Source organism: Marinomonas sp. KMM3893 (genome assembly GCF_004352855.1).
In the GTDB taxonomy this organism is placed as follows: domain Bacteria; phylum Pseudomonadota; class Gammaproteobacteria; order Pseudomonadales; family Marinomonadaceae; genus Marinomonas; species Marinomonas arenicola.
Genome location: NZ_SJSC01000001.1, coordinates 576,717 through 987,107, shown reverse-complemented (window position 1 = coordinate 987,107; position 410,391 = coordinate 576,717). Strand labels below are relative to the sequence as shown.

The 410,391-nt window shown below is 45.4% G+C and carries 364 protein-coding genes, 4 tRNA genes, 2 rRNA genes, 1 other RNA gene, 2 pseudogenes and 1 riboswitch (1 of these 374 cut by a window edge); of the genes and pseudogenes, 194 read left to right on the top strand and 179 right to left on the bottom strand.

Going from position 1 to position 410,391, the window contains the following annotated elements; all coding sequences use genetic code 11:
* The 3 genes from E0D71_RS04500 to E0D71_RS04490 all read left to right on the top strand — a co-directional run.
* Positions 1-103: ribosomal RNA gene (locus tag E0D71_RS04500) — 23S ribosomal RNA — on the top strand; the annotation flags it as partial.
* Positions 104-287: 184 nt separating this feature from the next.
* Positions 288-402 (top strand): 5S ribosomal RNA (gene rrf, locus E0D71_RS04495).
* A gap of 759 nt (positions 403-1,161) precedes the next feature.
* Positions 1,162-2,058: a diguanylate cyclase gene (locus E0D71_RS04490; RefSeq protein WP_133002073.1), complete on the top strand. Its 897-nt coding sequence runs from the start codon at positions 1,162-1,164 to the stop codon at positions 2,056-2,058.
* 338 nt (positions 2,059-2,396) lie between these two features.
* Here E0D71_RS04490 and E0D71_RS04485 read toward each other — a convergent pair whose 3' ends face one another.
* The 4 genes from E0D71_RS04485 to E0D71_RS04470 all read right to left on the bottom strand — a co-directional run bounded on the left by E0D71_RS04485 (position 2,397) and on the right by E0D71_RS04470 (position 9,396).
* Positions 2,397-3,635 carry a uracil-xanthine permease family protein gene (locus E0D71_RS04485; protein WP_133002072.1) on the bottom strand — a complete coding sequence of 413 codons (1,239 nt, stop codon included), beginning with the start codon at positions 3,633-3,635 and terminating at the stop codon, positions 2,397-2,399.
* 332 nt (positions 3,636-3,967) lie between these two features.
* Positions 3,968-6,190 carry a polyphosphate kinase 1 gene (gene ppk1 / locus E0D71_RS04480; protein ID WP_133002071.1) on the bottom strand — a complete coding sequence of 741 codons (2,223 nt, stop codon included), beginning with the start codon at positions 6,188-6,190 and terminating at the stop codon, positions 3,968-3,970.
* A 180-nt stretch (positions 6,191-6,370) separates the two neighbouring features.
* Positions 6,371-7,366 carry a porphobilinogen synthase gene (gene hemB / locus E0D71_RS04475; RefSeq protein WP_133002070.1) on the bottom strand — a complete coding sequence of 332 codons (996 nt, stop codon included), beginning with the start codon at positions 7,364-7,366 and terminating at the stop codon, positions 6,371-6,373.
* A gap of 104 nt (positions 7,367-7,470) precedes the next feature.
* Complete coding sequence (locus E0D71_RS04470; RefSeq protein WP_133002069.1) at positions 7,471-9,396, bottom strand: ATP-binding cassette domain-containing protein; 1,926 nt, start codon at positions 9,394-9,396, stop codon at positions 7,471-7,473.
* Between the two features lie 216 nt (positions 9,397-9,612).
* Between E0D71_RS04470 and hslO the strand changes: the two genes are divergently transcribed.
* Entirely contained in the window at positions 9,613-10,488 is an 876-nt protein-coding gene (hslO, locus tag E0D71_RS04465; RefSeq protein WP_243711924.1) for an Hsp33 family molecular chaperone HslO, read from the top strand.
* A gap of 14 nt (positions 10,489-10,502) precedes the next feature.
* Here the strand turns inward: hslO and E0D71_RS04460 are convergent, their stop codons facing one another.
* Positions 10,503-10,904 carry a CBS domain-containing protein gene (locus E0D71_RS04460; protein WP_133002068.1) on the bottom strand — a complete coding sequence of 134 codons (402 nt, stop codon included), beginning with the start codon at positions 10,902-10,904 and terminating at the stop codon, positions 10,503-10,505.
* A gap of 398 nt (positions 10,905-11,302) precedes the next feature.
* On the opposite strand from E0D71_RS04460, the gene mqo reads away from it, so the two are divergent.
* A complete protein-coding gene (gene mqo / locus E0D71_RS04455; RefSeq protein WP_133002130.1) occupies positions 11,303-12,799 on the top strand; it encodes a malate dehydrogenase (quinone) in 1,497 nt (498 codons plus the stop codon).
* A gap of 85 nt (positions 12,800-12,884) precedes the next feature.
* Complete coding sequence (locus E0D71_RS04450; protein WP_133002067.1) at positions 12,885-13,157, top strand: YfcL family protein; 273 nt, start codon at positions 12,885-12,887, stop codon at positions 13,155-13,157.
* 81 nt (positions 13,158-13,238) lie between these two features.
* Here E0D71_RS04450 and E0D71_RS04445 read toward each other — a convergent pair whose 3' ends face one another.
* Both E0D71_RS04445 and rho read right to left on the bottom strand, forming a co-directional pair.
* A complete protein-coding gene (locus E0D71_RS04445; RefSeq protein WP_133002066.1) occupies positions 13,239-13,967 on the bottom strand; it encodes an NAD(P)H-flavin reductase in 729 nt (242 codons plus the stop codon).
* A gap of 137 nt (positions 13,968-14,104) precedes the next feature.
* On the bottom strand, positions 14,105-15,370 hold the full coding sequence (gene rho, locus E0D71_RS04440) for a transcription termination factor Rho (protein WP_133002129.1): 1,266 nt from the start codon (positions 15,368-15,370) through the stop codon (positions 14,105-14,107).
* Positions 15,371-15,881: 511 nt separating this feature from the next.
* Between rho and ppx the strand changes: the two genes are divergently transcribed.
* A complete protein-coding gene (gene ppx, locus E0D71_RS04435) occupies positions 15,882-17,399 on the top strand; it encodes an exopolyphosphatase (RefSeq protein WP_133002065.1) in 1,518 nt (505 codons plus the stop codon).
* On the opposite strand, the gene E0D71_RS04430 is transcribed toward ppx, so the two are convergent.
* Complete coding sequence (locus E0D71_RS04430; RefSeq protein WP_133002064.1) at positions 17,396-17,704, bottom strand: hypothetical protein; 309 nt, start codon at positions 17,702-17,704, stop codon at positions 17,396-17,398. The genes ppx and E0D71_RS04430 overlap by 4 nt on opposite strands.
* Positions 17,705-18,085: 381 nt before the next feature.
* Here E0D71_RS04430 and amt point away from each other — a divergent pair, with 381 nt between their 5' ends.
* A complete protein-coding gene (amt, locus tag E0D71_RS04425; RefSeq protein WP_133002063.1) occupies positions 18,086-21,139 on the top strand; it encodes an ammonium transporter in 3,054 nt (1,017 codons plus the stop codon).
* Positions 21,140-21,396: 257 nt separating this feature from the next.
* Positions 21,397-23,421: a hypothetical protein gene (locus E0D71_RS04420; RefSeq protein WP_133002062.1), complete on the top strand. Its 2,025-nt coding sequence runs from the start codon at positions 21,397-21,399 to the stop codon at positions 23,419-23,421.
* A 118-nt stretch (positions 23,422-23,539) separates the two neighbouring features.
* Here the strand turns inward: E0D71_RS04420 and E0D71_RS04415 are convergent, their stop codons facing one another.
* From E0D71_RS04415 to E0D71_RS04360, 12 genes are all read right to left on the bottom strand, one after another.
* Entirely contained in the window at positions 23,540-23,902 is a 363-nt protein-coding gene (locus E0D71_RS04415; RefSeq protein WP_133002061.1) for a Na+/H+ antiporter subunit G, read from the bottom strand.
* Positions 23,903-23,910: 8 nt separating this feature from the next.
* Complete coding sequence (locus E0D71_RS04410) at positions 23,911-24,180, bottom strand: K+/H+ antiporter subunit F (protein ID WP_133002060.1); 270 nt, start codon at positions 24,178-24,180, stop codon at positions 23,911-23,913.
* The gene (locus tag E0D71_RS04405) at positions 24,174-24,659 is read right to left on the bottom strand and encodes a Na+/H+ antiporter subunit E (RefSeq protein WP_133002059.1); all 486 of its coding nucleotides are present in this window, start codon (positions 24,657-24,659) and stop codon (positions 24,174-24,176) included. Before E0D71_RS04405 ends, E0D71_RS04410 begins: the two co-directional genes overlap by 7 nt.
* Entirely contained in the window at positions 24,656-26,167 is a 1,512-nt protein-coding gene (locus E0D71_RS04400; RefSeq protein ID WP_133002058.1) for a monovalent cation/H+ antiporter subunit D, read from the bottom strand. The genes E0D71_RS04405 and E0D71_RS04400 overlap by 4 nt, the downstream gene beginning before the upstream one ends.
* Entirely contained in the window at positions 26,168-26,533 is a 366-nt protein-coding gene (locus tag E0D71_RS04395) for a Na+/H+ antiporter subunit C (protein WP_133002057.1), read from the bottom strand.
* 2 nt (positions 26,534-26,535) lie between these two features.
* Positions 26,536-29,334 (bottom strand): monovalent cation/H+ antiporter subunit A, encoded by a 2,799-nt coding sequence (locus E0D71_RS04390; protein WP_133002056.1) that lies wholly within the window; start codon positions 29,332-29,334, stop codon positions 26,536-26,538.
* A gap of 550 nt (positions 29,335-29,884) precedes the next feature.
* Positions 29,885-30,496, bottom strand: a complete 612-nt coding sequence (locus E0D71_RS04385) for a Yip1 family protein (RefSeq protein WP_133002055.1) — start codon at positions 30,494-30,496, stop codon at positions 29,885-29,887.
* A 185-nt stretch (positions 30,497-30,681) separates the two neighbouring features.
* Positions 30,682-31,326 (bottom strand): hypothetical protein, encoded by a 645-nt coding sequence (locus E0D71_RS04380; RefSeq protein WP_133002054.1) that lies wholly within the window; start codon positions 31,324-31,326, stop codon positions 30,682-30,684.
* A gap of 403 nt (positions 31,327-31,729) precedes the next feature.
* Positions 31,730-31,972 carry a hypothetical protein gene (locus tag E0D71_RS04375; protein ID WP_133002053.1) on the bottom strand — a complete coding sequence of 81 codons (243 nt, stop codon included), beginning with the start codon at positions 31,970-31,972 and terminating at the stop codon, positions 31,730-31,732.
* A gap of 349 nt (positions 31,973-32,321) precedes the next feature.
* Complete coding sequence (locus tag E0D71_RS04370; protein WP_133002052.1) at positions 32,322-32,564, bottom strand: hypothetical protein; 243 nt, start codon at positions 32,562-32,564, stop codon at positions 32,322-32,324.
* Positions 32,565-32,941: 377 nt separating this feature from the next.
* Positions 32,942-33,184 (bottom strand): hypothetical protein, encoded by a 243-nt coding sequence (locus E0D71_RS04365; RefSeq protein WP_133002051.1) that lies wholly within the window; start codon positions 33,182-33,184, stop codon positions 32,942-32,944.
* A 252-nt stretch (positions 33,185-33,436) separates the two neighbouring features.
* Complete coding sequence (locus tag E0D71_RS04360) at positions 33,437-33,679, bottom strand: hypothetical protein (RefSeq protein ID WP_133002050.1); 243 nt, start codon at positions 33,677-33,679, stop codon at positions 33,437-33,439.
* A 1,201-nt stretch (positions 33,680-34,880) separates the two neighbouring features.
* Between E0D71_RS04360 and E0D71_RS04355 the strand changes: the two genes are divergently transcribed.
* Positions 34,881-36,254 carry an alkyl/aryl-sulfatase gene (locus tag E0D71_RS04355; protein WP_133002049.1) on the top strand — a complete coding sequence of 458 codons (1,374 nt, stop codon included), beginning with the start codon at positions 34,881-34,883 and terminating at the stop codon, positions 36,252-36,254.
* 117 nt (positions 36,255-36,371) lie between these two features.
* Here the strand turns inward: E0D71_RS04355 and ssrA are convergent.
* Both ssrA and smpB read right to left on the bottom strand, forming a co-directional pair.
* Positions 36,372-36,733: a transfer-messenger RNA gene (gene ssrA, locus E0D71_RS04350) on the bottom strand.
* Positions 36,734-36,843: 110 nt separating this feature from the next.
* On the bottom strand, positions 36,844-37,323 hold the full coding sequence (gene smpB / locus E0D71_RS04345; protein WP_133002048.1) for an SsrA-binding protein SmpB: 480 nt from the start codon (positions 37,321-37,323) through the stop codon (positions 36,844-36,846).
* A gap of 181 nt (positions 37,324-37,504) precedes the next feature.
* Here smpB and E0D71_RS04340 point away from each other — a divergent pair, with 181 nt between their 5' ends.
* From E0D71_RS04340 to E0D71_RS04330, 3 genes are read left to right on the top strand one after another with little or no spacing between them, the layout of a single operon-like run.
* On the top strand, positions 37,505-38,863 hold the full coding sequence (locus E0D71_RS04340) for a sodium-dependent transporter (RefSeq protein ID WP_133002047.1): 1,359 nt from the start codon (positions 37,505-37,507) through the stop codon (positions 38,861-38,863).
* A gap of 1 nt (position 38,864) precedes the next feature.
* On the top strand, positions 38,865-39,296 hold the full coding sequence (locus tag E0D71_RS04335) for a type II toxin-antitoxin system RatA family toxin (RefSeq protein ID WP_133002046.1): 432 nt from the start codon (positions 38,865-38,867) through the stop codon (positions 39,294-39,296).
* The gene (locus E0D71_RS04330) at positions 39,289-39,576 is read left to right on the top strand and encodes an RnfH family protein (RefSeq protein WP_133002045.1); all 288 of its coding nucleotides are present in this window, start codon (positions 39,289-39,291) and stop codon (positions 39,574-39,576) included. The genes E0D71_RS04335 and E0D71_RS04330 overlap by 8 nt, the downstream gene beginning before the upstream one ends.
* Positions 39,577-39,581: 5 nt before the next feature.
* Here E0D71_RS04330 and bamE read toward each other — a convergent pair whose 3' ends face one another.
* The gene (bamE, locus tag E0D71_RS04325) at positions 39,582-39,899 is read right to left on the bottom strand and encodes an outer membrane protein assembly factor BamE (RefSeq protein ID WP_133002044.1); all 318 of its coding nucleotides are present in this window, start codon (positions 39,897-39,899) and stop codon (positions 39,582-39,584) included.
* Positions 39,900-39,968: 69 nt separating this feature from the next.
* Here bamE and fur point away from each other — a divergent pair, with 69 nt between their 5' ends.
* On the top strand, positions 39,969-40,379 hold the full coding sequence (gene fur / locus E0D71_RS04320; RefSeq protein WP_133002043.1) for a ferric iron uptake transcriptional regulator: 411 nt from the start codon (positions 39,969-39,971) through the stop codon (positions 40,377-40,379).
* Positions 40,380-40,435: 56 nt separating this feature from the next.
* On the opposite strand, the gene recN is transcribed toward fur, so the two are convergent.
* Positions 40,436-42,106 carry a DNA repair protein RecN gene (gene recN / locus E0D71_RS04315; protein ID WP_133002042.1) on the bottom strand — a complete coding sequence of 557 codons (1,671 nt, stop codon included), beginning with the start codon at positions 42,104-42,106 and terminating at the stop codon, positions 40,436-40,438.
* Positions 42,107-42,480: 374 nt separating this feature from the next.
* On the opposite strand from recN, the gene grpE reads away from it, so the two are divergent.
* From grpE to dnaJ, 3 genes are all read left to right on the top strand, one after another.
* Positions 42,481-43,059, top strand: a complete 579-nt coding sequence (gene grpE, locus E0D71_RS04310) for a nucleotide exchange factor GrpE (RefSeq protein ID WP_133002041.1) — start codon at positions 42,481-42,483, stop codon at positions 43,057-43,059.
* 100 nt (positions 43,060-43,159) lie between these two features.
* Complete coding sequence (gene dnaK, locus E0D71_RS04305; RefSeq protein WP_133002040.1) at positions 43,160-45,088, top strand: molecular chaperone DnaK; 1,929 nt, start codon at positions 43,160-43,162, stop codon at positions 45,086-45,088.
* 163 nt (positions 45,089-45,251) lie between these two features.
* The gene (dnaJ, locus tag E0D71_RS04300; RefSeq protein WP_133002039.1) at positions 45,252-46,382 is read left to right on the top strand and encodes a molecular chaperone DnaJ; all 1,131 of its coding nucleotides are present in this window, start codon (positions 45,252-45,254) and stop codon (positions 46,380-46,382) included.
* A 34-nt stretch (positions 46,383-46,416) separates the two neighbouring features.
* On the opposite strand, the gene E0D71_RS04295 is transcribed toward dnaJ, so the two are convergent.
* Entirely contained in the window at positions 46,417-47,028 is a 612-nt protein-coding gene (locus E0D71_RS04295) for an AAA family ATPase (RefSeq protein WP_133002038.1), read from the bottom strand.
* A gap of 345 nt (positions 47,029-47,373) precedes the next feature.
* On the opposite strand from E0D71_RS04295, the gene E0D71_RS04290 reads away from it, so the two are divergent.
* From E0D71_RS04290 to E0D71_RS04280, 3 genes are all read left to right on the top strand, one after another.
* Complete coding sequence (locus E0D71_RS04290) at positions 47,374-47,955, top strand: uridine kinase (RefSeq protein ID WP_133002037.1); 582 nt, start codon at positions 47,374-47,376, stop codon at positions 47,953-47,955.
* Between the two features lie 39 nt (positions 47,956-47,994).
* Positions 47,995-48,324: a DUF3392 domain-containing protein gene (locus E0D71_RS04285; RefSeq protein WP_133002036.1), complete on the top strand. Its 330-nt coding sequence runs from the start codon at positions 47,995-47,997 to the stop codon at positions 48,322-48,324.
* A 262-nt stretch (positions 48,325-48,586) separates the two neighbouring features.
* Positions 48,587-49,960: a glyceraldehyde-3-phosphate dehydrogenase gene (locus tag E0D71_RS04280; protein ID WP_133002035.1), complete on the top strand. Its 1,374-nt coding sequence runs from the start codon at positions 48,587-48,589 to the stop codon at positions 49,958-49,960.
* A 69-nt stretch (positions 49,961-50,029) separates the two neighbouring features.
* Here E0D71_RS04280 and E0D71_RS04275 read toward each other — a convergent pair whose 3' ends face one another.
* A complete protein-coding gene (locus tag E0D71_RS04275) occupies positions 50,030-50,338 on the bottom strand; it encodes a LysR substrate-binding domain-containing protein (protein ID WP_133002034.1) in 309 nt (102 codons plus the stop codon).
* Between E0D71_RS04275 and E0D71_RS04270 the strand changes: the two genes are divergently transcribed.
* On the top strand, positions 50,330-50,554 hold the full coding sequence (locus E0D71_RS04270) for a hypothetical protein (RefSeq protein WP_207923324.1): 225 nt from the start codon (positions 50,330-50,332) through the stop codon (positions 50,552-50,554). The two genes, E0D71_RS04275 and E0D71_RS04270, sit on opposite strands and share 9 nt — an antisense overlap.
* A gap of 442 nt (positions 50,555-50,996) precedes the next feature.
* On the top strand, positions 50,997-51,959 hold the full coding sequence (gene gcvA / locus E0D71_RS04265; RefSeq protein WP_133002033.1) for a transcriptional regulator GcvA: 963 nt from the start codon (positions 50,997-50,999) through the stop codon (positions 51,957-51,959).
* Here the strand turns inward: gcvA and E0D71_RS04260 are convergent.
* The 3 genes from E0D71_RS04260 to E0D71_RS04250 all read right to left on the bottom strand — a co-directional run bounded on the left by E0D71_RS04260 (position 51,939) and on the right by E0D71_RS04250 (position 55,332).
* A complete protein-coding gene (locus E0D71_RS04260) occupies positions 51,939-52,712 on the bottom strand; it encodes a TSUP family transporter (protein ID WP_133002032.1) in 774 nt (257 codons plus the stop codon). The genes gcvA and E0D71_RS04260 overlap by 21 nt on opposite strands.
* A 126-nt stretch (positions 52,713-52,838) precedes the next feature.
* Positions 52,839-54,338 (bottom strand): glycerol-3-phosphate dehydrogenase, encoded by a 1,500-nt coding sequence (gene glpD / locus E0D71_RS04255; RefSeq protein WP_133002031.1) that lies wholly within the window; start codon positions 54,336-54,338, stop codon positions 52,839-52,841.
* Positions 54,339-54,558: 220 nt separating this feature from the next.
* Positions 54,559-55,332 (bottom strand): DeoR/GlpR family transcriptional regulator, encoded by a 774-nt coding sequence (locus tag E0D71_RS04250; protein ID WP_133002030.1) that lies wholly within the window; start codon positions 55,330-55,332, stop codon positions 54,559-54,561.
* A gap of 164 nt (positions 55,333-55,496) precedes the next feature.
* Between E0D71_RS04250 and glpK the strand changes: the two genes are divergently transcribed.
* A complete protein-coding gene (gene glpK / locus E0D71_RS04245; protein ID WP_133002029.1) occupies positions 55,497-56,987 on the top strand; it encodes a glycerol kinase GlpK in 1,491 nt (496 codons plus the stop codon).
* Positions 56,988-57,109: 122 nt separating this feature from the next.
* Here the strand turns inward: glpK and E0D71_RS04240 are convergent, their stop codons facing one another.
* The 3 genes from E0D71_RS04240 to E0D71_RS04230 all read right to left on the bottom strand — a co-directional run bounded on the left by E0D71_RS04240 (position 57,110) and on the right by E0D71_RS04230 (position 59,738).
* The gene (locus tag E0D71_RS04240; protein WP_133002028.1) at positions 57,110-57,625 is read right to left on the bottom strand and encodes a DUF501 domain-containing protein; all 516 of its coding nucleotides are present in this window, start codon (positions 57,623-57,625) and stop codon (positions 57,110-57,112) included.
* Positions 57,626-57,634: 9 nt separating this feature from the next.
* Positions 57,635-58,045 (bottom strand): PilZ domain-containing protein, encoded by a 411-nt coding sequence (locus E0D71_RS04235; RefSeq protein ID WP_133002027.1) that lies wholly within the window; start codon positions 58,043-58,045, stop codon positions 57,635-57,637.
* 241 nt (positions 58,046-58,286) lie between these two features.
* Positions 58,287-59,738 carry a PLP-dependent aminotransferase family protein gene (locus tag E0D71_RS04230; protein WP_133002026.1) on the bottom strand — a complete coding sequence of 484 codons (1,452 nt, stop codon included), beginning with the start codon at positions 59,736-59,738 and terminating at the stop codon, positions 58,287-58,289.
* 221 nt (positions 59,739-59,959) lie between these two features.
* On the opposite strand from E0D71_RS04230, the gene E0D71_RS04225 reads away from it, so the two are divergent.
* The 8 genes from E0D71_RS04225 (at position 59,960) to E0D71_RS04190 (ending at position 67,975) form a co-directional block, all read left to right on the top strand.
* Positions 59,960-61,936, top strand: coding sequence for a methyl-accepting chemotaxis protein (locus E0D71_RS04225; RefSeq protein ID WP_133002025.1), 1,977 nt, complete (start codon positions 59,960-59,962; stop codon positions 61,934-61,936).
* A gap of 83 nt (positions 61,937-62,019) precedes the next feature.
* The gene (locus E0D71_RS04220; RefSeq protein WP_133002024.1) at positions 62,020-62,499 is read left to right on the top strand and encodes a peroxiredoxin; all 480 of its coding nucleotides are present in this window, start codon (positions 62,020-62,022) and stop codon (positions 62,497-62,499) included.
* A gap of 531 nt (positions 62,500-63,030) precedes the next feature.
* The gene (locus E0D71_RS04215) at positions 63,031-64,038 is read left to right on the top strand and encodes an amidohydrolase family protein (RefSeq protein ID WP_133002023.1); all 1,008 of its coding nucleotides are present in this window, start codon (positions 63,031-63,033) and stop codon (positions 64,036-64,038) included.
* A 10-nt stretch (positions 64,039-64,048) separates the two neighbouring features.
* The gene (locus E0D71_RS04210) at positions 64,049-64,726 is read left to right on the top strand and encodes a 4-carboxy-4-hydroxy-2-oxoadipate aldolase/oxaloacetate decarboxylase (RefSeq protein ID WP_133002022.1); all 678 of its coding nucleotides are present in this window, start codon (positions 64,049-64,051) and stop codon (positions 64,724-64,726) included.
* Positions 64,719-65,795, top strand: coding sequence for a 4-oxalomesaconate tautomerase (locus E0D71_RS04205; RefSeq protein WP_133002021.1), 1,077 nt, complete (start codon positions 64,719-64,721; stop codon positions 65,793-65,795). Before E0D71_RS04210 ends, E0D71_RS04205 begins: the two co-directional genes overlap by 8 nt.
* A gap of 42 nt (positions 65,796-65,837) precedes the next feature.
* Entirely contained in the window at positions 65,838-66,710 is an 873-nt protein-coding gene (locus tag E0D71_RS04200; protein WP_207923323.1) for an amidohydrolase family protein, read from the top strand.
* Positions 66,711-66,758: 48 nt separating this feature from the next.
* Positions 66,759-67,121, top strand: coding sequence for a protocatechuate 4,5-dioxygenase subunit alpha (locus E0D71_RS04195; protein ID WP_133002020.1), 363 nt, complete (start codon positions 66,759-66,761; stop codon positions 67,119-67,121).
* The gene (locus E0D71_RS04190) at positions 67,121-67,975 is read left to right on the top strand and encodes a class III extradiol dioxygenase family protein (protein WP_133002019.1); all 855 of its coding nucleotides are present in this window, start codon (positions 67,121-67,123) and stop codon (positions 67,973-67,975) included. The genes E0D71_RS04195 and E0D71_RS04190 overlap by 1 nt, the downstream gene beginning before the upstream one ends.
* Before the next feature lie 77 nt (positions 67,976-68,052).
* Here E0D71_RS04190 and E0D71_RS17550 read toward each other — a convergent pair whose 3' ends face one another.
* On the bottom strand, positions 68,053-69,363 hold the full coding sequence (locus E0D71_RS17550) for a PAS domain-containing methyl-accepting chemotaxis protein (protein WP_133002018.1): 1,311 nt from the start codon (positions 69,361-69,363) through the stop codon (positions 68,053-68,055).
* Positions 69,364-69,655: 292 nt separating this feature from the next.
* Here E0D71_RS17550 and ada point away from each other — a divergent pair, with 292 nt between their 5' ends.
* Complete coding sequence (gene ada, locus E0D71_RS04180; RefSeq protein WP_165942945.1) at positions 69,656-70,771, top strand: bifunctional DNA-binding transcriptional regulator/O6-methylguanine-DNA methyltransferase Ada; 1,116 nt, start codon at positions 69,656-69,658, stop codon at positions 70,769-70,771.
* Positions 70,772-70,779: 8 nt separating this feature from the next.
* On the top strand, positions 70,780-71,685 hold the full coding sequence (locus tag E0D71_RS04175) for a DNA-3-methyladenine glycosylase (RefSeq protein WP_133002016.1): 906 nt from the start codon (positions 70,780-70,782) through the stop codon (positions 71,683-71,685).
* Here the strand turns inward: E0D71_RS04175 and E0D71_RS04170 are convergent.
* Positions 71,679-72,632 (bottom strand): LysR family transcriptional regulator, encoded by a 954-nt coding sequence (locus E0D71_RS04170; protein WP_133002015.1) that lies wholly within the window; start codon positions 72,630-72,632, stop codon positions 71,679-71,681. The genes E0D71_RS04175 and E0D71_RS04170 overlap by 7 nt on opposite strands.
* Before the next feature lie 121 nt (positions 72,633-72,753).
* Here E0D71_RS04170 and E0D71_RS04165 point away from each other — a divergent pair, with 121 nt between their 5' ends.
* Together E0D71_RS04165 and oadA are read left to right on the top strand one after the other, a co-directional pair.
* A complete protein-coding gene (locus tag E0D71_RS04165; protein ID WP_133002014.1) occupies positions 72,754-74,169 on the top strand; it encodes an acetyl-CoA carboxylase biotin carboxylase subunit in 1,416 nt (471 codons plus the stop codon).
* 18 nt (positions 74,170-74,187) lie between these two features.
* Complete coding sequence (gene oadA, locus E0D71_RS04160; protein WP_207923322.1) at positions 74,188-75,999, top strand: sodium-extruding oxaloacetate decarboxylase subunit alpha; 1,812 nt, start codon at positions 74,188-74,190, stop codon at positions 75,997-75,999.
* A gap of 155 nt (positions 76,000-76,154) precedes the next feature.
* On the opposite strand, the gene E0D71_RS04155 is transcribed toward oadA, so the two are convergent.
* From E0D71_RS04155 to E0D71_RS04145, 3 genes are all read right to left on the bottom strand, one after another.
* Positions 76,155-77,138 (bottom strand): aldo/keto reductase, encoded by a 984-nt coding sequence (locus E0D71_RS04155; RefSeq protein ID WP_133002013.1) that lies wholly within the window; start codon positions 77,136-77,138, stop codon positions 76,155-76,157.
* A gap of 197 nt (positions 77,139-77,335) precedes the next feature.
* Positions 77,336-78,283: a Gfo/Idh/MocA family oxidoreductase gene (locus E0D71_RS04150; RefSeq protein ID WP_133002012.1), complete on the bottom strand. Its 948-nt coding sequence runs from the start codon at positions 78,281-78,283 to the stop codon at positions 77,336-77,338.
* A 203-nt stretch (positions 78,284-78,486) separates the two neighbouring features.
* The gene (locus E0D71_RS04145) at positions 78,487-79,695 is read right to left on the bottom strand and encodes a LysR family transcriptional regulator (protein WP_243711932.1); all 1,209 of its coding nucleotides are present in this window, start codon (positions 79,693-79,695) and stop codon (positions 78,487-78,489) included.
* A 482-nt stretch (positions 79,696-80,177) separates the two neighbouring features.
* On the opposite strand from E0D71_RS04145, the gene aroQ reads away from it, so the two are divergent.
* Positions 80,178-80,630: a type II 3-dehydroquinate dehydratase gene (gene aroQ, locus E0D71_RS04140; protein WP_133002010.1), complete on the top strand. Its 453-nt coding sequence runs from the start codon at positions 80,178-80,180 to the stop codon at positions 80,628-80,630.
* An 89-nt stretch (positions 80,631-80,719) separates the two neighbouring features.
* Here aroQ and arsC read toward each other — a convergent pair whose 3' ends face one another.
* The 9 genes from arsC to E0D71_RS04095 form a co-directional block, all read right to left on the bottom strand.
* Positions 80,720-81,151 (bottom strand): arsenate reductase (glutaredoxin), encoded by a 432-nt coding sequence (gene arsC / locus E0D71_RS04135; protein WP_133002009.1) that lies wholly within the window; start codon positions 81,149-81,151, stop codon positions 80,720-80,722.
* 24 nt (positions 81,152-81,175) lie between these two features.
* A complete protein-coding gene (arsB, locus tag E0D71_RS04130) occupies positions 81,176-82,192 on the bottom strand; it encodes an ACR3 family arsenite efflux transporter (protein WP_133002008.1) in 1,017 nt (338 codons plus the stop codon).
* A 9-nt stretch (positions 82,193-82,201) separates the two neighbouring features.
* On the bottom strand, positions 82,202-82,921 hold the full coding sequence (gene arsH / locus E0D71_RS04125) for an arsenical resistance protein ArsH (RefSeq protein WP_133002007.1): 720 nt from the start codon (positions 82,919-82,921) through the stop codon (positions 82,202-82,204).
* 29 nt (positions 82,922-82,950) lie between these two features.
* Complete coding sequence (locus E0D71_RS04120; protein ID WP_133002006.1) at positions 82,951-83,286, bottom strand: metalloregulator ArsR/SmtB family transcription factor; 336 nt, start codon at positions 83,284-83,286, stop codon at positions 82,951-82,953.
* Between the two features lie 238 nt (positions 83,287-83,524).
* Complete coding sequence (locus E0D71_RS04115; RefSeq protein WP_133002005.1) at positions 83,525-85,030, bottom strand: tripartite tricarboxylate transporter permease; 1,506 nt, start codon at positions 85,028-85,030, stop codon at positions 83,525-83,527.
* A 4-nt stretch (positions 85,031-85,034) separates the two neighbouring features.
* Entirely contained in the window at positions 85,035-85,553 is a 519-nt protein-coding gene (locus E0D71_RS04110) for a tripartite tricarboxylate transporter TctB family protein (RefSeq protein ID WP_133002004.1), read from the bottom strand.
* Between the two features lie 65 nt (positions 85,554-85,618).
* The gene (locus tag E0D71_RS04105; RefSeq protein WP_133002003.1) at positions 85,619-86,611 is read right to left on the bottom strand and encodes a tripartite tricarboxylate transporter substrate binding protein; all 993 of its coding nucleotides are present in this window, start codon (positions 86,609-86,611) and stop codon (positions 85,619-85,621) included.
* Between the two features lie 324 nt (positions 86,612-86,935).
* Positions 86,936-88,219 carry a Xaa-Pro dipeptidase gene (gene pepQ, locus E0D71_RS04100; RefSeq protein ID WP_133002002.1) on the bottom strand — a complete coding sequence of 428 codons (1,284 nt, stop codon included), beginning with the start codon at positions 88,217-88,219 and terminating at the stop codon, positions 86,936-86,938.
* Positions 88,220-88,391: 172 nt separating this feature from the next.
* Positions 88,392-89,423, bottom strand: coding sequence for an AraC family transcriptional regulator (locus E0D71_RS04095; protein WP_133002001.1), 1,032 nt, complete (start codon positions 89,421-89,423; stop codon positions 88,392-88,394).
* A gap of 171 nt (positions 89,424-89,594) precedes the next feature.
* On the opposite strand from E0D71_RS04095, the gene E0D71_RS04090 reads away from it, so the two are divergent.
* The 5 genes from E0D71_RS04090 (at position 89,595) to E0D71_RS04070 (ending at position 94,200) form a co-directional block, all read left to right on the top strand.
* Positions 89,595-90,254 (top strand): cytochrome b/b6 domain-containing protein, encoded by a 660-nt coding sequence (locus E0D71_RS04090; protein WP_133002000.1) that lies wholly within the window; start codon positions 89,595-89,597, stop codon positions 90,252-90,254.
* 84 nt (positions 90,255-90,338) lie between these two features.
* The gene (hutC, locus tag E0D71_RS04085; protein ID WP_243711921.1) at positions 90,339-91,094 is read left to right on the top strand and encodes a histidine utilization repressor; all 756 of its coding nucleotides are present in this window, start codon (positions 90,339-90,341) and stop codon (positions 91,092-91,094) included.
* 399 nt (positions 91,095-91,493) lie between these two features.
* Positions 91,494-92,453 carry an ABC transporter substrate-binding protein gene (locus E0D71_RS04080; RefSeq protein WP_165942944.1) on the top strand — a complete coding sequence of 320 codons (960 nt, stop codon included), beginning with the start codon at positions 91,494-91,496 and terminating at the stop codon, positions 92,451-92,453.
* A 65-nt stretch (positions 92,454-92,518) separates the two neighbouring features.
* The gene (locus E0D71_RS04075) at positions 92,519-93,370 is read left to right on the top strand and encodes a proline/glycine betaine ABC transporter permease (RefSeq protein WP_133001999.1); all 852 of its coding nucleotides are present in this window, start codon (positions 92,519-92,521) and stop codon (positions 93,368-93,370) included.
* Positions 93,367-94,200 carry a glycine betaine/L-proline ABC transporter ATP-binding protein gene (locus E0D71_RS04070; RefSeq protein WP_207923321.1) on the top strand — a complete coding sequence of 278 codons (834 nt, stop codon included), beginning with the start codon at positions 93,367-93,369 and terminating at the stop codon, positions 94,198-94,200. The genes E0D71_RS04075 and E0D71_RS04070 overlap by 4 nt, the downstream gene beginning before the upstream one ends.
* A gap of 77 nt (positions 94,201-94,277) precedes the next feature.
* Here the strand turns inward: E0D71_RS04070 and E0D71_RS04065 are convergent, their stop codons facing one another.
* Entirely contained in the window at positions 94,278-94,901 is a 624-nt protein-coding gene (locus tag E0D71_RS04065; protein WP_133001997.1) for a HutD family protein, read from the bottom strand.
* Complete coding sequence (locus E0D71_RS04060) at positions 94,891-96,300, bottom strand: formimidoylglutamate deiminase (protein ID WP_133001996.1); 1,410 nt, start codon at positions 96,298-96,300, stop codon at positions 94,891-94,893. The genes E0D71_RS04065 and E0D71_RS04060 overlap by 11 nt, the downstream gene beginning before the upstream one ends.
* Before the next feature lie 303 nt (positions 96,301-96,603).
* Here E0D71_RS04060 and hutU point away from each other — a divergent pair, with 303 nt between their 5' ends.
* The 4 genes from hutU (at position 96,604) to hutG (ending at position 102,127) form a co-directional block, all read left to right on the top strand.
* The gene (gene hutU, locus E0D71_RS04055; RefSeq protein WP_133001995.1) at positions 96,604-98,301 is read left to right on the top strand and encodes a urocanate hydratase; all 1,698 of its coding nucleotides are present in this window, start codon (positions 96,604-96,606) and stop codon (positions 98,299-98,301) included.
* 60 nt (positions 98,302-98,361) lie between these two features.
* The gene (gene hutH / locus E0D71_RS04050; protein ID WP_133001994.1) at positions 98,362-99,897 is read left to right on the top strand and encodes a histidine ammonia-lyase; all 1,536 of its coding nucleotides are present in this window, start codon (positions 98,362-98,364) and stop codon (positions 99,895-99,897) included.
* Between the two features lie 168 nt (positions 99,898-100,065).
* Positions 100,066-101,304, top strand: coding sequence for an imidazolonepropionase (gene hutI / locus E0D71_RS04045; RefSeq protein ID WP_243711919.1), 1,239 nt, complete (start codon positions 100,066-100,068; stop codon positions 101,302-101,304).
* Positions 101,297-102,127 (top strand): N-formylglutamate deformylase, encoded by an 831-nt coding sequence (hutG, locus tag E0D71_RS04040; RefSeq protein ID WP_133001993.1) that lies wholly within the window; start codon positions 101,297-101,299, stop codon positions 102,125-102,127. The genes hutI and hutG overlap by 8 nt, the downstream gene beginning before the upstream one ends.
* Before the next feature lie 136 nt (positions 102,128-102,263).
* Here hutG and E0D71_RS04035 read toward each other — a convergent pair whose 3' ends face one another.
* Together E0D71_RS04035 and E0D71_RS04030 are read right to left on the bottom strand one after the other, a co-directional pair.
* Entirely contained in the window at positions 102,264-103,559 is a 1,296-nt protein-coding gene (locus E0D71_RS04035) for a dicarboxylate/amino acid:cation symporter (RefSeq protein WP_133001992.1), read from the bottom strand.
* Between the two features lie 235 nt (positions 103,560-103,794).
* Positions 103,795-104,502: an amino acid racemase gene (locus tag E0D71_RS04030; protein ID WP_243711918.1), complete on the bottom strand. Its 708-nt coding sequence runs from the start codon at positions 104,500-104,502 to the stop codon at positions 103,795-103,797.
* Between the two features lie 232 nt (positions 104,503-104,734).
* Here E0D71_RS04030 and E0D71_RS04025 point away from each other — a divergent pair, with 232 nt between their 5' ends.
* From E0D71_RS04025 to E0D71_RS04010, 4 genes are all read left to right on the top strand, one after another.
* Positions 104,735-105,661: a LysR substrate-binding domain-containing protein gene (locus tag E0D71_RS04025; protein ID WP_133001991.1), complete on the top strand. Its 927-nt coding sequence runs from the start codon at positions 104,735-104,737 to the stop codon at positions 105,659-105,661.
* Between the two features lie 3 nt (positions 105,662-105,664).
* Complete coding sequence (locus tag E0D71_RS04020) at positions 105,665-107,356, top strand: transporter substrate-binding domain-containing protein (protein ID WP_133001990.1); 1,692 nt, start codon at positions 105,665-105,667, stop codon at positions 107,354-107,356.
* Complete coding sequence (locus E0D71_RS04015; RefSeq protein WP_133001989.1) at positions 107,353-108,780, top strand: sigma-54 dependent transcriptional regulator; 1,428 nt, start codon at positions 107,353-107,355, stop codon at positions 108,778-108,780. The genes E0D71_RS04020 and E0D71_RS04015 overlap by 4 nt, the downstream gene beginning before the upstream one ends.
* Positions 108,781-109,073: 293 nt before the next feature.
* Positions 109,074-110,024 carry a diguanylate cyclase gene (locus E0D71_RS04010; RefSeq protein WP_133001988.1) on the top strand — a complete coding sequence of 317 codons (951 nt, stop codon included), beginning with the start codon at positions 109,074-109,076 and terminating at the stop codon, positions 110,022-110,024.
* Positions 110,025-110,134: 110 nt separating this feature from the next.
* On the opposite strand, the gene E0D71_RS04005 is transcribed toward E0D71_RS04010, so the two are convergent.
* Positions 110,135-110,788, bottom strand: coding sequence for a nitroreductase family protein (locus tag E0D71_RS04005; protein ID WP_133001987.1), 654 nt, complete (start codon positions 110,786-110,788; stop codon positions 110,135-110,137).
* A 160-nt stretch (positions 110,789-110,948) separates the two neighbouring features.
* On the opposite strand from E0D71_RS04005, the gene E0D71_RS04000 reads away from it, so the two are divergent.
* A complete protein-coding gene (locus E0D71_RS04000; protein ID WP_133001986.1) occupies positions 110,949-111,899 on the top strand; it encodes a LysR family transcriptional regulator in 951 nt (316 codons plus the stop codon).
* 5 nt (positions 111,900-111,904) lie between these two features.
* Here the strand turns inward: E0D71_RS04000 and E0D71_RS03995 are convergent, their stop codons facing one another.
* A complete protein-coding gene (locus E0D71_RS03995) occupies positions 111,905-112,813 on the bottom strand; it encodes a LysR substrate-binding domain-containing protein (RefSeq protein ID WP_133001985.1) in 909 nt (302 codons plus the stop codon).
* Between the two features lie 121 nt (positions 112,814-112,934).
* Between E0D71_RS03995 and E0D71_RS03990 the strand changes: the two genes are divergently transcribed.
* Positions 112,935-114,092: a TauD/TfdA family dioxygenase gene (locus tag E0D71_RS03990; RefSeq protein ID WP_133001984.1), complete on the top strand. Its 1,158-nt coding sequence runs from the start codon at positions 112,935-112,937 to the stop codon at positions 114,090-114,092.
* A 114-nt stretch (positions 114,093-114,206) separates the two neighbouring features.
* Here E0D71_RS03990 and E0D71_RS03985 read toward each other — a convergent pair whose 3' ends face one another.
* Positions 114,207-114,632, bottom strand: a complete 426-nt coding sequence (locus tag E0D71_RS03985; RefSeq protein WP_133001983.1) for a VOC family protein — start codon at positions 114,630-114,632, stop codon at positions 114,207-114,209.
* A gap of 114 nt (positions 114,633-114,746) precedes the next feature.
* On the opposite strand from E0D71_RS03985, the gene E0D71_RS03980 reads away from it, so the two are divergent.
* Positions 114,747-115,619 carry a LysR substrate-binding domain-containing protein gene (locus E0D71_RS03980; RefSeq protein ID WP_133001982.1) on the top strand — a complete coding sequence of 291 codons (873 nt, stop codon included), beginning with the start codon at positions 114,747-114,749 and terminating at the stop codon, positions 115,617-115,619.
* A 128-nt stretch (positions 115,620-115,747) separates the two neighbouring features.
* Here E0D71_RS03980 and E0D71_RS03975 read toward each other — a convergent pair whose 3' ends face one another.
* Positions 115,748-117,058, bottom strand: a complete 1,311-nt coding sequence (locus E0D71_RS03975) for a YjiH family protein (RefSeq protein ID WP_133001981.1) — start codon at positions 117,056-117,058, stop codon at positions 115,748-115,750.
* Positions 117,059-117,321: 263 nt separating this feature from the next.
* Here E0D71_RS03975 and E0D71_RS03970 point away from each other — a divergent pair, with 263 nt between their 5' ends.
* Positions 117,322-118,557, top strand: a complete 1,236-nt coding sequence (locus E0D71_RS03970) for an FAD-binding oxidoreductase (protein ID WP_133001980.1) — start codon at positions 117,322-117,324, stop codon at positions 118,555-118,557.
* Positions 118,558-118,707: 150 nt separating this feature from the next.
* Here the strand turns inward: E0D71_RS03970 and nfsA are convergent, their stop codons facing one another.
* The gene (gene nfsA, locus E0D71_RS03965) at positions 118,708-119,445 is read right to left on the bottom strand and encodes an oxygen-insensitive NADPH nitroreductase (RefSeq protein WP_133001979.1); all 738 of its coding nucleotides are present in this window, start codon (positions 119,443-119,445) and stop codon (positions 118,708-118,710) included.
* 211 nt (positions 119,446-119,656) lie between these two features.
* Between nfsA and E0D71_RS03960 the strand changes: the two genes are divergently transcribed.
* On the top strand, positions 119,657-120,007 hold the full coding sequence (locus tag E0D71_RS03960; RefSeq protein ID WP_133001978.1) for an antibiotic biosynthesis monooxygenase: 351 nt from the start codon (positions 119,657-119,659) through the stop codon (positions 120,005-120,007).
* Between the two features lie 56 nt (positions 120,008-120,063).
* Here E0D71_RS03960 and E0D71_RS03955 read toward each other — a convergent pair whose 3' ends face one another.
* Positions 120,064-120,645: a porin family protein gene (locus tag E0D71_RS03955; protein WP_133001977.1), complete on the bottom strand. Its 582-nt coding sequence runs from the start codon at positions 120,643-120,645 to the stop codon at positions 120,064-120,066.
* Positions 120,646-120,960: 315 nt separating this feature from the next.
* On the bottom strand, positions 120,961-121,893 hold the full coding sequence (locus E0D71_RS03950) for a LysR family transcriptional regulator (protein ID WP_133001976.1): 933 nt from the start codon (positions 121,891-121,893) through the stop codon (positions 120,961-120,963).
* Between the two features lie 163 nt (positions 121,894-122,056).
* Here E0D71_RS03950 and E0D71_RS03945 point away from each other — a divergent pair, with 163 nt between their 5' ends.
* Positions 122,057-122,833, top strand: a complete 777-nt coding sequence (locus E0D71_RS03945; RefSeq protein WP_133001975.1) for a ferredoxin--NADP reductase — start codon at positions 122,057-122,059, stop codon at positions 122,831-122,833.
* A 233-nt stretch (positions 122,834-123,066) separates the two neighbouring features.
* Complete coding sequence (gene yghU / locus E0D71_RS03940; protein ID WP_133001974.1) at positions 123,067-123,918, top strand: glutathione-dependent disulfide-bond oxidoreductase; 852 nt, start codon at positions 123,067-123,069, stop codon at positions 123,916-123,918.
* 75 nt (positions 123,919-123,993) lie between these two features.
* Here the strand turns inward: yghU and E0D71_RS03935 are convergent, their stop codons facing one another.
* Positions 123,994-124,884 carry a LysR family transcriptional regulator gene (locus E0D71_RS03935; protein ID WP_133001973.1) on the bottom strand — a complete coding sequence of 297 codons (891 nt, stop codon included), beginning with the start codon at positions 124,882-124,884 and terminating at the stop codon, positions 123,994-123,996.
* Between the two features lie 133 nt (positions 124,885-125,017).
* Between E0D71_RS03935 and E0D71_RS03930 the strand changes: the two genes are divergently transcribed.
* Positions 125,018-126,199 carry an MFS transporter gene (locus E0D71_RS03930; RefSeq protein WP_133001972.1) on the top strand — a complete coding sequence of 394 codons (1,182 nt, stop codon included), beginning with the start codon at positions 125,018-125,020 and terminating at the stop codon, positions 126,197-126,199.
* Between the two features lie 314 nt (positions 126,200-126,513).
* Positions 126,514-128,112, top strand: a complete 1,599-nt coding sequence (locus tag E0D71_RS03925; protein ID WP_133001971.1) for an L-lactate permease — start codon at positions 126,514-126,516, stop codon at positions 128,110-128,112.
* Positions 128,113-128,182: 70 nt separating this feature from the next.
* Here E0D71_RS03925 and phnE (E0D71_RS03920) read toward each other — a convergent pair whose 3' ends face one another.
* From phnE (E0D71_RS03920) to aphA, 7 genes are all read right to left on the bottom strand, one after another.
* Positions 128,183-128,983: a phosphonate ABC transporter, permease protein PhnE gene (phnE, locus tag E0D71_RS03920; protein ID WP_133001970.1), complete on the bottom strand. Its 801-nt coding sequence runs from the start codon at positions 128,981-128,983 to the stop codon at positions 128,183-128,185.
* A gap of 17 nt (positions 128,984-129,000) precedes the next feature.
* Complete coding sequence (phnE, locus tag E0D71_RS03915; RefSeq protein ID WP_133001969.1) at positions 129,001-129,795, bottom strand: phosphonate ABC transporter, permease protein PhnE; 795 nt, start codon at positions 129,793-129,795, stop codon at positions 129,001-129,003.
* Positions 129,783-130,568, bottom strand: a complete 786-nt coding sequence (phnC, locus tag E0D71_RS03910) for a phosphonate ABC transporter ATP-binding protein (RefSeq protein WP_133001968.1) — start codon at positions 130,566-130,568, stop codon at positions 129,783-129,785. The genes phnE (E0D71_RS03915) and phnC overlap by 13 nt, the downstream gene beginning before the upstream one ends.
* A 123-nt stretch (positions 130,569-130,691) precedes the next feature.
* Complete coding sequence (gene phnD, locus E0D71_RS03905) at positions 130,692-131,732, bottom strand: phosphate/phosphite/phosphonate ABC transporter substrate-binding protein (protein ID WP_133001967.1); 1,041 nt, start codon at positions 131,730-131,732, stop codon at positions 130,692-130,694.
* A gap of 216 nt (positions 131,733-131,948) precedes the next feature.
* Positions 131,949-133,316, bottom strand: coding sequence for a sigma-54 dependent transcriptional regulator (locus tag E0D71_RS03900; protein ID WP_133001966.1), 1,368 nt, complete (start codon positions 133,314-133,316; stop codon positions 131,949-131,951).
* Between the two features lie 59 nt (positions 133,317-133,375).
* Entirely contained in the window at positions 133,376-135,274 is a 1,899-nt protein-coding gene (locus E0D71_RS03895; RefSeq protein ID WP_133001965.1) for an ATP-binding protein, read from the bottom strand.
* A gap of 260 nt (positions 135,275-135,534) precedes the next feature.
* Complete coding sequence (gene aphA, locus E0D71_RS03890; RefSeq protein WP_133001964.1) at positions 135,535-136,245, bottom strand: acid phosphatase AphA; 711 nt, start codon at positions 136,243-136,245, stop codon at positions 135,535-135,537.
* A 297-nt stretch (positions 136,246-136,542) separates the two neighbouring features.
* On the opposite strand from aphA, the gene E0D71_RS03885 reads away from it, so the two are divergent.
* A complete protein-coding gene (locus tag E0D71_RS03885; RefSeq protein ID WP_133001963.1) occupies positions 136,543-137,667 on the top strand; it encodes a helix-turn-helix transcriptional regulator in 1,125 nt (374 codons plus the stop codon).
* 39 nt (positions 137,668-137,706) lie between these two features.
* On the opposite strand, the gene E0D71_RS03880 is transcribed toward E0D71_RS03885, so the two are convergent.
* Both E0D71_RS03880 and E0D71_RS03875 read right to left on the bottom strand, forming a co-directional pair.
* Entirely contained in the window at positions 137,707-138,882 is a 1,176-nt protein-coding gene (locus E0D71_RS03880) for a hypothetical protein (RefSeq protein ID WP_165942943.1), read from the bottom strand.
* A 75-nt stretch (positions 138,883-138,957) separates the two neighbouring features.
* Positions 138,958-139,911 carry a hypothetical protein gene (locus tag E0D71_RS03875; RefSeq protein ID WP_133001961.1) on the bottom strand — a complete coding sequence of 318 codons (954 nt, stop codon included), beginning with the start codon at positions 139,909-139,911 and terminating at the stop codon, positions 138,958-138,960.
* A 214-nt stretch (positions 139,912-140,125) separates the two neighbouring features.
* Between E0D71_RS03875 and E0D71_RS03870 the strand changes: the two are divergent.
* Positions 140,126-140,373 (top strand): annotated as a pseudogene (locus tag E0D71_RS03870) (type II toxin-antitoxin system Phd/YefM family antitoxin).
* Positions 140,374-140,535: 162 nt separating this feature from the next.
* On the opposite strand, the gene modF reads toward E0D71_RS03870, so the two are convergent.
* A complete protein-coding gene (gene modF, locus E0D71_RS03865; RefSeq protein ID WP_133001960.1) occupies positions 140,536-142,002 on the bottom strand; it encodes a molybdate ABC transporter ATP-binding protein ModF in 1,467 nt (488 codons plus the stop codon).
* A 173-nt stretch (positions 142,003-142,175) separates the two neighbouring features.
* Positions 142,176-143,648, bottom strand: coding sequence for a ketol-acid reductoisomerase (gene ilvC / locus E0D71_RS03860; RefSeq protein WP_133001959.1), 1,473 nt, complete (start codon positions 143,646-143,648; stop codon positions 142,176-142,178).
* A gap of 210 nt (positions 143,649-143,858) precedes the next feature.
* Between ilvC and ilvY the strand changes: the two genes are divergently transcribed.
* The 5 genes from ilvY (at position 143,859) to E0D71_RS03835 (ending at position 149,811) form a co-directional block, all read left to right on the top strand.
* The gene (gene ilvY / locus E0D71_RS03855) at positions 143,859-144,737 is read left to right on the top strand and encodes an HTH-type transcriptional activator IlvY (RefSeq protein ID WP_133001958.1); all 879 of its coding nucleotides are present in this window, start codon (positions 143,859-143,861) and stop codon (positions 144,735-144,737) included.
* Positions 144,738-145,014: 277 nt separating this feature from the next.
* On the top strand, positions 145,015-146,160 hold the full coding sequence (locus E0D71_RS03850) for a N(5)-(carboxyethyl)ornithine synthase (protein ID WP_133001957.1): 1,146 nt from the start codon (positions 145,015-145,017) through the stop codon (positions 146,158-146,160).
* Positions 146,161-146,346: 186 nt separating this feature from the next.
* Positions 146,347-147,345, top strand: coding sequence for an asparaginase (locus tag E0D71_RS03845; protein WP_133001956.1), 999 nt, complete (start codon positions 146,347-146,349; stop codon positions 147,343-147,345).
* A gap of 134 nt (positions 147,346-147,479) precedes the next feature.
* The gene (locus E0D71_RS03840) at positions 147,480-148,460 is read left to right on the top strand and encodes a bile acid:sodium symporter family protein (RefSeq protein WP_207923320.1); all 981 of its coding nucleotides are present in this window, start codon (positions 147,480-147,482) and stop codon (positions 148,458-148,460) included.
* 136 nt (positions 148,461-148,596) lie between these two features.
* A complete protein-coding gene (locus E0D71_RS03835; protein WP_133001954.1) occupies positions 148,597-149,811 on the top strand; it encodes a sugar transporter in 1,215 nt (404 codons plus the stop codon).
* Positions 149,812-149,879: 68 nt separating this feature from the next.
* Here the strand turns inward: E0D71_RS03835 and E0D71_RS03830 are convergent, their stop codons facing one another.
* The 5 genes from E0D71_RS03830 to E0D71_RS03810 form a co-directional block, all read right to left on the bottom strand.
* Entirely contained in the window at positions 149,880-150,518 is a 639-nt protein-coding gene (locus E0D71_RS03830; RefSeq protein WP_133001953.1) for a hypothetical protein, read from the bottom strand.
* Entirely contained in the window at positions 150,515-151,318 is an 804-nt protein-coding gene (locus tag E0D71_RS03825; protein ID WP_133001952.1) for an SDR family oxidoreductase, read from the bottom strand. The genes E0D71_RS03830 and E0D71_RS03825 overlap by 4 nt, the downstream gene beginning before the upstream one ends.
* Before the next feature lie 8 nt (positions 151,319-151,326).
* On the bottom strand, positions 151,327-153,495 hold the full coding sequence (locus E0D71_RS17585; protein ID WP_133001951.1) for an AMP-binding protein: 2,169 nt from the start codon (positions 153,493-153,495) through the stop codon (positions 151,327-151,329).
* A 2-nt stretch (positions 153,496-153,497) separates the two neighbouring features.
* Complete coding sequence (locus tag E0D71_RS03815) at positions 153,498-154,181, bottom strand: thermostable hemolysin (RefSeq protein WP_133001950.1); 684 nt, start codon at positions 154,179-154,181, stop codon at positions 153,498-153,500.
* Between the two features lie 239 nt (positions 154,182-154,420).
* Positions 154,421-155,626, bottom strand: a complete 1,206-nt coding sequence (locus tag E0D71_RS03810; RefSeq protein ID WP_133001949.1) for a hypothetical protein — start codon at positions 155,624-155,626, stop codon at positions 154,421-154,423.
* Positions 155,627-155,996: 370 nt separating this feature from the next.
* Here E0D71_RS03810 and E0D71_RS03805 point away from each other — a divergent pair, with 370 nt between their 5' ends.
* Complete coding sequence (locus tag E0D71_RS03805) at positions 155,997-157,709, top strand: thiamine pyrophosphate-dependent enzyme (protein ID WP_133001948.1); 1,713 nt, start codon at positions 155,997-155,999, stop codon at positions 157,707-157,709.
* A gap of 80 nt (positions 157,710-157,789) precedes the next feature.
* Positions 157,790-158,068, top strand: coding sequence for a YrhK family protein (locus tag E0D71_RS03800; RefSeq protein ID WP_207923319.1), 279 nt, complete (start codon positions 157,790-157,792; stop codon positions 158,066-158,068).
* Positions 158,069-158,114: 46 nt separating this feature from the next.
* Here E0D71_RS03800 and E0D71_RS03795 read toward each other — a convergent pair whose 3' ends face one another.
* Positions 158,115-159,980 carry a cation:proton antiporter gene (locus E0D71_RS03795; protein WP_133001946.1) on the bottom strand — a complete coding sequence of 622 codons (1,866 nt, stop codon included), beginning with the start codon at positions 159,978-159,980 and terminating at the stop codon, positions 158,115-158,117.
* 426 nt (positions 159,981-160,406) lie between these two features.
* Here E0D71_RS03795 and E0D71_RS03790 point away from each other — a divergent pair, with 426 nt between their 5' ends.
* Positions 160,407-161,471 carry a putative zinc-binding metallopeptidase gene (locus tag E0D71_RS03790; RefSeq protein ID WP_133001945.1) on the top strand — a complete coding sequence of 355 codons (1,065 nt, stop codon included), beginning with the start codon at positions 160,407-160,409 and terminating at the stop codon, positions 161,469-161,471.
* Positions 161,472-161,575: 104 nt separating this feature from the next.
* Here E0D71_RS03790 and E0D71_RS17580 read toward each other — a convergent pair whose 3' ends face one another.
* The gene (locus E0D71_RS17580; RefSeq protein ID WP_133001944.1) at positions 161,576-161,989 is read right to left on the bottom strand and encodes a YebG family protein; all 414 of its coding nucleotides are present in this window, start codon (positions 161,987-161,989) and stop codon (positions 161,576-161,578) included.
* A 129-nt stretch (positions 161,990-162,118) separates the two neighbouring features.
* On the opposite strand from E0D71_RS17580, the gene E0D71_RS03780 reads away from it, so the two are divergent.
* From E0D71_RS03780 to E0D71_RS03755, 6 genes are all read left to right on the top strand, one after another.
* Complete coding sequence (locus E0D71_RS03780; protein ID WP_133001943.1) at positions 162,119-162,982, top strand: mechanosensitive ion channel family protein; 864 nt, start codon at positions 162,119-162,121, stop codon at positions 162,980-162,982.
* A gap of 29 nt (positions 162,983-163,011) precedes the next feature.
* Positions 163,012-163,602, top strand: coding sequence for a DUF1439 domain-containing protein (locus E0D71_RS03775; RefSeq protein ID WP_133001942.1), 591 nt, complete (start codon positions 163,012-163,014; stop codon positions 163,600-163,602).
* A 117-nt stretch (positions 163,603-163,719) separates the two neighbouring features.
* Positions 163,720-164,199, top strand: a complete 480-nt coding sequence (locus E0D71_RS03770) for a peptidylprolyl isomerase (RefSeq protein WP_133001941.1) — start codon at positions 163,720-163,722, stop codon at positions 164,197-164,199.
* A gap of 178 nt (positions 164,200-164,377) precedes the next feature.
* Positions 164,378-164,746, top strand: coding sequence for a hypothetical protein (locus E0D71_RS03765; protein WP_133001940.1), 369 nt, complete (start codon positions 164,378-164,380; stop codon positions 164,744-164,746).
* 3 nt (positions 164,747-164,749) lie between these two features.
* Positions 164,750-166,126 carry a class II fumarate hydratase gene (locus E0D71_RS03760; RefSeq protein WP_133001939.1) on the top strand — a complete coding sequence of 459 codons (1,377 nt, stop codon included), beginning with the start codon at positions 164,750-164,752 and terminating at the stop codon, positions 166,124-166,126.
* Between the two features lie 329 nt (positions 166,127-166,455).
* Complete coding sequence (locus E0D71_RS03755) at positions 166,456-166,899, top strand: GNAT family N-acetyltransferase (RefSeq protein ID WP_133001938.1); 444 nt, start codon at positions 166,456-166,458, stop codon at positions 166,897-166,899.
* A 15-nt stretch (positions 166,900-166,914) separates the two neighbouring features.
* Here the strand turns inward: E0D71_RS03755 and E0D71_RS03750 are convergent, their stop codons facing one another.
* Both E0D71_RS03750 and E0D71_RS03745 read right to left on the bottom strand, forming a co-directional pair.
* Complete coding sequence (locus tag E0D71_RS03750) at positions 166,915-167,181, bottom strand: DUF3820 family protein (RefSeq protein ID WP_133001937.1); 267 nt, start codon at positions 167,179-167,181, stop codon at positions 166,915-166,917.
* Between the two features lie 65 nt (positions 167,182-167,246).
* Positions 167,247-168,131: a LysR family transcriptional regulator gene (locus E0D71_RS03745; protein ID WP_133001936.1), complete on the bottom strand. Its 885-nt coding sequence runs from the start codon at positions 168,129-168,131 to the stop codon at positions 167,247-167,249.
* A gap of 184 nt (positions 168,132-168,315) precedes the next feature.
* On the opposite strand from E0D71_RS03745, the gene E0D71_RS03740 reads away from it, so the two are divergent.
* From E0D71_RS03740 to E0D71_RS03730, 3 genes are all read left to right on the top strand, one after another.
* Entirely contained in the window at positions 168,316-169,431 is a 1,116-nt protein-coding gene (locus tag E0D71_RS03740; protein ID WP_133001935.1) for an S-(hydroxymethyl)glutathione dehydrogenase/class III alcohol dehydrogenase, read from the top strand.
* A gap of 54 nt (positions 169,432-169,485) precedes the next feature.
* Positions 169,486-170,316, top strand: a complete 831-nt coding sequence (gene fghA, locus E0D71_RS03735) for an S-formylglutathione hydrolase (RefSeq protein ID WP_133001934.1) — start codon at positions 169,486-169,488, stop codon at positions 170,314-170,316.
* 306 nt (positions 170,317-170,622) lie between these two features.
* Positions 170,623-171,603, top strand: a complete 981-nt coding sequence (locus E0D71_RS03730) for a sensor domain-containing diguanylate cyclase (RefSeq protein WP_133001933.1) — start codon at positions 170,623-170,625, stop codon at positions 171,601-171,603.
* 89 nt (positions 171,604-171,692) lie between these two features.
* On the opposite strand, the gene E0D71_RS03725 is transcribed toward E0D71_RS03730, so the two are convergent.
* The gene (locus E0D71_RS03725) at positions 171,693-173,060 is read right to left on the bottom strand and encodes a sodium-dependent transporter (protein ID WP_133001932.1); all 1,368 of its coding nucleotides are present in this window, start codon (positions 173,058-173,060) and stop codon (positions 171,693-171,695) included.
* A 170-nt stretch (positions 173,061-173,230) separates the two neighbouring features.
* Here E0D71_RS03725 and E0D71_RS03720 point away from each other — a divergent pair, with 170 nt between their 5' ends.
* Complete coding sequence (locus E0D71_RS03720) at positions 173,231-174,064, top strand: SDR family NAD(P)-dependent oxidoreductase (RefSeq protein ID WP_133001931.1); 834 nt, start codon at positions 173,231-173,233, stop codon at positions 174,062-174,064.
* Between the two features lie 4 nt (positions 174,065-174,068).
* Here E0D71_RS03720 and E0D71_RS03715 read toward each other — a convergent pair whose 3' ends face one another.
* On the bottom strand, positions 174,069-175,088 hold the full coding sequence (locus E0D71_RS03715; RefSeq protein ID WP_133001930.1) for an alpha/beta hydrolase: 1,020 nt from the start codon (positions 175,086-175,088) through the stop codon (positions 174,069-174,071).
* A gap of 31 nt (positions 175,089-175,119) precedes the next feature.
* Positions 175,120-175,407 (bottom strand): HlyU family transcriptional regulator, encoded by a 288-nt coding sequence (locus E0D71_RS03710; protein ID WP_133001929.1) that lies wholly within the window; start codon positions 175,405-175,407, stop codon positions 175,120-175,122.
* Positions 175,408-175,593: 186 nt separating this feature from the next.
* Between E0D71_RS03710 and E0D71_RS03705 the strand changes: the two genes are divergently transcribed.
* Complete coding sequence (locus E0D71_RS03705) at positions 175,594-175,809, top strand: VF530 family protein (protein ID WP_133001928.1); 216 nt, start codon at positions 175,594-175,596, stop codon at positions 175,807-175,809.
* A 21-nt stretch (positions 175,810-175,830) separates the two neighbouring features.
* Here the strand turns inward: E0D71_RS03705 and E0D71_RS03700 are convergent, their stop codons facing one another.
* The 3 genes from E0D71_RS03700 to E0D71_RS03690 form a co-directional block, all read right to left on the bottom strand.
* A complete protein-coding gene (locus tag E0D71_RS03700; protein ID WP_133001927.1) occupies positions 175,831-176,823 on the bottom strand; it encodes a GGDEF domain-containing protein in 993 nt (330 codons plus the stop codon).
* A gap of 89 nt (positions 176,824-176,912) precedes the next feature.
* A complete protein-coding gene (locus tag E0D71_RS03695) occupies positions 176,913-177,389 on the bottom strand; it encodes an NYN domain-containing protein (protein WP_133001926.1) in 477 nt (158 codons plus the stop codon).
* 110 nt (positions 177,390-177,499) lie between these two features.
* Positions 177,500-178,426: a hypothetical protein gene (locus E0D71_RS03690; protein ID WP_133001925.1), complete on the bottom strand. Its 927-nt coding sequence runs from the start codon at positions 178,424-178,426 to the stop codon at positions 177,500-177,502.
* 308 nt (positions 178,427-178,734) lie between these two features.
* Between E0D71_RS03690 and E0D71_RS03685 the strand changes: the two genes are divergently transcribed.
* Positions 178,735-179,157 (top strand): PACE efflux transporter, encoded by a 423-nt coding sequence (locus E0D71_RS03685; RefSeq protein ID WP_133001924.1) that lies wholly within the window; start codon positions 178,735-178,737, stop codon positions 179,155-179,157.
* A 300-nt stretch (positions 179,158-179,457) separates the two neighbouring features.
* The gene (locus E0D71_RS03680) at positions 179,458-180,741 is read left to right on the top strand and encodes a ribonuclease J (protein ID WP_207923318.1); all 1,284 of its coding nucleotides are present in this window, start codon (positions 179,458-179,460) and stop codon (positions 180,739-180,741) included.
* 30 nt (positions 180,742-180,771) lie between these two features.
* Here E0D71_RS03680 and epmB read toward each other — a convergent pair whose 3' ends face one another.
* Positions 180,772-181,833, bottom strand: coding sequence for an EF-P beta-lysylation protein EpmB (gene epmB, locus E0D71_RS03675; protein WP_243711917.1), 1,062 nt, complete (start codon positions 181,831-181,833; stop codon positions 180,772-180,774).
* Positions 181,834-181,977: 144 nt separating this feature from the next.
* Here epmB and efp point away from each other — a divergent pair, with 144 nt between their 5' ends.
* Both efp and E0D71_RS03665 read left to right on the top strand, forming a co-directional pair.
* Positions 181,978-182,553, top strand: a complete 576-nt coding sequence (gene efp / locus E0D71_RS03670; RefSeq protein ID WP_133001923.1) for an elongation factor P — start codon at positions 181,978-181,980, stop codon at positions 182,551-182,553.
* Positions 182,554-183,040: 487 nt separating this feature from the next.
* Positions 183,041-184,138, top strand: coding sequence for a porin (locus E0D71_RS03665; protein ID WP_133001922.1), 1,098 nt, complete (start codon positions 183,041-183,043; stop codon positions 184,136-184,138).
* A gap of 130 nt (positions 184,139-184,268) precedes the next feature.
* On the opposite strand, the gene E0D71_RS03660 is transcribed toward E0D71_RS03665, so the two are convergent.
* On the bottom strand, positions 184,269-184,706 hold the full coding sequence (locus E0D71_RS03660; protein ID WP_133001921.1) for a DoxX family protein: 438 nt from the start codon (positions 184,704-184,706) through the stop codon (positions 184,269-184,271).
* A 418-nt stretch (positions 184,707-185,124) separates the two neighbouring features.
* Between E0D71_RS03660 and E0D71_RS03655 the strand changes: the two genes are divergently transcribed.
* Complete coding sequence (locus tag E0D71_RS03655) at positions 185,125-185,523, top strand: hypothetical protein (protein WP_133001920.1); 399 nt, start codon at positions 185,125-185,127, stop codon at positions 185,521-185,523.
* A 74-nt stretch (positions 185,524-185,597) separates the two neighbouring features.
* Here E0D71_RS03655 and E0D71_RS03650 read toward each other — a convergent pair whose 3' ends face one another.
* Positions 185,598-188,000 carry a GNAT family N-acetyltransferase gene (locus E0D71_RS03650; protein ID WP_133001919.1) on the bottom strand — a complete coding sequence of 801 codons (2,403 nt, stop codon included), beginning with the start codon at positions 187,998-188,000 and terminating at the stop codon, positions 185,598-185,600.
* A 144-nt stretch (positions 188,001-188,144) separates the two neighbouring features.
* Here E0D71_RS03650 and E0D71_RS03645 point away from each other — a divergent pair, with 144 nt between their 5' ends.
* From E0D71_RS03645 to epmA, 3 genes are all read left to right on the top strand, one after another.
* Positions 188,145-189,068 carry a histone deacetylase family protein gene (locus E0D71_RS03645; RefSeq protein ID WP_133001918.1) on the top strand — a complete coding sequence of 308 codons (924 nt, stop codon included), beginning with the start codon at positions 188,145-188,147 and terminating at the stop codon, positions 189,066-189,068.
* Positions 189,069-189,359: 291 nt separating this feature from the next.
* Positions 189,360-190,496, top strand: a complete 1,137-nt coding sequence (locus E0D71_RS03640; RefSeq protein ID WP_165942941.1) for a cache domain-containing protein — start codon at positions 189,360-189,362, stop codon at positions 190,494-190,496.
* A 79-nt stretch (positions 190,497-190,575) separates the two neighbouring features.
* Complete coding sequence (gene epmA, locus E0D71_RS03635; RefSeq protein WP_133001916.1) at positions 190,576-191,553, top strand: EF-P lysine aminoacylase EpmA; 978 nt, start codon at positions 190,576-190,578, stop codon at positions 191,551-191,553.
* A gap of 19 nt (positions 191,554-191,572) precedes the next feature.
* On the opposite strand, the gene E0D71_RS03630 is transcribed toward epmA, so the two are convergent.
* Positions 191,573-194,086 (bottom strand): EAL domain-containing protein, encoded by a 2,514-nt coding sequence (locus E0D71_RS03630; protein ID WP_133001915.1) that lies wholly within the window; start codon positions 194,084-194,086, stop codon positions 191,573-191,575.
* A 130-nt stretch (positions 194,087-194,216) separates the two neighbouring features.
* Between E0D71_RS03630 and E0D71_RS03625 the strand changes: the two genes are divergently transcribed.
* Together E0D71_RS03625 and E0D71_RS03620 are read left to right on the top strand one after the other, a co-directional pair.
* Entirely contained in the window at positions 194,217-196,505 is a 2,289-nt protein-coding gene (locus E0D71_RS03625; RefSeq protein WP_243711916.1) for an ATP-binding protein, read from the top strand.
* Positions 196,505-197,866, top strand: a complete 1,362-nt coding sequence (locus E0D71_RS03620; protein ID WP_133001913.1) for a sigma-54 dependent transcriptional regulator — start codon at positions 196,505-196,507, stop codon at positions 197,864-197,866. Before E0D71_RS03625 ends, E0D71_RS03620 begins: the two co-directional genes overlap by 1 nt.
* A 131-nt stretch (positions 197,867-197,997) precedes the next feature.
* On the opposite strand, the gene E0D71_RS03615 is transcribed toward E0D71_RS03620, so the two are convergent.
* From E0D71_RS03615 to ggt, 3 genes are all read right to left on the bottom strand, one after another.
* Positions 197,998-199,221: an MFS transporter gene (locus E0D71_RS03615; protein WP_133001912.1), complete on the bottom strand. Its 1,224-nt coding sequence runs from the start codon at positions 199,219-199,221 to the stop codon at positions 197,998-198,000.
* Between the two features lie 706 nt (positions 199,222-199,927).
* Positions 199,928-200,833 (bottom strand): GTP cyclohydrolase FolE2, encoded by a 906-nt coding sequence (gene folE2, locus E0D71_RS03610; protein ID WP_133001911.1) that lies wholly within the window; start codon positions 200,831-200,833, stop codon positions 199,928-199,930.
* 297 nt (positions 200,834-201,130) lie between these two features.
* Positions 201,131-202,891 (bottom strand): gamma-glutamyltransferase, encoded by a 1,761-nt coding sequence (ggt, locus tag E0D71_RS03605; protein WP_133001910.1) that lies wholly within the window; start codon positions 202,889-202,891, stop codon positions 201,131-201,133.
* Positions 202,892-203,142: 251 nt separating this feature from the next.
* On the opposite strand from ggt, the gene E0D71_RS03600 reads away from it, so the two are divergent.
* Entirely contained in the window at positions 203,143-203,445 is a 303-nt protein-coding gene (locus tag E0D71_RS03600; protein WP_133001909.1) for an antibiotic biosynthesis monooxygenase, read from the top strand.
* 18 nt (positions 203,446-203,463) lie between these two features.
* Here E0D71_RS03600 and E0D71_RS03595 read toward each other — a convergent pair whose 3' ends face one another.
* From E0D71_RS03595 to E0D71_RS03580, 4 genes are read right to left on the bottom strand one after another with little or no spacing between them, the layout of a single operon-like run.
* Complete coding sequence (locus E0D71_RS03595) at positions 203,464-204,306, bottom strand: ABC transporter ATP-binding protein (protein WP_279433430.1); 843 nt, start codon at positions 204,304-204,306, stop codon at positions 203,464-203,466.
* Positions 204,307-204,308: 2 nt separating this feature from the next.
* Positions 204,309-205,379 (bottom strand): iron ABC transporter permease, encoded by a 1,071-nt coding sequence (locus E0D71_RS03590; protein WP_133001908.1) that lies wholly within the window; start codon positions 205,377-205,379, stop codon positions 204,309-204,311.
* Positions 205,380-205,384: 5 nt separating this feature from the next.
* A complete protein-coding gene (locus E0D71_RS03585; protein WP_133001907.1) occupies positions 205,385-206,404 on the bottom strand; it encodes an iron ABC transporter permease in 1,020 nt (339 codons plus the stop codon).
* Complete coding sequence (locus E0D71_RS03580; protein ID WP_133001906.1) at positions 206,401-207,351, bottom strand: iron-siderophore ABC transporter substrate-binding protein; 951 nt, start codon at positions 207,349-207,351, stop codon at positions 206,401-206,403. The genes E0D71_RS03585 and E0D71_RS03580 overlap by 4 nt, the downstream gene beginning before the upstream one ends.
* 356 nt (positions 207,352-207,707) lie before the next feature.
* Here E0D71_RS03580 and E0D71_RS03575 point away from each other — a divergent pair, with 356 nt between their 5' ends.
* Both E0D71_RS03575 and E0D71_RS03570 read left to right on the top strand, forming a co-directional pair.
* A complete protein-coding gene (locus E0D71_RS03575) occupies positions 207,708-208,502 on the top strand; it encodes an NAD(P)-dependent oxidoreductase (RefSeq protein ID WP_133001905.1) in 795 nt (264 codons plus the stop codon).
* Positions 208,503-208,527: 25 nt separating this feature from the next.
* Positions 208,528-210,123 (top strand): aldehyde dehydrogenase (NADP(+)), encoded by a 1,596-nt coding sequence (locus E0D71_RS03570; protein ID WP_133001904.1) that lies wholly within the window; start codon positions 208,528-208,530, stop codon positions 210,121-210,123.
* Between the two features lie 118 nt (positions 210,124-210,241).
* Here the strand turns inward: E0D71_RS03570 and E0D71_RS03565 are convergent, their stop codons facing one another.
* The 9 genes from E0D71_RS03565 to E0D71_RS03525 all read right to left on the bottom strand — a co-directional run bounded on the left by E0D71_RS03565 (position 210,242) and on the right by E0D71_RS03525 (position 223,092).
* On the bottom strand, positions 210,242-211,855 hold the full coding sequence (locus tag E0D71_RS03565; RefSeq protein WP_133001903.1) for a TRAP transporter large permease: 1,614 nt from the start codon (positions 211,853-211,855) through the stop codon (positions 210,242-210,244).
* A 17-nt stretch (positions 211,856-211,872) separates the two neighbouring features.
* Positions 211,873-212,550: a TRAP transporter small permease gene (locus E0D71_RS03560; protein WP_133001902.1), complete on the bottom strand. Its 678-nt coding sequence runs from the start codon at positions 212,548-212,550 to the stop codon at positions 211,873-211,875.
* 148 nt (positions 212,551-212,698) lie between these two features.
* Positions 212,699-213,703, bottom strand: a complete 1,005-nt coding sequence (locus E0D71_RS03555) for a TRAP transporter substrate-binding protein (RefSeq protein ID WP_133001901.1) — start codon at positions 213,701-213,703, stop codon at positions 212,699-212,701.
* Positions 213,704-213,994: 291 nt separating this feature from the next.
* Positions 213,995-216,154, bottom strand: coding sequence for a GNAT family N-acetyltransferase (locus tag E0D71_RS03550; protein ID WP_133001900.1), 2,160 nt, complete (start codon positions 216,152-216,154; stop codon positions 213,995-213,997).
* Positions 216,155-216,212: 58 nt separating this feature from the next.
* A complete protein-coding gene (locus E0D71_RS03545; protein ID WP_133001899.1) occupies positions 216,213-218,252 on the bottom strand; it encodes a Cache 3/Cache 2 fusion domain-containing protein in 2,040 nt (679 codons plus the stop codon).
* A gap of 425 nt (positions 218,253-218,677) precedes the next feature.
* On the bottom strand, positions 218,678-220,165 hold the full coding sequence (gene prpD, locus E0D71_RS03540) for a 2-methylcitrate dehydratase (protein ID WP_133001898.1): 1,488 nt from the start codon (positions 220,163-220,165) through the stop codon (positions 218,678-218,680).
* An 85-nt stretch (positions 220,166-220,250) separates the two neighbouring features.
* On the bottom strand, positions 220,251-221,393 hold the full coding sequence (gene prpC, locus E0D71_RS03535; RefSeq protein WP_133001897.1) for a 2-methylcitrate synthase: 1,143 nt from the start codon (positions 221,391-221,393) through the stop codon (positions 220,251-220,253).
* A gap of 80 nt (positions 221,394-221,473) precedes the next feature.
* Positions 221,474-222,364 (bottom strand): methylisocitrate lyase, encoded by an 891-nt coding sequence (gene prpB, locus E0D71_RS03530; RefSeq protein WP_133001896.1) that lies wholly within the window; start codon positions 222,362-222,364, stop codon positions 221,474-221,476.
* A 41-nt stretch (positions 222,365-222,405) separates the two neighbouring features.
* Positions 222,406-223,092, bottom strand: a complete 687-nt coding sequence (locus E0D71_RS03525) for a GntR family transcriptional regulator (protein ID WP_133001895.1) — start codon at positions 223,090-223,092, stop codon at positions 222,406-222,408.
* A gap of 313 nt (positions 223,093-223,405) precedes the next feature.
* Between E0D71_RS03525 and E0D71_RS03520 the strand changes: the two genes are divergently transcribed.
* Positions 223,406-223,666, top strand: a complete 261-nt coding sequence (locus tag E0D71_RS03520; protein WP_133001894.1) for a DUF5062 family protein — start codon at positions 223,406-223,408, stop codon at positions 223,664-223,666.
* 54 nt (positions 223,667-223,720) lie between these two features.
* Here the strand turns inward: E0D71_RS03520 and E0D71_RS03515 are convergent, their stop codons facing one another.
* The 3 genes from E0D71_RS03515 to E0D71_RS03505 form a co-directional block, all read right to left on the bottom strand.
* Positions 223,721-224,248, bottom strand: coding sequence for an Lrp/AsnC family transcriptional regulator (locus E0D71_RS03515; RefSeq protein ID WP_243711914.1), 528 nt, complete (start codon positions 224,246-224,248; stop codon positions 223,721-223,723).
* Positions 224,238-224,978, bottom strand: coding sequence for an SDR family NAD(P)-dependent oxidoreductase (locus E0D71_RS03510; protein ID WP_133001893.1), 741 nt, complete (start codon positions 224,976-224,978; stop codon positions 224,238-224,240). Before E0D71_RS03510 ends, E0D71_RS03515 begins: the two co-directional genes overlap by 11 nt.
* Positions 224,979-225,132: 154 nt before the next feature.
* Complete coding sequence (locus tag E0D71_RS03505; protein WP_133001892.1) at positions 225,133-225,579, bottom strand: DUF3429 domain-containing protein; 447 nt, start codon at positions 225,577-225,579, stop codon at positions 225,133-225,135.
* 323 nt (positions 225,580-225,902) lie between these two features.
* On the opposite strand from E0D71_RS03505, the gene E0D71_RS03500 reads away from it, so the two are divergent.
* Entirely contained in the window at positions 225,903-227,279 is a 1,377-nt protein-coding gene (locus tag E0D71_RS03500) for a glycine--tRNA ligase (RefSeq protein ID WP_133001891.1), read from the top strand.
* A 321-nt stretch (positions 227,280-227,600) separates the two neighbouring features.
* Here E0D71_RS03500 and E0D71_RS03495 read toward each other — a convergent pair whose 3' ends face one another.
* Positions 227,601-229,592: a ligand-gated channel protein gene (locus E0D71_RS03495; RefSeq protein ID WP_133001890.1), complete on the bottom strand. Its 1,992-nt coding sequence runs from the start codon at positions 229,590-229,592 to the stop codon at positions 227,601-227,603.
* Between the two features lie 209 nt (positions 229,593-229,801).
* On the opposite strand from E0D71_RS03495, the gene E0D71_RS03490 reads away from it, so the two are divergent.
* The gene (locus E0D71_RS03490; protein ID WP_133001889.1) at positions 229,802-230,695 is read left to right on the top strand and encodes a LysR family transcriptional regulator; all 894 of its coding nucleotides are present in this window, start codon (positions 229,802-229,804) and stop codon (positions 230,693-230,695) included.
* 13 nt (positions 230,696-230,708) lie between these two features.
* Here E0D71_RS03490 and E0D71_RS03485 read toward each other — a convergent pair whose 3' ends face one another.
* Positions 230,709-231,803 (bottom strand): MBL fold metallo-hydrolase, encoded by a 1,095-nt coding sequence (locus E0D71_RS03485; RefSeq protein WP_133001888.1) that lies wholly within the window; start codon positions 231,801-231,803, stop codon positions 230,709-230,711.
* A 195-nt stretch (positions 231,804-231,998) separates the two neighbouring features.
* Between E0D71_RS03485 and E0D71_RS03480 the strand changes: the two genes are divergently transcribed.
* Together E0D71_RS03480 and E0D71_RS03475 are read left to right on the top strand one after the other, a co-directional pair.
* Positions 231,999-232,412, top strand: a complete 414-nt coding sequence (locus E0D71_RS03480; RefSeq protein WP_133002118.1) for a GNAT family N-acetyltransferase — start codon at positions 231,999-232,001, stop codon at positions 232,410-232,412.
* A gap of 291 nt (positions 232,413-232,703) precedes the next feature.
* Positions 232,704-233,120 (top strand): DoxX family membrane protein, encoded by a 417-nt coding sequence (locus E0D71_RS03475; protein WP_133001887.1) that lies wholly within the window; start codon positions 232,704-232,706, stop codon positions 233,118-233,120.
* Positions 233,121-233,375: 255 nt separating this feature from the next.
* Here the strand turns inward: E0D71_RS03475 and E0D71_RS03470 are convergent, their stop codons facing one another.
* Positions 233,376-233,906 carry a peroxiredoxin-like family protein gene (locus E0D71_RS03470; RefSeq protein WP_133001886.1) on the bottom strand — a complete coding sequence of 177 codons (531 nt, stop codon included), beginning with the start codon at positions 233,904-233,906 and terminating at the stop codon, positions 233,376-233,378.
* Positions 233,907-234,029: 123 nt separating this feature from the next.
* Between E0D71_RS03470 and E0D71_RS03465 the strand changes: the two genes are divergently transcribed.
* Entirely contained in the window at positions 234,030-234,878 is an 849-nt protein-coding gene (locus E0D71_RS03465) for an AraC family transcriptional regulator (protein ID WP_133001885.1), read from the top strand.
* A gap of 109 nt (positions 234,879-234,987) precedes the next feature.
* Positions 234,988-235,064, top strand: a tRNA-Ile gene (locus E0D71_RS03460).
* Between the two features lie 231 nt (positions 235,065-235,295).
* On the opposite strand, the gene E0D71_RS03455 is transcribed toward E0D71_RS03460, so the two are convergent.
* From E0D71_RS03455 to E0D71_RS03445, 3 genes are all read right to left on the bottom strand, one after another.
* The gene (locus tag E0D71_RS03455) at positions 235,296-235,736 is read right to left on the bottom strand and encodes a hypothetical protein (RefSeq protein ID WP_133001884.1); all 441 of its coding nucleotides are present in this window, start codon (positions 235,734-235,736) and stop codon (positions 235,296-235,298) included.
* 277 nt (positions 235,737-236,013) lie between these two features.
* Positions 236,014-236,886, bottom strand: a complete 873-nt coding sequence (locus E0D71_RS03450; RefSeq protein WP_133001883.1) for a hypothetical protein — start codon at positions 236,884-236,886, stop codon at positions 236,014-236,016.
* A gap of 369 nt (positions 236,887-237,255) precedes the next feature.
* Positions 237,256-238,143, bottom strand: coding sequence for a LysR family transcriptional regulator (locus tag E0D71_RS03445; RefSeq protein WP_133001882.1), 888 nt, complete (start codon positions 238,141-238,143; stop codon positions 237,256-237,258).
* A 136-nt stretch (positions 238,144-238,279) separates the two neighbouring features.
* Here E0D71_RS03445 and E0D71_RS03440 point away from each other — a divergent pair, with 136 nt between their 5' ends.
* A complete protein-coding gene (locus tag E0D71_RS03440; protein ID WP_133001881.1) occupies positions 238,280-238,888 on the top strand; it encodes a short chain dehydrogenase in 609 nt (202 codons plus the stop codon).
* Between the two features lie 81 nt (positions 238,889-238,969).
* Here E0D71_RS03440 and E0D71_RS03435 read toward each other — a convergent pair.
* The 3 genes and pseudogenes from E0D71_RS03435 to E0D71_RS03425 all read right to left on the bottom strand — a co-directional run bounded on the left by E0D71_RS03435 (position 238,970) and on the right by E0D71_RS03425 (position 242,168).
* Positions 238,970-240,196 (bottom strand): annotated as a pseudogene (locus tag E0D71_RS03435) (extracellular solute-binding protein).
* 44 nt (positions 240,197-240,240) lie between these two features.
* Positions 240,241-241,050, bottom strand: coding sequence for an alpha/beta hydrolase-fold protein (locus E0D71_RS03430; RefSeq protein ID WP_133001880.1), 810 nt, complete (start codon positions 241,048-241,050; stop codon positions 240,241-240,243).
* 11 nt (positions 241,051-241,061) lie between these two features.
* Positions 241,062-242,168, bottom strand: coding sequence for a Zn-dependent alcohol dehydrogenase (locus E0D71_RS03425; protein WP_133001879.1), 1,107 nt, complete (start codon positions 242,166-242,168; stop codon positions 241,062-241,064).
* 196 nt (positions 242,169-242,364) lie between these two features.
* Here E0D71_RS03425 and E0D71_RS03420 point away from each other — a divergent pair, with 196 nt between their 5' ends.
* A complete protein-coding gene (locus tag E0D71_RS03420; RefSeq protein WP_133001878.1) occupies positions 242,365-243,237 on the top strand; it encodes an AraC family transcriptional regulator in 873 nt (290 codons plus the stop codon).
* A 98-nt stretch (positions 243,238-243,335) separates the two neighbouring features.
* Positions 243,336-244,169 carry a phytanoyl-CoA dioxygenase family protein gene (locus tag E0D71_RS03415; RefSeq protein WP_133001877.1) on the top strand — a complete coding sequence of 278 codons (834 nt, stop codon included), beginning with the start codon at positions 243,336-243,338 and terminating at the stop codon, positions 244,167-244,169.
* Positions 244,170-244,337: 168 nt separating this feature from the next.
* Here the strand turns inward: E0D71_RS03415 and E0D71_RS03410 are convergent, their stop codons facing one another.
* The 8 genes from E0D71_RS03410 to E0D71_RS03375 all read right to left on the bottom strand — a co-directional run bounded on the left by E0D71_RS03410 (position 244,338) and on the right by E0D71_RS03375 (position 259,774).
* Complete coding sequence (locus E0D71_RS03410) at positions 244,338-245,243, bottom strand: response regulator transcription factor (protein WP_207923317.1); 906 nt, start codon at positions 245,241-245,243, stop codon at positions 244,338-244,340.
* Between the two features lies 1 nt (position 245,244).
* Complete coding sequence (locus E0D71_RS03405; RefSeq protein WP_133001876.1) at positions 245,245-248,745, bottom strand: ATP-binding protein; 3,501 nt, start codon at positions 248,743-248,745, stop codon at positions 245,245-245,247.
* A gap of 224 nt (positions 248,746-248,969) precedes the next feature.
* Positions 248,970-250,355 carry a DEAD/DEAH box helicase gene (locus tag E0D71_RS03400; protein ID WP_133001875.1) on the bottom strand — a complete coding sequence of 462 codons (1,386 nt, stop codon included), beginning with the start codon at positions 250,353-250,355 and terminating at the stop codon, positions 248,970-248,972.
* 142 nt (positions 250,356-250,497) lie between these two features.
* Positions 250,498-251,379 carry a transglutaminase family protein gene (locus E0D71_RS03395; RefSeq protein WP_133001874.1) on the bottom strand — a complete coding sequence of 294 codons (882 nt, stop codon included), beginning with the start codon at positions 251,377-251,379 and terminating at the stop codon, positions 250,498-250,500.
* Positions 251,379-253,961 carry a circularly permuted type 2 ATP-grasp protein gene (locus E0D71_RS03390; RefSeq protein ID WP_133001873.1) on the bottom strand — a complete coding sequence of 861 codons (2,583 nt, stop codon included), beginning with the start codon at positions 253,959-253,961 and terminating at the stop codon, positions 251,379-251,381. Before E0D71_RS03390 ends, E0D71_RS03395 begins: the two co-directional genes overlap by 1 nt.
* Positions 253,962-253,989: 28 nt before the next feature.
* Positions 253,990-257,373: a transglutaminase family protein gene (locus E0D71_RS03385; RefSeq protein ID WP_133001872.1), complete on the bottom strand. Its 3,384-nt coding sequence runs from the start codon at positions 257,371-257,373 to the stop codon at positions 253,990-253,992.
* Entirely contained in the window at positions 257,370-258,314 is a 945-nt protein-coding gene (locus tag E0D71_RS03380) for an alpha-E domain-containing protein (protein WP_133001871.1), read from the bottom strand. Before E0D71_RS03380 ends, E0D71_RS03385 begins: the two co-directional genes overlap by 4 nt.
* Positions 258,315-258,316: 2 nt before the next feature.
* A complete protein-coding gene (locus E0D71_RS03375) occupies positions 258,317-259,774 on the bottom strand; it encodes a circularly permuted type 2 ATP-grasp protein (protein ID WP_133001870.1) in 1,458 nt (485 codons plus the stop codon).
* Positions 259,775-260,130: 356 nt separating this feature from the next.
* Between E0D71_RS03375 and E0D71_RS03370 the strand changes: the two genes are divergently transcribed.
* The 3 genes from E0D71_RS03370 (at position 260,131) to E0D71_RS03360 (ending at position 263,964) form a co-directional block, all read left to right on the top strand.
* Positions 260,131-261,345 carry an FAD-dependent oxidoreductase gene (locus E0D71_RS03370; RefSeq protein ID WP_133001869.1) on the top strand — a complete coding sequence of 405 codons (1,215 nt, stop codon included), beginning with the start codon at positions 260,131-260,133 and terminating at the stop codon, positions 261,343-261,345.
* Positions 261,346-261,563: 218 nt separating this feature from the next.
* Complete coding sequence (locus E0D71_RS03365; RefSeq protein WP_133001868.1) at positions 261,564-262,889, top strand: Na+/H+ antiporter NhaC family protein; 1,326 nt, start codon at positions 261,564-261,566, stop codon at positions 262,887-262,889.
* A 193-nt stretch (positions 262,890-263,082) separates the two neighbouring features.
* Positions 263,083-263,964, top strand: a complete 882-nt coding sequence (locus E0D71_RS03360) for a DMT family transporter (RefSeq protein ID WP_133001867.1) — start codon at positions 263,083-263,085, stop codon at positions 263,962-263,964.
* Between the two features lie 20 nt (positions 263,965-263,984).
* Here E0D71_RS03360 and E0D71_RS03355 read toward each other — a convergent pair whose 3' ends face one another.
* A complete protein-coding gene (locus E0D71_RS03355; RefSeq protein ID WP_133001866.1) occupies positions 263,985-264,554 on the bottom strand; it encodes a TetR/AcrR family transcriptional regulator in 570 nt (189 codons plus the stop codon).
* 136 nt (positions 264,555-264,690) lie between these two features.
* Here E0D71_RS03355 and E0D71_RS03350 point away from each other — a divergent pair, with 136 nt between their 5' ends.
* Positions 264,691-265,878, top strand: a complete 1,188-nt coding sequence (locus E0D71_RS03350; RefSeq protein ID WP_133001865.1) for an efflux RND transporter periplasmic adaptor subunit — start codon at positions 264,691-264,693, stop codon at positions 265,876-265,878.
* Positions 265,879-265,890: 12 nt separating this feature from the next.
* Positions 265,891-269,058: an efflux RND transporter permease subunit gene (locus E0D71_RS03345; protein ID WP_133001864.1), complete on the top strand. Its 3,168-nt coding sequence runs from the start codon at positions 265,891-265,893 to the stop codon at positions 269,056-269,058.
* 115 nt (positions 269,059-269,173) lie between these two features.
* Here E0D71_RS03345 and E0D71_RS03340 read toward each other — a convergent pair whose 3' ends face one another.
* Positions 269,174-270,385, bottom strand: a complete 1,212-nt coding sequence (locus E0D71_RS03340) for an aromatic amino acid transaminase (protein ID WP_133001863.1) — start codon at positions 270,383-270,385, stop codon at positions 269,174-269,176.
* Positions 270,385-271,326, bottom strand: a complete 942-nt coding sequence (locus E0D71_RS03335) for a DMT family transporter (RefSeq protein WP_133001862.1) — start codon at positions 271,324-271,326, stop codon at positions 270,385-270,387. The genes E0D71_RS03340 and E0D71_RS03335 overlap by 1 nt, the downstream gene beginning before the upstream one ends.
* A 149-nt stretch (positions 271,327-271,475) precedes the next feature.
* Here E0D71_RS03335 and E0D71_RS03330 point away from each other — a divergent pair, with 149 nt between their 5' ends.
* The 3 genes from E0D71_RS03330 (at position 271,476) to erpA (ending at position 274,111) form a co-directional block, all read left to right on the top strand.
* The gene (locus E0D71_RS03330; RefSeq protein WP_133001861.1) at positions 271,476-271,931 is read left to right on the top strand and encodes an Lrp/AsnC family transcriptional regulator; all 456 of its coding nucleotides are present in this window, start codon (positions 271,476-271,478) and stop codon (positions 271,929-271,931) included.
* 176 nt (positions 271,932-272,107) lie between these two features.
* Complete coding sequence (locus tag E0D71_RS03325; protein ID WP_133001860.1) at positions 272,108-273,691, top strand: peptide chain release factor 3; 1,584 nt, start codon at positions 272,108-272,110, stop codon at positions 273,689-273,691.
* Positions 273,692-273,763: 72 nt separating this feature from the next.
* Positions 273,764-274,111 carry an iron-sulfur cluster insertion protein ErpA gene (gene erpA / locus E0D71_RS03320; RefSeq protein ID WP_115896802.1) on the top strand — a complete coding sequence of 116 codons (348 nt, stop codon included), beginning with the start codon at positions 273,764-273,766 and terminating at the stop codon, positions 274,109-274,111.
* 68 nt (positions 274,112-274,179) lie between these two features.
* Here the strand turns inward: erpA and E0D71_RS03315 are convergent, their stop codons facing one another.
* Together E0D71_RS03315 and E0D71_RS03310 are read right to left on the bottom strand one after the other, a co-directional pair.
* Positions 274,180-275,028, bottom strand: a complete 849-nt coding sequence (locus E0D71_RS03315; protein WP_133001859.1) for a hypothetical protein — start codon at positions 275,026-275,028, stop codon at positions 274,180-274,182.
* A 102-nt stretch (positions 275,029-275,130) separates the two neighbouring features.
* Positions 275,131-275,433, bottom strand: coding sequence for a YhbY family RNA-binding protein (locus tag E0D71_RS03310; RefSeq protein WP_133001858.1), 303 nt, complete (start codon positions 275,431-275,433; stop codon positions 275,131-275,133).
* A 99-nt stretch (positions 275,434-275,532) separates the two neighbouring features.
* On the opposite strand from E0D71_RS03310, the gene rlmE reads away from it, so the two are divergent.
* From rlmE to E0D71_RS03230, 16 genes are all read left to right on the top strand, one after another.
* The gene (rlmE, locus tag E0D71_RS03305) at positions 275,533-276,153 is read left to right on the top strand and encodes a 23S rRNA (uridine(2552)-2'-O)-methyltransferase RlmE (RefSeq protein WP_133001857.1); all 621 of its coding nucleotides are present in this window, start codon (positions 275,533-275,535) and stop codon (positions 276,151-276,153) included.
* Between the two features lie 59 nt (positions 276,154-276,212).
* Positions 276,213-278,213, top strand: coding sequence for an ATP-dependent zinc metalloprotease FtsH (ftsH, locus tag E0D71_RS03300; protein ID WP_243711913.1), 2,001 nt, complete (start codon positions 276,213-276,215; stop codon positions 278,211-278,213).
* A 31-nt stretch (positions 278,214-278,244) separates the two neighbouring features.
* Positions 278,245-279,078: a dihydropteroate synthase gene (gene folP / locus E0D71_RS03295; RefSeq protein WP_133001855.1), complete on the top strand. Its 834-nt coding sequence runs from the start codon at positions 278,245-278,247 to the stop codon at positions 279,076-279,078.
* Positions 279,078-280,412, top strand: coding sequence for a phosphoglucosamine mutase (gene glmM, locus E0D71_RS03290; protein WP_133001854.1), 1,335 nt, complete (start codon positions 279,078-279,080; stop codon positions 280,410-280,412). Before folP ends, glmM begins: the two co-directional genes overlap by 1 nt.
* Positions 280,413-280,516: 104 nt before the next feature.
* Complete coding sequence (gene tpiA, locus E0D71_RS03285) at positions 280,517-281,269, top strand: triose-phosphate isomerase (protein ID WP_133001853.1); 753 nt, start codon at positions 280,517-280,519, stop codon at positions 281,267-281,269.
* Between the two features lie 4 nt (positions 281,270-281,273).
* Positions 281,274-281,636: a preprotein translocase subunit SecG gene (gene secG, locus E0D71_RS03280; RefSeq protein ID WP_133001852.1), complete on the top strand. Its 363-nt coding sequence runs from the start codon at positions 281,274-281,276 to the stop codon at positions 281,634-281,636.
* A gap of 24 nt (positions 281,637-281,660) precedes the next feature.
* Positions 281,661-281,746 (top strand) — tRNA-Leu (locus E0D71_RS03275).
* 45 nt (positions 281,747-281,791) lie between these two features.
* Positions 281,792-281,868 (top strand) — tRNA-Met (locus tag E0D71_RS03270).
* Between the two features lie 199 nt (positions 281,869-282,067).
* Positions 282,068-282,529: a ribosome maturation factor RimP gene (gene rimP, locus E0D71_RS03265; RefSeq protein WP_133002116.1), complete on the top strand. Its 462-nt coding sequence runs from the start codon at positions 282,068-282,070 to the stop codon at positions 282,527-282,529.
* A 28-nt stretch (positions 282,530-282,557) separates the two neighbouring features.
* Positions 282,558-284,048: a transcription termination factor NusA gene (nusA, locus tag E0D71_RS03260; RefSeq protein WP_133001851.1), complete on the top strand. Its 1,491-nt coding sequence runs from the start codon at positions 282,558-282,560 to the stop codon at positions 284,046-284,048.
* Between the two features lie 26 nt (positions 284,049-284,074).
* Positions 284,075-286,636, top strand: coding sequence for a translation initiation factor IF-2 (gene infB, locus E0D71_RS03255; RefSeq protein ID WP_133001850.1), 2,562 nt, complete (start codon positions 284,075-284,077; stop codon positions 286,634-286,636).
* A 12-nt stretch (positions 286,637-286,648) separates the two neighbouring features.
* Entirely contained in the window at positions 286,649-287,038 is a 390-nt protein-coding gene (gene rbfA / locus E0D71_RS03250) for a 30S ribosome-binding factor RbfA (RefSeq protein ID WP_115896791.1), read from the top strand.
* 9 nt (positions 287,039-287,047) lie between these two features.
* Positions 287,048-287,977 (top strand): tRNA pseudouridine(55) synthase TruB, encoded by a 930-nt coding sequence (gene truB / locus E0D71_RS03245; RefSeq protein ID WP_133001849.1) that lies wholly within the window; start codon positions 287,048-287,050, stop codon positions 287,975-287,977.
* A gap of 109 nt (positions 287,978-288,086) precedes the next feature.
* Positions 288,087-288,356 (top strand): 30S ribosomal protein S15, encoded by a 270-nt coding sequence (gene rpsO, locus E0D71_RS03240; protein ID WP_133001848.1) that lies wholly within the window; start codon positions 288,087-288,089, stop codon positions 288,354-288,356.
* A 182-nt stretch (positions 288,357-288,538) separates the two neighbouring features.
* Positions 288,539-290,647 carry a polyribonucleotide nucleotidyltransferase gene (gene pnp / locus E0D71_RS03235; RefSeq protein WP_133001847.1) on the top strand — a complete coding sequence of 703 codons (2,109 nt, stop codon included), beginning with the start codon at positions 288,539-288,541 and terminating at the stop codon, positions 290,645-290,647.
* A gap of 117 nt (positions 290,648-290,764) precedes the next feature.
* Positions 290,765-291,355, top strand: a complete 591-nt coding sequence (locus E0D71_RS03230) for an LPP20 family lipoprotein (RefSeq protein ID WP_133001846.1) — start codon at positions 290,765-290,767, stop codon at positions 291,353-291,355.
* 60 nt (positions 291,356-291,415) lie between these two features.
* On the opposite strand, the gene E0D71_RS03225 is transcribed toward E0D71_RS03230, so the two are convergent.
* Positions 291,416-291,826, bottom strand: coding sequence for an acyl-CoA thioesterase (locus E0D71_RS03225; RefSeq protein ID WP_133001845.1), 411 nt, complete (start codon positions 291,824-291,826; stop codon positions 291,416-291,418).
* Here E0D71_RS03225 and E0D71_RS03220 point away from each other — a divergent pair.
* The gene (locus E0D71_RS03220; RefSeq protein WP_243711912.1) at positions 291,819-292,862 is read left to right on the top strand and encodes a DUF3080 family protein; all 1,044 of its coding nucleotides are present in this window, start codon (positions 291,819-291,821) and stop codon (positions 292,860-292,862) included. The genes E0D71_RS03225 and E0D71_RS03220 overlap by 8 nt on opposite strands.
* Before the next feature lie 3 nt (positions 292,863-292,865).
* On the opposite strand, the gene E0D71_RS03215 is transcribed toward E0D71_RS03220, so the two are convergent.
* On the bottom strand, positions 292,866-293,189 hold the full coding sequence (locus E0D71_RS03215; RefSeq protein ID WP_133001844.1) for a hypothetical protein: 324 nt from the start codon (positions 293,187-293,189) through the stop codon (positions 292,866-292,868).
* Positions 293,190-293,476: 287 nt separating this feature from the next.
* Here E0D71_RS03215 and E0D71_RS03210 point away from each other — a divergent pair, with 287 nt between their 5' ends.
* From E0D71_RS03210 to E0D71_RS03195, 4 genes are all read left to right on the top strand, one after another.
* Positions 293,477-294,541 (top strand): diguanylate cyclase, encoded by a 1,065-nt coding sequence (locus tag E0D71_RS03210; RefSeq protein ID WP_133001843.1) that lies wholly within the window; start codon positions 293,477-293,479, stop codon positions 294,539-294,541.
* A 102-nt stretch (positions 294,542-294,643) separates the two neighbouring features.
* Positions 294,644-295,618: a glucokinase gene (glk, locus tag E0D71_RS03205; protein WP_133001842.1), complete on the top strand. Its 975-nt coding sequence runs from the start codon at positions 294,644-294,646 to the stop codon at positions 295,616-295,618.
* A 21-nt stretch (positions 295,619-295,639) separates the two neighbouring features.
* Positions 295,640-297,115 carry a glucose-6-phosphate dehydrogenase gene (gene zwf, locus E0D71_RS03200; RefSeq protein WP_133001841.1) on the top strand — a complete coding sequence of 492 codons (1,476 nt, stop codon included), beginning with the start codon at positions 295,640-295,642 and terminating at the stop codon, positions 297,113-297,115.
* 18 nt (positions 297,116-297,133) lie between these two features.
* Positions 297,134-297,760, top strand: a complete 627-nt coding sequence (locus E0D71_RS03195) for a bifunctional 4-hydroxy-2-oxoglutarate aldolase/2-dehydro-3-deoxy-phosphogluconate aldolase (RefSeq protein WP_133001840.1) — start codon at positions 297,134-297,136, stop codon at positions 297,758-297,760.
* Between the two features lie 88 nt (positions 297,761-297,848).
* On the opposite strand, the gene E0D71_RS03190 is transcribed toward E0D71_RS03195, so the two are convergent.
* From E0D71_RS03190 to rpsU, 5 genes are all read right to left on the bottom strand, one after another.
* The gene (locus tag E0D71_RS03190; protein WP_133001839.1) at positions 297,849-299,258 is read right to left on the bottom strand and encodes a PhoH family protein; all 1,410 of its coding nucleotides are present in this window, start codon (positions 299,256-299,258) and stop codon (positions 297,849-297,851) included.
* 361 nt (positions 299,259-299,619) lie between these two features.
* Positions 299,620-301,461, bottom strand: a complete 1,842-nt coding sequence (gene rpoD / locus E0D71_RS03185; protein ID WP_133001838.1) for an RNA polymerase sigma factor RpoD — start codon at positions 301,459-301,461, stop codon at positions 299,620-299,622.
* Positions 301,462-301,576: 115 nt separating this feature from the next.
* Positions 301,577-303,544, bottom strand: a complete 1,968-nt coding sequence (gene dnaG, locus E0D71_RS03180; RefSeq protein ID WP_133001837.1) for a DNA primase — start codon at positions 303,542-303,544, stop codon at positions 301,577-301,579.
* A gap of 4 nt (positions 303,545-303,548) precedes the next feature.
* A complete protein-coding gene (locus tag E0D71_RS03175) occupies positions 303,549-303,995 on the bottom strand; it encodes a GatB/YqeY domain-containing protein (protein WP_133001836.1) in 447 nt (148 codons plus the stop codon).
* 145 nt (positions 303,996-304,140) lie between these two features.
* On the bottom strand, positions 304,141-304,356 hold the full coding sequence (gene rpsU, locus E0D71_RS03170) for a 30S ribosomal protein S21 (protein ID WP_009835737.1): 216 nt from the start codon (positions 304,354-304,356) through the stop codon (positions 304,141-304,143).
* 391 nt (positions 304,357-304,747) lie between these two features.
* On the opposite strand from rpsU, the gene tsaD reads away from it, so the two are divergent.
* Positions 304,748-305,791 (top strand): tRNA (adenosine(37)-N6)-threonylcarbamoyltransferase complex transferase subunit TsaD, encoded by a 1,044-nt coding sequence (gene tsaD, locus E0D71_RS03165; RefSeq protein ID WP_133001835.1) that lies wholly within the window; start codon positions 304,748-304,750, stop codon positions 305,789-305,791.
* Positions 305,788-306,153 carry a dihydroneopterin aldolase gene (gene folB / locus E0D71_RS03160; protein WP_133001834.1) on the top strand — a complete coding sequence of 122 codons (366 nt, stop codon included), beginning with the start codon at positions 305,788-305,790 and terminating at the stop codon, positions 306,151-306,153. The genes tsaD and folB overlap by 4 nt, the downstream gene beginning before the upstream one ends.
* Here folB and E0D71_RS03155 read toward each other — a convergent pair.
* The 8 genes from E0D71_RS03155 to lptD are packed head-to-tail and all read right to left on the bottom strand — an operon-like array spanning position 306,150 to position 314,128.
* A complete protein-coding gene (locus E0D71_RS03155; RefSeq protein ID WP_133001833.1) occupies positions 306,150-307,253 on the bottom strand; it encodes a tRNA nucleotidyltransferase in 1,104 nt (367 codons plus the stop codon). The genes folB and E0D71_RS03155 overlap by 4 nt on opposite strands.
* 8 nt (positions 307,254-307,261) lie before the next feature.
* Positions 307,262-307,582: a thiosulfate sulfurtransferase GlpE gene (glpE, locus tag E0D71_RS03150; RefSeq protein WP_133001832.1), complete on the bottom strand. Its 321-nt coding sequence runs from the start codon at positions 307,580-307,582 to the stop codon at positions 307,262-307,264.
* A complete protein-coding gene (locus tag E0D71_RS03145; protein WP_133001831.1) occupies positions 307,579-308,406 on the bottom strand; it encodes a symmetrical bis(5'-nucleosyl)-tetraphosphatase in 828 nt (275 codons plus the stop codon). Before E0D71_RS03145 ends, glpE begins: the two co-directional genes overlap by 4 nt.
* Before the next feature lie 9 nt (positions 308,407-308,415).
* Positions 308,416-308,790 (bottom strand): Co2+/Mg2+ efflux protein ApaG, encoded by a 375-nt coding sequence (gene apaG, locus E0D71_RS03140; protein ID WP_133001830.1) that lies wholly within the window; start codon positions 308,788-308,790, stop codon positions 308,416-308,418.
* Between the two features lie 3 nt (positions 308,791-308,793).
* Positions 308,794-309,591 carry a 16S rRNA (adenine(1518)-N(6)/adenine(1519)-N(6))-dimethyltransferase RsmA gene (rsmA, locus tag E0D71_RS03135; protein ID WP_133001829.1) on the bottom strand — a complete coding sequence of 266 codons (798 nt, stop codon included), beginning with the start codon at positions 309,589-309,591 and terminating at the stop codon, positions 308,794-308,796.
* Positions 309,591-310,610, bottom strand: a complete 1,020-nt coding sequence (gene pdxA, locus E0D71_RS03130) for a 4-hydroxythreonine-4-phosphate dehydrogenase PdxA (protein ID WP_133001828.1) — start codon at positions 310,608-310,610, stop codon at positions 309,591-309,593. The genes rsmA and pdxA overlap by 1 nt, the downstream gene beginning before the upstream one ends.
* 9 nt (positions 310,611-310,619) lie before the next feature.
* Complete coding sequence (locus E0D71_RS03125; protein WP_133001827.1) at positions 310,620-311,876, bottom strand: peptidylprolyl isomerase; 1,257 nt, start codon at positions 311,874-311,876, stop codon at positions 310,620-310,622.
* Positions 311,876-314,128 carry an LPS assembly protein LptD gene (lptD, locus tag E0D71_RS03120; protein WP_133001826.1) on the bottom strand — a complete coding sequence of 751 codons (2,253 nt, stop codon included), beginning with the start codon at positions 314,126-314,128 and terminating at the stop codon, positions 311,876-311,878. The genes E0D71_RS03125 and lptD overlap by 1 nt, the downstream gene beginning before the upstream one ends.
* 128 nt (positions 314,129-314,256) lie before the next feature.
* Here lptD and djlA point away from each other — a divergent pair, with 128 nt between their 5' ends.
* A complete protein-coding gene (djlA, locus tag E0D71_RS03115; RefSeq protein WP_133001825.1) occupies positions 314,257-315,048 on the top strand; it encodes a co-chaperone DjlA in 792 nt (263 codons plus the stop codon).
* Positions 315,049-315,076: 28 nt separating this feature from the next.
* Here the strand turns inward: djlA and E0D71_RS03110 are convergent, their stop codons facing one another.
* On the bottom strand, positions 315,077-316,048 hold the full coding sequence (locus E0D71_RS03110) for a DUF3530 family protein (RefSeq protein ID WP_133001824.1): 972 nt from the start codon (positions 316,046-316,048) through the stop codon (positions 315,077-315,079).
* A gap of 84 nt (positions 316,049-316,132) precedes the next feature.
* On the opposite strand from E0D71_RS03110, the gene rpe reads away from it, so the two are divergent.
* Together rpe and E0D71_RS03100 are read left to right on the top strand one after the other, a co-directional pair.
* On the top strand, positions 316,133-316,804 hold the full coding sequence (rpe, locus tag E0D71_RS03105) for a ribulose-phosphate 3-epimerase (protein ID WP_133001823.1): 672 nt from the start codon (positions 316,133-316,135) through the stop codon (positions 316,802-316,804).
* Complete coding sequence (locus E0D71_RS03100) at positions 316,804-317,484, top strand: phosphoglycolate phosphatase (protein ID WP_133001822.1); 681 nt, start codon at positions 316,804-316,806, stop codon at positions 317,482-317,484. The genes rpe and E0D71_RS03100 overlap by 1 nt, the downstream gene beginning before the upstream one ends.
* 61 nt (positions 317,485-317,545) lie before the next feature.
* Here the strand turns inward: E0D71_RS03100 and E0D71_RS03095 are convergent, their stop codons facing one another.
* Positions 317,546-318,682, bottom strand: coding sequence for a mechanosensitive ion channel family protein (locus E0D71_RS03095; RefSeq protein ID WP_133001821.1), 1,137 nt, complete (start codon positions 318,680-318,682; stop codon positions 317,546-317,548).
* 51 nt (positions 318,683-318,733) lie between these two features.
* A complete protein-coding gene (locus E0D71_RS03090; RefSeq protein ID WP_133001820.1) occupies positions 318,734-320,065 on the bottom strand; it encodes a magnesium transporter in 1,332 nt (443 codons plus the stop codon).
* Between the two features lie 342 nt (positions 320,066-320,407).
* Between E0D71_RS03090 and E0D71_RS03085 the strand changes: the two genes are divergently transcribed.
* The 4 genes from E0D71_RS03085 to E0D71_RS03070 are packed head-to-tail and all read left to right on the top strand — an operon-like array spanning position 320,408 to position 323,292.
* Positions 320,408-320,986: an aminodeoxychorismate/anthranilate synthase component II gene (locus tag E0D71_RS03085; protein WP_133001819.1), complete on the top strand. Its 579-nt coding sequence runs from the start codon at positions 320,408-320,410 to the stop codon at positions 320,984-320,986.
* 9 nt (positions 320,987-320,995) lie between these two features.
* Positions 320,996-322,030, top strand: a complete 1,035-nt coding sequence (gene trpD, locus E0D71_RS03080; RefSeq protein WP_133001818.1) for an anthranilate phosphoribosyltransferase — start codon at positions 320,996-320,998, stop codon at positions 322,028-322,030.
* A gap of 20 nt (positions 322,031-322,050) precedes the next feature.
* A complete protein-coding gene (gene trpC, locus E0D71_RS03075) occupies positions 322,051-322,863 on the top strand; it encodes an indole-3-glycerol phosphate synthase TrpC (RefSeq protein WP_133001817.1) in 813 nt (270 codons plus the stop codon).
* Between the two features lie 21 nt (positions 322,864-322,884).
* The gene (locus E0D71_RS03070) at positions 322,885-323,292 is read left to right on the top strand and encodes an OsmC family protein (protein ID WP_133001816.1); all 408 of its coding nucleotides are present in this window, start codon (positions 322,885-322,887) and stop codon (positions 323,290-323,292) included.
* A gap of 50 nt (positions 323,293-323,342) precedes the next feature.
* Here the strand turns inward: E0D71_RS03070 and E0D71_RS03065 are convergent.
* From E0D71_RS03065 to flgA, 4 genes are all read right to left on the bottom strand, one after another.
* A tRNA-Arg gene (locus tag E0D71_RS03065) sits at positions 323,343-323,418 on the bottom strand.
* Between the two features lie 85 nt (positions 323,419-323,503).
* Complete coding sequence (locus E0D71_RS03060; protein ID WP_133001815.1) at positions 323,504-323,983, bottom strand: flagellar protein FlgN; 480 nt, start codon at positions 323,981-323,983, stop codon at positions 323,504-323,506.
* A 34-nt stretch (positions 323,984-324,017) separates the two neighbouring features.
* Entirely contained in the window at positions 324,018-324,335 is a 318-nt protein-coding gene (flgM, locus tag E0D71_RS03055) for a flagellar biosynthesis anti-sigma factor FlgM (protein WP_133001814.1), read from the bottom strand.
* A 105-nt stretch (positions 324,336-324,440) separates the two neighbouring features.
* A complete protein-coding gene (gene flgA / locus E0D71_RS03050; protein ID WP_133001813.1) occupies positions 324,441-325,133 on the bottom strand; it encodes a flagellar basal body P-ring formation chaperone FlgA in 693 nt (230 codons plus the stop codon).
* A gap of 130 nt (positions 325,134-325,263) precedes the next feature.
* Here flgA and E0D71_RS03045 point away from each other — a divergent pair, with 130 nt between their 5' ends.
* From E0D71_RS03045 to E0D71_RS02935, 23 genes are all read left to right on the top strand, one after another.
* Positions 325,264-326,193, top strand: a complete 930-nt coding sequence (locus E0D71_RS03045) for a chemotaxis protein CheV (RefSeq protein ID WP_133001812.1) — start codon at positions 325,264-325,266, stop codon at positions 326,191-326,193.
* Between the two features lie 63 nt (positions 326,194-326,256).
* Positions 326,257-327,093, top strand: a complete 837-nt coding sequence (locus E0D71_RS03040) for a protein-glutamate O-methyltransferase CheR (protein ID WP_133001811.1) — start codon at positions 326,257-326,259, stop codon at positions 327,091-327,093.
* A 205-nt stretch (positions 327,094-327,298) separates the two neighbouring features.
* Positions 327,299-327,691, top strand: a complete 393-nt coding sequence (gene flgB / locus E0D71_RS03035) for a flagellar basal body rod protein FlgB (RefSeq protein WP_133001810.1) — start codon at positions 327,299-327,301, stop codon at positions 327,689-327,691.
* A 5-nt stretch (positions 327,692-327,696) separates the two neighbouring features.
* Positions 327,697-328,146: a flagellar basal body rod protein FlgC gene (gene flgC, locus E0D71_RS03030; RefSeq protein ID WP_133001809.1), complete on the top strand. Its 450-nt coding sequence runs from the start codon at positions 327,697-327,699 to the stop codon at positions 328,144-328,146.
* Positions 328,147-328,155: 9 nt separating this feature from the next.
* Positions 328,156-328,869 carry a flagellar hook capping FlgD N-terminal domain-containing protein gene (locus E0D71_RS03025; protein ID WP_133001808.1) on the top strand — a complete coding sequence of 238 codons (714 nt, stop codon included), beginning with the start codon at positions 328,156-328,158 and terminating at the stop codon, positions 328,867-328,869.
* A gap of 12 nt (positions 328,870-328,881) precedes the next feature.
* Positions 328,882-330,579, top strand: a complete 1,698-nt coding sequence (locus E0D71_RS03020; protein WP_133001807.1) for a flagellar hook-basal body complex protein — start codon at positions 328,882-328,884, stop codon at positions 330,577-330,579.
* Between the two features lie 150 nt (positions 330,580-330,729).
* Positions 330,730-331,476, top strand: a complete 747-nt coding sequence (gene flgF, locus E0D71_RS03015; RefSeq protein WP_133001806.1) for a flagellar basal-body rod protein FlgF — start codon at positions 330,730-330,732, stop codon at positions 331,474-331,476.
* Between the two features lie 73 nt (positions 331,477-331,549).
* Positions 331,550-332,335, top strand: coding sequence for a flagellar basal-body rod protein FlgG (gene flgG / locus E0D71_RS03010; protein ID WP_133001805.1), 786 nt, complete (start codon positions 331,550-331,552; stop codon positions 332,333-332,335).
* A 15-nt stretch (positions 332,336-332,350) separates the two neighbouring features.
* A complete protein-coding gene (locus E0D71_RS03005; protein WP_133001804.1) occupies positions 332,351-333,208 on the top strand; it encodes a flagellar basal body L-ring protein FlgH in 858 nt (285 codons plus the stop codon).
* A gap of 98 nt (positions 333,209-333,306) precedes the next feature.
* Positions 333,307-334,398, top strand: coding sequence for a flagellar basal body P-ring protein FlgI (locus E0D71_RS03000; RefSeq protein ID WP_133001803.1), 1,092 nt, complete (start codon positions 333,307-333,309; stop codon positions 334,396-334,398).
* Between the two features lie 8 nt (positions 334,399-334,406).
* The gene (gene flgJ / locus E0D71_RS02995) at positions 334,407-335,399 is read left to right on the top strand and encodes a flagellar assembly peptidoglycan hydrolase FlgJ (RefSeq protein WP_133001802.1); all 993 of its coding nucleotides are present in this window, start codon (positions 334,407-334,409) and stop codon (positions 335,397-335,399) included.
* A 99-nt stretch (positions 335,400-335,498) separates the two neighbouring features.
* Entirely contained in the window at positions 335,499-337,475 is a 1,977-nt protein-coding gene (gene flgK, locus E0D71_RS02990; RefSeq protein ID WP_133001801.1) for a flagellar hook-associated protein FlgK, read from the top strand.
* A gap of 4 nt (positions 337,476-337,479) precedes the next feature.
* On the top strand, positions 337,480-338,772 hold the full coding sequence (flgL, locus tag E0D71_RS02985; RefSeq protein WP_133001800.1) for a flagellar hook-associated protein FlgL: 1,293 nt from the start codon (positions 337,480-337,482) through the stop codon (positions 338,770-338,772).
* A gap of 24 nt (positions 338,773-338,796) precedes the next feature.
* Positions 338,797-340,359, top strand: a complete 1,563-nt coding sequence (locus E0D71_RS02980) for an HD domain-containing phosphohydrolase (RefSeq protein ID WP_133001799.1) — start codon at positions 338,797-338,799, stop codon at positions 340,357-340,359.
* A gap of 208 nt (positions 340,360-340,567) precedes the next feature.
* Positions 340,568-341,455 (top strand): flagellin, encoded by an 888-nt coding sequence (locus E0D71_RS02975; protein WP_133001798.1) that lies wholly within the window; start codon positions 340,568-340,570, stop codon positions 341,453-341,455.
* A gap of 351 nt (positions 341,456-341,806) precedes the next feature.
* The gene (locus E0D71_RS02970; RefSeq protein WP_133001797.1) at positions 341,807-342,688 is read left to right on the top strand and encodes a flagellin; all 882 of its coding nucleotides are present in this window, start codon (positions 341,807-341,809) and stop codon (positions 342,686-342,688) included.
* An 80-nt stretch (positions 342,689-342,768) separates the two neighbouring features.
* Entirely contained in the window at positions 342,769-343,188 is a 420-nt protein-coding gene (locus E0D71_RS02965; protein ID WP_133001796.1) for a flagellar protein FlaG, read from the top strand.
* Between the two features lie 41 nt (positions 343,189-343,229).
* Entirely contained in the window at positions 343,230-344,669 is a 1,440-nt protein-coding gene (fliD, locus tag E0D71_RS02960) for a flagellar filament capping protein FliD (protein ID WP_133001795.1), read from the top strand.
* A gap of 33 nt (positions 344,670-344,702) precedes the next feature.
* Positions 344,703-345,137: a flagellar export chaperone FliS gene (gene fliS, locus E0D71_RS02955; protein WP_133001794.1), complete on the top strand. Its 435-nt coding sequence runs from the start codon at positions 344,703-344,705 to the stop codon at positions 345,135-345,137.
* Positions 345,137-345,430, top strand: coding sequence for a hypothetical protein (locus tag E0D71_RS02950; RefSeq protein ID WP_133001793.1), 294 nt, complete (start codon positions 345,137-345,139; stop codon positions 345,428-345,430). The genes fliS and E0D71_RS02950 overlap by 1 nt, the downstream gene beginning before the upstream one ends.
* Positions 345,420-347,528, top strand: coding sequence for a 6-hydroxymethylpterin diphosphokinase MptE-like protein (locus E0D71_RS02945; RefSeq protein WP_133001792.1), 2,109 nt, complete (start codon positions 345,420-345,422; stop codon positions 347,526-347,528). Before E0D71_RS02950 ends, E0D71_RS02945 begins: the two co-directional genes overlap by 11 nt.
* A 9-nt stretch (positions 347,529-347,537) precedes the next feature.
* Complete coding sequence (pseI, locus tag E0D71_RS02940) at positions 347,538-348,557, top strand: pseudaminic acid synthase (RefSeq protein ID WP_133001791.1); 1,020 nt, start codon at positions 347,538-347,540, stop codon at positions 348,555-348,557.
* Complete coding sequence (locus E0D71_RS02935; RefSeq protein ID WP_133001790.1) at positions 348,554-349,534, top strand: UDP-2,4-diacetamido-2,4,6-trideoxy-beta-L-altropyranose hydrolase; 981 nt, start codon at positions 348,554-348,556, stop codon at positions 349,532-349,534. Before pseI ends, E0D71_RS02935 begins: the two co-directional genes overlap by 4 nt.
* Before the next feature lie 11 nt (positions 349,535-349,545).
* Here the strand turns inward: E0D71_RS02935 and pseF are convergent, their stop codons facing one another.
* The 4 genes from pseF to E0D71_RS02915 all read right to left on the bottom strand — a co-directional run bounded on the left by pseF (position 349,546) and on the right by E0D71_RS02915 (position 353,112).
* Positions 349,546-350,247: a pseudaminic acid cytidylyltransferase gene (gene pseF / locus E0D71_RS02930; protein ID WP_133001789.1), complete on the bottom strand. Its 702-nt coding sequence runs from the start codon at positions 350,245-350,247 to the stop codon at positions 349,546-349,548.
* The gene (gene pseC, locus E0D71_RS02925) at positions 350,244-351,431 is read right to left on the bottom strand and encodes a UDP-4-amino-4,6-dideoxy-N-acetyl-beta-L-altrosamine transaminase (protein WP_133001788.1); all 1,188 of its coding nucleotides are present in this window, start codon (positions 351,429-351,431) and stop codon (positions 350,244-350,246) included. The genes pseF and pseC overlap by 4 nt, the downstream gene beginning before the upstream one ends.
* A complete protein-coding gene (gene pseB, locus E0D71_RS02920; RefSeq protein ID WP_133001787.1) occupies positions 351,424-352,413 on the bottom strand; it encodes a UDP-N-acetylglucosamine 4,6-dehydratase (inverting) in 990 nt (329 codons plus the stop codon). The genes pseC and pseB overlap by 8 nt, the downstream gene beginning before the upstream one ends.
* A 141-nt stretch (positions 352,414-352,554) precedes the next feature.
* A complete protein-coding gene (locus E0D71_RS02915) occupies positions 352,555-353,112 on the bottom strand; it encodes a DNA-3-methyladenine glycosylase I (protein ID WP_133001786.1) in 558 nt (185 codons plus the stop codon).
* A 137-nt stretch (positions 353,113-353,249) separates the two neighbouring features.
* On the opposite strand from E0D71_RS02915, the gene E0D71_RS02910 reads away from it, so the two are divergent.
* The 6 genes from E0D71_RS02910 (at position 353,250) to E0D71_RS02885 (ending at position 358,803) form a co-directional block, all read left to right on the top strand.
* A complete protein-coding gene (locus tag E0D71_RS02910) occupies positions 353,250-353,867 on the top strand; it encodes an NUDIX domain-containing protein (protein ID WP_133001785.1) in 618 nt (205 codons plus the stop codon).
* Positions 353,868-353,906: 39 nt separating this feature from the next.
* A complete protein-coding gene (locus E0D71_RS02905) occupies positions 353,907-354,851 on the top strand; it encodes an acetyltransferase (RefSeq protein WP_243711910.1) in 945 nt (314 codons plus the stop codon).
* On the top strand, positions 354,848-355,324 hold the full coding sequence (locus E0D71_RS02900) for a DUF1249 domain-containing protein (RefSeq protein ID WP_133001783.1): 477 nt from the start codon (positions 354,848-354,850) through the stop codon (positions 355,322-355,324). The genes E0D71_RS02905 and E0D71_RS02900 overlap by 4 nt, the downstream gene beginning before the upstream one ends.
* 71 nt (positions 355,325-355,395) lie before the next feature.
* Positions 355,396-355,986, top strand: a complete 591-nt coding sequence (locus E0D71_RS02895; RefSeq protein ID WP_133001782.1) for a YqiA/YcfP family alpha/beta fold hydrolase — start codon at positions 355,396-355,398, stop codon at positions 355,984-355,986.
* Positions 355,987-356,122: 136 nt separating this feature from the next.
* Complete coding sequence (gene parE / locus E0D71_RS02890) at positions 356,123-358,024, top strand: DNA topoisomerase IV subunit B (RefSeq protein WP_133001781.1); 1,902 nt, start codon at positions 356,123-356,125, stop codon at positions 358,022-358,024.
* A gap of 155 nt (positions 358,025-358,179) precedes the next feature.
* Complete coding sequence (locus tag E0D71_RS02885; RefSeq protein ID WP_133001780.1) at positions 358,180-358,803, top strand: UPF0149 family protein; 624 nt, start codon at positions 358,180-358,182, stop codon at positions 358,801-358,803.
* A gap of 102 nt (positions 358,804-358,905) precedes the next feature.
* On the opposite strand, the gene E0D71_RS02880 is transcribed toward E0D71_RS02885, so the two are convergent.
* Together E0D71_RS02880 and E0D71_RS02875 are read right to left on the bottom strand one after the other, a co-directional pair.
* On the bottom strand, positions 358,906-360,102 hold the full coding sequence (locus tag E0D71_RS02880; RefSeq protein ID WP_133001779.1) for an amino acid aminotransferase: 1,197 nt from the start codon (positions 360,100-360,102) through the stop codon (positions 358,906-358,908).
* A 280-nt stretch (positions 360,103-360,382) separates the two neighbouring features.
* Positions 360,383-361,081, bottom strand: coding sequence for a pirin family protein (locus tag E0D71_RS02875; protein WP_133001778.1), 699 nt, complete (start codon positions 361,079-361,081; stop codon positions 360,383-360,385).
* 155 nt (positions 361,082-361,236) lie between these two features.
* Between E0D71_RS02875 and E0D71_RS02870 the strand changes: the two genes are divergently transcribed.
* A complete protein-coding gene (locus tag E0D71_RS02870; RefSeq protein WP_133001777.1) occupies positions 361,237-362,139 on the top strand; it encodes a LysR family transcriptional regulator in 903 nt (300 codons plus the stop codon).
* A gap of 32 nt (positions 362,140-362,171) precedes the next feature.
* Positions 362,172-363,128 (top strand): AEC family transporter, encoded by a 957-nt coding sequence (locus tag E0D71_RS02865; RefSeq protein ID WP_133001776.1) that lies wholly within the window; start codon positions 362,172-362,174, stop codon positions 363,126-363,128.
* 112 nt (positions 363,129-363,240) lie between these two features.
* On the opposite strand, the gene E0D71_RS02860 is transcribed toward E0D71_RS02865, so the two are convergent.
* The 5 genes from E0D71_RS02860 to E0D71_RS02840 form a co-directional block, all read right to left on the bottom strand.
* The gene (locus tag E0D71_RS02860; RefSeq protein WP_133001775.1) at positions 363,241-364,287 is read right to left on the bottom strand and encodes a Gfo/Idh/MocA family oxidoreductase; all 1,047 of its coding nucleotides are present in this window, start codon (positions 364,285-364,287) and stop codon (positions 363,241-363,243) included.
* 98 nt (positions 364,288-364,385) lie between these two features.
* Positions 364,386-365,042 carry a DUF480 domain-containing protein gene (locus tag E0D71_RS02855; RefSeq protein WP_133001774.1) on the bottom strand — a complete coding sequence of 219 codons (657 nt, stop codon included), beginning with the start codon at positions 365,040-365,042 and terminating at the stop codon, positions 364,386-364,388.
* An 8-nt stretch (positions 365,043-365,050) separates the two neighbouring features.
* Positions 365,051-365,722: a sterol desaturase family protein gene (locus E0D71_RS02850; protein ID WP_243711909.1), complete on the bottom strand. Its 672-nt coding sequence runs from the start codon at positions 365,720-365,722 to the stop codon at positions 365,051-365,053.
* 322 nt (positions 365,723-366,044) lie between these two features.
* The gene (locus tag E0D71_RS02845; RefSeq protein WP_133001772.1) at positions 366,045-366,440 is read right to left on the bottom strand and encodes a DUF1801 domain-containing protein; all 396 of its coding nucleotides are present in this window, start codon (positions 366,438-366,440) and stop codon (positions 366,045-366,047) included.
* 55 nt (positions 366,441-366,495) lie between these two features.
* Positions 366,496-367,650 carry a PatB family C-S lyase gene (locus E0D71_RS02840; protein WP_133001771.1) on the bottom strand — a complete coding sequence of 385 codons (1,155 nt, stop codon included), beginning with the start codon at positions 367,648-367,650 and terminating at the stop codon, positions 366,496-366,498.
* Between the two features lie 348 nt (positions 367,651-367,998).
* Between E0D71_RS02840 and betI the strand changes: the two genes are divergently transcribed.
* The 4 genes from betI to choV all read left to right on the top strand — a co-directional run bounded on the left by betI (position 367,999) and on the right by choV (position 371,704).
* A complete protein-coding gene (gene betI / locus E0D71_RS02835; protein ID WP_133001770.1) occupies positions 367,999-368,580 on the top strand; it encodes a transcriptional regulator BetI in 582 nt (193 codons plus the stop codon).
* Between the two features lie 78 nt (positions 368,581-368,658).
* Complete coding sequence (locus E0D71_RS02830) at positions 368,659-369,594, top strand: choline ABC transporter substrate-binding protein (protein ID WP_133001769.1); 936 nt, start codon at positions 368,659-368,661, stop codon at positions 369,592-369,594.
* A 77-nt stretch (positions 369,595-369,671) separates the two neighbouring features.
* A complete protein-coding gene (gene choW / locus E0D71_RS02825; protein ID WP_133001768.1) occupies positions 369,672-370,517 on the top strand; it encodes a choline ABC transporter permease subunit in 846 nt (281 codons plus the stop codon).
* A 2-nt stretch (positions 370,518-370,519) separates the two neighbouring features.
* Positions 370,520-371,704 carry a choline ABC transporter ATP-binding protein gene (choV, locus tag E0D71_RS02820; RefSeq protein WP_133001767.1) on the top strand — a complete coding sequence of 395 codons (1,185 nt, stop codon included), beginning with the start codon at positions 370,520-370,522 and terminating at the stop codon, positions 371,702-371,704.
* Between the two features lie 136 nt (positions 371,705-371,840).
* On the opposite strand, the gene E0D71_RS02815 is transcribed toward choV, so the two are convergent.
* The 3 genes from E0D71_RS02815 to E0D71_RS02805 form a co-directional block, all read right to left on the bottom strand.
* Positions 371,841-372,251: an OsmC family protein gene (locus tag E0D71_RS02815; RefSeq protein ID WP_133001766.1), complete on the bottom strand. Its 411-nt coding sequence runs from the start codon at positions 372,249-372,251 to the stop codon at positions 371,841-371,843.
* 67 nt (positions 372,252-372,318) lie between these two features.
* A complete protein-coding gene (locus tag E0D71_RS02810) occupies positions 372,319-372,552 on the bottom strand; it encodes a thioredoxin family protein (RefSeq protein WP_133001765.1) in 234 nt (77 codons plus the stop codon).
* A gap of 11 nt (positions 372,553-372,563) precedes the next feature.
* Positions 372,564-373,562 carry a permease gene (locus E0D71_RS02805; RefSeq protein WP_133001764.1) on the bottom strand — a complete coding sequence of 333 codons (999 nt, stop codon included), beginning with the start codon at positions 373,560-373,562 and terminating at the stop codon, positions 372,564-372,566.
* A 578-nt stretch (positions 373,563-374,140) separates the two neighbouring features.
* Here E0D71_RS02805 and E0D71_RS02800 point away from each other — a divergent pair.
* The gene (locus E0D71_RS02800) at positions 374,141-375,421 is read left to right on the top strand and encodes an MFS transporter (protein ID WP_133001763.1); all 1,281 of its coding nucleotides are present in this window, start codon (positions 374,141-374,143) and stop codon (positions 375,419-375,421) included.
* A gap of 51 nt (positions 375,422-375,472) precedes the next feature.
* Here the strand turns inward: E0D71_RS02800 and E0D71_RS02795 are convergent, their stop codons facing one another.
* Positions 375,473-376,084: a LysE family transporter gene (locus E0D71_RS02795; RefSeq protein ID WP_133001762.1), complete on the bottom strand. Its 612-nt coding sequence runs from the start codon at positions 376,082-376,084 to the stop codon at positions 375,473-375,475.
* 100 nt (positions 376,085-376,184) lie between these two features.
* On the opposite strand from E0D71_RS02795, the gene E0D71_RS02790 reads away from it, so the two are divergent.
* Positions 376,185-377,066, top strand: coding sequence for an ArgP/LysG family DNA-binding transcriptional regulator (locus E0D71_RS02790; RefSeq protein ID WP_133001761.1), 882 nt, complete (start codon positions 376,185-376,187; stop codon positions 377,064-377,066).
* 63 nt (positions 377,067-377,129) lie between these two features.
* Positions 377,130-377,960 carry a UTP--glucose-1-phosphate uridylyltransferase GalU gene (galU, locus tag E0D71_RS02785; protein ID WP_133001760.1) on the top strand — a complete coding sequence of 277 codons (831 nt, stop codon included), beginning with the start codon at positions 377,130-377,132 and terminating at the stop codon, positions 377,958-377,960.
* A 60-nt stretch (positions 377,961-378,020) separates the two neighbouring features.
* On the opposite strand, the gene E0D71_RS02780 is transcribed toward galU, so the two are convergent.
* Positions 378,021-378,809 carry an inositol monophosphatase family protein gene (locus E0D71_RS02780; protein WP_133001759.1) on the bottom strand — a complete coding sequence of 263 codons (789 nt, stop codon included), beginning with the start codon at positions 378,807-378,809 and terminating at the stop codon, positions 378,021-378,023.
* Positions 378,810-379,098: 289 nt separating this feature from the next.
* Between E0D71_RS02780 and E0D71_RS02775 the strand changes: the two genes are divergently transcribed.
* From E0D71_RS02775 to E0D71_RS02760, 4 genes are all read left to right on the top strand, one after another.
* On the top strand, positions 379,099-379,824 hold the full coding sequence (locus E0D71_RS02775) for an RNA methyltransferase (RefSeq protein ID WP_133001758.1): 726 nt from the start codon (positions 379,099-379,101) through the stop codon (positions 379,822-379,824).
* A 134-nt stretch (positions 379,825-379,958) separates the two neighbouring features.
* A complete protein-coding gene (locus E0D71_RS02770; protein WP_133001757.1) occupies positions 379,959-380,738 on the top strand; it encodes a TatD family hydrolase in 780 nt (259 codons plus the stop codon).
* Positions 380,735-381,610, top strand: coding sequence for a sugar nucleotide-binding protein (locus E0D71_RS02765; RefSeq protein ID WP_133001756.1), 876 nt, complete (start codon positions 380,735-380,737; stop codon positions 381,608-381,610). Before E0D71_RS02770 ends, E0D71_RS02765 begins: the two co-directional genes overlap by 4 nt.
* A gap of 23 nt (positions 381,611-381,633) precedes the next feature.
* Positions 381,634-382,044: a hypothetical protein gene (locus E0D71_RS02760; protein ID WP_133001755.1), complete on the top strand. Its 411-nt coding sequence runs from the start codon at positions 381,634-381,636 to the stop codon at positions 382,042-382,044.
* Positions 382,045-382,153: 109 nt separating this feature from the next.
* On the opposite strand, the gene E0D71_RS02755 is transcribed toward E0D71_RS02760, so the two are convergent.
* The 3 genes from E0D71_RS02755 to E0D71_RS02745 form a co-directional block, all read right to left on the bottom strand.
* Positions 382,154-384,070 carry a beta-ketoacyl synthase gene (locus tag E0D71_RS02755; RefSeq protein ID WP_133001754.1) on the bottom strand — a complete coding sequence of 639 codons (1,917 nt, stop codon included), beginning with the start codon at positions 384,068-384,070 and terminating at the stop codon, positions 382,154-382,156.
* Positions 384,071-384,213: 143 nt separating this feature from the next.
* Complete coding sequence (locus E0D71_RS02750) at positions 384,214-385,095, bottom strand: glucosaminidase domain-containing protein (protein ID WP_133001753.1); 882 nt, start codon at positions 385,093-385,095, stop codon at positions 384,214-384,216.
* Positions 385,096-385,278: 183 nt separating this feature from the next.
* A complete protein-coding gene (locus tag E0D71_RS02745) occupies positions 385,279-386,250 on the bottom strand; it encodes a glutathione S-transferase family protein (protein ID WP_133001752.1) in 972 nt (323 codons plus the stop codon).
* 107 nt (positions 386,251-386,357) lie between these two features.
* Between E0D71_RS02745 and E0D71_RS02740 the strand changes: the two genes are divergently transcribed.
* From E0D71_RS02740 to E0D71_RS02730, 3 genes are all read left to right on the top strand, one after another.
* Positions 386,358-387,509, top strand: a complete 1,152-nt coding sequence (locus E0D71_RS02740) for a GGDEF domain-containing protein (RefSeq protein WP_133001751.1) — start codon at positions 386,358-386,360, stop codon at positions 387,507-387,509.
* A gap of 424 nt (positions 387,510-387,933) precedes the next feature.
* Positions 387,934-388,578 carry a TetR/AcrR family transcriptional regulator gene (locus E0D71_RS02735; RefSeq protein WP_133001750.1) on the top strand — a complete coding sequence of 215 codons (645 nt, stop codon included), beginning with the start codon at positions 387,934-387,936 and terminating at the stop codon, positions 388,576-388,578.
* Positions 388,579-388,580: 2 nt separating this feature from the next.
* Positions 388,581-389,198 carry a LysE family translocator gene (locus tag E0D71_RS02730; protein WP_133001749.1) on the top strand — a complete coding sequence of 206 codons (618 nt, stop codon included), beginning with the start codon at positions 388,581-388,583 and terminating at the stop codon, positions 389,196-389,198.
* 88 nt (positions 389,199-389,286) lie between these two features.
* Here E0D71_RS02730 and upp read toward each other — a convergent pair whose 3' ends face one another.
* Complete coding sequence (gene upp, locus E0D71_RS02725) at positions 389,287-389,943, bottom strand: uracil phosphoribosyltransferase (RefSeq protein ID WP_133001748.1); 657 nt, start codon at positions 389,941-389,943, stop codon at positions 389,287-389,289.
* Between the two features lie 265 nt (positions 389,944-390,208).
* Here upp and lon point away from each other — a divergent pair, with 265 nt between their 5' ends.
* On the top strand, positions 390,209-392,644 hold the full coding sequence (gene lon, locus E0D71_RS02720) for an endopeptidase La (protein ID WP_133001747.1): 2,436 nt from the start codon (positions 390,209-390,211) through the stop codon (positions 392,642-392,644).
* Positions 392,645-392,791: 147 nt separating this feature from the next.
* The gene (locus E0D71_RS02715) at positions 392,792-394,171 is read left to right on the top strand and encodes an MATE family efflux transporter (RefSeq protein ID WP_133001746.1); all 1,380 of its coding nucleotides are present in this window, start codon (positions 392,792-392,794) and stop codon (positions 394,169-394,171) included.
* Between the two features lie 7 nt (positions 394,172-394,178).
* Here the strand turns inward: E0D71_RS02715 and E0D71_RS02710 are convergent, their stop codons facing one another.
* Complete coding sequence (locus E0D71_RS02710; protein WP_133001745.1) at positions 394,179-394,940, bottom strand: TlyA family RNA methyltransferase; 762 nt, start codon at positions 394,938-394,940, stop codon at positions 394,179-394,181.
* A 122-nt stretch (positions 394,941-395,062) separates the two neighbouring features.
* Here E0D71_RS02710 and E0D71_RS02705 point away from each other — a divergent pair, with 122 nt between their 5' ends.
* Complete coding sequence (locus E0D71_RS02705; protein WP_133001744.1) at positions 395,063-395,893, top strand: sulfurtransferase; 831 nt, start codon at positions 395,063-395,065, stop codon at positions 395,891-395,893.
* Between the two features lie 68 nt (positions 395,894-395,961).
* Here E0D71_RS02705 and E0D71_RS02700 read toward each other — a convergent pair whose 3' ends face one another.
* The 7 genes from E0D71_RS02700 to E0D71_RS02670 form a co-directional block, all read right to left on the bottom strand.
* Positions 395,962-396,279 carry a hypothetical protein gene (locus E0D71_RS02700; protein WP_133001743.1) on the bottom strand — a complete coding sequence of 106 codons (318 nt, stop codon included), beginning with the start codon at positions 396,277-396,279 and terminating at the stop codon, positions 395,962-395,964.
* Positions 396,280-396,580: 301 nt separating this feature from the next.
* Entirely contained in the window at positions 396,581-397,618 is a 1,038-nt protein-coding gene (locus tag E0D71_RS02695; RefSeq protein WP_243711907.1) for a glycosyltransferase family 4 protein, read from the bottom strand.
* 18 nt (positions 397,619-397,636) lie between these two features.
* Entirely contained in the window at positions 397,637-398,422 is a 786-nt protein-coding gene (locus tag E0D71_RS02690; protein WP_133001742.1) for a glycosyltransferase family 2 protein, read from the bottom strand.
* 10 nt (positions 398,423-398,432) lie between these two features.
* Positions 398,433-399,374, bottom strand: coding sequence for a glycosyltransferase family 9 protein (locus tag E0D71_RS02685; protein WP_133001741.1), 942 nt, complete (start codon positions 399,372-399,374; stop codon positions 398,433-398,435).
* Entirely contained in the window at positions 399,371-400,372 is a 1,002-nt protein-coding gene (waaF, locus tag E0D71_RS02680) for a lipopolysaccharide heptosyltransferase II (RefSeq protein ID WP_133001740.1), read from the bottom strand. The genes E0D71_RS02685 and waaF overlap by 4 nt, the downstream gene beginning before the upstream one ends.
* On the bottom strand, positions 400,365-401,312 hold the full coding sequence (gene rfaD / locus E0D71_RS02675; protein ID WP_133001739.1) for an ADP-glyceromanno-heptose 6-epimerase: 948 nt from the start codon (positions 401,310-401,312) through the stop codon (positions 400,365-400,367). The genes waaF and rfaD overlap by 8 nt, the downstream gene beginning before the upstream one ends.
* 13 nt (positions 401,313-401,325) lie before the next feature.
* The gene (locus E0D71_RS02670; protein ID WP_133001738.1) at positions 401,326-402,468 is read right to left on the bottom strand and encodes an AGE family epimerase/isomerase; all 1,143 of its coding nucleotides are present in this window, start codon (positions 402,466-402,468) and stop codon (positions 401,326-401,328) included.
* Between the two features lie 97 nt (positions 402,469-402,565).
* Between E0D71_RS02670 and hldE the strand changes: the two genes are divergently transcribed.
* From hldE to E0D71_RS02640, 6 genes are all read left to right on the top strand, one after another.
* Positions 402,566-403,993: a bifunctional D-glycero-beta-D-manno-heptose-7-phosphate kinase/D-glycero-beta-D-manno-heptose 1-phosphate adenylyltransferase HldE gene (gene hldE, locus E0D71_RS02665; protein WP_133001737.1), complete on the top strand. Its 1,428-nt coding sequence runs from the start codon at positions 402,566-402,568 to the stop codon at positions 403,991-403,993.
* Positions 403,994-405,778 carry a lipid A export permease/ATP-binding protein MsbA gene (gene msbA / locus E0D71_RS02660; RefSeq protein WP_133001736.1) on the top strand — a complete coding sequence of 595 codons (1,785 nt, stop codon included), beginning with the start codon at positions 403,994-403,996 and terminating at the stop codon, positions 405,776-405,778. It begins immediately after the preceding gene.
* A 2-nt stretch (positions 405,779-405,780) separates the two neighbouring features.
* Complete coding sequence (locus E0D71_RS02655; protein WP_133001735.1) at positions 405,781-407,007, top strand: 3-deoxy-D-manno-octulosonic acid transferase; 1,227 nt, start codon at positions 405,781-405,783, stop codon at positions 407,005-407,007.
* A gap of 24 nt (positions 407,008-407,031) precedes the next feature.
* Positions 407,032-407,144: riboswitch (TPP riboswitch) on the top strand.
* Positions 407,145-407,188: 44 nt separating this feature from the next.
* Positions 407,189-408,190, top strand: a complete 1,002-nt coding sequence (gene thiB / locus E0D71_RS02650; RefSeq protein WP_133001734.1) for a thiamine ABC transporter substrate binding subunit — start codon at positions 407,189-407,191, stop codon at positions 408,188-408,190.
* Complete coding sequence (gene thiP, locus E0D71_RS02645) at positions 408,190-409,794, top strand: thiamine/thiamine pyrophosphate ABC transporter permease (RefSeq protein WP_207923316.1); 1,605 nt, start codon at positions 408,190-408,192, stop codon at positions 409,792-409,794. Before thiB ends, thiP begins: the two co-directional genes overlap by 1 nt.
* Positions 409,781-410,391, top strand: the 5' portion of a protein-coding gene (locus E0D71_RS02640) for an ATP-binding cassette domain-containing protein (RefSeq protein ID WP_133001733.1). The gene runs 106 nt beyond the window's last position; the window shows 611 of its 717 coding nt (coding positions 1-611); its start codon is at positions 409,781-409,783; its stop codon lies beyond the right edge, outside the window. Before thiP ends, E0D71_RS02640 begins: the two co-directional genes overlap by 14 nt.

Sequence of the window (410,391 nt, the reverse complement as noted above, 5' to 3'; positions counted from 1 at the left end):
TCCCCTGAAGAGCCGTTCGAGACTAGGACGTTGATAGGTTGGGTGTGTAAGTGCTGTGAGGCATTGAGCTAACCAATACTAATTGCTCGTGAGGCTTGACCATATAACACCAAAGTGGTTTAGATGAGGAAACTCATCCAAAAGACACATAATACGATATTGAAAAACATCGGTTTAATACTTGATTTACGTTATTTCAAAATGAATTGTTAAAGATCCAAGCATGTCTTCGCGTGTTTTGGTAACGCTGACGAAAGAAAGCGACCAGAACGAACGCAACCGAATTGCTTGACGATCATAGAGACGTTGAACCACCTGATCCCATCCCGAACTCAGAAGTGAAAAGCGTCATCGCCGATGGTAGTGTGGGGGATCCCATGTGAGAGTAGGTCGTCGTCAAGCTTATAATTAAGAGAAGCCCCATCCTGCTACGCAGGGTGGGGTTTTTTCGTTCCACTGCATAATAACCTCATACCCGTGTGGGGCTCTTATGAAGGAACGCATGTGAGAGCGGATTATCGTCAAGCTTTAAATTAAGAAAGCCCTGATAGCTAACGCTGTCAGGGCTTTTTTTATGCCTGAAATAAGTTATCCCCCTACGAAAAGTCGTTTCTTGTTCTTCCATTTGCTTGCGCTATTACTCTCTAAAGATACGGTAAAACAAGAACCTCTACACTGATTGCGCATACCGTCCGCAGGGTCAGACCCCTTAAAAAGTCGCACAGCGTCCAACCAACCACATCACTTGCTGTTTAAGGGCTCTGATCCTAGTCGTAACAGGCAAACTAGCTGGGCTTTGAAGTAGTCCTCTCCCTGCGAAGGGGGAGTTAGAGGGGGGGCTTGTCGCTCTGAAAGCAGTGCTTGTGTAGAGTATCAGCTGTTTCTTGCTCTTCTGTTTAAAGGGATCTGAGCCCTTTTAGCCGACAGGAAGCAGATATTTAATGGGATGTTTTTCAAAATCCAGTCCCATTAACAAACTTATTGGTGACTGTGTAAGTGCTACATAGGTTGAACAGCCTAACAAACGCTTTCAGCCTGACGCCAAAACCTACGTGTTTTTGCGTTACTCATTGAGTTCAAATATTAACACAAAAACACTCCAGCGTTAGCGGGTCAATCGCTATACTGATTGATATATCTAAATCGAAAGCGTGGTGATAAATGAGCACAAAATTTGATGATTCGGTTTATCGTTCGATAGTTGAAAACTCAATTGATGCTGTAGTGATAATTAATCGATCAGGCGATATTGTTTCGTGGAATTCTGCAGCAGAACAAATTTTCGGTTACACAGCATCGGAAGCTATTGGTAAATATGTACATGACATTCTTCCTGCACATGACCTTCGCGATAAAGCTAATAAGTCATTCCAAAAATTTAAAAAGAAAGGATCTGGACCATTAGTGGGTAAAGTTTTACAGGTTCGCGGTCTTAAAAAAAATGGCGACGAAGTGCATGTTCAATTTAGTTTTAATACTGTAGTAGTTAATGGTGAGCTATTCGCATTTGCTTTTATTAGAGACATATCTGAGTTAATTGATCTTCAAGAAAAACTAATACTCCAAGCTACTGTTGATCCCTTAACTAACTTGCTAAATCGTCGGGCTTTTTTACAGCAAACAGAAGCTGCTTTCAATATGTCGAAAAGGCACAAAGAACCACTTAGTTTATTAATGATCGATTTTGATTTCTTTAAGGAAATTAATGATCAGTATGGACATCATGTTGGCGATATTGTGCTAAAAGAGTTTTCTAGTAAAACTTCAAAGCTACTACGAACTGAAGATATTATAGGGAGAATTGGCGGTGAAGAATTTGTTATTGCTTTAACAAAAACGCCTATCGAATATTCTTTAAAATTAGCGGAGAGGATAAGAGTATCTACTGAGAATATAAACATTAAAACGCCTGGTCTCAGTGTTTCATTTACAGTTAGCATAGGTGTTTCCTGCATCGAAAATAATGATGAATCTTTACAGCAACTTCTAGAGCGTAGCGATAAAGCAATGTACAAAGCCAAAGAAGAAAAGAATTGTGTTGTGTCAATCAGCAGCTAACAAGTCATTAATGCAGGACAAAAAATAGTTTTTTGCTCCTTGGTCGCTTATTTTAACCAATTATTTTTAGCCTCTTAATGCGGGCGTTGAGGCCGTAGATTTTCTCCAAAAAGAACATGTTCATGCTCTTTTTTATGCAAAGAGTCAAACCTGATCCTTCCTGTCAAAGTTAATGAATCCCTGTTGATTTTGCACAACCACTTACCTTTGCTACCGTTGGATACACGCTTTTTCATATTATTCTGCGTTTCTCCTGCTCATTATAAAAAACCTCCAATAAGTTTGAGTCATTATTGGAGGTTTTTTTGTTGTTACTTTTTAAATTACCGTAAAAAATATTATTCTATTTGTGCATTATCAACAATATGGTTATCGCCAATGTCTTTTGGTAATACTAGATTCAGAATAATGGCAACGATGCCGCATAGGCTGATACCTTGTAAGTTAAACTCGCCAATGCCAAAGGCCATTCCGCCAATACCAAAGACTAGTGTAACGCCGACAATAACAAGGTTACGTGATTTATGAAGGTCTACCTGGTTTTTAATTAACGTGTTGAGTCCAACCGCCGCTATGGAGCCAAATAATAAAATCATAATGCCTCCCATAACAGGCAGGGGAATGGTTTGTAATAAGGCACCTAGTTTGCCAACCCAGGCAAGGACAATCGCTGCAATCGCTGCCCATGTCATGATCACGGGGTTAAAAGATTTAGTGAGCATGACAGCCCCAGTGACTTCGCTGTAGGTTGTATTTGGCGGCGCGCCTACCATTGCTGCTGCCATAGTAGCGATCCCATCTCCTGCGATGGTGCGATGCAAGCCTGGTTTTTTCAAGTAATCTTTGCCCGTGACACTGGAGATAGAAAGTATATCGCCTACGTGCTCTATCGCAGGTGCGATGGCCACAGGAATCATAAATAAAATGGCGTTTATATTAAACTCAGGAGCGGTAAAGTTTGGCATAACAAACCAAGCGGCTTGATGAACCGCATCGAAGCTAACAATGCCGAATAGTAAGCTTAATGAGTAACCCACGATAATACCGCCAAAAATAGGCAGTAGTTTAAAAATACCTTTACTAAAGACACTGATAAAAATAGTCGTTAATAAAGAGGCAAGTGCGATCCAAATAGAGAAATCTGCATTGACCAGTTGAGCAGCCCCATCACCACTTTTCCCCATAGCCATATTGACAGCTGTTGGGGCTAAGCCTAAGCCAATAACCATAATAATAGGGCCAATGACGACGGGTGGTAATAGACGGTGTATAAAGCCTGCGCCTCTTAACTTAATAAGAGCCCCTAAAATAACATAAACAAATCCAGCAGCAATTAACCCGCCCATGGTGGAGGCTAAGCCCCAAGTTTGGATGCCGTATAGAACGGGAGCGATAAAGGCAAACGAAGACGCTAGAAAAATAGGCACGGTGCGACGTGTGACAACTTGAAAAAGCAAAGTCCCTATACCGGCACCAAATAAAGCCACATTCGGATCAAGGCCTGTTAGTAAGGGAACTAATACTAAAGCGCCAAATGCAACAAATAGCATTTGGACGCCTAATATGGCGTTTTTCATTGGTTTTTCCTTTGTCATGATTAAGTGCTGAGGATTTTATCTATTTGCAATGGCAGACGTACAGGGTCAGAGCCGCTAAAAAGCAATCCATGATTCAATTATCTGCATGATTAGACATTCAAGGGGGGATTTTAAGTGTAATCAGCAGACACACCAACAATAAATGCAGTGGCTGGATGTACTTCAGTGCGATAAGCCTGCCTCTAGAGTTCGCTTACTCATTACCGTGATAGTTTTAGTTCATTTTACGCTAGGGGATAAAACAGGTGGTTATACATAAAAAGCCCAGCATTCGCTAGGCTTTGTGTATAAATGTTGGCTGAGTGACGAGATCAGCGAGTGCTGTCTGCAAGATCGCTTAGTAGCGTTCGTTGCGCACTGCGGTATTCACCTTTTCTCGGCTTAGACAATTGATAAGAGCCATCGCTTTGCAGTATCCAGCTTTGGGTGTTATCCGACAGGTAGAGTTCCAGTTCTTTCTTCACACGACGAGACAGTTTCAGGTCTTGTAACGGGAAAGCGACTTCAATACGGTTGTTTAGGTTTCGGTCCATGCCATCGGCGCTGGACAGATAAACCTGAGGGTTGCGGTTGTTGTAGAAGTAGTACACCCGAGTGTGCTCTAAGAAACGGCCGATGATGCTGCGCACACGGATATTAGAGGAGATGCCTTTAATACCTGGGCGTAGCGTACAGATACCACGAACAATCAAATCTATCTTCACGCCTGCTTGCGAGGCTTTATACAGAGCTTGTACCAAGCGTTGCTCAGTGAGCGAGTTGACCTTGATAATGATTCGAGACGGGTCGCCTTTTTGCGCGTTTTCTGCCTCGCGATTAATCATGTCCAACAAACGATCGCGTAGTGTGAAAGGGGCGTGTAGCAGCTTTTTCACTTTGAGTTCTTTGCTCATGCCTGTCAATTGCTGGAAGACGCGATGGACATCGTCCCCGGTTTCTTTGTCGCAAGTGAGGAAGCTGTAATCAGTATAAAGACGCGCATTACCAGCGTGATAGTTACCTGTGCCTAGGTGAACATAACGGGTTAATTCTGCGCCTTCTCTGCGTACGATGAGTATCATTTTGGCATGGGTCTTGTGACGAACGACCCCATAAACAACAATCGCTCCAGCGTCTTGTAAACGACTGGCTAAGGCTAAGTTTTCGGCTTCATCGAAGCGTGCACGCAGCTCAATGACCACGGTAACTTCTTTGCCGTTTCGCGCGGCCTCGACCAGTGCATTCGCAATGGGAGAGCGTGCTCCTGTACGGTATAGAGTTTGACGAATTGCCACCACATGAGGGTCTTTCGCTGCATCACTGAGTAAGTCGATAACAGGGGAGAAACTCTCAAATGGGTGCATTAAGAGGTAGTCACGTTGTCGAATTGCTTCGAATATGCCGCCTGAGCTGGCCAATTTTCTTGGCAGTCCCGGAGAAAAAGGAGGGTACATAAGATCTGGACGGTCGACCAGTTCGAGTACTGCCATCAGACGACTTAAGTTAACAGGACCATCTGTTTTGTAGAGGTCTTGAGTTTCTAAATCAAATTGTTTGAGCAGAGAGTCGATGATGTGCGTAGGGCAATTATCAGCGATCTCAAGGCGTACCGAGCTGCCATAATGGCGGCTTTGTAATTCTGTTCTGAGCGCCCCGGCTAGATCGACACCAATGTCATCAGAGTCGACTTCTAAGTCGGCATTTCGTGTCAAACGGAATTGGAAACAACCTTTTACTGTCATCCCAGGGAATAATTGATCGGCATGGGCGTGAATGATGGAAGATAGGAAGACGAGGTTGTCGCCACCTTCAGACACATCATCAGGCATTTTGACAAGGCGAGGCAGAGAGCTTGGTGCCGGCACAATGGCGAGACCATTTTCTCGTCCAAATGCATCACGACCTTCTAGTTCAACAACAAAGTTAAAGGTTTTGTTGGCGAGACGAGGGAAGGGGTGTGCAGGGTCAAGGCCTATCGGGCTAATAATAGGTAAGACATTGTCACGGAAGTAACGTTTGGCCCAAGTAGACTGTTTTTCATTCCATACTGAACGGCGAATAAATTTAACGTCTTCGGCGGCAAGTTTCGGAAAAATAATATCGTTGAGAATACGGTATTGGCGGCGCACTAACTTGTGAGCCTGTTCGCTGATCAAACTCAGCACTTTCTTTGGGTGCATGCCATCAGGGCCGTTTTTCTCACGGCTGTATTCTAATTGACTTTTTAGTCCGGCAACGCGGATTTCAAAGAACTCATCCATGTTTGAACTAAAAATGCACAAGAAGGTGAGACGGTTCAGAATGGGGTGGTTTTCATCCATGGCTTGTTCAAGAACGCGCGCATTGAACTGTAAGTGGCTTAACTCACGGTTAAAATAGAGCTCAGGGTCTGCGAGATCAATTTCTTCAGGCAAACGTTCTTCTAAAGAGACCTTGCTCGGGTCCTGCGGCTGTTCTGGAATGGGCTCCAGCACGAGCTCTTCCCCACCAATTTCCTTCGTTGGAATAGGGGTGATTTCCTTTTTATCCACTTCATTTACTGACTGTTCTGACATGCCTTTTTATCACTCCCAAATACCGTCATCTTATATTATTGGTATTGAACTAATGCCCACTCGTAAATGAGTAGGCATTAACTTACAAATTACACCAACACAGCCAGAAGGTCACCGTCTCTTTGATCTTATTTACATCCTAACAGGAGTATTTTGACATTGTATGAGAAGGACTTAGGGCTATGACTGGGCCTTTAGTATGCGTGCTGCGTCTTTTGCAAAATAGGTTAAGATTCCATCCGCGCCGGCACGTTTAAACGCCAACAGAGATTCCATAATGATGCTGTCTTTGTCGAGCCAGCCATTTTGAAAAGCGGCCATATGCATGGCGTATTCTCCACTGACTTGATACACAAAGGTTGGGACCTCAAGTTCATGTTTGACTCGACGTACCAGATCCAAATAAGGCATTCCTGGTTTAACCATGACCATATCCGCGCCTTCGTCTAGGTCGAGTAGCACCTCACGAATGGCTTCGTCTGAGTTGGCTGGGTCCATCTGGTAAGTCGATTTATTGCTCTTACCAAGGTTGCCGCTTGAGCCAACAGCGTCACGAAAAGGGCCGTAGTATGCGGAAGCGTATTTAGCGGAATACGCCATGATCATGGTGTTGGTGAAGTTTTCAGCTTCAAGCTCTTCTCGGATTTCGCCAATGCGCCCATCCATCATGTCCGATGGAGCGATCACATCTGCCCCGGCTTTTGCATGAGACAAGGCTTGTTTTACGAGCACTTCAATGGTGGTGTCATTAAGCACGTAACCTGAGTCATCTATGATGCCATCTTGGCCGTGTGTGGTGAATGGATCCAGTGCCACATCCGTCATTACCCCCAATTCAGGGAAGGCTTCTTTTAGCGCGCGAACAGCACGTTGCGCTAAGCCATTTGGGTTGTAGGATTCTTCTGCCATCAGGGATTTTTTCTCTGCGGACACCACAGGGAAAAGTGCCACCATAGGAATACCAAGGTCGACCAGTTCTTGCGCTTCTTTTAATAAAAGATCAATTGAAACACGTTCAATACCAGGCATAGAGGCGACGGTCTCACGGACGTTTTCTCCTTCTATGACAAACATAGGGTAGATTAAATCGTCTGCCGTTAAGCGGTTTTCACGCATCAGGCGACGAGAAAAATCATTTTTGCGCATGCGGCGCATGCGAGTGTATGGAAAAGTCATCCATCAGCTCCTATTTTGCTATTCGTTAATGTACTTAATTTGTATGACAGTGATAAGTCAGACAAGCGAGTACCGCGTTGTTTTTTGATCTTAGATTTATCGCATTAGGCTAAGTTAGCCTCGGCCTCTTCCAGCTCTTCTTGTAACTCGAACCAGGCTTCTTCATTTTCTTCTAGCGACTTTTTCCATTTGGCTTCATCACTGAGAAGGGCTTGTAGCTTTTCTCTTTGATCCGCCTCATACAATGATGAATCCGCCATGGATTCAGAAATGGTGTCGAGGTGTTTTTGCGCGGTTTGGACGGCTTTTTCATACTTTTCAACTTGCTTGCGCAAGGGGCGCAGTTTCTCTCGCAGTTCAGCGGCTTTACGGCGTTCTTCTTTGCGATCAACTTTTTCGACTTTCTCTTGCGTGGCGTCGTTCTTCTCCGCTTGCGCAGCGGACGCTTGTCGAGCTTGCAACCAAGCATGGTAGGCGCTTAAGTCGCCATCAAAAGCTTGGATTTGATGATCAGCCACCAGATAGAACTCGTCGACGGTACTGTTGAGTAGGTGACGATCGTGGGACACCACGAGAATGGCGCCTGGAAACTCTTGCAGCGCCTCTGTTAAGGCTTGGCGCATGTCTAGATCCAAGTGGTTGGTTGGCTCATCGAGTACCAGTAAGTTCGGTCTAGTCCAAGCGATTAGCGACAGTGCCAGGCGTGCTTTTTCACCGCCAGAGAAGCCTTTTACTGCTCTTAGGGCGTCGTCGCCAGTAAAGCCAAAGCCTCCCAAATAACGACGAATATCACTTTCTAGTATTTTCGGAGATAGGCGTTGAATGTGCAGAAGAGGCGACGCTTCAAGGTCAAGTGCGCTCAATTGATGCTGAGAAAAGTAGCCAATTTTCAGGTTTTCGCCCGTGATGCGTTCGCCGTTTAATAAAGCGAGCTCTCCAACGATGGATTTGATCAAGGTGGATTTACCCGCGCCATTCGGGCCCAGTAAGCCTATGCGTTGACCATCACGGATGGCAAAGTTGGTGTCGCCAAGTTGAACCACTTTGGCGCCTGACTCTAAGGTGTAACCTAGGTTTGCTTGCGACAAATTGATGAGCAGCTGAGAGGTTTTTTCTGCCACAGGGATAGAGAACTCAAATTGAGAGTCTATGTGGGCAGGGCCAATGATTTCCATCTTTTCTAGCATGCGTAAACGGCTTTGTGCTTGCTTGGCCTTATCGGCTTTGTAGCGGAATCTATTCACGTATTCTTGCATGTGCGCGCGTTTTGCTTGCTGGCGCTCATGGTTGGCTTGTTGTTGGGCAAGGTGCTCAGCGCGCTGGCGCTCGTAATTTGAGTAGTTGCCTTTATAAAGGACCAGTTTTTTCTGGTATAGGTGAACGATATGGCTACAAATGCCGTCTAGAAAATCACGGTCATGGGAAATCAATAATAAGGTGCCTGGGTATTGGCGTAACCAGTTTTCCAGCCACATAACAGCGTCTAAGTCTAAGTGGTTGGTTGGCTCATCGAGTAGCAGCACATCAGATGGGCACATGAGGGCTTTTGCTAGGTTGAGACGAATCCGCCAACCACCCGAAAAGTCTGACACTGGCTTTTGCATATCGGTCATTTTAAACCCTAAACCTTGTAACAAGGTTTCCGCTCTAGACTGTGCTGAGTAGCCGTGTGCGGTTTCGAATTCTCCTAACCAATGAGCGTGATCGTGGTTGTTGCCTTGCGCTTGCGCTTGTTCAATGTGCGCTTCGATTGTTCTAAGTTGGTCGTCTCCATCGAGACAATAATCCAGTGCGCTGCGCTGTGTTTCTTCGACTTCTTGAGCCATAAACGCAATGCGTCTATTCCCCGGCAAAATTACGCTGCCGGTGTCTGCCCCTAAATCGCCTTTTACCATCGCAAACAAGGAGGATTTACCTGCCCCGTTGGCGCCAATCAAACCGACTTTTTGACCTTCAAAAATAGTGAGATCGGCGTCTTCTAAAAGAAATTGTGTACCTCGTTGTAAACTGACTTCGCTAAATTGGATCATAAAAACAGAGAATCTCTTTGGTATCGATGATTAGGAGCTAGGTTAAAAGCAATGCTTAGCATTTTAGAGTGGCGCTGCATTAAACGAAATAGGGAAGGCAAAGATTCCCTGTTAATACACGGTTTAAAGTGGATGATTCAGACGCTCAAGGGTAAAATGCGCGCAATATCCATTTGAACTTTTACTCGTGTCGTGTATCGGCACAAGGTGAACTTTGTGAACGATGTAATAATCAATGAAATTCAACGCTTTTCTTTCGACAATACCAATGTTCGAGGTGAGCATGTTGTTTTGAATAGTGCGTACCAAGAGATAATCAAGCGTAAAAATTACCCAATCGGTATTGAAAAATTATTGGGTGAATTCGTGGCTGCGATTGCGCTATTAAGAGACATCATCAAGATCGATGGTGTGTTGTCGATTCAGGCCAAAGGCAATGGCTTTTTGTCCACGTTAATGACTGAGTGTGATGAGTTGCAAAACTTGCGAGGCATTGCCCAATGGGATGAAACGCAAACCGTCCCTGACACTATTTCGTTAAAAGAAGTGTTAGAAGGGGGTTACTTGGTGATTACCATCAGTCCTCGTAATGGACAGCGTTATCAAGGGATCGTGGAAATTGTTGGTGACACATTAGCGGAATGTTTAGAGCAATACTTTTATCAATCTGAGCAGTTGCCTAGCCGAGTGTGGTTAGCCGCTAATGGTGCGCAAAGCGCGGGCTTGTTCTTACAGCGCCTGCCTGCTGAGCAAGCACAAAGTGGCGATGAAGATGCTTGGGAGCGTTTTACACACCTTGCGGCCACGGTGAAAGACGAAGAACTTCTGGGACTGGACACCGAAACCTTGCTTCACCGTTTATACCATGAAGAAGAAGTGCGCCTTTATGAGCCAAAAGCCTTGCAGTTTGGCTGTTCTTGCTCTCGTCAGCGTACTTTGGATGCGGTTATTTCGATTGGTGCTGATGAAGTTCGTCAGTTATTGATTGAGCAAGGGTCTATTCAAGTGGACTGTCAGTTTTGTGCAGAGCAATATGAGTTCACAGCAGAAGACTTGGTGGATCAGCTAGGTGACCAAGCGCAGACTCATTAAATCTGCGCTGACTGTTAGAACTTGGCGTGGTTGATTAGATCACGCCAAGTAATCATGCCTAGGAGGTGGTTTTCTTCATCAACCACAGGCACGCAAGAAATATCCACGTGTTTCATCCAGGTGACAATTTCACTTATTGGGGAATCGGCTTTCGCCGTAATAGGCTGGCGAGTCATGACCTGATGGGCCGCATGATTCAGTGTTTCAGTGTCGCGAGGCTGCTCTGAGAGACTGTCAATGAAAGGGCTGATGGTTCGTAATAAGTCCCGATCAGAAATAATCCCAACCAGTATTTCGTTCTCTACAACGGGCAAATGGTGAAAGTGGTTTTGCGCCATAATCGCTTTGACTTCGGGCAAGCGAGCGTCAATGTCCACACAAATTACATCACGTACCATGATATCTTGAGCTTTCATACGACACCTCCATTCAAATAGAGAGAATTGATTCTATTTATACTGAATATTGTTTTATAAAGATAGTAGAAAAACAGCGTAAAAGTATTAAACATATGTGTCGAAATACGCTGATATTGTTACTAAAAGTAGATAAAAATCTGCCTTTATAGAGAAGCGGAGTAAAACAAATGGAGATCTTAGACTAAGGTCTCAAGACATTATTAATAAAATCCGTATAATTAAATCACACCTACTCAGACTCCTTGCTAGGTTGTTCGTTTTTGAGTTTTGCATACCATAATTTTGCAAACAAAGGCGTTCTGAGATGAGTGACGAGAAAGCATCGCAGTTCCTCTAATGTAGCACCACTGCTGGCCAAAAGCCTCCTTTACTCATCACTCTCAAATCCATTGGCTATGACACGGCGAAATCATATGACCTCAAACTCTGTAGACGTTTTACTAGTCGGGGGGGGTGCAATGAGCACTACCCTAGGAATGTTACTCAAGCAACTGGATCCAAGTCTTGCCATTACCATGGTCGAGAAATTGGACAGCATTGCCAAAGAAAGTACTGATGGCTGGAACAACGCAGGAACTGGCCACGCTGCCTATTGTGAGCTTAATTACACCTCAGAGAATGCCGACGGCAGTGTTAACATTGATAAAGCGGTTAAGATTAATGCAGCATTTGAGGTCAGTCTTCAGTTCTGGTCCTACCTTGTTGAACAAGGCAAATTACCTGCACCAAAAGAATTTATAAACCGTGTACCACACCAAAGTTTTGTTTGGGGTGAAGACAATGTTAGAAAGCTAAAAGCACGTTACGACGCGATGAGTGCGCATCCAGCATTTAAAGAAATGCAGTTCACGGAAGATCGTGAAAAAATGCAGGAATGGATGCCTTTGATCATGAACAATCGCGCTCAAAATGAGCCTTTAGCGGTGACGCGTATTGAGCATGGATCGGATGTTAATTTTGGTTCCATTGCTCGTAATATGACCAAAAATCTTCAAGCTATGGACAACTTTGAGCTACACATCAACTCTGAAGTGACTAGCATCAAGAAGAACCAAGATGGCACTTGGGATGTACTGGTTCATCATAATGGCACAACACAGCGTTTCCACACTAAATTCCTTTTCTTAGGCGCTGGTGGTGGGGCATTGCCTTTACTGCAAAAAGCCGGTGTCGAAGAAGGCAAAGGATATGGCGGCTTCCCTGTCAGTGGGCAATGGTTGGTTTGTGAAAAACCTGAATTAGTTGAACAGCATTTTGCGAAAGTTTATGGTGCGGCACCGATTGGTGCGCCACCAATGTCTGTTCCTCATTTAGACACACGTATCATTGATGGCAAAAAAGCCATTTTGTTTGGGCCATTTGCAGGCTTCACGACAAAATTCTTGAAGACTGGCTCAATGTTAGACTTCCCTTTGAGCATACGACCAGGCAACTTGAAGCCTATTTTGTGTGTGGGTAAAAACAACATGGACCTGACGAAGTATCTGATCAGTGAAGTGCTTAAATCCCATAAAGATCGTTGTGATTCTTTGCGTAATTTCTTCCCTGATGCAAAAGATGAAGATTGGAAATTAGCTTACGCAGGCCAACGTGTTCAGATTATCAAAAAAGACGATAAATCGGGCGGTAAGCTGGAGTTTGGAACCGAAGCAATCACCACGAAAGATGGCTCATTAGCCGCGCTATTAGGGGCATCACCAGGTGCGTCGACTACGGTTAATACCATGATCAACATCTTGGAAACGTGTTTCCCTAAAAAGATGGCGTCTAAAGAGTGGCAAGCTAAAATGAAAGAAATGGTGCCTTCTTACGGTCAATCTTTGGTCGAAAACACAGATCTTCTGTTGTCTATCCGTGAGCGAACCTTGACGACATTGCAGTTAAAACCATAACCGCTATGAGTACGATAAAAAGCTGGGTTTTCATACCCAGCTTTTCTATATATATCGAATGTAAAAAATGAATAAGAGAATAGAGATGCCAATAACCTTTGCAGAACGCGCGGATCAGTTGAGTGATTCCCTACGAGATATTGAACACCAAGCAGAAGAGGGCGACCAATTATTTTATTGTGCTTACCTTTTAGGATTATTAGGGCTTCATAGCAGCGCTGAAGGTGAAGGTTCTGATCAGTTTGACAGTGCCTTTGAAGGAACGCTAAGAGACACACTAGAAGCAGAAAATGTAACGCCTGAAGATCAAGCCAGTATTCTAGAGCTATGGGAACAGACTTGTAAGCATTCAAAATAATGACTTAGGTTGCGTTCAAGACATAAAAAAACGAGGCCATGGCCTCGTTTTTTTATGTTTTATTTGTCGTTATCCAGTCGTTTACAACTTAGGCTTGTCTGGATGAGGTGCGTAGGCAAAGACATCGGAGAAACAGCGATCTGTAGCGAGTCCCTTCAACTCTAATTGGTCTAACGTGCCATATACCATGCCAACAGAGCCACTGATAAACGCGACGCTATTGCTAAGATCAGGATGGTCTTCTAGCACCGCCTCATAGAGCCAGCCAGTACGACCTTGCCATTGCTCGTCGGCTTCATTGACGACAATATCAAGCGAGAAGGTGTGTTCACTTTGCGCCTGTTTAACCCACTCTTGCATAAAAATGTCGCTCGGTGTTCTGAGTCCCCAGTAAAGAGAAACATGGCCTTTAAAGCCCTGCTCGATCAAGCTGTCGTACAAGCTTTTCATTTGTGAAAAACCCGTGCCGCCAGCAATCAGCAGAATGTGCTCTGCTTCTTCGATAAACGCACCACTTTCTAAGTGACTATCGCCGCCAGGCATTTTGACCATAATACTGTCGTTTGTATTGATATGCTCAATGACTTTTTGGGCAAGCGAGCTTGGGTCAGAAACCAGAATGTATAAGGTAAGCGTAGGTAGAGTGTGGGGTGCACTCCCAATAGAATAGGGAACCTGCTCGCCTGTCGGCAAAACAATCATCAAATATTGACCCGCAATAAATGGTGTTTCGTCTATCTCTAGTTTTACTTCATAGACATTGTGATTAATCAGTTCAACCGAACTGACTTTGGCTGTTACGTCTTTCAATTTATTGCTCCGCTGCAAGTCTCACTCACTTGCTCAGTGAGTATAAAACTGTCCTAATCGAGTACCTTGTTATACTGGTAATTTAGGTGAAAAAAAACCACTTACTAAAAGTGGTTTTTTAATATCAGTGAATGATGTTATTTGTTTTTGCCCTTCATGGACTCAAAGAACTCATCGTTTGTTTTGGTGACTCGTAAGCGGTCAATCAAGAACTCTGTTGCGGCAACGTCTTCCATTGGGTTCAATAGTTTACGTAAAATCCACATGCGTTGTAGTTCATCTTCAGAAGTAAGAAGGTCTTCACGACGCGTACCAGAACGACGAATGTTGATCGCAGGGAAAGTGCGTTTCTCAGCAATTTTGCGATCTAGGTGCAATTCCGAGTTACCCGTACCTTTAAATTCCTCAAAGATAACTTCGTCCATTTTAGAGCCGGTATCCACCAATGCTGTTGCAATAATGGTTAAGCTGCCGCCTTCTTCAATGTTACGTGCAGCACCAAAGAAGCGTTTAGGACGTTCTAGGGCGTTGGCATCCACACCACCGGTTAATACTTTACCGGAAGAAGGGATAACCGTGTTGTAAGCACGAGCAAGACGGGTAATAGAGTCAAGCAAGATCACAACATCACGTTTGTGTTCTACCAAACGTTTCGCTTTTTCAATCACCATTTCGGCAACTTGTACGTGACGGCTTGGCGGCTCATCAAACGTCGATGCAACCACTTCGCCACGAACAGTACGTGACATTTCGGTTACTTCCTCAGGACGCTCATCGATCAGCAAAACAATCATGTGACACTCTGGATTATTGCGAGTGATGGCATTAGCAATGTTTTGCAGCATGAAGGTTTTACCCGCTTTAGGAGGGGAAACCACTAGCGCACGCTGACCTTTACCCATAGGCGCAACAAGATCAATGATGCGAGAAGTAACGTCTTCTGTTGAGCCGTTACCCGCTTCCATTAATAGGCGTTCATCAGGGAAAAGAGGGGTTAAGTTTTCGAAAAGAATTTTGTTACGAACACTTTCAGGTTTGTCGAAGTTGATTTCGCTGACTTTTAATAGTGCAAAATAACGTTCGCCATCTTTTGGTGGTCGAATCTTTCCGGCAATCGTATCGCCAGTACGTAAGTTAAAGCGACGAATTTGGCTAGGTGATACATAAATATCGTCAGGCCCTGCTAGGTAGGAGCTATCTGGAGAACGTAGGAAGCCAAAGCCGTCTTGCAGAATCTCTAGGATACCGTCGCCATAAATATCTTCACCACCTTTAGCATGTCGCTTAAGTATGGAGAAAATGACATCTTGCTTGCGCGAACGGGCCATGTTGTCTAGGCCCATTTCTGCAGCGATATCTAAGAGTTCGTGTACTGATTTCTGTTTTAATTCGGTAAGGTTCATAAACGGGTTTTGCATTAGCTCATCTTAGAAGGACAATTGACGGGATCAGGTTGTAACATTAACGCCGATCAGTGTCTGGAAGTATTTAACAACATATCAGCTACTCGGCACCGAGGAACCTGCAAAGAATGACTCTCTTGCGTTGGTTGCTCTGAAACGGGCCCGGATAGGGCAAAGCCAATACAGCGTGAAACGATTTGATTGGAGTCTTAATCTAGCTCGCGTACACCAGATTTTACTAAGACCATAGCTACTATAGTGCGACTTAAACGCAAGGTCTATAGTGAAAAGCGCGAAAAAGCCAATTTCTGATAATTTTTTGATCAAACACACGGAGTTTTTATTTTTTACTCTGTCCTATCTTATATTCTAGATTACGATGTTTTCTAGGAGGTTTAATGAATGAAAAAAACCAAGACCAATAGCAAGGTCATTGCCTTAGCACTTCTTATTATTATCGGGTACACCTGATATACTTCTTAGCTCAAGACCATGACTTAAGGCGTTCTGGATGCAATCACTCTTCTTGCAACAATCTCATGATTTTCCTTTTGAAAAAATTGCAGCTATTGACCTAGGCTCAAACAGTTTCCACATGGTAATTGCTCAAGTTACCCACGGGCAGTTACGTATAACGAGTGAGTTTGGTGAAAAAGTGCAGCTGGCTGCAGGCTTGCACCACGGTATTTTAGATGAAGAGTCTCAGCAAAGAGGGCTAGATTGCCTCGCACAGTTTGCACAAGTCATTGAAGACATGCCCGCAGGTTCGGTTCGAGTGGTGGGGACAAATGCCTTACGCTCAGCTAAGAACCGGTATGACTTTATTGGCAAAGCCATGGACATAATGAGCCATCCGGTTGAGATTATCGCGGGTCGAGAAGAAGCTCGTCTTATTTATGTCGGTGTGTCGAAAACCATGGACCATGGTGAATTAAAACGCCTTGTCGTCGATATTGGTGGAGGCAGTACCGAGTTTATTATAGGCAAGCAGTTAGAACCTATTTTGACAGAAAGCCTGCACATGGGGTGTGTGAATTTCCGTCAACGTTTCTTTGCTGATGGCAGCATTACCAAATCCAATTTCCAAAAAGCCGTCACGGCGGCTCGTCTAGAGTTGCTAAGCATACAAGACGACTATTTAGATGAGCAGTGGGATATCGCCATTGGCTCTTCAGGTACCATCAAAGCCGCCTTCAACATTATTAAAGAAAATGGCTGGAGTAAAAAAGGCATCACACCGAAGACGCTGAAACAAATTCAGAAAGCCTTATTAGAAGCGGGTCATGCAGATAATATTGACCTTCCGGGATTGAAGCCTGAGCGTAAAAATACGTTTGCTGCTGGTATTGCGATTCTGACCGCCGTTTTTGAGTGTTTTGATATTAAGCAAATGGATTTCTCTGTCGGTGCCTTACGCGAAGGGGTGCTGTACGACATCATGGGCCGTTATGCCGAGTCTGATATCCGTGAGCGAACGGTTAACTACATGCTTAACCAATATCATATTGATACTGAGCAGGCGAAATTAGTGACCCACACCGCGTTATCCGCGCTTGCTCAAGTCAAAGACAATTGGCAGCTGAAAAGTATTTCCAGTGAAGATTTGTTGCGTTGGTCAGGCCTTCTCCATGAGGTTGGTGTCGGCATTTCACACAGCCGTTATCACAAACATGGCGCCTATATTATCAGTGAGTCTGATATGCCAGGCTTCTCCCAGCAAGAACAACAAGCTTTGGCGAATCTTATTTTGCGCCATCGTCGAAAGTTTACCCAGTCTCTGGAATATAAATTCACCAAAAGCGATCAGCAAGATTTAGATCGTTTGTCTATTTTACTCCGCTTATCTATCTTGCTTCATAATGACCGTAAAGAAGGTGATATGCCGATTTTTACGTTAAAAGCAGGGGATAAAAGCTTACATGCGGAGTTTTTGCCTAATTGGTTAGACAGTCGTCCTCTTACTTTGGCGAACTTGCAGCGCGAGGCAGATTATCTGGCGAGTGACGGATATACGCTGACGTTTAGCTAGCGATTACTTTGTTCGCTTTTGTTGGCCATTGCTTCAATAGAACGATAGATAGCAATGGCCTCTTCATGGCTCAGTCCTAACCAGCGGGTTGGCGCCCTTACGCTGGAAGACAGGCTTACAAACTCCTGATTGGGCTTTACGTCTGCACCCTGTTGAAATTGATCACTCATGAACCTTGCTTGGCTAGACAAATGCAGTGTGCTGCGGGCGTGAGAGGAATCTGTCTGATTACTAAAGCCAGAATGCGAAGACTTGCTTGGTAACAGCTTATGCCAGTCCGAGTTTGAAATTGGGGAGATTGCCATTGCACGCTCTCCTATTTTAGGGAGTGTTGCTTAATTATTAATCAACACTGTTCAAAAAACAATCTATTCCAGATTTAGCCTTAATCGTTCCATTCATTCAAAAAACGCGGTTATTCTTCATAAAAGAGCGAAATAGGTGGTTTTTACAGACTTCTTATTTGTCACACAAAACCTATCGTTACCGGCCCATCAAGCAAATATTAACCCTTTTTATATCAAGTATTTAATCCCTCATAAACGAAAACAAAAGTTGGCGTGAGTCTTGAATAAGTTTGTGTGTCTTAACGAATTATTCGTGACTCTGTTCTTGCATTGGAATGCACTTAGAAGCCTGCAATATGGCTTTCTTAGCAAGGAGAGCAATACCGGCTGAGGGAATGTATGTCAGATTTTTATTGGTTATTGGTCGCATCGGCTTTGGTGTTTATGATGCAGGCGGGGTTTTTGTGCTTAGAAAGCGGCCGTATCCGCAGCAAGAATAGTATCAATGTCGCGGCGAAGAACATTTCAGATTTCATTATTTCCAGCGTGATATTTTGGCTCTTTGGCTTTGGCATCATGTTTGGAGAATCCAATTTAGGGCTGTTTGGCAGCAGCGAATTTGTCTTTGGCGAGGACAACTCTCCTTGGCAAATAAGCTTCTTTCTTTTTCAAATGATGTTTTGTGGCACCGCCGCAACACTCACCTCTGGTGCCGTTGCTGAGCGCATGACCTTTATGGGGTACTTGGCGATTACGGTCGTGCTCATTGTGCTTATCTATCCGGTAACGGGGCATTGGGCGTGGTCGGGAGCCTATGATTCACAAGCTCAACAGGGATGGTTAGAGTCACTGGGCTTTATTGATTTTGCAGGATCGACCGTGGTGCACTCTGTTGGCGGCTGGGTGGCGCTAGCGGCCATTATGATCATAGGACCTCGTCTAGGACGCTTTGAACAAGGTATTCGACTGCCTCCAGGCAACAACTTGCCCTTGTCTGCTTTGGGGGTGTTGCTGATTTGGTTTGGTTGGATTGGTTTTAATGGTGGCAGTACATTGGCACTGACCGATGATGTGCCGATTATTATTTTGAATACGTTTTTATCTGCTGTGTGGGGCGGTTTAATTGCGGCATTGATCAACTATGTACGAGATGGCTTTGTTGAGGTCGGGTTTATTTTAAATGGTACTATCGCAGGCTTGGTCGGAATCACGGCGTCTTGTCATGTGGTGTCACCGGCATCATCGGCGATTATTGGTGCCGTATCAGGAGGTATTGTGTATTACGGCAGCCTCTTAATGGAGCGGCTGCACCTTGATGATGCACTTGATGTGGTGCCCGCCCACCTCTTTGCTGGCATATGGGGCACGCTAAGCGTTGCCTTGTTTGGTGACGCAGACAAGATTCAAACAGGGCTAAGTTTTTACCAGCAGCTGGGTGTTCAATCGCTGGGTATTGTTGTGATTGGCGTGTACTGTTTTGTCGTCGCTTATGGTGCCATGTGGTTGCTTAATAAGGTGCTGCCACTGAGGGCGTCGAAGGAGCACGAAGAGCAAGGCATGAACGTGTCTGAACATAGGGCTACGACAGAGCTTTTTGATCTCTTAACCTCGATGCAATACCAGCAAAATAATGCAGATTTCTCTTTCCCCGTTCCTGAGGAACCGTTTACTGAAGTAGGGCAAATTGCTCATAAGTACAACCAAGTGATTGAGCGAGTAAACGGTGAAATAGCCCAGCGCGACGATGCTTTATTGCGCTTTCAAAAGAGCGAAAGGCGCAAAACCGCGATTCTTAATTCGTCGATGGATTGCATTGTGACTATTGATCAGCAAGGCGATGTGATTGAGTTTAACCCCGCTGCGGAGCGGACGTTTGGCTGCCTTAAAAAGCAGGTAGTAGGCAAAAGTTTTATTGATAGTTTTATTCTGGAAGAAGACAGATCTGCTATTTTGGAAAGCTTAGAAATAGGTTTTTCTTCCTCGATGGGGCTAGTACTTAACCGCCGTAACTCATTTCGTTTGCAAAGAGACCCACATAATCATTTCCCCGCTGAAATTGCGATTACAAAAACTGGCGTCGATAACAGTCGCGCCAGCAAAGAAGAATACACCCTTCATATTCGGGACGTTACACGGCAATTTAAACTTCAGGAAAGGCTGCGTTTTCTTGCCTATAGTGACCCATTAACCAGCTTGTACAATCGCACTTATTTGATGGATAAACTGGTCAGCGCACTGCTTTTCGCATCCAAGCAACATAGCCAAGTAGGCTTGTTATTTTTAGACTTGGACAAATTTAAAACCATCAATGACACCCTAGGTCATAAAGCGGGTGATGAGTTGTTATGCGAAGTGGCGGAGCGCCTAACTCAAGTCTCTGATGAATCCGATATGGTGGCTCGTTGGGGAGGCGATGAGTTTATTTTAATCATGACCCAAGATGTCTCTTATCAGTCTGCTAAAAAGCGTGCGGAATGTATTTTACAGGTAATGCGAGCGCCGGTTAACTTAAAGGGTCAGTTGTTAAACATACCAACCAGTATCGGTATTTCATTGTCTGATGGGGGAGCAACCGACGCCGACAAATTGATTCAGCAAGCGGACATTGCCATGTACTGGGCGAAGGAAAAAGGTCGAGACAATGCTCAGGTGTTTGCGCCAGAAATGGCGACCGTCGTCGTGAAAAAGTTTGGTTTTGAACAGGAGATGCATGAAGCGCTTGCGGCAGGACAATTTCGTTTAGATTATCAGCCAAAAGTGTGGATGGATAGTGAGCGTATTGTTGGCTTAGAAGCCCTGATTCGCTGGCATCATCCGACAAAAGGGTTGATTTCTCCTGCGGACTTTATCCCGATTGCAGAAGAGTCGAACCTGATTATCAAAATAGGCGAATGGGTCATTGAGGAGGCGCTAAGACAGCAAGCTGAATGGCGAGAAATGGGGCTGCGCTTAGTGCCCATTGCGGTCAATATTTCAGGACGTCATCTTGTGCTAGACAGTTTTGTTTCTTATCTCTCAAGCAAGCTGGAAGACTACGGGATTACTGGAGCTTTGCTGGAGATTGAAATTACCGAAAGCGTTCTATTGCAAGATATTGACCGCTGTATCGAGGTAATGGAAGCGCTAAAAGCGATGAATATTACTATTTCGGTTGATGATTTTGGTACTGGTTACTCTTCTTTGAGTTATCTAAAGCGGTTGCCTTTGGATGTGTTAAAAATAGACCAGTCGTTCGTAGAGGAATGTGGCAAGCACACTGAAGACACCACCATTTGTGAAACCATCATTCATTTAGCGCGCAATTTGAAGCTGGTGACGGTAGCGGAAGGTGTTGAGACGGCTGAGCAAGCGGCACTATTGAAACAAATGGGCTGTCTGATTTATCAAGGCTATTATTTTTACCGACCAATGCCCAGTTTAGACACGGCAGCGCTGCTGGATAAAGCCGATTAGGCCTATTTTTCTTTATTAATTAAAACAATTAGTTAAAAATAAATTATAACAACAGCTACAAAACTCATACGTTCTTTCTTAATGCTTACTTTGTCTTTAAATAGTGATATTGTTCTAAAATAATGACCAGTGTGACGTCTCGTTAATCTCTAGGTTCGACAGCAAACCTTTAGTACTGCATCCTCATTGCCATGAATGGAACGAGCGGTAACACTTGGCCTACGCCACATATTCGCGCTTTTGACAGGGATATTTTTATGAGCCGAGATACACTTCCAATCGAACACTTTTTTTATACCGAGCCCAGTTTAGAAAAAATCTTAGAAAACCTAGATGTTATTCGTCATCAAATTCACCCTGAGATCACAGATGATACGTCTGATTTTGAACAGAACTTCCCGTCGGTTTGTTTGGTTGGATTAGGCCGCTGTGGCTCTAACATCGCGTTAGAAGTTGCCACGTTAGTTTACAACGCTCGTACCAGCTATTTGAACGAAGTTGAGTATCATGAGAAGCAAGTGCTCGAAAATGAGCATAAGCCGATGCGCTGGATTCGAAAGCATCTACCGATGGATAAGAAGTCCAATACAACGCCTGTGTTTTTGATTGAACCTATTGTTTTATTGGGAGATTTAGACAAAGACATTGAAGGGCGCATTCGTTTCTCCAATCAGGAAGGGCGAGCACGCTTTTTAGAAGCGTATCGTAAACTGCAGATTATGGACCTCTCTGAGGTGCATGCTGGTGGAGCGGGTAATGCGCCAATTTTGGGTCAATATTTGGCCAAAATAATCCTCAACAAAGACACTTCCAGTTTTAAAAATGAGAAGTGGAGCCAATTGCATTCTTACCTAGTCGATTCCTGTGGCATTAAAGCGAATCAATCACGCCTGTACTTTTATATTTTTAGTGCGGGTGGTGGTACGGGGTCTGGCATGGCGTCTGAGTTTGGTTTGGCTCAACAGTTTTCCTATCTAAGTAAAACTTTTGATTATCGAGTGGAAGAGAAAAACGCGGTGGATAAACGCCACAGCTTTGTCTTCGAACCTATTTTTACCTCCGGTATTTGTATCTTGCCGAATATTTCAGGGCGCAATATCGATATCTCTGAGGCCTTGCACATTAATGCGGGTCGCTTGCTCACTAAGTACGTATCCGAAGAATGGGATTTCTCGTACAACGAAGAGCGTGATAATGACCAGGTGCCAGAAAACGTGATGCAACGTATTCGCCCTTGGAATTCCATGATGTTGATTTCTAACGATATCATGCGATATGCAGAAGAAGAGAATGGCAACGAAATCGATGATATCGATGTTAATACCATGGAGAAATATGCCAACCAGTACATTTCCCAACAGATCTTCAATATCTTAACAGCGCAGGCTGTTACCACGGATTACGATGAAGATTACTTCCGTCGTGCAGGAATTGATATCTCAGAAACCATTCGCCTCGATGCTAATGATTTGTTTATGAGTCTTGCCGGTCCGGTTGCTGTGGCGTATGCCGAAAGTGTGGTGCGTAATAATGGATTGAATAACGAAGTCGATATCGATGACCTATTTTGTCGCTCTATTGAGTTACCGCATTTCAATGACGATACTTCTGCGATAGAGGGCATCAGTGTATTGCCTGTGGAATCTGAGCGTTATCGCCAAGCGATCATGGAATATCGTAAAAGCGAGTATGATGCTAGCACGCTTAATCATCTTCACTTCTTTAAGAACTGTTCGTCCGTGGTGTCTATTATTTCTGTGCCGCGAGATTTCAAACTCTCGTTTACAGCGATGAACCGTCTAAAAGTCCATTTGAACCGCTTGTTTCCTAATACAACGTTGAAACGTTATGCCTTGGTTATAGGCGCGTCTGCTAACTTGTCCTTGACCACACTGGTCGCCAAAAGTCCGTGTTTAAGTGATGACTTCTTAACGCTAATGGTTGCGTATATGAAGCGCTGCTTCGCCCGTGATGAATATCGTTACACCGATGAAATTGATAATGCGGTGATTGGCTTTATTCAAAGCGATGAGTTTGATGAAGATATGGTGGATAAGTATTTTACCGAGTATGAAAATCCAGCCAAAATTCTGGATACAAATTGGTACGCGATTAAGCCAATGTATGAGAAAAAATACCGAGAGCTGATAGAAGACAACGATCGTTTTGTTTCTATTAACGATATTCGTCTCGACATTAAAAACGTGAAAAATGCGATTAAGTATTTACGTGAGATTTATCGCCATAGGATCAGTAAGACGAACATATTGTCCTTGAACTAAGCTATTGGTATGGAATGCGCCTTTTGTTAGGCCAAAATTTGTTAGGCCAAAAAAATCCCCTTTTAACGTCATCGTTAGAAGGGGATTTTTTTTGTCTTTGATATCGACAACCCACACTCTACTTAGGCGGGTTATCTCGATTACGCATGCTGTCAACCAAGGCTTTACCACGAGTTTTGTTCAGTGGTTTGATCTCATGGTGAATCGCTGTTTTAGCAATCATATTAGCGGCCACAGGGGCGGTAATAAGAAGGAACAGAGTAATCAGCAGTTCTTTAATGGAAACGAAGTCCTGCAAGTAACTCTGCAGAATCATTGATGCGATTAAGACACCAGTAATACCCAAGGTTGAAGCTTTGGTTGGGCTATGCAAGCGCATATAAATATCTGGTAAACGGGCCAATCCATAAGAGCCAACCAATAAGAAAAGGCCACCGATCAGCAATAAGACACAAACAATAATTTCGAGAAATAAAGGCATAACAAATCCTATTCTATGATGTCGCCGCGAAGTAAATACTTACTTAGTGCCGCGGTACTAACGAAGCCGAGCATGGCGATAAGTAAGGCGGCTTCGAAATACAAAGCACTTCCCATATACATGCCGTAGAGTAGAATCAAGGCGATGGTATTTATGTACATGGTGTCGAGGGCTAAGATTCGGTCCGAGACACTGGGGCCTTGTATTAAGCGCCATAAATTTAAGATCAGTGCGATACAAATGCAGACCGCAACAATGGTGATAGTCCAAATTAACATCCGAATATCTCCTTAATCGGGGCTTCATAACGCGTCTTAATTTCGTTGATTAAGGCCTTTTCATCGTCTAGGTGAAGGGCATGAATATACAGCCATGTTTTGTCTTTTGAGACTTCGGCACTAACGGTACCAGGTGTTAAGGACACCGTACTTGCGAGCACGGTAATGCCTAAGTCCGATGTCATATTAATGGGGATGGCCACGAACCCCGGTTGTAATTTTTTAATCGGGCCCACGATGAGCAAAGCGACCTCAACGTTCGCGACGACTATGTCTTTCATCACCATCAGTATGTAGCGGATGGCTAAAAAAGGTCGGCGAATTTTTGGGTGCTCATCGCGCATGTCTTTCACTAACCAAGGGATGGTGATGGCAAAAAACGTGGCGAGAACCATTTGCCCTGCACTCACCGAATTATTGAGCAGTAACCAAACAACAAACAACATCAGGCTGTGAAATGGCATTGGGAAAAATCTCATGGCGACACTCCTGGCAGTAAGTTATAAGCGGATGCTTGAAAGTCATGCAGATAGTGAGCAGCCTCCTGAGTATAAGCGGTCATGTCTCCCGCAAAAATAACCAGAACAGGGGAAGCAAGCAGTAGCAGAATAACCGCTGCAAGCTCCAATGGCTTAGCGGCTTCGCTTTCTGTTGATAAGTTTCCATTATGTCGCCAGAACAAGGTGGTACCTGCACGAGAGAAGGTAATCAGAGCGGCTAAGCTACCAAGCAATATCAACGGCCATAGCCATAATGACTCAGCCAATGATTGTGTGGCTTGGAGTATCATCACTTTGCCAATGAAGCCTGAAAAAGGTGGCATCCCTATGATGGATAACGCCGCAATAGAAAATAAAATCCCCAATATTCTTGGTTGTACGAATGGCCGTGAGCGCACAAATCTGTCTTCAGCTTGGCCGCGTTGTCTGGCCATGATGTCGGCAAGTAAGAAGAGCCCCGCAGACACCAGTGTACTGTGCACAAGATAGTAAAGAGCAGCAGACGTCGCTGTTTCTGAATTGATCGCCGCACACGCCAATAGGCTACCGCTAGACACGATAACAAGGTTGGCTGTGAGTGTTTTTAAGCCTGGGCTGGCAAGAATGCCAACAGCACCAATCGCAATTGTCAGCAAGGCCAGAGGCCATAACCAAGGTGTTGCTATATTCGCTAACGCGCCAGCGTGCTCGCCAAAGATAACCGTATAGACACGGAAAATACTGTAGATCCCGACCTTGGTCATAATGGCAAAAAGTGCCGCTACTGGCGCACTGGCGCTGGAGTAGGTTTTGGGTAGCCAGAAATGCAATGGCAACATCGCGGCTTTGAGACCGAATACAACCAATAGTAGCAAGGCGCCTGTTTTCGCTAGGGTGGCATTTTCAGCCTGTAAGCTGCCAACTTTGACGGCCAGATCGGCCATATTCAGTGTGCCGAGTGTGCCGTAAATGATGCCTAAACCAAATAAGAATAGACTGGAGCCAACCAAGTTTAGAATGACGTAATGCAGTGTTGCTTGAGTGCGTTGTTTTCCTCCGCCATGAATCAACAGGGCGTACGAAGCAATTAATAACACTTCAAAAAATACGAAGAGGTTAAAGATATCGCCAGTCAGAAAAGCGCCGTTAATGCCCATTACTTGAAACATAAATAATGGGTGGAAGTAGGCGCCGTTTTTGTCCTGTCCATTCATTGCATAGAGCATGACGGAAAAGGCCAAAAAGGAGGTCAGGGCGACCAGCAATACAGAGACTGGATCAGCCACCAGAACGATACCAAAGGGTGGCTGCCACTCGCCTAAAGCGTACAGGTGGACACCCTCTGATTGCACTTGGTAGAGCAGATAAAAGGCTGAGATCAGCAGTAAGAACAAACCAATGATAGCGGCAATACGCTGTCTGTTAATGTGCTTAGACAGCGGCGGTAAAAGCAGTGCGGCACCGAAGATTAGTGGGATTAAAATGGGCAAAATGCTCAAATGCTGCATCTATTTCGCCCCTCCTGTTTTTTGAGATAGTGAGCTTTTGGGTTGGGGTATTTGCCCGTCAACATGGTCATTTCCTAAATCCGCTCTGGCGCGCATGGCCAAAATGACCGCGAACGCCGTCATGGCAAAGCCGATTACAATCGCGGTTAATACGAGTGCTTGAGGCAGGGGGTCGCCATAGTGTTCTGATTCGCCTAATACCGCGGCGGCGTTCAATTTCAAACGGCCGCTGGCAAATAAGAATAAATTCACTGCGTAGGAGAGCAAGGTCAATCCAACAACCACAGAGAAACTACGGCCTCTTAATGTTAAAAACACACCGCAGGCGGTCAGTAGTCCAACGCTAAATGCGTACATACCTTCCATAATTAATCATGCTCCTTTTGCGTAGCGCGTTCGCTGGTGGTGAGCTGACCTAGATTGGCCAGAATCAGCATGGTGGCGCCAACCACGGTTAAAAATACGCCGAGGTCAAAGATCATTGCACTGGCGAGTTCAAATTTGCCAATGACAGGTAAATAAAAGTAATCGAACCAAGAGGTTAGGAATGGGTGCCCAAAGACCCAGCTGCCTAGACCGCTGAGTGTCGCGATGCTAATACCGCTGCCTATCATTATCTGGTAGTCCAATTTCAGTCGCTGTTTGATCCAGTTAACACCGTGAGCAATGTACTGCTGGATAATGGCAACCGAGGTGATGAGACCCGCAATGAAGCCACCGCCAGGCATGTTGTGGCCGCGTAGGAAAATATACGCAGACACCAGCAGGGCTAATGGCAATAGACTTTGTGAGATAACCGCGAGCAGAAGAGGGTATTTGTCTTCAGACCACGCACGTCCTTTTCCATCGCTGGAGGGCATATATAAGCGCATTCTGGCAATTAACTTATAAATCCCCAGAGCAGCAATACCCAGTACGGTTATTTCGCCTAAGGTATCAAAGCCACGGAAGTCGACCAAAATAACGTTAACAACGTTGGTACCACCACCGCCTGTCTTACTGTTCTCCAGAAAGAAGGTCGAGATGGTATCCAAGGGGCGTGTCATCAAGGCATAACAAATAGTACCGACCGTGCCGCCGACAAACGCCGCCAAACCAAGATCACGTACGACCCGTCGAGGAGACGATTCTTTAGGGGTTTTCTGAGGCAAGAAAAACAACGCTAAGATCAACAAAATAACGGTCACAACTTCGACTGATAGTTGAGTCAAAGCCAAGTCTGGTGCTGAGAACTTAGCGAACGCCAAAGAGACAATCAAGCCGACAACAGACAGCATTAAAAGAGATATCAAACGTCGTCTGTGCCAGATAACCGTTGCGACACCAGCAATACAGAGTAGTGCTACGGATGTGACAGAGATAGCGTCTATCGGTATTTCAGGACGCAAGCCCGCGGTCGTGTTCAGTTGCAGTAATGGGACCGCCGTCATCGAAATGGCGAGCAATAAGGCAAAAAAGATATAGCGTTGCAGCGATCCATTTTCCGTTAGGGTGATGAACTTTTGAGCCTTGTGGGCGAGAGATTGAATGATACTCTCAAACACCAGTTTGGGATCGCTAACGGGAAATTGCGCTTGGAATTTAAAGAAATGATGGCGGTTGGTATAGATGATTAAACCGCCTACCATCGCAATCCCACTCATTAGCAGAGGATAGGTGAAACCATGCCAGATCGCTAAACTGTAATGAGGCACCTCTCCATTTAGTACCGCAGTCGCCGCAGAGTAGAGTAAATCGCCAACAACAAGAGTTGGGAAGATACCTACTAGCAGACACAAGGCGACTAAAATCTCTACTGGCACTCGCATATAGCGTGGTGGCTCATGAGGTGTTTTAGGCAAGTTAATTGGCTCACCATTAAAGAAAACATCATGAATAAAGCGCATTGAGTAGGCGACAGAAAAGACTCCGCCCAAGGTCGCTAATACCGGAATCATCCATGATAGAGAGCCAATAGAAGCTTGATGCAATGTTTCAGTAAAGAACATTTCTTTGGATAAGAAGCCATTTAGCAAAGGAACACCCGCCATCGATGACGCAGCGACCATGGCCAGTGTTGCCGTAAATGGCATGTATTTCCACAACCCGTTGAGTTGTCTCATATCGCGTGAGCCGGACTCATGGTCAATGATGCCTGCCGCCATAAAGAGCGACGCTTTAAAAATAGCGTGGTTAATAATATGGAAGATAGCCGCGACAGCCGCCAAGTCGGTTCCCATACCTAACAGTAGGGTTATTAACCCCAAATGACTGATGGTTGAGTTAGCGAGTAACCCTTTTAAGTCATGTTGGAAGAGTGCCACATAAGCACCGGTTAAAAAGGTAGCTAAGCCCGTTAGGCTGACTAATAAGAACCAGAGGTCGGTATCGGCTAGCGCAGGGTAAAAGCGAGCCATCAGGAAGATCCCTGCTTTTACCATGGTGGCTGAGTGTAAGTACGCACTTACCGGTGTCGGTGCAGCCATGGCATTTGGTAGCCAAAAGTGAAAAGGGAATTGGGCTGATTTGGTAAACGCACCAAGTAGAACCAGCACAGTGATCACTGGGTAACTGGCGCTGGCCTTAATTAAATCGCCACTATCAAGGACCGTTTGTAGGCTATAGCTGCCGACTGTATGTCCCAATAATAGTAATCCGGCCAACAAGGCTAGACCGCCAGCGCCGGTGACAGTCAATGCCATTCGCGCCCCTTTACGAGCGTCGGCTTTGTGTCCCCAGAAGCTAATCAGCAAGAAAGAGCTAATACTTGTTAGCTCCCAGAAAAACCAAAGTTGAATTAGGTTATCTGATAACACCACACCTAGCATGGCGAACATAAAAAGGATCAAGTAAGCGTAGAATTTTCCGATCGAATCTTGAGCCGATAAATAGTACCGAGCATACAGAATGACCAGCAGACCAATGCCAAGAATAAGTATCGAGAAAAGAAGAGACAGTCCGTCTAACCGAAAAGCCAGCTCTAAGCCTATGGCAGGAACCCAAGGCAGTGATGAAAAGAAGCGCTCGCCGGAAAAAATATCACCTGCATGGGACAGGATGAGCAATAGCGTAATCGCAGGCAGAGCGGCGGTCATAAAGGCACAAGCCGTACGACTAAGACGCGCTGAAAATAAAGGGACTAATGTGCCGAGTAATGGAAGAAATGGGAGCCAAATCAAAGAGTTCAATTTTTTGCTCCTCTCGTTGAGTGCGGTGGGATTCGGGTCGCATCCGTATGTGACATAGCGATTCAAGGTTCCTTAAAATGACATGTTTGTACTATAGCGAAGCTTTACCTTGACGGATAGTTAAGAGATTGCTTTTCCGTCAGATAAAGAACGAATAAGAAGTTAAAATAGTGATTAAAATCAATTAAGTGAAATGGCTTTATTTCGAAGTCATATCCTTTTCTCTTATATCTCCTGCTGACGGAGGAGGTCACAGTCGTTGACGTAATCTGTGCTGTTTTCGTAGGTGTGTAAGCTGAAAGAGTAAATAAATCACCTTTGATGTTTGCTCAAATTTTTCATCTGCATGGAAAACTTTCATAGTTAAGACTGGCGGTGATATTAAAAGTTCAGCCAAGCAGGCAACTATTAGCGAAGGGCGATACATTTTGTGTGGTCTAACGCGACCTTGGTTTAGATAGGAGGAGATAAGGCAGGCATTCAGTTAAATAGCGAGCAATGCCTATTTACTGGCATTGCTCGCTATTCGTCACTAAGTGCTTTTATTATGTTATTGGAAAAAGTGCCATATAACACTGTTGCTCGATCCCATGCTCCATAAGATCACCACAAGCGCTAATAAAACTTCTAATACTAAAACCCCAATACCCAAGGTGGTACTGGACAAAATAAAGCCTTGTTTATGACTAATGCCTAAAAAGCTAGGCGTGCCTTTATAAAGTAGGTAGCCGGTGTAACAAACCCCTATAACGCAGGCTAGGGCACATAGCCAGATAATAGGATACAGAGCAAACAGCCCGCTTAAAAACATAGGTGTAGCGATATAACCTGCAAACACAATGCATTCATGACGACTAGGTCGGGTAGAGTATCTCGCGGCCATCCAATGAATTAAGCTGCCGACCAGAGCGACGGCCACCAAAATCAGTGCATAAAATAGAATACCAAGCGTGAGACCATTAACTAATGATACTTTGATGGCTTCTTCGCCACCAAACGTCCAACCGAATTGTGTGGTACCAATAAAGGTACTAACGACTGGAATGGCAGCTAGCCAAAGCACATGGTGAGTGTATAAGTGACTAACTGTTTCGTGTTCTTTGTTTATTTCGCGCCATTCGCGGTCTGGATGATGGATTAAACCCCATACATGATTGATCATGGATTCCCCCTCGCTTTTCGAAAAAAGCCTATTGGATTTGGAAAACAACCTATTTATAAGGTAGCGATCACTCGTCACCTTAGTTTTCAGTATAGGTAGTTACGCCCAAAAAGCGCAAAGGGGTCACATTTTTTCTTGTAAAGTATCATTTACGTTGAAATGTACGGTCAGCTCTAGGTATGGCATCACTGCTGACAACGATAACTCTCTGGCATGGTGACTGAGTATTGCTTATCCACCGGAGTCTTAAAATTGGTTCTAGCAATCGCATCTGAGGCTAGGAACTGATAGATCTTCCATTGAGAACAATCCTCATGAACAACTGTGCTTGTGACATTTAGAACAGGGCTTTTGTGCTGGTCTTGCAATATAAAATTGAAGGTGTAGACATTCGTAGGCGTGCTGACAGAGCGATAGCCACTGACCATAGGTGCATTGAAGTAATAATGAGTGGTGCAGACTCTATTGTTGTTTTTATTCTGATGGCAAACAACATAGGGCGTGCCTCTTTCGCGAGTAAAAACCGGCACAGTTTGTATTTGATTTTCCTCTTTGGAGGTGAAGTTGACTATGAGTGTGTAATCTGGCGATGTCATCTGCTCTGATATATTGCTAAATCCTAGTTGATTAAATGCATGGATAATATCGGGCATATAGCGTTTATTAGTAAGTTCATCCCCATCTTCGTTTGATTGAACCAAAATAGCAGAGGATTTAGCTATCTCTATGCTGGTGTCTACATTGCTTAAGTAGCGCCCAGATAGAGTGACATTGGATGTGCAGCCACTCAGCACTGTCATCAATACAACCAATAGTAAAATGTTTTTCATGATTCCCCCTCCTTTGTGCGTCTGCAGCCCTGCCTTGTCTAATGAAAATATAGAATAAACTAAGCGCAGAAGAATTACTTGTGGTGTTACACGGTGCTGCGTAATTCTTACAGTCCCCCTAAAAAGCAGGCATGCCTGTAAGTTATTTTATATGTGCTAAGACACGAGTGCGGGTGAGAGTTTGCATTTCTATTGGTGGCTTGGGTGAGCTATACAACGGCGTTTAAAGCAGCCTGAGCTATTTTGTCTTGTCAGAAAGGCAATGGATCGTGGGAGGTTATCTAGATAGAGGCTTTGGGTTCATTAAGTTTGGATAAGAAATGAAAAAGCCAGGGTGGGTTACCACACTGGCTTATTAAGGCTTTCATTCTTTCTCAGAATGGGGTCTTACTGGCTGAACAACTTAGTTCAGTTTGTTTTGCAAGAACTCTGCGCGTTGGCTGTTTTCAGCAGAAGCTTTTTTCGTTAGATCAAATGCAGCGTTGTTTGCAAGGCTAACATTCACTTCTTGGGCTTGGGACTCTAAAGAGTGAGTCTGACCACGAGTTTCTTTGCCGTAAGTTGCATCGCCTGGTGCCGCTAGTGCTACAGAAGCAATTGAAGATGCTGCTAGGAAAGTAAGAGCGCTTTTAGTAAAAGTATTCATAATTAATCACCTTAATATAATTTGTTTGGGCAGATTGTCTGCTGTGTTTCTATGTTTTAAATAATAACAGTTAAATTTAAAATAAAAAGGGATTGAGGGGCACTGTCACTTTACATTCAATAATTCAAATTATTATGCAATGTTTCTAGAAATAAGAACGGCGTGTATTTTAGAGTTAAGAAGTAACTGGATTGAAGAGAAATATAGGCTGGCTATTATCTTGATAGTCAGAGGCGATGACTTGGTCTAGACAGCTATTGTTTAAAAATGAAAAAGCCAGCGTGGAATACCAAGCTGGCTTATTAAGGCTTCTATTCCATATTAAAATGGAAGTTTAAAAATGAACTTATTAGTTCAATTCGTTTTGTAAGAACTCAGCACGATGGCTGTTTTCAGAAGAGGCTTTTTGAGTTGGTGCAAACGCAGCATTGTTTTCAATGCCAACATTAACGTTTTGTGCTTGAGACTCTAAAGAATGAACTTGGTTGCGAGTAGATTGACCATAAGTTGCATCGCCAGGTGCTGCAAGTGCAACAGAAGCAATGGAAGAAGCCGCTAGGAAAGTAACAACGCTTTTAGTAAAAGTATTCATAATTAATCACCTTAATATAATTTGTTTGGTCAGATTGTCTGCTGTGTTTCTATGTTTTAAATAATAACATTAAAAAATTAAATAAATAGAGGGAAAGGGGCGGTGTCTTTTTATATCCAACTATTCAAAAAACAATGCAATATCTTTAAAAATACGCACGGTTTGTATTTTTATGTTTCTGAAGTTGAGATGGCGAGAGGTGGTAAACAGAAGGTTTTATGATTTCGTCGAGAGGTGTCGCCGATGGAAGTAAGTGCTTACTGCAATGTTAGGTGTTGTTTTTATGGGATAATACGTAAAAGTCCAGCATAGAAGACTATGCTGGATTCTTTTAAGGCTTTCGTTTTATCTAAGAATGATAAATTACTTTTTAAACCTTAGTTTAGTTCGTTTTGTAAAAACTCAGCGCGGTGACTGTTTTCAGAAGACGCTTTTTGCGTTGGTGCAAAGGCGGCATTGTCTTCAAGGCTTACATTAATATCTTTTGCTTGGGATTCTAAAGAATGCAATTGACCGCGAGTAGATTGACCATAAGTGGCGTCACCTGGTGCTGCTAGTGCAACAGAAGCAATGGAAGAAGCTGCTAGAAAAGTAAGAGCGCTTTTAGTAAAAGTATTCATAATTAATCACCTTAATATAATAAGTTTAAGCAGTTTGTCTGCTGTGTTTCTATGTTTTAAATAATAGCATTAAAAACTTAAATAAATAGAGGCTAAGGTGAGATGTCACTTTACATTCAATTAATCAAGATAATGTGAAATATTTCTAGAAATAAGAATGGTACCTTTTAAAATGAAAAAGCCAGCATGGTTCCCCATGCTGGCTTATTAAGGCTTTCATTCTATATTAGAACGATGACTAAGGGGTTACCCTTAGTTTAGTTTGTTTTGTAAAAACTCAGCGCGCTGGCTGTTTTCAGCAGAGGCTTTTTGAGTTGGTGCAAATGCAGCATTGTCTTCAAGGCCAATATTGATGTCTTTTGCTTGAGACTCTAAAGAGTGAACTTGGCCGCGAGTAGATTGACCATAAGTTGCATCACCTGGTGCTGCTAGTGCAACAGAAGCAATGGAAGAAGCTGCTAGGAAAGTAAGAGCGCTTTTAGTAAAAGTATTCATAATTAATCACCTTAATATAATAAGTTTAAGCAGATTTTCTGCTGTGTTTCTATGTTTTAAATAATAACATTAAAAATTTAAATAAATAGAGGTTAAGGTGCAGTGTCACTTTACATTCAACTATTCAAATAACGATGCAATATCTTTAAAAATAAGCACGGATTGTTGCCTTCATGTTAAGGCTGGTTTTATTAGAAAAGTAAGGGTGGTTACAGGTCATTGTTTTTATTGGCTTTTATAAAAATTAGTACCAATCCTCTTTGTTACGCTTGAATAGGGTGATGGGTTCTATGATTAGGAAACATGATTTTTTGTAAGGTTAAGAGGAGGAAGCGGCAATCTAATTGCGCAAGAGCACTTTAATTTCTTATGAAAATCGAGCATAGGTAGCCGACAATCACTTTTTGGAATGGCCGTTCTGGAAGCAAAGGTCAGTGACACTTATATGGCCTTCCAATGTGCATAAATTAAGTAACTTCTCATGTCGTTTGAAAAACCGTCCATCACTATGATTAATGTAGGGCTTGAAGCTATTTGTGTTGTTGGATATGGCCATAAAAGGGGGTCAAAGAGAAGGCTTAATTGATGGGCTTAAAAGGCGGGTAAACGGCCTGTTTATAGGCCTTCTATCCTAAAATCTCTGCTAATTATTGATGATATATGGAACTAAGTTAGGCCTTATCTTCCATTGTGATCATGACACTTTCTCCTTATTAAAAAAGCCTATCTGCACCGTCAAGTAGCCGCTACCTACACTTCACTGATCTCGTTTTTATATGGCCTAAGGGGAAAGTGGGGGCTTTGTATCTTGAGGCGCTGCGGGGAAATATTGATCCCCAGTCAAAGGCTAAATTCTTATCTAAGAATTAGAGAAAAACATTAATTTTCAATTGCTTACTTTGTGACAAAAGCATAAGTGCTTTTTTTATTATATATTAATTTATGTTTTTTGATATTCAATATTGAGAATTCTCTTGTTTTTAAATTCGCATTTTAGTCAATGTTTTCATGTCTTTTGTTATTTGTTAATGAGGTTTGACTTTGAATTTATTATCAGGTAAATCTGATTCGTGCGCACAGCAAGGTAAGAATAAATGAGCGGTAAAACGGATAAATATTAAAGTATTGCCAATCTACTCCATCAAAATAAAACCAATAAGCACTCTCCATTTTAACGTCGTTGGAGAAGGAGACATAAGACATGAGAACAATCATAAGTCTATTACTTGTGGTGATCACAACGATTACTTCGAGCATGGCACTTGCCGTCGATACGCCTGAAACGGCACTGTTAAAAGCGCGGAACGCAGAATTCCAAAAAGACACAGTCCATGTTGCGGATAATGTTTATACCTTTACAGGTTATTCGGTGCAGCCTGTTTCTATGATTGTCGGAAAAGACGGCCTTGTTATCGTCGACACCGGCATAGATACCGCCTCCGCCAAAAAAGTATTAGCCGCAATGCGAAAAATAACAGCGCTGCCGATTAAGGCGATTCTGATAACGCACGGGCACAGTGATCATATTGGTGGGATTCCTGTTTTTGCAGCAGAAGGGCACCCACAGATTTGGGCTCGGAGTAACTTTCGTGATGAGGCTCATGCCTTTAAGCGAGAAGGTTTAACCATCAATAGGATTCGTGGTGCGAGACAAGGTGGCTTTTTATTACCACCAGAGAAAAGGATAAATAATGGTATAGCGCAAGCGTATTACCCGAAACACTCGCTTGAAGTATTTGGTACAAAAGCCACAGCTATCCAACCAAATCATCATTTAGGCAGCACACGAGAATTAATAGAGGTGGCTGGAATTAGTTTGGAATTAGTGCCTATTAATGGAGAAACAAAAGACGCCATGTACATTTGGTACCCGGCTAAGCGCGTCTTGTTCTCTGGTGATTTCTTCTACAGTTCTTGGCCTAACCTTTATGCTATTCGAGGATCAGAATACCGCGATGTGCAGTCTTGGATCAGTGGCCTTAACCAAATGTTGAAAGAAAAACCTGAAAAGCTAGTACCTGGGCACACGCGACCTATTACGGATAAAGCGGAGGTCATGGACAGATTGACGAATTATCGCGACGCCGTGCAGTATGTTTTTAACAAAACAATCGAAGGCATGAACAAAGGGATGACGCCGGATGAATTAGTAGAGTATGTGAAGTTACCACAGAAGTATGCGGATAAAGATTATCTCAGAAACTACTACGGTAATATTCAGTGGGCAGTGCGTTCCATCTTTGCTGGTACTTTGGGGTGGTTCGATGGTAACCCGACGCACCTATTTTCCTTACCGGTTAAAGCAGAAGCTGAGCGAATGGCGACTTTGGCGGGAGGCAAAGCTAAATTAGAGCAAGCCACGCTTGATGCATTAAAAAATAAGGATTATCAGTGGGCGGCACAATTAGCAGACCAACTTATAGTGCTTGAGCCATCAACAGGCAAACCTAAATTAATGAAGGCCGAAGCTCTTGAAGGGCTTGCTAAGCACTTACTCACCGCTACAGGGCGAAATTACTACCTAACCTGTGCCCAAGAGTTGCGTAAAGCAGCCGAAAAGCACAGCGTAAAATAGACAAAAAAAGGGAAGCCATTAGGCTTCCCTTTTTTATTGGCATACAAACTGTGTGTCGTTTGTGTGCCCCGACCTCATTTTAAAAAGTGCAAACCCTTTTAAAATCAAGCCTTTAAGTGGTGGAGATGGGGGGATTCGAACCCCCGTCCGCCAGTCCTCTGCCATCGGCTCTACATGTTTAGTCACTTCTATTATTTGACCACGAACCGCCCGAAGGACAGGGTGTTAATGGCGAGCCTACTTAATCTTAGAACCTTATCCCTAGGCGGGGCATCGGTTAGCATCCTGTAATTTATGATACTGCAGAATCTCTGGCTACAAGCAACCTGAGGGCAGCACACTAGCAGCGGTTTAGGCTGCTAAAGCGTAGTTTTCGTCGTTTGCGACTATAAAATTGATGCGGGGGATTTACGAGATCACGCATCACTCTCGACATGCACCTCAGGGTTTGTAACCGGCGTCGAAACCAAGTCATCCCCAAAGTTGGTATTATTCTAACGGAAACAATGTGCTTTCGCTAGAGATAACGGGTATCTCTGCGCTTTGTTCTTATTTACTCACACTATTCTGTGAACAGCGTCAGCTAAGATTAAGCACTGTGTTTCATTAGGCGTTCTTTGTCTCGCGACCAATCACGATCTCGTTCTGTGCCGCGTTTGTCATGGTCTTTTTTACCGGTAACCAAGGCAACTTCACATTTGATTTTATTGCCTTTCCAGTACAGAGCCATGGCCGCGCAGGTTTTACCCTTTTGCTCAGTAACTTGTATGATTTTCTCGAGCTCTTTGCGGTTGAGCAGCAATTTACGCTGGCGCATTGGCTCACATACAACGTGTGTAGAGGCGCTTAAAAGTGGCGTAATACGCGCACCGACAAGCCACGCTTCGTTTTGGTGAATGATAACGAAGGCGTCAACTAATTGGGCTTTACCTTCGCGCAGGCTTTTGACTTCCCATCCAGATAAAACCAGTCCGGCTTCGAACTTCTGGTCAACGAAGTAGTCAAATTTTGCACGTTTATTAAGCGCGATAGTGCCCGTGCTATTGGATTTTTTCTTTACTTTACTCATAGTTGGAAATTATACGGTCGATAGCGGCAAAAACCTATGCTTTTCTTGAGGTATGCGCCTTAATGTTAGAAAATTCGCCCTCAGTAAATAAAATCATCATGATGAGCTTCGAATGACTGCGGTAAGCTTTCTTTCTCATCTTTAATTATCTAAACGCTACTGAGTAGTGAGAGCTAAATTTATGCCCGAAAGTCGATGTTTACAAGGTATATGGTCTAGTCCGTGGATATTTATTTTTGCCGCGAGCGGATCAGCTGTTGGCTTGGGGAATATTTGGAAATTTCCGTACCTAATAGGAGAGAATGGCGGCGGCGCTTTTCTGCTTATTTATTGTGCTTGCTTACTGTTGGTCGGCCTGCCTATCCTAATGGCTGAAGTAGCACTAGGTCGTACCGTACGCTCAAACCCGATAGACACCATTAATGATCTTAGTGAACGTCGTGTGATTCACCGCTTTTGGGTTGTTGTTCCCTGGATTGCAGGGCTCACTGGCTTTCTCATCCTGACTTTCTATAGCGTCATTGCTGGCTGGTCCATTGGTTACTTTGAACGCGCCATCTCGGGGGATTTTGTGAATATCTCCCAAGCCGATGCCGCGAGCATGTTTGATCATTTATTGGCGTCCCCTGGTGAAATGCTACTATGGCACTCGATATTTGTAGGACTGGTCGTATTAACCGTAGGGCAGTCAGTGACGCGTGGACTGGCGGCCTTGGTGCGAATTTTATTGCCTGTTTTGATCGTCGTTATGCTGATATTGGCGGGGTTCTCTCTGGAAGAGGGAGAAGCGCTTGAAGCCATTCACTTCTTGTTTCGTTGGTCTTGGCAAGACATCACTTTTGGTGTGGTGTTATCCGCCATTGGTCATGCCCTGTTTAGCTTAAGTGTGGGAATGGGTGCTATGTTTGCTTACGGTGCATACATGAGTAAGCGGATGTCCATTGCCCGAGCCTGTTCTGCGGTGGTAGCGATTGACCTGATTGTGTCTGTATTGGCCTGTTTGGTGATTTTCCCTTTGGCTTTTGCGTTCCATATAGATCTGGATTCAGGGCCTAGTTTAGCGTTTGTGTCCTTGCCTATTATTTTTGGTAGTTTGCCAGCAGGGCAGTTGATAGGCGGCTTCTTTTTTCTCTTATTGGTGATTGCTGCACTGACTTCGGCAATCTCTATGTTAGAACTGTTTGTTGCTTGGTTGCATGAGAAGTTTTACATTGCGCGTTTTAAAGCGGCTTTGTTGTTAGGCGGCGCCATTTGGTTTGTTGGTATTGCGGTGCTTTTATCGTTTAACCATTGGGATAGAAAAGTGCTGTTTGGCCTCAATTTCTTTGAGTTGCTTGATCAGCTAACCTCTTTGATTATGCTGCCGTTGGGGGCGATTTTATTGTCTGTGTTGGTGGCGTGGTTTATCCCTCGTACCGTATTACGCAACGAGATGATTACTCGCCAAGTTAGCCACTTCAAAATATGGTATGGCGTTTTAAAATATATCAGTATTCCTGTGCTTATCGTCATTACTGTCGCAGGTTGGATAGGAGTTTGATTTGAGTCATATAGAGCGCTTTGCTCATGTTGAGTACAGTTGCGAGCAAATGTTTGCATTAGTGAATGATATCGACGGGTATCCGGAATTTTTACCAGGTTGTTTGAGCTCTTCTCTGATATCTCGTACGCCAACAGAAATTGTCGCCTCTCTTGAGGTTGGTAAGGGGCCGGTGCGTCAGGCCTTTACCACTAAGAATTTTTTAGAAGAGCCAACGCGAGTTGAAATGACCCTAGTAAAAGGCCCGTTTAAAAAATTACACGGTGTATGGACGTTTAGCGAACTGTCCCCTGGTCGCTGTAAAATAGCGCTAAGTATCGAATTTGAATTGAGTGGTATGCTGAAATTTGCGTTTGGTGGTGTGTTTAGCCAGATCGCCAATGCTATGGTGGACGCATTTAGTAAACGAGCAAAGGTAGTTTACGGTGAATAAAATACGAGTTGAGGTGGCGTATGCGCTGCCTGAAAAGCAAAAAATTATAGCGTTAGATGTAGAAGAAAATTGCACGGTAAGAGACGCAGTGCTTCGCTCTAATATCGATGCTTTTTTTCCAGGTTTAGACTTGGAGAATGTGAAAGTAGGGATTTTTGGCAAAGCGGTAAGAAATGCCGATACACAGACGTTAAAAGAAGGTGAGCGTGTAGAAATCTACCGTGAGCTGAAGGTTGACCCTAAACAAGCTAGAGCCAACCGCGCAGCAAAAAACAGCTAGAATAATTAGTTGTTTTTAATGTCAGTTAAGCTGTCACCCTCGAACGTTAAAGTGAGATCACTCGCGGCGCTTTTAGGTGTCTCAGGTGTCGCGTATTTGGTGGTGTAAAGATAATGCCATTCGTTGGGTTTGAAGGTATCTCTTACCATAGGGGTTCCTAACAGGTAGATAACTTGCGATTGTGTCATGCCCACTTTTAACTGAGAGAGCTGTTCCTTCGTAATGAGGTTGCCTTGCGTTACGGTAGCCTTATATGGAGGCGGAAATAAACTGCATGCGCTTAGAGAAAATAGGGCGCATATTACTAATATTGATTTTTTCATTTGTATCATCCTAACTCAGGTATGCTAATGATAAAGTAATTATCAACAAGATCGAATAGAGAATGACTCATGACTAGCGAAAATCAAGAACTAAAGAAAGCGGGACTCAAAGTTACCTTGCCGCGAGTGAAAATTTTACAAATTCTAGAGAATGCTGGTGATCGTCATTTCAGTGCCGATGATGTTTACCGTACTTTGCTAGATCAAGGTGAAGATGTCGGTTTAGCAACAGTTTATCGTGTTTTGACTCAGTTTGAATCTGCAGGCTTGGTTATGCGCCACCATTTTGAAGCGGGTACTGCGGTATTTGAATTGGCAAAAGGCGAACATCATGACCACATGATTTGCTTGGAGTCAGGTCGAGTGATTGAGTTTGTTGATCCAGTGATTGAAAAACGTCAGCATGAAATCGCAGAAGAGCATGGTTTTGAGATTGAAGATCACAGCTTGATCATTTACGTGCGCCCAAAGAAGAAATAAAGGGCTGCCCAGAAAAATGAGCGGATAATGACACAGTGGCGTTATCCGCTTATTTTTTATTGTAAATGCACGTTACCAAGCATTTCTTTAGCGTGAGCTAACGTTTGTTCGGTTAACTCGAGACCTCCCAGTAAGCGCGCAATTTCCTGCGTGCGCTCAGTATCTTGTAATTGAGACACTTGTGACGACGTCGCCTCATTGGCTACTTGCTTACTCACACGCAAATGCTGATTGCCTTGCGCCGCCACTTGCGCCAAATGTGTTACACAGAAAACTTGTCCTCGTTTCCCTACCGAGCGCAACATGCGCCCGACCACTTCCGCAATCCCTCCACTTATACCGACATCCACCTCGTCAAATACCAAGGTAGGAATCACTGAGGTGTGCGCGGTGACGACTTGAATGCCTAAGCTTATCCGTGACAATTCCCCGCCAGACGCGACTTTCCGTAATGGTTGCGCAGGCTGTCCAGGGTTCGATGCAATCATGTATTCAATGTCTTCAAAACCATTCGCAGACACTTGATTAAGTGGTTGGCAATCAATGAAAAAGCGTGCGTGGGGCATGCCGAGCCCATGTATTTGTTCTTCGACTTGCCTTGCGAGAAGGTCTTTCGCTGCCATGCGTTTTTCTGTCAATGTGGTCGCGAGCGCCGTGAGTGTTTCATAGGCGCGCTCTTCGCTTTCTTTGAGCTGGTCAATGGTTTCTTCGCTGCCTTGCAGCAAGGCCAGCTCAGCGTCCACGGACTCTCGCAATATTAATAAAGCTTCTGGCAGTACCTTGTGTTTGCGTGCTGTGTCGTAGATGTCAGTAAGGCGTTGCTCTATCTCACTGAGTCGCTCTGGGTTTTGCTCTAATGTGTCTTGATAGTGATGCAGGCTGTCGGCCGCCTCTTGGGCTTGAATGAGCGCTGCATTCATCATTTCAAGCGCTTCTTCTAGCTCTTTGGTTGCGGGGGCTATTTGGCTGGCGCTTTGCACTGCTTGGTTGAGCAATGAGCAAACGGTGCCCTCATCGCTATCAATTAATATGCCGCTGACTTGATACGCTTTTTGCTGGGAGTCTGCGATATTGGCCAAGAACGCTTGCTCGTTTTCAAGCTCGATAATCTCGCCTTCTTTTAAATCGAGTTGTTCTAATTCTTGGGACTGATACGCCAATAGCTGAATTTTTGCTTCTTGTTCAGAAGAGCGGTTTTGTTGTGCGGCGAGGGCTTCTCTTAGTTGTCGCCATACGCTGTATTGCTGGCTGACTTGTTTTGCGAGCTCCGTTAATTGGCCGAATTCGTCGACTTGTTGTCGCTGGGCGCTCTTTTTAAGTAAAGATTGATGTTCGTGTTGGCCATGAATATCGACCAAATGACTGCCCGCTTCTTTTAAATCCGAGAGCGTGCAAGGGCGACCATTGATATAAGCTTTAGAACGACCTTCTTTACTAATAACGCGGCGTAATATGCAGTGCTGATCCTGATCTAGGTCGCGCTCTTCTAGCCAATTGAATACATGAGGGTACTGCGTAATATCAAACGTCGCGCTAATATCGGCCTTTTTTTCCCCGTGTCGAACCACCGCAGCATCGGTTCTGCCACCTAAGCAAAGCGACAAGGCGTCTACCATAATGGATTTGCCGGCGCCGGTTTCACCGGAGATCACAGTCATGCCTGTTTTGAATTCCAAATCTAAGGTGTCAACAATGGCAAAATTGGATATAGCGATGCTTGTTAGCATAATACGCTCCACATGAGGAAAAAATTTTATATGGTTATTTATACAGTAGTTTGTCATTTTTTGACAAGTAGGAGAAGAAAATTAATGTGGATTTAATAAAATTAAACCGCGCACCGTCGTGCCTAATGAGTCGAAAAGATCATTATTCAGAGCCTAAGGACGGTGAAATTGAGCCAGTTCTGTTAATTCTGTTCACTGTCATTTTTAGCACAACAACAGGTTATTATTGTGATCTTAGCCATCACTCTGCCTCTGTATTCACATCTTCTTGCCATTCCCATTAAATTTATGAGGTTTTACTGTTGAAAGGTAAAAAGCTGGCCCCATATAGCCAACACAGTTAGAGAATACTTTCTGTTATTTGGAGTGAAGAAATGAGTGATCAGCAAAAAAATTCTAATTTAGAAGCGGAGCAAGATTTGAATAGCGAAGCAGAAAATCAAGCAACAGAAGAGCTTTTAGAGCCTGAAGCAGAGCTTCTAGAAGAAACGCCTGAAAGTGAAGAGCTTGCTAAAGCATTGGAAGAAGCCGCGCAGTACAAAGAAGCGGCACTTCGTGCTCAAGCGGATGCACAAAATGTTCGCAGACGTGCAGAGCTAGATGTTGAGAAAGCGCATAAATTTGGCCTAGAGAAATTCGCCAAATCTATCATCAATGTCGCTGACAATCTTGAGCGAGCGCTAACGTCCGCGCCTGAGACTGGCGAATCTGACCCGGTTCGTGAAGGTGTTGAGTTAACGTTGAAAGACTTGTTGGAAACCTTGGCTCGCTTTGAAGTGAAGCAAGTTGATCCACATGGCGAACCGTTCACTCCAGAGTTGCACCAAGCCATTACTATGGTGCCAAACCCTGAGTTAGAGCCGAACACCGTGATGGATGTTGTGCAGAAGGGTTATACGCTTCATGGCCGCTTATTACGCCCAGCGATGGTCGTTGTTTCGAGCGCAGCATAAAGACCGTCATTTTTTTGACACTGATCGGTTGAAAAGCTCAAAAGCGTACCCAAATACAGAATTATCATTGAAATAAACGAATTTATAGGAGAGACACACCATGGGTAGAATCATTGGTATTGACTTAGGTACAACAAACTCTTGTGTTGCTGTACTAGATGGCGAAAAAGCTCGCGTAATTGAAAACGCTGAAGGCGATCGCACCACACCATCCATCGTTGCATTTGCAGAAGATGGCGAAGTATTAGTGGGTCAATCCGCTAAGCGTCAGGCTGTCACCAACCCAACCAATACCTTGTTTGCGGTTAAGCGTTTGATCGGTCGTCGCTTTGAAGACAAAGTGGTACAAAAAGACATCTCAATGGTGCCTTACAAAATCGTATCTGCGGATAACGGCGACGCTTGGGTAGAAATTAAAGGCGAGAAGAAAGCACCGCCACAAATTTCCGCTGAAGTTCTTAAGAAAATGAAGAAAACAGCTGAAGATTACCTAGGCGAGAAAGTAACAGAAGCGGTTATCACGGTTCCTGCTTACTTCAACGATTCTCAGCGTCAAGCAACAAAAGACGCGGGTAAAATTGCAGGCCTAGAAGTTAAACGTATTATCAACGAGCCAACAGCAGCGGCATTGGCTTACGGCCTAGACAAGAGCAGCGGCGACTCTACTATCGCGGTTTATGACCTTGGTGGTGGTACGTTCGATATCTCTATCATCGAAATTGCTGACGTTGATGGCGAGAAGCAATTCGAAGTATTGTCTACAAACGGTGATACTTTCCTAGGTGGTGAAGATTTCGACATGCGCGTTATCGAATTCCTAGCGGCTGAGTTCAAGAAAGACACTGGTATCGATCTACACAACGATCCACTAGCGCTACAACGTTTGAAAGAAGCGGGTGAGAAAGCGAAAGTTGAATTGTCTTCTTCTTCACAAACTGAAGTGAACTTACCTTACATCACGGCTGACGCATCAGGCCCTAAACACTTGAACGTGAAATTGACTCGTTCTAAGTTGGAGTCTTTGGTTGAAGAGCTAGTTCTTAACTCTCTTGAGCCTTGCCGCCAAGCATTGAAAGACGCAGATCTTTCTGCTTCTGACATCGACGAAGTTATCTTGGTTGGTGGTCAAACTCGTATGCCTCTTGTGCAAGCGAAAGTAACTGAATTCTTCGGTAAAGAGCCACGTAAAGACGTAAACCCTGATGAAGCCGTAGCAATCGGTGCTTCTATTCAAGGTGCGGTACTTTCTGGTGATGTAAAAGACGTTCTTCTTCTAGACGTGACTCCACTGTCTCTAGGTATCGAGACTATGGGTGGTGTAATGACGGCCTTGATCGAGAAAAACACAACGATTCCGACTAAGAAATCGCAAACTTTCTCGACCGCTGAAGACAACCAAAATGCAGTGACTATCCATGCATTGCAAGGTGAGCGTAAACAAGCGTCTCAGAACAAATCTCTAGGTCGTTTCGACTTGGCTGACATTCCACCTGCTCCACGTGGTGTGCCACAAATCGAAGTAAGCTTCGATCTTGATGCCAACGGTATCTTGAGCGTGTCTGCGAAAGACAAAGCGACAGGCAAAGAACAGTCTATCGTGATCAAAGCATCTTCTGGTCTAAGCGATGAAGAAGTGGAAAAAATGGTTCAGGATGCTGAAGCTAACGCGGAAGAAGATCGCAAGTTCGAAGAACTTGTACAGGTTCGCAACACAGCAGATGGCATGATCCACGCGACTCGTAAAACGTTGACTGATGCTGGCGATAAAGCAACAGAAGAAGAGAAAACAGCGATTGAAACAGCGATCACTGAACTTGAAGAAGCGTTAACATCTAACGACAAAGAGAAGATCGAAGAGAAAACCAATGCGTTGACTCAAGCGTCTGGCTCTTTAGCTCAGAAGATGTACGCTGAAGCAGAAGGTGCTCAAGCTGGCGCTCAACCAGGTGCTGAAGAAGCCGCTTCTGGTAAAGCTCAGGATGATGCAGTAGACGCTGAATTCGAAGAAGTAAAAGACGACAAAAAATAAGCCGTAACGCTTTTTTTCGTCACCCTAGTTTTAAGGGTTGCTATAGCGAACACGGTTTTAGGACCGTGTTTTGCTATTTGTAGACCAGTGAATAGGGGCGCAGATACACGGATATCTATTCAAATTTTTCAATTCAGACTTTATCTATTCAGGAATGCCAGCGATGAGCAAAAGAGACTATTACGACGTTCTTGGGGTGGCCAAAGGCGCGGATAAAAAAGACATCAAAAAAGCTTATCGCTCCTTAGCGAATAAGTACCATCCGGATAAGAACCCAGACAATCCAGAAGCTCTGGATAAATTCAAAGAAGTAGCAGAAGCCTACGAGATTTTATCTTCTGAAGAGAAGCGTGAAGCGTATGACCGCTTTGGGCACGAAGGTGTAAATGGTCAAGGCGGCGGCTACGGCGGCGGTGCTGGCGCGGGTGGTTTTAGCGATATCTTTGGCGATGTGTTTGGTGACATTTTCGGTGGCGGAGGTGGCGGCGGTCAAAGTCGTACACGCCGTGGTTCTGATTTACGTTACACCCTAGAATTAGATCTTGAGCAAGCGGTGTGGGGATGCGAAGAAAAAATCCGTATTCCAACATTGGTTAACTGTAATACGTGTGAAGGCTCCGGTGCGAAAAAAGGTTCTACACCGAAAACCTGTGGTACCTGTGGCGGTGCAGGCCAAGTACGCATGTCTCAAGGCTTCTTCTCAGTACAGCAAACGTGTCCAGAGTGTCATGGTCAAGGTCAGGTTATTTCTGACCCATGTACTGACTGTCATGGACAAGGCCGTACTCAAGAATACAAAACGCTTAATGTTAAAATTCCAGCGGGTGTTGATACAGGCGATCGTATCCGTCTTTCTGGAGAAGGCGAAGCCGGTGCACATGGTGGTCCAGCGGGCGACTTATTTGTGCAGGTGTCTGTTAAACCTCACAGCATCTTTGAACGTGATGGTGCCAACCTGTACTGCGAAGTACCGATTAGCTTCACGACCGCGGCGTTAGGCGGTGAGATCGATGTACCGACATTAGATGGTCGTGTGCGCTTGAAAGTGACGGCTGAGTGCCAAACCGGCAAGTTGTTCCGCTTACGTAACAAAGGTGTTAAGCCAGTTCGTGGTGGCCCACAAGGCGATTTGATTTGTAAGGTCGCTGTGGAAACACCAGTGAACTTAACCGCTCGTCAAAAAGAATTGTTGACCGAGTTGTCTGATAGCATGGGAGAAGAAAGTAACCACTCTCCTAAGCAGAAGAGTTGGTTTGATGGTGTGAAACGCTTTTTTGACGATATAAAAAAGTAACCATTCGAGCTTTCGTGACTAAACTAAAAAGGCGCTAGATAGCGCCTTTTTCTTTTAATAAGAAGTCGATGTGGCTGCGCAGCAAGTTAGCGGCATTGGTAAAGCTCTTATTATTCGGGACAATAAAATCTGCTTTACTGCGAATGTCGATGGTTTTCAATGACGCTTGACGTACGTGGCGCATATAGCGGCTCGTGACTTCATTCACATTACGGCCTCGTTCTGCGATGTCGCGCTTTAGACGGCGAACAATGGCTATGTCCATGTCGGTATCAACATAGAACAAGTAATCGACAGCGTCGCGAATTCCTGCGTCTTGGAACATCATGTGTCCTTCGACAAGAACAATGTGCGTTGGCTCTAGATTACGATAGCCAACACGTTTGTGTTGCGAGTGGTCGTATTCAGGAATTTCATTTGGCTGCTGACGATTTTTGCAGTTGTGAATGGCCAATGTTAGGCTTTCTAGGTCTAATGAACTTAAGTCATCAAAATTGTAAACATCGGGATCGATGCTACCACATCCATTGTAGAAACTGTCTTGGCACAGGACGGTGATTTTGTCACCTTGACCTTCGGCTAGAAGAGAGCAAAGTCGGCTTTTTCCGCTGCCAGATACCCCTGTGATACCAATAACAAGCGCCATGTATTACCTCGGTAAATAAATTGATATGCCTCTCAAAAGGAGAGGGCTGAATGGCGGGAATTTTAACAGGTTTTGCTAGCCTCTGCTTGCCTTGAATCTAGATAATTCCGAGTATCTCCTTGACATGCACAGCAAGCTTTGGGGATAAGTAAATGCAGTATATCTTCTCATTTAAGGGTTTGGCAGAGCGTAAAAAATCATATAATGGTGAGGCTATTAAGGTAGTGTGGTTACCCGCTGTCAGCGGGGTAAATTGAGCATTGGGACGGTACAGTCTGTCAATGTTCATTTCTATTGAGTTGCTGATCGAGCGACGAATGGTTGTTTTTCTAAGGGAATATAGAGATGTTTCAGCGCGTTATTGCAGTATTTTTTGCCATCCTAGTGTTGGTTGCGCTTCCGACAGTGAGTATGGCTGCGAACGATTCTAATGATCGACAAACGACGCCAATTGCGAATCAAGGGGCTGAGTTGTTTGGCCTGAAAGTAAATGATTTAAGCAAAGAGGATTTTGAAAAACGCCTGTCAGCTATGGGTTTACAGCCTTATCCGTCTTATAAAAAAGGCGTGGCTACTTACAGTTTGGGGCCGGAAGGCATTTTAGGGGTAAGGGAGCTGGCGATTCAATTCAATGGTGACGACTACCTGAAAAAAGCCACTATGTCTGGTGTCGTAAAAAGCAATAAGAAGCGTCAGTCTCTGGGCAACTTGTTAGTGAAAAAGTACGGCATGCCAAATATAGGTTTTGTCCGTGATGGTTATGGTCGAGCGAAATGGGTGTTCCATGATGGCACTTATATAGAGCTTCATAATACCACGTTCAATGTCTTGGTGATCTACGTGGATCAGCAGCCTAAGGTGTTGTCTGAGTCGGGGCAAATTGATGTTGAAGCCTTGTATAAAAAAAGCCAAAAATCGACACCTTGATAAGGTGTCTTCCTCTCTTTTATCTGAAGCAATAGACACATGATAATTCTAGATTTAAATCTTCGCTTAGCGCATTTTTTACAACCTCATTTAAATGAGATTTCACTGGCGATAGTGGCGACTTGTTTGGTGATTTATGGGGACAAAGTAAATGGCTTTCTTAAGCGAGCGATTTCCTCTTGGGTGTTTGTGGCGCGAGTCGTTGCTTTTATTCTAATGTGTACCTTTGGCTATGGTTTATTGACCTTATGGAGTCAGCCATTAGTGTATTGGTTGATTTCTCAGGTCGATTATCTCTATCGGCCTCTGCTTATTGTCGGGTGCTTCTGTTTATTGGGGATTTTGGCCGAGAGAAAGCGTAATTTATAAATTAATTTATGAAATTTTCTCTCATATTTTGTTGCCAAATTACGGAATTCTCCTGACATTTTTGTCTCTAACCGTTTGTATTTGATGGTTATGTAGTAAACTTTCTAATCTTCTTTGTTTATCTCGTTATTTCCATAAAAAACAAGGCTAAATACCCGTTTTTAAAGGTTTTTTGTAGTCTTGTTTCAATTTGTCTTCCGTTCAAACTGTCTTTAGACTTGCCCCATATTGATGAAACAGCGTCTTTTTTCGGGGGCAAAAAATGACAAGCACTTGGTTACAAACACTTTCGCAAGTAGAGTCCATGATTCCTATGTTAGGGAAATTGGGTCGTGAAAAAGCAGTAAAAGTTCAATTAGCTGGTCAGACCTTAATGGCTGATTCTGTCACCAATCTGATGGCGCTTTTTGACCAACATCCTGAATTGGATCTTGTGCAGGTGTATCAGGTGCTTGAAGAAGTACTAAACAGCAATGTGAGCCAAACAGCGGTTGAGCTAGAAGAGCTGCTTGCTGAGGCGGATGTGGCGTCATTGTTGGCGGCACAACCTCAAACAGGCACAGAAACACCTGTTGTTTTATACGGCTTTGGTCGTATTGGTCGCTTGCTAGCACGTCGTATGTGTACACTTGGTCATACTACTCCAGGAATGGCATTGGCTGCGATTGTAGTACGTAAAGCATGTGATAATGATCTAGCGAAACGTGCCAGCCTACTGAAATACGACACGGTTCACGGAACTTACGAAGGTTTGGTGAAAGTCGATGAAGAAAACCAGTCTTTGATTATCAATGGCTCCCCTGTGAAAGTGATCTACTCCTCAGATCCTGCCACCGTTGATTATCAAGCTCATGGTATAGATAGCGCTTTGCTTGTTGATAACACTGGCCGCTGGCGCGATCACGAAGGTTTGAGTGTGCACTTGAGCCGTCCTGGTATTGAGCGTGTTGTCTTGACCGCACCAGGCAAAGAAATGAAAAACGTCGTATTTGGTGTTAATGACAGCGATGTGACTGCGGATGACCGTATTGTGTCTGCTGCCTCTTGTACTACCAACGCCATTACGCCGATCTTATCTGTTCTAGAAGATAAATTTGGCATCGTTTCTGGTCATGTTGAAACCGTTCACGCTTACACCAATGATCAAAACCTAATCGACAATATTCATAAAGGCGATCGACGTGGTCGTGCTGCCGGTATGAACATGGTGATGACAGAGACCGGCGCTGCAAAAGCCGTGTCGAAAGCGATTCCTTCTCTAGAAGGTAAGTTGAGCGGCAGCGCGATTCGTGTTCCTGTGATCAACGTTTCTATCGCTGTACTGAGTCTGAACCTTAAAACAGCAACGTCTGTTGAAGAAATTAATGCCTTGCTTAAAGCGGCATCAAACAGCGCGGAACTGACGGGCCAAATTGGCTACAGTGAAGAAGCGGATGCGGTAAGCTCCGATTTTATCGGCTCTCAGCAAGCCGGTATTTTGGATTCTCTATCAACGAAAGTTCGAGGCAATCAAGCGACCTTATACGTTTGGTACGATAACGAGTACGGCTACAGCTGTCAGGTTGTTCGCTTGATGGAAAAGTTGGCTCAAGCCAATTTATTGAGTGATCAGTTAGTTGAAGATCAAGCTGCTTAATCGCACTAGTCGTTAACAGAAATACGCCATCAAAGGCTAAGGAGTTATCTCCTTGGCCTTTTGTTTTATCTACTCAATAAAGGTCGCCGCGTTTGGGTTATCAAGCGTGCGTTCCGGATAGGCTAGATAATACGCCAGCCCTAAGGGCAAACTCACCTCAGAAAGTTTGACTAACTGTCCTGTTTTCAACTCGTTTTCTATCAACAGATGTTGGCCGAGTAATAATCCCTTACCTTGTAGTGCGGCATCAATCGCCATGCTGGACAGGTTGAAGTGTGGTCCACCCTTTGGCATCTGTATGTTAAGCCCTGCCGCGAGCAGCCAGTCTTCCCAATTGGGCAAATTCTGATTATGGCTTCCCCAATCGATATGAATCATGACGGTGTGGCTGAGGTGTTGGCAGGCAACCGTGAAAGTAAAACCTTGCAGGCAGGCGCGGGAACATTAGTGATGTTTCGTGGCCGTAATGCGATGCACAGAGTAACCCCTGTGGTCGGTGATATTACTCGTATGCTGGTGGTGCTGGTGTATAACTCAACGCCTGGGGTGGCGCTTTCTGAGTCGGCACGCATGACGTTTTATGGGCGTCTTTAGGGGGATAAATTTTGCGCAAAAAAAAGCCGAACAAAGGTCCGGCTTAAACAAAAGTAACTAGCAGTGGTCTAGCAGGATTCTGTGGGAAATGCTGCTAGAGCCTTCTCAAAACATGACTGTGGGACAGATTTTGAGACAAGCTTTAAGACAGTTAGGGCCATCTTAGAGCCATATTCTAGGTCGCTGTTCAACCTAAGAGATGCGCACATTCTAGTTTTAAGTGGGCGAATTTCAAACGATATAAATTAGTATTATGGATTAGTTTTTCTAATGCAGTGGTGTGTTTTACAGCGCCGCTTGATAGAATTGAATTCTGTAAAAATAAATCAAATAGCCGTTAAATTCTTAGCATTTTCTTTGATAATAGAGAGTTGTCGTTGTTTTTTTAACCGCTTCGGACTTTTTATTGCAATAGCAGAGATACCTTTAATTCGAGACAATTATGAAAGCCATTCCCCTTTATGGGCTAGAGACCTTCGCCATTGCGGCACGCCATTTAAGTTTTACGAAAGCGGCGCAAGAAATGAATCTAACGCAAGGCGCTGTAAGCCAGCAAATTCGTCAACTGGAAGAGCGCCTAGGATTAACGCTTTTTATCCGCCACCATCGACGTTTGGAGCTGAGTGTCGCAGGGGCGCGATTGGCGGTTCAGGTGAATCATAGTTTTTCAGAGATTAGTGGGCTTATTGCAGATCTAAAAGAAGAGGAGTCTTCAACGATTCTAACGGTCTCCGTGATGCCTTCTTTTGCCACAAAATGGCTTATCCCTCGGCTTGGCAGCTTGCAAGAGAAATACCCAGAATTGCAGTTACGGATTCAAGCCAATGAGCGAGAAGTGAATTTCCAGCGTGACCGAATCGACGTGGCGATTGTTCACAGCCATTTGCTGGCTCGTCATAGTGGGCAAGTGATTCCATTGCTAAAGGATAAGGTCTTTCCTGTTTGCAGTCCGGCGTTTGCGAATGATCGTCAGTTGGTATCGCCAGCACAGTTAGCGACGGTTCCCCTGTTGAATGATGATTCTGAGTGGCGTTTTTCGAGCCCCTACGCAGAGTGGGATAAATGGCTGCAGCTTGCTAAAGCGAAAGGTGTGAAACCCTCGCGTGGAATCAGTTTTAACCGTGGGGATCTTGCTGTTCAGGCGGCAGTAGCTGGACAAGGTGTGGCGTTAGGCAGAACGCCTTTAGTGATGGATGACATTCAGCAGGGGCGTTTGGTGCAGCCATTTACTGAGTCGCTGGATGAAGGTCACGCGTATTTGTTTGTATGCCCAGATGCCCAACGCCAGCGAGACGCTGTCCAGCAGCTACTCGCATGGTTGGTAGAAGAGTGTTATGCCTATGCGCCGTTGGATTGCTTAACGACGCCAGACGATCTAGTTCAATTAGGTGTTGCTCCAGAGTAGCTTGATAGACATGGCTAGGCACATAAAGATAACCATTGGGCGAATCAGAGTCGCCCCTTTTGTGATGACGAGGCGCGAACCGACTTGCGCGCCAAACCATTGCCCTAATGCCATCGCAATGCCGAGCGCCCAGATAATATGACCAGTAAACGCGAACATCAAAAGGGATGCACAGTTACTGGTCGCGTTTAGTATCTTAGTGTGAGCGGTGGCCGCGACTATGGTAAAGCCCATTAAGCAAAGGTACGCCGTGGAGAAAAAGGCGCCGGTACCAGGGCCGATCAAACCATCGTAAAAGCCAAAGCTGGTGCCGATAATAATGGCAAACTGGGTGTGACTTAAGGAAAATCGGCTTGCGATATAGGGTTGTATTTTAGGCATAAAGAAAAAGAACAAGGCGACGGCAATCAGAATAATAGGCACGGCTTTGAGCAGTAATTGACTGTCCAAATAAGACACCAGCAATGTCCCTGTTATGCTCCCTATGGCGGTCATGGCGATGGGCAGCCACATGTCAGACAAATTGACTTTTTTCGTCTTAACAAAGTGATAAGACGCAGAAAGAGTGCCTGCGCAACCTTGTAATTTATTGGTGGCAAGTGCTTCAACGGGAGAGAGGCCTGCAGCCAGCAGCACGGGCACTGTAATCAAGCCACCTCCGCCAGCAATGGCATCCACTGCGCCGGCTAGAAATGCCGCGGCGAATAGTGCCAGATAAACCCATAATGAAATATCAAAAAACGTGATGTCCATATTAAATAATCATTCCTAGTGGATATAACCCTATAAGGTGGGTTTACGGTGAGTTTGCCTATGAGTAGAGCAAAAAAAGCCCACTTAGACAATCGCTTAAGTGGGCTTCGAGGTGATTGGTTATTTTTAAGCGGCGCTTGCCAGCGCCTTTTGTATGTAGTTTTCTAAGTTGGCGACCTGCTCTGGGGTAAACTCAAGTCCGAGCTTTGTTCGGCGCCATAAAATGTCTTCAGCAGAGTGCGCCCATTCATGCTGAATAAGATAATCCACTTCCGCTTGGTAAAGCTCAGCACCAAATAGTGTGCCTAGTTCCTGCTGTGAGGAAACCGCATTCAATAGCGTGTGTGTAAGCGTTCCATAGCTCATGGTAAATCGCTTCGCCATGTGCGCAGAAAGAAATGGATAGGTCTTCTGCAATTGCAAAGTGAAAGCATCAAGAGACATGCCTAAATCGCCGCCTGGTAAAGGGCGTGAATGGGTCCAAGGTTGACCAATGGCTGGAAAATAAGGGGTTAGTTGCTTCATTGCAGACAAAGCCAACTGACGGTAAGTCGTTATTTTTCCACCAAAAATACTCAATAAAGGGGCCTGACTATTGGCGTCATCTAGGTGCAAGGTATAGTCGCGCGTCACGGCAGATGGATTGTCGGACTCATCTTCTAGGAGTGGTCGAACCCCTGAGTAACTCCAGACAATATCCGCGCTGGTTAATTGCTTCTTAAAGTGCTGGTTTGCAACGCCAAGAATGTACTGTGTTTCTTCTTCTGAAATAGCCACCTTATCAGGGTCCCCGTGGTATTCCACGTCGGTGGTGCCAATAAGGGTGTAGTGCTCACGGTATGGAATTGCGAATACGATGCGCTTGTCCGTGTTTTGCATAATGAATGCATTGGCGTGCTGATACAGTCTTGGCACAACGATATGGCTGCCCTTGATCATGCGGATGCCATAAGGAGGCTTTTGCTCCATCTGACTCTTAATGAAAGAGGACACCCAAGGGCCGGCGGCATTCACCAAGGCGTTGGCCGTGATTTCTTGGGATTCTTTTGTCAGTTGATCTTCCAGGGTGATGTGCCATTGCCCATTGCTGCGTTTGGCTGATGTGCAGCGGGTGCGAGCAAAGATGTCGGCACCATTTTGTTGTGCGCTCAAAGCATTAATGACCACTAAACGGGCATCGTCTACCCAGCAGTCAGAATATTCAAAACCTTTACTGATGTCGCTTTTCAGTGGGCTGTCTGCACCATACTTAACGCCATGGGAGCCTGCGAGTGTTTCGCGTTTGCCCAAGTTGTCATACAGAAATAAGCCAATACGAATCAACCATGCAGGACGTAGGTGAGGTCGGTGTGGCATCTGAAAGCGCAGCGGTGTCACAAGATGTGGGGCTATTTTTAGCAGCACTTCACGCTCTGTGAGAGCTTCTCGTACCAAACGGAATTCATAATGTTCGAGGTAACGTAAGCCACCATGAATCAGCTTACTACTGGAAGAAGAGGTGGCGTGGGCAAGATCACCCATTTCGCACAGGCCAACACTTAAGCCGCGTCCTGCGGCATCGGCTGCGATACCTGTACCATTGATACCGCCACCGACGATAAATAAATCGAAATGTGTTTGTTTCATGCCCTGCCTCGTTGAGAATCCCGAATAGTAATGTTCATTTTTGTTCGAAAACGAATATTTATGTTCGATAGTAGACCTTGAACTGGTCGCTGGCAAGTTCCGAATGGTATTTTCTATGGAGTATTTAAGGAAAAGACACTGAGCGGTATAGAGCGTAAGCGACCTCTTTTTCTAAGATAGTCGCTTTTCGCCATAATGGTATGTTGCAGAAAGGTCGATATTAGGAGGTGGAGGCGCAAAGTTCCAAACGAACTTGATGCTCTTTCATCAATGTAAGAATCGGTTTTGGTGGTTGTTCTTCAGTGAATAGACGATCGACTTGGGTAATGTTACCGAGTCGGACAACCGCATTGCGACCAAACTTAACGCTGTCAGCGGCTAAGAAAACGTTGCGAGAGTTGGCGATAATGCTTTGTGCGACACGCACTTCTTGGTAATCATAGTCCAGCAGTGAGCCGTCATGAGGGTCAATGCCACTGATACCAATAATGCCGTAATCCACGCGGAACTGATTAATAAAATCAATAGTGGCTTCACCCATTACCCCGCCATCCCGCGAGCGCACTGTGCCGCCAGCGATAATCACGGTAAAATCTTCTTTGCCACTAAGAATGGTCGCGACATTTAAATTGTTCGTAATGACCTGCAGCCCTTGATGGTTGAGTAAAGCGCGGGCTACGGTTTCTGTGGTGGTACCGATATTGATAAATAAAGATGCGTGGTTAGGAATCTCTGCCGCAATTTTCTTAGCAATTTGTTCTTTGGCTGAGAGCTGCATAATTTGCCGAGTGGCATAAGCCACGTTGGTGGTACTGGAATCGTAGCTTGCACCGCCATGGTGGCGACGAATTTGTTCTGCTTCAGCAAGGGCATTGATATCACGGCGAATGGTTTGTGGTGTGACGGAAAATTTGCTGGCCAATTCATCGATCGTCACATACCCTTTTTCTTTAGCAATGGCGACGATTTTCTCTTGGCGAGTTTGTTGGCCCATGTTGATTCATTCTCCTAAAAAAGTTTACTGCTTGCTAAAGAAGCCTAGATTGGTTTTTAATAGCCGATATTCACATTTGAACATTTTTGTTCAAAATAAAAAAAATAAAAAGTCTCAGGCGCGATTCTTATGCCGGATGACAGTGACCTAAAAGAGCCTTTCCTATGAAAAAATATATTCTTGCGATTGATCAAGGCACCACCAGTTCTCGTGCAATTCTATTTGATGAATTAGGGCAGCGAGTAGGTCAATCACAACAAGAGTTTGCGCAGCATTTCCCTCATGATGGTTGGGTGGAGCATGATCCTGAAGATATATGGACATCCACTTTAAGCGTCTGTCGTTCTGTTCTCAAGGATACAGGTATCGATGCAAAATCGGTAGCCAGTATCGGTATTACCAACCAACGAGAAACCACCATTCTCTGGGATATTGAAACCGGAGAAGCTGTTTATAACGCCATTGTATGGCAAGATCGACGAACCAGTGAATTCTGTCAAATGCTGCATCAACAAGGGCTGAGCGAAAGCGTTCAGAATAAAACGGGATTGCTCATAGACCCTTATTTTTCTGCGACCAAAATTCGTTGGATATTAGACAACGTCGAAGGGGCAAAAGACAAAGCGGAACAACACAAGCTTGCCTTCGGAACGGTCGACAGTTTCTTATTATGGCGCCTAACCAAAGGTCAATCCCATAAAACGGATGCAACCAATGCGGCTCGCACCATGGCGTTTAATATTCATACGCAGGAGTGGGATCAGGAATTGATTAAAGCCCTTGGTATTGAGAATGTGCTCTTACCAGAAGTGATGGATTGCAGCGCGGATTTTGGCGAGATCGATGAAGAGTGGCTGGGTGCCAGTATTCCTGTAAATGGCATGGCGGGAGATCAGCAAGCGGCTTTAATAGGCCAAGCATGCTTTAAACCTGGCATGGTGAAAAGCACCTATGGAACCGGCTGTTTTCTTATTTTGAACACCGGCGATAAACCATTACGCTCAGAAAATAAACTGCTCACCACCGTGGGTTATCGCTTAAACGGCAAGGTCACATACGCGCTAGAAGGCAGTATCTTTGTGGCCGGTGCTGCGATTCAATGGTTGCGAGATGGTTTAAATCTATTTAAAGACGCAAAAGAAACACAAAGCTTGGCGCAACAAGCACTTAATGGTGATTCAGTGTATTTAGTGCCAGCGTTTACTGGCTTGGGGGCACCCTATTGGGACCCGGATGCCAGGGGCGCTATGATCGGCTTGACGCGTGATACCAGTGTGGCGGACATCGTCAGTGCTGGATTGCGATCCGTGTGTTACCAAACAAAAGATTTGGTTGGGGCCATGGCGCAAGATGGTGCAACGTTTCGCTCGTTGCGCATCGATGGTGGCATGGTGATTAACGATGTCATGGTGCAGTTTTTAAGTGACCTATTGGAAGTAGAAGTAGAGCGTCCAAAAATCACCGAAACCACGGCATTAGGCGCGGCCTATTTAGCCGGTCTGCAGGTGGGGATTTATTCTTCGTTAGAGGCAATTACGGATTTATGGCAAGCCGAAAAACGCTTTGAACCTAGTATGGAGCAGGGTACGGGCGAAAAACTATACGCAGGCTGGCAAGAAGCCGTCAATCGAGTCCGTACACGCCCTGAAGAATAAAGGGCTTATCATCGCGTGAGTAAAAACGAAAAAAAACCAGACTCAAGTTTTCACACTTAGTCTGGTTTTTTATTGTCTATGCCAAGCGATAGCGTGTTTTATGGCGCTTGTTTTGACGGCGTTTATTCTGCGTCGGCGATGCTTCGTATGTCGTATTCTTCATCCAGAATGCGACCAATGACATTATCGCCTGCTAGGTGATGGGCGTATTGCATGTGTAAGCAACGAACTTGATCCCAGTTTTTGATACCACCAATACCGAGCTCTTCAAATAACGGTTTAAAGCCTTTTTCTTCAATAATGGCTTTGTGCTCGTCACTCATCGCAGCCCAACGTCGAGCAATATAATCACGATGTGAATTGTGATGCGCTTCGCGCAATGCTGCGTCGTCTTTGATGCGCTGTTCTAGCTCTTTTACCACGCCTTGGCTTTCGATTTTAGCAAGCGCTTTATCAATGGCTTTACTAGAGAGCCAGTACAAGGTTGGGAAGGGTTGATTAAACACCCAAGTTTCCATTTCGAGTACTTGTGGAACACGGTTTGGGGAGTAATGAGCAATGGCGCTAATGCCGCTTGGCGTACGGCCAAGCTGGCTAGTGATAATATCGATATCACGTTGAGAAAGAGATTGGGTCATAGAGGTCTTTTAAATGATAAATGCGGGGAATGAAGCGGCAAATTTCTGGATCCATTCAGCCGCAGCTTCGTTGTAGTTAAGGCGACGGCCTTGTGTCTTCGCTTGGCGGCGATAATGCTCAATTTGAGACAGCTGCTCAACCATTCGCACACAATAACACTCGTCTTTGATTGGGAATTCTATTGCTACCTTGTATTCGCCTCTTTCGTTGTCACACCAGACGACACGGCCCGTAACACAAAAGTTAGGGTCGATTTCTTCTAATGTAATTCTTACAGAGCGTCCACTTTCAAAGTGTTGGGCAGCAAAACATGTAATTCCGGCGAACCCGACATCTTCCCTCTTAGAAGTGGGAAAAGGTTGATCCTCTATGAGAGTAATCTCTAAAGGAAGGTCTTTCGGATGTGAAACAAATTCCATCGCAACAAGCCAGCTAATTCAAGTATTAAAGTTATCGGCCACAAAGGCAGAGTGTTTAAAAAAGAATGCGAATTGTACGCTTTCTGTTCGGGCTGTACAGACGAATTTTAAGATAGCAAAATAGACATTCATAACTTCAGCTTATAAGAAAAAAGTCCCTAATCAGACACTATTAAGAAGTAATCCATTTTTTATCAGTTCGCCACTTAAAATGCGTTATAAATCATGTATTTTTGAAAAGTTATGTCGGAGAGTGCTGATAAATGTCGTTATCAGTCAGCACGTCATTTTCTAGACTATGAACCAAGCTTCCCAATTCCAATAAGGCCTGAAGATTTTTTTCATCCCATAAAACGGCATAATTGAGCCTTAAATGGTGGGCAAATTGGTTGGAAAGGCTAAAAGCAAGGCCGGGCAATAGGCCAATTTTCTGCGCCAGCGCCTCTTGATAAAGTTGCATTGCATCGACTGTGTCTGGGAGCGTGACCCAAAGTAAAAATCCCCCAGTAGGCTGGGACACTTTCGTCCCTGTAGGGAAAGCCTCCAGCACAAGGTTTTGACAGCGGATCAAATTGGTTTGATAAATTTGCCTTGTTTTGCGCAAATGGCGGTCATAAGCGCCATGCTCCAGAAAGTGGGCAATCGCAATTTGTGTCACGGTTGGAATCGCCAGCGACTGCACATAAGCATAATGTTCTATTTTATCTTGATAACGCCCACCAACTATCCAGCCGACTCTAAACCCAGGTGCGATGCTTTTCGAAAAAGAACTGCAATAAATAACTCGACCTGCTGTGTCATTGGCTTTTAAAGCACTTTCTCGTTTGTCTTGATACCCCAATTCGCCATAAACATCGTCTTCGATGAGCGCGATATCGTATTGATTCACTATGCGCAATAAGTCGGCTCTGGCTTGCCTAGAGAGTGTCGCTCCGGTTGGGTTTTGATTGTTTGGTGTGACAATGCAGGCTTTTATTTTCCATTGCTGTGCCGCGTGCTCAAGTTGCTGGAGGTTGATACCAAGAGTTTCAGAGCAAGGGATTTCAATGGCCTTTAAGTGCAATACTTCGATGGCTTGTAACACGCCGTGATAAGCGGGGCTTTCTATTGCGATGGTATCGCCAGGTTGGGTGGTGGCTTGAAGCGCCAGCATGATGGCATTTTGACAACCTAGGGTGATGGTGATGTCATCCGTTTGAAGGCGGCACCCAGTATCGAGCATGCGAATGGCTATTTGTCGTCGTAGATCCAGTGACCCCGGCGTAAATTCATAGGTTGAACAAATCTCGGGCTCTGCCCGCATAAGCCGAACCACAGAGCGTTGCAATTGTTTGAGAGGCAAAAAGTCACTGTGTGGAATGGCGGCGCCAAAAGGGGCGATATTTTTATCTTGGGAGGCATGCAATAACTGGTTAAGCAGTAGGTGCATGTGGCCATCGTACTTTTTAGGGGCAATGTGCGCCGTTTCTGCGGTTGGTTGGTTACTCTGAACAAAGTAGCCTTTTTGGGGCCGAGCTTTAATTAAACCGCGATCTTCCAATAAGCTAAAAGCTTGCATCACAGTGGCAATGCTGACGTTGAATTGCTTACTCGACTTTCGAAGAGAAGGGATGCGGGCGTTGGGCAAAAAAGTCCCTTCGATAATTTGTTTTTCGATCTGCGTTGCGACTTGTTCGTAGAGAGGTTGATCCATAGCGGTTGCTGATACTCGTTAGTCGTTATGAATTGAATTTAGCAGATCCTTTTCGGGAAACCTATGGCTTCATTCTTGGTTGAGAGCATGATTTCTTGGTTTATGGGGCTGAAGCAAAAGTTTCATGGGATATCATTTGTCTATCAGGTCAGTTTTCTGCCAATATATGGTGTGATTTATGCACGTAATATGAAGATCAATTCCATTGCTAGAGGTTAGTTATGTCACTGTCTGTAATCCAAAGAATCCTATTGGGTTTTGGTGTCCTGTTATTGTTGTTGCTGGTGATTGCCGCCTCGGGTTTTACTGGAATTAAACAAATTGAGGATAATCTTGATGATATAACAGGAAATGTCGCCAAGATTACCGCACAAAGTAATGAATTAGGGCATGATCTGTCTCTCGCGAATGCGACAGTGTTGCAGTATTTATTAAGCAAATCGCCGGCTTCATTAGTCGGTTTGAAAAAATCGTTTGAACAGCATAAAAAGGCCATTGATGGTCTTTCAACAGAGTTGCAGCAAGAGGTCAATTCGCACCCTGAAATGGCAGATCTGCTAGCAAACATGCAAGTTCAGCTTCAAGCCTTCTATAAAAACACACAAGTCGCGTTTGCTAATCATGAGCACATGCTGAATCTACGAAACCAAATTCCAGATAAAAAATTCGATCTTAAAGATGACCTTTCCTACACCATTGATGACCTCAAGGCCATTGCTGAAGATAGCGATTCGCAAGCCGCTAAGTTTGCCGCGTCTTATGTGCGCATTCGTTTAGAAAGCCTACAAGTATCGATCGGCGACTATTTCGACTCCAGTAACTTAAAAGACATGAAATCGATCATGGATAGCATGGCTAAGGCCTTTACCGGCTTGGATGACAAGTTAAGTTATTTGGATAACCCAGACATTAAAGACTCGATTGAGTTACTGACCACAGAAATAGAGAAGAAAGACAGTGTCATTAATAATTATTATGACTATATCCGTTTGAATCAAGAGGCAGAAGTCATTGCCAAGCAGCTTTCTACTAGCATGGAGAAAGTGGATTCACTCACCAACTCTTTACTCAGCAGCACCGCTTCAATGCGCGATCAGGCGAAAATGGCGGCCAAAGAAAGCGCTTCTGTGTCGACAGTGATGATGGGCGTTGTTTTGCTTATATCCATCCTTATCGCCGTTGCCATTACTGTGTGGGTGAGTCGCAGTATTCGCAACCCATTGAATGAGGTGATGGCGGTTTTGGGCAAAATCTCAGAAGGGGATTTTACTCAGCGCAGTAAAGTAAAAACGAAAGATGAGTTTGGTGATTTGTCTCGCTGGGTGAATGATTTAGTCATTAAACTGCAGCAAGTCATGTTAGAAATCGATAACGCATCGAACGATGTTGCCGAGTCGGCGCAAAATAATGTTCGCTTAGCGGGCGATACCAAGGTGCTGATGCGAGCTCAAAACGAGCAAACCTCGAGTGTGGCCACTGCGATGACGGAAATGGCCGCCACCGTGCAGGAGGTCGCTAAGAACTCTGAAATAACCTTGAGCCAAATTCAGCACGTCGACCAACGAGCGAACGACAGCCGTGAGCAAATGAGCCGTAATATTGAAGAGGTGGAATTGCTCGCCAGTCAGCTTGAGCAGTCTACTGGCGTGGTGAATCAACTTGATGAATACTCACAAAATATTGGTCGTATTCTGGAAGTGATCCAAGAAATCGCTGAACAGACTAATTTATTGGCATTGAATGCAGCGATTGAGGCGGCACGAGCCGGTGAACATGGACGTGGGTTTGCGGTTGTGGCAGATGAAGTACGAACGCTTGCCACTCGTACCCATAGCTCTACGGAAGAAATTCAGAATGTGATTAACCAGTTACAACACAGCGTGAAAAAAACGGTGTCTAGCATGGAAGAAAGCCGCAATGGGGCTTATTCAAGCGTTGAAAACACCCGAGCGGTTGGTGTCTCAATCAATGAACTGCAAGCGGGCATGACGGAGATTCGAGATTTAAGTACGCAAATCGCTACGGCGGCTGAGCAGCAATCGCTGGTGGCACAAGACATCAGTAAAAGCATTCATGAAATTTCTGAAATGTCGGATCAAGCCACTCACGGAGCCGATCAAAGTGAGCAGGACAGTAGCCGACTTTCTGCGTTGGCGACGCACCAGAAGCAGTTGTTAACACAATTCAAAACCGTGTAATAAATTGCATTTTAACGGGGTTTATCCGATTTGATGCGTTTTTCCTGTAATATGCGCTCATTATTATTTTATGGAGAGTATCTATGGCTGTTCAAATTGGGGATATGTTGCCTAATGGTCAGTTTCAAGTTATGGGTATTGAAGGCCCTGAAAGTGTTGATGTGACCGAGTTTTTCTCAGGAAAAAAGGTGCTGATGTTTGCAGTACCTGGTGCTTTTACTCCAACTTGTAGCGCAAGTCATCTTCCTGGATATGTGGTTCATTTTGATGCGTTTAAAGAAAAAGGCATTGATGAGATCGTGTGTTTGTCTGTTAATGATGTTTTTGTGATGAACGCTTGGGGCGAAGCTAACAATGCTGAGAACCTTGTTATGGCAGCCGATGGTTTGGCTGAATTCACCCATTCGCTTGGCTTAGAGTTGGATATCTCAGCGGCTAAGATGGGCATTCGAAGCTTACGTTACGCTATGCTGGTTGATCACGGTATTGTACAAAAGCTTTGGCTTGATGAGCCTGGTGAATATAAGGTTAGTTCTGCCGAATACGTACTAACACAAATCTAAAGCAGAACACCACTACGCTAAAAAGCCGCTTCACTCAAAGCGGCTTTTTTTGTGGCTAAATACAGCATTATCGAGAGCGTTCTACGCCAGCATAGTCGGTATTGAGTTAAGTGTATTAAAATGAGATGAATTGTTCGCTCCATAAAAAGTGAATGCTTCAGATGTGTCAGTCAGATCGTGTTTCTTCTTAGTTATCACCACAAAGAAAACAGCATTGCTTGGCTCTGTGTATATAACTTCTTATAAAACTCAATTAAATCAATTTATTACAGTCTTTTCTTCCTGCCTTGTTATTGCCTTCAAAGGCTTTCTGATAAAACACAAAAGCAGCATTTCTTCAGAAGTGAAAAACCTATCTATATCAAAACTCAATATCTTTTAAGTTAAATTGAACTGGTCAAAGAGCGGGTAGAAATCAATACTCAGGGATCGTTTTTCACTTGCAGCATAGACGTTGTGGTTGTATTCCACTTTTCGGAATGTGCTTTTTGCGGGTGTTATTTACCTTAAAACAAGACAGAGAAAAGTAGCATGATTATAGATTGCCATGGTCATTACACGACGACCCCGCCAGGGGTAGGTGAATACCGAGATAAGCAAAAAGAGCTGGTTGCTAAAGACCCTTCCTTCGTTGGGGAAAAAGGGAAAGTCATTGTTTCTGATGATGAGATCCGAGAAAGTATTGTGAATAACCAGCTTCGCTTACAGCATGAGCGCGGCACGGATTTAACCATTTTCTCTCCTCGTGCAAGCTGGATGGGGCATCACATTGGCAACGAGCACACCAGCCAATATTGGACGGAACATCAAAACGACCTTATCCGCCGGGTGTGCGATCTTTTCCCTGAAAACTTTGCGCCTGTTGCTCAGCTGCCTCAATCACCAGGTGTTTATCCTGCAAAATCTGTGGCTGAAATTGTGCGTACTGTTGAGCAAATGGGGTTCATTGGCATCAACTTAAACCCAGATCCGAGCGGCGGTCATTGGCAGGATGCGTCACTAGGGGATCGTTCTTTTTACCCGATTTACGAAAAAATGTGCGAATACGACATTCCCGCGATGATTCATGTCAGTGCGGCGTGCAATGATTGTTTCCACACCACGGGGTCGCATTATTTAGGGGCCGATACCACGGGGTTCCAGCAACTTATGATGTCAGATGTGTTTAAAGACTTTCCAGAGCTTAAGGTGATCATTCCTCATGGCGGCGGCGCGGTACCTTACCACTGGGGACGTTTTCGCGGCTTGGCACAAGATCAGGGCTTCGACCTTGCCGAGCGCGTGTTGAATAACATCTACTTTGATACCTGCGTTTATCACCAGCGTGGCATTGATCTGTTATTGGATATTATCCCTACGAAGAACATTTTATTCGCCTCTGAGATGATTGGGGCTGTTCGTGGTATTGACCCAGAATCAGGCCATTACTTCGACGACACCAAGCGTTATATCGACAACAACACAGTGTTGAGCGCTGCGCAGAAGCAAGATATTTTTGAGGGCAATGCCCGTCGTGTCTTTAGCCGCTTGAAAGCATAAGGGGATTACCATGAGAGAAAATAAAGTGGTTCAACATATTCAACGCGCAGAACAATCCGTCATCGATGGCTTGGCAGAATGCGGCGTAGCGACCGTCCATGAAGCACAAGGTCGAGTTGGGTTATTAGCGCATTATATGCGTCCTATTCAAATGGATAAAACCATCGCGGGTTCGGCCGTCACCATTTCTGGTGCAGCCGGAGACAATTGGATGATGCATGTTGCGATCGAGCAATGCCAAGCGGGAGATGTGATGGTTTTTGCCCCGACATCCCCTTCAAATCACGGCTTTTTTGGTGACTTATTGGCGACGTCTGCACAGTCTCGTGGCGTAGTGGGTTTGATCATAGAAGGCGGCGTTCGTGATACACGAGATCTGCGTCAGATGAACTTTCCTGTGTGGTCAAAGGCGGTTTTCTCAGAAGGCACGATTAAAGAAACAGTTGGCTCGGTCAATGTGCAAATTGTCTGTGCTGAGCAAATTCTCAACGCTGGCGACGTTGTCGTTGCCGATGATGACGGTGTGGTGGTGGTGCGTCGTGAGAACGCGGCCGAAGTGCTTGAATTAGCCCGCGCTCGCATGGCGAATGAAGAAGCAAAACGCCTGCGAATGGCGAATGGCGAATTAGGATTGGATATCTATGAAATGCGTCCTCGCTTAGAGGCGAAGGGTTTGAAATATGTCTAATCAAGGCGTGTCATGCATGTGGATGCGCGGTGGCACCTCGAAAGGGGCCTACTTTTTGGCGTCCGATTTACCGTCTGATGAGACGGCTCGGGATGCGTTGCTGTTGCGCGTGATGGGGTCACCAGATGATCGTCAGATAGATGGCATTGGTGGCGCCGACCCATTGGCATCGAAAGTCGCCTTGATCAAAAAATCAGAGCGTGATGATGCGGACGTAGACTATTTGTTTTTACAGGTCTTCGTTGATCAGGCTATCGTCAGTGATGCCCAGAACTGTGGCAATATTCTCGCCGGTGTTGGGCCTTTTTCGATCGAGCGTGGTTTGCTTGGTGGTGATCATGATGGCGAAGTTCCTGTGCGTATTTTTATGCAAAATACCGGACAAATTGCAGTGGCTCGTGTCTTGGTTAAAGACGGAGAAGTGCAATACGAAGGCGATGCGAGAATAGACGGCGTTCCAGGTTTTTCCGCCGCATTACCAATTACTTTTAAGGACACGGCAGGCTCCAGTTGTGGTGCCTTATTGCCAACCGGTAACACGGTAGATGTGATTGATGGCATTGAAGTGACCTGCATCGATAATGGCATGCCTGTGGTGGTGATGCGCGCACAAGATATGGGCATTAGTGGCACAGAAAGCCGAGAAACCTTAGAGGCGAATGAGGCATTGCGAGAGAAGTTAGAATCGATCCGCTTGCAAGCTGGACCTATGATGAACCTGGGCGATGTGACGTCAAAATCAGTGCCTAAAATGACCATGGTCAGTGCGCCGACAAAAGGCGGAGCAATCTCGACGCGAACCTTTATTCCCCATCGATGCCATGCTTCTATAGGTGTGCTCGGGGCCGTTAGTGTAGCAACAGCGGCGGTGCTTGAGGGATCGCCGGCTAAAGAAGTGGCGGTGTTCACGCAAGCGGGACATATGTCGTTAGAAGTCGAGCATCCAATTGGTTCTATGACCGTCATTTTAGACAAGTCAGAGGATGGCGAGATAGGCTCAGCCGCGATCCTGAGAACCGCTAGAAAACTTTTTGATGGCCAAGTATTTACGCATAAAAACGGCCTTTAAGGCTGCTTTTTTGTTTCAAGAATAATAAATAGGTAAGCACTTATGATGGATAAAGATTATCTTCCTTTTCACCCTGCGCCAAGCAAGCCCACTTTTGTTGTGCCAGCCGGTGCAGTAGACGCCCATTGTCACGTTTTTGGCCCAGCGGATAAATTTCCTTACCACCCGAAACGCAAATACACACCTTGCGATGCCTCGAAAGAGCAGCTCTTTGCGCTGCGCGATCATCTTGGTTTTTCACGTAATGTGATTGTCCAGGCATCGTGCCACAGTACGGATAACTCAGCCCTAATTGATGCTTTAACGAGTGCTGGTGAGCTGGCGCGTGGCGTGGCGTTTGTCGATGATTCTATTACCGAAAACGAGCTAAAAGAAATGCATGCTGCGGGTGTGCGTGGGGTGCGTTTTAACTTTGTAAAACGCCTAGTCGACAGCACGCCAAAAGAAGTGTTTTTCTCCATTGCTGAAAAAATCAGACCATTTGGCTGGCATATTGTGGTGTATTTTGAAGCCGCAGATTTAGCCGAGTTGATTCCTTTCTTAAAAGCATTGAACACCACCATTGTGGTCGATCACATGGGGACGCCGAACGTAGCAAATGGGGTGGATCATCCTGATTTTAAACGTTTTATTAACTTTATGGCCGAGAATGATAATGTCTGGTGTAAAGTGAGTTGTCCTGAGCGTTTAACGCTTCATGCGCCAGATTATTCAGATGTGGTTCCCTTCGCCCGTACCCTGGTAGACGCTTTTCCGCAGCGTGTTTTGTGGGGCACAGATTGGCCTCATCCTAATATGAAGGTGCATGTGCCAGACGATGGTCACTTGGTCGATGTTATTCCACATATCGCACCGACAGCAGACCTGCAGAAAGCCTTGCTGGTTGACAATCCTATGCGACTTTACTGGTCCTAGCGGCCGGTAAAATGTCACGACACAGTAAGACCTACAAAGGTTTATGTCATGTCCCAAAACGATCCAAGTCAGCCGATACCAGGCACCTATCTGTTTAATGGTCAGATGGCAAAAAAAGGGTATGGCTTAAACAAAATGTGTTTTTCATTTAACGAGCAATCTGCACGGGATGAGTTTATTCGTGATCCTGATGCTTATTGCGCCAAATTTGGTCTGAATGAAAAGCAAATTAAAGCCATTCATGAGCGTAATATTATTGGCTTGTTGCAAGAAGGCGGCAGCATTTATTACGTGGCAAAGTTTGCCGGTCTATTAAAGTTAAACATGCAGGATATTGGTGCGATTCAAAGTGGGCAAAGCCTTGAAGCGTTTAAAGAAATGCTAGAAAAACGTGGATCGGGAGAAATCTAATGGCAACGATTATAGGGGCAGTAACCACCTCTCATATTCCAGCGATTGCGAATGCAATGGCCAATAAGCAAGAGCAAACGCCTTACTGGAAGCCCTTTTTTGATGGCTACCCACCGGTTCGAAAATGGCTCAACGAAAAAAAACCAGATGTCATTGTGTTGTTCTATAACGATCATGGATTGGAGTTTTTTATTGATAAAAAACCCACCTTCGCGATGGGGGTTGCCGATGAATACCATAACTCTGATGAGGGCTGGGGGATTGCCACAATACCTCCTGTTACCGGTGAATCTGATCTGTCTTGGCATATAGCCAACAGCCTAGTAGACGATGGCTTTGACATGACCATTTGCCAAGAAATGAAGGTGGATCATGGTTTGACGGTGCCGCTGAGTTTGATGTGGCCAGGCAACGATTACGGCCATGTTAAAGTGATTCCCGTGTGCATTAATTGTGAGCAATACCCAATGCCGCAACCGAAGCGCTGCTATGCATTAGGCCAAGCCATCGGCAAGGCGATTGAGTCTTATGATGGGGATTTAAAAGTCGCTATTTTCGGTACTGGTGGTATGTCTCACCAACTAGATGGTGAAGCGGCAGGTACGTTAAATCGTCAATTTGATCTGGAGTGCATGGATACCCTAGTCACCAACCCAGAAGCATTGGCCCAGTACACCAACATGGATTTGGTTAAGAAGGGCGGCGCACAAACGGTTGAGCTGAATATGTGGATTGCGATGCGTGGTGTATTGCGTGGCAAGGTGACAGAGCTTCATCGTAACTACCACGCTCCGATTTCAAATACCGGCGCGGGTTTATTGTTACTTGAGCATGAGATGCCAGTACGAGAATAAGCACGGCTTTCATTGTTAAGAAAAAGACGAATAAGCAGGGGAAAGACGCCGACAGCCTCGTTCTCCTGCTTTGGCGATTAGTTAGAGCTTTTCAGTAGCTTATTAACGGTTTCTGAAACATGTTCAGCGCCAGTCAAAATTTCATCAATAATATCTGATGCTTGGCTAATTAGCTCGGCACTCTCGCTAGAATAACTTCGAATGCTCCCCATGCTATTTTTCGCTTTACGGGTAAGCTCGCTGTTTTGTGCGACCATGGCTTCTATTTCAACGGTAGACGTACTGGTTCGCGAAGCAAGTGTCCTGACTTCATCGGCAACCACAGCAAATCCTCGTCCATGCTCACCGGCTCGCGCGGCTTCAATCGCAGCATTCAGTGCCAATAAGTTAGTTTGATCAGCGATTGAGGCAATGGTTGTGACTATCTTGGCTATGTTCTCTGATTGCTTGTTTAGTTGCTCAATTAAGTCCGTAGACTGGTTGATTTCGGTGATGATTTTATCCGACGTGTTAACCGTATTCTGTAAAATATGAACGCCATTTTCAGAGACTTTAGCGGTTTGGGTGGAGGTGCTATAAGCGACTTCAGCTGCGCTCTGTATTGCCATTTGGGTCAACACCCGATCGGTAATATCAGAGGCTAATTTTACCACCTTAATTACCTTATTTTGATCATCAAAGATGGGGTTGTAGCTGGCTTCTAACCACACTTTATTACCCTGTTTATCAATGCGTAAAAATTGACCTGTCTTAAATTCGCCCGCCGCAAGTTGTTGCCAAAAATTTGGATTGGATGCGTAAAACTCGTCAAGGCAGAACATGCTGTGATGCTTGCCTATGACTTCTTGCTTAGCGCTGTATCCCATGGTTTTTAAAAAGTTTTTATTCGCGTACTGAATGATACCGTCAGGAGAAAACTCAATGAGGGCTGAAGATCGATCAATGGCTTTATAAACGGCTTTTTGCTTGTCTGCTTGGCTTTTTTCTTTGGTAATGTCATTGGCTGTTTTGATGATTTTAACGACTTTTCCATCCAATTCGATGGGCACATAAGTCGCCTCTAACCAAAGATCTGAGCCGTCTTTGCGTCTCCGCTGAAAGGTACCTTTTTGGCTTTTTCCCGCGGCCAAATTTTGCCAGAAAAGTGCGTATTCAGGCGCTTTGATTAGGCTTTCAAGACAAAATATTGAGTGGTGTCTGTGCTGGATTTCTTCTAGCGTATAACCCGTCGCACTCAGAAAAAGAGGGTTGGCATCTAGAATCTTACCGTCAGGGGTGAAGCTAATAATAGCGCAGTGTTTCTGTAGTGAGCTGATAAAGGCGTGATTCAACTCCGCAAGGGCCTGCTCTTTAAGGGCGGCGGTGTTGTCTCTTTTTTTAAAAAACATAATAGTCCTTTTCATCTCTATTAACGGTAAGGTTTTATAACTTTTTCTTGTAGGCTAATTCCTACATCGATTTAGCTAGTATAAAAAACATTCAGCGTGATTGATGCTGTTTTTTTGTTTAAAAAGGTGACAAAAAAAAGAAATTCTCATTCAAAAATGACAAAGTCACCGGTTTTGGTCACTTTTTTGTTACTTATAATTACAAAGCAAGATTTAGAGTGCTGAGCCAAAAAGAAGCCTTTATGCTGGTAGACCTATGTGGCGCAGAATGAGAGTGAGGCATAACCACCCCATGCAGAGCTATCCGACTTTTCAAGCAAGGTACCAAGCCATTCGCCGCCGAGATTCACAGGCGGTCGGGCATTTTTTTTATGGTGTGCTATCGACGGGTATTTATTGCCGCCCTGATTGTGCATCTCGTCAGCCGTTAATTGAGAATGTGCGTTTTTTTGATAGCACGGCGAGTGCCATTGAAGCGGGGTTTCGAGCTTGTAAGCGATGTCGGCCAGACTCCAATGAAGAGGGGTCTTTGATCCAGCAGAAGGTCAGCGCCATGTGTCGTATGATTGAGACAGCAGAATCGTCGCCGACTTTAGATCAATTGTCTCGTTCCGTTGGCTGGAGTCCTGCGTATTTGCAGCGCGTATTCAAAGCCGAAATGGGGATGAGTCCCAAAGCCTATTCACGTCAGATTAGAATACAGCGAGTGCAAAAGGCATTGTCAGCGCCGCAATCCATTACGCAAGCAGCCCATCAAGCAGGTTTTGCCTCTACCAGCCATTATTATTCCGAGGTGAAAAAAATGGGCATCTTGACGGCAACTAAAGCCGCACAACCAAGAGCAGACATAAAAACAGGAAAAACAATGACCTCAGAGCAAGAAATACACTATCAGTTGGTTTCCACTTCGTTAGGGTTTTGTTTGATGGCCGCCACCGAAAAAGGGCTGTGTGCCGTGAGTTTAGGGGACGATGAAGAAGCATTGCTGGCAGAATTTACCACTCAGTTTTCTGCGGCGAATTTATTGGATGTCAGCACCCTATCCACACAACAAGACCAGGATACTGGGGGGTGGAAAGGCTGGTTCTCGGCGGTGATTAAGCAGGTGAATTCGGCTTCGTGGGAAGCCAGTAGTTTGCCACTAGATACCCAAGGGACGCTTTTTCAGCAACAGGTTTGGCAAGCATTGCGAACGATTCCACGAGGAGAAACTCGTACCTATAGTGAGGTGGCCGAATTAATAGGCAAGCCAAACTCTGTGCGAGCGGTTGCCACCGCGTGTGCCGCGAATAAGATTGCTTTGTTGATTCCTTGTCACCGAGTACTTCGCAAAGGGGGCTTGTTGGCGGGTTATCGCTGGGGGCTGGCACGTAAAAAAGCCTTGTTAGAACGCGAATCCCGTTATTAAGGAATATTATGACAACCGCGACACTGATTAGACCGCTTCCGAGCCATTTTCATCGTCAAGACTTTTTGGCTTTTCATCGCCGTGATAAAGACTCAGTCGCAGAGCGGTGTATGGAAAATGTCATTGAAAAAGGGATTTTTTGGCATTCTATTCCTGCGCTAATTAGGTTTGATTTCTGTGAAACCGAGAGCGTGGCTGTCACCCTAGACTGCGTGGGTGAGGATGCGAGTATTGACGCCGATGAAGTGTCTATATTGGCGGATCATATGCTGGGACTGGATCAGAATATTGACGAATTTGAAGCCGTCTGTATGGCGAAAAATACGCCATTTTCCGCTTTGGTTAAACAGCAAAAAGGGCTGCGTATTCCGCAAAGCGCGTCACCATTTGAAGCCTTTAGTTGGGCGATTATTGGTCAGCAAATCAGTGTTAATGCGGCCATCTCAATACGTCGCCGTTTCATTCAAGCATTTGGTGTGGCTCATCCAAGTGGGCTCTTGTGTTATCCGACGGCAGAGTCGCTACAAAATATTCCTCCAGAGGCGTTACAAGCGACGGGCTTTTCAAAAACCAAAGCGGCCAGCTTGTTGCTTTTATCTGAACAAATTTGTCAGGGAAAGTTGGTGTGGCCACAGCGAACGGATCGACACTCGATAAACGCATTAACCGAGCAGTTGCTGGCGCTGAAAGGCATTGGTCCTTGGACGGTCAGTTATGGACTATTACGAGGGTTTAGTTGGCTTGATGGCTCTCTGCATGGGGATGTTGCAGTACGCCGAAATTTATCCGCTTTGCTCAAATCGCCAGCGCCGTTAGACGCTAAGGCGACCGAGCAATGGTTGGCCGACTATTCGCCATGGCGAGCCTTGGTTGGCGCGCATTTGTGGGCGATGGATTTGGCGTCTGGTTATTGACTCATCAGGCGTTGGAACATGGCTTCAAATTGACCAATGTTCTGCTGCACATAATCAATAAAAGAGCGCATAGTTGGTGTTGGGTGCTGACCTTGAGGGCTGACCAAACACCAAGACCGGCGTAAGGGGAAATCTTTAATTGGCAGCTCTACTAGGGTGCCTAAGGCTAACTCAGAGAGCACCCCCAAACGTGGTAATACCGCTACGCCTAAGCCGGCAATAACCGAGTGTTTGATGGCATCGTTTGAGCCCATAATCATTTTATTTTGAAAACGCACTCGCTGTTTCTGACAGTGCAATTCCAACGCCAAACGGCTGCCCGACCCAAGCTCCCTCAACAGCAATGTGTGCTCTAAAAAGAGTGCCAAGGTGACGTCATTTTTGTGCTCTAGTAATGGATGGTTTTTAGGCACAACAGCAATCATTTCGTTGCCCAAAAAAGGAATACTCAGCATGGGCTTATCGTTTGGCACCATGCCCATAATCGTCAGTTCAGCGCGGTTCTTTTCGAGTCGCTCAATGGCTTGAGTTCGGTTAACCACATCGAGAGAAATGGTCACATTTGGGTTTAGGCTGCTGTAGGCTTTCAGTAAGTACGGCACTATGTATTGTGCTGTGCTGACGGCGACCAATTTCAATTCCCCTGAGACTAAACCGGTTTCAGCGGCCAGGTCATTTTGAAAGCGTTGTACTTCATTAAAGACCGCAAATGTACACTCGGCTAAGCGTTTGGCGATGGCGGTGCTGTACAGTTGGCGACCAACATATTCGAATAAAGGCTGCTCGATCGTTTGTTCTAATTGGCGAATTTGGTTGCTGACCGCAGGTTGGCTCAAGCCAAGCATGTCACCAGCACGACTGTAGCTGCTGAGCTCATAAACGCTATTGAAAACCTGAAGCTGCCTAAATGTTAATCGATTGGCTATATTTTGAACGGACGATGACATTTTTCTTCCTATTTTTCTTTTTATCCATCACGTATACCTTATAGATAACCTTTGAAATATCAATTTTTACTTTTGTATTTCTTTGAGTAGGCTAAATGTTCACCAAGTTAAGGAGTGACCCATGTTAAAGAAAGTGTTGATCGCTAACCGTGGTGAGATCGCGGTTCGTATTATACGTGCATGTTCAGAGTCTGATATTCGCTCAGTGGCTATTTTCACCGAGCCGGATCGTTATGCATTGCATGTTAAGCGCGCGGATGAATCCTATTCATTAGGCGATGACCCTCTCGCTGGTTATTTGGATCCTCTACGCATCGTCAATTTAGCGGTAGAAACTGGCTGTGATGCGATCCATCCAGGTTATGGTTTCTTATCTGAGAATGCACATTTCGCCGAGTTGTGTGAGCAAAAAGGCATAGTGTTTATCGGGCCTAAATCCAGTGTGATCAACAAAATGGGGGATAAAACCCAAGCACGCGATAGCATGCGTGCAGCGGGCGTTCCGGTTACTCCTGGCTCGGAAGGAAATTTAAAAGACCTTGATGAGGCGTTATCACTTGCGGGTAAATTTGGTTACCCAGTGATGATTAAAGCCACATCAGGTGGTGGTGGTCGCGGTATTCGCCGTTGTGATTCACCAGAAGAACTGATTAGCCAATACCCTCGAGTTATTTCTGAAGCCACCAAAGCGTTTGGTTCTGCTGAAGTTTTTCTTGAGAAATGCATTGTTGACCCTTGCCATATCGAAGTGCAAATTTTGGCCGACTCTCAAGGCAATGTGATTCACCTTTATGAGCGTGACTGTTCTATTCAGCGACGTAATCAGAAACTGATTGAGATTGCGCCTAGCCCACAATTGACCCCAGAGCAGCGACAATACATTGGTAATCTTGCGGTTACCGCTGCCCAAGCGGTGGGGTATGAAAACGCTGGTACCGTTGAATTCTTGCTATCGGGCAATGAAATCTACTTTATGGAAATGAACACTCGTGTTCAGGTAGAGCACACCATTACTGAGCAAATCACCGGTGTGGACATTGTGCGTGAGCAATTGCGTATTGCCTCTGGTTTAACGCTAAGTTTTCGCCAAGAAGACATCAGCTACACAGGGTATGCGATGCAGTTTCGGATCAATGCCGAAGACCCTAAAAATGACTTTTTGCCAAGCTTTGGACGAATTACCCATTATTACGCGCCAGGTGGTCCTGGGGTTCGAGTGGATACCGCGATTTATACCGGTTATGAAATTCCACCGTACTTTGATTCCATGTGTTTGAAGCTGGTGGTTTGGGCTCTCACTTGGGAAGAAATGATTGCTCGTGGTCGTCGTGCCATCGATGACATGCGTTTGCATGGCATTAAGACCACAGCCAACTATTACCAAGAAATTTTAAAACACCCAGATTTCATTAAAGGTGAGTTCAACACGAGCTTTGTGCCCGCGCATCCAGAACTCTTAAATTATTCCGTAAAACGCCATCCAAGTGATATTGCGCTTGTATTAGCCGCGGCCCTTGCCGCACACCTTGGTCGATAATCCGCAGGAGGAAGGAACATGAGTCAAATTAACAAAACAAAAGTAGAAATCACGGACGTTACTCTGCGTGATGCGCATCAATCACTTATTGCTACACGGATGCGTACCGAAGACATGCTGCCCATTTGTGAGAAGCTCGATAAGGTTGGCTTTTGGTCTTTAGAAGTTTGGGGTGGTGCTACTTTTGATGCCTGCGTTCGATTTTTAAAAGAAGATCCATGGGAGCGTTTACGCCAACTAAAAGAAGCGTTGCCGAACACTCGTTTGCAAATGTTGCTGCGCGGTCAAAATTTATTGGGCTATCGCCATTATGCGGATGACGTAGTAGAAGCTTTTGTCCAAAAAGCGGCTGATAATGGGGTCGATGTTTTCCGTGTATTTGATGCATTGAATGATTTGCGTAATATCGAAACCGCAATGAAAGCGGTTAAAAAAGCCGGCAAGCACGCACAAGGTACCATCTGTTATACCACGAGCCCTGTGCATAATGCTGAATTGTTTGTTGAGCAAGCGAAAGCCATGCAAGCCATGGGCGCGGACTCGATTGCGATTAAAGACATGGCGGGGTTATTGACGCCTTATGCGACGTACGATTTGGTCAAAGCGATTAAAGCGGCGGTCGATTTACCGCTAGCGGTACACGGTCATTCCACTTCTGGTTTGGCGCCCTTGTGCCAATTAAAAGCAATTGAAGCGGGTGCGGATCGCATCGACACCGCGATTTCTTCTTTTGCTGGTGGCACCAGTCACCCAGCGACAGAATCTCAAGTTGCGGCATTGAAAGGCACAGAATACGACACCGGTTTGGATCTAACGTTGTTGTCAGAGATTGCAGATTACTTTCGTGAAGTGCGTAAAAAGTACCATCAATTTGAAAGTGAATTTACGCGTGAAGACGTGTCGGTACAGATCAACCAAGTGCCAGGCGGCATGATGTCTAACTTGGCGAATCAGCTGAAAGAGCAAAACGCACTGGATAAAATCCGTGATGTGTTTGCCGAAATCCCTCGAGTCCGCGAAGACCTTGGTTTCCCGCCATTGGTGACACCAACATCACAAATCGTAGGCACTCAAGCGGTATACAACGTATTGGCTGGTCAGCGTTATAAAACCATCACAAATGAAGTGAAACGCTATTTGTTGGGGGGATACGGTCAACCGCCAGCCGCCGTCAATGCTGAAGTACAGAAGAAAGCAGTGGGCAACGAAAGCGTGAATGAAAACCGCCCAGCGGATTCATTAGCTCCAGAGTTGTACAAGTTGCGCCAAGACATTGGTGAACTGGCGAAAACAGAAGAAGACGTACTGACGTACGCTATGTTCCCAGAGCTAGGTCGTGAATTTTTACAGCAGCGAGCCGATGGCACATTAGCGCCAGAAGCCTTATTGCCGCCTGAACAAGCGGGCAGTGCTGCTGCGTCGGGTGGTTTGGCCACCGAGTTTAAGATTGATGTGCATGGCGAAGTTTATGACGTTGAAATTACCGGTGTGGGTGACTTTGGTGCGGGTAAGCGCAAGCTGTATTTGTCTCTTGATGGCATGCCTGAAGAAGTTGTCTTTGAATCTTTGAATGAGTACGTTTCTGAAGGCGGCAGCGGCCGCTCGAAAGCAACGGAGCCTGGTCATGTTAGCGCCGCTATGCCAGGAAACATCATTGATGTGTTGGTCGCCGAAGGCGATACCGTAACAGCAGGCCAAGCGGTATTGGTAACAGAGGCGATGAAAATGGAAACCGAAGTGCACGCCAATGTCGCGGGTACGGTGAAATCCGTTTGCGTGGCTAAGGGGGATCGAGTAACGCCAGGCGAGATGCTGATTGAAATTGTCTAGGAAGCGCTGGATTATGCTTCCTCAAACCGAATAGATTGACCTCGATCTTGTTTGAGGCGCCTATTTTGGTTGACTTAAAAGGCCGTCATTCTAGTGTAGAATGACGGCCTTTTTGTTACTTTTACTGGGTTTTTCGTGTTGTAACTGGGTCTAACTCAGGCAAATTCTTCAGTGCTAACATCGGCTTGTTGGGCCGCGTTATAACGAGCGCCAAATGCCTTGCCTTGATTGATCATCTCATCCAGGGCTGTCATTTGTTTTTGATCCAGTATGAGTGTTCCTGCGCTCAAATTGTCTCGCATGTGACTTATTGAGCGGGTACCAGGGATCGGCACTATGTGTTCCTCTTTCGTGCGCGTCCACGCCAGAGCAAGTTGAGCGGGAGTGCAGCCAATGTCTTTTGCCATGAGCAGAAAATCTTGCAGTAAATCCATGTTTTTTGGGTAGTTCTCTGCACTAAAGCGCGGCATGGTTCTGCGAATATCGTTTTCTTCTAACTTGGCGACATCGGAAAGCTCGCCACACAAATAACCACGAGCGACAGGGCTAAACGCCACAAAAGTGATATCGAGTGCTTTGGTGGTTGCTAAGACGGCGATTTCTGGATTGCGAGTCCACAGGGAGTATTCGGTTTGTAAGGCAGTGAGAGGCGATTCCTTATGGGCGCGTTCAACGATCTCAGCAGACACTTCTGATAACCCAATGCCGCCAATTTTGCCTTCTTTAACAAGATCGCCAAGCGCGCCAACGCTTTCTTCAATTGGCACATCTGGGTCCATACGATGCAAATAGTACAGATCGATATGATCCGTTTGTAAGCGTTTTAAGCTATTTTCACATTGGCGGCGTAAGTTTTCAGGGCGACCGTTAATGACGCGTTTGCCATTCTCCATTTCCATGCCGCATTTACTGGCCAGAAAAAACTCATCGCGGCGGTCGTGTAAGGCGTTGCCAACCAATAACTCATTTTTTCCTGCGCCATAGAGAGTGGCAGTATCAAAATGGCGATAACCCATTTCAAACGCAGCGTGCAGCGCAGCAATGCCTTCGTCTTCTGACAGCGGCGTGCCATAAGCATGGGAAAGATTCATACAGCCTAAGCCGATGCTTGGGTTGCTTAGATGGGGATGTTTAGGCATGGGTACCTCGTTGTTTTACTAGCCGTTGGCCCTCGCGTTTTGCTGCGTAGTGATCAGCAAGGTGCGTGGTTATCTTGTGGGGGTATTTTGCGCTTAGAATGGCGTTTGAGCAAAATTATCATACTGTTCATGATTTCTTGGAGCAACAAAATAAGCATAGGGAGCCGGCGCTCCCTATGCTTATCGCAATGATCCGCTTAGTCTTCTAAGCACTGCTCTAGGCGACTCAAGGTCTCCATGGCTTCAATGGCTTGGGTCACGCAAGAGTTTGGTTCTCGGCCTTCTTGAATCGCAGCGATAAACTCGCGGTCTTGCAGTTCGATACCGTTGTTAGACACAGCGACATCAGATAGGTCAATTTTATGGTCGTTACCATCATAAAGGTCATCGTAACGAGCAAGATAGGTGCCTTGGTCGCAGATATAACGGAAGAAGGTGCCAAATGGACCATCGTTATTAAAAGACAGGGACAAGGTACAAATGGCGCCTGCCGGCACTTTCATGCCAATGCTCATGTCCATGGCAATGCCAAGTTCTGGATGAATAGGGCCTTGTAATGCTTGTACTTTGCTGGCGGTTTCGCCTGTTTGGTATTGGAATAAATCGACCGTGTGGCAAGCGTGATGCCAAAGCAGATGATCTGTCCAAGAGCGGGTTTGGCCTAATGCGTTTTTGTTAGAGCGACGGAAGAAGTAAGTCTGTACGTCCATTTGCTGAACCGTCAGTTCGCCGGCTTTGACCTTGTTGTGAATCCATTGATGAGAGGGATTGAAACGGCGAGTATGACCTGCCATTGCAACCAGTCCGGTTTCTTTTTTTACCGCCACAACGCGACGAGCATCTTCAATGCTGTCTGCCATTGGGATTTCAGACATCACGTGCTTGCCGGCTTCTAAACATTGAATCGTTTGGGCTGCATGCAGTTGTGTTGGCGTGGCTAAGATCACAGCATCCACATCATCACGCGCTAGGCTCTCAGCCAAATCCGTCGTGAAGTGTGGGATCTGACGTTCTGCGGCGAACGCTTTAATTGCATCGATTTTGGTGCCGACAACGGAAACAACCTCTGCGCCTTCAATAGCGGCAATCGCATCCATGTGTTTCATACCAAAAGCACCGGATGCTCCAGCGATACAAATTCTCATTAGTCTACTCCTGAGCGAGCGAGTGTAGGGGAATTAAAGCCAAAGCAGGGGACGAGTCATGACGGTATGTGCTTTATAAACCTGACACTTCACCTTGCTTGTTGGCTTTTGCATTGTTCACCAATCTAGCATTGGTGTGAAAAAGGGGATAATCCATAAACCGCATTAGACATTCAAATTTTGCAAAGCTTACTTTTTTATTCTTATCTAAAATCATCAGATACATTTCTCAGCATGCTGAGAAAATGAGATTGGGTTACCGTTGGAAGCCAGCTTTTACGGACACAAAGGCCGATTGGACGGCGTGTATGCTCTAGTGGAAAAGTAACCTTTTTCAGCAACCCGATATTGATTTCTCGTTCAATCTGGCTGGCTGTTATCAAGGTTAGTCGATCACTTTCAAGCAATAATTCACGAATTAATATTTGCGAGCTGGACTCCACAATGCGTGTTGGTAGGGGCTCTCCAGCATCGTTAAAAATCGCTTCGAAAGCCTGACGTGTTGGGGTGGACTTAGCGGGAACGACCCACGCATATTGGGCTAAATCTTGCGCAGAAACGTTTTTTTGTTTCATTAACGGGTGGTCGCTGCGAGCCACAATCGACAGTGAAGGTGCCCATAACTCTTCTTGAATAACGTCGTCTGCTGGCGCTGGGTAGCGTAATGCGCCGAGCATCATATCGATATCGCCCTGACGTAGGTGATGCAATAAATCGGGGTAAGGCCCATCGGTGACATTGATGTTTACATCGGGGTGGCCATCATTAAAGCGCAGAATAGATTTTGGCAATATCGTGGTTCTGGCGAGTGGCATACAGCCCACTGAAATAGTACTCACATCGCGACGTTGTAAGGCGTTTATTTCATAAATACCTTGGCGCAGCTCGCTAAACGCGAGTTTGGTGGCAGTAGAAAGGGTTCTTGCGGCCTTGGTTGTGAGTATGCCAATGCTGTTTTTTTCGAACAAGGTGACGCCTAGTAAACGCTCTAAATCCCGTGCCGCTCTATGTACCGAAGATTGGGAAACCGCCAAGTTGCGACTGGCAATGCTGAAGTTTTGCACTTCGCAGACAGCGACTAAGGCTTTAAGTTGGGTGGTGCTGATTAGGCCTATGAGATTTTTAGGCGTCGTGTCTTTTAGCGTGTTTTCTTTAACAACTTCGAGGGTCGCGACCTGAAGATGTTCGATCGCGCGCGACACTCGATTGCGCCATACTTCCCCAGAAATAGTTGGATACATGCCATCAGAGTGGCGCTCAAAAAGTGGCGCGCCTAATTGTTGCTCTAATTTTGCAATGGCTTGAGTGATGGCGGGCTGCGACAAGAAAATACTATTAGAAGCACGTGTAATGCTCTTTTTTTCAGTAACCGCTAGAAAGACTCTAAGGTGACGTAAATTGGGGATTGGCATTTCCACGGTGCGATCCTTGTATGTTGTTTATAGAAAATACTATATCAAAAATGAATAACTAAAAATAAAAAAATAATACATGAAAAAGGGTGGATGATAGGCAAACTATCATTTTTAGTCTGTTCTAGCTCTATGTTATAACTTATATTTTTAAACAGCACTCTATTTTTCAAATAATAGAATCGCATTAAATAGCCCATATTCATAGTCTACTCCACCCATCATAAATCGATAAATAGCCTTTGCTGGCCTCACATAGCCCCACAGAATCCGCTACAGCATGGGGTTGAATAGCACCGTAAAGAGTACCTTCGGACTTGGGTTTAACCCTGTCCCTCTGTCGATCATTTACTCTATAATTGATGGCGTATAGGGAAAGTGCATGACGCACCAGACCCTGAATATCTCCGCTGTGCGCTTTTTAGTTTATGTATTTTTAATGCACTGCTTAGGGTGACTCTAAGCTTATTGAGGAAATTTGTATGTCTACCATTATGGTATTGAACGGTCCAAACTTAAATTTGTTGGGGACTCGCGAACCAGAAATGTACGGCCATGAAACCATTTTTGATGTGGAGGTGCTGTGTCGTGATACCGCGGCAGCATTGGGGCATGAAATTGATTTTCGCCAATCTAATCATGAAGGCACACTCATTGATTATATTCATGAAGCGGGTCGTCGAATTAAAGAAGGAGAAGTGCTAGGCGTGGTGTTTAATCCCGCTGCTTATACGCATACCTCTGTGGCATTACACGATGCCATCAAAGGGGCTGATGTGCCTGTCATCGAAGTGCATATTTCCAATGTCCATACTCGCGAAGCGTTTCGCCACCATTCTTATATTTCGTCTGTTGCCTTGGGGGTTGTGGTTGGTATGGGAGTGCAAGGGTACGCATTGGGGATCCAAGGGCTCGTGCATAAGCTCACAGCCTAAGATCATCTTTGTTTTATTAATGGAAAAGAGACCGTATCGACATCAATACGGTCTCTTTCGTTTAAGACAAAGCACTTAAAAAAACGCTATTAATTCTGTTTTTTCAATGCTTTTTTTCCTTGCTCATCTAGGATCATCTCGCCATCTTCTTTGTAATAAGGCCCTTCAGGCCATAGGTCTAAAAGATCAAGTACTTGCTCGCTGGGGCGGCATAATTTAACGCCTTTTGGTGAGCAGACAATAGGGCGGTTAACGAGAATAGGATGAATAAGCATCGCCTCAAGAATCTCATCGTCGGTGATTTTCTCATCAAGTAAACCCAGCGCTTGCGCAGGAGATTTGCTCGTGCGCAGGGCGGTTTTGGGTGTTAAATCTGCTGCTGCAAACAGTGCCAATAACTGCGCTCTGCTCCACCCTTCCGTTAAATAGTCGATAACAACGGGTGTAATGCCAGCATCTTGAATGATCTTTAGCGTATTTCGCGAGGTGCCGCATTCTGGGTTGTGGTGAATCACTATCATAAAGCTGAGTCCTCTTTGCTGCTCTTAAGCAAACCAATGACGAGTTCGATTGGCGAACCAAACGAGAGAAAGCATAACGGGAACTTCCACCAAGACCCCAACGACGGTGGCTAAGGCGGCGCCTGAATGCAGACCGAATAGGGAAATCGCGACGGCGACGGCCAATTCGAAAAAATTAGACGTGCCTATCATGCTGGCCGGTGCAGCTTCTGAATGGGGCAGTTTAAGCTTTCTGGCTAGCCAATAAGACACCGCGAAAATCCCATAGGTTTGAATCAATAATGGAATGGCAATGAGTAGAATGGCTTGAGGTTTGGCCAAGATGGTTTCCGATTGAAAACTGAATAGCAGCACCACGGTTGCCAGTAAGCCGACGATAGACCAAGGTTTCATTGTGCGTAAAAAACCATCGAGCCGTGAGTGGTCATTCTGTTTGTCTAACGCTTTGCGTGTCAGGGCTCCCGCAATCAGGGGCACCAGAACATACAAAACAACCGACAGTAATAATGTGTCCCAAGGCACATGAATGTCCGTGGCACCGAGTAAAAAACCGGCAATAGGGGCAAACGCAAAAATCATAATCACGTCATTGATAGAGACTTGCACTAGGGTGTAATTAGCATCCCCTTTAGTCATTTGGCTCCAGACAAATACCATGGCAGTACAGGGTGCGACGCCAAGCAGTATCATGCCTGCGATGTACTCTTTGGCGGTTTGAGGGTCTACCCATTGAGCAAATAGGATTTTGAAAAACAGCCAGCCTAATAGCGCCATAGAGAAGGGTTTGACCAACCAGTTGATCACTAAGGTGAGCAGCAAGCCTTTGGGTCTTTTACCTACGTCCTTGATGGAGGAAAAATCGATTTGCACCATCATTGGGTAAATCATAAGCCAAATCAGCACCGCGATAACGAAGTTAACGTGGGCGTATTCTAGGCGTGCGATGACCGAAAAAACATCAGGCACCAGGCTACCAGCCATAATGCCCACGATAATGGCCAACCCTACCCAGATCGTAAGATAACGCTCAAACAGTCCCATTTTTAAGTCCTATATTGATTTTTGGTTAACACGCTGGCTTAGTTGCTCAGCACTTTCGACTCGCTCGGAATAACGGTCGACTAGGTAATCTTTCTGATCGCGAAGCAAGAGAGTGAACTTCATCAATTCTTCTAGCACATCGACGATGCGGTTGTAGTAAGAGGAAGGTTTCATGCGACCGTCTTCGTCAAACTCTAGAAACGCCTTAGCAACGGATGACTGATTCGGAATCGTCACCATGCGCATCCAGCGCCCCAAAATACGCATTTGGTTGACAGCATTGAATGACTGAGAACCGCCACTTACTTGCATTATGGCAAGTGTTTTACCTTGTGTCGGGCGTACGCTACCAATGCTCAGAGGCACCCAATCTAGCTGGCTTTTCAGAATGCTTGTCATCGAACCGTGACGCTCAGGTGAGCACCAAACTTGACCTTCGGACCACATCATAAGCTCTCTAAGTTCTTGTACTTTTGGGTGTTGTTCGTCTTCTGAATCCGGTTGCGGTAAGCCGCTTGGGTTGAAGATTTTCACCTCAGCGCCAAAACTGGTTAATAAACGCGCAGATTCTTCAATCACTAATCGACTATAAGAGCGCTCACGCAGTGATCCGTAGAGTAATAAAATACGTGGTTTGTGACGGCTAGGCGTGGTGGTAAATCGCTCATGGTTGGGGATGATGAGTTGCTCATGGTCGATGTTTGGTAAGTGGCTTTCGAGTACTGACATTAGGTTCTCCCAAATTCTTTAATGGCGTTTTAGCAGCAATTCATCGCAGATGATTGACCGGCTAATAGTTTGACCAATGCTGCTTGATAGTAGTCTTTATTATGCTTGGCGGTCTCTGTGATGACGTTTTTTGCCCATTCAGGCAGCTCAGGATGCAAGCGGTAGTAGACCCATTTTCCACGGCGTTCGTCTTGCAATATGCCGCATTTACGTAACTCAGCGAGGTGGCGTGAGGTCTTGGGTTGATCAAGTTCCAACGCCGCCATTAAGTCACAGACGCAAGCTTCATCGGCTTGCTTGATCAGCATAATGGACTTCAAACGAGTGTCGTCAGCGAGACACTTATAAAACTTACAAGGGTTCATAAACATATCCGAAAAATAACATATGTGTAAATTCGTATATATAGATTCGAAAGTCAACAAGCTAATCGAGATTGTTTTTTAGCTACTTTGTTAGGGAAGATGAAGAAGAGGTTAAATGGCCTGACTCCGGTAGAGTACCGAAATCAGGCATTGTTAGCCGGTTAATAAAGTGTCCAACTTTATGGGGTCACTTTATTTTCAGCCCCTTTTTATCGAACTGACGGTCTTGATGCGAGCGCTATTTAGAGCGCAACAGACGTGGCTTTAGGTGTTTTTTCCACAAGCTGGTTTGCGAGACAAAGATTAAGACAATACTCATAAACAAGATGCTCGAAAGCGGGCTGGTGAATATATGAGCAAAGAAGTTGCCCAAGCTACCACTCTCTGTGAGGATCGCACGTCGCCAGTTTTCATCGGTCAGTGAGCTTAGAATCACACCTAGAATGACTGGGCCAACCGGAAAACCATAGAGGCGCATAAAATAGCCAAAAGCACCGAAGGCGAGCATCCACCATATATCGATCACGGCATTATTAATGGCATACGCGCCAACAATAGACAGCAAGAAAATGAGTGGGATCAGGATGCCTTTTGGGCACTCGACGATTTTTGAGAATAAACGGATGCCGGTTAAGCCAAAGATCAGGACGAAAATGTTCGCCAGTGTGAGATTGCCCACGGTAAACCAAAACATCTGCGGCTGTTCGACCAGTAGTAGTGGCCCTGGATTCAAACCATGAATAAACAAGGCGCCAATGAAAACCGCGGTAACCGCATCGCCAGGAATTCCTAGTGTCAGCATTGGAATATAAGCACCTCCGACGGCGGCGTTGTTGGCGGATTCAGGGGCGATTAAGCCTTCTTTTGCGCCTTCACCAAACGGAACTTTAGGGTCTTTCGTGGTGCGTTTGGCGTGGTCGTAGGCCATCAGCGCCGCAATGTCGCCACCGGTACCTGGTAGAGCACCGACAATCACACCGATAAAAGAGCTTTGCAAACTAAGCGGTAGATATTTTTTGATGTCTGATAGCTTTGGAATAATACGAGATATCTTCTGTTTTACGACGGCCTTGTCCATATGGTGGAGCTGATGCAAGGCTTCAGATACGCCAAACATTCCGATCATCACGGCGACAGGATTAATACCATCCCAAAGGTCGACGACACCAAAAGTAAAGCGTTCTTCTGCTGACATGGGGTCAAGCCCAACGGTGCCAATCAGTAAGCCCAGCGCCCCCGCGAAAATGCCTTTTGCCAAGCTGTTTCCAGACAATGAACCTACTAACATAATGCCCAATACACCGAGCATCATATAGTCTCTTGGTTGGAAGGTGATGGCGAATTCGCTGACGGTCGGCGCGGCCAGAGCCAGCACGATAATACCAACGAAACCGCCGATCACAGACATCACGGTAGACAGCCCAATGGCTTCGCCTGCTAGGCCTTTTTTCGCCAATGGGTAGCCGTCCATCGCGGTGGCAATGGCGGAAGGTGCGCCAGGGATGTTTAACAAAATAGCGGTGCGAGAGCCTCCATAAACGCCGCCCATGTAGACGCCAACCATTAAACAAAGGGCGTTATTTACATCCCAAGAGAAGGTGAATGAAATCAGGATAGACACGGCCATGGTGACAGACAAGCCGGGAATAGCGCCTACATAAATACCTAAGAATGTGCCCAAGGCCGTTAAGCCAAGCAGTTCAGGAGACACCCAAGAGGTAGCGAAAAAGTGAAATGCGTCCATTCGATTAGTGACTCCACCAAGTGGTAATTGCGGCTATGATGTCGCGCTCAGGCATAACCCCTTCTGGTAACACAACCTGAAAAACGAGGCGAAAAATAATGTACACCACAATCAGGGCGAGAATCGAAATACTTAGAGTAAACAATGGACTACGACGGTATAGAAGTTGAATACAGACGCATAAAAAAACCAAGCTGCTAAGGATAAAACCAAGACTTTCGATGGCCACTGCGTACAGCAAAATAATCGCCATAATGATGGACACCACAGGCGGAAGGCAGTGACGGAAAAACTGGATGCCTTCTGCGGCAGGTAATTTTAAGGTATTCACAAACACCACGCAGGACGCCAGAACCATGGTGGCAGACGCCGCTAATGGAAAAGCACCAGAGGAGCTTAACGAGCTAAAACCAGCGATTTGGTAGGCTTGCCAGAAAAGAAAAACACTAAAGACGATCAGTAGAAAACAAAAAATGCGTTCGCCGGGCTTACGGACTTTTTGAGTAGAGAGCAGACTGGACATGATGACCCCAGGTGAGCGTAAACGAGGCGTGTGGGAGGTTAACCCCACACGCTAGAGAAACAAAATTATTGCGGTTTAGGGATGCCAAATTTCTCTGGAGAATATTTGCTGAAACCCGCTTCATCGACTAACCACGACGACGTTGAGCGATAAGAATTCAAGAATTGGTCTGCTTTTTCACCTGAGATATTCAAAATGGTAAAACCGCGTTTTTTCATAAGCGCCGTAAAATCAGGGCTGTCTGCTGCGGTATGGAACGCGGCTTGAAGTTTTTCGACGGCGTCTTCAGGAGTGCCTTTTTTCACGAAAACACCAAAGAATGGTCCCCATGGAAGGTAACGAGCCAGACCTGGCAGAGTGTCAGTCGCGGGTGATACACCTGGTAGCAAGGCATTGCTCTCTTTGTCGATCAGGCCGATGACTTTCATACGACCGGCTTTGATGGATTCAATAGAAGCGCCAAGAACAACTGGCATCACGTCGATCGCGCCACCTTGTAAGGCGGTTAATGCTGGGCCGTCGCCGTTGTAGGGAATGCTGATGTAATTTAAGGAAACTTGTGATTTCAGCATCGCCAAGACGATGGACGCTAGGCCACCTTTGCCAGTCGAGCCAAGTTTTACTTTGCCTGGGTTAGCGGACGTGTAATCAATGAATTCTTGCATGTTGTTAAAAGGTGCGTCGTTATTGGCGACTAAGACAGGCGTGCCGCGTGCAAGCACATTAATGGCAATCATATCGCTGTAATCTATCTTTGCCAGCCCTAATACCTTGTACATTTGTGGGTTTTCAGCGCCCATTAATAAGGTATAACCATCGGCTTTTTTTGCATTGACGTATTTAGTGGCAATAGCACCAACGCCACCCGTTCTATTGGTCAAGATCAAATCTGTGCCTAACGCGTCTTCCACATGAGGCGCAATAGAGCGCATTACGGTATCCGTTGAACCACCTGCACCCCATTGGATAATGCCTTGAACATCTTTTGTTGGGTAGTCAGCAAAGACTGCAGTAGAGGAGAGCGACAGGGCTGCAAGTAGTGCTATTGTTTTTTTCATTGGGGCTCCGATGTTGCCTATAATCAGTGAGTTGGTAATGATGTTTTTTAACAGTATTTGCTCTTATCGGTGTGCGCGTCTTGGCAAGAATCACTCGGTCGGCAATGTCTGTGGCGTTAACCTATCAATATTTTCCTCGAAAAGATGCAGTCGATTTTCGAGTTTGTTCATTTTATTGTCTTTTCGTGCGAGATGGCACCCAGAATGGAATAATTCTCCTAGGGAATCACGAAATAACACCGACAGCATAAGATAAAAAGCAGAAAGGCACCTCTGAAGGTGCCTTTTTAGTGGCGAGTCGTTTGGACTGGATTAAGTGGCGCTTTAGCCCTGAAATGCGTTACGAGTTAGGTTCACAGGCACATCATCTTGAACGACAACATTGTCTTCTATGCGAATGCCACCATAAGGCTTGAAGCGTTCGATTAGCGCAAGATCACAGCCGTGTTGTGGAATGTCTGCCTGCATTTTTTCTAATAACATAGGGATAAAATATAAGCCGGGTTCTATGGTGATCACCATATTTTCTTCCAGCGTTCGAGTAAGTCGCAAGAAGGGGGCTTTCTCGTCTTTTCGGGTGGTGCCTAATTCATCGATTTGAAAACCACCCACATCATGAACTTGTAAGCCGAGCAAGTGACCTAAGCCATGAGGGAAAAACACTTGTGGAATGCCTTTTGCCATTTGTTCTTCTGGGCTTAAACGGCAAATTTTATGCTCGTTAAGAAGACCCGCGATCCCTTCTAGGGTGTCTTGGTGAAGCTCTCGGTAATCCACACCAGACATGGCACTGCGGGCTAGTCCTTGCTCCATGCTGTCTAGGCTGTCGACTAGGGCACTAAATTCATCATTATGACGTACAAAAGTACGAGTGATATCGCTGGCATAACCGTGCTCACTAGCGCCGGCATCGAGAAGTAACGTCAATGGACGTGCCGAACGATTAAAATCTTTGTGTTCGTAATGCAATACCGCCGCGTGCTCGTTAATGCCGACAATGCCAGGATAAGGTTCTTGTGCCGCCGTTTGTTGGCTGGCTTTTAAGAACGCCAAGTGAACTTCTAACTCACTCATACCCGCTAGAAAGGCGTCTTTGGCGGCTAGGTGGCCTTTTACAGCTCTCTCGGTAGATAGGCGCATGGCATTGATTTCAAACGGTGTTTTAACCGCTTTGGCAAAATCCACGTAAGCGTTTAGGCCATCGACAGTGCGAGAAAAAGGCTGGGGGGTTGGCCCTAGCCAAGCGCATTTTTCTGGCAAAGAGGAGAACCAGGCATCGTCTTTTCGTGCGGGTGAAATCTGCCATTCATTTTGCCATTCACCTTCTGGAACTGGGTTAGGCGCGTGCCAGAAGTCGTCTCGAATTGGCCACACAAGACGCGGTTTTGTTCCTGCTTGGATAACAAGGTAGGTTTCTGCGCTTAGGGTAAAGGGAAGCCATTGTTGGGCCCCAGAGTAGGCGTGGAAAGGCGCGGTATGATCGTCTTGAAAATAATAAGATTTATCGCCAGAAGCCAGCACAATGGCGTCAATTTGAAAGTGCTGCATGGCTTTTTCATAGCGAGTTTGTAGTGTCGCGAGGTGTTCTTGGTAAAGTGATATTGTCATAGCTCGGAACTCGTATTGGTAAAAGAAAACGTCAGCCAATCTTGTGTGGATTGATTAGTCGACAAATTAGCAACATAAGGGGGGAGTCCAATCTTTAGGATACAGCAAATCGACGCGTGTGTTTGTGTCTGGCGATTTTTTCTTTGTGTTTTAGCGAAGCGAATGTTCATGATTATTTGATCGGTAAACCTATTTTAGTTATGTAGTCTTTTGACAAGGGCGTATCACAGGGGCCGGTTTCAAAAATCTCGACCCCAGGGCGCTTTCGATCTACTCGTTTATGGTGCAGGCGCATCGCGCTGTGGGCAACATGCCAAGCCAAAGACAGGTTCTGGTAGCTACCCGAATAGCGTAAGGTCAAATACTTGCCTTCTAATACAATGCGCTCTGGTCGGGAGGAGCAGGGTTCGAGGTTTTGGACCGGAATCCCCAGCTTTCCTGCAAAGTAATGCTGTGCAGGGTCGGCTTTTGTGTATATGGCAAAGCTGGGATCTGAAGGCATATTATCAGGTCCTAGGGACAACATGAGATCGTGAAAGCCTTGTTCCATTTTTTGCGACATCGGTTGGTCGCTGACAACAAAAGGGCGTGTCACAGCATCGAAATGTTCCATTCTTGTTTCGCTTAATAACTCGAAATGAGGGTCGTCGTATTCATGCAAGGACGCGGTGTTGAGTTTTGCTAAATGCGCGTTTAGTCGAATCAAGGCGAGTTCGAGATCTCGTGCTGCACGGGTCAAATACAGGGCACTTTTCCAGCGTTGAAAAAAGGGAACCTTGCTGGTGATTTGCATGGACACTAGCGTGTGGGAACCTTGTTGGCCTAGGTCGATGTTGAAATGCAGCTCGCCTGGGTAAAAAGCGTCGGCTTCGACTATGGTGTGACAATAATGGGCGCTGGAGCGAGCAGGGATGATGGAAATGTAGCCTTCTTTAATCAGTTCGCCTTGCCATTCTAAGCAGGAGGGTAAAACCGCGTTATTACCAACGCTTGAGTAGCCAAAGTGTATTTTTGCGTTTGTGTCGTAAATAAGCCAAGGAACCCAGTGTGGCCAGTTACTTAGGTCGTTTAAATCTTGTGCGATAACAGAAGCGGGCAAATCAATAATGGTGTTTCGGCGAACGACAAATCGGCCCTTGTAGAAAAAAATATAAAACAGCAGAACAACAATGGATACCGTAATCACTAGGAAGCTTATGACCATTCTAGGACTCCAACTACGTTAAATGACTTTTCATATGGGTAACTATAGTGCTGAATAGATAAAGCTGCCGTGAAACAGTCGGTTTTATTTAGCGAGCCGGCGGAGTGTGTTATAGAAGAACAAGGTGATTCTTACGTGATTGTATTCGCAACCGTTTAACGAGGTAGATGCATGAAATCTGTGTTGGTATGGGACTGGTCTATTAGGGTGAGCCACTGGCTAATGGTGCTGTTATTTACCGGCTTAATTATTACTGGGCGCTATGACCGCGACTATTTCGATTACCATTTTTATTTGGGTTATGGCTTGTCCGCGTTAGTGGTGTTTCGTTTGATTTATGGTTTTTACGGTTCTCGTTACGCTAAATTTAGCCAGTTTCTTAAAGGGCCTCAGGCGATGCTTGCCTACGCAAGCGACATGCTAAAAGGGAAGTCCAAAGCCCATTTAGGGCACAATCCTGTTGGTGCTTTGATGGTAATTGCTCTGTTATTAGGATTAACACTGCAATGGGGGTCTGGGCTTTTTACCAGTGACGACCTTTTCTGGACTGGGCCATTAAACGCGTATTTATCGGATGATTGGTTAAGTCGCATGGGATGGCTCCATCATGTTTTACCGAATATCTTATTAACCCTGGTTGGGTTGCATATTTGCGCTGTGTTGTACCATGAATTATGTTTGAAAGAACGCCTTGTTATGGCGATGATTCATGGTAAGAAGAAAGCGAAACAAGCACCAGCCGAGGCCATAAAAGCGCCGCGTTGGGGACTCATATTTTCTATGTTAATTGGTCTTTCGTGGTTGGCATGGTTATGGCTCTTGCCTGTTTGACTTAATTGTCTATACAAGCTGTTAGATTATTAGTAGTCGCGATATAATGAAAAAATTGACCCCCATAAACCGATAGGATGCCCCTTGTCAGATCAAACCGTTACTATGCTTGAGCATTTATTTGATGGCTTGCCAGATGTACCACAGCCTATTTATGCGAAGCTGAAACAAGCTATTTCGCAAAAAATTTCAGCGGGCGAGTGGTTGGCAAATCAGCGTGTTCCATCCGAAGCAGAAATAGTGAAGTCACTAGGTGTTAGCCGAATGACGGTAAATCGTGCGTTACGCGAATTAACCGTAGAAGGTTTTCTGGTTCGTCATCAAGGGCTTGGTACCTTTGTGGCCGAGAAAAAAGCGCATTCAGCTCTGTTTGAAGTGCATAATATTGCAGAAGAAATCGCAGCTCGCGGCCACAAGCATTTATCAAAGCTGCTAACCCTTGAATCTGCTAGAGCCAGCGTAGAAGAGGCTATGATGTTAGGTGTTCGCACTAATCATGGCATTTTTCGTTCTGTTGTTCTGCATTATGAAAACGATATCCCTATTCAAATTGAAGAACGTATTGTTAATGCCAGTTTGGCGCCTGAGTACGATAAACAGGATTTCACGCTTCATACCTCTTATGAATATTTGATGGGGGTGGCTCCGATGACGGAAGGAGAGCATTTGGTTGAGGCTGTATTGCCGAATGCCATCGAGTGCGAGCGTTTGCAAATTGGTGCTCATGAGCCGTGTCTACAAATCAAACGCCGTACTTGGGCGGGAGATGACATTATTACCGCCGCTCGTTTGCTTCACCCAGGCTCGCGTTTTCAGTTGTTTGGCCATTTTGGTCGCTGATATTAAGTCGTCATAAGAAGGGCTGAGTCACCGTCCTTCTTGTTTTTTCTGCTCCACGCTTTTATTACTTTTGTGTCGGAATGCCTTTCTCAGAATAATTCAAATCGCTTGAATCCCCTCTTTTCTGATCGTTTTCCTGAATAAACGCGTAATTTCCCCGATTGTTCCATACAAATCCTGCCGAATTATTATTTGGGTCATGTAAAGTCTGGCCCTTAGTTCAAGAAGATTTTGATAAGTCCGCTTATTTCTCTCCTTTCTTGGCCTCACTTTCGTTGCTTAAAAGACGATTGAAACAATAAATGAATACTCTGGTTGTCTGTGATTTAGCAGTGAATCGTTTAACCGCTGATTTTCAAACATCGATAAACTAAAGAAGGGAAAGCTCAAGTGAAAACAATGAAAAAGATGAAGTGGGCGTTCGTAGGGTTAGCGCTGTCGGTGGGAGCCAATGCCAGTTTTGCCAGCGAATGGTGTGATTCTGGCAAAACGATTAAGTTTGCAGGGTTAAACTGGGAAAGTGGCATGCTGCTTTCCGCCGTAATGCAGGACATTCTAAAAGAAGGCTACGGCTGCAAAGTGGATAGCTTGCCTGGTAATTCTATTGCCATGGAAAATGCCCTTAGCACGAATGATATTCAGGTGTTTTCGGAAGAATGGGTAGGCCGAAGCAGGGTGTGGAACAGAGCCGCCGCGGCAGGCAAAGTCATTGGTGTTGGCTCACCTGTAAAAGGCGCTGTAGAAGGTTGGTACGTCCCGCGCTATGTAGTCGAAGGTGATGCTTCAAGAGGCATTAAAGCCTCCGCGCCTGATTTGAAAAACATTGCGGATCTGGCCAAGTACGCTTCTGTCTTCCGCGATCAAGAAGAACCATCTAAAGGGCGTTTTTACAATTGCCCAGCAGGTTGGACCTGTGAAACGGAAAACACCAAGATGCTTAAGGATTATGGTCTAAGCGCAAGCTACACGAACTTCCGTTCAGGTACTGGCCCAGCGCTTGATGCGGCGGTATTGTCTAGTTACAAACGCAAACAGCCTATTCTATTTTACTATTGGTCTCCGACTGCGTTATTAGGCCGTATTGATGTGATTAAACTGGCTGAGAAGCCTGGAGTGGATAAGAGTATCTCGATAAAAGTTGGCTTATCGAAAACCTTCCATGATGAAGCCCCTGAGCTGGTGGATGTCTTATCCAAGGTCAATATTCCAATCGAATTATTGAACAGTTACTTGGCTCAAATGACAACCACTCATATTAAGGCGCCTGCACTGGCTAAGGTGTTCCTCAAAGAAAAGCCGGAGCTTTGGACTAAGTGGGTCAGTGCCAGCGCGGCAGAAAAGATTCAAAACTCACTCTAACATCATGCCCTTATGCTAATTCATTGGCTGAGGGCATTTTTTATTCGACGCTATTAGGGATGGGCATGTTTCCAAGCTTTATTACGTTTTCAATGACCGACTGGATAAACTCCGGTGTTGACAGTTTAGTGGTCAACTACGGTGACTTCTTCCGACAAATTTCTGACTTTTTAATAGTATTTATTATTAACTTGGAAAAATTCCTGCGCTTTGTGCCTTGGTGGCTAATGCTGTGTATTGTCGCCCTCATTGCATTTCATGCGACGCGAAAAGTAATCCCGACCTTGGTCATTACTGGTCTGCTGTTTTTAGTAGGGGCTGTGGGCTTGTGGGATAAGCTGATGCAAACGCTGGCTCTGATGTTGATCGCGACGTTTCTTTCGGTGCTAATCGGCATTCCCATGGGCATCTTATCTGCTCGCAGCGATCGCTTACGAAAAATCCTGATACCACTGCTAGACATAATGCAGACCATGCCGAGCTTCGTGTACTTGATCCCTGTATTGATGTTATTTGGCTTGGGTAAAGTGCCGGCGATTTTTGCTACGGTGATTTATGCTGTGCCTCCCCTGATCCGTTTGACCGACTTGGGTATTCGCCAAGTGGATAAAGAAATTATTGAAGCGGTAAATGCGTTTGGTGTAACTCGAACGCAACGCTTGTTTGGCGTGCAGCTGCCGTTGGCGTTGCCGAGTATTATGGCGGGCATCAACCAGACCACTATGATGTCACTGTCTATGGTGGTGATTGCCTCTATGATTGGTGCACGAGGTTTAGGAGAGGAAGTGTTGATCGGCATTCAAACCTTAGACGTCGGGCGCGGGCTTGAGGCTGGGTTAGCGATTGTGATCTTGGCGGTGGTGTTTGATCGTATTATTCAAGCCTATGGCAAACCTAGATACGGAGAGTCATTGTGACGGTTGCTAAAATAGTCATTGAGAATGTATTGAAAGTATTTGGCCATCGAGTTTCTGACGCCTTGGTGCAGATAGAAAATGGCGTATCAAAAAGCGATGTGCTCGCTGAAACCGGTTGTGTGGTGGGGGTAAACGACATTTCTCTTCGCATCGAAGCGGGTGAAACCTTCGTCATCATGGGGTTATCAGGGTCTGGAAAATCCACATTAGTGCGTCACTTTAATCGTTTGATTGACCCAACCCGTGGCCAGATTTATGTGGATGGGGAAGACATTCTTAAATACAACGACGCTCAGTTACGCGACTTTCGTCGTAAGAAAATCAGCATGGTTTTCCAGAGTTTTGGTTTGCTGCCCCATAAAACCGTATTAGAGAACGTGGCCTTTGGTTTAAAAGTTCGTGGTGAAAGCAAAGCATTACAGCACGAAAAAGCGCATTACTGGGTGGATGCTGTGGGCCTTAAAGGCTATGAATCTCACTATCCGAGTCAGTTATCTGGTGGTATGCGTCAGCGTGTTGGTCTGGCGCGAGCATTGGCGGCTGACACGGACATTATTTTGATGGATGAAGCCTTCAGCGCCTTAGACCCATTGATCCGTGCCGAAATGCAAGATCAGCTGATAACGTTGCAAAGTACCCTAAATAAAACCATTGTGTTTATTACTCACGACTTGGATGAAGCGCTGCGCATAGGTAACCGCATTGCCATTATGAAAGATGGGCAATTGATTCAGGTTGGCACACCGCATGACATTTTGAGCAATCCAGCGGATGAATACGTAGATCGTTTTGTGCAACGCAGAACCACCACCTTGCAAGAGGGTATTTGAGCGCTTATTAAAGGGTTAGGCCCGTTTAACAACCAAGTCGAGTGGTTTTATTGATAGGGTGGCCGGCTTGGTTGTTTTTACCTCGGCAGAATATCGATCCATACACCGCTACCACTCATCACTTGGAGGCTCTCAAGCTCGTTATTGTTGGCAGAGAAGGTCATAAAGCTTTGGGCCGGAAGGCGTCGCGTTTCAGTGTCGCCAGTGCGATCTATTTGAAACGCTAATAGACTTTCTTCATTGGCATAAAAGCCTGTTAGTAGGCTGTTTTCGTTGGGTAGCGATAAGGCCGTTGGTGCGAAGCAGGCGTGTACTGTTGCAAGGGTATCGCTGTCTCGCCCCATGATATTTAAGTCTTCAATTCGCCCCTTTGTTAGGCTGGCATGGGTGTGATCGCCGCCAGCAAAGCATGCCATGTCTAAAGGGGCTGTCAGCGCGTGTTCTACGCTTTCGTTATTGGCATTGCGATGGCTAAGCGTCATACCTTGGCCACTCAGTAAAACCAAAGTGCGATGTAAGCCACTGAAGTCGGAAAAAACACCATGATCGTTGACAGAGGCTTGGCTGATGCGAAAGCGCAGGCCTTGCTCATCGTCATGACGTTGGATTTCGAGTGTTTCACCTAGCCCATTTTTCCATGGCATGCGCAAATAATCGCTTTGCTCAATCAGGTGGCAGTGAAGTGGGGTGTTAAGCGTCATACATCACCTTTTTAATGATTCGAATAAACGCGCTACGGCTACTTTCTTCGTGTTCGTGGTGGAAGTTTTTAATGCGTTGTTGCCCTGCGACAAAAACGTCTTTTACCAAATTTTCATTGGTCGCAAACAACCAGCGGTTGAGCAAATCTTTGTTGTCACTGGCGGTCATAAAAGGCTGGCTTTCATCGAGTACCATGAAGTCGGCTCGGTTACCTACCGCCAGGCCAAGAGAGACGCCACAGGCCTGATTCCCGCCTAATAATGCTTGCTGATAGAGGTTATCACCGACGCTGGTTTGTTCTGGCCGGTACAGGCGGTTACGTTGTTGGTCGCGCAGGCGCTGGCCGTATTCTAATGTTCGTAACTCTTCGACAATCGATAAGCTGACATGGCTATCAGAGCCAATCCCCCAGCGGCCACCTTCCTTTTCAAACGCCACCGCAGGAAAAATGCCGTCGCCTAAGTTGGCTTCTGTGGTCGGACAAAGCCCCGCAATGGCTTGGCTGGTGGCAATGGCTTGGCGTTCTGTTTCTGTTAGATGAGTGGCGTGCACCAGACACCAGCGATCGCTCAAGCCAATTTCGTTATGCAACCATTCTACTGGCCGTTGCCCACTCCAATTGATGCTGTCTTGCACTTCTTTTTGCTGTTCTGCGATATGAATATGGATCGGACTTGTTGTGTTGAAAGAGGCGTTTAATGTCTGCAATACGGTGTCGATTTGCGGTTTAGTGACCGCGCGCAGCGAGTGAAAACAAACGCCCAATTGATGAATCGGATGATTGGCCAATGTTTTAGCACAGGCTTGATGCAGCGTTAAGTAAGAGTCGGTGGAATGAATAAATCGCGCTTGCCCGGCATTGGGGGCTTGTCCGCCGAAACCTGAATGAGAGTAGAGCACTGGCAGTAGGGTTAAGCCTAAGCCTGCATCATCGGCAGCTGCGATGAGCTGATTCGACATTTCGGCCAACTGTCCATAGTGCTTGCCACCTATGTCGTGGTGTAAGTAATGAAACTCCCCAACTTGGCTGTAGCCCGCTTTTAACATGTCGATGTAAAGCTGCTTTGCAATGATGTGGGCATCGTCTGGGGTGAGCTTTTGGACGATTTTATACATCAGATCGCGCCAACTCCAAAAACTATCGTTTGGGTTCAAGCTGACTTCAGCGGCGCCCGCCATAATACGTTGAAAAGCATGAGAGTGGACGTTGGCGATGGTTGGCAACACAGGGCCTGACAAAATATTGGCTTTGTCTGTGGCGGTGCTGTTGGTTTCTAGTGAATAAAATTGGCCGTTTTTAACCGAAAAAAGCACATTATTCGCCCAGCCTGATGGCAATAAGGCGCGTTCCGAAAAAAAACATTGAAGGTCAGAATTCGCTTGATGAAGGCTGCTCACAATCCATTCCTAGGTTGATTAGAATGATTTGAGTGTAATAGAAAATATAATGTATATACAAGTTTGTTTTTATCTATTTCATTTTTGCTGGGTCGTCACTTAAATAGAGTCTTTGTTATACAAGGGTTTTACGCTTTTTCACTCCCTTTAAAAGTTGTTTTCCACAGAAATGCTCTGTGTTTTTTCAGAAAAAAGACTTGCATATAGAAAACGAAGATTTTATCTTTAGATTAATTGTATATACATGTTCATTCTAATTCGTTTCAAGATGCCTGATTGGCTTTCTTTTTAAAGGTGCAGAAAATGACTAAGCAAACTATTACTCAAAAGCGTTATCGTGCCGGTGTGGTAAAAGCGGCAACAGGAACAAAGTTAACCGCTAAATCTTGGTTTACCGAAGCGCCAATGCGCATGCTGATGAACAACCTAGATCCTGATGTGGCAGAAAACCCTGAAGAGTTAGTGGTTTACGGTGGTATTGGTCGCGCTGCCCGTGATTGGGAAAGTTACGACAAAATTGTTGAGTCCCTCACTGAGTTAGAAGATGACGAAACATTATTGGTTCAATCGGGTAAGCCAGTAGGTGTATTCAAAACACACAGCAACGCACCTCGCGTGTTAATCGCTAACTCTAACCTAGTGCCACACTGGGCAAACTGGGAACACTTTAATGAGCTGGACGCCAAAGGTTTGGCTATGTACGGCCAGATGACCGCGGGTTCTTGGATCTACATCGGTAGTCAGGGCATAGTGCAAGGCACTTATGAAACCTTCGTTGAAGCGGGTCGTCAACATTACGATGGCAACCTAACGGGTCGTTGGGTGCTAACTGCGGGTCTTGGTGGTATGGGTGGCGCGCAACCATTGGCCGCGACCTTGGCCGGTGCTTGTTCTTTGAATATTGAGTGCCAACAAAGCCGTATCGATTTCCGTCTACGTACCCGTTATGTGGATGAGCAAGCAGCCGACCTAGACGACGCACTAGCGCGCATTAAAAAATACACAGCAGAAGGTAAAGCGGTTTCTATTGCTCTATGTGGCAACGCCGCCGACATCTTGCCAGAAATGGTAAAACGCGGTGTTCGTCCAGATATGGTGACTGACCAAACATCGGCGCACGACCCACTAAATGGTTATTTACCCACTGGCATGAGCTGGGAAGAGTACCGTGAAAAAGCACTGACTCAGCCTGCTGAAATCGTCACGGCGGCGAAGAAAACCATGGCGGTTCATGTCCAAGCCATGTTGGACTTCCAGAAAATGGGTGTGCCAACCTTTGACTACGGCAACAACATTCGTCAAATGGCGATGGAAGAAGGCGTAGAAAACGCCTTTGATTTCCCAGGTTTTGTGCCAGCCTACATTCGCCCATTGTTCTGTCGCGGTATTGGCCCATTCCGTTGGGCGGCGTTATCGGGTGACCCAGAAGACATTTATAAAACCGACGCCAAAGTAAAAGAAGTGATCGCCGACGATGCGCACTTACATCATTGGTTAGACATGGCCCGTGAACGTATTCAGTTCCAAGGTTTGCCAGCGCGCATTTGTTGGGTTGGTCTTGGTCAACGTGCCAAGCTTGGCCTAGCCTTTAATGAAATGGTTCGCAGCGGCGAATTGTCGGCGCCAATCGTCATTGGTCGTGACCACCTAGATTCAGGTTCTGTAGCAAGCCCGAACCGTGAAACGGAAGGCATGCAGGATGGTTCTGATGCGGTGTCGGATTGGCCATTATTGAACGCATTATTGAACACGGCGTCTGGTGCCACTTGGGTGTCTTTGCACCACGGCGGCGGTGTTGGCATGGGCTTCTCGCAGCATTCGGGAATGGTGATTGTGTGTGATGGTAGTGATGATGCCGCTGAGCGTATTGCTCGTGTCCTTCATAATGATCCAGCAACCGGTGTTATGCGTCACGCAGATGCAGGTTATGATATCGCCATTGAATGCGCGAAAGAACAAGGCTTGAATTTACCGATGATTACGGGCAACCAAACAAAATAAAAATCCTACGCGTTAGTGCGAACAACATTGCAACGCAGAGAATTAAAATTAAGGATCATCATGTTTGAATTAACGATAAAACCAGGTCAATTGACGCTAAATGAATTACGACAAATCAGTCGTCGTTCGGTGAAATTGAGCTTAGATGAAAGTGCGTTTGCGGCAATCAATGCCAGTACACAGGTGGTGAATGATGTGATCGCAGAAAATCGCACCGTTTACGGAATTAACACAGGGTTTGGTTTGCTGGCGAATACTCGTATTGCGCCAGAAGATTTAGATGAGTTACAGCGCAGTATTGTGCTGTCTCACGCGGCGGGCATTGGTCAGTTGATGGACGATAAAACCGTCAAGTTGATTATGGCCTTGAAAGTAAACAGTCTCGCTCGTGGCTTTTCTGGTATTCGTCTAAAAGTGATTCAAGCACTACTCACGCTGATCAATAAAGAAGTGTACCCATGCATTCCGAAAAAAGGCTCAGTGGGCGCTTCTGGTGATTTAGCACCCTTAGCTCACATGAGTACGATTTTGTTGGGCGAAGGTAAAGCCCGTTATCGTGGCGAAGTCATTTCTGGGCAAGCCGCTTTATCCATCGCAGGACTTGAGCCGATTACCTTAGCGCCTAAAGAAGGTTTGGCATTGTTGAACGGCACGCAAGCGTCGACGGCATTTGCGCTTGAAGGTTTGTTTGAAGCGGAAGATTTGTTTGCTTCTGCCATCGTCTGTGGTTCCTTGTCAGTAGAAGCGGCATTGGGCAGTCGTAGTCCATTTGATGCGCGTATTCATGAAGTTCGTGGTCATCAGACCCAAATGGACGCCGCGGCTGCGTATCGTCACTTATTGGGTGAAACCAGTGAGTTAGGCGACTCTCATCAAGGCTGTGAAAAGGTTCAAGACCCTTACTCTTTGCGTTGTCAGCCACAGGTGATGGGCGCGTGTTTGGAGCAGATTCGCAGCACGGCGAAGGTTTTGTGTGTCGAAGCCAACTCTGTTTCTGATAACCCATTAGTGTTTGCTGCAGAAGGTGACATTATTTCTGGTGGTAACTTCCACGCGGAGCCTGTTGCTATGGCTGCGGACAACTTAGCCTTGGCGATTGCTGAAATCGGCAGTTTGTCAGAGCGTCGCATGGCACTTTTGATCGACAGCAACCTCAGTAAATTGCCGCCTTTCCTTGTGGATAACGGTGGTGTGAACTCTGGATTTATGATCGCTCAAGTCACCGCAGCGGCCTTGGCGAGTGAAAACAAAAGCTACGCACACCCTGCGTCAGTGGACAGTTTGCCAACGTCTGCCAACCAAGAAGACCATGTTTCTATGGCCACTTTCGCGGCGCGTCGTTTGAAAGACATGGCGGAAAATACTCGTGGAATTTTGGCGGTTGAAATTTTATCTGCTGTGCAAGGTTTGGATTTTCGTGCGCCATTGAAATCGACCCCACGCCTAGAAGAAGCGCGTGCGACATTGCGCTCTCGTGTGCCTTTTTATGACAAAGATCGTTACTTTGCGACCGACATCGAAAAGGCCAATGAGCTCTTGTTAGAAGCGGTGCATAACAACACCATGCCTACTGGTTTGTTGCCTAGCGTGTTGTAAGTGCTGATTGAGCGCTGTGAATAAACCAGACGTTATAAATGCCTCGAAAGAGGCATTCTTGGTTATAAAAACTTGCAGTCGTTAACAGCCGTTTTCTTGTGTCACTTTGTGTGTGATAGCAAGGGGGATTTAATAGTAATGAAAAGCGGACAGCAGTAGGGGTAAAGAATGACAGCATCAATGGTTGACGACCAAACAGCGCTTAAATTGGATAGCGTATGGCGTGGTGCGCATGTAGCGACCATGAAAGAAGGGCGCTACAGCATCATTAAAGACGCCGCCATTGGTGTTGTTGACGGTCGTATTGCGTGGCTTGGTGAAGCGGATTTGCTACCCAAATATCAAGCGAAGCAAGAGCATGATCTCGACGGCGGCTGGGTGACGCCTGGGCTAATCGATTGCCACACGCATTTGGTGTTTGGCGGTAATCGTGCGGGAGAATTTGAGCAGCGCTTGAACGGTGTGAGCTACCAAGAGATTGCCAAACAAGGCGGTGGTATTGCCTCGTCTGTGAACGCCACGCGCGCCGCCAGTGAAGCCGAGTTGGTTGTCAGTGCAACACGACGTTTGAAAAGCCTGATGGCGGATGGTGTGACCACCATTGAAATCAAATCAGGCTATGGTTTGTCATTGGACAGTGAGCTAAAAATGCTCCGAGTAGCGGCCGTATTGGAACAGCAATTTCCAGTCACCATTAAGCGTACTTGTTTGGCTGCGCATGCGATGCCACCAGAGTTCGATAGTAAAGACGCCTACATTGATTACTTGTGCGAGACGGTGTTGCCCAAAGTGGCTGAACTTGGTTTGGCCGATGCCGTGGACGCGTTTTGCGAAGGGATTGCGTTTAGCACTGAGCAGGTGTCACGCTATTTCAAAAGAGCTCAAGAATTGAAACTGCCAGTGAAGATTCACGCGGAGCAGCTTTCTGCGTTAGGCGGTACGCGTATGGCTGCCTCTTATCAGGCGTTGTCAGCGGATCATCTGGAGTTTATGGAAGAATCTGATGTGCAGGCCATGGCCGAATCTGGCACTGTGGCAGTGTTGCTGCCGGGGGCATTTTACACCCTGAAAGAAACCCAGTTGCCGCCGCTGGATTTGCTGCGTCAATATGGTGTAGACATCGCCATTGCAACGGACGCCAACCCAGGTACATCGCCTGCTTTATCGTTGCGTTTGATGATGAACATGGCGTGCACCTTATTTGGTATGACACCTGAAGCGGCACTGGCAGGGGCAACGATTCATGCGGCAAAAGCCTTAGGGATCAGTGAGTCTCATGGCTCTTTAGAAGTCGGCAAGGTGGCGGATTTTGTCTGCTGGGATGTGGAAAGTCCTGGTGAACTTTGTTATTGGTTAGGTGGGCAATTAGTAAAACAACGCATCCAACACGGAGTATCCCATGAGTAATGTAGAGCTTCAGCCTGTTCATAATCGGATTGAATCGCCTTTTGAGTTCCATCAGGGGGATTCGCCATTATTGGTGAGTATGCCGCATTCTGGTTTGCAATTAACCGTAACAGAAGAAGAGTCGTTGACGGAGAAAGCCAAGCGCTTGCCCGATACGGATTGGTATATTCCAGAGCTTTATGGCGATCTAGCGGCTCGTGGCGTCAGTGTTATTTCAGCCAATTACTCGCGTTATGTGATTGATTTAAATCGACCTTATGATGATGCAGCCTTGTACACCACTAAGACAACAGGGTTGTTCCCAGATATTTTGTTTGATGAAAGCCCGACGTTTTTAGCAGGAAAAGAACCTACAGATGTGCATCACGCATTATGCAAAGAGCAGATCTGGCGCCCATATCATCAGCAAATTGAAGACGAGCTGGCGCGCATTAAAGCCAAATTTGGTTACGCTATTTTGTTGGATGCACACAGCATAGCAGCAGAAGTGCCTATGTTGTTTGAGGGCAAACTGCCAGACTTTAACTGGGGCACCAACGCCGGTGAATCTTGTGCCCCTGCGGTTTTAAAAAGCGCGCAAGCGTGTTTGTCGAACAACTACAGCCAAGTGGCTAATGGTCGCTTTAAAGGCGGCTACATCACCCGTGGTTTTGGTCAGCCAGCAGAAGGCATTCATGCCATCCAACTGGAACTCTCTCAAGCCACCTATCTAAACGACGAGCTAGTAAAACAAGGTCAATACTTACTGGACGAAGATAAATTTCCCGTGATTCAGAAACAACTGAGAAAACTGGTGGACGCTTTGTTGAGTGTGAAGCTCTAACGTTCAAAGGAGCATTTCTTTGAGAACTTTTTAGCCAAGTTTAGAGATATTTAATCTCCACCAAAAAACGCCCGTCTTGCAAAAGACGGGCGTTTTTATTGGTCATGGTTTCTTAGCCAATCATGGCTATTACAGGTTAGGCCACTGTGCTTTCTTTGCTGTAGCCTTCTTTGCTGTAGCCTTCTTTGTTGTAGATTGACTCGTCTAGCTCATTTTCGCTTTTTCCGACCAGTGCAGACACCATCAAGTCACCACATACGTTTACGCTGGTTCTCGCCATGTCTAGGATACGGTCGATACCGGCAACAATCGCTAAGCCTTCAATAGGTAGGCCAACGGTGGTAAGTACCAATGACAGCATGATCAAGCCCGCGCCAGGAACACCAGCAGTACCAATAGAAGCCAGAGTAGAAGTCATGATGATAAGTAGGTAATCGGCCATGTCTAGGTCAATGCCAAAAGCTTGTGCGATGAAAAGAGCACACACACCTTGGTATAACGCGGTGCCATCCATGTTGATGGTGGCGCCCAATGGCAAGACGAAGCTGGCAACGCCTTTAGAAACACCAAGCTCTTCACGTGATGCTTTGATGGTCGCAGGCAAGGTGCCGGAGCTACTGGTAGTGGTAAAAGCAACGGCAGCAGGGTTTAACAAGGCTTTTAAGTAACGCACAGGATTCAAGCGACCGATAGTACCGATTAAGCCTGCGTAAACGACAAGAACGTGAACGATACAGCCAAGGTAAACGACAGCGATTACTTTGATTAATGGTAGCAAAACTTCGATACCGTATTTGCCAGAAACCCAAGCCATCAAACCAAAGACACCGTATGGCGCTAGTTTCATAACCAATTCAGTTAGTTTGTACATGGCTTCCGCTAGACTTTCAAACACAGCAACCGCCGGTTTTGCTTTTTCGCCACATAGATTAAACGCGATGCCTAGACCCAATGCAAAGACGATGATTTGCAAAATATTGCCTGCCGCTAAGGCATTCACCGGGTTTTTAGGAATAAGGTTTAAAAAGGTTTGCACTAAAGTAGGGGCTTCTTTCACCACGGTTGAGGTTTCATTTGCCACCATATTTAAGCCAGCGCCAGGGGCGAAAACAGACCCAAATACTAGCCCTATGGTAATGGCTACGGCTGTTGTTCCTAAATAAAGAAGAACGGATTTTGCGCCAATGCGACCCATTTTGCGACTGTCTTCCATAGAGGTAACACCTACTACGAGAGAGCAGAAAATAAGTGGCACTATCAGCATCTTGATGGCATTAACAAACAAGGTGCCTATGGGTTTTAGAAACTCAGAGTCTGGTCCAAGGAGTACCCCAGCCACGACCCCTAGTCCCATACCGATGAATATCTTCTGCCAAAGTGGCATTTTTCCCCAGAAGCCAGGTTGCTTTTGGCCTGTTGTGTTATTTGTCATAGAGGTTTCCTTTTGTATTTCGTTATTTTTTAGAATTTATAATTATGTGAATTTGCAATTGGTGTGCCAGCTAGGTTTATCTATTTAACACTTTGTTTTTATTGGATTAATTTTTAAATCTATTTAAAAAAAACGGTATAACTTATATTATTGAAAATCTAAGACCATTAATAAAAACTCTATACTTTTCAATTGGTTAGAATGGATATAACCAAACGCCTGCGTATAACTTAAGTTATAAGGTTTCTTGTTTCGCAATGGCGTACCAATCAACGCAGGCTTTAGCGAGAGTGTCTGTCGCATCGAGTGTGAATGGCTTGGTTTCTGAATGTATATGGTCTAAAGCGAAAGGAATTTCGGTGCAGCCGAGAATGATGGATTCCACGCCTGTGCTTAGTAAGTCTTTCACGCAGTCTTCCAGTATTTTGGCGCCTTCTTCGACTGAGCCCGCTTTCACTAAGTAAATGCCACTCATGACTTTTTCTTGAATTTTTGTCGATGGCAGTGTTAATTCGATACCGTACTGCGCCAATTCTTTGCTATAAAAACCGGCTTTTAAGGTGCCATCTGTCGCCATGAGGGCAACCGATTTAATGTGTTGGTGGGTTAATTGTTGGGCACAGGTTTGCGCAATATGCAGGATCGGAACCGAGCAGATGCTTTGTAAATCTGGATGCCAATAGTGGGCGGTATTACAGGGAATGGTAATACAGCTTACTTTGGTGGCGATTAAAGTATTGAGGCCTGCGGTGAGTGCGGGCAGTGGGGATTCTCCGCTGCCCATGAGAAAAGCGGTGCGATCAGGAATTTGCGGGACGCAATGAATCTGCAGAGGAATATTTTCCTGATCACTGCCTGCATGGGTATGATGAATAATTTTTTGTACGAAATCCAATGTCGCCAAAGGACCCATACCACCTAAAATACCAATTGTAGCACTCACAGCGATTTCCTCTTTAAGTTAACAAGGCAACAGTAACGCTGAAAGTTAGGTCGTTCTAATGCCGCTTTTGCAAGGGCTATGCGTATTAAACATATACTGTATTTTAAATTAATAAAATCATATGGTTAGTTGGTTGTTTTGGTTTGTATAAAGAACGCATAAGAGAGCTATTGGGTGTATATCGTCGCTAAAAAGGTATACTCAGGGTTATTATTTAGAAGGTCTGAATTCCATGAATATTGAAACAAAGTGGCTTGAAGATTTTTTATCACTCGCCCATACCCAAAGCTTTTCAAAATCTGCGGAGGAAAGGTTTTTAACTCAACCAGCCTTTAGTCGCCGTATTAAAGCGTTAGAAGCCGCGGTAGGCCGTGAGTTAATTGATAGAACTCGGTTCCCAGTACAATTAACCGATGAAGGTACCTTGTTTCGGATTACGGCTAAAAATCTAGTCTCACAATTGAATGAAAGTATTGCCCACCTTTGTGCCTTAAAAAAATCCGCTACGCCGGTTTTGAATGTGGCCGTTTCGCACACGCTTTCGTTGTCCCTTTTTCCCTCCTTCGCGCAGTCAATTAAAGCCGATTTAGAGCATGTGCAGATCCGTCAATTGGTTGCCAATGTCGATGACAGCGTGCATGCGCTGAAAAATGGTTTGTGTGATTTTCTTGTCGCGTTTGACGACTTTAGCCTGTCAAATGGGCTCTTTTCGCGACTAGAGTTGCAGACAGAATCGTTAGTGCCTGTGTGTTATCAAGACGAAGAAGGGGAGCCGATATACAGCTTAGATGCAAAGACACAAGAAGACATCCCTTACCTCGCTTACCCTGAGGGCATTTATCTTGGTCGACGGGTAAAAAGCTTGTTGGATGATCCGCCACGTAAACTTAATCTTCGTCAGTTGTTTGAATCTCCAATGGCCGACAGTCTTAAAGTGATGGCGCTACAGCGCATGGGAGTGGCGTGGGTGCCTACTTTCTCTGTGACAGAAGAGCTTAAACAAGGGTTCTTGTCTATTTGTGGCGACGCCTCTTGGCAGTTGCCTCTTACCGTGTGTGTTTATCGTTGTAATCGACTGTTAAGTCCTGAAGCGGAAAGGCTCTGGGGTATTTTGCAGCGCCGTTATGACGTTGTAGATTCTTCACTGGAAAAGACCTAAATCATGTTTCGATATTATGTGTGTGTTTGCTGCTTGTTCTTTTTGCCTTCGTTGGAGGCCGACGCTAGAACGCTTGCTGGATCGACCAACAAAGTAGTGATTGTCGGTGGGGATTTTAATTACCCTCCTTACGAATTCCTAGATCAAGAGGGCAACCCCACAGGCTATGGCACTGAACTCACCAAAGAAATTGCCGCCGTGATGGGCATTAATATTGAAATACGTTTAGGCAAATGGTCCGACATGCGAGACGCGATAGAAAAGGGGGAGATCGATGTATTGCAAGGAATTACCTATTCCGATGAGCGCGCCAAAGTTTATGATTTTTCCCCTCACTACGCGATTATTAATCAGTCGGTGTTTGCCAGAGACGACCAGTCAACCAGTATCAATAGCATAGAAGATCTTAAAGGTAAGGAAGTCATAGTGCAGAAGGACGGCATTATGCACGACTTGATTTTAGAGCAGCACATTAAAATGAACTTGTTTACCGTGGATACCCACGCGGATGCTTTGCGATTACTGGCGTCTGGTAAACACGATTATGCGGTGGTGGCGAACCTTCCTGGTTTGTATTTGGGACGAGAGTTTGCTTTGTCGAACATCAAGCCGGTGGGACAGACATTTGCTGCTCAGCGTTATGGTTTTGGGGTCAAAAAAGGCAATGAAGACTTGTTGGCTAAGTTTAGCGAAGGCCTGGCTATTTTAAAAAACACCGGCAGGCAGGAAGCGATCTACGAAAAGTGGTTTGGCGCATTAGAGAAAAGCCAATACCCTTGGAAAAAAGTAGGGCAGACCGCGGCGATCCTCTCTTTGTTGTTATTGATTACATTGGGCGGAATTGTGGTTTGGAACCGCATGCTTAAAAAAGAAGTTAACCGTCGCACTAAAGAATTAAAGCAACAACAGCAGCAATTATTACAAGCGGACAAGATGGCTTCGTTAGGGGTATTGGTGTCAGGTGTTGCCCATGAAATCAATAACCCTTGCAGTCTGGTGTCGATGAATATTTCCATACTTAAGGGCGTATTGCGAGACAGTGAAGAGGCCTATGACGCTTATTATCGTGACCACGGAGACTTCGATCTCGGCGGTTTGCCATACAGCAGAATGCGCGAAAAAATTCCCTATATGCTAGAAGACATTGCCACGGGAGCCCAGCGCATTCGCCGTATTGTGGATGATCTTCGAGACTTTGCTCGTCAAGGTCCACTGGATTTAAGCGAGCAAGTAGACCTTAATCTGGTCGCCGAAGTGTCAATCAGGCTGGTGGATAATACGATTAAGCAATCGACCTTTACTTTTAGTACGGAGCTGAGCAACTCTTTGCCAAAGATTTTAGGCAATAAACAAAAAATAGAGCAGGTTGTTATCAACTTGATTGTGAATGCATGCCAAGCCCTGAGTAGCCAAAAAGAAGGCATCAAGGTGATCTCTTATTACAATGAAGAAAGAGCTATGGTGTGTTTAGAGGTGCAAGACCAAGGAAGAGGCATAGAGCCAGATAACCTTTCTAAGCTAAATGATCCGTTTTTCACCACGAAGCGGGATCAAGGCGGAATGGGATTAGGGCTTTCTGTGTCGTCGGGGATTGTTCAAGAACATGGCGGGACGCTGGAGTATGAATCGGTGTTAGGGTTAGGGACACGCGCAATCTTGTCCTTGCCCATTAGTGTGAAAGGCGAAGAAATATGAGTGTGAATTTGTACCCCGCATTCGGTGTGTTGTTGATCGATGATGAAGCCTCGTTTTTGCGAAGTTTTAGTTTACTGTTAGAAACCGCCGCCGGCATTAATCATATTTATACGTGTGAAGACAGTCGGCAAGCCATGGATATGATTGAAAAACACAGCATTGGTTTGGTGCTGTTAGACATTAATATGCCGCACTTATCGGGCGAGGCCTTGCTGTCTGAGATTGTAGAAAGGCACCCTGAGGTTCATGTCATTATTGTCAGCGGTTTAAACCAGTTGGAAACCGCCATCAGTTGTATTCGTTCTGGTGCGTTTGATTACTTTATTAAAAGCTCAGAAGAAAAGCGTTTGATCGATGGCATAAAACGCGCCATTGAAATGCAGGAAATGCGCTTAGAAAACCAAGAAATGCGACGTTTGTTTTTCTCCGACACACTAAAGCATCCAGAGGCATTTGCGGACATTTTGACGCAAGACAAAGGCATGAAGCTGGTGTTTCAGTATTTAGAGTCTGTTTCAGAAAGCAGTCGGCACGTGCTGATTACAGGAGAAAGTGGCACGGGCAAAGAAGCCATTGCCCAAGCCATTCATGATTTGAGCGGCCGCACAGGGCCATTGGTCAGTGTGAACGTGGCTGGCGTGGACGATAGCTTTTTCTCCGATACCTTATTTGGGCACGCCCGTGGCGCTTTTAGTGGTGCCGACCAAGCTCGCTCAGGCATGGTGGAGCAGGCCAGTGGTGGGACGCTATTTTTAGATGAGATTGGGGACCTTAGTTTGGCATCGCAAGTGAAATTATTGCGCTTGCTACAAGAAGGCGAATATTACCCACTAGGGTCGGACAAACCAAAGCGGCTTAACGCGCGCTTGGTTGTTGCGACGCATCAAAATCTAGACACCAAACAAGCCGATGGCAGCTTTCGAAAAGATTTATATTATCGCCTGTGTACCCATCAAGTCGACTTGCCAGCATTACGAAAAAGGCCCACAGATATTCCATTATTATTAGAATATTTTCTTGAAAAAGCGGCACAAGAACTGGGGCGCAGTAAGCCAACAGTGCCAAAAGAATTGCCTGTTTTGCTACAGAACTACGCTTTTCCAGGCAATGTTCGAGAGTTGCAGGCCTTGTGTTTTGATGCCGTGAGTCGTCATCGAGGCGGTATCTTATCGATGGCGGTGTTTAAGCGTGCTTGTGACAATGCCGATGTATCCATAAGCCCTGAAGCGGCAGACGCTTTTTTCCAATACCCAGTTGATCACCCGTTGCCAACCTTGCAAAAATCAGCGGATTTATTGGTCGACGAAGCGATGAAACGGGCCAATGGCAACCAATCTATCGCGGCTCGATTGTTGGGGATTTCTCAGCCCGCATTAAGCAAAAGGCTAAAAAGCCGTAAAGGTCTAGAGACTCCTTCTGAATAGAGTCGCGATGCGTATTTTCTAAGAAGAGCCAAGTGATGTTTTATCCCCTGGTTCTTTTTTTTGCTTTTGTACTTGGCTATAAACAGAATTCTTGCCTTTTCAAAAGCTTACAATTCTAAATTGAGATGTTTTTCGGCCTGTACTAGGCTTAGTTTTAGTATTGGTATGGGACGCTGATATCTGGTTTTGAGTGTTCTAAAAGAGCAAAGGATTGCTGGTGTTACTGTGTGCTAGGGTCGTATTTGAACTCAGCGATGATTAATAACGCAATTTGTAGGACGAGGAAGCGGTGAGTGGAAGATTCAGACGATTTTTTGAGGTTAATCTTAGACTCAATTGCAGAGAATATTGCGGTGATTAATGAGCGCGGAGACATTTGCTTTGTTAACCATAGCTGGTCTCAGTTTGGCAGTGATAATGACTGTTTGGTTGTGCAGGATTGGAGCAAGGTGAATTATCTATCCGTCTGCGATAGTGCCGCTTTAGCAGGGGATGAGTTTGGGGCTCTGGCAGGGCGCGGCATTAAAAGTGTTATTGATCAAAAAGAGGCGTATTTCAATTTAGAATATCCCTGTCACAGTAATAATGAGCAGCGCTGGTTTATTATGCGTGTGTCTCCTTTTAAGCTGAACGAAGCGCATTTTTTTGTTATTTCTCATCAGGATGTCACTGAGAGAAAACTGGCAGAAAAAGCGGTGGAAAAACTGGCACGCCGAGATGGTTTGACCAATATTTATAATCGCCGAGCGTTTGATGAAATCTTGAGTGAACAATGGCAGCAATGTTTGACATTAAAACAGCCAATTAGTCTGGCGGTGATCGACCTAGATCACTTTAAGTTGCTCAATGATACCTATGGTCATCAGACTGGGGATGATTGTTTGATCGCGGTGAGTACGCTATTAAAAAACTTTGCCCGCCGCACAGGTGATGTTTGTGCTCGCTATGGTGGGGAAGAGTTTGCCGTTATTTGGAGCTATACCACTTTACTGGAAGCGCTAGTATTGTCTAAAGCCTTGTTAGAAGAGATACGTCAGTTAAAAATTCCCAATGAGCGTTCGCCTATAGCGCCTTATATGACCGCCAGTATTGGCTTAGTGGAAATGACCCCCAACCGTATCTTGGAGACAAGAGATTTAATCGCGCAAGCGGATGATCTACTTTATCAAGCGAAAGAAAGTGGCCGTAATAAAGTCTCAAGCTTAATTGTTGTGCCTTCCTCTGCTGTAGAAAATCAGAACTAGATCATCTCATCCGTGCTTTGACAGACCAATATCGCCATAAAAAAAGAGCAGACCACTTGCGTGATCTGCTCTTTTCGAGGGATATCTCGTTTAGAATACTGTTACCAGTATTACAGTACCGTTAGGATGTTTTCTAGTGCTAGACGAGATTTTGGCAATGCGGCATTGTAGTCTTCAGTCGCATCGTTGTAGCCCATTGCTAGTGCTACGTCACATTGGTAGCCTTCAAGCTCTGGGAACAATTCACTGATCAGCTCATGATCAACACCTTCCATTGGCGTAGAGTCGATGCCCATGCGAGCAAGCGTTGTCATTGTGTTGCCAAGCGCGATGTAAGTTTGCGCTTTTGTCCAAGGTGCATTGATGCCGTTATCGTCTGTGTTCATATCAACGAAAGCGAAAGCGCCAAATGCTTGTTCTTTGTTTTCTGCTTTAGTACGGCCAGCTTCGATGTCAGCGTCGATGACTTTTGAGTAATCTTCACGTTTGTATTCTACTTTGTGGGCGAACAAAATAGTGTGTGACGCTGCTTTTGCGTGTTTTTGGTTGAACTGAAATTTGTTTGCAAAAGTATCATGGAAACGTTGTTTCGCTTCTTCACTTTCAATCACAATGAATTTCCAAGGCTGTGAATTGATAGAAGACGGAGACAGGCGAATGGCTTCGTAGATCACAGCCAAATCTTCTTGAGAAATACGTTTAGACGCATCGTAATGTTTTACTGTGTGGCGTTTTTCTAGTTCAGAAATAATAGGGTTTGACATGTTTGTCTCCATAAAAAAGTAAGCAACTTGGCAGCTTTGCCAATTGAGATGGCGCCATATTAACGCTTCTTCATCAAATGGAAAACAGGGTTTTTGTTGAATTATTATCAATTCTTATTTGATAATACTTTCATGACATTTCTATGAAAAAGGGTGAATTATGCAGCTTGAAGACCTCAGAGTCGTGCTGAACGTTGCGGAGTTTCGTAGCATCACTGCGGCGGCTAGACATCTTGATATGCAAATGGCGACGGCCAGTGCGGCGGTGAAGCGAATTGAAGCGGCGTTAGGGGTGGAATTGTTTGTTCGTACGACACGGCATTTGCGATTATCGAGTGCTGGAGAGCGTTATTTGCCGCAATGTGCTGAAGCGTTATCGTTACTTGAGCAAGCCAAACAAACCATCCACAATGATCTGGATGTGATTAACGGTGAAATTCGAATTGCCGTATCGTCGGACTTAGGTCGAAATCTTGCGATTCCTTGGATTGACGATTTTATGATGCAGCATCCGCAAGTGACACTGAGGGCCCACATCAGCGACAGTAATATCGATTTCTATCGGGATGCCTTGGACATGGCGCTGCGTTATGGGCCGCCCTCAGACTCAAATTTGTATGGCTTCAAAATTTGCAATGTGCCGAGGTTATTGGTCGCCAGCCCCGAATACATTCATCAGCATACGTTGCCATCACAGCCAAAGGATCTATTAAGCCACCAGGGATTGTTCTACCAGCTGCAAGACATTCTAAATGACACATGGCGCTTTTCTGATGATGAGCGTAGTTACAAGGTAAAGCCTAAAGCCATCTGTGCCGCCAACGATGGCGACTTAGTGAGGCGCTGGTGTGTTGCTGGCAAAGGGGTTGCGATCAAGTCGTCACTCGACATCGCTCACGACTTACTCTCGGGTCGCCTTGTTCCCCTGATGCAGGGTTATAAAGTCCCCGAAGGTGAACTTTGGCTGGTCTGTTCTAGTCGCCAATCCATCACGCCAACCGTGCGTTTATTGCGGGATCTCTTTAGAGAACGCACGAAAGCGTTGCTGACGGAATTAGTGCAAAAAGGCTTTATTGACAGCAGCGTATTGGAGGAAGCGAAAGGCAAATAGGTCTTTTAAAGCGACGTTTTAGCGTGATTGACGAGCAGCCCTAACTCTTCCAGCAGCCAATCACGAAAAACCGTGGCGGACTTAGAGAGCGGCTTGCCTTCAGGAAAAGCCAGAAAGTAGTTGTCTTCTGTGGGTAAGCGAACCTTGAGAGGAGAACGTAATGTTTCTTTAAGGTCTTGTTCGGTAAAGAAATCCGGGTAAGCGAGCATTACGCCAAGCCCTGATTTTACCATCTGTGTGGCGGCCACTAGAGTGTCGACTTTATGGCATACCACCTTACTGACATCCATGTCGATGCCAGCTGTTTCAAACCATTGTGACCAAGTGTGGCTGCTTCCCATGACTTCAATAAGAGGCAATGAGAGAAGGTCATTGGATGAGTGGATTAATTTAGCCAGCTGAGGCGAACAAAACGCCTGTACTTCCGCCTTCAGCAGAGGTTCTAGGCTCAGTCCTGGCCAGCGCCCATTGCCATTCATGATGGATAAATCATAGTTACTTTCAGAAAAGTCACGTTCCCAGTTCGAGTGAATCAGTTGTAAGCGAATGCCCGGATAGCGTGTGCAAAATTTATAAATATGATGGGTTAACCAGAGCGACGAAAACGCGTAATTCACATTGAGTACTAAGCGGCCTTTGCCAATAGGAGAAAAAATATCCGCGGTCTTACGCTGCAAATTATTAAGCACCCCTTGCACGACAGGGAGATAGGCCAATCCACTGTTAGTAAGAGTGACCTTTCTGTGTTTACGAATGAATAAAGGATCACCTAAATGATGCTCTAATAGCTTAATTTGCTGACTAACGGCAGATTGAGTCATGTTGAGTTCACGAGCCGCCGCACTAAAATTAAGCAGACGAGCAGCCACTTCAAAGGTTTTGACCCAGTTCATAGGGGGAAGGTCTGTTTTCATATTAATCCATCATAATTACTTATCAACTTTGTCAAAATATGTTGTTTGTATGAAATATACAATAGATCCATCATGGCCTGATGATTCTAGTCGATGTATTTCGTGTACTCAGGAGCGTGCCATGACCGCCAGTGTTAGTCAGCCAACCCCCTCTCTTTTGCAGCAGAAAATTGTCTCAGTTCAACAAGCTGAACACAGTTTAACGCTTGAGTGGGAAACCGGAGAAAGTGCTCAATATCACTATTTGTGGCTCAGGGATAACTGCGCTTCTGCGTTTCATCCGGAGACACAAGAACGGGATTTTGATCTGCTCAGCGTGACGGAGGACATTCACCCGTTGCGTATTCAGGTGAATGACACGAGTCTTGATATAGTGTGGTCAGAAGGAGGGCACAAGAGTACTTTTTTGCTGTCTTGGCTCTATGAACACAATTATTCTCGTCCCACTCGTGCGCGTCACACGAGTAGCTATCAAAGCTGGGATTCGTCATTTGCTCAGCGTATCCCGCGAGCGAATTATGCCTCGGTAATAAGTGATGATGCTGCCTTGTACCAATGGATGGTCGAGCTGGATAAGTTGGGTTTGACCATAGTGGAAGGCATGCCGGACACGGCAGAATCGATGGTAGCATTGGCGACTCGAGTGGACTATTTACGCCAGACAAATTTTGGTACGACCTTTGATGTGGTGTCTGTTGCGTCGCCAATTAATTTGGCTTACACCTCCATTTCACTGCCGCTGCACACGGATTTGCCCAATCAAGAAACGCCTCCGGGATATCAGTTTCTGCATTGCCTTGCGAATGAATGCGAAGGGGGAGAGTCAAGGTTTGTGGATGGGCTACGAGTAGCAGAGGCGTTGCGCGAACAATGCCCAGATCACTTCAAACTATTATCAGAACAAGTGATTCCTTTTCGATACCACGATCAAGAACACGATATTCGTCAGCACCATAGCGTTATCAATGTTGACGACTTCGGTAATATTATCGAAGTGAAATACAATGCGCACATCGCCACTGTGTTTGATTTGCCGGCCGAGGTAATGCATGACTATTACCTTGCTTACCGCAGTTTTATGGCGCGGTTACGGGATGCGCGTTTTGAAATAGAATTGAAGCTGCAAGCCGGTCAAATGGTGGTGTTTGATAACCGCCGAGTGTTACATGGGCGCAACAAGTTTGCCGACACCAGTGGCCGTCGTCATTTACATGGTTGCTATGTTGATCGTTCTGAGTTCAAAAGCCGCTTACGAGTACTTGCCCAAAAACACGGCTAGTTTTCTGATGATAGCAGCAGATCTAGCGCTTATCGCGGAAAATGACAACAGATAAAAGGCAAGGCCAACATACTTTATGTTGGCCTTTTTTTAGGCAATAAAAGGGCTGTTCCTTTATTTGGCGAATAGCTGCCCCATGTCTTTAAACGCTTTAAATTCTAGGGCGTTACCGCATGGGTCTAGGAAAAACATGGTGGCTTGCTCTCCGACTTGCCCTTTAAAACGAATGTAGGGTTCGATAATAAAATGTGTGCCCTGAGCTTGTAATCGTTTAGCCAGGTCTTCCCATTGCTCCCATGTTAATACCACACCAAAGTGAGGAACCGGCACATCGTGACCGTCGACAGAGTTCGTGCTAGCGCTTTCTTGTGTCGGTGTTTTAGGGTGATGATGGATCACTAATTGATGACCAAAGAAATTAAAATCGACCCATTCTTTGGCGGAGCGACCTTCTTCTAATCCGAATACATCGCGGTAAAAAGCACGCGCTAGAGGAACGTCATAAACAGGAATCGCGAGGTGGAAAGGCTGTAGACTCATGGTTTTCTCTCACAATTATTGACTGGTATTAATGATTGTAAGTTCAGCAATAGAACAATAATATCAATGAATATTTGACTGAAATACAAATTTAAATGATGAGTTGAGCCGCGAATGATCAAAGAATTGAAAACCTTAATCGCCGTCGCAAGTGAAGGCACCTTTGCAGCGGCAGGCGCTAAAATTGGCCTAACTCAAGCGGCTGTAAGCGCGCAAATGCAGCGTCTTGAGCACATGTTAGGTATGCAGATTTTTGATCGAGTGGGGCGTACCGCGTACCTCAACCAAGCTGGGTTGCATGTATTAGAGCAAGCCAAAGATATTGTTGACCGTTGTCACAGCCTTGGCACCACGCCGATATTCAAAGAAGGCATGAAGCTGATTAACATCGGGGCCATTACCTCAATACAGCGAAGTGTTTTGCCAACGGCATTGGCGGACTTTCACCAAGAATATTCCAGTTGTCGAACAAGAATATTTCCAGGGGTGTCCATGGCGTTATTGGACAGAGTCGATTCCGGCGAATTGGATCTTGCTGTGATGATACGCCCCACCTTTGATATTCACCCAGATGTCATTTGGGAGCCGCTGATTGAAGAGCCTTTTGTGCTGATTGCTCCTAAGCATTTTGCGGTTGTGGATTGGCAAAGCGGATTATCAGAGCACCCATTTATACGTTACGACCGCTCTTCTTTTGGTGGCCGTCAAGTTGACAAACTATTGCAGCAATTGCCATTTTCCGTGAATGAAAAGTGCGAAGTGGACGAGATTGATGCGATTGTTAAGCTGGTGGAACTGGGCGTTGGGGTCGCGATTGTGCCACAAACGGATGCTCATCCTAATTGGCCTGCTTCTATTGATGCCCTCACGCTAGGTTCGCATTATTTAAAGCGTGAAATTGGTTTAGTCTATAAACAAATGGCCAGTGTGGATCCAGCAATAAAAAGCCTAATTCAGGCGATTACCACAGCAATGACATGGCGATAACCGCCGTCTAGATGGTTAATTTATAACGCTCAATAAATGGCTTTTAATAAAGAGCCAACAAAAAAACGGCGACATTAGGTCGCCGTTTTTCTTTTTTAGTGGGAGCCCATTAAGGCTCTTAACTGGGTTTAGGCGCTTGCCACCCAGAAGGCAACAGGGGTCGCGATGGCCATGGTCAGCAGGGTACGTATGTACCAAATAACCAGTATTTGTCGGATTGAAATAGGGATTTGAGTCGACAAAATACAAGGGATAGACGCCGAGAAAAAGAGAATCGATGAGATGGAAATTACGCCGATAACGAACTTGGTCACGAACACACTTTTGGCCGCGATCAATGCCGGCAGGAACATTTCAGCTAGACCTGTTGCCGAGGCTTTGGCAACCAGCATTGGGTCTGGTAAATGCAACACCCATGCAAATGGGTAGAAAAGATAACCAACCCAATCGAAAATCGGTGTGTATTTGGCTAACAACAAGCCAAGTAACCCCACCGACATAATGGAAGGCAAAATACTCATTGCCATTAACATGCCGTCTTTGGTGTTTTGGATGATGCTTTTACTGAGTGGTTCCGCTTGAGAGGCAACGGATAAGCCCTCTTTTAGTGCATGTTGAATGCGAGAGCCTTCTATTTCATCTACGTCTGCAACGGTTTTTTCATTGTCCATACTGCGTAATGGTGGCAAGCGAACGGTAATTGCAGTCACGATAAAGGTGATGAGTAGGGTGCTCCAGAAAAATAGATTCCATACTTCCATCAAGCCTAACGTTTTCGCAACGATAACCATAAAGGTAGCAGACACGGTAGAGAACCCTGTCGCAATAATCGCAGCTTCTTTGGCGGAATATTGCCCTGATTTATACACCTTGTTGGTAATCAATAAACCAACGGAATAGCTACCGACAAAGGAGGCAACCGCGTCAATGGCGGATTTACCAGGGGTTTTAAAAATGGGCTTCATAATCGGCTGTAGAAGGATGCCTGCTAATTCTAAAAGTCCGTAACTGATTAAAAACGCTAAGAAAATAGCACCAAGCGGCACAATTAACCCAACTGGTACAACCAGTTTTGAGAATAAGAAGGGCAGCATGTCTTTTTCAAATAAGAAAGCGGGGCCGACAGAAAAGAAAGCCATTAACGCAGTTATTACGCCAAGGACTTTGAATACGGACAGCACTTTATTAGTGGTGCTGGTGTGCCATGTCCCTTTCCAAAAAGGGTAGATGCCCCCTGCGATAATCACGATCAATGCGTAGATTTGGATTCCATAAGAGAAATCGGAACGCAGCCAAGAGACGATGTGATCCAGTGGTATAGTACTTTTACCGTTTAGAGTAATCGGTATAAAAAAGAACAGGAAACCAATGGCGCTAAATAAGATGAGCTTTGCAGCAGCAAGCCCTTTGTTTGTCGTTTGAGTGTTGCTTGAGTTCATGGGGGTCGTCCCTTTTGGTTTTAGTTGCTATCGTAAAGGCAAGAATTACCCCAATATGTATATACAACCTATATTTCTGTTTGTTTTTATTGTTAAACCAACAAGTGATAACAAGAGAGTTAGTGTTTTTAGAGGCAATAGTCTCTATTAACCGCTATTTTTCACTTGCGGGAATAATTTACCATCAAAAATATATCATTAATACATGTATAGACAATTAGTGTTTTTTAATGGCGTTTCAAATGGATCGTTAAGGAGAAGGTATGGCTGAGTTTTTGGTGTTAGGCGCAGGGATGGTGGGTGTTAGTAGTGCGCTCGTGCTACAGGCGGCGGGCCATACCGTGACACTTGTGGATCGTATGGAGGCTGGCTGTGAAACCAGTTATGGCAATGCTGGCATCATTCAAGCTGAAGCGGCAGAGCCTTATGCATTGCCTAGAAACCCGATGGCGTTGTTTCAATACGTGTTTGAAGTGAACAATGATGTGACTTGGCGATTAGATGGGTTAATGCAAATGGCGCCAGCGCTTTTGTCTTATTTCCGACATTCTTCTATGGCGAAGCATCGTGAAATTTCCCATTTTTATTCCCAGCTTACTTCGCGATCGACAAAAGATCATGCTGGTTGGATTCGTGATTCTGGTGCTGAAGCGCTTATTCAGCGTAATGGTTTCGCTATGCTATACCGAACGGCAGAGGCGTTTGAGCAAGCCGCTCAAAAGGCGACCTTTTTGGAACGTGAATACGGCGTAACATCGCGGATTATCGACGGAAAACGCTATCGTGCAGAAGAGCCTGAGTTACGCGGTGACCCAGTGGGCGTGGTGGATTTTGAACAAAACTGGAGTTGCCGATCGCCGGGTGATTTGACGAAAGCGTACGCGGCCTTATTTGTGTCTCGCGGTGGGCGCTTTGTTTTTGGTGAAGCGGACAGTTTGCTGCAAACCGCAACCGGCTGGCAAGTCATGACCCAAGAAGGGGCCTTGCATGCTGAACATGCGGTGGTTGCGTTAGGTCCTTGGTCGCCAGAGTTGCTCAAGCGTTTTGGTTATCGAATTCCGATGATTTACAAACGTGGTTACCATGGGCATTTTTCCTCACCAATGACACTAACGCGACCGTTAATGGATGTGGAAAATGGCGTGGTCGCTTCTGCCATGACATCTGGTTTGAGGGTGACAACAGGGGCTGCATTAGTGCCAATGAATGCGCCACTTGATTCGCGTCAGCTAGCTCGTGGTGCTAAGGCGTTGAGTGACATTCTTCCCCTAGGAGATAGGGTAATTGAGCCACAATGGGTAGGAACTCGCCCTTGTATGCCAGGAATGTTACCTCTGGTAGGAGCAGCGCCTAAGCATAAGGGGTTATGGTTTAATTTTGGCCATGGGCATCAAGGCTTCACATTAGGACCAACAACGGCTGAGCTCTTAGCGAAATCGATTGCGGGTGAGGAAAGCGCTTTACTTAGCGCCTTGGCACCCAAAAATCAGTTGGCTTAGTTAGCTGATAAATTGCCAGAAGCTGATTGTCGAAGGTTGATTGTTAAAAGCGAATCGACCGTTGAGCATTATCAGGCTTAAGACGAAAGCGTGACTCTTGATCACGCTTTCACAGCCGAATAAAAAACTCATTAGGCCTTTTAAACGAGTTTATTTGTTTAGAAAACCGCGTTCTTGTAAAAAACCAAGCATGTGTTCGCGTTTCTTTCTTTGTACTGCTGCTGCGGTTTGTTCTGACCAGTTGCTGATTTTTTGGTTGTCACCACGGCTTTGGTAATAGGCTTCCATTTGTGCATCGTATGCTTTGACATCGGTTGCACAGCGCGACGCGTCATAACGGTCAGTATGTAATACGACATCAACAGGCAGGCGCGGCTTAACGTCTGGTTCTGCATCAGGATAACCAAGACAAATACCAAACACAGGGTAAACCTGTTCAGGCAAGGCGAGCAGCTCAGACACTTGGGCAGGGTCATTACGGATGCCGCCAATAAAGACAGCGCCAAGGCCAACAGATTCGGCTGCTAACATTAGGTTTTGCGCCATAAGTGCGGCGTCGACAGTTGCGGTTAAGAAGTGTTCGGCTTGGCCTTCTAATTTGCCAAGTCCTTGCTCTACACAGGCGTATTCTACTCGGCTTAGATCAGCACAGATGACCAGAAACTCTGGCGCCGCTTCGACCCATGTTTGGCCGCCAGCTAAGGTGGCAATTTGTTTTCTATTGTTGCGATCAGATACTTGTACCAATGAATACGCTTGGATAAAACTTGATGAAGCGGCACCTTGAGCGCTGTGGATAAGCTGGTGTAAAAGCGCGGGCTCGATGTCTTTATCTAGATATTTACGAATCGATTTGTGGGCGAGTTGGGCTTCAATAATAGGGTTCATAACTAGGCTACCTTGTAATAATAACCATCGATATTAATCAGACGATTAACAGAAAGAAAGAAGCTTATGAGCTTTCGCATTTTGCTGCACAAAGAAGGCAATATAGGAAAGTGGCTCAGAGGAACTTGTCAGTCTCTAGTAGATTGGCTATGGTCATTCGGCTTTTCAACAGCAGTTGAAGAGTTTTTTTATTTTCTGAAAGGACGTCATTATGTCGAGCAAAGTGTATTGCATTGCGCAGTTTTTACCAAAAGCGGGCCAGGAAAAGGCGGTCTTCAAGTTATTACAAGGACTTGAAGCCAACACGGTACGAGAAGACGGTTGTATTCAATATCGCGTCACGCGCCAAATCGCTAGCCCAGCGGCCACTGGCACCAGCTTCCCCATTGTTTTGAATGAAATTTGGCAAGATATGAAGTCATTTGAAGCTCATAACCAGCGCAACGAATTGGCGGCATTTTTTGAGAGCCAGTGCCTGTCTAGTGATGGCTTAATTGAAGATTGGAATGTGTGCGTGTACTCGGATGAACCTGAAGATTTTGATGCGCCAAAATTAGCTTAATTCTTACGGCGGTTTAAAGAGGCTCGACAAGCATTGTCTTCTCGAGCCAACACTAGTTAGAAGCGGTATTCAGCACCCACGCTGGCTTGGTTAAAGTCCGTATTGGTGTGAGTGCTAGAGCTGTCGGTGGCACTTTTCGCATCTAGATCAACGTCATACCAAGTGTATTGTGCGTTGAGCAAAAAGTTATCCGTCACCTTGAAGCCAACCCCGGCGCCTGCAAAGACTCCAGTGTCGTCAGAACTGTCGCTATAAGAAGCAACGGAATAATCGGTTGAGTACCAAAGTTGTCCGGCTTTTGCGAACAGCTCGACGCGATTACCGACAGGAATGGTGCCTTTAATCGCCGCAGTATAGCCGTCTGTTTTGGCGCTGGTCACATCATTACCATAGTGTCCAAAGTCGATGTAACTCCCTTCTAAAGCAATGTATTGGTTGATTCGATAGCCAATCACACCTTGCTTGATATCATGATCACTGTCTTGGTCAAAATCATCATCACCATCGAGTTTTAAATAACCATAGTTACCACCAACATAAAATCCGTGCGTGTTGGTTGGCCCTTCATTTGCTGCTGCAATTGTGCTGAAAGAAACTAATGCGACCGTTGTCGCGAGTGCGGGAATTAAGTTCTTCATGTGCTTACTCCTCAGTTACTTTTTAAAAAATGATACAAGCAAATTAGCGCTGTACTCAGGTAAGTAACAAGGTGCGTGCCAGTCTGACAGGAGCCCGCCTTTCTTCACTTTTACTGCTCTTTTTATGAGAAAAAACTGACAAACTTGTCACATCCTTCGCAGAAAAAGGGCTTTTTTCGATAAAGCCAAGCGGTAAGGCTCAAGGTAAAAAGCGTTTGTTAGTCAGGCTGATTTTTTATATTTCTGTAGTTTTTTTATACAGTCTGAAAAAATTACCGCTGCTGACTCTGTGAGTTTATGTTGAACTCATCAGGGTCAGTGTTGGTTTATTTTAGACAGGTTAACTTGATCGCTGCGTTCTATGCCTTCGGTGATGGTGCGGCACAATAGGAGAAATTCTCGAATGCTTGGGGTCTGGAATTTTTTCTTATGCCAAAGAAAGTAGAAATAACGCTTTAGATCCAATTCAGGGGTTTCAATGGGGACTAAGCTGCCACGGCGAAAGGCATCTTTTAACGCAAGGCGGGAAATGCAACCAATGCCCAAGCCGGATTCCACCGCGCGCTTAATGGCTTCGGTGTGTTCAAGCTCTAAGCGAATGTTAAGTTGAGCATGATAGTGATGAAAGGCATGGTCAAAGGTTTCGCGTGTTCCTGAGCCACTTTCTCGGAGAATCCAAGGGGTTTTAATGAGCGTTTCCATACTGATGTTGTCGGCGTTGGCTAACGGATTATCAGGTGCGCAGAAAACAACCAGCTCATCGGCCATCCATTTTTCGACTTCTATGTCTGGGTGGTGGCATGCGCCTTCGATCAAGCCGATGTCTAATTCATAGTTGCTGATTTGTTGGATGATCGCGCTGGTGTTGTGTACTTCGAGCTTTATTTGGCTGTCTGGGTGTAGGTGTAGAAACTCAGCGACCAAGAGCGTGGCCAGATAATTGCCTATGGTTAACGTGGCGCCAATTTTCATTAGGCCGTAGCCTTGGTGGCCTTTGAGCGTGTTGTTAATGTCTTCTGCTCGATCCAGTAGCTCGACGGCTAAAGGCAGTATTTGTCGTCCCATTTCGTTGATTTTGAGCGATTTCCCCGCACGATCAAATAACCGTGCGTTGTACTGGCGCTCCAGTTCACCCAATGCTGTGCTGGTTGCGGATTGCGATAAAAATAGGGTGTTGGCAGCACGGGAAACACTGCCGGTACGTGACACGGCAACAAAAATCTCAAGTTGTCTCAGGGTAAACTTCATAGGCTCTATATCTATTTTATAGATGGATAATATCTAAACAATCAACTTAACAAATACTATAGTCGTTTATAAAATAGACAGCAACGAAAACGCTGAAGTCTCGACTGTTTAGTCTTCTTAGTCCTTCAGACGACCATTTTTATAGATTTATAGCAGGATAATCATGAGTGGATTTGCAACCGAACAAGTATTGAGTGTTCATCATTGGGATGACAATCTTTTTAGTTTTAAAGTGACGCGAGACCCAAGTTTGCGCTTTGATAATGGCCAATTTGTGATGATTTGCCTAGAAACAGACTCTCGTCCTTTGATACGCGCTTACAGCATTGCTAGCCCTAATTACAGTGAGCATTTGGAATTCTTTAGTATCAAGGTCGCCGATGGCCCTTTAACGTCACGCTTGCAGCATTTAAAAGCAGGCGATGATATTTTAGTCAGCCGCAAACCAACAGGCACTCTAGTGACCCGTGATCTGCACCCAGGTAAGCACTTGTATTTGTTATCCACAGGCACTGGTTTGGCGCCATTTTTGAGCTTGATACAAGACTTTGAAGCCTACGATGAATACGAAAAAATCATCTTGGTTCATGGTGTGCGTCACGTTAGCGAATTAGCTTATGCGGACTTTATTGAAAACGAGTTGCCAAATAACGAGTACTTTGGTGATTTGGTGAGAGAGAAGCTGATCTATTACCCAACGGTGACGCGAGAGCCATTTCGCAACCAAGGTCGCTTGACCGATTTGATCGCCAGCGGCAAGCTTTTTGAAGACATAGGTCTACCTCCAATGAGTCCTGAGCATGATCGCGTGATGATTTGTGGCAGCCCGCATATGCTAAAAGACACGGCAGCCTTGTTGGATCAACGAGGCTTTAATGAATCACCTAAGATCGGTGTTCCAGGCGATTATGTGATTGAAAGAGCCTTTGTCGAGAAATAAGGTTTTTACTTCCCCATTTTTTCATCCTTTGTGCTCTAGTGCACAAAGGATTTTTTGTGTCATTATTTTCGTGTGCATTGTCGATATAGCCTGGTTCTGGTAGCAAGGCTATTGTGAGCCTCAAAAAAGGCCCCATCTAGACAGATACGACTGACGAATCAGCTAAATTTTGTAGGCCATTGGGCTGCAAAGACTTTTTTACCTGGTTTGCAAAAAGACACTTAGGAGATTCTATGAGTACTGAGACAAGTTACACCCCGCCAAAAGTTTGGCAATGGGAGTCTGAAAATGGTGGTAAATTTGCTAGCACTAACCGACCGACTGCAGGGGCGACACATGAAAAAGTATTGCCGGTAGGTGAGCACTCACTTCAACTGCATTCTTTAGCAACACCGAATGGCCAAAAAGTGACTATCATGCTCGAAGAGCTATTGGCTATGGGAATCGACGCCGCCGAATACGACGCCTATTTGATTAACATTGGTGAAGGCGATCAGTTTGGCTCCGGTTTTGTAGAGATCAATCCGAATTCAAAAATCCCTGCTCTGATGGATCACAGTACAACACCGCCAACTCGCGTGTTTGAATCTGGCTCTATTTTGCAATATTTGGCTGAAAAGTTTGATGCGCTTGTGCCGAGTGACTTTAAAGCTAAGACAGAATGTCGCAATTGGTTGTTTTGGCAAATGGGTTCTGCTCCATATTTAGGTGGCGGTTTTGGTCATTTCTATGCCTACGCACCGTCTAAAATGCAGTATCCAATTGATCGTTTTTCAATGGAAGTAAAGCGTGAACTAGACGTACTTGATCAGCACTTAGCAAACAATGAATTCTTTGCAGGTGAAGAGTACTCGATTGCAGACATCGCGATTTGGCCTTGGTATGGTAATTTGGTACTGGGTAACTTGTACGATGCCGCTGAGTTTTTGGACGTAGCAAGCTACAAAAACGTGATGCGTTGGGCAAAACAGATTGAAGCACGCCCAGCGGTTCAGCGTGGTCGCATCGTAAACAAAGGGTTTGGTGACGGAGCCAAACTGCTGGAGCGTCATGGCGCTTCCGATTTTGATGGTTTACTCGACTAATTAGACTGGGTTGAATCGTTATTGGTTAAGTAAAGGGCTAACTTGGTTAGCCCTTTTTTATGGCTTTGAAAAACGTTAAAAGCTGAGTTTTCCAACAATAAACTGCAAAAACGCGTCGATTCTAGAGGCAAGTGCTGTGTGCTTGTAATACACAGCTTGAATCAATTCTCGTGGATTTGGTGTATGGATGGCGTCTGGCAGTAAGGTAACTAGGCGGCCAGACTGAAGATCATTGGCAATCATAAAATGAGACAGCAGGGCAATGCCGTTGCCCTCTAAGCACAGCTGGCGAATGGTCTCTCCGCTGTTGGCTTTGATGCTAACCGCCAGATTGACGGGAGGGGTATTGGGTAGCTTGTTTAAGTTCGCACTATCAGAGAAGCCAATAATATCGTGCTGGCTTAGCTCATCCAGTGTGCTGGGGGTGCCTGAGCGCAAGAGATAATCAGGCGCAGCCACTAAATGCAAAGGGCTGCGTCCAAGCAGTGACGCGTGCAGTCCTGAATCACTTAAGCCGCCGATCCGAATGGCTAGGTCGGTGCGCTTTTCGATCAAATCAATAATGCTGTCATTTGATACCAGCTCTAATTCGATGTCTGGATAGGCGATTCGAAACGGCTTGATCAAAGGAACAAGCTGATGAAGAACAAAGGGGCTGGCAGCGTCGATTCGTAAACGGCCACTAGGGCGTATTTTTTGTTCGGTGAGGGCGAATTCCGCGCCCATTATTTGCTTCATTGCCTCACGAATCGAGCGAATAAATTGCTCGCCTTCTTGCGTCACTGTGACCTTTCGAGTGGTGCGAGTAAATAAACTGCAGGCGTGCTCTTGTTCAAGGCGTGAGATGGCACGGGAAACCTTGGCGACTTGTATGTCGAGCGCGTTGGCCGCGGCAGAAAAGCCCCCATGATCCGCGACGGCAAGGAGTATTTCTAAGTCTTCTGTCTTTGAGCGTATACCATTCATCTTGCATCACTCGTATATTGTTGCCGATTATGAAAAGGTGATTTGTTATTAATGCTGTTTTTGTAAATATTAACAAGCTTCATACTCCACTCCAACAAAACTTAAATCTCATTTTTAATAGGAGTGCATTATTATGCCGCTTGCTCTTTGGGCACTGGCGCTCAGCGCCTTTGCAATTGGTACGACTGAATTTGTTATTGTTGGCTTGATCCCAACCATTGCAAACGATCTTTCTGTGAGCTTGCCAAGCGCGGGTTTGCTGGTCAGTTTATACGCGCTAGGTGTGGCCGTTGGTGCCCCTGTATTAACGGCGTTAACTGGTAAGTTAAACCGAAAATGGCTGCTGATTGGTTTAATGAGCTTGTTTATTCTCGGTAATATGCTGGCGTGGATTGCACCTAGCTATGAGGCCTTGATTACCGCCAGAATATTAACCGGCTTAGCCCATGGTGTGTTCTTTTCTATTGGTTCGACGATAGCGACTCGCTTGGTGTCGAAAGAAAAAGAAGCCAGTGCGATTGCTTTGATGTTTACCGGCTTAACGGTTGCCTTGGTGACAGGGGTGCCTTTAGGAACTTGGATCGGTCAACACTTTGGGTGGCGTGCGACCTTTTTAGTGGTGTCTGCACTTGGTTTGGTTGCCATGATTGGCAGCGCGATCTTAGTACCTAATAACTTGCCTCAATCTGCCAGTGCGAGTTTGGTGAAACAGTTGTCTGTATTGGCGAAACCGCGTTTGTTATTGGTCTATGCAATGACTGCGATAGGCTACGGCGGCACCTTTGTTGCCTTTACTTTTTTAGCGTCCATTCTTGAATCTGTGAGCGGCTTTCCCTCTTCTGCAATTAGTTTAATCATGCTGGTGTATGGCGTGTCGGTGGCGGTTGGTAATATTTACGGCGGCAGAATGGCGGATCGCATGGGACCTGTGTCGGCTTTGTCTTACCTTTTTGTAGCATTAGCGGCGGTACTTTTCTTATTTTACTTTACGGCGCCTTACCCATGGTTGGCGTTAGCAACTGTATTGATTTGGGGCGCCTTTGCCTTTGGCAATGTGCCAGGGCTACAAGTCTATGTGGTGCAGATTGCTGAGCGAGAAGCGCCACATGCGGTAGACGTAGCCTCTGGACTGAATATTGCGGCGTTTAATGTTGGGATTGCGCTTGGTGCGCTTATTGGTGGCCACATAGTGGATAAATTCCAACTAATAGACACCGCATGGGTTGGCGGCGTTATTGTGCTGGTGGCGTTTGTTTTAACGCGTTTTAGTGGTTACTTGGATAACCGCTCCGTGGCGGAACGAGCCACTGCTTAACGCCTATTAGGTGTACTAAAAGAAAAGGGAGCGATGATGATCGCTCCCTTTTTTGTTGATAAGCGTTTCGTCTTATTTCTTCGGCCTATTTTAACGCTCCGTGTTGTTTGGCTTTTGGTCGATCATTTGCGCTGATGATCGACCGTGATAACTGCTATAAAGATGACAAAAGTCACAGGCGACTCTTCTTTGATGTAGTAGGCTGTCATTTCCTATAAAAATAGCAATTGATTCATCGAGTTATCCCTTTCTGGTATAGAGTTAATGAATGCTCCTCTGAATACGATTGAATAAAACACAACGAGAACGTCAGCATGGAACTCGAGCGTACCCTAATATCGGCTTTTCCCATTGTCCTTCTAATCTGGATGATGACCAAGAAGCGTGCCCTGCCATCCCATATCGCTCTGCCTATAACCGCCTTATTGGTGGGTTTGATCCAACTTTTCTATTTTCAATCCGCAGGGCGTGTAATGGGCGCCAATGTGATTTCTGGTGTGCTGTCTGTGCTCACGCCGATTTCTATTATTGCAGGGGCCATCTTGTTAAACCGAGTGTTGGCCATATCGGGTGCCGAAAAGGTGATTGGGCGTTGGCTGGATTCGATCAGCACGAACGCGGTTGCGCAGTTGATGATTATTGGTTGGGCTTTTGCGTTTATGCTGGAAGGGGCGTCGGGCTTTGGCACGCCAGCGGCGATTGCCGCTCCCATGTTGGTTGGTTTGGGGTTTGCGCCGTTAAATGTGGCCATTTTTGCTTTGATTATGAACTCGGTGCCTGTGTCTTTTGGAGCAGTGGGGACGCCTATTTGGTTTGGTCTTGAGGCCTTAAATCTGAGTCCTGAGCAATTATTAAGCGTGTCTAGCCAGACCGCTTTAATCAATTTGTTTGCCGCTTTAGTGGTGCCTATTCTGGCCCTGAAGTTTGTAGTTAATTGGCATCTTATTCGTCGCAATATCGTCTTTATTTTATTGAGTATCTTGTCTTGTACCTTGCCCTATTATGTCTTGGCTAATTGGAACTATGAGTTTCCTTCGTTGATTGGGGGTGCTATTGGTTTGATGCTGAGCATTGTGTTTGCCAAAGCAGATATAGGGTTAAACGCTGCGGAGCACGATTTGCCAAAAGGTGTGCGGGTGCCTTTTCGTGAGGTATTCACGGCGGTGTTGCCACTGGTGTTGTTGATTGTGATCTTGATCGTTACACGCATCAGTCAGCTGGGCATCAAAGGGTTGCTAACGAATCCCCAAGCTTGGCTAGGCATGGATGTTGGCGCCAGCCATCTAGGGGTCAGTCAATCCTTGGTCATTTCATTTGAAAACATCTTATCGACTTCGGTAAGCTGGTCGTATAAGACGCTTTATGTGCCCGCATTGATTCCGTTTATGCTGGTGGTTTTGGTGTCGATTCCCTTGCTAAAGATGACCGGTCGACAAGTCAAAGAGGCCTTTTCTGAGACCGGTCGCAGGGTGCGACTTCCATTTGTCTCTTTGGCGGGCGCTCTAGTGATGGTGAATCTTATGATGTTGGGCGGTGAAAATTCACCTATCTTCTTGATTGCTAATGCTTTTGCAAACGCAACAGGGAGCAGCTGGTCGTTGTTCGCGGCTTTGCTGGGGGCGTTAGGCAGCTTCTTCTCAGGCTCTGCTACCGTGTCTAATCTGACCTTTGGCGGCATTCAACAAAGCATCGCCGAGCAAGTGGGCTTATCGACAACCTTAATATTGGCACTGCAATCCGCTGGTGCGGCCATGGGAAACATGGTTTGTATTAATAATATTATTGCCGTTTCTACTATTCTTGGCATTAGTAACAAAGAAGGTTTTATCATTAAAAAGACCATTATTCCAATGATGGCTTACGCAGTGATCGCCGCGTTGGTAGGCATTGTTCTCGCCAGTGGCGGGATTTAATCGTCAGGCCAACAAGGGGGAAATGCCTATGTTGGCCTGACTGATTTTAATGTGATTATTTAAAAACCTTCTAGATCAATTTCTTACGAATATTCACCACGAGAATTTCCGCTAGAATAACCACCACAAAAATGGCCAGTAGCGCCACAGACACTCGCTGCCATTGGAACAGGTTCATCGAGTCATTTAAGACAACCCCAATGCCGCCAGCGCCCACCAAGCCCAGCACTGCTGACTCGCGGACATTAATGTCCCAACGGAACAAAATGATGCTGAAAAAGGCAGGTAAGACTTGAGGCCAGTAGCCTTTGATTAATATCGAGGTTGGCGACGCACCGGTTGCCCGAATCGCCTCAACGGCGCCCATGTCCACTTCTTCCAGTGCTTCTGCGAGCAACTTACCGACAAACCCAACAGAGCGAAAGGCGATCGCGAGCACCCCAGCGATTACCCCAGGCCCAAAGATAGAAACAAACAGCAAAGCCCAAACCAGAGAATTGACGGAGCGCGAAGACACTAAGAAAAAGCGAGCGATCCAATGCCCCCAAGCAGAATGGGTAATGTTGCTGGCGTTCATGAGCGCCAGAGGAATGGCGATGATCAAGGTGAGCAAGGTACCTATGGTGGCAATGTTTAGCGTTTCTACGATCGCATCATGAACGGAGAGTGGGTAATAGCTCCATTCCATTGGCCACATACGGCCAAACATATCCGCCATTTGTTCAGGCGCATCAAAGAAGAATTCAGGAATCACTTCGACGGTTTGCATGGATTGAACCAAGGCAACAACTAACACAAGATAGACACTGTAGCGTGCTAGTTTTTGCTTTAGCGTGAAGCGTTGCCAGTGGTGATTAATGGTCGTTTGCATAATAGACTCCTTCACACCTAGCTAAAAATTCGGCGCACAATGTTAGACAAAAACTCACCGATCATAATGATGGCAATGATGGTGATTAAAATGGCGGACACAAAGTCATAATCAAAGCGTTGGAAGGCGGAGAATAAAGTGCCCCCTAAGCCGCCCGCACCGACAATGCCGACCATGGTTGAGTTACGTAAATTGGAGTCCAATTGATAGGTCGCAAAACCAATAAAGCGTGCAAATACTTGTGGCATAACGGCAAATAAAATAACGCTAGCGAACCCTGCTCCTGTCGCACGCACGGCCTCGACTTGCTTCAAAGAAATTTCTTCAATGGCTTCGGCAAACAGTTTTGCAATAAAGCCGATGGACGCCACCACCAGTGTGAGAATCCCTGCGAGCGCTCCGAATCCCACACTTTTCACAAATAAGATTGCGATGATCACAGGGTGAAAAGTACGGCATAGGGCGATCAGGCCGCGCATGGGAATGCTGATCCAGTTGGGCATCAAGTTACGTGCCGAAAAGAGGCCAAAAAACAGCGACAGAATGATCCCTGTAATGCTCGCAATAATGGCGATTTCAAGGCTTTCTGCTAAGCCGCTAAGAAGCAGTTCCCAGCGTGAAAAATTAGGCGGAAACATGCGATCCAATAAGGCATTGGCGTGCCCTAACCCTTCTACGATCCGTGTCCACTCTAAGCCCATCGCATTAAAGGAATAGACCAGATAGGCGGCAATTAAAAACCAACCAAGACGGACTAAGTTATTGCCTTTAAACGGGTTTTCGTGATTGCCTTGCGAATTTATACGAGCCATGACTCACCCCCATAAATTTGTTTTAGGTGATCATCTGTGATGCCTTCAGGTGGACCGTCGTAGACCACAACGCCGTTGCTCATGCCAATCATGCGTTTGGCATAACGGCGCGCCAAATTCACATCGTGAATGTTCACCAAGGCAGGCATGTTTTTTTCAAGCGCAAAACGCTCCAGTAGTTCCATAATTTCGACGGCGGTTTTCGGGTCTAACGAAGACGTAGGCTCATCGGCTAATAGTACGCGTGGGTTTTGCATAACCGCTCGGGCGATGCCGACGCGCTGTCTCTGGCCACCTGATAAACTGTCAGCGCGCTTTTTGGCGTGTTCGGCCAAGCCAACAGCCTCTAATAGTTCAAAAGCGGTATTAATGTCTTCTTGAGAGAAGTTACGGCGCCATGCGTTCCAAGCTGACATGTAGCCTAAGCGGCCCGTTAACACGTTTTCGATCACGGTTAAGCGTTCGACCAGATTGTACTCTTGGAACACCATGCCGATTTTACGACGCAGCATACGAAGTTGTTTACCGCGCGCTTGGGATAAGTCTTCTTGCTCTAACAGAATGTGCCCTTTGGTTGGGTCAATCAAACGATTAATGCAGCGTAATAATGTGCTTTTCCCTGTGCCAGAAGGGCCTATGATGGCGATGATGCCTTGTTCTTTAATGTCTATATCAATGCCTTTTAAAATGGCATTTCCTGCCACATATTCTTTTTGTAAACCTCGAATAGAAAGAAGAGTGTGAGGCTCTGCGCTACCAGCTGTTGTATGCATAATCATTTCCTACGGGCGAAGAGGGCTATGCGACGCGATCTAGGTCATCGCATAGCCCATTCTTTAAAAATAATGAAAAGTAGTAAAAGAGTGCTTTATGGACGCGAACGTCCATAAAAATGATTAACCTTTTTCTTTGGCTAATTCAGCAGCACGTTTTTTCGCGGCTTTTGCGGCTTCTTTTTCCGCCAGCTTTTGTAGGCCCGTTTTGGTGTAAGCGGTTCCTGTTGCGTGGGCGATGTCACGAATTACTTTCCAATCTTCTTTGTAGGTGATTGGGAAGAATCGGTCGGCGCCACCAAAAGTGCTTTGCATGTCTTTTGAAAAGCGGAAGGTGAAAAACGCGTCTTTGATTTTTTCGACAAGCTCAGGGTTTAGATCGTGAGCGTAACCAAAGGCAGACGTTGGGAAACGCGGGCTGGTGTAAATAACACGGAAGTCTTTTTCTTGAATACGCCCCGCATCGATCATGCGATGGTAAACGTCAGACGCCACAGGCGCGGCATCATAGTCACCAGATAATACGCCCATAATGGATTGGTCGTGTTTACCTGAGTATTTCACTTGGTAGTCTTTATCAGGTGTGATGTTGAGGTTTGGAAACAAAGCACGAGGGGCTAGGTTACCAGAGTTAGACGACGCCGATGTATGAGCAACGACTTTGCCTTTTAGATCCGCAACGGTTTTGATGTCGCTGTTTGCTTTGGTAATGATGATCAGGTTATAGCCTTGGAAAGACTCTGCTGTGCCTTTGACGGCAATCGGTACATAGCCACCTAGGTTGACGGCGTAGCCAGTTGGGCCTGTTGAAAAACCAGCAATGTGCAAGCGACCAGAGCGCATGGCTTCTACTTCAGCGGCATTAGAATGCACTGTGTAGTAGATGACTTTTTTGCCTGTTTTTTCCGTTAGGTATTCTTGGAACTCATGAAAAGCGTCTTTATAAACGGCGGGGTCTTCCACTGGGGTATAGGTAAAGACCAGCGTGCTAGGGTCGCGCCATTGGCTTGGGTCTTTTGGCGTATCAGCGACCAGATCCATATTCTCATCACAGAATTTTTCATCCAGTACACCGCGATTGCTGCATTCTGCGGCGTGGGTCGTGGCAGCAGCAAACAGCAAAGAGCCGGAGACTAATAGTCCAGTCAGTATATTTTTAGACATGTTTCTTTCCTCAACACATATTTTTATTATTATCACCGGTCGGGAGGTTCCGTAGTCGGGGATGCGTGAGCCCACACCTTGTGTGATGGCTTCTTGCTATAGAGCAAAGCTAATGCCAGTTAATAAAAACAATTAAAAATCAAAGGCTTATGCTGACTCTTTGATTTATTGAATCGTTTTTTGGACATTATTGTCTTAGTAAAAATAAGGAATGGGTCAGCCTTGTCCATTTTCTTCGCCGCGTCGGAAGTTCTGTTTATCGAGATGATACTTTTTCATTTTTCGATACAGGGTTTTACGGGACAAATCCAACAATTCTGCGGCGTCGTTAAGTTGCCCTTGCGTGGCTCTTAGTCCATCGGTGAGCAATTGTTTTTCGAATTGTTCCATGCGCTCTTCGTAACGACCAACGCCATCCTCTTCCGCTTTGATAGAGTCGATCGAGGCTTCGCTGATGCCGAGCACAAAACGATCAGCGGCATTTTTCAATTCGCGCACATTGCCAGGCCATTGGTGTTGTAAGAGCTTATTGAGCAAGTTGGCATTGAGCTCTGGTAAGTCTCTCGTATAACGCTCAGCCGCTTGCGATGCGTAGTGATGAAACAGGGGCAACACATCTTCAGGGCGATCTTTAAGAGGGGGGATGGTGAGACTGGCGACATTGAGGCGATAGAATAAATCTTTACGGAATTTGCCTTCGTCGCCCAGTTGCGCCAGATTTTCTTTGCTGGCGGCGATAACGGTCAGTACCACTGGAATGGTCTTGGTGCTGCCAACACGTTCAATGGCGCGCTCTTGGAGTACGCGTAACAGTTTAATTTGTACCGAGATCGGCATGGTTTCTATTTCATCTAAAAACAGCGTGCCGCCGTCAGCGGCTTCTATCTTGCCGATGTGGCGTTTGCTGGCACCAGTAAACGAGCCGGCTTCGTGACCAAATAGCTCGCTTTCGATCAGACTTTCACTCATTCCACCGCAGTTGATGGCAATAAATCTGTGGTGTTTTCGCTCACTAAATTCATGGAGGGCGCGAGCAACAATGTCTTTGCCGCAGCCGGTATCGCCATAAATAATAGTGTCGACATTGGCTTGGGCCAGCGCCAGAATTTGTTGACGAATAGTCTGCATAGAAGGGGAGTCGCCGATGATATAAGCCTCCAATCCTTGATGCTTTAATAAACCTTGGCGCAACTTACGGTTCTCTAAAACAAGGCGGCGTTTTTCCACCGCCCGACTGAGTTGCTGGATCAATATTTCCGGCACCAGTGGCTTTTCTAAAAAATCGTAAGCGCCTTCTTTCATCGCCTCAATTGCCATTGGCACATCGCCGTGGCCGCTCATCAAGATCACAGGGATGTCTTCATCGAGTTGATGTATTTGCGCCAATAGGCTCAAACCGCCCATCTTAGGCATTTTTACATCACTCAACACCACCACAGGTGCGTGCTTTTCAAGTGCATTTAGCGCATGGCTAGGGTGGTTGTAAACCTGTATTTGAAAGTCTTCTAGCTCAAGCATTTCAGTGAGCGCTTCGAGTATGTAATGGTCGTCATCTACGATCATTATGTGAATATCATCTAGCATTTCGGGCTCCGTTTTTGCCATTCTATGTTTGTTATTATTGTGTGTTTTAATGCTGTTTTTTAACTCTGCTTCTGTAGCTCTAGCGTGAAGCAACTGCCTTGACCTACGGTCGATTGGACGCGAATTTTCCCGCCAAAATCTTGGATAATGTTGTAGCTAATCGACAGCCCAAGCCCCAACCCTTCGCCGACTTCTTTTTGGGTGTAAAAGGGGTCAAAGATGTCTTTGAGACTCTTGCTCTCAATCCCGCAACCTGTGTCACTAACATGAATCAATACCCGCTCCGCTTGTTCTTCTATTTGAATACTGATGCGCTTTATTTGAGCGTCTGATAAGGCGTCTACCGCGTTGCTTAATAAGTTGACCAGCACTTGCTCTAAACGGATTGGTTCTGCCAGTACTAACAGAGGCGTTTGCGATGTTATGTCTTGTGAGTAGAGGCATTTGCAGCCAATGTCGTGCATAGGTGCAGACATTAGTTCAATCGCCTCTCTAATGACTTGGTCTAGGTCGACGGCGCTGCATTCTGTGCCTGCTTCGCGGGCAAAGGCTTTGAGGTGTCGAGTGATGCCAGCGGTCTTTTTCAACAGATGATTAATCTTCAACAAGCTTGCGTGTACCTTGTCGTAATGACCTTTTTCTAAGTGTCTACCGGCGCTGTGTATATGGCTCGCCATGGCGGTAAGAGGCTGGTTTATTTCATGGGTAATGCCCACGCTCAGTTGCCCTAGTGCGGCGAGTTTTCCGGCTTGTACCAGCTCTGATTGCGTTGTTTTTAGCTGACTTTCGGCGGCGATGCGCTCTTCAATTTCAGCGGCCAGCTGGTGGTTGGTTCGTTCAACTTCAATGGCCGTGTCTTGGAAGAATTTTAGATCACGAGCCATGCTTGAAATCTCATCATGGCCGACAATACGAACCTCGGTTTCCAGTTGCGAACTGGCGATGGCCCGCATGTTTTTTTGCAATTCAGAGATGCGTTGTAGAACATTTTTTCTGACATAAAACCATGAGATCGCACAGGCAACCGCCAGACTAACAAGAGACAGCAGTAAGACGTTGCGAATGCTGCTCTTCATCAGTTGCATGGCATTATTCAGAGAGTCTCGAATGCTGGTGTTGGTGCTATTGGTGTATTGGTTTATTTGCGCCGCTAGTTGCTGAATGTGGTTTTGACTGTTTTCTAGAAAATAGCTCTGTTGGTAGCCCAGTTCTAGCTCTTCATTTTTGAGTTGAAACAAGTCTCCTTGACGCGAACTTAGGGCGATCAGGGTCGTGATGTCTTGGCGTAAAAGAGGCGTTAAATAAGGCAACTCAGGCAAACGACTTTGTATTTCACTGCCTAGGGCTTCGAGTCGTAAAAAAGTGTAATCCAACTCATTAAAAGACGCATCATTGCTAACCTTCTCCATTAATCCTGCCAGATAATAGAGGCGATGGATCACCGGAGCCCATTTGGCTGATTGCGGTAAATTGTTCAGTTTTACAATTAAATTGTCGAAGAAAGGGAATATATAGTGGTTCTGCTCAGTAATGGCCGCGCGCACCGTCTCACGTTTTTCTACGCTTTGATTGAGTAGGGTAAGGCTGTTGTGGATCTGTGCCATGAGCTCGACAAAGTAGCGGTTGTAATCGGGTAAATTGCGCATTAGCGCATCCATATCTGTAATGGCGCTACGCAGCGCTTGCATGGCATTTTTACGAGCGGTATTGGCGTCAGCGGTTACCAATAATGGTGCGGTGGCAACGATCAAGCGGCTTTTATCGTTGAGGCGTGCAGCGGCCTCTAAGCCAGGAATGTCCTGTTGATTAAGCGCGGTAAGGCGATGACTCAAATCTAAATAAGTGTGTGTTGCCAGTCCGCTGGTAATAAGCGTGATCGACGAAATAAGCACAAACGCAAAAAACAAGCGTCCGCCGATGCCTATTTGCCGTATCCATGAAGAAAGCGATACGTACATGGGAATTGAGCCCTGTTTGTTATTATTGTGTGTTTGGGTAATGAAAAATTAGTGCCAACTTTCTCGGCTGAGAAATGGGGCATTACGCCACTTAAGCGCGGACAAAAATGTCCCATTAATAGTTATAACGGTTATTTGTAAGAAAGGTAAGGGATGTTTCAAGAGACTAACAATGGACGCCCTTTATGGCGAATTGGCTGTAAAGACAAAGCCACTGCCCATAATAAGCAGCGGCTTTGTTTTACAAGGCGTGATGATTACTAGTATTGAGAGTCTTTTAGCACTCTTTCACCATAAATGCCGTTTTTAGGGATTGGCTTATAGCTCGAGTTGGCGGCGCGCATCACTCGAATGCCTTCTGCTCCAGCGTCACGAGCGGAAATGATATCGCCGTCTGCATCGCCGTAGTAAATCTTGATGTCATGCGCTTTTATGTACTGAGTCTTTGTGTATTCAGTACGGCTGCTGCCGGCAAAAATAACATCGTTCATTTTCTTGATCTGAAAGGTTTTTTGCAAATAGTCAGTGGTGAAATGACAAGCAGAACCTGTGCGTCCCGTAATGAAGTAAATATCATCGCCACGTTCTTGGTGCATTTTAATTAGCTTCTGTGCAATCTGCTTAGGCATACTGAATTTATCCCATCCGCAGTTCGCTTTATCCCAGAATTTTTGGTTTGTTAAATAAGAGTAGCCACCTGGTGAAAACATCTGTTGACCACGATAAAAGACAGGGGAGCTAAACAGGGTCGTATCATCGATATCAAAGCCCACGGCAAAAGGGGGCTTCCCTGCTAATTCATGCTTAATGTCCGCGACGGAAATCATTTTGACATCCTTTGGTATGCCCGCAGTGGTCATATCAATGGTGGAATAGCCTTGATGAGTGCCTGGAGTCTTTGGGTCTGCATTAGCAGATAGGCTGGCAACACAAGCCAACACGAGAGTAAGAGTGCGAAAGGTATGGTTCAATGTGATCCCTCAACGTTATTGTCTGAATAATAATCCTGCATTCTATAGCGAAAAAATACGACTTTCTATGGTCTTGTTTCTAATGGAATAGGTTTGCTAAATGGAGACAAAAAGGCGACAAGGAATATTCAATCGACAGGAGTATTAGCCTTGTACTGTACCTTTGCACATAAGTTTTGCAGCTGTCTGATCATGCGTTTATCTTAGTTTTTACAAAATAGTTCGAATAAGGGGCTATGATATTATTATTTATCATAATATCCCTAGGGATTACTGAATATTTAAGGTGGTTTAGATATGTCTCTAAGTTATAAAAATGAGATGATTCTACCTGATGCCAACATTGTTCATGCGTTATATGAGGGACTGACTGATCGAGAAGGTTTTCATCATTTTTTAGATCTTCTCCGAACGACGCATAATGCATGTGCTGCGGAATTAGTGTTTGTTCGTAAGCAACCATTACAAATTGATCACCTTTGGTATGCAGGGCTGCCGGATGATTTTATAGATTGGTATACAAAGAATAATATGATCCAGCAGGATCTAGTTTCTAGATATGCAACTTTTCAGCCTCCAGGGTTATTTCATTCAGCTTTGTCTATCAAGGATGAGTTGAATGTCACAGAAGATTATAAGCGCTGGCAGAATGATCAGAATATGCTAGATAGTGCTTGGTTAGTTGTTCATTGCACGCAGACTCACACAATATTATTAACGATGCAGAGGACTGTTGACCAAGGTATATATCATCCTGAAGAGCTAGCTCGGCTTAATCAATTAGTGCCCTTTATCCGGCAAGCCGTTTTGTTGTATCAGCAAATTGATCAGCGAAATGTGGCGAGAAAAACACTAACCAGTGTGATTAACGCTATGCCTCAGGCAACATTGGTACTAAATGAACAGGCTGTTGTCATTCATTCTAATCAGCCTGCGAAAGCATTTTTATTAGAAGAAAAATTATTGTCTGTTCGGAACGAGCGATTAATGTTCCAACAGAATGATGTTCAAAAAGCCTACCTTAGATCGTCGGTGCAAGTGATCCGAGCTAGCATGGGACAAGGTGAATATGATGCAGACACCTTATTTTTGCAAAGAATAGGCCGCCCCCCACTAATTGTCCTGATAAGGCCAATGGAAAGCACTGATGTTTCACGGGGTGGTGCCTTAGTGACTATTGTTGAGCCTGCTAAGAGAAAACTACCAAAGGCGGAAACGATTGGACAATATTTTTCGCTTTCACCTGCCGAGTCTGAATTATGTGAGGATTTAGTCACAGGGCTAACGTTAAAAGACATTTCAAAAAAGAGCGGAAAAACAGAAGCAACAATCCGCTCTTATTTGAAAAATGTTTTTATTAAAACCAATCACTCAAGGCAAGGAGAGCTCATTAGTAGTATCTTATCCGCTTTGCTCCATTGACTAGATACAGAGTTAGCAACGCTTACTAAGTGTTAGAAACTATTCTTTTTGACATACAAAAATCATAGTCACATTACAGCGAAATTCATTTTTCTTTTGCTGACAATTCTTTTTGGCCATGTTGCCACTGTTCGCCTTTAACCGTCCATTATGGTCGTTACGACACATTGAATGCGCCTTGTTTTCAGCGTTGGTTTGTGACAAATCAAGCGCTTGCTCATACGCAAAATAGCTACCTGTTGTACCGCTTGCCTCTATGTTTATGTTGGTTGGCTGAGCCGCTATCACTTTGGTTTCTACAGGTTTTGATCTGGCTATTGTTTGTTGTGAGTGCGGCTTAGATTTTGGCAGGGGAGCATAGCGCTGCTCAATTTTATTCACATTCGATTGAACCTGTGTTGTCACTTGTTCTTTGTGCTGTATAAAGGACGCTTTTTGCTGTTCTGGTGTTTTTTGTGTGTTTGTAAAATCACCCATGGTGGAAGAAAACATGCTTACATCTGGTCCTAAATCGCTGAAATCACTAGTGGCGACGGCCACCGTCGCTGCAATCGCAATGATTTTACCGAAGTCGAAGCCGTTACCTTGGTCTTGTACTCTGGCATTTTGTTGCGCTTGTTGTTCTGATTTTAAGTCGCGTTTGAACTGAGCCAACATGCCCGCGTCAGAAGGTTTTAACCCAGAATATTTTGAACTGATAAAAGGCATGCCGATGAAGTAATTTGTGCCGGCTAACGTGGTGATTTCTTCTTCACCTTGATAGCTCACTTTCCCAATAAAAAGGATATTAGCGATTGAATGTCTCAGTGAAGTATCAGGGTTTTCTTCATAAATGTGCTTGAACATGCCTCGGCTAGGAATGGCATAGAATTCTCCGGTTAACGTTGCGCCAGTGATAGAGTGGTAAATTCCTTCATGTGGGAATGTGATGGTTTGCTTGCTGAAAGGGTCGTAGTACTGTGTCCATTCACCGGTAAAATAATCTAATTCGCCATTAATATGCGGGTAAAACTTAGTCCCACTGACCGGCCTGCCATCTTTATAAAGAGTGGTAAACTCTTGACCTTTGTAGTCAATGGTATAAGTACCGCTACCAATCTCCCCTCCATCCCATTGGCCGTGGTAGGTTACTTTTGCGAATGGTGAGTAGAGAGATCCAACACCATTAGAGCAGTCCCCAGATTTACATTCGGCAGGCCCAAGCCCATGAGGCATCTGTAATGTTGAGCAGCCAGCGCATGCTAAACAGATAATTAGTAAGCACCATTTTGATATAGTGATAAGCATTATTTAAAAGGCCTCACAATCTGATTTCTGTACAAGCTCTCCCTGATCAAAACATAGGTTGGAACCGTATTTGCCAAAACTCTCTTGTAGACCTTGTGCTTTACCGTTTAGAGAGCGTCCAACGCCATCATGAACGGCTCCTGTATATCGATAAGAGCGAATCCGTTGTTCTTCTTTGTTTAAGGTCATAAAGTGTTGAGTAAAATAGATGTCAGGACTTGATGGTGCTTCAATCATATTTAATTGGTCATTTCCTTTCTTATAAGTGTAAATAAACGAAGGATCTTTTAAATTACTCAGGCTAAGTGCCAACTTGGTACCAAAGTCTTTTGTGAAGTCATCACCAATAATAGAAGAGTATAGGCTGATAGACACACTATGATCAGGTGCTATTCGCTGAACATGTTTTGTTTCAGTAATAGAGTGTGTGCCATTAAAGTTAGCTCCTGTTGTCTTGATTAGGTATTGGCTATCAATTAAAAAACTAACGTTACTAGCATCTGAATGGTTCGTTAATTTTTGACAATCTATGGTTGATGCATATAAAGCACCACCTTGCCAATTATAAGTCTGCTGGATATCTTGCCCTGCAGCAGAAGATGCGTCCTGACCAATTCGTTCAGTGAGTGATTTTTTTGAATCTTTATTTTTTCTAGTGGTATCAAGTAGATCGGCAATGGCTGTAAAACCGGATATGTCTTGAAGTACCTTCTGGTTGAGGTTACAGCTGCTGTATGAACTGGTATCCACAGGCATTTTATTAGTGTTGTGATATATCTCTAATTTCTTTCTAAAATCAGCCTGAGCATTTGTGAAAGCGGGTTGTTGAAAAGCAGGAAGTTCGCCTTTTTTTGCCCCCGTCGCATCCATTATCATTGAAGTGTTTGAGAAACAGCCAGATAAAGTGAGAGTGATTCCTGCAGATAATACGATCTTTAGCGACGTTACTTTATTCATAATTCATCTTCTTTTTGGTTTTTGCTGACGATTTAAATATAGACTCTTTACAATCGAGCAGACCACCCTCATTTGAGGGGGGAGACAAAAAATAAACTAATTTTTTATAACTAATCAGATGAATGAGTCATCTGAAATCAACTAAAATTTGATTGATAAATGAACGCCAGAAAACTGAAATGGCCTTTTTTGGGTTAATTAAAAGTGCGCTTAAATGACCTCTAGAATCCTTTCTGACGTGGCTGGCGGTATTACAGAGTGTAAGCCAACCCGATGAACGTTGCCGCCAGTGCCCATGGCAAGGCCGTTGCCGTGTTGAACCGAAATGAACCAGCGTTTTATTGTGTACCAGCAGAAGCTTATGAAGCCTTAATGGATAAATTGGAAGATATGGAGCCTGTAGCTCTCGCGAAGAAACGCGCAAATGAAGAAAGTATCTCAGTCAGCATCGCTGACTTATAAACTCGAATTCAAAAAGAACGCTCAAAAAGAGCGCTCTAAAAGAGTGGCAAAAACTTGGGGCCACGCACCAGCATCAATTGAGTGCTTAGATCATCTACATCTTCCTGCTTCAAAGCTTTCAGGAGCGGACTGTACTTCCCAGGCTGTGAGTCGGCCAAAAGCTTAGTTTTTCTTCAACCCCAAGTAGTTTTCAATCCCTTTGATCTGGTCTTCTGCGTGGTGGTTGACATACAGCACAGTGGTTTCTTTGCCTTCGCAGATCTTTTCGATCAAGGCGAGTACTAGCTGGCGGTTCATGTCGTCTAGCCCTAGGCAAGGCTCGTCTAGGATCAAGAGCGGTGGGTGCTTTACCATGGCGCGGGCGATGAGTAACAAGCGCTGGTCGCCGTAGGACAGTTTGTTAAATGGTTGGTCTGCGCGGTCTTTCATGCCGAGTAGTTCAAGCCACTGGTCGGCGATTTTCTTCTGGTTATCGGTGGACTTTGTGTACATGCCGATGCTGTCAAAAAAACCTGAAATAATCACGTTGCGACAACTGGTACTCACGCGGTATTCCCATTGTAATGCCGTCGAGACGTAGCCGATAAATTGCTTAATTTGCCAAATACTCTCGCCGTTGCCACGCTGGAAGCCGAAAACGAAAATATCGTTGGTGTAGCATTGCGGGTGATCGCCAGTGATTAAAGATAAAACACAGGTTTTGCCGCTGCCGTTAGGGCCGCTAAGCTGCCAATGCTGGCCTGGTTCAATTGTCCAATCCAGCTTGTCGACGATGGTCGTATCGCCGTACTTTATGGTCGCTTGTTTGAGCTTAACGAGGGGTTGGCTTGAATCTAACTCGGGCAGTTTATTCGCAGGGTCCGCGTCTGGCACATGCAGATCGGTGGTTTTTAAATGCAGCAGTTGGTATAGCTCGCCAAACGCTTGCTCGTCATTTTTGTCTATTGTCAGTGTTAGGCGTCCCTTATCGCCTTGCTTTTTATCCGAGCTGTCTTTGTCTAGGTAGGCGACGTGAGTGATAAACTCCGGCATTTCATCAAAGCGATTGAGTACCATAATCATCGGAACTGTGTCAGCGATGCTGATCAGGTGCTCTTGTAGCATGGTCAGTGTGCCAGCATCTAAACCATCAAATGGTTCGTCTAAAATCAACAAGTTGGGTTTGCTGGAGAGGGCGCGGATCAACATGACTTTGCGTGTTTCACCTGTCGATAGTTTTCGAAAGGCGCGATCGAGTAAGGATGTTAAACCAAATTTTTCAACGAGTTCTTGTGCCAGTTTAGGGTCCTGACAATCATCGAAAATCATTTCATGGACAGGTGTGCCAAGGGAGATAACGTCCATGATATCGGCGTCGTCTTTTTTTAATTCTTTGGCAATCAATTCCGCCTGAGCTTCAAATGAGACTAAGCCAACCTTGCTTGGTAAACCTGATAACTCACCGCCTTCAATCTCTCCAACGCCTGCAAGCACCGCAGCTAAAGCGGATTTCCCAGAGCCGTTGGTGCCAGTAATCACCCAATGTTGGTTAGCTTCAATGGTCCAATTAATCTCGCTTAGTTTAAAGCGATCATCAAAGTTCACTGTCACTTTCTTTAACTGGATAGTGTCTAAGCGGATTGTGTCCATTCTACTTTCCTAATTGTTGTGTATTTTTAATAGAGATTGAGTTTTAAAAGAGACAAAAAAGCCGAGTTTTCAGTGATGAAAAAACTCGGCTTTTTATGAGTAAATTACGATGTTATGAGCGCTGCCAAGACGAGTCTATTTTTAACAACGTATTGGCGAGCGCAATAATCGTATTAAACGATTTTTTTCATGTCAGCCATGTGGCCGCGAAGTACTGCACCGATCGCTTCTACTGGGTGAGAGCGAAGTGCGGCATTTACTTCGATTAGACGAGCGTTGTCTACGCCGTTGTCTTCAGTAGAAAGACCTTTACCGATTACGTCAGTTTTGATGTCTTTCATGAAGTCACCTAGCAATGGTAGACAAGCGTGGTTGTATAGGTAACAACCGTATTCAGCCGTATCAGAGATCGTTGCGTTCATTTCGTAAAGTTTCTTACGAGCAATAGTGTTCGCGATTAGTGGTGTTTCGTGTAGAGACTCGTAGTAAGCAGACTCAGCAACGATACCAGCGGCTGTCATTGTTTCGAAAGCCAATTCAACGCCCGCTTTAACCATAGCAACCATCAAGATGCCATTGTCGAAGAATTCTTGTTCAGAGATTTCAACGTCACCTGCTGGTGTTTTCTCGAAGTTGGTTTCTGCTGTTTCTGCGCGCCAGCCTAGAAGATTTTTATCATCGTTCGCCCAGTCTTCCATCATGGTTTGAGAGAAGTGGCCGCTGATGATGTCGTCTTGGTGTTTGTTGTACAAAGGACGCATGATTACTTTCAATTCTTCAGAAAGATCAAAGGCTTTGATCTTAGCTGGGTTAGAAAGACGATCTAGCATGTTAGTCACGCCGCCGTATTTCAATGCTTCAGTAATCGTTTCCCAACCGTATTGAATTAGACGAGATGCGTAGCCTGCGTCTATGCCTTCTTCAACCATTTTGTCGAAGCAAAGGATAGAACCCGTTTGCAACATACCACAAAGGATAGTTTGCTCACCCATAAGGTCAGATTTTACTTCCGCGATGAAAGAAGACATCAAAACGCCTGCTTTGTGACCGCCAGTACCGACAGCGTAGGCTTTTGCTAAAGCAAGACCTTCGCCTTTAGGATCGTTGTCTTCGTGAACAGCGATAAGCGTTGGAACACCAAAACCACGAACGTATTCAGCGCGAACTTCAGAACCTGGGCACTTAGGTGCAACCATGATTACTGTTAGATCTTCACGGATCTGCATGCCTTCTTCCACGATGTTGAAACCGTGAGAGTAAGATAGGCAAGCGCCTTGCTTCATAAGAGGCATCACCGCTTTAACAACAGGAGTGTGTTGCTTATCAGGCGTTAGGTTCAGTACTACGTCAGCTGTTGGGATAAGCTCTTCGTAAGTGCCTACAACAAAACCGTTTTCAGTGGCATTTTTCCAAGACTGACGTTTTTCAGCAATGGCTTCAGCACGCAATGTGTAAGATACATCTAAACCACTGTCGCGTAGGTTCAAGCCTTGGTTAAGACCTTGAGCACCACAACCAATAACAACAATTTTTTTACCTTTAAGCGCTTCTACGCCATCAGCAAATTCAGAGCTGTCCATGAAACGACATTTTGCCAATTGAGCCAATTGCTCACGTAGCGGTAAGGTGTTGAAGTAGTTAGCCATGATAAACACATCCTAATTATTATGATTAAAGCATTAGCGATTAAAGGCGCCAAAGTGCTATTTAAGTTCAGAAAATGGGTTACATCGATTGCCAGAACACTGGCAAATCATGTTAGTGAGGTCACTGTATAGAAAAGCCACTCTTTCGTAAATTGATATATTTGCAATATAACGTCCCATTTTTTGCAAACATAAGATAAGATGACGTTTATGAATATACGATCCTTAAAACACTTTCTTGCGTTAGCAGAAACGCTCCACTTTGGTCGCGCCAGCGATGAGTGTCACATTAGTATTTCTGCGCTCTCGCGTAACATCCGCCAATTAGAAGACGAGGTGGGTGTCAGCCTGTTTAATCGTGACAACCGTACGGTTACCTTAACTCAGGAAGGGAAGAAATTTCTCAAATACGCTCGAGATACCAGCAACCAATGGAACATGATTCGCCATGAGCTGATGGACAATTCCGATCAGTTACATGGAGAAATTAGCCTATACGGTTCGGTGACGGCCAGTTATAGCTTCTTATATGAGTTGCTTAGTCGTTTTCGTATTGCATACCCAAGTATCGAGATTAAGTTGCGCACAGGCGACCCCGAACATGCGATTGCTCACATTCTTGATGGCAAAGAAGACATTACAATAGCGGCACGTCCTGCCAATTTGCCCCGTGGTTTGGCTTTTAAACCTCTTGCAACCTCACCGTTACTGTTTATCGCGCCATTAGAGCAGCAAGTACCGAATGTACCCACGTTGGCGCCTGCCACCTCGCAAGAATGGGCAAATATTCCAATGATATTGTCAGAAAGTGGTGTGTCACGGGCTCGTGTTGATGAATGGTTTCGACAGCACGGAATTGTGCCGCGTATCTATGCTCAGGTGACGGGGAATGAAGCCATTGTGAGTATGGTGAGTTTGGGTTTTGGCATTGGCGTCGTGCCAAAAATTGTATTGGAAAACAGCCCGCTAATGGATCGCATTCAAGTATTAGAGGTGAAACCAGAGCTAGCGCCTTATGACATTGGTTTGTTTACTCTGAAAAAAAACCTCAAGAACCCCATGGTCGAAGCCTTCTGGAATCTGATGTAATTGGTCTGTTTGATGGCGGCGTTTGAGCAGAGACTGTTGCGGCTCCATTTCTCTGTTTTTATTATTCTCCGGTTATTGTGCTGGTTTAGTGTTACAGTCGTCACGTCGCTGCTCTGATCTATTAGCCTTTGGCAAGCTAAGCCCCTTCTCCTTTATTTACGGCTTCTTTTTTCAGTTCCTCTTCCGACAATGCGTTTAGTAATAACCAGTTTATTGGCGTGGCTGATCACGCGTTTGTGAGCTCAATCCAGTTTATTTACATATAAAAGGACATGGTATGAGTCAATTAACATTCGGCGTTATTGGTACTTCTAGAAAAGAAGATGAGCGACGTTATCCAATACACCCAGAGCACCTACTTCGTATTCCCTTATCTGTTCGCCAACGGCTTATTTTTGAAGAAGGTTATGGTGCGGCGTTTAATATAAGCGATGCCGAGATAGCAGCGCAGACAGGTGGAGTAGCGACTCGGCATGAGATTTTAGCTGACATTGGCTGCGTGATTATTGCTAAACCTGTGCTAGCCGATTTAGAAGAATTGCGCGAAGGTGGCATCTTGTGGGGGTACGTACATTGTGTGCAGCAACAAGATATTACCCAGGCCGCTTTAGATCGTAAACAGACACTCATTGCTTTTGAAGATATGTTTGTTTGGTCTCCAAGTGGACAAGTAGGGCGCCACACTTTTTATAAAAACAATGAGATGGCCGGCTACTGTGCCGTAATTCATGCCTTACAACTAAAAGGTATTGATGGTCATTATGGCAATCAGCGTAAAGTCATTATCTTTAGTTTTGGTGCCGTAAGTCGAGGCGCCATTTATGCTCTTAAAGCCCATGGATTTCGTGATATCACCATATGCATACAGCGTCCTGATCATGAGGTTCGTGAAGAAGTATTGGATTGTCATTACGTAAAAGTCCGTGCAGGTCATGCAGGAGAAGCGCGTATGGTGGTGGTTGAACACGATGGCGCCATTCGCCCGTTAGCGGACTTGCTGGGGGAAGCGGATATTATTGTGAATGGTACTTTCCAAGAAACCGATCACCCTACGAATTTCGTTATCGAATCTGAGGCATCTACCTTGAAGACTAACAGTTTGATTATTGATGTAAGTTGTGACGAAGGTATGGGTTTTTTCTTTGCTAAGCCAACGACCTTTCAAGAGCCACTGCTTCGTTGTCATGGCGTAGATTATTATGCGGTGGATCATACGCCGAGTTATCTTTGGGAAAGTGCAACCCGTTCTATTTCGGCCGCTTTGGTTGTGTACTTAGAATGTGTCTTGGCTGGGCGTGATGATTGGCAGAATAATGAAACGATTCGTCGGGCAATTAATATCGACAAAGGCATTGTGAAAAACCCACTTATTTTATCCTTCCAGCATAGAGGGCTAACACCCCCTTATATTGCTTTAAACTAGTTTCTTATAAAGTTACTTATTGAAAGATAATGCAAAGGGCGTACAGATTAAGTTTTGTACGCCCTTTGCTGTGGTGCCAACACATGATGTACCAAGCCTGTCTATTATCATTGTTGTTTTTCCTTGTGGTAAAAGTGACTTCCTTTTAGTCTGTTGGCCACGTTATTTTCAGACAAGGAGTTTAGCATGCAGCACGATTCTCTTTCCGTTCAAGTCACCCGTGGCGGTATTGTTGAAAGCGAACACAGTATTAAGGCGGTTATTGTTTCAAGCACTGGCGAAGTAGTGGAATCGTGGGGGGACGTGGACTCATTGGTTTATCCGCGTAGCGCCATTAAAGCCATGCAAGCCTTGGCTTTTATTGAAATGGGGGGCGCTAAACAATTTGCTTTTGATGACGAGGAGATCGCGATTTGTTGTGCGTCTCATAGCGGTGAGCCGAAACACGTGGCAACCGTGCAGAGCATGTTGGATAAATTGGCACTGTCTGAAACCGACTTTGAATGTGGGTGCCATTGGCCTATGCGCGCCGAAACCAGTTATCAACTGGCGGGCGAAGGAAAAACGCCAACTCAATTACACAATAACTGCTCAGGTAAACACGCCGGAATGCTTGGTTTAGCCAAACTGTTAGGCTCGTCGCCTCGTGGTTATATTGAGGTTGATCATCCTGTTCAACAAAAAATCGCCTCTACCATGGCTCAGATGTGTGAGTACGATTACAGCACCGCACCTTGGTCGCCAGATGGCTGCTCAGCGCCTACTTGGGCGATGCCGCTGACCAATCTCGCGTTGGCATTTGCCAAATTTTCTTGTCCTCAGGGGCTGGCACCAGAGCGCCAACTTGCCTGTAAAAGCCTATACAATGCCGTCGTTAAACACCCCTTCATGGTGGCGGGCACAGAGCGTTATTGCACCGATATGATGACGCTTCTGCAACAGCGGGTATTTTTGAAACTAGGCGCAGAAGGCGTGTATGTGGCGGCGATTCCTGAATTGAAACTTGGCATTGCTTTAAAATGTGACGATGGCGCTATTCGTGCGGCAGAGTCTGCGATGACCGCTTTATTAGACCATGTCGGTATTACAAATTTTGTGTCTGACGAGAAAATGAATAATTACCGTTCAGTGACACTGAAAAACTGGGAAAAACGCATCACAGGCGCGATTACTTGCGCACTGTAAAACATCACGAACCTAGGCACAGAGAATCACAGATAGATCCCTATTATGGGCTTTTGTTTTGGTGTCAACGGTGGACAATACACACCTTAATATTAATGCGTCATAGATAGGTAGGAAGGAAGGAAGGGATCAGCTTGTTCAGCTTGCTTAAAAAAGAATGGTTTCTAGTAGGGATGTTGGCCGCTATTGGGCTGTCGGTTATATGGCCTAATGCGGGTGCCAGCCATGGGCTCTTGCGATTGGATCAAGTAACGCAATGGGGCATTGCTCTGGTGTTCTTCCTGCATGGAGTCAACCTTTCTCCACGAGAAGTCCGCAAAGGCTTAGGCAGTTGGCGTTTGCATGTGTTTATTCAACTTGCGACCTTTGCTGTGTACCCGCTTATCTGGATACTGCTTGGTCAGTGGTTTGAGCAATTTTTACCACAAGCGCTGGCGTTCGGTTTTTGTTTTTTATTGATTCTACCGAGCACAATTTCTTCGTCAGTGGCCATGACCGCCATTGCGGGGGGAAATGTCCCCGGTGCGATTTTTAATGCTTCACTGTCCAGTGTGTTAGGGATATTTCTGACGCCGTTATTCGTTCAGCTTTTTATGGGAATGAGCGGCGGGCATGTCGATCTTGGCGATACAGTGGGGCATATTGCCGCCTTGTTACTGCTGCCGATGGTGATAGGGCAGGTGATAAGACCTTTTATTGGGGAGTGGTTACGCCAATATAAAAGCGTCACTAGCAAACTGGATAAACTGGTCATTCTGCTGATTGTCTATAACGCCTTTTGTGACTCTGTGGTGCGGGGTGTTTGGCACGACTTTGATGTTATGACGTTATTCACTGTTATCGTCTTGTGTACGGTGATTTTGTTGCTGATGATTGTGTTGTTGATGAGCCTCTCGAAGGGGTTGGGCTTTTCCCCAGAGGATCAAGCCGCGGCACTGTTTTGTGGTACTAAAAAAACACTGGCAGCTGGTGTACCTATGGCAAAAGTAATCTTTGGCGCTAGCCCTATGCTAGGGATGTTGTTATTGCCCATTATGATTTATCATCCGTTACAAATATTCATTTGTGCAGTGTTGGCTAATAAGCTGGCAGCAAAAAATAACAACGCCTCCTAATAAAAACACTTCTAAGTCAGAGCGCTTTGCCTAGCAAGGTGCGTGTCTTTCTATTGGCTGAAACAAACGTATTTCATACTTCTGTTTTTGTGTAACAACGGACAGTAAATTTCCTTCTACTATTTTGCAGGTCAAAATGAACTTGGACTCTTCTACGCTTGATAACACCTCAACCCGGACTCAATACCTTCGCGTTATTCTGATGGGTGTTGCCGCTTTTATTGTGAATACCACTGAGTTTGTGCCGGTGGGGTTGTTGTCTTCGATTGCCAACGATTTTCATATCTCGCCGGCCCATGCTGGCTGGATGCTCACCGTGTATGCATGGATTGTGGCCTTAATGTCGCTGCCTTTAATGTTATTGACAGGCAAGATGAACCGCAAAACCTTATTGTTGTGTAGCTTCGCGCTGTTTGTGATAAGTCACGCCTTATCCGTAGTGGCTTGGAGTTTTGAGGTGTTACTGGTGAGCCGTATTGGGATTGCGCTTGCCCATGCTGTGTTTTGGTCTATCACCGCGTCGATTGCGATTCGTGTCGCGCCGTGGGGGAAAAAGAATCTGGCGTTAAGTATCTTAGCGACGGGAACAGGCTTGGCTATGGTGTTAGGCGTACCATTAGGACGTTTGATTGGCGAGTCATTAGGTTGGCGAACGACATTTGCCGTGATTGGTGTCGCGTCTTTGGGCATTACCATTGCGCTCATGCGCTTGCTGCCTAGCTTACCTAGTCTGTTTTCGGGCACCTTGAGCAAGGTTTCTGAGCTGATGAAGAACCCTGTTTTGATTTTCTTGTACTTCTTCATTTTTCTGGTGTTTACCGCCCATTACACGGCGTACAGCTATATTGAACCTTTCTTAGCCAATGTTGGAGACAACAGTGCTGGTTTTACCACACTGATTCTGTTGTTGTTTGGTGGTGCTGGCATTTTAGGCAGTGTGATATTCGGCTACTTTGGCGAACGAGCCAATGCTCAGTTGATTGTGGCGAGTACCTTGATTGTGACAGCGTCGACCGCTCTTCTGTATTCGGCCGCTCACGATAGTACTTTTATGGTGTTGGTGATTCTCTTTTGGGGGGCGGCACTGATGACGGTCACGTTATCAGCTCAAGTGCGTGTTTTTAATGTCGATGCGAATGCTTCCGACATTATTATGTCATTGTTTTCAGGGATTATTAATCTAGGTATTGGGGCAGGTGCGTTAATCGGTAATCAAGTCATTCAGCTGGTTAACATTCAAAGCGTTGGTGCTGCTGGTGCCTTTTTCGGTGCGGCTGCTTTTATTGTGATCGTCTATATTTTACGTCACATTGCATCGCTTACCCAGGCAGAGAAGAACCTCAAACAGTAGGTTGTCCTACTTTTGAGGTTCTGTTGATGGCCATTACTAACCGAGGTTAGCGATGAGAATTTGCCGTTTTAAAGTTTTTTATTGATCTTCACCATTAAGGCTTGAATTTCTTTGTGACGGCCAGTGTCTGCCACTGGACGAGTGGGTCTTGGTGCGGCTTTTTCAGCACTTTCTAGATATTGTTTTGCTGCTTTATAATCGCCATCGTCGTACAAAAAGTCAGCGTAGAAATAGTTGCCATCCAGCCCTTGTGGGTTGGCTTCGACCCCTTGTTTTAGTAACTTCTTGGCTTTTTTATCGCTTCCAAAGCCAATCGGCCACCCCGGTACTTTGTGATAAAGCACACCGAGGCTGGTTAAGGCACTGCCCGATAATGCATTGGGGTTGATGGCAATGGCTTTCTCAAGATTGGCTTTGGCGCTTTTTGCGTAGGATAAAGCGCCTATGCCACCTTTGGCGCCTGCTGTGCTTGCTTGAATGATGCCAAGCCAGATCATGTTGTCTGGATTATTTGGGGCGGCCTTGATCATGCTCTCTACGTTTTGCGCTAAGGCGTTAAAGGCATCGACCTGCTTGTCACTGTCCGTCATTTGGTAATTGATGTGAGCCCATTGATGTTGAATATCCAATAAACTTGTCGTGTCTTGTGCCCACGCTTGAGAGATAAAGCTTGTTGTTATTGCCAATGCTAGTAGTAGGGCTTTCATAAGGCCTCCTTTGTGTTTTGAAAAATAAAACGTTTAATAACCGGGAGCTTTTTCAATAATGCTTTATCGACAATCGATGGAAAGGCACCATTGATTTTAACGAACAACTTCTCAGGAAAGCCGACAACGCGACGGCTCTTCCCTTGTTCTAACTGGTCGATAAGCGCTTTCGCTACCTTATCAGCGGTATCGACGGCGGTACCCAGCTGGGCATTCATCGCCATCGCCTGTTGGCTGTTAATCGACGTGGCAGTGGCTCTTGGGGCAAAGTAAGAGACGCGAATGTTGGTGTCAGCCAGCTCTCTATAAAGCGCTTCGCTAAAGCCTCGTAAGCCAAATTTACTGGCGCAATAAAGAGATTGCCCTGCGAAGCCAATGCCACCGAGGACAGAGCCAACATTGATAATATGTGACTCAGTGTCTTTGTTTAGTAAGGGCAGCAGGCGTTGAGTCAGCAAAATAGGCGCGGTTAAATTGGTGTTGATAACCTCATTGGCTTCTTCTGCGGAAGTGTATTGCAAGGCTGAAAATTGCCCGATACCGGCATTATTAATCAACATAGAAAACTCAGGGGTAACCGTCATCGCTTCTGTGATGGCCGTTAATCCGCTTGCTGTTGCTAAATCAGCGACAAGTATTTGATGATCGCCGGGCAATAACGCCGCTAACGCTAATAAGCGTTCTTCATGACGACCTTGCAGGATCAGAGTAACGCCTTTAGAGGCTAAGGCATGGGCGATCGCTTGGCCGATGCCTCCCGTCGCGCCCGTTAATAGGCAGGTTTGTTGTTGCCAGTTCATAAAACCTCCTAAGCGGCTTGTTCTGATGCTGCTTCATGATCAATTTCACGAAAGATATTCGCGTACAATTTGAAGAACATTTTGGCGCTGTGAATGATTTGGTCTTGCTCTTCTTTAGCGGTGATTTTATTCATGAGGTTTTCAAAGAAAACGATGTGCTCTTGGTCTAAAGCCCCGTGTGAACTCAAGTAACTAAAGGCTTCTTTTGGCAGCTTAAGTTTTTCTTGGATTTGCTGTGCAGCATTGTCCGCCAGCGCAATACTGGTACCTTCTAAGACAAACACCATGCCAAAAAAGCGCAGAGGGTTTTTACGCTGAATGGCATCGTAAGCATAAGCGACCATTAGCTCTGCGGCCGCTCCTGGTTCGCTGTGGCGCACGGCGTCTTTATCACCGCCAGCCGCGGCTATGTCATTGAGTATCCATTCCTGATGGCCCATTTCTTCTTCAATGTATTCGCCTAGGGCCTCGCGCAACCATTCTTTTTCATCCGGTAGTCGGCTGCCTGTGGCCATTAATAATGGCACGGTGTGCTTAACGTGGTGGTAGGCTTGGCTTAGAAAATCTAAGTAATTATCCAATGTTATTTTGCCGTGGAAGCAGCGTTGAATAATCGCAGAGGTGACTAAGTATTGGCGCTCGGCTTGGGTTTCGTTTTGCAAACGTTGATAAAGTGACATTGGCTTGTTTCTCTCTTGTCTTTGCTGCTCTAGTAAAACTCGAAAGTTTTCTTTATTTTCAAGGGAATAAAGATTTTCGAGCGATGCCTTAAAGTGGTTAAAAATGCGTTCTCGAACGGGCTTTCCGGTGGCTGTGACAAGGCCAGGAACGCTGACTAATGGCTGCTCTAGTGTGATCCAGCCACCTATTTGAGCGTAATCGGGTAGCCTAATATTGACTTGGTCAACCACGGCGGCAATCTGCTGTTGGCTGGCGTTTTTTTGCAGTGGGGTGAGCAATGCCACGCAATGCGGTTGCGCATCCCCAGCAACCAGCACCTCGCGAAAATGACCGCTGGCCATCAATTCGGCTTCGACCCATTCCGGTGAAATATTTCTACCAAAGGAATTGATTAATACGTTTTTACGGCGACCCTCTATGGTTAAAAAACCGTTTTCTAGAGTGACTAAATCCCCCGTATAGACAGCGCTTGGATAGAAGCTTTCGGGTTGGTTAAGGTAGCCTAAAAAGAGGTTTCCCTTGATCACCAGTTCATCGTCTTCAATGTGTACTTGGTTGTGCGGGAGTGTCTTGCCAGCGGCGCTAATCTGTTCTGATTTTTTGGTGTTGAGCGCCACCACAGAAGCGCACTCCGATAAGCCATAGCCTTGATAAACCGGTAAGCCTAAAGCGCGGGCTTTTTGCAGCAACCCTGCTGCCACTTTACCGCCGCCAACGGCAATAAATTGGAGGGATTGCGGTGGTTGCCAACCTTGGGCGCAGGCGCCGACAAACAGAGATAATAGTTCAGGAACCAGTATTAGACTGTTAGGTTGCTGTTCATTAATCAGCATGAGTAGGCGCTTTGGGTCCGTTAAGCGACTGCCACTAAATCCGCGTTCGGTTTGGCTGGCCAATAGAATGGTGCCCCCAACCATTAAGGGAGCGTAAACCCCAGCGATGTTTTCTAATAAGGTTGCTAACGGTAAGAGGCTAAGATGGCGGACGTGTTTTATGTCTACGGCATCGACCAGAGAGCGGGCAACGTTTTGTTGCGACTCTGCGCTTAAACAAACACCTTTAGGGTTTCCTGTGGTGCCTGAGGTGAAGGTGATTTTATGAGTGCCTTCTGGTATCTGCGGTGTTTGTGTGACAGGAAAGCGCACGGCATTAATACCTGCGAATGGCGACGCTCTTGTGTCCTTCTGTTCGCTGTTGTTATTGCTCTCAGTGAGCAATAATTCAATGCCACTTTGTGTAACCAGATGCGTGGTTTGGGTGTCACTGAAGAAGCCTGGTACCGGCACGCAGCAGATATTCGCCTGCTGACACGCTAGGTCAAATAAGACCCATTCTATGCTGTTGTCCATGTCGATAGCGACGCGCGTTACTTGCTGTGCCTTGAGCCAATTTTGGCGAGCGGTTACTGCTTCAGCGAGAGCCTGGTACGTCAGTGTTTGATGGGACGTTTGCAGGGCGATCTTGTTCGCCCATTCCGGTGAGGAAAAGTACCACATAATTAGAGTTCCTCCATTTGCAGTAATAGGGGTTGAAGATGCATTTTGACTAGCTCAAGTAAGGCTTCTAGTTCAGGTTGCATCAGTGCGATCGAGACTGATTTTTTGACGTCGAGGAGCATGACTTTAGGGCTGTTTTGGTAATAGCTCCCCCATTGCTTTTCTGCATTGACTAAGCGTTTAGGGTTCACGTCGGCTAAAAAGGTCATTGGTAATTTGAGCTTTTCGAGCAGTTGGCAAACTGTTTTTGTTCCTGAAAATACCAAGTAATCGACGTCGGATAAGTACAGGCTCATTACGACTGTCATCAATAGAGGTAGGGTGAAGCGTTGGTTCTGGCTGTACAGATTGCCCAGCTCAGCTACGTTATGGCGATCTGTCCAGATGCCATGTTCTTGCAGTATTTCGGTAATGGAGGCAGGTAAATATTGTTCGGTGAATAATGGCTCATTGCCACGCCTTATCCCTACCACCGCTTTTAGTCCGCGAGCTTGTATGCCAAGTAGCAACGGCATGAAGGTGTTGACATCCGCCTGGTATTTTTTATGAAAGCCTTCTTTTATAAAGCTTTCCAATTGGGTTCTGGTTGCTCCTGAAGCGTTGGCGGCTACAAATTCATAGGGCAAAGTTGGAATCGCAATCGTATATTGCTTGGGGGCAATATTTTGTGCATTTGATAGCTGCATACGCGCTCACTTTCTTGCTGGATATAAGCAAATTAAGTGAGTGTAAGTGAAAAAAAAATTAATTATGAGCGGCGTTATAACGCTTGACCAAATAATCCACCTTATATGAATAATCTTTTAATCTGAGCGTAAAAAGGCGCTAATTGTGCAGTGAGAGCAGCATAACCTCTGTTGTTCAACAGCGGTTATGCTGCTCTCGATAGTGCTAAGAAAAGTTTATAAGATATTGATATATAAAATTATTCTGATGGCAGGCCAAATAAGAAAACCAATAAACACAGCAGTGAAATTAAGCTAAATAAGCGTACTTTTTGTGTGCGTTTTTCTAGTGTTTTGGTTTGGTAAGCAACAATGGCCGCGGTTGCAGATTGCAATGTATAGAATAAAGCAAAGGCACGTGAAGCGTACGCAATGATGGCGTTTACATCCGTCATCCAAGTCAGAAAAAGCGTCACAGCAAGGACCAGAAGATAGGCATAACGAATAGGGATTTTTTGCTGAACAATGTCTTCAACTAAACCGCCAGCCCCTGAGGTGTCCGCAACAGACGCCGAAAATTGACTGCCAATAGCGGCGACTGAAATGAGTATTGGCAGTAGTATTGCCACCGGTGCAACCATGCTCGTGATCGCGGTGACATCTGCGCCCATGCCATGCTGGAATAGCACCGTCATCAGGCTTAAGAAAACAATATAAATCCCCGCCGATATCCATTGAGCAAGACGCATGGTGCTTATGCGTAATTCGGCTGGGTGCTCACTTTGTAGATAACGCGATGTTTCAAAGCCCTGCACAACAATGAGTAACCCTAGTAGTACACGTAAATCGTGCAGGTCTATGGTGGAATCTAGAGTGGGTAAGTGCCAACTTCCTGCTGACACTAAGCGAATATTATAGAGCGCTAAAGCGAAGAGTAGGCCTGCGATCATACCGAGATTAAGGCTGACGGCGTAACTCTCTATTTTCTCTAATTGGCTCAGCCCGCGCCACATACCCACGCCTCCAATAAAGAGTAAAATAAGTGACGTAATAATGTTTGACCAAAGCTCGCTGCTGTAACCAAAGGCGTTGAGCAAAAAAGCCGATAAGAGTTGCAGATAATAAGTAACAGAAATGAAATAGGCGCCAGCTAAAACAATGCGCGACACGAACGACACCGTTTGAGCTGGGCCTCTTTGATGTTCAATGGGCTCAAAATGGCGAATGTTGAAGCGAATAGCGCCGCCGACAGCGTAAGCGAGAAGCAATAAAACCCCCATACAGAGCACCGCGAAATACCCCACGGAGTCCGCCAATAAGGGAGCGACAACGAGAAACCCACTGCCCATGATGGAAGCCAGCGGTGTGACGGTTGCTTTCCAGCCCTCAGAGCGGGCAAGCCTTGTAGAAAAAGCGAGGTAAAGAAAAACGCAGGTGGCGATAGCCACAATAAAAAAGTTCAACATCCGTGGTGATTCCTGTGTAGATATTCCGCCCCATAGCACAGAGAGTTAGATTATTTGCTGTAAAAGGATTGTGGTTATAACAAGAGGCTACCAATAAAGCGCTATTTATTAATTTATGGTACTCCAATACCTTCTTCCTTTACAGAATATATGATTGATCTGGTTATTGTTTTTATAGACTTTTGAGGGGGTACTCCTGTTGTTGAGATGATTTGCTATTTGTATTTTCTCTTCTAAAACCTATGGGTTTGATTCTTTATTTAGTGTGTAAGTTGTTTGCAGATAGCAAGGAACCCCAGCTGTTTTGCTGATTAAGTGAGCGATATCACGCATGCTTGTAATCACTTTTCATCACCTTAGGGAGTTAGAAATGAGCAAAACAGTATCGAAAATCATGGTAGAAGCATTGACCGAAGCCGGTGCCAAACGTTGTTACGGCATAGTGGGCGACACCATCAATCACCTCACCGATTCCATCCGTGGCTCAGATATTGATTGGGTTCATGTGCGTCATGAAGAAGTGGGAGCCTTTGCTGCTGGTGGCGAATCCTACATGACTGGCGAGCTTTCTTTGTGTGCCGGAACCTGTGGCCCTGGTAGCTTGCATTTTATTAATGGCATTTTTGAAAGCCATCGCAACGGTGCGCCTATGGTGTTGATTGCGTCTAATGTGGATCGTCGTGAAGAAGGGCTAAACTTCCCCCAAGAAGTTGATCAAAAATCACTTTATGAGCAGTGTTCAGTATTTTGCGAACGCATCTCTCACCCTGATCAAGCGCGAAGAATTACCGTGCAGGCGGCTCAAACAGCCTTAGCTAAAAATGGCGTTGCGGTGATTGTGGTTAACGGTGATATGTTTCAAGAGACTGTGCATGATGATGCACCTTGGAAGGTGCATTTAGCCAAACCAGAGATACGACCTAATGAAGCAGAAATTGACCAGTTAGCCGACATGATAAACAAGGCAAAGCGTATTACCTTGTACGCAGGGATTGGTGCTCGTGAGGCAAAAGAGGCGTTGGTGTCATTATCTGAGTTGTTAAGGGCGCCCATTGTTCATAGCTCACGCTCCAAAGAATTTATTGAACCGAATAACCCTAATCAAGTCGGTATGACTGGGGTGTTAGGTAACCGTGCAGGTATGGAGGCGGTGGCCGATTGTGATTTATTACTTTGTCTGGGGAGTGATTTTGCTTATACCCAGTTTTACCCTGAGAAAGCCAAAATAGTACAGTTAGACCGAGACGCCAGCCATCTGGGTAAGCGCAGTCCAATTGACCTAGGTTTAGTCGGTGATGTAGGGGATACCATCAAGGCATTATTGCCGAAACTGAGTGCTAGATTAGACCAAGAGCATTTAGACAAAGCTCTACAGCAATGGAAAAAAGACAAAGCTGATTATGTTTCTGAAGCCAAATCAGGCAATGATTTATTGCACCCACAAACCGTGGCGCACATGTTGGATAAGCTCGCCGATGACGACGCGGCATTTACCGCCGATGGCGGCTCTCCTATGGTCTGGTTATTACGTCATTTGACCGCCACCGGAAAACGCAGTTTTTTAACCAGTTTATTGCATGGCACCATGGCGAATGCTTATCCACAAGCGCTAGGGATTGCTAAAGCCTATCCAGATCGACAAGTCATTGCCATGTGTGGTGACGGTGGTATGAGTATGCTGATGGGGGATTTATTGACCCTAGTGCAGGAAAACATCCCGGTGAAGCTGATTATCTTTAACAACGAATCTTTGGGCTTTGTTGAAATGGAGCAAAGGGTAGAAGGGTTATTGGATTCGTTTACGGGGTTACAGAACCCAGATTTTTCAAATGTTGCACGCTCGTTAGGATTAGACGGTTGGCGGGTAGACAGTCTTGATCAGTTAGAAGGGGCGATGGCGCAGTGGTTAGCATCGGATAAGCCCGCCATTTTAGACGTTAAAGTCAGTCGTATGGAGCTGGTTATGCCGCCAAAAATTGAGGCCAATCAAGTGGCTTCCACCGCCATGTTTGGACTAAAAGCGGTGCTTAACGGTCGTAGTGATGAAGTGGTATCCTTGCTTCGAGATAACTTTCTACGTTAGAGAATGATGAAAAATAAGGACATTAGATGCTTTTATATCACTCTGATGTCCTTGTTCAGCCCAAAAGGATAGGACAAAAAGTGCCAAGCAATAAACAAGTATTTGAGTTCGATTTAGACCAAGACCATATTGTGATTCAACGACGTTATGAAGCCCTTGGTGCCGTGAATGACCTTTTGATTGCTGTGTGGTTTTTGATCGGTAGTTTCTTTTTTTTAACAGAGGCCTTGGTGGTGGATGGAACCTGGCTGTTTATTTTGGGCAGCGGCCAATTGCTGATCAAACCTATTATTAAATTGATCAGCTTGGTGCACGTGAAGCGTGTTTATAAATCCACTTGTAACAAGCAGATTGAGTGATGAACCCTCAGTCTGTTAGTAGACTGAGGATACGTCATTTCAGGGCTTATTTGGTGTCGCGGTATGCTTGCATCTGTGTCTTTATTTCTGGGTCAGACGCTTCTAGAAAGGCTTTTACTTTTGCAATGTAATGGCTGTTTTCGTGCGCCGGTACACCAATTTTGTGAGCATCCGCAACGGCGACCATAGCGTCTTGGTCGTGTTGTCGGTATAGGTCGACCATCTTCTCGGCGTTTTCTTGCGGGATTCCAAGAGCTTCAAATGCCGAACGCCCCATGCGCAAACTACTGTCGTGTACTTCACGAATGATGTCGCGACAACCGTAAGACCATAAATCGTAAACATGGTGACGGTCGTATGCCCGTGAAATAACGTGCAAATGAGGGTAGTGCTCCATCACGTATTTAATCAGCTTAGAGATCTGTTCTGGATCATCAATGGCGACAATTAACAGTTGCGCGTCTTCAATGCCGGCGGCGTGCAACAGTTCAGGGCGCGTCACATCGCCAAAATAGTTATTCACACCAAAGCGCTGCAGTGTTCTTAATTGCTTGGTACTGTAGTCGATCACTGTGGTGTCGTACCCAGCAAGACTCATCATTCGATCGATCAAGCTGCCCATTCGGCCTGAGCCGGCAATAATGATTTTCTTATCTCCTGGCATGCCAACCCCTTGAGGCTGATCCTCTTTGTCCTTTAGATAATGTGGCGCTAAATAACGATCGTAGAGAATAAATAGAATAGGGGTGAGTAGCATAGAGAGCGCCACCACCAGTAAGAGTTGATCGGCCAGTGCTTTGGGGATCACGCCATTCGATTCGGTAAACGACAGCAATACAAAGCCAAACTCCCCAGCTTGTGCCAGTCCTAGCGCGAACAGCCATTTGTCTGCTCCGCGAATTTTGAACAAACTGCCCAGCATCAACAATGCGACCATTTTTAGCACAATCACGCCCAGAGTAAGACTGATGATGCTGATCAAATGATCGGCTAATAGACTGAAGTTGATCCCTGCGCCCACTGTCATAAAGAACAGCCCAAGTAACAACCCTTTAAACGGGGCAATGTCGCTTTCTAGTTCGTGTCGGTAGGGCGAGTTAGCCAAAACAACCCCCGCGAGAAAAGTCCCAAGAGCAGGAGACAAGCCAACCACTGACATCAATAAGGTAGTGCCAATAACAAACATCAAAGCCGTCGCGGTAAAGAGCTCGCGCAGTTGTGCGGACGCGATAAACCGAAATATCGGGCTGGATAAGTAACTACCGCCCAGTATCACGGTAATAATGGCACCGATTGTGACTAGGGTAATCTGCCAGGTGGCCAGCCCTTCCAATAAATTCCAGCTGCTGCCATGGGCTGAGGCTTGCTCGGCCGCATGATTTAAGGCGCTGAGTAATTCAGGTGTGGCGAGTAAAGGAATAAACGCCAGCATAGGGATCACTATGATGTCTTGAGCGAGCAAAACCGAAAAAGACGCTTGCCCACCGTCTGAGCGCATTAAGCCTTTTTCCCCTAAGGTTTGCAGCACGATAGCGGTTGAAGAGAGCGCCAAAATAAGGCCGACCGCAAGACTGATTCGCCACGACTGGTCGAGCATCATGGAGGCGCCCATGATAAACAATGCCGTTAACGCGACTTGTCCGCCACCTAACCCAAGTAAGCGGGTTTTCATTGCCCACAGCTTCTTCGGCTCTAGCTCTAGACCCACTAGAAACAGCATCAAAACGACCCCTAGCTCGCCAAAATTTTGTACTGAGACTAGGTCCACATTCAGAATGGAAAGAATGGGGCTGATGATTATGCCGGCTAATAAGTAACCGAGAACTGAGCCGAGTCCTAATCGAGAAGCGATGGGGACAGAAATGACTCCAGCAACAAGAAAAATGAACGTCAGTAGTAAAGCGTCAATCATGAAAGGCAATTTCCAGTAGGCAGCGAATTAAAGACTTATAATAAAAGGTTTATGAACTTTAATCTTCTTACAAATAGGCTATTTTATTTCATTGGTGTGTTTATTTTACGACATCTTTCATCCTTAGCTGTGTGCTGGGTTTGGTGTGTTGCAAACGATCATAAATAGAGCCTATTTTGATCATCTTATGTCGCATGAAAGTTGCTTTTAGACACTCAAGTAAATGGTTTTTTCTTTGAGTTGATAATGCGGCTTGTGTTCATATTCTCTCGCTTTCTATGGATAAAGGGATTATAAAGAAAGGACATCGCATGTTCATAAGTGCCTCTTTTTGAGAGTGTGTTCTTGGTGTTAACGCATCGCGCTCTTCATTCTATAAGCATTCAGCTACGCCTATTTTATTCATTACTCAGAGCTCAAACGAAGATGAAAATATTCAGTTGCCAACAGTGTTCACAAGTCTTGTTATTTGAAAATACCTTGTGTGAAAATTGTGGATCTGCCTTAGGTTTTTTGCCGGACAAAATGGTATTAAGCGCACTTAAGCCACATGATTCAGGCTATCTTGCTTTAGCGGACACATCTGTGCCGGCACCCGTATGGCATTATTGTGATAATCATCAACATGGGGTGTGTAATTGGCTGGTGGAGAGCGACCATACTTTTTGCATGGCCTGTGATTTGAACCGACACATACCCAATCTAGAAGCCATTGAGCAACGCCAAGCTTGGCAGCAGCTAGAGTTTGCTAAACATCGATTAGTCTATTCATTGCTGCAATTAGAGTTGCCCTTGATCAGCAAAAAAGAAGACCCTGAAGACGGTTTATCATTCGACTTCATCTCAGAAGAAAATGTGGTGCCGGACAATGCGCAATCCAGTACCGGTCATGCGCTTGGGCAAGTCACTATTAATGCCGCAGAAGCGAACAGTGCTGATCGTGAGCAAATGCGAGAAGACATGAATGAGTCTTACCGTACGCTAATTGGCCATTTTCGCCATGAGGTTGGGCATTATTATTGGGATCAATTGGTGGCGACAGATGAAAGTACGTTAGCGCTTTATCGCGAATTGTTTGGCGATGAACGGGAAAGCTATAAAGATGCTTTGCAGCGCCATTATGAGACGCCAGTCGAGAATTGGCGTGAGCAGTTTGTCAGTGTTTATGCATCCTCTCACCCTTGGGAAGATTGGGCCGAAACTTGGGCGCATTATCTGCATATCCTCGACACGTTAGAAACCGCGAGTCAGTTCGGGATGAGCCTTCAGCCGCCTAATGCCCAATATCAGTCACTTTGTGTGAATGTGACGATTGACCCGTATCAACACTCAAACTTTGATGACATTCTGGCTCAGTATTTACCGCTTACGTTTGCAGTGAATAACCTCAATCGAAGCATGGGGCAGCCGGATTTATACCCGTTTGTTATTGTCCCCGCTGTGCGTAAAAAATTGAATTTCATTCATCAATTATTACAGCCGATGTTATGAGGGGCTTAGCCTTCATGAGTCATCGTTAGAGCCAAAAATCTCAGTTAGAAAAGACAAAAACGCCATCAAGGAGAGGGCGTTTTTGCTAAAGGCTCGCTGTGGGATTAAGCCGCGTCGCTTTCAGGGTAATCGTTGCTATCTTCATCGAATGAGGTGGAGATTTCCTCTGCATCGTAAATAGCGTCTTCATCTGGTTCTATGACAAGATCTTCTAACGGCAAAGTGTCGTTTTTGTTTTGCTCTTTCGGTTGTGTTTCTTTGGCTTTGGATTTTGTCTTTGGTGTGGTCTTACGCTTTGCACCTAAGGCCTCTAGCAGCGTGTCCTTGTTTTCAGCAAGATACATCGACAAGGCTTCTTTTTGCTGATGGTCTCCTGCTAAATCACTACTTTCTAACACTTCATAAAGTGCGTCTGCTGTGTCGAGTAACTTGTCATAGGCATCGGCTTCAGCTTTGGAAGTAAATGTCATTTTCTCAATTCCATCACGTTCTACAACGTATTTAATAACTACAGGCATGATCCACCCTCGTGAAAAATTATACTGTATAAATATACAGGAATGTTTTTCGTTCTGTCTAGTGCTTTTAGTTGGTGATTAATACAATGATTGATAAAGTAGTGCCCTTAATGAAGGAACCTAATTGTTATGTCATTCGATTTTTCTCAGCTCTCTTTTTCCGATTTTGACTTTTCGGTTGTGAAAGACCACCTCGAAATATTTTTGACCGTTGTTTGGCTATTGCTCTCCTATATTATCCGTCGTTTTACTAAGCGCGCTATTCGGCTGCATCCGACCTTAGAACATGACAAAAAACGTCAAAGAATCAATTCATTAGACAATATTTTCAACCTACTGTTGGTGGTGGGTTTTATTTTAATTTGGTCTTCTGAATTACAAAATATTGCGATCTCCATTGCTGCCTTTATGGTGGCCTTGGTTTTGGCGACGAAAGAGTTTATTTCTTGCATAGTCGGGGCCTTTTATCGCGCCAGTACTCGACCTTATCAAGTGGGCGATTGGGTAAGAATTGCCAATTATGAAGGCGAGGTCACAGACAGCGATTGGCTTTCAACGACGCTTTTTGAAGTGGATTTGAAAGGCGGCAGTTACGGTTATACAGGACGAACAACTGTGATCCCCAACAGTGTATTGCTGACGCATACGGTGCAAAACCTGAACTACATGCGTCGCTATGTGACCCATACCTTTTCGATTTCTAGACTGACTGATGACGTCAATTTGTTTGAAATTAAAGGCAAAATACTGGATAAGATACGGGAATACAGCGAGCACTTTCATGAGGTTGCGATTCGTTACAATAGCCTGATTGAGAAGCGCTTAGACATTAAAATCTCAGGGCCTGAGCCTAAAGTGCGAATCACGACCTCCCCTGAAGGCTATAATATTTTCACCGTTTCATTATTTTGTCCGACGGAAGAAGCCATGGTGATTGAACAAAAAGTAACGGAAGACTTTATGAACTTTTGGTTTGAAAAAAGGGCTAGATAGTGAACAAAGTGGCTTTTTAGGAGAAACAGATGGCAATTCGTCGAATGATCGCATGCGTGGTTTTACTCGTAACCACTTTGATGCTGACAGGCTGTGACGGTCTAAGCATAAGTGAAGCTGAGTTAAATCAAGCGGTCGCGAAGCAGTTAGAACAAAGTAAACAAAATCATATTCAATTGACGCTAGAAGGTGGTAACACCTTGGATATGAATTTATTGGTAAAAACAGCCCATATTGATTTAACCGATCGTGATGGTGGTTTGGCTTTGGTGGACCTTAATACAGATTTACAGGGCACCTTAAGCGCATTTGGACAGTCTTTTTCATTTAGTACACAAGTGAACCCATCGTTCGAGTCAGGTGTGCGATTAGAAGAAAACCGTGTTTATTTAGTGGCGCCCAAAATCACTAAAATAGACGTTGAGGGCTCTAGCTTTAGTGACAAAATGCTGCGTTCGACATTGGGGTCTTTGCATGATGATTTCGAGAAAGCCTTAGCAAACTACTTCGATTCGCACCCTGTTTATGTGCTAGATCATTCGACAACAGAAAAAGCGACAGCGTCGATGATTAAAGACATCTCAATCAAAGAAGATGCGATAGAGTTCGCCATTTTCTAGGGACTCTCTATAATGTCGCGCAAAATGCGCGGTTGCGCCGCTTAACTAAACCGCTGAGCCAAGTCGCTAAGTCAACACTTAACGACCTTGCTGAGTTGAAATAACAGAGGAAATATCATGTCCATTGCTGACAACCAAGTCGTTCAATTTAACTACACGCTTCGCCATGGTGAAGAGTTGATCGAAACTTCCGCGGGTAAAGACCCTATTTCTTACCTACACGGCCACGGCAATGTGATTCCTGGTCTTGAAAAGGCCATGGAAGGAAAAGAAGTCGGTGCTGAATTTGAAGTGACAGTACCAAGCGCAGAAGCGTACGGCGATCGTCATGAAGACCGTACTCAAGAAGTGCCTGTGAAACACCTTCAAGGTGGAAAACGTTGGAAACCAGGCATGATTGCCATGGTTCAAACAGATCAAGGTATGCGCCAAGTCAGCATTATTAAAGCGGGTTTAAAGCGCGCTCTTGTGGACTTGAACCACCCTCTATCTGGTAAAGACCTGACGTTTAACATTGAAATCGTAGACGTACGTGATGCGACAGACGATGAGATTGCTCATGGCCATGCTCACGGCGTAGGCGGTCACCACCACTAAGCATTTATTCGTCTGATAAAGCCCCTGTTGCCTTTGGCAATAGGGGCTTTTTTGTGGCTCATGAGCTAGGTCATCAATCGAGTTATTTTTAATGGGAATCGTTATCAATAACTTGACAGGAAAAGAATGTCGTCTCATTATTGATAATAGTTATCATTTCAATAGGCAGGACGACATCATGAGCCATTATCTAGTTCCCTTCTCGGTAATAGAGCAAGCCATTCAAGGCGGTCAGTGTGCGGATTCACCAGAAGTACTCTACCATTATCTCAATACGAGTGAAGAATACGCTGAGCGGCTAAATATTAATGATGCCGTGATCTTGCATCAGCGTGTTTTCAATGTTTTATTGGATACTGTGTGCGATTCACACATTGCACTGAATTGGCGACAAGTCTGCTTAGATATGGTCTATCGGCCATTAGCGAATCTAAAACGACTGATTGTGACTTATCAAGACGCCAAAGCGTATTTCAAAATGGAACATGACTTACGAACGTTGAGTCATTATTTTTTGTGCTCGTTGGAACAAGAAGGAAGTCGTTAGATCATGAAAATGCGAATTGAAAAAGACAGCATGGGCGAATTAAATGTCCCTGAAAAGGCCCTATATGGCGCACAGACACAGCGTGCAATCAATAATTTCCCTGTCAGTGGTGAAGCATTGCCAGAGGCGTTTATTCGCTCTCTTATCTTAATTAAATCCGCTGCGGCTCGCGCCAATCAAACCTTAGAATGCATCACACCGGCTCAGTCAAACGCCATTCAAAATGCTTGTGAAGAGTTGCTAAATGACCCTGATTTAATGACGCATTTCCCTGTGGACGTCTACCAAACAGGGTCTGGCACTAGCTCTAATATGAATGCCAATGAAGTGATTGCTACCATAGCGAATCGCTACAGTGAGACAAAAATCAGTCCCAATGATCATGTGAATTTTGGTCAAAGTAGCAATGACGTTATTCCAAGTGCGATCCATGTAAGCGCGAGTTTGGAGCTGACTGGGCATCTCATTCCTGCCATTGCGCACTTAAAATCGACGATTAAAGAAAAAGGCAATGCCTTAAAAGGGTATACCAAGACAGGGCGAACCCATTTGATGGATGCCATGCCGGTGCGTTTCGATCAAACCTTCCATGCTTGGGCAGCTCAACTTAAAGATAATCTCGATAATTTAAAATATTTAGAAACCAAGATTACTCGCTTAGCACAAGGCGGTACGGCGGTAGGCACTGGCATCAATGCGCACCCTGAATTCGCCGCCTTATTTGCGAAAGAATTGTCTGATTTAACCAATGTTACTTTTACTCCTGGCGACAATTTCTTTGCGTTAATTGGCTCTCAAGATACTGCCGTCGCACTATCAGGACAGCTAAAAGCGGTGGCGGTTAGCTATATGAAAATCGCGAATGATTTACGTTGGATGAATTCAGGACCATTGGCAGGATTAGGTGAAATTACGCTAGAAGCGCTGCAACCTGGCTCATCCATTATGCCAGGTAAAGTTAACCCAGTGATTCCGGAAGCGGTTGCCATGGTTTCTGCGCAAGTTATTGGTAACGATGCTGCCATTACCATTGGTGGGCAGGCGGGCAACTTTGAGCTTAATGTCATGCTGCCAATGATTGCAAAAAATCTATTAAGCAGCATTAAATTGCTAGCCAACAGCGGTCGCTTATTAGCAGACAGCGCCATCGCGACCTTGACGGTTAATGAAGACAAACTCAATGAAGCCTTGCATCGTAACCCGATTTTGGTCACCGCATTGAACCCGATTATTGGCTATTCAAAAGCCGCAGAAATCGCCAAAAAAGCCTATAAAGAAGGCCGACCTGTGGTTGATGTAGCAGAAGAAGAAACGGATTTAAACCGCGATGAGCTTTTATCGTTATTGGATCCAGCAAAATTAACTCATGGTGGTTTGTAGTGTTTTTCTGATTTCTTTTCCCTGAATCAGAAGAGAAAAAAACCAGCGTGTGAGGAACGCCTCACTACGCTGGTTTTTTTTGTCAGCCAGTGATTATCGCGTGACTATTTTGCTCATCTGTTCAACCTGTCTTTGCCCAATGCCATCGCTTCTAGCTACTGTGTATAAGTGCCCATATCTTATTCTCCTAACGTCTTTGTTTGACTCACTACTAGGAATACTTGCCTATTAAACAAGAAGATGATTATCTTGAGTTTCTTGATCTGAACAAGATCTTAAGCCAGTGATTGGTCTGCTCGATAGAAGCCGTTGTTTATTTGGAGAAAACTATGAATTCGGAGTTGTTCCTTCGGCCCGCGACCATGGCTGATGCAGATTGTTTATTAGAATGGCGCAATGATCTAGCAACGCGTAAGGCATCCCTGTCTGCTGGTCGAGTGGAAGTAGCAGATCATTTAAAGTGGCTGCGAAATACTATCCATAATGATCAAAGGCGTTTACAAATTGCAGAATTAAACCATCGCGCGGTCGGTACAATAAGAGCCGATTTAGACCCTGAAGGGTGGCTTTTATCGTGGACGGTTTCCCCTAAAGCACGAGGCAAGGGGGTTGCCCAGAAAATGTTGGATTGTTTTATTCTTGAATTGGATGGGACGCTTTTAGCCCAGATAAAAGCGACCAACATAGCTTCACAAAAAGTCGCAGAGCGAGCGGGGTTTACCCTTGAAGAAGCCCGCGCTGGTATTTTGTATTATCGAAAAGCGCTTGGTTAAGGCGCTGTTTGATGTCTAGTTTTCATCAAAGCGAATTCGAACTTTAGGCTCGTTAGCCTGTTTTCTAGTGGGCTCGCGTAATGGATCAACCAACTTTTCTAAGCCATTAATCTTGATTTCTAAGGCAAGCTGTAGCCATTGCCCTAGGTTGCCATTCGGCCAACCTTCATGAGCGAACCACAATAAATAGGCTTCTGGTAAGTCGATCAAAATACGACCTTGGTATTTTCCAAACGGCATGGTTTGGCGGGCGACTTGAACAAGGTCTTGTTGAGAAAACATAAAGAGGCTCATTTATTAGTACAATTTAGCGTATTTAATCATAGCTTGGTCGTGCACGCTAATCGCTAAAAAGGCGGTTGTTGACTGAAGCGCTGAATCAAATAGTCACACACTTTTTGCAATTTAGGCGACGGCTGCCGCACTTTTGGATACACCAACCAAACACCGCTGTATGGGTATTGGTATTGTGGCAATAGAGCAATGAGCTCACCGGATGCCAGTTCATCGGCAACGTAATAATCGGGGAGTTGAGCAATGCCTAAGCCTTTTTTGACCGCGTCTAACAATGCCGGCCCCGAGTTACTGCGCCAATGGCTCGATACTTTCACTTCTTTGCGCTGACCATCTTGTTGAAATAACCAATGAGTTTTTGAACCGATGAGGCAGTGGTGCTTATTAAGTTCAGCTAACGTATGAGGGATACCGTGGCGATCTACGTAGTCGCGGGAGGCGCATAAATATTCTACTCGGTCGCATAAGCGGCGAGACAGGTGGCTAGAGTCTTTTAATGAGCCCATACGGATGGCAAGGTCATAGCCTTCTTCGATAAGATCGACAGGGCGATTACTGAGGTGAAAATCCAACTCTATTTTTGGGTGTTCGATTAAAAAATCGTTTATCACAGGCGCAATAAAACGCTCTCCAAATGTCGTTGCACAGGTTATTTTAAAAGGGCCTACTAGCGCGTTATTAAGGCTAGAGATGACTTCCTCTGCACTGCTCAGTGCTTCGGGTAGACCACGACAATGGTGATAATACAATTCCCCCGCTTCACTTAAACGAATGCGTCTTGTGGTGCGAAACAGCAAGGTTGTGCCCAGCTCACTTTCGAGCTGAGTGATGAGGCGACTAATATGAGAAGCAGAGACTTTCAGCTGTAGAGCAGCGGCCGAAAAACTGCCTTGCCTCACGACTTCGATAAAGGCTTCCATTGCTTCCCAATTCTTCATAGTGTGTTTATCTGCTGGTAAAGAGGCGTGTATTTTAGCGCAGATTTTGGAATATCGACAAGGATTGTTGCTGTATAGCAACAATCCTTTTCTGAAATAGCTATTATCGTCCTAATCATTTGCGACTACACTACAAGCAGTTAAGTAATTCGTACCTTATTGAAAGCACATATTGGAGAAGACAATGAAATGTAAAGCAGCTGTTGCTTGGGGCCCAGGCCAACCACTTAAGATTGAAGAAGTCGATGTTCAAGACCCACAAGCGGGTGAAGTTCTTGTGCGTATGGTGGCAACGGGTGTTTGTCATACGGACGCTTTCACTCTGTCTGGTGAAGACCCAGAGGGTGTGTTTCCTGCCATCCTAGGCCATGAAGGTGCAGGTGTAGTAGAAGCGGTAGGTGAAGGCGTGACCACGCTAAAACCTGGCGATCACGTTATTCCACTATACACAGCAGAGTGTGGCGAATGTAAATTCTGTAAGTCTGGCAAAACCAACCTTTGTAGCGCCGTTCGCGAAACACAAGGCAAGGGCTTAATGCCAGATGGTACTAGTCGTTTTAGCATTAATGGTGAGCCAATTTTCCATTACATGGGAACCTCTACTTTCTCTGAATACAGTGTCGTTCCTGAAATTTCTCTGGCGAAAATCCACGTAGACGCGCCATTGGAAAAAGTGTGCTTGCTAGGTTGTGGTATTACCACGGGTATTGGCGCGGTATTGAATACGGCAAAAGTAGAAAAAGGTGCCACAGTCGCGGTCTTTGGTTTGGGCGGCATTGGTCTGTCGGTTATCCAAGGTGCGCGCATGGCCGGTGCTTCTCGCATTATCGCGATCGATTTTAATGAGTCTAAGTTCGAGATGGCGGAGCAATTTGGCGCTACAGACTTTATTAACCCGAAAAAATTCTCTGATCCGATTCAGCAAGTGATCGTAGAAATGACGGATGGCGGTGTAGATTACTCTTTTGAATGTATTGGTAATGTTCAGGTAATGCGCCAAGCACTTGAGTGCTGCCATAAAGGATGGGGCGAATCCATTGTCATTGGTGTGGCGGGTGCAGGCCAAGAAATCTCAACGCGTCCATTCCAATTGGTAACAGGTCGAGTCTGGAAAGGGTCTGCTTTTGGTGGCGTAAAAGGTCGCAGCCAATTACCTGGTTACGTAGAAGATTACATGAATGGCAAGATCGAAATCGACCCATTTGTCACGCACACAATGCCACTTGAAGACATCAATAAAGCCTTTGATCTAATGCATGCAGGCGAGAGTATTCGTACTGTTATCCTTTTTGATAAGTAAGTTTTTTGATTCGTTTGCACGGTGTTTGCCGTGCAAACTCAAAGGAAGCTAACGATGGAATTATTATCCAATACAAAAAGCTTTGGTGGCTGGCTGAAACGCTATCGTCATGAAAGTTTGTCTGTTCGTGGTGAAATGACGTTTGCAATCTATTTGCCGCCGCAAGCTGAGACGCAAAAAGTGCCTGTTTTATACTGGTTGTCAGGTTTAACCTGCACGGATGAAAACTTTATGCAGAAGGCGGGAGCGTTCCGAAAAGCCGCAGAGCTAGGTTTGGCCATTGTTTGTCCAGATACCAGCCCGCGCGGAACGGACTATCCTGGAGAGCATGAAAGTTACGACTTTGGTTCAGGCGCAGGTTTTTATGTAAACGCCGAGGTTGCACCTTATTCCAATACGTACCATATGTACGATTATGTGGTGCAAGAGTTGCCTCATTTGGTCGAAACGCACTTTCCTGTGACGGATCAACGTTCTATTTCTGGCCACTCTATGGGTGGGCACGGCGCCTTGATTTGTGCGCTTAAAAACCCAGGTAAATACCAATCTGTTTCTGCTTTTGCTCCCATTACCAACCCAACTCAATGCCCTTGGGGCGAGAAAGCGTTCGCTGGTTACTTGGGAGAAGATCGCAAAGCATGGAAAGAGTGGGATGCCACTTGTCTAATCGAGAAAGCAGAAGAGCGTTTACCTCTGTTTATCGATCAGGGTGAAGCGGATAATTTCTTGGTGGAACAGCTTAAACCAGAGGCGCTCGAAGTTGCATGTGAAAGCGCAGGACACCCAATTACCTTGCGTCGTCAGCCTGGTTACGACCATAGCTACTTCTTCATTGCCAGCTTCATTGATGAGCATCTAGAGTTTCACTCTAAAGCATTGAGCTAGTCTCTAGTGGAAGGCGCTGCCGCGCAGTAGAAATGCATTGAAAAGCGAGCGACTGCTCGCTTTTGTTGTTTTTATCGGTGTGCTATTTCGCCGTCAATAAGCAACGACAAGTCGATATTTAAAAAGCGGCTATTTGGAATGGGCAGCGCAAGCGAGGTTTGGTTTATGTTTGTTTGTGATCTACCCTTTTGAAAGTAGGCGAAGCATTGTTTTATTATCTAAACCGCATTTTCTGACTATTGCGTTTATGGCTATCACTGTTTTCAGTGAGGCCAGTTGTGAACGATTAACAAAAAAGAGGTCTATATGGATGTGCCTAAAAAACCTTTAAATGAAGCTGAGAGGCTGCATGCTTTAAGGGCGTTAAAAATTCTGGATACGTCTCAGGATGAGAGGTTTGATCGTATTACGCGTATGGCAGCACGCATATTTAGAGTGCCGATTACATTGGTTAGTTTTGTTGATGAGTCACGCCAATGGTTTAAATCTAGCCAAGGGCTAACGATCCAAGAAACACCAAGAGATGTTTCTTTTTGCGCCCATGTTATCAATCAAGATGATATTTTCGTTGTGGCTGACACCTTAAAGGATAGTCGTTTTTTTGATAATCCCTTGGTGCTCAATGACCCCTATATACGCTTTTATGCAGGCTATCCTCTGGCGTTACGGCCAGGGATTAATCTAGGGACTTTGTGCCTGATGGATTCCAAACCACGTGAGTTAAGTCGGGAAGACATGAGCCTTTTGCAGGATTTTGGCGCCATGATCGAGCAAGAAATAAAATCCATTCAATGGGCTACATTTGATGATCTCACCATGATTTCGAGTCGACGTGGTTTTCTGATGTTGGCAGAGCATGCGTTGAAAGTGTGTGTGCGTAAGAAATTATCGGCCACACTTATCTTATTTGACCTAGACAAATTTAAGCTAATCAACGATCTGCATGGGCATTATGAAGGCGACTTTGCGCTGGTTCGGTTTGCAGAGACCTTGCAGCAAACTTTTCGAGAAAGCGACATTACTGGGCGTTTCGGCGGTGACGAGTTCATTGTAATGCTTTCAGGCACGAACCTTGAAGATGTTCACTCGCTGCTGGTGCGTTTTGACAAGGCGGTTGCGGAGATGAATGCTCGCATCAATAAGCCTTATCAGGTCGAATTCAGTGCTGGCATGACGTTTTTTCCTAGTGAGAGTATAAAGTCCATCGATGAAATGATCGAAGAAGCGGACGCTGCCATGTACGCAGAGAAGAACAAGAAGAAGTCTCGAATGATTGGCTCTGAATAAAAACTAGTGGCTCATATCGTCAGTCAGCATGCAGACAAATAAAAAGGAGAACCTAGGTTCTCCTTTTTATTTGTCTGCTGTTGGACGGCTTAGTTAAACGAAGCCCAGATAATGGCGACAACTAACACAGGGCATACGAAGCGCACATACCAAGGCCAAATTTTTCCAAACAAGGAGTTGCGGAATTCCGCAAAACCGCTTTCCAGCTCTTTGAATTTTGCATTGCGGTTCCAAACCCAGCCGCCAAATAAGCAAAACATTAATGCCGCGAAGGGTTGCAAGTATTGTGTCGACAAGGTCGCGACTAAGCCAAACATGGCACCGAAATGATACACAATCACGCCGCTAAACAGGGCAATGATGCTGCCTAGCACCCAGCTTGTTGGCGTACGTTTGGTGTTGAATCGTTCTGACACTAACGCAACAGGGCACTCTAACATTGAGATAGAAGAGGTGAGTGCGGCTATGGTTAATAGTAAGAAAAAGACCACGGCAAACAGTTGTCCGAATAAGCCAAGGCTATTAAACATGAGTGGAAGAACAGTAAACACAAGAGTGTCTGAGCTTAATAGTGAACCATTGTCGGCGTAAATCTGTACGCCATTGTGCATAGCAACAAACATAGCAGGGAGCACGACTAAACCAGCAACAAAAGCCACTGCGGTGTCGATGCAAGTGACGCTGAATGCCATTTTCGGCAGATTTTCTTTTTTGCTTAAGTAGGATCCGTAGATCAACATAGAGCAACCGCCGATGGTCAGCGAGAAAAAGCCTTGTCCCATGGCCGCTAGAATGAGTTTGCGATCCCAAATTCGATCGAAGTCAGGGATTAGGTAGTGTTTTAACCCTTCCATCGCGCCTTGTTGCATCATGATATAAATAAAGAGCACTGCAAACAGTAGGAATAGCGCAGGCATAAGACGGGTAGACCACTTTTCAATACCGCGTTTAACGCCCCCTTGAACGATTAAAATAGTAAGTACATAGAAGACAATGGTGCCAAATAGGTTACGCTCAATACTGAAGCCTTTTAACCAGTTTGCTTGTTCTGTTAGGCCTAATAGACCAGCGATGGCGGCCAGCATAAAGCAAATAATCCAACCACCGACTATGCTATAAAACGCGAGTACCGCGCTGGGAACGCTGAGTCCAAGCCAACCAACCAAAGCACCAACGCGTTTTGCGCTAGGGTTTTGATTAAGCGAGCGCATACTGTCGACAGGGTTGGCTTGCCCATAACGTCCAATGGCCATTTCGACGACTAACATAGGAAAAGCAACGACGAAAATTAATACCAAATAGACAAGTAGAAAAGCGCCACCACCATTACTTGCCGCTTGAGTGGGAAAGCCCCAAATATTACCTAGGCCGACCGCCGCGCCTGCGGCGGCTAATACAAAGCCAAGGCGAGAGCCGAAGGTTTCTCGGGTATTTTCGTTTTTAGCACTTTCGTTCATTACAACCACTTTAGATAGACAAAAAATTGCCAGTAACCTAAGTGAAAACCAGTAAAATAACAAGGCTATTTGAAGTGCAATCGAAGAAGATGGCATATTAAGTGCCGAGGCTTAGGCGACTGGTGCAGACGGTTTGTTAGCATTTATTTACTTTTAAAAAAGGGTCCGACATGCAGTATTCGATTTTAATTACAGGGTGTTCAAGCGGGATAGGTTTGGAAGCCGCGAAAATGTTGCAACAACGAGATTTTCTGGTCGTCGCGAGTTGCCGTCGAGAAGAGGATATTGAAAAGGTGAAAGCGGCGGGTATTCGCCATGTGGTGCAGTTGGATCTGGCTGATTCAGCGTCCATTGAAAAAGGCTTGCAAGACACGTTAGCTCTAACGGGCGGTCATTTATACGCGCTGTTTAATAATGGGGCGTATGGGCAACCTGGTGCTGTTGAGGATTTATCCGTTGATGTATTGAAAGCGCAATTTAATACCAATTTTTTCGGCACTCATGAACTGACCTGTAAAGTATTAAAGCTGATGTTGGCTCAAGGCTATGGTCGAATTGTTAATAATAGTTCGGTCTTAGGTTTGGTCGCTATGCCATTTCGTGGTGCTTACAACGCCAGTAAGTTTGCCCTAGAAGGGTTAACGGATACCTTGCGTTTAGAATTGAGAGGGACGCCGATTAAGATCAGTTTGATTGAGCCTGGCCCCATTGAAAGTCGTTTTAGAGCCAATGCATTGATCGCATTAAGAGATAATGTGGATAGTTCACAAAGTCGACATAAACAAGGTTATGAAGAGGCAATTGAGCGTTTATCCAAAGAAGGGCCAACCTCGTCTCAAACATTGCCAGCCAGTGCAGTGGTTAAAAAACTGCTGCATGCATTGGAGTCACAACGGCCTAAAGCGCGTTATTACGTAACCACACCGACGTACATTGCAGGCATATTGAAACGTCTTCTACCAACCTGCTTACTGGATCTATTGATGAGTAAACAAAGTAACTAGGACGTTATGACTTCTGTGTGTTTGTTTGCCTATCTAGCCAGTGATCTATGCTGGCTAAATAGGCTTCTCTTGCAGGTAATTGAGAGAGAAATAAGTCATGAAAGCCATTAGGGATGGAGGCTGTTGATAGTTGCCCAAAGGCTTTGGCTGCGGCTTCTTGCATGCTCTTCACATTCAGCACACCATCGCCTCGCTGCATATCTGCAACCGTTTTTTTATCCACTGTGCTGAATTCTGAATGACATAGCAGCGTCGGAATCTCAATGCGTTTCGTGCTGAGTTTGCGCTGTGCTAAGACAATTTGTTTAAGCCAATGAAATGATAAGGGATAGCCCGCAGCCGGTTTCCAATCCAGACGGTAATCCCACTCCCCGCCAAAGACTGTGTGCAATGTTTTACTGTAAAGAGTGGCTTTTTTGGTGTGTAAAGAAGCAAAAGGAAACAGAGTAACCAGTGCATAAATAGGGCAACTTATCCACTGCAGCGTTTTAGGAGAAAAAGGCAAGGCTAAAAACGGGCTGTTTAAAATAACGCCACACACCTCTGGAAAGGCCGTTTGGTAAATTTGTGCTCGTTCTTCTGAGCGATAAGGCTGAGCTAAATAGGTTGCGGTAATAAGCCCACCGGTTGAGTGCGCCAGCAAAGTCACCTTATCGACCCCATCTGCCTTCATAGTGGCTAAGGCGATGTCTAAGTCTTGTCCGTACTGTTCAATCGAGTCACACCAGTTTGGGGGCGTATTCGGACGAATTGAACGGCCATAACCTTGTAAGTCCAGCGCATAAAATCGATGGCCCTGAGTAATAAAGTGCTCAGCTAAATCGGTTTGGAAAAAATAATCTGTGTAGCCGTGAATGTATAAAATAGCGTGCGTGGCGTGCTGTGCGCCGAGGTGATTGATTAAGGTGGTATGGGTTTCTCTTTTGGCACCTTGGAAAGAAAAGGTACGGGCGCGGTAACTCGCTCCCAATAGGTCTTCGTGGTCGTTAATTTGCTTCCAGTGTTGTCCTATTGGTGCGCTCATAATGTTCTTCTTTTAATCGTTGAGTCGTGTTTTAGCCAAACAGATTATCGCCTAATTGATCGATTGTCAGCTTGGTTTTACGCATTGTTATTTCAATGCATTCATCGCGGTTAGGAATCAGATCCGAGCGGATGAATTGGTGGACTTTTTGCGCATCGCCTTCGCCTTTGGTGATGGTTGCCGCAACGCGATATTGGCCACCTTCCGCCATTGGTGCAGGAATGATTTCAAAGCCTTTGTATTCGACGGCTTCTTCTGCCGCTTCAGGGGCACTTTCGCCACCAGAAAATAGACCTTTCAGTCCGGATAAAATACCCATGATGTTCTCCTGTTATATGATCTATTTAGTGTGATCTCGTCTATTTTTCGGTGATTTTCATTATTAGTCAAATGTTCTGAGCGGTTTTTTGGGTATTTCTCCCATTAAAATCATTTGTAGATGCTCGTAAGATAGCGTGCTAGATGAGGTATAATTGCACAACGATTTTTTGAGAGTGAACAAGCAATGACAGCACAAGTGAATAACCCATTACATGGTGTTAAATTAGAAAAAATAGTTTCCGATTTGGTTGAGCATTTTGGTTGGGAAGAGTTGTCGATTAGGATCAATATCAATTGCTTTAAAAGTGACCCATCGGTGAAGTCGAGCTTAAAGTTTTTGCGTAAAACCCCTTGGGCAAGAGACAAGGTAGAGGCGCTTTATCTAGAAACGTTTTGTTAGTTTGCAAAACGGACCTGTTGGCTAAACACAGACGGCATTGCGGCCTGCGTTTTTAGCCTGATAGAGTTTGGTGTCGGCAAGGCGTAAGGCGTCATTCATTCGCCCTCCTGGCGAGGAGCGCGCCACGCCAATACTAACGGTAAGGCGCAAACGCAAGTCGTGATTATGGAAAATATAGTGTTCGATGGCGTGGCGTATTTCTTCTGCTTTATGTTGTGCTTCTTGATGACTTTGCTTGTCGAGTACAATAACAAACTCTTCACCCCCAAGGCGATAAACCGCATTGCTATCCACATGGTTTTGTAGGCATTCAGCCACTTCAACTAGAACGTAATCTCCAATACCGTGGCCAAATTGGTCGTTGACCCGTTTAAAAAAGTCTATATCTACCAATAATACATTAGCCTGAGCTGAGTGTTGTTCTAATTTATCAAAGCACTTTTCTAAAGCATGGCGATTCTTTACGCCAGTCAAGGCATCATTGAGCGCCATTTTATGTAACTGGTTTTTATCTTGATAGTGCTGTTTTTCATATAAATGACATAAAGACCAGATGAAAAAGTGAGCGAGGCTGTAGTTTGTCATTGCCCGATAAGAGATGAAAAAATCGGATGGTAAATGATAAAAGATGACATAAAGGCTTGGAAATAAAGCCACTAACGTGAAATAGAAACCTTGCTTTGAGCCAAACATAATATAATAAATAATTGGCAGGGTAAGTCCCCAAAGAATAGAAAAGCCTCTGATGTCCGCATGATAAGCGGCAAAGTAAATCAGAAAAGTGATTAAGCCTGCGAGTGTATAATATTGGACGGTTTTTACTCGGCCTGATGTGGCAGCCCAAAAACAATAAAAACTGTAAAGTGAAATGCCAATTTCAATAAAGCCTATGATGGGGGTGTTCAAATAAAAAATATTGATGGGGCTGTAGAGCACCATTAATATTCCCAAGAGGAGGCTGAGGGTTTTCTGCAGAGAAAGGCGTAACGAAGTTGTTTTTTTAGTAAAAATCATAAATCACATCGCAGTCCATTGTCGATAAACTCAAAAGAGAGGCCAGTACCACTGAGAAAGTTATAGTGGATTTGGCCATTTGACTCTTTTTAATTGAGTAGTAAGTCGTCCTTGATCGGGTAAAACCTTGTCGCTGCATTCACTAGAGAATTTGCTGTTAGCATGGGTACTCCATAAACTTCGACTTGGGTATGGTATTTATCGTCAAGCTTTTGTGCGAGTAAATCAAAGTCACCATCGCCGGATGCTAATACCAAAATGTCACTGTCTGGCCCATATTCCATCGCATCTAAGGTGATGCCTACGTCCCAATCTCCCTTACTAGAGCCGTCAGCACGCTGAATATAGGGCTTTAATTTCACTTCAAAGCCAATGGCTCGGAGAATGTTTTGAAACTGGCGTTGTTTTTCATCGCCTCGGTCGACGGCATACGCAATGGCCTTAACCACGTTTCTACCTTGCGTGATTTTTTTCCAGAAGACGTTGTAATCAAAGCGACGGCCATACGCCTGCCGGGTTGTGTAATAAATATTTTGGACATCTACTAAAATGGTGACGTTTTCCATTTACCGCTCGATTTTTTTAAGGATCTCCAAAGATAAAGTAGTTTAAACAAACGGACAAGAAAATACGTTGCGCAGTCTAATTTACGTCAATTATTTTTGTATTTGTCTTATTACCTTGCGGCAAGATTCATCTCAGATTCTCGATAAAGTGATTTGTTTTGAAACAATGTCATTAGCGTGGCAAGTTTAATCGCTTGTTTGGGCATCATTGAAAAAGAAAGGCGTTGAGGTCTGGTGAGAAAATCTTGGATTTGTGTCGCTATATGTTCCGCTTGTATTGACTCGTAAGGTGCCAATCCCGTGTTATTAATGAGTGTTTTAAGAAACGCTAACGTGTCTTTATTATTTCGTGTATTTTGCGCATTGGGCCAAATATGTCGAGTCAGTCCATTATCTTGAAAGCGAAAAGCAAGGTTATGCAGCGCAATACTGTCACCATATAAAATAGGCATGGCATCAAGTTGCCCTAATGCCATAGACGCAAGGAAATCAGAGCGCAGTTCATTTAGGGAGAAATTAGCATCTAAAATGTCCATATTACTGGTTAACAAGAGTTTGCCTACTTGAGAAATATCCAGCGTGAGGCTGGAGTTGATATTGTTTCCTTTGGGCGTGGATAAAAAACGCCCGTGTCCTGCTAGCTGTTTTATTCCCGCAATGGCCATAAGGCGCCGAGTGTCTCTAGCGAGCGGTTGCGAGCGGCTGTCAAACTGAAACTCAATGTCTAATTTTGGGTAAATAGCGGGAAGGGAATTGAATTTGATTTGTGAGAACCTGAGCCAAGGGGCATTTTTATTGCCTATAGAGATGGAGTGCAGAGTGGGGGTTAGCGTCAAAGGGTCAAAACTGATTTTTTGATAATGGATGAGCGGTGTTAAGCCTGACTCTTGTATCTGATCATCGATCATCTGTATGGCGTAGCGAGTACCAAAGTATTTGAGCGCCAAAAAAACGGCACCGACCAACAATAAGCCAATAATGGCCGTGATCATCATGAAGCGCTGTTTTTTCTGGTTCGGCAGAGCTGTAGAATGCATGTAACCCTCTATATAATGAGCTTCAATATCCGCAAAGTAACCGCGAAACCTCTGCTTTAAGAGCGAATGAATGACGTTCGCTTATGTGTACGAGCATGGAATCTTATAAGAAATCTCTTTAGATAGACAAAACCTTTCTATTTACGTTCCTCTCTCTCTTGGCGTCTTGATGTTCACTCTGTGGGGTGGTCGTTTTATCCTCAAATCGGCTAACGAACCATCTATCTATTTTATAGATGGATGGCAACTACAATCTATCTGAATAAAGGTTGATAATAGCCTTAAATATTCCGTTCTAAGGAAAAGAAATGCGCACGACATTTGATAGGCTCAGACATACCATTGGCTTTGAAGTATTTGGTTTGATCATTTTGACTTTAGGTATCAGTCAGCTGATGAGCATGGATATGAAGAAAATTGGCGTGTTGGCGATTGCGTTCTCGCTCATTGCCATGGGTTGGAATTATTATTACAACATTCTGTTTGATCGGTTTATGCTCAAAAAAACAGGACGTGTTCATAAAACAACGCTGGTTCGTGTACTTCATGCGCTGATATTTGAGTTGGGTTTACTGACGATCAGTTTGCCGATTATGGCATGGTGGCTAAATATTAGTCTTATTAGTGCCTTTGCACTCGATATGGGGATAGTCGTTTTCTACTTGGTTTACGCCTTTGTTTATAACCTAGTTTACGATTATGTGTTTCCTATACCAGCGGCAAAAGCCTAATAAAGCGGACCATGGCCGCGCTGATGCCATCGACTTAAGTGCGGTCGTTTTATGCGTTGATGCAAGCCCAAATCACTTTCACTGTGGGTAAACAAAGAGAGGGTAAGATCAAATTTATGCAAATCTGAGGAATTTAGTCCCTTAAGGTTTCGCAGGCTTCCTAGGCAAACTGATATCTTTATAATAAGCGCGTACCATAGAGAAAATTATTTGCATAAACGGGAGTCAGCTATCTCATCTTTGATACCAAGGGAACAAGATCTGTGGTTTTTACCTCTGGGAGGAACAGGGGAAATTGGCATGAATATGAACCTTTATGGTCATAACGGCCAATGGCTAATGGTAGATTGTGGGGTGTCATTTAATGAGCCACTTAAGCCAGATGATCTTCACACTGCAGAAGTGGTGTCGGCCGATCCAAGTTTTATCTCAGCACAAAAAGAACGCCTCGCGGGCATTGTCATTACTCATGCTCATGAGGACCACGTGGGGGCATTGCCGTTTTTATGGCGCCGCTTCCAATGCCCTGTTTACACCACTGCCTTTACCGCCGAAGTGCTACGTCGCAAGCTCGTCCAAGTCGGATTGGCCGATGAGGTGCCGGTGATTGTCGTTAATGAAAATGAAACACAACAGATTGGTGTTTTTTCGGTGTCTTGGCTGGCGTTAACTCATTCTGTCCCAGAGCCGTTTGCGATGACGATTAATACCCCAGCAGGGAGTGTCTTTCATACTGGTGATTGGAAAATTGATAAACAGCCGATTATTGGTGAAGGGTTTTCCCCCTCGCGTTTTCAAGCGCTGGCGAAAACGGGTGTGAAAGCGATGGTGTGTGATTCGACTAACGCATTGCGAGATGGGCATTCGTTGTCAGAAAGTGAGTGTTACGAGGGGCTGTTACAAGCCATAGCGCCTGAAAAAGGTCGTGTTGTCGTTGGTTGTTTTAGCAGTAATGTGGCAAGACTCGTCGCCTTAGGGCGAGTCGCAAAAGAGACAGGGCGTTATTTGGCCTTGATAGGTCGCTCGCTGATTAATATGGTGGGGGCCGCCAAAGCCACTGGCTATTGGCCGGATGATGTGCCCGTCATTGACTCGGCTCACTTAGGCTATTTGCCAAGAGAAGAGGTGTTGGCGGTTGTCACGGGTAGCCAAGGTGAACCGAGAGCGACGCTTAATCGATTGGCCGCTGATAATTGTTTTGATCTCAGTTTGGACGCGGATGATCTGGTGATTTTTAGTGCCATGATGATCCCCGGAAATGAAGCGGCGATTATGCGATTGGTTGAGCAGTTTAAAGGGCGAAAAATCCGCACCTTACAGCAGCAAGATACGGCGCTTACTATTCATGTGAGTGGGCATCCCTGCAAAGACGAACTGAGCCAGTTGTACTCTTGGGTGCAACCTGAAATAGCGGTGCCTTGCCATGGTGAAGCCGCGCATTTAGAGGCCAATGGGCAAGTGGCGAAAGCCAGTCAGGTACCTCGCCAATTGATTGGCCGCAATGGCGATTTGTATCAATTGGCACCACAAATCTGTGTTCGCCGTCAGTTAGTAAAAACCTCTCGAATTGCGTTGGCTCGTTAGAAGTATGCGCCGCGTTTCGGCGTAGACACGCTAATCAGTCAAGGGTGCAAAGACGGTTTTTGCCTGCTTGCCGGGGATTTCTTTGGCGAGCCTTGGCACTAGGTAGCCAGGCAATTCTGCCGCTACTTTTCCCATTAGACGTTGTGCTTGCTCAATACTGATATCAAAGTGAGCGGCCCCGTCTACTGGGTCTAAGGTGAACATGTAATAAGGCAATAAGCCGGCTTTAAACACGGCTTCACTGAGATTGACTTGCGCGTCTACTGTGTCGTTTATCCCTTTTAATAATACGCCTTGATTCAACAAGGTAACGCCCGCTTGCTTTAATTGTGTGGCGGCGTGTATTACCTGATCGTCCACTTCGTTAGCGTGGTTAATATGCCACACCATAATGATGTCCAGACGACTTTTTTTGATCCAATGCAGCATCTCATCACATACTCGTTGCGGAATCACCACCGGCAAGCGTGAGTGAATTCGCAATCGTTTGATCTGAGGTAAGGACTCAAGCTTAGCCACCTTATCGGCGAGTAACGAATCCTTCATCATCAAAGGGTCTCCACCACTTAGAATCACTTCGTTTACCTCGGGGTGAGCGATTAAGTAGTCGATGACGGATTGCCATTCTGACTGAGCTAATTGGTTTTCACCGTAAGGGAAATGGCGACGAAAACAATAACGGCAATTTACGGCGCAGCTGCCAGCCGCAATCACCAATAGACGGCGTTTGTATTTATGAACAATGGCTTTTTGCGGAGTGTGATCCGCTTCTTCTAATGGGTCTGCCGTGTAACCAGGGACGACTTGCATTTCTGCGGCGCTGGGCAGAATCTGCAGTAAAAGAGGGTCCTTTGGATTACCGCTTTCTATGCGTGATAAATACGGACGTGGCACCAATAACTTAAAGGCCGTTTGAGCGTCACCGCCGTCTTTTACCATACTGGTTGGTAGATTTAGGTGCTGGATAAGTTCAGGTAAGCTCGTTAACGCCTTAGAAAGGTGTTGCGACCAAGTGAAAGTACTGTCTGTTTGAATCGGGATCACGTCAAATATCTGCAAAATAGAGTTAATTTGGGTTATGATTAGCGCCAACTTATTTCAGGCCGAATAGGCCTTAGGCTCTTTGAGATCTTCGCAAACGTTCTTTTATTGTTAAAAAGATGTTTGCTGAGATCGTCAGGCTGACATGATACGTCAGTTGGGGCCTTTTCTCTAAAAAATACACGGTGAGGATGTATGGCTAATATTTCTACTAGCGAAATGCGCAGTGGTACCAAGGTAATGGTTGATGGTGATCCATGTGCGATTTTGGATAACGAACACGTTAAACCAGGTAAAGGCCAAGCGTTTAACCGCCTAAAGTTGCGTAACCTTCGTTCCGGTCGTGTTTGGGAGCGTACCTTTAAGTCTGGTGATACGCTAGAAGGCGCTGATGTCATGGAAACTGACATGGAGTACTTGTACACCGACGGCGAATTCTGGCACTTCATGATGACTGACGGTTCTTTCGAGCAGCACGCTGCAGACGAAGCGGCGGTAGGCGACACAATGAAGTGGCTTAAAGAGCAAGAGAAGTACGTTATTACTCTATACAACGGCGCACCTCTTGCCGTTACACCTCCTAACTTCATTGAGTTGGAAGTGAAGGAAACAGATCCAGGTGTTAAGGGAGACACGGCGAACGGTGGTTCTAAGCCAGCTTTCTTAGTAACAGGTGCTATGGTTCGCGTTCCTCTATTTATCAATATTGGCGAAGTATTGCGTGTTGATACGCGTACTGGCGAATATGTATCACGTGCCACCGGCAAATAATCCTCTAAAATAAGGTGATTATTTCTCTTAAAAAGCCTTCAATGTTTGCGCATTGAGGGCTTTTTTGACTCTATTTCCCCCCCTTTTAATAAGGCGTCTTTTAATTGAGTGGCGTTTTGTTTTTCTTGTGTATTGATAACCATTATCGAATGGTTAAATCCAATGTGCTTTTTCTATCACAATAAGGATCATCTATGACTCTGTGCCTGTTTTACATCAGGAATGTTGTGAAATAAGGCTTTAAATCCTTGTTTTATAAGACAAAAATAAATTTATAAGCGGTGTTTTTTTAAAGATACTGACGTTATTGTGCGTTATCTGTGTTTTTAACGACTTTTCGCTGTGATTTCTCTTCTCTTTTTCGGCATTAGAAGAAATCTTCATAATCCTGTTTTCTTGCGCTCATCTTCCTCTGTTCAGATACATAAAAAATGAACTTCTCTGTTTATAGTACCGCCGCATAAAAAAAACGCAGAGGACCGCTTTCATGAAAAGAACAATATTAGCTTTTGCTATACCGGCAGTGACCAGTATGGTAGCGCCAGCATACGCAGCGAATGTTTATAACACTGGTGGACAAACACTGGATGTTTATGGGCGTGTGGAAATTGATGCCACCAATGCTGGTGGTAACAATTCAGATTCAGATAAGTACACGACAGATACGCAAGGTGATATGACATCCTCTGCGCGTTTGGGATTAAAAGGTTCGACTCAGATCAACGAAGACGTTTCCATATTTGGTAAAGCTGAGTGGCAAGTGGCGGGCGAAACCAGTGATGGCAACAAGTTCAAAACACGCTATATGTACCTTGGCGCAGATTTTGGGGAAGACGGTAGCGTCTCCTTTGGCCAGCAGTACACGCCTGTATATACCAGCCTAGTTAGTACGATCGATATTTTTGACCAATGGGGAATGGAAGCTCAAGGTGGTCTGTATGGGGAATCTCGACAATCTGGCCTTGCGATTTATTCCAATCACTATGGTCCTGTTACGGTTCAAGCCAGTTATCAGTTTCATAATGAAGATGGTACAGATGTCACCGGTACCAATGTGGGCGAAACCGAGAACGATGTACAGAATAACGCCTACTCAGCCGCGGCGGTTTACGATACAGGGATTGGACTAAATCTGCGCGCTGCATTTGCTAATCAAACCTTTGAAAATGACGCCAAAATTAATACCTATGGGGCAGGGGCGGATTACGCTGTTGGAAACCTCTACATGGCGTTTGTGTATTTGGGCGCTCGTGCAGATAACGGGGCCTCATCGAACTCTGAAACCAACATAGACTCATACGACTTAGTTGGTGCGTATAATATTAATCAATACCGCTTGTACACAGGCTATGGAGTGCAACGTCGTTCAGGTAGTGCGCTGACAGACGCCTATGAAGCTGTCAGCTCCTACAAGCTAGGCGTTGAATACAACATTACTTCGAATGCCTTAACCTGGGTAGAGTATCGTCACAACAATGGCGACCTAGATACTAACTATGCGTCTTCAAGTGATTTCAACTATGACGATGCATCACAGCATCTTGGTACAAACGAGATCGCCGTTAGTGCTCAATATAACTTTTAAGCTTCCTTACCTTAGTTGAGGTTAACATTCCTTATTAAGTGAGGCTTAAAGCAAAAAAGACGAGATGTTTTTCATCTCGTCTTTTTTTTGTCTCTTTATGACAAGCTCACGATGCGGTACCTATCGTGAGTTATTGTTTAGACAGTATTTTATCAACAGAGTAAGAACCTGCGCCGCTGATCATCAAAGAAACAGCCACCACGAATAAAGTCAGAGCATATTCATAGCCATTGTTTGCCATGAACAAACCGTTGGAAATGTGCACAGAGAAAATAGCCACTAACATAGTGAAGGCAACCACAGCAGAGGCTGGGCGAATTAATAGGCCCAGTAACAGAGCCAAGCCGCCAAAAAATTCACTAGAACCAGACAGCAGTGCCATCAAATAGCCAGGGTTAAGGCCGATCGAGGCCATCCATTGACCGGTTCCTTCTAAACCATAGCCACCAAACATGCCGAACAATTTCTGTGAACCGTGGGCCATCAAAACAAGGCCAACTGGAACACGTAATACTGTGCTAGCAATACCGGAAGTAGTGTGAGTAATTTTCTGAACGAATGTAGACATATTGACCTCAAGAAATAGACTGTTTGAATTGCCACTTACTATAATCAAACTTGTCGAATAAGAATAACGAAGATTTTTAACGGAAACCTTCAAAAATTTTGATGTGGGTTTTAGTTGTTAAAAGAAAGGGTCAGAGATTCGAAGATTAAAAAATACGCTAATGTAAATCGTGTATCTTCAGCCCATTTGTCGAGAATGCCTCTATTTAGTGGGCTATTGCCATGATTGAAGGCAGTTTGCTTCCGCTTACTCATCCCATTCTATTTGTAGTATTAAGAATAATTTATACGCTATTGTTTCTATTTTGTCTTGAGTTTGTAAATAAATGTCATAAAGTATGAGTGGCGGTAGAGAAAAATAATGATGTTTAATACTCAATACCTTTTTCTAATAGAGGGTAGTTTGCTTGGAGATCAATATGAAACGATATTCACTACTAATGTGCATGGCGGTTGGCGCTTTATTCGCAAGCGTAAATGCGCAGGCGGCAAACCCAGGACAAAGTGCTGAACGGTGTCTGGATGTGTCTACAAATTCAAACCGTTCTCATAACCTTATTTTTAAAAATCGATGCAGCTATCAAATTTTTGTCGTCTGGTGTGGCGACCTGAAATACAGCAAAAAAGAATGTGGCGACGGGCCTAGAAACACCTACTACACACAATCTGCCAATATCCGTGCGTATGGCGAAAAAGCCACAACATTGAAAAGTAGAGGCACTTATGAATACGCCTCCTGCAAAGGAAAAATTGGCTTTGACTCTAAAGGAATAGAGCATTCTGCATATAATAATGGCCGTTACCGTTGTACCCGCTAATAGACACTAGTTCCCTGTAGATGACTAAAAAGCTCGATCCTGTGTCGAGCTTTTTAGTTTTCTCCACTACAGTCTTACTCTTTTTTAGCTTGCAAGGCTGCGATGACCTCGTTGGTTAGCGTGATTGTCGCGATGACTTGGCTGATGTCGTCTGGGTCTCTTTTGATGCTGAAACCAAGGTGTTTGCAGAAGGTGATCATGCGTTTATTTTCTGCCAAAACAATACCTTGCATAACTCGAATCCCTTTGTCGGCAGCGGCCAGAAAAAGCTGTTTCATCAAGTAAGAGGCCAAACCTTGGCCTTGAAACTCATCGTCTAATACCACGGCAAATTCACAGCTTTGGTCATCGAAATTATCAATATAACGCGAGGTGCCGATTAAGCGTTCTTTGCCGTTTATCTCATGAACTGCCATGAAGGCCATTTCTCGATCGTAATCGATATGCGACATACTGGAGAGCATGCGTGGCGTAAGTTCTTCAATATTCGAGATAAAGCGTAAGTAGCGGGTTTCTTTCGACATTCCACGGACAAAATCTGCAATCAGAGGGGAATCCTCGGGGCGAACTGGCCGCACTGTGGTGTTGCTGCCATCTCGTAATGTTAGGTGACTGACCCATTGTCGCGGGTAAGGCTGAATCGCCAAATGGTCGTAGCGACGTGCGTTGCTACAAGGGGCAAGCGTGATGGCAATGTCACCGTTTAAACAGTCATATTGGTCTATGTAGAGCTTGCTTAATTGTAAGGTTTGGCATTCAGGCAGTTCACACGCCAGGCTGGAGACATTCAGTAGTAATGCTTCCACTTGAGGGTAATTGCCAGGTGGTAATAACTGGGAAATAAGATCCCTTGCCAACAGTGTATTGAGTGGTGGTAAACCGACGACTTCGCTTTTTTGCGGAGAACCCTGATCAGACCCACCTAGGGCAACACCTATGGCGGTACCAAAAACAGGGTCGCGAAAAATCCGTACATGCAAAGCTGCCTTGATGACACTCTGCGAACGAGGGAACTGGGCGAAACTCAGGTGAAATAAAGCCAATACAGGGGCGAAATCGGCGGCGCAGAGCTGTGTCTTCCCTTGACGGATGAAGGTCTTAAGATGCTTTCTCGCTTGTTCTATATTGACTTGTTGACTGGCGGCATTACTGTCAGGAGACTGTTTTGCAAGCTGTTGGTTGCGCTGGAATTGCTCTAGAAATTGAAAGCCTTCAATGGCGGTTTCAGGCGTGCGAAATGTTGGGATTCCTGCTTCATTGAGGCGAGTTCGCATAGAGACAATATCGCCACCACCAAGTAGACACACCATGATGAGCTTTTTCTGTTTACGATGCAGTGCGATGACTTGCTCGTAAAAGGAAGACAGATCAATCAAGGCGGTTGGGCTTAACATTAATAAGACGGCACCGCAGGATTTACTGCTTAACGCCGTTTGTGCCAGATCAACAAAGACATCGCTTGGGCAACTCGCCCAGACGGTGCTGACTGGGCCGATATGACCGCGTTGATCGACAATGTTTTCCAATTGTTCGCGCAGCACTTTATCAGGTTCTAATAACGACAGATTCAACTCCGCGGCCCGTTGAGCAGCCAATTCCCCAGGCCCTGCGCCATTCCCTATGATCATCAAGGCGCCTTCTTTAATACGGCGCGCATTGGTCATGACCGAAGCGGCACCGATCAAATCGTTTAAGCGACGGCCTCGTACCGCCCCTGTTCGCATCAAGGCCGCGTCTAATACTCTTGGGTCGGCGCCTAGGTTGTGCTCGGTTACCACGGCGACCGGTTTACTGCGACTTGCTGCGCGCAAGCTGCTTAGAAAACGGGTTGGTTGGCCGACACTTTGTAAATACATCAAGATGGCTTGGCTTTCAAAATCGTTAGATAGAAAGTCGAGTACCTGAGAAGGCATGACATCGACCGGTGACCCCATCGCCACCACTTGTGAAAAGCCAATACCTTGCCAGCTAGCCCAATCGACAAGCGCGCTCGCGACTGTGCCAGACTGTGACATGAGTGCTAATCGTCCAGGGAGGGGGTGCGTGAGCCCTAGCCAAGCTGAAATACCTTGTTTTGGTCGACAGATTCCGAAGCTATTTGGCCCTAATAGACGCACATTATGTTGTCTTAGGTGGTGTTGAATATCGCTTGGTGGCTCGCCAGTCCAAGAAAGCATTAGCAAGGCGTGAATGCCAGCTTGACTGCAAGCGGCGATGATTTCACTCATTGGTTGCGTGGTTTTACCGGCCAGGATCGCTAAGTCGTAGGGTTGAGTGAGTTCACTGAGAGAAGAGTAATGCTTAATCGGCGAGTTTTCAGCACCCCAATGTGGCTTGACTCCGACAAGGGTGAGACCCTTATTGTTTTTACTCAGCGCCTTCAATAAGGCGGTGAGAATAGGGTCTGCCGCATCCTGCCCCGTCAGAACGACCGTGGAAGAGGGGGCTAAAAGCGCTTGCAAAGCATGCTGTGACACAGGGACTCTCCTCTAAAATGCATACCCAATATGGGCGTGTAGACCATAGTAGGATAGCGCATTTGGCTCGATTTATGTTTTGATTTCACTCAGAATAAAACGAATTGCTTAGCGCATAAAAGAATAATAACGGATGGAATGAAGATGACGACCGCGTACATTACTCACAACCATTGTGACAAACATGACATGGGCGAAGCGCACCCTGAATCCCCCCAGCGTTTGGGGGCGATCCGTGATCGTCTGATTGCAGGGCAGTTACTTGACTACCTACGCTGTGTCGAGGCCTTACCTGCGACACAAGCGCAATTGAAGGCTGTCCATGATTCTGCCTACGTTGATTCCATTTTTGCGAAAGCACCAGAGCAAGGCCATATTGAAATAGAGGCCGACACCCTGTTGATGCCACACAGTCTTGCGGCTGCGGTGCACGCAGCTGGCGCGGTTGTACAAGCAGTGGATCTGGTGATGAGTGGCAAAATGGATAATGCATTTTGCGCGGTAAGGCCGCCTGGCCATCACGCTGAAATAGACCGCGCAATGGGCTTTTGTTTCTTCAATAACATTGCCGTAGGCGCCAAGCATGCGCTGACACATGGTGGTGTGAAGCGCGTGGCCATTATCGATTTTGATGTACACCACGGCAATGGCACAGAGGCCATTTTTAAGGGCGACCCTAATGTGCTGTATGCGTCGAGTTATCAGCATCCTTTTTTCCCCTATGCGGACCCAGGGGCGTCCCATGACAATATAATGCACATGCCTTTGGAAGCCGGTTCTGGTGGTCAGGAATTTCGCACCGCAATGACGGATGTGCTCTTCCCTCGATTAGCGTCTTTCCGACCAGAGTTGATTATGATTTCTGCTGGATTCGATGCGCATAAGTCTGATCCTATGGGGCAACTGCGTTTAGAGGACAGTGATTTTCAATGGATAACGGAGCAGCTTGTTACTATGGCAGAGCAATACTGTCAGGGGCGTATTGTCTCTGTATTAGAGGGCGGCTATCACTTAGATGCATTAGGGCGATGTGCATTTAGCCATATTCGAAGCTTGATGAAAATGTAACGTCGTGGCGATTTTTTTATCGTGTTTTTCGTCATTTAGGGCAATAAAGACGAGTAAATAACCACTTTTATTGAAACGTTTTCCGCGCATCAAAAAGGCTATGTTAAAATAGAAACGGGCAGATCTTTGTTGTCCCATCATTATTTGAAAGTTGATCTTTTGGTCTAGGATTCTCCATTAAAGATCAGGTTTTTCTATTGGGTATTACAGGCCGCGAGCAAGGTGTTATTTAGTCTCTTGGTTTGTTTCAATGGTCTATTTTTGATGCGCTATTCTAAATTTAAAAAGCACATGCTAACCCTTTCCCTTGTCAGCTTGATCAGCATGGTTGTTTTGCTGTTTGTCATTGTTTGGCACCTTTATAGCTCCATACTCAAAGAACGAAAAATTCTGATTCACTCTCAAGTAGATACAGTCATGAGCCTAATGCATGAGGTTTACGAAGACGCTCTTGAGGGAAAATTAACCAAGGCTGAAGCACAGCATCAGTTTTTAGAATATATAGAGAAACTTAAATACTCAGACAATGGTTATTTTTGGGTCCTTAACACCAAAGGGGTGATGTTAATGCACCCTTATAATAAGAGCAGTGTGGGCCAGTCTTTAATTCACTCTAAAGACAAAGATGGCAAGTTCTTTGTGAAGGCGTTTATTACAACCACTCAACACAGCGGCAGTGGCTTTGTGTCTTATTATTGGCCAAAACCGGATGACGAGGTGTTGGCGCAAAAACTCAGTTATGTGGCGCTGTTTAAACCCTGGGGCTGGATTGTCGGTACTGGCTTGTATGTAAGCGATTTAAATCGTGAGATTGTTAGCCAAATTTATATCGGCTTACTCATTATTATCGGGTTGTTTTTATTAAGCATTTTCGTTTCGTTGCAATTATATAAACGCTATTTAACAGAGCTTAGAGAGGTGGCTATTTTTGATCGATTGACGCGTCTTTATCGGCGCAGCTATTTAGATGAAATAGGCCCTAGAATGCTTAAAGAAGAGCACTCTTTACCTTTGTCAGTGATATTTTTTGATATCGACTTTTTTAAAAAAGTAAACGACCAATACGGTCATAATTATGGCGATAATGTACTGTCAGCCATTAGCAGTATTATCCAAAAAGAGTTATTGCCTCACAAAAATGTATTTCGTTATGGTGGGGAAGAAATGGTTGCTCTGCTGCACGCTACTGAAGAAGAATGTCGAATGTTTGCAGAGAAAGTAAGACTTGCAACAGCCAAGCATGTTTTTCATTACTCCGACAGCGAACATTTTCATATTACGATAAGTGCCGGTGTCGCCGTGGCGAGCCCACAAGATTCCTTCTCTGATATGGTGAGAAGAGCCGATCGATGCATGTATTTTGCCAAAGCAAGAGGGCGTAATAAAGTCGTGACAGAATCTGAGGTTCGTGGACTTCCAGAAGAATAAAAGGCGCTATTTTCAGCAAAACCTCCTCTACTAAGAGGAGGTTTTGTTATGATTGTGTTTATTTAATCGAGCCTTTTTTATGTACGACGCATCTTTGTGGCAACCCAGTGCTGATATCGCGATTTTGCAAAAGCGTGCTCAGCTTTTTCAGACCATTCGTGGTTTTTTTAGCCGCCGAAACGTGATGGAAGTGGACACCCCTTGTTTGTCGTTAGCGAGCATTACTGACCCTCATATTGAGGTGCTGACCAGTCACACACAATCGCTTGGAAAGTCACTGACTTATTATTTGCAAACCTCCCCTGAATACGCCATGAAACGCTTGTTGTGTGCTGGTTCTGGTTCTATTTATCAGCTAGGTAAGGTGTTTCGCGCGGAAGAGATTGGCCGTCGCCACAGTATTGAATTTACTATGTTGGAGTGGTATCGCGTTGGTTTTGATCACTGGCAATTGATGGATGAGATAGAGCAATTACTAGCGTGTGTCTTGCAAAATGATGCATTGAAATGTGAGCGTTTAAGCTACCAGCAGGCATTTCTTCGTTATCTTGATTTGGACCCCTTTACGGCGTCGTTGCGTCAGTTGCAAGAATGCGCCCATAAACACACAGAATATGGCCTGCAAGAAGAAGACAGAGACACCTTGCTAGAATTGATTTTTGCGAGTGTGATTGAGACGGCTATTGGTCAAAATGAGCCTTGTTTTATCCATGATTATCCGACTAGCCAAGCGGCGCTGGCGAAGATTTACCAAGATGCAAAAGGTCAGTCAGTAGCGGCTCGCTTTGAATTGTATTGGCAAGGTATGGAACTGGCCAATGGCTACTATGAACTAACGGACGCAGAGGAGCAGCAGCAGCGTTTTAACGAGGATAAGCAATCCCGGCAAACTCTAGGCTTGGCGGAACGACAGTTTGACGAGCGCTTAATCAGCGCCCTCCAGGCAGGCTTGCCAGACTGTGCAGGTGTTGCCTTGGGCATTGATCGACTGTTAATGCTGTTGTGCGAACAGCAACACATAGAAGCGGTGCTGCCGTTTGCTCATCAGCGGGCTTAAAAGGTTAACTATGGCCGTCTTACTCGAAGGTCTTTATCCACTGCGCTTCGCTTAACGGCTTGGAAAGATGATAGCCCTGTAGATAATCCACGCCTATGTCCACAAGGTAATCGTGTACTGCTTGGTTGTGGACAAATTCCGCCTGGGTTTTTATCCCTAGAGAATGAGCCAGCTTGTTAATGCTAAGCACCAATTTCTGCATTTTCTCATCGTGATCAATATTTTTGATGATGCTGCCATCCAGTTTGAGAATGTCAGGGTCCAATGAAATAAGCTTCTCCAAATTGGAATAGCCAGCGCCGAAATCATCAATCGCCAATAAAGCCCCCGCTTGACGAAATTCTGCCAGAATCGGGTTGATCCATTCGTAATCTTGGATCGACTCGGATTCGGTAATCTCAAGGGTTAAGCGGCCTGCGACTTGATTACGCTGAAAGAAACTTTTTAACGTATCCAGTGTGGCTTGATGTTTAAAATCCAATATCGACAGATTCAGCGCGACCTTGATATCCGGGTACTGCTTGAGCAAACGCTCGCATTGAGCCAGCATCAGTAGTGTGATTTTTGGGTAAAGCTGAGTTTGTTTTATCAAGTTTAAGAACGCGAAAGGGCCAATGATTTCGCCATTTATTTGCACTCGTAAGAGCGCTTCCGCGCCGACTTGCTGAGTCGTCTGGCTATCAAAACAAGGCTGGAAATACGCAAAAACCTGATCGTTTTCTAACGCTTTTCGAATGCTTTGAATCCACTCTAAGTTTTCCCCAGAGCCAGATTGATGCTGTATGTCCCCATTCCAAGAGAGCGGCAAATTGCTGGTTTGAGCAAAGCGTCGTGCTTCACTGGCTTTTATTAATAAATGCTGGTGTTGGCACAAAGTATGGCCGTTGTGGTCTTTGGTCGACGCTAAGCCAACGGACAATGTGAGGGTGAGTAAATTTTTTGCCGAGTCGGTAGTTAAAAAAGCCCTGTCTTCTATTTTCTCAATTAATTTATGGAAGACTTGTAGGGTTCTTTTCGGGGTGATTTTGGTCTCAATGGATACGGCGATTTCATTGGCTGACAGTCGATAGCATACGAACCCCAGTTCAGTACCATCGAGCGTTAACTGGTGTTTTATATGATGGGCCAATTGAGCCAATAGATCGTCGGCGACACTGTACCCATATTGCTCGTTAATTAAGCGGAAGTTACGTACTCTTATCACCGCCAAATGCAAAATATCATCGTGTTTCTGCAATCGATTTAGTAGTGCAAAGCGATTGAGTAAGCCGGTTTGAAAGTCATAAAGCCAGTTGTTATCCGTGTCATTATTTTTTAATAAAGACAAAGCCTTACGTTCTTGTTCAATATCTAATAACGTATTGTTAATGAGATTGAGAATAGGGAATATAGGGTTTTCGTTCGCAGGTAGGGTAAGCGTTTGTTGGTTTTTTTGTTCGCTCACTGCTGATTCGCTAAATGCCAAATAAGTGAGGGCGTGCTGGCGGTTATGAGTACCAAACTGCGAGCTGTAAAACTCACCGTAACAATAAGGCCCATTGAGTGTCTGCGAAGAGCCAATAAGCGCTAGGTTCTCTGTTGGCGATTCGCTATTAACGTCATTGCGACTGATGCATTTGAAGACAAAGACGCTTTCAGGCTGCAAGGTCTCTAACTCTTGTGTTTTCAAGGTGGCCGAGTAGATAGAATGCGATGGGTTAATATACAAAAATTGAACCTGAGCACCTTCCGCTAGCGGCTCACTCATGGTTAATGCGCCATCGGCTTCTAGTTGCATAGGGATGGCATTAATTTCAAGACTATCGTCCACGGTTTGCAATGCAAATTGAGCCGCGATGGGCAGCTGTAGTCGTTCACCATTTGTTAGATAGCGCTGATACACTTGTTGAGCCGGTAAGTGATCCAAGCATTTTAAGATATTGCCTTCGCTGGAGGTCACCAGCATCCGCTGACCAATGCGAATACTGTCGACAAAAATGTCTCTGTGTACCAATAAATTTGGATTGACAAAGCCCACGGCCAGGGCGTGATTTTGCAGTACATTGTCTTGATACAAAACCCAGCTCTGTGTCGCATCAGACAATCCCGCGCGTCCCCCGCTTATTAAACAATCATGTTCATTTGGGTAACTGAAAAATTGGTTCGAGAGAAAACCGTGGTTATCGGTTAACACAATATAAGAAGCAGCTTGTTGAGAACCTAGAGTGGTGATTAAGGGTTCAAACAGTGCTTGGCCGACCTGTTGAGTTTGTTGTGAAAATGGCGCGCTATTATGAATGAGTTGGGTGTTGTCAAAATAAGAGAAAATGACCGTCATCCCAGTGGCTTTAATGTCACCATTGTAAATATGGCGATCACAAGCCATGCCGATGCGACACGCGGTAGGAAACAACCTTGTCAGTGATGAAGCCCATGTTGCCATTTCTTTAACAGGAGTAGTGCCGTATATTTGGATTAAATCAGGTATTTCTTGGTCTTTTATCTGCGAAATAAACGACGCGAGTGAAGTGCAATAAAAGCTATTGGAATACATTCCTACTGACCATCTTCCTTAATTAACGTGTAACGCATGCGAGTAGGAAGCAAAATGCCTTAAAGTCGATGAAATTGCAATTCGAATAAAGTAAAGATTATCAACGCATTAGCCATTTTTAGGTGCTATTTTGAACGGTAAAAAAACCATCACCCTATCTGTAATTTTCAGTATTATTCGTAAGAGATTGATCTTTTTCTGCTTTTTGATATTCGCCTTGGCACTATTGGCCATTTGGAAAGGGGGGGATGCCCTTCGTGCTCAACAAATAAAAAATTTGCACGGTGAGATGGTAGGGCAGCTAGATCAATTGGCGGGTGTTTTGGAAGGCGCCATTGTTAAATATCAAAACATGCCAACGTTATTAGCGTCTAACGATAGGGTTAAGAAAGCGTTGCGCGATGGTTCCGCTGCCGACATTAGGCAACTGGATCGCGAGTTGGAACAAATAAACCGCATCACGGAAGCCTCTGATAGTTATATTATTAATGCAAATGGGTTAACCATAGCGGCGTCTAATTACCAAAAGAAAACCAGTTTTGTTGGCAATAACTTTTCGTTCCGACCGTATTTTAAAGACGCAATGGAAGGCAAGGCTGGGCGCTATTATGCCTTGGGCACCACCTCGAACCGTCGCGGCTATTATTTCTCCTATCCTGTTTATGATGGCGCCAAGATTATCGGTGTTGCCGTTGTTAAGGTGGATTTGACGCAATTTGAAAAGCGCTTCAATAACCAAAGTTATGAATTCTTATTAATTGATCCAGATGGCATTGTGTTTAGTAGTTCTCGAGTGGATTGGCTCTATCACTTATTAGGTGAGCTGTCTTATCACGAGTTGCAGCGTATTGCTGACAGCCAACGCTACAAGGGCAAAGACATTCAAAAGTTGGCGATTGTGTATAGCAAACAACTGGATGAAAAATCGAATATTGTGGATATTCTGGAAGAGGTGAGCAGCGATCATGAGCAGCGATCGTTAGGCCGTCACTCTTATCTGCAAATGACTCGTCCGATACAGTTGCTGAATTTTCAAGTTTCCATCTTAGCGCCCCTCAAAACCATTAATGAAGAAATTGCCTTGTGGCGAGCCATTTTTGCAGGCGGTGTCACCATTACTGCCTTGTTATTTGGTTTGGCGATGTTGCGTACTCGTATGCTGCGAGAGCGCTCTGATGCGAATGAAATGGCGCGCCACAATCAGGCCTACATTCGAGAAGTGATTCAGAATACGCAGGCGGGCTTGGTTACCTTGGATTCTGCCCATCGTATTGAGTCATTCAACCCTGCGATTGAGCACTTGATGGGACAGCCCTTGTCGCCCTTGGTTGGGGAACCACTGAATAGCCTCTTTAAACCGCTCAACAAACAAGGGGAGAGCCTAAATCAGGCACAAGATGTGGTGCTGAAAACCGACGAACTAGGCGTTAAAGTGATTACCATGGAAGGCTCTCTGTGTTACTCGCAGCACAGCTCGATACCGGTTGAAATGACCTTGTGTGAAATGCAGTTGCCGAATCGTCGTAGTTATTTGGTGACTTTTCATGACATGACAGAGCGCAAACGCTACGAACAAGAAATCACTCATGCGCGTAATGCATTGGAAGAGCGGGTTCGCGAAAGAACCTTTGAGCTAGAAAATGCCAATGCGCTGTTGCGCCAAGAAATTGAAGAGCATAAGGGCACTCAGCGGGAATTGATACAAACGGCTAAGTTGGCAGTTTTAGGGCAGCTCAGTGCGGGTATTAATCATGAGCTTAACCAGCCGTTGACGGCGATTCGAGCGTTTGCGGACAATGGCTTAAAGTTTCTTGATCGAAATAATCATCAGCAAGCGTATGCGAACCTGCAGCACATTAGTCAGCTGGGTCATCATATGAGCGATATTATCGCGCGCTTTAAAGTATTTGCTCGTAAAGGGGATGTTCAGCCAGCCCCTGTTTCGGTTTCCACGGCGATTAAAGGCGCGTTGCGCATCATGGAGGCACGTTACAAAGAAGTGGGGATCGAACTTGAGCTGGCCGACCATGATGAAGACTTGATTGTGAATGGGGATATGGTGTTTCTGGAGCAAGTGTTGGTGAATTTACTGGCCAATGCGGCGGATGCCATATTGGAAAAAGAGCGAACGATTAAGCATGTGGTCATTCAGCAAAGCGCCAGTCAAGAGCAGGTTACGATTTGTGTCAAAGACTCTGGTGATGGCTTGAGTGAAGAGGCGCTTAAACATTTGTTTGAACCTTTTTTCACCTCAAAACGATCAGGCTCAGGGCTGGGACTTGGCCTCTCCATTAGCCAACGTATTGTGGAAGCGATGGGTGGGCAAATACAGGCTCAAAACCAAGCAAAAGGTGGCGCAGAATTTTGTGTTACGCTACCGCGCTATCAAGCATCTTTAAATCGAAAAGGGGAATCTTAATGCCAGACGGAAATCAAATCATTTTGATTGATGATGAGCACGCGGTGCGAATGGCCATTTCGCAAACACTGCAGCTAGAAGACTTTGATGTGGTCGAGTGTGCGAGTGCCCAAGGCGTGGTGGATCGCCTGTCGATTGATTGGTCTGGCGTTATCATTAGTGACATCAACTTACCTGGGAAAAGCGGTTTAGAGCTGTTTGAAGAGGTGAAAAAAATTGATGCGGAAATCCCCTTTATTTTGATTACCGGCCATGGCGATATCAGCATGGCTGTGAATGCGATTCGTGATGGCGCTTACGACTTCATCGCCAAGCCTTTTTCCAGTGAAGACTTCCTGGAAGTCGTGCGTCGTGCCAGTGAAAAACGTCAGCTCACATTAGAAAATCGCAATTTACGATTAGAGCTGGCCGCGCAGAACGCCCCAGGCCCTCGTATTATTGGCAACACTCCAGGTATTCACCGTCTGAGACAAGCATTACTGCATGTGGCAGACACGGGAGCAGACATCCTAGTGCAAGGGGAAACGGGCACTGGTAAAGAGCTCGTGGCGCGCTTCATTCACGAGCACAGCTCGCGTCGTCGTCATTCCTTTGTGGCGATTAACTGCGGTGCCGTGCCTGATTCTATAATGGAGTCGGAACTGTTTGGCCATGAAAAAGGCGCCTTTACCGATGCAAAAAGCCAGCGTATCGGTAAGCTTGAGCACGCCAATGGTGGTACCTTATTTTTAGATGAAATTGAAAGCATGCCGATGACCATGCAGATTCGCTTATTGCGAGTATTAGAAGAGCGTCGTTTAGAGCGTTTGGGGTCGAACACGGCGATTGATCTTGATCTGCGTATCTTAGCGGCGACCAAGGTGGACCTGAAACAGCTTTGTGACAGCGGCGCTTTTCGTGAGGACCTTTACTACCGATTGAACGTAGTGCGTGTGGACATTCCTCCTTTGCGAGAACGTACGGATGATATTCCTTTGCTGTGGCAACACTTTTGTTTGGTGGCCACGGCACAATACAAGCGAGAGTCTGAGCCGTTGTCGGCGGCGCGTATGCACAGCTTGTTGAGTTATGACTGGCCGGGCAATGTTCGTGAATTGCGTAACCTAGCAGAACGTTATGTATTGATGGGAGAAGCAGGGTCATTTGAGTTTGATGACATCATTATCAGCAATGAAAATAACCCAGGTGTGATGACGTTGCCAGAGCAAATGGAACGCTTTGAAAAAACCTTATTAGAACAAGAACTGCTGCGTCAAAAAGGCTCGATAAAGGGCACAATGGACGCATTAGGGCTGCCGCGTAAAACCCTCTACGATAAAATGCGTAAGTACGAATTAGACAAAGACATTTACAAGCTCTAGCGTCTTGGTGCTGCTTGAAAGCTGCGTTGGTGTTTGCTTAACCAGCAAACACCAACGAGAATGTGTAAAGAGTCCAACGGGCTCTGCTAGTGAACCCATTGCATAAACACTTCTACTAAGCCCCCCATTTTTTAGGCCGCTGTGGCATCCGGCACAGGAACGCGGGCGATTTGGCTTCTTAAATAAGTCGCAATGGCGATAGCAATACAAAGTAAGGAAACGACCAGCGCGACCAATCCCTGCCAACCTAGATGGGTGTACACATAGCCATTGCAATAACCAATGATGGATCCGCCTAGGTAATAGAAGAATAAATAAAGCGACGTGGCTTGGCCGCGATTGTTCCGCGCATATTTATTCACCCAGCGCAGTGAAATTGAGTGGCAACCAAAGAAACAGCCGGTAAAGATGACCACACCGACGAGTACCATAGGCAGAAAATGGGTAAGTGACAGAGTCATTCCTAATGCCATGATGAGAAAAAGACCGGTTAATACTTTTGTACCGCCAAACTTATTGGCTAAGCGGCCAGATTGTGGTGCGGTAATGACACTTAATGCGAAACAAATAGAAATTAAACCGGCGTGAGCGTGTGATAAGTTATACGGATTATGGGACACGTAAAAGGTTAAATAATTATACAAAGAAGTAAATGATCCAAAAATTATAAAACCAATCAGGTAAACAGGAACGATCATTTTATTTTTAAAATGCCCGCCTATACCATGGATCATGGTGGTTAGTTTTAATCTTGCTGTTGGTTTGAAGTTTTTAGATTCGGGCAATATCACTAAAACCAGAACAGAGATAAAAAGAAGCAGCGCTGAAAAGCCATAAAAAATGTTGGTCAATTTCGTGTAGGCAATCATCTGGCTGGCAAATACACGGCCAAACATACCCCCCATCGAATTACCAAACACGAAATAGCCAGTTACTATACTGGCCACCGCAGGCGCGACTTCTTCACTGATGTAGGCTGTTGCAGCAGAGGCAATGCCACTCAATGTTAGCCCGAGTAACCCCATCATAGCCACGAGCATTTCCCATGAGTTGGCGGTAGAGCACAAGCAGGTAATCACCGCGCCGGAGAATAAGGCGGTCACTATGAGTTTTTTGCGGCCAAAGCGGTCGGATAAACTGCCAGTAAATAATAAGCCTATGGCCAACATGGCGGTTTCAACAGAGAGAATAATACTCACATTATCGATAGGGACATGATATTGCTTTGCTAAGGCTGGCAGTAAAGGTTGAATAAAAAACAAAGACGCCAGCTCCGATAACCCGGCTAAAGCCAATGCAATCGTAATGGTGATGTAAGATTTATAATGTACTTTTTCTTTTAATTGTATAGACATTTTTCATTGCCTTATCTCAAAGTTTTGTGTTGTTTTATGTTTTTAATCTCTCTTTGTTTTTAATCTCTCTTTGTTTTTATCGCTTTTATTTTAAATGACGTTTTATAGATGTATGGCAAAGAGAATCAGAAAGTGAGGCTTTCCTTTAAAAAGAGTGAAATAAAATAAGCCACTCAATAAGTGGCTAAAAATAGTTAGGACGGTGTTCTGTCATGCCCATCACCGAGGAGTTCTAGCACCTTGATTGTCGAGCGGGGGGAACGACAAGACCCAGCCATGCAGATACGACTGAGTGAGTAGAAAGCGTAATGGATAAAGGTTGGTTTAGAGCGCTGAAGACAGCCATGAATACATCCTAATTAAAGCAACAACCTGCAACAGGCATTATTGTATTTTGGTTAAGGTAAGACCAAAAAAGCGCTGTTGGAGAGTGTGATGACGACATAACTGGATCGGCGTTGTATCTTGCGACCAGTTGCATTGTCTTTAGGCTTGTTCGCCGGCGAGTACAATCGCATATTCTTGATTGTTGCATCAAATGCAAAAAAAGAGGTTAGTTGATAAGGTTAACGAATTAATGGAGAGAGGCAAGTCGACAAATACACAGGAGTAGCGTGTAGCGCTGTCAGTGTGTTTTTTCGGATTATAAGGCGTCTATTTGTTTAAAACACAGGCGCAGCGTCAATATTTGTCGACGTGTGGAGGCTTATATTTCCATTGGATGAGACCAAGCGACCGCATTATGAGGATGCAGACTTTCTAAATGCCGAACATGAGCTTTGGGGTTAATGAAGGTGCCATGAAGTGCATGTCGAATACGCCGTACCGCGTCTTCAACAAACATCAGGTTTTGGCCATTAAGGGCCGCAAAGGCTTGCTCATCGGCTCGTTTTACCGCGGTTTGTAATGGGGTCTGCAAGGTTTTTTCTACATTATTAATCAGTGCTAGAAGAGAAAAATCAGCGCTATTCTCAGCCGCTTCAACACAGACTTCTGCTTCACTGCGTTGGCTGTGAGGTGTGGCTAAGGTGGCGTTGTCACTTAGCCATAGGGCGACCTTTTCTGGTGAAATTTGTGCGTTATCAGAGAATTCGGCTAAGAAACCTTGTTCTATTAATTGCCGTGACAGAGCGGCAGAACAAGGGCATGTTGAGGAATATTCCACGCCCACAGTGGTGTGAATTCGACACTCTTGATTGATCATATGAGCGCTAATACTGACAGGATATGATTTCCAGCCGCCGATATTTTCTGTGATTAGAGCTGGGCGATAAACCAATAAGTTGAACTGAAGTCGCAGTCGAGCGCTGTCAGTATGACAGTCTTGGTGAGTGTCTATCATGCTTTTCAATAAGGCGTTAATGCGAGCAGGGGAGAGCGCAGTCCCTTTACTCAGTGTCTCTAGTAATCTGTATAGGCGTGACATGTGAATGCCTTTTATATGAGCCGCTGGCAGGTTCACTTGTAAGTCCGCTTGCCCATGAAGCTCTTTTTTGTAATCGCCTTCAGCGATAACGATGGGCAACTCAATGCCTTCCATACCAACCCATTCTATGGGGTGCTGGTGCGCGACTAGTTCACTAATGGAAACATCAGGCAATGTTTCATTCATGGTGTGTTTTCCTTGGATTGTCTTTGTGGATGATGGTGAATGCTTTTAAAATAATGTTATAACATATCATTAATGCAAAGGAGAGCGATATCACGAATAAGCAGCATGAAGAAGAGAGTGGATTTGCGTTTCTAATGAGACGATAAGGTGAGGCGATGAGATGAGATTAGATGAGCTACGCTGCACGAGCGTGAAGCGCCAGAAAGTCATAAAAAATGCCCTTGTTGGTTTATTAACAAGGGCATTTTGAGGGGGACGCTTTGTTGATAAAAAGAGGGGCTTTCTAGACCTTAGTATTTAGTCCCCTAGCACCAGCCCTTCACGTCGTGGATCAGCACCGCCGGTGAGTTGACCGTTGCGAATTTCGATCCCTTGAACCCCAGAGTTCATGTCTTTTATCGCCACTTTATAGCCCATTGCTTCGAGTGGTTTTGCGAGCTTAGTGGCCGCTGTGCCTTTTTCTAGTTCAAAAGTACCAAAGCGATTTAAGCTGTTGGGCAAAGAAATAGCCTGTTGAATGTCCATTCCCCATTGCAGATTGGCGATTAAGGTTTTGGCCACATAGCCAATGATCTGTGAACCGCCTGGTGAACCAACCACAAGGTAAGGCTTGTCGTCTTTCATGACGATAGTCGGCGACATGGAAGAGCGTGGACGTTTCCCAGGCTCGACGCGGTTCGCAATAGGGTGACCATCTTGGTAAGACTTGAAAGAGAAATCGGTCAGCTCATTATTAAGCAAAAAGCCGTGGCTCATCAAAGTAGACCCAAATCCATGCTCAATGGTCGTCGTGACTGAAATGGCATTGCCATCTTTATCGACGATAGAGACATGGCTGGTGTTAGGGAATTCAATGGCCTGATCATCGGCTAGCGCAATAGGGTGGCGCCATGCTGGTTCTCCAGGCGCGACTGTTTTCAGTGCTTTACCAGGAGTAATCAGTTTTGCTCGCGCTTTTAAATAATCCGCATCAAGCAGACCTTCAGGCATAGGGACGTAATCTGTGTCGGCGATGTAGCGCCCCCTGTCCGCAAAAGCAAGACGAGAGGCGTCGCCAATGATTTGCCACGCTTTGGGGGAATTTGGCCCCATAGAAGCGAGGTCAAACTGATTGGTAATGCCGAGAATTTGACCCACGGTCAGGGCGCCAGAACTTGGTGGTCCCATGCCGCAGACATCGTAACCTTGGTAGGGTAAGCACACAGGCGTGCGCTCTTTTACGGTGTAACTGGCGATGTCTTTTTCAGACAAAACACCTGGATTATCTGGCACGCTGCGGACTTTTGATACGATGTCTTTGCCAATTCGACCGGTGTAAAAAGAGTCGGCTCCATAGGTGGCGAGCATTAACAGGGTTTCAGCATAAGGGGTGTTTTTAAGACGCTGTCCCGCTTGCTTGGTGGTGCCATCTGGATTGAAAAAGTAGGCTTTTGTTTGCGGGTAGCGAGCCAAACTTTGTTTGCTGTCGGCCAATGCGCCCGCCAACCGAGGCGACACGATAAAGCCATCTTGTGCGAGTGTGGCCGCAGGCTCTAATAAATCTTTCCATGGCAGCTTGCCATAGCGCTCATGCAACTCGCCTAATAATTTTACCGTGCCTGGGGTGCCGACTGAGCGCCCGCCGACAACCGCATCGTAGAACTTAAGCGGCTTGCCGTTCTTATCTTGAAACAATGCAGGGGTGGCTTCTAATGGGGCGGTTTCACGGGCATCGAAGGTGGTGAGCTTTTTCTGACTCGCATCGTAATACACGGCAAAAGCCCCGCCACCTAAACCAGATGATTGCGGTTCGACAAGGCCTAACGCCATTTGTACAGCAACGTAAGCATCGGCTGCAGAGCCTCCGGCTTTGAGTATCTCATAACCGATTTTACTCGCCACTGGGTTGGCTGTGGCAATCATAAAATGTTGTGCATGGGCGAGTTTTTGCGTTTGCAACGTGCTTGCAGCTTCAGGCGCTACCGTATCGGCGGCTTGGCCTGCTGCAAAACTGAGGCTGCTGGCTAGGCAAAGAGGTGCGGCCGTGAGTAGAGCGCGCCAAGGTAAAGGTTTGATCATTCTTTGAAGTCCTTTTGCAATATTGTGCTTGCCATAAAAACAAAAATAACGGCCTTTAGGAAGTCAAAAGCGGACATTTACACTTTTCAAAAACGTCTGACAAAAAGTGCCTTCTAGCAAACAAAATCCAGCGTGTCAGCAAAAGGTAAAGTATCGATAGATGACATTCGATAGCCATGAACGGGTTTTACTCTGCGCGAGAAAATTGCTATTGGTAGTGCATAGTATCCCCATGATTTTTAGGAGACAGTATGTACATTGCGATGAATCGTTTTCGTATTGCGCTTGGGCGCGAAGAAGAATTTACCGACATTTGGCGTAACCGAGACACGCATTTAAAAGCCGTGCCAGGGTTTAAAGAATTCCATTTATTACAAGGGCAAACGGATGAAGAATGCACCTTGTTTGCGTCTCATACCGTGTGGGAAAGCGAGCAGGCGTTCCGCGATTGGACCCAGTCTGAAGCGTTCAAAAAAGCCCACGCAAACGCCGGCTCATCAAAAGGGGTATACCTTGGTCCGCCTAAGTTCGAAGGTTTTGATATCGTTGTTTAGGCCAGTAGCGAGTGACGGTTAACCTTTCACTCGCTTTATATTGATCAAAATAGGGCTGCCTGTCATTGGGTCTTCAATCAGATCACACTCAATACCATAAAGCTCGCGTACTAATGCTTGGGTCATTACCTCTTTAGGTGGGCCTTGCGTGATGATTTTGCCGTCTTTCATGGCAATGATATGGTCAGCATAGCGGCAAGCGCTGGGCAGATCATGAACCACCATCGCAATGGTTTTACCCTCTTGAGATAAATGTCTGATTAATTCAAACACTTCAATTTGATGGCCTAAATCGAGTGCTGATGTGGGCTCGTCTAATAGCAACAAAGGTGTTTCTTGGGCGATGGACATGGCGATCCAAGCGCGTTGTCTTTGTCCACCTGACAAGGTGTCTAGCTGTCGGTCTTTTAAATCATGCAGATCAGCGGCATCTAATGCATAGTCAATGGCTTGTTTGTCATCCATCGCCCACTGTTTCATCATGCTTTGATGAGGGTGACGACCAAAACGGATAAGTTCAGACACACTGATGCCGTCGGGTGCTGAGGTGTCTTGCGGTAACAGGGCTAAATATCGAGCGACGACTTTAGAAGGCACTCGATGGATATTACTGTTGTTGAGCAATACTTCTCCGCCGCTTGGCATGTGCACACGAGATAACCCATTAAGTAGTGTTGATTTACCGCAGCCATTGGGGCCCACAATAGCGGTCACCTTACCGGCGGGTAAGGTCACATCTAGGTGATCAATAATATGGGTTTTACCATGCTTAAGGGTCAGGTCATTTGCGCTTAGCGTGGTGTTTGTGGAATCACTCTGCTGCAGTGCCAGCTTGTGGTTATGGGGCATAGTAGAAGCCATGATTAGTTCCTTGGAGAGCGACGGACAAGTATCCAGATTAAATAAGGGGCGCCAACAATAGAGGTGACAATGCCAACCGGCAGTTCAATCGGAGACAATAAGGTTCGGCCAACTAAGTCAGCCAGTACCATAATAAAGGCCCCTGCTAAGGCCGAGCCGATTAACGGAATTCCTCGATAACCAGACATAGCGCGCGCCAACTCCGGCCCAACCAGAGCGACCAGCCCAACCGGTCCAGCGACGGCGACGGCTAATCCTGTGAGTAATACCGATATACTCAATGCCGCCACGCGGATCTTTTTGATTTGTTCGCCAAGTCCGGTAATGACTTGATCGGAAAAAGGCAATAGAGCAAAGCGCCGAGACAGCGCAAGGCAAGCAATTAAACTGAGTAGCAGTCCAGCCCCTAACAAATACACCATATCGGTAGCGCGTGCGTTAAGGCTACCCACAGTCCAAGGGTAGGCCGCATTGGCCGTGTCCACATTGACTTGGCTGAGCATCAGCTGGGTAATAGAGCCGGCAATCGCCCCAATGCCAATACCGGCGACGATAAACCGATAGCCTCGGGTACCGCTGCCACCAGACAAACCAAATGCTAACGCAGTGGCCGTTGCCGCACCGACGAGCGCCATGCCTGAAGGGGCCATTGAAACGCCAGTGCTCACAATAGAAGACACAGCAAACGCCATGGCAGCGTTGTCTATGCCAATAATACCAGGTGTGGCCAATCGGTTACGGGCGAGAGTTTGCATTAAACAGCCCGCTAAGCTGAAAGCTGCACCGGTAAAAATAGCCGCCAATAAACGCTCCATACGAAGGCTTTTGATGATGAATTGATTCAATTCAGAGCCTTGACCGAATAACGCTTCCAGCACATGCCATGGTGACATGATCAAGCTTCCCATGCCCAAAAAGGCAATGCTAACGGCGGCGAGCATCAACAATAAGAGAATGTTTCGACGAACGGCTCTGTGTTCAATGAGCAGGCTATTTTGAGCGCCAAAGGTCAGCGCAGAATGGCCCTCAAGCGAGGCGGCTGATGACGTTTCTTCTACCTTGTGTGTTTTCATAGTTATCATAATGTTGGGAGGCGGCGAGCCCTGACAATGGCCAATAGAACTGGGGCGCCCACAATGGCTGTGAGAACACCTAGAGGCATTTCAGCAGGTTGGGCGATGAGACGCGATAAGGTGTCTGCGTTGATCACCACCATAGGGCCAATAGGCAAACAAAGCCATAAAGTGCGGCGAATATCGGGGCCGATTAAGGCACGAGCGGCAAACGGCACCACCAAGCCGACAAAGGCAACCGGCCCAGCCACCGCCACGGCAGCACCAACCAATAACGCCACGCAGACGATAACGATCAAACGGATGCGACCAGGGTTATGTCCAAGGCCAATGGCGACTTTTTCACCTAACGCTAATGAGGACAATGGGCGGGCTACATACACTGTGCCCATCACGGCAATAAACATCGAAGGCAGCACGGCGGTTAATTGGTCTAACCCGCGGCCAGCCACACTGCCAGTTACCCAAAAGCGAATTTCATCGGCGGCTCTTTGATCATAAAGTAGCAGCAGCGAAGTCAGGGCAACCAATAAGCTCGATAACGCAGCACCGGCTAAAACCAAACGAATAGGGTCTCTATTTTGCCCTTGCATGCGCGCTGCGGTAATCACACAAAAGCAGCCAACGAGCGCACCGATTTGAGCAATGCTGACCGTAAGGGTCGCGGCACTGGCGCCCATGACGAGTGCCAAGGCGACCGCAAACGTACTGCCTGCGCTCACGCCCAGTAAGCCAGGTTCGGCAAGAGGGTTACGTGCTACCGCTTGCATAAGCGCGCCGGCAACACCTAAGGACAGACCCACAAATAAGCCCACCAAGGTACGTGGAAGCCGCAGCTCGGTGACCACAAAATAGGCCTCGGAGCTGCCTTGATTAAACAATACTTGAAGCGCTTCAAATGGGCCGATTGAGCCTGCGCCATAGAGCAAGCTTAAGAAACACGAAAGTGCCAGCAGAAAAACGGCTGGCACTAGTGCGCTTAACAAAGAGCGTTGAGCGGGTATTCGATTAAACCAAGGGATCATTCAGGGTAAGACACCTTAGTATCAAGCATTTTTTGAATGTCGTCTAGAATCACGCTAGCGGCAATCGGGCCTGAACCACTGGTCCAAACTTGGCCATCAACGGGGATTACATGGTCTTTTTTCACCACGTTTAAGCGTTCAAAAGCAGGGGACTTTTTCGCGGCATCTAATGACTTTTGACCTTCTAGGTTCATAGTCGCAAGAAACACCCATTCGCTATCAATGCTAGATAGGTTTTCTAAGCTTAGCGCGCTGCTATGAGGGCTGCCTTGTTTCACAATGCCACCATCATTTACATTGAAGCCAGTGTTCGCCAATACTTCGGTAGAGAAGATTTTAGTCGACATCACCATGGCGCCTTGAGGCATCCAACGAATTAATGACACGTTGCGTTTTTCTTTAGGAATTTTCACTTCGACGACATTTTTAATGTCGGCTTCACGGTCATGGATACGACCAATCACAGCTTCGCCTTGTGCTGTCTTGTTGAGCGCTTTGGCAAACAGGCGAGTTTCACTTTCCCACGACGGGAAGCTATGAGGTTTGGATTTTGGCACTATCGTTGGTGCAATTTTTGATAGGATTTTATATTGCTCTGGCGACAAGCGAGAAGACGCTAGGATCAGATCTGGGTGTTGCGCAGCGACCGCTTCAAGGTTTGTTTCACGGGTTGTGCCAACGATTTTAAGACCTTTTGTACGGTCACCTAGGTAAGTAGAGACAGTATCGCTGCCACGCGTAGTGATGGCACCAACAGGGTTAACGCCCAACGCGTAACTGATGTCTAGCGCGCCTTCGTATAAGGTAACAACGCGTTTTACATTGTTATCTACTTTTACATCACCGTATTTAGTGCTAACAATATGGTCGGCTGCTAGCGCGCCCATTGCGGCGGTTAGACCGGCAGTAAGTAGTGCTGCATGGCGAAATGATCGAGCTGAAAACATCAAAGACTCCTTTAGGGATGTGAGTAGATAAAGTGTACTCTTGAGCGAATCGCTCTGGTCGCTATCAAGCTGTAAAGAAGACGACAATTCTTTACCAGTGTAAAACTGGTTGCGAATGTTAACGCTTCTCATTTGTTTTTTAAACAAAGAGTGTATCAATTAACGAATTCAAATCTGCAACGCAACGTTTTACAAAAAGAGATAGCTTGTGAAAAGATGGGGGATTAGCGATTGCCGTTTAGGTGCGGTTATTCGCTCATAAGTGGAAAAGGGGTTGGCGAATCTAGGCTATGGGTTCGCTGAGTCGATAACAATGATAAAAATTCCGCTGCATGAGTGGATCAAAAGGAGGGAATATGAAACGTGTGCTGATGACTGGCGCGGCCGGTAATCTAGGTAAAACCATGCGAGCGTCATTGGCCGATTGGGCTGATGAACTGCGTCTATCCGACATTGTAATGGTGGATGACTTATTACCGAATGAAGCGTTTGTGGCGTGTGATTTAGCGAGTGCAGAAGACGTGATGTCGCTGGTTGAAGGCTGTGATGCCATTGTGCATTTTGGTGGTGTATCGACAGAAAATACCTTTGATAATATTTTAAATGGCAACATCAAAGGGACTTATCATATTTACGAAGCCGCAAGAAAGCATGGTGTGAAACGTGTCTTCTTTGCGAGCTCAAATCATGTTGTAGGCTTTCATCAGCGCGAAACCCTACTAGACGCCCATAGCCAGATGCGTCCCGACAGCCTATATGGTGTCTCCAAAGGTTTTGGCGAACTTCTAGCGCAGTATTATTTCGACAAATTTGGTATTGAATCGGCTTTGGTACGGATAGGTTCTTGTTTCCCCAAACCGTTAAACCGCCGCATGGTGTCTACTTGGTTAAGTGAGGGCGATTTGGCCGATTTAATCAAAAAGGTTTATGCCGCGGATCGCTTAGGCTGCACTGTCATTTATGGCGTATCGAATAACGCCAGCACTTGGTGGGACAATCGTCATGCCAAATTTATCGGCTGGTCTCCGCAAGACAGCTCGGCGGTATTCGAGCATGAAGCCTATTTGCAAGAAGAGTTGGTGGACCCAAATGATCCTGCGGTGCGTTTTCAAGGGGGTATTTTTGCAAGCGACGGGCATTTTGAAGATTGATTTTTTTATCTAAGGAGAGTGATCGATGCAAGGTTTAGGAAACGTACAGTTATCAGGAAAAATGTTAATTGGCCAAGCGTCCGTAACGGGGCAAGAAGAAGTTATTCGAGCGATTAATCCAGCCACTAATCAGGCGCTAGAGCCCGCTTATGCAGGGGCTAACCAAGATCAAGTCGACCAGGCTGCGAGTTTAGCATGGCATGCTTTTGACACATTTAGAACGGTTAGTATGGCGTCTCGTGCCGACTTTTTAGACGGCATTGCGGATGAGATTTTGGCGCTTGGTGATGCCTTGATTGAACGCGCTGTAGCCGAGAGCGGTTTGCCGCGCGCTCGTATTGAAGGCGAACGTGGCCGGACCATGGGGCAATTACGTTTGTTTGCTCAGGTGGTGCGCTCGGGTGGTTGCTTCGATGCGCGTATTGACCATGCGATGCCTGAACGTTCTCCGCTACCGCGCTCTGATTTACGTCTGCAAAAAATTCCTCTTGGTCCTGTGGCTGTGTTTGGCGCGAGTAACTTTCCATTGGCATTTTCGGTGGCTGGTGGCGATACCGCCTCAGCGCTAGCGGCAGGTTGCCCTGTGGTAGTGAAAGCGCATCCTGCCCACCCAGGTACTTCTGAGCTGGTGGGTAAAGCGATTCAAAGTGCGGTGAGAAAATGTCACCTTCCAGATGGTGTCTTTTCCCTTATCTATGGTGCGGGCCACTTTATTGGTGGCGCCTTGGTGTCGCATCCGCTGATCAAAGCGGTTGGCTTTACTGGCTCACGACAGGGCGGTTTGGCCTTGTTAACAATAGCAGCACAGCGTCCAGAACCGATTCCTGTTTACGCAGAGATGAGCAGTATTAATCCGGTGTTTGTGATGCCAGATAAATTGGCAAAAGACGCGGCGTCGGTGGCGTCTGGTTTTGTCGCCTCTCTCGCCATGGGCGCAGGCCAATTTTGTACAAACCCAGGCTTGGTGTTGTTATGTGGTGAAGACGGCGCCGACGAGTTTATCGCCAAAGCCAGTGACGAGGTTCGCAGCCTAACCAGTCAGACTATGTTAACGCCGGGCATTTGCGATGCGTATTATCAAGGTGTGAACAGTTTGGCACAAAATGCTCATATTACTCAGTTGGCCGCAGGGCAGCGCAGCGAACAAGCGAACCAATGTCAGGCTCACTTATTTGTGACCGATGCCACGGCTTTCTTGGCCGACTCGACAATGGAGCAAGAAGTGTTTGGGTCTTCATCTTTGATCATAAAATGCAAAGATATGAGTGAAGCCCATGCTGTGGCCGAGAAGCTAGAAGGGCAATTAACCGCAACGATTCAAATGCTCGATGCCGACATAGAAGCGGTAAGACCTCTGCTGCCTGCGTTGGAGCGAAAAGTGGGACGGATACTGTGTAACGGTTATCCGACAGGCGTGGAAGTTTGTCATGCCATGGTGCATGGTGGGCCTTTCCCAGCCACATCAGACAGTCGAACCACGTCAGTTGGCAGTGCGGCGATAGACAGATTCTTACGCCCAGTTTGTTACCAAGACTTTCCGGCCGCATTGTTGCCAGAAACGGTTCAGGACGCGAACCCTTTGTCTGTGCCGCAGTTGCTAAACGGTGTGCTGACCTCGTAATGCAGACAGACTAGAGAAACAGCCAAGGAAAAAGGAGCAGACTAAATGCTCCTTTTTTTGGTGTAAAAAAAGGCGCCCCGAAGGACGCCCAAAACCAAAATTAAAGGTCTTCTATTGATTAATGGACAATCTCTGGCCCCATGATGCTGTATGGCAACATAGTAGAAAGCGCAGGGATGTAAGTAACCAAGACTAAGAACACCATCAACACGAGCACGAACGGCATTGCAGCCTTAACGACTCGTGCTAAGCTCATTCCGGTGATACCTGAGGTCACAAATAGGTTCAAACCAATAGGCGGCGTGATCATACCGATTTCCATGTTAACCACCATGATGATACCAAGATGGATAGGGTCAACGCCCAGTTTCATCGCGATTGGGAAAACCACAGGCGCAACGATCACCAATAAGCCAGATGGCTCCATAAATTGACCGCCAATCAATAGTAAGATGTTGACTGCGATCAAGAAGGTAAACCAGTTAAAACCGACGCCTAGCATCCATTCTGTGATCATCTGAGGAATACGCTCAGAAGACAAAGTATGAGCAAACAACAGGGCGTTGGCGATGATGAACATCAGCATAATGGTGGTCTTGGTGCCTTCCAACATGACCTTGCGGGACTCTTCACCAAATAGGGCAGGGAAGAAGCCGCGTAGCATAAGAGACAAGTTACGTCCCCAGATAGGCAAGCCGGCTGACAAACATACGAGGATAGACTGCTCTAGTTTTGCAGAACGTTTGTAAACGTAGAATATGGCTAAGGCCACCGACATAATCGCTCCCCAAAGGGCACGGTCACCACCGGTGATGGTGTCGCTGCCGGCGAGAGCGAAGAACGACATGATTTCCCAAACAAGGAAAAAAGACACGCCATAAACCGTACCGTTGAAACCAACACGGGCATGAGCGGCGTCGTTATCATTGGTCCACGTTTGGCCTTTCAATGGCCCCATATCGCGGTAAACGAACAGCGCGACAAAGATGGAATATACGGCGGCGACCACGGCGGCTTCTGTTGGCGTAAAGACACCACCATAAATACCACCCATGATGATAACCACAAGGAACAAGCCCCAGCCCGCTTCTTTACCGCCACGAACAAGATGGCCAAAGCCTTTCCATTCTTCAGCAGGAAGGTTCTTAATGCGCGCCACAACGTAAATGGCCAGCATCAACATACCGCCTGCTAGCAAGCCAGGAATAACACCGGCCAAGAACATACGTCCAACAGACACATCCGTGGCCGCTGCGTACACCACCATAACGATAGACGGTGGGATCAAGATGCCTAACGTACCGGCATTGGCAATGATGCCAGAGGCGAATTCTTTTGAATAACCAACTTGCTGCATACCAACGATCGCGATACTACCAATAGCGACAACCGTTGCCGGTGATGAACCAGACAAGGCTGCGAACATCATGCACGCCAATACAGACGCCATGGCTAAACCACCACGGAAGTGACCAACGCTGGCAATGGCGAAGTTGATCAAGCGCTTTGCCACACCACCGGTCGACATGTAAGACGAGGCGAGAATGAAAAACGGGATGGCCAACAAAGTATAATGTTGACCCGCCCCAAACAGGGAAATTGCAACCGATGACAAAGAGTCATGGGAGAAAAACGTAATAAACAGGATGGACGATAAGCCCAACGAAATACCAACTGGAATACCGATAAACAGCATCGCTAGTACAAAGGCAAATAAAATAATGGCTTCCACAATAAGCTCCTAACCGGCTAGTCTTTTAAGGCGTCTTTGTGTTCTTTGACCAGATCTTGTGCTTCATGGCCACTGATCAACATGTCACGTTTGCCACGTGCTATATCAATGAAGGCCTGCAAAGAGCGGAGAGAGAGCATTGCTAAACTGATTGGCAGAATGACCAGTACTAACCAGCGCTGAACGCGCGGACGTAAATCAAACGCTTCTTGCATGAAGAGCGGATAACGAAGCTCTTCGCTGCCGATGCCAATTTTGTACATTTTTGACCAATATTCGATGGCCCCGCCGCGGGTGTCTATGCCCAATAACGCCAGCCAAGTGGAATCAAGAAGAATCAAGCCATACATGATGGCGGCGAAAGCGCCGAATAGAGAAAGGGCTTTGGATACCTTTTTAGGAACCGCATTGAGGACAATGTCGACACCAAGGTGAATGCCTGTTTTGATACCATAACTCATACCAAGAAGGATCAGCCAAGAGAAGGCGATGGTATTGAATTCTAGCGCGGCGTCCCAGCCTGTATTGAAACCGTATCGCGCAATAACCTGACCAAATGACACCACCATAATCGAGGAAATGACAATGATCATCAGGTTTTCTTCTGCACGCTCCATGACTCTGGGGAAGCATTTTTCTAATGCCCAAAGTACGAGGACGAAAATCAATAAATAAATATGTGGCCAGTATGCCATTAGTGTCTCCTGAACAAATATAAGAGCGGCGCCAGTCGGTAACGAAAAGAGGGGCGTATTCTCAAAAGAGGGTAAAAGAAAGCCTGTTACCTAGCTGGCAAAAGCTGGCCTAATTAGGCCAGCTCATTGCTGGGTACTAAACGATAAATTACGCGCCTGCGGCGGCGTTAATAACGTCTTTACCGATGTCACCTTCAAACTTTTTCCAAACAGGTTTCATGGTATCAACCCAAGTTTGACGCTGTTCTGCTGTCAAAGTATTGATCTTACCGCCTGCTTTTAGAATGTTGGCACGGTTTGCCGCTTCTTTGGCTTTAACCGATTCGTTCGCTTCTTGAGTCACTGTGTCGGCAATGGCTAGGAATTGCTCGCGGTCAGCCGCGGAAAGGCTGTCTAGGAAGTCTTTAGACGTCATGAACAAGTAAGCCAATAATTGGTGGTTTGTTTCAGTGATGCTGTCTTGAACTTCGTAGAATTTTTTCGTGTAGATGTTAGACCAGGTGTTTTCCTGACCATCTACTACGCCGGTTTGCAAGGCACCGTATACTTCAGAAAACGCCATGGCTTGTGGTGATGCGCCCATGGCAGAAATCATGGATTTTGCCACGTCGGACGTTTGTACACGGAATTTTAGGCCTTCCGCATCGCTTGGTAAGATCAGTTTTTTGTTGGCAGAGAAGTATTTCATGCCAGACATCCAATAACCTAAACCAACGAAACCTGCGTTGTCTTCCATTGCCATCAACAAGTCTTTACCTTCTTCCGTTTTGGTAAAGCGGATCGCGTGGTCCATGTCTTTAAAGATGAAAGGTAGGTCGAAAACGCCGTATTTTGGAGAGTAAGAACCAAATTTAGACAAAGACGGTGCAAGCAACTGAACATCCCCTAATAGTAGGGCTTCAAGCTCTTTTGAATCACCAAATAGCGTCGAGTTTGGGTATACAACGACACACAACTTGCCGTTCATTTCTTTGTTTACGCGATCTGCGAAGTTATTGGCCGCCACGACTTTAGGGTGGGTTGTACCGCCAGTTACGTGGCTGAATTTGACAATACGTTCGCCTGCATCACAAGCGGAAGATGAATCTGCAAAAGCACTTCCTGCGGAAAAGGTAAGCGCAAGAGTAGTTAGGGCTAAGCTGAGTTTTTTCATTGTTATTGGACTCCAAAACTGAGTAATTATTATTGTTGCTCGTTTAATCTTTGTTAAACGGATAACAAGGTTAATAAATAACGTTGCAGCATTAGTTATTACACATTTTGTGCCAATTCTTTATGAATTTAATTAAGCTTTTGATTTGTATATAAAAATAGCATGATTATTTTTTGTGAAGTTAATTTAAACCGAGCAGATAGTGTTGTTTTGGGTGGAATTCCGCCCAAATTTTTTTTGTTAATGGGTGAAAAGTCACACATTTAATTAAATCGAGACCACACGGCCTTTTTACATCGATAATAAAGCGTCAACGACGGACTTTAAGTGTTTTTCTACTTGTTTCTTGGTGTTTAATTGGAAGGCGGAAAAGTCGACTTTATTCGCTGGTTGGCGGATTAACGCATTAAGCAGCGAGTAATCTGGGTGCGTTACGGTCAGCTGCTGGCGGCTGATTTTACTTTGCACTAGGCGAGTGAGTTGCGCTCGTATGGTGAGGTAAGGGCGGTGGTGATGCACAAATAAGAGAAGGTCTTTTTTATCTTTGTCGGAAATGGTGTCGCAGACAGGCGGATTTTCACCCCTAGACTCGTTAAACCTTGTGGTTATGAGGGGCGTATTTTCCACAAGCGGCATTGCCAGTTTATCGGCTAAATGAGCATCAATGTCTGAATAATCGCGTGGCAAGTTAATGGTGAGATTGGCTAAATAAGAATGATGCCAGTGCGCTGCCCGCTGGCGAGCCTTGTCTGTGAGTGGTTTTACCATCATCAGGGAATAGCAGCCGCTGGCCTGATCTTTCGTGGTGCCTAAGCGCACGGGCACAAACGCATTTTTTTGCCAAAAAGCCACCACATCGGCTGTTGCAGCAAAACTCGTGCACAGAAAATCACACGCTTCGTGTGCGTTTTTTTGTTTCGCGGTTGCTTCAATGTGGTTAAGCAGCTCGCTGGCCATGCCTTTGTTTTGCTGGTTTGTTTGGGTGGCAATACGGCTGATACGCCAGTAACGGTATTGGCCTGCGTCTTCTATGCCTTCATGGGCCAACAAGGATTGCGGTATTAAATGCCCACGAGGACGTCGCGTCCCTTGCAGCACCGCGCTACTGAGTTCATCTGGTAAAGGACCTTCTTCGGTGACAATGGCCACGCTATGAAGATGATCGCCTTGCATCGATAAATACGTTGAGACAGAAGGGTCATCTAATACCCAGCGTAGGTTATCAGGCGAGGTTTGATAATGTGCACTGACCAAGAGTTGAAAGGTTTGTGATAAGGCGGCTGTTTGGGTTAACCATTCGGCTCCCTTGATAACAGAGTATTCGAGAACAGCGTCATCGTGCTTGGCGACAGACAGTGGTTTTTTTGTGTTTTGCTCTGGGGCTAAGAAGAAACAATCATTCATCCAATTTTCCAGTGGGTCATTTTCCCCCCACCGAATAGGGCGACGCAAAGTCAGTCGTTCCAGCGGTAATAAACAGCCATCAGATTGTGCTTCCAAATAACGGCAGAAGCGTATGCCAAAGCCTTTTCCTGCGCCTTCATAGCCATAATCTGTGGTGCTAAAAAGACAGTGCTTGGCTTTTTTATTGAGCGCCATCAGCATCGGAAGAGGGATACTAGACGCCTCATCGACCAACAATAGATCCCAATGAGTGTCACTGGAGAGTAACGCGTCAGGCGCAAAGAAAGGGAACTCCGCGGTGACTGCTGAGTGCTGTAATTGCTCGTCAAAGCGCTTTTTGAGTGTCGTAATGGCGGTTTGATTGGCGGCGGTCAAAGCGACTTTTTTCCCTGCTTGCAGCATTTTGGCAAGACTATCACCGAGCAGTGTGGATTTCCCACGTCCGCGTGGAGCGATTAGAACATAGGACTTTGCTTTTAGGCTCAGTAAACAAGCTTGTGCCGCGGTTTGCTCTTGAGTTAACGGGGCGTTTTCATTAAGGCGATCCAAGGCTGGCAAAGGTGTTTGTTGGTGCGAGTGACCCTGACTGGATAGGACAATAAAAGGGGATGAATCATTTTCCAGACGTGCCAGTAAAAAACGCTTGAAGCTGGAGTCTATCTGCTCGCTTTGATAAGGCCATGGCAAATAACGGGGCAGATCTTGGTCGACAACAGACAACCAATCTTCTTCAGGTAAGGCGATGGCGAAGATACCATTGCCGCGCACTGTACCTGCCAAAATAGCGAGCGCACTGGCGGATACTCCATGGGTTAAATCCACCAAGATGGCATCGTGGCTGCTGCCCAGCTCTTGTCGTGCTTGTTTGAAGGAGCAGGTTCGAAACGCTGTGTTTTGTGACGGTGCAAGTTGTTGATATGGTTCAACATCATGGGCACAAATAAGCGGTGTGGTTAAGTGCTCACAAAGGCGTAAAAAGCCTGACAACACCTCAGGAGTAGATCCTTTAAATAAAAAACAATGGCGGTGGTTGTCGGCTGAATACATAAAATCTCCTCATGGTCAGCGTATGATACTGTGACCATGAGGCATAGCCAACTTAAGCTTATTTAAGCGTGAAGGCGTCTAGATCTTTTTGTAGAGATTTCGCCAGTTCTCGAATGTGCTGGCTGTGTCCTTGAGAGATATCCGATTGTTGCAATGTGGCGATGGCTGCCTCTTGCAGAGACTCTGAATTCTGACGAATTTGAGTGGCCGCGACACTTTGCTCCTCGGTGGCCGCTGCCACATTTGTAATGCCCGTTGCGACGGTCTGAGTGGATTTGAAGATTTGATCTAACACCTCTCCTGCGTACATGGTCTGCTTGACGCTATTGTCCACTTGTTCACGGCCTTTGTTCATTTCAGTCACCGCTGATCGACTGTTTGATTGCAGGGTATCAATGACCTTGCGAATTTCTTCAGTCGATTGCTGAGTGCGTTGTGCAAGCACACGAACTTCGTCGGCGACGACTGCAAAACCACGTCCATGCTCCCCAGCGCGAGCGGCTTCAATGGCGGCGTTTAGCGCCAATAAGTTTGTTTGCTCGGCGATTTCATTAATCACAGTCGCAACGGCTCCGATGTTGTTGGAGCTGGCTTCGACACTGGCAATGGTTTCAGAAGCTTGGCTAAAAGCGAACGACAACTTACTAACGGTTTCTTCAACTTGTTTCACTGCTTCATGGCCGCTTTCCGTGGAGACTTGCACCGCAACGGATTCGCTCGACACCTCGGTGGCGCTTTGGGCGACTTCTTCAATGGAGGCGGAAATTTGCGTGACTGCCGACGCCACTTGAATGCTGGCATCTTTGCTGTTGTTCGCGCTTTCTTTTAAATCTAAGTTGGCATTTGAGATGGCTTGTGTGGAGGCGAGCAATTCATTGCTAGACATTAATACCTTATTGATCAGGCTAATAAGGCTATCCCGCATACGTATCGTATCGTTCTGTAATAAGTCAACTTCATTGCGACTGTTGTGATCTTTGTTGCTGGAAAACTCAAACGCCAAATTTCCTTGCCCTAGCTGATTCAAGCCATAAGAAATGTCTTGCAGAGGTTTTAATGCGCGGCGAATGAAAATCCATAAAATGCAGGCTAAAAAGAGTGACGCAAATGCACAAAGTAAGCTAATTCCCCATAACACACCGTTTACTTCTTCCTTGTACTCATCATCGTAAGATTTCAAAGCAACGACCCAATCCCAGCCAGGCACTTTTTTGAAGACAATTTTAGATGGGCGCAATGTGTCGTCTTGCCCCGGTATTCTTAGCGCATAACGGGTAATGCCTTTATCGTGTTGATACATTTTATCTAAGGCACTATTTATACTTGGGTACATTTCTATCAGGTTTTTGCCAACTATCTCTTTATTTGGATGAACGAGAAGAGTGCCTTTATGTTCGCCGCTATTGGTAACGTAGACATAACCACTTTTGCCGAATTTAATGTTATTGAGAGACTGAGCAATGGGCGCAAGAACGCTGGCGTAAGGAATCAAAAGCTCATAATAAAGATCAGATGAGCCGCTGACCTTTGCGTATCGAGCAAAGTAGTTTTGTTTATTAATGCCTATTTTACCGGCAAACACGCGACCTTGCTGAATCGCTTTATAAGCAAGGGATAAACGAGGAATCTCGCTGCCAATGGCGGGTTCTCCTCCAATCTCATCCAGTGAGCTGGTTAAACGAATAAGCTTGCCACCTTGATTAATGATTAATCCAATTTGCAGCTCAATACTGCTGGCGAAATGGCTAATAAAGCGATTTTTACCATTGAGTATTTGCTCGTCCAGGGACAAGGTTGGAACCTGATAACCCTTCATGTTTATGGTGTTGCTCTTATCTACTTTGAGATCGTCGAGCGCTAAGTTAAGTAACTCTCCATCGCGCAGCGTGCGGCGGTTTAACTGTTCGTACTTATCGTGTAATTGATTAGAAATCAGTTCGACTTCTTTTTCTTGATGACTGGTGACTATTTTATTGATTTGCTCACTAAAGAGCATTCTCATCAACAGAATGAGCAACAAAAAAATAATCACAACGGCCGATAAGGCACTTAAACCGAGCTGCTGCGGTAGCGGCGATTTTTTTAAATAAGACAACATGCTTTATTCCTTAATAGAGAAGCGAGCGTACGTTTAAACATTTAAAGGGGGAAACGCTAAAAACCACTAGGTATAGCTTGGCTGGACGCTTTATGGGCAATTAAAAGCGTCTCTTTGAGGCAATGAGTGATTCTTTAAAATTCTGGTGTTTTTATTATTGTGAGGCGATCTATAAAAATAATTTATAGGTTATTGATTAAACTTTCAATTTTTTAACGAATTCTTTAATAAAAACGGGCGGATGATAGTTTTTTTAGCGGGCCACGGTAAGCACCTAATAAGCGGTTTCATATTATCTACGAAAAGCCGGATGATTAAGGAGAAACTCAGGGGGAAAGAAGGCTTTCTAAGGAAAAAAATGCCCAGAGACAAAGGTCTGTGAGCATTATGTGACTGCTTGGGTTTACGCTTTAGCTAAACGCAGATTACGCGATAACAAATAAATCCATAAAGCGATTCACAGGGGTTTGTTCTAACTTAGTTTGGTCTTTGCAAAGGGTGAAGATGTTTTGGCACTGACGGCTTGGAAAACGTGTTGCCAAGTTGTTTTTAAACTTCTGCTCTAAGAGCGGAATGCCTTCTTCACGACGACGGCGATGGCCCACTGGGTATTCGACAACCACTTCGTCTGTGCTGCTGCCGTCCTTGAAGAACACTTGGATCGCGTTGGCGATGGAGCGTTTGTCCGCTTCTAAGTATTCTGCGGTGAAGCGTTTGTCCTCAACAATCTCCATTTTCTCGCGCAGTTCATCAATAATAGGGTTCGCTGCGTGGAAGTCGTCTTCGTAATGCTCGGCAATTAAGTTACCAAAAGCCAATGGCACCGCTGCCATGTATTGCAAGCAATGGTCGCGGTCGGCGGCATTGGCTAATGGGCCTGATTTCGAGATGATACGAATCGCAGATTCATGAGTACGAATGACGATTTTGTCGATCTCAGCCAAACGGTCTTTGACTTGAGGGTGCAGAGTCACGGCGGCTTCAGCGGCCGTTTGAGCGTGGAATTCTGCCGGGAAAGAAATCTTAAACAAGATGTTTTCCATCACATAGGTGCCGTAGTCTTGGGAGAAAGAGAATTGACGCTCTGCTTCTGGCTTGATCGCTTGGTCTTTGTTTGTTTTCGCAAAAGACACATCATAGAAGCCCCATTGTGGCGCGGTTAGCACACTTGGTACGCCCATTTCACCACGCATCGACATGTCCGCTAGACGTACTGCGCGCGAGGTAGCGTCGCCCGCTGCCCAAGATTTACGAGAACCGGCATTTGGTGCATGGCGATAAGTACGCAGCGCCGAACCATCGACCCAAGCTTGAGAAATGGCCGCCATGATTTGCTCACGGTCGCCGCCCATCATTTTAGTGACAACGGCTACAGAAGCGACTCTGACCAGTAATACGTGACACAAACCCACGCGGTTAAAGGAGTTTTCAAGAGCGATCACACCTTGGATCTCGTGCGCCATAACCATGGCTTCTAGCACTTCGCGCATGGTAAGAGGCGCTTCGCCATTCGATAAGCGAACTTGTGACAAGTGATCAGCAACGGCCAGAATACCGCCTAAGTTGTCAGAAGGGTGTCCCCATTCTGCCGCCAACCAAGTGTCGTTGTAATCAAGCCAGCGAATAATACAACCGATATCCCAAGCGGCTTTAACAGGGTCAAGGGATAGCGAGGTGCCAGGCACACGCGCGCCATTTGGTACCACTGTGCCTTGTACGATGGGCCCTAAATGCTTAGTACATTCAGGGAAGCGTAGGGCAAGCAAGCCACAGCCTAGGGTATCCATCAAGCAATTACGAGCGGTGTCGAGCGCTTCTTGGTTGGTGACTTTATAATCAATCACATAGTCAGCGATGTCTTGGATGACTTGATCATAATCAGGGCGGTTATTTACATCTACGTTGGCGCTCATGTTCTTTCCTTTAAAATAGAAGAGAGTTATTTTTGTTATCAATAGGGTTCTGAAATAGCCTGTCTAAATACCATTGAAGATAGGCTTATGGCCGATCGTCTATGGCGATCCATTCTGCATGGTCTGGGCCGGTATAATCTGCGCTAGGGCGAATGATCCGGTTGTTCGCTCGCTGCTCCATGACATGGGCAGCCCATCCAGTGATGCGAGAGCAGACAAAAATGGGCGTGAACAACTGGGTTGGAATGCCCATAAAGCGATAAGCACTAGCGTGGAAGAAGTCGGCGTTACAGAAGAGTTTTTTCTCCCGCCACATCACAGCTTCACAGCGCTCTGAAACGGCGTATAAGTGATCATCGCCGGTTTCTTCGCTGAGCTTTTTAGACCATTTTTTGATGATGTCATTACGCGGATCACGCTCGCTATAAATGGCATGACCAAAGCCCATGACTTTTTCTTTATTGGTGAGTTTTTCCAGGAGGGCAGCTTCGGCTTCATCGGCGGATTGCCAAGGCTCGATCATCTCCATTGCGGCTTCGTTTGCTCCGCCATGCAGTGGGCCACGTAAGCTGCCAATGGCACCGGTTACACAAGAGTGCATGTCCGATAAAGTGGAAGCACAGACACGAGCGGTAAAGGTAGAAGCATTGAATTCATGCTCGGCATACAGAATCAAAGAAACGTTCATGACCTTGGTGTGTAATTCGCTCGGTTCTTGGTCGTGGAGCATGGTCAAAAAATGCCCAGCCAAAGACGGCACGTGACTATTCTGGGTGTCGATGCGCACGCCATCATGGGTAAAGCGATACCAATAAACAACCATGGCAGGTAAGGTGGCGATCAGGCGGTCTGCAGCGGCCAATTGGCCTGAAAAGGCGTGCTGTTCAGAACTTAGCTCTGGCTCAAGGTTGCCTAAAAAGGAGCAGCCAGTGCGCATGACATCCATAGGATGCGCGTCTTTTGGTATTAGCTCCAAAGCGGCTTTTAGTGCTTCTGGCAGACTGCGCAGCTGCATCAGTTTGTGCTCGTAATCTTGCAGCTGAATCCGATTTGGCAAGGCGCCATAGAGTAATAGATACGCCACTTCTTCAAAGCTTGCATGGTCGGCTAATACATCGATGTCATAGCCTCGATAGGTTAACCCTGCGGCGGCTTTACCGACGGTACAAAGCGCTGTTTCGCCTGCACTTTGACCGCGTAGCCCGGCACCAGAAAGTACTTTAGCCATGTCGTCTCTCCTTTATTATTGTTCGCTGAGAAATCATTAGATTAAGTGTGCTTTGTGCTTTTTAGAGATTGATCAACGCCTTATTTTTGCGTCTTTTGCTCTGAGAAAAGCGCGTCTAGCTTGTCTTCGTAATCATGGTAGTTCAAAAAATCGTAGAGTTCGTTGCGCGTTTGCATCGTCTCGACGGTTGCACGTTGGTGGCCGTCGTTTAGTAGATGTTGATAGACGTTTAAGGCGGCTTTATTCATGGCTCTGAATGCACTCAACGGGTAAAGCACTAGGTCAACGCCTGCGCCGGCCAGCTCTTCTTTGCTAAACAGTGGGGTTGCGCCAAATTCGGTGATATTGGCCAGTACTGGCACTTTTACCGCCGCGACGAATTCTTTGTACTGATCTAAGGTGATCATGGCTTCTGGGAAGATCATATCGGCGCCGGCTTCTACACACGCAATGGCGCGTTCAATCGCGGATTCCATACCTTCTACCGCCAAGGCATCAGTGCGTGCCATGATGACAAAATCGTCGTCATTACGAGCGTCGACACAGGCTTTGACACGATCGACCATTTCACTTTGGCTAACGATGGCCTTGTTTGGGCGATGACCACAGCGTTTCTGCTGAACTTGGTCTTCAATGTGGACGGCAGCGGCGCCCGCTTTTTCCATTTGTTGAACGGTTCTGGCAATGTTAAACGCGCCACCGAAGCCGGTATCGATATCAACCAACAAGGGCAAGTTAGACGCGGAAGTAATACGGCGTACGTCTTCTAGCACGTCGTGTAAATCTGTCATGCCTAAGTCAGGCAAACCATAAGAAGCATTGGCGACACCACCCCCCGATAGGTAAATAGCATGGTGTCCGGTTTGTTCGGCCATCATGGCGCAATAGGCGTTGATGGTACCAACGACTTGCAGTGGTGATTGTGTTTGTACCGCTTTTCTAAAGCGGGCACCGGCTGAAAGATTAGTCATGATTTAGCTCTCTTTTTGTTGTTCTAATAAATGGGGTCGACTTATTGTGAGGCGAGGGCGCTGTGCTCCATCGCTTGCTTCAACAAATGACTTGCCCGACTGATATGACGACGCATCAGCAATTCGGCGAGGTCGCCTTCGTGATTGGCAATGGCGTCTAGGATCGCTCTGTGTTCACGTAATGCCTGGCGCGGATCGCTGCGTTGGTCGGCCGTATGACGGCGATACATGCGAATCACTGCGTACAATTCTTCGGTCAGCAGACGCACTAACTTGGCGTTGCCGCTGGCGTGGATGATGCGCAAATGAAAGTCATCATTACCGCCTTGCTGAACATAATGTTCATCTTGGTTGTCATCGAGATAGGCTTGGTGTTTATCAAGCAAGGTATACAGACGATTGACTTCGGTAAGCGGCATGGATGTCGCCGCGAGTCTAGCGGCCATGCCTTCTAGTGCTTCACGCATGCTAAAGGTGTCTAGCATGTCTTGGATATTCAGTTGGATAACACGAGCGCCCACATTGGCGGTGCGGGTCACTAGACCAAGCCCTTCTAATTTGACGATGGCTTCTCTAAGAGGCCCTCTAGAGACGCCATATTGTTTGGCGAGCTCAGGCTCGGAGATTTTACTGCCCTGTGGAATCTCACCTTGTACGATCGCATTACTAAGTTGCTGCGCAATATCTTCAGATAAGGTGGCAGATTTGATGGAAACAAGGTTATTCATAAAGGGGTAAATCACTCTATTGTCGACAATGTGTTTCTTTATAGCCTTGATTTAGGCGTATATCAAGCATGATTGTCGACAATTTAAGGTTTGATTTTGTGTTTTTGATGACAAATATAGGTTTTATTATTGAAGGATTATCGACAACGCCTTGTTTAATAATCGTTTTTTACGGTTTATTGCTGAGAAAAGTGTGGCAAAGAGGAAAAAACTGCTAGAGTCGAGTAAATGTCTCAAATCGCGTTTTTATGCAATGTGTCGACAATGCTTGAAAAGCATCGCTGTATTGATAACTGAACAGGTGAGGAAATCCATGAAAAAAGTTAAGAACGAAGCCGCACTGAGTAAAAAAGCCATTCAAGTTGGTGAAAACTATGCTTTAAAGCGAGGCTATGATGGTTTTTCTGCCACTATGTCAGCGAACGAGAAAACAGAAGCCATTTACCGTTTATTGGTTTTGGATAAATTGATTGTGGGGCTACCTGCGGATAAAGAAGATTTGCCAAGCATGAAGCATAAACTGGCCTTGTGGATTCAAAAGCTACTGCCTAAAGACGATCCACTGCTTAAGTAATAAGCCACTCTTACTGTTTGTTACCCAGTGACAGTGACGACAAAGTGACCACTTTTAGTCGATAGGAAGCTGGGTGACATTCTTGACTTCACGCATTGTGAAATGGCTTTGTGCTTCTTGGATATGCGGTAACTGTAATAACTTGCTGCGTAGAAAGGTTTCATAACTGCCAATGTTTTTTGCGACCACTCGCAAGCTGTAATCCATCGACCCTGAAATCGTCCAGCATTCCACCACTTCTGAAAAGTCGACAATAGATTGTTCGAACTCATCCAGCATCTTTCTGCCGTGGGAAGACAGCTTTATGTTCACTAACACCACAATATCTAGCCCCACTTTATGACGATTCAAAATCGCTTGAGTAGATTGAATGTAGCCCTCTTGTTCCAGGCGATTGATTCGTCGCCAACAAGGAGATTGTGATAAACCAACATGATCGGCTACTTGAGTCGCAGTTAAGGTCGCGTCTTTCTGCAGTAGGTTGAGTATTTTGCGGTCAGTCTGATCCAGATCATCCATAGGGAGCTCGTTGTTGATGGTTAGCATGTCTTCTGCTTTTCTATGCAGCGTTTTACCATTCAATAGGCTTATTGTTCCAGTCTAAATACGCGGCTTGTTGGTCTACGGGCGCACTCTCTAGTACCGATAAAACCCTTTCAGCGACAAATTCAGGGGTAAACAGTTTGTCTTTGGGCACATTATTTTGAAAGGGTTTTGACAGGGGCGTGTCTGTTGTACCTGGATGAAAGGCGATGAGTTTTACGTTCGGGGCGCGTCTTGCGTATTCAATGGCACTGGTTTGTATCAGCATATTTAAGGCGGCTTTAGACGCGCGATAGCTGTACCAGCCGCCAATTTTATTGTCTGCGATACTGCCGATTCGAGCGCTGAACACCGCGACTTTTACCGCGTTTTCGCTTTTTAGTAATGGCAAAAGACGACTGATCCAAAGCATCGGAATAATGCTATTAGAGTGGTAAAGGCGAGCTAATTGATCGGCGCTAATGTCTTCGAGTTTTTTCTCGGGCATGCGTGAGGAGGCCGACTCGTTGCTGGCCTCATTGTGTAATACGCCATTGCAAATGAGCACTCTGCTAAAAGTGCCAGCATAAGGTTTTAAGGTGTGGCAAATGGTGTCGATGGAGTCGTCACTGTAATCGCATAATAGAGACGTGACTTTGTTTGCGAAAAGGTTAGCTGGGGTACGACTGACCGTGAAAACCCGTTGGCAGTCAGGGTCTTGTGCGAATAGCGCTGCGGCAGCTTGGGCTATGGTACTGCTCGCGCCAATGATAAGGGCATTGAAAGGCATAGCATTGTCCTCAATCGTTCTGTCTGAATAAACCTCAAAATGAGTGATGCTGCAGTGATAAATGTCCGTTTCTTAGCCTGATTTCTTAGCATTAACCTAATGGTGCAAGGCACCTTATTTGATGGCATTTGGGCTAATGCTAAAGAGCGTTTTATTAATAATGTGGAAAGAGCACTAAAATATGCAAAACACAAACAATAGTGATGAGCACAAAGCGTGTTCTAGAGTGGCCATCGCTGTGTGCGAAAAGCAGTTTCAGGCAACGGATTTCTAGCCAAAAAGTTGAAATAAAGCCGAGTAACAAAACGACGACAGCAAGAGTCGGGACTCCCATTAGCAAGGTTCCCCATGCCAACAGTGAGATAAGATGGCTAAACAGCATCACGCGACGACTATAAGTACGCTGAGGATTTTCTATAACTTGCCCAAAAACCACGCCATTAAAGAAGCTCAAAATAATCGCGCCGTAACTGGCAAATAATTGAACGCCAGAGTAACCCATCAAACTTGTGCCTGTTATGGCGAAGAGCGTCCATATTGCAAACGGGAGCACGCCAAAGAGGCCAAAAAGAACAATAGGGAAAATGGAGGTTGAGCGCATAGAAAATCCTGATCTCGGCTTCAAATGTGTAATTAATACGAATTATCTTACAAAATGAATGCAAAAACACCCTAAAAAGTTCAAAAAAAGAATGTTTTTGTACTTGCATCCTCCGCTATTTGTGAATTAACGATAAGCGTCCTAGCTAAATGAGAAATACTGTCATTCCCCAGCTGAAAAGCGATTTTATTTTCCCGAGTAATCGCCATTGAGGGAAATTCGGGCACAGAGTACAATGCCTAGTTATAACTTTCTTTGATATGCGCTCTTAGTTATGTCGAGCGTCTTTTCTATTAACGAATTTGCTTAAGGTGTGTTTAGAAATGCCAGCTAAAACAATGGATGAACTCGTTTCCCTGTGTAAACGTCGCGGATTTATTTTCCAAGGCAGTGAAATCTACGGTGGTATGCAAGGCGCTTACGATTACGGTCCGTTAGGTATTGAGTTGAAAAACAACCTAAAAGCGGCTTGGTGGCGTTCGATGGTTTACGAACGTGACGACGTAGAAGGTTTGGATGCCGCCATCATCCAAAATAAAAACGTCTATAAATATTCTGGTCACGAAGATACCTTCACTGACCCAATGGTCGATTGCCACGAATGTAAATCTCGTATGCGTGCCGACCACATGAAAGACATTAAAGTGTGTGATAACTGTGGTTCTACGAACGTAACAGAGCCTCGTGACTTTAATCTAATGTTTAAAACCAATGTCGGTCCAATGGTAAACGAAGAGTCTTACACTTACCTTCGTCCAGAAACCGCACAGGGTATTTTTACTAACTTTAAAAACGTGGTTGATTCAACTTCTCGCGCTTTGCCTTTTGGTATTGCTCAGATCGGTAAATCTTTCCGTAACGAAATCACGCCACGTAACTTTATTTTCCGTGTTCGTGAATTCGAACAGATGGAATTAGAGTTTTTCTGCAAACCTGGTGAAGACGAAAAATGGCATGAGTTCTGGGTCGGCGCTCGTAAGCAGTGGTGGTTGGATCAAGGCCTAGCCGCAGAGAATATTGAATTTGAATACGTAACGGGTGATGACCTAGCGCATTACTCAAAATCGACTGTGGATATCTTGTACCGTTTTCCACACGGTTTTGAAGAGTTAGAAGGTGTTGCTAACCGTACTGATTACGATCTAGGTTCTCATACCAAAGCACAAGAAGAGTTTGGTCTTTCTGCGAAAGTGAAAAAGAACGAACACTCTACTGCGAAATTGGCGATTCGTGATCTAGAAGCGAACAAGTGGGAAGTGCCTTTCTGTATCGAACCTTCTGCTGGTCTTGACCGTGGTTTGCTTGCGGTAATGACAGAAGCTTATACAGAAGAAGAGCTACCAAACGGTTCGACTCGTACGGTTCTTAAATTTAAGCCTCATCTAGCGCCGATCAAAGTCGCTATCATGCCGCTTAAGAAGAACAAGCCAGAGATCGTTGCGCTAGCGAAAGAATTAAAAAACAAGCTTCAAAAACTGGGCTTGGGTCGTATTCTTTATGAAAACACAGGTAACGTAGGTAAAGGCTACCGTCGTCATGACGAAGTCGGAACACCAATCTGTGTCACCGTCGATTTCGATTCTATCGAAAAAGAAGGCGCACCAGTGACCGTTCGTGACCGTGACACCATGGAGCAAATCGTTGTGAATGCAGCGGATCTTCCTGCTTACGTAGTGAACTACTTTATTAACCAAGACTAATCTCTTGATGCTCTAAAGTCGTCAGATTAAAAAGCCGTTATCATGACAACATGATAACGGTTTTTTTGTTTTTAAAGAAAAAAACGACCCTTTATTACCCTGTTTGGCATTAAGGAATGGTCGCACCAAAGGTTGTAGGTAGTAACAGATAATTGGCATTGATAGAGTGGACCAATATATTGTCTCTGGGTAGAAAGGGTGAATCACGCCAGAAAGGCAGAGGGGATTTGAAAATGCTTGTGTCTAATAGAAAAAAACCGTTACTAGGAAATAGTAACGGTTTTTGATGATTTTCTATTCGTGCTGTTTAGGCTTGTTAGATTAGAAGGTCATTCTGATTTTTGCGTTATAGCGGCGGCCATCTAACACTTCTTCATAAGTATCGTAGTCCACTTCTTTGTCCAGTATGTTGTAGATGCCTGCGTAAACCGTCACATCTTTGGTCAAAGCGTAACTCATGCCAGTGTCGACGAAAGTATAAGAAGGGATGCCTTTAGTCATTCTAATACGACTTAAGCCATCGCTTGATTTACCACGGTAATTAACACGAGCCCAAGATTTCATCTTGTCGCTCATGACCCAGTTCGTGGTCGCATTGATCATGTGCTTAGGTAAACGGTTAAGCGCTTCGCCTGAGAAAGCACCAGATTTCTGTTCGGAGTCTGTGTATGTGTAGTTACCCGTGAAGGAAACATTTTTGGTAATGTGCGTATTTAGGGTTAACTCAACCCCTTGCATAACAACGCGGTCGACATTAAACCTTTGGTTTATATAGGTATAGCTATTTCCGTCGTATGTACAGGATGCATCCCCTGTTCTGGTGTCACAAAGACTCATTTCTGTTATTTTGTCTTTATAGTCGGTGCGATATATCGTCCCGCTGATTTGCGTACCTTTATTATTATTCCAATAAAGCCCTGCTTCGCCGCTGACGCTTTTCTCTGGGTCTAGATCTGAATTACCTAGAATTACAGCTGTAGTGCTGCCGCCGCCACCAGTTATCTGTGCCCAGCCGTCTGTACCTTGACGCAAATCAGGTGAGCGGTAACCTGTGCTCACGCCGCCTTTTAGTGTCCAATTTGGTGTGAAATTCCAGTTGGCGTACAGGCGTGGTGAGAAGTTATCTCCGTAGTTTTCATCCTTGTTGTAGCGTAGCCCCGAGGTTAAAGAAAGGTCATCGGTTAGGAAGTATTCATCTTCCACAAACAGCGCTGCTTGCCAGTTGGTTAACTGATCTATGCCACTACTTGAGTTGTTGCCAGAATCGTCAAGCTTCTCGTACTGGTATTGGCCACCAAGGGTCAAAATATGGCTATCAAAGGAGATGGTCGTTTGGTTGTTTAAAACGGTGTCCTCGTAGTACATATTTCGACTTGGGTTGTCGATCTTCTCATTGGTGATGTAGGTCTGAGCACTGGTATCACCAACAGTAATATTGTGGGTGACGGCGTAGTGATCGCGGGTGTATTTAGTATCACTACCTGACGTTGAAGACTTTCCAGTTGTGGTGTCTCGGTTTTGGGTTTCCTTGCCGGCTTCAAAGACAATGTCTTGATCGTCAGAAAGTTTCCAAGTGACCTTGGCGGTGCCATTGTTAATGTCTTGGTCAGCATAGCCATTGGTAATGTCATCTTCATCACGCTGAGAAACTTGACCGTAAAATTGCAGCCCCAATTTATCTTTGATCAAGGGGCCATTTACCATGATGTCGGCTTGGCGGCTGTCGCCTGATTTGTTGTTGTCTTGAATCGTGGTGCTGGCGGAAATTTCGCCGCCCCATTTATCCTGAACCTTTTTGGTGATGATGTTGATAACACCACCTAGTGCGTCTGAACCATAAAGAGAAGACATAGGGCCACGTACCACTTCGATATGATCGATAGCAGATAATGGCGGTGTCCAGCCTTGTTCGATACCTGAGTTATCGCCGTTAGGTCGCGTTTCACGTGAACCTTGGCGTTTACCATCCACCAAAATTAGGGTGTATTTACCGCTCATGCCACGCATAGAGATGTCTTGGCTGGAACCACCGCCCGTGACCATCACTCCCGGTACGTCTTGCAGTGCATCGGTCACATCTTTATAAGGTTTGCTTTCTAGTTCTTCTTGGGTCACCACGGTAATCGACGCTGGCGCGTCTGTAATTTGTTGCTCATGCCCAGATGCCGTGACTACTAGCTGATCTAAGGTTTTTGCCACATCGGTATTATCTAATGCGGTGTTATCTGCTGCCAATAGAATAGGCGAGTAGCTTGCTGCGCTAATGAAAGCGGCGACGAGTGTACGTTTAAAATGGCGTGGTGAAGAGGTCATTTTGAGCATTATCTCCTTATATATTTGAGAACTTTTGGGTATGATGTGAATCATTAAAAATAGTAGTGAGAATGTTTATCATTTGTATTTTCTTACATATTTGATGCGATGTGTTGACACGCTCCGTTTCAATTTCTGCAACATTGCTAAATAATGAATTTATATGACGGATTTTTTCTTATTTTCCGGAGAGGCTCTAGGACCGAAGTATGTATGATTTGAACGAAGTAAAGACGTTTGTATCAGTAATGGGAACCGGTAACTTAAAAGAGAGTGCGCTTGAACTTGGGGTGTCTAAATCGACATTAAGTCGTCGCATCAATCATCTTGAAACCGTGCTCAACCAGCCATTATTGCGTCGTCAAGCGAATCGATTAATTGCCAATGAAGCAGGCCTTCAATTTTTACCCTTTGCCCGAAAAATGCTTGAAATAGCCGATGAAGGACTGAAAGCGGTTGAAGATTTAAAAGGAGAGGTCACTGGTAAGCTGACAGTCTATGTGCATAACGTGCTGATAAGAGGCTGGTTCTCAAGTCGAATGTTTGAATTCTTGGATCAACATCCAGGCGTCAACATGGAAGTGAAAACCGGTAATAACCCTGTACAAGGTTTATCAGGAAATGACGTTAGCATTTGGGTGGGTCAGCCAGCAGATGAAGGTCTAAAAGCAGAGAAAATAGGCGAATTATCACAAGGTGTATACGCCAGCCCTCAATATCTGGAAGAAACGACTCATATACAGCATCCGAGTGAGCTTCATCATTACGCGTGGGTGGATATGATTAAAAATGACGAAGGTTCTATTTGCCTAGAGAATGATGTCGATGGGAAGGTGTGTTTTGAGGTGCCCGAAAGTCGTTTAATCGTGGATCAGTTCACGCTTCACGCAGACGCGATTGTGAGAGGCAATGGCGTGGGGATTCTGCCGAATTATTTGGTCGACATGCGAGCTAAGCATCATGCTGATTCCCTAGTGAATTGTTTACCAGATTGGCGTGCTGATCCTATGCCCGTCTACATTCAGTACCCATATGGGCATTTGCCGAAAAAGCTACAAGTACTGATCAACTACTTAAAAGAAGAGAGCCGACATTTCTACTAGCCGAATGGCGAGTTCAAGAAGAAACTCGCCACCATGGATTCTCTATTGGAGCGTCTGTGATGTTGAATATTTGCCCAAACTCTGGAGTGCTTAATGCAACAGCGCGCCTTTCTGCTTCCGCCACAACTCGGTTAAAGGGGTCGTACCAGGCGTGAAAGGCCAGATCAAAGGTGCCATTATGTATGGGTAGCATCACCTTTCCTTTAAGGTCGAGATGCGTTTGTACGCTTTCCTCTGGCGTCATATGAATGCTGGCCCAATCTTTATCGTAAGCGCCTGTTTCTATCATGGTCAGGTCAAAAGGTCCGTATCGGTCGCCAATCTCTTTGAAGCCAGAAAAGTAGCCAGAATCGCCACTGAAATACAGATTCTGTTGTGGTGTCTTGATCACCCAAGAACCCCATAATGTGCGGTTGCCATCGCTTAGCCCTCGCCCCGAGAAGTGTTGGCTTGGCGTAAACACGACCATTCCTTGCTTTGTTTGTCGCTCTTGCCACCAATCAAACACGGTTATCTTACTACTTTCTACTCCCCATTTTTTCAAATCGCCATCAACGCCTTTAGGGACAAAGAATTCACGGGTTTTGTTGGCTAGTATTGTAATGCTGCTTTTGTCGAGGTGATCGTAATGGTTGTGCGAAATCAACACCTTATCGATAGTAGGAAGATCTCTTAAAGCAATCGGCGGCTGGTGGAAGCGTTTTGGTCCAGCAAAAGAAAACGGCGAAGCTCGCTCAGAAAAGACAGGGTCGAGTAACCAATATTCACCATACACTTTTAGCAAAACAGAAGAGTGCCCGAGTTTAATAATGTGAAGCTCATTGTGACTCAAGGCCGCTAATGCAATTTTACTCAGTGGCCGAACAGGGATCTCGACATCGGGTGTGGTATTGACTTTTTTCTCGGTAAAAAAGCGAATCCACAGTGCCACTGTCTTGAGAAAAGGCATGTTGGGGGTGGGTGTAGTATTGTGAAATCTGGCCTTTTTATAATGAGCTGAGTCTGCCTCAGGCAAAGAAGGGACTTTGGCGGCTAGGGCTAAATTCACCGCATAAAGGGCAGTAACAATGAGTGCGATGAAGAACAAAATCAATTTAATGGCGAGCATGAATCAAGGTTACTCAATCAGAGAATAATAAGCAGTCTATCATCTGGGCAAACCTCGGGATTACAACGGGTTTTAAGCGCTTCCACATTATTTGGGCAATATCGAAATGGCTGGAGAAAAGCGGTAGGCTGCTCGCCGCTTTGGTTAAAGATGATCTATGCTGTTAGTGACGATTCCAACGAACAGGGTAACGCCATGAACATAGAATATAAGGTGAATGAAGCCATAACCGCTGATCAATTTTCGACCCTGTTAGCAAAAACAACCTTGGGCGCGCGCAGGCCGATCGATAAAGTAGAAGTGGTGAATGCCATGTTAGGTCATGCAGATCTGTTGATCACGGCCTGGCAGGAGCAAATATTAGTTGGGGTAGCGCGATCTGTGACGGATTTTGCTTTTTGTTGCTACTTATCTGATTTAGCGGTGGACCCAGCTATTCAAGGGATGGGAGTGGGTAAGAGCTTAATTAGGATGACAAAAGAAGCCTTAAAGCCAGAATGTTCATTGATCTTGTTATCGGCTCCTCAAGCAATAGATTATTACCCTAAAATAGGTTTCACTCAGCATAATAGTGCCTGGGTGTTGACGGATATTGGGTGTTTATCTTAGCGATTTTTAAATATGACTGTTTCTCTAAATGAGGATTGCTAAAATATGAATAAGTTCCCTTTATTTGTTTGAAATCCCCATCTTTTCTTTTTCAACAATAAACAGCGTGAAAAAGATAAAAATGTTCATCTCAGTTATCTAATATTGTTTTCTCTCCTTATTCTTTTTAAAGTGGGTTTGTTTTGAATGGCTTTATAGAAACAACTTAAATAATGGTTGCGGTATGGATAAATGCATAAATTTTTGTTTTTCAAAGCTTTGGTTTATTAAGTTTTTAAAAAGGGTTTTAAAATGAGTACCATTACCATATCGAAAGAAAAGCTTGAGTGGAGCCTATTGGGGCTGCGACTGAGTGTGTTTATTGTGCTAATTATGTGGACTGTGGATAAGTTTGTGAATCCTAGCCATTCCGCTGCTGTCATGAAAGTTTTCTATTCTATTCCTGACATAAGTGCCAGTATTGCTTATATCATGGGAGCCTTACAACTTGCTTTGGTGCTGAGCTTTTTGATAGGTTTTCAGAGAAGATGGGCAACATTAATTATATTAATCATGCACTTAAGCTCTACTCTAGTGTCTTTTGGACGTTACCTAGACCCTTGGGCCGGATCAAACTTACTCTTTTATGCTGCATGGCCGATGCTGGCGGCGATTGTGGCTCTTTACCTGTTTAGAGACTACGACAACAAATTCTCTCTGGGTAAGTAATCGGTTATATCGATTTTTATTAATAGAAAGCAAACGTAAATTTTTAAAAAGCATGTCTTTATAGATGTGCTTTTTTTTATTAAAAAATTGATGTTTTTCTGAAGTAAGTGATCGTTAAAAAAATGGTTTTCTGAAGTGTTTTTTTGTTTGAAGTGTTAGTGAAAGAGAGTTTTTTTAATGTGTTTTAAAAACGAAGAAAAGCGAAACCCAAAAAGGATTTCGCTTTTTCATTCATTTAAAGATTCACGCTCGCTATTAAATTAATTCACCACGGGCTGGGTAGTTTTTATTAATAGCAAAATCGACAGCACCTAGAACTTCTCTAAAGTGTGGTCGAGCAAATGGCATTGTGCTGATGTTACTCCAATATAGAGTGCCATCAGGGCGAACAAGGAAAAACCCTGGTTCAGTAAACTCAGCCGGCTCTTCAATTCCGATGCTGGTTAATCCGCGTCCAGCGCTGCGATGTAATCCCCATGCTTGTGATTGCTCAGGCGTTAAGCCGTAGCCCATGGTTAGATTTTCAATCGCCCAGTCAGTAGAAGCTTGCTGCGCGCGTTCTTGAGTGTCGCTACTAAGGGCGATAATACTCACACCTTTTGCGATAAAGTCATCGGCTAAACGACTTAGTTCTTTTAGGTAGTCACGGCATTTAGGGCAATGTAGGCCACGATAAACGACGATCATGGTGAAATTCTCTGGCGTTTGCTCAGCCAAAGACCAAGTGCCTGTTAGAGTGTTAAGCGCTAACTCTGGAGTAGCGGCTCTAGGCTTTAGTACAACCATTGGTATCTCCTCATGTTTCGTTGATTTTTACTATAAGGGCATACTACGATAAAATTCGATACGATAGGTGTTTTATAATCCTAAATGTATTGCAGATCGTATTTTCATAAGGCTAGGTAAACAATGGATCGACTTTCTTCTGTGTTAAGCGCGTTTCGTCCAAAAGCCACCTCAGTGAGCAGTTGCCTTTTTTTGGAGGAAAAAGGGCATTTGCCCCTTTCTCCGGACGCAAGTTATTGGCTGTACATGATGGAAGGAGAGCTGACTCTACGAGCAAAAGACAATCAGCTAATCACCTTAAAAACCGGTGATGGGGTTTGGTTAGCGTCTGGTATTGCATTTGACACATCGCTCTCAAAAGCGCCTACAGAGAATCATAGAGAGGCAAACAAACTGCTGATCTGTGAGTACGATTTTGGCAAAAAAGCACTCAATCCGCTTTTAGACGTTGCAGGGCAGTGGGTCAAGGTAGAAAGAGGCGATGAGATCGCCCAGCCATTATTGTCGTTAAATACTTTATTGCTTACTGAAATCACCCAGTTACGTTGTGGCTCTCAAATTGTCTTAGAGCGATTGGCAGAAGCGCATTTGGTGCATCTGTTGAGATCTTTCATGCAGGCCAAAAAAGTACAATTTGGTCTGCTCGCAGGGTTAAGCGATGCCAAACTCGCCAGAGCCATCGTGGCTATTCATGAATCTCCACAGCAAGCGTGGCAAGTGGCCAGTTTGGCACAACAAGCAGGCATGTCGCGCTCGGCGTTCAGCGGCCTATTTAAAAGTACCATGGGCATTACGCCGATGGCCTACCTTACCTTATGGCGGATGCGCCTAGCGGCTCAACGTATAAAAAGAGGGGAGAGCAACCTAGCGCTTCTCTGTGATGAGCTAGGTTATCAAAGCGAAGCCGCGTTTCGCCGCGCCTTTAAAAAAGTAATGGGTATTGCTCCTGGGGCGATAATTCGTCAGTCGTGAACCTTGAGTACGCCAAGAAAAGTAGCCTTTTTTCTGTATTAGACTGAATTTACAGGCAAAACCATCTTGGCATTGGTTGCGCATATAGCTATAATGCGGATCGTTTTTAGGGCCTGTAGCTCAGTTGGTTAGAGCATCCGACTCATAATCGGCAGGTCCCCCGTTCAAGTCGGGGCAGGCCCACCATATAAAATAAGCCTCTAGAAAGTTAGTGAAAACTAGACCTTCTAGGGGCTTTTTTATTGGCCAAAATAAGCTCGATTTCTTGTTATAGCACTCAGTCTTTTCCGTTCTCTCCCTATGCTGTATGGGCCACAAACTGGGTCATTGATTGATTATAGGCGGTGATTAAACTGATCACTAATATGTCTAATCAAGGCTTTGATAAATATGAAAAATGCTCAAGTGTTGGCTAGCTTATTTGTAACATTCTTGTGTCGGATCGTTGGCGGCTTCAAGATTTTTCAGATAGTCTTTCTCGGCTTTCAATAGCTCGGCAAGAGCCTTGGGTAATCGTTGTTGCTCTTGCATTGCTTGCTTGTGAGAATCTTTCTTGAGCTGCCTACGACGTTCTAAACGAGCGGCAGCATCTTGTTCAGAATCACCAGATAAGTGTCGAGGGTCTAGTTGTAATAGAGTGGTTTTACTAGCATCTTGTTTGACGGAATGAATAAGCCAGTATTGGAAACGATCACCTCTTAGGCTTTGTAATGGAGATCTCATTGATTCACCTAGGCTTTCACGACTATGTGCTTGTCCATCAGACAAAATATTGAGAAGTTTGAAAGCTCCAGTGCTTTTTGCTGTAGGAATAGTATCAACAGGCGCGCCAAATAATAGAGCGTATGAATTATTCATGCTAATACCTCCACTTTAAATCTTGTTTTTACTATCTTAGATAACCAAGCACAGCTTCCGTGAGCCAGCTTGATTGGATTTAAACCATGATCATGACTTTTAATCCATTGGATGGTATGTACGCATCTCAGTTTAATGTGAAAAGCTTTTACAAGCTGTATGGTTCTTGGGTTTTGATCAATTTTTATAGTCATAAAATATACCTATGTTGTTTTGAATAGGAGTATATTTCACCATATGAAAAAACTATTCTTGGAGGACATAAAACCGATAATTCTTAAATCCCCACTCCTCTATCGACAAATCGATCCCATAAAAGGTCAACGAAAACAGCTTCAGTTGGATCGTAATTCATTTTATGGTGCTTGGGAGCTCCATGTTTAACCATTTCAATATCAAGTAATTCGCGCCCTAGTTTTAATTGGCTAGATTTTACTGCTCCCTCAACCCAGCTAGGGTTAAGAATAGAGTGTCTTATATGTTGATCATCATAATGACAATGCTTTAGATAGTTATGATAATAACCATCTAAAAGATGTAAAGCAGGCTTACTCTTAGACCAATAACGTCGCGCCGTTTTCATTTCATCGGCTTCGCTTAAGTTGGCATTAGTGTTCAATAGTATTGTGAACGTTTCAGGGTCATATCCCAAATGTGGGTATGCTCTAGCTGTGCTGGCAATATACTTGGTTATACTTGCAGGAGGGTCGGAAGGTTCAGACATTACAAGATATTCTTCGTACCTTGTATAGGCGTGATAAATGAACAGCATATTCATTAGCTTTTTATTGCCTTTCCTGATTGTATCCTCAATAGCATCCCATCTGCTCATAATTCCATAGTCTTTTGTAAGTCTCTCTATAGTCCTCTCGCCAAGTTCTTTTTTAGCCTGGGGCCTCCCTTTCTCAAAAATCACAGCAGAGATTAAGGCTCGGTGAAATTTTTTTCTGTCGCTATGTTCGTTGGGTGCTGGATAAGCCATTATAGATAAATAATGGGCTGCGGCTTCCGGTAGACAGTCGCTTAAATAAACGGTTTCTTTAAACTGGCTCTGGGCAATCAATTTTGTGACTTTAGAGTTTATCTTTTGCCGGCTTTCATCATTACTTAATAATTCTGTAAGTTTTTTACGTGCTTCTGATTTTTCCATCATGCTTCCTTAACAAGACTTAGTCGTTGGCCTATTTGGGTTGGTTGTAAAATACCTGTTTACTCTAAAATCCTCTCTTCTAAGCTAAATTCTTAACAAAACAGCGTTTGTGGGGCTTGTAGTGGTACTCTTGTGCTGCATTTCGTTTCTGTTCCTGTATTTTTAACAACCCTTTAGGGGACTTTTACACATTCTGAAAGTGTTGATAAACGCTTTAGGTTAAGAAGCCTTAAACCTTTTAAGTTAGTGAAAACTGACCTTCTAGGGGCTTTTTTATTGGCCAAAATAAGCTCGATTTCTTGTTATAGCACTCAGTCTTTTCCGTTCTCCCCCTATGCTGTATGGGCCACATACTGGGTCATTGATTGATTATAGGCGGTGATTAAACTGATCACTAATATGTCTAATCAAGGCTTTGAGAGTCGGGTTAAGAAAGCGGTTCGAAGCATATAAAATGTGCACTGGTAATGGTTCTGGCGCAAAATCGGCGAGGACTTCGACCAAGCTCCCCTCTGCAATATCTTGATTTACATACAGTTCTGGTAACAGCGCCACACCGTGTCCGGCTTTTGCGAAGGTGAGTAGGCATAATGATTCGTTGGTTTCTAGATCGCCATTCACTTTCACCATTTTATTTTTATCCTCTATTTTATAACGCCAACGTTTTGGTGTTGTGAGTGCTGTATTTATCAAGCAGTTATGATCCGCTAGGTCTTTTGGCATAAGCAGAGGCGGGCGAGTGTCGAGGTAACTGGGCGCCGCAACGGTTTTGAAAGCGATGTGGCCTAGCTCACGGGCGTATAAATTTGAGTCTGCTAAGTGGCCTGCTCGAATGGCAAGGTCATAATCTTCTTCGATCAAATCGACTTTTCGGTTCATCAGAGAAAGCGATATTTGTACTTCAGAATGCTGAGATTTAAAGCCAGAGAGTATCTCGGGCAGGATGTGTTGACCAATCATCATCGGGGCTGTGATACGCAATTTGCCTTTTAGCGTTTGAGGGTTCTGCGGACTCTGTTGTAGGCTCTCAACTTGATCCAATATCAATGCCATTTTTTCTAAATAATCGCGTCCTTCTTTTGTTAGGTGCAAAGAACGAGTGGTGCGGTTGATTAAGCGAATCCCCAGCCACTTTTCCAACTCATTAATTTGTCGACTGACCGCCGATGGCACCAAATTTAATTGCTCTGCTGCTCGAGTAAAGCTTTGCTCTTTTGCAACCTGTTGAAATATTTGAATTGATTTGATGATGTCCATTAAGCTTCGCTTCTTTTTCGAGATTTTATTATTCAGTAAAAATGACAAGTGAAATTATATTGTTGATATTTTTCGCATTATAAATCAAGAGTAAGATCCTCTCTATCTTAAATCCTTATGAATAGTGGAGACTAAAATGAAGATTGTTTTAATCGGAGCGACGGGCACCGTTGGTTCAGCGGTAGCGAAAGAATTAAGCGAATTTGATGTTGTAAAAGTGGGTTTTAGTGGCGGTGATTATCAAGTCGACATCGAAGACAGAGCCGCTCTTGATGCCTTGTTTGAAAAAATCGGTATGGTAGATGCCATCATCTCAACGACAGGTCAGATCGCCTTTGGTCCCATCAAAGAACTTAATTATGAGCAGTTTGCGACGACGGTAAACAGCAAGATTTTGGGGCATATTAACCTTTTTCAGGCTGGTCGTGAGTACGTTAAAAAAGGCGGCAGCATGACCTTTACTTCTGGTTATTTGGCTCAGCATCCTATCGAAGGGTCATCGGCTGTTAGTCTAGTGAATGCGGCGTTAGATTCTTTTGCTAAGGCGGCTGCATTAGAGTTAGCCGGTGAGCTTAGAGTGAATACGGTAAGCCCAAGATTCTTAAAAGAAACCCTAGAGCAAATGGGCATGGAGACGGCAGAAGGCGTGTCAGCAGCGGATACGGCAAAAGCGTATCGCCACGCGATTCTAGCCACAGAAACTGGTCAAGCGTTTGATACCGCAGCGTTTGTTACTGCAGACTAGGCTGTTCTCGAGATAGACCATATCAATGATAAAGCCCATGAAGCGTCTGTTGAGACAAGTTTCATGGGCTTTTTTATTGGCTTATTTAAACGTGCGTTGACGAACTTTTTCTAGGCGATTGAGTATCTTATCAAGACGTTCAGGTTTGACCATGAATTCTTGAAATCCCTTCATGCCTTCTTTTGCCATATTAGGGTGAGTGTCACGGTCATAGAACTGAGCGGTGCCACTGGCGTTGCTTAATACTTCTACGCCTTTGTTTAAGAAGTAGTTATCCACCGCAGAGGCGTGTTTGTTAGTGGGGATTTGCAACAAAGCAGCGTTGACCAAGGTTTGGTTCTCTGCCCGCGCCATAAACTTAAGAAACTTACGAGCGTCTTTTTTATTGTGAGCTTTGGCGGGTATATGAATGGTGTCGGTTGGCGCGTCTTCCGCGACAGGAACGTTAGGATCTATGATGGGGAATTGAAAGAAGCCCATTTTTCCATCCAGTTCTTTAGGGAAATTCGGCGCAATATAGTTACCAATCAAGTACATGGCCGCTGTGCCATTCTATAAGAAAGGCTGTGCTTCTTGCCAAGAGTAAGAGGAATGATTGGCCAAGAAGTAGCCTGGTTTCACCAGCTCTAGCCAATATTTGAATACGTTACGTACTCGCTCGTCAGTATAAGCGATGCGACCCTCCATCAAATCCATGTGAAATTTAAGCCCATTAAGGCGCAAATCTAGGTAGTCGAACCAAGCGGCAGCAGGCCATAGAAATTTTGTACCAATGGCGATGGGGGCAATGTTATTGGCTTTTAGTGTTGCGCTGGCGTCTAGTAAGTCTTGCCATGTTTTTGGCTCAGAAAGGCCATACTTTTCAAACAAATCTTTGCGGTAATACACGCCTACTTGGTAGTAGGTGTAGGGAATGCCCCATTGCTTATTGTTGATTGTCATGGAAGACAAAGAAGACGGCATGCTCTCTTTGAGGTTGAGCTCATCCCAGATATCACTGACATCGTCAAACAAGTTCCGATCGACAAAGGTCTTCATACGGTTGCCCGCATACCAGAACACAACATCTGGTGGTGAGGTCGCTAACCAGTTACGGATGGCGGTTTTATAGGCTTCTTTATCGTAGAGGTTGTACTTTACGTCGATGTCAGGGTTTTCTGCTTTGAATTTGCTAATGATCTTTTCGAAGGCCGCTTTTGGTGCGGAATCGGCTTGGTCCGAATTGATCACAAGAGTATCGGCATGGGCCGAACTTGCTAGTGCGGCGGCGAGTATCAGAGGGCTTAATAATGAGCTGAGCTTTTTCATGACGGTTCCTTTTTTTCTTTTTATTTAGGATGGCATTTATTGTCTTATGTTGCTTGTTTCTGTGACTCAATGTGATGAAAGAAACGAAATGTCTTTTCAATCTGTTGGTGCCAATATGGCCAGTTATGTTCTCCAGGAAACGGTTCAAACTGATGTGCTATGTTGAGTTTTTCTAGGTTCTGGTGCAACTCGACATTGGCGTCAAATAAAGGGTCTTCTACGCCACAATCAAAGCGCAAAGGAGGCAGCGTGGCAGCGTGTTTCTGACACCAAAAAAGCAGGTTATCTTGCTCGTTATTATCCCCACGATATTGGGTCAGCGGTGTCTTGGTAAAGTTACTCATTTGCTCGATCTTGGTGATGGCTGAGTGTGCGGAAATAGCGCTAATTTGGTCGCAGTATTTTGCTCCTAGGCGTAATGCGCCGTAGCCTCCCATCGACAGGCCGGTTAGATAAATACGGCTGGATTCAGACACACATGGCACAGTTTCCACAACGGCTGCTAGCACGTCTTGCATGATCCATTGTTCGTAATCCCCGTGCTTTGTTGGCAAATAGGCAGAGCCGTCTTGCAGGCCGCCATCAGAGGGCATAACCAGTACGAAATTCAGCCTAGGATGAGAGCGTTTTATGGCCTCGTATACCAGATGAACGCCGCCTAAATGCATCCATACCCAATGGTTCCCATAGACGCCATGCAGCAGCAAAATAATCGGGACGTTTTGCCCTTGGGCGTTCACGTTGTACACAGACACATCATGGCGACGTTCAAGATGAGAGGAATGAATCGTCAAAAACTGCGTGTTATCGGGTGTGTAAATGGGGTTGGACACTTCTAAGCGTTTGATTGTCATGATTTGTGCCCTTAATCAAACACCACGACGCCTTTGGCAATGCGACCATGGATCAGGTCATCAAAGCCTTGGCTTAGGGTGCTTAGTGAGTATGTGTGACTAACCAGCTCATCCAGCTTTAAGTCGCCTTGTTGGTATTGCGACAAAATGCGGGGAAAATCGCGTTGCGGATTGCACATGCCGTATAACGGGTTGATGTATTTTTTATCCCATTCGAAAAGCTGGCAATCAAACTCGATACGTTGCTCTATGCCGCTGACTTGCACGGCGGTGCCAGCATGACGGATCAAGGCTAAAGGCGCGGCACCAAGCGCTGGAATCGCGGTGCACTCAAACGCGTAGTCGGCCCCGAGGCCATCAGTGAGTTGCTTCACCTGAGCGGTCACCTGTCGAAAGTCTGGGTCATTTTTATCCGCGATAATGCCATGAGTCGCGCCAAAGCGTGTGGCTTGGTCAAGTCGTTCTTGGGTGATATCAATCGCAATGATCATACGGGCGCCAGACACCTTGCTGGCTTGAATCACATTGAGCCCGACGCCACCACAACCAATAACACAGGCTGAGCTGCCCGCTTTTAACTGGGCGGCGTTCACCACAGAACCCCAACCAGTCATGACGCCACAACCAATAATGGCGGCGGTAGGGAAGGGGATCTCTTTAGGAATTTTGACCACAGCGGCTTCTTTTACGACGGTCATTTCACTCATGGTGCCTAAATGAAAGGAACGTTCGAGGGGGCGCGTGTCATGCTGGCAAGCAGCGGCATGAGCATGCCCTTTAAGCCCACAACCACAGACAGGGGAATGGTTGGCGCAAAGGTGCAAGTTGCCTTCTGCGCATTGAAAGCATTGTCCGCAAGGAATTGCCCAATTTAAAATGACATGGTCGCCAACCTCGACACGAGAAACGTGTTCGCCGACTGCAGACAAAATACCTGCGCCTTCATGGCCAACAACAAAGTGTTTATTCCAATGTTGGATAGAGTCCCAATCAGTATGGCAAATGCCACTGGCTTTTAGGCGGATTTGAACTTCGTCTGCAGCAGGTAGGCCAACGTCGATCTGAGTAAGTTGATAATGACCTTGGCCGTTTGAAACGATGGCTTGAACCTGAGGCATGGCTTTTCCTTAACGCTTAAAAGAGGGTGATAGTTCACTCATTAACCTCGATTAGAACATGCAAGGGAGACGCTATTCTGCCAAATGATTGTCCCGTAATAGCATATATTTGTGGTTTTTTGTGTTTTGGCTATGCTAAAGATAATAAGCAATATCTGATACTTTTGTTCGTTGTGATGCAGGTTGAAATACAATAATGATAAAAACACAAACCTACTGCGAGCCTTTTTGTATTCAAGAAGGCTACCAATTTGAAGTCCATAGCGTTGCCTATGAAGAAGGGGAAAGCTACTCGTGTTTTATGCATTTTCATGAAGTGCACGAGTTTATTATTTTTGATCAAATAGACGGTTCATACTTTTACTCGCAAGGTGAATCCCAGCTCAAAGACAAAGACATTGTTTTTACCCCAGCGCTGGAAACCCATGATTTTGAATTAAACTCAGGGCAGAAATCTTGGACTATTGTGCAGTTTTTACCTGCCTTTTTAGACGATAATAATCTCAGCAAAGAGGCCGACTTCCTTCAGTTTGGCATTCATCTACGCTTAGACAAAGAGCAGTTGCTCAACGTGCAGCAGCAGGTGGCGTGGCTAAAGCAGAGTTATCAAGCCGATCCACACAGTGAGATGAGCTTGACCTTATTGAAGCTGTTGATTATTTGGGTCGTAGAACACGCTAAGCCAGTCAGCTATTTACATGCCCAGCCGATTACGAAAAGCAAAGGCTATGAGCGTCTTGAACCTGTGATTGACCTGTTTCGGCATCATGCTTATGTTGAGCTTTCTTTGGTGGAGGCCGCGGCGCTTTGTCATATTTCAACGTCGTATTTCTCGCGCCTTTTCAAAAGTGTTTTTCGTTTTAATTTCTCTGAATATACGATTCGGCATAAGCTTTACAGTTCGGCTCGTATGCTGACACAAAGCAATAAATCGATCACAGAAATCAGTTATGAATTGGATTTTTCAACGCCGTCTCATTTTATTTCTGTGTTTAAAAAACAGTTTTCAGTCACCCCAAAACAGTATCGAAATGAGCTGTTAGGGCGTTCAGTGGCTAAAACATCTTAGTGCAAATATTTGATATTTTTGAGCGATAGTAGCGTTTTTCTTTGGCTTGTTAGTTCGTAATCTAATGGCATATCTATGTTGTTAGAGGAAGGCCAATCATGACGTGTTTTGATCAACTACTCAGCGTACCAGAGGACACCATCACGGCGTTTAATCAACAAGGCCATGTGCGAATCAATGGCGTGTGTGATGAACCGCAAGTGGCGTTGAGTCGACAAGCGATCCGTTCCGCGGTAGAGGATCGTAAATCCCGCCTTGCCCTAAAACCGCTCGAAGAACGCGACACTTATGGTAAAGCTTTCTTACAAATCATGAACTTATGGCCAGATTACCCAGAAGTCGCAAAGTTTGTTATGGCGAAGCGCTTTGCCGGTATTGCTGCGCAATTGTTAGGCACAGACAAGGTGCGAATTTATCATGATCAGGCCTTATACAAAGAGCCTTATGGTGGCTTAACCCCTTGGCATCAGGATCAATATTATTGGCCGTTAGAGACGGATAAAATCCTCACCATGTGGATGCCTTTAATTGATATAACAAAGAACATGGGCACGCTGAATTTTGCCAGTGGCACCGGTAAGGTTGGGTATTTGGGGGATATTCCTATTTCAGATGAATCTGAAAAAATCCTTAGCGATTTGTGCCAGAAACGAGGCTTTGAGATAGTTAATCATGGTGCAATGCAAGCGGGTGACGCGACCTTCCATTCGGGGTGGTGTTTGCACGGAGCCCACGAAAACCAATCCAATGTGATGCGTGAAGCCATGACCATTATTTGGTATGCCGATAACACCAAAATTATCGAAGACCCAGATAGCCAAGGGCGTTGGAACAAAGGCCGCCGAGATGATATGACTCGTTGGTTGCCAGATCGCCAGCCTGGGGAAATGGCCGATGGCAAACTTAACCCATTGATTGAGCCCTTTTCCTAGGGGGGCTCGTTTTTTATCGAGTTCTTCTCGTGGTTTTATCAAGAGTCCTGCAGGTACTTTCTTTCATTGAGTACCCGCTTTAAGGAAGAGGCTTTACTTCTTGTATAGATTGGCTTCTTCCTTTTTTTTATTCCGAGGTTGGTGAGTGCTTTTGAGGACAAGGAGAAGCTAGGCGTTGGCGAGTATTTTTAGTGCAATGCCTGCGGCGGCGGTGCGGTTTTCGACACTCAGTTTCGGAAAAATCTGCTCTAGGTGCTTGTTCACGGTTCTTGGGCTCATATCGAGTATTTGGGCAATCTCACGGTTGGTTTTTCCATTGGCGAGCCAGTGCAATACTTCGGATTCTCGTTCTGTTAATCCCAACTCTTGGCGTAATAAATGGGGGCCGGTGGGGCGGCGTCCGTCTTCTAATTTGAGTAAGCGTTCTTGTCCTTGTTCTGCGCTTACGATTTTAACCGACAATGGATAATCTAACCCGCTGAGTGGCAAACGACTGTCTATTTCGGGCTGATGATCAAGCCACTGTTTTAGTTGTTGGGTGAGGACCTTGTGCTGCCATTGGGTTGAGGCGCGTGCCTTGGCAAGCAGCGCATAGGTTTGTGGCGTTGCCCACATTATATTACCGTCATCTGACACCGTCATTAGGTGTTGGCCTGTGTTATCCAGCGCTAATTGAGCGCTGCTGGTTAGGCGAGCATTATTAAGATGAACCTTCATGCGTGCCAGCAACTCGCTAGGCTTGATCGGCTTTGTTAGGTAGTCGACCCCTCCCACTTCTAGGCCTCGAACTATGTCATCTGTGTCACTCAATCCGGTCATAAAGATCACCGGAATGGAGGCCAGACTTGCGTCGGCTTTTAGAGCTCGGCAGGTTTCAAATCCGTCCATGGTTGGCATGATGGCGTCGAGTAAAATAATATCAGGTCGAATACGCTTGGCGATGGTGAGGGCTTGTTTGCCTTCTAGTGCCACCAGCACATCCATATTGGCGGCTTCTAAAGTGTCGTTAATCAAGCTGAGCGCATCGGCAGAGTCGTCTACCACCAAGACAATGTCATTGTTCGTTTTCATCATGTTACTTTGTCTCCTGCGTTGCTTGAGATGGTTGGCTCATGGCATCGATTGTGCTGTGTTGGGTTAAGTAAGAGGCCAAGATATCGAATTGAAAGGTGTTGTAAAACTGTTCGATCTTGTTCTGTTGTTCGGTGTTTAGTAACTCAAATTGCGCTATTTTTTGTAAGGTATTGCCCACGCCTTTTCGATACCCCATTTCAGCGAAGGCGACCAATTCACGGATCAATTCATGGTCTGGAATAGGAGCCTCTGAGTCATTGTTGTTGTTTTTTAAGGTGTTTTTTACTGGCGAACAATAATCGACAGACGTCGTTTTGGACGCGGAATCTGGCGCATTAATGGGCGTTTGATAGACCCAATCAAGGTCAATATTGGCCGAGATTTTCTCAAGCAAGGTTTGGTTATTGACCGGTTTGACCAAGTAGTCATCAAAGGCGGCTTTTTCGTCGGGCTGTCTATGTTGTTCTTGGGCGTCAGCAGACAGCATAATGATAGGAACCTTAACGCCTTGGTGGCGCAGTTTTTTGGCCAATTCTAGGCCGCTCATGCCGGGCATAGAGACATCCAAAATAAACAGATCAGGGGCAACGTCGGGCAATTGAGACAAACAATGCTCCGCGTCGTAGGCTTCATAGGTGATGAAGTTAAGGGGCACTAAAATGTCTGCCAGCAAGCCACGCACCACAGGGTCGTCGTCCACCACAAAGAGCTTTTTTTGGAAGCCATGGTAGCCAATAACACGTTGTTGGGTGTTTTCTCGTAGGGTTTCTTTGTTTACCCAAGGGAGCATTAGGTTCACTGTAAACTCACTGCCTTCACCTACTTGGCTGTTGGCTTGTAAATCACCCCCCATAATTTCTGTGAGTAATTTTACTATGGTGAGGCCTAAACCTGTGCCGGGTAAGTTGGCGGTATCGGCATTACGAACCCGTTCAAAAGGGTCGAAAATACGCGCCATCTGATGCTCTGGGATGCCAGGGCCTGAGTCTTTAATCACAAATTCCGCCACTTGATTACGATAGCGAATAAAAAAATCTACACGGCCCGCTTTGGTGTATTTAATGGCGTTGGATAACAGGTTGATCAGAATCTGACGTAAGCGCTTTTCGTCAGTCATTACCGAGTGTGGCAAAGGGTCGAGAATGTGATGTTGGAAATGCAGCCCTTTGCTGGTGGCCTGCATCGAAAACATATTGCAGAGCTGTTCAATTAGCGCCGGTAAATCCACTGTGTTGCGATACAGGTCTAAGCGCCCCGCTTCGATTTTCGAAATGTCCAACAATCCCTCGATCAGGTCTGCTAAATACTGACCACTGCGCTGGATAATGTCTAAGCCATGTTGGTGTTGTGGTGGCATTTCATTTTTGTCAGAAAGCAGTTGAGCGTAGCCAATGATCGATTGCAGTGGGGTTCTTAGTTCGTGACTTATCCCGGTTAAATAGCGACTTTTTGCCGCATTAGAGCGTTCTGCCAGCTCTTTTGCTGATTGTAGTGCCTTGTCTGTTTCCTGGTGGGCATCGATTTCTTGCGTCAGCTTTCGAGTTTGCCGATTGGACTCTTTTTGTGCCACCACTCGGCTTTCATGAGCGAGCAGAAACAGCCAAGAAAGCACCCCAGAAACAATTAAGAGTGTAAAAAAGAGGGTCCACATGGTCTGGCTTAATAGGGCGGCTTCGGAGAGCGTTTGCGGTGCCATTTGTCGATAGATTAAGGTCATCAGTGCGGCGTTAATTAAGTTGATCACCACCAGCAGGGTGGCAAAACGCCCGAGTCGGGAATTGATTAGGCGCACAACTTTTTTCGGCAAAAACATGCGTTGAAACGCGATGCTCTGTTGGCTGATGCGGGCATGAGGTTTGCAGCTGTCCATGCAGCGAACATCCAAAGAGCAGCACAATGAGCAAATCGGTTGCTGATACGCTGAGCAGTAGCTCATGTCGGCGACTTCAAAGGTGTTTTCACAAATGCCACAAGTGAGTACGCGATAGGTGATCTTCGGGTGTTGATCCGCTTCTAGGAGAATCAATGGCAGTAATTCGGGCGATTGTCGTGCTAAATAATACTTGCCCTTGGTGAGCCAAGCGATGGTTGGCACGCACACAAAGCAGCTGGCAAGACTGACAAAATGACACAGGGCTTTCATGGTGTCGCCAAACACGCCTAAATAGCTCACCAACCCCAAAATAGTCGCGATCAGCATGGAGCCGGTGCCAACTGGATTAATATCGTATAAATGCGCGCGTTTGAACTCCACATAATCAGGGCTTAACTTGAGTGGCTTATTGATCAATAGATCCGCTGACAAACACCCTAACCAACTTACCGCGGCGATGGCAAACACCCCCAATATGGCCTCTAGGGCTTGGTAAATCCCCAACTCCATGAGCAATAATGCGATGGTGACATTAAACACCAACCAGACCACGCGACCTGGGTGGCTGTGAGTTAACCGAGAGAAAAAATTAGACCAAGCAATTGACCCTGCATAGGCATTGGTGAGGTTGATCTTCATTTGACAGATAAACACCATGATGGCGGCCATGATGAGCGCGAGAATGGGGGAGTTGGTAAGAAACTCGAACACCCCTTGATACATATGAGTGGGGTCGGCGGCTTGCTCAAACGGCAAGCCATTTGAAAAGGCGAGGAAGGCCAGAAACGACCCAAGCAGCATTTTTATTCCCCCCATAAACACCCAGCCAGGCCCTGCAATAATCAGCCAAAACCACCAGCGTCTTTTATTCTCTGCTGTCTTTTCTGGCATAAAGCGAAGGTAGTCTACCTGCTCTCCAATTTGCGCCATGAGAGCAAAGAGCATAGAAGCGGCGGCGCCAAAGAGAATCAGATTAAAGTTGCCGCTGTTGGGTAAGTCGGGGACAGTGTACTCGCTCCAAGCCTGGAAATGATCGTATTCGTTGAACACCACAACCAACAATGCGGTTAATTGCAACGCCAGCCAAATGTATTGGGTGAGCCACTGAAATCGGCTTATTGCCCGTATGCCATGGGTCACAATCGGTATCACAAACACCGCCGATAGAGCATAACCAATGGCTAGAGGAATACTAAATAAGACTTCTAGTGCCGAGGCGAGAATGGCGGCTTCAATGGCAAAGAAAATAAAGGTGAAGGTTGCGTAGATAAGCGATGTGATGGTGGAACCTAAATAGCCAAAGCCCGCCCCACGAGTCAGCAGGTCAATGTCCAAACCGTGCTTGGCAGAATAATAGGCAATGGGAAAGCCGGTGATAAAAAACACCAGTAAGACGACAGCAATTGCTGCGATGGCATTCGTAAAACCATAATTGAGCGTGATGGCGGCGGCAAGGCCTTCCAGCGCCAGAAAAGCGGTGGCGCCTAAGGCGGTGTTGGCCACTCGCTCAATGCTCATTGTGTGGGTTTGTTTGGAGGTGTAGCGTAACGCAAAATCTTCCAGAGTTTGGTCAGCAACCCATTTATTATAATGGCGTCGAACTTTAAATATTTTTTGTGATACCGGCATGCGCATCTCGACAGAATAGTGAATGGCGGTAACGCCATGCATTAAAAAGGTGCGAATAAATAGTGTAATGCACCAATACTGTATCTCTAGATGTGAAAAAGCCGCATTAACTGAAGTCGTTTAATGCAAATACACAGATAGGTCCGTAATAACGGTAGATGGTGAGAAATCTTGCAGGCATCGTGCCACCCCATGGTCTTGTGGGGCGGCACGATAGTGAGCAGTTAGTCTTGTGCTGGACTTGGCTTGCGGTTACGACGAGCAGGCGCTAACGGCTTGCTGCGTATGCCTTGCCCTGGGGTAACATCTGCCTTTGGAGCGGCTTTTGCGCCATTTCCAGAGCGACGAGCGCCAGAGAATTTTGCAGAGCCGCCAGAACCTTGTTTTGCCCCAGCGTGCTGGTCACGTGGTGACTTAGCGCGTTTGGGTTTATTTGGTTTAATTGGACGCGTGTCTAATGTGGTGTCTGGCAACATATGCGTTGGCATAAAGTCGTCCACATAACGGCGTTCAATTAACTTTTGCGTAAGACGTTCAATGGCTCTTAGTTGGTCTAGCTCATCGGCCGCGACGAGAGAGATCGCTTTACCTGTTGCACCAGCACGACCAGTACGACCGATACGGTGAACATAGTCTTCTGCCACATCTGGTAGATCAAAGTTCACCACATGAGGCAATTGTTCGATGTCCAGACCACGAGCGGCGATGTCGGTCGCAACCAGCGCTCTAACACGGCCTTCTTTAAAGTCTGCTAGGGCGCGAGTTCGTGCGCCCTGGCTTTTATTACCATGGATGGCGCTGGCACGAATGCCGCTTGCTTCAAGTAATTTCGTGATCTTGTTTGCGCCGTGTTTGGTGCGCGAAAACACTAAGACCTGTTCCCACTCACCTTCAGAAATCAGTTCGATCAAAAGCTCTGTTTTGCGTTTTTTATCGACCGGATGAAGCCACTGTTCAACCGAAACGGCTGTCGCGTTTCTTGGGGTAACAGAAATTTCAACTGGGTTGTTTACCAAGCCTTTTGCCAACTGACGAATTTCTGGAGAAAAGGTGGCAGAAAACAATAGATTCTGGCGTTTCTTAGGCAATATCGCGAGGATCTTTTTGATGTCATGAATAAAGCCCATGTCTAACATGCGGTCAGCTTCATCGAGTACCAACACTTCGAGATTGTCGAAGCGAACGGCTTTTTGATTGTACAAATCCATCAAGCGACCTGGCGTGGCGATAAGGATATCGGCGCCGCGGCGCAATGCCATCATTTGTGGGTTTATTTTCACGCCACCGAATACTACGGTGGATTTTAGCGCAAGGTGTTTGCCGTATTCTTGAACGCTGGCAGCGACTTGTGCAGCAAGTTCACGGGTTGGCGTTAACACAAGGGCACGGACTTGGTTACTTTTTGCAGGTTCGCCTTGGATTAGGCGTTCTAGCAATGGCAAGGTGAAACCAGCGGTTTTACCAGTACCCGTTTGGGCTGCAGCCATCACATCTTGACCTTCCAATACGGCTGGAATGGCTTGAGCTTGAATGGCAGAAGGCGTGGTATAACCTTGCTCTTCAATGGCTTTTAAGATGGGGGCAGATAGCCCAAGGGCGTTGAAACTCATAGGTGTTCTCATTTATTAAAAAAGGTGGGTGCTAGGCAAAGAAGTTCTACCTAGTATAGATTGTGTGGAGCTTACCCTATATCCCTTTTACATGCTATGTCATCGATGTTGGGAAAATGTACGATGACCTTTACAAATAAGGTTAAAGGCGTCGTACATCCACAGAGACCGACATTTGTTGGCTGCCACCGCCTTCAAAGATAACCCCTTGAAGTGGTGTCACATCGGCGTAGTCACGTCCCCAAGCGGTCACTATGTGTTGATCGCTGGGCATTAAATCGTTGGTAGGGTCGAACTCAACCCAGCCCAGTTCCGGCAGGAAAATCGCAAACCAAGCGTGTGAGGCATCGACGCCGATGAGTTTTTCTTGGCCAGGCGGCGGTAGGGTTTCTAGGTAACCGCTCATATAGCGTGCCGGTAACCCAACGGAGCGTAAACAGCCGATGGCCAGGTGTGCAAAGTCTTGGCAAACCCCGCTGCGTTGCTCTAATACTTGCTCAAGTGGCGTCGCCACCGTGGTTGTATTGGGGTCAAAAGTGAATTCACTGAACAGTTTATGGGTAAACTCTAGCGTCGCTTTTAAGGCATTTTTATCCTCTGTAAACACTTCTGCAGCGTAATCCTGAAGTGCTTTTGAACGACGCACTTGAGAGGAGTCCAACAAATACTCTTTGGCTAAGCGCTCTTCAGGTGTGCTTGGCGCTTTTAGCAAAGCTCGTAATTGACCACAGCTGATGGTGCTTTTGGCTTGATAGGTCTCAAGGTCAATAGGGGTAATTTCGAAGTCACACGTTACGTCTATTTCGAGTTTTTTATGGGCTTCTTGAATCGAAAAATAGAAGGTTTGATTGCCAAAGTAATCGGTGCTTTCGTTTTGATAAACGGGCAGTGGTGTAATGCGTACTTTTTGATTAAGGCAACGCTGGTGCTGGGTATCTCTGGGTAATAAATGCGCCATGTTGTAACACAGGCTAACGGGGGCGCCGTATGAGTATTTTGTGATATGACGTACTCGGTATCGCATTATTGGCTCCCCCAGCTATTTTCTACCAAGGAATGAGGCCCAGCGGTATGGTCAAAATATTTGTCACTGATAAACACAGTAAACTGTTCAAGTTGCTCTAATAGTTGTGTCATGAGTTGCTCAAGAGGCCGCCGTGTTTGTGTGCTGCTGTCCACTTGAACGAGAGCGTCTAAATCGGCCAGTTGAATGTCATTCAACGACTTAATAATCAAGTGGTTTTCTGGGCTTAATCCTGAGGTTGGCAGGTTATTGCGAGGCAGCTTTTTAAGGTGCTTACGCAACTGATTGATTTGATAAATCAACGACCTAGGGTTAGTGCCATCGAGCATAAGCAGCTCTAATCCGTATTCAACACGCGCGCGATTGCGGTAGCGTCGACGAAAAGAAATCAACGCCTCAACACTGAGTAGCACAGACTCAAGGACTTGCTGTTGTTGCGGCGCTGGTAATGGCTTGGCTAAAGATGAACGCAGTAGCGTGGCCGTTTGCAGCGCGCGCTCAGTACGACGGCCAATTTCTTGAAAGGTCCAATCGAGGCCGCGTAACATGCTTTCGTGGTTTAACCCAGATAAAGCCAGTAATGAGGTAACCAAGCTGTCGAGAGACTCTTCAGGAGCCGCAGGCAAGCCATTGGTGTAAGCGCGATCCAGTTCGTGAATGTGATCGCGTAACTCATTAATGATGATACGAGTGTCGGCGGAGAGCATTTCTTTGACTTGTTCACCACAGTTGATCATCGCTTGTAAGTTCGCTTTGATCGATCCGGGGCGATTGCCATCGGTAATGATGGACACTAATTCACTGTCTGGTGTGTCAATGAGTGCGTCGTCCGCGTCGGTAAATCCGGGCAAACAACCGGTTTGTATGGACACCATTTCCAGCATCAAGCGACGGCTTTCAGCGGGCAAGGGATCAATGCCATTCATCTGCTTGAATAGAGTGCGCAGTAAACGCGTACTGAGTTCTGCTCGTTCAGCGTAGCGTCCCATCCAGAATAAGTTTTCCACAACTCGACTGGGCAAATTGGTCTGCAAAACTTCATTTTGCAAGATGACTTTGTCTGACAGCTGCTCAGTTTGTTTTTCCGGCTCGGAGGCCAGAATCCAGGTGTCCTTGCTTTTAGAAGAAGAGAGATTGGAGACTATGGTGTCTTTTTCCCCATTACTAACGCGCGATAAGCCACCAGGCATGACGGCAAAATGGCCTTGGTCTGAGACAGTGAAGGCGCGCAAAATGCTCGATCTCGCTTGTAATCCGCCATCTTGCCATACCGGTGCCACAGACCCAGGAATGTAGCTTTGTGCGGTATACAAATGAGGCTGTTTTTTGATCATGGCTAAGGTGTTTAGCTGTTGCTTTTCATTCAGTGTATGGCCATAAATACTGGGCTGATTAGGGTGTCGAATGGCCGACTTGATAATCAAGTCACTGATGTTCTTAGTGACGTAATCGAAATCGTCCGCATCGCCGCACCACCAAGTAGATACGGATGGAATAGCCAGTTCAGAACCGGTTAAGAAACGGCTAATCTCGGGGAGAAATTTCAATAACGCAGGTGTTTCAAGGACTCCGCTACCCAGAGGATTCGCTATGGCAACGTTGCCAGCACGAACCACTTCCAATAAGCCTGGCACGCCTAGCATGGAGTCTGTTCTAAGTTCGGCTTGATCACAGTAAGCGTCATCAACACGCCGTAAAATCACGTCGACTCGTTCTAGTCCACTGAGGGATTTCATCCAAACCGCGCCATTACGAACGGTTAAGTCACTGCCTTGTACTAACGGTAGCCCCAAATAGTTCGCCATATAGGCTTGTTCAAAATAGGTGTTGCTAAAGGCCCCTGGGGTGAGCATGACAATGCGAGGACTATCGGTCCAGTCACTGGCAAGTTTGGCAAGCATGCCTTTGAGTGAATGGAAAAACGCCGACAATCGGTGCACCTGACTGTCGCGGAAAATACTGGGAATGACGCGTGAAACGACGGTTCGGTTTTCCAGTGCGTAGCCCGCGCCACTAGGCGCTTGTGTGCGATCGCCAATGATCTGGAATTGACCGCTACTGTTGCGCACCATGTCGACACCATGCAACAGCAGCTGGTGGGGACCTGGGGTAATGATGTTGTCACATTGACGCAGAAAACCTGGATGACTAAAGAGAATTTCAGCCGGCAGAATGCCGTTTTTTATCAGTTCTCTTGGGCCATAGAAATCTTTTAAGATGAGGTCAAACAAAGAAGAGCGCTGTGCCAAACCTTCTTCTATGTGTTGCCATTCATCGCTTTGAATAACATTGGGAATCAAATCCAGCGACCAAACGCTTGGCGTTAATGGGTCGCTGGTTAGATTGTATGTCGCACCGTCTTCACGGAGTATGCGCTGTGCACGCGCTTGTCTATCGACCATGCCGACATTAGAGAGACCTCTAATACTGTTGAGCAAGTGCTCCCAGTGTGGGCGCGGTTGGCGATCTTCCGTGAAGGCCTCATCAAAAGCATCCATTGGCATTTCATAATCAGAAAATAACGCCTGAGCGGATGATGAATCATCCGCTGGCGTACTAAGAATACTAGATTGAGATTGCATAGTGCGTGTGAGCCTAAAAAATTAACGATCAGAGTACAGTATACTGCTTACGCAAATCTAATGTATGAGGATATTCATCCATTGGCTCTTCTGCTGGTGGTGCCATGGCTTTAGGAGGCTCCTCATTGGGGTAAAAAGCCCGCAATGCATTAAACGCCGACGGTTGTGATAACTCGCCTTGGGTAAAGCCATGATCCCAGAAACGATTGACACGACGAGCTTCCGCCTCGTTGCTATTGACCGGCAAATTATCATAAGTACGTCCACCTGGGTGCGTAACATGATAAGTACAACCGCCAATCGATAAGCCATTCCAAGTATCGATTAAATCAAATACCAGTGGCGTATCTGTTCCCAATGTTGGGTGTAAAGCGGATGGTGGCGCCCATGCTTTGTAACGCACCGCGCCAACAAACTCACCTTTACGGCCAGTAGAGCGGATTGGTACACGGCGGCCATTACAGCTCAATACATAACGACCTTCGGTTAAACCAGTAAGTTTGACCTGTAGACGTTCTACAGAAGAATCAACATAACGGGCGGTGCCGGAGGCGGTAATTTCTTCCCCAAGTACATGCCAAGGCTCGATGGCCCAGCGCAATTCAATTTCCACATCGTCTATTTGCTGGCGACCATAATGAGGGAAGCGGAATTCTTCAAACGGCGTTAACCATTCTAATTTGAATGGAAAACCGTGGCGTTGTAAGTCTTCCACGACTTCTTTGATGTCTTGCCAGACAAAATGCGGCAGCATGAATTTATCGTGCAAGCTGGTGCCCCAACGAACCAGTGGTTTTTTATAGGGTTCTTTCCAGAAACGTGCCACCAAGCAGCGCAATAGCAGCATTTGCACCAAAGACATGTGTGGATGCGGTGGCATTTCAAAACCACGAAACTCCAATAATCCTTGGCGTCCACTGGCGCTACCGGCGGCGTACAATTTGTCGATACAGAACTCTGAACGATGGGTATTACCGGTAATGTCGACCAGTAGGTTGCGCATCAAGCGGTCGACCAACCAAGGCTCGTGAACAAAGCCATCGGGCATATTTTGAAAAGCAATTTCCATCTCATATAAGGCTTCGTCTCGACCTTCGTCTGGGCGTGGTGCCTGACTGGTCGGGCCGATAAACATGCCAGAAAACAAGTAAGAAAGGCCTGGGTGATGCTGCCAAAAAGTCACCAGACTTTGCAGCAATTCTGGGCGTCTTAGTAAGGGGCTGTCTGCTGGAGTGCGACCGCCAAGGGTCACATGGTTGCCGCCACCGGTCCCAGTATGGCGACCATCGAGCATGAATTTTTCAGCGCCAAGGCGTGACAAATACGCTTGGTGATACAAGGTTTCTGTATTGTGTACGAGCTCTTCCCATGAGCCAGCAGGATGAATGTTAACCTCGATCACACCTGGATCAGGGGTGATCAAAAATTTCTGTAAACGCGCGTCTTTAGGTGGTTCATAGCCTTCAATCACGACTGGCAGGTCAAGCGTTGTGGCGACACTTTCAATGTGGTTCAACAAGCTCACAAAATGCTCTAGATGCGTGGTCGGCGGCATAAAGACATGCAAGCGTCCCTCTCGTGGCTCAATACAAAGGGTGGTACGAATGACGTTTTTCAGTGTTTTTTCAGTCGCTTGTTTTTCTTCCGCTAACAAGGGCGCTGTTGGCTTTTTCGCGAAGTGCTGTTTGGCCACATTGTTAAGGACCGTTGCGCTGGCTTTTTCGGTTTTATTCGCGAGCGGCTGACGAGGGTCGAAAGGGTCCCGTTCGGGAATTCGATCTTCTTCGGCAACGGGCGGCAATGAATCCAAAGGAAGACGATAACCCATTGGGCTGTCGCCAGGAATCAAGGTGATGACGTCGCTGCGCATTGGCCACAGTGAACTTTGCCATTGATGACGGCTGGTATCGAACTCAATTGGCAAAATATAACCGGTTGTCGTGCTTAGCCCGCGGTTCAGCAGTTTGGCTAAGCGACGACGTTCTAGGTCGTCTTTTAGATCGGCTTTTCTTGGGTCGGCTGTGACTGGAAGAGACTGCTCTAGCCATAAATAGTAAAGCGTGTCTTCGTAGGTGTCTTGTAGGTATTTGCCATCCAATTTGAGGGCAGTACACAGCTGATCACCAAAGGCTTTGGCGTCTTTGATCGTGTGCTTGTAATCTTTATCGACGCGTGCGAGATAGTCTTGGTTATGCCACAGTGCTTCGCCATCGGTGCGCCAGAAACACCCTAATGCCCAACGTGGGACTTCTTCTCCTGGGTACCATTTGCCTTGACCATAATGCAGTAACCCATTGGCACCAAACTCTTTTTTCATGCGCAGTAAGAGGTCTTTAGCCAGTTTGAGCTTTTCAGCACCGAGTGCACCGGTATTCCATTGTTCGCCATCCATGTCATCGATGGAAACAAACGTAGGCTCACCCCCCATGGTTAAGCGGACGTCGCCTTCGTCAAGCTGCTTATCGACGGCAAAACCTAGGGCTTTGATGTTTTCCCATTCGCCTTCTGCATAGGGTTTGCTCACTCGTGGGTCTTCGTGAATACGAGTGACTATGTTGCTGTAACTAAATTCGCATTCACATTCGTCAATCAAGCCCGAAATCGGTGCGGCCGAAGCGGGTTCTGGCGTACAGGCTAATGGAATGTGACCTTCACCGGCAAAAAGGCCAGAAGTGGGGTCTAATCCAACCCAACCAGCACCTGGTAAGTAGACTTCACACCACGCGTGTAAGTCGGTGAAATCTTCTTCAGGGCCAGATGGGCCATCAAGGGCTTTGACATCGGAAGTCAGCTGGACCAGATAACCTGAAGCAAAGCGTGCGGCCAACCCTAAACTGCGCAAAATTTGCACCAATAACCATGAGGTATCACGGCAGGAGCCTTTTGCTAGTGTTAGCGTTTCTTCTGGCGTTTGCACGCCAGGTTCTAGGCGAATGCCATAGCCAATATCGCCTGCCAAACGGCTATTGATCGCCACTAGGAAGTCGTTGATAGGCGTTTCTTTGCGGTCTACCGCAGACAGCCATTTGTCTAATAACGGGCAAGAGTCGGTGACTTGTAAATACGGGGCCAACTCTTTTTTCAGCGCTTTGTCATAGGCAAAAGGGTAGTTTTCTGCGTAGCTTTCGACAAAGAAATCGAATGGATTGATGACCGTCATGTCGGCGATGACTTCCACCATAAATTCGAGTTTATTGGTTTTTTCAGGGAACACCAAACGGGTTTGGAAATTGCCAAATGGGTCTTGCTGTAAATTGATAAAGTGCGTTTCAGGCAGTACTTTTAGTGAGTAACTGTGGATTTTGGTACGAGAATGCGCGGCCGGTTGCAGCCTCAAAATATGAGGCCCAACATTGATAAATCGATCAAAGTCGTAAGTGGTTTTATGCTGTATTGCTATTCTAATCGTCACGCGGCATCTCCTTGGCGAAAATTGAACCAACTCTCAGTAATGTGGTGGTTTATTTCGATGACTTTTAGTTGCAGATCATTGAGATAATCGTGGAACTCAGCATTAATGTCTTCGGAGCTGGAAATCGGGTAGTGCTGCTCGCTTAATGCTTTTATTTGAGCCGTGATAAGGCCCGCGCGCGGTAGCTTAGCCGCCGCTTCTCTAATTTGTTCTAAACAATAGGTAAGGCTTCGTGGGAAGCAAGGATCATTCAGTAAAAAGCTCACCGCTTTGGCGCCATTAATGGATGAGCGGACAGTACGGCGGTAGTCTAAGTGAGCGCTTTGCGATCTAAGCACTTTCGACCAAACCACCTGACCAAGTCGAACATCTTCCTCTTCTTTCGATTGCAGCATCACTGACACGGCGGCATCAATAATGCGGCTATTCATGTCAGCACGTTCAAGGTAACGACCCATGATCAAAAAGTGCCAACCGCAGTCGCGACTCATGGCTCCAGCTAAGAGGCCGATGATTTTCTGGCAGCCTTCAATAATGGTGTTTAAGAAAACATGACGTTCCGAGCGGTTAATGCCTTGTTTGATATTTTGCCTAGCGTATAAATCCAACTCATTGATCAGCTCCCACATTTCTTCAGGCACAACGTCTCGTGTGGTACGAATGTTTTCGCGGACGGCTTTAAGGGAAGACAGCATGGAACCTGGGTTGATGTCATCGGCGAGCAAAAACTTCACCACATTGCGTTCGTCTTTTACTTTGTAGCGCTGTTCAAACTGTTCTACGCCACTGTTGATTTCAATTAAGTTGTACCAAGAGATTTCAATGTCTCTTGGGAGGTCAAAAAGAAGCTCGTCGTACACACTGACTAAGCGGGCGGTGTTTTCCACACGCTCCAAATAACGTGCGCTCCAATATAAGCGCTCTGCCACTCTAGATAACATAGTTATTGCCCCTTTGTTTCGACAATCCAAGTGTCTTTACTACCACCGCCTTGTGACGAGTTAACGACCAAGGAGCCTTTTTTCATGGCCACTCGTGTGAGTCCGCCTGTGGTGACATAGGTTTCTTTGCTTTGCAAAATGAATGGACGCAGATCCAAATGGCGAGGCTCTAATGTGCCTTTTGCAATGAGCGTTGGGGCCGTGGAGAGCTTCAAAGTAGGCTGTGCGATGTAGTTGCGTGGGTTGCTTTGAATGAGCTCTGCGAACATGGCTTGTTCTTTTTTAGTTGAGTGAGGCCCAACCAGCATGCCGTAACCACCTGATTCGTTAGCGGGTTTTACCACCAATTTGTCGAGGTTTTCTAATACGTAGGCTCGTTGTTCTGGGTCTTCACATAAGAAGGTTTTCACGTTCTTCAGGATGGGTTCTTCGTCGAGGTAATAACGAATAATAGCCGGTACATAAGCGTACACTACTTTGTCATCCGCTACGCCGGCACCTGGTGCGTTGGCGAGAGCCACATTGCCTTTGCTCCAGGCTCTCATTAAGCCTGGAACGCCCAATACGGATTCCGAATCAAACGCGTCTGGGTCGAGAAATAAATCATCAATACGACGGTAAATAACGTCGACACGCTCAGGCCCATTAATGGTTTTCATGTAGACACAGTCGTCTTCTTCATCAACAAATAGATCGCTGCCTTCCACCAGTTCTGCGCCCATTTGTTGTGCTAAGAAAGCGTGTTCAAAATACGCTGAGTTATAGATGCCTGGGGTGAGTACGACAATTTCTGGGTTTTCTATGTCCCGTGGCGACAGCGCCGCCAAGGTATCAAAAAGGTGAGAGGTGTAAGAGCCAACAGGAAGAATGTCGTCGTTTTCAAATAGCTCAGGCAATACACGTTTTGTGATCGCGCGGTTTTCTAACATGTAAGAAACGCCAGAAGGAACGCGTAAATTGTCTTCTAACACATAAAAGTCGCCGACGTCGTCGCGCACTAAATCAGTACCACAAATGTGCGCCCAAACGCCGAAAGCAGGAGACACGCCGACGCATTCTGGTCTGAAGTTTTTTGAATCTTTAATGATGTGGGCGGGGATAATGCCGTCTTTGATGACGTTTTGGTCGTGGTAGAGGTCGTCGATGAATAAGTTAAGGGCTTTTAGGCGTTGTTTTAAGCCCGCTTCTGCAATGCGCCACTCTGACGCTTCAATGGTGCGAGGAACAATGTCAAAAGGCCAAGCTCTGTCGATGTTTCCTTCTTCGGTATAAACAGTAAAGCTTATGCCCATTTCTTGGATAGTGGCTTCGGCAGTGAGCCTGCGCTTTTCTAATTCTTCTTCGGATAAACTGTTTAAATAATTCAGTAGTTGTTCGGCTGGTGCTCTTGGCTTTCCTTGTGGGTCTATTAGTTCATCAAAAAAATCTTTTGATTGATATTGGCTACTCAAACTGTCCATTTACACCTCGCTTTATTATTAGCTTTTGGGCTTTGATCTTAAAAATGGTGCGATTCCTTGCACTTGTTGGCCTAGCGCGCCCCCTTTTTCAGAGGCTTATTTGTTATGCTTACGCGTTATAGAATTAATAATAACCGTACTGATAATCTGACATTAGCGCGCTAATTAGGCAAATGAAATACAGCAAGTATTGCGCCAGAGTGTGTTTTTTTAAGAGAAATAATCGAATGACTATGACTTGGCGTGATTAAGCGCAAGACATTATTGGACTAAGGTCGTTACTATTTCTTTATTGGTTGGAATCTAGCTAAACAACGTCAGAGAGCAAATTAATCTGGCCGTGATAGGAAAATATCGTGAATAAGGCAAAGCAAGTTGCTATCGCAGGGGCTGGAATCGGTGGACTGAGCGCCGCATTGGCGTTGGCAAAGACAGGTCATAAGGTCACTATCTTTGAACAAGCCAGTCAACTTGGTGAAGTGGGAGCAGGCTTGCAAATGAGCCCGAACGCCATGAAGGTGTTGCGTTACTTAGGGGTAGAAGACGCCTTACGTGCGTTTGCTTTTGTGCCACAGCATGCCTGTATACGACATTTCAAAAGCGGCGATTATTACCTTAAAAGCCCATTAGGGGCGTCGTCGGAAGCGCGTTATGGGGCGCCTTATTGGCATTTACACCGTGCTGATTTGCATAAAGTACTGCTTGCTGCCTGCGAAAAGGTCGGTGTGACGCTGGTGTTAGGCCGCAGTGTGGAAAGTTATCTTGAACAAGATGATCAAGTCATTGTCATGTTGGCGGACAAATCACAACACAGGGCGGATTTATTGATTGGCGCTGACGGCATTCGTTCCGTGATTCGAGAGCAGATGTTAGGAAAAGAGTCGCCGACCTTTATGAAACAGGTGGCGTGGCGTGGTGTGATTCCTGTTAGCGAACTTGATGGCGTGACCATTCAACCTGATGCGTGTGTGTGGGTGGGGCCAAAGCGTCACCTAGTGACTTATTACTTACGTGGCGGTGAATGGGTGAATTTTGTTGCGGTGGAGGAACGAGATGATTGGCACCAAGAATCTTGGCGTGAAGAGGGCGACATCAACGAGCTGAAAGCCGCTTTTGCTGGCTGGCATCCAGAGGTGAGTGGTCTATTGGCGAAAGCGCAGAGTACTTTTTTGTGGGCGTTAAATGGCCGTGAAGCCTTGTCGACTTGGCATCAAGGCCGAGTCGTGTTGCTCGGCGATGCTTGCCACCCTATGTTGCCTTTTATGGCGCAAGGGGCCGCGATGGCGATTGAAGATGCTTATGCGTTGGGGCGATTGCTTGAACAACATGCGTTGCCACTTGCACTTGCTCGTTATGAAGCGCTGCGTAAACCAAGAGCGACCAAAATTCAGGCGATGTCAAAAGACAATGCTGGTTTATACCATATGCGTGGTGGTGCATTAGGTCGGATGAAACTGAACGCTCTTCGCGTCGCATCTGAGTATTGTCCACAGCTCATTCATGCCAAGTTGGACCCTGTTTATGGGTATGATCTTGAAGGTGAGTTGGTTGACTCTTCCCGTGAGGGTTAGAGGGTATTATGGTGTCTTGTTTTTATAGCGGTTTAATATAAAGAGTTAATAGAATTGCGATAAATCGTTATAACAATTTACAACAAATACAGCACAAATTATTATTGGCCTAGACTTGCCGATTTCATTAATATCGGCGCCCTTCTCATTCTCAAGGCCATAAGCTGCGAGGAAACGTTTTAATTTAGAAACAACTCAATCTGGAAACAACAGACATTATGACTTCTAAAACTCCGCTGGCGCTTCTGCCGTTAGCGCTTTTTCTCGTTCTTTTTGTAGGCAGCGGCCTTTGGTATCAAGCGCATGATGTTGATTATGCCTTTTATCAGATTTCGGCGCCGGTCGCGATTTTACCTGCTATAGCGTTGGCTATTTTGTTGGGCAAAGGCGCTTTGAATAAGCGCATTGAAACCTTTGTGAATGGGGTTGGCGATAACACCATCACAACCATGATATTGATCTACTTGCTAGCCGGCGCGTTTGCCAGTGTGGCGAAAGCAGTCGGTGGGGTGGATGCCACGGTTAACTTTGGTTTAAGCATAGTGCCTCCTTCGATGATCTTGCCGGGCCTGTTTGTGATTACCGCCTTTGTTGCAACGTCGATGGGAACCTCAATGGGGACGATTGCTGCCATTGCACCGATTGCCATAGGCGTCGCTGAAGCTGCGGATTTACCTATGTTGTTGACCGTTGGTACCGTCATTGGTGGTGCTATGTTTGGTGACAACCTGTCGATTATCTCTGATACCACGATTGCGGCAACTCGCACCCAGGGTTGTGATATGAGAGATAAGTTCAAAATGAACTTTAAAATCGCTTTACCAGCGGCGATCTTGACGCTGATTTGGTTGTTCTTTCAAAGCAGCGCTGCGCAAATTAGCGCGCCTCAGGACTACGACCTTATTCGAGTCTTACCTTATGTGGCAGTTTTAGGACTGGCCGTTGCGGGTGTGAACGTGATGTTGGTGCTGTTTAGCGGTATTGTGTTGGCGGGTGGCATTGGTCTTTCGCTACAAGAGGGCTACACCTTCGCTACCTGGTCTAAAGATATCTACTCAGGCTACACCGGCATGCAAGAAATTCTGATCTTGTCTTTGTTGATTGGTGGTTTGGGCGCGTTAATGAAAGCGCAAGGTGGTTTGGATTGGCTGGTGTCGGCGATTGAGAAAATCAGTCGCATTTTTGGTGCCAAACCAGGCTCCACCAGAGCAGGCGAGCTGAGTATTAGTGCATCGGTGGCGTTAACAAACCTGTGTACTGCTAATAACACTGTGTCTATTTTGATTAATGGCTCGGTCGCAAAAGACATTTCAGCACGTTATAACGTTGATCCACGTCGCAGCGCTAGCCTATTGGATATATTCTCTTGTGTGACGCAAGGAATCTTACCTTACGGTGCGCAAATATTATTGGCGTCTTCTTTGGCTAAGGTATCGCCTTTGTCTTTGATCGGCTACGTGCAGTACAGCTGGATATTGGGTGTCATCGCTTTGTTGTCTATTTTCTTTGCATGGCCAAAAGTAACGCCGTTACCAGCAAAATAGCCACGGGATTTTAGTCAGCAGTAGAAAAGCCTGTTTTACATGGATAAAATGTAAAGCGGGCTTTTTATTGTCTTGAAAATGAGAGAATCAATCGCGCCTTTTAAAGGAGGCATAACCTCCTGCATTATCCGCTCCCCTTTTCATATATACTCACCGCAAATTATTACTGCCGAATTGATACTAAGGACAGATTTTGAAACAAGGATCGCACTTAAAAGCCGAATTTATATTGGTTTTTGTTACTGTTTTGGCCGGCCTTGGTTGGATTTTTTCAAAAGAAGCGCTAGCCGGGTTACCACCACTTTTTTTTATGGGTGCACGGTTTTTGGTCGCGGGCTTCATTTTGGTGCTGGCAGGGCGTCGATTTTTTTATGGCTTAGTGTGGGATGACGTTAAAAAAGCCATGCTTGTCGGTTTGGTGATGGGCGTGGCCATGATGTTTTGGATCAGTGGTCTGGATCGAGCTTCCAACCTTGGTGTGGGGGCCTTTATTACCAGCTTGGGCGTGGTTTTAGTGCCTGTATTTGGGCGCTTTATTTTTAAGGATCATCCGCCAAAGAGTATTTGGGTTGCGCTGCCAGTTGCTGTGGCTGGGTTGGCTTTTTTAGCACTCGGTAATGGCGTGAGCTACGAAGTGGCGCAGTTGTTATTTTTGGGCGCCGCCTTAACGTTTGCGTTCCAGTTTAATTTATTGTCTCGATTATCTACCCGTATTCACGTGTTGGTGCTGACCGCGATTCAACTAATGGTAGCTGGGTGCTTTTTACTCCTTTTGTCTGTGTTTTCGGAGGATTTACCGAGCAGTGTATCGCTTGAGGTGGCTGGTTGGTTCTTAGCAAGCGCCTTAATTGCCACCAGTTTGCGTTTTTTATTGCAAACCTACGGGCAAAGTTTAACGCCCACCAGTCATGCGGCCGTGATCATGAACCTTGAGCCTGTTTGGACCTCTTTGTTTGCCGCCGTATGGTTTTCGGAGTCGATGAGTCAGCAACAGCTGGTTGGGTGTGGGCTTATTTTTCTGGCGATGCTGATCAGTCGCTGGACTCAGATCAGGGCGATATTCACGGCCTCTTAGCTGGGCGGCAGTGTGTTAGGTTAGCCTGGCAATATATCTTCTAATACTTTGCTGTATAAGTTTATGGTGGCGGTAGATGGGGGCTCCCGTTGGTCGTCCCAGCGCGTCATAAAACCTTCTGTAATGGTAATCAGCAAATCAATGCGCGCGATAATTTCTTCTTTCCCCATCGTTGGGTATCTTTCTTGCATTATTTCAATCGCTCTATTCTGCAAGAGTAGATGCGATTTGTAGCAAATATTAGAGATCACGGTATTGCGTGCTGCTTCCGCTTTGATCTCTATCGTCAGAATGCGCATATTGTGTCTGGCTTCGTTTGGTGTCGCGACATGACGAGCGAGCCAGTTTTGCTTATTTAAGAATTCCGACATGAATTCTAGGCGATAGGATGTTGTTTGTTCTACCAATGCACAAATAATGTCATCTTTATGTGCAAAATAACGATAGATCTGTCCGACGCTCAATTCGGCAGATTTGGCGACTTCGCTCATGCTTGCTTTATGAAAGCCCTTGCTTATTGCTTGCTCTTTCATCGCATCGATAATGCGTTGGCGATGATCAGTGTATTTTTGAATGCAGTTGGTTTTCATAGCGTATTTACTCTGTATTTCTATTAATGCACCTAGTTCTCATTTATTTGCACGTTTATTCGTATAACGGTTTGTTATGTTCGATTATAGTGAGAATGAACGTTCATTCTCAATGTACTTAAAGGATAAATCCTCGATGTTGTCTAAATTCAAATATGCCTCAGGCGCTCTTTTAATCATGCTTTTAGCTGGTTGTGAAGAACAGGCATCTTCTAATGCGGCGGCGCCTCAAGCGCCAAAAGTGGAAGTTGGTGTTGTCGTTGTAGCACCTCAAAAAGTAGTACTTACTACCGAGTTACCAGGTCGGACTGCATCTAGCCTTGTTGCTGAGATTCGTCCTCAAGTGGGTGGCATTGTTAAAAAGCGTCTTTTTGAAGAAGGACAAGATGTAAAAGAGGGTCAACCTCTGTATCAATTAGATGACTCTACTTATGTGGCAACTTATAACCAAGCACAAGCGGATTTAGACTCCTCGGCTGCGAGCCTTAAGTCAGCAGAGCTAACTTACAATCGTTACAAAGTACTGCGTAAGCAAAATAATGTTTCTCAATCGGATTTAGACGATGTTTACGCGGCTTATTTAGAAGCTGTCGCGAGCGAGAAAAAAGCGAAAGCGTCCGTTGAGAACGCTAAAATTGATCTAGAGCATACTAAGGTACGCTCACCAATCAGTGGTCGCATTGGTATTTCTCAGGTAACCGTTGGCGCCTTGGTTACCGCAAGCCAGACTACGGTAATGGCAACAGTTCGTTCACTTGATCCTATTTTTGTGGATTTATCTCAAACCAGTTTAGACCAACTGAATAAGCGCAACTTATTGAACGAGCCAAATATCACTAAGAGTGATAACAAGGTTTCTTTAGTACTTGAAGATGGCACAACCTATGAACATCAAGGGGTTCTAAAAGCCCGTGAAGTCAGTGTTGATGAGTCAACCGGCAGTGTTACTCTGCGCGCTGAGTTCCCTAACCCAGACGATAAACTTTTACCGGGTATGTTTGTGCGCGGTGAAGTCAATGAAGCTGTGGACAGTGCCGCTATCATAGTGCCTCAACAAGCGGTTTTTCGTAATGCGAAAGGTCAGGCAGTATCGTATGTTGTGAATAAAGACAACAAAATTGAGCAAAGAATTCTGACTACGGCAAGAACGTTCGGCAATCAATGGATGGTCACTTCAGGCTTGAAAGCAGGCGATAAAGTGGTTGTAGAAGGATCGTCTAAGGTTCGTATCGGCAGCGATGTGTCAGTTGTTCAGCTTCAATTTGACTCTAAAACGGACACAATGAAAGAAATTAGCGCTTCAGAAGCTTCTTCTTCAAACTAAGGACATATCGATATGTTGGCTCGTTTTTTTGTTAATCGTCCCGTTTTTGCGTGGGTGATTGCGATCGCAATTATGCTGACTGGGGTGGCTGCTATTTTTGAGCTCCCAGTTGCGCAATATCCTGATGTGGCGCCGCCGTCCATCAGTGTTTCAACTACCTACACTGGGGCCTCTGCAAAGACGGTTGAAAACAGTGTCGTGCAGGTAATTGAAGAACAGTTGAGCGGTATCGATGGCTTATTGTACTTCTCTTCTACCAGTTCATCCGATGGCTCCGCTAATATTACGGTTACCTTTAAACAAGGTACGGACCCTGACATTGCGCAAGTTCAAGTGCAAAACAAGGTGCAGCAGGTAACATCCCGTTTGCCGCAAACCGTTCAGGACAATGGCGTTACCGTTAAAAAAGCAAACAGCGATTATTTATTGATTGCTGCGATATACGACTCAAAAGATAAAGATAAAGCGAGTGATATCTCAGACTTTATCGTGTCGAATATTCAAGACCCAGTATCTCGTGTAGCGGGTGTGGGTGATTACAAGGTATTTGGTTCGCAATATTCTATGCGCATCTGGCTTGACCCATTAAAACTGGCGTCTTACAGCCTAATGCCGAGCGACATTACCAGTGCGATTGAAGCACAAAACGTTCAAATTGCAGCCGGTGACCTTGGTAGCCGTCCTTCTGTGCAAGGGCAAGAGTTGAACGTAACCGTGACGGCTCAATCGAAAATGGAAACGGTGAAAGAGTTCCAGAATATCATTCTGACACACCAAGAATCTGGTGCCATTGTTCGAGTTAAAGACGTTGCGAAAGTAGAGCTAGGCAGTGAATCTTACGATGTGATTGCACGCTTAAATGGCCACCCTGCGGCCGGTATTGCGGTCATGCTTTCTCCGGGCGCGAACGCATTATCGACCTCTGAAGCGGTAAAACAGAAATTAGCGCAACTTCACGGGACTTTCCCAGATGGCTATAAATTAGCCTACCCTGTGGATAACACCGCCTTTATCAAAGACTCTATTGAGGAAGTGGTAAAAACGCTATTTGAAGCGATCGTACTCGTTGTTGTCGTGATGTTTGTCTTCTTGCAGAACTGGCGTGCCACCTTGATCCCGGCCATTGCGGTTCCTGTTGTGCTTTTAGGTACCTTCGGTATTTTGAGCCTGTTTGGTTATTCGATAAACGTACTGACCATGTTTGGTATTGTGCTCTCGATCGGGTTGCTGGTGGATGATGCCATCGTGGTGGTGGAAAACGTCGAACGAGTCATGCGGGAGGATAATTTATCGCCCCGAGATGCCACGCTTAAGTCCATGCAAGAGATTACCAGCGCCTTGATCGGTATTGCGGTTGTATTGGCTGCGGTATTCTTACCTATGGCGTTCTTTAGTGGTTCAACTGGGGTTATTTACCGTCAGTTCTCTATCACTATTGTTTCTTCTATGGCTTTGTCTGTACTGGTTGCGTTGACGTTAACGCCTGTATTGTGTGCAACCTTGTTGAAACCAGGTCACGGTGAAAGCGAAAAAGGTTTGGCGGGTTTCTTCAACCGCAATTTTGATCGTGCGACAGACGCTTATAGTAATACCGTGGGGCGTCTAGTTAAGCGCCCGATACGCTGGATGTTTGGCTATGCCTTGATTATTGGTGCTCTAAGTTGGTTGATGACGAACTTGCCAACGGGCTTCTTGCCAGTAGAAGACCAAGGTTATGTCATTGTCATGGTGTCCTTGCCTGAAGGTGCTTCATTGAATCGTACCAATGAAGTAATGCGTGATATTGAGCATCACTTCATGGTGAACGAGAAGAAAGATATGAAGAGTATCTTTACTATCTCAGGCTTTAACTTCATGGGAACGGGGCAAAATGCCGGTCTTGCGTTTGTGGTATTGAAAGATTGGGCTGAACGTCCTAATCCTGAAGACAGTGCTGGGGCCGTAGTGGGTCGTTCTTTTGCCGCACTGGGTAAAATACGCGATGCGCGCATCTTTAGTTTGTTGCCGCCTTCTATTCGTGGTCTAGGTCAGAGTAATGGCTTTACCTTTGAATTACAGGCTTCGGGTAATACAGACCGTGCCACTCTATTGAAAATGCGTGACAAACTCTTGCAAGACGCCAATGCAAGTAAATTGCTGATGGGTGTTCGTCTGGGTAGCCAGTCAGAATCGCCTCAGTTGTTTATTGATATCGATAAAGAGAAAGCGTCCGCACTGGGGCTGTCATTGTCGGATATTAGTAATACGCTAAGCACTGCTTGGGCAGGTGATTACGTCAATGACTTTATTGACCGTGGCCGAGTGAAAAAAGTCTACGTGGAAGGCGATGCTAAATATCGCTCTTCACCGAATGACCTTGAAAATTGGTATGTACGTAGTGCCGATGACACCATGACGCCTTTCTCTGCGTTCGCTACGTCTAAGTGGACTTATGGGGCGAAAAGTTTGGCTCGTTTCAATGGTCTTCCAGCGTATGAAATTCAAGGGAGCGGCGCGCCAGGAGTAAGTTCTGGTCAAGCAATGAGTGAGTTGCAGAAAGTAGCCAGCAGTTTGCCTGGTACAACTGGCGCATGGAGTGGCTTGTCTTATCAAGAGCAGCAATCCAGTGGTCAATCGTTGGTCTTGTACAGTATCTCGATTCTGGTTGTCTTCTTATGTTTGGCTGCGCTATATGAAAGTTGGACAGTGCCATTCTCGGTTATCTTGGTGATTCCTCTTGGGGTTATTGGTGCGGTTTTCGCCGCTCATCTAAGAGGCTTGGAGAACGATGTTTACTTCCAGGTTGCCTTGCTCACGACAATAGGTTTGTCATCCAAAAACGCCATCTTGATTGTGGAGTTTGCGGAAGCGGCCTACATGCGTGGTGCGACTGTGTGGGAGGCGGCAAAAGAAGGGGCGCGTTTACGACTAAGACCAATCATTATGACTTCGATGGCCTTTATTGTCGGTACTTTGCCACTGGCTGTCTCCACTGGCGCTGGTGCGAATAGCCGAGTGTCGATTGGTTCTGGTATCGTTGGTGGTACTTTGACAGCGACCATATTGGCGATCTTCTTCGTGCCTTTGTTCTTTGTCTTGGTGCGTCGTTTGTTCCCAGGGCGTAAAGTGATTCCAGCAGACAATGTTGAAATGACTGCGATCACTGATGACCATCAAGATACGCTAAACAACGAAAAATAAGTCGCTAATAAAGACACATTATGAGCGATAAAAAAGGAGCCGAGAGGCTCCTTTTTTTGTGCTTTACGTTTGACCTACTGTCGTTCTGGTCGCGTAATTGAGTGCAAAAAGGCGATTAGGCGGTCAGTTGGTTCGCGTTGTTATGATTGCCCCATTGGCTGATGTCGATCAAGGCATTGGCCAAGGTGCGAATTTGGTGGGTTTGCAGTCCGGCGATGTTTATTCGGCCAATAGAGGTGCCGTAGATGGCGTGCTTCTCTTGCAGTTGTTGCATCTGAGCTGCGCTAAATGGCAACAAAGAAAACATGCCTTTTTGCTTGGCTAGAGCGCACAGTTCCGCGCTGGCGCCTAACGCTTTTAGGGTGCTTCCTAGTTGCTGGCGAATGGTTAAGATTCGTAGGCGACACTTGGTTAGCTCTGCGGTCCATTGTTCTGGATGGTTGAAAACAAATGCCGCGACGGCGGCCCCATGATCAGGTGGCATTGAGTAATTAACGCGTGCAATGTGCTCTAATAACACTCTTACACTAGGTTGTTGTGCCGTGTCCTTTGTGACTATGGTTGCTGCGCCTGTGCGTTCACAATACAGCCCCATGTTTTTGGAGCAGCTGGACGCAATCAAGACGAGGTCCAGTTGGCTGACGAGCCATCTTAAGCCCGCCGCATCGGTCTCAGGGCCGTCGCCAAACCCTTGGTAAGCCATATCGATAAGCGGGATCACGCCGGTGTTTTTACAGAAGGTTGCCAACGCCTGCCACTGAGCAAAAGTGGGATCAATGCCAGAAGGGTTATGACAGCAACCGTGCAGCAGCAGAATGTCGCCGCGGTGAGCGTCTATCAAATCAGAGAAGCAGGATTCGATGTCCAACACCCCCTCTTTTTGCTGCCATCTGAAGTGGTTTACCCTAAGTCCTGCCGCCTCCATGATAGGTTGATGATTGATGTAACCTGGATCAGTATTCCAGACGGTGGCGTTGGGGGAGAGGCGATGAATAAAGTCACCTAAGACACGGAGTGCCCCTGTGCCTCCGACCGTTTGTATGGTGCAGTGATGGGCGGCGGATGCCTTGTCTGGCGACAATAAAAACTGCCCCATATGATGATTAAACTGAGCATTGCCAGACAGCGGTTTATAAGCTTTGGATTGTGCGTTATTGGCAAGCCAATGTTCTGCTTTTTGAACAATATCAAACACCGGCGTTTGCCCTGATTCGTCTCGATACACGCCGATGACTAAATCGATTTTATGGTCTCGCTTATCTTCTTTGAATAGGCGAATTAATTCCCATAATGGGTCTGTTTCTAATGGCGGAAGTGTGGATAGCATTAGTTGTTTTCCTTGTGGGCAGCCGGTTTTGTTCTTGTTGATAAAAGAACGCCAATAGTGGTGAGAGAAATGCCAACGATAATGGGCATAGAAAGTGATTCGCCAAAAATAGGGAAAGCCAGTAATGCGGTGAGTACTGGGGAGAGAGACCCCATAACGGCTGCGCGAGCAGCGCCCAGTTGGCGGATTGCATAGGTGTAGCCTGTGGTGGCCAATACGCCAACACCTACCCCTTGAACCAAAATAAAGGCGAATGAGTTTTGCAGAGTGGCTTGTTCTAAGTGGCTGTCAACAAAACCGAAAATCATCATGGCGATGGTTATGACCAGGGAAATGGCCGATAAAATAAGCGCCACGGCAATAGGGTCTAGCGTCGCGCGCTTTAAACCAATGGTATAGACAGCCCACACCATGCTGGCAGCAATCAAAAACAATAAACCGTCTTTCATAGTGTTGGATAAGGTCTGATTGTCGCCAAAGGTCATCACCATGATGCCGATGAGAATAAGAGAAAGCGCAGCACCTTGTGTTTTGGTAAGGGTTTGGCGATAGACTAGATACAAAAGCGTAGGCACAAAAAAAGGTTGAGTGCCGACTAAAAAGTTCCCCACATAAGCCGTCGGTACTTTACTTGCGCCATAAGCGGCCAGAAAGAAGAAGGGCAAGCCACCCAATAAAATCAGCATAATATCCGACCATCTTGCGTTCTTGATCTGTTGGAAACGAGAAGGAAGAAAGGGCAGCAGCAAGATAAAAGGCACCGCAAAGCGAATAAGGGCCACATCGGCAGTGGCCAAAGGCGAACTGTGAATCGCGCGCATAGTCAGCGCAAAGCCAGACCAGATTAACAGCACCAGTGTCATCGCAATATAGCCCATCAGAAGAGGAGGGAAGGTGTCTTTCGAGCGGCTAATTTGAGGGCTTAATTCAATCTGTTTCATGGCTAAAATACTCGGTTTAGAGTGGCTTGTTATGACTGCTATTATCTCCTGTGATGGACGCTTTTATCTGGCAAATTGATCTCTAATTTTGTTAATCTTGGTGGAAAGAAGCGTTTTAAAATTAAATACTGATGGATATCGGCGTCACTATGGATCGAATTGATAAAGACATACTAAAGATTATTCAAAGCGATGGGCGACTCTCTACGGCAGAATTGTCAGAGAAGGTTGGTTTGTCACCCTCACCGTGTGCAAGACGTTTAAAGCGCCTAGAGGAGGAAGGTTACATTGAGTCCTACCAAGCGCGCTTAAACAAAACAAAAGTCGGCATAGGCATGAGCTTCTTTGTGGACGTGCGTTTGAATAATCATCAGGCGTCGTCGGTTGAGGATTTTGAACGGGATATTTCGGCCATAGAAGAAGCCATTAATGTGCATATTGTTTCTGGCGCTTACGATTACCTAGTGGAAGTGGTGAGCAAAGATTTAGCCGGCTTTGAAGCCTTTACCAGAAAGCTGCATCGCTTATCCAGTGTGAAAGACTTCCATACGCACCTTGCTGTGCGGCAAGTGAAAGGCAACACGGCCTTGCCGATTTACCTTTAAAACGAGATGGGATGAGCGCGCTAATAAAAGTGAATGGGCTAACTCGTGCGAAACTTCTGAATTTTTAAATGAGCGAAAAGAAAGGGGTTTTGATAGAATCCCGCCCAACAGTAAAAAATTGCATAAAACACGTTTTGTATCCAATAAAAACGTGCATAAAAGAGAATCCTATAAAGATGAGTCAAGAATTTATTAGTAAAGTCGATGAGCGTCGCACGTTCGCCATCATCTCTCACCCGGATGCTGGTAAGACTACGATTACCGAAAAATTGTTGTTGCTTGGGCAGCTTATTCAAACCGCAGGTTCGGTAAAAGGGCGCAAAGGCGATAAGCATGCGACCTCAGACTGGATGGCCATGGAGAAGCAACGTGGTATCTCTATTACGTCTTCTGTCATGCAGTTTCCTTATAAAGGTCGTACCGTCAATTTGTTGGATACACCTGGGCACGAAGATTTCTCGGAAGATACTTATCGCACATTGACCGCTGTAGACTCAGTGTTGATGATCATCGATGGCGCAAAAGGGGTCGAGGATCGCACGATCAAATTGATGGATGTCTGTCGTTTACGTGATACGCCTATTTTAACCTTCATCAATAAAATGGACCGTGATATTCGTGATCCTATTGATTTGTTAGATGAAGTCGAAGACGTTTTGAAAATTGCTGCGGCCCCCATTACCTGGCCGATTGGTATGAGCGACTTCTTTAAAGGGGTCTACAACCTTTATACCGATACGATTCATGTGTTTGTTCGTGGTCGCGGACATACCTTGATGGACGATATTCGCATTGAAGGTTTACAGTCGGATGAAGCTAAAGAATTGCTTGGTGATGACTGGGAAGCTTATGTTGATGAAATCGAATTGGTGCGCGGTGCAAGTCATGAATTTGATCAAGAAGCGTACTTAAATGGTGAATTAACGCCTGTGTTTTTTGGTACGGCACTGTCTAACTTTGGCGTACGTGAAATGTTAGATGGCTTTGTTGAGTGGTCACCATCACCGATTGGTCGTGAAACCAACACTCGTAAAGTAGAAGCGACGGAAGAGAAGTTTTCCGGCTTTATCTTTAAAATTCAAGCCAATATGGACCCGAAACACCGTGACCGTATTGCTTTTATGCGAGTGTGTTCAGGGACTTATAGCCGTGGTATGAAAATGCGCCATTGCCGCTTAGGCAAGGACATTAAAATTACCGATGCGGTGTCCTTTACCGCCGGTGATCGAGAAGGGGTTGAAGAAGCTTTTTCTGGTGACATCATAGGTCTGCATAACCATGGCACGATTCAGATCGGTGATACGTTCACCGAAGGTGAAGACCTTAAATTTACCGGTATTCCACACTTTGCGCCTGAACTTTTCCGCCGTGTTCGCCTTAAAGACCCAATGAAGATGAAGGCCTTGCAGAAAGGTTTGCAACAACTGTCTGAAGAAGGTTCGACACAGTTATTTATGCCACAGCGCAATAATGAGCTGATTGTTGGTGCGGTTGGTCAGCTGCAGTACGAAGTGGTGGCTTACCGTTTGAAAGATGAGTACAAGGTTGAGTGTATTTACGAAGCGGTTAACGTCAACAGTGCGCGCTGGGTTGATTGTGAAGATCCAAAGCGTTTTGAAGAATTTAAACGAAAATGTGCAGATAACTTGGCAATCGATGGCGGCGGACATTTGACGTATTTGGCGCCAACCCGCGTAAACCTGATGATGGCTGAAGAAAAGTGGCCTGAAGTTTCGTTCCGTTCAACGCGAGAGCATTGATCAATACTTGACTATTTTACTAGGATAAGAGGATAATTTGATTATTCTTAAATTAGGTTTAGTGGTATCAAAATGAGTGTTGTTGAATCGGCAAATCCCATCGAGTTTACTTCGGCGGCGGCAGCTAAGTTGCAAACTCTGATTGAGGAAGAAGAAAACGATCGCTTAATGTTGCGTGTTTATGTGACAGGAGGCGGTTGTTCTGGGTTTCAGTATGGTTTTACGTTTGATGAAGAGCATCAAGAAGACGATACAGAAGTTCAGCGAGATGGTGTGACGCTAGTGGTAGATCCTTTGAGCTTTCAGTACTTGGTTGGTTCAGAAGTGGATTACCAAGAAAACTTGGAAGGTTCTCGCTTTACCGTGAAAAACCCTAATGCGACATCAACTTGTGGTTGTGGCGCAAGCTTTAGCATCTAGTTCTTTGTTTGAATATTAAAAAGGCCCTTCAGTTTTGAAGGGCCTTTTTTTTGCATTGATAGAAAAAGTCATGCCTTTGTATAAAGGTAATTGCTTTTTCTGTTGGTTTCTTTGAGTGCTTGAGCGTGGCTGTTGAGCGGTGGGTAATGCCCAATGTACAAAAGCCCCATTTTTTTGTCACCAAGAACAATAGGACGAAGGCTCGCGCCTTGGGTTCGCCAAAGCCGTAAGCCATAAATGTCGGGTGTTTTATTGTCTTCCTCTGACGGCGGCGGTGTGAGCAAGGGGTATAAAGGCGACAGTTGATCCGGCTCGCCGTCTAGATCCAGCAGAATATGGTAGTAGGTAATCTGCTGGCCGATAAATTCGGGCGTGTAAGGCGTTTTTAATAAGGGCAGTGTATTTTCCTTTGGGATGTGTGAGAAAAAATACGGTATTTCTGGTGACCCTTGATGGGCAGACAGCAGAACGGTCATTTCGACGGGGTTGCCGTAAGCAGGTTTTACTGGAATGCGAAAGCGTAGCTGCTTTTTTGCAGGCTGCTTTTTTATTTCAGGCTCTTGATAACTGTTGCTGTTGATGACCGGCGCGTCAGATTGGGCTCTGTTGGGAGGGGCTTGTAAGAAAAGACGCCATTCTTTGTTGTCTATATTGAGCTCTTCTGGAGACAGAATGGATAGCTCAGTGTTTAATATGTGATTAAGAATGTGTTCGATCAGATTTGCAAAAATACTAGATGAAGCTGTTAGTGGTGTTTTTTGTTCGCTGTCTAAGTGAATTTCTTTCACTTCATTCGCGGCCGTGCTTAGGTCCACAGAGTCTTTCTGTGTCATCAAAGGACGGTTTTTTAATTTGCCTGTCGCCTGAGGTTTGTTCGGCTGAGTTCCGACTCTATTTAAAGCTTCTATAAATAGCATTGGATGAATCCTTTATGAGATACAAAGGATATCGGCCAAATTCCAGGTAAGTTTAGTGAAATAGCCTATTTTTTAAACAGCTAGGCTATTTCACTGACGTTCTTAGCGAAGTAGGTTGGAAAGCTTTGGGTTAGCTTCTAACGCTGCGCGGTAAAAAAGTGCAACCTTACCAATCGTTTGGACCACTTCACACTTCATGATTTTACTGATTTCTGCAATCAGTGCTGTTCTTACGTCACGATCCATGACGCTAATACGAACCTTGATTAGCTCGTGATCTTCTAGAGCACGATCGATTTCGGTTAGTACCGATTCCGTTAAGCCGTTACCTGCGATCATAACAACAGGATTAAGGGCGTGACCAATTAAGCGATATTGCTTTTTTTGTGCGTTTGTCAGACTCATAATAAAAATTTCTCATCTTAGTTAACCCTCTTTATTGGAGGCTTTAGAGGTTAAGCGATATTATAGCGGAATATAGACTGATTTAGGTATGATGAAACCGTGGCAAGATCAAAAAGTAGTAATAGTTGGATGAAGGAACATTTTGACGATCCATATGTCAAAAAATCCCAGCAAGATGGTTATCGCTCTAGAGCCAGCTATAAGCTGATAGAGATTAACGATAAAGACAAATTGTTCCGCCCTGCGATCAGGGTGGTTGATTTGGGGGCGGCCCCTGGTGGGTGGTCTCAAATCGCAGCGAAACTGGTTGGGGATAAGGGCACGATAGTCGCGTCTGATATTCTTGAAATGGCGCCTTTGCCAGGTGTCACCTTTGTGCAAGGTGATTTTACTGAGCAAAGTGTCTATGAAGCCATTTTGGCAGAAATGGGGGATGAAAAGGCAGATCTTGTAATTTCAGATATGGCCCCCAATATGAGTGGTAATAGTGCGTCTGATCAGCCTCAGGCTATGTATCTTGTAGAGCTGGCTTTGGATATGGCGGCGCAAGTGTTGCGTCCCGGCGGGAACTTCTTGGTGAAAGTGTTTCAAGGAGAGGGTTTTGAGGAATATCTCAAAGCTATGCGTGCGCAGTTTGCGAGCGTTGTAACACGAAAACCGGAAGCATCGCGTGCACGTAGCCGCGAAGTTTATTTATTAGGAAGACAATACAAAGGTTAATTAAGCGTGTTCTGGTATGATACTGGAAACATTAAATATAACCGTTTAGAGGTGAGCTCTTGAACGATATGCTGAAAAATATACTGTTGTGGTTGGTCATTGCCGCTGTGCTACTGACCGTATTCAACAATTTTAATACGACATCTGACACAAATCGAATTTCTTATTCTGAGTTCGTCCAAGAGGTTCATGATGGCCGCATCGCGAAAGTGGTTGTTGATGGTTATACCATTAGCGGTACGCGCACCAGTGGTGACACTTTTGATACGGTTCGCCCAGCGGCGGCAGATCCAAAGATCATGGATGACTTGTTAAGCAATAAAGTCGTTGTAGAAGGCAAAATGCCTGAGCGCCAAAGTATTTGGACTCAACTGCTGGTAGCCAGTTTCCCTATCTTGCTTATCTTGGCCATTTTTATGTTCTTTATGCGCCAGATGCAAGGCGGTGGCGGTGGTAAAGGCGGCCCTATGTCCTTTGGTAAATCAAAGGCACGCTTATTACCAGAAGATCAAATTAAAACAACCTTTGCCGATGTGGCAGGTTGTGACGAAGCAAAAGAAGACACCGAAGAGTTAGTCGACTTCTTAAGAGAGCCGAGTAAATTTCAGCGCTTAGGCGGTAAAATACCTCGTGGTATTTTGATGTGTGGTCCTCCAGGTACTGGTAAAACATTGCTGGCTAAAGCGATTGCTGGTGAGGCAAAAGTGCCTTTCTTCACCATTTCTGGTTCTGACTTTGTTGAAATGTTTGTGGGTGTGGGTGCATCTCGTGTACGCGACATGTTTGAACAAGCGAAAAAACACGCCCCTTGCATCATCTTTATTGATGAGATTGACGCAGTAGGTCGAAATCGTGGTTCCGGTATGGGCGGCGGTAATGATGAGCGTGAGCAGACATTGAACCAATTGTTGGTTGAAATGGATGGTTTTGAAGGCAACGAAGGTATTATTGTTATTGCGGCGACTAACCGTCCTGACGTGCTAGACCCTGCGTTGTTGCGTCCTGGTCGTTTTGACCGTCAAGTACAGGTTGGTTTGCCTGATATTCGTGGTCGCGAACAAATTCTTAAAGTGCATTTGCGTAAAGTGCCTTGTGATGATGATGTTGAACCGAAAAACATTGCACGTGGTACACCGGGTTTCTCTGGTGCCGATTTGGCTAACCTAGTCAATGAAGCAGCGTTGTTTGCAGCACGCTCTAATCGCCGTTTGGTGAATATGGAGCAGCTTGAACTGGCGAAAGACAAAATCCTCATGGGCGCAGAGCGCAAAACCATGGTGATGAATGAGAAAGAGAAGCTGAATACGGCTTATCATGAAGCGGGTCACACCATCATTGGTTATTTAGTGCCTGAGCATGATCCTGTTTATAAAGTGTCTATTATTCCTCGTGGACGCGCCTTGGGTGTAACCATGTATTTGCCTGAAGAAGACAAATACAGTGTGAGTAAGACAGGTCTTGAGAGCCAAGTTTGTAGTTTGTATGGCGGCCGTATAGCAGAAGAAATCATTCATGGTTTTGATGGCGTATCGACCGGTGCATCGAATGATATTGAGCGCGCAACAAGCATTGCTCGAAACATGGTGACGAAATGGGGCTTATCTGAAAAACTAGGACCATTCGCCTATGAAGAAGACGATAATAGTGGCAGCTATATCTCAGGCCCAACAGGAAGCAAGGCAAACTACTTCTCTCCTGAAACTGGCAAAATAATTGACGCCGAAGTTCAGGATATTATTAATCGTTGTTACGAAAAAGCATCACAAATCCTAAATGACAACCGCAGCAAGCTGGATGTTATGGCAGAGGCTTTGATGCAATATGAAACGATTGATGCAAAACAAATCAAAGAGATTATGGATGGCAAGAAGCCATCTCCACCAGAAGGTTGGACGGATCCAAGTGGCAATGCGCCAGCGGGTGATGCTAAGTCTGAAAACGATGAGACAAAAGCGTCTGATCAAGAGGTAGAAGAAGCAAAAGTAGAGACTCAAGATGATCTTGATTCTTCTGCTAATCCTGCGAGCTCTACTAACTCTAAAATATCGGGTGAGTCTTAACTCACTCGATAGTCATGTCTATGGATAGTGAATGTCTTTTATGACCTTTGGAGACAAGTCGCTCGACTTGTCTCGTCCTCATGTAATGGGGATATTAAATGTCACCCCAGACTCGTTCTCTGATGGCGGGTCTTATTCTTCCCTTGATGATGCTTTAGCGAAAACCGAAAGAATGATTTTGGATGGTGCAAGCTTCATTGATGTGGGAGGAGAATCCACTCGGCCAGGTGCCCTTCCTGTTAGTGTTGAAGAAGAAATGGATCGCGTGCTGCCGGTTGTTGAAGCCATTAAAGCGCGCTTTGATACGATTATTTCTGTTGACACCAGTACTCCCTCGGTAATGTCTGAAAGTGCGCGTTTAGGGGCTGGGCTGATCAATGATGTGCGAGCGTTAGAGCGAGAAGGTGCGCTCCAAGCAGCGGCCAACACTGGGTTGCCTGTTTGTCTTATGCACATGCGAGGCAGTCCAAGCACCATGCAGGATGATGTGGTGTATGATTCTGTTGTAGAGGAAGTGAACGCGTACTTGATGGCACGTGTTGCGGCTTGTGAAGCGGTTGGTATTGGTCGAGATAAATTGATTTTGGACCCAGGTGTCGGCTTTGGAAAATCTTTGCCACACAATCTTGCGCTGTTAAATCACACGGTAGATTTTAGGCGTAAAGGGTTTCCTGTTTTGATCGGGTTGTCGCGTAAAACAATGATTGGTGAGGTGCTAAGTGTGCCTGTCGATGAGCGTCTTTATGGAACCATGGGGGCGAACGCTGCGACCTATTCCCAAGGTGCTCGATTATTTAGAGTTCATGATGTGAAGCCTCATGTGGACATGTTAGAGCTGATGTATCGTATTGAGAGAGAAGTATAATGCGCAAGTATTTTGGAACGGATGGAATTCGAGGTAAGGTCGGCACGACGCCAATTACGCCAGAATTTATGTTAAAACTTGGCTGGGCTGCTGGTCAGGTGTTTAAAGAGAAAGATAAGAAAATCTTAATCGGTAAAGACACGCGCATTTCTGGCTATATGTTTGAGTCGGCGTTGGAGTCTGGGATTGTGGCGGCGGGCGCTGATGTGCGTCTTGTTGGGCCTATGCCAACACCAGCTATTGCTTATTTAACGCGAACCTTCCGTGCAAGTGCCGGCATTGTCATTAGTGCTTCTCACAATCCTTATACGGACAACGGTATTAAGTTCTTTTCTGCCGAGGGTGGAAAAATTTCAGATGAGCTTGAAGAGCGAATTGAATATTACCTAGATCAGCCAATGGAAGTGGTTGATTCAAGTTTGATTGGTCGGGCTAGACGCATTGAAGATGCGGCTGGGCGCTACATTGAATATTGCAAAGGGACTTTTCCGATCGGCCTTCAGCTGAGCGGTTTGAAAATTGTTGTTGATTGTGCCGATGGTGCAACCTATCACGTTGCACCTCGTGTGTTCTCTGAGTTGGGTGCGGATGTTATCGCCATTGGTATTAGTCCAGATGGGCTGAATATTAATGAGATCAGTGGTGCCACTAAACCAGAGCTATTGCGTGAAACCGTATTGGCTGAAAAAGCAGACATTGGTATTGCGCTCGATGGTGACGGCGATCGATTGATTTTGGTTGACCATAATGGTGTTGTGCGCGACGGCGATGATGTCTTGTATGTGATTGCTAACCACTTGATGCAAACTGGCCGCTTTAGCGGTGGTGTGGTTGGTACCTTAATGAGTAATTTCGGTCTTGAGTTGGCGTTTTCTGAAAGCGGAATTGGCTTTAGTCGGGCCGCTGTAGGTGACCGATACGTTAACGAAAAATTGGTTCAGCATGGCTGGGTGTTAGGTGGTGAGCCATCAGGGCACATTGTTTGTCGTTCTATTACGACCACGGGAGACGGCATTATAGCGGCTCTTCAAGTGCTTAGAGCCATGATCGAAGAAGAAAAAACACTAGAAGAATTGCTAAAAGGTTTGGTTAAGTTTCCACAGAAACTGAAAAATATCCGTGTAGAGAAACGCTTTGTGCCAACGGAAGTGCCTTCTTTGCAAAAAGCCATAGCGGTGGCCAACGAGCGATTAAATGGCTTGGGGCGTGTGCTTTTGCGCGCTTCTGGAACAGAGCCTTTGATTCGCGTTATGGTTGAAGGCCGAGATGATGAAACGGTTGATGAGCTGATCGAATATTTAGTCGATGAAGTGAATGCTGTGGTGGCGGGTTAATTTGTATTGATGCGTTAAGGTGTTTTTGCTTTAGGCAAAAATAAATGCTTGAAACAATGCGCGCCATTCCATAGAATGGGCGCCTCGAATTTAAGGGTTAGAGTATGATTCGTCAAAAAATAGTTGCGGGTAACTGGAAAATGAATGGCTCGACAGAGTCAATTACAGCGCTTGTAACTGATTTGCTTAAGGCGGGTCACTCTAATTCTGAAGTGGTTGTATCTCCTTCGTTCCCTTACTTGCATTTAGTGTCTACTTTATGTGCCCAGAGCGATCTGATCAAACTGGCTGCGCAAAATGTAAGTGACAAAGAAAGCGGCGCTTTCACTGGCGAAGTATCGGCTTCAATGTTAGAAGATTTTGGCGTTAAGTATGTCTTAGTAGGGCATTCAGAGCGTCGCTCCCTTTATGGGGAAACTGATGATCTTGTCGCTTTGAAAATACAGTCACTGCTTAATAAAGATTTTACTCCTATGTTTTGCATTGGTGAAACATTGGAAGAGCGTGAAGCAGGGCAAACACTGGCTGTTTGCGAAAGACAAATTCAAGCAGTTTTGAGTTTGTTGGGTGTGGAAGCGTTTAATCGTATAGTAATTGCCTACGAACCTGTTTGGGCAATTGGTACAGGACTATCGGCAACATCAGAGCAAGCGCAAGAAGTGCATTGCGGGATCAGAGCTTTCATCGCTAAATCCTCAGACCTTGTTGCTCAGCGTGTTCAGATTCTATATGGCGGCAGTGTAAAGGCGTCAACCAGTCGTGCTTTATTTGCGATGCCTGATATAGATGGTGCTTTGGTAGGTGGTGCATCACTTGATGCAAAAGAATTTTTAGAAATAGTAAAAGCGGCAGGTTAATTTAATGGAAGCACTTGTGTTAGTTCTGCATGTATTGGCGGCGATTTTGATTATCGCTCTAGTATTGCTACAGCAAGGTAAAGGTGCAGACGCTGGAGCCTCTTTTGGTGGTGGCGCTTCTCAAACTGTATTTGGTAGTCAGGGTAACAGTAGCTTCTTTGGTCGTATGACGGCTGTGTTTGCGCTAGTGTTTTTCTTGACAAGCTTTGGCTTGGCATATTTTGCCAGCGAAAAAGCAAACGGTGTTTCTGGTGCTCACGATTTGGTACCTATCGCGTCTCAAGTAGATGACAGCGTTGAAATGCCTAAACTAGGTGATGATAAGAAATCCTCAGATACAACGTCCGATTTACCAACAACTAATTAGTAAATTGGAACGTAGTGTGGTTATGCCGATGTGGTGGAATTGGTAGACACGCCACCTTGAGGGGGTGGTGGCCTTAGGCTGTGCCGGTTCGAGTCCGGCCATCGGTACCAATATTGAGTTGACGTTATATTTCCTGTATAGTGTCGTTAGTTTGTCGCGGGGTGGAGCAGTCTGGTAGCTCGTCGGGCTCATAACCCGAAGGTCGTTGGTTCGAATCCAGCCTCCGCAACCAATTTTTACTCAGTGTTGAGTTTTGGAATGACAAGCCATTTTCGAATGGCAGCTCTCTTAATTGTATTCTTAAGGCGAGCTATGAGGACCCCTATATGGGGTTTTTTGTTATCTGCACTGTGACTGGTTATAAATGGAAATGGGCCGCGAGCCCGTTTTTTGTTTCTGCGTTTAGAAAATTACCGTTTCGGAGAAAGCGATTGTCAGCGAAATATACGATTTTAGAAGAACTAATCCGACCTGTCGTAGAAGGTTTGGGGTTTCAATTTTGGGGAATGGAATACTTATCTCAGGGTAAGGATTCTGTGCTTCGTATCTTTATTGAAACCGAAGCTGAGAAAGGGATAGATGTCGAAGATTGTGCTCAAGTCAGCCGACAAGTCAGCTCTATCCTAGACGTTGAGGACCCAATTACAGGGGAATACAACCTAGAGGTGTCTTCTCCTGGGTTGGATCGTCCGTTGTTTGATCTGGTTCAGTACCAAGCTTATGTAGGATCTATTGTTTCTCTGCGCTTACGTGTTCCATTTGATGGACGTCGCAAGTTTAAAGGGCAGTTAGTGGGTATCGAAAACGAAGACATCGTTATCCGTGTAGACCAAGAAGAATACCTATTGCCGATCGACTTGATCGAAAAGGCAAATGTTGTTCCACAATTTTAAAAATTAACCTTGAAGAGAGGCTAAAAGGATGAGCAAAGAGATTCTTTTGGTAGTGGAAGCCGTTTCCAACGAAAAAGATGTTCCGAAACAAGTTATTTTCGAAGCCGTTGAAATTGCTTTAGCTAGTGCTGCCAAACGTCGTTTTGAAGAAGACGCCGTTATTCGTGTTTCTATTGATCAGCGTACAGGTGATTATAAAACATACCGTCAATGGAATATCGTCGCTGATGAAGATTACTCTGCGCCAGCTTCCGAATTAACAATCGATGACTCCGAAGAACAAGATCTTGGTGTTGGCATCGGTGAAGTGTACGAAGAAGAAGTTGAGTCTGAAGAGTTTGGCCGTATCGCTGCACAAACAGCGAAACAAGTGATCGTACAAAAAGTACGTGAAGCTGAACGTGCAAAAGTGGTTGCTCGATACTCAGAAAAAGTAGGCAAACTGGTACACGGTCAAGTGAAGAAAGTGACTCGTGACAGCTTGATTGTTGATCTTGGTGAAAATGCAGAAGCAGCGTTGCCAAAAGATCAGCTGATTTCTCGTGAAACATTCCGCATGAATGATCGTATTCGTGCCTTGTTGTTAGAAATTCGCGAAGACAATCGTGGTCCACAACTTATTTTGTCACGTAACTCTCCTGCCTTTATGATCGAGTTATTCCGTTTAGAAGTGCCAGAAATCTCTGAAGAAGTGATTGAAATTCGTGGCGCGGCTCGTGATCCAGGCTTACGTGCAAAAATTGCAGTAAAAACCAATGACCGTCGTATTGACCCAATTGGTGCTTGTGTGGGCATGCGCGGCGCTCGTGTACAGGCTGTTTCAAATGAAATGAATGGTGAACGAGTTGATATCGTCCTTTGGGATGATAATCCAGCTCAATTAGTCATCAACGCAATGGCTCCTGCTGAAGTTGATTCTATTGTGATTGATGAAGACGCGCATTCTATGGATGTTGCAGTAAAAAGTGACAACCTTGCGCAAGCCATTGGTCGTAATGGCCAAAATGTTCGTCTAGCTTCAACATTAACAGGTTGGGCTTTAAATGTGATGACGAGCGAAGACGCCGAGGCGAAACAGCAAGAAGAGTCACAAAAGTTGATCGACTTGTTTGTTGATAACTTGGAAATTGACGACGATTTGGCTATTCAAATGGTCGAAGAGGGATTTGCTTCCTTAGAGGAAGTGGCTTACGTCCCAATGGAAGAAATGTTAGACATCGACGGATTTGATGAAGATTTAGTAAACGAATTACGTTCTCGTGCAAAAGAGGCCTTGCTAAACCAAGCGCTTCAAGCTGAAGAGCAGTTAGATGGTGCTAAGCCAGCAGCAGACCTTTTAGAGATGGAGGGGATGGATAATCACCTTGCTCTTGTTCTTGCTTCTAAAGGCGTGATCACGATGGAAGATCTTGCCGAGCAGTCTGTTGATGAGCTACTTGATATCGACGATATGACAGAAGAGCGTGCCGGCACACTCATCTTGACTGCGCGTGCACCATGGTTTGCTGAATCTGAGTAAAATCTGAGTACATAAGGGGGAACTTAATGACAGTTCAAACCGTAAAGATACTATCCGAATTGGTGGATACACCAGTCGATAAGCTACTGGCTCAGATGAAAGACGCTGGTCTTCCTCAAAAGAGTGAAAATCAAGACGTCTCTGATGTTGAAAAGCAAATACTGTTAAACTATTTAAAACGTCAGCACGGCGATGAGGATGATGGAGCGCAGCGTATTACATTGCAGCGTAAAAAGACCAGTACCTTGTCCCGCAGTGATGGCGGTAAAGCAGTTAATGTTGCTGTTAAGAAAAAGCGCACTTATGTGAAGCGAAATGATGCCGATGAGGAACTTCAGAAGCAACAAGAAGTTCTTGCGCAGCGTCAGGCCGAAGAGCAGGCGCGTCTAGAGGCCGAAGAACAGGCTCGTCTTGAAGCTGAGCGCAAGCTTGAAGCGGAAAAGGCGGCAAAAGCCAAAGCTGAAGCCGAAGAAAAAGCACGTCAGGAGGCGGTGAAATCCACTGTTTCAAATGCTGATGTGCAAAACGATACGGAGCAGAATGACTCCGATATAGGAGCGGCAGAACCCGTGGAAGCACCAAAACAGCCTAAAGTGACGAAAAAAGCGTCTCAACCAGCGATGGACAATAAAAAATCGCCAGTTGCGCCTAAAGGTAAAAAAGGGGCCCCTCGCCAAGACGGCGATAACAAGCCTCGTGGCCGTAATAACTCAGATAACAAGCGTTCCCGCGTAAATGTAAACGGCGATGATGATTTCCGTCGCGGTAAACTGGGACGTAAAGGTAAGAAACCTTCTAAGCAAGAACACGGCTTCCAAAAACCGACAGCGCCTCAGATCCATGAAGTTGCTCTGCCGGAAAGCATTACTGTTGCTGATCTTGCAGAAAAAATGTCAATCAAAGCCGCTGAAGTGATCAAGGTGATGTTTAAAATGGGCGCAATGGCGACCATTAACCAAACTATTGACCGCGATACAGCGACCTTGGTTGTTGAAGAAATGGGTCACACGGTTAAATTCATCGATGAAAACGCAGTCGAAAATGACATGCTTGAAGCCATCGATTATGAAGGTGAAGCAATCAAACGCGCACCTGTTGTGACGGTAATGGGTCACGTAGACCATGGTAAAACATCGCTACTTGATTACATCCGAACGACTCGTGTTGCCGCGGGTGAGTCTGGTGGTATTACACAGCACATTGGTGCTTACCACGTTGAAACACCACATGGCATGATCAGTTTCCTAGACACACCTGGACACGCCGCCTTTACCTCTATGCGTGCACGTGGTGCGAAAGCAACAGACATTGTTATTCTTGTTTGTGCTGCGGATGACGGTGTTATGCCACAGACAATCGAAGCGATTCAGCATTCTCGCGCAGCCGGTGTTCCTATGGTTGTTGCGATGACTAAAATCGACAAAGATGGCGCTGACATTGATCGTGTTAAAAACGAATTAGTGGCTCAAGAAGTTGTGCCTGAAGAATGGGGTGGTGACATCCAATTCGTTGGTGTTTCTGCTAAGTCTGGTGAAGGCATCGAAGCGCTTCTAGAAGCGGTTCTATTGCAAGCTGAAGTACTTGAACTGAACGCTGTACCTAGCTCTCCAGGTAAAGGTGTTGTGGTTGAGTCTCGTCTTGACCGTGGTCGCGGTTCGGTTGCTACCTTGTTGGTTCAAAATGGTACTTTGCGCAAAGGCGATATCGTTTTGGCTGGTCTACAAATGGGCCGTGTTCGTGCCTTGTTAGACGAAAATGGTAAAGCAATCGACAGTGCTGGTCCTTCTATCCCAGTAGAAATTCTAGGTCTAGATGGTACGCCAGAAGCCGGTGAAGAATTCATCGTGGTGGCTGATGAGCGTAAAGCGCGTGAAGTGGCTAACTTCCGTCAAGGCAAATACCGTGAAGTACGCTTTGCTCGTCAGTATTCTGCGAAATTAGAGAACTTGTTCTCTGAAATGGGCAAAGACGAAGTTCGTACGCTTAATGTTGTGCTTAAAGCCGATGTGCGTGGTTCTTTGGAAGCCTTAATCAAGTCATTGACTGACTTGAATACTGAAGAAGTGCAAGTGAACATCGTTTCTAGCGGTGTTGGTGGTATTACCGAAACAGACGCGACATTAGCGCTTGCTTCTGAAGCGGTTATCTTTGGTTTCAACGTTCGTGCGGACGCATCTGCGAAGCAATTCATTGAGCGTGAAAGCATTGATCTACGTTACTACAGCGTAATCTACAACATTATCGACGATGTGAAATCTGCCTTGTCTGGTATGTTGACTCCAGATCTTCGCGAAGACATCCAAGGTACAGCAGAAGTACGTGATGTATTCCGTTCTCCTAAGTTCGGTTTGATTGCTGGCTGTATGGTTATTGAAGGCACGGTATACCGTAATAAGCAGATTCGTGTATTGCGTGATGATGTTGTTATTTACGAAGGTGAACTTGAGTCTCTTCGTCGCTTCAAAGATGCGGTTAACGATGTTAGCAAAGGCATGGAATGTGGTATCGGTGTTAAGAACTACAACGATGTTAAGGTAGGCGATAAAATCGAGGTTTTTGAAACCGTCGAAGTTGCGCGTACTCTTTAATAGGACAAAATCATGGCAGGCGAATTTAGTCGTACTAGTCGGATTGGTGACCAGCTCCAAAAGGAGCTGGCGTCCTTGATCCAGTTTGAAGTAAAAGACCCGCGTTTAGGGTTGGTTACTATCAACGAAGTGCGTGTGGCCAAAGATTTAGGCTACGCGGACATTTATTACACGGTTTTGGGTAAAGACGATCAGCCAGAAGTATTGGCTGAAAATCAAGAAGCCCTAGACAGTGCGAAAGGTTTCTTACGTGGCCGTTTGGCAAAAGAAGTAAAACTTCGAGTTATGCCGCATTTGCGTTTCCATTATGACCAGAGTGTGGTCAATGGGTCGCGAATGTCTGCTTTGATCGACGAAGTGATTCGTGATGATGAAGCAAAAAACGGTAACGAAAGCGAGTAATTGGTCGGTATGTCTAAAACAAAATGGCGTTCAGTGGACGGTATTGTCTTACTGAACAAGCCCATCGGTTTAAGTTCAAATCAGGCGTTACAGCGAGTTCGTCGCTTGTACCGGGCAGCTAAAGCAGGCCACACAGGCGCTTTAGATCCATTGGCAACAGGTATGTTGCCTTTGTGTCTGGGAGAGGCGACGAAGTTTTCGCAGTTCCTTTTAGACGCTGATAAGCGTTATCTAACCTGTATTCAGCTAGGTAAAAGAACCACAACGGGTGATCGTGAAGGCGATGTGCTGACCGATGAGCCGGTTCCTTCTTTAACAGAAGACGAGCTTGAGTCTGTGCTTGATCGTTTTCGTGGCGACATAGAACAAATTCCCCCGATGTATTCTGCGCTTAAGCACGAAGGCAAACCTTTGTATGAATACGCCCGCAAAGGCATTGTCATCGAACGTAAACGTAGACAGGTTACTATCTCTGATCTGACGTTAGTGTCGAGAACAGAAGACTCGCTTACTTTGGATATCCAGTGTTCTAAAGGCACCTATATTAGAACGATTGGCGAAGACATTGGCGAGGCATTAGGTTGCGGAGCGCACTTGAAGTCCTTGCATCGTATTTCAACGGCAGGCTATGCCCCAGAGGGTATGTTAACCCTTGAAGAGTTTGAAGCGATTGCAGAGCAAGGTGAAGCGGCCCTTGATGCCCATTTAATGCCGATGGATTCAGCGGTAGACTATTTGCATCGCATAGAATTGCCGACCCACGATACTAAGGATATGTTGTTTGGTCGTACGGTTTCTAGCCCTATCCCATTAGAGGAAGGTCGCTTACTGAGACTCTACGATCAAGACAGTCAGGACTTCCTTGGGTTGGGCAAAATCAAAGAGACAAATATTCGTCCGCATCGACTATTAAATACCAGCGAGAGCGCGAATAAATAGCAGTGAGTTCTGCTAAAAAGAGTGTTAAACTTGCAGGCTATAGGGTAACTGAAAATATGCTCGGCTACCCTGTATTTTTTTATAGCATATTAATTTGGAGTTATAGATTATGGCATTATCTGCAGTATCAAAAGCAGCATTGGTTAAAGAGTTTCAAGTAGCGGAAGGCGACACTGGTTCTCCTGAAGTTCAAGTAGCATTGTTGACTAAGAACATCGAAGGTCTTCAAGGTCACTTTAAAACTCATATCCATGACCACCATTCTCGTCGCGGTCTAATTCGCATGGTAAACCAACGTCGTAAATTGTTGGATTACCTTAAGCGTAAAGACGCTGCACGTTACACTAGTTTGATCAAAAAACTAGGTCTGCGTCGCTAAGACTGAGGAAGGGCCATAAGTTATTATGGCCCTTTTTTTATTTATTGGTCTCCCAAGGGACAGCCTGTACTTCATATGCATTTTTCGTTACTGGAAAACGAGACAGAAAGAGTGCATATGAGTACTGGCTTTAAAAGAAGATCTTTGGGAGAAAGTAATTTTTTTAATGAAAAGGAATACGTGTGAGTATTACGACAAAAACTTTCCAGTTCGGTAACGATACCGTAACACTAGAAACAGGCCGCATTGCTCGTCAAGCAACCGGTGCGGTTCTTTGTACTATTGGTGATGCACAAGTGCTTGCAACTGTTGTTGGCGCTAAATCTGCTAAACCAGGTCAAGACTTTTTCCCATTGTCTGTTCATTACCAAGAGCGTGCTTACGCGGTTGGTAAAATCCCAGGTGGTTTCCTAAAACGTGAAGGCCGTCCTTCTGAAAAAGAAACTCTGACTTCTCGTCTTATTGACCGTCCAATTCGTCCATTGTTTCCAAAAGGTTACATGAACGAAGTTCAGGTTGTTTGTACGGTTATGTCGACAAACACTAACTTAGACGCTGACATTGCGGCTATGTTGGCAACGTCTGCAGCATTGACTATCTCTGGCATTCCATTCAATGGCCCTATTGGTGCAGCACGTGTCGGTTTTAACGACGAGTCTGGTTACATTCTTAACCCAAGCTACTCTGATCTAGATGGTTCTTTGCTAGACATGGTTGTTGCGGGTACGAAAGACGCTGTATTGATGGTTGAATCTGAAGCGCAAGAGCTAACAGAAGACGAAATGTTAGGCGCGGTTCTTTATGCTCATAAAGAAATGCAAGCGGCTATTTCTGCGATCACTGAATTCGCTGCTGAGTGCGCTAAGCCTCGTTGGGAATGGGAAGCAGAAGTGGCGAATGTTGCTTTGACTGAAGCGCTAGCAACAGGTTACGCCGCTCAAATCGAAGAAGCATACGGCATCAGCGAAAAAATGGCACGCTACGCTAAATTAGGCGAAGTACGTGCAGCCGCTGTTGAAGCGCTAGTGACTGAAGAAGGTGAATTCTCAGAAGCTGACGTAACCGGTGCTTTCGCGAAACTTGAAAAACGCACCGTTCGCCGTCGTGTTATCGATGGTCAGCCACGTATTGATGGTCGTGACAACAAAACCGTTCGCCCAATCAACGTTGAAGTGGGTTTGTTAAGCAAAACTCACGGTTCTGCTTTGTTCACACGTGGTGAAACTCAAGCGATTGCAACTTGTACTCTAGGTACTAGCCGTGATGCGCAAATGTCTGACGGTCTGGCTGGCGAAAACAAAGACAGCTTCATGTTGCATTACAACTTCCCTCCATACTCTGTTGGTGAATGTGGTCGCATGGGTGGCGTTGGTCGTCGCGAAATCGGTCACGGTCGTCTAGCACGTCGTGGTGTTCAAGCGGTATTGCCTTCTGAAGATGAATTCCCATACACCATTCGTATTGTGTCTGAGATCACTGAATCAAACGGTTCTAGCTCTATGGCGTCTGTTTGTGGTGCGTCTTTGTCTATGATGGACGCAGGTGTTCCTCTTAAAGCGCCGGTTGCTGGTATCGCAATGGGTCTGATCAAAGAAGACGACGGTTTTGCTGTCTTGACTGATATCTTGGGTGACGAAGATCACCTAGGCGATATGGACTTTAAAGTAGCGGGTACTGAAGAAGGTATTACCGCGCTTCAAATGGACATTAAAATCGAAGGTATCAATGAAGAAATCATGGATATCGCATTAAGCCAAGCAATGGAAGCGCGTAAGCACATCCTTCGCGAAATGGCAGAAGTGATTGGCTACGCTCGTCCTGAAGTGTCTCCAAATGCGCCGTCTATGGCAACGATCAAAATCGATCCTGAGAAAATCCGTGACGTTATCGGTAAAGGTGGTGCGATGATTCGTTCCATTACTGAGCAAACAGGTGCTTCTATCGACCTAGATGACGACGGTACAGTACGTATTTACGCAGCGGATAAAGCCGCGTCTGATGCTGCATTGCTTAAGATCCATGAGATCACAGCAGAAGCAGAAGTAGACAAACTTTACCAAGGTAAAGTGGTTCGTCTTGCTGAGTTCGGTGCTTTCGTGAATATCTTGCCTGGTAAAGATGGTTTGGTTCACATCTCTCAAATCGCTGAAGAGCGTATCCGTGCTGTTTCAGACTTTTTGTCTGAAGGTCAGGATGTGATTGTAAAAGTACTAGACGTTGATGCGCGTGGCCGTATTAAATTGTCTATGAAAGACGTAACAGAAGAAGACAAAGCGAACTTTACTGAATAAGTAAACGCGTTATGACTTTTTTGAAAAGGTGCCTTTTGGCACCTTTTTTTGTTTTTATGGGATGAATTCGTCTACTATACAAAGAATTCAAATTGTTTATTTGAGAGTGAGGAAAGGATGAAGTTTAAGTTACTTGGTGTTGCCGCCGCGGTCTTGTTGTTAGCGGCATGTAGTTCAAAAGAAGTGCTTACTCAAGCTGAGCCTGTGCCGGATTGTGTGTTTGCCGATGGTTCAAATAAAGCGGCACCACAATGGGTTTGTGGCGCGCCGGTTGAAGGTGTGGCACTTTCGGCTGTAGGCTACAGTGAAAAATCCGCAGCAGGTCCAAACTATATGAAACAAATGGCGGCAACAGCGGCCAGAGTGGAACTGGCTCAAGTGCTGAGCCTGAATCTGCAGAATATGGTGAAGCAATATGTAGAAACGACAGGGGCTGGCGACGCTGAAAGTGTTGATCGTGTAAACAGTGTCGTCACTAAGCAAGTGACAGAGCAAACCTTAGTTGGCTCTCGTGTGTTGCGTCAGCTGCCAACGCCAAGCGGCGGTTTGGTGGTGTTAGTGGGTCTAGACCCAAAGCAAACGGAGAGTATTTCTGAAGATATTTTGCGTACATCAATGAAGAATAACCAAGCAATTTATCAAAAATTAGAAGCAAAAAAGAGCTTTGATGAATTAGCGTCAGAGATTGCTAAACAGAAAGTACAATAAGTTAGGGAGTAAGCCAGCGTCTACATTATGAGGCTGGCTTACTCTTATTTTCCCTTCTTTTTATTCTTGATCGTCTTCTGAGAAAATAGGGACAGGTTTTTTGTTTTCATCAATGGCCACGAAATTGAAGTGCCCAGTGATGGCTTTGGTTCGTTTGTCGCTGTCGAGTTCTTCTAAGAAAATATTCACTTCAACTTTTAAAGAAGTGCGACCAACATGGACAACGCGAGCCACCAATTCGACTAAAATACCGGACGGAATAGGCTGTTTGAAATTCACTTGTTCGGTCGAAATAGTGACTAAGGGTTTTCTGGCAAAGCGTGTCGCGGCAATATAGGCGACTTCGTCCATCCATTGTAAGGCGATTCCACCAAACAGGGTGTCATAGTGATTGGTGGTTCCTGGGAAAACCATTTTGGCGACGCGGGTTTCAGAGATTTCTTCACGTTTTTGGATTAGCAGCTTGTTCATATTAATTCGTATATTTCCTCAAGTCGTGTGGGCTATCGCTTTGGGTTGCTTGCTGCTGCTGACTGGCTGCACTTCTCGGTATCAGCCTGAGTCATTGCTGATGGATTACGTGAAGGATTTATCCCGTTCGAAATACATACAGCTTGTCGTACCGGACTTCGTTTCGCCCAGCTTGTATCCTCCTTTGCATCAGCGACAGCAAGCACTCACTAAATTTGACGTTAGCATACTCGATTTTCTCTCATTACAGCAGTGTGATGTGGGCTTTTTAGTGGGCGAGAAAAACAGCGTGTTGGGGAAGGTTATGCCGGCAAGTCAGCGCTTTTTGTATGAAATTAATATTATCCGCGCCATTGAGTCATGTCATATTGGCAATGTTCAATTGGCTGAAAAACTCAATGCTATTGCCAAAATTAAGCGACAAGAGTTGCCTGTTGCTTTTACCAATGCCGTGTTTAATGGTGCTGAAGGGAAGGATTTTTTTAGTTTGTCGAACGGCTTTTTACCACTTAAAAACGATTTGACTCATTATCAAGTGTTGCTGGCCTCATTGCGTGACATAAACGCGCTGGGGGCGAATTTATCTTCTTTGCCTAAGCTTGAAGGAAAGGCGTTTGAAGAAGATCTAAAGGCACTGAGTGACAGTGAGTACGCAGGGCAATTAATCTATAGCTTGGCGCAATTAAGTCGTTTTTTGAGTGTTGTGTCAGAGGCAATAGAAGACTTGCCAGAGGGCGTTTGTGGGCCACCGGTGACCTTTCTTAAGCAACAGTTTGAGCGTCATTACATTAAGATTATCCAGCCTTATATGGCAAAAATTAATGCGACGGCTTATCAGATATTACCTTTGATTAGGCAAGCTGCCGTCTATGGACAACCATTGCCGAAAGCCTTGGATCAATACTTGTCTATGTTATCGCTTGATCAAAAAGAGGGGCTTTGGGGTCGTTACCAGCGCGCTTCCCAGCGTCATGCGCAGGCTTGGAGTCGATTGTTTAATCGCTGCGATATCGCTTTATCAGGTATTGTAAGATGAGGGTTAAATACGAGTGCTGATTTGGCTTTCTAGTGCTTCCACTGCGTTATATTGGTAAGGCATGCCTTGTGCTAAAGGTTCTTCGTTAAGTGCTTTTAGCAGAGCAATATTGGCTGATGGATTATCGATAATGCCGCCAGAGAACTGAATAGGGCGGGTAATGGCGTGAGGTTCATGCACGCTGCGAGTGTCAGCTGCGTCTATGATTGCAGGGCCTGGTTGGCTAAACAAACTCATCATTAAAGCAAATTGAGCGTTACCTGAGACGGGTTTGCCCGCCGAGGTGCTCTGGGTCAGTTGTGTTTGGACAACGTCTCTAATGTTCATTTGCATTCTCACTATCATGGATGAGAAGTGTATCGGCCGATTATTCTAATAGATTAGCGAAATACATAAGTTTTTTTGCTTTGTTTGGGGAAGCTGGGCGCTTTTTTGGGGATTGTGGAAAAACTAAGACGATCGTGTTTTGTTACAAAAGTTTCGCGTCGTTTGGACGTTATTAATGGCTCAAAGGATTGAAGCGTCGTACTATAATATATTATAGATCAATTGCTTTTCTAAATATGGCGATGACTTTTTCTATGTCGCAACAGGGCGGTCGGGACATTTGATGCATGCATGATATTAATGAGCTAATAGACAATGTTAGGCATAACGAGGCAATCGCGCTTAAATTTTTCGAGATTGAGCGGTGTATTTTGTCTATCGGTCGTTGTGATCAATTTGTGTCGACCTTGACCAAAGAAGTTCAGAAGCAATTTAATGTCCCTTATGTCTGGGTCAATTTGATCAATGAAGCGCCCTTGTCTCACCTTATTGACACCCTTGAGAAAACGCCTGACTTAAGAGATCGTGTTCTGTTTACCCGTCGACGGGTGATGATTGACGTTATTAAGTCTGGTAATAAGACGGTGCTTTTAAATCATAACCTTGCTGCTTGTAGCGAAATCATCCCGCCAGTGTATCGTGATATCATCTCCTCTGTGGCGGTTTCTCCACTGACAATCGATGGCGAACTGGTGGGTTTATTTTGCCAGGCTGACTCGGACAGCACTCGCTATGATGCGGCCACTAAAGATACCTTTTTATTAGACCAACTGGCGATCAAGATTTCTATCTGCTTAAGCAATGTGACGGCTCGCGAAAAGCTCGAATATTTGGCGACAAGAGATCCGCTGACAGGGCTGCTTAATCGCCGTCAACTAGAGTTGATGTTGGACCGTGAATTTTCCCGTTCGAAAAAGCAAAACCGAGATTTGACCGTAGTGTTTATTGATTGTGATGCCTTTAAATCAATCAATGATACGTTAGGGCATAATTGTGGGGATGAGGTGTTAGAATACATAGCCAAACGTCTGCTAAAATATGTCCACAAGCAAGGCTTGGCATTTCGTTTTGCTGGTGATGAATTTGTCTTCGTGACGCCTGGAAAAAGCTATGATCAAGCGCTGTTGATTGCTGAATCTATTCACGAATATCTTCAGTCTAATCCGTTAAGGTATAAATCTAACTTGGTTCCTATTACCATAAGTTATGGCGGCGCCAGTGTGATCAGCGATACGCCTACCAGCTACAAGCATCTGCTGAAATTAGCAGATGAACGTCTCTATAATTATAAAAATAACCGTAAAAGATCAGTACCAACGAAGGTGTTCAAGTTTTTAAATAGAATCAAATAGAATGTAATTTTATTACATTCTATTCGGTAAAAATTCCATTCTTCGGTATTTTTCAAGGTTGTTTTGTTATAAAATTTCAAAAAAATCAGATAGGGTTCTTTTATGTCCCACGCTTTGATCGCCGACTTAGGCGGCACCAATGCTCGTTTTGCGCTGGTTCCAATACATGAGTACATACCACAAGAAGTACGAGTGTTCTCTTGCAAGAACTACGAGAATTTTTTTGATGCTGCCGCCGACTATATAAATAACTGTAGTGTCGATATGGATAATATTGACGCCATAGTGCTTGCCATTGCAGGCCCTGTAGACCTTCCTGTCATTCGTTTCTCTAATAATCCTTGGCAATTTACGCGAGCAGAAGTGCAATCTTACTTCGGTGAGCATAAGGCCGTCGCGTTATTAAATGATTTTGATGCGGTCGGTCACTGCTTAGAGGTGCTTACCCCCGAAGATCTAGTGGTCATTGGTGAGTCGTCTGTTGTTGATCCAAAAGAAGCGTCTTGGGTTGTTGGAGCTGGCACCGGCCTTGGTGTTGCTTGTGTCGTACCGCAAGATGTTGGTCCTAATATAGTGCTTTCTGGTGAAGGTGGTCATGTTGATTTAGCCACTTGTAACGAACAAGAAGATGATATTTTACGCTTTTTGCGTACTCGTCATAAGCGAGTTTCGGCAGAACGTGTTTTATCAGGAATGGGCCTAGAAAATATCTACGAGGCGTTGGCGGCCAAACAAGGCATCGAGCGTCGTCTTACGGCACCAGAAATCGGTGCTGCGCTCAAAGCGGGTGACGACCCTATTGCTGAAGCGGCATTAGAGCAGTTCTTCGTGTTCTTGGGACGGGTGATTGGCGATCTCGTGTTATCGGTAGAATCTCGTGGCGGTGTGTATATTGCCGGTGGGATTGTGCCGCGTTATGTGAATGAAATTCTAAAAAGTGGCTTTCGTAATGCCATGCAAGAAAAAGGTCGTATGAAAGAATTTGTGTCACCGATTCCGACCTTTGTTGTTCTGTCTGAATACCCAGGGCTGATGGGGTGTGCTTGTTATGCATCTCATCTTGTATCGAAAGCCTAGACTAGTTGGAGAATGAAGAATATGAAGGCAAGTTTGAAAGCCTGTGATGTAGTGATCTTCGGTGGTGGTGGTGATCTTGCTATGCGCAAGTTGTTACCCGCTTTGTACCATCTTGAAATGGATGGATTGTTAGCCGCGACAACACGCATTATTGGCGCCTCTCGACGAGAGATGAGTGCAGAAGATTATCAAGACAAAGTGCGTGTTGCGTTGGATGAGTTTGTTCCAGCGAGTATTGGCGATGATAAAACATGGTCTCAATTTAAAGCGCGTTTGAGTTATGTTTCTGTGGATGCGCAAAAAGAGTCGGATTTTGCTCGTCTTAATGACGACAATGTTGGTGGTGATGATAGAGACGTTGTTTTCTACCTAGCCACATCGCCTAGTTTGTTTGGTTCTATTTGTTCTTCATTGGCGGCGCATGGCTTAAACAAAAACCGTATGCGTGTTGTATTGGAGAAGCCTCTTGGTCGTGACCTTGATTCTTCCCGTGCCATTAATAATGAAGTAATGGAGAACTTTACGGAGCAGCAAGTATTCCGTATTGACCATTACCTTGGCAAAGAAACCGTACAAAACCTATTGGCAATTCGCTTTGGTAATACCTTATTCGAACCTCTTTGGGACAGTGCACACATAGATAACGTGCAGATTACCGTGTCTGAAACAGTGGGTGTTGAAGGGCGTTGGGGTTATTACGATGACGCAGGCGCTATGCGAGATATGGTTCAAAACCATATTATTCAGCTGTTGTGTCTTGTGGCGATGGAGCCTCCAGGACGTATGGATGCGGACTCTGTGCGCGACGAAAAAATTAAAGTGTTGAAAGCATTGCGTCCAATTGAAGGCGCGAATGCTTATACCAAAACAGTACGTGGTCAATACGCTCGTGGCGTTATTAAGGGCAAAGAAGTTCCTGGCTACTTCGATGAAGAAGGAAGTAATCCTGCTTCTCGTACGGAAACCTTTGTGGCATTACGCGCCGATATCGATAACTGGCGCTGGGCGGGGGTTCCTTTCTATCTGCGAACGGGTAAGCGTCTCGGTCAACGTTATTCTGAAATTGTTATTCAGTATAAAACGGTCCCTCATAGTATTTTCAGCGATGAAAGTAATCGTCAGCTACAGCGTAACCAATTGGTGATTCGTCTACAGCCAGAAGAGAAAATCTCCCTGACTGTGATGAATAAGGTGCCAGGTGCGAGTGAAGGTATGAACCTTCAGCCGGTCGATCTGAACTTGAGTTTGACAGAAGCCTTCCATAACAAGCGTAGCCCAGAGGCTTACGAGCGTTTGCTGTTGGATGTTATGCGTAACGATGCGACCTTGTTCATGCGCTATGACGAAGTTGAAGCCGCTTGGAAATGGGTTGACGGCATCATGTCTGCTTGGAATCAAACGAGCGAACGTCCTAAAGAATACGCAGCTGGCTCTTGGGGGCCTGCGGCTTCTATGGCGTTACCGATTAAAGATGGCCGTAACTGGCACGACTATTAAGCTAAGAAGGACTAGATTATGACGACTTCATTAACTTCAGCGCAAGTGATGACGGCAACGCCGGTAGTACCTGTTATTGTGGTAGACGATGTTGCACAAGCGGTAGCACTTGGAAAAGCTTTAGTGGCTGGCGGCGTGCCTGTATTAGAAGTGACGCTGCGTACTGAAGCGGCACTGGAAGCGATTACCGCTTTGCGCAAAGAAGTACCTGATGCCATTGTTGGTGCTGGCACAGTTTGTTCCCGTGAGCAGTATGTGCAGGCGGTGGAAGCAGGCTCTCAGTTCATCATTAGTCCAGGTATGACGCCAGACTTGTTGGCCGTTGGTAAAGAATACGATATTCCTTACTTGCCAGCGGTTGCGACCATTTCAGACATTTTGTTGGGTATGGAATATGGCTATGACCATTTTAAATTCTTCCCAGCGGAAGTGAATGGTGGCGTCAAAGCTCTGAAAGCCTTTGGCGGTCCTTTGCCGCAAATTAAATTCTGTCCGACAGGCGGTATTGGTGCAAACAACTTCCGTGAATACTTGGCTTTGCCTAATGTGCTTTGCGTTGGTGGTTCGTGGATTGTGCCGACAGATTTAGTAAAAGCCGGCAAATGGGATGAGATTACTGAGCTGGCCAAATCGGTTAATCAGTAAAGCGTTTCTCTCTAAAGAGAGCATCTGAAAAGGGAAGGCGATTCGCCTTCCCTTTTTTATTGCTTGTGTGCCTGTTTGAAGTTCGTGCTTAGAGGTTTTCTTCAGCAAACTCTGCCAAACGGCTTCGTTCTATGCCATTAACATGCATCACGCTGGCGTATTTAAAGGATTTACATTTTTCGACCAGATAGGTCAGGCCAGACGTCAGTGGGGTGATGTATTTGTTGTCAATTTGCGCCAGATTCCCTAATACAATGATTTTAGAGTTGCTGCCCACCCGAGTAACAATGGATTTGAGTTGAAACTGGGTTAGCCCTTGGGCTTCATCAATGATGATTAAGGCGTTATTAAAAGAGCGTCCACGCATAAAGTTAAGGGATTTAAATTGTATGTTTGCTTTTTGTTTGACGTAATCAATGCTGCTAAAGGCATGCTCATCTGCACCATGCAATATCTCTAGATTATCGTCAAACGCAGCCAGCCAAGGCGCCATTTTCTCTTCTTCTGTTCCTGGTAAAAAACCAATATCTTCCGCCATTGGCGGGGTTGATCGAGCCACAATGATCTTATTAAAGCGTTTTTCCTCCATAGTAACTTGCAGCCCATAAGCCAAGGCGAGTAGGGTTTTTCCTGAGCCCGCAGGACCGGTCATGATCATGAGGTCTGAATTGTCATGGCGTAGCAGATAAAAAGCCATGGCTTGCTCAAGATTGCGAGGTTTAATGCCCCAAAAGCTTTGATGCATTATATTTTGTTTGTTGATGTCTAAAAGGTAAACGTACTCTTTGTCGATATTGACAACAAAGCCAACAAACTCCTCATCGTCAATAATAAACATGTTGAGATAGAGTGTAGGGAGGGTGTTTTTTTCTATCAGGTGTACCGTGTGTCGACCATGGGATTCGGTGCGCACACTGTCAACGGTAGACCAAAAGCTACCCTCTGCTTGGATGTAGCCTTTACTCATTAAATCGACATCATCCAGTACCTTGTCTTTTCTGTAGTCCTCCACGCGCTCTAAGCCAGAGCCTTTTGCTTTGATGCGCATATTGATGTCTTTGGTGACTAAGCAAACAGAAGATCTAGGGTTGGTGGCTTGTAAGCTTAGCGCCACATTGATGATGCGGTTGTCATTGGCATGGTCGTGATTGCCATTCAGGAAGGGGATATTATCAGTGTGGGTGATTTGTTGATCAGGGAAGATGGCTAAAGAGCCTTCAGTGGCTTTTCTTGGGCTGTCCTCATCGCTTATTTGATGGGGCTTTCTAATGGTGACACCACTTTGTAGCGCTTTAGGGGAAGCGTCACCAACTATTTTATCTATGGTGTTGATGGCAAGCCTGGCTTCTCTGCTTACGTCTTTGTCTCGTCTGTCTTTGATGACATCTAATTCTTCTAGTACCGTCATCGGGATGACGACTTTATGCTCAGTAAAGGCATAAATCGCTAAAGGGTCGTGAAGCAGTACATTGGTATCTAGGACGTAAATTTTTTCCATACAGCATTACTCCTTTTGAACGAGAAAAGTTTTTTTGACACTTTGATCGGCTAGAAAAGTACGTATTTAATGGATGAGATTGCGAAGTTTTTGGGTATAAGAGGGAAGCGGCGTTTACTGTAAAAGCGCCATTTAGAGTCACTGCAGAACGTTTTTCTGGGAGAAAATCGGTCAGCAAACTGTCGTGCTTGTTATCACGATAAGGTTTTTTCAAGCTGAATCTCACTGTCTTTTGCTCGATTATGCTTTGAGTGTATGACAGTTTTGTTGAAGATGCTTTCTTTTTTGGAGGGATTTTAAAAGAAAAAAGCCATTGAAAGTATCAATGGCTTTTTATAGTGACTCGAAGTAAAACAATTACTTACTCGTCTAAGAAGCTTCTCAAATGCTCTGAGCGGCTTGGATGACGAAGTTTGCGCAATGCTTTGGCTTCAATCTGACGAATACGTTCACGAGTTACATCAAACTGTTTGCCCACTTCTTCAAGCGTGTGGTCGGTATTCATATCGATACCAAAACGCATGCGAAGTACTTTTGCTTCACGGGCGGTTAAGCCTGCCAATACGGTTGTCGTTGACTCACGAAGACCTTCAATCGTTGCTGTATCGATAGGGGATTCAGCGCCGTCGTCTTCAATGAAATCGCCTAGGTGAGAATCTTCATCATCACCAATTGGTGTTTCCATCGAAATAGGCTCTTTCGCAATTTTCAGTACTTTACGAATCTTGTCTTCAGGCATATCCATACGAGCAGCAAGCTCTTCTGGTGTTGCTTCACGACCCATCTCCTGAAGCATCTGACGAGAGATACGGTTCAGTTTGTTGATGGTTTCGATCATGTGTACTGGAATACGAATCGTGCGGGCTTGGTCGGCAATCGAACGTGTGATTGCTTGACGAATCCACCATGTCGCATAAGTAGAGAATTTGTAACCACGACGGTATTCAAATTTATCAACCGCTTTCATTAGGCCGATGTTACCTTCTTGAATCAAATCCAAGAATTGTAAGCCACGGTTAGTGTATTTTTTCGCGATCGAAATAACCAAACGTAAGTTGGCTTCTACCATTTCTTTTTTAGCTCGACGCGCACGCGTCTCACCAATAGAAATACGACGGTTAATTTCTTTTAGTTGAGCAATGGTTAGCCCTGTTTCTTTAGCAACGGTACGTAGTTTACGTTGGCTACGCATGAACTCTGCTTCGTTTTCTTCAAGTCCTGCTGCGTACCCTGCGCCAGAGCTAATTTGCTCTTGCAACCAATTGGCATTGGTTTCATTGCTTGGGAAGCGTTTTAGGAACTCGGTACGAGGCATGCCGGCTTTACGAACACATACTTGCATAATCAAACGTTCTTGCTCGCGTACTTTGTCCATACGAGAACGAACACGGTCGATTAGTTCATCAAATAACTTGGGTACCAGTTTAATCGGAGCAAAGCTAATGCTTAGCTCTTCTTGCTTGGCTTTTACTACAGGGTCGTGTCTGTCGCGAGTCTCAAGCAAGACTTTTAATTCTTCATAAATGCGCGAGATGTCATTGAAGCGCAGTGCGGTTTCTTCTGGATCAGGGCCGCTTTCTGTTTCTTCTTCTTCGTCATCGTCGGAGTCATCGTCGGAGTCATCGTCAGCGCTGTCTTTTTCTTCTTCAGTAGGAACGTCTTCTAATAGCTCTTCGAAGATAGGTTCTTCGCCGTCGCCATCGATGAAACCACTAAAGATGTCGCTTAAGCGGCCTTCTTCTTCTTTCACTCTTGCGTAAGTGTCAAGTAGGACGTCTACGGCACCAGGGAAGTAAGAAATGGCAGCCATCACTTCGCGCGTACCTTCTTCGATACGTTTCGCAATGGCAATTTCGCCTGCGCGGGTCAGTAGTTCAACTGTTCCCATTTCGCGCATGTACATTCGGACAGGGTCTGTAGTACGAGTGACATCGCCTTCTACAGCGGCCAATGCAGCAGCGGCTTCTTCCGCAGCCGCTTCATCGGTCGAATCACCTTCTTCCATCAGAAGGCTATCTTTATCTGGAGCAACTTCAGAAACCGTGATCCCCATGTCATTGATCATGGCGATGATTTCTTCTACTTGCTCTGGGTCAGAAAGGTCATCAGGAAGGTGATCGTTTACTTCTGCGTAGGTTAAGTAACCTTGTTCTTTACCTTTAGCGATCAGCTCTTTGAGACGCGACTGTTGAGTGTCTGGCATTCGACAACCTATCGTTAGAAATTCGTTTGGGAGTTTTGCAAGCAGCGGATTATAACAAAATCAATCAGTTTTATCCAGATATTCGTCTCTTTTTTGAGTGAATATTAGACAAGAATTATGATTTTTTTCGTCGTATTTGCTCTATTCTATTCCGCCAATCTTGCTTTTCTTGCTCTGTATTTATGGAATCACTTGCGCCATTTTTCAAGGACTCCATGCCAAGATTTTTTTCTAATTTAGCAATAACGTCAATCACCTCTTGTTGTGGGTGAGGGAGTTTGAGTTGAATAGGTGCGTCTTTGTGATTTAGTAGCTTAAGAATGGCGGCGCTCATGTCAGGGTCGCTGAGATCCACTAAAAAGTGCCCGACATTTCGACTTGGGTGTTTCTGGAAGTAGCGCCATACCTTGCATAGGAGCTGCAAGTGCCCTTCGGCTTTGTTTACGATTGGGTCGGGAATATCGATGTCTTTAGCGATGTGTGGGTGTAATAAAAGACACAAAGAAGCTTTGGCCAAGCGGTTTAAACTAGGCGGCGCTGGCGGAAGGGCAGGTTCATCTTTTTGAAACTTGCCTTTTTTAAATGGCTTTTTAAACGAATTTTTTTGGGGTGAGCTGTACTCAATATGGCTGTCAGTAGGCTGGTAATCGTCGTATTCGTCAAACGAAGGCGCCATTTCATAGTGGCTTAAGTCTGGCGCACTGTGATCGTAGGAGGCGTCCATTGAGGTGTTCGCTGAGCTTGTATGGTCGCTGTGCGCGCTGCTCGAATGGTGGCGCGTCTTAATGTTTGTATTGCTTAGTGTTTCGCTGTCAATGCCCGACTGCTCACTGAGTTGACGAATAAGAACTGAGCGGAAGGTGAGCTCTTTCGGGATCTGTTGAATCAGCCCCATGGCGTTGCGGGTAAACTGAGCTTCGCCTTCTTCATCGCCTAGGGTAACTTGGCTTCTGGCGTGTTCAAACAGTGCATGCGAAAGTGAGGAGGCGTCTGCAAGGCGATTATTGAACGCTTCCTTGCCCTCTTTTCTGACCAACGAATCTGGGTCTTCCCCTTCAGGAAGAAAAAGAAAGCGGATCTGTTTTTCATCTTGCATGACGGGCAGTGCCGCTTCGAGGCCACGGACGGCGGCGGCTCGACCGGCTTTATCGCCATCGAAACAAAGCACGACTTTGCTGACGAGCTTGAAAAGCTTGCGAATGTGCTGGCTATTGACCGAGGTGCCCAGCGTCGCAACGGCGTTGGTGATGCCATGCTGGGCCAAGACGATGACGTCCATGTAGCCTTCCACAACGATGATTTGATCGAGTATGGGGGTGTTCTGTTTGGCTTCGAAAAGTCCATAAAGCTCTTGGCTTTTCTGAAAGACGGGGGTTTCGGGAGAATTTAAATATTTTGGCTTTTCATCGCCGAAGGCGCGTCCGCCAAAGGCAATAACGCGTCCGCGAGAGTCTCGAATAGGGAAAATTATGCGATCACGAAAGCGGTCGTAGTAATGGCCAGGTTGGTCTTTTTTCTCGACTAGCATGCCGCCATGAAAAAGCTGTTCTTGGCTTTCGGCGCGAGTACCAATGCGTTTTAGTAGATTATCCCAGCCAGGTGGCGCATAACCCAAGCCAAATATTTTGGCGATTTGGCCTGACAGCCCTCTGTCTTTGGCGAGGTAGTCGGTGGCCTTTTTCTTATCTGGGTGTTGTGTCAGCTGTTCTTGGTAGAATTGCGAGCTTTCTGAAAGACGCTTTAGGAGTTCAGCGTTTTGCTCATAACGATCAGGAGCGCCTTGATCGCGAGGCACTTCCATGCCGGCGTCTTTGGCAAGCAGTTCAATGGCGTCTACAAAATCCAGGTGGTCATGTTCCATAACGAAAGAAATAGCGTTGCCGCCAGCACCGCAGCCAAAGCAGTAATAAAACTGTTTGTTGGGGTTGAGGCTAAAAGAAGGGCTTTTTTCATTATGGAAAGGGCAAAGACCGCTGTAGTTTTGCCCTGTTTTTTTTAAGCTAATGCGGGACGCAACCACGTCAGTCAAGTCGGTTCGAGCGAGTAGCTCGTCAATAAATTGATCGGGAATGCGTCCAGCCATATTGTTAGCCTAATTGCGCTTTAACTTGTTTGCTGATTTGTGCCATGTCCGCGCGGCCTTGTGCTTGAGGCTTAACAATGGCCATAACCGCACCCATTTGCTGCATCGAGCTGGCGCCTGTTTCTGCGATAGCGGCTTTCACGATCTCAGCCACTTCTTCGTCTGTTAGTGGTGCTGGCAAAAACTCGCTGATAATCTGCATTTCTTCTTGTTCAACTTTGGCTAGATCTTCACGGCCACCATCAAGAAACTGCTGAGTAGAGTCTTTGCGTTGTTTGTTCATTTTATCCAGAACGGCTAATACGCGCGCGTCGTCTAGTTCTATGCGTTCATCGACTTCGATTTTTTTGCATTCAGAAAGGATGGTTCGAATAACCGTGACGCGTTGTTTTTCTTTCGCACGCATGGCGGTTTTAAGCGTATCGGAAATGTGTTTTTTTAAGTCTGACATGAGGTCCTCTTTACTTTCTAGTAGGCAAGTATATAAGCAAAAAAAACGGCTAGTTTGTTAACTAGCCGTTTTTTATAAGCCTAAATGCAATAAGCGTCTAGGCAAAACATTTGTTTTTTAGCAAATTGCCAAACGGCAGATCGACCTAGTACAAACGTTGGAATTTTTTCTGCTCACGAGAAACTTTCTTAGCGTGACGTTTAACAGCAGCGGCTGCAGCACGTTTGCGAAGAGTTGTTGGTTTTTCGTAGCATTCACGACGACGAACTTCAGCCAAAACACCTGCTTTTTCACAAGAGCGTTTGAAGCGACGTAGAGCGATGTCAAATGGTTCGTTATCTTTTACTTTTACAGCTGGCATGTATTTACCTTTAGAATGTTTTTTTAAGTTTAAGTGTTCACAAAAACGGCGTGAATCATACCTGTATTTGACAGGCTTTCAAAGCGCGCTTTTGTTGGACAGAGTGAGATCTACTCGAGATCGATTTTTCTTACCCTGAACAGACTCTTTCGCGTCTGTAATGTATTGATGTCTTTAATAATAAGAGGGGTTTGATATCTCTTCTCTGAATTTATCGAAATAAATAAGAGCCGAGCCAAACTAGAAAAATCACCTGCCTTTTAATTTAAACGTTGAAAACGCGCGTATTGTAAATGTTTTAATCAGTCCTGTCTAATCTGTTTTGTAACCTGCCTCCCTTTGGTCAGATGAGTTACAATACTGGCACATAGAGATTAATGAGATGATGTGAATGAAAGTACTGGGTTTGGAAACATCTTGTGATGAGACGGGCATCGCCATTTATGACACAGAAAATGGCTTATTAGCTCACAAAATATATTCTCAAATTGCTCAGCATGCTGAATACGGTGGTGTCGTGCCGGAATTGGCGTCTCGAGATCATGTCCGTAAAACCTTGCCTTTGATTGATGAAGTATTGCAAGAAGCGAACATGACGAAACAAGAGTTGGATGCGATTGCTTATACGAGTGGTCCAGGGTTGGTTGGCGCCTTAATGGCTGGCGCGACCATCGGGCGTTCTTTGGCTTATTCATTAAACATCCCTGCGTTGGGGGTGCATCATATGGAAGGTCATCTGTTGGCGCCCATGCTTGAAGAAAAGCAGCCAGCCATGCCGTTTATTGCTTTGTTGGTGTCGGGTGGGCATACGCAATTAGTGCGAGTCGATGGCATTGGTCAATATCGCTTGCTCGGTCAATCGTTAGACGACGCGGCAGGTGAAGCGTTTGATAAGGCGGCTAAAATGATTGGTTTGCCTTATCCTGGTGGTCCGCAAATCGCGGCCTTAGCAAAGCAGGGGAACAGCCAAAGTGGGTTGAAATTCCCTCGCCCCATGACAGATCGCCCAGGGTTGGATTTCAGTTTTAGTGGGTTAAAAACCGCCTTTCTAACGGCAGTACACAGCGCCTTAGATGAAGGTCGTTGTGATGAGCAATTTAAAGCAGACGCGGCGCTCGCGTTTGAAACCGCGGTAGTGGATACCTTGGTGATTAAATGTCGTCGAGCGCTTGAGGCAGAAGGTCTTAAACAGTTGATTATTGCTGGCGGTGTGAGCGCCAATCAGCGCTTAAGAGAACAATTAGAATCACAGTTGAAAAAGATTAAGGCGAGTGTGTTTTATGCACGGCCTGAATTTTGTACCGATAATGGCGCCATGATTGCGTACGCAGGCGCACAGCGATTGGTAAAGGGTCAATCTTCGCCCTTGAACCTCTCTATCCGAGCGCGCTGGCCATTGTCTGAATTGCCCCCAGTGAAGGAGAGTGCAGTATGAATGATCTAGTCTTTATTGAAGGTCTTGCCGTTAAAGCTGTGATTGGCGTATACGATTGGGAAAAAGTGATTGAGCAAGACCTGGTCTTTGACCTGGAGATGGAGCACGACAATCGTGAGCCTGCGCAAACCGATGATTTGGCTAAGACGCTGGATTATGAGGCGATTTCCAATTTCATTATAGATTTTTGTGCAGAACGTCGATTTGAGCTTATTGAAACTTTAGCAGAGCACTTGTGCGATGAATTGATTAAAGTCTTTCAAATGAACGCCTTGGTCATGACGTTGCGTAAGCCTGGCGCGGTAAAAGCCGCCAGTGCGGTGGGCGTAAAAATAGCTCGTAGCAAGGTGAGTGCTTACTAATCATCTTGCTCTACGAAGGGGTGGGGAAGCTCGCTTAGGCTGAGAATTCTTGCTTCTTTTAGGGCTTGGCCTAATTCAGCGCCGCTAAAGCCTTGCTTCATGAGGCTGGCGGCATTGATGCTGGCGACCTGGTTACGCAGTGCCAGCCACGTGCTTTGCTGGGTTTGAGTCATTAAAGATAAAACCTCAATCAGACGTTGGTATGGTTGAGGTTTTTTTATGGCGCTCACTTGAGTCAGCCAGTTTTCCCATTGCGTCGCCGGCATGGGGATTTGTTGCTGCTCTTTAAATGCTCGGACTTGCTCTGCCAAACCTTTGAACTGATTTGGGCTCTTTAGCTGTTTGTGCAGTGTGACCAAGGCGTCTAGTTGAGTATCTTGGCACAGCAATGACCAACGCTGTGCTGGGGTCAAGTTTGCTTGTTTAAGTTGTTCTTGGTGTCGTTGGCTGGATTGCCAGACAAAGCCTGGAAACAGTATTTCTAGTGCATCTATGCTTGCTAACACAGCAAAAAAGACAGGTGCATTTGGCGTTAATAAGGCCTTTTCTAACTCTTTCCATACGCGTTCAGGGCTTAGGCTAGAGAGCTCCCCTGAATGGCTGATGGCTTTCATTAGGGTGACGGTCTCTGGCGCAATAGTGAAGCCAAAGTCGGCAAAACGGGCGGCAAAACGGGCGATGCGCAAGACTCGCAGCGGGTCTTCTATAAAAGCGCTGGAAACGTGACGAAACAGGCGATTGTCGAGATCTTGTTGACCGTTGAATGGGTCAATGAGGGTGCCGTTTTCATCTTGAGCTATGGCATTGATGGTGAGGTCGCGTCGCTCTAAATCTTCTTCCAAGCTAATGTCGGGCGAGAAGTCACAAATGAAGCCAGTGTAGCCTTGGCCTTGTTTTTTCTCTTTGCGAGCGAGTGCGTATTCTTCTTTGCTCTTAGGATGAAGGAAAACAGGAAATTGTTTTCCAACTTGTTGATATCCCTTGTTTTCTAGTTGCTCAGGTGTGGCACCAGTCACAACCCAGTCATGGTCTTTTACTTCCAGTCCGAGCAGTTTATCTCGCACCGCGCCACCGACTAAATACACCTGATAATGTGACATAGTGTTGTTTAAGCACCTAACTCACATTGCTCTGGGAACATGGCGCTCCACTGGCTGTATCCACCATTTAATGAATACACTTCATGAAAGCCTTGAGCGGCTAGGTATTCTGCTGCGCCTTTGCTGCTGTTGCCGTGATAGCAGCAAACAATAACAGGGCGGCTTTTGTCGCTGCTCTCGATAAAACTTTGTACGTTATCATTATGGAGGCTGATCGCATTAACGATATGACTATTTTGATAGCTTGTTGTGTCGCGAATATCGACAATGAGAGCATCGTTTTCGATGATTGGAAGCGCGTCAGAGACGTCAATACAAGAATAAGTCATAGTGATTTCCGGTTCGTTGAACAAGGGGTGCTAAAGCTTTGTTTATCTTCTAAGCGAAGCGCGGTTAAGCTACCTCCCCAGACACAGCCTGTGTCTAAAGCGTGTATTTTGTCTTGGTTGGTTATGCCTTCTAATGCGGCCCAGTGACCAAAGACAATATGGCAGTTTTCAGGCAGTTTTGAAGGGTAAGTAAACCAAGGAGCATAGCCTGCTTGAGCCGTGTTGGGGCCTTCTTTGCTTTTTAGGTCCAGTTTGCTGTGAGGATCACAAAAACGCATGCGCGTTAAATAATTGGTGATGGCGCGTAAGCGATCCATACCTACTAGGCTGTCCTTCCACATTCTGGGTTTATTACCATACATAACTGCAAGGAAATCATCAACATGATTGCCCTTGAGTTGATTTTCCACTTCTTTGGCAAGCTCGAGTGTCTGTGAGAGCGTCCAGCAAGGTGGAACACCTGCGTGGGTCATTATGGTGTTGAGAGATTCATCGTAATGGCAAAGAGGTTGTTGTCTAAGCCATTCAATCAGCTCGTCACGGTCACGGGCGCTGAGTATTTCGAGTAGGGTGTCGCTGCGTTTTAATGTGCTGTGACCATGGGCCACAGCAATCAAATGAAGGTCATGGTTGCCAAGTATGACTTTGGCGTTATCGCCAAGGGATTTAACAAAGCGAAGTGTTTCAAGAGACTCTGGTCCGCGGTTGATCAAATCACCAGCAAACCAAAGTTGATCGTCTTCTTGTCGGTAGTCAATTTGCTTAAGCAATTCTATTAGCGGCGTCAAACAGCCTTGTAAGTCGCCAATGACATAGGTTGCCATAGTAAATCCTTAGTGTACCTGGTTTGGAACGTACAGCGTAAATGGGCGAATTGGGGCGTCGAATTCAGTGCCATCGTCTGCGGTAAAGCGGTAACTACCTTGCATGCTGCCCACCATGGTTTCCATGATAGTGCCACTGGTGTACTGGTAAGATTCACCAGGCGCTAGATAAGGGTATTCTCCGACAACGCCATCACCTTTCACTTCTTGGACCTTTTCGTTGCCATTGGTGATGATCCAGTGTCGTGATTTCAACTTGGCCGGTTCGCTGCCACAGTTGGTAATAGTGATGTGGTAGGCAAACACAAATCGAGACTCTGAGGGCATCGATTGTTGGGCCAAGTATTCAGTCTGCACAGTGACAGCAACGTCGTGCTTCAACATTAACTAGGCTTCCTTGTTATGGATAAAATTAGCAATGCGCACGAACTCTTCCACATCGAGACGTTCTGGACGCAGGCTTGGATCAATCTGTAGTGCTTCAAAATCGTCATTGTCTAACACCCCTTTGTAGTTGTTACGTAGGGTTTTGCGACGCTGATGAAAGCCAATTCTTACGGTGTCTTCAAGGCCTTTGATGTCTTCCACTGGGAAAGGCAGTGTTTTATGAGGCGTCATTCGAACAATGGCAGAATCCACTTTTGGCGCAGGGTCAAAGGACTCAGGTCCGACAATAAACAGAGACTCAACGGAACAGTAATATTGAGCCATAACACTTAATCTGCCGTACAGGTTGTCGCCAGGGCGTGCGGCCAGACGATCAACCACTTCTTTTTGAAGCATGAAGTGCATGTCTTCAATCACATTCGCTTGGCTCAGCAAGTGGAAGATCAGCGGGGTTGAAATATTGTAAGGCAGGTTACCAACAACGCGGATATTTTGCTCTGTGGCCAGTGAGCTAAAGTCGAATTTCATCGCGTCCGCTTCATGCACAGTAAGCTCAGGAAAACGGAATAAATTAACCTTTAAAATAGGAATAAGGTCGCGGTCTAATTCAACCACGTCCATGCGTTCTGTGGTGCTGATAATGCCTTCCGTTAGGGCGCCTTTACCAGGACCGATCTCAACAATTCGCTGGCCTTTTTTGGGGCCGATGCAGGCAACGATACGACGGATCACGCCGTGATCATGTAAAAAGTTTTGGCCGAAGCGTTTTCGTGCTTTATGGGACTGTGGTTTGCTCATTAGGAATGTTTTTTCGCGTTATTGGCCATGTTGATGGCGTGTTGAATGGCGACTTTTAAACTGCCGTCATTGGCGGTGCCAGTACCTGCTAAATCAATGGCTGTGCCATGATCTACGGAGGTTCGAATAATGGGTAAGCCTAACGTAATATTAACGGCATTACCAAACCCTGAATATTTTAACACAGGTAGACCTTGATCGTGATACATGGCGAGTGCGCAATCCGCATGGTCTAAATACTTGGGAGTGAACAAGGTATCGGCAGGCAAGGGGCCAATTAAATCGACGCCTTCGTTTCTTAATCGATCTAGGGTTGGAATGATGACGTCTATTTCTTCCATACCTAGATGCCCATCTTCACCCGCGTGTGGGTTTAAGCCACAGACGAGGATTTTGGGTGACGCTATGCCAAACTTTGTTTTAAGGTCATGATTAAGCGCATTAATAACCAAGCTTAGGCTGTCGTCGGTAATGGCTTGAGAAACCTGCTGTAATGGCAAATGGGTAGTAACCAGTGCCACCTTCATTGCGTCAGTGGCTAGCATCATGACGACCTGCTCTGAGTGGCACAGCGCTTGAAAAAACTCAGTGTGCCCAGAGAAATGAACGCCAGTCTCACATAAAATCCCTTTATGAACAGGGGGCGTGACAATGGCGTCAAAGTCGCCATTCAGGCAGCCTTGCCCAGCAATCTCTAATGTTTTTAGCACATAGGGGGCATTGGCGACATTGAGCTGGCCGACTTCACTTGGTGTGGCTAACTCAATGGGGAGTATGCTAATGGTGCCTTTTTGATGTGTAGCTGCTTGATCGGCCGATTGGATGAACTCCCAATTTGGCGCGAGCCCCAGCTGCTTCGCTCTCGCTTGGAGCAGTACTGGGTCAGCCAGAATAACAAGACGCGCAGCAAATGACTCTGTCATTAATGCGCTGAGAATGATGTCTGGACCAATGCCTGCGGGCTCCCCTGAGGTAATCGCAATAATAGGCAGTGGATTGTTCTCGTCTTGTTTAGTCATGTTAGTGGTTTAGTCCTTGATGTCGATAAAAGCATCCGCTTTTAATTCTGCCAGCCAATTGCTTAGTACCACGTCTTTTTTCTGGGCGATTAACGCTTGTTCAGCTTTTGCGCGCTGTACTTTTTCACTGATGTCCGCTTTACGGCGGCCTTCTACTTCAACAATGTGCCAGCCAAATTGAGTTTGGAAGGGTTGGCTAAAGTCGCCAATGGCCGTTTTGTCCATGACTTGCTCGAATTCTGGCACCATGGTTTTAGGAGATACCCAGCCAAGTTCGCCGCCTTGTAGGGTGGAGCCTTGATCTTCGCTGTATTTTCTCGCTAGATCACCAAAGTCCGCGCCTTTCTTAAGTTGCTGGTAGATGTTTTCAGCCAATGCCTTGGTCTGTTTCATGTCTCTGATTTCGTTAGGGCGAACTAATATGTGACGCGCTTTCGTCTGTTGCTGAATCGTAGTCGAAGGGGAGCGCTTGTCCATTAGCCAAAGTAAGTGAAAACCTGCGTTACTTTGAATCGGACCCACCAGTGAGCCTGGCTGGCTATCACCCAGAGCTCTCACAAACAAAGGGGGGAGTTGGTTAAGAGGGCGCCAGCCTAGGTCACCACCTTCGATGGCAAATTGACCATCTGAGTTGGCAATGGCTTCGTCGATGAAATCGCTCTCGCTGTGGATTTTCTTGGCAATGGCTTCAATTTTTGCCTTGGCTTCGCTTGGTTGGCTTGAACGAATTAATAGGTGTCTTAAATGCACCTCGTCTTTGTCTTTGCTCAAGCTGGTGTCGGAGCTAAGGTAATCGCTGATTTCTTGGTCGCTAATCGTAATGCGTTTTTTGATGATTTCTTTTTTGATGTTGTTGATCAAAATTTCTTTTTCGATCTGATCGCGATAGCGGCTGTAATTGATGCCTTGTTTGGCAAGCACTTGTTTTAAGCCATCTATATCCGTATTCATACGTTGAGCCACGCTCATAATGGCTTTATCAACCGTGCTGCTAGAGGCTTGCATACCAACGCTTACCGCGTAGTTTGCTTCTAGGGTCTCGTCGATCAACTGGTTGAGAATTTGACGGTGGATATTTGCGGACATTTGACCGCCTGGAATACGACTTTTTACCACATTGAAGCGGGCTTGAATGTCGCTGTCTAGGATCGGTTGAGAGTCAACAATAGCGGCAATGCCATCAAGTTTTGTTGGCGCGGCTTGAAGGCTTTGAAAAGGCGCAAGAATGAGCAGCGCGCTTAGTATAAAAGAAAATAATTTCATCATTAGTATCCAACTTTTCCTTCGTTCCAATATTCATCAGCGATGCTAGATGTGCTGTTATCTTTAGCACCAGGACTACTTAAACTACGTAACGTAAATTGTAGGAAGAAGCCGCTTTCAAATTCGCTGTCATCGTTAAGCCAGTGTTGGTAGCTTGCTGATACTTTGACACAGCAATTTTCATAGCCTAGGCCGGCGACTTCTTTTGTACTTCTATTATCAAAGAAGTCATAGGTGTGTTGTAAAAACATCGACCAGTTTTGATTGATTGGGAAAATGGTGCCGATATTACTTTGGTTAGTGTCGTCATCTTCGTCATCGTTATCAATGCTATAAAGATAACTTAAATTGACTTTGACTTCGTCAACTGGTTTCAATTTTACAATAACTTGAGTAAGCGTGGTGTCGCGTCCGCCGAGATCATAGTTGGCATTGGCGGTTAAACTGAAACGATCGCTTCCGGTGTAGGTGACAGACCCAAGTAATGGACTGGTGCTGTCGTCATCGACCGGTGTATCGCTGTCAGTGTCTCCACTAGTGGAGACAAAACGGTCTTTTAGGTATTGAATTTGTCCCAGTTTGAAGGCCCAGCGCTCATTGTTGTTTTCGTCGTATAAACGGCTTTCAACGCCGAGTGTAAACTGTCTTGTGTCACCAATGCGGTCATTACCACTGAAGCGTTCATGACTGAAGGCTTGAGAGTAACTCATTACCGAGGTGCTGGCGTCAAAGTCGACAATGTCTGTTTGGTCTGTGTAAGGCGAGTCTAAAAAGCTAAGTCTCGGCTCAAGGGTTTGACGCCATGTTTTATCACCGTTGGTGATGCTGCGTTCAAACACTGTCTTAGTGTCAAAATACGTTGAGACGTGGTTCAGGCTGGTATCGTAATCAGAGTCGTCTGTGTAATCGTGAATAGAGTAATCACGATTCTGTATCAAGACACCCGGACTGAAACTGCCCCAAGCGTTACTAAAACTGAGACTAAGGTCTTGGTTTAAGACGGTACGTTGGCCGTCAAAGTCATCTTCATCAGGGTCATAGAAGTCCGTGTATTGCATGTCGACACTGTAATCAAACAACCCTGTGGCATAACGGTATGAAGATGCAACACGAGGTAGCCATTCAAATGGCGCATCCTCATCTGGATCCGGCGTTTGGTAACGTCGTACAGTGGCTTTACTGCTAAAATTGCCATTGTTAAACGAAAGATAACCACTGCGCTCGTAGTTGTCTTCTTCACCGATGGAGGTGGTGTTGGCGTCTGGGTATTTGTCTTCGGTTGGGTTGTCTTCTAGTAATAAACCGCTACTAAAGTACTTATTAAACGTTAAGTCAGTTTTGAATTTACGAACGATTTGTTCGCCTTCGTCATTATCCTCAAAGGTCGATTGTTCAAAGGTCGTCTCGTCATAGTCACCTAAATGGCGTAATTCAAGGTCAAACCCAGAACCTTCTTCTTGAATGTAGTTGGGGGTAATGGTGGCGTCGTAGTTTGGCGCAATGTTCCAGTAAAAAGGCGCAGAAACACTGATGCCTTTGCTGCCAGAAACACCAAACGTTGGGAATAAGAAACCGGTTTGACGCGCGTTGTTTAAAGGAAAGCGTAACCAAGGAAAGTAAAAAACAGGCACATCGTGAATTCGGATCTGAACGTTCTCAGCGGTACCAAAACCCTCTTGAGGGTTAAGCTCAATCGCGGTTCCGTACAGCTGCCAGCTTTCTTCTGTTGGTTCACAAGTGGTGTAATACCCTTGATGAATAAAGATTATGCCATTTTTACTGCGCAGTAAGGATTTTGCCGCTCCGCGTTGGCCTGATTCCAAGTTGATAAACTTGGCATCAACAAATTCGGTTGGGGAGTCGGTTGAGTTGGATACATAGCCGCTGGAGCCACGAATCATCTGACCTTTCTGCCTCAAAATAACGTTGCCGTCTGTTTTATAATATTTGTCGGGCACGCCTTCAATATTATCAGCCTGCAGGCTTGACGTTGGCTGAATGATTTCTGCCGCCCCATTGAGGTGGACGACACCATTCTCATCTCGATAAATTAAATCAGCCTTAAGATTAGTGTCTTCAGAGTTAGGGCTTTTCCATTGGTCGATGTACGACCCTTGGCAATATCGGCCAAGTTGTGCCTGTTGCTCTGCAGGTAGGGATTCCCGTGGAACCCAGTCCCATTGGTTTGCATGAGCCGCAGGTAAAATGAAAAGACTTTGAAAAAATAAAGCGTAAATACGTGAATGCTTAACCATGCAGGGTATACTTGTCGCCAAATGATGATTGTCCTAAATTGGACTCTGCCCCTAGTCGGGTCCTTGATAATGACAAATGATAATCTAAGCAGGCCTCTACGGGCTACCGATTCTGGAGAAATATCTTTATGTGGAAGTTGATTGGTGCAATTTTTGGCACCGTCGTGATGGGATTCTGGGGCGGGCTGCTGGGCTTGTTTATCGGCGCAATGCTAGATGGTGCAAAGCGTGGCGACGCTTTTGTTGGTTTACGTGGGCGAACAAATGTTCGTCAACAGCAAGAAACTTTTTTTCGTACACTATTTTTACTAATGGGGCGATTAGCGAAGTCAGACGGCCGTGTGTCCCAAGAAGAGATTCAATTAGCTGAAGCGGTCATGCAGCGATTGCGTTTATCGCCGATGGCGCAAGAGCAGGCCCGTCAGTTATTTAATGAAGGTAAATCTGCTAATTTCGACCTAGTTTCTGTGTTGGGGCAATTCAAAGAGGTCGTGGGTCCTGGTGATCTGACTCGAACTTTGCTGGAAATATTATTGGTCTCTGCTTATGCGGATGGTCATTTTAGTGTCGAAGAAAAATCCTTGGTGTCGCAAGTATGCGCTTACCTTGGTGTTTCCGTTGCTGAGTTTGAAAGCTTGCATATACAGGTGAAGCAGCAGGCGCATTTCAGACAAGGTTACCAATCTTCAGCAAACGCTGCGGATTCGAAAGATTTATTAAAAGCGGCTTATGATGCATTGGGCGTCAGTGCTGATATGAGTGATGGGGATATTAAAAAGGCGTATCGTAAACTGATGAGCCAGCATCACCCAGATAAGCTGAGCGCAAAAGGCTTGCCAGACGAAATGATTGAGCATGCAAAAGAGCGTACTCAAGAAATACAATCTGCTTATGAGATGATTAAAAAATCTCGTAAATAAGTGGCTTGGCTCGTCATAAGGTTAACGATTAAGGGCTTTCATAGAAAAGCCCTTTTTTGTATGCGGGAATAGATTTTAACTGCTCTGTTTGGGCCGTGTTTTGTTTTAGAAATCCACGCACTCGCTGAAGAACTTGCTGAACATCTTCGACTGGTGCGTTTGCTTCGTCAGTGGCGGTGAGTTGAGTAAATTCACCCGTCTCGCCCTTTCTTTGGTTGGCGGCCTGTTTTCGCCATACTGCAAATCTAAGAGCTTGCGCGGAATCATCAAAGTAATAATCGAGCACGGGTTGTTCTATTACACTTAATTCTTGAGCAAGGTCATAGTCAGTGGTTGGGCTAGGGGTGAGTGTGTCTATGAGGATGAGAGCATCGCCTAAGGTTTTGTTTTGGGCAAGAAAGTGTAGCGCATAAGCCGCGCCAGTTCCGTAACCTATAAAGACGAATTGTTTGTTATTGCCTTTGCTCTTTGCGTCGTCAATGGTGGCTTGGATACGAGCAAAGACCATCTCTTGGTTTGGTAAGGTTATTTTCTTAGAAGGGGTGTCTTGTGTGCCAGTAGCCAGCGGCTTAGTTGGTATTTTGACGGCTTGGGCACGCTTGGTGATGTCTGGTATCTCAATAGAAACGGTGCACCAGCTGTATTTTGGGAGTGCGTTTCTCAGCGGTGATATAACAGAAGGCCAATCAGGGTGCTCATTGTCAGACTGAAGTAAAATGGCGCAGCCTTGGGAGTCTCCAGTGAGCGCGCTTCTGTAGAGAGTAAGAAAAGGGCTGCCTTGCGCTTGAAGGATGTTGATCTGATGGGCTAGGTGATTCTGTTTTAAGGTGTCTTCTAAAGCTTGAATGCGTGATTTTTCCGGGTCAGGCACCACCCTTTTGGTGGAGTTTGGCTGAGGCGGGCTGGTGGGCGAGTCTTCTGCAGCCTTGGCAATTGACGACAAAGGGAGTGTCAGCCCTAATAAAATCGTCTGTATAAATCTCTTAGTATTTTTCTTCATTGTTATCAATACTTATTAAGTGTGCCTTGTTAAAATGCCAAAAAGAGTAAGATGTTTTCTATTTTGTCACTGCTGGAGCCAGATATGAATGATTTTATTATCGCCCCTTCTATCCTTGCTGCCGATTTTGCCCGTTTAGGGGAAGAGGTAGATAAGGTATTAGAAGCGGGAGCCGACATGATTCACTTCGACGTGATGGATAACCATTACGTACCTAATCTAACGATAGGGCCTATGGTCTGTAAAGCATTGCGCAAGCATGGCGTGACAGCGGATATTGATGTTCACCTGATGGTGAAGCCTGTTGATCGTATGATCAAAGAGTTTATTGAGGCCGGTGCAACGAGCATTACCTTTCACCCAGAAGCCAGTGAGCACATCGATAGATCTTTGCAAATGATAAAAGATGGCGGTTGTCGCGCAGGTTTGGTTTTTAACCCAGCGACGCCATTGCATCACTTAAAGTACGTGATGGACAAAATCGACATGGTGCTACTGATGTCGGTGAACCCAGGATTTGGCGGGCAATCTTTTATCCCTGGTACATTAGATAAACTTCGCGAAGTCAGAACCATGATTGAAGCCAGTGGCCGTAATATTCGCTTAGAAGTGGACGGTGGCGTGAGTGAAAAGAACATCGCTGAGATTGCTCAAGCAGGAGCGGATACCTTTGTTGCTGGTTCGGCTATCTTTGGTAAAGAAGACTATAAAGCGGTGATTGATATGATGCGCACAGAACTGGCGAGTGTGCGTTAATGAAAACACCACGACATTTTAAGCGGTGGTTTGACGGTTGGCCTGATTTGGTCTGTTTTGACTTAGATGGCACGCTTGTCGATAGTGTGCCGGATATTGCCGCTTCCGTTGATGCCTTCCTGGCTGAGCAAGGGGTGGCGTTGGCAGGTGAAGATCGAGTGCGCGGCTGGGTTGGTTTGGGCTCGGCTAAGCTTATCGAGCAGGCGATGGCATGGGCTGACCTTGATCCGAACAAGCATGAAGAGTGCTACAGTCGGTTTTTGAAGCATTATTTTGAGCACTCGACGGACAAAACAAAGCTGTACTCAAATGTAAAAGAGTTGCTGAAAGCCTTTAAACATCAAGGTGTGCCAGTGGCTTTGGTGACCAATAAACCAGGTATTTTTATCAAACCTATTTTGGATCACTTTGAAATTACTGAGCATTTCGGTTGGTTTTTGGGTGGCGATACATTGGCCGAGAAAAAGCCATCGGCGTTGCCGCTATTGCATTGCTGTGAGGCGATTGAAGCGGAACCTGAGAAGTGTTTAATGATCGGTGACTCTATCACGGATTTTCGTGCGGCGAACAATGCGGGCTTTAAGTGCGCGCTCGTCACATATGGCTACCATCAAGGAGTAGACTTGGCTTCTTTGGGTGCGGATGCGGTGATGGATGACTTAGCAGAGTTGCTGATTTAGACAAGACATACAGAGGATAAAAAGGGTCAAGTCGGTTCGCCGCTTGACCCTTTTTTGTTTTCTATTGGCCTTTCTCAGCGGTGGAAGCGTCACCTTCTGGCGTGTGGTCAAATGGCATATGAGCATGGTTTGCCATATGGACTGTGTGCGTTGGGAAAGCGACTTCAGCGCCATGGGATTCAATAATGGCCATGATTTTAAACAATACGTCTTGTTTGACGTTGTGGAAAATTTTCCAATCAACTGTCTTGGTGAAAGTGTAGATAAAGAAATCCAAAGAAGAGGGGCCAAACTGGTTAAAGTTCACCATGCATGTTTGGCTCATGTCTAAATCATCATGGTTGGCGATCATTTCTTTTACCTCGGCAATAATGTCAGGCAATTTGCTGAAATCATCATAACGAACACCGATGGTTTCGTTAATTCGGCGGTGGCTCATTCGTGATGGGTTTTCGACCGAAATTAAAGAGAAGGTTGAGTTGGGAACATACAAAGGGCGTTTATCAAATGTTCTGATGCGTGTTTGGCGCCAGCCTATGTTTTCCACCGTACCTTCAATGTTTTTGTCTGGCGAGCGAATCCAGTCGCCGACCACAAAAGGTCGGTCTAAATAGACCACTAGGCCACCAAAAAAGTTGGCTAGCAGATCTTTAGCGGCAAAACCAACGGCAATACCGCCGACCCCCCCAAAGGCTAACACCCCAGAAATACTGTATCCCAAGGTTTGTAGGATAACGAGCATGGCGGTAATGATAACGGAGACTCTAAGTAGCTTACTGATGGCTCCCGCCGTCGTGTAATCTACTTTAGAGGCTATTTTTTCGGACGTAGTAAGGGTGGTTTCTGCGCCTTTTATAAACCTTAATACAAACCAAGCAAGCAGCGTAATGATACCGACTTCACGGACTGCGCTGATGAGGGAGGCAAATTTCGGGTCTAATTCCGTGCCTGATATTTCCGCGGCAACCGAGAGACCAACGAGCCAAATAAAGACCCCAATTGGTTTTTGAGTGGCTTGGATCAGCACGTTGTCCCAAGGGTTTTTGGTCTTCCCTAGGTGGTGCTCAATGCGGCCTAATACTCGCACAGCAATAAAGTTGACGATAAGGGTGAGTAAAACGACGATAAAAACACGCACTATCCAGTGCATATTGGAGTCGCCTAACCCTAAGTATGTTTGTGCTGTTTCCCAAGTCATTGTCTGTCTTGTCCTGTTTTGTTTAGTGCTAAAAAATGCATCGTAATCTGGTTAAAGAAGAAAGAGTGTGCCCAACCCTAAGAAAGCGACAAAGCCTGCGATGTCTGTCACCGTGGTTAAAATGACGGAGCCAGAAAGCGCGGGGTCGATTTTTAGTTTGTCTAAAACAACAGGGATGATGACACCAGAAAAAGCGGCCATAATAATATTGACGATAATGGCCATGCCGATAACGGCCCCCAACATAGGGTTTTCAAACCACCAAAGTGTGACCACTCCAATGACGATGGCCCAGAGAATGCCGTTTAATATGCCGACTTTTAGTTCTTTTGAAAGCAAGGATTTTAAGTTGCTGCGGGTGATTTGCCCTAGCGCTAAGCCTCGTACGATCAATGTGAGTGTTTGGCTACCGGCGATGCCTCCCATTGACGCAACAATAGGCATCAATACCGCAAGAGCGACCACTTGCTGGAGGGTCGCTTCAAATAGGCCAATAAAAGAAGACGCTAAAAAAGCCGTTAAAAGGTTGATGCCAAGCCAAATCCCTCGCGTCGCCGCGCTGCGTTTTACCGGGGCAAATAGGTCTGACTCTTCGTTTAAACCTGCTGTCGTCATTTGCTGTGTTTCATAGGCAAGTCGCAGGCTTTCCAGTGCGAGTCCAGTATGGAAGCGACCTAATAATATGTGATTTTCATCCACCACGGGTAAGGCAGAAAGCTCTGCCCTTTCGAGTTGCTCAGCGGCTTTTGTCAGCTCGGTTGTTGCCAAAATAAAAGGGCAGTCATCGTCTACTAAACTGGATATCGCTTCGTGCCCTTGGGCTTTGAATAGGGCGTCAAACTTCACGCAACCAACCCAGCGTCCGGTGCGATTAACCAAGTAAATCATGTCGGTGTAATTGGGGGTGCTCTTTTTAAGTAAACGCAATGCTTCTGATGAGCGAATGCTTTGCGAGGTGATGAGCAACTCATGATCCATCCAGCGGCCAACAAGGTCATCATCATAGACAATCCCTTTTTGGTAGTATTCTCTCTGTTTATGGTCCATTTGGTTGAGTGCGAGATCTACCATTTTGTCAGGTAGGGAATCCGCAATCTCGAGCAAATCTTCAGCGTCAACATCTGCAAATAAGGCTTCAATGTCAGATTCATCAAGCTCTTTTAACAGCAGGCGTCGAGATTCACCTCGCATTTCAACCAAAATATCGAGGCGATTCGCTTGTTTTATGTTCTGCCACGCTCTCGTTCTTTGTGCGAGCGGAATGGACTCTAATGCCAGCGCCACATCGTCTGGTGTTAATTCGGCTATGGCTTTGCCGATGGACTCATAGGAGTACTCATCTTGAATTAGTGCTTCAATAAGGTCTGCAACTTGGTTGTGCACAGCATGTCCTTTATAACCAAAAAAGAGAGGAAGTAGCGATGGAGCGTTAGTGTGAAGTATAACGGTGATTGTTTCAAACAAGAGACGATTGTTAAGTACTTTTTGACGAAAAAATTGAATAAGGCTTAGCTTTCTTGATATTTTGTTGTGTTTTTATTTAGAGAGCGAGGCAATCGCTCCAACGTCAGAGAAAGGTGTTAGTGTTCGTGAGGCAAATCCTTTAAAATCGAGCTCTAACGAATGTTATGTTTCCCGGCGGTGAGGCGAAAAGACGCGCCAGCTAGATGAAACCATAACCGTGTATTTTAATGCCTTATATGAATTTAAAGAGTTAGTACAAACATGCTGTTAATGATCGATAATTACGACTCTTTTACTTACAACCTAGTGCAGTATTTTCGTGAATTAGGCGCTGAAGTTTGTGTTTACCGCAACGATGAAATTAGCCTAGAAGAAATTGCACAACTTGCGCCTTCTCATTTGGTTATTTCGCCGGGCCCTTGTACGCCAAATGAAGCCGGTATTTCGATGGACGCGATTCGTGAATTTGCCGGTAAAATTCCTATTTTAGGCATTTGCTTAGGCCATCAAAGTATTGGGCAAGTCTTTGGTGGAGATGTGATTCGTGCTAAAAATGTCATGCATGGGAAAACCTCGCTTATTTATCACCATGGCACGTCTGTATTTCAAGGCTTACCGAATCCGCAAAGAGCAACGCGTTATCATTCTCTGATTGTTGATGAAACCAGTTTACCGGACTGCTTTGAGGTGACGGCTTGGACACAGGACCAAGACGGTAATCGAGACGAAATTATGGGGATGCGACATAAGTCCCTACCTGTAGAGGGGGTGCAATTTCACCCAGAATCTATTTTGACTGAGGCGGGACACGCCTTGTTAGCAAATTTTTTGACGCGATAGGAGAAACGGGTGGATATCCAAAAAGCAATCTCAGCGGTAGCGAGTCATCAGGATTTGACCAGTGATCAAATGCGTCTTGTTATGACCGATATAATGACAGGAAAAGCCACACCCGCTCAAATTGGCGGATTCTTAATCGGTTTACGAATGAAAGGCGAAACCGTCGCCGAAATTACAGCCGCCGCAGAGGTAATGCGCGAATTGTCTATGAAGGTCGATTTGCCATTAGACAATTTGGTCGATACCTGTGGTACCGGGGGCGATGGCGGTAACTTATTTAATGTGTCTACGGCGTCGGCGTTTGTGGTTGCTGCTGCTGGTGGCAAGGTTGCTAAGCATGGCGGGCGTTCTGTTTCCTCCAAATCGGGCAGTGCCGATGTATTGGAAGAGGCGGGAATCTACCTTGATTTAAGCGCGGAGCAAGTCTGTCGTTGTGTTGAAGAAATTGGTTTGGGTTTTATGTTCGCGCCAAATCATCACTCTGCAATGAAGTACGCAGTAGGCCCTCGTAAAGAAATGGCCACACGAACGATTTTTAACTTATTAGGGCCGCTGACTAATCCGGCTGGTACTAAGAATCAGGTGATGGGTGTTTTCGCGAAAGAGTGGGTTCGTCCCATTGCCGAAGTGCTTAAGGCATTAGGCAGTGAGCATGTGATGGTGGTTCATTCTCAAGATGGCTTGGACGAAATTAGCATTGGCGCACCGACGTATGTCGCCGAGTTGAAAAACGGTGAGATCACAGAATATACGGTTGCACCGGAAGACTTTGGGATTCCGACCCAATCTCTTGAAAGCTTGCAAGCCACAGATTCAAGTAACAGCTTGGTGCTGGTAAAAACGGCATTAGAAGGCAAGGGTATTGAGAATCCGGCGCGCGATATTGTGGCGTTAAATGCTGGTGCAGCTATCTATGTTTGTGGTGTCGCTGACACGCTAAAGCAAGGCGTAGAAATGGCGGAAGACATGATTGGTAGTGGGCTGGCAAAAGTGAAGCTTTCTGAGTTGGCTAGTTTTACCCGTTATTATAAAAACGCTGAGTAAATAAAGCGAAGGATGTTGTTATGCAAGTAGAAATTCCAACCATTTTAAGAAAAATTGTCGCGCGTAAGTTTGAAGAAATAGAGGCGCGTAAAGCCCAAACCTCTTATGCGAATTTGGAAGTGGCCGCTTCTGTCGCCAATGTTCATAATGCGACAAGAGGCTTTGCTCAGGCGCTGCGTAACAAGGTGGCAGCGGGTAACGCTGGGGTAATCGCAGAAGTAAAGAAAGCATCCCCTAGTAAAGGCGTTTTGCGAGAAAATTTTTCGCCAGCACAAATTGCTCGCTCTTATGAGCAGCATGGCGCTGCGTGTTTGTCTGTACTAACCGATCACGATTTTTTCATGGGCCATGAGGATTATCTGGTCGAGGCGCGTAATGCCTGCAAGTTGCCAGTGATTCGCAAAGATTTCATGGTCGATGAATATCAAATAATGGAATCTCGTGCGATTGGGGCGGATTGCATTCTTCTGATTGCGGCCTGTTTAGATGGTGCTCAACTGAAAGCGTTTGATTCCTTGGCGCGAGAGTTGGGGATGGATGTTTTGGTTGAGGTTCACAATCAGGCAGAATTGGAGCTTGCATTGGAGTATACCGAGACAGAATTGTTAGGCATTAACAATAGAGACTTGCATACCTTTGAATTAAGCCTAGATCATACTTTTGAGTTGATGAAAGGCGTTCCTGAAAATCGTCTAATTGTGACGGAAAGTGGTATTCATTCACGCGATGATGTGGCGCTAATGCGTCAAAACAATATACATGCCTTTTTGGTTGGTGAAGCCTTTATGAAAGCGCAAAATCCAGGTGAAAAATTGGCAGAGCTTTTTGATTAAGATTGTAAAGAAGGTTAGACGATGAAAACCGAAGTAACATGGCAAGAAGATGTGCATTTTACCGCACAAACAGGCTCAGGCTTTAGTATTGAAATAGATGGTAATCAACAAGCTGGCGCTCGCCCAATGGAGCTCTTATTGGCCGGCTTAGGTGGTTGCACCTCTTATGATGTGGTGAATATTCTTAAAAAATCTCGTCAAGATGTGGTCTCTTGTGTGGCTAAGATTGACGCGGATCGTGCGGATGCTGTTCCGTCCGTTTTTACTGAAATACGCGTTCATTTTGTAGTGACTGGGCGTAACCTCAAGGACAAGGTGGTAGAGCGCGCCGTTAAGCTATCGGCTGAAGAATATTGTTCTGCGTCTTTGATGCTTGAAAAAGGCGGTGTGAAGATTGTTCATAGCTTTGAGGTGATAGAAGCAGAATAACAGCACTTTCTGTGCGTTTAAAAAGAGCGGTAACGCTCTTTTTTTGTGTCTGGTGTCCCCTGCGAGATTCGAACTCACGTCTAAGACTTAGGAGGTCCTTGTTCTATCCGGCTGAACTAAGGGGACATTATCTTTCGATCTGAGATTTATACCTGATTTTGCACGCTAACTCAAATTCTGAAGCGGGAAATAATTGATTTGTATGAGTATTTTAGGCTCTTCCTAGCGTGTGTTTGCTGCTAATTGGGCGGGTGGCGCCTCTGGAAGTGTAGACTTTACTTTTGTCATTATGACCTTGCAGTAACTCAAAAAGGTGTTTGTTGCGCTTTTGCAAGGTGCTAAGAATGCGAGCATTACTTTGGTTCTTTGTTTTGCAGATTATGAGCAGGGCTTCGCAGTCTTCCATAAGTTGGCGGGTTTCATCCATTGAGCTGTCTTGCTCAGAAAGCCATACTTTGAAATCTTCTTCGGACGGTTTCTTGCGGTCAAGGATATTGAACTTAATGAGTAGATTGACTCTGCGCTCATTTAGCAAGTTCATTTCATCAAGGAGGGTGCTTTTTTCGGTGGCGATACTGACAATGGCTTCGCTGTTTAACTCACCAAATGCGACTCGTTCGCTATCAAGCAGAGAGGACAGCTGTTGCAGTATTTCTTTGCTTCTTAGAAAAACAGGAACGATGGGCAGCATAAGGCAAACCAATTAAGACTGTATTAGTAACAGTCTAGAATAATGAATCCATAGAAGCCATGTTGCTGGCAAGTTTTTGCGAGTCGATTTTGTAGTTTCCAGATGCAATGGCTTGTTTGATCTGATCTACTTTTTGCTGATCAATGTCAGAAAGGCCATTAATTTTGGATTCTTGATTTTGCAGTGTTTGAGCGGCGCCACTGAGCTTGACGGTATCTTCGGCCATAATGCCACCGCTGCTCGACGTGTTGGCGTCAACAGAAGCTTTCGATGTAGTGGAATCTTCTACAGGTGTACGGTTGTTTTTAGCAACGTTGCCCTGATTTGATATCCCTGTAAAATTTATTGCCATTGGGTTATTACCGCCTCGAATGATTTGCCTACTAGCTTTAACGGCTTTGAGTTGGAAAACTTTAGTAGAAAAAGCCGATATTTATACATCGCAATGAAACACTGCTTAGTAGTTTACAAGAACCTCACTGTCGGTTACAACTTTCGCGTATATAATTCGCCCAGAACTGGTGTTTTGTACGCGAATTTGTTGACCTTTAATACCATTCTCTAGTGCTTTGCCATTCATTTTTACGACGATATTGCCAGTTCTTGCTGTAATTAAGATGCGCTCGCCTTTTTTGATCAGCGTCGGCTGTTTCGTGACGTTGTCGGTGATGAACGCATTAATACGTAAGTTGCGAGAAGCAATTAATCCGTAAGGTGGGTGACTTTTAGTAAAAACTTGCCCTCTAAGACTTGTGATATCAACTTGGCCAATGTCTGTGTTTTGCTGGTTAATGGTCTGTCCGCGGTTGATCGGTGAGGTCGCTTTGATGGCAGAAATTAAGATGGTTTGGGTGACCGGCACAAAGGACTTCCATTCAGGCGATGTGCAGGATATCGCGTAGGTAGTGCGTTTTGACGCGTTAGGACGTTGGTTTTCTATTGTTATCTTGGTGTCTTGGCAATCTGGCAAGTAGCTCAGAGCGGCTTGATTATTGAGATCAATTTTAATGTCGGCATCGGGGTACACGCTTGCCAGTCTTGGAATCTCAACAAGATTAATATAGTTGTGAATTTGCTCGGTTACCGATAAAGCGAAGCTATAACTGGCTTGGAGGCAAGCAAAGGCTATTATTAGCCTTACTGACGACATAATTAACTCTCTTTGTTATTGTTAAGTTATTAGTAAAATAGGGATAATCCCTCTATTATGGCTTTATATTTTAATATTAATGAGTCTGACTTAATACTCACTTTACGTATACATATTTTAGGAGACATTTATGGCTAGTGTTCTCGATAGCGTTAACCAGCGTACCCAGCTAGTTGGGGAGAACCGCCTCGAATTACTGCTTTTTCGACTGAATGGAAAACAGATTTACGGGATCAATGTTTTTAAAGTAAAAGAAGTATTGCAGTGTCCTAAACTGACCGCTTTACCGCACAGCAACCCGGTTGTTAGGGGCGTGGCGCATATTCGTGGTGGCACCATCCCTATTTTAGACTTAGGGTTGGCAACAGGCGCGAGCCCAATGGAAAATATCGGGCAGTGCTTTGTCATTATTACTGAGTATAACCGTCGTATTCAGGGGTTCTTAGTGCGTGGTGTTGAGCGTATCGTGAACATGAATTGGAGTGATATACAACCACCTCCAAGAGGCTTGCTGAATGACAATTATCTTACTGCTGTCTGTCAAGTAGACAAAGAGATGGTTGAAATCATCGATGTGGAACAAATTTTGTCCGAGGTGGCGCCAACTCGTCAGGATATATCTGATGGGATCGTCAACGAAGGCGTGCAAAATAATGCTAAGAAACATCATATTCTTATTGTTGATGATTCGTCTGTTGCCCGTAAGCAGATCAAGCGTTGTATGGAACAAGTGGGTTTTGCAACCACAGTATTAAATGATGGGCGTGAAGCCTTAAACTATCTGCAAGGCATGGTGGCTGATGGTGCGGATGTGACGAAAGAATTTGCCATGGTTATTTCAGACATCGAAATGCCTGAGATGGATGGCTATACCTTGACCACGGCAATTCGAAATGACAGCCGTTTACAGGATTTGTTCATACTCCTTCATACTTCATTGAGCGGCGTTTTCAATGAGGCGATGGTGAAGAAGGTAGGAGCGGATGGGTTCTTAGCGAAATTTCAACCTGATGAATTAGCGCGCTTAGCGATTGAGACGGTTCAGGTTCAAGCGGATTGATACATTGTTATAATCGAGCCGTGTCTCGATGCGCTTTTATTGTCTGCTGCTTTAGGAGTTTTAATGCTCAGTAGTACAAATGCAATTACACCTAATGGTTATCTTAGGTTTAGAAATTTCCTACAAAAGGCTTGTGGTATTTCTCTTAGTGAGAATAAGCAATACCTTGTTGCTAGCCGGTTAGGAAAAACCCTTGAGAGGGAGAATTTTACTAAAATTGAGCAGCTGGTCGACGCGTTAGAGCGTGCCGGCAGTGCGAGGCTCAAAGAAGAAGTGATTAATGCTATGACGACTAACGAAACCTTGTGGTTTCGTGATTCTCACCCGTTTACTATTTTGAAGAATAAAGTGTTGCCAGAGATGACGGCCAGACCCCTTAAAATATGGTCCGCCGCGTCTTCTACTGGTCAAGAGCCTTACTCTATCAGTATGGTGATTGATGAGTTTAAGTCTCTCAGACCTGGCGTCTTAAAAGCAGGCGAGCGAATTGTAGCAACGGATATTTGTACGAATATTTTGCAGCACGCTAAGCAAGGGGAATACGACAGTTTGGCCATTGCTCGTGGTCTCGGTGCGGATTTGCAGCACAAGTATTTTGATAAAGTCGATGTGTCTACTTGGAAAATAAAACCGCATTTAAGTGCTCGAGTCGATTTTAGGTATTTAAACCTGATTGAGCCATTTTCGTCACTAGGCAAATTTGACATTATTTTTTGCCGTAATGTGCTGATTTATTTTAATGGGGAACTTAAGTTGGATATTTTGAAGCGCATGCACGCTTCGCTTAATCCTGGCGGCTATTTGTTTCTTGGTGGCTCTGAGGCGTTAAGTGGCTTGTCCTCTCTGTTTGAGATTGTGCAATGTCATCCAGGCATAGTGTATAGAGCTAAGTCGCTTTAAAACAAGATTGTACAGATTAAAAGCCCGTACTTTGGTAGCACCAAGGTACGGGCTTTTTTTGTTGCTGTCTGTTTGAGAGGACTTGCCGATTTTTGCCGGATATAAGGTGTTGATTTTTAACTCATTGAATAATAAAGGTTTTTTATTTGGCACCGATATTGCTTAAAGAATGTTAGGTTTTAAGTATTTGTTGTTAGGAGGTGGTGTGGCCATATCATTTAATCAAGCGTTTGCAGGGCATGACAAGATGCTGGAGTTTAGAAGTGCGAGAGCTTCTGTCTTGGCGAATAATATTGCCAATGCTGATACGCCGAATTATAAGGCTAGAGACATCACCTTCGGCTCTATGTTTGACGAAGCGAAAAATAAGCTGCGCTTAGCCAGTGACGACGATCAACATATACAAGGCAGTAGCGCTGCCGATGACGATAGTGGGCTCTTCTACCGGAATCCAAGCCAGCCTTCTTTAGATGGTAATACAGTAGACATGCAGCGTGAGCAGGCGGAGTACGCACAAAACTCCATGCGCTTTGATACCAGCTTTATGTTTTTGGACAGAAAAATTAGCGGCCTGAAAAAAGCCCTTACAGGGAATTAATAGCCATGTCTTTGAGTAATATTTTTACCATTTCTGGGTCTGCAATGAGCGCTCAAACGATTCGTTTGAACACCATTGCAAGTAATATGGCCAACGTGGATAGCGTGGCAAGTTCTGCTGATCAGACCTATCGGGCGCGTAAGCCTGTGTTCTCTCAGATGATGAATGACGAGATGCAAAAGAGTGGCTGGAATGGTGCTGGTGTTGATGACACAGGGGCAGGTGTTGGGGTTAAGGTTGATGGCATTGTCGAGTCTGATGCGCCTTTAAAGCCTCGTTACGAGCCAGATAATCCAATGGCTAATGAAGAAGGGTATGTCTACTACCCTAATGTAAATCCCATTGAAGAAATGGCCGATATGATGTCTGCCTCTCGATCTTTTCAAACCAATGTGGAAATTATGAATTCGGCGAAAAGCATGATGCAGAAGATGCTTACGCTAGGTCAGTCATAGAGGTGAGATATGGCAAATATATCTGAAAACAATGGCTTAAAGAGCCTGATATCTCAATACGGCACGGACGGCGCAAAATCGAAAGCGGGCATAGAAAAGCCGGAAGAGGTGGCGAAGAAAGACGCCACTGGCGGTCTTGCGGATAAAAACGTCTTTTTGAAACTTTATATTGAGCAATTGAAAGGGCAAGACCCAACAGCGCCCCAAGATACCAATGATATGGTGTCTCAGATGTCTCAATTTAGCTCATTGGAAAAGCTGTCTAGTATTTCGGATCAGCTTAAGAATATGACCACTTCGCTGACGTCAAATCAGGCTGTGGGGGCTTCTAGCTTAGTTGGCAAGTCGCTCATGATGAAGGCAGATAAAACCACGGTTACAGACTCACAAGAAGATGTGGCATTAAAAACAGTGCTGCCAGAGGGTGCTAAGTCGGCAACGTTAAAAATTTACGACGCCAATAATCAACTGGTGCGCACTGCTAAGCTTGATAGTGGGCAGTATGATTGGGATAAGAAAGACGACGCCGGAAATGTTTTGCCGCCTGGCGAATATCGTTTTGCCGCCTCGATCGTGAATGACAAAGGCGAGGTGTCTGCTTTATCGACTCAGCTGCCAAGCCGGATTCAAGGGGTCACGATCAATGGTCCAGACGGTACGGTTTTGAACGTGGAAAATCACGGTAAGGTCAAACTAACAAACGAATTGGAAATATTAGGATAACTGGAGCGTAATATGGGGTTCAATACAGCATTATCGGGTATTAAAGCGTCTGCTGACTACTTAAGCGTGACAGGTAACAATATTGCCAACGCAGACACAACAGGCTTTAAAAAATCGCGCATCGAATTTAATGACCTTTACAACAGTAATGTGTTGGGAGCAGGCAGCAGTAACGTTATTGGTTCAGGTGTTAGCGTTGCTAGCGTTTCACAAGAATTTTCATCCGGTAACCTTGCTTATACCGACAACAATTTAGATTTGGCGGTAGATGGGACAGGCTTTTTTGTACTGGACGCTGGGGCTGGAACTCAGGCCTATACTCGCGCTGGTGAATTTAAATTGAATGCGGATGGTAACTTGGTTACGAATGCGGGTTCTAAAGTGCAGGGTTATAATGCGGTCGATGGCATCATTGGCGGTAACTTAGAGGATATGGTTGTACCCACTGCCCGTATTCCACCTAAGGCGACGTCATCGGTTGAGTTGAAAGTGAACTTGAACTCTGAAGGGGAAGATGTTCCTCCTTATATCCGTGCTGATTTTGATCCTGCCAATCCGGACACTTACGATTATACGCAAACGCAAACCGTTGCAGATGGTAATGGCAATAACCACCTTATTAGCTACTACTACGCTAAAAGTAAAATGCCCAATACGTACGAGGTGTATGCCACGGTTGATGGTAAGTCGACAGACGATACTGGCGCGCCTTTTATGCAGCCAACCTATGCGACATTTAATGGCGCAGAGGCATCGGATTATAATGGTGATGGCGTGGATGAGCCGCCATTCTCACTCTTGTATAGCGGTGCCGCTGAACCAACGGTGACGGACATTGCGAATTTGACGAAGAACCCAATCGCAGCAGGCGGTACTTTGAATGGGGTCGCCATTGCTGGCACGTTGGATCCAACGCTAGTGCGTACACCAGATAATATTGCGCGTCCAGCATTCGATCCAAAAGACCCATCTTCTTACAGTTATGGCAACACCAAAAATGTTTACGATGCGCTAGGTGAGACTCATACCTTGGGTTATTACTTTATTCAGCAAGGTGAAGATAATACCTATGAATTGCGAGCGACGGTGGATGGTAAAGAGTCTTATATTGACCCGACCACAGGCGAAGACAAACGCTACCTTGATAAAGACACAGTAGTGACCTTTGATCCAGCGGGTAATTTGTCGGGCGCTTATAAAGGAATTCCACCTTTTGGTTCTTCTCAGCCTGTTCAGTTGCAAATTCAAGGCTTTGACCCGACCAACCGAAATTCAATTATTCCTGTGGATTTAACAGGTTCAACTCAGTTTGCTCTGGATAGCACAGATGAATTGAAACAGGACGGTTTTTCAGCGGGTGAGTTGCAAGGGGTGTCTTTTGATGAAGACGGTAACCTTATTGCGACTTACACCAACCAACAAACGGCAACACTTGGCCAGTTGGCCTTGGCAACCTTTGATAATACCGACGGTTTGGTGCCAGATGGTGATACGGCTTGGGTGGCAGGGAAAGATTCTGGTCCGGCAAGTATTGGTCGGCCAAACAGTGGAACACTGGGCAGTGTTCAGGGTGGCGCGCTTGAAGAGTCAAATGTGGATTTGACCTCTGAATTGGTGGCTTTGATAGAGGCACAGCGTAACTATCAAGCCAACTCTAAGACATTAGAGACCGAAAACACGGTCACGCAGACGATTATTAACCTGCGTTAGGTTCACTGAGAACGTTAAAAAAAGCCGTAACACGAACTGTGTTACGGCTTTTTTTTGTCCAATTTTTACTTATTTTTTAATTTCTTACGAGTTGGTACAGTTTTTGATAGTAACTCTAGGATAGAGAGTTGTTATTGAGGGGGAAGGGGAATGGATAGAGCGTTATATCTTGCAATGAGTGGTGGGGTTCAAACCATGAACGCCCAGACAATACATGCCAATAATTTGGCTAATGTTAATACCACAGGCTTTCGAGCAGATTTTGAGCAAGCTAGATCCATGCAGGTAAATGGCGACTACTACCCTAGTCGTGTCTATGCTATGACCGAAAACCCTGCTACTCGATACTCTCAAGGTGACATGATTCAGACCGGAAGAAATCTGGATGTGGCGGTCAAAGGAAAAGGTTTTATTTCCGTTTATGACAGTGAAGGCCAAGAAGCTTATACCCGTGCTGGAGATTTACAGATCAATGCAGGTGGGCAACTGGTGACTGGCAGAGGATTACCGGTAGTCGGAAATAACGGGCCTATTTTTTTACCGCCTTTACAAAGTCTTACTATCACTTCTGATGGCTCTATTTCTATTGTTCCTCAAGGTGGCGCTGCGAATGAAGTGGCGGTCATTGATCAGATTAAACTGGTTAACCCAGACACTGACTCAATTCGCAAAGGCGAAGATGGCTTGATCCATTCAAAAACGCCAGGTCAGGTTCTCGACATAGATCCAAATATTCAGCTAGCCTCGGGTTTTATTGAGGGTAGTAATGTGAATGCGGTTGAAGAAATGACGCACATTATGGATCTTTCTCGCCGTTTCGAAATGAGCATAAAAATGATGGACACGATTCGTGAAGACAGTGCCGCATCAGCAAGAATTTTACAGCGTAACGCTTAATTCAAGTCGTTCGTTTTATGTGTTTTCTGTTATCAGTATTTAACGTTTTAGTATTTATAAAAAAGAGGCTTCTATGAATTCAGCGCTTTGGGTAAGTAAAACAGGTTTGAGCGCCATGGATAAACAGCTAAATGTTGTTGCCAACAACTTGGCTAACGTATCCACAACGGCGTTTAAAAAGGACCGTGCTGTCTTCGAAGACCTAATGTATAAAACGGTTCGTGCGCCAGGTGGTCTTAGTGCGCAAAATGCCGAGCTGCCATCGGGCTTGCAGTTAGGTACCGGTGTTAAAGTCGGTGCTACCCAGAAAGATTTTTCTGATGGTGATTTTAATGTTACCGACCGAAAACTGGATGTGGCCATTCAAGGAAAAGGCTTTCTGCAAGTCGTGCAGCCAGATGGCACTATGGCGTATACGCGAAACGGCAGCTTGCAATTAAACAGCGATGGTAACTTGGTGACTTCTAATGGCTTGTTAATCGACCCAGGTATTCAGATTGACCCAGACGTTACTGAGATCGATATTGCCCAGGATGGCGTTGTGTCTGTGAAAAAAGCAGGCCAAACCGACATGCAGCAGGTCGGCGCGATTAACTTGGCTGGTTTTGTCAATCCGACAGGCTTGGATTCCATCGGTGCGAATTTATACACAGAAACCAATGCCAGCGGTCCTGCGATTGTTGGGGCGCCAGGGACAGATTCTCTGGGGACTCTAGGGCAAGGTATGCTGGAAGCTTCCAATGTAAATTCAATCGAAGAGTTGGTGAACATGATTACGACGCAAAGAGCGTATGAAATGAACTCTAAAGTGATTGCATCTGCAGATGGTATGATGAGCTTTGCAATACAACAGCTCTAGGATTGGTGCACGGATATGAATATCAAATTAGCATTTTTAGTGCTGCTCACAACCTGCTTAAGTGGTTGTTTGTCATGGAATATTGATCAGCAAGAAGTGGCTAATGCCGCTGCTGCTGGCGCGGGTGCAGCAGCGGTTAACGCTGTGGCTGATGCGGTAACAGATGACGGTGAAGCAGCCGATGCTGAAGACAAGGAACCGGAAAAAGAAGCGCCTCGTAAAGGCTATGTTCCTGATCCTACAAACCCTATGTCAGGTCCAAAAGTGACGGAACATATTCAGTCGGACGATCCCGCTTATGCACCGGTTTACCCTGATGGCATTGAACCGCCTCAGGCGCCTACTGGAGGCATTTATAAAGCCAGTATGGGCGATGTGTTTTTTGGCGACCAAACCGCCAATAAAGTAGGGGATATACTTACTATTAACCTTAATGAGAGCACGACATCCACTAAGGCGAATACGGCCGCCATATCAAAAACGGCGTCCGCTACGATTCCAGATCCCAAAGTGCTAGGCCAAACATTGAACATGGACACTGATGTGCCGGCACAAACGACAAACTTTTCAGGCAACGCATCCGCGGATCAAAATAACAGTTTAGCTGGCACCATTACGGTTACGGTATATCGAGTTTACCCGAACGGATTGTTGGCGGTTCGTGGTGAAAAATGGCTTAAGTTAAACCAGGGTAATGAGTACTTACGCTTCACTGGTGTGGTAAGAAAAAGAGATATCTCCCCAGATAATACCGTCGAGTCTGGGCGTGTTGCTGATGCTCGAATTACTTACTCTGGCACTGGGGAAGTGGCCGCAGGAAGCGAGCAAGGATGGGTGAGCCGGTTATTAAATTCTAGAGAAATGCCGAATTAACAGGGCAACTGATTTAACCGGTTAGCTAATGCCATTGGGCACTTATTTAATTAGCGAAATAGCGCTTGAGGCCAGAGGTCTCAACAAGGGTGATAGACATGAAGTATGTAGCATTAATCTTGACGGCCTTCCTCTCTTTTGGGGTGTTTGCTGAGCGTTTAAAAGACATAGCCAGTGTGCAAGGCGTGCGAGATAACCAATTGTTCGGGTATGGTTTGGTGATTGGTTTGAATGGTACTGGAGACAGTACGCCTTTTACGAACCAGAGTTTTGCAAGCATGTTGTCACGCTTTGGCGTGACGCTACCAGCCGGTGTGACAGCAACCTCTAAAAACGTCGCCGCGGTGTCTTTAACCGCCACCTTGCCGCCTTTTTCAAAGCCGGGTCAAAAAATTGATATTACGGCGTCATCGATTGGTAATGCAGCGTCTTTACGTGGCGGAACACTTTTACTGTCGACGCTGAAAGGGGCCGATGGGCAGGTGTATGCGGTTGCTCAAGGAAATCTTGTCGTGGGTGGTTTAGGTGTTGACGGTGCGGATGGCTCACGTTCTTCACTGAGTATCCCAACGGTTGGCTTGATTCCAAACGGCGCCAGTGTTGAGCGTTCTGTTCCCAACAGTTTTGTGAATGGCGATACGCTTACCTTTAATCTCAATCGTCCTGATTTTACCACGGCCAAACAAGTCACAGATAAAATCAATGGCTTGTTAGGGCCTGGTGTGGCGAAAACCCTAGACGCTACATCGATTCGAGTTACGGCGCCACGAGACTCCAGTCAGCGTGTCACTTTCTTGTCTATTTTAGAGAATTTGGATGTCAAGGTTGGCGAGGAGAGAGCGCGCATCGTTATTAATTCCCGTACTGGGACGATTGTGATTGGTCAGCATGTGAAAGTCTCTCCGGCGGCGATTACTCACGGCAGCTTAACCGTTACGATAAAACAGGCGCCACCAGTGCCAGGCCAAGATGGCACCTTGACGGGAGGGGAGACCATATTGTCGCCTCGTAATAACAATGTCCAAGTGGATAAAAACAGTGGGCATATGTTTGTTTTTAATCCAGGAACCTCGCTGAATGATATTGTTCGAGCTGTGAATCAGGTCGGTGCGGCACCGGGTGATGTGATGGCTATTTTGGAAGGCCTGAAAGAAGCCGGCGCGATCAACGCTGATTTTGTTGTGATATAGGTGGCACTATGAATTCTGTTTCTTCTCAAGATTTCTTTGGTAACTTTTCTGCGCTGTCTGATTTGAAGACAAAAGCGCAGAAAGACCCTGAGACAGCGTTAAAAGAGGTGGCTCAAAAGTTTGAAGCCATCTTTATTAATATGCTGCTGAAAAACATGAGAGCCGGTAATGAGTCTATTGGTAGTGGCCTTTTTTCCAGTGCGCAAACCAAACAATATCAGGACATGATGGACTCTCAGATGTCTCAAACTCTCGCTAAAACGGGAGGCATTGGCATTTCAGACGCTCTGATTAGGCAATATGAAGGCAAGGGTAGTGTGTCTGCTCCATCTCATGATGACACGAGTTTATTACATCGTGTATCCCAGCAAGACTTGGTTCGAGTGCAGGCATTGGCGCACAAAGCATCAACGGAATTTGTACAGGCTGTGCAAAAAGAAGTGGCGGAGAAAGCGTCAATTGATTCGGCGAAAAGTAATTTAGCCGGCGTAGCGGCAAGCGATGTCACTAAGCCTTCTGCCCAGTCTGTGGCGTTTGATTCACCAGAGTCATTTGTTAAGGCTTTGTGGCCTCATGCACAACAAGCCGCAGAGAAACTGGGGGTGAACCCTAAGGCCATCTTAGCGCAAGCAGCGTTAGAGACCGGCTGGGGAAAATACCCAATTGCGAAAGAAGATGGCAGTGCCAGTTTTAACCTTTTTGGGATTAAGGCAGACAGTCGCTGGCAAGGGGATCGAGCTGTCGTAAATACCTTAGAGTATCGGGATGGTATCGCGAAGCGAGAAAAAGCGGCGTTTCGTGCTTACGATTCATTTTCTCAAAGCTTTAATGATTATGCTGATTTTTTGAGCGCCAGTGATCGTTATAAGGATGCCTTGGAATCGGGTGATGATGCGTCTAATTTTGCCGCATCATTGCAGAAAGGGGGATACGCAACGGATCCCAAGTACTCGGATAAAATTAATCATATTCTGTCCAGTAAGTGGTTTGAGTCCCTATAGTCACGGCTGGTGTGATTTTCACGGTTTGGTAAAGTTCTTGCGGTGCTTGCCGATAGTTTATTAAGCAAAATGCTTTTTCATGTTCTAGAGGTGTGAGCGATGGGCTCTGGTTTATATTCAATTGGTTTGTCGGGATTACAGAGCAGTAGTGCTCGTATTAACACGACAGGTCAAAACACAGCCAATGTGGATACTGAGGGCTATAGTCGTCAGAAAACCACCACAGTTAGCTCGCCAACGGGCGCGGTTAGGATTCAAGACACCTCACGAATAGTTGACAAGTTTGTTAACGATCAGGTGCGCTCAGACACGTCTACTCATTCTTATTACGATACATACCATTCTATGATGTCGGCTTCAGACGGCCTTTTGGGTGAAAACAGTGTCTCATTAAATAACTATCTCGATAAGGCGTTTAAATCTCTGCATGAGGTCAATAATGACCCGACGTCCTCTTCTCTTCGAGAGCTTGCCCATTCAAACTTAAAAGGTCTTACCGAGCACTATCACACCTTATCTAAGTTGGTTGGAGAGCAAAAAACAATTGCGGATAAGCAAACGCAGACGTCGTTGGGTGAGCTGAACAATCTGACCTCTCAAGTGGCTCACATGAACAGTCAAATTTTGCAGGAAGAAACGGGTTCCACATCCCCTGCGAATGAATTGAGAGACCAGCAAGAGCTGTTGGCTAAAAAGATATCTAATTACGTCAATGTAAAAGTTCAATATGCGGACAATGGTGTGATGACCATTCACCTTGGTAGTGGTCAGCCACTGGTTATGGATCAAAATGCGACCGTATTGAAAGCCATCCCCGATCCTAATAATCCAAGCCAGAAGAAGCTGTTTATTGATTTTGGTAAATACGACGTGGCGGCGAAGACCGAGCATCTAGGTGGCTCCATTGGGGCTTTGATGGACTACCAATCAGAGTTCGCAGAGAAAAGTGATCGAGAATTAGGTCTGAATGCAATTTCTATTGCCGATGCAATGAACAAACAAAACACCTTGGGATTAGATGCCAGTGGTGCGTTCGGTAAGGACTTATTTAAAATTGGCGACATCAAGGTTTATGGTGACTCTGCCAACAAAGGCGAGGCCGATAACATTGCCGTGCATGTTGCTGACGGTCAGTCAGCAAATCTGGCGCTTGGAAATTATGAACTGTCTAAAACGGATACCAATCAATTTACGGTGAAAGTATTCGACTTGGATGGGAAGCTGAGTCAGAGGTCTGCTGTATTAGACCTCAATTCAGCGCAACCAGATAAAAATGGAAACTATCAAATAGATGCGTTGGGAATCAGCGTGCATCTAGGTGATTTAAAAGATTACGAGTTACATGATACCTACCGTTTTTCACCCACTGATGGGGCGGCTTCAGGGGTGAGTTTGTCGGCCAAGAATGGTGACGACATTGCACTGAGCGCGCCATTGGGTGTTAAGACGAATCCCAATAATTTGTCGGATGCAAATTTAAGTGTCACTTCGGTTACGAATACTGATCCGAGTAATTCGGCGTTTTCGATGAATGGCGAGCTATACCCGGTGGCGCCCCATAGTATTTATTTTACATCAGACAATGCCTATGAAGTGCGAGATGGACAAGGCAATGTGCTTGCTTCAGTGAATGATGCACAAGACTTCAACGACTTGTTGGGCAAAGCAGGGTTGGCTGAAGAGGCTGGTTTTGATGTTTCTGTGTCGTCTGCCCCTAAAGCCGGTGATGAATTTAGCATGAGCATGGGAGACCTGGGGCCTGCAGATAACTTTAATGGCTTACGTTTGGCCGATTTGCAAAACCAGTCGTTGGTGTCTGGAAAAACAACGTTGGCGGAATCTTTTTCTGATTTGGTTACTTCGGTTGGTAGTAAAAGTGCCGCTTTAGAAACCAATAGACAGTCTAGTGAAGTGGTGATGAATCAGAGTGTTGCGAGACGTGATGAAGTTTCCAGTGTCAGCTTAGATGAAGAAGCTGTGAACTTATTGAAGTATCAGCAATCTTATTCAGCTGCTGCCCAAGTTATTACCGCAGCGAGAACAACCTTCGATGCGTTGTTAGGGGCTGTGAGGTAAGTTTATGAGAGTCACAAATAACCTAATTTATGGTCAATCCAGCCAGGCGATTTCAAAAGCAAATGATCGCTATATGGACATTCAGAATAAAATTTCTGAGCAGACAAGTATCGTCAAACCCAGTGACAATCCAGTTGGCACTGGGCAGGTATTGCAATATGAAAACAGTACCAGCCAGCTTAAACAGTACGATGGCAATATGAAAATGGCGAAAAGTCACCTTGAGTACGAAGAAGTGGCTTTAGACAGTTTAAATGGCCTTCTTGATGATGCTAGAACCTTGTTCATACAAGCTGAGAATACGGCAAACACTCAAGATGACTTAAATGCTATTACTGAGCAGGTTTCCAAAATGGTTGATTCCATGGCGGACTTAATGAATTCAAAAAGCGCTGATGGCAGTTATATTTTTGCTGGCACAGACATTAAGAGTCCAGCGTTTACTTTGAGACCGGATGGTCGTTATGACTGGACAGGCAATGAAGGTCAAAAGTTTGCTCAGATTTCAGAAAATAGAAAAATCCCGATCAATGACACCGGCAAACAGCTTTTTCAAGATGTGTGGACGCGCAATAACTTCACTGCGACCCTGTTGGCGGGAAATGTATCCTTGAGTGCCAAGGTGCATGATGAAGGGGATTTTGATAATTTCCTGAGCAAAAATTACAGCGCTACAAGTGGCGTGGCGAATAACTTTGTATTGACGACGGTACCGCTAGGTGGGGCGGATGCTCAAGCAGCGAATGCTGAGTTGCCTCCACAAGACGGTTCAAAAGTGCCTTTTTACGGAGGACCTCCAGGGCAATATTCGTTAACAGATTCTGCGGGTAATGTTGTCTCTTCTGGCGTGTATGAGCCGAATCAACCCTTGATCATTAATGGCATGTCGTTTGTTATCAAAGGGGCGCCGGGGGCGGCAATTGAAGTCTCTTTGAATCCACCTAAACGTGACAATGTATTGAACCAGTTGAACGATGCGATTGCTGTTTTACGTGATAAAACAGCCACGCCCGATGAAAAAGAAGCGGCTTTTCATGATGCTCAAGTGAGCGTTGTTAATACTCAGACTTCAATCGGAGAAGGTCGCTCTGCCGTCGGCTCTCGCTTAAATACATTGACTGAACGAGGCGACTTTAGTTCGGCCAATCAATTATCAAATATCATGGCCCAAGATAGGGTCGCTGGGCTAGATATGGGTTCTGCAGCAACGGAGTTGTCGATGGCAGAATCCGCACTTACCTCTTCCCAAAAGCTTTTTTCACGAGTCAGTAATCTGTCTTTGTTTAATAAAATTTGATTTTAAAACTCAAGGTGATCAGAAATGTCTTCATTTCAGATAGAGTCATGCTTTGGGGCTGAAATCGGTGCTGGATATTTTGATATCGATGAAATACTCGATATTTTCAAAATAAAAAATGCAGTTGTTAACCATAAACGTGCTAAAAAACTAATTCTTGAACATGGACGTAAAGAACGCATTGTTAGTGTGGTTCTACGACAGTTGGCGCTCGATGAAGTACGCCCTGTTCTTGAAGGAAAAATGCTTCCTTTTGATCCTTATTTTAATGACGATCAGTTGTTAAACAGTCGACAGGATCGATTATACGATGCCCAAGAGCGCTTCCTTATGTTGTGTTTTTCTATTGCAACGGGCAAGTCAGTTCGAAGTCTTAAAAAACTGCATGAGGGGTTGTCGTCTAAAGAATGGCGAGATAGATCGATAAAAGGCGGGAATTTATTTCGCTATTTTCGACAAGAGCTCAACGATAATACACGTGAATATATTTTGTCTTATAAGGCGAGGTTAGAGTCTATCGAGCCTGACCAAGACATTAGAAAACGTGTTATTAATATTCCCTCTACCACGCTAGAGCCAGAAGTAAATATTCCGTCTCATGCGACTAAGCCTGTGCTTATTGAGGATGACGTTGCAGAGAGAGCTAAGCTCGAACCGACGGCGTTTAATGATGAAGTATTAACCGCGCTTCGATTGTTTGAAGATGGTCACCTGTTACTGCTTGAGCAGGTGGAGCGCTTTAAACAAGGCGATCGGCTGGATATGGGGAGCCTAAAGCAGTTTTGTACTCGTCTTATTGAGTCTTATACAAGAAATCCACACGCCTTAATGGCCATAAGGCACATTAAAGATTCCTCAGCGTACATTGCACAGCATGCTATGGGAATGGCGGTGTTGGGTGTTCATTTTGCGAGAGCCATGAAGCTGTCAGAGTCTTATGTTGATGTTATTGCATTGGGCGCGCTGCTGTTTGATTTAGGGCGTTTTCGCTTGCCAACCCCGATGGTGAATAAAACCACTAAGATGACGGCTGGCGAATTTGATTTGTTTCGTAAACACATTCAGTTAGGCGAGCAAATCATTAGGCGCTCCGATAATATCTCTAAGGTGATTTATCATATGTTGCTGGACCACCATGAACGAGTGGATGGTGCTGGGTATCCGAAAGGTAAGCAGGGCGAAGAGATTTCAATCTATGGCAAGATCGCGGCCATCATTGATGCTTACGATGCTTTGACATCAGAGCAGGTTCATCAAAAGTCAATGGGACCGGCCCAGGCAAGGCGACAACTTATTAAAGAAGCGGGGTTGGCATTTGATAAGCGTTTGCTGGCCGTCTTTCTGAAAAATATTGGTCGCATCCCCGTCGGCTCGTGTGTGTCTTTGTCTAATAGACGAATTGGCTTTGTGCTGACTCTCAGCCATGATTTTCAGCCTGCGCTGGTGCGACAAGTTTACAGTGTGAATAATAAAGCGTTTATCGCCTCTACCGACATTGACCTGTCTAAGCCAGGAACAAGCGTTAAGGTAGAAGGTGAAGTGGACGCTCAAAAATTTGGCTTGCAGTTCATTAAACATCTTGTTTGATGGCTGCGTTAGGTCGTTGATAACCATCTCCTTTCTTTGTGTTTCTCTTTTGTACCTTAGCTTTAGTAAATAAATCTTAAAAAAGATTAAAAAAAAGTTAAAGGTACAAAGGCGCTTGCCGATAAATAAATCATACAGGCAAACAACCAAATAACTAATTAAATCAAACGGTTGTTTTCCAAGATTTTAATGTTTAGGAGAGAAACAAATGGCTTTATATGTAAATACAAACACGTCTTCCTTGAATGCTCAGCGTCAGTTGATGCAGTCTGGAAAAACTCTAGATACCGCTTTTCAGCGTTTGTCTTCTGGTCAGCGAATCAATAGTGCCGCAGATGATGCAGCAGGTTTGCAAATCAGTGACCGATTAACCTCTCAGGTTAATGGCTTGAACCAATCAGTACGAAATGCCAACGATGGTATCTCCCTTGCACAAACAGCAGAAGGGGCGCTAGACGAAACAACCAACATGTTGCAACGTATGCGTACCTTGTCTATCCAGTCTGCAAACGGATCCAATACCGACAAAGATCGTTCAGCTCTTCAGCAAGAAATGTCTCAATTGTCGAAAGAAATTAACCGAGTGGCTGATACAACCACATTTGGTGGACGTAATTTGTTGGACGGTACTTACGCCGGTGTGTTCCAAGTAGGTGCTGATGCGAACCAAACGATCAGTTTTACAATGGAGTCTGGTGGTAGCGCTAACTCAATCGATTTTGCAGGAAACGGTGGTTTTACCATGTCTGGCTTGTCTGCAGGGTCTTTAACGCCTCAAGTCTCTGTGTCGACCGCTTCTGTATCTAGTATGACCAATGCACAAAGCATGATTTCTGTTTTGGATACCATGATTTCTGCAGTTGATACAAAACGAGCAGAACTGGGTGCGGTACAAAACCGATTCAGCTCTACGATCAACAACTTGAGCAATATTACAGAAAATGTTGCTGCGGCTCGTTCTCGAATTAAAGACGCAGATTTCGCGGAAGAAACCGCGTCACTAACCAGTGCGCAAATTCTTCAGCAAGCGAGCAGCAGTATGCTTGCACAAGCCAATAAACGTCCGCAAACGGCATTGTCTTTATTGGGTAACTAATCAGATCCATTAGAGCGGTACGTTTGTGCCGCTTATTTTATTGTTTCGGATTTGCTTTCGAAGCAAGGTGGCTTCTCTCTCCTAGAAGCCGCTTTTAGCCAGGTGAGAATTCTGTCATCTGGTTTTTTTATGTCTAAATTTTACCCAGATTAGACATTTAACTAAATGTTTATAAACAAAATAAACATGATGTTTTTCAATGTCTTAGGCATAAAATCACCCTTTGTGTGGCGTGTTTTTGCCTGTATTAGGTAAATAATTGCCATAAATTGCTAAAGTTTTTTAAAGAGACGTCGATATCAAGGACGAGTACTGCTTTTTCGCAGGATTTCTGAAATCTTTGGAGGCTATATGGCTCTTTATGTAAACACGAATGCCTCATCTCTTAACGCTCAGCGTCAATTGATGAGTTCAGGGAAAACGTTAGACACAGCTTTCCAGCGATTGTCTTCTGGTAGCCGTATCAACAGTGCTGCTGATGATGCTGCTGGCTTGCAAATTTCGGATCGATTAACTTCTCAAGTTAATGGTTTGAACCAATCTGTACGTAACGCGAACGATGGCATTTCTTTGGCGCAAACCGCTGAAGGTGCATTAGACGAAACAACAAATATGCTTCAGCGTATGCGTACTTTGTCTTTGCAGTCTGCTAACGGCTCTAACACTGATAAAGATCGTACTGCACTACAGCAGGAGATGGGTCAGTTATCGAAAGAAATCAACCGTGTTGCATCGGATACTACTTTCGCAGGTCGTAACCTGTTAGACGGTACTTATGATGGTGTCTTCCAAGTTGGTGCAGATTCTAATCAAACCATCAGTTTTAACATGAAAGACGCTGGTGCGAATGGATCTATCGACTTTGCGGGTAACGGTGGTTTCACCATGTCCGGTTTGTCTAGCCAAGCATCTTCTCAAGTCAGTGTGTCTACTGCGTCTGTTACCTCTATGGCCAATGCTCAAAGCATGATCGGCGTTCTTGACTCGATGATCTCTGCGGTTGACTCTAAACGTGCGGAATTGGGTGCGGTGCAAAACCGTTTCGGTTCAACGATTAACAACCTTAGTAACATCACAGAAAACGTATCTGCAGCTCGTTCTCGAGTGAAAGATGCTGATTTTGCTCAAGAAACTGCGGCGCTAACAAGTGCACAGATTTTGCAGCAAGCTAGCTCATCGATTCTGTCACAAGCAAACCAACGTCCTCAAACCGCGTTGTCTTTATTGAGATAGTTCTTTCGTTAAGATAGTTCTAACATAGCTAAAAGCTGGGGCAGTGCCTCAGCTTTGTCTGTTTTTAGGAGACTTGGGGTATGTCGATTAGTTCTAGTGATCTTTCTAAACAAGCTTTCCACAGTATGTCGCTTAGACCAGAGCAACGTGCTTCCCATGAATTTACCGCTCGAAAGCAACTTGAGTCTAAAGTTGTCCAAGCTCTGTCCGATACAGATAGGGTAGGCAGTAATACACCACAAGGGCAAGGTCCTTCCCCTACGGTTGAGCCTAACCAAATTGAAGAAATGAACAGCAAAATGACACAATTGAATGTGCGTTTGTCATTTGAAACCACTGAAGATGGTGGTAGAAATATCATTAAAGTAGTCGATCAATCTTCCGGGGATGTAGTGCGTCAGATTCCTACTGAGGATTTTTTGAAAATGTCAGAGCGAATCGATGATATTATTAGTGAGCTAAGTGATGTTAAAGGCACCTTAGTGAACAGTAGGGTGTGATATGTCGTTTTGATGATGTCTAAAAGATCAGGAGAAAAGCTATGGCGGTTGGCTCATTGGGTGCTGGATCAGGTGTTGATCTAGAGTCACTTGTTAATAAAATGGTGAGCGCTCAGAGAGATGATAAGGTTAAGCTGTATAAAAACACCATCCAAGGCTACGACTCGAAATTATCAGCGTTAGGGTCTGTTGGATCAGCCATCGACACCTTCAAATCTACCGTAGAAAAGCTAAATGATAGCGATCTTTTTACTGGTCGTAATGCCATTGTTGATCAACCTGATGACAAGAAAGTACTTGATGTAAGTGCAGACCGAAACTCTTCAAACGGCTCTTATGAAATCAGTGTTAATCAGACTGCAAAAGGCAGTCGAGCTTTATCTACACCAGGGTTATTCAGTTCAGCCGATGATGTAATTACCGCTCGCGGTGGTAAATTAACCTTTAGTGCTGGAGATAAATCTTTTACGCTTGATGTACCGCCTAAAACAACACTCTCCCAATTAAGAAAACAAATAAATAGCGCAGAAGACAATTTCGGCGTGTCGGCCAACTTGGTTGATAACGGTGAAGGAAATTTGTTTTTTACGATTACCTCGGATAAAGAAGGGGATGGCAGCTCTTTACGCATCTCAAACGTACCGACTCCCTTATCTCAGTTGGCTATTTCGGATTCCTTAACGCAAGATGAAAAAGACGCATTAGAAAAAGCACCGACTAATGCCAGTGGTTTGTCTTTAGACAGCGTATCTACCGAAGGTTTGTCAGCAGGTATGTCTGTGTCACTCAATGATCAAGCGCGAGACGCTGTGATTACGGTAGATGGCATTCAGATTCGTAACGACAGTAATACGTTTGATAAAGCGGTGTCTGGCTTATCAATAGACGCACTTGCTCTAACGACCAAGCCAACAAAGGTGGATGTTAGTTATGACGAAGAAACAGTGAAAGAGACGATTAAAAGTTTCGTCTCTTCTTATAATGATCTTGTTGGTGTTTTAGGTCGAAGTGCTGCGAAAGGCTCTGTCTTGAATGGTAATAGCATGATTCGCAACTTGCAGTCATCAATGACCAGTAGTTTCATGATGAGTCATTCTAATACTGGTAAGCTAGCTTCTGTTTTTGACCTTGGCCTTAAAATGGGCAGTAAGGGGACCTTGAGTATCAATGAAGCTAAGCTTGATAAAGCAATAAGCCAGAATTATGACGAACTTCCTGACTTATTTACCGGCACTGGTGGCGTCGCTGGGTCTTTGGATAAATTGCTGAACAGTTATACCGGCAGAGACGGTATGAATCAGGCGCTTAAGGATTCCATCCAAAAGTCCAAAGATAACACAGAAGAAACCTTGCAATCTTATGAAGATCGCATGACCAAATACGAAGCTTCTCTACGGGATAAATTTACCAACTTAGGCTCACAACTTTCTAATATGAAAGCTCAGGGCAACTATTTAAATTCCACACTAAATAATCTGTAACAATGTTTTAACTGTAACAAAACGGGGTTGTGTATGTACGAGAAAAAAGGGATTCATGCTTATAAAAAGGACTCACTAAAGTCTGATTTGGCCTCTGCAGATCCTCATCGAGTCATTCAGCTCTTAATGCAAGGTGCCTTAGAGCGGTTAGCACTTGGTAAAGGCTGTATTGCGCGAGCTGATTGGGAAGGAAAGGCCGCAGCACTGACAAGCGCTGTTGAAATTATTAATAGCTTACGCGATGCCTTAGACCGCGATGTTAATCCTGAGTTAGTCGATAATCTTGAGTCTTTGTATGACTACATGACGGCTCAAATTACTGAGGCGAGTGTGAAGAAAGATACCGCGATTCTTGATCATGTAATGGGTCTTATCTTACAGATCAAAGGCGCTTGGGACCAAATTTCTGATATGGACAAACAGAAAGCCTACGAAGAAAGAAATCAAGCCAGAACAGGAACGGTTTAATGCTGGATGAGGCTTACCTAAAACGCTCGATTACGATACTAGAAAAAAGCATCAAGGAAAAAGACAGTCAGGAAATACTGCGCTTTTGCGAAGAAAATGATGCTTTTATTCGCTCTATCGAACCTTCAGGTAATGCTCAAATAGACTCTCAGATAAAGGTCTTTATACAGCTACATCAACAAGCGATTATGCTTATTCAACACCTACATGACACCATGAAAGAGCAGCTTTTTCAGTCCACCAAAACACGCAAAGGTGTTAGTCAGTACAAAGGCGTCAAACATGCTAAATGAGAGCTCCCCTGTTTCTGTTGAGCAAACAGAAGAATTTATTTTGCTTTTTTCTCAAGGTTTAGCGCGCATTAAAGAGCACGACCAAGCTCTTACTGAGCGTTATTTTAAAAACATGGCGTTATTTGCCAGTGTTATGCCGCACATATACGACGAGTTTGCTCACTTCCAGCCGACAAAAAAACATATTTACATGGAAGCTTGCGGCGACTTAAATTTATTTCGCGAAGACATTGCTGCGCCTCTGTTTTCCCAACAACCAAGAGCGCAGTCAGAGCGAAAAATACTGTCATCGTTGGCGTCGCCTAATAAAACCTTCCTCAATTTAAATAAGACTGATAATCACCCAAGTCGCCATGTGTTTTATAGCAATAAAATGATGGACGTGATGGCTGAGCAAAAAAAAGGTCTAGAAAAGCAAAAAGGGCTACCTGCATTTGTGGGTTCTGCTGTCTTTTTTGGGATTGAGCTGGGCTACCAACTAGAAGCGTTTCTAGCGCGTCAGGACGTCAAACACCTGTATTTATATGAATGCGATTTAGACTATTTCTACTATTCATTGTTTGCCATCGATTGGCAGCCAATATTAGAAGCATTCAACTCGGATGGCCGTACCATACATTTTTTTCTAGGTGTGGAGCCTGAAGAGTTTACCGAAAAGTACATTCTTCAATTGGCTGAAAATGGCTATTTCATGGCCCCTGAGACGTTTTTGCACGTGGCTTATGGTAGCCCTGAAAATGACAGCGCCATTGCTTATTTTCAAAAGCACTACGCTCGACAGGTCATGGGATGGGGCTTTTTTGATGATGCGTTAATTGGGATTGCTCAAGGACTGCGTTCTCTACCGAACACTCGATTGGCGGAATTTAAAGGCCGCGACGCATTACCAAAGTGGGTGACAGATGTCCCTGTGTTTATTTTGGGTAATGGCCCTTCTTTAGACCAAGGCATTGAATTGGTTAAAGAAGTCCGTGATCAGGTTTTGTTAATTAGTTGTGGTTCGACGATTAATACCTTAAAAAAATTGGGCATTACACCGGACATTCATGTGGATATTGAACGCATGAAACAGACGGTGGACAAGTTCTTGTTTCTTGATCAAGACTACCTTGATCAGATTTGGGGATTGTCGGTGGATGTCATGCACCCTGAATATTTTCAATACTTCAAGCGCTCAGGAATGGCGATGAAGCCAGGGGAAGCCATTACTTCTCTGATCCTAAATCAAGCCCGTGCCCAAGGCGATACTAAAGACTATGTACAGCTTAATTTCTGTAATCCAGTTGTAGCGAATTTGGCACTGTCTTACGTTCAACTATTTGGCTTTAACACTGTGTATTACCTTGGTGTGGACAATGGCTTTAAAGACAAAGGCAGTCATCACTCGATTCACAGTGGTTACTATAAAGATGGAAAAGAATCCGGTTTTCAGAGCTTCCAAGACGCCACGTTAATTGAGCGAGAAGGGAATTTCGGTGGTGTTATATACGGCACCAACATCATGGAAACGTCTCGAGTTCAGCTAGAGTCTCTGACGCGACAGCTTAATAAACGCCGAGGGTTTAACAGTTATAACTTGTCTGATGGCGCGAAAATGGAAGGCGTTGAGCCGCTCCAGCCAGAAGATGTGATGATTTTAGATCCTAAAGTTGATCATAAACAGATTGTTGATTTACTTGATAAGGCATTTTTTACCGAACCGCCTGAGAGTATATTAAATCAAACTCCTGAAGCACTGATCTCGGTAGAAGATTTTCGTAAGGTCACTCAATTGTTGATGCAAGGCTGGGACGACAGCGTCACGTCCCGAGCGGCTGTGTGCGATTTGCTATGGTCTCATCATCGTACTATTTATTTCTTGAAAGGCAGTGTTCATAGGCATATTCAAGATTTATTAATTGGCTCTTTCACCTATTCGGCGTTTTTGATCATTAAATTTATTTTTGAGTATGAGGATGAAGCGGAAGCCGTTCGTCGTGCGCAAAATTTATTTTCTGTTTGGTGTGAATTTCTGGAAGAGATGCCGAGTTTAGTACAGCAAGCGTCTGATTTTGTTGACCAGGGAAATGACCATCTTATTACTTTTTATAATGGCTAGCGCTTAATTATGTTTGAAAATACGCCTTTTATTATTGCCGAACTTTCTGGCAATCATGACCAGAATTTTGAGTTAGCAAAATCAATGATCACGGCCGCTGCAAAAGCAGGCGTTGATGCGATTAAGTTACAAACCTACACGCCCGATACCATGACGTTAGATGTTCGTCATGGTGAGTTTATGGTGTCGGAAAGCGACAGTTTATGGCACGGCTCTAATTTATACGATTTATACGCCAAAGCATCGACACCTTGGGAATGGCATAAGCCTTTATTTGAATACGCTGAGTCCTTGGGACTCGTTGCATTTAGCTCTCCTTTTGATTTGAGCGCAGTGGCATTTCTTGAGTCATTGGATGTGCCCTTGTACAAAATTGCCTCGTTTGAAATGACCGACATTCCTTTGATTCAAGCGGTGGCAAAAACGGGAAAGCCAATCATAATGTCGACTGGCATGGCGAGCTTTGAAGAAATTGAAGAAGCCATTGCGGCGATTCGAGCAATAGGGGATAACCCTCTTACCCTGCTTAAATGCACCAGTACTTACCCTGCTAAAATAGCCGACTCTAATTTGCTCACCATGGCCGATTTAGCGAAACGCACAGGCTGTTCAGTCGGTTTATCGGACCATACTCAGGGGATTGGTGCTGCGGTTGCTGCGACGGCATTAGGCGCCACCGTGATCGAAAAACATTTTGTTCTCGATCGCAGTGCAGGAGGCGTCGATGCGGCTTTTTCTATGGAGCCTGCGGAAATGAAAGCCTTGGTTGAAACCTGCAGAAGTGCCAAAGAGGCATTAGGCACAGTGACTTATGGTGGCTCTGAAGCCGAGCAAAAGGCCAAGAAATACCGTCGCTCAATCTATATCACTCAAGACCTTCCCTCTGGCACTGTATTGTCTGATCAGCATTTGAAAATCATTCGTCCTTCGTTGGGTTTAGCGCCTAAGCATTGGTCTGAGGTGGTGGGCAGAACACTGGCATCGGATGTGCAAAAAGGTCAGCCGTTGTTTTGGGATTTGATGGAATGAAAGCTCTAATCCGTGCCGATGCGTCTGTGCAAATCGGCATGGGACACAGAGTGCGTTGTCAGGCATTGGTGGTGGCATTGCAAGCGCTTGGCTGGCAATGTCAGTTTGTTGTGCATCGTGATTGCGCGGCTTTCTCTGAATTGAATGATCGCCTGATTGATGATGAATGCGAATTTCTTATGCTTGCCATGGAGGCAGATCTCGTCATTTTGGACCACTACCAATACCAAGCTTCTGATATCGAAAAGGTATACCAGCAACAAACCAATTTATTCGTGCTGGACGATATGAATGATCGAGGCGCATTCCCTGCTAGATGGGTGTTGAACCCACTTCATGAACGCTATTCTACGCGTGTTATCACGCCTTTAACCGGACCTCAATTTGCCTTGCTGCGTCCTGAGTTTTCCGCTCCTGCGGAGCCTGTTATTGCTCCCCCTGAAAAATTATTGATTACATTAGGTGGCACAGACCCACTTATGCTGACATTGGGTATTTTGCAGTCTTTGCTACGTCATGCTTTTCCAGTAGAGAAAATACAGGTCTTGTTAGGTAAAAATGCTGCCAATAGTGAGGCTGTTAAGGCTTTTTCAGAGCAGTATGGAATTCAGCTTGCGCAAGGGGTCGTGGAAGTCAGGCCGTTCATGGCGAACGCAAGGCTTGCGATTGCGGCGGCGGGTGGGACCTTATTTGAGCTGGCGTGTATGAGAGTGCCGACCGTGTTTGCTCAAGTCGCTGATAATCAAACGCGCTCTTTAGAAGAACATGTACCGCTGGGCTGGTGCCAGTGGGTTCGTTTTGATGATCTCCCTGAGGCAAAGCGAAGCGATCAGATTGAGACATTAGTGCATCACGTATTGCTGGCTTGGTCTGATTCCGCTTGGCGGCAAGCGTCTAGAGTAACGGCTCAGTCGCTGGTTGATGGACAAGGCTCTGTTCGTGTTGCGCAAATAATTCATAACGCGTTAGTTGCGTAATAACAGTGCCTTTATGGGCTATTCAGCTTCATCAATTGAGTTAAACGCTGCCAGTCTTCTTCTGTGTCCAGATCCTGAATTCGGTGTCTCGGTAGCATAATGGGTTTCGACCTTTCGCCAAAGATATGACCATCTGTTAACCAACTTTCAGTCGTCGCCCAATAGAATTGGCCGGCATCATGAATGGCTTCGACCAGATCTTGCGATCGTTTGCCGATGTGCTCTGGGAACAAGGTGGTGAGTTTGCCTTCGTTGTTTAGGCATAATGCGCGTTGGATAGGAAAATCAAAGGTGCTGGCTGAGAAACAAAAGCTGGCATTTTCTAACGCTTTAAAGCCTTCAATAATGTCATCGGCGCGCAGCAAAGGGCAGGTCGCGTATATCAGACAGGCTTCGCTTGGCGCTTGCCCCAGCTCGGTTAGAAAGCGCAGAGCATGCTGCATAACAGGGGTGGTTCCGGTAAATGCATCGGCTAAATTAGCAGGCCGCATGAAGGGCGTTTCTGCGCCATATTCTCGTGCTACAGCGGCAATTTCGTCATCGTCTGTTGAGACAATAATGCGGTCAAATAGTTGGCTCGCATACGCGCTTTCAATAGAGTAAGCAATGAGTGGCTTGCCATTAAGTAAACGGATATTTTTACGTGGGATGCGTTGTGAACCACCGCGTGCAGGGATCACGGCAATACGCTGAGAGGGACGTGTTTGGCTCATGCAGACATCACTCTACTGGTAATTAAGGCGTGTTTTAATAGTAACGCCACACGATTTTGTTGGGCTTCACTTAACTCAGAAAAAAGCGGCAAACTCAAAGTGCGGGCGTAATAATCTTCTGCCACAGGGTAGTCCCCTTTGGCAAACCCGAGGGCTTGATAGTAGGGTTGAGTGTGCACCGGAATATAATGCACCTGAGTGCCTATGCCTGCTTGTCGCAAGATATCAAATACCGACTTTCTTGCATCTTTACTGCTCTTAGGTAATAAGATTGGGAACAGGTGCAAAGCGGAATAACTGTCTTCGGCTTGGAAAGGCAAGGTGATGGGGAAGTCTTTTAGCAATGTCTGGTAGCGCATGAATTGAGCGTGGCGTTGTTCAATAAACTCATCTAAGCGCGACAATTGCGACAAACCTAACGCCGCTTGTAGCTCGGTCATTCGGTAATTGAAGCCCAGAGTATGTTGCTCATAATACCAATCACCAGGATCTTGTGTGAGCTCTTCTGGCGATTTTGTTGTGCCCTGCTGAGCGTGGGTGCGCATATGGCTGGCGAGAGCGTCATGATTGGTAACCGCCATGCCGCCTTCCCCAGAGGTAATGATTTTGACCGGATGGAAACTAAAGACGCAGATGTCACTGAAGCGACCATTGCCAACCGGTTGTCCTTGATAACCGGCGCCAATGGCATGGGAAGCGTCTTCAATAATCGCAAAACCGTATTCTTTTGACAGCTGGTGAATCGCTTGCATATCGCAAGACTGTCCGGCGAAATGCACCGGAATCACCACCTTTGGCAAGGTGTTTTGGCGCTTTGCTTGCTTGAGTTTATTGGCGAGCTGACGCGGACAAAGGTTGTAGGTTTGTGGGTCAATGTCCACAAAATCTACGTCTGCCCCACAATAGCGAGCACAATTTGCCGATGCAATAAAGGTATTTGGTGATGTCCAAACACGGTCTCCAGCGGTGACGCCCAAGGCTAAACAGGCCAAATGCAAAGCCGAAGTGGCACTGTTCGCTGCGACGGCATAACGGGCACCAACTTTGTCGGCAATGGCGTCTTCAAACTCGGTTACTCTTGGTCCTTGGGTGAGAAAATCGGACTTTAGAGCCTGCACAACGGCGGCAATGTCGTCATCGCTGATGGATTGTCTGCCGTAAGGAATAAAGCCGGTATTACTCATCGAAGGAGAGGATCTCGTCAACGGTTAAAAAGTGTGGGTTGCTGCCTGATTGGTATTCAAACCCTGCGTTGACCAAGGTGCCTTGTTCTCCTGTTTTATTGCGATCAAAACGGATTTCATCTTGGAAAAATTTAATGCTAGGCGCAATCACATAATGATCTGTGAATTCAAAGGTGTGGAAGGAATCGTCAGTCGGGCACATCACTTCATGGAGTTTTTCACCTGGTCGAATCCCTACTTCCTTTGTTGGAATGGACGGTGCATAAGCCGCCGCTAAATCCATAATACGAACCGATGGAATTTTAGGAATGAAAATTTCACCGCCATGCATGCGTGTGAAGTTACGCAGTACAAAATCGACTCCCATTGGTAAGGTAATCCAAAAACGTGTCATTTCAGGATGGGTGATGGGAATCGCCTTTGCACCCTCGTTTACCAGCTTTTGGAAGAAGGGAACCACTGAGCCTCGTGAGCCAACCACATTGCCATAGCGAACCACAGAGAAGCGAGTGCGGCCTTGTCCAACCATATTGTTGGCGGCAACAAAAAGCTTATCAGAGGCCAGTTTAGTGGCTCCGTATAGGTTGATAGGCGCTGCTGCTTTATCCGTAGAAAGTGCAATGACTTTATCTACATTATTGGCAATGGCGGCCGCAATCACATTTTCGGCGCCATGAATATTGGTTTTAATGCATTCCATGGGATTGTATTCAGCGGCGGGCACTTGTTTTAGTGCCGCCGCGTGGATCACATAATCGACGTCGCGCATGGCTTGGGTTAAGCGGTCTTTATCGCGTACATCGCCGATGAAATAACGCATGCAAGGAGCATCAAATACTTGCTGCATTTCATATTGTTTTAGCTCATCACGAGAGTAGATGATCAGTCGTTTAGGCTGGTAAAGTGCCAACAGGGTTTTGACGTATTGGTGGCCAAAAGAGCCGGTACCACCAGTGATGAGAATACTTTTGTTGTTAAACATGGAATCAATACCGAACCAATCAAGTGTGAGTGTCGTTTGTTGCGTGGCGTATTGGTTGTATTTTCGGCACGCATAAGGTCTAAACTATTATCGGCAAGCCGACGGAAAACATTAATAAAATCAAGACACTGACGCCATAAGTTAATGGCGTGCGCAGCAGTTTTCTAAATGGTCATTGACCATGCCCGTTGCCTGCATAAAAGCATAGCAGGTGGTTGGGCCGAAAAAATGAAAACCGCGTTTTTTCATGTCCTTGGCTATTTTGCTAGAAAGCGTCGTAATGGCTGGCACATCGGCCATCGAATGTACGGTGTTTTCGATTACTTTGTGGTCGCTAAAAGACCAATAATACTGACTAAATGAGCCAAACTCTTCTGCAATGGTCAAAAAAGCCTGCGCATTTTTTATCGTCGCGCTGATTTTTCCACGATGACGAACAATATCAGGGTTGAGCACTAATCTGTCTATGTCTTGCTCGGTCATGGTGGCCACTTTTTGAGGGTCAAACTGGTGAAAAGCAGACCGATAACCTTCACGTTTGCGTAAAATAGTGATCCAACTTAGACCCGCTTGAGCGCTTTCGAGTACAATATACTCAAACAATGTTTGGTCATCATAAACGGGTTTTCCCCATTCTTTATCATGGTATTGAATGTACTCTGGCGAGCCTAGACACCAATGACAACGGACAGCTTCCATCAGTTTGTCTCCTTAATCAAGAAATGAGCATACCTTGTTGATTTGATAGCGTCATCTGGATTTCAGAATTCTCTACGTTGTCACTTTGTTGAGCATGCTAAGAAATCTTAACACGCCACGAAATAGGATGAATAATTATGGCTTTTAAACCGACCTATAGTCAGAAAGATGTGGACATCATTAACGATGAATGTGTCTACAAAGGCTTTTTTGAAATGCATAAACTGACCTTGAAACACAAAAAATTCAACGGTGAGTGGAGCCAACCCATGACCCGTGAAATGATGGTACGTGGCGATGCTGTATGCGTTCTCTTGTTTGACCCTGTGGCTGATAAAGTGCTGTTGATTGAGCAGTTTCGTCCAAGTTTACCAAAAAGCGAATCACCTTGGTTGATTGAATTGGTGGCCGGTATGGTCGAAGAAGGGGAAGACGACGAAGAGGTCGCGCGCCGTGAGTCATTGGAAGAAGCAGGCGTTACTGTAAAGCGTCTTGAGTACCTCTTTAAATTTGTGCCTTCACCTGGTGGGTTGGTGGAATACCTTCGTATGTATGCTGGTGAGTTTGACGCCAGCGCTGTGGATATTAACCGTACTCATGGTTTGGATGAAGAAAACGAAGACATTCGCCTGCATCTTCTGGACGCAGATGACGCCATTGCGTTGCTCGATAGCGATGTGGAAAACGCCAGTACTATTATGGGGTTGCAATGGTTTGCGCTAAACAAAGACAAGCTATTAAAGCGTTGGTGTTAATCGACCATGAAACAAAAAACGACGTTGGGATTAGGGCGGATGAGCGTTATACAGCCAATAGTAGGTGTTCTGTCCTTTTTCTTTATGTGTGGGAATGTGTTGTTTTGGGCCGGCTTGATGCATGTGTTTGCCCTGGTTCGTCTGCTGCAAAAACGCGGTGGATTGGCACGCACAGAGCAGCTTTACGACCGCTGCTTTGCCGGTTGGATTACCACTAACGAATGGTGGTTCCAGCGAGTGCTTGGTGTTTATTGGCAACTTGATGAGAACATGGTTAAAGATTTTGAACATTGGCATTTAATGGTGGCCAATCATAGATCTTGGGCGGATGTGTATATTATTTTGGCGCAACTTAATGGCCGTCGTCCGCTGCCTCGTGTGTTTATGAAACAGGTATTGTTCTGGTTGCCTTTAGTGGGTTCAGCGACTTGGCTGATGGGGTTTCCTTTTATGAAACGCTACAGTAAAGCCAAATTGCAGAAGTCGCCGCACCTTATCGGCAAGGATTTAGAAACAACGAGACAATCTTGCCGGCGTTTTATCCAGCGTCCTAATTCGGTGCTAAGTTTTGTAGAAGGCACCCGATTTTCGACTAAGAAGCAGCAACAGCAAAGGTCGCCGTATCAGTACCTACTGAAGCCAAAAGCTGGTGGTGTTGGGTTTGTCTTGCAAGCCATGCCAGGGAAGTTTTCTAGGATTACCGATATCAATGTTTTATACGGACAGGAAAATATTTCTTTTTGGGATTTGCTGTGCGGCCGATTGACCGCCGCGCAAGTGATAGTAAGAGATGTCGCACTGCCAGAGACCATGTTACAGCCTGATTACCAAGCGGCAAAAAAGGATCGTGAAGACTTCTTTGTTTGGTTTAATCTATACTGGCACGATAAAGACAACAGAATAGCAAGCCAATTGGCGGCTATGAAATCGAATGTGATGCCGTTGAAAGAGGTTCTGACAGAAGGAAGTTCATCACAAGAATGACTGAGGTAATAGAGCAAATGTCAAAACAGTACGTCCCTGATTTATCCAGCTTACAACTGCTTGGCGAGTTGAATTATCGCCGTGTGGTTAAGCTGATGCGCGGGCACGAGGAAGAAAAGGCATGGCATTTTTCGATTCACAGTGCAGGCGACCAAGAGAGCAGATTGTGTTTGTCTCTTGGCAAAGAAAGCCGCTTCACGTCAGAAGTGTTGTTAGAATTTGGGCCAGAGAGTTCAAATGAATTGCTGTTTGATAGCAAGGTCGTCATGACGGTGCGTTTATATCATGATGTGGGTATTGCTGAAATTACCGATGGGCATCGTCAGTACAGTGGTAGCTACCCTTATCCTAATGGGGACATGTACCACAAAGACGAAAAATTCCGTTTGAATCAGCAGCTGTCTGATTTATTAGAGCTGTGTCTAAAGCACGGACATCGCCTGTACGAAACGCCTTATTTTCAGTTTGCCTAGGCTCTCTCTTTTATTGAGAAAGCATCTTTGAGTTTCCCATTTTATAAACCACGATTTGAGAGGGTGCTGGGTTGAATAGCTTGCTCTATATTCACGGATTTAATAGTTCAGAACGCTCCCATAAAGCCTTGGTTTTAAGTGAAGCCATGGCTGAGATTGGCAAAGCGGGTGGTTTTTTATCTCCGCGGTTGCCATGGCAGCCCGCGCAAGCCATCGCCTTATTAGAAGAGATCATAGGCTCTTATCTTGAGACCCACGGTGCTGGCACAATGACGCTAGTTGGCAGTTCATTAGGAGGTTTTTATGCCTGCTATTTGGCTGAAAAGTTTCAGATAAAAGCGGTGTTGGTGAACCCAGCAATGCAAGCGCCGCGTTTATTAGTTGATCATGTAGGGGCACAATATAATCCTTATACTGATGAGCATTATGAATTGACCCATGAGCACATGGATGAACTCAGCACCTTGGTGATTTCACAGCCGACGCCGGAGCGTTATTGGCTGATGCTGCAAGAAGGCGATGAGGTGCTGGATTATCGCGTGGCGCTAAGCGCCTTTCCTCAAATCGGCAAATTGACCTGTGAAGCCAATGGCGATCATCGGTTTATTGGCTTTGAGCGATTTGCCAGCGATATTTTGCATTTCGCAGGAATCAAAGTGTAATTACATTGGCTAAGTAGGTGGTCGATTTCACAGGCTTCAACTCCAGTGATAGACTCTAGACCATCTTATTTACATCCTAACTCGATACTGTATTTTACCTTGGTATCGTAATCTCAATTTGGAAGAACAAATACGCATGTCTGCTAAAGAATATAACGCCGGATCGATAGAAGTGTTGAGTGGCCTAGAGCCAGTACAAAAACGTCCAGGAATGTACACCGACACAACACGCCCCAATCACTTAGCACAAGAAGTTATAGACAACTCAGTGGATGAGGCGTTAGCAGGGCATGCTGATCGCATCGAGGTCATTTTGTATAAAGATGGCTCAGTCAGTGTGGAAGACAATGGCCGTGGTATGCCTGTTGATATTCACCCAGAAGAGGGGGTGTCTGGGGTCGAGTTGATCCTCACCAAGCTCCATGCTGGGGGCAAATTCTCTGGGGATAATTACCAGTTTTCTGGTGGTCTACATGGTGTGGGCGTGTCAGTGGTGAACGCCTTATCGACCTCATTGGAAGTGTTTGTTAAGCGTGATGGCAAACAATATCAAATCGGTTTTGCTGACGGTTTTAAAGTCTCTGAGTTGGCCGAAATAGGCACGGTAGGTAAGAAAAACACAGGCACAAAGGTCAAATTTACCGCCGACGGAAAGTATTTCGACAGTCCTAAGTATTCTTTATCGCGTCTTAAGCATTTATTAAAAGCCAAAGCCGTTTTGTGTTCTGGTTTGCATGTGATCTTCATTGACCAAAGTGGCGCTGAAGAAGCACGTGAAGAGTGGTTTTACCAAGACGGACTAAAAGACTATCTAGCACAAGCCAACGAAGGGTTTGAGTTATTGCCAGATGAGCCATTTTTAGGCGGCTTGACCGAAAAAACGCAAGGGGTTGACTGGGCAGTACAATGGTTGCCAGAAGGCGGAGAGTTGATCACAGAGAGCTATGTTAACCTGATTCCTACTGCGCAAGGCGGGACACACGTTAATGGTTTGCGTACCGGTTTATTGGAAGCGATTCGAGAGTTTTGTGATTTCCATAACTTGTTACCGCGTGGCGTTAAACTCACAGCAGAAGACGTCTGGGATCGCTGCAGTTATGTGCTCTCCGCTAAAATTCAAGAGCCTCAATTTTCAGGGCAAACGAAAGAGCGCTTATCGTCTCGTCAGATTGTGCCGTTTATTTCTGCAACCGCTAAAGATGCGTTTAGTTTATGGCTGAACAAGCACGTTGAAGACGGTAAAAAGATCGCGGATTTAGTGATTAATAGTGCGCAGAAGCGTTTAAAAGCCAGCAAAAAAGTGGTTCGTAAAAAGATCACACAAGGTCCTGCGTTACCAGGTAAATTAGCGGATTGTTCTGGTCAAGATTCAAGCCGAAGTGAACTTTTCTTAGTGGAAGGGGATTCAGCTGGTGGTTCTGCTAAGCAAGCAAGGGACAAAGATTTCCAAGCCATTTTGCCGCTGCGAGGCAAAATTTTAAACTCTTGGGAAGTGGATTCTAGCCTGGTGCTGGGCTCTCAGGAAATTCATGATATTTCTGTCGCCTTGGGAGTGGACCCTGGTGAAGATGAGTTGGCTGGATTACGTTATGGAAAAATTTGTATCTTAGCGGATGCCGATTCCGATGGGCTGCACATTGCGACTCTACTGTGTGCGTTATTTGTTCGTCATTTCTCAAGCCTTGTGAAAGCTGGGCACGTGTTTGTTGCCATGCCGCCGCTTTACCGAATCGACTTAGGGAAAGAAGTCTCCTATGCCTTGGATGATGAAGAAAAAGACATCATTTTGCATAAAATGCAGGCCGAGAACAAACGCGGTACACCAAACGTTCAGCGTTTCAAAGGCTTGGGTGAGATGAACCCTTCTCAGCTGCGTGAAACGACAATGGCACCAGACACCCGTCGCTTGATCCAATTAACCATGGAAGACCCATTAGATACGGGTGAACTTCTGGATAAGTTGCTGTCAAAAAAACGCGCAGGAGATCGTAAACATTGGCTAGAGACTTACGGAAACCTAGCGATTGTTGAGGCGTAATATGACAAGGCGCCTTTGTTAAAAAGGCGCTTTCTTACCGCATTCTGTCTAGAGTGCTGAAATACCCTGTTTATCGAATTTAAGTGTTTCATCAGCAAGTCTAATAAAGACGGGTTACACTTAGAGAAACCAGCAACAAAGTGGAACACAATTACATGTCTGATAACGAAGATCCTAACGTCATTAGTGAAGAGGCGCTTTATGAGCGTCTAGATCACTATTTGTCCACGCTTGGAACCGATAGATCTATTCTTTGTGTGTCAGAGTTAGATGGCTTTTTAACCGCCATTGGTTGCTCTGAACAAGAGCTTGCCCCAGACTTTTGGTTGAGCGCTATTTGGGGGGCTGATGAAGATCAGCCAGCATGGGCGTCGTCAGAGGAAGAAGATGAGTTTCTAAGTCTTGTTTTGATCATGTACATGGAAACCATGAACACGATTGTCCACGGTGACCTTTACCCTGTGTATTTAGAGCAAGAAGTAGACGGTGGAGAAAGTCAGGTTGTTGTGGAAGAATGGTGTGTGGGCTTTATGCGAGGTTCTCGCCTAATTGGTCTGGGTTTGGATGAAACCAATCGAGATTTTTATGATGATGTACTGGCATCGGTGCGTCTCTTTGGTACCGAAGCGGGCTGGGTAAAGCTAGAAGGCATGGTGGACGAAGAAATTCAATTTTGGCAAGACAATATTGAGTCCTCTATTTTACGGCTGGCTCAGTTTAACCACCCAGAAATTCAAACCATATCCACAGAAGATGAAAAGTCCCATACACTGCATTAAAGAGGATTCTTTTAGGCGGTTAGAAGGGCAAATAAAAACGCGAAAAGAGACGATCTTTTCGCGTTTTTTTATGGCCGTTAAGCTCGGCTTTAAACGAGGGTATTAACCAACTACTTTAGCAATGCTTTCGCATAAGTAATCAATGTTGTTGTCGCTGACGCCTGAAATGCTCATGCGGCCAGAGTCGGCAATATAAATTGAGTAGTCGCTGCGTAAGCTGCGGACTTGCTCAAGGGTTAAGCCTGAGTAAGAAAACATACCGCGTTGGTCTTTGATAAAGCTAAAGTCTTTGCTGACACCAGAAGCGGCCAGTTTAGCGACCAGTTTTTCACGTAAGCCATTAATTCGATTGCGCATTGCCGTGACTTCTTGTTCCCACTCTGCTTTTAACTCAGGGTTGCTCATAATGGTATAAACAACCGCAGCACCGTGTGCTGGAGGCATAGAGTAGTTTGCACGAATCGCTTGACCGACGATAGAGAAGGCCGCGTTGGCTTCGTCTTTGCTTTCTGCAATGATACTTAAGCCGCCACAACGCTCGCGGTAAATACCAAAGTTCTTCGAGAAGGAGTTCGCAATTAGCATGTCTTTTACGTTAGCCGCCATATGACGAAGGCCTGCCAAATCATCGTCTAAGCCATCGCCAAAACCTTGGTAAGCCGCATCAACAAGAGGCAGTAAGCCTCGCTCGTTGACAAATTCAGTCAATATTTTCCAATGTTCAGGCTGTAAATCGATCCCCGTTGGGTTATGGCAGCAAGCGTGAAGCAATAACACATCACCTTCTTTCACTTCGGCTTTTAACGTTGCCATCATGTCATCGAAGCGTAGACCGTTGGTTTTTGGGTCATAGTAAGGGTAAGGTTTTACTTCAACACCAGCGGAATTAAAAATAGATTCGTGGTTGCCCCATGTTGGATCACTCACCCACAAACGCGCGTCTTTTAAATTGGCGCTGATGAAGTCTGCCGCTACTTTAAGAGCGCCGGTACCACCAGGTGTTTGAGTTGAACGAATGCGTTCAGAAGCAATCAATGGATTGCCTTCGCCAAGAATTAAATTCTGGATAATAGCTTCAAATTCCGCCGCGCCGTAAATACCTAGGTAGCTTTTAGAATCTTCTTGTTCAAGCAAAATTGCTTCCGCTTTTTTCACGCTATTTAAAATGGGAGTGGCACCATTGTCGTCTTTGTAGACACCCACACCCAAATCAATTTTTTTCGGATTCGTGTCTTGCTTATGAGCAACGATAAGAGCTAAAAGAGGGTCGCCAGAAACGGCTTTTAAATGCTTAAACATGATAGTTACGGGGTCCTTTTAGAATGACTCACAGCGTTACCGCCATAAGGAAAAATAGCGTGTGTTACTTGCTTGAACAAGCAAACCATTCTGCCGTATTTATCGCAAAATACAATGCAAGAAGAGGGGAAATTCTGGATTAGATGTAAAGAAAATAAGACACCTTATGTTTCTTTATTAGAGACGCGTTCTTTTGCTGCATCAGTGCTATCAATGTTGCCTTACCAAGGAAGGGGCAGAGACTCAGAAAGTCGCTGCCCCTAGTGTGACAATAGCAGGATTAAGCCAGATCAAAAATCAGTGCTTTTGCTTGCTGTTGGCCGGCGTTTTTCAGTGTGATCGCCTCTTCAAGACGGATCTTGGCACCATCGCCCTGTGTTAGCACTGTGCCATCGGTCAGGGTTAATTCGCCTTCGACCTGATGAATATAAAGGCTTCGATCAGGTTTAATGCTGATGGTTTGCTCTTTTTCAGTGTCTAAAATAAGCTGAAATAATTGTGCATCTTGCTTGATGCTTAACGTGCCATCACGGCCATCGGGTGTGATGATGCTTGTTAGCCCGTGTTCATTGCCAAACGCCTTTTGTTGATATCCAGGTTGGCCACCAATAACATTTGGCTCGATCCAGATTTGCAGAAACTTCAATGTGTCTTTGTCTGAGGCATTAAATTCACTGTGAAATACGCCTTTTCCTGCCGACATTAATTGAAATTCACCCACGGGCAATTCTTTGATGTTTCCCGCGCTGTCTTTATGGGCAATACGACCTTGCAAGACATAACTGATGATTTCCATGTCTTTGTGACCATGAGTATCGAAGCCTGCGCTGGGTGCGACCGTGTCATCGTTGATGACTCTTAAGTGAGAAAAGCCCATTTGTTGTGGGTCATAATAGCTGCCGAAAGAAAACGTATGATGGCTATCTAGCCAGCCAAAATTAGCGTGTCCACGATCGTTTGCGTTACGAATAGTTATCATCGTTCAACTCCATCTATTGAGTAGGTTAGTGGGCTGGCGACTTCTCTTCGCGCGGCCCTTTGTGGTATGAAGTGAGTGTAAGAGACCGCAACTCGAAAGAAAATTAGAAGATTCTGAGCTGTTATTTCAAAATATTTGAACAAAGAGATATGACCATGAATAATGCCGTAACCCTAGACGCATTACGGGTGCTGGAGGCAATAGATCAGCTGGGCAGTTTTGCCGCCGCCGCAGATGCTTTGTTTAAAGTACCGTCCGCCCTTACTTATACGGTTAAAAAACTTGAGGAGGATTTAGGCGTATCACTCTTTGATCGCTCGCGGCAAAAAGCGGTATTAACACCAGCGGGACAACTTGTACTAGAGCGAGGCCATTTCATCTTGGAAGCAACGCGTCGTTTAGAGGAGTCGATAAGCGCGCTTGAATCCGGTTGGGAGCCAAGGTTAAGAATTGCACGAGACACTGTGTTGGCGGAGGAGCCATTGATGTCTGTCGTAGGAGATTTCTTATTGCAGAACCGGCCGGTAGAGGTGATTTTATCGGAAGAGGCAGTCGGTGGTGCCTGGGATGCATTGCAAGATGATCGAGTGGATTTGGTGATCGGAGCAACCGGAGAATTACCCAAAGGGCATTTTCATACCCGAGCTTTAGGCGAGATCGAGTTTGTCTTTGCTGTTGCACCGACACACCCCTTGGCTCTGACGCAAGGGGCGGTGAGTGCGTCACAATTACGAGAATACCCTGCTATCGTGGTATCGGATACCTCAAAAATTTATCCGGCACGCAACAATGGTATTTTTGAAAGCCGACAAGTACTGAAAGTGGATACTATGCGCAGCAAAATACAGGCGCAGTGTTTGGGGTTGGGGGTTGGTTACCTACCTAAGCACAGGATTCGCGAAGAACTAAAAAACGGGCGTTTGGTAGCGCGTGAATGCGATATCCCAAGGCCCAATCAAATGGCCTATTTGGTCTGGAAGAAAGAAGAGCTAGGGCGCGGACTTAGCTGGTTTGTTGAGGAACTGGAAAAACAAGATTGGTGTTTAATTAAACGTTAATATTTAGGCTTTAACCACGATAAGGATTTAGTGTGTTTTCACTTTCAATGGCGATTATTCCAATATTTTTGTTGCTCATGGCTGGAGCACTTTGCCAGCGCTTGCGCTTCCCGATGGAAGGCTTTTGGGTGGGGGTGGATAAGTTAACCTATTGGTTGCTGTTCCCGGCGCTGCTTTTTTATAAAACCTCTCAAATTGATTTCTCTAATCCCTTGTTGTCTCAATATGCATTGATTTTATTATGCGCTTTAGTCATCACGGCGATATTTACTTTTGTTAGTGCATGGTGCGTAAAAGCGACAGCGCCAACGGCGTCGTCCATGTTACAGGCAGGGGTGCGTTTCAATACCTTTATTGTGTTGGCGTTAGCCGGCAGCTTATATGGCAATGACGGCTTGATTTACGCCGCGTTGGGCGCTTCTGTGCTGATTCCATCGGTGAATGTGTTTTTGGTGGTGAGCATGGTATTGATGCATGGTAAGCCATCAAAGAGTGACCCTGGTAATGCGCTTTACCCTTCCTTGCCCAAGCTATTAAGCGGTGCCTTAATTCGCAATCCTTTGATTCTTTCCATTGTGCTAGGCAGTGGTTTGAATTTATTGGGACTCACTCCGATTCCAGTGGTGTCTGAGATGGCAGAGTTACTTTCTAAAGCGGCGCTGCCGATGGTTCTATTGGCTGTGGGGGCGAGTGTCCGCTTAGAAGCTATTCGCTCTGTAGGCATCTTCTTTGTGCTTTCAACGATTGCCCGTTTTGTGGTGTTTCCCTTGTCGATAGGCTTGATGTGCTGGTGGCTGGGCATAACCGGTTTACCGGCGTTGGTGGCGGTTTTATTTGGTGTCGTGCCAACGGCCACATCCGCTTATGCTCTTGCACGTCAGTTAGGAGGCGATGCGGAGCGCATGGCGGCCTTTATTACATTACAGACCATTCTGTGTGTGGTGACGCTTCCTGTGAGCGTGTGGCTTAGTCAAATGGCGTTTAACTAAGTGCGTACTCAAGTGCGCGAGACAGTTTAACCGCCGTCATAAAAAAGCCCTGTGTGACCACGCTTCAGAGACGTTAGATCAAACATGGCTTTTTTGTTTTTGTCGTGAAGCGTCAGTGCTTGTGGTGATGGTGCTCATGATGGTGATCATGAAGCTCTTCTTCTGGATGGCGAAGCTCAGACTCACCAGGGTAGTGAAGCCCCATGTCCTGACGAATTTCATCCAGCGTAGCAATAAGCTCAAGGCTGTCTTTCCAGCTGTGGTTAGGGCTTTCCTGTAGGCCTTCAATTAAGCAGCGATTCACCTCATCCACTTCGAATTGGTAACCTTCGCCAGGGAAGTCAAATTCAACCGCACGTTCTTGGCCTTCACTGCTAACAATGCGGCAGGATTTGGCTTTAAACCATTCAGAGTCGATTTCAATGTAGCCTTTTGACCCAGAGAATATTGCTCGGTTTGGATGGCAAGAAATGAGAGACGCTTCTAAAGACGCCAATTGACCGTTTTCCCAACCAAGTAATATTTGCTCAAACACGTCCACGTCGGTATCGCCAATCACTGCTTGGTTTTGTACAAAATCGGGTTTGCCAAAGAAAAGTTGGGCTAAAAATACAGGATAAATACCAATGTCAAGTAGGGCACCACCGCCCATTTCCAGATTCAACAAACGATGTTCTGGGTCCGTGGGGGCCAGAAAATTAAAGCTTGCTTGAATGCTATGCAAAGCGCCGATTTCGCCTTCTTCAACCCACTCTATGACCTGTTCAATAACAGGATTAAAACGGGTCCACATGGCTTCCATCAAGAAAACGTTTTGCGCCGCAGCAAGGTCGTACAACTCTTTGGATTGTGCTTCATTGAGGGTAAAAGGTTTTTCGCACAATACCGCTTTGCCTGCCAGTAGACAGGCTTTGGTCAAATCGTAATGGGACGTGTGTGGCGTCGCGATATAGATAACATCAACTTCGTGGCTGTTGATAAGTGAAAAGTAATCCACAAATGCGAGTTCGATATCAAAGTCGGCGGAGAAGGCGTCAGCCGACGCTTTATCCCGTGACGCGATGGCGCGTAGTTCGCCCGATTTAGCATAACGAAAGTCGCTCGCAAAACGGCGTGCAATGTTACCTGTGCCGATAATTCCCCAGCGTACTTGTTTCATGGGATTCTCCTTTTCACATAATAAGGCGTACAGCACCAGTTACTTTTGGTGACCAGTGCTCGCGTTCAAAAAGCGGCTAAGTCTGACGCTAATTGTCATTATAGTCCACTGGCATTTTCTAGCTGCGCGATTCGTTCTGACAAGTTTAAGACCAATTCTTCTAAAGCCTCAATGCGTGCGAGGAGTGGCTCATCATCCACAGGCTGGTTAGGCTGGATACGGGGACTGAGCTCGGCGTTGTATTCTGAGCAAAAACACTCTTGGTAGCGGGACTCTCGTTTACCTGGTTCGCGTGGCAACGCTTGAACATAAGGTCCACCGGTTTTGTCTTGTAGGGCTTTCAGTGCAGATTCGACTTCTTCTCGGTTTTGAAAGTTATGCAGGCGCCCGCTTCGTGAACGCAGTTCGCCCGGAGTTTGTGCTCCTCGTACGAAAAGTAAGCAAACGATCGCCAACTCGGCTTGAGACAGCTGTAAATCAGAAAACTCCGTATTGCAAAAACGGTGTTGGTATTTACTTACGCGACTGTGAGAAGCAGAGACTTGAGTAACTAACCCTCTTTCCACCAGTTCGTCTACCGCGTCTTGAATTTCTAGTTCCGTGTAGCTTGTGACAGGCTCACGGCTGGACTTTTGATTGCATGCATTGACCAGTGCATTGACGCTGAGCGGGTATTGATCGGGCGTGGTGATTTCTTTTTCAATTAGGCAGCCGATGATTCGCATTTCAATCTGGTTTATATCGTAATAGCTCATAGTCTTTCCTAAGGTTTTTTATTGTGAGTGACGTCTCGTGTTGATGGTGGAGGGGATGTGAAGGGCATCAACAACAAGGTTTTTAAAGAGGCTTTGTTTGTGTTTTGCGATCTTGGTAAACCGATCCGGATCTGCTCGTCACCTCCTTGAGCTTGTTCTGTATAGCTATGAAACAAACGGTCCCAAAGGCTCAGGCAAAACCCATAGTTGCTGTTGGTTTCTTTAAAACGAACAGAGTGATGGATGCGATGCATATCTGGCGTGACTAAAAAGCGTTTGATAATAGACTCAGCGTATTGAGGCAAACGAGCATTTGTATGGTTAAACATGGCGCAGGCATTTAACAATATATCGAAGACCAGTACGGCTTCAATAGGAATGCCCAGGCATAAAATCGCAATGGCTTTTATGCCTAAAGAAAGAAGAATTTCGATGGGATGAAAACGCACTGCAGAACTTACGTCTAATGCTTGGTCGCTGTGGTGTACCTGATGGAGACGCCAAAGTAGGGGAACGCGATGAAATACACGATGTTGCCAATAAATTAACGCGTCTAGGGCAATAATGCCGAGTAAAAACTGGCTCCAATAAGGTAAATGAAACAGGCTAAAAATGCCTTGTTCAGCGTTGATAAAGGCAATAAGAGATAACAGTAGCGGTTGGAAAAGTCGAACACACAAGGCTCCCAATAACAATAAACTAAAGTTGTGAAACCATCGTGTCGACTGTTGTTTGAGAGGGGCTCTTGGGGTTTTCCATTGCCATATTATGAGTAGGCAAAGTAAACATATAAAAATGCTAATACGTAAGGAAAAATCAATCATTCAGCCTGAGTGCCTATTAGGTCAAGGTACAAGTATTATGACTTTCTAATGTGCCTATTTACTATGGTTTTATAGTAAAGCACTTTGCTAATCAATGACATGGCTATTTTATTTTTGCGGCTAACGCGTCCTTCAATAGCGCCAATTGAGCGCTATTGAAGAAGCGATTCGCTCTGCATTAATGCAGTAAATGCGCTAACCGGTCACGACCACGCTTGATTGAATGGACTTTGATTTGGCTTAAAAGTTCAGCAAAGACATTAATGTTAATGTCGTGAAGATGGTGGAAAGTGAGGCAATTTTCACCGAATTGGGCATGATTTAAGCGCTCTGCGAAAGAATAAAACTCAGAGGTATCATCAAAGTAGATGCACAGGTGATCTTCTCTGGCAGCGACACCAAATAGCAGGTCAGAATCTTGCTGAAAGTAGGGGATACCAAGCTCGAAAGAGAGCTCCGCATGCGGCGCTATCAATCGCATTATCGCTAGAACTTCATGCAAATCAGCACGCATGCTTGCAGCAGCGTGCTCAATATAGCTATCAACAAAGGTATTTATAGGTAATGTCATCATAATAACCTCCAAGGGGCTCGATTATGCGTACCTAATTCCTTTTTAATAAAGAGAACTATAGATAATTATGCTTTTTCAGAGCATCGTTTATTCGCTTTATCGCGTCTTCGAGTCGTGATTTAGGACAACCAAAGTTTAGGCGAATATAGTTCGGATTGCCAAAATCTTTTCCATCAGAAATACCGACACCCGCTGCCAAGAAGAATTGGTGAGGGTTGTCAATCTGCAGTGCAGAAACATCAATCCAAGCCAAATAAGTCGCTTCTAAATGAACCATTTTAAGGGGCGTACTTGGTAACCAACGAGCAATAATATCGCGATTCTCTTTGAGGTAAGTTAGCAATGACGCATGCCATTCTTGGCCTGCTTCATAAGCCGCATTTGCTGCAGTTAGGCCCAGCAAGTTCGGGTAAGGCACTAGCCCAGTTTTGGCCTCATTAAAGGCGTTTCTTAGGGGCGGGTTGGTAATCACAGCAAAGGCATAACCTAAGCCTGCCACATTAAATGTTTTGCTTGGTGCCATCAAAGTGATGGTGCGATTGGCGGCATCCTCATTAATGCTGGCAAAAGGCACGTGAGGCACATCATCTAGAATAAGGTCGCAGTGAATCTCATCGCTGACGACCAATAAGTCATGGCGTTTTGCGAGCTGGTGGATGGCTTCAAGCTCTGCTTTGGTATAAACCGTGCCGCCTGGGTTGTGTGGATTGCATAGCAGAATCATCTTGCTGTTAGGTTGGGCACAAGCGGTTTCTAGCGCTTGCATGTCCGGTACCCAGCGACCTTCTTTTACCTCCATATCAACACGAGAAAGGGTACGGTTGGCCAATAACGGGGCTTTATTTAAATGGTAATAAACTGGCCCAGGCACCACGATGGCATCGCCTTCGTTCGAGAAATTTCTAACGGCTAGGTGTAAGGCACAGACAAGGCCGGGTAAATGAACAATGTGAGTCCTTGAAATAGCCCAGTTATAGCGACGTTGGGCGTGTTCTACAATATTGTTTTCGAGTGATTTGGACGCGTGGGTATAACCAAAAACCCCTTCATCGACGCGCTCATTAAGTGCGTTTTTGATGCACTCAGGTGACTCGAAATCCATGTCGGCGACCCATAATGGAATCACTTCTTGAGGGTATTTAGTCCATTTGTCACTGTGACTGTTTGTGCGGTCGATTTCTTTATCAAAACAAGACATTTGCTCATCCATTCTATTTCGATTCCTATCAGTATTTTGAACTCTATTCTTAACGCCTATAGATCCTTTCTCACTATATCTCTTCCGCGAATGCTTTTTAAACAAAAGAGTAAAAAATCACTCTATAATGGATGAAAAACAAACAATTGTTCAAAAAACGTCCTTAAACTTTATTATTCCGACAAAAGTGGGTCATGAAAAAAAGTTGAAAATTATTTAAATTGTTATTTTATTCTTTTAAATCATAGAGTTAAGTTGTTTAGTGTACTAAGTTTTTGATTTGTCAAGGGTTGACCCAAATTGTAAAAGCAGCCTAGTATAGTTTTCATTAAACGGCTGTTTAATAAAAAAGGACGCGTAATGCCAAAAGTGGGAATGCAAGAAATACGAAAACCTCAGTTAATACAAGCGGCCATCGACGCGATCGATGAACACGGCTTTACAGGCGCAACTGTCAGTATTATCGGTAAAAATGCCGGCGTGTCCCCAGCCATCATTAATCATTACTTTGGCGGTAAAAACGGTCTATTTGAAGAGACAATGAAAAGTTTAATCCAAGAGTTCTTTTCTGGATTGCATAAAGAAGTTTCGCAGGCTAAAGATAAGACCTCTAAAGAAAAAGTCATGGCGTTAGTCCGAGCGAGTCTTAGCCAGTCGCAAACACATCCACAAGTGGTGAAAGCGTGGATCGGGTTCTGGGCATCCGCCATGCATACGCCGTCTTTATACCGATTACAGAATGTGTATTACCACCGCTTGCATACGGCCTTGGTGGTGGTGTTGAAAGAAGCGTTTGAAGTAGAAAAAGCGCGTGAGATTGCGCAGACCATGGCTGCCTTAATTGATGGTATGTGGTTAAGAGGGAGTTTATCGGGAGGCATTGATAAAGCCCGCTCAACTCGGCAAATCTCCGCCTACCTAGAGTTGGTATTTAAGTACTAGTACTAATGGTGTGTATCTGAGATAAGTTAATTGAACATATTTTGTTCGTAATGGGTTTCCACAAAAAGAGGAAGAGTTATGTTAAAGAAGGCAAGTAAGGTCGCGTTAGCGGTCAGTATCGCCAGTATTTCTGGCTTAACAATGGCTGCGAATTGTTCAACAGTTCGCTTTTCCGATGTTGGCTGGACTGACATCACTTCGACTACTGCAGTGGCTACGGAAATTCTTCAAGGTTTGGGTTACCAAACCAAAATACAACTTCTTTCTGTGCCTGTTACCTACACCTCTATGGCGAACGGAGACATTGATGTTTTCCTAGGTAATTGGATGCCTTCGATGAAGGCCGATGTTGCTCCTTATCTTAAGGCTGGCACTGTTCAAGATTTAGGCCCGAACTTAAAAGGCGCAAAATACACACTGGCTGTTAGTAAAGAAGCTTACGATGCAGGGGTAACAGATTTCTCTGATCTTGCTAAGCACCGCAAAGAATTTGCCGGTCGTATTTACGGGATCGAACCTGGTAATGATGGTAACCGTTTGATCCAAGACATGATTGATAAGAATGCCTTCGATCTAGGTAACTTCCAATTGGTTGAATCAAGCGAAGCCGGCATGCTTTCTCAAGTAAAACGTAATATCCGCCGTCATAAGTGGATTGCGTTTTTGGGTTGGGCGCCACACCCAATGAATTCAAATTTTGATATGGATTACTTGTCTGGTGGTGATGAATATTTCGGCCCAAATTATGGCGGTGCGAATGTTCATACCAATATCCGTAAAGGCTACCTTGCTGAGTGTCCAAACGTTGGCAAGTTTGTGAAAAATCTTAAATTCACCATGTCTATGGAAAACCAAGTCATGGGTTACATCCTTGACGATGGTAAAAAGCCAGCGGTAGCCGCAAAAGAGTGGCTGACGGCAAATCCCGATGCTTTGACTGCTTGGCTTGATGGCGTAAAAACACAATCAGGTGGAGATGGTCTCGCCGCGGTTAAAACCCATTTAGGCCTATAAAAAACCACTAACGACTGTATAGAGCGTCAGTGGTGATTTACCGCTGACGTCTTTTTTTGATGTATCGGGAGAAAAATATGAATTGGCTAACGGATAATAAAATCCCTCTTGGCGCCTGGATGGAAAGCTTTGTTGACTGGCTTGTGGGCTCGGCTTCTGGCTTCTTTGATCTGATTTCTATGGTATTGGAAACCATGATCACATCTATGGTTGACTCAATTATGTGGGTTCATCCGCTGGTCGTAATTGCGATTGTCTTGGTTGGTGTTTGGTTCTTACACCGCAGTATTGGGTTGTTGGTATTTATTGCCGCTTCTTTATTGTTGATTATTAATATGGGGTATTGGGAAGAAACCATCCAAACCTTAGTGTTAGTGGTTTCTGCAACGACCTTCAGTGTGATTATTGGTGTGCCTATTGGTATTGCGGCAGCACATCGGTCGTGGTTATACACCATGCTGAGACCTATTTTAGATTTGATGCAAACCATACCTACCTTTGTGTACTTGATTCCAACCCTTATTTTATTCGGTCTAGGTTATGTTCCTGGTCTGATTTCCACGGTTATTTTTGCGATTGCTGCTCCTATACGATTGACCTATTTAGGCGTCAGTAAGGTGCCGAGTGAGTTGTTAGAAGCCGGCCTTGCTTTTGGTTGTACAAAATCAAAACTACTTTACAAAGTGGAATTACCCGCGGCGATGCCAAGCATCATGGCCGGTATTACCCAATGTATTATGCTGTCCTTGTCCATGGTGGTGGTCGCGGCTCTGGTTGGTGCTGATGGTTTAGGTAAACCAGTGATTCGAGCACTAAATACGGTAAACATTTCTCAAGGTTTTGAGGCGGGTGTTGCCATCGTATTGGTCGCAATTATGCTGGACCGTATTTGTAAAACACCATCAATGAGAAAAGAGGGATAATTATGGCTGTGGTAACAATAGAGCACTTAGATATTGTTTTTGGCGATAATTTGGCAAAAACACTCCCTTTAATGGACAAAGGTCACACTCGAAATGACATCATCGGCCTGACGGGCGATGTGGTCGGTGTGCAAGATGCCAATATAGAAGTCAACGAAGGCGAAATTTGTGTCCTGATGGGGCTGTCTGGTTCAGGTAAATCCACTCTGTTAAGAGCGATTAATGGACTTAATAAAATTGCCCGTGGACGCTGCTTAGTCAGAGACGGCGATGACATGGTCGATATGGCAACTTGCGACGAAACCAAATTACGCCATATGCGGACTCACCGAGTGTCCATGGTGTTTCAAAGCTTTGCTTTAATGCCTTGGTTGACTGTGTTGGAAAACGTCGCCTTCGGTCTAGAGATGCAAGGCATGGGGTTAAAAGAGCGTCTTGTCAAAGCGAAAGAGCAGCTCGACATGGTGGGTCTAACTCGATGGGCAGACAAAAAGCCGGATGAGCTATCAGGCGGCATGAGACAGCGCGTTGGTTTGGCGCGTGCCTTTGCAATGGACACCGATGTGTTGTTGATGGATGAACCTTTTTCAGCACTCGATCCGCTTATTCGTTCTCAGTTACAAGACGAATTGATTGAACTGCAAAAACGGTTAAATAAGACCATTATCTTTGTAAGTCATGATCTAGATGAAGCGCTCAAAATTGGCACAAAAATCGCGATCATGGAATCGGCGCGCATTATTCAGCAAGGCGAGCCTGAGCAAATTGTATTAAATCCAGCAACCGAATACGTTGAGAAGTTTGTGGCTCATACCAACCCACTCAATGTGTTATGTGGCAGTGCATTGATGACGCCGATCGCAGAGCTAGCGCAAAAAGAAGCGCGTTTCGCCATGGGGGAAAATCTGTGGCTTGCATTGGATGCAGGGCAATTCCAAGGCGTGTATTCCAATGAGGAAGAGGTGACGAGCGCCCAATGGACGCCAGATATGCCGATTGAAAAAGTGCCTGCTAATACGGTTGTTCGAGTGCATGAGACGATCAAAATGCGGGATGCGGTAGAAATTCGTTATCACACAGATCGACCAATAGTGCTTGAGAATGAGGGTCAGTGTGTTGGTATTTTGAGCGACCATAATTTTTATCACGCACTGCTAGGGAAGCACTTTAGCCGCACTGAATCATAAGATTTTTCACCCTCATAGTAAGCGTGAGTGATGGATACAAAGCGAAGACAAGTTACTTGTCTTCGCTTTTTTTTCATCTGATGACAGCCCTTTACTCTCGTCAACACTAAGGATTGTGTGGCGAATGAGGCTCGTATTACGCTCGGATGAGCGTGCCTGTGAGCTCTGTGCCAGGGGCGATAGTGTTAAATACGGTGCCGAATTTGCGGACATTGTCGTGCAAAAGAGCGAGTCTATGGTCGGATTCTTCACTGGTGACCTTGATCGTATATTGTATGGATTCCATCTTGGGTGGTGTGTCTTGTCGTACGCCATGTATCTCTACTTCAAGACGTTGCAGATCAAATTTTAGAATAGGCGTGACACGCTCTATGCCTTTAATAATACAGGCTGCTAATGCCCCCATTAACAGCTCTGCTGGGTTAAAAGCATCCAACCTACCTTGCAAATCGGTGTCGATAACAAGCGAGGCGTCTTTGCAGCGGACTAGGCTGCCATGAGCGTCAACTCGATTGGCGATAACGTTAAAGGTCATTTTATTGCTCATAATTAGACTCCAGACAACATCAGGTTCGACGGACATAAGTGGCTTGCATCAACCGGTTATCTGGGGGTCATGCTAACCATTCTTTTATTTGTGACGTCTGGGGTACTGAGCCTGAATGGATTAAGGTGTCGTCGATCACCACCGCAGGTGTGCTCATTGCGCCATATTTCATCATGATTTGAGGGCTGGTTTCTTTTTCCACAGAAACCGCAGAGCCTTGTTCTTGAGCGACTTGTTTGATGAGGTCCGCTGTTTTTGTGCATTTGGCACAACCGCTGCCCAGTACTTTGATGATTTTCATCGTGTGATCCTCTATAGGAAAGGGGTGAAGAAATTAAATAGCCAACCCACTAAAGTGAATGAAAACAGCAGCATCACAAATAGAATCGCCAATAATTTCCACTGCATAACTTGTTTGAGTAGGATGAATTCAGGAAAGCTCGCCGCGACTGTGCTCATGCAAAATGCCAGCGTTGTGCCTATTGGCAAACCGTTAACGATGAGGCTTTCCATCACGGGGATCACGCCTGTTGCGTTGGAGTAAAGAGGAATACCAAGCAGTACCGCGGCAGGCACAGACCACCATTGACCGTCGCCAAGGTGTTCTTGAAGCCAGCCGTCAGGGATAAAACCGTGCAACGCGGCGCCAAGACCCACCCCGATAATGACCCACTTCCAAACACGCCCAAAAATTTCAAACGACTCTTCTTTGGCGAATTGGTGGCGCTCTTTAAAGGAGAGGGTTTTCGCTTTTAATGTGCTGTTTGTTGAGCCATGTTGATTGCTTTGTCCTTTCGCGAGCGCTTTTGCGGCAAAGGACTGCAGCCATCTTTCCGCTTTGATGGTATCCAGAAAAAATCCCCCCAAAATCCCAACTGACATGCCGATGACCACATAAAGCACGGTGAATTTCCAGCCTAAAAGACCCATCAGCAAAAGCACGGCAACTTCATTAATTAAAGGGGAGGTGATAAGGAAAGCCATGGTGATGCCCACAGGGATGCCTGCAGAAGTAAAACCAAGGAAAATAGGGATGCTAGAGCAAGAGCAAAATGGGGTAATAGCACCAAAGCTAGAGCCCATAAGGTAGCCCATGCTGCGATGTTTTCTCGCTAAGTAATCTCGTACGGTTTCGACGTTTAATGACGCGCGCATGAGGGCAATCACGTAAATCATAAACAAGAGTAAGGCGAAGATTTTACTGACGTCTTCAACAAAGAAGTGCAGGGCATCGCCTAATTTTGTGTCGGGCGACAAGCCTAAAATGGTGTAAGTAAGCCAACTTGCAAAATCCGTAAAAATCCCCAGCATGGCTCAAGTCCTTCAGTAAAAAAGCGTGATCGATTCCAGTGAAAAGGAGGCTTCTTAAGTTAGCGTAAAAAGCATCCATAAACTGTGCCACTGCACGCCTTTTGTGTCATTGACCTAGATCGTCTTTCTTTGATTTAAGTGCTCTTTTAGGGGAAATAAATCCCCTAGTATTTTGATGAAAGCATGATTTTTTAATAAACCCATCACTGGGATGCGTCACCGATAATGGTATAGGTCGAAGTGAGTAGGCGTGGTTTGGGGCTGTGAAGATCACAGTGTTAGCATAAGTTGGCCGTGTGACAATGACATGGTGTTTATTTCTCTCTCTTTAAGCCTTGTGCCGCTGCCTACTCGGTGTATTTCAATAGGATGAATTTGTAAAACCCTCCCGCTATAAACCGATCATTTTTTGCTTTAATGCGTTTGAGCGCTCTACATTGAATAATAAAATTGCTATCTTGGTTGTTAACTTTTTAACCTGTTGATTAGTTATTGCATTCACGAATTGTGTCGGTATAGTCTGCCGAAATTATAACCACTTATTTTGTTAAAACCGCGCCCTAGTACGAAGGATTTTCATGTTTAAAACCTTACTGCTTCCTATTTGGAGCTTGCTTTTCGGTATTGCCATTCTTTCTATGGCGAGCGCTTTGCAGAGCTCTTTAATCGGTATTCGAGCCTCATTAGAATCTTTTGATACGACGGCGACGGGTTTGATTATGTCGGCGTATTATTTAGGCTTTATTATTGGCTCAATGTTGGTGCCGGGGTGGGTTAAAAATGTCGGCCATATTCGTGTATTTGCCGCTGTTGCATCGTTGGCGTCGATTACTATCTTGATGCAATCTGTGGTGGTGAATCCTTGGTTTTGGATGCTGATGAGAATGGGAACGGGCCTGTGTTATGCGGGTCTGTATATTGTGACGGAGAGTTGGTTAAACGACATTGCAACGAACCAAACTCGAGGCCGATTGTTCTCCATTTACACCATTGAAATATGGGCCAGCCAGACGCTTGGTCAGGTGTTATTGAACTTATCTTCCCCTGGTGGCTATGGTTTGTTTATTTTGACCTCCGTCTTGATCTCCATGGCCTTGGTACCCTTGTTATTGGTGCGTACGCCATCGCCAACCATTAATGTTCCTGAGAAATTAAACATAGTCGGGCTGATTAAAACCGCGCCGCTTGGGGTGACGGGAGTGACCGCAGCCGGTGTGACTGCCGGGGCTTTGTTGGGGCTTGGTGCGCTTTATGCTCAAAGTATTGGAATGAGTGTTGGGCAGATCTCATTGTTTATCGGTGCGAGCTATGTTGGCGGTATGCTTTTACAGTGGCCAATAGGGAAGTTGTCGGACCGTCAGGACCGTCGAGTGACCATTTTGTGGGTAAGTCTAGTTGGTGCTCTTGCCGCTTTTATTGTGCCACTTGGCAATATGAGCAACAGTCAGATATTGATGATGGTGGGGATGTTCTGTGTCGGCGCATTTACTTTTCCTATGTACTCGTTGGCGTCTTCACACATGAATGACCAGCTGCGACCTGAGCAAATTTTATCTGCGAGTAGCGGCATGATCCTTCTCAATGGTATTGGTGGCATGATGGGGCCTTTATTAGCCGCGTCCTTGATGGATTTGGTTCGTATTGATGCTTTGTTCTGGTTTGTTGCTGCGATTAACTTCTCAGTCGCGCTGATGGCGTTATACCGAATTAATTATCAGCCACCTATGGTGATTGAAGACCAGAGTGACCCTATTCAGGTTGCGCTTTCTGTAAGCCCAATTGCGACCGCTGAAATGTGGGTGGAAGCGGATTCCACCTCAACCTCAGACGAAAGTCATGAGGTTGAGATCAAACTGTAAGCGTGCCTATGGGTTGGCTTATCAAGACGGCCTTTAGACAGCCATTGGCGACTAGCTCGCTAATGGCTGGGTGGCGATTTTAAACGCAATGCTCCAGATCAATAGTGCATTAGCGCGATTAAACCAGCGCCAAAATACGGCTGAACTCAACCATTTAGCACACGCATGACCGATGAAAGCGAGTAATAAAAACCAAACGGTAGACGCCACAGCGCCACCGAGCACAAACATCCATTTATCGTCTAAAAATTGATTGGACAAGCTGCCCATTAATATCATGGTATCAATATAAAAATGTGGGTTTAACCAGGTGACCGCCAAGGCCATCATCAGTAATGGCCACCCCGCTAAACGAGTGTTTAAATGCTTGATAACAAGGTGCTCGTCTAGAAAGGATGAACGCCATTTTTGCAAAGCAAACCAAGTCAGAAAAGCCACACCGCCCCAGCGAAACAGGATTAACAGCCAGTCACTGCTTTGAATAAGTAGGCCAAAACCAAACGCCCCGAGAGCAATAGCAACAATGTCGCTGAGAATAAACAAAAAGGCGATGGGAAAGGCGAGGTGTCGTTTTAAGGCTTGCTCTAGCAGAAAGCTGTTTTGCGCACCAACGGCAATAATAAGTCCGCCGCCAGTAATCGCGCCACTAAAAAATGCAATCATATCTCTCTCGTCTTGTTAGGGTCAGTTTAACGGCCTTGATCCTAAACGTATTTACACTTAAATTTAAATTAATTTAACTTAAATTACATAAGAAAATATTATGATGGATTATAAGGCGTTAAGTTGTTTTGTCGCCGTATTACGCTTTCAAAGCTTCGAACGAGCTGCGGATCATCTAGGGTTGACTCAATCGGCGGTGTCTCAGCGTATTAAGCGTTTAGAGCAAGAGTGCGGCGGGCCTTTATTGATAAGAGCGCGTCCTGTATCAGCGACGCCACTCGGCGAGCAGTTGTTGGCGCATGCCAACAAGGTTGCCATGTTAGAAGACGGTCTGTTTGAGTCATTGCAGCGGGGGCACAGCCATCAACCGCTTTCTATTGCGGTCAATCATGATGTGTTAGCGACTTGGTTTACGAAAGTATTAAGTGCCTTTTCAGCCATAGATGAGACGCGTTTGCATATTAAAGCGGCGGACCAAGGAAAGACGAGAGAGATACTGCAAACCGGAGAAGTAGTCGCTTGTTTGAGCCAAATAGGCACGCCTGTATCCGGTGGAGAGTCGGTGTTTTTGGGTAACATGACCTATGAATTGGTAGCGACTCCTCACTTTGTAAAAGAGCGTCTACATGGTGAGATTAGTGCGCTTTCTGTGCTGGCGGCGCCTTCTCTGGTTTTTGACGAGTTTGATGAGTTATGGGGGCGTTATCAGAATGAGTGCATGCAAGTAAAGGCGGACATTCGTAATAGTCACTGGTATCCTTCGTCTCATGGGTTTGTGGAGATGGTGATGTCTGGCACAGTCTGTGCTTTAGTACCCAGTGTGCAAGTGGCGGAGGAGTTGAATAATGGTCTTCTTATTTCGTTGTTCCCCCACAAGAAACTTAGCGTACCCTTGTATTGGCATTGGTATAAGTTAAATTCCCCAATTTTGGATCGCTTAACGAGTGTTATTTTATCAACAACACGCAACACGTTAAGCTAATTAATAGGCTGTTATTTATCATTGTTTAGTGGCCATTCTTTAATGCTATTTTAAGGATAGAGTATGATTCGTAAATGTTTGTTTCCCGTAGCGGGCTACGGAACCCGATTTTTACCTGCGACCAAGTCGATGCCTAAGGAAATGCTTCCTATCGTCAATAAACCATTGGTGCAGTATGGTGTAGAAGAGGCTGTGCAAGCAGGTTTAAAGAATGTGACCTTTGTAACGGGTCGTGGTAAGCGTGCCATTGCTGATCATTTTGATATTAGTTACGAGCTTGAACATCAGATTTCTGGCACCAGTAAAGAGCAGTATTTGGAAGGTATTCGCCACTTGATTGCGAACGCTGTTTTTTCTTTTATTCCTCAAAATCAAATGCTTGGTCTAGGCCATGCTATTTTGACAGGGGAGCCGTTAATAGGCGGCGAAGCGTTTGGTGTGGTGTTGGCTGATGACCTTTGCTTTGGTGAAACTGACGATGACGGCGTGATGGCGCAAATGGTGAAACTGTACAATCAGTTCCGCTGCACCATAGTGGCGATTCAAGAGGTGCCAGAAGACGAAGTGCATAAATACGGGGTTATTAAAGGCGATGATATGCTAGAAGGCCTTTATCGTGTGACCGATATGGTAGAGAAACCATCTAAAGAAGAAGCCCCTTCCAATCTTGCTATCATTGGTCGTTACATTTTGACGCCAGATATTTTCGATAAAATTCGTAATACGCCAGCGGGTCGAAATGGAGAAGTGCAAATCACCGATGCGATTTTGCAACAAGCAAAAGAAGGTTGTGTGTTGGCGTATAAATTCAAAGGTCGACGCTTCGATTGCGGTAGTGTAGATGGCTTTGTAGAAGCGACTAACTACTGTTACGAAAATATTTATAAAGCGTAAGTTAGAGTTTAATAAAGCAAAAAAAAGCCCGCTTCAAAGCGGGCTTTTTTTGCTTAAATATTAGTTTAAGTGTTTGTTTAGAATAGGTAATAAAACCTTGAATAAACGAGGGTTAGCACACAATACATCGCCACTTTCAATGCTTGGAGAGCCATCAAAGTTAGCAAATAGGCAACCTGCTTCTTTTGCAATAAACAGCGGAGCTTGCATTTCCCATTCTTGTAGCTTGATACCCCAAGCGGCGTCTAAACGGCCAGCGGCGGTATTAACAAGCGTCAAGGCAGGAGTATCTTGCATAACAACGCGAGCGCCTTTCTCAGCGATTTCAGACAAAATAGTCAGCTGACCTGATAAGTAAGGAGCCGTGCGGTCTGTTGCTGGGAATTGAGCGGCAACGGTTGTTTTATCTAGGGTGCGAGCAATGCTGGTACGAATTCGAGAGTTGTTTAAGTAAGCGCCACGGCCTTTACTTGCGTAGAATTCGTCTTTGGTGTGAGGGTTTAGCACAAGAGCGTGCTCAACTTTACCGGCAACTAAGTAGCTCATGGTAATAACGTGGCCTGTTAAGCCGCGAGAAAACAAATGCTGACCTTGAATCGCATCAATAATCCATTCACCTTCAGTACCATTTTGAACGCTGCCTTGAAGGCGAGTCGTAATGGTGTCGCCTGGGTAGGCTTTTTCTAAATGATAGACGATGGCACGTTCCGCGCCAGAGCATACGATTTGGTAAACCTGAGCGGCATCTTGTCCCTGCTCTTTGTCGAAAAGTAGCTTCTCTTGAGAGTGAATGATGTATTCTGCTGCCGCGCGAGCAGCTTTGATTGCGACATTGATTCTAGGTTGCATAGGGTACCGTCAATTGTTCTAAATGAGAGTTCATATGCCGTCTTATTGTAAAAGACAGCACAGTTGCCAATAAAGTGTTAAAGAGCAAGCGCCCCTCCTGTTTCTGTCCATCGCAAAGCGTTGAAAAGGGGAATCAGGAAGGGCGCGAAATATGAGCGCGGATTCTAACGTAAAAGGAGTTTTTTGGCTAGTAAAAGTTGTTCAAAAACTGAGCGCCTTGAGGAATTGAAAGAAAAATCTGTTAATATTCACCGCATCATTTGTCCGCTATAAATTGGTAGTTCATAACATGCAGAATAAAGTAAGAATTGTCCTTGTAAACACCTCCCATCCAGGAAATATTGGCGCTGCCGCAAGAGCAATGAAAAACATGGGGTTAGCGGATTTGTATCTGGTGGCGCCTAAGCAATACCCAAGCCCTGAAGCGGTGAGTCGCGCCTCTGGTGCGTCTGATCTGTTGGACAATGCCGTGGTGGTTGAAACACTAGAAGAAGCCATTGCCGATTGTCAGTTGGTGATTGGTACCAGTGCGCGTGAGCGTCATATTCCTTGTCCTTTGGTCGACCCAAGACAAGCTGCAGATTTGGTTTTTGAAGAGCAGTTGGAAACCGCGTTTGTCTTTGGTCGTGAAGATAGAGGGTTAACAAACGAAGAGCTACAGCGTTGTCATTACCATGTTCATATTCCCTCTATTGAAAGCTTCAGTTCTTTAAACCTAGGTGCTGCGGTGCAGGTGATTGCCTACGAACTGCGCATGAAGGGGTTGCTAATGGCTGATGCGCCTGTTGTGGAAGCCAAATGGGATGTGCCAGCGGCGACGGTCGAGCAGCTGGATTTTCTGTTGGAGCATTTAGAAAAAGTGCTGACCGAGACAGAATTTTTAGATCCTAAAGCGCCGCGTAAAGTCATGACGCGTTTTCGTCGATTGTATCAGCGTGCTCAATTGGATCAGCAAGAAGTGGGCATGTTACGAGGCATGCTAAGTGCGGTTGAGAAGGCGACGAAAGCGGAATAAATTTCGTTAAAAAGCCCCATTAAAGGCAGTGTTGAGTCTCTTTTGTATCAAAGCTATGTCTATTTTCATGGCTTTTTTACTTCTATGCTGCGCTCTCTCTAGGCGTATCTTGTTTCATGATGTAATCTTTGCTGATGTATATTGATAGCCACTGTCATTTAGATTTTAGTGTTTTTGATGATTCTCGCGATGCGTTAATGAACACCTGCATCGAGGCGGGCGTTGAGGGTTTTTTGATCCCTTCGACGACGAAAACAAGCTGGGCAAAAGTCGCGGAACTTGCCAATCGTTACCCTCAATGGCGGGTCGCTTATGGGTTGCACCCCTATTTTTTGGAAACGGCGAGCATAGCTGACATTGATCGCTTGGCTGAGCAGTGTGAATTGCATGGTGCATTGGCCATTGGTGAAATTGGTCTTGATTGTTGGCCCGGAGCGATAGCGCTGGATCAACAAAGCCTGTTCTTTTCTCGACAGCTTATTGTTGCTCGTGATTTAGGGCTTCCAGTTATTGTGCATGCCCGCAAGAGCTATGACTTGGTGATCAAAGCTGTGCGTGAGACGCGCTTTACATCTGGTGGGGTTATTCATGCCTTTAATGGCAGTATTGAGCAAGCTAATCGCTTAAGAGGGTTAGGGTTTCTGTTGGGGATTGGTGGTACTGTCACCTACCCAAGAGCAAAAAAGGCGCAGGCTGTCTTGGCGCAATTAGATGATTCGGCTTTTGTGTTAGAAACAGACTCACCGGATATGCCTTTGTGTGGCTTTCAAGGGGCGCTTAACACTCCGCTTTCTATTCCGATGATTGCTCAGTGTGTTGCAACGATAAGAAAGAGCCGTGTCGATGACATTGCTCGACAAACAAATAAAAACCTTCTTAGTACTTTTCCTAAGTGGTACAAGGATACACTTTGACTAATAAACAAGATATTAATGCGCCTATTCGTGTCCTTTTATTGGGCGCCGAATCGGAAGTGGGCACGGCCTTGCTGGAATTTTCAAAAGGGCAAAATGACATTGATTGGATATGCCCTCAAGAGAACTTGCTGCTTGAAAGTGAGGCTGTAAAAGAGCTGGCATCGATTGACTATGATGTTGCCATTGATGCACTTAGCTTACGTTACGCCTTACAAAGTGACTATAGTAAGTTTCAAGCGACATTGGCGGGAGTGAGTGAATCGAGTGCGCCGCTTATTATGTTGAGCAGTGCCAAAGTGTTTTCAGGCGACAATAATGTGCCTTACCTTGAAACGGATACACCAGACAGTAACGAGCCTTATGCTCTTGCTCTTATTGAGGCGGAATCCATTGTCGCGAAGAACCCTGCCAATATTATTTTAAGAACGGGTTGGCTTTTTAGTGGCAAGGGGGATGACTTTGTATGTCGTACTTTAGGTCTGATTCAAGACGGCGTTAATCTTGCTTACAAAGACAATTTAATTGGTAGTCCTACGCCGGTTTCAGATTTAGCGCGTGTTATTTTGTCTTTGATTAAGCAGCGTTACTATGGCGCAAGCAATACCGGTGTTTACCATTATTGTTGTGCAGAAGAGATTAGTTGGGTTGGATTGGTGGAGGCGATTTTGGTGACCTCTAGTCAGTTTGATCCGAAAGCGCAAATGGAAGTCGAATCGTTGGAAGGGGCTTTTTCAGAAGAAGACGGCGTAGTGGTGCAGATTAAAAGGCAGTCTCTTTCATGCCGGAAAATATTTAACCATTATGGTGTGAAACAAAGGCCATGGCGTTCAGTGCTGAGAAATTTAGTTCGAGAACTCTATAAAACATAACGAAAAGGGAGGTAAGGTTTAGCGTGAATAAAATCAATCATAAAGCCATTTTTCTGGTCTTCTTATTACAGGTCCTGGTTGGATTTTTGTGGTATTCGGCTGCCCCAGCCGCGTTGATTGATCCTAATCAAGGTATGGCTAAACTTCCTTCAATTGAGCGCCTAGTAGGCTTTTTTGTTGCCTCATTTGTGTATTTGTACTTTACCGCTTGGTTGTTGGTAAAGGTAAAGCAGATGTCTGGTTTTTCAATGATGCTGCTGGTGTTCGGGGTGTGGGTGTGTGTGGTATTGCCAAACTACCTTTTCATTAGCTTTTACCTGCAGCTTGAATTCTCAAGTGCTTTGTATCTTTTGTCTTATAGTGCGGTATGCAGCTTTTTGGCGGCGATTATATTGCCTATGTGGCGAGCGTCACGTTCTATTTTCAAAGGCTGATTCTGAGGAAATGGCCGCGAATGGAATGGTTTTTAAAAGCCTGTGATTTGAAGGGTGATGGTTTAATAAAAATAGCTAATACCGGGCGGTATTAGCTATTTTTTTGTGTTTAACAAATGTCATCAAACTCAGTGTTGGTTCCGAAAGTTACTGGCATTTCGTAGCCTGGTAGGCGAATTTCTTTGTCAGTAATATTGAGGTCTTCACCACCAAGAACATTGAAGCCAAATTTATAAACAGGCAGAACTTGGCCATGAATCGCGGCTTGGTTGTAAGCTTCTGCTGCTTCTTTTACTTTGGCATTCTTAATGGCATATTCTTCAAGTTCGGCGTTTGAGTAGCGTTTGCTAAGCATTCCCATTACTTTATGAGGCGCTAGCAAAATGGCTGTTGCGTTATTGCCACCAAAACCTTTCGAGTTAAGCAGGGCTGCGTCAAAGTAGTCTTTGCCGTACGCTTCATGTTTAAGCTGAAAGTGTAATCCTTCTTGATAAACGTCGTTAGCGAGTTCTGTCGACGTTGTGATACCAGGGAGAATGCCGTCTTTCCATACACCTAAAGAAAGATGTAATTGGTCGCCGCCAGCGGTGCCTTGAGAGTGGCCAAGAAAGGCTTTAAGTGCGGTAACAGGCATGCCAGTCGCCCCAAAGCTTGTTGCGGCCTTACTAAGGACATGGGACTCTGTGACTCTATTTTGCGGTGTGCTGGTACCGTGAGCTTGAATAAAGGTGCGCTCGGTAAGACCGTCTTTGCCAATCATGTCCTGTAGGTAGGCCATGGCTTTGCTCATGGTCAGATAGTTACCAATACCCGGTGCGGATATGGACTTCTTATGGCCGTCGGCATGGGAAAATACCGCCGGAATGGCGCCATAAATTTCAGCCCCTAATTCAATGGCTAACGCATCGTCCATTAATAGCGTCCACTGACTTGATTCACCAATGGTGAAGCCGCAGTTTTGAGCAAAAGGACGGCAGCTGCGCGTGTGATCGGGTTCTTCTTGGTTGTCTATTTGATCAAGTGCCAATAACGCAGTGTCTTCTGCTAAGGCTCCCATGGTACGGAAACCTTCAATAATTTCAGGTGTGATAGGGGCATCGCTACCGCCCACCATGGCCACTCGGAATTTACCGGTCTTAATGCCTTCAACGGCTTTTTCTAAATTGAAAAAGTAAGTGGCACAAGCACCAATTGAAGTGCCGACACTGCCGACGCTGCCTAGAATATAAGCGTTGACGAAGTCCGCTGGCATTTGCGCATAGCCAAGAGGCAAATGCTTAGACGTTGTTCGTTTGCCAATTAAGGCGGATTTTAACATGCCGCCAAAGCCGAGGTCGTCCATTTGTCCAATGGAGTTCGCAGCGTAGACCGCCATTTGATCAGGAGCCACTTTGCTGCGAATGACTTCCCAGTCGATACCACTGCTTTGTACGGCATCCGAGGCGCCGTATACCGTCATCTGTAGACCGCGAGGGTGATTACGACTTTGGTATAGTTTAGAGGCATCAAACCCTGTTGGTAGCTGACCAGCAGATTTTACAGACAGGGCTTTTGAATCCTTGATAAAGGCTTCTAAATTACCGTCAATGGTGACTTTTGATAAATGATCAGAAATTTCTGTCACTTGCCAATTGGTAGGGCGGTCAGAGGGGAGTGAGCGAGTCTTGATCGTGAAACTGAGTTTCTCTTCTTGGCTGTTTGGTGTCAGCACGGAAGATTTATGCAGTGTGACGTGATCAACATCAAAAAGACTAGGGTGTATTCTGCGAATCAATGTTCGGGCTAATAAGGATTCGCCGATGCTATCAATAAGAGAGGCAGCATCTAGCTCTTCTCCACCTTCCGTATGCCAAAAACCGTTTTTGTATTCTGCGGCATTCGTTAGTGTGGCAAGATCAAGCAATACGTCCTGCTGAATAGCGCTTGGGAGGAGATCCAATACAATTCGGCGGTAGGCTTGATGTGAAGATGAACGACCAGCCGAATTAATTCCGCCAAAGCCAACAATAACAGGTAAACGGGCCAATTGAATTTCCTCGTTTTTATGAGTGGGTAAATAATCAGGCTATTGTAATGAAGCCGCGATTGCTTAGCCACCCTGTGGCGCGCAATTCGCTTCAAATACATAGGTCTATATCACAATTTTATGCACAGAGTTGCTGTGACGTTTTATTTTTCGGCATTTTCTTTGTTGCGATTACTTGCATTGAACCGCCAAAGTTTATTGTATTGGATCAATCCTTCTATTTCGTCAACATAATCTTGTCCACGCTGTGAGTAATGGTCTAGACCATGAACGAGTGCAAGTCCGGTAATCGGTGCATTATTGTCGCGTAAATCTGTGCGTATGCCTCTTAGTTCTTTATAGGCATTGTTGCTGTTTAAGTTATCAATGTAAGCGAAAACAGATTCTCGGGCGTCGCGGAACTTTCTGACCTCGTGATCCGCATCGTCATCTCTTGACTCAGGTACTAGGCCACAACCCTTTCTAAAGCACCATTGGCCAAAAAAGTTATTGCCGTCTGTGGCAAAGCGAGAAGTCCCCCAAGCGGATTCATTAGCGGCTTGGGCAAGCACTAATGAGACTGGCACAATGTCTATGTAAGTTAATAATTCATTGATGTTCTCAGCGCTAATCGTCTCTACTTTATCAAGCTTGTAGTTAGACATTAACCCACTAACCCAGTTTTTATCTTTTCTTGACAGATTCTTGGCTTTCCCTCTTAACTCGATAAGGCGTTTTCTTTCAGCCAGCAAGAGGGTGTTCTTCTCATCCACAAAGGGGGTTAAGAAATTAAAAAAAGCCATTTTGCGTTGCTTGATGTCTTTTATGGCTAAGAAGTCAGGCGTTTTGCTCTTAATGGGGTGAGCTTTGAAGTAACTTTTTTCATCCGCCGTGGCTTCGCCAGAACGGTCACTTGCTTTGTCACTTGTCGACTCTGAGACCTGTTTTTGAGACTGATGGCTTACTGAGTCTTCAGCGGGCTCTATTTTTAGCCACAGAATGAAGAGCAGAGCAAAGGAAATAAGCCAGAGAATTTTTCTTTCCATAAATGACCACGAGTCTCAAGTTTTGTACGCTTTCTAAGCCTATTGTTCATTAAAGGCTTTGTCATCGTACTTTCATATATTAGTAAAAAAAGTACGCGCATTATCTCGAAAAAGAGCTTACTTTAATAGCTTTATCCCTGACCTCCTCTAATTTGCCTTATTCGGTTATTATTGTAGACATTGTTAATTAAATAAAACGTTAGGCCCTGTAGGGATGATTCTACTTGGGTTAATAGTGGCATGGCTGTAGTAATAATGGCGTTTAATATGCTGGAAATTAACCGTCTCTGAGATCCCTTTGGTTTCATATAAGCGTTTCAAATAGGCATTTAAGTTAGGGTAATCAAGCAGTCTTTTTAAGTTGCACTTAAAATGATTGAAGTACACCACATCAAAACGGATTAAGGTTGTAAATAAACGCCAGTCTGCTTCTGTTTGCTGTTCCCCTAGTAGGTAAGTTTGCTTGGCAAGTTTGTCCTCTAAAAAGTCTAGTGTAGAAAACAGAGGAATCAAGGCTTCTTCGTAAGCCGCTTGTGTGGTGGCAAAGCCACATTTATAAACACCATTATTGAGCGTGTGATAAATTCGATCGTTGAGTTGGTCTATGTCGGATCGAAGAGCGACTGGATAAAAATCCTTTGAGTTGTGCGTTATCTCATTGAATGCTGTATTGAAAATTCGGATAATATCGGCCGATTCGTTAGACACAATCGTATGTGTTTTTTTGTCCCATAGGATGGGGACGGTAACTCGGCCTGTGTAGGTTGGCATGGCTTTAGTATACAGCTGATGGGCAAAATCGAAGTGGTAAAGAGGATCTCCGGTAGGCACTTGAGGGTCTGAAAACGGCGTTTCATGTTTAAATTCCCAACCATTAGAGAGCATGTCTGGGTGCACGCAACTTACGCTGACGATGTTTTCAAGTTGCTTTAACTTTCGAAAAACAAGGGTTCTATGTGCCCAAGGGCAGGCCAATGAAACATAGAGGTGATAACGATTTTCTTCTGCCAAAAATGGCATATCATGACTCTCTTCATCATCGGTTTTAGGGATGATCTGATGCCGAAACTCAGAGTCATCACGAACAAATTTCCCTTTTGTGGCTTTGGTGTCATACCATTGGTCGACCCATTTACCTTTAATCAGTAATCCCATCGTTTTCTCCTAATAATTTATTTCTCTATTATTAATGAAACGTAAGTGTTTTCGGGGCAGAATATTGATTGTATTTAATCGAATGATTTGATGTTTTAAGGCGTTGTATGGTTGAGCGTTTACAGTCTCTTTTGATCCCATTCCTGATTTTGCTAGCCAGTGTGTATGCTAGCTTATATGTTGGGACACTGCCGCCGTTGTGGTTTGCGCTCCTGCCATTTTTCCCTTTTATATTATCCATCATCGCTTTGTTGTTATCTTGGCACTTCAACAAAGGCCGAGTGCTCATCTTGGTTTGTCTACTGCTGATACCTAAACTGCATGGTGCGAGTGATGATGCTTCGATGACGGCGTATTTGGTGGTGTCGTGCTTTTGTATTGCACTCTTGTCCTTTGTAAGAGAAAGAGGGTTTTTTAATCGCTTTGTGATTAATCGATTACTCTTTGTTGGTATGTTGTTGGGGTGGTGCTACGCGGTTGAATCCCATTGGGTTTCTTTCGGCTTTTTAGATCAAGCCATTTTCCATTTTGAAACCACATGGTCGAGCTTTCTACTTTGGTTGATATTATGCTTCAGTATTGTGTTGGTGTTTGTAGGTTGGTGGTCAACAGGGGATAATTTTCAGGCGAGCGGTCTGATTAGTATTGTTAGCCTTATTGTTTTAACCCACTTCTCTGTTTCTCAAAGTCAGTTTGATGCCTTGCTGTCTGCGCAATTTCTCCTATGGATTTGGTTTTTGCTAATGGAAAGCCATCGTATGGCGTATTTAGACGATTTAACACAATTGCTAGGGCGTCGAGCCTTGAATGAAAAATTGGTCGGATTGCCTAAAAAGTACGCCTTAGCGATGGTCGATGTTGATCACTTTAAAAAGTTCAACGATACCTATGGGCACGATATGGGGGACATTGTCTTGAAGAATGTCGCCGCTCAATTGAAACGCTTTTCTCACCCAGGGAAAGCATTTCGTTATGGTGGGGAGGAATTTACCATTGTATTTCGACACAATCGCTTGGAAGGCGTAGCGGACATTCTAGAAGACATTCGTTCGCATATTGAGCAGGCCGAAGTGTCTGTTTTTGACCCTAAGAAGAAAAAAGAGGTGTCGGTAACTGTTACGGCTAGCATCGGGGTGGCTTTTGCGACTCAAGGGGATCTTCCTGATGAGGTGTTAAAGCGGGCAGATGAAGCTTTGTACCAAGCAAAACGCAAAGGGCGAAACCGAGTTGCCCAAGCGCCCGCTTTGAAAAAGAGCTAAAGTGTAAAAAGTTGTACGATTGGTCAAGTTTTTTACCTTGATCTATTGCGCTTGCTGAACAGCTGTTTATAATTCCCTTCACTGAATTCAACGAAGCCTTCTAGGCTTTATTAAAAGCGAAGTATTTATAGTGAGTACTTGCTTAGAAAAAGAACATTGTGAAAAAGCTCTTCTTGCTTTGAACAATAACTGAGCCAACGTGGTGCAGCAGTTAGCGTAACGATGAATGCCTATAGTCGTTTTAACGTCTCTGCTGTGAGGGGAAATGGGGAGCTTCGGCTCCCTTTTTTTATGCCAAACTTTCTGATTCGGCTCTCTCGCTTCTTCCTCTCATTAAAGAGTGTTATCTTTGCCAGCAAATATTGCGAATGGAAAAGCAATATTCCCCTTTTCGTTAATATCCGTCAGCAAATGAGGCATTATTTTGTCTGAAGTAAAGAGAGCCAAAGATCAGCTAAAGACGCACATTCGTGCTCAAAACCAAGCGCTTATCCTCGAAACAGCAGAGCGTGTTTTTGCACGCCAGGGCTTGGCAAAAACCACCACACAAATGATTGCGAATGAAGCCAACCTACCCAAAGCGAATATCCATTATTACTATCGCTCCAAAAAAGATTTATTAGAAGCGGTATTAGAACGTATCTTAGCGATGTGGCTAGCGTCGGTGAGCCAGTTTACTTTAGAAGACGGTCCGAGAAAAAATTTAACCCGTTACATCAGCGAGAAAATAGACCAGTCGCGTATCAATGTAAGTGCTTCTAAGGTGTTTGCGATGGCGCTTATTGGTGAAGATGAGTTTGTCTTGAGCTATCTTCGTGAGAACTTTGTGACAGAGTTGAGTCGGGAGAAACATACGATCCAAACTTGGGTTGAGCAGGGTCTAATGGCGCCGATTTCAGTAGAGCATCTTTTTATCAGCATGTGGGCTATGACCCAAACGTACGCCGACTTTGATGCCCAGGTGAAAGTACTACTTGGCAAAGAAAGCTTGGATGAAGAGGACTACGCAGAAGCGAAACAGTTTATTACTCGAATGGTGTTGGCCGGCTGCGGTGTAAAGGAGGAGTAACAATGACTTTGCAAAGTGCGATTACCTTCTTTATTGCGATTTTTATATTTAGTGTGACGCCGGGGCCTGGTGTATTTGCGATTATTGGCCGTAGCATGATGAGAGGTGCCAAAAATTCGGTTGCCTTGTGTGTTGGGATGGCACTAAGTGACATAGTGTATTTAATCATGGCTTGTTATGGTCTGGCTGCTATCGCAGCACAATGGGAAACCGCCTTTTTACTGGTGCGTTACCTTGGGGCAGCGTATCTGATTTACCTTGGTTGGAAAATGTGGACTTCTCCAGTCTCGAATGGTGATGAAGCGACTTCAAAAAATACGACAAATGGGCTGGCAAGCTTTTTACAGGGCTTTATGATTTCGGCATCAAATCCCAAAGTTATCGTATTTTATATCGCGTTTCTTCCTAACTTTCTAGACGTTACCACCTTACATGGCATGGATGTTTTGTTGGCGGCAGTGATTGCTTTTACGGCGTTATTACTTGGTTTGTCGATTGTTTCTGTTGGCGCTTCTCAGGCTCGGCGCTATATGAAGTCTGAAAAAGCCATGAAAGGTTTGAACCGATCGGCTGGCAGTATTATGGCGTTGGCTGGCTGCTATTTAGGCTTAAAGGGATAGTGTGAAAAAAGCGGCGTTAAAGAGAGTGTGAAAAGAATCGATATTGGAAAGGTAGGCCATCCAGCGCAAAGCTAGATGGCCTTTTTTACTAGCGAGTTCCGTAAATTCGGTCGCCAGCGTCGCCAACACCTGGGCGAATGTAGGCGTGTTCGTCTAATTCTCGGTCAATTGCCCCTACATACATAGGCACATCGCTGTGGGCTTTTTTGAAGGCTTCAATGCCTTCAGGTGCTGCAAATAGGCAAATGAAACGAATGTCTTTCGCTCCCATCTCTTTCATTTTATCGATGGCTGCGATAGCTGAATTCCCCGTTGCTAACATAGGGTCAACGACAATGATGGTTCTTTCGTCTACAGAGTGAGGCATCTTTAAGTAGTATTCTACTGGTTGCTTGGTCTCTGGATCACGATACATACCCACGTGGCCAACACGGGCAGAAGGAGACAGCTTAAGCACGCCTTCTGCTAAGCCGTTGCCGGCACGCATGATGGTTACTATGCATAATTTTTTGCCTTTTAACATTGGGCTCAATGTTGTTTCTAAAGGTGTTTCTACCTCGGTATCCACTGTTTCTAAATCACGAGTCGCTTCGTAACCAATTAAGGTCCCTAACTCTTCTACCAACATGCGGAACTCTCGAGTGTTGGTGTTTTTGTCTCTCAAACTGGTTAGTTTATGTTTAACAAAAGGGTGATTGATCACGAAAATATCAGGGTAAGTCTTAAGGAGCTCATCGCGAGTCATGGTTGTTTCCTTCTATTTAAATGGAGGCGGCGCGTTGTTAATAAATATTGTGCAGGAATGATACCACAATGGTTTTGTTGATTAATCAGCAATCCTGTCTTTTTGGTTAGCACGCTTAGGAATGGGCAAAGAATAGGAAAAAGACAGTTAGGGATTGTTTTCATTCGGATTGGCATTACATAAATGAGTAACGTAGCTAGATTCTAGTGCAGTATTTTGAATCTCAATATTGAGAGCGAAACTTGGATTCATTGAGAAGTAGATTATGAATAATGATGATCAGTACCCAGATGTAGAAGATGAACAAATAACAGACGTTGAAGAAGACAGTGTCGCGATTAATGACCCAAGAGGCTTAGCATTACCGGATGATGTGCTGCCTGATACTCTGTATCTTTTGCCTATCTCCAGCCGACCTTTCTTCCCCGCTCAAGTACAGCCTGTGATGGTGGATGCAGACCCATGGGAAGATACGTTAGATCGCATTGCCGAGGATCCTCAGACAGCAGTGGGATTGGTGTATGTCGACAAAGTAAAAGGGGCGCCACCGGTTGAATCTTTTCGGGCCATCGGTTGTGTTGCCCGCGTACACAAGGCAGAAAAACAAAATGATAAAATCACCTTCTTAGCGCAAGGGGTGAAACGCTTTGAAGTGGTTGAGTGGTTAAGTGAAACCACGCCGTACTTAGCACGTGTTCGTTACATTAACGATTCTAAAAAGAGTGATGATGAAACGAAAGCGTATTCCATTGCCATTTTAGACTCGATTAAAGAGTTGATCCGTTTAAACCCTCTTTTCAGTGAAGATTTACGTCAATACATTGGCCGTTTTTCTTTTAATGAGCCTGGGTTACTGGCAGATTTTGCCGCATCGATCACTTCTGCGGATGGGAAGGATTTATACGAGGTACTAGAAACGGCGCAGGTTCAGGCAAGAATGCACTTGTCGCTTACCTTGATCAAAAAAGAACTCGAGATTGCCCGTCTTCAGAATGAAATTAGTGCGGAAGTAAATGACAAAATCAGTCAGCATCAGCGCGAGTTCTTCTTAAAAGAGCAGCTTAAAGTCATTCAAAAAGAGTTGGGCATTTCGAAAGATGATCGTACGTCTGATGTGGAAACATTTGAGGCGCGCCTTGAGGGGAAAACGGTTCCTGATGCGGTAAATGACAAAATCCAAGAAGAGCTTCATAAGTTAAGTATTCTAGAAACAGGTTCTCCAGAATACGGAGTAACTCGTAACTATTTGGATTGGGCCACATCCTTACCATGGGGTGTTCATTCTGCCGATAACCTTGATATTAGCGTTGCGCGAGACGTACTTGAATCTCACCATGCTGGACTTGGAGACATAAAGGATCGCATTGTTGAATTCTTGGCTCTGGGGGCGCATCGCGGTGAAATGGGGGGCTCGATTTTATTATTAGTTGGACCACCAGGGGTCGGTAAAACATCGATTGGTAAATCCATAGCAGAATCCTTGAATCGTAAGTTCTATCGATTTAGCTTGGGTGGTATGCGAGACGAAGCAGAAATTAAAGGTCATAGACGCACTTATATTGGCGCGTTGCCCGGGAAATTTGTTCAAGCTCTGAAAGATGTAGAGGTTGAAAACCCCGTTATCATGTTGGATGAAGTGGACAAAATTGGCTCTTCTTTTCAGGGGGATCCCGCGTCTTCTTTATTAGAAGCGTTAGACCCTGAGCAGAACAGTGAGTTCTTAGATCATTATTTAGACATGAGAGTCGACCTTTCTAAGACCTTGTTTATTTGTACTGCGAACCAACTTGATACTATTCCAGCGCCGTTATTGGATCGAATGGATGTGATTCGGTTGTCTGGTTATATTGGCGATGAAAAGCTTGCTATCGCCAAGCAGCACCTGTGGCCGAAATTACTTAAAAAGAATAAGTTGTTGAAAAAGCAGCTTAATATTACCGATGCTGCGTTGCGCCATATTATTGAACATTATGCGCGTGAAGCTGGGGTTCGAGGGCTGGATAAACTCCTGCAAAAAATCTTACGTAAGTCGGTTGTTAGCTTAATGACGGGTGAGAAAGAAACGATCAGTGTGGGTGTGAAAGATGTAGAAAAGTTACTCGGTATGCCGTATTTCCGACCTGAAAAAACCTTGCAAGGCGTAGGGGTCGTGACTGGGCTTGCGTGGACTTCAATGGGCGGAGCAACACTGCCTATTGAAGCCAATAAGGTACATGATTTGACTCGTGGCTTGAAATTGACAGGTAAATTGGGCGATGTCATGAAAGAGTCGGCAGAGATTGCGTATTCTTATGTTTTCTCACACACCAAAAGTTATCAACGTACCCCTGAGTATTTTGATAAATGTTTAGTGCATTTGCATGTGCCGGAAGGCGCCACGCCAAAAGATGGCCCTAGTGCCGGTGTTACCATGGCAACGGCGTTAATGTCATTAGCGCGAGGTGAGCCTATTCGCAAAGGGTTGGCGATGACGGGTGAGCTAACCTTGACTGGGCAGGTATTGGCGGTTGGTGGTATCAGAGAGAAAATTATCGCGGCAAAACGCAGCAAAATCAGTGAAGTTATTTTACCTGAGCCAAATCGCCGGGATTTTTATGAATTGCCAGAATCCGTGAAAGAAGGGATGACGGTGCATTTTGCTGAGCGTTTTGCTGATGTCGAAAAGATTGTTTTTAATCGAGGCAGCAATGATGTTCACTAAGCATTTCTAACCCCAGTTTATGGCGAGGGTTTAACTATCCTCAAAGTATCCATTCTCACCAACTAAGATACGTGAGAAAATAATTATGCCGGACGAGCGCGAGCTCGCCCGGCTTTTTCATATTGGTATTAATTGTAGGGGAAGTGAATGCCGCATCAGGCAAAACTAACACAGGGCTCAACGCTAAAGCATGTGGTAACTATGTCGTTTACCAGTGCGCTTGGTTTGATGTGTATGTTTTTGGTTGATCTGGTCGACATGCTTTTCCTTTCAATGTTGGGTGAGAAAGAAGCGGTGGCCGCGGTGGGATTTGCTGGCACCATTATGTTTTTTACAATCTCGCTGAGCATCGCTGTTTCTATTGCTGCTACAGCATTGGTTGCTCGAGCCATAGGGGAAGGGGACGTTGCATTAGCGAAACGCAGAGCGGTGAATGTGTTGGCTTTTGGGGTGATTTTTTCCACCGCCATCGTGTTACTTTTATGGCCTCACATCGCAGATCTCCTCTCCTTTATTGGGGCGACTGGGCGCACGCTTGAATTAGCCAATGGGTACTTGCGCATTCTGGTGCTGGGTATGCCTGCGGTGATGATAGGTATGATAGGTTCTGGCATTATGCGCGCATTAGGGGATGCACGACGTGCCATGTATGCCACCTTAGTTGGTGGTATTGTGAACGCTATCCTAGACCCTATTTTTATATTTGCATTGGGGATGGGGGTGCAAGGCGCTGCGCTAGCGTCTTTGATTGCGCGATTTTCTATGGTCGTGGTGTCGTATTATGGCGTGGTTCATGTTCATAAAATGCTGGGGAAATTTGACCTCGTTGGCTTTTTTAAAGATCTTAAGCCGATCTGTAGAATCGCCTTACCTGCGATGCTGACGAGCTTGTCTTCACCATTGGCCAACACCATTGTTATGAGTCATACCGCCACCTTTGGGGATGATGCTGTCGCTGCAATTGCCATTATTGGGCGTATTATCCCTGTGGTATTTGGTGGTTTGTTTGCCTTATCTGGTGCAGTGGGGCCTATTCTTGGGCAGAACTACGGTGCGCGACGATTTGATCGCATGCATGGCGCCATTTATAGCGCGGTCACTTACGCTTTTGTGTATTGTTTTGTTCTGTGTATTGCTTTGTATCTTATGCAGGATTGGTTGGTTTCTGTGTTTAATGCAACGCAAAGAACCGCTGACCTTATTCGCTTTTTTGCGACCTATGTGTCTTTTAGCTTCTTTTTTCAAAGCTTGTTGTTTATTGCGATCGCCGTGTTCAATAACTTGGGAAAACCCTTTAACAGTACCTTGTTAAATTTTGGGCGTGCAACGCTAGGGACTTGGCCGCTGATCTTTGTGTTTGGTTTCTTTATGGGAGCCGAAGGGGTGTTGTTTGGTCAAGCCGTGGGCTCGGTTGTGTTTGGCTGTTTAGGGTTTTATATGGCACGTCATTATATTGCCGAGTTAGAAGCGAAGGACGGCAATGGAATCTCTGCGAACTCATCTTTGGGGTACGAAGAGATTCTTTAGATGCTTTCTACGCGTCTTTTGTTGCCCAAAGAAGAAATTCTCGATTGCCATCACCGCCCTTTATAGGGCTTTCAATGTAACACTTTACTGTCATGCCAAGGTGTCTTATAAAAAGCTGAATGTCCTCTTCAAGCTGCTTTATACGCTGCTTATCTTTGACAACCCCTCCTTTGCCGACGAACTCTTTACCCACTTCAAATTGTGGTTTGACAAGGGTGATCAAATGACCAGATTGCTTTAGTAATGAAGGCAGTTGCGGCAGTATTTTAGTTTGCGAGATAAAAGACACATCCATAACAACAAGATCAAACCCAGCCTCTGGGAAATGCCCATTCAGGTGTTCTTTTGTCAGACTTCTTGCATTAATCCCTTCTAAGCAAATGACATTGGGGGTATCTCGTAAACGTTTGTCGAGTTGATCATGACCCACTTCGATACCCACAACGCGCTCAGCCCCATGTTGAATTGCACAGTCAGTAAAACCGCCGGTAGACTGTCCTACGTCTAATACTTGAAACCCAGTGAGGTCTATTTGGGTGTGTTTGATGGCTCCCTCTAGTTTCAACGCGCCTCTAGACACATAACGATCGGCGTCATTGACAGTGACATTGAGCTTGCAGTCGGCTTCGAGCTTTATACTGGGTTTCGTTGCCGTAATCCATTTTTCTTCTTGTAGGAAAGACACGCGACCTTCGCTGATAAAAGTTTGTGCTTGAGAGCGGGATTTAGCGAGGCCTTGCTCAGTGAGTAATAGATCAATACGAATCATTCGGTGCTCAATGGAAGTGGTGATGTTAGCGCGGGATATTAGCAAAAAGTTGCCAATCAAAGTAGATTTATGGGATCAATAAGATGAATTTCCGTTACCAATCGAATCAGTAAGGAAGAATTATGCTGTTGCAGACTTTAATTAGCGTACAGGCGCTAAACGACGCGCTTGAGCAAGAAAATACAGTAATTTTAGATTGTCGGTTTTATCTAATGGATCATAAGAAGGGGAGAAATGAGTACGAAAAGGGTCATGTCCCCAAGGCGATTTTTGTTGATGTTCATCATGAGTTAGCGGGTAAAGAGACTGAGTTAACGGGTCGACACCCGCTACCGGAGCAAGAAGATTTTGCCGATCAACTTCAGCGTTGGGGCATTGATCAGCATTCTCGCGTGATCGTTTACGATGACATGGGAGGTGCTATCGCAGCGCGTGCTTGGTGGATGTTTTCCCAGCAAGGGATTGAGACCTACGTATTAGATGGAGGCATTGCTGCTTGGCAGACGCCGCTTGCAACGCAAATTGAGAGACCTGTCGCTTCCTCTTATCGCTTTAATGTGTCTTTCCCTTGGCAAGTAACGGAAAGAGACGTTGTTGAAAATTTCGAACTGGGTTCTTTTCAGTTGGTGGATGCTCGTGCTTCTGATCGATTTTATGGTGAAAATGAAACGTTAGACCCTATTGCTGGGCATATTCCAGGAGCGATCAATCGTCCTTTTTCTAAAAACCTCACTGAAGGTGCTTCGTTTAAATCCAAAGAGGCTTTAGCCAGCGAATGGCATGCTCTATTAAGAGGAAGCGAAAATGTGGTGCATTATTGTGGTTCCGGCATTACATCGTGCCATAACGTATTGGCCATGAATTGTGCTGGGATAGAAGCGAAAAGAGTGTATGTAGGCTCTTGGAGTCAATGGGCTAAACGCATGTTGCGTGCAGCAGAAATAGAGGCTTAAGCTCATCATAGATAAAAGCCGCGGCTTTTGAGCTGGCCTCTTGTCGCTGCGGCTTTTAGGGTTATGTGTTATTTGGGCGTGACGCCAGACAGGAAGATTTGAACTTGTTGATGGGCGTCTCCCCAGATGTGGGATTTAATACTAAGAATGAATTTTTCAGCTTCTTTTAGTGACACTATGCCATCCAATAATCGAATGCCTATGCCTTCTTGAGTAAAAAAGAAGTGCCAGATGTGGTTGTCGATGGAGACTTCACCTTCTCCGTTCTCGTAGGATACCTGGGTAAAAGAATAATCAGAAGGAACAAAGCAGGCTAACTCTTGCCCAGCGCCTCCATAATTTAGGTCGGGAATATAGCCTTGACGATCAACCAGTTCAAACTTCATAGAGAACTCCTCATCTTGTTTTCTTTTAGAGTAGTTTTAAATAATGCTTTTGACTATGTCTTTTTCATCAAAGGGGAGAAAGGTTAAGCTTCAGTGTCTACTTATGGCGTAATTTGGGGTGGAGTAATGATAGAAGCGAGCGGAATAATGACGTGAGATGAATCTCACGTCATCTAAAAAGCTATGCCATACCTAGAGAGTGTTCTAATGTTTTCCAGCGTTTAAATTTTTCTTTAGTCATAGTCATTAAAACCCTGGAGCAGGAGTGTCATAATAGCTGATGCAGAAAACATCTATGTTGTTATGCCTTTTTGTATAGGGCCAAATAGCGTTCAGCCATTTTTTTCGGGGTGTAGTTTTCAAGGCGAGCAGTCGCGCCAGCGACCAGAGACTGTTGCAAGGCTTTGTTGCAAGAGAGGGTTACGATGGCCTCTTTAAGCGCTTCACTGTCATTAGCTGGCACTAACAACCCAGTTTCTTGGTGGATGACAATATCTGGAATGCCACCAACGTCAGAGGCGATAATAGGCACGCCCGCGTCCATGACATCCAATAGGGTGGAGCCAAGCCCTTCGTTTCTTGATGGAAAGGCGAAGAGGTCAAAGAAGGGTAAATAATCCCCAATATTGGGTTTGAACCCCATCCAAGTTACATTGCTGCTCTTTTCTGAATAGGCTTTGAGTTCGTCTTTATCTGCGCCGTCACCAAAGAAGACGAAGTGGAATTCAGGGTGAGTTTTTTCCAGCTTCACCGCGGCATTGAGTAATACTTTTTGCCCTTTATGTCGGTCGACTAGTGCGCCAACGTGACCAATGATGACTTTGCCGGGAAAGAGGGATCTAAACTTCTCCCCTTCTTCTTTATGGCGTTCTAAGTGCGCCAAGGTGCTCGGTATCTGCTCCACATCGCCCCAGCCCTTATCTCGGATATGGTTGGCGATTAAGCTCGATATACCAACGCGAAAAAGTGCATTTTGGTAAGAACGAGTGTTTGACCATTTATCTTTAATCGGTGTGTCAACACGTCGAGTTAAAAGGTAAGGGGTTTTACGCAACAGTTTATGTAAGTAAGCCCAATGAACGGCTTTGGCTTCATGAGCATGCACAATATCGACTTTTGGTGCGCTGAAATGACCATCAAGCTGGTGGTTGGCCGTTAGAAAGGTCACCTTATTTATCTGCTTTAATCTGTCTCGTAACGGTGAGTCATCTCGGCAGGCCACGATTTGCGTGACATCAAAATGTTTAGCAAGTGCGGTTATTAATAGCTCAGTTTGCCTTTCGCCGCCACGAAACCCTTTTGCAAGGTTGACGTGCATAATAGTAAGAGTATTAGTCAAAATAGGGGGCCTAGTTGATTACCAAATATTGTTGAAATCGTCTTGTTTCGTCACGCTGGGATCACGTTGATATTCAAGTAGTTTTGCGTATTTCAAATAGCTATTAATCGCCGAGCTTAATGCGACAGTCATGCCATCCACACCGCCTAAAAAACCCCGTTGAAAAATATACTTACGAATAAACGCATTGAGGCCATGTAAGAAGGGGGAAAAAGCGTTGGCTTTTTTGCCTTTCGCATACATTATTTTAGCGGCACGGCCACTGAAGTTACGTCCCGGCTTAGCGAACAATTCGCCTATATTCTTAAAGGAAAAATGAATAATGTCAGCGTTAATTTCTTGTACAGATTTGGCCTGTACGCTGGAATGTTGTTTGACATCGGCAAAGCGAGTTTTGTCGGTATTGTAAAGACGTATGCAGCGATCTGGGTACCATCCGCACTGCTTAATCCAGCGACTGCCTATCATATTTTGGCGACGGAATGAGAAGCCTTCGACCGATGCTGAAGATAAATCCAGTTGGCTGATAGCGAGGGACATTTCAGGCGTTAGGCGTTCATCAGCGTCAAGGCTGAGAACCCAGTTGTGTTTGGTATGAGATAAAGCCACATTTTTTTGAATACCATCCCCTAAATAGGCTTGATGGACAACCGTTGCTCCTAAACGCTGGGCAATTTCGACCGTTTTGTCGGTGCTTCCTGAGTCAACCACCACAATGTCGTCACAAACGCTTTGCATGGATTCGATACAAGCAGCGATGTTGTTTTCTTCGTTAAGGGTGATTATGTTGCCTGAAATATTCATGTTTGGCTCTTTAGTATGAATGCTTTAATAGATTGATAGCGTGTTCTGTAACCAGCTTAATGCTGATTGTTTTAATGTCTTGGTTTTGGTGTGGTGTCACTTTAATGGATTTAGGGTGCGTTAGAAACCATTCAGGATTAGCTTCTTTAAATAGCCCAATGTACGGTCTTTGCATACATTGGGCGATATGAGATGGTCCGCAATCGTTAGCTATGGTTAAGTCGCAGAGCGACACCAATTGACAAATATCTTTAATGGGCAGTGCGGTGTGTAAAAACAGGTCTTCAGAGGTTGCCAATAAGTTATTCATCAGCTGGATTTCTTCTGTTTCATCTGGGCCAAGCAGAACGTGGAGGTGACATTTTTTCCCCGATTGCTCAGCTATTTTCTTGCTTACTTTAAGGTAATTTAATAACCCCCACTTTTTGTGTTCTCCACCACCGCTACCTGGCATGACCAATACATTAATGACTTGCTTGTTAATGGTAAGGCTGGATGATTCGGCGAGTTCATAAAAAGGCAAAGCGAGGGCTTCTGATAGCTCGGCTTTATCCTGAGTGAATATTTTAAGATAGTTGAGTGCTCGGTACTCTTCTTCATTCAGAATGCTGTATTGATGAGCGGGCAAACCTGCGGCTTCACTATTCACCAAATCAAAGATCTGACCATTTTTAATGGTCTTATAAAGCAAAACTGGAAAGCGATTACTCGGCCTTAAGTTTAAGAGGTTGCTGCCATTAGAGAGCGCTTTGAGCTCAGCTAGGTAATTTGTAGAATGTATCGTACTTTCTATCCAGGGGAATTGTTGGAATACCCAGCTGACCTTATGTCTTGATAGAAGAATAAGGGGGTCATCACCGCAATGGCGTTGACTAAATAGCCTTAACGCTGGGAGTGTGGTGATTTGAGCGCCGAAATGAGGCCGGTTTCTGAGCAATACAATATTCGTCATGTCAGTACGGATCTTGCGATTATGTCAGGAGTGAGTTGGTTTTGGCAGTTTGTGTGACCAAGAGGGCAGGTGCGTTTAAAGCACGGAGAGCACTCTAGGTGCAAGTTGTGTATCGTCTTATTGTCAGTCAATGGTGGTGTGAATAACTCACTGGTTGAACCATAGATACCATGCACCTCAGTGCCCACGGAAGCGGCGACATGCATCAATCCTGAGTCATTGCTGACGGCTTTTTCAGCGGCGGCAAGTAGATCTATCGCGTCAACAAGCTTGGTCTTCCCGCATAAATTGAAAGCATACTCTCCCAATCCTTTGGTGATATTCGCGCCATCTTCAGCGTCTTTAGGGCCACCTAGTACCCATATTTGATAACCCGCCTGGATGGCTTTCTCTGCTAACTCGTGGAAATAAGCGATAGGCCATTGCTTAGAAGGGCCAAATTCTGCTCCTGCCATTAAGGCAATCGCTGGGCGATCTGGCAATTGGTAAGTATTAAACAAGGCTTTTTGATTGTTAGGGTCGACTCGTAATGCTGGGTAAGGCAATGTTTTAGGTGGGTACGCCTCTTCACTAGGTAGACCAAGAGAAGTAAATCGCTTCACGGTTTGATTTAATATGTTCTTATCAAGCTTACGGCGTTCATTCAATAAAAAGTAGCGCTGCTCACCGGTAAACCCAACTCGGTGTTTGGCTTTGGCAAAAAAGGGTACTAAGGCCGACTTCCAGGAACGGGGCATCACTATGGCGTGGTCATAGTGCTCGCTGCGTAAGGATTTGCCCAGCTGTCTGCGGGTGCTAACTCCCCATTCGCCATGCCCTGTTGGTAAGGTGATGGCATTACGGACCTCTGGCATTCTCGCTAAAATAGGCGATGACCAGTTAGGCCCAATAACATCAATAATCGCCTCTTTATCACGCTCTTTTAGGGTGATAAAGAGGCTTTGCGCCATTACCATGTCACCGACCCAAGAAGGGCCGACAATTAAGTATTTAGCCATTTGAATCAAGCCATGTTAGGTAATCTTGTACGCCTTTTGCTAGGCCGCGGAAAGTACCAGGGTAGCCTGCGTCTCGTAACTTTTGGATGTCTGCCTGAGTGAAACTTTGGTAAGCACCTTTCAAGTGTTCTGGGAAAGGAATGTATTCGATTTCGCCTTTTCCGTAATGCTCAATCACGGTTTCAGCAATGGTGCGAAACGGTTCAGCATTACCGGTACCTAGGTTGAAAATCCCCGACTTATCGCCATTCTCCATAAACCAAAGTTTAGTATTTACTAGATCTTCTACGTAGATGAAGTCACGGCTTTGGCCGCCGGCTTCATAGCCATCGTAAGCGCCGAATAGTTTAGGGTTTTCACCTTCCAGTACTTGATTGCGCAAATGAAACGCAACGCTTGCCATACTGCCTTTGTGCTGTTCACGAGGGCCGTAAACATTAAAGTAACGAAAGCCGACAATTTGGCTTTTTGCTGTTGGTAAAACAGCACGAATGTATTGGTCGAACTGAAACTTAGAGTATGCGTACATGTTTAATGGTTTTTCGTTTTCACGGGATTCTTGGAAAACAGGACCAGAACCATAAACCGATGCCGACGATGCGTAGGAAAATGCAGCGCCGTGCTTTAAACAAAAATCCAATACCGCTTTGGAATATTGGTAGTTTACATCCATGACATATTTGCCATTCCACTCAGTGGTCGCAGAACAAGCGCCTTCGTGGAAAACCGCTGTAGGTTTAATGTTTAGAGTGTCATTTTTTATGGCGTCTAAGAAATCGTACATGTCCATGTAATCTGCGATATCTAGGTCGGATAAATTGAGGCATTTCTTGCCGTCAGTCAGGTCGTCAACCAATAGAATGTTGCTGATGCCTTTGTTATTTAAGGCTTTAATAATATTGCTGCCGATAAAGCCAGCGCCGCCAGTTACGATATACATAAATTGTTCTTCCTCAGAGAGTAAAATCGGAATGAGATTGTTGCCATCTTATCACTTCGGCGAGGCCGAGAAAAATGTGATAGCTGCTGGTGCCTGGTAGCGGGAAGTCTTTCGGCTGGTTGTCAGCGTCAAGGTACTCATTCCAACGACCGTTTTCGATAAAGTAATGATCTTGAAGGAAGTTTAGCGCTTCAGTGATGCGCATGACTTTTTCTTCCTTGCCAATCGGCATGACCGTAATGGCTTTTAGGTATTCGGTGATCGGCCAAATGCGTTTTTCTTTGTCTATGGGGGTGTAGTCATTGCCATCTATTTGGTTATAAACGCCACCGTTATCTGCTAGACCATGGCGCGATGCGGTAAGCCAAAGATGTTGCGCCAACTCAGTATAGTCTGAGTTTGGAAGAATTTTATTGGCTTGAAACAGCAGCCAGCCCCATTCGAAATGATGTCCTGGCTCGACTTGATGGCCTGTTTTAGGGTGAAGTTGCCAATCTAGAGTGAAAAATTCTCGTAAGGTCTTTGTTTTTTTCTCGTAAAAATGCTCAAGGGCCAGTGTTAGTAATGCCCCGATTTGTGTTTTGTATGTGTCGTCTTGAGTGGCTTCATAAGCGGCGATGTAACCTTCAAGCAAATGCATATGAGGGTTTTGTCGACGCAATTGAGTGGGATCAACAGGAAAGGCTTCATAAAAACCACCGGACTTAGCCGACATGTGCTTGATCAGAAAACAATGTGTTTTCTTCATCAAATCAAGAGCACGTTGATCTTTTGTGAGGGTGTAATAATGGCTAAAAGACAAGAGTACGAAGGCTAATGCATAGGCATCCGATTGAGTGTCCTTTATGGATAGGTCATCGTTGAGTGAGAATATCCAGCGTTCGTCTTGAAAATAGTGGTGAATAATAAAATCAAACAGAGGCGGTAACTGGGCGCGCCATTGTTCATTGTTGTTCATACTGGCCGCATGACTGAAGGTATACAGTTGGCGACATTGTGTTAGCAAGCGTACACGACCTACTTTGTTTCGGCTCCAGTCGTGATTCATGCTCTCATAACTAAAGCCCAAATCTTGGTCAATACCATGCTTTGCCCAGTTAGCGAGTAGCTGATCAAAAAGGAAGTTTTTACAGGAAGTTAGGGGGGAATTCAGCATGAGTAAATTTGCCTTATTACTTGTGATGTAGGTATGTCCAACTTATTGAGTGAGTATGATAGGATGAGCGCTCTCAAAAATCGATTATTATGTGGCTATGAACTCTTCATATTTGAATTTTAAGGATAAACACATCCTCGTTGTGGGCGATGTCATGTTGGATCGCTACTGGCATGGTGGCACCTCTCGAATTTCACCAGAAGCCCCTGTGCAGGTAGTAAAAGTCTCTAATATTGAAGACCGACCTGGCGGAGCAGCGAATGTCGCTCTTGGACTGGCTAAACTTGGCGTAGCCGTGACCTTGGTTGGTGTTGTTGGTAAAGATGAAAACGCCGAAGTATTGACGCGCTGTTTAGAAGCGGAAGGCGTGAACTGTCAGTTTGTCTATTCCGATGCCTTGCCTACCATTACCAAGCTGCGTGTGATGAGTCGTCATCAACAGTTGATTCGCTTGGACTTTGAAGAGCGAGAAGACAGTCTATCTCAAAATGACGCTGTCGCTACTATGGTAAAAGCCTGTCTGCCTAATGCCGACGCGGTGATTTATTCCGATTACGCCAAAGGCTGTTTGGCGGATGTACAGACGTTGATTCAATTATCGAATGCAGTCGATGTCCCAAGTTTTATAGACCCGAAAGGCGATGACTTTTCTATCTATAAAGGGGCAACTCTGGTCAAGCCTAACTTATTAGAGTTTGAAAATATTGTTGGCAAGTGCCGCTCAGTCAAAGAGTTGGAAGAAAAAGCCAAGGCGCTGCGTGAACAGTTTGGTTGGGATGCTTTATTGGTCACCCGTGGTGAAGACGGTTTAATACTATTGAGTGATAACAAGCCACCATACTCACTGGCGACAGCGGCAAAAGAAGTGTTCGATGTTACTGGTGCAGGAGACACTGTAGTGGCGGTGTTGACCGCTGTTTATGTCACCAGTAAACGTTTTATTGACGCTGTAGAGTATGCCAACCAAGCCGCAGGGTATGTGGTGGGTAAGTTGGGAACCGCGTCTATTAATGCCGAGCAGCTTGATGCCATCATGTATCAGCGTAATCGTACGACAAATTTTGGTGTGTTATCGCCTACGGAAGTACTTGAGCAAATCAAATTGGCTCAAGTAAGCGGTGAAAAAGTGGTTTTCACCAACGGTTGTTTTGATATTCTCCATCCTGGTCATGTAGCGTACATGAAACAAGCCAAGGCTTTGGGGGATCGATTAATCGTTGCGGTGAACACCGATGCATCAGTGAAACGCTTAAAAGGCGAGAAGCGACCGATTAATAACCTAGAACATCGTATGGCTGTGTTGGAAGGCATTGGCGCGATTGATTGGGTGACCTGGTTTGATGAAGACACGCCAAAAGAAATAATCGAAGCGTTAAGTCCAGATGTATTGGTAAAAGGCGGTGATTACACCATTGAGAGCATAGTAGGTGCAGAGCATGTACTGTCCCATGGTGGTGAGGTAAAAGTATTGACCTTTGTTGATGGTTATTCAACAACCTCCATTATTGAGAAGGCAAATCTTTAAATGCAAGACGAAACGACATTGAATGTGAAAAAACAACAAGAAACCGCGTCTGGGATGTCACTGTATTTCAGGTTATTAGGCTACGTAAAGCCATCAATAGTGTATTTCCTATTAAGTGTGTTTGGCTATATTTTATACTCATCCATGCAGCCGGCGTTAGCCGCATTGCTTAAGTACATTGTAGATGTTGTCTCAAATGGCACTGTGGTTGAAGGGCGTATGCTAATCCCAATGGCCATTCTTGGTGTTTTCTTAGTGCGTGGGGTAGGGACCTTTTTGGGTAGTTACTGCATGGCTAAAGTCGCCAATAACGTAGTGTTTGACCTGCGAACCAGCATGTTTAATAAAATGGTGACCTTGCCATCCAGTTATTTTAACAACATGCCAAGCGGCCGTTTATTGGCGAAGTTAACCTACGACACAGAGCGAGTCATCGATTCTGTTACCCAAGCCATTCAGGTGATTTTGCGAGAAGGGTTAACCGTTGTCGGTTTGCTGGGGTATATGTTGTTCATCAACTGGCGCCTTTCTTTATTATTTTTGTTTGTGATTCCAATTATCGGCTTGGTTGTACGGTACGCTTCTAAACGTTTTCGTAAATTAAGCCTGAAAATTCAAAATGCCATGGGTGGTGTGACAGATGTGGCCTCTGAAGCGATTAAAGGTCATGAGGTTATTAAAATTTTTGGCGGTAATGAATACGAAACTCGACGCTTTTATAAAGCGGTGCAAGAAAACCGTCGCTCACAACTGAAAATGGAATTAACCAAGGCGCTGAATGTGCCTATTATTCAATTTGTTATTGCGATTTCTTTGTCGCTATTGATTTGGTTGGCGTTAGATCCTGCTATTTCAGCAAGTATGTCTGCCGGTGATTTTGTTGCCTTCATCGGTGCTGCAGGCATGTTGAGTAAGCCGATGCGCCAACTGACCTCAGTAAACAGCATTTTGCAAAAAGGCATTGCTGCAGCGCAGAGTATTTTTGCCTTTTTGGATCTGGACAGTGAAAAAGACACCGGAAGTAAAACGGCAGATCGCTTGAAAGGGGACATTAGCTGGAAAGGGTTAACCTTCAGTTACCCTGGAATGGATAAGGACGCCTTGAGTGATGTCACCTTGTCCTTGCCCGCTGGTAAAAAGCTTGCGTTGGTTGGTCGTTCAGGCAGTGGTAAGTCTACTTTAGCCAACCTGATTCCGCGTTTTTATGATGTGAACGATGGTTGCTTGTTCATTGATAATGAAAATATCAATGACTACCAACTAGATGATCTGCGTAAAAACATTGCTTTAGTTAACCAGCAAGTCGTACTTTTCAATGGCACTATTCAAGAAAATATTGCTTACGGTGGCTTGAAAGACGCTTCAGAAGAAGAGGTAATTGAAGCCGCAAAAGCCGCGAATGCTTGGGGCTTTATCCAAGAGTTAGAGCTTGGTTTGCAAACATTGGTGGGAGAAAACGGCGTATTGCTTTCTGGTGGTCAGCGCCAGCGTCTTGCAATCGCCCGAGCGATTCTAAAAAATGCGCCTATCCTGATTCTTGATGAAGCGACTTCTGCACTGGACACAGAGTCTGAGCGTGCGATTCAGCAGGCGTTAGACACATTGATGGAAAACCGTACGACTATTGCCATCGCGCATCGACTGTCTACGATTGAGAACTCAGATATCATTGCGGTCGTGGATCATGGCCAAATTGTTGAAATGGGTTCCCACAGTGAATTGTTGGCGAAGAATGGGGCCTATGCACAGCTTCATAATCAACAATTTAGCGATGTTGCTGAATAATTATGTGGCTTTATCGTCTTCTCTTGTTGGCATTGACGCCGCTTATCTTAGTCAAGGTTCGGCGCTTTAGAAAAAGCTACCCTGCGTATCGAGCTCGTGAAGCCTTTGGTTTTTGGCAGCCGGTTAAAGCGGATATTTGGATTCATTGTTCGTCGGTTGGCGAAGTGTTGGCGGTGCGACCTTTGGTGGCTCAATGGGTAGAAAAATACCCTGAGCGTCCCATTTTGATCACCACAATGACGCCGACTGGTGCCGAACAAGTCGAAAAAACGTTTCCGTTTGCGGTTCATCGATACTTGCCTATGGATTGGCGGTGTGCGGTGAAACGTGCCTTAAAGCAGGTTGAGTGTGATCGTTTACTGATTGTGGAAACAGAGCTTTGGCCAAACCTTCTCCTTCAGGCGAAGCGAAAAGGTTTGCGTATCAATATCGTGAATGCTCGTTTAAGTGAACGCTCCTTTAAGCAGTACCAGAGATTTTCTCGACTATCGAAGCGTTTGATGGCATTGCCGAACAGTTTCTTAGCCCATGCACAGGCAGACGCGGAGCGCTTCAGTGCATTAGGGGCGAATAATGTATTGGTCACAGGCAGTATTAAGTTTGATTTGAGCGTGCCTGATTCGGTGGCTGAACAAAACTGGCATCGCCAAATGTCGAGCTCGTTTATTTGGACCGCAGGCAGCACGCACAATGGTGAAGATGAGCCTTTGTTAAAAGCCCATCAAGCGTTAGTGGAAAAGTACCCAGATGCCTTATTGATTCTAGTGCCTAGGCATCCAGAGCGTTTTCAAAGTGTGTATCAACTAGCGTGTGAGTATTTTGACAAGGTTGCTTTGCGTAGTCAGGTAGAGCCTCAATGTTGGGCGGGGCTTAACGTTGTTATCGGTGACTCTATGGGTGAACTGATGCATTATTATCAGGCGGCAGACTTGGCTTTTGTTGGTGGCAGTTTGGTAAAACGAGGCGGCCATAATCCCATTGAACCTGCTTTGCTGGCTCGTGCCACATTGGTTGGGCCCTTTACGTTTAACTTTGCGGATATCACTGAGCAGTTGATAAAGCAGCATGGGGCGATTCGTTGCCAGAATGCAGATCAGCTACAAGAGGTGGTTATTTCACTGGCAGGCAAACACAGTCAGTGTCATCGTCTTGGGCAGGCTGCGTTGCGTTTTGCACAGCAAAATCAAGGGGCGGTCACACGGGTTTTATCTGAAATAGACTTCCGTTAAACGACTCTTTACAATAGTCCCACTATATATCTCATGGGGTGTTTTGGTTGTGTTTTAGCCAAAGCTGAGAAGCCTTTGCTAACCCATTGAACCTGATCCAGATCATGCTGGCGTAGGAATCGAGATAGCAAGCCTTCCTTGCCATTTCCCCTGTACGCCGCTCATTTTTAGGAGCGACACAATGAATAAGTTTTTACTAAGCAGCTGTGCCATCGCAGGGGCGTTACTGTCTTTCTCAAGTTCTTCTTTTGCTGAAACCTTGAACGTTTATACCTATGACTCTTTTGCTTCTGATTGGGGCCCAGGTCCAAAAATCAAAGCCAATTTTGAAAAGGAATGTGGGTGTGACGTTAACTTCGTAACGGTTGATTCTTCGGTTGGTATCTTGTCTCGGGTACAGCTGGAAGGGAAAAGCTCAGAAGCGGATGTGGTGTTAGGCTTGGACCTTAATTTAATGCAAAAGGCCAAGCAGACTGGGTTGTTGGCAGAGTCAGGCGTCGACACAAGTCATGTTGTGACCCCCACACCTTGGACAGACCCGGTTTTTGTGCCTTTTGATCAAGGCTATTTTGCTTTTATCTATAACTCAGAAACCTTGTCATCGCCACCGACGAGTTTGCAGGACATTGTAGAAAATCAAAATCTGCGGGTGATTTATCAAGACCCAAGAACCAGCACCCCAGGGTTGGGGTTATTACTTTGGATGAAGGCGGTATACGGTGACAAGGCTGCAGATGCGTGGGCGACACTTGCCAAGCATACCGTGACGGTTACCAAAGGCTGGTACGACGGTTACAGTCTGTTCTTGAAAGGTGAGTCGGATGTCGTGTTGAGTTATACAACGTCTCCTGCTTATCATGTGGTCGCAGAAGGGAAACATCAGTATAAAGCCGCGCCTGCGAGTGAAGGTTTTTACCCTCAAGTGGAAGTGGCGGCGATGTTAAAAAATGCCCCTCATCCAGCCTTAGCGAAACAATTTATGTCATTTATTTTAACGCCTGGTTTTCAGTCCACGGTGGCTACGGGTAACTGGATGTTTCCTGTGATCAAGCAAGACAAACCGCTGCCGGCGGTATTCAAGACCTTGCCTAAACCTACCAAGGTATTGACCTTGGACGCCGATGAGGTGGCACAACAACGTAAAGCTTGGATAAATGAATGGCTTGAGGCAACGACGCGCTAATGATTTACCGCTTGTCAGTCATGCGTCAGTTGGTGCGGCTATTGCCCGCGTTAATTGGCGTCTTGCTTTTTGTGCTTGTTGGAGCCGCCAGTTTGGCGGCTCTTTTACATCATATGGACATGTCGCAGTGGAAAGGCTATTTACAAGACGCCTACTTGTGGCGAATTATTCGATTTTCATTGTGGCAGGCTCTATTAAGTAGCGTGCTCAGTTTGCTGATTGCTATTCCGGTAGCCTCTTGCTTGAGTCATCGGGAATTTAAAGGCAAACGGGTTTTGTTGCAGCTGTTTGCTGTGTCTATGGTGGTGCCTACCATAGTGGCAATTTTAGGCATTGTGGTGGTTTATGGTCGCTCAGGCTGGCTAGCAGATGGGTTGGGGGTTCATGTGCCCCTTTATGGCTTGTTAGGGATTCTGCTGGCGCATGTTTTTTTTAATATGCCATTGGCAGTGCGTTTGCTTATTCAAGGGTATGATTTGATCCCTTCTGGCCAATGGCGGCTCGCGTCGCAACTGGGATTTTCAAGAGGAACCTCCTTTCGTCTTATTGAATGGCCTTACATTAAGAAAGTGTTGCCAGGCGCTTTTGTATTGATCTTTATGCTTTGTTTTTCCAGCTTTTCTGTGGTGTTAAGTTTAGGTGGCGGGCCTAAATCCAGCACCTTAGAAGTTGCTATCTACCAAGCGCTACGCTTTGATTTTGATTTGGATAAAGCCAGTTTTTTATCGCTTCTTCAGGTGGCGATTTGTACCTTGGTCGCGACCTTGATTTATAAAGTGGCTCCTAAGAATCAGCAAGACGTTAGTTTGTTGAGGGCGCAATGTTTTTTTGTCAAAGACACGCGTGTAGCTCGTTGTTTTGACGGTTTTATCATGACGCTGGCGCTGCTGTTGGTGCTCCCCCCTTTTGTCGCTATTTTTGACCCTATTTTCTCAGCCCAATTTTTGCCAACTTTATTGGCGCCAGCAACGTGGCAGGCGTTGTGGGTGTCATTAAAAATAGCGCTGCCTGCGGCCATGTTAAGTGTGTTGTTAGGGGGCTGTTTTGGGGTGTTGGCTCGCATGGCAATGGGTCGAGGCTGGTGGGATTTTTTGCCCAGTAAATTAGAGCATTTGGGGAATATGATTTTGATGGTGCCCGGGCTTGTGTTGGCGACAGGGCTTTTTCTGTTATTGCGCAGCCTTGGTTTCGGACTGCAATCCAGCTATTGGGTGGTGGTGTGGGTGAATGCCGTGATGGCGTTGCCTTTTGTGCTTAGAGTGTTGATGCCCGTGTTGTACCAGCAAGAGAGGCGTTATCGAAATGTGTATTCGAGTCTCGGTATTTATGGTTGGTCGCGCTTTAAAATTGAGTGGTCGTTAATTCGCTCGAGCGTGGCTCAAGCGTTAGGATATGCACTCTTGTTGTCATTGGGTGATATGGGGGTTATCGCGCTATTTGGTAGTCAAGGGTTGGTGTCCCTGCCTCTTTACTTGTTCCAGTTGGTTGGTTCTTACCGTTTAGAAGAAGGGGCTTGTGTTGCGGTGATATTGATTTCTCTTTGTCTTATTTTGTTTTATCTTGCCACGCGCGTTATCGGAGGAAAGTCAGATGTTAGAGATTAATCTCCAATACGATTGGGAGCAATTTCATGCCGCCTATCAAGTGTCTATTGAACCTGGCATGACAACCTTGCTGGGGGCGAGTGGGGAAGGCAAAAGTACCTTGCTTCATTTACTTGGTGGGTATTTGAAAGGACGCGGAACCTTGTCTTATCAAGACGAGGATTTTTCAAGCTTAGCGCCTTTTGAACGTCCCATCTCTACCTTGTTTCAAAGTGACAATCTTTTTCCTCAGCTAACGGTTTGGCAGAATGTCGCTGTGGGACTTGAGCCGTCAATGCGGCTGACGAATGAGCAGCAGGAAAAAGTGGAGTGGGCCTTGTTGCAAACACAGTTAATGGCGAAGCGGGATCAATACCCTCAAGCCTTGTCTGGTGGGCAGGCGCAGCGGGTCGCGATCGCCAGAGTGTTGGTGCGTAAAAAACCCATCTTGTTGTTAGATGAACCCTTTAGCGCCTTGGACCCTATGTTACGAGAAGAGATGCTCAAGCTGGTTCACGATGTAACAAAAGAGTTTCATTTGACGACGGTTTTTGTGTCCCACATGCCAAGCGAGGCCTTGTTGGTTGGTGGGCGCGTGATGTTGATCGCAGGCGGTCG

Coding starts and splice junctions, on each gene's coding strand:
- E0D71_RS04490 (WP_133002073.1), top strand. CDS start 1,162: ATGAGCACAAAATTTGATGATTCGGTTTATCGTTCGATAGTTGAAAAC.
- E0D71_RS04485 (WP_133002072.1), bottom strand. CDS start 3,635: ATGAAAAACGCCATATTAGGCGTCCAAATGCTATTTGTTGCATTTGGC.
- ppk1 (WP_133002071.1), bottom strand. CDS start 6,190: ATGTCAGAACAGTCAGTAAATGAAGTGGATAAAAAGGAAATCACCCCT.
- hemB (WP_133002070.1), bottom strand. CDS start 7,366: ATGACTTTTCCATACACTCGCATGCGCCGCATGCGCAAAAATGATTTT.
- E0D71_RS04470 (WP_133002069.1), bottom strand. CDS start 9,396: ATGATCCAATTTAGCGAAGTCAGTTTACAACGAGGTACACAATTTCTT.
- E0D71_RS04460 (WP_133002068.1), bottom strand. CDS start 10,904: ATGAAAGCTCAAGATATCATGGTACGTGATGTAATTTGTGTGGACATT.
- mqo (WP_133002130.1), top strand. CDS start 11,303: ATGACACGGCGAAATCATATGACCTCAAACTCTGTAGACGTTTTACTA.
- E0D71_RS04450 (WP_133002067.1), top strand. CDS start 12,885: ATGCCAATAACCTTTGCAGAACGCGCGGATCAGTTGAGTGATTCCCTA.
- rho (WP_133002129.1), bottom strand. CDS start 15,370: ATGAACCTTACCGAATTAAAACAGAAATCAGTACACGAACTCTTAGAT.
- ppx (WP_133002065.1), top strand. CDS start 15,882: ATGCAATCACTCTTCTTGCAACAATCTCATGATTTTCCTTTTGAAAAA.
- E0D71_RS04430 (WP_133002064.1), bottom strand. CDS start 17,704: ATGGCAATCTCCCCAATTTCAAACTCGGACTGGCATAAGCTGTTACCA.
- amt (WP_133002063.1), top strand. CDS start 18,086: ATGTCAGATTTTTATTGGTTATTGGTCGCATCGGCTTTGGTGTTTATG.
- E0D71_RS04420 (WP_133002062.1), top strand. CDS start 21,397: ATGAGCCGAGATACACTTCCAATCGAACACTTTTTTTATACCGAGCCC.
- E0D71_RS04415 (WP_133002061.1), bottom strand. CDS start 23,902: ATGCCTTTATTTCTCGAAATTATTGTTTGTGTCTTATTGCTGATCGGT.
- E0D71_RS04410 (WP_133002060.1), bottom strand. CDS start 24,180: ATGTTAATTTGGACTATCACCATTGTTGCGGTCTGCATTTGTATCGCA.
- E0D71_RS04405 (WP_133002059.1), bottom strand. CDS start 24,659: ATGAGATTTTTCCCAATGCCATTTCACAGCCTGATGTTGTTTGTTGTT.
- E0D71_RS04400 (WP_133002058.1), bottom strand. CDS start 26,167: ATGCAGCATTTGAGCATTTTGCCCATTTTAATCCCACTAATCTTCGGT.
- E0D71_RS04395 (WP_133002057.1), bottom strand. CDS start 26,533: ATGGAAGGTATGTACGCATTTAGCGTTGGACTACTGACCGCCTGCGGT.
- E0D71_RS04385 (WP_133002055.1), bottom strand. CDS start 30,496: ATGATCAATCATGTATGGGGTTTAATCCATCATCCAGACCGCGAATGG.
- E0D71_RS04380 (WP_133002054.1), bottom strand. CDS start 31,326: ATGAAAAACATTTTACTATTGGTTGTATTGATGACAGTGCTGAGTGGC.
- E0D71_RS04375 (WP_133002053.1), bottom strand. CDS start 31,972: ATGAATACTTTTACTAAAAGCGCTCTTACTTTCCTAGCAGCATCTTCA.
- E0D71_RS04370 (WP_133002052.1), bottom strand. CDS start 32,564: ATGAATACTTTTACTAAAAGCGTTGTTACTTTCCTAGCGGCTTCTTCC.
- E0D71_RS04365 (WP_133002051.1), bottom strand. CDS start 33,184: ATGAATACTTTTACTAAAAGCGCTCTTACTTTTCTAGCAGCTTCTTCC.
- E0D71_RS04360 (WP_133002050.1), bottom strand. CDS start 33,679: ATGAATACTTTTACTAAAAGCGCTCTTACTTTCCTAGCAGCTTCTTCC.
- E0D71_RS04355 (WP_133002049.1), top strand. CDS start 34,881: ATGAGAACAATCATAAGTCTATTACTTGTGGTGATCACAACGATTACT.
- smpB (WP_133002048.1), bottom strand. CDS start 37,323: ATGAGTAAAGTAAAGAAAAAATCCAATAGCACGGGCACTATCGCGCTT.
- E0D71_RS04340 (WP_133002047.1), top strand. CDS start 37,505: ATGCCCGAAAGTCGATGTTTACAAGGTATATGGTCTAGTCCGTGGATA.
- bamE (WP_133002044.1), bottom strand. CDS start 39,899: ATGAAAAAATCAATATTAGTAATATGCGCCCTATTTTCTCTAAGCGCA.
- fur (WP_133002043.1), top strand. CDS start 39,969: ATGACTAGCGAAAATCAAGAACTAAAGAAAGCGGGACTCAAAGTTACC.
- recN (WP_133002042.1), bottom strand. CDS start 42,106: ATGCTAACAAGCATCGCTATATCCAATTTTGCCATTGTTGACACCTTA.
- grpE (WP_133002041.1), top strand. CDS start 42,481: ATGAGTGATCAGCAAAAAAATTCTAATTTAGAAGCGGAGCAAGATTTG.
- dnaK (WP_133002040.1), top strand. CDS start 43,160: ATGGGTAGAATCATTGGTATTGACTTAGGTACAACAAACTCTTGTGTT.
- dnaJ (WP_133002039.1), top strand. CDS start 45,252: ATGAGCAAAAGAGACTATTACGACGTTCTTGGGGTGGCCAAAGGCGCG.
- E0D71_RS04295 (WP_133002038.1), bottom strand. CDS start 47,028: ATGGCGCTTGTTATTGGTATCACAGGGGTATCTGGCAGCGGAAAAAGC.
- E0D71_RS04290 (WP_133002037.1), top strand. CDS start 47,374: ATGTTTCAGCGCGTTATTGCAGTATTTTTTGCCATCCTAGTGTTGGTT.
- E0D71_RS04285 (WP_133002036.1), top strand. CDS start 47,995: ATGATAATTCTAGATTTAAATCTTCGCTTAGCGCATTTTTTACAACCT.
- E0D71_RS04280 (WP_133002035.1), top strand. CDS start 48,587: ATGACAAGCACTTGGTTACAAACACTTTCGCAAGTAGAGTCCATGATT.
- E0D71_RS04270 (WP_207923324.1), top strand. CDS start 50,330: ATGAATCATGACGGTGTGGCTGAGGTGTTGGCAGGCAACCGTGAAAGT.
- E0D71_RS04275 (WP_133002034.1), bottom strand. CDS start 50,338: ATGATTCATATCGATTGGGGAAGCCATAATCAGAATTTGCCCAATTGG.
- gcvA (WP_133002033.1), top strand. CDS start 50,997: ATGAAAGCCATTCCCCTTTATGGGCTAGAGACCTTCGCCATTGCGGCA.
- E0D71_RS04260 (WP_133002032.1), bottom strand. CDS start 52,712: ATGGACATCACGTTTTTTGATATTTCATTATGGGTTTATCTGGCACTA.
- glpD (WP_133002031.1), bottom strand. CDS start 54,338: ATGAAACAAACACATTTCGATTTATTTATCGTCGGTGGCGGTATCAAT.
- E0D71_RS04250 (WP_133002030.1), bottom strand. CDS start 55,332: ATGGGCCAACAAACTCGCCAAGAGAAAATCGTCGCCATTGCTAAAGAA.
- glpK (WP_133002029.1), top strand. CDS start 55,497: ATGAAAAAATATATTCTTGCGATTGATCAAGGCACCACCAGTTCTCGT.
- E0D71_RS04240 (WP_133002028.1), bottom strand. CDS start 57,625: ATGACCCAATCTCTTTCTCAACGTGATATCGATATTATCACTAGCCAG.
- E0D71_RS04235 (WP_133002027.1), bottom strand. CDS start 58,045: ATGGAATTTGTTTCACATCCGAAAGACCTTCCTTTAGAGATTACTCTC.
- E0D71_RS04230 (WP_133002026.1), bottom strand. CDS start 59,738: ATGGATCAACCTCTCTACGAACAAGTCGCAACGCAGATCGAAAAACAA.
- E0D71_RS04225 (WP_133002025.1), top strand. CDS start 59,960: ATGTCACTGTCTGTAATCCAAAGAATCCTATTGGGTTTTGGTGTCCTG.
- E0D71_RS04220 (WP_133002024.1), top strand. CDS start 62,020: ATGGCTGTTCAAATTGGGGATATGTTGCCTAATGGTCAGTTTCAAGTT.
- E0D71_RS04215 (WP_133002023.1), top strand. CDS start 63,031: ATGATTATAGATTGCCATGGTCATTACACGACGACCCCGCCAGGGGTA.
- E0D71_RS04210 (WP_133002022.1), top strand. CDS start 64,049: ATGAGAGAAAATAAAGTGGTTCAACATATTCAACGCGCAGAACAATCC.
- E0D71_RS04205 (WP_133002021.1), top strand. CDS start 64,719: ATGTCTAATCAAGGCGTGTCATGCATGTGGATGCGCGGTGGCACCTCG.
- E0D71_RS04200 (WP_207923323.1), top strand. CDS start 65,838: ATGATGGATAAAGATTATCTTCCTTTTCACCCTGCGCCAAGCAAGCCC.
- E0D71_RS04195 (WP_133002020.1), top strand. CDS start 66,759: ATGTCCCAAAACGATCCAAGTCAGCCGATACCAGGCACCTATCTGTTT.
- E0D71_RS04190 (WP_133002019.1), top strand. CDS start 67,121: ATGGCAACGATTATAGGGGCAGTAACCACCTCTCATATTCCAGCGATT.
- E0D71_RS17550 (WP_133002018.1), bottom strand. CDS start 69,363: ATGTTTTTTAAAAAAAGAGACAACACCGCCGCCCTTAAAGAGCAGGCC.
- ada (WP_165942945.1), top strand. CDS start 69,656: ATGCAGAGCTATCCGACTTTTCAAGCAAGGTACCAAGCCATTCGCCGC.
- E0D71_RS04175 (WP_133002016.1), top strand. CDS start 70,780: ATGACAACCGCGACACTGATTAGACCGCTTCCGAGCCATTTTCATCGT.
- E0D71_RS04170 (WP_133002015.1), bottom strand. CDS start 72,632: ATGTCATCGTCCGTTCAAAATATAGCCAATCGATTAACATTTAGGCAG.
- E0D71_RS04165 (WP_133002014.1), top strand. CDS start 72,754: ATGTTAAAGAAAGTGTTGATCGCTAACCGTGGTGAGATCGCGGTTCGT.
- oadA (WP_207923322.1), top strand. CDS start 74,188: ATGAGTCAAATTAACAAAACAAAAGTAGAAATCACGGACGTTACTCTG.
- E0D71_RS04155 (WP_133002013.1), bottom strand. CDS start 77,138: ATGCCTAAACATCCCCATCTAAGCAACCCAAGCATCGGCTTAGGCTGT.
- E0D71_RS04150 (WP_133002012.1), bottom strand. CDS start 78,283: ATGAGAATTTGTATCGCTGGAGCATCCGGTGCTTTTGGTATGAAACAC.
- E0D71_RS04145 (WP_243711932.1), bottom strand. CDS start 79,695: ATGCCAATCCCCAATTTACGTCACCTTAGAGTCTTTCTAGCGGTTACT.
- aroQ (WP_133002010.1), top strand. CDS start 80,178: ATGTCTACCATTATGGTATTGAACGGTCCAAACTTAAATTTGTTGGGG.
- arsC (WP_133002009.1), bottom strand. CDS start 81,151: ATGATAGTGATTCACCACAACCCAGAATGCGGCACCTCGCGAAATACG.
- arsB (WP_133002008.1), bottom strand. CDS start 82,192: ATGGGACTGTTTGAGCGTTATCTTACGATCTGGGTAGGGTTGGCCATT.
- arsH (WP_133002007.1), bottom strand. CDS start 82,921: ATGTCAGTACTCGAAAGCCACTTACCAAACATCGACCATGAGCAACTC.
- E0D71_RS04120 (WP_133002006.1), bottom strand. CDS start 83,286: ATGAACCCTTGTAAGTTTTATAAGTGTCTCGCTGACGACACTCGTTTG.
- E0D71_RS04115 (WP_133002005.1), bottom strand. CDS start 85,030: ATGGACGCATTTCACTTTTTCGCTACCTCTTGGGTGTCTCCTGAACTG.
- E0D71_RS04110 (WP_133002004.1), bottom strand. CDS start 85,553: ATGTCCAGTCTGCTCTCTACTCAAAAAGTCCGTAAGCCCGGCGAACGC.
- E0D71_RS04105 (WP_133002003.1), bottom strand. CDS start 86,611: ATGAAAAAAACAATAGCACTACTTGCAGCCCTGTCGCTCTCCTCTACT.
- pepQ (WP_133002002.1), bottom strand. CDS start 88,219: ATGACAATATCACTTTACCAAGAACACCTCGCGACACTACAAACTCGC.
- E0D71_RS04095 (WP_133002001.1), bottom strand. CDS start 89,423: ATGGTCATAAGCTTCCTAGTGATTACGGTATCCATTGTTGTTCTGCTG.
- E0D71_RS04090 (WP_133002000.1), top strand. CDS start 89,595: ATGAAATCTGTGTTGGTATGGGACTGGTCTATTAGGGTGAGCCACTGG.
- E0D71_RS04080 (WP_165942944.1), top strand. CDS start 91,494: ATGAAAAAGATGAAGTGGGCGTTCGTAGGGTTAGCGCTGTCGGTGGGA.
- E0D71_RS04075 (WP_133001999.1), top strand. CDS start 92,519: ATGTTTCCAAGCTTTATTACGTTTTCAATGACCGACTGGATAAACTCC.
- E0D71_RS04065 (WP_133001997.1), bottom strand. CDS start 94,901: ATGACGCTTAACACCCCACTTCACTGCCACCTGATTGAGCAAAGCGAT.
- hutU (WP_133001995.1), top strand. CDS start 96,604: ATGACTAAGCAAACTATTACTCAAAAGCGTTATCGTGCCGGTGTGGTA.
- hutH (WP_133001994.1), top strand. CDS start 98,362: ATGTTTGAATTAACGATAAAACCAGGTCAATTGACGCTAAATGAATTA.
- hutI (WP_243711919.1), top strand. CDS start 100,066: ATGACAGCATCAATGGTTGACGACCAAACAGCGCTTAAATTGGATAGC.
- hutG (WP_133001993.1), top strand. CDS start 101,297: ATGAGTAATGTAGAGCTTCAGCCTGTTCATAATCGGATTGAATCGCCT.
- E0D71_RS04035 (WP_133001992.1), bottom strand. CDS start 103,559: ATGACAAATAACACAACAGGCCAAAAGCAACCTGGCTTCTGGGGAAAA.
- E0D71_RS04025 (WP_133001991.1), top strand. CDS start 104,735: ATGAATATTGAAACAAAGTGGCTTGAAGATTTTTTATCACTCGCCCAT.
- E0D71_RS04020 (WP_133001990.1), top strand. CDS start 105,665: ATGTTTCGATATTATGTGTGTGTTTGCTGCTTGTTCTTTTTGCCTTCG.
- E0D71_RS04015 (WP_133001989.1), top strand. CDS start 107,353: ATGAGTGTGAATTTGTACCCCGCATTCGGTGTGTTGTTGATCGATGAT.
- E0D71_RS04005 (WP_133001987.1), bottom strand. CDS start 110,788: ATGTCAAACCCTATTATTTCTGAACTAGAAAAACGCCACACAGTAAAA.
- E0D71_RS04000 (WP_133001986.1), top strand. CDS start 110,949: ATGCAGCTTGAAGACCTCAGAGTCGTGCTGAACGTTGCGGAGTTTCGT.
- E0D71_RS03995 (WP_133001985.1), bottom strand. CDS start 112,813: ATGAAAACAGACCTTCCCCCTATGAACTGGGTCAAAACCTTTGAAGTG.
- E0D71_RS03990 (WP_133001984.1), top strand. CDS start 112,935: ATGACCGCCAGTGTTAGTCAGCCAACCCCCTCTCTTTTGCAGCAGAAA.
- E0D71_RS03985 (WP_133001983.1), bottom strand. CDS start 114,632: ATGAGTCTACAGCCTTTCCACCTCGCGATTCCTGTTTATGACGTTCCT.
- E0D71_RS03980 (WP_133001982.1), top strand. CDS start 114,747: ATGATCAAAGAATTGAAAACCTTAATCGCCGTCGCAAGTGAAGGCACC.
- E0D71_RS03975 (WP_133001981.1), bottom strand. CDS start 117,058: ATGAACTCAAGCAACACTCAAACGACAAACAAAGGGCTTGCTGCTGCA.
- E0D71_RS03970 (WP_133001980.1), top strand. CDS start 117,322: ATGGCTGAGTTTTTGGTGTTAGGCGCAGGGATGGTGGGTGTTAGTAGT.
- nfsA (WP_133001979.1), bottom strand. CDS start 119,445: ATGAACCCTATTATTGAAGCCCAACTCGCCCACAAATCGATTCGTAAA.
- E0D71_RS03960 (WP_133001978.1), top strand. CDS start 119,657: ATGTCGAGCAAAGTGTATTGCATTGCGCAGTTTTTACCAAAAGCGGGC.
- E0D71_RS03955 (WP_133001977.1), bottom strand. CDS start 120,645: ATGAAGAACTTAATTCCCGCACTCGCGACAACGGTCGCATTAGTTTCT.
- E0D71_RS03950 (WP_133001976.1), bottom strand. CDS start 121,893: ATGAAGTTTACCCTGAGACAACTTGAGATTTTTGTTGCCGTGTCACGT.
- E0D71_RS03945 (WP_133001975.1), top strand. CDS start 122,057: ATGAGTGGATTTGCAACCGAACAAGTATTGAGTGTTCATCATTGGGAT.
- yghU (WP_133001974.1), top strand. CDS start 123,067: ATGAGTACTGAGACAAGTTACACCCCGCCAAAAGTTTGGCAATGGGAG.
- E0D71_RS03935 (WP_133001973.1), bottom strand. CDS start 124,884: ATGAATGGTATACGCTCAAAGACAGAAGACTTAGAAATACTCCTTGCC.
- E0D71_RS03930 (WP_133001972.1), top strand. CDS start 125,018: ATGCCGCTTGCTCTTTGGGCACTGGCGCTCAGCGCCTTTGCAATTGGT.
- E0D71_RS03925 (WP_133001971.1), top strand. CDS start 126,514: ATGGAACTCGAGCGTACCCTAATATCGGCTTTTCCCATTGTCCTTCTA.
- phnE (WP_133001970.1), bottom strand. CDS start 128,983: ATGCAAACGACCATTAATCACCACTGGCAACGCTTCACGCTAAAGCAA.
- phnE (WP_133001969.1), bottom strand. CDS start 129,795: ATGGCTCGTATAAATTCGCAAGGCAATCACGAAAACCCGTTTAAAGGC.
- phnC (WP_133001968.1), bottom strand. CDS start 130,568: ATGCATACAACAGCTGGTAGCGCAGAGCCTCACACTCTTCTTTCTATT.
- phnD (WP_133001967.1), bottom strand. CDS start 131,732: ATGTCTAAAAATATACTGACTGGACTATTAGTCTCCGGCTCTTTGCTG.
- E0D71_RS03900 (WP_133001966.1), bottom strand. CDS start 133,316: ATGCTAGATGATATTCACATAATGATCGTAGATGACGACCATTACATA.
- E0D71_RS03895 (WP_133001965.1), bottom strand. CDS start 135,274: ATGTACGTATCGCTTTCTTCATGGATACGGCAAATAGGCATCGGCGGA.
- E0D71_RS03885 (WP_133001963.1), top strand. CDS start 136,543: ATGTCTCTAAGTTATAAAAATGAGATGATTCTACCTGATGCCAACATT.
- E0D71_RS03880 (WP_165942943.1), bottom strand. CDS start 138,882: ATGCCTCATGGGCTTGGGCCTGCCGAATGTAAATCTGGGGACTGCTCT.
- E0D71_RS03875 (WP_133001961.1), bottom strand. CDS start 139,911: ATGAATAAAGTAACGTCGCTAAAGATCGTATTATCTGCAGGAATCACT.
- modF (WP_133001960.1), bottom strand. CDS start 142,002: ATGGACACAATCCGCTTAGACACTATCCAGTTAAAGAAAGTGACAGTG.
- ilvC (WP_133001959.1), bottom strand. CDS start 143,648: ATGGCTAACTACTTCAACACCTTACCGCTACGTGAGCAATTGGCTCAA.
- ilvY (WP_133001958.1), top strand. CDS start 143,859: ATGAATATACGATCCTTAAAACACTTTCTTGCGTTAGCAGAAACGCTC.
- E0D71_RS03850 (WP_133001957.1), top strand. CDS start 145,015: ATGAGTCAATTAACATTCGGCGTTATTGGTACTTCTAGAAAAGAAGAT.
- E0D71_RS03845 (WP_133001956.1), top strand. CDS start 146,347: ATGCAGCACGATTCTCTTTCCGTTCAAGTCACCCGTGGCGGTATTGTT.
- E0D71_RS03835 (WP_133001954.1), top strand. CDS start 148,597: ATGAACTTGGACTCTTCTACGCTTGATAACACCTCAACCCGGACTCAA.
- E0D71_RS03830 (WP_133001953.1), bottom strand. CDS start 150,518: ATGAAAGCCCTACTACTAGCATTGGCAATAACAACAAGCTTTATCTCT.
- E0D71_RS03825 (WP_133001952.1), bottom strand. CDS start 151,318: ATGAACTGGCAACAACAAACCTGCCTATTAACGGGCGCGACGGGAGGC.
- E0D71_RS17585 (WP_133001951.1), bottom strand. CDS start 153,495: ATGTGGTACTTTTCCTCACCGGAATGGGCGAACAAGATCGCCCTGCAA.
- E0D71_RS03815 (WP_133001950.1), bottom strand. CDS start 154,181: ATGCAGCTATCAAATGCACAAAATATTGCCCCCAAGCAATATACGATT.
- E0D71_RS03810 (WP_133001949.1), bottom strand. CDS start 155,626: ATGTTGAACTTTTTTATTGTGGCTATCGCCACCTGCGTTTTTCTTTAC.
- E0D71_RS03805 (WP_133001948.1), top strand. CDS start 155,997: ATGAGCAAAACAGTATCGAAAATCATGGTAGAAGCATTGACCGAAGCC.
- E0D71_RS03795 (WP_133001946.1), bottom strand. CDS start 159,980: ATGATTGACGCTTTACTACTGACGTTCATTTTTCTTGTTGCTGGAGTC.
- E0D71_RS03790 (WP_133001945.1), top strand. CDS start 160,407: ATGAAAATATTCAGTTGCCAACAGTGTTCACAAGTCTTGTTATTTGAA.
- E0D71_RS17580 (WP_133001944.1), bottom strand. CDS start 161,989: ATGCCTGTAGTTATTAAATACGTTGTAGAACGTGATGGAATTGAGAAA.
- E0D71_RS03780 (WP_133001943.1), top strand. CDS start 162,119: ATGTCATTCGATTTTTCTCAGCTCTCTTTTTCCGATTTTGACTTTTCG.
- E0D71_RS03775 (WP_133001942.1), top strand. CDS start 163,012: ATGGCAATTCGTCGAATGATCGCATGCGTGGTTTTACTCGTAACCACT.
- E0D71_RS03770 (WP_133001941.1), top strand. CDS start 163,720: ATGTCCATTGCTGACAACCAAGTCGTTCAATTTAACTACACGCTTCGC.
- E0D71_RS03765 (WP_133001940.1), top strand. CDS start 164,378: ATGAGCCATTATCTAGTTCCCTTCTCGGTAATAGAGCAAGCCATTCAA.
- E0D71_RS03760 (WP_133001939.1), top strand. CDS start 164,750: ATGAAAATGCGAATTGAAAAAGACAGCATGGGCGAATTAAATGTCCCT.
- E0D71_RS03755 (WP_133001938.1), top strand. CDS start 166,456: ATGAATTCGGAGTTGTTCCTTCGGCCCGCGACCATGGCTGATGCAGAT.
- E0D71_RS03750 (WP_133001937.1), bottom strand. CDS start 167,181: ATGTTTTCTCAACAAGACCTTGTTCAAGTCGCCCGCCAAACCATGCCG.
- E0D71_RS03745 (WP_133001936.1), bottom strand. CDS start 168,131: ATGAAGAATTGGGAAGCAATGGAAGCCTTTATCGAAGTCGTGAGGCAA.
- E0D71_RS03740 (WP_133001935.1), top strand. CDS start 168,316: ATGAAATGTAAAGCAGCTGTTGCTTGGGGCCCAGGCCAACCACTTAAG.
- fghA (WP_133001934.1), top strand. CDS start 169,486: ATGGAATTATTATCCAATACAAAAAGCTTTGGTGGCTGGCTGAAACGC.
- E0D71_RS03730 (WP_133001933.1), top strand. CDS start 170,623: ATGGATGTGCCTAAAAAACCTTTAAATGAAGCTGAGAGGCTGCATGCT.
- E0D71_RS03725 (WP_133001932.1), bottom strand. CDS start 173,060: ATGAACGAAAGTGCTAAAAACGAAAATACCCGAGAAACCTTCGGCTCT.
- E0D71_RS03720 (WP_133001931.1), top strand. CDS start 173,231: ATGCAGTATTCGATTTTAATTACAGGGTGTTCAAGCGGGATAGGTTTG.
- E0D71_RS03715 (WP_133001930.1), bottom strand. CDS start 175,088: ATGAGCGCACCAATAGGACAACACTGGAAGCAAATTAACGACCACGAA.
- E0D71_RS03710 (WP_133001929.1), bottom strand. CDS start 175,407: ATGGGTATTTTATCCGGACTGAAAGGTCTATTTTCTGGTGGCGAAAGT.
- E0D71_RS03705 (WP_133001928.1), top strand. CDS start 175,594: ATGACAGCACAAGTGAATAACCCATTACATGGTGTTAAATTAGAAAAA.
- E0D71_RS03700 (WP_133001927.1), bottom strand. CDS start 176,823: ATGATTTTTACTAAAAAAACAACTTCGTTACGCCTTTCTCTGCAGAAA.
- E0D71_RS03695 (WP_133001926.1), bottom strand. CDS start 177,389: ATGGAAAACGTCACCATTTTAGTAGATGTCCAAAATATTTATTACACA.
- E0D71_RS03690 (WP_133001925.1), bottom strand. CDS start 178,426: ATGCATTCTACAGCTCTGCCGAACCAGAAAAAACAGCGCTTCATGATG.
- E0D71_RS03685 (WP_133001924.1), top strand. CDS start 178,735: ATGCGCACGACATTTGATAGGCTCAGACATACCATTGGCTTTGAAGTA.
- E0D71_RS03680 (WP_207923318.1), top strand. CDS start 179,458: ATGAATATGAACCTTTATGGTCATAACGGCCAATGGCTAATGGTAGAT.
- efp (WP_133001923.1), top strand. CDS start 181,978: ATGGCTAATATTTCTACTAGCGAAATGCGCAGTGGTACCAAGGTAATG.
- E0D71_RS03665 (WP_133001922.1), top strand. CDS start 183,041: ATGAAAAGAACAATATTAGCTTTTGCTATACCGGCAGTGACCAGTATG.
- E0D71_RS03660 (WP_133001921.1), bottom strand. CDS start 184,706: ATGTCTACATTCGTTCAGAAAATTACTCACACTACTTCCGGTATTGCT.
- E0D71_RS03655 (WP_133001920.1), top strand. CDS start 185,125: ATGAAACGATATTCACTACTAATGTGCATGGCGGTTGGCGCTTTATTC.
- E0D71_RS03645 (WP_133001918.1), top strand. CDS start 188,145: ATGACGACCGCGTACATTACTCACAACCATTGTGACAAACATGACATG.
- E0D71_RS03640 (WP_165942941.1), top strand. CDS start 189,360: ATGCTAACCCTTTCCCTTGTCAGCTTGATCAGCATGGTTGTTTTGCTG.
- epmA (WP_133001916.1), top strand. CDS start 190,576: ATGTACGACGCATCTTTGTGGCAACCCAGTGCTGATATCGCGATTTTG.
- E0D71_RS03630 (WP_133001915.1), bottom strand. CDS start 194,086: ATGTATTCCAATAGCTTTTATTGCACTTCACTCGCGTCGTTTATTTCG.
- E0D71_RS03620 (WP_133001913.1), top strand. CDS start 196,505: ATGCCAGACGGAAATCAAATCATTTTGATTGATGATGAGCACGCGGTG.
- E0D71_RS03615 (WP_133001912.1), bottom strand. CDS start 199,221: ATGTCTATACAATTAAAAGAAAAAGTACATTATAAATCTTACATCACC.
- folE2 (WP_133001911.1), bottom strand. CDS start 200,833: ATGAATGAAACATTGCCTGATGTTTCCATTAGTGAACTAGTCGCGCAC.
- ggt (WP_133001910.1), bottom strand. CDS start 202,891: ATGATCAAACCTTTACCTTGGCGCGCTCTACTCACGGCCGCACCTCTT.
- E0D71_RS03600 (WP_133001909.1), top strand. CDS start 203,143: ATGTACATTGCGATGAATCGTTTTCGTATTGCGCTTGGGCGCGAAGAA.
- E0D71_RS03595 (WP_279433430.1), bottom strand. CDS start 204,306: ATGGCTTCTACTATGCCCCATAACCACAAGCTGGCACTGCAGCAGAGT.
- E0D71_RS03590 (WP_133001908.1), bottom strand. CDS start 205,379: ATGAAAACACACAAGGTAGAAGAAACGTCATCAGCCGCCTCGCTTGAG.
- E0D71_RS03585 (WP_133001907.1), bottom strand. CDS start 206,404: ATGATCCCTTGGTTTAATCGAATACCCGCTCAACGCTCTTTGTTAAGC.
- E0D71_RS03580 (WP_133001906.1), bottom strand. CDS start 207,351: ATGTTTTCAGCTCGATCATTTCGCCATGCAGCACTACTTACTGCCGGT.
- E0D71_RS03575 (WP_133001905.1), top strand. CDS start 207,708: ATGAAACGTGTGCTGATGACTGGCGCGGCCGGTAATCTAGGTAAAACC.
- E0D71_RS03570 (WP_133001904.1), top strand. CDS start 208,528: ATGCAAGGTTTAGGAAACGTACAGTTATCAGGAAAAATGTTAATTGGC.
- E0D71_RS03560 (WP_133001902.1), bottom strand. CDS start 212,550: ATGGCATACTGGCCACATATTTATTTATTGATTTTCGTCCTCGTACTT.
- E0D71_RS03555 (WP_133001901.1), bottom strand. CDS start 213,703: ATGAAAAAACTCAGCTTAGCCCTAACTACTCTTGCGCTTACCTTTTCC.
- E0D71_RS03550 (WP_133001900.1), bottom strand. CDS start 216,154: ATGTATTCAGCCGACAACCACCGCCATTGTTTTTTATTTAAAGGATCT.
- E0D71_RS03545 (WP_133001899.1), bottom strand. CDS start 218,252: ATGTTGTCTTATTTAAAAAAATCGCCGCTACCGCAGCAGCTCGGTTTA.
- prpD (WP_133001898.1), bottom strand. CDS start 220,165: ATGAGCGCCAACGTAGATGTAAATAACCGCCCTGATTATGATCAAGTC.
- prpC (WP_133001897.1), bottom strand. CDS start 221,393: ATGGCTAAAGTACTTTCTGGTGCCGGGCTACGCGGTCAAAGTGCAGGC.
- prpB (WP_133001896.1), bottom strand. CDS start 222,364: ATGACTAATCTTTCAGCCGGTGCCCGCTTTAGAAAAGCGGTACAAACA.
- E0D71_RS03525 (WP_133001895.1), bottom strand. CDS start 223,092: ATGAATAACCTTGTTTCCATCAAATCTGCCACCTTATCTGAAGATATT.
- E0D71_RS03520 (WP_133001894.1), top strand. CDS start 223,406: ATGAAAAAAGTTAAGAACGAAGCCGCACTGAGTAAAAAAGCCATTCAA.
- E0D71_RS03510 (WP_133001893.1), bottom strand. CDS start 224,978: ATGCCTTTCAATGCCCTTATCATTGGCGCGAGCAGTACCATAGCCCAA.
- E0D71_RS03505 (WP_133001892.1), bottom strand. CDS start 225,579: ATGCGCTCAACCTCCATTTTCCCTATTGTTCTTTTTGGCCTCTTTGGC.
- E0D71_RS03500 (WP_133001891.1), top strand. CDS start 225,903: ATGCCAGCTAAAACAATGGATGAACTCGTTTCCCTGTGTAAACGTCGC.
- E0D71_RS03495 (WP_133001890.1), bottom strand. CDS start 229,592: ATGACCTCTTCACCACGCCATTTTAAACGTACACTCGTCGCCGCTTTC.
- E0D71_RS03490 (WP_133001889.1), top strand. CDS start 229,802: ATGTATGATTTGAACGAAGTAAAGACGTTTGTATCAGTAATGGGAACC.
- E0D71_RS03485 (WP_133001888.1), bottom strand. CDS start 231,803: ATGCTCGCCATTAAATTGATTTTGTTCTTCATCGCACTCATTGTTACT.
- E0D71_RS03480 (WP_133002118.1), top strand. CDS start 231,999: ATGAACATAGAATATAAGGTGAATGAAGCCATAACCGCTGATCAATTT.
- E0D71_RS03475 (WP_133001887.1), top strand. CDS start 232,704: ATGAGTACCATTACCATATCGAAAGAAAAGCTTGAGTGGAGCCTATTG.
- E0D71_RS03470 (WP_133001886.1), bottom strand. CDS start 233,906: ATGGTTGTACTAAAGCCTAGAGCCGCTACTCCAGAGTTAGCGCTTAAC.
- E0D71_RS03465 (WP_133001885.1), top strand. CDS start 234,030: ATGGATCGACTTTCTTCTGTGTTAAGCGCGTTTCGTCCAAAAGCCACC.
- E0D71_RS03455 (WP_133001884.1), bottom strand. CDS start 235,736: ATGAATAATTCATACGCTCTATTATTTGGCGCGCCTGTTGATACTATT.
- E0D71_RS03450 (WP_133001883.1), bottom strand. CDS start 236,886: ATGGAAAAATCAGAAGCACGTAAAAAACTTACAGAATTATTAAGTAAT.
- E0D71_RS03445 (WP_133001882.1), bottom strand. CDS start 238,143: ATGGACATCATCAAATCAATTCAAATATTTCAACAGGTTGCAAAAGAG.
- E0D71_RS03440 (WP_133001881.1), top strand. CDS start 238,280: ATGAAGATTGTTTTAATCGGAGCGACGGGCACCGTTGGTTCAGCGGTA.
- E0D71_RS03430 (WP_133001880.1), bottom strand. CDS start 241,050: ATGACAATCAAACGCTTAGAAGTGTCCAACCCCATTTACACACCCGAT.
- E0D71_RS03425 (WP_133001879.1), bottom strand. CDS start 242,168: ATGCCTCAGGTTCAAGCCATCGTTTCAAACGGCCAAGGTCATTATCAA.
- E0D71_RS03420 (WP_133001878.1), top strand. CDS start 242,365: ATGATAAAAACACAAACCTACTGCGAGCCTTTTTGTATTCAAGAAGGC.
- E0D71_RS03415 (WP_133001877.1), top strand. CDS start 243,336: ATGACGTGTTTTGATCAACTACTCAGCGTACCAGAGGACACCATCACG.
- E0D71_RS03410 (WP_207923317.1), bottom strand. CDS start 245,243: ATGATGAAAACGAACAATGACATTGTCTTGGTGGTAGACGACTCTGCC.
- E0D71_RS03405 (WP_133001876.1), bottom strand. CDS start 248,745: ATGCCGGTATCACAAAAAATATTTAAAGTTCGACGCCATTATAATAAA.
- E0D71_RS03400 (WP_133001875.1), bottom strand. CDS start 250,355: ATGAGTTTCAACGCCCTTGGGCTATCTGCCCCCATCTTAAAAGCCATT.
- E0D71_RS03395 (WP_133001874.1), bottom strand. CDS start 251,379: ATGCGATACCGAGTACGTCATATCACAAAATACTCATACGGCGCCCCC.
- E0D71_RS03390 (WP_133001873.1), bottom strand. CDS start 253,961: ATGCAATCTCAATCTAGTATTCTTAGTACGCCAGCGGATGATTCATCA.
- E0D71_RS03380 (WP_133001871.1), bottom strand. CDS start 258,314: ATGTTATCTAGAGTGGCAGAGCGCTTATATTGGAGCGCACGTTATTTG.
- E0D71_RS03375 (WP_133001870.1), bottom strand. CDS start 259,774: ATGGACAGTTTGAGTAGCCAATATCAATCAAAAGATTTTTTTGATGAA.
- E0D71_RS03365 (WP_133001868.1), top strand. CDS start 261,564: ATGACTTCTAAAACTCCGCTGGCGCTTCTGCCGTTAGCGCTTTTTCTC.
- E0D71_RS03355 (WP_133001866.1), bottom strand. CDS start 264,554: ATGAAAACCAACTGCATTCAAAAATACACTGATCATCGCCAACGCATT.
- E0D71_RS03350 (WP_133001865.1), top strand. CDS start 264,691: ATGTTGTCTAAATTCAAATATGCCTCAGGCGCTCTTTTAATCATGCTT.
- E0D71_RS03345 (WP_133001864.1), top strand. CDS start 265,891: ATGTTGGCTCGTTTTTTTGTTAATCGTCCCGTTTTTGCGTGGGTGATT.
- E0D71_RS03340 (WP_133001863.1), bottom strand. CDS start 270,385: ATGCTATCCACACTTCCGCCATTAGAAACAGACCCATTATGGGAATTA.
- E0D71_RS03335 (WP_133001862.1), bottom strand. CDS start 271,326: ATGAAACAGATTGAATTAAGCCCTCAAATTAGCCGCTCGAAAGACACC.
- E0D71_RS03330 (WP_133001861.1), top strand. CDS start 271,476: ATGGATCGAATTGATAAAGACATACTAAAGATTATTCAAAGCGATGGG.
- E0D71_RS03325 (WP_133001860.1), top strand. CDS start 272,108: ATGAGTCAAGAATTTATTAGTAAAGTCGATGAGCGTCGCACGTTCGCC.
- erpA (WP_115896802.1), top strand. CDS start 273,764: ATGAGTGTTGTTGAATCGGCAAATCCCATCGAGTTTACTTCGGCGGCG.
- E0D71_RS03315 (WP_133001859.1), bottom strand. CDS start 275,028: ATGCTATTTATAGAAGCTTTAAATAGAGTCGGAACTCAGCCGAACAAA.
- E0D71_RS03310 (WP_133001858.1), bottom strand. CDS start 275,433: ATGAGTCTGACAAACGCACAAAAAAAGCAATATCGCTTAATTGGTCAC.
- folP (WP_133001855.1), top strand. CDS start 278,245: ATGTCTTTTATGACCTTTGGAGACAAGTCGCTCGACTTGTCTCGTCCT.
- glmM (WP_133001854.1), top strand. CDS start 279,078: ATGCGCAAGTATTTTGGAACGGATGGAATTCGAGGTAAGGTCGGCACG.
- tpiA (WP_133001853.1), top strand. CDS start 280,517: ATGATTCGTCAAAAAATAGTTGCGGGTAACTGGAAAATGAATGGCTCG.
- secG (WP_133001852.1), top strand. CDS start 281,274: ATGGAAGCACTTGTGTTAGTTCTGCATGTATTGGCGGCGATTTTGATT.
- nusA (WP_133001851.1), top strand. CDS start 282,558: ATGAGCAAAGAGATTCTTTTGGTAGTGGAAGCCGTTTCCAACGAAAAA.
- infB (WP_133001850.1), top strand. CDS start 284,075: ATGACAGTTCAAACCGTAAAGATACTATCCGAATTGGTGGATACACCA.
- rbfA (WP_115896791.1), top strand. CDS start 286,649: ATGGCAGGCGAATTTAGTCGTACTAGTCGGATTGGTGACCAGCTCCAA.
- truB (WP_133001849.1), top strand. CDS start 287,048: ATGTCTAAAACAAAATGGCGTTCAGTGGACGGTATTGTCTTACTGAAC.
- rpsO (WP_133001848.1), top strand. CDS start 288,087: ATGGCATTATCTGCAGTATCAAAAGCAGCATTGGTTAAAGAGTTTCAA.
- E0D71_RS03230 (WP_133001846.1), top strand. CDS start 290,765: ATGAAGTTTAAGTTACTTGGTGTTGCCGCCGCGGTCTTGTTGTTAGCG.
- E0D71_RS03225 (WP_133001845.1), bottom strand. CDS start 291,826: ATGAACAAGCTGCTAATCCAAAAACGTGAAGAAATCTCTGAAACCCGC.
- E0D71_RS03215 (WP_133001844.1), bottom strand. CDS start 293,189: ATGAACATTAGAGACGTTGTCCAAACACAACTGACCCAGAGCACCTCG.
- E0D71_RS03210 (WP_133001843.1), top strand. CDS start 293,477: ATGCATGATATTAATGAGCTAATAGACAATGTTAGGCATAACGAGGCA.
- glk (WP_133001842.1), top strand. CDS start 294,644: ATGTCCCACGCTTTGATCGCCGACTTAGGCGGCACCAATGCTCGTTTT.
- zwf (WP_133001841.1), top strand. CDS start 295,640: ATGAAGGCAAGTTTGAAAGCCTGTGATGTAGTGATCTTCGGTGGTGGT.
- E0D71_RS03195 (WP_133001840.1), top strand. CDS start 297,134: ATGACGACTTCATTAACTTCAGCGCAAGTGATGACGGCAACGCCGGTA.
- E0D71_RS03190 (WP_133001839.1), bottom strand. CDS start 299,258: ATGGAAAAAATTTACGTCCTAGATACCAATGTACTGCTTCACGACCCT.
- rpoD (WP_133001838.1), bottom strand. CDS start 301,461: ATGCCAGACACTCAACAGTCGCGTCTCAAAGAGCTGATCGCTAAAGGT.
- dnaG (WP_133001837.1), bottom strand. CDS start 303,544: ATGGCTGGACGCATTCCCGATCAATTTATTGACGAGCTACTCGCTCGA.
- E0D71_RS03175 (WP_133001836.1), bottom strand. CDS start 303,995: ATGTCAGACTTAAAAAAACACATTTCCGATACGCTTAAAACCGCCATG.
- rpsU (WP_009835737.1), bottom strand. CDS start 304,356: ATGCCAGCTGTAAAAGTAAAAGATAACGAACCATTTGACATCGCTCTA.
- tsaD (WP_133001835.1), top strand. CDS start 304,748: ATGAAAGTACTGGGTTTGGAAACATCTTGTGATGAGACGGGCATCGCC.
- folB (WP_133001834.1), top strand. CDS start 305,788: ATGAATGATCTAGTCTTTATTGAAGGTCTTGCCGTTAAAGCTGTGATT.
- E0D71_RS03155 (WP_133001833.1), bottom strand. CDS start 307,253: ATGTCACATTATCAGGTGTATTTAGTCGGTGGCGCGGTGCGAGATAAA.
- glpE (WP_133001832.1), bottom strand. CDS start 307,582: ATGACTTATTCTTGTATTGACGTCTCTGACGCGCTTCCAATCATCGAA.
- E0D71_RS03145 (WP_133001831.1), bottom strand. CDS start 308,406: ATGGCAACCTATGTCATTGGCGACTTACAAGGCTGTTTGACGCCGCTA.
- apaG (WP_133001830.1), bottom strand. CDS start 308,790: ATGTTGAAGCACGACGTTGCTGTCACTGTGCAGACTGAATACTTGGCC.
- rsmA (WP_133001829.1), bottom strand. CDS start 309,591: ATGAGCAAACCACAGTCCCATAAAGCACGAAAACGCTTCGGCCAAAAC.
- pdxA (WP_133001828.1), bottom strand. CDS start 310,610: ATGACTAAACAAGACGAGAACAATCCACTGCCTATTATTGCGATTACC.
- E0D71_RS03125 (WP_133001827.1), bottom strand. CDS start 311,876: ATGATGAAATTATTTTCTTTTATACTAAGCGCGCTGCTCATTCTTGCG.
- lptD (WP_133001826.1), bottom strand. CDS start 314,128: ATGGTTAAGCATTCACGTATTTACGCTTTATTTTTTCAAAGTCTTTTC.
- djlA (WP_133001825.1), top strand. CDS start 314,257: ATGTGGAAGTTGATTGGTGCAATTTTTGGCACCGTCGTGATGGGATTC.
- E0D71_RS03110 (WP_133001824.1), bottom strand. CDS start 316,048: ATGAAGAAAAATACTAAGAGATTTATACAGACGATTTTATTAGGGCTG.
- rpe (WP_133001823.1), top strand. CDS start 316,133: ATGAATGATTTTATTATCGCCCCTTCTATCCTTGCTGCCGATTTTGCC.
- E0D71_RS03100 (WP_133001822.1), top strand. CDS start 316,804: ATGAAAACACCACGACATTTTAAGCGGTGGTTTGACGGTTGGCCTGAT.
- E0D71_RS03095 (WP_133001821.1), bottom strand. CDS start 318,682: ATGACTTGGGAAACAGCACAAACATACTTAGGGTTAGGCGACTCCAAT.
- E0D71_RS03085 (WP_133001819.1), top strand. CDS start 320,408: ATGCTGTTAATGATCGATAATTACGACTCTTTTACTTACAACCTAGTG.
- trpC (WP_133001817.1), top strand. CDS start 322,051: ATGCAAGTAGAAATTCCAACCATTTTAAGAAAAATTGTCGCGCGTAAG.
- E0D71_RS03070 (WP_133001816.1), top strand. CDS start 322,885: ATGAAAACCGAAGTAACATGGCAAGAAGATGTGCATTTTACCGCACAA.
- E0D71_RS03060 (WP_133001815.1), bottom strand. CDS start 323,983: ATGCTGCCCATCGTTCCTGTTTTTCTAAGAAGCAAAGAAATACTGCAA.
- flgM (WP_133001814.1), bottom strand. CDS start 324,335: ATGGCAATAAATTTTACAGGGATATCAAATCAGGGCAACGTTGCTAAA.
- flgA (WP_133001813.1), bottom strand. CDS start 325,133: ATGTCGTCAGTAAGGCTAATAATAGCCTTTGCTTGCCTCCAAGCCAGT.
- E0D71_RS03045 (WP_133001812.1), top strand. CDS start 325,264: ATGGCTAGTGTTCTCGATAGCGTTAACCAGCGTACCCAGCTAGTTGGG.
- E0D71_RS03040 (WP_133001811.1), top strand. CDS start 326,257: ATGCTCAGTAGTACAAATGCAATTACACCTAATGGTTATCTTAGGTTT.
- flgC (WP_133001809.1), top strand. CDS start 327,697: ATGTCTTTGAGTAATATTTTTACCATTTCTGGGTCTGCAATGAGCGCT.
- E0D71_RS03025 (WP_133001808.1), top strand. CDS start 328,156: ATGGCAAATATATCTGAAAACAATGGCTTAAAGAGCCTGATATCTCAA.
- E0D71_RS03020 (WP_133001807.1), top strand. CDS start 328,882: ATGGGGTTCAATACAGCATTATCGGGTATTAAAGCGTCTGCTGACTAC.
- flgF (WP_133001806.1), top strand. CDS start 330,730: ATGGATAGAGCGTTATATCTTGCAATGAGTGGTGGGGTTCAAACCATG.
- flgG (WP_133001805.1), top strand. CDS start 331,550: ATGAATTCAGCGCTTTGGGTAAGTAAAACAGGTTTGAGCGCCATGGAT.
- E0D71_RS03005 (WP_133001804.1), top strand. CDS start 332,351: ATGAATATCAAATTAGCATTTTTAGTGCTGCTCACAACCTGCTTAAGT.
- E0D71_RS03000 (WP_133001803.1), top strand. CDS start 333,307: ATGAAGTATGTAGCATTAATCTTGACGGCCTTCCTCTCTTTTGGGGTG.
- flgJ (WP_133001802.1), top strand. CDS start 334,407: ATGAATTCTGTTTCTTCTCAAGATTTCTTTGGTAACTTTTCTGCGCTG.
- flgK (WP_133001801.1), top strand. CDS start 335,499: ATGGGCTCTGGTTTATATTCAATTGGTTTGTCGGGATTACAGAGCAGT.
- flgL (WP_133001800.1), top strand. CDS start 337,480: ATGAGAGTCACAAATAACCTAATTTATGGTCAATCCAGCCAGGCGATT.
- E0D71_RS02980 (WP_133001799.1), top strand. CDS start 338,797: ATGTCTTCATTTCAGATAGAGTCATGCTTTGGGGCTGAAATCGGTGCT.
- E0D71_RS02975 (WP_133001798.1), top strand. CDS start 340,568: ATGGCTTTATATGTAAATACAAACACGTCTTCCTTGAATGCTCAGCGT.
- E0D71_RS02970 (WP_133001797.1), top strand. CDS start 341,807: ATGGCTCTTTATGTAAACACGAATGCCTCATCTCTTAACGCTCAGCGT.
- E0D71_RS02965 (WP_133001796.1), top strand. CDS start 342,769: ATGTCGATTAGTTCTAGTGATCTTTCTAAACAAGCTTTCCACAGTATG.
- fliD (WP_133001795.1), top strand. CDS start 343,230: ATGGCGGTTGGCTCATTGGGTGCTGGATCAGGTGTTGATCTAGAGTCA.
- fliS (WP_133001794.1), top strand. CDS start 344,703: ATGTACGAGAAAAAAGGGATTCATGCTTATAAAAAGGACTCACTAAAG.
- E0D71_RS02950 (WP_133001793.1), top strand. CDS start 345,137: ATGCTGGATGAGGCTTACCTAAAACGCTCGATTACGATACTAGAAAAA.
- E0D71_RS02945 (WP_133001792.1), top strand. CDS start 345,420: ATGCTAAATGAGAGCTCCCCTGTTTCTGTTGAGCAAACAGAAGAATTT.
- pseI (WP_133001791.1), top strand. CDS start 347,538: ATGTTTGAAAATACGCCTTTTATTATTGCCGAACTTTCTGGCAATCAT.
- E0D71_RS02935 (WP_133001790.1), top strand. CDS start 348,554: ATGAAAGCTCTAATCCGTGCCGATGCGTCTGTGCAAATCGGCATGGGA.
- pseF (WP_133001789.1), bottom strand. CDS start 350,247: ATGAGCCAAACACGTCCCTCTCAGCGTATTGCCGTGATCCCTGCACGC.
- pseC (WP_133001788.1), bottom strand. CDS start 351,431: ATGAGTAATACCGGCTTTATTCCTTACGGCAGACAATCCATCAGCGAT.
- pseB (WP_133001787.1), bottom strand. CDS start 352,413: ATGTTTAACAACAAAAGTATTCTCATCACTGGTGGTACCGGCTCTTTT.
- E0D71_RS02915 (WP_133001786.1), bottom strand. CDS start 353,112: ATGGAAGCTGTCCGTTGTCATTGGTGTCTAGGCTCGCCAGAGTACATT.
- E0D71_RS02910 (WP_133001785.1), top strand. CDS start 353,250: ATGGCTTTTAAACCGACCTATAGTCAGAAAGATGTGGACATCATTAAC.
- E0D71_RS02905 (WP_243711910.1), top strand. CDS start 353,907: ATGAGCGTTATACAGCCAATAGTAGGTGTTCTGTCCTTTTTCTTTATG.
- E0D71_RS02900 (WP_133001783.1), top strand. CDS start 354,848: ATGACTGAGGTAATAGAGCAAATGTCAAAACAGTACGTCCCTGATTTA.
- parE (WP_133001781.1), top strand. CDS start 356,123: ATGTCTGCTAAAGAATATAACGCCGGATCGATAGAAGTGTTGAGTGGC.
- E0D71_RS02885 (WP_133001780.1), top strand. CDS start 358,180: ATGTCTGATAACGAAGATCCTAACGTCATTAGTGAAGAGGCGCTTTAT.
- E0D71_RS02880 (WP_133001779.1), bottom strand. CDS start 360,102: ATGTTTAAGCATTTAAAAGCCGTTTCTGGCGACCCTCTTTTAGCTCTT.
- E0D71_RS02875 (WP_133001778.1), bottom strand. CDS start 361,081: ATGATAACTATTCGTAACGCAAACGATCGTGGACACGCTAATTTTGGC.
- E0D71_RS02870 (WP_133001777.1), top strand. CDS start 361,237: ATGAATAATGCCGTAACCCTAGACGCATTACGGGTGCTGGAGGCAATA.
- E0D71_RS02860 (WP_133001775.1), bottom strand. CDS start 364,287: ATGAAACAAGTACGCTGGGGAATTATCGGCACAGGTAACATTGCACGC.
- E0D71_RS02855 (WP_133001774.1), bottom strand. CDS start 365,042: ATGAGCTATTACGATATAAACCAGATTGAAATGCGAATCATCGGCTGC.
- E0D71_RS02845 (WP_133001772.1), bottom strand. CDS start 366,440: ATGATGACATTACCTATAAATACCTTTGTTGATAGCTATATTGAGCAC.
- E0D71_RS02840 (WP_133001771.1), bottom strand. CDS start 367,650: ATGGATGAGCAAATGTCTTGTTTTGATAAAGAAATCGACCGCACAAAC.
- betI (WP_133001770.1), top strand. CDS start 367,999: ATGCCAAAAGTGGGAATGCAAGAAATACGAAAACCTCAGTTAATACAA.
- E0D71_RS02830 (WP_133001769.1), top strand. CDS start 368,659: ATGTTAAAGAAGGCAAGTAAGGTCGCGTTAGCGGTCAGTATCGCCAGT.
- choW (WP_133001768.1), top strand. CDS start 369,672: ATGAATTGGCTAACGGATAATAAAATCCCTCTTGGCGCCTGGATGGAA.
- choV (WP_133001767.1), top strand. CDS start 370,520: ATGGCTGTGGTAACAATAGAGCACTTAGATATTGTTTTTGGCGATAAT.
- E0D71_RS02815 (WP_133001766.1), bottom strand. CDS start 372,251: ATGAGCAATAAAATGACCTTTAACGTTATCGCCAATCGAGTTGACGCT.
- E0D71_RS02810 (WP_133001765.1), bottom strand. CDS start 372,552: ATGAAAATCATCAAAGTACTGGGCAGCGGTTGTGCCAAATGCACAAAA.
- E0D71_RS02805 (WP_133001764.1), bottom strand. CDS start 373,562: ATGCTGGGGATTTTTACGGATTTTGCAAGTTGGCTTACTTACACCATT.
- E0D71_RS02800 (WP_133001763.1), top strand. CDS start 374,141: ATGTTTAAAACCTTACTGCTTCCTATTTGGAGCTTGCTTTTCGGTATT.
- E0D71_RS02795 (WP_133001762.1), bottom strand. CDS start 376,084: ATGATTGCATTTTTTAGTGGCGCGATTACTGGCGGCGGACTTATTATT.
- E0D71_RS02790 (WP_133001761.1), top strand. CDS start 376,185: ATGATGGATTATAAGGCGTTAAGTTGTTTTGTCGCCGTATTACGCTTT.
- galU (WP_133001760.1), top strand. CDS start 377,130: ATGATTCGTAAATGTTTGTTTCCCGTAGCGGGCTACGGAACCCGATTT.
- E0D71_RS02780 (WP_133001759.1), bottom strand. CDS start 378,809: ATGCAACCTAGAATCAATGTCGCAATCAAAGCTGCTCGCGCGGCAGCA.
- E0D71_RS02775 (WP_133001758.1), top strand. CDS start 379,099: ATGCAGAATAAAGTAAGAATTGTCCTTGTAAACACCTCCCATCCAGGA.
- E0D71_RS02770 (WP_133001757.1), top strand. CDS start 379,959: ATGTATATTGATAGCCACTGTCATTTAGATTTTAGTGTTTTTGATGAT.
- E0D71_RS02750 (WP_133001753.1), bottom strand. CDS start 385,095: ATGGAAAGAAAAATTCTCTGGCTTATTTCCTTTGCTCTGCTCTTCATT.
- E0D71_RS02745 (WP_133001752.1), bottom strand. CDS start 386,250: ATGGGATTACTGATTAAAGGTAAATGGGTCGACCAATGGTATGACACC.
- E0D71_RS02740 (WP_133001751.1), top strand. CDS start 386,358: ATGGTTGAGCGTTTACAGTCTCTTTTGATCCCATTCCTGATTTTGCTA.
- E0D71_RS02730 (WP_133001749.1), top strand. CDS start 388,581: ATGACTTTGCAAAGTGCGATTACCTTCTTTATTGCGATTTTTATATTT.
- upp (WP_133001748.1), bottom strand. CDS start 389,943: ATGACTCGCGATGAGCTCCTTAAGACTTACCCTGATATTTTCGTGATC.
- lon (WP_133001747.1), top strand. CDS start 390,209: ATGAATAATGATGATCAGTACCCAGATGTAGAAGATGAACAAATAACA.
- E0D71_RS02715 (WP_133001746.1), top strand. CDS start 392,792: ATGCCGCATCAGGCAAAACTAACACAGGGCTCAACGCTAAAGCATGTG.
- E0D71_RS02710 (WP_133001745.1), bottom strand. CDS start 394,940: ATGATTCGTATTGATCTATTACTCACTGAGCAAGGCCTCGCTAAATCC.
- E0D71_RS02705 (WP_133001744.1), top strand. CDS start 395,063: ATGCTGTTGCAGACTTTAATTAGCGTACAGGCGCTAAACGACGCGCTT.
- E0D71_RS02700 (WP_133001743.1), bottom strand. CDS start 396,279: ATGAAGTTTGAACTGGTTGATCGTCAAGGCTATATTCCCGACCTAAAT.
- E0D71_RS02690 (WP_133001742.1), bottom strand. CDS start 398,422: ATGAATATTTCAGGCAACATAATCACCCTTAACGAAGAAAACAACATC.
- E0D71_RS02685 (WP_133001741.1), bottom strand. CDS start 399,374: ATGACGAATATTGTATTGCTCAGAAACCGGCCTCATTTCGGCGCTCAA.
- waaF (WP_133001740.1), bottom strand. CDS start 400,372: ATGGCTAAATACTTAATTGTCGGCCCTTCTTGGGTCGGTGACATGGTA.
- rfaD (WP_133001739.1), bottom strand. CDS start 401,312: ATGTATATCGTAACTGGCGGCGCTGGCTTTATCGGCAGCAATATTATT.
- E0D71_RS02670 (WP_133001738.1), bottom strand. CDS start 402,468: ATGCTGAATTCCCCCCTAACTTCCTGTAAAAACTTCCTTTTTGATCAG.
- hldE (WP_133001737.1), top strand. CDS start 402,566: ATGAACTCTTCATATTTGAATTTTAAGGATAAACACATCCTCGTTGTG.
- msbA (WP_133001736.1), top strand. CDS start 403,994: ATGCAAGACGAAACGACATTGAATGTGAAAAAACAACAAGAAACCGCG.
- E0D71_RS02655 (WP_133001735.1), top strand. CDS start 405,781: ATGTGGCTTTATCGTCTTCTCTTGTTGGCATTGACGCCGCTTATCTTA.
- thiB (WP_133001734.1), top strand. CDS start 407,189: ATGAATAAGTTTTTACTAAGCAGCTGTGCCATCGCAGGGGCGTTACTG.
- thiP (WP_207923316.1), top strand. CDS start 408,190: ATGATTTACCGCTTGTCAGTCATGCGTCAGTTGGTGCGGCTATTGCCC.